Genomic DNA, 461,373 nt, shown 5'->3' with positions numbered 1-461,373 from the left:
GAACAGAAAATCGGAGTTGACGGTGTAGGTGTACTCGATTACAGAGCCCTCCCGCACGTTGGGCAGCGTAAACTTGCGAATGAAGTTATTGGTAGTCTGCTGCTCCATGAACGTAGCGTCGGAGGCCATTTTCTCCTTCACCACTTGCCCGTTCACCATGTTATAAGTGAAGCCGCGCAACGCCGAAATCTTTTCCTCGTTGGCTCCCTTTTTATACAAAGGCACCTTCACCGTGGCCCAGTCGTACCCCGATTTTTTTAGGATTTTGATACGGGTTACGCGCTCAAATATTAGCTTAAAGTCGCCGCTGCCGGTTTCGAAGCGCGTGCGGCCGAAGTCGCAGAGCACGACGGCCTCAGCAGCACTATCGGCCACAAAATTTTTGGCGTCAAAGTCAGCCAAGTCTGGTTTACCAAACTTGATCGGATCGGCTTGGCCAAGAGCGGGAAGTTGGGATGCGCCCGTCAGTAGCAATAAAGTTAGAGCGCTACGATGGAGTAATGTTTTCGGCATAAAGTATTGCTATTGAGTTAGATTAAGATTATTCAGGAGAAAATGCTTCGGGAGAATACTGGGCAAAGTCAAATTTTACAACTAGAGAATTGAATGCTTTTTCTTGACTCGGGTCATCAAAAAATGCAATAAGCTCAACCGTTGATTAAGGGCTGTATAATATAAATGCTTAGTTACTTATGCTTTACCACAATTGCCTCAGCATGCTTAGCTACCACCCGACTATACAGCTCGCGCAGGGAGGCGTATTCCTGGGCTGAATACTCGGCTTTGCGCAACTGAAGGCGGCTGATGATGTGCAGGGTATTCTGCTGCGGCGTGATATTGAATTGAAAACGCCCCCCGTCGTTGGGCAGAGTCAGCAGTAGGTTGGCGGGCAATTCCTGCACTTCATAGCTGTCCGGTAAAGTCAGTACTATCGTTTGGCTATGCTCGTGGGGCATTCCAAAATCAACCGGAAACTGCCGGTCTTCCAGACGGAACGGGTTCTGAGCTTCGCCCAGGTGGCGCAACGGCTGTACGTACAGCGTAGTAGCTGCTGCCTCTCCGCCCGGAATTTTTACGCCAACCTCTACGCTAAACGGTTGCTGCGAGGCGGCAACGTTATTAAATATTGGGCCTGTAAGCGTCCACTCGGGCCAGCGCTGCTGCAGATTCTTGATAAACTGTTGTTCGGTGCTGCCGGCCAGCTGCTCGCGGGCCTCTAGGCCGGCATAGCCTGTGTGCTCCAGCTTAATTTTGCCCCCCAGCGCGCCCTGTTCATCCAGCGCCAACTGCGCCGTGGTATAGCGCATATATCGCTGGGCTGGCACCAATGACACCCAGCGTCCGCCCGTTTTATCTATAAGCCGACCTTGTCCATTAAGGCAGCGCTCGGGCAAGAGGCCAGCGGTAGTCAGAGGATCGGTAGCATCCACTAGCACCTCCTGCTTATTGGGCATGGTAACGAGGGCCGCCACATAGTTGAACTGACTGAGTACGGGCAAATCAGTCTGAATGCGGCCGTGACTGCGGGTGCTGATCAGCAGCGGCTCTGCTGTGAACCCAGCCGCGCGCAGCGTGTTGATGAGCAGCAGATTTAGCTCAGCCGCATTCCCGGCGCCTTGCTCGCATATGCGCTTCAGGGGTGCGGTAGTGTACAAACGGTTTTGTCCGTTGTAACGCACCGTCCGCTGCACCAGCGCCACAGCCGCATTCAAGCGCTCCGTGGGATCGGGATATTGCGCGACTAGGGCTGTTGCAGGGTTCGTGAGCGGCGTATTCTTGCTCAGCCCTAAGCCAAATTGCTCGTCATTCAGCAGCTCAGAGGCTATCTTCTCCCAAGTGCTGGTTATCTGCTGGTATTTCTGCTCAGGGTATTGAATACCATCCAATTCAAAATCCAGGCTGCTGATGTAGTCCCGCGCTGTTGTCATGTAGGGCTCGTCGCGGAAAGCCGCTACGTCCTTCATTACCCAACGTGAGCTCAGCGCCTGCGCGCTGATCTGCATGGTATTGGTGGCGCTATTTGCCACCTGGTAGCCATAAGAGTCTTTCTTGGCCATGCGAATGCTGGTGGCGTAGGCCACAGCCTGGCTTTCCTTTACTGCAAATGGCAAATAGCTGTGAACAGTAGATTTGTAGATGAAAAACTGTGGTACTAAAGTTCGGTACTCACTCCAGCGCACCGGAATCGTGTACTGAAACTGCCAGTCCTGGAGGTTGAACAGGAAGTCCGATTTGATGGTATACGTGTATTCTATAATCGACCCTTCGCGCACATTGGGCAAGGTGAAAGAACGGCGAAGATGGTTCGCGTCTATCTTTTCTTCGAATATGGCATCCTTGTTCAGCTTTTCCTTCACTACCTGGCCATTCACCAGGTTGTAGGTAAAGCCTTTCAGACCATTGAGTTCTTCCTTGCGCCCGTCTTTGTGGTACAGCGGCACTTGCACCGTAGCCCAGGCGTAGCCAGCTTTGCGATGAATCCGCAAGCGGGTAGTGCGCTCGAATACCAGCTCAAACCCTTCATCACCACCCTTGATCTTCGACTGGCCGAAGTCGCAGAGAATTTCGGCGGCAGCCGTGGTATCGGCTTTAGCCTGGGGGGCAAAATCAGCGGACTTTACATCGCCAAACTGGATGGGAGCTTGCTGGGCCCGGCAAAAATGCCCCCCAGCAAGAAGTAACATAGCCAGAGCTAAGGAGCGGCCTATCGGCGAAGGCATAAGGAAACGATAAAGGAGATAAGAATAGTCTAAGCTCCTTCATGCATAGCTCCTTAAAATAAGCCAAAATCACCGTGTAGGAAAGAGGCCGGTAATCCGGCAACCAAAAGTGCAAGATTGGCGCATCTCTTCCAAGTTTTTCTGCTATATAGATTTGTACCTACATTAAGCAGTGGCGCGCACGCGCTCCTCCGCCCGCACACCCCATAGCAAATAAGCCAAGGCGGCAAGCGTAGCAATGGCTCCAAGCGCGTGTACGTAAGGCAAATGGCTGGCAATATTGCCGTACAGCCAGCCAGAAAGAAGCGCGCCCAACCCAATGCCGGCCTCCAGCGCGATGTACATGGTAGCCACAGCCCGCCCGCGCCGCTGCTCGTGGCTCAGGTCGATGGTCCAGGCATAGAGCGTGGGGGAATTAAGACCGGCTGCCAATCCAAAGATCACGGCGGCGGCCAAGAATATGGGTACTGAGTTGGCCACAATCAGCAGGATCATGGAGAAAGCCAGCAGCGCCGCCGACGCCCGCAGAATCGGTACGCGGCCGTAAGTGTCGGAGGCGCGGCCCGCTACCAGACGAACCAGCAAGGAGGCGGTAGTGAAAAAAGTAAAAAACAGCCCTTTGTTAGCAATACCCAGCAGCTGACTTTGGTCGGGAATAACGGTGAGCACAATGCCGAAAGGAAACAGGCACAGCAGCGTAACAATGGCGGGCGCCCGCACCTGAGGCTCCAGTACCTCATTCCACTCCAGACGCAGCAGACGCCAGCTAAACCGCTCGCGCTGGGCTTGGGGTAAGGTTTCGGTCATGGTGCCCTGCACCGCCAACGATAGCAGCGCCGCCCCCGACGAGCAATAGAACATGGTTTCGAGCGAAAACTGGTTGGTAATCAGGCTGCCAACCACTGGCCCCGCCGCCATGCCCAAACTGCCCGCCACGCCCAGAAGGCCCATCGCCTCGCCCCGCCGCTGCAGCGGAATGATATCCGCAATAAACGCGGCTGTGCCCGTGGGCTTGAAGCCTGTGCTGAACCCGTGCAGCAAACGCAGTAGCAGAAACCCCGCAACCGTGGTGACCCAGGGATAAAAGAACCCGCACAGAAAGCACACCAGCGACCCAAACACCATCACCGGAATGCGCCCCACGGTGTCGGCCAGCTTGCCGCTGAACGGCCGCGAAATGCCCGCCGTAAGCGTGAAAAGCGCGATAATAAAGCCTTTGTAGTCGGCCCCGCCCAGCCGCGTGAGATAATCGGGTAGCTCCGGCAGGAGCATATTGAAGCTGATAAAAAACAGGAATGAACTCAGGCACATCAGCCAAAAGCCAGCCGAGTAAATACTGTTCTTGAAGAAGCGCATAGGGGCAAAGGTACGCCTGCTAACGCCAGTTGGTTTAAGTTTTTGCCCCCACGGGCAAGCAGAGCTGCAAAGCTCTACAATATCGCTTTTACTTACTTAGACAGCTTCAGTAGCCGAGCTTTAAGGTAGAATCGTCACGCCATGCTTCGCGCAGATTGCCGTCACGGCGGCAAAATCTGGCGGGCCGGCCGGAAGTTGATTCAATTCCTCAAACATGCGCTCTATTCCAGCCGGGAAGATGGATAAATGAACCTTGGCTTTTGTATCGCCAACTACCGTGAAGCGGTGCGCCACACCGCGCGGCACGTACGTCAGCTCGCCGGCCTTCAGGGTTTGAACCGTATCCTCTATCTGAAACTCAACCGTGCCTTCCAGCACGTGAAACACCTCGTCTTCATTGGCATGTACGTGCTTCGGAACGCCTATCCCGGGGTCGTTCCATTGTTCAATCAGCGTAAACTGATTATTGGTATCCTTCCCGCTTAGCTTAATACACTGATGATCACCTAGTACAGTGAGCCGAGTTCCCTCTTCCTGCTTCAAAATTTTAGCTTCTGCCTTCATATTTATCAAGTTGTTATCGTGTTAAGGAAGATATTAAATCTATCAGATATATACCATGGCTGAGCTCGTTCTCCCCAGCGGCCGCCTGCTTTTCTCAGCGTTGCTTAAAGTCCAGGAAGTTGCTGCTGCCTATGCCTTGAAAGTATGTATGCCAAAAAGGCTGTCTCTATAGTTCGGCGCGAAGTGTGTCGGTGCCATTTCCTATGCCTTGGTTCTCTGATCTTTTCGATAAAATTTCCGCTAAACGCCCCCGCCCCGATGGTAAGCCAGCCCTCACAGTGCGCGAGCGGTTTTCGGCGCTAAAAAACATTCCGGCTTTCCTGAAGCTCATTTGGGAAACCAGCCCCAGCCTCACGCTTGGTAACATTGGTCTGCGCTTGTTGCGGGCGGCTTTGCCGGTGGCCATGCTGTATGTGGGCCAGCTTATTCTGGACTCCGTGGTGAGTTTGGCGCGGTCGGGGGGCAATTCTGACGCTTCCTTAGGGCCGCTGCTGAGCTTGGTGGCGCTGGAGTTCGTATTGGCCATTTTGTCGGATACGCTCGGGCGCGGCGTGGCCTTACTAGATAGTCTGCTGGGCGATTTGTTCGCCAACCGCTCCTCCGTGCGCCTGATGGAACACGCCGCCGAGCTCGATCTGGACCAGTTCGAAGACAGCACATTTTACGATAAACTCGAACGCGCGCGCCGCCAAACGCTTTCGCGCACCGTGCTGATGGCCCAGGTGCTCAGCCAGGCCCAGGACGCTATTACGATGGCGTTTTTGGCCATCGGGCTGGTGGCCTTCAATCCGTGGCTGCTGCTGTTGCTGCTGGTGGCCGTAATTCCGGCTTTTCTGGGCGAGTCGCACTTCAATGAGCGCAGCTACTCGCTGGTGCACGGCTGGACGCCGGAGCGCCGCGAACTGGACTACCTGCGCCAAACCGGCGCCAGCGACGACACGGCCAAAGAAGTTAAGATTTTCGGCTTGTCGGGCTTCCTGATTGATCGGTTCAAGTTACTGTCGGATCAATTTTATCAGCAGAATAAAGCGCTGGTGCTACGGCGGGCGGGCTGGGGGGCTTTTTTCGCGGCAGTGGGCGCAGCCGGTTACTACGCAGCCTATGTGTATATCATTTCGCAAGCCGTCAGGGGGCAAATTTCCATTGGTCAACTTACATTTTTGGCGGGTTCGTTTGCCCGGATGCGCGGCTTGCTGGAAGGTATTCTGAGCCGCTTTAGCAGCGTGGCCGAAGGTGCGCTGTATCTGCAGGACTTCTTTGATTTCTTCCGCATTCAGCCGCGCATTATTCGCGACGAAGCGCACGTTGTGCGGCCATTCCCTCGGCCAATTCAGGTGGGTTTTCAGTTTGAAAATGTGGGCTTCAAATACCGTAATGCCGGCAAATGGGCCATTCGCAATCTGAGCTTTACCCTGCAAGCCGGCGAAAAGCTGGCGCTGGTGGGCGAAAACGGGGCCGGCAAAACGACCTTGGTCAAGCTGCTGGCCCGCCTCTACGACCCTACGGAAGGACGCATTCTGCTCGACGGCCACGATTTGCGCGAGTACGATCCGGCCGAGCTGCGCCAGGAAATCGGCGTCATCTTTCAGGATTTTGTGCGCTTCCAGCTGTCGGCGGGTCAGAACCTGGCGGTGGGCCGCATTGAGGAGAAAGGAAATCAGGACCGGATTCAGGCCGCGGCTGCCCAAAGTCTGGCCGATACGGTGGTACAAAAGCTGCCCGGCGGCTACGACCAGATTATCGGTCGCCGGTTTGCTGGCGGCGTAGACCTAAGCGGGGGCGAATGGCAGAAAATTGCGTTGGGCCGGGCCTACATGCGCGATGCCCAGCTCCTGATTCTGGATGAGCCCACCGCCGCCCTCGATGCCCGTGCCGAGCACGAGGTGTTCCAGCGTTTCGCTGATTTGACCAAGGGCAAAACCGCAGTGCTTATTTCGCACCGCTTCAGCACCGTGCGTATGGCCGACCGCATCCTGGTTATTGAGAATGGCGAGTTCGTCGAAATTGGTTCGCACCCGGAGCTGCTGGCCCGTGGGGGGCGTTATGCCGAGCTGTTTGCCTTGCAGGCTGCGGGGTACAGATAAGGCCACAGTTTAGGCTCAAAGTCGGATAGAGCAACTGGAAAGCAAGCAACAGCCGCATCAGTGGCGATTATCAACTTTTTTGCTCCTTTTCAATTGATTATCAAACCGTAAACAAATTCCATTTCGTATCTTGGGTATAGGTATCACCAATAGCTAACACCCATGAAACTATCGTTTACGCTTCTCCTGAGCTTGATGGCTCTAGCCATGTCAGGCTGCTTTGCCTCACGTGAGGCCCGAGTTGAATCGGACTATAGCTATACTGGCAATTTTCGCCGCTATCGGACCTATGATTTCATTACCGGCCAAGGCTTAGCCGCCGATACCAGTCGCTTGGGCGAAGTGCTGCGCGAGGCTATTCGGACCCGTATGCGGGTGCAGGGCTACCGGCCCGCGCGCAGCCGCGCCGACCTGCTGGTAAATTTTCGTGTGTTTGAAGGCGACATGCGCTTCCGTGGCTATGCCCAGGAAGACCTCACGCGCTGGGTAACGACCGGCATTGTAGAGGACGACGAGACTCCGAAAGAGGAGCGGCAGGGCTACAAGCCAGTGAAGCTGCTGCTTACCGAAGGTACGTTGCTGGTTACGCTCATCGACAATAAAACCAACCGCGCCGTTTGGAACGGCTACGCTTCAGGCGTGACGGTACCCCCCGGCGCGCAAGGCGAACAGGTGTTAAAGCGCTCGGTGCGTTCCATTTTCGACCGCTACCAGATCTTCACCGAAGGTTATCTGGAGAATAACCGGCAATAACCAACTTCTAGAGAGTTATCTGGTCTGTCGTTATGCCTTGCGAGGCTGTTGTTCCGCGGGCTCGGCCCACCGTGGGTTATAGCGAACAAAGCCGAACAAATACAGCATCAGCGCTCGCGAATAGCGGAATACCAGCGGCATAGTCAGTACCGTGGCTACGGCTACGGTCAGCACGTACACCCACACCGCTGGGTCGCCAGCTAAGTAGTAGAGACCCACGCCGCTGAGCGCAAAAATCGCGACTGAGAAGCCGTAGCTTACAAACATTGCCCCCCAGTAAAAGCCAGGCTCCGGCTCGTAGGCTTGTCCGCAAACCGGACATGAATCCAGCATTTGGGAGAACTTGGTGACGCGATACGTGGGGTACTTAAACAATGGGCCCTGATGGCAGCGCGGACAGCGAAGGGCCAGCATTGCGAGGAAAGAAGAACGAATTGGCTTCATTGGTTAAGCTAAAAATTGCCCCCCAAGACTGGTTTGATTGCGGGTTGGGAACGGCAAGCCGTAAGCATACGGTGCTGGCTTACGTACGCTTACGGCTTAAGAGACAAAGAAGCTGCGTCTGGAAGCGTATTGCTGCTCCGCTAAGGAGTTAGCGGCGGCTGCCAGGTATGCGAAATTGCAGGCCGATAGAAGGCACAATAGTTACTCCCTTCAAGGTCGTGGAGCGATTATTCAGCAACTGATACGTGCCGTAGTTTTGGTAAAACACCGACACGGCCGGAATAATATAGGCGTAGCGGTAGCCGATTTTGGCATTGATAAAACCACCATAGGAGCCAAAATCCTGCTTCTGGCTTAAGCCAGCCAACAGATTATTGGTGCCGATCTGATATACCTTATTGGAATCGAAGCCATAGCGTACGAAAGTGTGCGTGTACACCACGCCAAACGATAACGCGCCAATTTCCTCTTCGGGGCCAAACGATTTGCTGAAAACCAGCGGCACAATCAGGTCGTTGCGGTTAGCCCGGAAGCTGAGCACATCCGCAATGTTGTCGAGGAAGGGGAGGTTAGGCAGCTTGGCGCGTTGCGTGGCAAACTGCAGTCCGATGCTGCCGTACATGGCACCCGCCTGGCCACCAGGGCTTTCTGGTGTACCCGTTGGTCCCATAAACTGATACATGGCGTCGAAAACGTGCGAGCCGAAAGCGTACTTGTAGCCGGCATCTACACGGTCGGTGACGCCGTAGCGCACGTACAGGTCGGCGGTGGGCTGCACTGGGTCGAGCACGTAAGCCAGCGCCGCCGCTTGTAGTCGGTCGACGGCGGCACTATACTGCACGGTGTCTTTGCGGGCGGCAGCCGAAGCAGCGTCCTTCAGTGTTGAGCCAGCCTGGTCGAGGGTTGAGGTGGCCACGTTGAAGGCCGTGTTGCCGCCCACCCGAAACTCGCCGCGGGGCGTAACCTTGCCCGAGCTGGTGAAGGTGCGCGGCGCGGTGCAAGCCGTAGCTAGCAGCGCCAGCAGGGGTAGATAACGAAGGAGGGGCAGGCGGTGAATAGTCATGGAAGGAGAAGTAAAGAGCGGGGCGAAGTTGGTGAAAAAGCCCCCCAGCGCCAAAATCAGGCCGGAAGCCTAACTAATCGAATCAGAGTACCATAATGATTCCGCATTCATCTGATTTGGGAGTACTTGCTGGTTTATCACCGCATCCTGGCATATTTGCCTCCCATGCTGACTCTATTGCTATCCTGGTTGATAATGGCTGCCGTAACGACGACGGTGGGCCGGGCTGTGTGGAGTTGGCTGCGGAGCAAGGGTTTGGCTGGCACTGAAGCGACATTGCCGCTAGAGTGGCTCAGTTTGCTGGGCTTGTGTGTGCTGGCGCCTATCGTGGGGGGCATTTCGCTGAGTTGGGCTATCAGTTCGAGTATTCAACTGGTAATTGCCGGCAGTGCTCTGGCGCTGATGCTAACGCAGCGAAAAGAAATTGCCGCCGATTTCCGACGAAGCTGGCAAGCGTTTAGGCACCCGCGCAACCGCTATTTACTGCTTGCCAGCCTTTCTATACTGGCCGTGCTCGGCATTCGGCTGCTCCATCAAAGCACGTTGGCTCCCGCCAATTTCGACTCAGGGCTGTATCATTTCCAGACCTTAAAGTGGCTGAATGAATACCCAACAGTGCCGGGCCTGGGCAATCTGCACGGGCGGCTGGCCTTCAATTCCAGCTGGTTTCCGCTGCTGTCCTTGTTTCGCTATGGCAGTCCGGCGGGGCCTATGTATGGGCTGGGGGGCTTTTTGTATGTGATGCTGCTGGTAGCATTGGTGCGGGCAGCGGTAGGAGCGGGGCGCGGCTCGCGCGCGGCCTGGGCGCTGCCGCTGCTGTTCTTTCTACTGCTCTGGAGCTTTCAGATCTGGCTGTCGTCGCCAACTCCCGACTACGTGCTGCCCCTGCTGTTGATTTTTGCTTTCCTGCGCTATGCCCGCAAGTGGGAGCTAGGCTACGGCCGACGCTTCGACGCTGATACTGTCCTTGTTGGGCTGGTCATTCTGCTGGCCGTTACGATAAAGCTTTCGGCGCTGCCGGCGTTGCTGCTGCCCTTGCACAGCCTGTGGGCCAGCCGACGCGCCATGGCCCGTCGCCACTGGCTACTGGTAGCGGGGCTCGTATTCTGTATGCTCACGCCCTGGCTGGTGCGCGGCATCCTCTTATCGGGCTACCTCATCTATCCCGTCGCCGCCCTCGACTGGATTAATGTAGACTGGAAAATTCCGCTGGCCTCGGTTCAAAAAGAGCAATACATGATTACCAACGTGGGGCAATGGACAACGCATTCTACCTGTTTGCCGCCCCACCAGACGTTGGGCCAGTGGGTGCCGCACTGGTGGCTTACGCAAAGCAACTTCATGCGGGGCGTTATGCTGCTGGCCGCCGGTTCGGTGGTGCCGGCAATAGTACGCTGGCGCAAATTTACTTGCCCCGAAATAGGCTGGGCAATTGGCTGGCTAACCGCCTGGCTGGGGGGCTTTTTTTGGTTCTGGGCCGCGCCTGACTACCGCTTTGGGGTTGGATTTCTGCTGATAGCGGGCTTATGGCCCTGGTTGAATCTTGCTCCGACGCGGCCGCGCAGCGGAGTCGTAGCATGGTTGCCGGTATTGCTCACATTGGCGTGGGGGCTTCATTCCCTGCGTGATCCATGGTACCAACTCCGTACGCAGCCGCAGACTTTCGCGCACCGCCTGCTGTGGCCCGCTCCGGCCCCGACTGTGCCTACGCTGCCCCTAAAGCCAGGCAAGAACTTCGTGGTCCGCGTGCCGCAGGTTGGTATTCAGTGCTGGAATGCTCCGCTGCCATGTGCCACCTGCCCGGAGATTGAGGTAGAAATGCGCGGGCCCACATTAACTCAGGGCTTTCGGCCGCCACCTGTCCCGTCTGGCCTCATGTGCTGTCTGGAAGCACCTGAGTAGTTACAGCAACATCTGGCGGTCAGAAATAAACTGCTGCCGGCGAACCTTCCGTTTGCCAACGGACTATTACTAGCAGTGAGTCCGATGGCTCAGTTTCCAAATACACACTTAAGCTAACGCCGGATGATTCGTATTACATGGAGGCTCATACAAATGCTTGCTTATGTGTGCTTGGTTTTAGCTACGCTGCCAGCATTTAGTCAGAGCCCAGACAGGCGCCCGAATCAGGTGGCCACGGTGTATATATTTCTGGCCGAAACCTGCCCAATCAGCCAACAGGCCACGCTGGCGCTGCGCAACCTTTACACCACCTACGCTTCCCGCGGCGTGCAGTTTGTTGGCTTGTTTCCCGATCAGCAAACAGCTGCAGCCGATATTGCCGCGTTTGGCCGAACGTTTAAAGTGCCTTTCCCACTGAAGCTGGACAGCAAAAAGCACCTTGCACGTCGTTTCCAGGCCAGTATTACCCCGGAGGTAGTAGTGGCAGCCGCCGATGGCCGTACCGTACTCTACCAAGGCCGCATAGATAATAGCTATGAGCGCCTTGGCCAGCGCCGCACCGTCGTTACCCAACATGAGTTGCGCGATGCACTAGCTGCTATTACCACCGGTAAGCCGGTGGCCAAGGCTCGCACCGAAGCCGTGGGGTGCTTTATTGCAGAATAAAGAAATGAAGGGTGGCGCTAACGCAGTGGAAAGCCTTATTTAGAACTGTAGAGCCTTCAGTAGCAATAGCTTAGTGCGCACACTAGCGTCAGCGTCATATTTTGGCTATTTTGGCCAACGATGACCCACTCACTCTTCCTTTCCCACCTTACCAAACTGCTCGCTTTTAGCTGCCTGAGCTGTTGGTTGGGAGCTTGCACTACGCCGCGTACCAGTGTCGTAGAAGCTAAATCCGCTACTTCCACCAATAAGTTTGCGGCTGACTCAGCTCTGCGGCGAATTGCCACTGCCCAGGATGCCCGCCAAACACGGTTGCTGCTGCCGTATCTGCAGCGACCCGAAGCTATCTATCGGCGCGAGGCGGCTTTGGCCTTCGCCTCCGTGCAGGACAAAGCCGCCACATCAGCCTTAATTACTTGCCTCAGCGACACTGACCCAGGTGTGCGCCGGGCCGCAGCCTACGCCCTTGGCCAGACCGCCGACAGCACCGCCGCTCCGGTACTGCATCAACGCATGGGTGCGGAGGCCGACCCAGCTGCGCGACGCGCCATCCTCGAAGCACTCGGCCGCTGTCTCACCCAAGGCGAGTTGAGCAACCTGCTGCGTTTGCCCTCCAGCCTTGCCTCCGATACGGCTACTCTTACAGGTCAAGCCTGGGGATTATACCGGGCTGGCTTGCGTGGCGTAACATCTGACGCGGCTGTAGCGCGGCTCATGCAGCTGCTGGAGCTTCCGAATCCGCGTGGTGCGCGCATGGCCGCTGCCAATGCCTTAGCACGTACCCGCGGCCTCGATCTGACTACGTATGCTGTTGCTCTCGCCAAAGTAGCCCAGGCCGATCCGGCTTATGCCGTGCGCAGCGCCGCTACTTCTGCATTAGGCAAGGCATCCGAAGCGCCATCTGTGCCCGGCGTGTTGGCCGCCATTACGCGCCGCGACCCCGAGTATCAGGTGCGCGTGAGTGCGTTGCGGGCTATGAATGCGGCCATGTATGTGCCCGTAAAAGAGGCAGCCTGGGCGGCCTTAACCGACAAGAATGATCAGGTAGCGCTTACCGCCGCAGAGTTTTTTCTGACTCATGCCGCCGAGGAGCCGGGCACCTTATTTCTGGAGAAAGCCAACAAGCTACCACAGTGGCGGGTGCGGGCAACGTTGCTGGCTGCGGCCCTCAAGCAGCGGGCCGAAGGCCGGGAAGCGATTCGCGGGGCCGTGCAGGAGCGCTATACCGCCGCTACCGATCCATATGAAAAGGGCTACTTGCTGAAGGCTTTAGGCGAAGACCCGAATGCGTATGAATTTGTTTCTACGGCCACATTTGCCCCCCAGCAGTCAGTTGTAATCGGGACGTATGGCATGGAGGCGCTGGTAGCTATGCGGCGCTTGCCCGACTTTCCGGAATCCCAATATCCGGCCTTTGCCTTGCTGTTGCAGCGAGCCGTGGGCAGCGGCGACGTGGCGATTATGGGTATTGCCGCCGAAGCCATTCGCGACCCCAAGCTAAACGTGCAACCCCTGCTAACCTCCACCGATTTCCTGACGCAAGCCCGCGATAAGCTCGCAATGCCCCGCGACCTCGAAGCCTGGCAATCCTTGCAGCAGACTATTGATTACCTGAATAAAAAGCCCCCCACGCCGCTGGTAACCTCCTCTATCGTATCACATCCAATCAATTGGGCAACGGTAAATAAAATTCCAGCCGGACAGCGGGCAACGGTGCACACGAGTAAAGGCGATATCGTCTTTCAGTTGCTGGTGGAAGCCGCGCCGGGCTCGGTGGCCAATTTTGTGGAGCTGGTTGAGCAAGGTTTTTATAATGGTAAGAACTTCCATCGGGTAGTGCCCAACTTTGTGGCGCAGGGTGGGTGCCCGCGCGGCGATGGCTGGGGCAGCACCGATTATAACCTGCGCTCCGAATTTGCCGACCTGCGCTATGGCGTGGGGGCCGTCGGGCTGGCCTCGGCTGGCAAAGACACCGAAAGTTGTCAGTGGTTTATCACGCACGCCCCCACGCCCCACCTCGATGGCCGCTACACCATCTTTGCACAGGTGGTCAGTGGGCTCGATGTAGTAAGCGGCTTGGACATCGGCGACAAAATTGACCGCATTGAGCTGGTTCGCTAGCCTATAAAAAAGCCCCCCAGTCAGCTTACAATAATCTGTAGGCTGACTGGGGGGCTTTTTTGTGGCCAAGAAAGCGCGGGTTTACGCCTGCTTGTCTTCGCGGCCGTGCACCTGGTAGGGGGGAGTAGTTGCTTCTACGGCAGTAAAAGCTTCCAGAATTTTATAGGTGTGCGAAGCACCTTTGGGCACTACCCACGAGTTGCCGGGCTCCAATATGACCACTTGGCCTTCGGAGTGCAGCTCGGCGCGCCCGCTGATTACGTAGCCTACCGTTTCGTAGGGCCGCGATACGGGCTCTTTATCGTCGCTGGGCTGCTCATTTTCCCAGAGGCGCATCGATATGTTTTTGCCGGAAGCGAGATATTTTTCTCCATCATTGCCCTTGGGCGAGTGATGAGAGTCGACTTTGATAACAGTGGAATCGGACATAAAAGGGGCGTTTTGGAGTGAAATGTCAGGGATTGTGCTTTCATAACGAGCAAGGCAGCGCTGCGGTTGCCTGCGCAGTGCTGCCCCAAACCTTCACCGCCGCCGATTGTTGCTGCTACTTCGAATGACGTTATCTTAGGCCCAGGAGGCCCGTAGGCTGCACCAGAAACCGGCATGTAGCGCCTTTACGCATACCCTTTATGTCCGAAGAATTTGTTCAGACGCTGGCTTTAGCGCATCAGCAAGCCACCGTTCCGTTGCCGGCGCACGCATTTTGCCATTTGGCCGACCAGTTACTGTCCTTACTATTCCCCGAGCGTGCCGATCGGCAGTTATCCAGCGCCGATGCCGTTGCCGCCACCCTGAGCCACCTGCGGGCTGAGCTGACGGCCTTGCTTCGCCCGGTTCCGTTGCGGGAGTCCTCCGAGGCCGTAGTGGCCGCCTTGGCTGCGCAGCTTCCACACCTGCGCCAGCTGTTGCTGCTCGACGCGAATGCTATTGTCGCCGCCGACCCCGCCGCTCAGGGTGTAGCTGAGGTAATATCCACGTATCCGGGCTTTTACGCTATTGCGCTGCACCGGCTGGCCCACGCGCTGCACCAGCTAGCGGTTCCTCGTGTGCCTCGCCTGCTCAGTGAGTATGCACACGCCCGCACCGGCATCGATATTCACCCCGGAGCCCGCATTGGTTCTTCCTTCTGCATTGACCACGGCACCGGCATTGTGATAGGCGAAACGGCCGTCATTGGAGCCCATGTCAAACTATTTCAGGGTGTTACGCTTGGGGCCTTAAGCGTGGCTAAGCAGCTGCAAGGCATCAAGCGCCATCCAACTATTGAGGATAACGTAGTCATTTATGCCAACGCGACCATCTTAGGCGGTAGTACGGTAGTGGGCAGCCACAGCATTATCGGGGGCAACGTCTGGCTGACGGATAGCGTCCCGTCCCATTCCCGCATTTACCACAAAGCGCAGCTCCACGTTACGCGCACCGAAGATCCCAGCGCAGATATTTCCTTTTCAATTTAGTTACATGGTTATCCAGAACGTCATGCAGAGCAAAGCGAAGCATCTCGCGTGCTGACGAGAGATTAGTAACCTTGGTGAACACGCGAGATGCTTCGCTGCCGCTCTGCATGACCGCCTTTCTTGTAAAACCATTTAACCACATACCCTAATGAAAGCGAATACCATTCTCGACACCATCGGTAATACTCCTTTGCTGCGCATCAATCGACTTTTTGCCGACCGGCCCGACGTGGAAGTCTGGATGAAAGCGGAGCGCGCTAATCCAGGTGGCAGCATCAAAGACCGCATTGCCCTTTCCATGATTGAGCAGGCCGAAAAAGACGGATTACTTGGCCCCGATAGTCTGATTGTGGAGCCAACTTCCGGCAATACCGGCGTTGGTCTGGCCATGGTGGCTGCCGTAAAAGGCTACAAGCTCACTTTGGTAATGCCCGAATCAATGTCGATTGAGCGCCGCCGTCTGATGGCAGCGTATGGCGCCAATCTGGAGCTGACGCCACGGGAGAAAGGTATGAAAGGGGCTATTGAGAAAGCAAACGAAATCCGGCAAAGCACGCCCGGCGCCTGGATTCCCATGCAGTTCGACAACCCCGCAAACATTAAGGTGCATGCCGAAACAACCGCCCAGGAAATTCTGCGCGACGCACCCGAGGGCTTCGACTACCATATCACCGGCGTGGGCACTGGGGGGCATATTACCGCCGTAACGGAGGTGCTCAAGCCCTTATTCCCAAAGATGCTGACCTTCGCCGTGGAGCCCGAATTGTCGCCGGTTATCAGTGGCGGCGCGCCTGGTCCGCACCCTATTCAAGGCATCGGCGCGGGCTTCATCCCTAATAATCTACATACTGATATTCTGGACGGTACCATTCAGGTAAGCCAGCAAGCCGCCTTCGATATGGCCCGGCGGGCAGCCCGCGAGGAAGGAATCTTTGTGGGCGTTTCATCTGGGGCCTCTCTGGCCGCTGTAGCTCAAAAGCTACCCGAAATGCCCCACGGAAGCCGCGTGCTCACCTTCTGCTACGACACCGGCGAGCGATATCTGTCTGTGGAAGGTTTGTTTGTCTGAACCACGGATTTGTCGGATTCCACGGATTTCGCAGACGACTTTATTGTGATACTAAAAAGCCCCCCAGATCATTTCTAGGGGGCTTTTTTATGGTATAAAACTTACGTTCAAACAAACGCCGTTCACAAAATCCGTGGAATCCGACAAATCCGTGGTTCAGACAAAAGGCCCGGCTTATTCAGCCGGGCCTTTCAAATGAGTGGAGAATATCGGAGTCGAACCGATGACCTCTTGCATGCCATGCAAGCGCTCTAGCCAGCTGAGCTAATCCCCCATTTTATTTTACCAGCCACCTTTCGTGTTTGGTGGGACAAAAGTACGGCGCGTTTCGGATTCTGCAAGGCTGGGGGGCTTTTTTTGGGAAATCTTTTCCATTGCCACCCAAAAAAAGCGGCCGGAGAATTTCTCCGGCCGCTTTTAGAATCTAGTAATAGCTTGGTTTAGTTGAAGATGTAGCGCAAGCCAAACTGCATGTAGTAAGTCGAAGCCAGAGCGTTATTATTTCTGAAAGTAGAAGTAATAGGCTGACCGCGGTCCGTAGCCAAACGGAAAGTTGGGCGAACAGCACCGTCTGGGTTAAGAGCAGCCGTGTTCGTTGGAACCAGGAGAGAGGAGTTATTAATCGATCTCACGATGCCCCAGTTTTCGTTGAGCAGGTTGCCAGCATTGAAAATGTCAAGGCTGAACTGTAGCGTGTTGCGCTTCTCACCAATATTCAGGAACAGGTCCTGCGTAAGCTTCACGTCTACCTGATGACGCCATGGCTGCAGAGCACCATTCCGCTCAGCGTACTGACCTTTACGGTCTCTCAAGTAGTCATCCTGCTCAATGTACTGGAAGAACAAGTCTTCCTGACGAGCTCCGCTAACAGTACCAACACTGCCACCATAGTTGAAATCAGTGAAGTCGATTTCCGACCCGTCTTTTGGCACGTAAATCAAATCATTGCTCTGTCCGTCACGGTTGAAGTCACCACCATAGATGTACGAGAAACGACCTTGTCTGGAACCCTCGTAGAACAGCGAAATAGTAGTGCCTAGGTGACCAAAATATTCCTTGCGGTAAGACAAAGAAGCAATTAAACGATCTGGAACTACGTAGTTAGCGTAGCTAAGCTCTGGGCTGTTAGCGTTGTTAACAATTTGGGTAATTGACCAAGTGTTCAATAATTGGTCGCCAACGCCGTCGAAAAGGACTTTCGCATTGCTACGTACGTAAGCTACTGTAGCAAATAAGCCTCCCTCAAAGCGCTTCTCCAGCTTACCAGCTACTGACCAGTAGTAACCTTCGGTACCATTATCAAGAACAACCGTATTAAAAGCCTGTGTGCCTAAAGCACTACCATTAGGTACTGGCTGATTAGGACCAGGGTTAGTAGCGCTAGGAACAGCACTGGCTGGCGTCAATGGGTTAATAAATTTGTCACGAACGGCACTTGGGTAGATCGGACGATTGTCAGGGTAGCCAGCTACGTTAAGTGGCTGCGCTTCCACTAAGTTAGGGTTGCGGCCATATGCGATTGTAAGGTCTTTGTTGTAAATACCTTCCAAGGTGCCTACGATGCCGAAAGGCAACTGAGCATCAACAGCTAAGGTGCTCTTCCAAGTCTGTGGATTCTTGAAATTACGATCCGTAGCACTGAGCGTACCTGGCACTTGAGTACCCCCTGCTGGAGGAGTATCAGGGCGGTAAGCTGCTGGATCTGGATTAAACGGACCAGGAGTGCTTGCGCCAGACGAAGTAGTAGTGAACTGAATCAAGCCAGCATCGCCGGACTGGGACACAATCCATACGGTAGGAACACGACCAGCGAAGAGGCCGCTACCACCGCGAACCTGCAGCGTGCGATCACCTTTAACGTCATAGTTGAAGCCCAAACGTGGTGACCATAGTACGCGGTTCTTAGGCAGCACACCCGTATCAATTTGTTCGCCGTTAGCAAATGCCAGCCCAGCTACTATCGGGTGCGTTTGAATCTCTTGTACATCCAAATAGGAGTTCAATTCAGCCCGCAAGCCAAGGGTTACCCGCAGCTTATCGGTCACGTTGATTTCATCTTGGGCATACAAGGAGCCCTGTGCAGTTTTGAAGCGAGGGAAAGCCTGCTCAAAACCGGGAAGGAGAGAATAGGTAAGGGCAAAATCACGTGGCTTTGCTCCGCTCTTGAATTCATCCCAAGAGTTAAACGTATAATAGCTGGTTGCAAAACGCTGGAAACCGTTTCTGGTATTTTGCAAGTCAAATTGGAAACCACCTGTGAGATTGTGAATTCCAGTTGAGAAGTTCACATAGTCGACAACCGAGTAAGTTTCTACATCGCGCAGGTTACCGAAGGTGAAGGGCTCGTAGCCAAATGAAGTAATTGGATTTACACCTGGGGTGATAGCACCGGTAGTTGGGTTAACACTGCCATCCAAAATGTCTACGAACGGAAAAGCATCGCTGTCGGAACTACGTGGGTCATTCTGATTAGTGTAGGTAGCACGTAGGGTGTTATAGAACTTACTGGCGAAGGTGCCATTCCATTCAGCGGCCAGCGAGTAGAAGTTAGCCTCCTGATAGTAGTTCGAATTTTTGAAAGGAAGAGCGAAATTACTCGTCCGCGTGTTTGGGAAAGCTGTCAACGGGCTACGGGAGGTACTAACCGAGATTGGATCTTTGCTCTCTACCTGGTTGTAGCGAATGCTAAAAGTATGATTGTTGCTGATGTTCCAGTCTAAGCGGCCCAGCAGAGTCGTGCGCTCTCTCTCGAAAGGATAGGCTCCGTAGCCACCGGTTTCGTAGTTGTAGGTGTCGCGCAGGTACGTGCCGACCTCGTCCAAGAACGCAGCGGTAGGCCGTACAATGTTAGAAGGAGTACCTGGTGCGCCAAACGGCAACTCTGGGGTAGAGGGTAGATCCTGCTGGCCAGGAGTAGTAGCTTTTCTTTGCTCTGCGTTCACAAAGAAGAACAACTTGTCTTTGATGACCGGACCACCTAAGCGAAAGCCATATTGCTTTTCATCTAGCTCCTGCTTTGGGAAGGTTTCGTCGCCTACTTTATTGCCCTGTTGCTTATCACCTCTCCAGTAAGTATAAACCGAACCAGAAAAGTCGTTGGTACCTGAGCGAGTTACCGCATTCACGGCGCTACCAATGAAGTTTGACTGGCGAACGTCAAAGGGAGTTACGTTTACAGTAATTTCAGACACAGCGTCCAGGGAGATGGGGTTACCACCGGCGGGAAGGTTGCCACCAATACCGAAGTTGTTGTTGAAGTCGGAGCCGTCGATAGTAATGTTATTCTGACGGTAGTTACCGCCTCCAATAGCCCCTTGCGAAGTCGATGAGGCTTGCGGCGTCAGACGCGTGAAGTCGTTTAGGTTACGGCTGATAGTAGGCAGACGCTCAATTTCCTGGGTGCTTACGTTCGTAGTAGAACCAGCACGGCCAGCGCTGAGCACAGAACGGGAATCTTCGCCCGTAACAACTACACCAGCAAGCTGAGTGGTAGCTTCACTCAGGTTTACGTCTAAGCGCAAAACCTGGCCCAAAGTCAGGGTAATGTTCTCCCGTACAGCTTCTTGATAGCCAATAAACGTGACACGCACGTTGTAAGGACCACCTACGCGCATATTCTGGAGGTTGAAGCGTCCTTCAGCGTTAGTAGGAGCTACATACTGCGTGTTGGTCGGAGTATGAACGGCAATAACTGTAGCTCCAGGTAGTCCGGCACCAGTCTGATCGGTAATAATACCGGTCATGGCTGATGTAGTAGTGCCCTGTGCCCATCCCAGCCGCGCCGTACAGACGCTAAGCAGAAACAACAGCAAGTAGCGTAAACGTAACTGTTTCATAGAGAGAAAAAAAGGTGAAAAAAGAAGAAGCCAGACGACGGCGCTGCAAAAGTACTGATGACTTTGTAGCTGTGCATTACCGAATCATTAACTATTCTACTAAAAGTTGATAGATCCAATTTGCGGCCGCAAAGGTAGAAGGCAATTTCACAACTTAGGTCGTACAGCCTTAATAAATCTGCTGAGGTAGTAATCAGTATCCAGGCTGTTCTCAGTGACCCCTAAAGAGCTGGAAGCGTGAATAAACTGGACGCTTTCGGCCGTGGCTTCAGTTACCATGCCTACATGTGTAATGCGGTTGCTACCCGGAGAAGCACCAAAAAATACCAGATCACCTACCTGCAACTCCTGGGAGCGAACTGGAGTGCCCCATTCTGCTTGCTCATTAGAGGAACGCGGGATATCTACGTTAATAGCACTAAACGAAGTGGCAAGAAGCCCTGAGCAATCCATGCCCAGGCGGGTGGTGCCACCCCATTTGTAAGGTGTGCCTTCGTACGAGCGCGCCGTTTGAATAACAGTGGCTAACTCCCGGCTGATATTGGCAGGCAGCGGCCGGCGAGCCCCACGCTTTGAAACTATCTTGGTTTTACCTCGTGATGAAGCGTACTTGCCTTTCGTTTTGGATCCGCCTTTGCGCCGGTCAGCGGCTTTCATGCGGGCCATTTCCCGGGCCGAATAATAGCGCCCGTTGCGATAGTTCACTTTTTTTGCGCCGCCGCAGCTTGCCAGCCACGCCAGCGTTATTAGTAGCAGCATAGCAATCAGACGGCTATACTGTCTCGAAACATGTACCTTCGTAGGGTGTTTCTGCATTGGCGCAAAGATACTCGAATCAGTCATTTGCTTTCAAATTTCGATGAATTTTCAACCGCTCACCCCCGAATTACTGGTGGCTTTTGAGGCCATCGTGGGCCCTGCACACCTTTTCACGGCTCAACGCGCTGAAGCCGCCGCTACTGCTGATGCCTACGCCGACTATGGCCGCGACCACACGGAGGATCTGCATTTTGCCCCTGATGTCGTCTTACGTCCGGCTAACGCTGAAGAGATCAGCCAAATTGTTCGTTTGTGCCACCAGCACCACATTCCGGTCACGCCTCGAGGTGCAGGCACTGGATTGAGTGGGGGCGCCTTGCCGATACACCACGGCGTAGTGCTCAGCACGGAGCGGCTCAACAAAATCATTGAGATTGACGAGCGCAACCTGCAGGCCACCGTCGAGCCGGGCGTCATCAACCAAGTGTTTCAGGAGGCGGTGCAGGCGAAGGGCTTATTCTATCCGCCGGACCCGGCCAGCAAGGGCAGTTGCTTTCTGGGGGGCAATTTGAGCCAGAGCAGTGGTGGTCCGAAGGCCGTCAAGTATGGCGTAACCAAAGACTACGTGCTCAATTTGCAGGTAGTGCTGCCCACGGGCGATATCATCTGGACCGGCGCCAATGTTCTGAAAAACGCCACTGGCTATAACCTGACTCAGCTGATGGTGGGGTCGGAAGGGACGCTGGGCATTATCACGCGCGTCGTCTTTCGGCTGATTCCGCATCCAAAGCAGGATATCGTGCTGCTTGTGCCTTTCCGCGACCAAACGCAGGCGGCAGCGGCAGTATCAGAGATATTTCGGGCTGGCATTGTGCCTTCCGGAATGGAGTTCATGGAGCGGGAAGCTATTGAGTGGTCGGCGCGCTACCTGAATATTCCGCTCAATTTGCCCCCCGACATCACCGCTCACCTACTTATTGAGCTGGATGGCAATGAGCTGGAGCAGCTGTATAAAGATGCTGAGCTGGTGTATGGCGTGCTGGAAAAGTATGACATCGGCGAAATCCTGCTCGCCGACACGGCCGCTCAAAAGGAGGAACTGTGGAAAATACGGCGCAACGTGGGTAATGCCGTTCGCTACAACTCTGTATATAAGGAGGAAGATACCGTCGTGCCCCGTGCCGAATTGCCGACCTTATTAAAAGGCGTCAAAGAAATTGGTCAGCGCTACGGATTTACTTCCGTGTGTTACGGCCACGCCGGCGATGGCAATCTACACGTAAATATCATTCGGGGCGACCTGGATGATACGATGTGGCACGAAGGACTGGCCGCGCCAATCCGGGAGATATTTCAGCTTTGTGTAAAGCTGGGAGGTACTATTTCCGGTGAGCACGGTATCGGGCTGGTACAAAAACCATACATCGGCATTGCGCTGGGGGAGGTGCAACTGAATATGATGCGTGGCATCAAAAGCGTATTTGATCCGCACGGTATCATGAACCCCGGCAAGATTTTTTAAAACACGCACAAAAAAAGCCCCCCAGAACGAATCTGGGGGGCTTTTTTCGTGCGTGTTTTAGAAGGTGGAGTCAACCAATCTCAAGGCTCTCCTATTTCTGAAATTCCTAAATAGATTCTTGGTCGCCCTTTAGCTTATCCTCGCCGCCGTATGGTGCGCCTGCTGTGATATCACCGCGCAAGCCACCCGTAGTAACGCCTGGGCCAGTGCCAGGCTGCTGAGAGACGGTAGTATTCTCCGGGTTCACCTGCGAACCAGTTGCTGGCTGACCAGTGCCCGTAATAACGGAGGCTTGCTCGCCAACCGGACCGGCAATTTCATTCACCTTGTCGATATATTGACGTTTCGCATCGTCCTCGCTAACGCCTTTGAACTTGCTCCAAGAGTCCCACTGAGCCTGCGACATGCCAGGCGTACCGCTAGGATTGTCGGGACTGTCGTCGCCAACAACTTCACCTTTGGTATCGTGGTCGCCCTCGGTTGCTTGCTTATATAGGCCATAGAGTTCTGTCATATGTGCGGCGGCCTTATCGCCCGGCAGGTTGTCTACACGCGCGACGGCGGCTTCGAATTGTTGCTGTAAGTCCATTTGCTGCTGAAGATTCATGACAAAAATGAGTGGAAAAAAGCGGTAAGCTAAGCTGTGTACTACCGTGGCACGGCTTTGGTTGCAGATGCTTGCGGCTACTTTTTTGGGCACACGTCTTTATAGTTTGTACTTTTGCCCGCCAATTATGTGTGGAATTACTGGAATATTCGCTTTCTCTGACGCTGGTCGCAATTCGCTCGCCGCATTGCCCGCTTCAACCGATGCCATTATCAGCCGTGGGCCTGATTCTCAAGGGCATTATGTGTATGACAATGTAGGCCTCGGCTTCCGCCGCCTGGCTATTCTTGACCTTTCCTGCGACGGCAATCAGCCTATGACCGATGAGTCGGGGCGGTACACGATTGTCTTCAATGGTGAGATATTCAACTTTCGCGAGCTGCGGCAACGGCTTGTTCGTAAGGGCCATCAGTTTCACTCTCAAACTGATACCGAGGTTATTCTGCGTCTCTACATCACGGAAGGCCGCAGCTGCCTGAAAAAGCTCAACGGCTTTTTCGCCCTGGCTATTTACGATAAGGAGGAGGATTCGCTGTTCATCGCCCGCGACCGAATGGGAGTGAAGCCTTTGCTGGTCTACCGCGACGAGGACAAGCTATTCTTTGCCTCCGAAATGAAGTCGTTGCTGGCTTTAGGAGTGCCTCGCAAGATGGATTATGTAGCCCTGAGCCACTATTTGCAGCTCAATTACATTCCTGGCCCTGCCACTATCTTTAAAGGAGTTAAGAAATTACTGCCCGGCCATTACCTCTATGTCAAGGGCCAAAAGGTAGTTGGCAAGGCGTGGTATCGTATTCCCTACGATCCAAAAAAGACGCAAAAGAATAAGCTCAGCTACGAACAGCAGCAAAAGAAGCTGCTGGAATTGATGGATGATGCCGTAGCACGGCGCCTAGTTGCTGACGTACCATTGGGCTCTTTCCTCAGTGGTGGCATCGATTCTTCCGCTATTACTGCTCTTGCAGCTCGTCATACTCCCCACCTGAATACTTTCAGCATAGGTTTTCGGGACGAGCCCTTTTTCGATGAGACGAAATATGCCAATCTGGTAGCCAAAATGCACCAGACGAACCATACGGTCTTTTCTCTCACGAATCAGGACCTATACGATCACATCTTTGATGTGCTGGAATACATCGACGAGCCCTTCGCTGACTCCTCGGCGCTGGCAGTATATATTCTGAGCAAGCGCACGCGCGAAAAAGTGACCGTTGCGCTATCTGGCGATGGGGCTGATGAGCTGTTTGCCGGCTACAACAAGCACATGGGCGAGTTTCAGATACGGCAGGGCGGCTTCAAGGCCGAAGCTGTGGCTGGTCTGGATTTCCTGTGGGACATTCTGCCCAAATCGCGCAACTCGTTTTTTGGCAATCGTATTCGTCAGTTTCAGCGGTTTTCCCGGGGCATGCTCAGCGGTCCGAAAGACCGTTACTGGGACTGGGCTTCCTTTGTAAGCGAGCGTGACGCCCGCAACTTGCTGAGTCCAGCCTCCCGGCGTAAAGTAGGGAAGAAGCTGGCCGAAAAACGTCGGCGCGACATCTTACAGCACTTGCATGCAGATGGCGACCTGAACGAAGTGCTGCTCACCGACATGAACTTGGTGCTTCCCAACGACATGCTCACTAAAGTGGACATGATGAGCATGGCGAACTCCCTGGAAGTGCGGACGCCGTTTCTGGATTATAACGTCGTCAATTTTGCTTTCTCACTACCAGTAGAAAGTAAAATCAATGCGAACATGAAAAAGCGCATTGTACAGGATACCTTCCGCCCGATGCTGCCGGAAGAGCTGTATAAGCGTCCGAAGCATGGCTTTGAGGTCCCGCTGCTCAAATGGTTTCGCAATGAGCTGCGCCCCTTAATTACCGACGATCTACTTTCTGACGATTTTATTGAATCCCAAGGCGTTTTTGACGTAGAAGCCGTGCGTGCGCTCAAGGCACAACTGTTTTCTCGTAACCCTGGTGATATTCATGCTCGTATCTGGGCGCTTATTGTATTCCAGCATTGGTGGAAAAAATGGATGATGGGTTAATTTGCCCCCCAGCAACAATTTAAAACATAAACTCAGTAGTTTCTTACGCTTTCAATAGACTATGAAAATCGCAGTAGTAGGCACCGGTTACGTTGGTCTGGTTACAGGCACATGCTTCGCCGAAGTTGGTATTGATGTAACCTGCATTGATATCGATCAGAAAAAGATTGATAACCTCAAGCAAGGTATTTTACCAATCTACGAGCCTGGCTTGGAGGAAATGGTCTCGCGAAACGTAGAGAAGGGCCGTTTGCACTTTTCCACTAGTCTTGCCGAAAGCATTCACGATGCTGATGTGGCATTTATTGCGGTAGGAACGCCCCCCGGCGAAGATGGCTCTGCTGACCTGAAGTATGTGCTGGCGGTAGCCCGCGGTATTGGTGAGCACATGAACAGCTACGGTGTTATCGTTACCAAAAGCACCGTGCCCGTAGGTACAGCTGCAAAAGTGCGTGCCGAGATCGAAAAAGCCCTTGAGAAGCGCGGTGAGAACATCGATTTTGATGTTGCCTCCAACCCTGAGTTCCTGAAGGAAGGTGCCGCCATTGATGACTTTCTCAAGCCGGATCGTATTGTAGTCGGTGTGGCATCAGAGCGTGCCGAAGAGGTAATGACCAAGCTGTATAAGCCTTTCCTGCTCAATGGTCATCCTATTATCTTCATGGATATCCCTTCGGCTGAGATGACGAAATACGCCGCTAACTCCATGCTAGCGACCAAAATTTCGTTCATGAATGATATCGCCAACCTATGTGAGATAATGGGTGCCGACGTGAACAAGGTCCGCCAAGGCATTGGCTCCGACGCTCGCATCGGTACTAAATTTATTTATCCCGGTATTGGCTACGGGGGCTCCTGCTTTCCCAAAGATGTAAAAGCACTTATCAAAACGGCCGCTGAAAATGGCTATGATATGCAGGTGCTCAAAGCAGTTGAGAATGTTAATGAGGCGCAGAAGTCGGTGCTATTCGACAAAGTGAATAAGCACTTCGGTGGCGACCTGCAAGGCAAGAAGATGGCAATCTGGGGCCTTTCCTTTAAGCCCAAGACTGATGATATGCGTGAGGCACCTTCTTTGGTTATTATTGAGCGCTTACTGGAGGCTGGCTGCACTGTATCGGCCTACGACCCGGTTGCTATCAAAGAAGCGAAGCATACGCTGGGCGACCGGATCACTTATGCCAAGGATCAGTTCGAGGCTTTGATTGATGCTGATGCATTGCTTATCGTAACGGAATGGCCTGAGTTCCGCTCACCAAACTTTGAAGTTCTCGGCCGCTTGATGAAGCAGAAAGCCATATTCGATGGTCGTAACATTTACGATGCGAAAGAACTTAGCGAGGTAGGCTTCACTTACCATTGCATCGGTATTCGGGCTAATCATAAGGAACCAGTAGTTCAGGCCTAATACCTATCCAAATACATTCACAAGCACTTTATCAGTTAGCGCGCATGTCCGATAAGAAACGCATACTCATTACCGGTGGTGCCGGCTTTTTGGGTTCTCACCTTTGTGACCGGTTTTTGGCAGAAGGTTACCATGTTATTGCCATGGATAATCTCATCACAGGTGACTTATCCAACATCGAGCATTTGTTTGGCCAGGAAGCTTTCGAGTTTCATCATCACGATGTGTCCAAGTATGTGTTTGTACCAGGCAAGCTGGATTACATTCTGCATTTTGCTTCACCCGCTTCGCCAATCGACTACCTAAAGATTCCGATCCAAACTTTGAAGGTTGGGTCATTGGGCACGCATAATCTGTTAGGGTTGGCGCGTGTTAAAAATGCACGTATCCTGATTGCCAGCACTTCGGAAGTATACGGTGACCCAGAGGTTCATCCGCAGGTGGAAGAATACTTCGGCAATGTAAACCCTGTAGGTCCGCGCGGTTGCTACGATGAAGCCAAGCGTTTTCAGGAAGCCATTACCATGGCGTATCACACGCATCACGGGCTGGAAACACGTATCATCCGCATCTTCAATACCTATGGCCCGCGCATGCGACTCAATGATGGCCGCGTACTGCCAGCATTCCTCTCGCAAGCGCTAAGGGGCGAAAACCTGACTGTATTTGGCGATGGCTCCCAGACGCGCTCTTTCTGCTACGTCGATGACTTAGTAGAAGGCATCTACCGTCTGCTACTCTCTGACTATCCACTGCCCGTGAATATTGGCAACCCATCAGAAATTACGATCAAGGAATTCGGTGAGGAAATCGCAAAGCTGACAGGTGTAGAGTTTAAGCCAACGTATCAGGCCCTGCCTGAGAATGACCCAATGAAGCGTCGGCCTGACATCACAAAAGCCAAAGAGATTTTGGGCTGGGAGCCTAAAATTGACCGGGCTGAGGGCTTGCGGCGGACGCTGGAGTATTTCAAAGATAAAGTTTAGGCGTTGCACATGATGAAGCCTTATTTAATAGAGTTTCCTAAAATAGGAGACTCTACTATTGGGTTTATATCTGTAACAGAGGAGCTACGTCCCATTCCCTTTGAGGTAAAACGGACGTTTTGGACATATTACACTCCAGAAAGCATCGTCCGTGGCCGCCACGCGCATCACCTGACTGAACAAGTGCTCGTGGCGGCGGCAGGCCGCATCACCGTGACGACTGAGATGTCGGATGGTACGATTGACGTATATCGTTTAGAAGATCCATACATTGGCTTGTATGTGCCACCAAATGCTTGGCATACAATGCAGTATTCGCATTCAGCTGTGCAATTGATCTTCGCTTCTCAGCCTTACGACGAGAAAGACTACATACGCGAGTATGAGCAATTTCGCAGGATATGGAAGAAGTAAATCCAACATTACTTACGCAACGAGCATCAGCACTAATATTTTATTCCCCGTATATTTCTCTTCACAATATAATTTCCCCTGAGCGCCAGCAAGAGCTATTTGGAGTAGGCAAAGCGTCACGGTTTATCAACGAATCTGCTCATAATAAGGTATTTAACCACAAATCAAGTCAGCTCTTATTTTCTGATTTGCCTTGGGATACACAATTCTTTGCTATCCCCACTTATCGTTTGCTAACGGGGCTTTTTCATGAGAAAAGCCCCCCAGCTGATCGGTTAGCCGCTGTAAAAGCATTTGAGACTCAATTGGCAGCTTCAGGTGCTTACTACTGTTTTAGTGAAGTACCCAGTGAGGATACTGTGCTGCTTCAGACATTAACAGCCAGCGGCTGGCGGCTAGTAGAGACACGTTTGCTGTTTTATCATGATAATCTGGAATCGTTCGACCAAGAGCGCTACCCGGTGCGCTTGGCTAAGGCAGAGGAAGAGGCGCAAATAGCGCAGATAGCTGCGGAGAATCGAAATGATTTTGATCGGTTTCATGCCGATCCATGGTTTGGTACTGAACGTGCCGACGCTTTCCTGGCGCGTTATGCAGGCGCTGCGGTACGCGGTTACTGCGATGATGTTCTTGTACCCGATGAACCCGGCTTACCACTTCAATCTTTCCTAGCCATCAGTGACTTGAAGGATGATGCCGCTTTAATAGGAGTAGGGTTGTCCAGAGTGGTACTCACAGCTGTAGGCCCTCAAAATCGGGGGTGGCATTTGAAGCTAGTATCTGAAACAGTGCACCGAGCTCGTGAAAAAGGAGATAAGGCTGTTTTGATGACTACGCAAGCAACCAACCGGGCCGTATTCCGCACGTGTGAGAAATTAGGCTTCAAGCTGGGAGGCAGTAGTCACATATTATCTTTCCACGGTGATTAAATTGTACGACAATTACCGTTTCCCCGTCTTTTAATGCCCAGGCTATCTGTCATCGTTCCTTGTTACTATAATGAGGACAATATTCCGATTACAGTGCGAGAATTGGTTGCCAACGAAGCCCGGTTTCCCACTGAAGTCGAATTTGAGTACGTTTTTGTAGATGATGGCTCTGGTGACCGGACACTGGAGGTATTATTGGAAGCCCGCGCCCAATACCCCGATCGAGTTCGTGTCGTGGAGCTAGCGGGAAATGTAGGATCGTATAATGCTATTGTGGCCGGCATGGCCCACGCGACTGGTGACTGTATGGCCGTTATTACCGCCGATATGCAGGACCCACCGGAGCTAATGGTGCAGATGTATGACCACTGGCTGAAGGGCTTTAAGTTAATTATTGGTAATAGACAGGACCGACAGGAAACTGGTTTAGCAAAGACGTTTGCCCAAACATTCCACTGGTTAATGAAGCATCTGGCCCTGAGCAATATCCCGGATGGAGGCTTCGATTTCGTCTTTTTTGATCGTCAGGTAGCCGAGGAGGTATTGAAGATGCATGAGCGCAATAGCAATGTATTCTACCTCATGGTGTGGCTGGGATATCCGTATGTGAATATCCCGTATGTGCGCCGTAAGCGTGAAGTGGGCAAGTCGCGCTGGACGTTACAGAAAAAGATAAAATTGTTTATCGATTCACTGCTCTCTTTTTCCTACTTCCCAATTCGGGCTATTTCAGTCGTAGGCCTTTTATTAGGTATAGTTGCCATGCTATACGGATTGTACGTTATCGGTCTGAACATTTTTGCCCCCCAGGCGCCTACTGGTTGGACAACCTTAATGGTAGTCGTACTATTTGTTTCGGCTTTTCAGATGATTGCGCTTGGAATAATAGGGGAATACGTTTGGCGCGGGCTGGATGCCTCTCGCAGCCGACCATTATACGTAGTAAAAAATACCTATGGGAATGAGGTATCGCGTTAGGAAGTAATTCAATATCAGAGGGTACTTTACTTGGGAGCAGCCTTTGGTTCTGGTAATTGCCTTACAGATTTCCAAAGTTTTCATCTTATTCTGCAGCTATTCGGCTTTTCTCATTGCTAACTTCAACTTATAATGAATATTCCGTTTCTATCTTTTGCGCCTCAGCATGACCCCATTCGTGAGGAAGTACTTGCTGCAATTGCAGGCGTTTATGATAAGCAATGGTATGTTCTAGGGGACCAGGTAAAAGCTTTTGAGGCCGCCTACGCCGCGTTTAATGAGGTGAACCACTGTGTAGGGGTAGCGAACGGTCTTGATGCCCTGCATCTGGCACTATTGGCCTTGAATGTTGGGCCAGGTGACGAAGTACTGGTGCCCAGCAACACCTACATCGCTACTTGGCTGGCCATTTCTTTTGTTGGCGCAACACCAGTTGCGGTAGAGCCTAATACCGCGACTTATAACATAGATCCTAGGCGCATGGAAGCGGCCATCACTCCCAAAACAAAAGGCATTATGTCAGTCCATCTGTACGGTCAGGCATGTGAGATGACTGCCATTATGGAAGTGGCACAGCGATATGGTCTATGGGTGGTCGAAGACAATGCGCAGGCGCAGGGAGCTGCCTGGCAAGGACAGATGACGGGCAGCTTCGGCCATGTAAACGGTACCAGCTTCTATCCAGGAAAAAACCTGGGGGCCCTCGGCGACGCGGGTGCCGTGACAACGAATGACGAGATTCTGGGGGGCAAAATTCGCACGCTGCGCAATTACGGCTCTCAGCAAAAGTACTACAACGAGGTTATAGGCTATAATTCTCGCCTCGATGAGCTGCAGGCAGCAGTATTAAATGTGAAGCTGCCTTATCTACAGGATTGGACACAGCAGCGCCGTACAGTGGCGGCACTTTACAACCAGCACTTAGCTGGAGTAGGAGACCTTATTCTGCCGGTTACTGCAGTAGGAGCAACACACGTGTATCATCTATACGTGGTGCGTACTACCCACCGCGACAGGCTACAGCATTATCTGCAGGAACAGGGTATAGGTACGTTGATTCATTATCCAGTACCGCCTCATCTCCAACGAGCTTATACCCACTTAGGCATTCAGGAGGGAGCCTACCCCATTGCAGAGGAGTTAGCTAAAACGTCGTTGAGCTTGCCCATGTGGCCGGGTATGCGGCAGGAAGAGGTAACAGCTGTAGTAGAAGGTATCCGAAGCTTTTTCGAACACTTGTAAAATCAAAGCGAGAACCTATCTTACAGGCTTATCCGGCGGGCAAAAGCCTGTTGTGTTTCTGTTACGCGTAGGTTGCCCCTAGCAGTACAAAATAATGCGTAAATAAAAACATTGTACCTTTGCGCCTCAAAACCAGCATTTAATATGAGTTGCGAGCAATACCCGTAAGGTCTTAAATCGTAAACTTCTTTTGTATAATCTTATACCTGCTTATGTCTTCGTTGAAGTCTTCAATTGTCATCACTTCTATTTTCGCCCCAACGAAGGCAGTAAAAAAATTCGCTACTCTGGCCGACTATCAACTGGTAGTTGCCGGCGACAAAAAGTCTCCCGCGCATTGGAGCACTGATAATGTAACCTATTTATCCGTAGCCGATCAGGAGGCAATGGGTATGCAGATGTCGGCTAAGTTGCCCTACAACCACTACGGGCGTAAAATGATGGGCTATCTGCATGCTATGCAGCAGGGTGCCCAGGTTATTATCGACACAGACGATGATAACATTCCTTATGAAGGCTGGGACTTTCCAGCAATGGAAGGCAATTTTCTGACTTCGAAGAGTGAAAAAGGGTTTGTTAATATATACAAGACCTTCACCAAACAGCATATCTGGCCGCGGGGTTTGCCCTTGGATCTGATTAACTCTAAAGCACACGTATTACAAGAGGAAGATCTTCAAAGCCAGTCCAGTAAGATCGGAGTATGGCAAGGTCTCGCTGATGGCGATCCGGATGTGGATGCTATTTACCGCTTAGTAGACAACACCGAATGTTTTTTTGATAACCACGAGCCGGTGGTGTTGGCAGAAGGCACGCTTTGCCCCTTTAACTCTCAAAATACAGCCTTTCGGCAAGAGCTTTTCCCCTTGCTCTACTTGCCGGCTTACGTCACCTTTCGCTTTACCGATATCCTGCGCGGTCTGGTAGCGCAGCCCATCATGTGGCTTCACGGCTACCGCTTAGGTTTTACTAAAGCCACTGTGCTTCAGGAGCGTAATCCTCATGATTATGTGAAGGACTTTGAATCGGAGATTCCATGCTACCTGCATCCTAATCGCGTAATTGCTACTGTACAGGCCGCGCTGGACCCTGCCGTTTCCGTAGCCGATAATCTCTATAACGCATATACTGCTTTGGAGAAAGAAGGCATCGTGCTGCCCGATGAACTCGAACTGCTTAGTCTGTGGCTGGCAGATGTAAAGTCCCTGACCTAGAAATGTAATCTGGATGCAGCAGTTCCCCTCCATCTCCGTCATTATTCCATCCTGGAACCAGGGGCATTTTATTGAGCGGACTTTACTGAGCATTCTCCGGCAGGATTACCCCGGCCAAGTGCAGATTATTGTTTCGGATGGTGGATCCACTGATTCTACCGTTAATGTGCTCCAGAAATACGATAATCAGATTATATGGTGGTCGGCCCGGGATGAAGGGTACGTTGACGCTGTAACAAAAGGCTTGGCCAAGGCTACGGGTGAAGTCATTGCTATTCAGAGCAGTGACGACTATTATTTGCCGAATGCATTTCGCCACATGGCAACTGGCTTTGAACAGCACCCGGAAGCAGGATTTATCTCGGGGGGCGAATATGCCATTGATCTGGACAATCAGGTAACATACGCCAACTCTTTTACGGGCTCTATTACTCCGCACAGCATACTCTTTCAGTTCATACCTCCGCAGCACGCTACGTTTGTAAGGCGTGATATGCTGGAAAAAGTAGGAGCTATGCGCCGAGAAGTAGATATGTGCGCCGATATTGATTTGTGGTATCGGCTAGCACATCATTCTGCTGGGCAGTCCATTCCTGCTATGCTGGCAGTATACCAGCTTCACCCCGAGCAGCGCACATCTACCTCGCCAAAATGGTACCCCAACTTGGTGAAAATGGTGGAAAGCTGCGAAGCTGATGCGGTGTATGGCCAACGGTTTCATCTCACCAGCGTTGAGCGACGAAACTTATATGCCTATTGGGAAGTAAACTGGGCCGGCAAGGTTGATCCGGCCTTAGCCAGACCATTGGCAATGCGCAAGCTGCCCCGACTGCTCAGCTATAGCCCCCGCACTCGACGGGTAATTCTGGGGGCTACTGTCAATCCCCTCATCAAAAAGCTGTTGCCTGGCAGTATGGTTAAGCGCCTGCAACCCGAAATGGCCCCGCTAAGCAACGGGCGGCTACCCGATCTTGATTGGTGGCGCAAATAGCTTGTCACTTCCTGCTCATCTAGACTTAGCACATCCTGCCTTCCTCGTTCTTTATAACTGCATTACTGCACGAAATCTTAAATGGACCAAAACGCCAAAATATATATAGCTGGCCATCGCGGTATGGTTGGTTCTGCTCTCGTCCGTCGCCTTGAAAAGGCTGGCTATAACAACTTGCTGGTACGTACATCAGCTGAGCTGGACCTGCGTAACCAGGCCGCTGTGGAAGCTTTTTTTGCAGCTGAGAAGCCAGAGTATGTTGTCCTTGCCGCCGCTATGGTAGGAGGCATTCATGCAAATAATACCTACCGCGCCGACTTTATATACAGTAACTTGATGATTCAGGTGAATGTAATTCATCAAAGTCATGTATTTGGGGTAAAGAAGCTGTTGTTCCTGGGCTCATCTTGTATCTATCCTAAATTAGCCCCCCAGCCTTTAAAAGAAGAGTCTTTATTGACCGGGGAGCTGGAAAGCACGAATGAGCCCTACGCGATTGCCAAAATCGCAGGTATCAAAATGTGTGATGCATACCGCAGCCAGTATGGCAGCCATTTTATCTCGGCTATGCCTACTAACCTCTACGGCCCGCACGACAACTACGATCTGCAAAAATCACACGTACTGCCAGCCCTGATTCGTAAGTTTCACGAAGCCAAGCTCCAGAACACTCCCGAGGTAGAAGTGTGGGGAACCGGTACCCCACGCCGCGAGTTTCTGCATGTGGATGATCTGGCGGATGCCTGCTTCCACCTGCTGCAAACCTATGATGAGCCAGGCCTCGTGAACATTGGTACAGGGGAAGATCTTAGCATTCGTGAGCTAGCCGAGCTCGTTCAACGCACTGTTGGCTACCAGGGAACCATTCGCTTCAATACTGACTACCCCGATGGCACGCCCCGCAAGCTTATGGATGTGAGCAAGCTAGCCTCCAAGGGGTGGCGCTACACTATTGGGTTGGAAGAAGGGATTCAGGCTGTATATCAAGACTTTATGCAGCATGAGCAAAAGAACATGACCGCAGTATCTGCTTAAGTCTTGGCCAAACTCCTAACAAGGAAATAGTCAGCCTTAGGTAAAATAAGGCCATCAATACACCGTAAACGTTCCGTGATTTAATCAGCGCGATGGAAACAGCAGAAGTGATGAAAGCGCCGAACTCCGTAACCAAAACGGAGGCAGAGGAGTGGACGGAAATAATTGCCCCCCAGACTCGTCTGCTCGATCTGGGACTTAAAGATCTCTGGCGCTACCGCGACTTGGTGCTGCTGTTTGTGCGCCGGGATTTTGTGTCAACCTATAAGCAGACTATCCTGGGGCCTATCTGGTTTTTTGTTCAGCCCTTACTTACTACGCTCACCTTCATCATCATCTTTGGCAACGTAGCCAAGCTATCTACTGATGGGCTGCCAATGTTAGTGTTTTATCTTTCTGGTATTACTATCTGGAATTACTTTGCGCAAAGTCTAACGGCTACTTCTACGGTCTTTCGCGACAATGCCCACATTTTCGGTAAGGTGTATTTTCCACGCCTTACAATGCCGCTAGCCATTGTTATCTCCAACCTCGTTCGCTTTGGTACGCAGTTTACTTTGTTTATCGTTGTCTGGGGATATTATTTAATCTTTAGTGATAAGGTTCAGCCTAACTGGTTGATAGTGCTTACCCCGTTACTCGTGGTAATCATGGCGCTACTATCATTAGGGCTTGGTATGACGTTTAGCGCCCTGACTACCAAATACCGCGATTTAGCTATTCTACTTACTTTCGGAGTGCAGTTGCTCATGTATGCTACTCCTGTAATATATCCTTTGTCAAGCCTTCCTATAGCGTACCGTTGGCTGATTCTAGCCAACCCAATGACATCTATCGTCGAAACATTCCGGTATGCGTTTTTGGGTTCTGGTACATTTAGCTGGGGTGGCCTGGGTTATAGTCTGCTCATATCCTTGCTCGTGCTCTTATTAGGCACTATCATCTTCAACAAGGTTCAAAAGAGCTTTACTGACACTGTATAAACAAGGCTGGGGGGCAAATTAGCTTCCTGGTAATGATTGCTTCGCTGTTCATGAGTGATATTGCCATTAAAATAGAGGAGCTAGGGAAGCTTTACCGTCTGGGCGAAATTGGCACAGGTACCCTCACCCACGACCTAAATCGTTGGTGGGCGCGCTTACGTGGTCAGGAAGATCCTTTTGCCAAAATAGGCGAAAGCAACGATCGCACGGTAAAAGGACAAAGCGACTACGTTTGGTCACTGAAAGATGTGAATTTTGAGGTCAAACAGGGCGAGGTGCTAGGCATAATTGGACGTAATGGAGCTGGTAAATCCACGTTGCTCAAAATCCTTTCTAAAGTAACTGCTCCTACCACCGGGCGCATAAAGATCAAAGGACGCATTGCTTCTCTACTCGAAGTAGGTACCGGGTTTCATCCAGAGCTTACTGGCCGCGAGAACATCTACCTAAATGGGGCAATCTTAGGGATGAGCAAGCCCGAGATTCATAGTAAATTCGATGAGATTGTAGACTTCTCCGGTGTTGAGCGCTATATCGATACGCCCGTGAAGCGCTATAGCAGTGGCATGTATGTGCGCTTAGCATTTGCTGTAGCTGCGTTTCTCGAACCCGAAATCCTAATTATAGACGAGGTGCTTGCTGTGGGCGATGCCGATTTCCAGAAAAAGTGCTTGGGACGAATGAAGGATGTAAGTGTCAATGATGGTCGAACTGTGCTTTTTGTTAGCCATGATTTAAACGCAGTTTCTCAGTTATGCACACATGGCATAATAATGAAACATGGAACCGTTGAATATGATGGTGCTATGAAGGAAACAGTAGCTAGGTATTTGAATCATGACCAAGTATCGCCATCATATGTAAATTCAATAGAGAAAGACTCTAGTGAGATTTATATTGACGAAATACACGTTCGAAATACTAAGGGAGAAGTTTCAGCAAGCTTCCAATACGATGAGGCGATAATTATTGATTTTAAGTTTCACGCCAGTGAAACAAGCATAAATAAAGGGCGTGATATATTTGTGACAATTCTTGACGGAAGAAAAAGACCAGTCTTCTCCTGTGAAACCAGAATTGAAAAGTCGCATTACTCCCTCGTTATTGAAGCAAATACATTAGTTAGGGGAGATTATTCACTTTATGCTTTTGTAAACCTTCCTAAAATAGCTCAACTTGATGTAGTTGAAGATGTATGTAATTTTAAAGTTATCGATGCTGGCTCAATAATGTCAAAGCATGGAGAACATGATTACGGAGTAGTATTTGGTCGCTACAACTGGTTGTAGTTGAGAAAGTAAATCTTAAGGTCCATGAATTTAAAAAGTTTATTGCATCGCACTACCATTGGTAGATATAACTACGTCAAAAACTTCAAGCCTATTGGAATTACTTTTGAGGAGTACAGCGATTATATCTATAAAGGTTTGAGTGAGAATAGAAGTGGATTTACTAAATCAAAAATATTCGGGGTAGAAATTAATCGTATTGGGACGTATTCTTTTATACAGAATGTTGAAGAGGTTTTAATTGACGAGGTATATAAATTTAAGGCAGATAAGCAAAACCCTTATATTATCGATTGTGGAGTTAATATAGGTTTAAGTGTAATATATTTCAAAAGATTGTATCCTAATGCAAAGATAGTTGGTTTTGAACCGGATGATAAAATCTATGAAGTGTGCAAGGGTAATCTTAAATCCTTCGGCTTTACAGATGTGGTTATGCATAATGCAGCAGTATGGAATACTGATGGTGAGTTGAGCTTCTTGCCAAATAATTCTCTTGGAGGTATGGTAGTGAGTGATGACACGTTGATAGGTGAGATTAAAAAGGTCAAAGCAGTTCGTTTGAAGAATCTGCTGCGTGAGAAAGTTGATTTTTTAAAAATCGATATTGAAGGAGCTGAGTTAGAAGTATTAGCTGATTGCCAGAGCGAATTGAAGAATGTCGAACTTATGTTTGTTGAATATCATAGTTCGATTTCGCAAGAACAAGAGTTAGATAAGTTGTTGAAAATAATGACTGACTCTGGATTTCGCTATTATATAAAACATGCATGGGATTATATGGAATTTCCATTCATCGATTATAAAAAATATAATAGTAGTAATATTGTAAATGATCTGCAGCTGAATATTTTCGCATATAGAAGCCATTACTAAAAAAATCTTTGGTAAATTTTATAATGAATCAAGTGGCGCCAAAGGTTACAGTAATCATTCCTAATTACAATCACGCTAGGTACTTGCCGCAGCGGATTGAAACTGTGTTAAATCAAAGCTATAGTGATTTTGAGGTAATAATTCTGGATGATTATTCTACTGATAATAGTCGTGAGGTAATTGAACGCTATAAAAAAAATGATGAGCGTATACGTGTTGTATATAACGATCAGAACAGTGGTACTACTTTTAAACAATGGAACAAGGGTTTTAATCTAGCTAAAGGAGAATACATTTGGATAGCAGAAAGCGATGATTACGCTGACTTATATTTTTTAGAAAAATTAATAGCCCTACTTGATGCCGATGCTCACGTAGGGCTTGCTTATTGTGATTCATGGCATGTGTTTGAAGAGAAAAATTCGATTAAAAGAAATACTGAGTTGTATTCGGAACTAGATTCCAATTTGTGGGCTGCAAATTTTGTGATTGATGGCATTTATTTAGTAAAAAAATTTATGTCTTATCGTAATATAATTCCTAATGCTAGTGCAGTATTAATTCGGCGAAGTATTATTCAACAAGTAGAACCAGCTAATGAGAAAATGAGATTAGTGGGCGACTGGTTGTTTTGGGCAAGCATTATGGCTGTGTCAAAAGTAGCGTTTGTTGTTGAGCCGTTAAATTTTTATAGACATCATCATAATAATGTGCGTAGTAGAACTCTCGTTAATGGTGTGTATTATTTGGAGCTAAGTAAGCTACTAGGGATAATAAAAAAATATGGAGAGCCTGATAGGTTTTTCTCTGGTATAATGGTAGATAGTATTTTAGAAATGTGGTTAAAAAGCATGATAGAGTACGATATACCATTAAGTAGGCATTATATGATTTATAAAAATATGATTGGTTTGAGCCCGGAGATTAAGAGAAAAACTAAGTTTCAACTTAATAGATTTTTATTTTCCAACAACTTTAGTGGCCTAAGGCAAGTAATGGGAGATGGAATAGTTTATCCTTTCCTGAGGCGCTTAAAAGGAAATGATTTTGGTATTAAGAAATAGTTTTGCTTAAAATATTTTAAATGAGAATTTTATTCTTCACTCCCTTTGCTGGTCGGAATGGTGCTGAAATGATGCTCTGGTATACTATTAAGCACATTAATAAGGATAAATTTTCGTGTGCATTATTTAGTGGGCAGAAAGGCCCTCTTATTGATGAATTGCCTAAGTCAGTTCCCTTTTTTCTGCCGCATGTTCCTTTAAAGCAAACTCTAGGACAAAGAGTAATTATAAAAGCAAAAAATAGAATATTTGGAAAGAATAAAGTTGATGATCCTTATAAAAAATCTGTAATCGATGCACATAATAAGTTCAAGCCTGATGTTTGGTATATAAATACAGTTCTTTGTCCTGAGGCAGTATCATTAGCTTTAGAATTAGGTGTGCCTTATGTGGTTCACTTTCACGACATGCTTTTCGTATATCAGCATATTACGTATAATAATTTAAAAAATGCAGTAGAAGGTGCTAAATTACTAGTAGGTTGTTCAGAAGTAGTCTGTGATAAACTTAGGATAATGGGAGGAACAAATATCGCGTTACATTATGAATGTATAGATACAAGTAAAATAGCCTTAGATAAAAAAAATACAGAAAAATTAAAGAAAAAATTAAATATAAATAGCTCTTTCATTTGGGTCATGTCAGGCTCTGTTGAGTATCGTAAAGGAACAGACCTTATACCTTTAATTGCTAGATCACTTGGTAAGTCAGTATCTATATTGTGGCTTGGACTTGGTTCATCAGGTTATTCCTATTATATAGAAAAAGAACTAAAATACTATGGAATTGAAAATGTATTTATGCTTGGTTCTAAGTCCGATGATTATTATGATTATTTAGCATTAGCAGACGGGTTAGTGTTGACTTCCAGAGAAGACCCTTTCCCATTAGTTATGATAGAAGCTGCCGCACTGGGCTTGCCAATTGTTTCTTTTAATTCGGGGGGAGTTAAAGAATTCGTTAAAGATGGTATGGGTATCGTAATAGATTCATTTGATACTTTAGATTTGGTCCAGGCTATGCACAAGGTTAGTAATAATGAAATCAATTTTAATAAGGAGATATCAATTGCAAGGGCCAATGAGTTTGATGCGGAGATTCAGGCACAATACTGGCAGGATATGATGCTAAGCAGGGATTTTGCTTAATGTTCTGTAGCATTCATAGAATATTACAACAGCGAAATTGATATGATATCAATTATTATTTGCTCTCGTAGCGCAGAAATGCTAAGTAGCGCTGCTCAAAGCATAGAAGCAACTATTGGTTTACCATACCAGATAATTGATATCGATAATAGCAAAGGCACATATTCAATATTCCAAGCTTATAATTTAGGAATTTCAAAAAGCCAATTCAATGTTTTATGTTTTATGCATGAAGACGTTGGCTTTATTACGAATGGGTGGGGAGAGAAGGTAGTAAATGCTTTTCAAAATAATCCTAAATTAGGATTACTAGGAGTAGCAGGTAGTAGCTATAAATCTTTATTACCTTCTGGATGGTCCTTTTCTACGGCTACAGATAAGACCTTATATATGAATGTTGTTCAGCATTATAAAGCGGATGGCTCCAGCATTCACGATTATAGTAATCCACGAAACGAATCATTATCTAAAGTAGCAGCGGTTGACGGTGTTTGGTTTTGCACTACCAGAGAAGTTGTTAATCAAATAAAGTTTGATGATACCGTCTTTAATGGTTTCCATTGCTACGATGTTGACTTCTCGTTGAGCGTACTTCAGAAATATGATGTAGCTGTTACATACGAAGTCTTATTAAATCACTTTTCTGAAGGTAGTTTTAATGATGGCTGGCTCAGCGATACTATTAAACTTCATAATAAGTGGAAGAATGTATTGCCTGTTAATCTCAATAATTTATCTGCTGATGCTATAGCTCTTGAAGAAACGAAAGCTTTTTATGCTATTCTACCTAAGCTAGCTGGTAAGCGGCAACTCTGCCTAGATGCGTTAAAGGTGATATGGAAATCTAATGTGATAGCTCGGGTAGGAATTAAGATGTTTACCCGTATGAATTTGTTATTACTTAAGAAGTCATTGGAATAAGTTGATCCTCTTTCTCAAATGAAACGTAATGTTGTCGTTGTTATTCCGGTATATAAGCAATACGCAGAGCTAAGCGTTGGTGAAATAAAATCCTTACAGACAACGTACAAGGTTTTAGGAGCTTATGATATTGTTTTGGTCGCCCATAAAGGCATCGACACGGCAGCCTATTATCCGAAACTGGAGCAAAGTTATTCAATAAGAACGCTCAATTTTGCCCCAAGCTATTTTACTGGTCTTGTAAGCTATAGCCAGCTGTTATTAAGTCTGGAGTTCTATAAATGCTTTGCCAACTATGAGTATATGCTGGTTTGCCAGCTCGACGTTTTTGTTTTTGCTGACAAGCTCGATTACTTCATCAGGAAGGGGTACGATTATATTGGGGCCCCGTGGTTTGAGGGCTATCACGCTGCTATCCCTGAAAGCCCCATCCTTGGAGTTGGTAATGGTGGCTTTTCCTTAAGGAAAGTAAAGTCTTTTCTGACGGTTCTGTATGCTCTGGAGATATTTAGTGGTCGTAAGCCGACTTTTCAAACCGTTAAAACTGTTGCGCAACATTGGGTGTCTGTATTGCGGGTGGCCAAACATGAGTATCAACGGCGCACCAGAGCTTACGATGCCGCTTTGCCGTGGGAAACACCCCTGTATGAAGATGGTTATTGGGCAACTATAGTCAAGACGTTTTTCCCTTGGTTTACTATCGCAACTGTGGAGGATGCCACAGCTTTTGCGTTTGAGGTTAATCCGAGGGTGTTATATATGCTTAATAAGAAGCAATTGCCTATGGCATCACATGCCTGGGAGAAGTACGATCCTGAGTTCTGGAAGCAACATATACAGTAGCAAGTGTGCTTACTGTAGCCTGACTGTTAGAAAGCTAATAAGAGCTTAATCCAATCCTGCGCTTGTAAGCAGAAGATAGCAGCTGGCTAAGTGGCCATACACAATAAGCTAGTTGAATTAGCAGACCTTTTTTTCAATTTGTCAATTAGAAAGAATACGTAAGATTCTGGAGAATAGAATATTATGTACTATAAAGTGCAAGCGCCTGTATAGTTAGGGTATAGTAAAGGCTGTACTAATAGACTATGCTGGATAAAGGTTAGAGGCCCCAGACAACCAAGCCAGACTTACTAAAGGCTTATTAGCCTTTACACTTTGTGTGAGTGGCTTCTTGCTCTTGCTTATGAGACACGTTGGACATAATCAGCGTTTTATAGGTTCCTATAAGTATCTGGCCGACTTTTGAAAGTCAAGTCTTTTTAAAGTCTGGAGCGTGCGGAAACCTCATCTTGGTGCGTTGTAGAGCATACATCACCATAATAGTAGGCTACTACTAGTCCATCTTTTATAGCTGACGATCTTTTCAGGTCCCGTAAGTTATACCTCAGTGAGTGTGAGTGGAGAGATAGTATAATAGCTGGTAGAGGACAAATCTTTTTGGTAAGTTGTAAATGGACAATTTGATCTTTTATAGTTCATATTGCTAATGCAACTAGTATAGCTGTTTTTTTATATAAATGTTTAAAGATCTATTTTAAATTAAGCAATTGTACTGTACTTTCGATTTATAAATAATTCAAAAAAATCTTAAAATTTTACTAGAATGAAAAAAGCTCTACAATTACTTCGCATTGCTATGCTTTTTGGTAGCGGAATTCTGGCTAGTGCTTGTGCTAAAGAGTCAGAAAATGTGTCTCCTAAATTACAAACTGTGCAGTCGTCGAACCTGTATATCCCTGGTACTTTAAATCCGGTAGCGATAGGTGGTACATGGGAACAGGGACCAGACGCCACTAACTTGGGGTGCAATGTGACTATGACATTGCTTACTCACAAAGTAACACCCAAAGGGGAAATCGATACATGGGCAGGAACAATCCCAGCTACTGGTTGCAGACCTACCACAAAACATATGTCAAATAAATCATTTACACTTGTCATAGATGGTGAAAGCTACACCTATCAAATTCATACAGTAGCTGAAACAAATGGAAACGTCAGCATGCGGACGAACTGGAATCTAAGTACTGACCGTTCAGATGACATATAAGTTTGTCTGAGTACACCTTTTTGCTAGCCTACTAAATAAAGAAGCCCTGACATATGTCAGGGCTTCTTTATTTAGTAGGCTAGCAAGTAACTTACTTTTTGCCCTTGCCTTTACCTTTCAGGGTACCAGTATAGGTAATGCTACCATCCGTTTCTGTAACCGCTACGGTATCATACACACGTCCTTTTGTTGGTCCATCTACTGTTTCTGTATGAGTAGAATTAAAAACAATACGTTGCGCTGGGCGCTGATTCGCTGGTAACATACCAGTCAATACAGAAGTGGAATTGCCTGATGGTGTAATTACAAACTTTACTTGTTTGAGCATTACCACTGCATCTGGAGCTAAAGTTGGAATCCCAAGGCTAGCATTACCTATTGCGTACTCTTTGTCTGTTTTGCTAACGAAAGCACCATGACCTTGTTGCACAGCTGTTCGTACGGCATTTTGAGCGAGTACTGAGCTTCCCGTTAGGCATAAGCTAACTAGGAAAGCAACACTTGCTAGTTTGTGCTTGATAGTATTCATGAGATTGTGTGTTTAAATGATACGATTGAACGAAAGTGATATACTTATTGGCAGATTAACAAATAGTGCACCAATAGTTAAGCTACAGTAGAGTAGTATAGACGAGAGACAAAAGTAGGTTTACACCAAGGAACTGATTAAAACGATGGGCTAGCCTTTCTGTAATGCATTACCAATGTATTACCATTAAGCGAACATGAATAGCAACGCGCTACTTATCTTCGCTTTTTTTATTGCCTTTATTTTTTGGTGTTTAATTAATGGAAACTGCTACTAATACGATCCCTACAGCGTCGCATAGCAATAACTTAAACTTTCTGCGCCTACTTTTTGCTTCGTTAGTACTAGTAGCACACGGGCCAGAACTCCGGTATGGTGACCGTTCCCGAGAACTCCTAACTCGCGTTTTTGGTACAATTAGTTTTGGTGAGTTCGCAGTAGCAGGATTCTTTATTTTGAGTGGCTATCTGATTGTAGGGAGTTGGCAACGTCGACCCCAAATAGCAGATTTTATAGAAAAGCGTATCCGACGCATTGTTCCAGGGTTTGTAATTGCGTTTGCTGTCTCAGTTTTTGTTGCAGCTCCACTGGGGGCACAGGATGTAGCGGCATATTTTCATGAATTGAATTATCGAGCGCTCTTCAGCATGGCTGTGCAGCTTAAACACCCATTGGAGCTTCCTCCTAACTTTGTAGGAACTGCTTACCCCTATGTGAACGGTGCAATGTGGACCATCGAGTTTGAGGTGCGATGCTACGCATTGGCTCTACTCTTTGGTTTAGCTGGGGTTAGCCGTCAGAAAGGTGTCTGGCTGATAGTATATATTGTAGCATTAGGCCTGATGCTAATGTCTGATCAAGTAAGAACACTGAACCTGCCTGGTCAAAAGTGGTATTTGGTCAGCCCTCCAGAATTTATAAATTTTGTAGCCTTCTTTAGCGCAGGAGCCTGTTTTAAATTGTTTGGTGTAGTAGCTCGAGGTAGATGGGCAGTAATTGCCGCAGTAGTCTTATTGTTTTTATTGACAACACAACACGATCTAGCTTTGCTAGGTTTAGCGACTGTTGGTGCATATGCCCTGTTTTGGTTCGCTTTTGCAAGCATTCCATCACTTATCTCATTTCAGAAGATAGACGATATTTCTTATGGCCTCTACTTATATGGGTGGCCCATACAGAAGCTTTTAGATTGGTATTTACCTAGTGTTTCATTATGGCTATTAATTCCACTAGCCCTGCTCTTCGCTAGCCTATTAGGATATATAAGTTGGAACTTGGTTGAAAAGCCATTCTTACGCAGTAAGAAAAGCGTAACTGTACCAATAAAAGTATTAGTCTGAAGAGTCTATAATAGGATTGGCAGAGGAGTAAGTTCTGTAACATTTTAGCTGCTTCTTCTAATAATACGAGTCAAATGATTATAGTAAAGTTGGTTGGTGGTCTAGGTAACCAAATGTTTCAGTATGCTTTAGGCCGAAAACTGGCACTGGAGAAGCAAGAGGAGCTGCGGTTTGATTTCCGCTTTCTGGAGCGTAGCCAGATTACCAGCACCCCCCGTGCCCTGGAGTTGAATATATTCCCGGCTGTTGGGCCTCACATGGTAGCTGCCTCCTCGCCACAGCTGCGTCAGTGTGATCAATACCTTGAGTCGAGCCTCTACAAAGCCTACAACCGAGGCCGGAAATTGCTGGGTATGGTGCCGGCTTTTTCCCTGACTACCGATTATTATTCGCTGGCCTATAAGCCGGAGTTTTTGCAAACTCAGGGGCATCTGGTGTATATAGACGGCTTGTGGCAAAGTGAAAAGTGGTTTGATGAGATTGGGCAGTCTATCCGCAACGACTTCGTTTTTCCGGCTTTTGTTAGCGCAACTGCGCAGGAAATTGCCCTCCAGCTTCGCGCTACCGATTCAGTTTCTCTGCACATCAGGCGCGGTGACTATCTGACCGAAGCCGAAGCTGCGAAGTACGCCAGCGTATGCTCGCTCGAGTATTATGAGCGCGCTGTGAATGAAGTAGTTGCAAAAGTTGGAAAAGGTATTACACTATATGTGTTTTCCGACGATATCGCATGGGCAGAGCAACACCTGAAGGTTCCATACCCATGCGTATTTGTAAAAAATGCCCCCCAGCAGCCCAGTCACGAGGATATGCACCTGATGAGCCTGTGCCAGCACCATATAATTGCTAACAGCACCTATAGCTGGTGGGGGGCCTGGCTGGGCCGCAATCCCGAAAAGGTGGTAGTGGCCCCACATATGTGGTTTCCCAAGATCAATGTCACATCAGAGATGATTGTACCAACGTCCTGGGTGAAGCTCTGATAGTAAGCTCAACTACAGATGCATTTGGGTGAATTTATTTCGACAACTATTTAATAATAAGTTGTATACGATGAAGAAGAGGTTTGTTTAATCCCTGACTTACAGCATAAACTTGTTTCTCCCGCTTATCTTCGTGCAGTGCTTATGTTATGCTGACCATATAAAAACAAAATAGTTGCCTATGCAGCCGGAGGATAAAAGTGTAGAAATACTGCCGGCTGGTGTCTCGTTTTTGATATGCACCTATAATAGTGTTTCACGCATAGGGGAAACCCTGAATCGTTTGGCCCAGCAGGTAGTTAAACCGGGTATCCCATGGGAGGTTATCTTAGTAGATAATGCCTGTACAGACGGTACCAGCGAACAGGCCGAAGCGCATTGGAAGCAGCTAGGTACCACTATTCCACTGCGCCTTTACAAGGAACCACGTCCGGGTAAGAACTTTGCCGTTAAGCTTGCTTTTAGCCAAGCACGCTACCAATACGCTTGTATTGTAGACGATGATAACCGCTTGGCGCCCGACTATTTGCAAATCGGATTCGATTTATTGGAGTCTAATCCGCGGGTAGCGATAGTTGGGGGGCAAAATGTAGGCTCGTTCGAGGTGCCTCCCCCTAGCTGGTTCCCGCTTTTTCAGGCCAATTATGCGGTTGGAGTACCGATATACAAGGCTGGAAAGAATGTTCAGCCATTACCCGACGGAAACATTGGGGCCAACATTTTGTGGGGAGCAGGGATGTTTGTTCGCTTGAAGCTATGGCGTGAGTTGGAGCATCTGAACTTTAAAAGCCTGTTTGCTGGTCGTCAGGGAACCAAGACGCTAACAGCTGGGGAGGATGACGAACTGTGCTATGTTGCGCAGCTTTTGGGCTATGAAGTGTGGTATTGCTCTAGCCTGAAGCTAGAGCATTACATGACAGCTAATCGATTAACCACCGACTATAGGAACCGGCTTTACTATTCACCTGTCTGGGCTGCATCCCGACTGGGCGCTTATCGTAGCGCCCTAATGAAACGCGACGCAGAACAATCTACCCCAACTCTAAATTTGATTAAAGACTTTCTATATATGAGCTGGGGGGCTTTTCGGCAGATACTTTCATTGCGTTATGCGAAGGCTCTTCTTACAAATGATATAATGATCTTGATGAGTAGCAAACAGCAGATAATGACCGTGATTAATTATGTAATGAATTTTGCTGATATAATAGATTACTATAAAATAGTGGAAGAATTTAAAAGCAAAGTAAAATACATCTTGCGTAAATAGTGTTTATTAAAGTGTTAGGATTTTGTAATTTATTTAATTGTACATGGATAATAAATAGTAATTACTAATTTTTTGTATCACTCTCATAATGGCTTTTAATTTCATTTATTCTTTTTTTAAGCGGTCTGCTGATTCCTCTGTAAAGAGAATGTATAAGTTTCTGCCCGCATGGAAAGAAAAAGGAGTCGAAGTATTACCAGCCGTTTCCCCATCATCCCCTGAATTGCCAGTTAACTTTAATGATATGCCTCTCAACCTAGCTAGGTATTTTCAAGAAAGTACGGGCCTGCCAGCACGCAGTATTTATAAACTCAAAAACGTCAGTGTCTCTTGGCAAACCATCATTTTCAAAAACCTAAAGATTTTTTTGAAAGGCCTTCCGCACATAAGAGAAGAACAGCATTACACGGATTCTTATCTGCTTAAGCAATGGTTGGTTCCGCATATTCAGCTGCCCTCAACCGATACTCAGGCAGCATTAGTACATGATCTTTGGTCAGTTGACAATTACTATCACTGGATGGCAGATTCATTGCCGCGTCTATTGATTTTGCGTCAGCTGTATCCCAATTGCTTATTAATAACCCCGGAGCCCACTCCAGAATATGTGAAAATTACCGCTGATATAGTAGGCTTTAAGCGCTTGTTGCCAATCAAGGAAAAACAGATCATTAAAGTACCACTGTTACTGCTCCCTGAATACGCAGCACCTCCAGGTTTTCAAGATGCTTCTTTGATGCGCCAAATCAGAACAGAGGTGGTTGAGGCCATAGGCCAGCAGCCATCGCCAGTTCCAACCCGACGTTTGTATGTATCGCGCGCACGCCAGCGCAATCGGCGTTTAGCAAATGAGGTAGCTATTCTTCCATTGTTGGAACAATATAATTTTGAGATAATCTATTTCGAAGGAATGTCTTTCTCTGAGCAAGTTTGGCTTATGCAGGAAGCCTCAGTAATTATGGGCATGCATGGCGCAAACCTGACCAATATCCTGTTTATGCAGCCAAATACCACTGTAATAGAGTTAATTAATGAGGATAAACTAGTGTCACTTGATAATCGCGACTTTGAGAACCTTATCTATTATCGTATGGCTTCTAATATGCAGCTTCACTACTATAATGTGCCTTGCAAACAAGCAATGGAAGGTGATGTAACAAATAAAGCTGATTTAGTAGCGGATATATCATTACTGAATAACATCCTGACTGATTTATAATTAATCTAATATTTATCAGGATGTTTAATGAGAATACGCCTAGATAAAATAGTGATTATGAAGGCGATCTGTTCTGTTAGATACTAAATGATTGATGGTTAATCTAGCTTCGCTGAGTAGAGGCTAGATAAAATATGCTAAATTTGCATCAGCTTCAGCAATTCTTCTGAACACTGCATTCACTTTGTTTTGGCTCCTCCAGCAAAGCGATATGCTAAATTGTAGTAATGTTTTAAACTTTTACTTGTCAAATGGGAAGTAGTCGTTTAAAGGAGAGTATTTGAGATTTTTGTACGTTGAGGGGCTCTAGAGAGTGAAAAAATTGCTTTCTTCTCGTAGAGAATCCTTCCCTAAATTAACTTATTTGAAAGCAACCTTATACGTTCGAGAGGATCCAGTTCTTCTTGAAAATAGGATTTTTTCGGGCGAGTCTCTGTATGGCATGAAAAGCGATACGTATTTATATGTCGCTTTAAGGGATGAGTTAGCCAAGAAAGGAGTTGATCTCGCTACACAAGATATACACCCCCCTGAGGATTCTGATCTTATTATAAGTTTAGATCAACCTCTGTATTTTCAAAACTTTACCCGTACTCGACCTAGTCAGAAATTACATCTGATATTAACAGAGCCAGCGACTTACTATCCTGACAATTGGTTATCCCAAAATCACGCGTCCTTTGATAAAATTCTCACATATGATTATAGTCGTGTAGATAATAAACGTTATTTTCACTTCTATTTTTCTATCGATTTTGAGGATTTCCCTCCTTATAAACGGCCTAGCGAACAAGACTTTAATGATCGTAGGCTATGTGTGTTAATGGCTGCTGCATTCGGCGTAGCAAAGCCACCAAAAGGATCAGGATCTTTATTACACGAAAGATATCTGACACTGAGATGGTTCTCTAAGCACCACCCTGACGAGTTCGATCTTTACACTCGTGGCATCTCTTCTAGCGTATATTCAAGCTTTCGAGGAGCAGGGCTATTAGGAAAGGTGATGCCACAAGGTATCATGAATTTGATAGCGGCCCAACGCAAGAAAATATTTGCTAGGGTTGATCGTGGGAGTGCTGCACCAGATCAAAAAATTCAAACCTTGCAACGCTATCGTTTTTCCATTTCTTATGAAAATACCGGTGATACTCCTGGCTGTTTGTCTGAGAAAATATTCGACTCGTTCGCCGCAGGATGCGTTCCAATTTATTTGGGTCATCAAGAGGTAGATAGACTGGTACCATCAGATTGTTTTATTAATCGTCGCGACTTTAAAAACCATGAGGAATTATACCAGTACACGAAAACAATGACCTATCAACAATACACAAAATACTTAGATTGTATAGAGTCCTTTTTAAATGGATCGCAGATTAAAATGTTTTCTAAGCACGTAAATGCCCGATCTATGGCTGAGGTATTACTCATGCCTGTTTAACAACTTGTTTTAATAGACATTAAGTTTACTAGACTTAATGCAATGTTCCTTATTTTATGGCATCAGTTTCTTTAAGTTCGATTTCAATGTTTAACACTTTCGTTCATCCCTCAGCTCAGTCAAGGGTTTCGGAAGTTTTGAGTACTACTTTCCTCAGTGAAGGAAAATTAGTGAAAGAGTTCGAGGCACTATTGGCGACTGAGCTAGGCATGGTAAGCCCAGCGGCTCTAAACAGTGGCACCAGTGCCCTTCACTTAGCCATGGCAGTAGCGGGTATTGGCCCTGGTGATGAGGTAATAATGTCTCCCCAGACTTTTATTGCTTCTGCTATAGCAGTTGTACAGGAAGGAGCTACTCCCGTCTTCGCTGATATTCAGTATGAGAATGGCAACATTGATCCAGCTTCAATAAAAGGGGCAATTACAGTGCGTACGAAAGCTATTATGGCTGTGCACTGGGGAGGATATCCATGTGATATGGATGAAATCCACGCGTTAGCTAAGCAGCACAATTTGCTGGTGATCGAAGATGCTGCCCATGCTCCCGGTGCCACCTATAAGGGTCGGGCCATTGGATCGATTTCGGATTTTACCTGTTTCTCATTTCAAGCAATTAAGCATCTGACCACCGGTGATGGTGGTGCTTTATGCTCGCTTGACCCAACTCATACACGTGAAGTATTTCGTCGTCGCTGGTTTGGTATTGACCGTGCTCACTCGCCGGTATCCGAAATAGGTGAGCGGGTTTATGATTTAACTGACGTTGGATATAAGTATCATTTGAGTGACTATGCCGCAGCATTAGGTATAGCAAATCTGGAGGGTTTCCAGCAACGCATGGACTACCGGCGTCAATTAGTGCGTCAGTATCGGGATGGGCTACGCGATGTGCAAGGGGTAACTCTCTTTGATCACAAAGCTGACCGAGAAAGCGCGCACTGGCTATTCGGCTTCCACGTTGAGAACCGATTAGACTTCATCCGAACTTTAAAAGCGAAAGGTATAGCCAGTTCTGTAGTACACGACGGTATTGATAAAAATACACTCTTTGGCGGTAAAAGAATGGATCTAACTAATCAGCGTCGTTTCGACGAAACGCAGATTCATGTGCCATTGCATGACGCATTGACCATAGAGCAGGTAGATTATATTATTAATACAATTAAGCAAGGCTGGTAGAGATGAAAGTAGTAGTATTTGGCGCGAGTGGATTTGCGGGTAGCAATATTGTAGAAGTATTGCGGGAAAATGGAGTAGAGCCAATTGAGGCCTCCAGAAGTACTGGTTTAGATCTGCGTGATACACAGCAGGTAACGGAGTTTTTAAGCAAGCATCGACCTAAGTTCATTATTAATTGCGCTGCGCATGTAGGCAGTCTTAATTATGTGACAGAGCAGGCTGCAACTGTTATTGCTGACAACACACGCATGATTATGGGTATGTATGAGGCTGTGGCTGCTGCCTGTCCACTAGCCATTGTTATCAACCCCATTGCAAACTGCGCTTACCCAGGTAGTGCTGAGATATACCGCGAGGAGGAGTGGTGGAATGGTCATATACATCGATCGGTGTTGGCCTATGGCTCTACGCGTCGCCTACTATGGACAGTTGCTGAAAGCTTTCAGATGCAATACGCGGTACGTAGCATCAACCTGCTTACTCCCAATATGTATGGTCCCCACGATTCAACTGACCCTAATAAGGCTCATGCGCTAAATGCTCTGGTATCGAAGTTTGTAAAGGCTGAAAAAATAAAGCAGCCTGAATTACCTATTTGGGGTACTGGTATAGCTATTCGAGAGTGGTTATATGCTCGTGATTTTGCCCGCTTGGTATGGGAAATTATGCTGCTTCCTGATAGGGCGGGTTTAGAAAAGCCTTTGAATTTAGCTCAGAATGATGGTCTTAGTGTAAATGAGTTGGTAGATATCATTCAGTCAAAGTTTGATTACCAAGGCAAAGTAGTGTGGGATCATAGCAAGCCAGATGGCGCACCAAAGAAAGTAATGGATGATACCCGCTTTCGGCAAGTGTTCCCTGACTTTAAATTTACCGACTTTGAGCAGGGTATTGCCAATACGATTGCCTATTACGAGTCAGTATTCCCTTATTAAGAAATTCCCCTTCATCAAGTATGAGTGATCAGAGTAAACCAATTAAATCCGCGCAGTATGATACTACCTTGTTAAAAGGCTGTGGTGAAGATGTGTTTGTAAGTGCTAACGTTGAAATACGCCGGCCTCACCTGGTAACATTAGGTAGCCATGTTGCGATAGATTCAGGAGTTTATATAACAACTGCTGCACAGATCGGCGACTACACACATCTGTCACCTTATATTACTGTCATAGGTGGCGCGCAGAGTACACTTATCGTAGAAGATTTCGTGACTATAGCTGCTGGTAGTCGTCTTATTTGCGGGTCAGATCAGTTTATGGGCGATGGCTTTACAAGTGTAACCGCGCCCGAACAATACCGGGATACGGTTGACTTCGGAACAATTCGTTGTGCTCGATTCTCCGGTATTGGCACCAATGTGGTAGTTATGCCCAACGTAACGATTGCTGAAGGTAGTGTTGTAGGAGCTTGCTCACTTGTGACTAAGGATACAGAGCCTTGGACTATATATGTGGGAGTGCCAGCACGGCCTATCAAGATTAGACCTCGTGCGAAGATGCTGGAATATGCAAAGCAGCTGGGTTACTAGTTGGCAATGAGGTTGAATCGGAAGCCACACATAGAACTTTCTTAGCCTGTAGTCACTTTTCTTCTCGCATTATGGCATACGCCCTTTCCTACATACTGACCACGTACAACAAGCTGCCTTACCTGAAGCAGGTGCTGGAGCGGCTGATGGCGGCGCGTCAGGAGGATGAAGAGATCGTCGTGGCGGACGGGGGCAGCAAGGATGGGACGGTCGAGTATCTGCAGGGCCTGTATGCCGCCGGTCGGATCCAGCAATTCATCTCCGAGCGGGACAAGGGCGAGGCGCACGGGTTTAATAAATGCATGCTAATGGCGCGCGGGGAGATCATCAAACTCATCACCGATGATGATGCCTTCTACTACCCAGCTATCCGGGAAAGTAAACAGTTTATGTTAGAGCATCCTGAAATAGATGTACTATCGGGTAACACAGGTTTGATTCATCTGGAGAATTTAGCCCAAGCCACTATATATGAAGATGTGGCCAATAATTTTCGCCGCTGGCTAGACAATAAAGAAGTAGTATGGATGATTGGCTTACCATTTTTGATAAGACGTAAATCGTTAGCCATTACTGGTTTATTTCATACAGGCGTTGTACAGGTAGATACGGAGTTTACATACCGAATTACTAGTCTGAATGTGAATCTTGCTTGGAGCACGGCTATGCTTAGTGTTCGCATTGAAAACCCCCAGAGTAACTATCGGGTGATGAATCAACAAGAAGGGCGTAGTACTAGTGACTTGGAAGCTGATCGTATGCGTTTCTACTATGACAAGTCTATCAGTAATAGTTTTCAGGATTTCGTGCGATATAAATCAGGCTGGATTGAGATGCTAAAAGCACCAATACGACCAATAAAGCGCAAACTGTTTGAAGTATTAAAGTGGGAACAGTATAACGGGAACCAGAAACTGCCCACCGGCTATGACAGCACTGCCATAAAGCCTATCGAAAGCATGGAGGCAATGATACCTCAGGCATTTGAGGTAGCCGATACATTTATGGCTAATTATAACAAAACGCATACAATAGAATATTTCTATCGCAAGGCAGAGGTGAACAAAGTTTTGTAAACAGGAGACCTAACAACCATAACATAAAGTGGTAGATAAGCGTATTCGGCTGGCACAACTAGGTGCAGAATAGAGAATCTAACATGCTACTTTGCTTACAAAGCTGAGAGAGAGTACTTTTGCTGCTTCTTATAGCTTTGGTTTGACTTCGCATTACAAATTGCAACAACAAATTTTGGTATCTAATTCAACAACTGCTCATATGAAAGTAGCCTTAGTAACTGGTATTACCGGACAAGATGGTGCTTACTTGGCTGAACTTCTGCTAGAGAAAGGCTATATGGTTCATGGAATCAAGCGACGTTCATCGCTATTCAATACGGATCGGATCGACCATCTCTATCAAGATCCACATGACCAAAATGTTCGCTTTAAGCTTCATTATGGTGACCTGTCTGATTCAACTAATCTGATCCGTATAATTCAGGAAGTACAGCCAGACGAGATATATAATCTCGGTGCCATGTCTCACGTGAAGGTTTCGTTTGACACACCTGAATACACGGCAAATGCAGATGGTATCGGTACGTTACGCATCTTAGAAGCTGTACGTTTGCTCGGTCTCACCAAGAAAACGCGAATTTACCAAGCATCTACCTCCGAATTATATGGCTTGGTGCAAGCTGTACCGCAATCGGAAACTACCCCCTTTTATCCTCGCTCTCCTTACGCTGTGGCCAAACTCTATGGCTATTGGATCACGGTAAACTATCGGGAAGCATATGGTATGTTCGCTTGTAATGGCATTTTATTCAACCATGAAAGCCCCTTACGTGGTGAAACTTTTGTAACACGTAAGATTACTCGTGGTACTGCCCGTATTGCTATGGGATTACAACAGAAAATCTATCTAGGCAATTTGGATGCACGACGTGACTGGGGACACGCGAAGGACTATGTAGAGGCTATGTGGCGAATATTGCAGCAAGACGAGCCTGAAGATTTCGTTATTGCAACAGGTGTTACTACGACCGTACGGGATTTTGTCAAGATGGCTTTCGAAGAAGTTGGAATAGAGCTAGCTTTCGAAGGTGAAGGAGCAAATGAAAAAGCTCGCGTAGTACGTTGCGGCAACCCTGATTATCAAGTAGCTGAAGGTACAGTAGTGGTAGAGGTAGACCCGAAGTACTTCCGCCCAACAGAAGTTGAATTGCTAATTGGCGACCCTACAAAATCCCAGCAGAAGCTAGGATGGACCCCCACTTACGATTTGCCAGCTCTTGTTCAAGACATGATGCAGGCAGATTTGAATTTATTTAAGCGAGATGCTTATCTAATGAAGGGTGGCCATAAAGTATTTAACTACCACGAATAAGTAGTTGAATGCTTTAGTCTCTTAACGTTGTCACCTATATGCCTCTGACTGGTAAGTCGGGGGCATATGCTTTATAGGCTTCTACTATAATGGCTACACCGCCTCGTCCGCGCCCTAGTAAATACCAAAGAGTTAAGAAGATTATCGATTTTCAGTTAAGTAGAATAGGACAATCACTAAGTGGTCCACTGAAGGCTTCAGAGCACGAGGTAGCGCCTATTCCTACTGATGCTATTTGTCCATTACCATTGAACATTGCAATGGTACCACCAAACTTTCTTCAATTTTATAAAGCGGTATTTACTGAAGTAACACCAAATTTTCGACAAGTTATATATCGTGCACAAAACGTGAATGTTGCATGGAATGGCACTGTGTCGAAAGGACTGAGAGTGTTGGTTGCCAGCCTGCCGCAGCCGCATTTGGAAGCGGAGTTTACAGGAACTTTCTTATTAAGACAGCTACGCAGTCGTGAAATTGCAAAATTAAAAGCAGGGCCTGTAGGCTTAGCTTTTGATAGTTGGTCAGGTAATTACTTCCATTGGATAGCAGAAGTATTGCCACGATTAGCGCTACTCCGCAAGCAGCACCCCAACTGTTTAATTTTATTGCCCGGACCAACGCCGCCTGAATATGTTACTCACACGGTAGATGCACTCGGCTTTGAGAATAAATACGTCATACAACCAGGGGAGATGGTGCAAGTGCCAGAACTCTGGATGCCTGTACGTCCAGGTCGCCATGGGTACATGGTGCCTGCGCTGGTACGAGAAGTGCGTGAGGCAATAATGAGTTATCTAAAGCATTATCTTGATCCATCACTTAAAGCTACACGCCGCATTTATGTGTCGAGAAACCGACAACAGTGGCGGCATTTAACAAATGAAGACGAAGTAGTTCAATTACTTCAAAAATATAACTTTGAAACTGTATACTTTGAGGATCTGAGCTTCATTGAACAGGTAAAGACAATGTATGAGACAGCAGTGTTCATAGGTATACATGGCGCAAACATGACTAATTTAATGTTTATGGCACCTAAAACCAATGTTATTGAAATGATGAGCGAAACGTATCTAAACCCAAGCTACCTTTCCATGGCATCAAGTGTTGGAATCTATTACTCTGTGGTTCCTTCCAGATTAGGATCACCATTAAATGTTGAGCAAGCTTATGCTGATATTACTGCTGACCTAGTATTACTTAAGCAAGCGATTCATACAGTAATAAATCTCAATAGGTAAAGATTTTTGTTCAAAGCAATTTCTTAGCCTGTAGTCACTTTTCTTCTCGCATTATGGCATACGCCCTTTCCTACATACTGACCACGTACAACAAGCTGCCTTACGTGAAGCAGGTGCTGGAGCGGCTGATGGCGGCGCGTCAGGAGGATGAAGATCGTCGTGGCGGACGGGGGCAGCAAGGATGGGACGGTCGAGTATCTGCAGGGCCTGTATGCCGCCGGTCGGATCCAGCAATTCATCTCCGAGCGGGACAAGGGCGAGGCGCACGGGTTTAATAAATGCATGCTAATGGCGCGCGGGGAGATCATCAAACTCATCACCGATGATGATGCCTTCTATTACCCGGCTATCCGGGAAGCGGTTAGCTTCATGATTAAAAATCCTGCGATTGATGTGGTAACGGGGTATAATGCGGCTACTCAGTCAGATGACCTGACTTTCGCCAAAATAAAGGAAGATCCATCTAATGATTATCAGCGTTGGCTGGAATATGGAGACCCCTTTTGGATGATCGGGTTACCTATTCTGATTCGTCGTTCAACTCTAGCACTCACAGGTATGTTTAATACTGGAGTAGTGCTAGTTGACCTAGAATTTGTATATCGTATTACTAGCTTAAATATAAATATAGCTTGGTGTACTGCTGTATTAAGTATGCATGTAAGTAATCCCAACGGTAATTTTAATCGCATGAATTCGAAAGACCGTATGGCAGAATACAATCGCATTAGAAATTTCTTTATTACTAAGCACACGCGCAGGAGTATTACTACTGTGGTCCGCGATACAGTTGAAGCTATTAAGCGTCCCTTACGTCCTGTTAAAAGGGATTTCTTTAATAATATGGGTTGGAAACAGTATCAAGATCCTGAACGGTTTGATACGGGGTATGTCTTTGAACCTGGCCAAGATGCGATAGAAGCGGCGTTCAACGTTTGTGATTCTTTTCTGCATTTTCAGAATGCAAATCGACCAATAAACTTTTTGTATAAACAAAAAGAAATTAGTAAAATTTTTAATCAAAAAGTATCTCTCTCAAATAATAATTGAAAAAACGCATTCAACAATTCATAAAGCACAATCTGCATTCTTTATTACAGAAAGGGTCATTTGCGCAAAATTTTGCCGTAACCCTTTCGGGCTCAGCTGCAGTTACGGTTATTGGCTTCTTGCTCACACCAGTGATGTCGCGCCTCTATCCACCGGCGGCTTATGGACAATTTGCGGTGTTTAATTCCTTGAGTAGTAATTTAAGCATGCTGACTACTCTCACTTACACTGGGGCATTTCTTCTACCCCGACGGCAAGATAGATTTTTTGCGTTAGTACAACTTACAGTAGCACTAACGCTTGCAATGTCATTGCTTCTAGTAGGTGCTTTATTAATCAGCGGACCAGCAATACAGCATTTCCTTAAAATTGAAGCTCTTGGAAATTGGTTTTACACGTTACCAATTCTATTGATGCTCTTTAATTTTAATACCATCATGAATGGTTGGTATCTACGTGAAAAACAATTCGTAAAAAGGTCTAGTGTAGAGGTAGCAACAGCTTTAGCTGGTCGTGGCTTTACCATAGGATACGGGTGGTGGATGGGTGGTAACGTAGCAGGGCTACTATTAGGCGAGGCTTTTAATCGCCTAACAAGCACGATCAGTCTAGTAACTGGTACTTTGCGGCACTCATTGGGTATGCTTTGGCGTACTATTTCGTGGCAATCTATGCGTGAGGTTGCCATAGAGTATAAAGACTTTCCGAAATACAACCTACCAGCGAGCTTCATTAATGTCCTGTCGGCTCAACTACCCATATTTGCTCTAACCACAGGATTCGGTCCTACACCGGTAGGTCTCTATTCGTTTTCCGTTAGTTTATTAGAATTGCCGATCAACTTAATTGGAAATGCAATTTTACCTGTGTTCTGGCAGAAAGCCACTGAAACATATCAGAATGAACCAGAACGCCTTTCTGTAATCACTTTAAGCCTTTTCTATAAGCTCCTTTACATGGGCTTAATCCCCTTCGGTATAATTACGGTATATGGCGATGTGCTATTTAAGCTAGTATTTGGTCATCGCTGGGAAATGGCTGGCTTATATACTGGTTACCTAGGGTATTATTATGTATTTAAATTGATGTCCCTGGCTACCTCGCCAATTTATAATATTTTAAGCAAACAGCGCTATATCCTTTGGAGTAACGTATTTCTACTGTTAATGCGTGGGCTTGGACTAGCTATTGGTTTACTTAATAACGACTTAAATTTAGCCTTACTGCTTTTTGGTTTGGGTAGCTTAGTAGCAACTTTCTTGATTGACTTACAGGTACTGTCATTGCTTAATCTACCAGTTTGGAAAATTGCTTTACGCACTGTCCTGATTGTTGGTGTTACCTTGGTTATACTTAAAAGTATACGTATTAGCGCAGAACTGCTACTTAGCTAGCGGATGTACGGATAAATCGCTAGGCCAATTCTATCTATGGTGCTAAAGCCAAGATGCCTAACTAATTTAATTCTATTTGCTATCTGCAAATTTTTTAATGAACACTAATACATTGAATAGCCCTTTTTTTAGCGTCATTATTCCTACTTATAACAGAGCTGGTTTTATTACCACGACCTTGGAGTCGGTAGTGCAACAGAAATTTGCTAATTGGGAGGTATTAGTGATTGATGATGGTAGTACTGACGAGACAGCTCAGCGAGTAAACGCTCTATCTGATACTCGTATTCAATACATAGCTAAAGTAAACGGGGAAAGAGGAGCAGCTCGCAACTATGGTTTAGCGCGTGCTAAAGGCGAATATGTATTGTTTTTGGATTCGGATGATCGGTTATTGTTTAATCATCTGAAGGTGCTACATGATAACATTCAGAAATTAAATCACCCAAATTTCATTGCCACTAAATACAACTTTGATCGAGATGGCACTTTAGCTGATAGCGACTTAGCGTCAGTAGCTGAAGGGTGGTATGGGTTGGACTTCTTCGTTCGGGGCAATGCATTAGCTTGTAACATCTGTGTGCGTCGTGAGAACCAAGATTTGCGGCTCTTCGAAGAAGATCGACGCTATGCTGCTGTGGAAGACTGGATGTTTATGCTGGAAAATATGCAACGTGATCGGGTTTATATTGTGGATGCGTTGACGCTCACAATGAACGACCATGATGCCCGTTCTATGCGCTCCGACAATACTGCTTTAGTTAGAAAGCTACAACTAGCATTAGATTGGATGCTAGCTCGGGTGGCGCTGACACCCGAGCAACAGCGGACACTGATAGGACGAGTGTATTATCTTTGTGCCATTCATGCATACGCCGACGATCATCGGAAAGAGGCCTTGCATTATGCACGCCGTGCTGCTCCTAATCTGCCGAGAGGTCAGGCGATAACTCTCCTGATTCGCTGTTTGATTGGACTACGCGCTGTGGAATGGTTAAAGAAGATTCGCACCTGACGCTTTTGCTTCGTCGTTTTCCTATTTGAATGCGCATTCTGTTTTTGAGTTATTGGGGACTAGACGATCCGCTTACCATTTCTACCGTTTTTCCGCATCTGCAACTGCTTATACAGCGTTCTGATATAGAGTCTATTCTTCTTGTCACTATCGAGCGAGATGGAAGGAAGCCTGTATTTAACCCACCTTTTCCTATAAGCAAAGTAGAGTACGCGCCACTAATTTCGGAGCCAGGGCGAAACGTGTTAGTTACAAAAACAGACGATTTCCTACGGTTTCCGAAGACGCTAGTAGAACTGGCGACACAACACAGAAGCGACTTCCTATTAGCCCGGGGGGCACCAGCTGGAGCACTCGCCTATCTGGTTTGGAAGCGGAATAAGCTTCCATTCTATGTGGAGTCATTCGAGCCGCATGCTGACTATATGCTTGAGTCGGGTGTGTGGAAATCCTACGATCCGCGCTATTTATTCCAGCGTTATTGGGAGAAAAAGCAAAAGCAGTTAGCTCTTGGCCTGTTGCCGGTAGCCGAAAATTACCGGCAGCAACTTATTCGTGAGGGAGTTTCTGGGGAACGTATCGTGACCGTTCCCTGCTCGGTAGACGTTGCGGCCTTCAAATTCGATGAAGCAAGGCGCAAACAGGTACGTGAGCAGCTAGGGTTTGCATCTACTGCTCCTGTAGGAATCTATGTGGGCAAGTTTGGAGATATTTATTACGATACCGAAGCATTTGATTTATTCAAAGCAGCAGCTGATCATTTCGGACCAGCTTTTCGCTTGATTATCCTGACGCCCAATCCGCCAGCCGAGGTTCGTTCTAAGTTAGCAAGGGTTGGTTTTAGCAAAGACGAGGTGTTCGTAGTAAAAGCCCCCCACGCCGATGTGCCAGGTTATTTATCGGCAGCTGATTTTGCTTTTGCTCCTATAAAGCCCGCACCGTGTCGGCTTTTCTGCTCACCAATTAAGGTGGGTGAATATTGGGCGGCTGGTTTACCTGTGTTGCTTACGGAGGGTGTTGGCGACGACAGCGCTATCATTCGGCAGGAGGGAGGAGGTGCTGTCTTCAATCTCGATCAGCCTTCCAGCGTTCCTGCAGCTATTAAGCAAATTGCGGTTTTGCTGCAGAGCCCCAATTACCGACAGCACACGGTAAAACTGGCAGAGCGTCACCGCTCATTAGATCGTGCCACGCTGGCTTACGCAAAGTTTTTTGCCCCCCAAGCTGTCTAGCACTTACCAGTCCTATATCCGTTTCTGCATCAAGTGGCCCTCTGGCTTTCGCTCTTAACGGATACTGCTTCCGCTGAAAGGATAAGAGATAAAGTGCATTTCAGGTGGTAATAGCGTCTTAATTTTGCCTATGCGTATTCTATTTGTTGTTCCTTACCCACACGGTCAGGCACCATCCCAACGGTTTCGTTTTGAGCAGTATCTACATTTCTTAACCGAAGCTGGACATACTTATAAGTTGGCACCCTTTATTTCCGCAAGCACTTGGGCTATTCTTTATAAGCCTGGTCATACTTTAGCCAAGGTAGCTGGAATTCTGGGGGGCTTTTTACGCCGCTTGGCTTTATTGTTTTCAGTTTCCAGCTACGATTTCATTTTCATTCACCGGGAGGCAACTCCCATCGGACCACCATTCTTTGAATGGATCGTGGCGAATGTGCTGCGAAAGCGGATTGTATATGATTTTGACGACGCTATCTGGATGAAGGACCCGGCTGGAGAGCGTACGCTCGTTAGTCAGCTAAAGTGGCAGGAAAAAGTTGGAAGTATCTGTCGATGGGCGTATAAAATCAGCTGTGGCAATGCCTATCTGCGAGACTATGCAAAGCAGTTCAATCCTAATGCTATCATTAATCCAACTACACTGGATACTGACAATCTGCACAACCAAGTACGGGACCAGAATGAGGCCTCTACGCCGGTCATTGGCTGGACGGGTACCCACACTACTTTGCGCCATTTGGATATAGTGTGGCCCGTATTGGAGCGACTGGAAAGCGAAGGTCACAGCTTCATTTTTCATGTCATATCGAATCAGCCCCCAGAGTATACAAACCTACGAGCGCTCCGCTACACGCCTTGGCGCAAGGCTAGTGAAATTCAGGACTTACTCCAGTTTCATGTGGGCCTGATGCCGCTAGTAGATGATCCATGGGCGAGAGGTAAATGTGCTTTCAAAGCATTGCAATACATGGCATTGGGTATACCCGCGCTAGTGTCGCCGGTAGGCATGAATACAGAAGTAGTACAGGATGGCGCTAATGGGTTTATCTGCGCTACCGATGGACAATGGTACACTGCATTGCGTAGCTTATTGATGGACGGGGAATTGAGGGCAAGTCAGGGAAGAGCAGCTCGCCAAACCATTGTAGAGCGCTACTCAGTGGCTTCAAATAAAAATAACTTCTTGGCTCTCTTCCAGTAGAAGCGGCTAAGTACGAACGAGCAGATAATGGAAAAAAAGTCAAAAGAGCCGGGTAGATTCGTCATTTCGCTTGACTTTGAAATCAACTGGGGCGTACGTGACCAGCAGACATTGGCGCAATATGGGGCCAATCTGCGGGGCGTTCGGCAAGTGGTGCCCGCTCTGCTAACCCTCTTCCAAGAATACAGCCTGCGCGTAACCTGGGCTACAGTTGGCTTACTGTTTTTTGAGGATAAGAAGACGCTTCTGGAAAACCTGCCCACCGTCCGGCCCCAATACGCTGATTCTAATTTATCACCTTATCTGGCCCTTGATGTAGTAGGCGAGGATGAAGAGAATGATCCGTACCATTTTGGTAGCTCTCTGATTGCTCAGATTCGCCAGACGCCTGGCCAAGAAATGGCTACTCATACCTTTTGCCACTATTACTGCTTAGAGCGAGGCCAAACAGCCGAAGAGTTTCGGGCGGACCTAGAAGCGGCCATTCGAGTAGCGCGTAATCAAGGCTTGGAGATGCGTAGCTTGGTATTCCCACGTAACCAAGCTAATCCTGCGTACCTGCCTATCTGTGCAGAGCTTGGTATTACGAGTTATCGTGGTAATGAAGCTTCCTGGATTTATAAGGAGCGCACCGAGGAGCAACAAAGCCTATACAAGCGCGGCGCCCGATTGTTGGATGCCTATCTGAATGTGTCGGGCCACAACTGCTATGCTTTAGCGGATATTGCCAAGACCTTTCCGTATAATATTCCGGCTAGCCGCTTTTTGCGTCCTTGGTCGGGGCGCTTGCAGGCTTTGGAGCAGCTGCGGTTAAGTCGGATTTTGAGTGGTATGACCCACGCCGCACAGCATGGGCTTGTGTTTCATCTGTGGTGGCACCCACATAATTTTGGGGTGAATCTTTCTCAAAATATGGCCGTACTACGCCGAATTGCTGACCACTACCAGGCTTTGCATAAGGCATATGGTTTTGAAAGCCAAACAATGGCCGATGTAGCAGAACTGTTACAGGCTCGGACCTCACATCCTACTACCGTCGCATGAGTGCTGTTGCTACAGGCAAAAAAATCGTATTGCTGGCGGGCCCAGGAGAGTCGACAGATATTCTGTTTCACGCACTTGATGAGGAGTTTGGCGTACACCGAGTCATTATTGAGACGCCCATAAGTCAGCAGCAGTTACTAAAGCGGCGAACCCAGAAACTCGGGTATGCCACCGTAGCAGGCCAAATCCTTTTCAAGCTGCTGATAGCTGTGCCTCTGGCCAAAGCTTCTCAGCTACGCTTAAAGAATATTCGCCTTCAGGCTAAACTTGATAACCGGCCGGTTCCTGATGACCGTGTGCTGAGTGTTGCCTCGGTAAATTCCGCAGAGTGCATAGCAGCTCTCCAGGAATTACAGGCGGATGTAATTGTGGTAAATGGCACACGTATTATTAGTAAGAAAGTGCTTACTAGCGTTTCGTGCCCATTTATCAACACGCATGCTGGTATTACACCGCTTTACCGCGGAGTGCATGGCGGCTACTGGGCGCTGACTCAGAACGACCGTGCGCACTGTGGGGTATCTGTACACTTAGTTGACCCCGGCATTGATACTGGAGCTATTATCGCTCAGGCTTTAATTGAGCCCACATCGGAGGATAATTTTGTGACGTATCCCTTATTGCAATTGGCTGCTGGTCTTCCCTTGCTAAAGCAGGCTGTTTATGATGCACTTCGTGGAGAAGTTCAATTAAAAAAGCCCCCCACGGGTGAATCGCGGCTGTGGTCGCATCCGACGTTAGCGGAGTATCTGCGCTACCGTCGCATGAATGGCACTCAATAGCAATAGCGACTAACACAGAGACGACGGCGTTTAGTGATGTTACTAAACGCCGTCGTCTCTGTGTTAGTCGTTAGGAAACAGTTGCCAGACGACGCGGAGTAGGTGGAATTTTGCGGCGTATTTTGGGTTTACTAGGCTGTTGGCTTAAGCTCTGCATAATATAAAGCGCCGCCAAGTAAAACGGAATCAGCGGAATTTTATACCGAACGAGTGTGCCGAAATTATAAGAAATAATACCGACTGAGGCTCCAAATATTAACGCAAAAACAATACATAAGCTTAGTACTGGAGTGCGTATTATATAATTTAAAAAGCGGCGAGGGCCGATATTGAATAGCATTCGAAGTGTAAAAACCAAAAAGAAAGTAGCTTCTAAAGCAGAGAGCAACATTACCGGATTGCGGGCCTCCCACAAAAAAGGCCGAAACAGCGAAACAACTATTGCTTGAGGCACAAGCTTTACCATTCCGCCAATACTACCGTCCTGTTCACCTAGCGTGTAAGCAGATCCATCCTGCTTCACCGATACTTCATATAAATAATCGGACGTTATTTTACTGCGTTCACCAATTTTATCTAAGTCGTATTTTTCGTCCCCTTTCGTCAGGTTCGTCATAGCATATACGGCTATGACAGCACCAATTCCAAGCAGAATAGGTTTTGCTAAAATCCTAATTAATTGATTGCGAATTCGCTGGCTATTCTCGTTGAAAACCCAAAGTACGGCCGGAGGCAAAAAGGATAATAAAATATATACTTTGGTGGTAGATAAAAAATACGCTGCAATTCCACCTATTATTATATTTCGTAATATTCTTTTTTTCTCAATTGCGCCCTCGTAAAAAGTGTAGAAAATCCAACCAAGAGCACCTATACATAAGGAATCCTTCATTAGTCCGGATCCCCAAAAAAAGACGGAGGGAATAAAAAACACGACTATTGCCAATTGCTTATAAACCTGCGGTCTAATCTTCATAAAGGTCAGAAACATAGCCCACATGCCGCTAAAGCTAATGATGGCAAAAATCAGTGCTACTACTGTGTAAGTATTAAAGCACAGCATGCCTATTACTGTAGCTATGCGTACAATAACCATTTCGCTCGAGCCCGGCTCAAACCAATACATCCTTGATGCGTAGGTCGCAATATCTGAAGATCTGACGCCATCAGAGGTAAGCAACTTCATCCCAACCGACCATGATTTGTCAAATGCCTCATGCATTATGGTGGAGTGATAAAAGTAATTATAGGTATCACCCCCATCATAATAAAATTGATAAATAAGACCTAATGCTATAGCACCAAGAAATTTGAGCGATAGGGCAGGAATAAAATATTTTTTGGTTAGAACATTTGTGAAACGTGGCCGCAAGGCAAATGCTAAAGCATAGAAAATGCCCAGATAGAGTGGTGTCAGAAAAAGATCTTTTAGCTCCATTTTTTGGTGTTAGCCAGGAGGCTAAATTTTATTTTTCTTTAGATAGGCTTTCGCTTCGCGATACTGCTCTGACTTGTGACTGGCTTTGTCACGAACGACCTCATAATAACGACGGGCAGCAGCTACATCTGGAGTTTTAGCAGCTATGCGGGCTAGGTTGAAGTTGGCGTAAACATAAAAGCCACCACTAGTTTCATCGGTGCTTTCTGCAAATACAATGCAGCGCTGATAATAGTCTTGGGCTTTTTCAAGGTCCTTGTATTTGTTTTGCATTAGCCAACCTAGGAAATAGGTGGCGTAACGACCACTAATACCTTCATAGCCCGGCATACCACGGTTGAGCTTGTCCAGAATGTCGCGGCTTACGCGCTCACACTCCCGAAAATCACCTTCGTTGAAGCACAGTAAGGAGTAGAAGCGCTGGAAATATCCGTTGTCGGGGTAGTTGCTGGCTAAGAAGCGAGCAACAGGCATAGAGTCAGCCGGTTTATTTTCCTCATTATTGAGAATGCGCATCAGGAAGAACTTCGCTTCTATGCCGGTGTAAAAACCGTTGTCAGCCACGTTTTTGAGCTGTTGCAGCCCAAGTTCTCTGTTGCCTTTAGGAAAGAATAAAAGAACGGGCCGCAAAAGCGGATATTCTTCTGAAATCCAGACGGCGTAGTAGTTGAACAGGGCTTGACCAAACAGAAACTCTGGGCTTAGGCCGTTTGCTTCCTTGCTTTTTTCCAGATACTCAAGGGCACGCCGGCTGCTCACGGTCGCTTTGCGCCAATTGGCCCGCTCTGCATTCAGGCGAGCATCGAAGCCGTAGGCCGCGGAGAGGAAAAAGCAGGCTTCGTAGTTCTTCTTGTCAGCTTTGTACAACTTCTCGCCGTAGGTTATGGCTGTATCCATATAGGCGAAAAACAGCTTGTCATACTGTTTCGTCTGAACATTGGTGGGTACAATTTTCCACCAAGTGCTTAAGCCAAGCAGGAAGTACGGCATCGGATGCTCGGGGTAGCGCCGCCGCAGCGAACGGAACTGCTTTTCCGCCTTATCATACTTGAAGTTGTACAGATTCTGTACAGCGCCATCAAGCTCGGTCTGAATGTCTTTATCCAGCAGCAGCCAGCCTTTGGTATTGGCTGTAGGCAGAACATCTACATTCTCTACTTCGATCGTGCGGATAGGAGGTGGGGTAGGAGTGCTACCCTTTTTTTGGGCCTGGACACCAGTCGCCAGAAAAAGGAGTAACAGAATTAATCGAAGTTCTCGGATCATGGGATATACTACTGCAATCGTCGGCTAAGCTAGGTTTGGAGGCTATACGGCTGACAAGAGGGCTAAAGTATGGCTTTTATCCTAGTTTTGGACAAACAACCTATTGCATATGCATTTGCTAAAAACCTTATGTGAGATTTCGGCACCAGCAGGCAACGAAGCTCCTCTAACAGAATTCTTACTACGCTACATTAACGAAAATCAGGCAAGTTGGCGTGTGCAACCAACAGTAATACAGGGAGAAGAGTGGCAGGATTGCATACTATTGGTGTTTGGAGAGCCGCGAACAGCGGTATTTGCTCATCTGGACAGCATTGGATTTACGGTTCGGTACGGACGTCAACTGGTGCGAATCGGAGGGCCACATGCTGAAACCGGCTACCGGCTGGTGGGTCACGATACGCAGGGCGATATTGCCTGTACGCTCGCAGTAGACGACGAAACGGGGGAACTAAGCTATGAGTTCACTCGCGACATCGACCGGGGCACTGAGCTAACCTTCGCCTGCGACTTCCGCGAAACGGTCGATACCGTGCAATCCTGCTACCTCGACAATCGGTTGGGTGTGTGGAATGCCTTGCGTCTGGCCGAAACGCTGGAGCATGGTATTCTGGTGTTTAGCTGCTGGGAAGAGCACGGTGGGGGCTCCGTTGCGTATCTGGCTAAGTACATCTACGAGAAATATGGGGTGCGACAGGCGTTGATTTCGGATATTACCTGGGTAACGGAAGGCGTGCATGCCGGTCAAGGGGTAGCTATTTCCCTGCGCGACTCGCTGATTCCGCGCCGTTCATACGTGGAGCGTATTCGTCGAATTGCTCAGGCGGCGGGCATTCCTCATCAGTTGGAGGTGGAGGGCAGTGGCGGCTCTGATGCCAAGGAGCTACAGCACAGCGCTCAGCCCTGGGATTGGTGCTTTGTAGGTGCCCCCGAAGACAATGTGCATTCACCCGACGAAATCGTGGACAAGCGCGACATTGCTAGTATGCTGGCGCTGTATCAGGTGCTCATGCAAGAGCTGTAGCCTTTCCACTCAATCATTACTCAACAAAAAAGCCCCCCAGAAATCCTCTGGGGGGCTTTTTTGCAAGGAGGTAAGCATATGGTCGAACGCAATAGGTAACAATTGAGAGTTGATTGTAAAATATAAGGATGGGTCTCGGCCCACTTTTGCAGGATGAGAACTTGAGGATTAGGTAATAAACTCTATTTTACCAACCCAAAACCCTCATTCATCAATCTTAAACCCAAACGCTTACTTCTCACCTCCGCTTCTATGATGGAAATTCTTTACGTAGCTCCCGCGCTTGGCGTGCTGGCCCTATTGTACACGTGGTTGCGCTCGGGCTGGGTGGCCCGCCAAGATGCCGGCGACGAACGCATGCGCACCATTGCCGGCTACATAGCCGATGGCGCTATTGCCTTTTTGAAAGCTGAATACAAAGTGCTGGCTTTGTTTGCCCTTATTGCCTGCGCCTTTTTAGGGTACCTGGGTACCACGGGCGAAAAGTCGAGCCCTGTTATTGTCATTGCGTTCCTGATTGGGGCTGTGTTTTCGGCGCTGGCGGGCTTCATCGGGATGAAGATTGCCACTAAAGCCAACGTGCGTACGGCGCAGGCCGCCCGCACTAGCTTGTCCAAAGCTTTGAATGTATCCTTTTCAGGTGGCTCAGTTATGGGCATGGGCGTAGCTGGCCTAGCGGTGTTAGGCCTTGGCTCTCTGTTTATTGTGTTCTACAATATGTTTGTACTGAGCAAAGGAGCCGGCGCCAACGGTATTGAAATGGAAACAGCATTAGAAGTGCTGACGGGTTTCTCGCTGGGCGCTGAAAGCATCGCGCTTTTTGCTCGCGTAGGTGGAGGTATTTACACCAAAGCTGCTGACGTGGGGGCCGATTTGGTGGGTAAAGTAGAAGCTGGCATCCCGGAAGATGACCCCCGCAACCCTGCCACTATTGCCGACAACGTAGGCGACAACGTGGGCGACGTGGCCGGTATGGGCGCCGACTTATTTGGCTCTTATGTGGCTACTATTCTGGCTACGATGGTGCTGGGTCGCGAGGTTGCTGCTACCAATGACCAGTTTAATGGCCTTTCTCCCATCCTGCTGCCAATGGTGATTGCCGGTATTGGCATCATCTCTTCGCTGCTTGGTATTCTGACCGTGCGGGTAAAGGAAGGTGGTAACGTGCAGGGCGCGCTGAACTTTGGCAACTACGTGTCGGTGGTGCTGACGGCGATTTCGTCGTACTTTCTGGTGCGTTGGATGCTGCCATCGGGCGAGTTGGTCATCAACCGTCCCGGCTCTGTTCCCTTCGATTCTATGGACGTGTTTTACGCTATCCTGGTGGGTCTGGTGGTAGGAACCCTGATGAGTATCATCACCGAGTACTACACGGCAATGGGCAAGCGGCCCGTGATGAGCATTGTGCAGCAAAGCAGCACCGGCCACGCTACCACCGTCATTGGTGGTTTGGCCGTGGGCATGGAGTCAACGGTACTGCCGATTCTGGTGTTAGCGGCTGGTATTGTGCTTAGCTTCGAGTGTGCTGGTTTGTATGGGGTAGCTATTGCCGCCGCCGGCATGATGGCGACTACGGCCATGCAACTGGCAATCGACGCCTTCGGACCTATTGCCGATAACGCGGGTGGTATTGCCGAAATGAGCGAGCTGCCCAAGGAAGTGCGGGAGCGCACCGATATTCTGGATGCGGTGGGCAACACCACTGCGGCTACCGGCAAAGGCTTCGCCATTGCTTCGGCTGCGCTTACGTCGCTGGCGTTGTTTGCGGCCTTTATGGGCACGGCCAACATTTCCAGCATCGACATTAGCAATGCCCGCGTGCTTGCTGGCCTATTTGTTGGCGCAATGATTCCATTTATCTTCTCAGCACTGGCAATTTCGGCGGTGGGTCGGGCGGCTATGGCAATGGTGCAGGAGGTGCGTCGGCAGTTTCGTGAGATTCCCGGCATCATGGAAGGTACGGGCCGGCCGGAGTACGAGAAGTGCGTAGCCATTTCGACGCAGGCCGCCATTCGTGAGATGATGTTGCCGGGCGCAATTGCGCTCATCGTTCCCATTATCGTTGGTTTTGCCTTCGGTCCGGAGGTATTGGGGGGCTTATTGGCCGGCGTAACAGTATCAGGGGTGCTGATGGCAATGTTTCAAAGCAATGCTGGTGGTGCCTGGGATAACGCTAAGAAGTCGTTTGAGAAAGGTGTGATGGTAAACGGTAAAATGGAGTTCAAAGGCTCCGATGCGCACAAAGCTTCTGTAACGGGCGATACTGTAGGCGACCCTTTCAAAGACACGTCAGGTCCTTCCATGAATATTCTGATCAAGCTGATGAGCATCGTGTCGCTGGTAATTGCCCCCCACATTGCCGTTACCGATGATACGGTGCGCGAGGGTGTGGCCCCGGTAGGAGTAAAGCCTGTGGAGCGAGTAATGGAGCCCAAAGCTGCATATGCCGATGATTCCGTAGCTGCCACCAAAACGGCTTACGTACTACCTCAACGCACGCAGAAATAGGGGGTAGTTCATTCACTTTTGCATCTGTGAGAAGATCGTAGCACTCACATTGAGTTGATCAAAGTCTGGAAAGCAGCCTCTTCACACGGAAGAGGCTGCTTTTTTTTGTCCTACCTTTGGCCATCCCTTCGTACGGTTTTCAACCTTGCCCGGTATGCCTCAATCTGTTATCTCTCTGCACAACAAGCAGTTTGCCCCCTACCTCACCTCAGAGCAGCTGGCAGACGCCGTGCGGGAGCTGGCCACCCGCCTTACTGCGGATTACGCCACCAAGACCCCCTTATTTGTGGCGGTGCTCAATGGCTCGTTCATGTTTGCATCCGATTTGCTGAAAGAGCTGACCATCGACTGCGAAATATCTTTCGTCAAAATGGCTTCCTACGAAGGTACCAGCAGTACCGGGGCAGTAAAGGAATTGCTGGGGCTGCGTGAAGAAGTGCAGGGCCGGCATTTGGTGGTGCTGGAAGATATCGTAGACACTGGCCATACCATTCGGGCCCTGCTCGATACGCTGGGGGGCAAAAACCCGGCTTCTCTGGAGGTGGCCTGCCTGTTGATTAAGCCTGATTGCCTGCAGCACGAACTGGATATCCGCTACGCGGCGCTTAGTATTCCCAATGAATTTGTGGTAGGCTACGGCCTTGATTATGACGGCTTAGGCCGAAACTACCCTGATCTGTACAAAGCGTTGTAATCTGCTGGGTTCAGCCTACTTTTGCCCCCTGCCGTATGGGGCACTTTAGCCTCGATTCGCTATCTTTCCCAAACACCTTCTTTTCTTTCCCTGCGAAAATCCTCGCTCTATGCTCAATATCGTGCTCTTCGGCCCGCCCGGCGCCGGCAAAGGAACGCAAAGTCAGAAGTTGATTGCCCGATATAATCTGGTACACCTCTCGACCGGCGACCTGCTTCGCTCCCAAATCACGCAAGGCACCGAACTGGGTCTGCGCGCCAAAAAACTGATGGATGAAGGCCTATTGGTGCCCGATGAAGTAGTAATTGGTATGATTGAAAGCCAACTGGCCAATAATACAACGGCTGCTGGGTTTATCTTCGATGGCTTTCCGCGCACCGTGCCCCAGGCCCAAAGCCTGGATGAGCTTACCCAGCGCTACGATACCGGTGTGTCGTGCATGATTGCCTTGGAAGTAGCTGAGGAAGAGTTGGTAAAGCGCCTACTGGAGCGCGGCAAAACCAGCGGCCGCCCCGATGATCAGGACGAAGCCAAAATTCGCCGCCGCGTAAACGTCTACAACACCGAAACCGCTCAGGTGGCCGGCTATTATGCTGAGCAGCAAAAGTTTCACGCGTTAAATGGCATTGGCGCTATTGAAGAAATATTTACTCAAATCTGCGATATCATTGACCAGAAACAGGTTGCGCCCTCCATCTCCGATGGTCAGCAGGCCGCAGACGAAGTAAAAGCGTAACTTTGTAGGCTAAACCGCCTTTATCTGTCATCCTGAGGCACGAAGGACCTTATCACGTAAGAACGGTTGTTACCCTAAACAGCCTGTTCTTATCCGGTAAGGTCCTTCGTGCCTCAGGATGACAGACGTTTTTTGGGTTCTTCCCAATCCCTTTCATTCAATACCCATTACCAGTGGCTTCTAATAATTTCATCGACTACGTTAAAGTCTGCTGCCGTTCGGGTAAGGGCGGCGCGGGCTCTTCTCATTTCTTTCGGGCCAAAGGCCTGCCGAACGGCGGTCCGGATGGCGGCGACGGCGGCCGTGGGGGGCATATTATTCTGGAAGGCGACTCCCAACTCTGGACCCTATTGCACCTGCAATATCAGAAGCACGTAATTGCCGGCCATGGGCAGGGCGGCGCTGAAAGTCTGCGTACCGGTGCTCAGGGTGAGGATGTTATCCTGAAAGTACCGCTGGGAACCATTGCCCGTGATGCGGAAACCGGTGAGAAGAAAGTAGAAATCACGGAGCACGGCCAGCGCATTATTCTCACGCCCGGTGGGCGCGGTGGCCTCGGCAATGACCATTTCAAATCCGCTACCAACCAAGCGCCTACTTACGCTCAGCCCGGCGAGCCCGGTATTGAGGAGTGGGTAGTGCTGGAGCTAAAGCTACTGGCCGACGTAGGCCTCGTGGGCTTCCCGAATGCTGGCAAAAGCACGTTGCTCTCCGTGGTATCGGCTGCGAAGCCTAAAATCGCCGACTATGCTTTCACTACCTTGGTGCCCAACCTGGGCGTGGTGGCTTACCGCGATTACAAGTCATTTGTAATGGCCGATATACCGGGCATTATTGAGGGCGCCGCTGAAGGCCGCGGCTTGGGTACGCGCTTTCTGAAGCACATCGAGCGCAACTCTATGTTGCTGTTCATGATTTCGGTGGACAGCAACGACATTGCCGCTGAGTATCAGGTGCTGCTCAATGAGCTAACGCAGTTCAACCCGGAATTGCTGGAAAAGCGCCGAGTGCTGGCCATCACCAAAGCCGACCTCATCGACGACGAGCTGGAAGCCGAAATCCGGGCCACGCTGCCCACTGACCTGCCCAGCGTGTTTATTTCCAGCCTGGCGAACAAGAATATCCAGCGGTTGAAGGATATGATTTGGCAGGAGCTGAACGCGAAGGAGTAGCTCGAGATAAGTCTGGCGGTGCAAGCATGCCCGTTTTTGTGCTGAACTAATCATTGCTCCTTAGTGGTTTCAGTGCCACTATGGCAGCCCTTCTGCCTTTGGCAAACTCATTGTTCCCGCTTCTTGCCAATCGGCTAAAATGAAGTGAAAAACCCGTTTCGACGAATATTCGATAAGATGGCTGACGAGAAACACGTACCGCAGGACGACAACTTGACCGTTGACCCCGACCACATAGCTGGCGAAATGGCTGATGGTGAGGCTACAGTAACTGCTGAAACTGAAAAAGCCCCCCAGTCTGAAGTGAACCGGACTGAGACCGAGCTTGCGGAATTAAAAGATAAATACCTGCGCTTAGCGGCTGAGTTTGATAACTACAAGCGCCGCACTGCTAAGGAGCGCTCCGATCTGTTCAAATCTGCCAATCAGGAGTTGATGGCGGTTTTGCTGCCCGTGCTTGATGATTTTGAGCGCGCTCGCAACCACACCCAAGTGTCGGAAGATGTGCAGGTAGTGCGTGAGAGCGTGGACATCATCTACAACAAGCTCGTCAAAACTCTTCAGCAGAAAGGTTTGACCGCGATGGAAACCAAGGGTGGCGATTTTGATTCTGACTTGCACGAGGCTATCACCCAGATTCCGGCTCCAAGTGAGGAGTTGAAGGGCAAAGTGGTAGACGAAGTGGAGAAGGGATATTATTTGGGTGATAAAGTAATCCGCCACGCCAAAGTGGTGCTGGGCCAATAAACGACGCACAGATTAAAGTATATGGCGCAGAAGCGAGATTATTACGAGGTGTTGGACGTAGCCAAAACCGCGTCGCCTGAGGAGATAAAGAAGGCGTACCGCAAGGTGGCCATCAAGTTTCACCCCGACAAAAACCCCGACGACCCAACGGCCGAAGACAAGTTTAAGGAGGCCGCTGAGGCCTACGAAGTATTGTCGGATGAGCAGAAGCGCGCCCGCTACGACCGGTTTGGCCATCAGGGCATGGGCAGCAACGGCGGTGGCCCGAACATGGAAGACATCTTCTCGCAGTTCGGCGACATCTTCGGTGGCGGCGGCTTCGAGGGATTCTTTGGTGGCGGCCGCTCCGGTGGCGGACGCCGCATGAAAAAAGGCTCCAACCTGCGTATCAAGCTCAAGCTTAATCTGGAGGAAGTGGCCAACGGCATCGAGAAGAAGATCAAGGTGAAGCGCTACGTGGCCTGCAACACCTGCTCGGGTACGGGTGCCAAAAACGGCACCGACCTGAAGGATTGCGGCACTTGCCACGGCCAAGGCCAGGTGAAGCGCGTGGTGAACACGATGCTGGGTCAGATGGTGAGCAGCTCAACCTGCCCTACCTGTAACGGCGAAGGCAAAGTAGTGACCAGCAAGTGCGACGTATGCCACGGCGACGGACGCCAGCTACAGGAAGAGATCATCCCGATCAACATTCCGGCGGGCGTGGCTGAGGGTATGCAGCTGAGCATGAACGGCAAAGGCAACTACCCCGAGCGCGGCGGCGTACCCGGCGACCTGCTTATTCAGATTGAAGAGGAGCCTCACGAATTCCTCAAGCGTGATGGCAACAACATCATGTTCGACCAGTACATCACGTTTGTTGATGCCGCTTTGGGCGCGAGCATTGAGGTTCCGACTATCGAAGGCAAGGTGAAGATCAAGGTTGACCCCGGCACTCAGCCCGGCAAGATTTTGCGTTTGCGCGGTAAAGGCATCAAGGATCTTAACGGCTACGGCCGCGGCGACCAGTTAATTCATATCAACGTCTGGACGCCCAAGGTGGTGAATAGCCAGGAGCGTGAGCTACTGGAAAAGCTGCGCGACTCGCAGAATTTTTCGCCTAATCCGGGCAAGAATGAGAAAGGCTTCTTTGAGAAAGTAAAGGAGTACTTCCAATAAGTAACCATTGAGCTTGATTTAGCTCAGTTTAAAAAGCCCCCCAGAGCATTTCTGGGGGGCTTTTTTGTTAAGAGAATTAAGTAAAGTCCCAATTTGTGCTCCCTCAGTATTGCCGCAACGAGCGGCATATAGCACACCCGAAATATTTTTTGCCGACGCTGTAATACCTTACTCATAGCGGCGATATATGTAGTGAATCCTGGCTATCTTCTCGCACTTGGCTCCCGATCCGAATACCGCTGAATTTCTGACGCTCGTGAATGCGCATCAGGCCATGCTCCGGCGAATTTGTCGGCTGTATTGCGCCGACGCGGACGATCAGCAGGACTTGTTTCAGGAAATCGTGCTGCAGCTATGGCGCGCATATCCGCGCTATGAGGTGCGGGGGGCAAAAATCAGCACCTGGATGTACCGCATTGGGCTGAACGTGGCCGTGTCGGACTTGCGCCAGCGCACCCGCAAGCCCGCTCCCGACCGCCTCAACCCGCAGGTACTGGAAGTAGCTCAAGCCCCCGATCTCGGAACGGACTCCACGGAAATCGCCACGCTTTACCGGGCCATCGAGTGGCTTTCGGAAGTGGAAAAGGCATTTGTGCTGCTGTATCTGGAAGAGCACACCTACGAGGAAATGGCTGACATTCTGGGAATTACACAGAACAATGTGCGGGTTAAGATGCACCGCATTCAGGAAAAACTACGCAAGATCTTCAGCCGCTCTGAGCAATGGAATTAAACGAACTCCGCCAAATGTGGAACCGCCATGCCACAGATGAGCCTACTCCGCTCAGCGCGCACAGCGTGGCGCGCATGGTGGCGCGCAAGTCAGATAGTGTAGTAACGAGGCTGCGCCGCAACGCATGGTGGGAAGTGGGGTCTATCGTGTACGTAATCATCGCCTTACCCTTTGGTATTGACTACTTTAACAATCAATTCATTAAGGGCTACCTGCTGACTTTTGAGCTGCTGTCGGTCGCTTTTCTATATTACTACTACCGCAAGTTTAAGCTGCTGCGCCGGATGGATCATGTAGACAAGGACGTGCGCGGGCATTTGCAGACGCTGATTCTGGGGTTGCGCGGCCTGCTTACCATTTATTTGCGCCTCTCGCTCTGGGTTACCATTGCCGCCATTATAGCTACCACCTCTTACCGGGCATACAGGCTTACGCTGAAATACGACGGAGGGGAGCTGTTTTGGAGCATCGGACTGACGGTCATTATCATGTTTTTGACCGGCACTGTCCTGTATTGGCTGATGATCAAGTTTACCAAATGGTATTTGCAAAAGCTTTACGGTCAGCACCTCGACCGGCTCGAAGGCTACCTGCATGAGCTTCAGGCCGAGTGAAATTTGCCCCCCAGCTTAGAAACAGAACAGTAGAATAGCTATAAATGAATACATTTAACGTCGACAAACCTTACCAACAGCCGTGAGCAACATTCTACAAGCAATTGATGTGCGCAAAGCCTACGATGCGCACGTAGCCCTGAGCGGAGTCAGCCTCGATATTCCGGAGCGCAGCATCTTCGGGCTGCTGGGGCCCAACGGAGCAGGCAAAACCTCTCTTATCCGCATTATAACCCAGATTACGGGGGCTGATTCGGGTGAAATCCGGTTTCGTGGCGAGCGGCTCAATCCCAGCCACATTGCCCAAATCGGGTATTTGCCGGAGGAGCGCGGGCTGTACAAGAAAATGAAGATAGGGGAGCAGCTCCTCTATCTGGCCCAATTGAAAGGCCTGAACAAAACCGACGCGACCAAACGCATCAAAGCCTGGATTGATCGTTTTGATCTGCGGCCGTGGGTTAGCAAAAACGTGGAAGATCTGTCGAAAGGCATGCAGCAGAAGGTTCAGTTTATTGCCACGGTGCTGCACGAGCCGAGCCTGATCATTCTCGATGAGCCGTTTTCGGGCTTCGACCCAATTAACGCTAACCTGATAAAAGACGAGATTCTGGAGCTGCGCGAAAAAGGCGCAACCATCATTTTCTCCACTCACCGCATGGAATCGGTGGAGGAGATGTGCGACTCTATTGCGCTAATAAACCGCTCGCGCAAAGTGCTCGATGGCCCCGTAGGCACCATTAAAGACACCTTCAAAACAAACACCTACGAGGTAGAAGGCAAAGGCCGCCTGATGGTCATTCACCCCGATTTTGAAGTGCTGGAGCACAAGGAGCGCGAAAACGGCTACTTCTACGACCGTATTCGGCTGCACGAGGGCGTGACGCCCAACGACTTATTGCGCTACCTCATCGGGCAAGTGGAAATCCATGCTTTCCGCGAGCAGATTCCGAGCATCAACGAGATCTTCATTCGCCGCGTGCGCGAGACGATGCCAGAGTCATTGGTAGAAGAGAACGTGTAGCGTTTCATACGAACTTGTAGAACGTCATGCAGAGGCGGAGCCGAAGCATCTCGCGTGCTGACGCAGGATTACTAACCTCACTACCGCGAGCGAGATGCTTCGGCTCTGCCTCTGCATGACCGCCTTCTTAATCAGCATCAAAAACCTTTACTTCAATGGATCAAATCTGGCTTATCGTGCAGCGTGAATACATCACGCGGGTGCGCAAAAAGAGCTTCATCATCATGACCTTTGTGGGGCCGCTGCTTATGTCGGCTCTGTTTGTGGTGCCGATATTTCTGATGCAGATGTCATCGGATGAAAAGAAAATAGTGACCGTAGCCGATGCTGGGGGGCTTTTTTCCGGCAAGTTGCCTCAGGATGAGAAGAGCAGCATTCGCTATGTGCACGCACCCACTGATCTGGAAGCGGCCAAAGCCGAGTTCAAGAAAAGTAAAAATTCAGCGCTGCTCTACGTTCCGCCTTTCGACTTGGCTAACCCAACGGGTATCAAGCTTTTTGGCCGCGAAAATCTGAGCCTGACGCTCCAAACCAGCATACAGCGGACGGTGAACCGGCAGGTAGAGGCTGCGCGCCTGCAAAAGTCAGGTATCGACCAGCAAGTGCTCGACAATCTGAAAGCCGACGTCGATATGGATACGGTGAATCTGAGCGACGAAGGCGAGAAATCGAGCAATTCGATGGTGACGTCAGGAGTGGCTTATTTCATGGCCTTCCTGATTTACTTGTTCATTTTCCTCTACGGCGTACAAATTATGCGTGGGGTAATTGAGGAGAAAACCAGCCGCATCGTAGAGGTGATTATGTCGTCGGTGAAGCCGTTTCAGCTGATGATGGGCAAAGTAATCGGTATTGCCGCCGTGGGCCTTACCCAACTGCTGTTGTGGGTGGCGCTGTCGAGCATCGTTATAACCGGCGTTTCGGCTGTTGCGGGGATAGATACAGTGGCTGCCTCGCGTACGCAGCAACTAGAAACCGTAGCTCAGTCGGCCGGAGCCACTCCCAAAGAGACGGAAGACAAAACCGCCGTAATGTATAAATCAGCCATGGAAGGCTTTTCTAACCTGAATTTGCCGCTTATCATCGGCAGCTTTCTGTTTTATTTCCTGGGGGGCTATTTACTCTATGGCGCTTTATTTGGGGCAATTGGGGCCGCCGTGGACAACGAAACGGATACGCAGCAGTTTATGCTGCCCATCACGATGCCCCTGATTCTGACCTTCATTGTAGCCCAAAGCGTGATGATTCGGGACCCGAACGGCCCCATAGCTTACTGGATGTCGATGATTCCGTTCACGTCGCCTATTGCCATGGTCATTCGCATTCCGTTTGGCGGCGTTACAGCGGGGCAATTGCTGCTTTCTATGGCGCTGCTGGTGGCGGGCTTCGTGGCTACTATCTGGATAGCCGCCCGCATTTACCGCGTGGGTATTTTGCTGTATGGCAAGAAGGTGACTTACAAGGAGCTGTCGCGCTGGATGTTTTATAAAGGGTAAACCGACCAAAAAGCCCCCCAGCACTGCGTAACTGCCAAACGGATAGTTGCGGTTTCTTTAAAAGCCCCGTCATTTGCCCTACGGCAACATCGACGGGGCTTTTTGCGCTTTAGGAGGAACAAGAAGCCTGCTAACTGACTTGCTAGTACATTACTTACCTTGCTTATGCGCCGACTATTCTTCCTGCCAATCTTGCTTAGCCTGCTTAGCTTCCGCACCGACGACCGTCCTGCTTACCGCCTCTACAACGCCGCCGGCAAAACGGCCAGCTACGATAAGATGCTCAAGGAGCTAGCCGAGGCCGATGTCGTGCTGTTCGGCGAGCAACACAACGACCCCATTGCACACTGGCTACAGTTGCAAGTAGCCCGCGACTTAGCTCAGCGCAAAGCGGGTCAGCTGGTGCTGGGGTTGGAAATGTTTGAGCGCGACGTACAGCCGTTCGTGGAGCAATACAACACCGGTGAGCTGGACGATAAAGCGTTTGAAGAACAAAGCCGCCCTTGGCCCAATTACGCCACCGATTATAAGCCCTTGCTCCAACTGGCGCGGCAAAACAAGCTGCGCGTAGTGGGCACAAATGTGCCGCGGCGCTACGCATCTCAAGTGGCGAAAGGCAGTTTGGCTTCCCTTGAAAATTTGCCCCCCAACGAGCGCGAATGGCTGGCGCCACTGCCCATCACGGTCGATTACACGCTGCCCGGCTATGCCAACATGGCGAAGATGTTTGGCGACGCGGCCCACGGCGGTGCAGGTGCCCAGAATATTATTCAGGCCCAAGCGCTTAAAGACGCTACCATGGCGCACTTTATTCTGAAAAATCGTCAGCCCGGCCAGCTATTGCTTCACCTCAACGGCAGCTACCACTCCGACAACCACGATGGCATCAACTGGTATCTGCAGCAAGCGGAGCCCAAGCTGCGCATTCGTACTATCTCCACCGTGTCGCAGGAGCAGCTGAAGAAGCTGGAGAAGGAGCACCTGCGCAAGGCCGACTTTGTGCTGGTTGTGCCGACGGATATGACCAAAACGTATTGATCTTTGGTTATCAAAAAAGTATGTAAGTAAAATCGTAACTTAAGTAACTCAGAGGCAATTAACTAGCTGGTCAGAGTTATGAAATTCTGCAAATACATGCTTGGCACGCTGCTGCTCAGTGGCGTCGGCTTGCTGACTAATGGGTGTAGCGAAACGAAGTCCGAAACGAGCGCACAGGCTATGGGCAGCACTAGTGGTATGGCTGACTCAGCAGATTCCTGCGACAGTCCGGATGCTGCCATTGCGTGTAGCTTCGTGAACATGCCGGCCGCATTAAGCTCTACCCTCACAATGGGCGGGCCAAATGAGCCGGGCGACCCGCTACTAATTACCGGTACGTTGCTACAGGCCGATGGCAAAAGCCCGTATGCGGGCGTAATCCTCTACGCGTATCAAACTGACCACACGGGCCGTTACACCAAAAAAGGCGGTGAAAGAGGGGTTCAAAAGTGGCATGGGCACTTGCACGGCTGGGCAAAGTCAGACAAGCAGGGCCGGTACGTCATTAGCTCCGTCCGGCCGGCATCATACCCAAGCCGCACGGATCCGGCTCATATTCACGCCGTTATTCAGGAGCCAGGGGGCCGTCCCCCGTATTATATCACCGACTTTGTGTTTGAAGACGACCCGTTGGTAACACCGAAGTATATCGCATCAATACCGTCGGTGGCGGTGGGTGGTACCGGTGTAGTCGAGTTAAAGCGGACAGCAAAAGGCTGGACGGGTCGCCGGGACATTATTTTGAAGAAATGATCCTGCTGATTACGCGGCTTTTAACAGCATAAGGACAAACAAAAAGCCTTGCCTACAGAATGTAAGCAAGGCTTTACGATAAAAGCGAAGCTGTTCGTTTCTTAAGCTGAAAACGACGAACCGCAGCCGCAGGTGCTTTTAGCCTGTGGGTTATTGAAGACAAAGCCGCGAGCGTTCAGGCCGTCCTGGAAGTCTACCTCCATGCCTAGCACGTACATCGCGTGCTTCTTGTCCATGATAAGGCGCAGACCGTCAAGGTCGTACACTTCATCGTTGTCTTTTGCTTTGTCGAAACCGAGCAAATAGCTCATGCCCGAGCAGCCGCCGCCCTGCACACCGATGCGCAAACCGTATTCGGTGGGCACTTTCTTTTCTTCAATGATATTTCTGACTTCTACCAAAGCCCGCGAGGTGAGGCTGATGGGAGCAGTTTTGGTTGAAACGGCCGTTGCCATAATGAGTTCGTGGTTAAGAGAAGACTGGTGCAAAGATACGAAGACTATAGGATTCGTATAGTGTTAGAACAGCCGGTTGGCCGGTCCGGTTCACTGGTTATCTTTGCCCAAAGACCACGCCAGTCGCTTGGTAGTTACGGTCAACATTTACAGCCATTTATCCTTTACACCTGGCCAAATTTGGCCTGATACTCTCGCATGGATACTACTGCCTATATTTTTGAATTACTCAAAATCATTCTGCCCGCCATTATTGTGGCCGGTTCGGTGTTTCTGCTCATCAAGCAATATTTTGAAAAGGAGCAGCAGCGGCGGCTGATCGAATTGCGCTTGCAAAGCAGCAAAGAAACGCTGCCCATTCGTCTGCAAGCCTATGAGCGTGTAACGTTGCTGCTGGAGCGAATCACGCCCAATAATATCTTGGTGCGCCTGAGCAGCGCCGGCCAAACGGCTCCTGAGTTTCACCGCCTGCTGCTCCAGGAAATTCGCGCCGAGTTTGAGCACAACCTTTCTCAGCAGCTATACATGAGCCCCGACGCCTGGGACCACGTAAAGCAGGCCCGCGAAAATGTGCTCACCATGATCAATAAATCATACCATGCACTGCCAGCGCCCCAGCAGGCCCGTGGCACCGAACTCGCTAAGCGTGTGCTTGAAACATTAATTGCCGAAGAAGTAGATCCTACGGCCCGGGCGTTGAATGTAGTAAAGCGAGAGGCAGCGAGTCTATTTTAAATTCCGTTAGTGCTCACAAAAAAGCCCCCCAGATGTTCTCTGGGGGGCTTTTTTGTGAGTTAATAACAACTACACTACTGCCAACTGAGAATCAATGGCACGTTGATAACAGGCTTCGTACAGCGGCACAATCTTTTCCACGGCAAACTCCTCTGCTCGGGCCCGGGCGGCAGCTTTGAACCGGGGCAGGTTTTCATCAGCCAGAATAAAGAGGGCGTTTTTAACCATCGCCTCCACATCGCCAACGGCGCTGGTGGTGCCCGTTACGCCATCCACATTCAGCTCCGGAATGCCCCCCGCATTGGTGCTGACAACTGGTACCTCACAGGCCATGGCTTCCAGCGCCGCTAAGCCGAAGCTTTCCTTTTCTGAAGGCATCAGGAATAAGTCGCTGATGCTGAGTACTTCTTCTACGGCTTCAAGCTTGCCCAGGAAGCGGATGTCGCTGAGGTAGCCGGTTTCGCGGCACAGCTTTTCGATGCGGGGCCGGTCGGGGCCATCGCCCACGAGCAAGAGCTTGGCCGGAATTTCTTTGCGCACGCCCGCAAAAATGCGCACCACGTCTTCCACGCGTTTCACGGAGCGGAAGTTAGACGTATGAATGAGCAGCTTCTCGCCTTCGGGGGCAATAGCGGCCTTGAAATGCGACTTGTTCTGCTTCTTGAAACGCTCGAGATTAATGAAGTTGGGAATGACTTCAATGTCCTTTTCAATAGCAAAGTACTGATAGGTCTCGGCCCGCAAATCGGCGGATACCGCTGTCACCCCATCCGACTGATTGATGCTGAATGTCACCACCGGCTCGTAGCTGGCATCTTTGCCCACAAGCGTGATATCGGTGCCGTGCAGAGTCGTTATGACCGGAATCTGAATGCCTTTGGTACGCAGAATCTGCTTGGCCATATAAGCCGCCGACGCGTGCGGAATGGCATAGTGCACATGTAGCACATCCAGCTTCTCGTGCTGCACAATGTCCACCATTTTGCTAGCCAAGGCTAACTCATAAGGCGGAAACTGAAACAACGGATACGGCGGCACATACACCTCATGATAGAAGAGGTTCTCATTGAAAAAATCGAGGCGGACGGGCTGGCTGTACGTGATAAAGTGGACACGATGACCTTTGAGAGCCAATGCTTTACCTAGCTCCGTAGCAACTACGCCGGAACCTCCAAAGGTGGGATAACAAACAATGCCGATGTTCATGATAGGGGAGGTTTCACCAAAATTCAGGTGGACTGTCATTGGTTGGTGAATGGTGAGAGTGGCAGTGCAATCAGCGCTGGAGTGGTGCGATAATTCTTAAAAAAGCCCCCCAGCAGTCTTCTTGAGCAGACACAAGTCGGGTAGTTGGCCCGAACGCGGGTATGCTATTGCTCAACGAGTGCCTAGGCAGTAGGTTACTCTGTGTGGGGGGCAAAAAATTGGCGGTAAGCCATCAGGTAGATGTCTTACCGCCACATACGGATCAGAGGTTGTGTAAAAACGACGGACAACAGGTCATGTCTTGGAAATGCTTTTGCTGAAAGACTTATAAATAACGTCGTGGATGCGTGTGCGGACGTTGTTTTGAATCAATTTGTTGTTGCCCGCATCGGGGTACACTCGATTGGAAAGAAAGATATAGACGATTTTGTTTTCAGGATCGAGCCACACGCACGTACCCGTGAAGCCGGTGTGGCCGAAAGTAGCGGGCGGCGCCATGCTTGATGTTGGGCCCTGGCCCGGTCCTTTTTCAGGAGTACCGTGGTCCCAGCCCAGCCCGCGACGGTTGCCCGCAATCTGCGGCCGTGAGAATTCCGTTACCACCGGCGACTGAAAGAAGCGCACCCCACCGTAGCGACCATTCTGCAGATTCATCTGCATAAGAATGGCCAGATCGTTGGAGTTAGCAAACAAACCCGCGTGACCACCCACGCCGCCTACGATAGCCGCGCCCTGGTCGTGCACCGTGCCGCGCAGCTGGGAGCGACGATAGTACGTGTCGTTTTCGGTAGGGGCGATGCAGGAGCTCGGAAACCGCTGCAACGGATTGTAAGTCATGGTATTCAGTCCCAAAGGCTGATAAAACTGCTTGGCCAGAAACTCTTCAATCGGCTGCTGCAATAGCTTCTCGCACAAGCGCTTCACGATTACAAAGGTCAGGTCGCTGTACTCCAAGGGATACTTGCCTTTAATCTTAGGTAACAAGCCCGAGCGCATCGTCCACAACCACACAGAATCTTCGGCGGTTTTGACGCTGTAAGTACCGGGCACCACTTCATTAGGGAAGTCAGAAGTGCGGGTGCTGGCATAGAAAGTCGGCTTAAGACCAGTCTTAGTGACGGTGCGCTCCCAGATCGGAATACCCGCCTTCAGGCCTGCTTGGTGGAGCAGTAAGTCGCGCACAATGATGTCCTTCTTATTGGTATTGCGTAGCTCCGGCAAATACGTCGATACTTTTTCGTCGAGACTGAGCTTGCCTTGATCTTTAAGATACATAGCCGCCTGCAACGTGCCGGCCACTTTTGTTACCGAGGCTAGGTCGTAGAGCGTGCTGTTATTAACTGGCTGAGTGCGGTCGTAGGTATTGAAGCCATAGCTTTTATCAAATATCACGGCGCCATTCTTGGCCACCAAAACCTGGCAGCCAGGGGCCGCAGCATAAGCTACCGTTTCGAGGGCGATATTATCTATCTGGGCTAAAACACGGGAATCTAATCCTTCGCTTTCCGGCGTTGCATAGCGCAGACGACGGAAGTCGGGCGTAGGCAGGCCGGTACCAGCCTTCAGTGTCGGCGATACCGTGACGGGCAGACGGCCCTTGGCAGGCAAAGCCCCAAACAATACCTGCGGAGTTACCAGCTGGGAAGGGTAATTATCCTCATAAGCACAAACCAGGGTTCGGGCCGCCTCCAGGTACTTGAGCGAGTAGGCATTACCCATGGCTACCACCACCGTTTTTACACGCGGGTTGGCCTGTAGCTGCTGAATGAATTTCAAGGCTCCATCACCCATGCCATACTTATGCACGGGCGTACTGTTCATGCCATGCAAGCTTACAACTATCGTATTATAGGGCCCGAGGCGCGATAGAATGCGCGCGTAAGTTGAGTCGGGAGCGTAGCGGTTGGGTACTGAATACACCGTGCCACCCTGATACTTATTCATCAGCGTAGCGTACGTCCCGCTGGCCGGCGTACCAATGGTGACAGAGGCAATGCGCAGCGTATCAAGCCGGTGGAAAGGCAAGAGGTTGTCCTGATTCTTAACGACCGTAACGGCGTGCTCATAAATCTGCTGCTGCACCATTCGGCTCAGCGGCCGGTTGAGGCTGGCCATCAAATTGGTTAGCTCAACCGGGCGGTAGCGGTTAAGTCCGGCCCAGTACTTGGCCCGCAGAATCTTACGTATTCTGTACTCAAGGTCAGCCGGCTGAATTTTGCCCCCCGCGATGGCTTCGCGAATTTTCTGCAGGGCAACCGGCACATCTTCAGAGAAGAGCAGCACATCATTGCCCGCCGCCAACGCTAACGCATCTACTTCCCCTGGCTTGTACAGGTTAGAGACGCTCTTCATGTTCAAAGCATCGGTGAAAACGAGCCCTCTATAGGCCATCTTCTCCTTCAGCAGACCCGTCACCAGGTTGTGCGACAGGGTTGTCGTCTGCGTACGCAACGTATCGAAGAGCGGCATGTAAAGATGAGCCACCATCACGCCCATTACACCCGCTTCGAAGGACTGCTGAAAGGGATATAAGTCGACATTGGTAAGGCGCGCCATATCGGTATTCACCACTGGCAGAGCCACATGGGAGTCCGTGTCGGTGTCGCCGTGACCGGGGAAGTGTTTGGCTACGGCAATGATGCCGTGGTCCTGCAAGCCCCGGATATAGGCCACGCCGCGCTTGGAAACCTGCTCCTTATCTTCTCCGAAAGAACGATTGCCAATAACTGGATTATCGGGGTTGGAGTTGACGTCGATAACCGGCGAAAAGCTTACATGCACGCCAAGGGCTTTCATGTTGAGCGCAATTTCGCGGCCCATCTGATACACATACTGATCGTCGTCCATGGCACCCAGGGTCATGGCCTTGGCGAAATGCATGGAACTGTCGAGGCGCATATCAAGGCCCCACTCAGCATCCATCGCGATAAGCAAGGGCAACTTAGCTAGCTTTTGATATCGATTGGTAAGAGAGGCTTGCCGACGCGGACCACCCTGCAAAAACATGAGCCCCCCAATGTGATAATTGCGCACCAACTCCTCAATCTGGAGTACGTGCTTGCGGTCCTTGTTGGAGTATGCGGCCACCATGAATAACTGACCCAAACGCTGGTCAGGGGTGAGAGAGCTATACACGCTGTCCACCCAGTTCTGCTCAGCCGGCGACATGGGGCGTACATCTTTGTCAATCGGAGACGAAGACGAAATGATCAGACCCGTGATGGCCAGCAGTAGCAGCAAAAGTCTAATCGAATAATCCTTGAGCATTGGCTCGGCTGGTGTAATAGTAGCGTTGAAAACGAGCGGAAATAGCCCTACTTTTGTCCCTTTCAGGAAGCACTGGCGAGTGGGGCTGTAGTCGTTTTGGCTGACCCAGGGCACCCGGTTTTCGCACTGCTCAGGTAGCTGGTTTGGCTTCCCAGGACGGGGTTGCACAAACCGAAGTTGACCGCGAACTTACGGATAATTTCTCGGCCTTGGACTGTTTTAGCGGTATTTAAGGCCTTTTTACTCCTGCTAACTTCATTCTTAACCTCCTCAGTTCCCGGTCGATGGCGGACGTGATTCAATTGCTACCCGAGTACCTCGCTAACCAGATTGCGGCCGGCGAGGTGGTCCAGCGTCCGGCATCCGTGGTGAAGGAATTACTGGAAAATGCCGTGGACGCGGGTGCTTCGCAGGTGCAGCTAATTATCAAAGATGCCGGCAAGCAGCTCGTGCAAGTGGTAGACAACGGAGCCGGGATGTCGCCTACCGATGCCCGCATGAGTTTGGAACGCCACGCCACGAGCAAGATTCGTTCCACCGAAGATTTGTTTCGAATTCGTACCCTTGGTTTTCGGGGAGAGGCGCTGGCATCTATTGCCGCCGTAGCTCAGCTGGAATTGCGCACTAAACAACGCGAATACGACACAGGCACCTTGTTATTGGTAGAAGGCTCCCAAGTGATGAGCCAGCAGCCCGTGGCTTGCCCGGATGGTACCAGCATTGCGGTAAAGAATCTTTTTTACAACGTGCCGGCGCGGCGTAACTTTCTGAAGAGCAACGCGGTAGAGATGCGCCACATTCTGGATGAGTTTCAGCATGTAGCCTTGGCAAATCCGCAGACAACATTTTCGCTTTATCAGAATGAGCTGGAGGTGTTCAACCTGCCGGCCGGCAAGCTAAGTCAGCGCATTGTGGCCTTGCTGGGCAATGGCTACAAGGAGCAACTGGCGGCTTGCGAGGAGGTAACGCCCTTTATTACCATCAAAGGATTTATCGGTAAGCCGGAGTCGGCGAAGAAGAGCCGGGGCGACCAGTTTTTCTTCGTGAACAACCGCTTTATCCGTTCGGCTTATCTCAACCACGCGGTGCTGGCTGCCTACGAAGGCCTGTTGCCTCGCGATACTCATCCGTTTTACGTGCTGTTTCTGGAGCTTGATCCCAAGACCATCGACATCAACGTGCACCCGACCAAGACGGAAATAAAGTTTGAGGACGAGAAAACGGTGTATGCCATTGTGCGGGCCGCCGTGAAGCAGTCCTTAGGGATACATAATATGGCGCCGTCGTTGGACTTCGAGGGCGATGTGAACTTCGCTCCGATTCGTCCCTTGCGTAGTTCGGGCGCCAGCCATAATTCCTTTTCCGACGAGTACCGGCCCGATGCCTTATCAGCAGCGGCAGCGCAGGCGGCCTCGCCTTCTCCACGTGAGCGGCAGCCCGACCGATTTGCCCCCCAAGATCGGAATTTGCCCCCCAGACCTACCGATCAGGCCAAACGGGATTTGGAAGACTTCTACCGCTCGCTCGGCCAGACGGCCCTTCCTGATATAGAAGCCGAAGCCACCGACGCGCTCCCACCTTCAGATGATGCGCTGGCATTGGTAGAGACTGCCACACCTGAGCTGCCCTTGCGAGAAAATCAGGCGGGACCGGGCAGCAAGGTTATTCAGGTGCATCAGCAGTACGTGCTGGTGCCGGTGAAATCGGGGGTGATGCTGATCGACCAGCTGGCGGCCCGTGAGCGGATTCTGTATGAGCAGTATACGCAAGCTTTGGAGCGGGAAGGCGGCGCTTCTCAAACCCTGCTTTTCCCGCGCACCGTCACTTTTTCGCCCGCCGATTTTGCCGTGCTGCGCGAAGTCACGGATGCGCTGCACGCTTTGGGTTTCCGCTTCACCGAATTTGGCCCCCACACCATTGCCGTGGAAGGCATTCCGGCCGATGTGCCCGCCCGCGACGAAAAGGAGCTATTCGAAGGACTGATTGAGCAGTTTCGCACCCACGCTGGCCCCGTAAAGCTAGACCGACGGGAGCAAATGGCACGAGCCCTGGCGCGCCGTGTTGCCAGCGTCGCTGTCAACGCCCGCCTTTCAGAAATAGAGATGAACGCCTTGGTTGATCGGCTTTTTGCCTGCGCCGTGCCCGGCTACACGCCCGATGGCCGCAAAACATTGGTGCTTTTGGAGCTTGACCAATTGCAAGCTTTCTTCACCCGATAGGCAAATAAATTACGCTGCTTTCAGCCTGGTTATCGTTTCAGGCGATAATACCGTTTAAGCCGTAATAATCTGCCTGACTATAGCCGCGGTTTGCTGTTACTAGTAGCGCAACTCATTTCATTTGCCTCCCTACGCTTCATGTTCAATCTGACTCCTACAGTTCGCATTCTACTGTTTATAAATATTGGCGTGTTTCTGCTCGCTACGCAGCTTGGGCTCGGCTGGCTGGCTTTGTATCCTGTAGGCTCGCAAAGCTTTCAGCCCTGGCAGTTTCTGACCTATATGTTTATGCACGGCGGCCTAGGGCACATTTTCGGCAACATGTTCGGTCTTATTTCCTTTGGGCCACTATTGGAGCAGCGCTGGGGGCCGCAGCGGTTTCTGACATTCTGGTTGATCTGCGGAATTGGAGCTGGTATTCTGTATTCGGGCGTGCGGTTTTATGAGCTGAATAAAATGAACGAGGCGCGGCTTGCCTTTCAGCAGGAGCCTTCCGGTGTGGCTTTCGCCGACTTCTTCCGCGATAATGCGCCCGAGGCCCGAGGCTTTGAAGTGGTGGCCGCCGCCTTGCAGCGCAACCCTGATGATGCTGGCTTGATAGCCTCAGCTAATGAAACCATTGATGCCATTTTTAGCCGCAGCTTCAACTCACCCATGGTGGGCGCTTCGGGGGCGCTGTTCGGTATTTTGTTCGCCTTCGCCTATTTGTTCCCCAATACGGAGCTCATGCTTCTGTTCTTTCCTTTTCCTATCAAGGCCAAATACTTTGTCGCTTTGTATGGCATCTATGAGCTTTATGCGGGCTTCAAGCGGGTGCCGGGCGACAATGTGGCGCACTTCGCTCACTTGGGTGGAATATTGATAGGGTTCATTTTGTTGAAACTCTGGGAGCGCAACCGCACCCGGATGTACTAATAACGGTTAATACCTGCTGCGTTTTTCATGAGTATTGTAAACGATATCCGCACCGCCTTTAGCCGCCGCGACAATGCCCTGAATCAGCTGCTGCTGATCAACATCCTGGTATTCGTCGTGTTGATTCTGATCAAGGCGGTAACGTTTTTGGCTGGGGGCGCGGGCATCTATGAGAGCATCGTGCGCTTGTTCAGCCTGCCTGCCGACCTGGGTGCGCTGGTTCGCCGGCCGTGGTCGGTGCTGACGTATGCTTTTCTGCACCAAGGCTTTCTGCACATCATTTTTAATCTACTGAACCTGTATTGGTTTGGCTCCCTGGTACGCGAATACCTCGGCGACCGAAAGCTCGTGAGCCTGTATATCCTGGGTGCCTTGGCGGGCGCAGCGTTGTTCCTGCTGGCTTATAACTTGGTGCCGGCTTACCGCAATGGCCCGTTGGCTGAAGTATTGGGTGCATCTGGGGCGGTTACGGCTATCATTGTGGCCGCCGCCACTTTGTTGCCCGATTACACTTTCAGTCTGATCCTGATTGGGCCGGTTAAGATCAAGTACATCGCTTTTGTAGTTGTGCTAATATCCCTAGCCGGTATTGATGGAAGTAATGCAGGGGGCGAAATCGCTCATATCGGGGGGGCAATCTTTGGCTTTAGCTTCATCAAGATGCTGCAGCGCGGCACCGATTTGGGGCGGCCAGTACAGGCTGTCGGTGATTGGCTTGGGGGGCTTTTCAGCGGCCGTCCGCGCTTAAAGGTTACGCACCGTAGTCAGCCTGCTTCGCCTGCTGCTGCGCGCAAAGGCACTATCGTTAAGCCCGAGCAAGACGAGATTGACTTGATTCTGGATAAGATTTCCCGCTCCGGCTACGAGAGCTTGTCGAAGGACGAAAAACAGAAGCTGTTCAGGGCAAGTCAGAAGTAACCATACGTGCCGTCTTTGCAAAAGTACCTGTCATGCAGAGCGGAGCGAAGCATCTCGCGTGCTGATGTGGGAGTAGTAATCCTGATAAACACGCGAGATGCTTCGCTCCGCTCTGCATGACAGGTACTTTTGCAAGCAAACGCGCAAGACGCTTCGGCTGCGCCTCTGCATGATACGCAATAAAAAAGCCCCCCAGACTTGGTCTGGGGGGCTTTTTTATCTGCTGAATGGAGACTAAGCGGTCTGGGTCATGTTGTCCAGAGCTTCCATTACTTCTTTCACGTGGCCACGCGAAGTTTCGAGCAATTGCTTCTCTTCATCATTGAGTTGCAGTTCGATAACACGCTCGATACCATTTTTACCCAGAATAACAGGTGCACCGAGGTACACGCCGTCGATGCCGTATTCGCCTTCCAGCTTGATGCAGACAGGGAACACGCGGCGCTGGTCGCGCACAATGGCTTCTACCATTTGCGCAGCAGCAGCACCGGGAGCGTACCAGGCCGAAGTACCCATTAGCTTCACTAGCTCGCCACCACCCACAGCAGTGCGCTGCACGATAGCGTCAAGCTCGGCTTTGCCGATAAGCTCCGTCACCGGAATGCCGCCCACTGTGGTGTAGCGGGGTAGGGGCACCATGGTGTCGCCGTGGCCGCCCATAAGTACGGCCTGAATGTCTTTGGGGCTCACATTCAGCGCTTCAGCCAGGAAAGCGCGGTAGCGAGCCGTGTCCAGGATGCCGGCCATACCAAACACCTTCTCACGGGGCAAACCGGAGGTGAGGTGGGCCTGGTAAGTCATCACGTCGAGCGGGTTAGAAACGACGATGATAATAGCGTTGGGCGAGTACTTCACTACCTGCTCCGTCACCGATTTTACGATGCCAGCGTTGGTCGAAATCAGGTCGTCGCGGCTCATGCCGGGCTTACGGGGCAGGCCCGAGGTGATAACAACTACCTCCGAGTCGGCGGTGCGGCTGTAGTCGCCGGTGACACCTACGGTACGGGAGTCGTAGCCGATAATGGGCGACTTCTGCCAGATGTCCAGCGCTTTGCCTTCGGCGAAGCCTTCCTTAATATCAACGAGAACAATTTCGTTGGCGATTTCGCGGGTGGCGAGTACATCAGCGCAAGTTGCGCCCACGTTGCCAGCCCCAACTACGGTAACTTTCATCGGGTGAGGAATTGGGAGTGAAATATTGGATTCGCGTGGTAAAAGTAAGCGAAAACGCTTTCCATGCCGGAGGTTTTTGCAGTCTTTTCAAATACTGCTTTCATATCTATGGCTTGAAAACTCTTATTTCGTTTACGTATGGATTATTGCTATCATGTACCTTTTCGTTATTGTAAAAACTGTTAAGACCTTGAAATCAAGCTTGTTACAGTCGTTTTCGAATAGCTCGTATGATGCGCGTATAGTATCCTGATCAGCTTGAGTGAGATAAATAATAAACTGACGCGTTATAGGGGTGCCTAATTGATGGTCTTTTCCTGGTTCAAGCAAGGGGAAGATCAAGGTGTAGGTTGACGGATTTATTGGCTGATCCTGGGGGACAATATTGCCGGTTTCATCAAGCACACGCACAGAGTCGCGAGAGTAGCTTAGCGGCGGAATGAATATGCTTTGAGTGTTATTTGAATTGAGGTAGACTATTGAAAAATATGTCTCCCGTGCATTGCGTGGACCTTCGCATTGGTCAATGCCAAGAATGCTGCACCCGGAGAGAGAAATACACAAGCTTAATAAGCTGATCAACAATAATTTCATAGGTATTGATATAGTTAAGCGAAGGTAAAGGTTACATCCGGCGCAGCACCAACACCCGCTGGGTTTCTTCGGTCACTTTATACCGCTCATCGGGCCGGAAGCCAATAACCCAGGCAATACGCTGGTCGGCCGTAACCAGCACACGCACGTCATCCTTGAGGTTAAGCGGCACTTTTTGGTCGATGAGAAAGTCGCTGATCTTCTTCTTGCCCTTCATACCAATGGGCATAAACCAGTCGCCTTCCTGCCAGCGGCGCACGGTGAGCGGAAATTGCAGGCGGTCGGCGTCGAGGGCGGTTTCGTTTTTCTTCCGGGGAACCTCAAATCCTTCTGCTTCCTGTAAGTTGGCGGTGAGGTGTAGTCCCTCGGCAACAAGCTTGGTTTGGCCCGCCTGAAGCTGGTAGGTACCGAAGCTCGTGAGGTTTTTGCGGGTAATAACCAGTTGGTCGCGGTCCTTCACCAGCGTATGCGTCGGCGACTCGAAGCGGCGGCCGGCAGTGGCTTTGAAGGCAGCCACAATTTCTTTCGTAACCGGAAAGGAGAAGTTGAACGGTCGCAGCAGCTCGTGCAAAACCAGTGTAATGGCCGCCGTAGCCTGTAGCGTCGCGATGTTGAAGTAGGTTACTTCGTCTTCCTCTTTCCGGGCTTGGGCAGCAGTATCAGCCACGTAGCGGCGCACAATTTCTTCAGCGCCACCCACACGCTCGGCAGTGTATTCCAAGGTCTGGTCGAGGTTAGGGTTGATTTCGCGCAGCACAGGCAGCACATCGTGGCGCAGGCGGTTGCGCTGATACGTGGTGCTGTCGTTGGAGGCATCCTCGCGCCACACCAAGCGGTTTTCCATCACATACTCGAACAGCTCTTCCTTGCCAATGCTGAGGAAAGGGCGAACCACGTAGCCATTTTTAGCCTGAATACCGTGCAGGCCAGCTAGCCCAGTACCGTGCGTTAGGTTGAGTAGCATGGTTTCGGCGGCGTCGCGCTGGTGGTGAGCGGTGGCAATGTAGCTAAGCTGCTGGGTTTGGCGGATACGCTCAAACCACTCGTAGCGCAGGGCGCGGGCTGCCATTTGAGTAGAAATGCCTTCTCGGGCGGCAAATTCTTTGGTTTGAAAGAACTCAGCAAAATAGGGGACATCGTACTTCTTAGCCAGCTTGCGCACAAACTGCTCGTCGGCGTCGGCCTCTTCGCCGCGCAGCCCAAAATGACAATGCGCAATGGCAAACGGCACTTCCAGCCGGTGCAGCACATCGGCCAGGGCTACGGAATCTATGCCTCCGCTCACCGCGACCAGCAGCTGATCGGTGGTGGGGGAGAAGAGGTTTTTTTCTTCGATGAACTGGCGGACACGGTCGAGCATGAAATGTCAATAATTTAGCAGCGGTGAAAGCTCCTGGTGGGGGGCGAAATCTACTACGAAGGCACTACGCTGCAAAGATGGGCGTTACCACCGGGCCTTCTGTACCTTTGCGGTGAAATGCGTTTTCTACGACTCCTCTTTTTTCTGTTGTTGCTGCCCCTGGCTGTACTGGCCCAGCAACGCCCGGCCCCAAAAGGCGGCACTCCACCCAAAGGCCAACGTATTGAACTACTGACGGCGGGCGAGCTGGTGGGCGGTGATTTTAACGGGGTAGAAATTCGCAAGCTGATTGGCAATGTGAGCTTTAAGCAGCAGAACACCTTTATCTACTGCGACTCGGCTTACCAATATATCGGGCGTAATGCACTGGAAGCATTCAGCAATGTGCGCATTGTTGAAAACGATACGCTGACAATTACCGGCGACCAAGCCTTTTACGACGGCGACACCCGCAAGGCACGCATGACGGGCAACGTAGTGATGCGTGACCCGCGGATGACGTTAATCACGCAAACCCTCGACTACGATCTGAACCGCAAGCAGGCCTACTATACCAACGGCGGCCGCCTGACTGACCCCGAAAACACGCTGACCAGCCAACGGGGATATTATAATACAGCATCGAAGGTGTTCAGCTTTCGGCGCGATGTGCGCCTGACTACCAAAGACAACCTTATCACCACTGACTCTTTGCAGTACAACACGGTGTCGAAGATTGCCTACTTCTTTGGCCCAACGCGCATTACGGGGCAGGAAGGGCGGAGCTTATACGCCGAGAATGGCTACTACAATACGATTACGCGGGTCTCAAACTTTCAGCGTAACGCGAAGATTGAAACCCCGGATTATCTGCTTGGTGGTGATAAGCTAGTGTACGACGAGGCCCGACAGTATGGCGTAGCCACGGGCAATGTGTCCATGACTTCCAAGAAGGACAACATCCTGATTCGGGGCGATGTGGGGCGCTACTGGCGGGCCTTGGGCAAGGCCAAAGTGTACGGCGCGCCCGTGATGCGCAATATTTCTGACCGCGACACGCTGTTTCTGGCCGCCGATACGCTGATGAGCGTGGAAGGGCAGCCGGGACAAACGTCGGGGGGCATTATTTATGCCTTTCCCAAAGTGCGCATCTTCCGCGCCGACTTGCAGGGCCGCTGCGACTCGCTAACATACGACCGGCAGGACTCGATTATTTACTTGAACCGCAATCCGATTCTGTGGAGCGATAAAAATCAGCTCACCTCGGATAGCATGGAAATACAGCAGCGCCGCGGCAAAATTGATCAGATGCGCCTGTATGCCAACGCTTTCATCGTGGGCCAGGATACCTTGCTCAACTTTAATCAAGTGAAAGGCCGCAACATGGTGGCCTACTTCGGGGATAATAAAATAAAAAAAGTTGATGTGGTTGGCAACGCGGAGAGCCTCTACTTTGCTCTTGAGGGTGACACCACCACGACCGGCATGAACAAAGCAGTTAGCGCCACGATGGCGCTACGCTTTGCCGACAATAAACTTCAAACCATCACCTTCCAAACCAACCCCGACGCTAGCTTCATTCCGCCCCACGAGCTCAAAGAGGAAGACAAGACTCTGAAAGGCATGCAGTGGCGCATCAAGGAACGACCAAGCCGCCGGGCTACGTTAGGAAAGCACTTCAATCTGCCCGCCAAGGCAAAACCAAAAAAGACGAATACTAAGACCAAAAAAAGCCCCCCAAAGGCAAAACCAAAAGCCGCTCCGAACGCCAAAAAGCCCCCCAGCCGCCCTACACCCGTTCGTGCGGCCGTCAATTAAAAGAAGCGCTCCGCTACTGCTAGCTTCGTCCGCGCTTCCTGCCGTTTGATTCGGCTCCGTATTCCGTTACCTTTGCGTCCTTATGCCCTTGTTTCGCCCTACCTTCTTTCTGTTGTTACTGAGCGCTTTGCTGCTCGGCTCGTGCAGCGGCTACCAAAAGCTGCTCAAGAGCGACGACGTGAATAAAAAATATACCGCTGCTCTCAAATACTATGAGGAAGGCGACTTCTTTAAAGCCGGCACCTTGCTGGAAGAGCTAATTCCGCTGCTCCGTGGCCGCCCAGAGGCAGAGAAGGCCCAGTTTTACTTCGCCAACACGAACTTCCGCCAGCGTAACTATACGTTGGCCTCGTATTATTTCAAGTCGTTCTTCGAGACGTATCCCAATTCGACCTACGCTGAAGAGGCTTCGTTTATGTACGCCAAGTCGCTGTTTCGTGACTCACCGGAGTTTGAGCTTGATCAGACCAACACCTTCACGGCGCTGGAGGCTATTCAGGATTTCCTGAACCGCTACCCCACCAGCCAGTTCCGCCCCGAGACAGAGAGCATGTCGCAGGAGCTACAGAAGAAGCTGGATATCAAAGCCTTTGAGAGCGCCCGGCTTTATTATCAGCTGCGCTATTATCAATCGGCGGTAGTTGCTTTTACAGCTTTTCAGCAGCAGTTTCCGGCTTCTGTTTACAATGAGGAAGCGGCTTATTTGAAGGTAGCTGCCCAGTATTACTACGCGAAAGAAAGTGTTGAGCAAAAGCAGCGGGAGCGCTATTTGGAGGCTATTGCCTTCTACCAGAGCTTCATTGATACATATCCGCAGAGCAAAAACCTGAAACAGGCTGAATCATTCTATGATGATGCCCGCGCCGAGGTAGCAAGGCTCAAACCTGCCGCCGATGCTGCTGTCAACTAGATTTTAATGGGTACATGAGCCATGCATGTACCCATCCAACCAGTAAACCATTTGATTTAAGATGAAAACTCCGAATAACGTCCCCGCTTCCATCGTAACCCGCAACCTGTCGGAATTTGCTGACCAGACCGGCAACGTATATGAGTCGCTGGCCATCATCTCTAAGCGGGCCAACCAGATTTCGGTCACGCTGAAAGAAGAGTTGAACAGCAAACTGGCCGAATTTGCCACCACGGTTGACAACTTGGAAGAAGTATTTGAGAACCGCGAGCAAATCGAGATTTCCAAGTACTACGAGCGTCTGCCCAAGCCCACCAATTTGGCTGTAGAAGAGTTTTTGGAAGGCAAAGTACACTTCTCGATGCCCGCTGAAGGCGAAACGCCAGCCCGCGCTGCCGAGTAAACTTCGCTTCCTAACTACCGCACAATGGCGCTGCAAGGCCGTAAAATTTTGCTGGGCGTGTGCGGGAGCATTGCTGCGTATAAGTCCGCCCTATTGGTGCGGCTCCTTGTTAAGGCCGGGGCTGAGGTGCAAGTCATTCTGACTGCCTCGGCCTCGGCCTTTGTCACGCCCCTTACGCTTGGTACGCTGTCTAAAAATCCGGTTCTGACGGGTTTTTTAAAGAACGAAGCGGCGGGTGAGTGGCACAACCACGTGGACTTAGGCTTGTGGGCTGATGCGCTAGTGATTGCTCCGGCTAGTGCCAATACCGTGGCCCAGCTAGCGAACGGTCACTGCCCCAATCTGCTGGCTGCCGTTTACCTATCGGCCCGTTGCCCCGTGTTCTTGGCGCCAGCTATGGACCTGGACATGTACGCGCACCCTGCCGTAACCGAAAACCTCGCTCGCCTCCGCAGTTTCGGCAACCATGTGTTCGATTCGCCTCCCGGTGAGCTGGCTAGCGGCCTTTCAGGGCCCGGCCGGATGTTGGAGCCGGAGGACATTATGCGGAAGCTGGAGGAGTTTTTTGGTAACTAGGCCAACGTTTGTCATGCAGAGCGGGAGCGAAGCATCTCGCTCACGATAGTAGGAGTAGTAACCTAGCATCAGCACGCGAGATGCTTCGCTGCGCTCTGCATGACGTTCTTTCAAAATCTTCTTTATGCGCGTTCTCATCACGGCTGGCCCTACTTACGAACCCATTGATCCGGTGCGCTTTATCGGCAACCGCTCAACTGGCAAGATGGGCTACGCGCTGGCCGAAGCATTTGCGGCTCGGGGGGCAGATGTGACGATGGTCAGTGGCCCAACGCAACTCCATATTCAACATCCGCGAATTGAGGTGATTGCGGTGCAAACGGCTGACGAGATGTACGCTGCGGCTGCAAAAATTGCCCCCCAGGCGGATGTGTGGGTGTTTGCCGCCGCCGTGGCCGATTATAAGCCGCGGTCAATGGCCACAAACAAGATCAAAAAGGACGGCGATACGCTGACCTTGGAACTAGTTAAGAACATTGACATTGCCGCTACACTGGGCAAGCAGAAGCGGCCTGAACAATTTTCGGTGGGTTTTGCGTTGGAGACGAATGATGAGGAAGCCCACGCTCGCGCCAAGCTACAGCGCAAGAATTTCGACCTCATCGTGCTCAATTCCCTGCGCGACGCCGGTGCCGGCTTCGGCCACGACACCAACAAAGTGACGCTGCTGACCGCTGGGGGGCAAATGACTATCTTTGAATTGAAGCCGAAAGCTGAAGTGGCCCGCGACATTGTGCAAACCGTTTTGGCTTCGCTCTCTGCTATATCTACTCCCCATGCGTAACCTGCTGTTCTCACTTTGCTGTCTGCTCTCGCTGCTTGCGCGCCCGTCTCAAGCCCAAGAGCTACTGGCTGAAGTAAGCGTGACTACCGAAAACGTGACCATTGCCGATCAGCAGCTCGTGCAGCAAATGCGGACGGACATCCAGTCGTTTCTGAACACGCGTACCTGGACCAGCATCACGTATCGACCCGAAGAGCGTATTCGTTTCCGGTTGTTTATAGGTATTACTGGGATTCCCCAAACCGGCTCTTACCAGGCTACTGCCCGCATCATTACGGAGCGTCCCGTGTATGGCACGGGGTACCAAACCAATTTGCTGTCATTTGCCGACAGAGGGTGGGCTTTCAATTACTCACCGCAAAATCCGCTCGACTATTCCGACAATGTATTTGTGTCGAATCTGTCGTCGCTGCTGAGCTATTACGCTTATATCGTGATCGGGATGGATCAGGACAGCTTTTCGCCGCTGGGAGGCTCGCCTTACTACGACCGCGCCCGAAACATACTGACTACAGCCGCTTCCCAAACCCAGGAGGGCGACCAAGGCTGGCGCAACACAGAGCCACGCAATCGCTATTGGCTGCTCAATGATTTACAGGACCCACAACTATCTGCTTTCCGCAATGGGGTGTATGCCTACTATCGGCAGGGCCTGGATATTTTTGTAGAGAAGCCGGAGGATGCCCGTGCTAGTATTTTCAAGGCTCTTCAAGGTGTACAAGCTGCCACCGTTCGCCGGCCAGGCACGCTATTGGCCCGCGCTTTCTTCGATACGAAAGCCGACGAAATAGCGAACATTTTCCGCACCGCTTCCGACCCTCAGCAGAAAGCGCAGGTAGTAGCCCTGCTCACGGAAGTTGACCCTACCAACACGGCCAAGTATCAGGCGATTTTGCAGCGCTAGTTGGTGAACTGTAGCTAAGTGGGTGTTGCTAAATAATTTGGCTTATTTTTGTTGAATCACAAGAATCAACTAATTTTATTAGTTGATTCTTGTGTTAATGCTCTGAAAGGAAGTGGAAGGTCATCTTTTGCCTCTTTCATTATAGCATACTCTTAAAAAAAGCCCCCCAGCACCGGCGTTTCGTGTGAAGTTTCAGATTGAGCCGCTGCTGTCTTTATTATTCAAACTTGTATGCTGGTTGATCTTCGCATTCAAAACTACGCGCTGATTGAGGCGCTGGAGCTGCGGCCTTCGGCCCTTCTCAATATAATTACTGGTGAAACGGGCGCGGGCAAGTCTATTATGCTGGGCGCCATTGGCTTGCTGCTTGGCAATCGGGCAGACTCACGTATGCTGTTCAATACGGGTAGCAAGTGCGTGATTGAAGGCCAGTTTGACATCTCCAACTACCAGTTGCAGGATATCTTCGATTCCGAAGACCTCGATTACGACGCTCAGTGTATTCTGCGCCGCGAAATCAGTCCCACGGGCAAGTCGCGGGCCTTCGTGAATGACACGCCGGTGACCTTGGAAACGCTGCGGAAAATTGGCGCCAACCTCATGGACATCCACTCCCAGCATGACACGCTGCTGCTGGGTGATGCCGTATTTCAACTTAATCTGCTTGACTTGTACGCCGGTTTGGTGCCCACGCGGGGTCAGTACTCCAATGCCTATCGTCAATACCGCAAGCTCGAGGCTGACCTGAAAACCCTGGAAAATCAGGTAGCGCAGGCCAACAAGGAGCTGGATTACCACAGCTTCTTGCTCAGTGAACTGGAAGAAGCGCGCTTAGATCAGGAAAACCAAGAGGAGTTGGAGCAAGAAATAAAGCAGCTCGAACACGCTGAGGAAATCAAGTACAAGCTCAGCCAAGCGTATCAAAGCTTGTCGGAAAGCGAGTACTGCGCTACGGGCAGTATGAAAGAGGCCGCTACAATGCTGGGCCAGATTGCCGCCTACGCTGACTCTTTCCAAGCTCTGAAAGCCCGCCTCGACAGCTGCCTTATTGAGTTGCACGATATTGCTGATGAAGTAGAAGCCGCCGAGCGCCGCACCGAAGGCGATCCGGCCCGCATCGACGAGCTTCAGGGCCGCCTGAACGTGCTATATAACCTCCAGCGCAAGCACCAGGTCCGCGACCTGACGGCCCTTATCGAAGTGCGCGACCAGCTGCGCCAGCAAGTCGGCTCGGTATTGAACCTTGACAAAGAAATTGCCCGCCTGCGCAAAGACACCGACGGCGCCCTGGCTACTGTGACCAAGCAAGCCGCGCGCCTTTCCGAAAGTCGGCGGAAAGCATTTCCTAAGTTTGAGAAAGAGCTGGCGGCTTTGCTTTCTGAGCTGGGAATGCCCCATTCGCGCATTGTGGTGCAGCACAGCACTAGTCAGCCCAGCGCCAGCGGCACCGATGTGGTGAGCATTCTGTTCACGGCCAACAAAGGTGCCCAACCTCAAACGCTGAGCAAGGCAGCCTCGGGGGGCGAATTTTCTCGCCTTATGCTCTGCATCAAGTACATGCTAGCCGATAAGACGGCTTTGCCCACAATTGTGTTTGACGAGATTGATACCGGTATTTCCGGTGAAATTGCGGTGAAAGTGGGCCGTATGATGCAGCAGATGGCCAAGAAGCATCAGCTCGTCGCTATTTCTCACCTGCCTCAAATGGCCGCCGCCGGCGACGCACATTACTTCGTGTACAAAGAAGACCGTGCCGACCGTACCATCAGCCGCATCCGTCAGTTGAGCACTGAGGAGCGCATCCGCGAAATTGCTCACATGATTGCCGGCGCCAAGCCTAGTGAGAATGCCTTCGAAAGCGCACGGGAGTTGCTGGCTATGCGTGGTGAGCCAATGGCCGCCTAAACTAAATATTAGGGATAGAAACTCTTTATTTTTTCGCACCTTACTAACATGGAAATCGTCAAAGGCAAGCGAATTAAATTATTTGGCAAGATAACTTGGCTATTAGGGATTATTGGATTCTACTATTTTAAGCATCTCATCGACCTCAATCACCCAGCGAACAATACTATCTTATTCCTTAGGTTGGAGATGTTATCAAGCTTGTTTATGGCTGCAGGATTCGGGGTGATATTATTTCCATATTATTCCGGTAATACCAAAAGAACTGTCTTTGTCTCTCTATTTATGCTGCTCCCCTTATCATTCATGTTTTATAAGCATCTACAAATAGTATCTTCAATTAAATGGCTAATTGCATATCATATGCAATTAGATAAGTAAGCGCGACTACATTTTATAGCTACAGGTCTCATTCATAACCTACAGAGTGAACAGTCGCTCCATAAGTGAGTAGTTTTATCATAAGAATATAGCTCACTCGAAGTAGGAGGCAAAAGGAAAAGGATTGGCTAAATTGCCGGCACTTGTCCGGAAATGGGATAACCCTATTTCGTGATAAGAACCCTTCGCAACCTGACCCAACTAAACTTCCAATCTCCCTTACATGTCCAATAACCTACTCGCTGGCAAAGTCGGCATTATCTCCGGCGCCCTTGATTCCAAGTCCATTGCTTGGAAAGTAGCCCAGAAAGCCCACGCCGAAGGTGCCCGCTTTGTGCTGACTAACGCCCCGCTGGCCATGCGCATGGGCGAAATCAAGCAACTAGCCGAGGAGTGCGGCGCTCTTATCGTGCCCGCCGACGCTACCTCTGTGGAGGAACTGGAAAACCTGTTTTCGCAGGCTACAGAGCACCTGGGGGGCAAATTGGACTTCGTGTTGCACAGCATTGGCATGAGCCCGAACATTCGTAAGAAGAAACATTACGGCGAACTGGACTATAAATTCTTCCAGCAAACTCTGGACGTGTCGGCCTTGTCGTTTCACAAAATGATGGCTGTAGCCGAACGTCAGGACGCCATGAAAGAGTGGGGTAGCATTGTGGCCCTCTCGTACATTGCCGCTCAGCGCGTATTCCCCGATTACACGGATATGTCGCAGGCCAAAGCCATGCTCGAAAGCATCGCCCGCAACTACGGCTACCGCCTCGGCAAGCTCAAAAAGGTGCGCGTGAACACCATCTCGCAGTCGCCGACCAAAACCACAGCCGGCACCGGTGTAGGCGGTTTCGATGCCTTCTACGACTACGCTGATAAGATGTCGCCGCTGGGCAATGCTCCCGCTGAAGCTTGCGCCGACTATTGCATTACCCTCTTCTCCGACTTGACCCGCTACGTAACTATGCAGAACCTGCTCCACGACGGTGGCTTCAGTAGCACCGGAATTTCGGAAGATGTAGTGGAGGCCTTGATGAAAATGAATAGCTAGTTTCTGGTAACCAGAAATCCTGAAAAAGCCTACTCTTTAAATAGAGTAGGCTTTTTTTTAAGATAGTAAGCTATTGTTGGCTGGGGGGCTTTTTTGCCTTAGTGTAGTCGTTCAGCCAGATAATAATAGGGCTGAAAAAGGTGGTGCATAAATAGCTGCTCCTGATTGTCCGGGAACCTGGTGTGGTAGGCCGAGTCGGCGGGTAGTACGATGCTAGTGCCAGCCCGCACATAGTGGCTGCTGGAATAAAAAGCAGGTCCTTGGTAGTCAGGCACCTGCTTTTTTACAGCCCGCATTACAAAGTTGCCTAGATAGCGTTGATACCGCTGCTGTGCCCGTCGCGAAGGCTTTTCCATTTGATTATAAGCAAAGCCCATCGCCAGGATTTGAGGGAACTTCTGCTTTTTAATCATTGATTTGGCCCCCACAAACGGATTGACAGGGTTAAAGTCGCTCAACGTCTGGACGGAGAGCGGGAACTCCGGCACCCAGTCGACCGGATTTACCACATTGAAGGCCCAGCCGCCTTGTGTTGCAGCTTCATAATCGTAAGCAAAGTAGAGGTTGCCTGGTTTGGGGCCGGCGCTACAATAGGTTTTGAATCGAATGTCAGCTGGAAGGAGTCCCTGCTTCTGAAGGGAGCGCACATGCGCCGTGAGCAAATAAGCCAGCGCGCCGCCTTGGCTGTGGCCCATAATGATGACATCGTGCGTGCCGCGCTTGTACAGAGAATCGACTTTGGCCAGAATATCATCGGCCAGAAACGCCGTGCCCAGCAGCCAGCCCGTGTGTACGGCCGCCTGCGAATTGGTAGCCAGCGCGTATTTGAAGGTGCGAGTGGGAGTGAGGCGCAGCTCACCCGTGGCCGGGAGCATAGCGGCATAAAAATTCTCTAGCCAGCTTACCGAGTTGGCCGTGGTGCCGCGCAGACTAATAACAGCCACCGAGTTGGTATTAGTCCACAAATCCCAGCGGTTATCGAGGCCCACGACGGGCGAGCGGTACACCATGCGAAATTGGGCCGGACGCGGAATCGCGCCAAAAAACGTAGTATCGGCGATGCGTGCGTGCAGGCGTAGCAGCTGCAGCTCTACGTACTCCGCTTTATCAAAACCAGGTTTCAGCTGTTGGGCCTGAATGCTCCCGGCTCCCACCAGCAATCAAAAAAGGTAGAAGGCAATGCGCAGCATCAGCAAGTAGTTTGAGACTACTTCTATACAATCTACTGACTCAGTGGTTTTGTCAAGTCGAAATCGGCCTGAAACCGTAGCTGCCCATCGCGTTTCAAAATGTAGCTGAACGTCTTGCGGTCTTCGCTCAATACCGTTGACCACTCATTGGTGGCCGCTGCTGGGATTAGCTTAGCCGTGTAGTCATCGGCCGGAAAGCTTTGACTATACAGGGTGCTGCCGGCCTTGGCGTAGCCCCCATACATAGTCACTGAATCGGGAGTGCCATCGGGGTGGCGGTGGTCGTGCTTAAGCAGGAGACCCTGGTCACTTTTGGTGAATACCCAGGTGCGGGATTTATCCTCGCCTACCTGAAAAGGAACCCGGATTTCGGTGGGTGAACAGCTCTGCACCCGCATCACCAACGCTTTGCCCCCAAATGGGTCTTTGCCGCCTTCCGGAAACACCACTTTACCCTCATACGCCTGGTTGCATAGGGTGCTCAAGCGCCCAAAAAAGTCCTGCGAAGGCGTGGGGGGCATTTTGGTGGTTGTGCAGCCCAAGGCAAAAAGGATCAGAAATAGGTAAGCGTTTTTCATAAATGCTACGTAAGGATCACTGAAACCCAGGCAGGTGCCTGCAGTATGTATTATTCCACTCATGCCTCGCTACACTTGCAACTCTCTTAGAACTAGTGGCTCAACCACCCCGCTGCCAGCATGTGGGGCCGGCAAGGTACGCGTTCTGTGCTGGAGCTGAGTGGTACATGCTCATTCACTCAAGGCTAGTCGGGATTATAAAACCACCCTATTTTATCACTCATGCAAGATTATCACAACCTCGAAACGCTGCTGAATACGCAGCAAAAGAAGCTGAGCTTTTTCCAAAACCTGGTACTGATTGCCGCCGCCGACGGCATACTTGATAAGAGTGAAGGAGAATTTCTGCTGCAAATAGGCAAGAAACTTGGCCTGACGGCCGAAGACGTGAAGCCCATTGCCGATAACCTCAGTGTGCTCAGCTTCGTGGTGGCTTCCGAAGGCATGCAGCGCACCTTGGAACTGCAAACTTTGGTGCAGATGATGTTGCAGGACGGCCAGATTGACCCTCGTGAGTACGGCCTGTGCATGGAATACGCCAACCGCATCGGCTACAGCAAGGAAATACTGGATGACATGGTAACCCAGCTTGCCGGTGGCGCACCAACGGGAGGCAACCGCAATCCGCCTACGGTGAAGTAGCGCTGAGTGCTTGTCAGCGGCCCTTCACGCCGGGGTAAAGTGTTTGAACTACATCACTTTGTACAAACTCCTTGGTGCGCACATTCATAAGACTTAGCTGCCCGCCGTAAGCCGCGCCCTGGTCCAAGTTCCACACGTTGGCGCGCTGGCAGGGCACTGCGCTAGCGGGCCAGGTAGGCGTGTGGCCAATGAAGCATTCGTGGTAGTCTTCGGCGAACATGCCATTGCGCCACAGCGTCCGGTCCCAGATAAGGCTGTAGGGGTCTTGCTCAGCTATTGGCAGGTCGGGGTCGTAGCCGCCGTGCACGTAGAGGTTGCCTACTTCATCCTCAAAATATGGCAGCTGCTTGCCAAAGAAAGTGCGAAAGTGCCGTTCAGTCTGCTCTTTCGGTTTCCGCTCATACGATTCAAAAGTTGCCCTTCCGCCTTGCTGATACCACAGCATATTTACCTCCTCCCGTGGCGACTCGGTCGCCATCCACTCTGCCGTCCACCAGTCGTGGTTGCCTTGTAGCCAGATGCTGTTGGGGATATTGAGCAGGCGCTCCACACATTCTGCTGTGTCGGGCCAGCCGTCAGATACGTCGCCTAAGTGAATTAGACGGTCAATTCCGGGTCGAAAAGGACTGCGTTCCAATACCTGCTCCAGCGCGCGGAAGGCACCGTGAATGTCACCAAGGGCATATGTTTCCATCCCAGTTACTACGAGCCCGACAGGAAGTAGGCTGTGGTTGAGCTGGGGGGCTTTTTTTAAATAACTAGGAAAGCTGAACATTGTAGAGACGCATATTTGCGTCTCGTCGTTGGATAATCTGTTATAGCCTAACCAACTAAACAACGACGAGACGCAAGTATGCGTCTCTACAGTGGCAGCGCACCCACGGCCGCCGCCGCATTCACGCGGCCCCAGCCGAAGCTGCTGCTACGCGCCGTCCGGTTGGAGCTGGCGACTACCAGGCGACTCATAATCTGGGCTCGGGTTTCGGCAGGATGTTGTGCCCAAACAAGGGCCGTAATGCCAGCCATCGTAGCCGTAGCAACCGAAGAGCCCCCCACGGTGCTCGGAGCGTCGCCGCTCATGGCCAACGATAGCACCGCGCGGTCGTTGCTGGGCTTCTGCATCACTACCGCAAACTCAACCTTGGCTCCTACGTGGCAATCATCGCAGCGGGAAGTAAGGTTGTCTTGCAGACCGGTCACGGCCACCACTTCGGGCAGCGTGGCCGGGTAAGTAACTCCTACAAAGCCCGACGACCAATCATAGGAAGTGCCAGCGGCGCAGAAGATGAGCTTGCCGCGGTTGTAGGCATAACGTATCGCGTCAGTCATTTGCGACGAGCTGGTCAGGCGGCCCATACTCATGCTGATAATGCGCACGTCGGTGCGGTTACCAGCCAGAATGTAAGCGTCGGACACACCTTTCACTTCACGGCTGGCATCAAGAAATACATCCTGCGCGGCGCGAATCGTAATTAGATTAGCATTGTAGGCAACGCCCACGGCTGCACCATCGGTGCCCCGCGGCGCAGCAGCTGCGCCGGCCATGCTAGTGCCGTGTCCGCAACCGTCGTTGGGCGTTTCTACCGGCCCCGTAGGAATGCCAAAGATGGAAGCGCGCGGCAGCGTTACCAGTCGCTCAATAGTGCGACCCTGGCTCAACCCCTGATTGAAAGCGGATCCCAGATTTTCCTGGGCATCGGAGGAGCCCGAATCAATAATAACGATTTTGATGCCCTGGCCCGTACTCTGGCTCCAGCTAGCTCGAATGCCGTGAAACTGATCGGACTGATTCCAGGAAGATTTGCTGCCGTTGGCAAGCACCGTATAGTCGGAGCCGGCCACCAAATCGGGGTTCGGCACATTATTGTCGCAGCCGCTGCTGCTCAGAATGGCCGCGCTGCTGTTAGCTGTCACTGCCTGGCGGCGGTTGGGCTCGTAGCCTATCGGCTCAGCGTAGCGCACCAGCTCTGAGGCCCTTAGTTTCTGAATCGTGCTCAGCTCACGCACCGTCACGTCGAGTACGGGCAGCACATTTTCCTCGAAAGCAACTACCTGTGTCTGGGTTAAGTCGGGATTGGCTTTGCGCTCCTCGGCCAAAATCAGCTCCAGCACCTGCGCACGGGCGGCTTGCCAAGCCGGCGACGAGGCAGCATCGGGGGGCAATTCCCCCACAAATCCCGCTGGCTTATAGCCCACCGAGAGCACGTAGTCGGAGCGGGTGAGGGCGCTCCACACAAAGTGCTCCGACGCCTGATTCCAGTCGAACCGACCCGTTTCGCGCAGGCGGCTGAGTATCTGCGAGTCGAGCTGTTGAGTGGTCAGCGCTTCGGTGGGGTCCGCTTTGGGCTGTGGGCTCAGTTGGTCATCGGCTTGCTGCTGACAGCTGGTTAGAAAAAGTGTGAACAACGCCGTAGAAAGAATAGCAGTAGAAGTACGCATGGCTGTAGAATAAGAGTAGAATGGGAGAAAAGCCGTCTAAGAGAATGAATATCAGCATTAAACTCACAGAATGCTAGCGTTATAAAAGCACGAAAATGAGGGCCATCCCAAGCAAAAAACGTCCTTTAAAACCGCCAGGATCACTAGTAATTTTCAACCATGAATATTCAAGAAGCCTACAACTCCTGGGCCGACAGCTACGACGATGTCCAGAACAAAACCCGCGACTTAGAAGCGCAAGCCATTCGCTCCTTAGTGCCTGGGGGGCATTTTGATGAAGTAATAGAGCTGGGCTGCGGCACCGGCAAAAACACCGAATGGCTGGCTGCTCGCACCACTCATCTTACCGCCGTCGATTTCTCCGCCGAAATGCTGCGCAGGGCTCAGGAGAAGCTGCAGCAGCCGCACATTACCTTCCATCAGGCGGATATTACGCAGGCATGGAAGTTCAGCCGCACGCCCGCCAACCTTATTACGTGCAGCCTTATTCTGGAGCACATCCAGGACCTAAACCACGTATTTGCCCAGGCCAGCAAAGCTCTCCAACCACAAGGGCATTTTTACATCGGTGAGCTGCACCCGTTGAAGCAATACCAGGGCAGCAAAGCCCGCTTTGATACGGCTGCGGGGGGCATTTTTGAGCTGGAATGCTACGTGCACCACATCTCCGACTTCACCGAAACGGCCCGCCGCCACGGCTTTAGCTGCATAACCCTGCAAGAGTGGTTTGACGACGACGACCGCACCACAACCCCTCGAATCGTGTGTTTTCTTTTTCGTCGTGAGGGATAGGGAAGTCAAGTGAATTAACACTTAATAAATAGACGGTCATGCGGAGCGAAAAAAAGGCGGTCATGCAGAGCAGCGCGAAGCATCTCGCGTGCTGACGCAGGAGTAGTAATCTCACTACCACGAGCGAGATGCTTCGCGCTGCTCTGCCTGACGGTCAGCTTAAACCCAAGTTGACCGTCTAACCGCTATAGCCTAATCAAATGAAAAAGCTCGGTTTACTGCTCTTATTTCAGTTGGTGGCGCTAGGGATTTTTGCCCAAGATGCGGGCTTGTCCAAAACCAAGTTCGTGATTGGCGCATCGGTGCCTGAGTTGCTACATGCTGGCGTTGGCTTCGATTTAACTACGTACAATCAACTGGGTTTTACCGTTGGGGTGGGGCCTACGATGGGTGGCGTGTGGCCGGCGCTAAGTGCAGAGCACCGCCTGTATTTTGGGAACGTGCAAGCGAGTACCAACCGCCGAAAATTATTCTTCCGCCAAGGCGCTACTTATTTTACAGAAGGTGAAGAAGGCGCAGGCGTATTGTCGTTGGGTATCGATTTAAAATCAAAAAAAGCGAATAGAGGCTGGACCATCGACGCGGGCTATTTTCTCCTGTTTCCCCGCACCAAAGACCGATACAGAGATTCATTTCCAGCGCTTCGTTTTCAGTACTTCAGCTATTTCAAAAAGCATCAGTAACTAGTGTTAAACTAATAAAAAGCCCCCTAGAGAGTATTTTACTCTGCTGGGGGGCTTTTTGCCTTCAGGTAGCTTGGCGTTGGGGCCTGCTATATTTCGTTTATTAATCTTCTTCCTCTACTAACGTGTCAGCTTGGGTAGTGGCTTCGTAGGTGTCGGCGTACTTGAAATCATCGAGCCAGTAGGCGGAGCTAACCACGTCAAACACGACGGATTTTTCCTCGCGCTTCAGGGGCTTCAATTGCCAGATGATAGCCGGTGCTTCGGGGAAGCTAGTGCCGTCGAGCTGCTCGTGAAACAGGCGCTTGAGCAGGGTGCTGTCGGGCATACCTTGGGCCAGGAGGCGCAGAAGCGGGGCTTCCGGCTGCGTCTCGAGCAGGGCCAGGGCTTCGGCGTCGGCGGCGGTGACCTTAACCTGAAACTGCACGGCCTCGGCCCGCGGAAACTTGCCGTTGTAGGCAGTGTACAGCAGTTGGGTGGCTTTAAAAAACCCTTCGTGCTGGTCTAGCTCGGGGTTTTCTTCCCACAGTTTCTCGGTGAGCATCTGGTGGGCCAGGTTTTCTATCTGGCCGGCTGTGAGCTGGTCCTCGAAAAGGTACTCCAATACGAGCTGGGCCGCCTCCGTGGGCTCCAGGTCGGTGAGGGCCATGTGACACATGGTTTTGAGCTCGTCGGAGGCTATTTCGTCGGGGTTATCGTAGCCGGTTTTGAGCAAGAGAGCTTTGTAGTCTTGGGGCTGCCAAGCGTTCGGCAGCTCCGTAAGGGTGTCGAAGGAAAGGCGCTCTACGGTGAATTTTTGCATGATCAGGAATACGTGGTGTGGCCAGCGTTGGCCACGGGCGGGACTGGCCCGCGTGTATTCTGTGTACGTAAGCTGGACACAAGCAACTAGAAATGCCCCCCAGCTTCTTAATTTGGGTTATATCACTCGACGCGCAACAATTAATCTCTACAAGCTCAATCAATGGCACCACTGGCGCGAGCTTGTAGCTCGTGACCAACTATGATGGGAGGCTGTGCCTCCCCGCCAGAACATTGCCATTGCAACGATTCCGAAGCCGTCTTGCCGCTAGCGCGGCCGATGAGATACAATCTCATCTTCATGGCTGGTCACGAGCTACAAGCTCGCGCCAGTTTGGGGCAAAAACGCAGCTTTATTATAACCTAATGATTCAAGGCGCTTTTTTATCTCTTTGTTAACTGTTTCTTTATCTGTATAAAACCCTAGATGCTGTAATGATTTAGGTAAGGCATTTACGATAAAGGCATTAAATTCAATCATGGTTTTATATATTATCAAACTATTTAATTTTCCTGTGTTCTCTAATCCTGTGATTGATGAAAGATTTTTACAGTTTAGAATCCTAAGGTTTTGGAGGTCTTTTAGTTGTTTAGAGAAGTAAAGATTTTTTAATTGTATTTGATCTTCTATTTGTAAGAATTTAAGTTTTTCAAAATTATCTAAATTATTAAAACTGTTAAAGCCGCGCACTCTTATTATTTCAAGGTGTTCGATGTGGTTACGCTCAATTTCATCTATATTATTTCTGCCACCCAGTAAGAATGTTAATAATTTTAGTCTATTTAATCTGTTAATAAAATCAACTCGTACTTTACTGATCGAGTTGAGTCTAAGGCTATCAAGGATACATAGGTCGCCTATTACATCTATATTTCTGGTTTGTCCAGTCACTGATAACTTTTCAAGCTTTGTATATTCTTTTAAATGAATCAGGTCTAGTTTTCTTGTCTTGGTGTCGCCTATTCTTAGTTCTTTAATTGTTTTAAAATTATTTGATCCTATTATATCATCTTCCTGAAGCTCGAAAATATCAATTGCTAGCGATTCTAAATTGCTTAAATTGGATAGTTCAGGGATATTGATTGCCTTTTGAAGGCAATCAATCGACAAAGATTTGACTTGTGGTATATATTTAAGTGCTTTGCAATCAAATCCTGATTGATAATGCCCATAGAATCTGATTGCAAGATTAGCGTCACTAACAGCACATAAACTGTCTAAATCTTTTAACAGCGCTTTATTATATCGTGGGTTAGAAAATTGAATAATTACCTTTTTACCAATTTTGATACTATCTGCTATTAGTTTGTGATCTATAATGGGTGGATCGTTTATGATTTCCCAAGCCATGTATTCGGTTTTACAAATCAGTGAAGTGTGAAACTACTAAATTTAAGACTATACCAATTTTAGTAATTAATTTCTCTCTTACGCTGCCGTATCCTCCACTTCATCCCCATCATCCACCATCACCCGCGCTAGTTTCTCGATATTGAGGCTGCGAGCCGAGGCGTCGAAGATTTCGCGGTAGGCGCCGCGTTTGTCGTATAGCTCGTCGTGGGTTCCGCTTTCTACCGCGCGGCCCTGCTTCATGACGTAGATGCAGTCGGAGTCCACGATTTGGGCGAGGCTGTGGGAGATGATGACCACCGTGCGGCCCTGCTTGATGGCGTCAAGCGAGTTCTTAATTTGCTCGGTGGCAATGGCGTCGAGGGAGGCGGTGGGCTCATCGAGGAAGATAATGGGCGGGTTCTTGAGGAAGAGCCGGGCAATGGCAATGCGCTGCTGCTGCCCGCCCGATAGCTGCTGTGCATCGGACTGATACTGCTGGGGCAGGGCCATAATCTGATCGTGGAGGTAGGCCTGCTTGGCGGCGGCTTTTATCTCGTCTAAGGTCGCCTCGAAGTTGCCGTAGCGGATGTTTTCCTCGATGCTGCCTTTGAAAATGTGGTTTTTCTGGAGCACCAGCCCGATGCGCTGGCGCAGGGCGTGGGTGTCGTAGTCGGAGAGGGGGCGGCCGTCGAGGAGCATTTCGCCGCTGTTGGGCTCGTAGAACTTGCACAGCAGATTGAGAATAGTGCTTTTGCCCGCCCCTGAGAGGCCTACCAATGCAGTGGTTTGGCCGGCCGCAATGGTCAGGCTGACATCGTGGAGGGCCTGGGTGCCGCTGGGGTAGGTGAAGTCGACGTGGCGCAGCGAAAAAGCCCCCCGGAGCTGGTCGGGCGGGGTGGGGCCGGTGCGCTCGGTTTCGGTGGTGGCGTCGAGGATGTCGAAAAAGCCTTCGGAGTAGGTGAGAGCCTCGTTCATCTCGTCGTAGATGCGGTGGAGCTGGCGGATGGGCGCCGACACGTTGTTGAAGAGTAGAATGTGAAACATGATGGCCCCAATGGAAATCTGCCGATCCAGCACCAGGTAAGCGGTCAAGATGATGATGAGCACCACGCCAATCTGCTCGACGAAGGTTTTTAGGCCGTCGAAGAGGAAGTTGGTTTTGCGGGTTTCGAGCTGGGTGGTCACGAGGTTGCGCTGCATGCCGGCCTGCTTTTCGCCCTCGTAGTCTTCGCGCACAAAGCTCTTAATCACCACAATAGAGTCGATGATGTTGATGAGGCCTTGGCTGCGCTGCTCGCGCAAGCCGCGCAGACTGCGACGCACGCCGTTGAGCTTATCGGCCTGCCGGTAGCTGATCCAGAAGTAAATAGGAAGGATGCCTAGCGCCACAAGCCCCACGTACATGTTGGCCATGAACATGATGATGAGGGCGACAATGGAGTTGGCAAACAGCGGCAGGATGTCGATAAAGAAGTTCTGGACCAGCTTCATCAGGCTCTCCACGCCGCGGTCGATGCGGGTTTGGAGCTTGCCGGTCTGATTGCCGCTGTCGGAGTAGAAGCCGAGCTGGTAGCTCAGAATTTTATCCACGGCCGACTGGTGCAGGGTGCTCGAGACGTTGATGCGGATTTTCTCGCCGTAGAACTTCTGCCCAAACTGAATAAAGGTGTTGATTACCTCCTTGCCCAACAGCAGCGCGGTTACCGCCAGCAGCAAATTTGCCCCCTGCGCCAACCCAAGGCCTTTATCCACCAGTCCCTGCACGGTATCCACGGTGTAGCGCAGCACAAATGGATTGACCTGCGCCGCCAACGACCCCACCAGCGTTAGCAGCAACGTGCTGATAACCAGTCCGCGGTAAGGCAACACGTACGGGTACAGGCGGCGAATAATTTGCCAAAGACTCATAGCAGCAGCGGAACAGTGGAAGCTGCTGAGTTAGACGCGAGAGATGGGAGTGGGGTTATCGGCCTTTGGACACAATAGTATTATTATGTCCGTCGTGCTCTAAATAGAAAAGCATAAAATTGAATGTCATGCAGAGCGTAGCGAAGCATCTCGCTCGCGGTCGTCAGATTGTAAAAAGGCGGTCATGCTGAGCGAAGCCGAAGTATCTCTACTGAGTAGTACTCAACGCCAGTTCAACGAAGCGGGCGAGATGCTTCGCGCTGCTCTGCATGACGTTCTAAAGTATGACTGTCTGCAACTCTTAAGCTTTTCTCGGTACTTTAACCCCTAAACTATCTTTCACCACCAACCAAACCACATGACGATACTCCGACTCTTAGCCTTGGCCGGGGGCCTGGCTCTGGCCGCGCCTACCTTGGCCCAACAAGCCGAAAAAGTTGATCAGGCTATGATTGCCAAGATCAAAGATGAAGGCATGAACCGCTCCAAGGTAATGGAAACGGCCTTTTACCTCACCGACGTTTGCGGCCCGCGCCTAGCCAACTCCGACGGCTTGAAGCGTGCCAACGAGTGGACCAAAGGCCAGCTCACCAAGTGGGGTATGAGCAACGCCAACATCGAGCCCTGGGGCGACTTCGGCCGCGGCTGGGACATCGAGAAGTCGTATGTGGCTATGACGGCGCCTTACTACCACGCCATGATTGGCGCGCCCAAAGCCTGGACGCCCTCTACTACCGGCAACGTGAAAAAGCAGGTAGTATATGTGAATGCTACTACCGAAGCTGATTTAGCTAAGTTTCAAGGTAAGCTGCGCGATAAAATTGTGCTGACGGCCGTAGCCACACCGCCCAAAACCACCTTTGAGGCCGACGCAAAGCGCTACACCGATGATGAGCTAACCAAAATGATGGAAGCTCAGCCCGCGCGCCCAACGACCGAAGACCCAGCTATGACGGAACGAATGAACGCCCGTCGTGCTCAGGCAGCGTTGCGTACTAAGCTCAACGAAATGCTGATGAGCGAAGGCGCTGCCGCGGTGCTAAGTACGCGTGGTGGTTCGCACGGCACTTTCTTCACTAGCAATGGTGCTCCATACGCCGCTGACGCGAAGCCTGTATTGCCCGAAATAGAAATGTCGCCCGAGGACCAACTGCGTCTAATTCGGTTGGTGGAAGCTGGTATTCCGGTAGAAGTAGAGATGGAAACCAAGACGCGCTTCCAGAACACCGACCTAAAAGGCTACAACGTTATAGCCGAGATTCCTGGCTCCGACAAGAAGCTGAAAAAGGAAATTGTGATGCTTGGGGGGCATTTGGACTCCTGGCACGCTGCCACTGGCGCTACGGATAATGCAGCAGGCTGCGCCGTGATGATGGAAGCCATGCGCATCCTGAAGGCTACCGGCGTAAAGCCTCGCCGTACCATTCGCATTGCCCTGTGGGGTGAAGAGGAGCAGGGCTTGCACGGCTCGCGCAACTACGTGAAGAACCATTTCGCCGACCCCGCTACTATGAAGCTGCTGCCCGACCACGAAAAGTTGGCTGGTTACTTCAACCTCGATAACGGCGGCGGTAAAATCCGCGGTATCTATTTGCAGGGCAACGAAGGCGTTGCGCCCATCTTCGACGCGTGGCTAAAGCCATTCGCCGACATGGGTGCCACGACCGTAACGCCCCGCAACACCGGCGGTACCGACCACCTGGCCTTCGACGCAGTAGGCTTGCCCGGCTTCCAATTCGTGCAGGACGGCCTCGACTACAACACCCGCACCCACCACACCAACCAGGATACCTTCGACCGTTTGCAGGCCGATGACCTTAAGCAGGCCTCCGTCATTGTAGCCTCCTTCGTGTACCACACCGCTATGCGCGACCAGAAGCTGCCACGCAAGCCGCTGCCCGCAGCCGTTCCGAAGTCGTAAACTTTGGTTATTAAGTCGAAAAAAGCCCCCCAGACTGTTTCTGGGGGGCTTTTTTACTTAGTTCAAAGATATGTGGCATTAAGCGCCAGATTGCATTACTTGGCTCGACGAAGCAGGTACACTAGGCCGCCGTCTCCGTACGAACTCATCTGTACAACTTCCCAGCCTTCTGAGGCGGCCTCATTTAATGATACCATTAGTTGAGCACGCATTTTCTGTCCGCGCTCTTCCTGTTTTTTTATCATAGTTGCCAGACTACTCTGTTGCTCCTTTTGCTGCTCTTGTTCAGCTACTTTCAACTTAGGATCGTCTTTTCCATTAGTCGCTCTTACTTCGACTATTTGATCTGATTTGCCAAGATTAGAATTAGCCGTCGCTCTCGTTAAATCCGGTTCATTCAACCGGATATCTGTTTGATTACGAAAAGCCGGAGCAAAGCTCATGTAAGCAGACCCAGGAAAGCTTTTCGTGCCGTGATAGAAGATCTGCATATAACTGCTGGGCTTTGGCGTCACCGTTTGGGCACAGACAAGCTGCGGTAGCTGATGCAGAAGCACAAGCACTAATAAGAATCGTAAGCAATACCTTTTCATAGTAGAGGTTGGGTGTATACGCAGTCAATGTAAATCTCTGTTCCTATGAGAGTTCAGTGTAGCTTCACTCTAGCACTGCATTGTCCACAGTATCTTTACTAATAGTCCTTTATCGAAAAGTAAAAGCCAAGATTCTTCACTCATGATTTTACTCATTGCCAGAGAAACCTGAGTTCGCTTGCCGACTCTATGCACGTCCAGTTCACCCTGATTTTTTACAGCTAGCGGATAAATTTTAGCAAGCTCCGCTAAAGTGGTCTTACTGTTTAGCGTAAGAGTAGGAGTTGTTAGCTCTAATGCCGGGTTTTGGCGGAAATTAATGGAGGTAATAACTGCCGTATCACCATATACTTCTGCCCGGCTTTCTTTGAAATAAGCATACTGAAAAACCTTGTTATCGAAGTAGTTAACGCACACATCCCGAAAGTCTGGGTTTGCTAAACTATCAGGCTGGCCTAACAGCTTATACAGATCCTCCGTTTTGCTAACCAGTGGCAGTTTTCCGTTAATTTTAGCAGCGTCCTAATCCAAGTATTCGTCAACCGAATCTGGCGGCGCTGCCACCGCTTCGGGTGCCTGACTGACTGCCGATGTATCAAGGGCTGGTGAGACAGTGCCAACTGGAGCCGTAGGGGTTTGCGTGGAGGGCTTTTCCTGACAACCTGCAAAAAATACCGTCCAGCACAAAACCGCTAATAGTCTCACCTTAAAATTGGATAGAAGTGTCATGTAGCTAGAATCGCCTAGCTCAACTCCTTCTTAAACAACCCCAACGTCCGCTCCCAAGCCAGCTTAGCAGCTTCGGCGTTGTAGCGGGCAGGGGACGAGTCGTTGTTGAAAGCATGGTTTACGCCTTCGTACATAAACTGCTGATACTTCACATTGGCGGCTTTCAGAGCAGCTTCATAGGCGGCAGCCCCAGCATTTACACGCTCATCGAGGGCGGCGTAGTGCAGCATCAAATGCGCCTTAATTTTGGAAACGTCCGCGTCTTTGGGCTGGGTGCCGTAGTAGGCTACAGCGGCATTTAGCTTAGGGTCGCTGAGGGCGAGGCGGTTGGCCATAGCGCCACCCCAGCAGAAACCCACGCAGCCCGTTTTGCCGTTGCTGTCCGGGCGCTGACGCAGGTAAGTGAGGGCAGCGAGGTAGTTATTGAGCGTTTTCTGTGGGTCGAGCTGTCCGATGAGGGTACGACCCTGGTCTTCATCGGTGGGCGTGCCGCCGAATTGTGAAAGCGCATCGACGCCCAGAGCCAGGTAGCCAGCTTGGGCCACACGGCGCGTTACGTCTTTGATGTGGGGTGTGAGGCCGCGGTTTTCATGAATGACTACCACGGCGCCGCGCTTCTTTTTGCCTTTCGGGTGCACCAGGTAGCCCTGCATGGTGGTGCCGTCGCCGGGCCAGTTCACGGTTTCTTCTTCCAGCTTAGCATCCTGCACGGGCACGGTGGCGGCGTTGGCATAGCCGGGCTCCAGCACCGCCAGCGCGGCCGTGGCGAGCGCCGCGCCACCCGTTATTTTCAGCAGGCGCTCCATAAATTCCTTGCGGCTGAGCGGGGCGTGGGTGTACTCGTCGAAGAGGTTAATGATGCGCTGGTCCATGATATAGGAGAAGTGAGAATGAGAGATGTGATTATAAGATAAACAACTTCGAGGGAAAGAAGCAGACGTGTATCTTACTTCTCATATCTCAGCGCTACGCTTCCCTGTTAACGGTGTCCATGGAAAAGGCCGGCACGCAGATCGACCAGTACTCGCACTCCGCATCAAACGGGTTGGAATACCGAACCCGCGCCCCGGCTTTGATCAGCAGCGATTCGCCGGCGCTCAACTCAATGATGTCGCCATCTACCTCAAAGCGCTTGCGGCCGCGCACCACGATGGTTATTTCATCGAACTCGGGACGCTGGTGAGGCTCGCTCCACTGGGGCGGCGCCACCATGTGCGCCACGCTGTATTGGGCGGTGTGCGTGCTAGCCAGGCCAATGTGCTCCTCAATGAGCTTGCCGTCGGTGGTGGGCACGCGGAAGGGTGCTTGCTGGCGGAAGTACTTTTTCTGTTCAGACATAAGGCTGGGGGGCAAATTCTTAGTTTTTCGGAGTGGTGGGGCACTCGCCCTTCGTGAAAGTGAGCACGCCCGCATTGGAGGCTACACAGTCGTTGCTGTAGGTTTTGCCGTCGCAGCCGCACACGGGGTCGTACTGCATGGTGCAGATACCGGCCGGATCGATTTTGGCAGAATCGATGCAGGCGGCGGTAGAGGCAGCCGGAGTGGTAGCGGTAGTGGCGGCTGGCGGCTGGCTGCACATAGCCAGCAGTGGCAGAAAGGCAGCTGCAAAAAGTAGGTTTTTCATGTACGAATAAAGGAAAATAACCTGCCTGCCCAACTTGGGTAGGTAAGTCAAAGTACGGGCTGGGGGGCAAAATGCCTTCCTGACTAACGGTATATTTTATTTTAGCTATTTTTTATTCCTTAAATATAACCCAGCTTAACAGTGTTCGTATAGGCAATCAGCTTAGCAAGCCAGGCGCGCCCTCACTTCGCTGTTTCCACCTTTTGGAGCCAACGATTTTGCCGCCTGTTTTCAAGTATTCACTTTCTCTCCTTACCAACATGTCGTATCAACAAGAAGACAACTCAGGAAAAATTCTTCTAGCCGTATTAGCTGGCGCTAGCGCCGGCATCATCGCAGGTTTGCTGATGGCTCCTGACAAAGGCACTGCTACTCGTGGCAATCTGAAGAACGCTGCTGCTAAGTACAGCGGCCAGCTGGGCGAGCAGCTTTCCAAATATGGCGAACAGCTTGATTCTCAGTTTAAAGGCTACGTAGAGAAGCTCGAAGATATGGGCATCACGGGCGCAGGCAGCAGCCTGAAGCTGAAAGGTGACTGGAACGAGAGCAAAGGCAAGCTGCGTCAGCAATATGCTCAGCTCACCGACGAGGACCTGCAATATGCTGAAGGTCAGGAAGAAGATCTCGTAGGCCGCCTGCAGCAGAAGCTCGGCAAAGGCAAGCGTGAAATCACCAAAATGCTGAACGATCTGTAAGCCAACGTTGGCTTTTGAACGCTAAAAAATCCCCTTCTCTACACTAGAGGAGGGGATTTTTTTGTGATAACCTTCGCCGCGCAATAGCGTTACAAGTGGCGGATCGGCCCTGCGGCCTACGCAGCCCGCAGGGCCGATCCGTATTCATCTTTCTATTTTTTACTGCTTACGTTCATGAAAGACCAAAACGGCAAAATCATTCTTTCCCTGTTGGCTGGCGCAAGTGCTGGCATCATTGCAGGCTTGCTCCTGGCGCCCGAAACAGGCGAGGAAACGCGCACCACACTCAAAAAATCGGCTTCTAAGTTCAGCGACGACCTGACCAAGCTATTCCAGGATAGCCTGGCGAAGGTTAATGATTTGAAGGGCAGTGTTGTGCAAACCGGTCAGGACTTGGCCAACCGTGCCAACGCCGACGACATTCTTAACTCCCTGAAGTCAACGGTTGGCTTGAGCGGCGACCAAAGCGGCGACGTAGCCAGCGCACCTAGCGCCGGTCGTCGGGGCGGCCAAGACATTACCGGTACCGGTTCGGTAGGTGGCGGCGCCATCGGTGGCACCAACGCCGATGATATCCTCAACCAGGAAGGCCCGACTCGCGGCCTTTAAAAACTGAAAAGTTTTTTCGCTTTTTGAAACCTTAACTACTTGGTTACGTTGAAGAAAGCGTAACTGGCTTGAAAGAAAATCGGAGAAGTATCGGAAGTAAAATTGCCGACAGTAGGAGCTTCTGCTAAGTATTGGTCAAACAGACTTAGTAGCAAAATCAGATTGTTCATCGCAAGCTTCTTCCTATCACCCCGATTAGAAGGGTAAGTCAGTTATAAAGGAAAGCCTCTCGTGATTTTTGCGGGAGGCTTTCTGATTTTTATATCTTCTGAATTGAAGCGTGGCGAGTCGCTAGCTGTGATTGTTTTAATTAAAAAAGCCCCCCAGATGTATCTGGGGGGCTTTTTTGTTTTGCTGAATGATTGTGCTGTTAGTTGTTCTCCGGCTTCATTTGGGGGAAGAAGAGCACGTCCTGAATGGAATTGGAGTTGGTCATAATCATGCTCAGGCGGTCGATGCCAATGCCGAGGCCAGCCGTGGGGGGCATTCCGTACTCCAGGGCCCGCAGAAAGTCCTCGTCGAGCACCATAGCCTCCACGTCGCCGCGCTTGCCCAGCTCCAGCTGATCCTCGAAGCGCTGACGCTGGTCAATGGGGTCGTTTAGCTCGGAGAAGGCGTTGCAGATTTCTTTGCCGTTGCAGATTGCCTCGAAGCGCTCCACCAAGCCGGGCTTGGAGCGGTGCTTCTTCGCCAGCGGCGACATTTCCACCGGATAATCAGTGATGAACGTGGGCTGAATGAGCTTAGGCTCGCATAGCTCACCAAACAGCTCATCGATGATTTTGGCTTTGCCCATGCTGGGGTCCAGGTGCACGTTGAGCTTTTGAGCCGTTTCGCGCAGCGCCGCTTCGTCCATATTGGTGATGTCGACGCCGGTGAAGTGCTGAATGGCTTCAAACATGGTGAAGCGCTTCCACGGCCGCTGGAAGTTGATGAGGTTGTCGCCTACCTGCACTTCGGTTTTGCCATGCAGCTCGAAGGCCACGCGCTCTACCATTTCCTCCACCAGGTCCATCATCCAGTAGTAGTCCTTGTAGGCTACATACAGCTCCATCTGGGTAAACTCGGGGTTGTGAAACCGCGACATGCCCTCGTTGCGGAAGTCTTTGCTGAACTCATACACCCCATCAAAACCACCCACAATCAGGCGCTTCAGGTACAGCTCGTTGGCGATGCGCAGATACAGCGTCATGTCCAGGGTGTTGTGGAAGGTTTTAAACGGACGAGCCGCCGCACCACCGTATAGGGGCTGCAGGATAGGCGTTTCCACCTCCAAGTAGCCTTTGTCGTTCAGATAGTTGCGCATGGCCTGCACCAGCAGCGTCCGCTTCATAAACGTCTCGCGCACGTGCGGATTCACCACCATATCCACGTAGCGCTGGCGGTAGCGCTGTTCCGGGTCGGTGAATGCGTCGTAGATCTGGCCGTCTTTTTCCTTTACCACTGGCAGCGGACGGAGAGCTTTCGACAGCAGCTTAAACTCTGTCACGTGCACCGACGTTTCGCCCACCTGGGTTTTAAACACGCGGCCTTTCACGCCCACGAAATCGCCGAGGTCAATCAGCTTTTTGAAAACCGTGTTGTACAGCTCCTTATCCTCACCGGGACAAATCTCGTCGCGGTTGATATAAAGCTGAATGCGACCCGACGAATCCATCAGCTCTGCAAACGAAGCCTTGCCCATCACCCGCTGCGACATGATGCGGCCCGCCAGACTCACTTCCTGGAAATTATTGAGTTCAACGTGATAGTTGTCATGGATTTCCTGCGCTGAGAAATTCACGTCGAACAGCTCGGACGGATACGGCTCAATGCCGAGCTTATGTAGCTCATCGAGTTTGTGGCGGCGTTGCTGTTCCTGTTCGCTGAGATGGTGCATGGTCAAGGGCTTAAAAATAAGGCCGCGAAGTTACGCCCGCCGCCCGGATTATACAGAAACAAAAAGCGCCGCCCCAGGGGAGCAGCGCTTACGTGTATTAGGAGTAAGACTGTAAATAGAGCGGATTAAGCCGCGATGTTCATTTGCGCAGGTGCCTCGCCGGTCAGTAGCGGCTCGATGCGATTGCGCAGACGATCAGCCACGAAGCTGTGCTGCAAGTGCTTGGGCAGATCAGCAATAAGCTGCTGATAGCGCTCCAAGCCCATAGCCTTCGCCACATAACTCTCGTGAATACCATTGAGGTAGCTCACAATGTTGAGCAGCGACTGATGGAAGAGCTTGAAGTCAATCTCAGCTTCCACGTAACGCTCGATCTCGCGGCTGGTCTGCGAAATGCGCAGGCGGCTCAGCAGATCGAAGATGGTGGTGTAGCCTAAGCGCCACGTAATCTGCTGCCAATGCTGCGGAGTCCACTTGTCGAGCACCTTGCCGGTCTTCTGGCTGCGCAGCGCGGTGTTGGGGTTAGCCTGCACCTGCTGACGCGTGATCTGAGCCTTCATCTTGCGCGTAGTGCGCAGAAACTGGCCGATCTGAGCCTGGGCTTCAATCTCTTTGCCGGCAATGTGCAAGCCCGCCTTGTAGCCAGCCAGCGGCAGACGATGGATGCTAAAGTCGCCGTAGGCACCGGCGGCGTAGAACGACACCGGGCGTGGGTAGGCATTGCGCACAACCAAACGACCTACCTCACGCTGAATCAGCGAAGAGTTGTTGGAGCGTACGCCGGTGGTGTACAGAAAAGCCTGCAAACCCGACAGAATGGTATGGTAAGCCTGCGGGAACGTCCAGTGCAGGGCGTTACGCAGGTAATCTTCGTCGCCTAGCTCAGCGGTAGCACGCAGCGCGTACTCCGTGCTCCAGCAGGCGTGCAGGAGCTTGGTGATATTCGGGAAGTAGGCGTCGGTTAGCTCGGCCTGATGCGCCCGGAAATAGGGCAGATGCTGCAAGCCGCCAGTCGCGTCGTCGTTTTCCTGAATGTGGTAGTTTATGGCAAAGAAGTAATTGAGAAAAACCTGGGCAGGAATCGATTTGCGCCACGTTTCCTCTGCTTGCCGCTGCTCGTCTGTAACGAGCGGAATGATGTTGTTCTCTAATATCGTCGTCATGCTAAGTAAACAGTAAAGGGGTGGTCTGAGTTGCATATTTACTAAAAATAATCGCAAATATTATAGCTATTTAGTATGTTGTAAATCAATGAGTTGCATAATTAATAAGCAGCATTTTTAGTAATGCTTTTCAGGGTCGATTTACTAATTTAGTTGTCATCAACTTAAGCGCATAAAAAAAGCCTCCCAGAATCGCTCTGGGGGGCTTTTTTAGTAAGATTTGACGGCTCTCACATAAGGTGCTTAGATCTGATCCTTCACGACAGCTACAGCTTCACGCAAAGTGATGTCCTTCTTCAGGTTGCGAGTGAAACGGGTGGCCCGATTTACTTGTACCGTGTCGGAACCTAGCTGACGCAGGTCAGCAGTCAAAGGAGCAATGTTAAGCGGCTGCGCAGCTTTCTGCAACTGCTCATACTTATCTGACTCGGCTTTGGCCAGTTGCTGCTCGGCACGATAGGTATCCAGCTTCAGGCTGACCATTGTATCGTTCTTGCGCTTGATCATGCGCTGCACCATACCGTTGATCAGCTTAAAGCTTTCACTAGTGTCTACACGCTTCTTGCTGGCTTCAGTTAGCTTAGCTACGGCCGGAGCACCGCTCCACGGGCGGTAGCGGGCAGGGCTGATTTCGTCCCATTTCAGGGGGTAATCCTGCTCTTTCTCGCCTTGGTCGAGGTAGCTGTACAGGTCGGGCAGAATAATGTCTGGCACCACGCCCTTAAACTGCGTAGAGCCGCCATTGATCCGGTAGAACTTCTGCGTCGTCAACTTCAGCGAGCCAAAAGGCTTGATGTTGTTGAACTCGGCTGGCATTGCATCATCTAAGTCGAAGATGCGCTGTACCGTGCCTTTACCATACGTGCTGGCCGAGCCCATTACGATGCCACGCTTATAGTCCTGAATGGCTGCGGCCAAAATCTCAGAGGCGGAAGCACTGTACTTATTCACCAGTACAACCAGCGGACCAGAATACTGTACGCGGGGGTCGCGGTCATTCAGGATATTTGGCGCGCCCTGGCTGGAGCGAACCTGCACTACAGGGCCATTTTCTACGAAAAGACCGGCCATCTCTACCGCATCCTGCAACGAGCCGCCGCCATTGGAGCGCAGATCGAGCACAACGCCCTGAACGTTCTCCTTGGTAAGCTTCTCCAGTTCCTTTTTCACGTCGGTGGCGCTGCTACGGCCGCCATTGTCGTTGAAGTCAGCATAGAAACCAGGCAGACGGATATAACCTATCTTTTTACCGTTGTCATCAATGGTAGCTGATTTGGCGAACGTCTCCTCGATAATTACCACATCCCGAATGATGGGGATAATCTGGGTGCTACCATCGGTTTTCTTCACCGTAAGGCGTACTTCCGTGCCTTTCTTGCCTTTGATCAGCGCTACGGCTTTATCTAGGCGCAGGCCTTCAATCGAAACCGGCTCGGCGGCACCCTGCGCTACACGCAAAATGATATCGCCGGCTTTCAAGTCGCCTTGACGGTACGAGGCACTGCCAGGAATCAGATCAGATACTTTGATCTGGCCATCCTTTTCCTGCAAGGAAGCGCCAATACCCTCAAATTGGCCGGTCATCTGCTCGTCGAACTTGTCTTTGTCCCGGGGGGCAAAATATTCGGTATGCGGGTCATAAGTGTTTGCAATAACGTTGGCATAGAGCGCCAAACGCTCGCTGTCATCCGTCTGCATCATATCCTGAAACTGGCTGTCGAAGTACTTCAACACGCGCTTACGGGCCTCAATCTCCATCTCGGCGGGTGTGCGGTTTGGCTCGCTGGGAGCTACCACGGCAGTTTTGCTGATAGAAGCGGTGGGGGCGGAAGCTTTCTCCTTGCGCTTGGCCTGCTCGTCCATCATCTCCGAAACCCGCGACATCGTCTGGTATTTCAGATACTTGCGCCACTCCTCACGCTGTGCCGCTTTGTCGGCTGCGTAAGTCATTTTTTCGGGTTCCGTTTCAAACGACTCTTCCTTCGAAAATTCGAAGGGCTGCGTGAGAATCTCGCGGTACATGACCTGCACATCTTTCATGCGCTGGTTCATGAGCTGCGTACTCATATCCAGAAACTCGTGGGTACCAGCCTTTACTTGGTCGTCGATGGACGTTTGGTACTTGCGAAGCTGGGCTACATCCGACTGCAACAAGAACTTCTTATTATAATCAATGCGCTTCAGGTATAGGTCAAACACCCGCTTGGAGAAAGCGTCATCCACTTTTTCCGGTTGGTAATGGGCCACAGTCAAACCCTGAAGCATGGCTTTGATGAGGACTTCATCTTTCTGCGGCGCCCGGGCATCGGTTCGCCGGTAGAGCTTGTATGAAGCAAGCACAAAGATGGCCATCACCAGCGAGGCATAGAGCCCTATTCTTAAGCGGGGAGAAGACATGGAAATCAGCGTGAAATGGAGAAATCAAAAGGAAATGAACCGCGAGCCACTTATCAGCTATCAAGCTTGGAGCCGGTTACGAGCTTAAAACGCTAGCTATTGGCAAATAAGTGCCCAAAATCACAGGAAAGGAAGCGGCTTTGCCGGTAGGGTTGCACTACTCCACATAAGCCGGACTCACCAAACAGCTACAGTTACGCAACATGATGCCATTTGGATAAGGAAACCAAAGCATTATAGTTAAAATAAGGCGACAGTTCTACTTCAATCATCATATACAACAAAAAAGCCCCCTCTAGGTTAGAGGGGGCTTTTTATAAAAACCTAGCTAGCTATAAAGGAGCTACTAGTAACGACGAACGCGGTCGGCGTTATGACGACGGAATTCCTCTTCGAAATAACGGGCATCTTCATCGTTGCGGGGTTTTACGCCCATTACAATGCCGCCTTGCTTAATGTCCTGCTCATATTCAGCAGCATGCTCCTCAGGAATACCTGAACCTACTAGTGCACCTACAAGGCCACCAGTCAGGCCACCAGCACCGGCACCAGCCAAAGCTGCTGCGATAGGACCAGCGATTACAAGGCCTAAGCCAGGAAGTGCAACTGAAGTACCAATAGCGGCGATGGCACCGATAATAGCACCAGCAGTACCACCAATGGCCGAACCTACACCAGCACCTTCCATAGCTTTGTCGCCTAGGTCAGTGTCAGGAGTGTTTTCGCCGAAGTGACGCTTACGGGTTTCATCCGACATCAACAAGTTGACGTCATCTTTGCTGTAGCCACGTGAAGACAGGGTGCTGTAAGCACGCTCAGCGCTATCACGGTCGCGGAATGAGCTAGTCATCATGCCGCTGCTCTTACTGGAGTCGTAAGGCTGGCCGGTTACTGCGTGTGCAGCGTGGTCAGCAGTGTTCTGTACTGCATCAATGCCACGGCCTACTACAGCACCAGGAGTACCAGCGATAGAGGCACCTTTAGCAGTAGCGCTGAAATCATCACCTTCTACATTAGAGCTTCCAGTGCTGGAGTTGCCCATGTTACCGCTTGAAGTTGTATTACCCGTCGTGCTGTTGCTCGTGCCAGTACCGGCTGAGCCAGTTCCGTAGTTAGCGCCTGAGCCTGTTCCAGTGTTCGCCGGGTTGTTGCTGTTGTTCGTTTCCATTTGGGTAGGGTAGATTAGATTGTGATTAAGGGAGAGTTTGGCTGGCTACGAATGCTTTAAAACAGAAAAGCGCTCGACTAGCCAGTTGAGTAGCTAAACGGCGCGTTTCATGCAGGGGTTACAGAAATTTCAGTATAGCTGCTATTCTATCTTCAGATTCTAACTTATTACAGCCTACAGATGAGCTGATTGCTCAGCTTAAATCAGCCAAATTTCTCATAATTGGCATCTATCTGCCAAAACTCCCGACACTCATACCGAAGATTTTTTAAAAATTCCGGGTCCTGCTTTAGGGTGCGCCATTCGCCTAAACCCAATCGCTCGCACAGCTTAAAGAAGGAATCACCTTGCCCTTTTGAGCCAGCCACTTTTACCAAGCAGCTCAGGATAGGGCGCCCATTCTGATATTCTTTCTCTGATATCTCACTTAGAATCTCGTTCAGCCGTGACTTTTCGTGCGAAATCTCCAGATTGAGGCCTAACTCGGCTTCTTGTACCAGATTCAGGTAGCTGGTAGTACCTACCTGGTTACGGGCAAATCGAATTAAGTGGCTGCGGACACGAGCATTCATTGGAGCAACGGGAGTAGTCGGGCGGGAAAGATTTGGCAATGTACTGTTCAAAACTAACATATTTGAGCAGTCATGTGAGCGCAAACCAAAACTGTGCCGACGTAAGGGCTCCTTTTGTACGTCCTATTTTTTGCTCTTACGTCGAGTCATTTCTCTTTGAATAAGCGAAAACTCCCGGCTGCTTTGCCCTGCAATGGCGGTATTCTCGTCGGCGCGGCGCAGTAAGTAAGGCATAACCGCTTCTACTGGGCCGTAGGGAACATACTTGGCGGTATTGTAGCCTGCGTTGGCGAGGTTGTAGCTCAGATTATCGCTCATACCGTAGAGCTGAGCAAACCAGATGCGCGTATCCTGGGGCCGCAGATTGTGCTCCTGCATCAGCTCCGTGAGCAGTAAAGAACTGGCCTCGTTGTGGGTGCCGGCGCAAATGCTGATGCGGTCGACGTGGGTCACGCAGTAGCGCAACGACTCATTATAGAGTTGATCCGTGGCTTCTTTGGTGGGATTGATCGGGTTCTGGTAGCCGCGTTGGGCCGCGGTCCGGCTTTCTTTTTCCATGTACGCGCCCCGTACCAATTTGCCCCCCAGATAGTAGCCCTCGCGCTTGGCGGTTTCGCAGGCTTGCTGAATGGCTTCTAAACGGTCGTGGCGGTAGAGCTGGTAGGTGTTCCAGACAATAGCCGACTCGCGATTGTACTTGGCCATCATCTCATACGCCAAGTTGTCGACGGTTTCCTGAAACCAGCTTTCTTCCGCATCCACAAACACCCGCACGCCATACTGGTGAGCGCGGCCGCAGATGGCATCGACCCGCGCTTTGGAGCGTTCAAAGCTGGCTTGTTCGGCTTGGGTAAGCGTTTGTTTGGCCTGCACTTTCTCCAGGATAACGCTGTCGGCAAGGCCCGTTACTTTAAATACGGAGAAGGGAATATGGGTGGAGCGATGAGCCAGATCAATGGTGGCAAGAATCTCGTCGCGCGTGTGGTCGTAGCTTTTGTCGCTGCCTTCGCCCTCCACCGAGTAGTCGAGGATGGTGCCGATGTTGTAGCGGCCCAACTCCTCAATTACGGGTAGGCACTCCTGAATGGTTTCGCCGCCGCAGAACTGCTCAAAGATGGTTTTCTTGATCAGAAACTTCACCGGCAGGCCCCATTTCAGCGCCGCTTTCATCATGCCGCCGCCGGCTTTCACCAGCGTATTATTATTCATAGCCGCAAACAACGCGTACATCTGGCGCAGTTCGGCATCAGACTTAGAGGCAAAGGCAACAGCGGTATCGTTGAAGGAAAGCGACGGGGCGTGGGTAGCTAGCATAGAGCGGGTGGTTTTTAAACAACGCTTTTGGGTGGGCGAAGATAGGTTTTAAACAACGTTTTGACTGGTAGAGTTACCTTGCAGCCCGCTCTTTTTCCTGTACCCTTACCGGAGGAGCTGGGGGGCTTTTTGCGCCCGCTCACTACCGAACCCGCGTTTATTTTCATGAATACGTCCTCCGCCACTACTTTTTTTGCCCGTTTGCTGGCCAGCAAAGGGCTGCCGCTGCTTATTGCGGGGCCATGCAGCGCCGAAACCGAAGACCAGGTGCTTGCCACCGCCCGCGCCTTGAAGGCGATGGGCAACGTAGACCTGTTTCGCGCGGGCGTCTGGAAACCGCGCACCAAGCCCGGTGGGTTTGAAGGCATGGGCGGCGCCGCGCTGCCATGGCTGCAGCGGGTACGGGAGGAAGTTGGCTTGCCCGTAACCATAGAAGTAGCCACGCCCCGCCACGTAGAAGATGCTCTGCGCCATGGCATTGATGTGCTTTGGATTGGGGCCCGTACCACGGTTAATCCTTTTGCCGTGCAGGAGTTAGCCGATGCTTTGGCTGGTACTGGCGTGCCCGTGATGGTCAAGAACCCGGTGAACCCGGATGTGGCCTTGTGGGCCGGGGCGCTGGAGCGGTTGGAGCGCGTGGGCATCACCGATCTGGCCGCTATTCACCGCGGATTCAGCACGTTTGCTCCCTCACGCTACCGCAATGCGCCTACCTGGCAGCTGGCTTTCGAGCTGAAAGCACGCTTTCCCGAAGTGCCTCTCATCTGCGACCCCAGCCATATCAGTGGGCGCCGCGACCTGATTCTGCCCGTGTCGCAAAAGGCCCTCGACCTGGACTACGACGGCCTGATGATTGAAACGCACCCGGATCCTGATCATGCCCTTTCCGACGCGGCGCAGCAGGTAACGCCGGCTCGACTGGCCGAAATTCTCACCGAGCTGAAATACCGTTACCGCTCCTCCAACAATGCCGATTTTCTGAATAAAGCGGAAGAGCTGCGGCAGCAAATCGATACGGCTGACCGCGAGCTGATGGAGGCTTTGGCCGCGCGCATGGCGCTGGTAGAGCAGCTGGCCGAGTACAAGAAGGAGAACAACGTGAAGATTTTGCAGATGGACCGCTGGCAGGAAATATTCGCGTCGCGGCGAGACTGGGGGGCAAAATTGCGCCTGAATGATCCGTTTGTGGCCAAGCTCTACGAGCTGATTCATCTGGAAAGCATTCGCAAGCAAACCGAGATTATGAACCAGAACCCCGAATAGCCGTCTTTTACAGCTGTTCTATCATTTGTTCCTCGATAACCCCTTTATCCCTTGCAAGACACTCCTGCCATCGGTCCTCACGCGTTAATCGAACTCGCCGACCTCTTGCGCCAGCCGGCGGTAAGTCAGGTGTTTGTGTTAGCCGACGCGAACACCATCCGGCTCTGCTACCCGCGTCTGCGCGAGTTTCTGCCTGAGAATCATATTACTATCGAGATTCCGGACGGGGAAGAATATAAAGTGCTGGCTACCTGCGAAACCGTATGGGAAGCGCTTACCGAAGCCCGCGCCGACCGCTTTGCCGTGCTCGTAAACCTGGGCGGGGGCGTGGTCACCGATCTGGGGGGCTTTTGCGCGGCGCTGTACAAGCGCGGCATTCGCTTCGTGCAGGTGCCCACTACACTGCTGGCGCAGGTAGATGCCAGCGTGGGGGGCAAAACCGGCATCGATTTTCAGAATTTCAAGAACCAGCTCGGCGTTTTTCAGACGCCGGCGGCTGTGTTTATCGAGCCGCGATTTTTGAATACGCTCGAACCTCGCCAACTCAAGTCGGGCTACGCGGAGGTGGTGAAGCACTGGCTGATTGCCGACGCGGCCGCGTTTGAACACCATCGGCGCACCGGTTTTTTCGTGGATGAGTGGGGGCCAATTATTCACGAGTCAGTGCTGACCAAAGAGCGCATTGTGGCCGCCGATCCGCTGGAGAGTGGTTTGCGCAAAGTGCTCAATTTCGGCCATACTGTGGGCCACGCCCTCGAAAGCTACCTGCTCAGCCAGCCCGGCCGCGAAATTCTGCATGGCGAAGCGGTTGCCGTTGGGATGATTTGCGAAAGCTGGATTTCCATAACAAGAGGCATCTTAACCGAAGAAGAGCTGGACAAGATTGAGACTTTCCTGTTCTCCGTATTCGAGAAGGTTCAGTTTGTTACGCTCGAAACCGATGCAATTGCGGAACTGGCTTTACAGGATAAGAAAAATGCCGGCTCCACCATCAACTGCACGTTGCTGGAAGGCATCGGCAATGCCATCTACGACCAGCCCGTTAGCGTGGATGAAATAGCGAGCTCCCTGCGCTACTATCATCGCCTGTTGAGCTAAATAAATCAAGACTGCCACGCGCTGCGTGTTCCTTATTAAGTACTCCAAATGCCCGATTCAATAACGTTAGCCTGGCCCGGCGGCCCCCTACAGGGCACCGCCCAACTACCAGCATCCAAGAGTGAAAGCAATCGCGCCCTGATTATTCAGGCCTTGGCCGGCAATGGCACTCTCTCGAATCTTTCCGACGCCAACGATACCCAACTCATGCGCCGCCTGCTGGCCAACTCCATCGCCGATACCCTCGACGCGGAAGATGCCGGCACCGTGATGCGCTTTCTTACGGCGTATTTGTCCGTTACTAACCGACAAGCCTTGCTCACCGGCACTGCCCGCATGCGGGAGCGGCCTATTGGCGTCCTCGTCGATGCCCTGCGCCAGCTCGGAATGCAGATTGATTACGCGGAAAAGGAAGGGTATCCACCACTCAATATCAAGGGCTGGGGGGCAAATTTGCCCGCCGAAGAAATGGCCGAGCTAACCGTACGCGGCGACATCAGCAGCCAGTACATTTCAGCTTTGCTCATGATCGGGCCCCAACTACCCGGTGGCTTGCGGTTATTTCTGACGGGCAAAGTCGGTTCGCGCCCCTATATCCGCATGACCCTATCGCTCATGCAGCACTTCGGGGCCGATTGCCGGGATTTAGGCTCCGTGCTGGAAGTTCGCCCCACTTCTTATAAGCCCGCCGATTACGCCATTGAAGCCGACTGGTCGGCGGCGAGCTATTGGTATAGTATGGTGGCTTTGTCGCCTGCTGGGGGGCAAATTCATTTGCCGGGTTTGCGCCGCCACTCCTTGCAAGGCGACCAGGCAATTGTCGGCATAATGGAAAAGCTTGGCGTAGCTACCGAGTTCGTGCCCGATGGCGTACTGCTTACCCAGCAGCCCCCAACCGGTGCTTTCTCCCAGGATTTCACCGATTGCCCCGACCTAGCCCAAACCGTGGCCGTAATAGCTGCTGCCCAAGGCATAAGCGTAGAAATGACCGGCCTGGAAAGCTTACGCATTAAGGAAACAGACCGCATCTTGGCCCTGCAAACGGAAGTTGCCAAATTCGGCGCTACCCTCACCGAAGAAAAACCAGATGTATTCCGCGTAGCTACCACCGATTTTGAGGTGAATGGGCAAACCGTAGCCACTTACCACGACCACCGCATGGCTATGGCCTTCGCCCCACTAGCGCTACGAGGCCCGCTGACCATAAATGCCCCCCAAGTTGTCCGCAAGTCCTATCCTAGCTTCTGGGATGAGTTAGAGCAAGCAGGATTTAAAGCATAAAGCGTAAAATGCGGTCATGCAGAGCCAAAGCGAAGCATGACCGCATTTTACGCTTTATGACACAATAGCCGCCCTCAACTCAGTGAAATAAGCGGCTGAGTGTTGCAATCGGCTGCCATACCAGCTGAATAGTTCTCCATCAACAATCTGGATTTGGGCCGGGGGGCAAATTGCCTGAAACTCCGCAATGTGCTTTGCCCCAAAAGGATAAGGCTCCGATGATAAAAGAATAACGCGCGGCGTGGCCGCAGTTAACTGTTCAGCCAAAACCTCCGGATAGCGTTGCTGGGGGGCAAATACGTTGGCAAAACCCGCCCGCCCCAGCATATCATCAATAAAGGTACCCGCCGCCGCCACCATATACGGCTTGCGCCAGATAAAATAAGCGGCTGGCACGGGCTTCTGGGGAGGTGAAAGCTGCGCAAAGGCAAGCTTAATATTTGCTGCGAGTTGGTCCGCCTTGGCCTTGGCACCTACCAGCACGCCCACCTGCCGAATCATGCGCAAAGCATCGGTGAGGTTGCTAATGTCGCTTAGCCACACTGGATAATGCGCAGCCAACTGCTCAATGCCTTCCTGATAATTCTCCTCCTTATTGCCAATGATAAGATCGGGCTTTAGCGCGGCAATCTTCTCAAAATCAAAGTTTTTGGTGCCGCCGATTATGGTGGCCTGTTGCCGCGCTTCGGCTGGGTGTATGCAGAACTTTGTCACCCCAACTACTCTTGCCCCTAGACCCAAATCGAATAACAACTCCGTCTGCGAAGGCACCAGCGACACGATACGACGTGGCGGATACGGCACCACCACGCGGCGCCCCATCTGGTCGGTGAGCGTGAGGGGCAGAGCAGGAGGGGAAGGAAGGAACTGAGACATACAAAGTCAAAAACACGATAAAGCCTTATACGAAACCAAGACGCCGGCCTGACAATATCGTGTCAAACCGGCGTCTTGGCTTTTTGGTCTACTGTGTACTGCTAACTGAAATAACGAAAATCGTGGCCGTCCTCGATTCGCAGCAAAGTTTGGTAGATCAACTGAATTACGTTCTCCACATCGTCCTGGTGTACCGTTTCTACGGTAGTGTGCATGTACTTGAGTGGCAATGAAATAAGCGCAGCAGCCACCCCGGCGTTAGAGTAAGCGAAGGCATCCGTATCGGTGCCGGTGGCGCGGGTTGCGGAAGCGCGCTGAAACGGAATGTCAGAGGTTTTAGCGGTTTCTATAATCAGCTCACGCAAGTTATTCTGCACAGCCGGACCGTAGGTGACCACCGGGCCTTTGCCACAATGTAAATCGCCGCTGGTTTTCTTCTCGTACATCGGCGCCTGCGTGTCATGAATTACGTCCGTAATAATGGCAACGTCCGGCTGAATGCGGTGCGCTATCATTTCAGCCCCCCGCAGGCCGATTTCCTCCTGTACGGCATTCACTACGTAGAGGCCAAAAGGCAGCTTTTGCTTGTTTTCTTTCAGCAGCCGGGCTACTTCCGCAATCATAAAACCACCAATACGGTTGTCCAGCGCACGCCCCACAAAGTATTGCCGGTTCATCACCATAAACTCGTCCTCGAAGGTGACGACCGAGCCCACGTGGATGCCCATGCGTTCGACCTCGTCTCTGGAGGTGGCGCCACAATCCAGGAAAATGGTTTCGATAGTAGGCGCCTTGTCCTGCTCTACCTTACGCACGTGGATAGCTGGCCAGCCAAAAATGGCCTTTACAATGCCCTTATCGGTGTGAATATTCACGCGCTTGGATGGAGCCACCAAAGCGTCTGAACCGCCGTTGCGCCGCACGTAGATGTAGCCTTCTTTCGTGATGTAGTTCACGAAGTAAGAAATCTCATCGGCGTGCGCCTCGATAACGACTTTGTACTTGGCTTCCGGGTTAATTACACCGACTACCGTGCCGTAGGTATCCACGAAATACTCGTCGATGTATGGCTTGATATAGTCGAGCCACAGCTTTTGCCCTTCCTTCTCAAAACCAGTAGGGGAAGGGTTATTTAGGTATTTCTGAAGAAAATCGAATGATTCGTTACGCATGGGTGGATCAGATTGAAATAGCTGCCATCCGGGAAGAAATATAAATGGCCCAAAAGAGTGTGAATACTCATTGAGCAATCATAAATACTTTGTAGTCAACGCATTCAGGATGGCTAAACTAAATGCGCTTCCAAATGAGGTAAAGGGTTGAAGGCTGGCTTACAACGGAATATTGCCGTGTTTTTTGCGCGGCAACACATCTACTTTGTTCTCCAGCATTTTAAACGCGCGAATCAGTTTCTGGCGCGTTTGGGCTGGCAGAATCACCTCATCTACAAAGCCGCGATGTGCCGCGCGGTAAGGTGTCGCAAACTTCTGCTGATACTCGTCTACCTTTTCGGCCAGCTTGGCTTCTGGGTCATCAGCAGTGGCTATTTCACGCTTAAAAATGATTTCAGCTGCGCCTTTTGCTCCCATCACCGCAATTTCAGCGGTAGGCCAAGCGTAGTTCATGTCGGCCCCAATGTGCTTAGAGTTCATCACATCGTAGGCGCCGCCATATGCTTTGCGCGTGATAACCGTGATACGCGGCACAGTAGCTTCGCAGAAAGCATAAAGCAGTTTCGCTCCATTAGTGATGATGCCTCGCCACTCCTGATCGGTACCTGGCAAGAAGCCGGGCACGTCTTCCAGCACTAAGAGCGGAATGTTAAATGAATCGCAAAAACGTACGAAACGAGCTGCTTTGGTGCTGGCATTAATGTCAAGCACGCCAGCCAGCACAGCCGGCTGATTGCCCACAATCCCGATGCTGCGACCACCTAACCGGGCAAAGCCAACTACTATATTCTCAGCGAAATTCTGGTGAACCTCCAGAAAGGAATCTGCATCAATAATACCCTCAATCACCTCCCGAATATCATAAGGCTGGTTAGGATTCTCTGGGATAATGGTGTTCAGCGCTGGCCGCGATTCGTCGCCCTGAGGCTCGTAGGGGAGGTGGGGGGCATTTTCTTCGCAGTTCTGCGGCATATAGCTCAACAGCTGCTTGAGGTGAGTTATGCAGGCCACCTCGTTGGCGCAGCTGAAGTGCGTCACGCCGCTTTTGGCTGAGTGCGTGCTGGCGCCACCAAGCTCTTCGCTGGTCACGTTTTCGTGCGTTACCGTCTTCACCACGTTGGGGCCCGTCACGAACATATAGCTCGTGTTTTCCACCATCAGAATGAAATCGGTAATGGCCGGCGAATACACTGCACCACCCGCGCACGGCCCCATAATGGCTGACAGCTGCGGAATGACACCCGAAGCCAGCGTGTTCTTGTAGAATATATCAGCGTACCCGCCCAAACTCACGACGCCTTCCTGAATTCGGGCCCCGCCCGAATCATTCAAACCAATAACCGGCGCCCCATTCTTCATGGCCAAGTCCATGATCTTCACGATTTTCTCGGCATGAGTCTCACTCAGAGAGCCACCGAAAACCGTGAAATCTTGAGAGAAAACGTACACCAAGCGGCCATTTACGGTACCGTATCCTGTCACGACACCATCACCGAGATAATACTCTTTGTCGAGGCCAAAATCCTTGGATCGGTGCATTACAAACTTGCCGATTTCCTCAAATGAGCCTTCGTCCATCAATAAATCTACCCGTTCTCGAGCGGTCAGCTTACCTTTTTTGTGCTGGGCATCGATGCGAATTTGCCCCCCACCAAGCAATGCTTCCGCATTTTTTCGGTCGAGTACTTCAAGTTTGCTGAGTTGGGCGTCGGCGTGGGGATCGGACATATATGGGTGGGAATTGATGTAGCTACTTAGGTTGTGAACTCAAAGGTAACCGAAGGGCGCAAAATTGATGCACAGAACTCGGGGGGCTTTTTTAGATCTAAGCAGAAAATGATTGATAAAGTAAAAGGGCCGACCTCTGTGAAGAAGTCGGCCCTTTCGGTAATCTACAATTTACTTGCCCTTGCCCTTGTCGGTCACGTCATCGGCGTCTGTCTCGGGGGCTTCCTCTGGCCGCTCGTCGCTGGCCAGATTCGTCTTTTCACCACTCTTGCTTACCGCAAAGACTAGCTCTTCAGCACCTTCTGCGTAATCAGCCGTGATGATATCACCCTGCGCAATCTCAGCTTTAAGGATTTCCTCCGCAATCGGATCTTCGATGTACTTCTGGATAGCCCGGTTCAGCGGACGTGCACCATACTTCGGATCGTAGCCTTTGTCAGCTACAAAGTCCTTAGCGGCTTCCGTCAACTCAACTTTGTAGCCCAGTGTCTGAATACGCGACAGCAACTTAGCCAGCGAGATGTCGATGATCTTGTGGATGTCTTTCTTCTCCAAAGAGTTGAAGACAATCACATCGTCCAAACGGTTGAGGAACTCCGGTGAGAAGGTCTTGCGCAAAGCATTCGTAATGGTGCCCTTCATGATATCATCCATGTTCTCCATCCGGTTTTTCGTGCCGAAGCCGATACCCGCACCGAAGTCCTGCAAGTCGCGGGCACCGATGTTAGAGGTCATGATGATAATCGTGTTGCGGAAGTCCACCTTGCGGCCCAAGCCGTCAGTTAGGATACCGTCGTCAAGTACTTGCAGAAGCAGGTTGTACACGTCGGGGTGAGCCTTCTCAATCTCGTCGAGCAGGATAACCGAATAAGGCTTACGACGGATTTTTTCCGTCAGCTGACCGCCTTCTTCGTAACCCACGTAGCCGGGAGGTGCGCCCACCAGGCGCGATACGCTGAACTTTTCCATGTACTCACTCATGTCGATACGCACGAGTGAATCCTCTTTGTCGAAGAGATAAGTAGACAGGACCTTAGCTAGCTCCGTCTTACCTACACCCGTTGGGCCAAGGAAAACGAATGAGCCGATAGGCTTCTTTGGGTCTTTCAAGCCTACACGCGTACGTTGGATAGCTTTCACCAATTGCTTGATGGCTTTATCCTGGCCAATTACTTTGCCTTGCAGTTCCTCACCCATGTTGAGCAGCTTAGCGCTTTCATTCTGGGCAACACGTACTACCGGAATGCCGGTCATCATGGCGATTACCTCGGCCACGTTTTCCTCTTTCACAGTGTAGCGCTTCTTCTTGGTCTCATCTTCCCAGCTTTTCTTAGCTGAGTCGAGTTGTTCCAGAAGCTTCTTCTCTTTGTCACGAAGCTGAGCGGCTTCCTCGTATTTCTGCGACTTTACCACGCGGTTTTTCTCCACCTTGATGTTCTCGATCTGCTCTTCGAGCTTGAGAATATCTTCGGGAACCACAATGTTGTTGATGTGCACGCGGGCACCAGCTTCGTCGAGAATATCGATGGCTTTGTCTGGCAGGAAACGGTCGGACATGTAACGATCAGAAAGCTTCACGCACGACTCAATAGCCTTATCAGTATAGATAACGTGGTGGTGATCCTGATACTTGTCCTTGATGTTGTGCAGGATTTCAATCGTTTCCTCAGGTGTAGTGGGGTCTACCATTACCATCTGGAAACGACGTGCCAAGGCACCATCTTTCTCGATGTACTGACGATACTCGTCGAGCGTAGTAGCACCGATGCATTGAATCTCGCCACGGGCCAGAGCCGGCTTGAACATGTTGGAAGCGTCAAGTGAGCCGGAAGCTCCACCAGCGCCTACAATCGTGTGCAGCTCGTCAATAAAGAGGATAACGTCGGGCGACTTTTCCAGCTCGTTCATCACGGCCTTCATGCGCTCCTCAAATTGCCCCCTGTACTTGGTGCCAGCCACCAGCGAAGCCAGATCCAGCGTCACCACGCGCTTGCCGAACAGTACACGCGATACTTTCTTCTGAATAATGCGCAGAGCGAGGCCTTCTGCAATAGCAGTTTTACCAACACCAGGCTCACCGATGAGGATAGGGTTGTTCTTTTTGCGGCGCGACAGAATCTGAGCTACGCGCTCGATTTCTTTCTCACGACCTACGATGGGGTCAAGCTTATCTTCCTCGGCCAGTTTGGTCAGGTCGCGGCCGAAGTTATCGAGCACAGGCGTGCGCGACTTCTCGCCGGGCTTTTTAGCAGCTGAGCTACTGCCCGAGCTGCTACCACGGCTGGAGCCGCCAAAGAGCTTGTCGTTGTCGTCGTCGTCGGTGTCAGGGGCGCGGTCGGTGGGGGCAGGGTTGCCGTGATAGTCCAGCGAGTCGCGTACGGATTCGTAGTTCACGTTGAATTTGCTGAGAATTTGCGAAGAAATATTGTCTTCATCGCGCAGAATCGACAACAGCAGATGCTCGGTGCCGATAATTTCGCTCTTGAAGATTTTAGCCTCTAGATAGGTAATCTTGAGTACTTTCTCGGTTTGTTTGGTCAGCGGAATAGAGCCGGTGATGCTCGTGCCTTGCGTAGCCGTGTTGCGGGTTGCTTGTTCCAGTGCGTACTTAAGCTCTTCCACCGACACACCCAATTTCTTGAGCAGTCCGATGGCAGTGCCTTCGCCTTCGCGGATCATGCCCAGCAGCAGGTGTTCGGTGCCGATATAATCGTGCCCGAGCCGGATGGCTTCTTCCCGGCTCAAAGAGATGACCTCTTTGACTCGATTTGAGAATTTAGCTTCCATGCAGATAAGGTAGTGAAGAAAATATAGATCCCCGCCGGGTAAAGCGGGTTGGGCCGGATCAACCTGAAAACAGGAAAGGGCGGGCGAAGGTTCGGGGGCAGCGCTAAGGAAATCTACGCGAGATAGCTGCCGGCGTTAGGACCCTGCGAAAAGAGCAGGTCCAATATGCTTAAATCAGGAACAAATTGCAGGCCAAAGGTCTGCGAATAAGCCCGCACCCGGCTGGGTTCGGACGGAGTGTCAGGTTCGGGGTAAGCGGGCGCTTTGGGTGTCAGCCAATCGCGTCGGTCGCGCACCGTAGGGTCGGGGTAGGAGGGGTGATACTCTGTAGTAAATACCACCGGAATTCGCATCCGCAGGCATCGTAGGTAGAAGTGCAGTAGGTTAAGGTTGAGGTCAAAAAGCAGCGGTGGTTTTTGTACGTAGATATCGTGCAAATAGTCGGCGTAATATTCAAAATACGGACTGCCGCCATACGCGGTTTGCAGGGTGCGCCAGTGCTGGTGCACCCAATTTTGCCGATAATCTATCTCTAGCTCCGCGGTTTTGACTTTCTTGCTGCGATTACCATCTACTACAGGCACTGTCAGGGGCTTTACGCCCTGAGCAGTAAGTATAAGACACCGATTACGATAGGTTTGTTTGCGATAGTTTTCCTGACTCTCTACTAACAAAGAGTCGGTCCCTACTAGTTCGGCAAAGAAAGCAATCGGCGGATTATATGGTAATTCAGATAAAACGGGCATGATGCTGGCAAGTCGGGCGCGGAAAGCGGAAACGCTGCAATAGTAAGCAGATCGGGAGTACTTTTGACCGCCATTAATCAGCCAAAATGACAAAATCATTTGCCCTTCGGTTGCTTGTAGCATTGCTTATGCTCAGCAATACCTTAGCAGCTCAAGCTCAAAAAACGGGCTTACTGCTCGATGTAGTCCGCTTTCGCAATGAAAATACCGTTACGAAAGGCGCCGTAGTAGAATTGTACGTGACGGTGCCCGGCAACGCTCTGATTTATCGTAAACGGGCTCCCAAAATATTTCAGGCGGCGGCGGCGGTTACGCTGGAAGCAGTGCGCGCGGATGGCTCGGCGGCCTATCAGGAAACCATTACGCTGAAACCGCCTGTGCTGAATGACACGAGTATCGCGCTGAAAAACCCGATCAGTTTCCAGAAGCGCATCGAACTTCCCGATGGGCAGTATACACTTCGGGCTAAAGTGCAGGATCAAACGAGTAAAAAGAACCTCGCCACCATCGAGCAACCGCTTGTGCTGGACTTTAATGAATCTAAAACGCGCTTGAGCGACATTGTGCTGCTAGCGCGACCAGCCGGCCGCTCTGCCGTGCCGGGAGATAATTTTACCCGTGGCGGCTATAGCCTTGCGCGTACGCCCAACGGCCTATACGCCCGCGGTGCCGACCGCTTGGCTTGGTACGCCGAACTATACGATGCACCTTCGCCCATTGTGCTGGCTACTCGCTGCCGCATACGCCCGGCAGCGGGCGGCGCTGATGTGCTAACTTCTGCCGGCCTGGCCCGCGCCGTGGCTGGTGGACCGCATCTGGTATTAGGGGATATGAATATTGCCAACCTGATGGCCGGCGACTATGATCTGATCATGGAAGTACGCGACGCCAAAGGCAAACTTTTGACTTCAATTACCACGCGCCTGCAACGCCGCCCCGACGAATACGCGCCCGCCGCGGCTACCCTGCCCCGATGAAAAAAGCCCCCCAGAACACCTATCCGTGGTATTACTGCCCCTTGGAGTGGCTGCTGACTGGCCTGGCGCATCTGCCGCTCTCAGTGCTGTACGTGGTGGCCGATGGGTTTTATCTGGTGATGGCCTACGGGCTGCGCTATCGGCAAAGGGTGGTGCTGGAAAACCTGCGTAATTCTTTTCCGGAGAAAACCGAGGCGCAGATTCAGCAGTTGGCGAAGAAGTTTTACCGACACTTTGCTGAACTGCTGATCGAAATTCTGAAGCTGGGGGGCATTTCTGCGGCTGAGTTGAAGCAACGGGTATTTATGCCCAACCCGGAAGTGCTGGAGAAGCTGCTGGCCAAAGGGGGCCCGGTGCTGGCTTTGGGCTCGCATGCCGGCAACTGGGAATGGATTATTACGGCTGGCGCCGTGTGGCTGGGGCCGCGGGCCGATGGGGTGTATAAGCCGCTTACAAACCCGTTTTTTGAAGACTTTGTGTACCGGCTGCGCACCCAAACGGGAGCCCGACTGGTGCCCATGCGCGATACGCTGCGCCACCTGGTGCGCCACCGCAACCAAGGCCGGGTGCTAAGCATGCTCAGCGACCAAAGCCCCAGCCGCGCCGACCAGCAATACTGGACAACGTTTCTGCACCAGGATACCGCCTTTTATACCGGCGCCGATAAGCTGGCTGCCCAGTTTAAGTGCCCCGTCGTGTACGTGAGCATTCGGCGGCAGCGGCGCGGGTATTATGAGATGCACCTCACGGAACTCTACGATGGCGAAACCCCGCTACCCAAAGACGGCCACCAAATAACCGAAGCGTTTGCCCGCCAGCTGGAGCTTGATATACAAGCTGCTCCGGCTGATTACCTCTGGTCGCATCGGCGCTGGAAACACAAAAGGGAGAAATTGTGAAGTGGTGAAATGGTGAGTTAGCTGTTGCAGCGGCGCAGTTTGTGCCTTCAGAACAGCTAACTCACCATTTCACCACTTCACAATTTTACCTTACAGATACTGCTCAATATCGCCGGCGCCTTGGCGGATGATGTCGAAATCATCATTGGTGCAGTCGACGACGGTGCTGGCGATGTTGTTGCCGAAGCCGCCATCAATAACCAGATCTACCAGCGGGCGATACTTCTCAAAAATCAGGTCCGGGTCGGTAGAGTATTCAATCAGCGTATCTTCATCGTGAATGGAAGTGCTGACGATGGGATTGCCCAACTCGCGCACCAGACCCAGGCAAATATTATGGTCGGGAACGCGGATGCCCACCGTTTTGCGCTTTACGCCGCCGTAGCGGGGGGCTTTTGGGCTCGCCTCAAAAATAAACGTAAACGGACCGGGCAGGGCCTTTTTCAGCACTTTGTACACCGGCGTCGTGATGCCGTGGGCGTAATCGGTGATGTGCGAAAGGTCGTTGCAGATAAACGACAGGTTGGCTTTTTCAGGATGAATGCCCTTGATGCGGCAAAGCTTTTCGACGGCTTTCGCGTTGTGAATGTCGCAGCCCAGGCCATAAATCGTATCCGTGGGATAAATAATTACTCCTCCTTTGCGCAACACTTCTACGGCTTGCAGCAAACGGTTTTGGGGCGGATTATCGGGGTGGATGCGAAGCAGGGTAGCGGACATGAGCGGGCGGATATAAGGTGAAAAACGAAAAGAAACTGGCGCCGGGCCGGGATCAGGCAAGATACTGCGGGCGCTAATTAACAGTCACTCCTTCGCATTTTTTTTGCTGAAGGTTGCTGTTTGCACTCTTTAAATCCAAAAAAAGCCCCCCAACCAAACGTAATCGAACACTGGGGGGCTTTTTTCGCGTTAGCAAAACCGGAAGTCTAGAACGTGTACTTTTGGGCCCGAAAAATCAAGCTGGCTAAAGGCGTGCTGCGCGCCGCCGGTTTATTCTTATTAGCCGTATCTCTCTTCGCTTATGTCCCAAATTTCCCGTGCCGAATCCAAAGCCAAAGCCCAGAAACGCCGCAACCGCTACGCTGCCGTGGTAGCGGTGCTGGGCGTGCTGTTCGTGTCGTTCTCGTATTATTTCTACCAGGTTTTCTACACGCCCAACGTCGAAACGAAAGGCCAGCCGACGTATCTGCTTATTCGGCAGGGACAGAGCTACAAGGCCGTGATGGATTCGATTGACGCCAAGAACGTCATCATTGACCGGCTTTCTTTTCGCTTCGTGGCCAAGCTGATGAAGTATGATGAACTGGTGAAGCCCGGCCGCTACGAGCTGAAAGATGGCTACACTAACCGCGAAATGATCAACGACTTACGGCGCGGTATTCAGTCGCCGCTCAGCCTGACTTTTCAGAATATCCGTCTGCGCCAAGATTTGGCCAAGAAGCTCGGCACCACCATCGACGCCCGGCCGCACGAGTTCGATAGCCTGCTCAGTAGCCCCAGCTACACCCGCTCCCTGGGCTTCGACACGACAAGTATTCTGGGCATGTTTATCCCTAATACCTACGAGCTGTACTGGAATACTTCGGCCGAAAACCTCATGCAGCGCATGAAAAAGGAGTACGAAAAGTTCTGGACCCCGGCCCGCGACGCCAAAGCCAAAGCGCTGGGCCTGACCCGGGCTCAGGTAAGCACCCTGGCCAGCATCGTGGAAGCCGAGCAGCAGCAGCACGCCGACGAGCGCCCACGCGTGGCTGGTGTTTACCTCAACCGCTTAGAGCGCGGCATGCTGCTCCAGGCCGACCCCACGGTGGTATACGCCAACGGCGACTTCGGCATCAAACGCGTACTCAACGTACACTTGGCCAAAGACTCGCCATACAACACGTACAAATACAAAGGTTTGCCCCCCGGACCCATCAACTTGCCCAGCATTGCTAGCATCGATGCCGTGCTCAACCCCGAAAAGCACCAATACATTTATTTCTGCGCCAAAGAGGACTTCAGCGGCTACCACGCCTTCGCCACCAACGAGCGCGACCACCTACTGAATGCCCGCCGTTATCAGGCTGCTCTCACGCGGAGCGGCATTATGAAGTAACTGAGCTTCGTTTTGGTAAACAATAAGTAAATATTTTTTACTCGGGATTAAGGTGATTACGAATAAGTTGAGTTTGGAAGATTACAATCAAACCTTTCAATCACCAATGCAAGATGTTACTAGTACGGCAGAGCAAATAGTAGATATATGGCCGTATGTTGACGTGATACCAGCTATTGATTTGGATGGATTTGAAATTATGGATGTAGTATATGTTTATCTAAATCCTAATGGACTTTTTGAGCATGTGTTCATTGGGACGCAAGACAAAAACGTGTTTTTGGTAATTATTATAAACACAAGCGAATTGAAAATTCAAGGTCATTACTTACTCAACTTAGTTGAGATGTACAGCTTAACAGAGGAATAACTATGTACACTTCCGACATCCAAATCCGCGTCCGCTATGCCGAAACCGACCAGATGGGCTACGTGTACCACGGCAACTATGCCGCTTACTTCGAAGTAGCCCGTACGGAAGCTTTTCGGCAATTAGGAATCCGGTATAAAGATTTGGAGGCTGATGGAGTTGGCATGCCGGTAGGAGAGATACGCACCCGGTTTCGCCGGCCCGCCCGCTACGACGACCTGCTGACGGTGCGACTAATGCTGCGCCAGCCGGCGGAAGGGTCGAGAGTGTTATTCGAGTACGAGATTTACAATGAAGCCCTGGAGTTGCTCACCGAAGGCCACACGCTGATGGTGTTTGTAAGCACAGCGACGGGGCGGCCGGTTCCTATCCCGGAGGCTATCCTAAACAAGCTCGCGCCTTACTTTACCGACGACGAAAAGGCTGGGCCGCTAACGCCTGCATCGTCCAAATTGCCCCCCGACGCGCCTGCGCCAGCGGCATTTGCTCCCAAAAAGAATAAGTAATAGCTCTCATTTCCAAGCAGCTTCTACTTGTGAAAAACGGCGGCAAAGAAGGAAAGTAAGAAGCAATGAACACCTTCTGGGGGACAAATTGTTATGCCGATTGTACGTTGACCGTTGATCTATGAGAAACCCCGTTCGCCGCTACCACTACTCCGAGGTGCGCCGCCGGCGTTCATACCGCAAGTTCATCGTGTGGCTCAAGCGCCTGCGCTTCAACCACGGCCAGGCGTCGGTATATGATGTGCTCGACCGTATGATTCAGGAGTTGAAGCTGGACAGCGTTACCAAGCGGGCCAGCTATATGGCGTTCAACTTCACCATCGCCATTTTTCCCACTATCATCTTCCTGTTCACGCTCATTCCCTATATCCCTATTCCGCAGCTAAACATTGATATTCTGCAGTTTCTGCGCGATATCATGCCCCGCGAAATGTATGTAGCCACCGCCGATACCATTGAAGATATCATCAATATTCCGCACGGCGGGTTGCTGTCTTTTGGTTTTCTGACGGCCCTGGTGCTATCCTCCAATGGCATTATGGCCCTGTTGGATGCATTCGAGAAGAAATATCCGTCGTTCAAGCGCCGAACCTACGTGCGCAAGCGTGTCATTGCCACCCTGCTGACCATCGTGCTGTCGTTCGTGCTATTGTTCGCCATAGCGGGCATTTTCTTCGGCACTTACATCATCGACACGCTGGTATTCTACGAAATAGTGCCTGCTGAGCTGACTAATCAGCTCATTAGTTTACTGAAATATGGGTCAGTGGCCGGGCTGTTTCTTCTCGTTACATGCGTGATTTATTATTACGTGCCGCCCGTGCACGACAAATGGCCCTTCCTGTCGGCAGGCGCTGTAGTAGCTACGCTGCTGATCTTTCTGGTGTCCTTTCTGTTCATTCTATACATCAAGATTTTTGACAGCTACAACCACTTTTATGGCTCTATAGGTACGCTGGTGGGCTTTATGGTGTGGCTGGATTTTGTGTGCATGACTCTGATTCTGGGCTTCGAGGTAAACGTCAGTATTGATGCCGTTACGGGGCGTTTGCGAACCGTTGCAAACCTGCCAGTAGCCCTGAGCGGCCGGCATCTGGCAGCGGTTGGAAAAGCATAAAAGGCACAAAGCGTAAAATTTCTACTATAATTACGCTGTAGTTATTGCTAATTGTCAATTGCCTCTTACTTTTGCCGTCCCCAAACCGCCTAATTGGGGGAACGTTAGAGAGGTGGCAGAGTGGTCGAATGCGACGGATTCGAAATCCGTTATACCGGCAACGGTATCGGGGGTTCGAATCCCCCCCTCTCTGCAAGAACAGTTAGTACGCGTGACCTAGAGAGCTGGCAGAGTGGTCGATTGCGGCGGTCTTGAAAACCGTTGAGGGTTAAACCTCCGGGGGTTCGAATCCCTCGCTCTCTACAAAAAGCCCCCCGCTTCCATTTTGGAAGCGGGGGGCTTTTCTTTTACTTCTAAAGTAGGCGTATTTATTATCGCTGGGGGCTTTTTTTAAGCTTTTTTCCACTTAATAGTGCAGCCAACGGCTTTCGTTGAGTTGGTAGCAGCAGGTTTGCCAGCCATAATATCGGTGAGGGCATTCTCTACGTACTTGGTTTTCACGGCCGTAGGCTCCTCCGAATTATCATCTATGGCACCGATGTAGGCCACTTTTAGAGCGTTGCCATGGCGGGTGAGCACGTAGAGGTGAGGTGTGCGCGTAGCACCATAAGTCTGCGCTACGTTCTGCGTTTCATCGAGCAGGTAGGGGAAGGGGTATTTTTTGCTGGTGGCGCGGGCCTGCATCTTCTCAAACGAGTCGCCGGGCGCTACGGCTGGGTCGTTGGGGTTGATGGCCACTACGGGGTAGCCCTGGGGGGCAAATTTCTTGTGCAGATCAATAATGCGGCTTTCATAGGCCTGAGCGTAAGGGCAGGTGTTGCAGGTAAACACCACGATAAAGCCCTTGGCCGCCTTGTTGTCGGCCAGCGACATGAGCTTGCCGTCCACGTTTTTTAGCTTAAAGTCGGTGGCGGTGTCGCCTACCTGATAGCCGCCGGAAGGCCGGACAAAAGCGCTCAGCAACACGAGGCCGAAGCAAAGGACGAAGAAGGAGGTTAGCTTTTTCATCGGGAGGCAAACGGGTTAAAAGTGGAAAAATACGCGCCAGACCACCTGGCTAGCGCAAAAACTTGGTGAGCTGCGCGGTTAGCTCGGCTTGGGTAAACTCCTGCTCGAAGCCGGCGCGCTTTTGTTTTTTGTTGTTGAGCATCAGCGTAAAAGGAATTGCCCCCGACCAATTATCATCTACTTTACCGAGCCAGGTGTTCGGGTCCGTTTCGTTGAGCAGCAGCACTTCCGACTTAAGCCCACGCTTCTGCACAAACGGCTTTACCTTTTTATCCAGCTGAGAAGCATAGTCCAAACTTACCAGCAGCACCTTTACTTTTTGGCCGGCGTAGGTTTTATTGGCCTGTTCAAAATATGGCAGCTCCTTAATGCAGGGGCCACACCACGTTGCCCAGAAATTGACCACATACGTTGTATCGTTGGGCTGGCTCAGGCGCTTTTGCAAGGCCGGAAACTTTACTACTTCCACTTGCTGGGCCTGGCCCGGCGTAGCTAGTAGCAAGAATGAGCTGATTATAAGGAGCTTGATGAATGACATAGTGACTAAACGTGGTAGGTGCGGCTTTGGTACGAAGCACAACTGAAAATTAGGGAGTCGCATCTGGCGTGGCCGATTGCTAAATTTTTGTCTTATCCGGTTAAGATACTAGATGATACCTTGAGTATTTTAATGTAAACAATGGCCACAAACGTGGAGTTTGCCGTTTAGTGAGCTTTACAAACCAAACTGTGCCTGATAACACCAGTTCTGCGTCCGTCCTGGCTCCACCTATAGCCCAGAAAAAGTCGCGGCGGTGGGGCAAAGGGTTGCTTATAGCAGCCGTCATACTTGTGGCGGTGGTTGGCACCGTACTTTTTTTGCTTGATCCCTGGCTGCGCCGCACGCTGGAGCGTCAGGTCACAACGGCTTCTAAAGGCTATTACCAACTACAGATAGGAGAGCTGAAAACCAGCTTATGGCACCGCTCACTGACCTTGCGGGGGCTCCGGCTGCGCTCTGCTGCCACACCTGCCAACCACAGCCGGCTTCCCCGCCTGCGGGCCGATGTTGAGTTGGTGCGTTTGCAAGGAATCGGGCTGCTGGCTTTGTTGCGGCGCAAGGAAGTGCCCCTGGATACCGTGCTCGTGCAAAACGCGCGTCTGGGAGTTGGTAAAATGCCCCCCAGATCTCCCGGTTCATCTAAAGCACTGCACGAGCAGCTGCCGCTGCAAATGGAAGGGATTCGGGTAGAAAATCTTGTTTTGATTAATCTGGGGGGCAATTATTCGCCTGCTCAACAACCCATAGCTACACTGCGCCGCGCAGATCTGATAGCGCGCGATATTCTTATTAGCGCGGCCGGTGCCCAAGACTCGCAGCGACTAGGGTATGCGCGCAGCCTCGCATTTCACCTCGCCAATGTGGAGGGGCAGGCCCGGCAGCATAAAGGGAGCTTCGGAGCCCTCCGCTTTTCCACAGATCGGCAGCGGCTGGAACTGGATTCTCTGCGAGTGCAGCCGGTGCAGAATACCAGCACTGGATCCGCGCCACGGCTTACGCTCGCTTTGCCCCGCCTGCGCCTCACGGGCCTGAAAGCAATGCAGCTAGCCCGGCAGCAGCTACAAGCCGATTCGCTTATCCTCACGGCTCCCGACGTTACTTTTATCGCCAGCACCAGCAAGCAGCCCACCAAAACCAAAGCGATACATGAGCAGCTGCCGCCTTGGTTGCGTCGGTGCGTTTTGCGCTACGTAGCCTTATCTGGGGGGCAAATGCGGCTGCCCGGCCTGAGCGTGGCGCCTGTAGTTCGGGCCATTGAAGTAAAAGGCAATGATTTATGGGTTGATTCGCTGAGCGCCCTCGATACAAAGCGCATTTTCTATGCCCGCGCCTGGCGGGTAAGCACCGGGCCTGCTACGGGCCTGATCGATGCTCCTTATTACCGGGCCCGCTACGAAAAGCTGGTGTTGGATACTAGCACGGGCCTGGCCCAGGCTGATGGCCTGACGCTTACACCCACCATGAGTACGCCGGAGTTTGCCCTCCGCAAAGCCCAGTCTGTGCCCCGCATGGTCGTCCAGATTCCGCAGCTACGGCTCGCGGGCCTCGATTATGGCCTATTAGCACGCGAAGGAAACCTGGTGGCGGGTTTGCTGGAGCTGCGCAACCCGCGTTTTCAGGTAACCAGCAACGCCAATTATCCGCAGCCGGCGCGGCCTTCCTCCGTTACGCCGGAGCAGCTGCAAAAGCTGCCTTTTCGCTTGAATGTAGCGCTGGCCCGAATCGTCAACTTCAACTTTCGCAGCGCCGAAATCGTCAAGGGCGGCTCCGTGCCGGGCATATTTACTCTCACCCGGTTCAACGCCAGCATTACGCATCTGACCAATGTTCCCGCCGTTGCTGCTGCCCACCCAAGTATCGGGCGCGTGTCAGGATGGCTGCAAGATAAATGTCTGGTGGAAGGCGTGTTTCGCTTCAATCTGCGCGACCCCCAGGGTGGGCACAGCTTTACCGGGAGCTTCGGGCCGGCGCCCTTTGCTATTCTGAATTCCGTGAGCGAACCTGCGGCGTTCATTCGTTTTGACAAAGGCCGCGTGGAGCGAATTCTGTGTAAGGTGCAGTTTACTAAGCAGGGCGCCAATGGCACGCTGTGGGCGCGCTACTCAGATCTGAAAGTTTCGTTGTTGAAAAAGAAACCGGGCCCCGATAAGAAAAATCTGCTCACCCGCGCGGGCTCCTTGCTGACCAACACCTTCATCGTGCGCGATAATAATCCGCGCAAACCCAGTCAGCGTCTGGAGCCCGGCCCGGTACAGATAGACCGCGACCTACGCTACTCGGTGTTTCGGGTGTGGCGCGTGGCCGTGGTTGATGGCATGCTCAGCAGCTTTGGCGTACCCGAGGTTATTGCTGATAAAGTGGAATAAACCTCTGCTCTTCGTAGTCGATAAAAGCGGCATATGGCGCACAAATCAAGAAGGCCGGTATCTTTAGATAAAAATGCCCCCAGTGCTTTTTAAGCCAAATAGACAAAGCAGCGAAATAGGTGTAGGGGTTAGATAACTCCTGTTCAGCTTTCGCGTACTGCCTATTCTAAAAGTCCAACTTTCAGCACCTTACCTCTTGCTTCTAAACACTACTATGCTGAAATGGCTTTTTTCCGCTCTGGCAGCTCTGTTGTTTTGTGCGCCATCCGCTTCTGCCTACTCTGTACTCACTCATCAGGCCAACATCGATTCGACGTTTGACGTGTGCCTAGTGCCGCTTATTAAAAGCCGCTTTGGCGCTGCCACCCGCGAGGAGTGGATAGAGGCCAAGTCATACGCCTACGGGGGGGCAATTATTCAGGATATGGGCTTTTATCCATTTGGCTCTAAGTTATTTACCAATCTGACACATTACGTACGCAGCGGCGACTTCGTGCGCAATCTGCTCGATGAGGCCCATGACCGCAATGAGTATGCTTTCGCTTTGGGTGCCTTGGCTCATTATGTAGCTGATATCAAAGGCCATCCGGCGGGTACCAACGTAGCTATGGCCTCCGTGTACCCCGATCTGAAGGCTAAGTTTGGTTCGGCTATTACCTACCACGAAGCGCCCGTGCAGCATACTCAGCTCGAGTTTGCCTTCGATGTGGTGCAGTTGGCCAGTGGTCGGTATCGCTCGGCCGACTACCAAAGCTTTATTGGTTTTCAGGTGAGCAAACCCGTTCTGGAGCGCGCTTTTTTGAAAACCTATGGCTTGGAGTTGGGGCAGGTATTAGCCAATGTAGACTTGGCGGTGGGCAGCTACCGCTTTGCCGTGCGCCAGCTCATTCCGATTGCCGCCCGCGCGGCCTGGCACGCCGAGCGCGACGAAATCAGGAAGCTGAGCCCCCGGGCCCGGCGCCGCGACTATATGTACCGGCAAAGTGAGCGGGAATATCGCCGCCAGTATGGCACTGACTACCAGAAGCCTGGGTTTGGAGCCCGGATGTTATCGCTGGTGGTGCGGGTGCTGCCCAAAATTGGCCCCCTGCAGCCTTTCGCCTTCAAACTGCCTACTCCTGAGGCGCAAGAGCTGTTTAAGAAAAGCGTCCGCATCGTGATGAGGGAGTATTGCAACCTGGCGCAGCAGGAACAAACGGCTAAATCGCCCCCACTGCCGAATGCCGACTTCGATACCGGGCGTCCCACACGCGCGGGCGAGTATGCTCTCGCCGACGAAACCTACGGGGAATGGGTGCGCAAACTCGCCGACAAGAAGTTCGACAACATCTCGGCCCCACAGCGGCAGAACATCCTGGCTTTCTTTGGTGATATGTCGAAGCTGCCCGTGGATGAGGAGGAAAAGGAAGCCAAGAACCTGGAAAAAACCCGCGCAGCACTCGAAGAGCTGCGAAACATGCAGGCGCCCGTAGTGAAGGAAGAGAAGCCTTAGCCGGTAAACAGACCCAACGCGTGTTGCCCTCAGGCTGTTTGCTTAGAGCGTATCAGAGAATTCACGCAACGTCGTTTGCGTCGTGTTTTATCTGGCATTTGCTTGTCGAAGCATGACAGGGAAATCAAATCCCTAAACACGCTTGTATTTGCGCCTGATTCAATCTAGGGGCTTTTTTGGGCTTCTGCTCGGCTAGGGTCGGGAAGTAGCTTCCTGCACCAGATATCCGCTAAGGCGACGCAGAGCGGTTTCGGCCTGCTTAGCTTGGTAGCGAATGTCAAGCAAACGCACTTCGGCATCGAGTTGGCTGCGCTGAGCCACGCGCAAATCCAGGGGCGTGAGCAGACCCAGGCGGTAGCGGGCCAGGGCAATGTTTATGTTTTCGCGGGCCAGCAGAATGTTTTCTTCCTCCAGCTGTAACAGTTGCAGGCGGTTCTGGTAGCGGTTCAGGGCCTGCTCGGTTTCAGCATCTAGGTTCAGGCGGGTCTGATCGAGCAGCAGCTGGCTTTGCTCCTCAATTACGCGGGCATTCTGCTCTAGGCGGCGCTGCTCGAAGCCGTTGAAAAGAGGCACAGTCGCCGTCACTCCGTAGTTCAGCCCCGCGTTGCGGCTAATGTTGGTAGCCAGCTGTGTACCGAAAAAAGCGGCGTTATTGATGTTGCGCGACAGAACGTAACCGCTCGTGAGGTTCACGCGGGGCCAGCGCGCCGAGCGCACCAGGCGCCGCTCGTAGCGGGCCACGTCCACGCCGAGGCGTGCCTGCTGCAATCGTGGGTTTTGGTCAATTACGCCCTGTACAATTTCTTCCGCCTGCAAGCCCGTCACCACCACAATCGAGTCGATGGGCTGAAAGTCGGTAAGGGTGGTGCGGCCGATGAGACTATTGAGGTTAATTTTTGCGGTATTCAGCAATTCCTGCTGTTGCAGGAGCAAGGAACGGTCGGCATTATAGTCTACGCGGGCCGTCAGCACTTCTACTTTCGCACTCACGCCCACGTCTACGCGGCCCTGCGTAAGGTCAATGCGCTGCTGTCCGATGTTGAGCGCTTCTTCCAGCGAGCGAATCTTGCCCGACTCGCGCACTACGTTGAAGTACGCGTCGGTGATGTTGGCCACGCTCTCCTCAATGGTCGCCCGCGTGATTATCTGCTGCTGGCGCTCCAAGGCTTTCAGACGGTCGTAGGCGATGAACATGCCGAGGCCATCAAAAATAGTCCAGTTGAGCGCTACGTTGGCGTTAAGAAAGTTCGACTCGGCCCCGTTGGAAATCCGCGGGGGCTGGTCACCGAGTTGCTGACGTACATCATTAATGTTGAAGGTGCGGGTGAAATTTCCGTTCACGGCCGGCAGCTGACCCGCATTGCCGCGCGTCACGTTATTGCTGACGATCTGCTCGTCGGTGCGCGCTAGCCGAATGCCGTAGTTGTTTTCCAACCCAATCTGAATGGCCTGCTGCAAGGTGAGCGGCGGGGCAGGAGCTACGGTTTGGGGCTTAGCAGTCTGGTCTTGTTGCCCCCACGCCAGCGGCGAAATACTGAACAGCAAAAAAGAGAAAAACAGCGAACGGGAAAACAAGGACATTCTTACCAAGAAAAGGCAGACTACTAAAAAATATGGGCCGTCAGGGCTACGTATCAACCGCTACCTCGGATGAGCACCCTGGGGGGCAGTTATCAGGCGGCTAAGGCTTTCTCAACCTCTTCCTGCTTTTTGCTGTGCTTCTTAGCCGTGGCAAAATACGAGTACATTACCGGTACCACGTACAGCGTGAGGCCAGTGGCGAAAAAAAGCCCCCCAACCACCCCGATACCCATGGCCCGGCGGCTAAGCGCGCCCGCACCGGTAGCGATGGCAATAGGCAGAATACCCAGGATGGCGCATAAGCTGGTCATCAGGATGGGCCGCAGACGGGCAGTCGAGCCTTCTATCAAGCCCGTCATATAGTCGGCCCCTTGCTCTACGCGCTGGTTAGCAAACTCCACAATCAGGATACCGTTCTTGGTCACCAGCCCGATAAGCATGATGATACCGATTTGCGAAAACAGGTTCAGGCTCTGATTGAAGTACCACAAGCTCAACAGGGCCCCCGATAATGCCAACGGCACCGTCACCATGATAATCAGTGGGTCGCGGAAACTCTCAAACTGCGCCGCCAGCACCAGATAAATGAGTACCAGCGCTAAGCCGAAAGCAAAAACCAGGGAAGAAGAGCTTTCCTGGAAGTCGCGGGAAGCACCTGAAAGCTCGGTAGAAAAGGTTTCGTCCAGCTGCTTATCGGCAATTGCCTGCATGGCGGCAATACCACCACCGAGTGTCTGGCCAGGTGCCAGCGAAGCAGAAAAAGTAGCCGAGTTGTAGCGGTTCGTACGGTAGAGCTGCGGCGGCGTGCTACTTTCTGTCAGGCGAATCACGTTGTCCAATTGCACCAGTGTGCCGTCGGTGCTTTTCACCGACAGCAGACGCACATCCAAGGGTTGATTCCGATCTTCGCGGGCTACTTGACCAATGATTTGGTACTGCTTGCTGCCCCGAATAAAGTAGCCGTAACGCTGTCCGCTCAAGCCCGCTTGAAGAGTCTGGCTGATGCTCTGCACCGATACGCCTAAGCTCTGCGCCTTTTCGCGGTCAATGGTAATGCGAAGCTCTGGCTTATTAAACTTCAGGTTGACGTCCACAAACTGGAAAGTAGGGTCTTCGCGGGCTGCCGCCAAGAATTTCGGCACTGCCGTCCGCAGCTTCTCAAAATCCTGGGTTTGAATAACAAACTGAACCGGTAAGCCGCCCCCGCCATTACCGATACTTTGATCCTGCGAAACCGAAGTACGCGCTGCGGAAAGGCGTTTCACTCCATTCGATAAGGTAGCCGCAATCTGGTCTTGGTTTAGCGGCCGATTATCGGCCTCAACCAACATCACGCGGGCAATACCTGAGTTGCTACCACCGCCGAAACCGGGAGAGGTGACCGTATAGACACTGTTTAAATTTTCCTTGCTGACCGAGTCGGTAATGAGCTTCGTAAGATCGGCCATATAATCCTCCATGTACTCAAACGAGGCTCCTTCTGGCCCGGTAGCGTTGATGTTGATCCGGCTACGATCTTCCACGGGGGCCAATTCGGAAGGGATAAGTTGCAGGAAGCCCCAAATACCGACGCCCGTGCCTACCACCATCACCCACGCCATCCAGCGGTTGCGCAGAAAGGTGTTGAGACTGTTTTCATAGCCGGAAGTCATGCGCTCAAAAAACGGCTCCGTCTTGCGATAAAACCAGTTGTGCTTTTCCTGACGCTTCAGTAGCACCGAGCACATCATGGGCGTAAGCGTGAGCGAGACAAAAGCGGAAATCAGTACCGAACCGGCCACCACAATCCCGAATTCGCGGAAAAGGCGCCCCGTAATACCTGTCAGGAAAACCACGGGCAGGAATACCGCCGCCAGCACCACCGTCGTGCTGACTACAGCCAGCAGGATTTCCTCGGAGCCTTTGATGGCGGCCGTTCTAGGGTCTTCGCCGTCTTCAATGCGGGAATAGATATTTTCCAGTACCACAATGGCATCATCTACCACCAGGCCAATAGCCAGTACAATGGCCAGTAGCGTGAGCACATTGATGGAGAAGTTTAGCAAGTACATTACGAAGAATATACCCACCAAGGACACCGGAATGGCCACCACCGGAATAAGGGTGGAGCGCCAATCGCGCAGAAATAGAAAGATTATAACAACCACCAGCACAAAGGCTTCGATAATTGTGTGCTCTACTTCGGCAATAGATTGACGGATGAAGATAGAGTAGTCAACACCCGTTTGAAGTTTTAAATCATTCGGCAAATCCTTGCTATAAAGCTCAATGCGCTTGTTGAACTCATCGGCAATATCGATCTGGTTGGAACCCGGCTGTGGTACCACGGCCAAGGCTACTCCGGGGGTTCCGTTCACCCGGAAAATCGTTTGATCGTTCTCTGGATACAGTTCAGCGTAGCCAATGTCGGAAAGCCGTACCAGGGAAGAAGCGTCTTTCCGAATTATAAGATTGTTGAATTCCTCAACGGAAGTAAGGCGGCCCATAGTCCGCAGGGTGAGCTGCGTATTCTGGCCCGTTACGGCACCGCTGGGCAATTCCACGTTTTCACGGCTAAGGGCCGCTTGCACGTCAACAGGCGACACGCCCAGGGCCGATAGCTTCACTGGGTCCAGCCACAGACGCATAGAGTACTTGCGCTCGCCGTACACCCGGATTTCCGATACGCCCGGAATGGTTTGGAGGCGCTCCTTTAGGGTATTGTTGGCATAGTCAGTCAACTCCAGCAGGTTGCGCCGATTCGAGCTCAGGTAAGTGATTACAATGGGCTGCGAGTCGGCGTTGGCCTTGCTAACTACCGGCGGATCTATATCGCGGGGCAGGCGGCCCTGAGCACCCGAAACCTTGTCGCGCACGTCGTTGGCAGCGGTTTCCAGGTCGGCATCGAGGTCAAACTCTACCGTAATCTGGGTACGACCGTCGCGGGAGTTAGAAGTCAGGTTTTTGATACCGGCAATGCCGTTCAGGGCTTCCTCCAACGGCTCCGTTACCTGTCCCTGCATTACATCGGCCGAAGCACCGGTGTAGCTGGCCGAAACAGTGATAATAGGCGGATCAACGCTGGGATATTCCCGAACACTTAAATACCGGAACCCAATAACGCCAAATATCACGATGACGAGGCTCATCACGATGGCGAGAACGGGCCGGTTGATACTGGTTGAGGATAAGCTCATAAGGATTGGAAGAGTAAAAAAGCCCCCCGCTTATAAAAGCAGAGGTAGGCTTACTTAATCACGCGTACAGCGTCGCCGGGCTTCACTTGTAGAATACCGGTTCGAATCACGGAGTCACCTACGGCCAAGCCATCGGTTATCTGAATCACTTTATCAGAGCGAATACCGATTTTTACCTTCTTGGGGGCCATTTTCCCGTTTTCTACCGTGTACACACTGTAGCCGCTGGCTTCCGGAATCACGGCCTCGGTGGGCACCTGCAAAGCATCAGTTGATGCGCCGAGCTGCAGGTTCACTTTTACGAAAGCGCCGGGACGCAGCTCGTCTTTGGTGTTGGCGTAGCGGGCACGCACGGGTTGGGTGCGGCTTACGGGGTCAATCTGAGGATCGATGGCGTAAACCTTAGCGTCGTACTGCTTATTGGTACCTTCATCAGTCACCTTCACCACGTCGCCGACGCGCACATTGTTAGCAAAGCGGCCGGGCACGGCAAAGTCAATCTTGACGGGCCGCACGCGGGAAAGCGTCGTGATTTCAAAGCCAGGGCTCACATAAGTGCCAACGGTGGCAGTCGTCAGGCCAAGCACTCCATCGAAGGGAGCACGTACGAAAGCGCGGTCGAGGGTGGCCCGTAGCGCCTGCAAGTCCGATTGGGCCGTGAGGTACTGGTTATTGGCCTGCTCATATTCCTGAGCACTGATATATTCCTTCTCCAGCAGCGTGCGCTGGCGCCGCTCCTGGTCGCGGTAGAGCTTAATATTGTATTCCTGCTTGCGAATAGCTGCCTGCGCTTCATCGGCATTGATGCTGAAAAGCAACTGGCCTTTCTTCACCGGCTGGCCTTCCCTGATGTTCAGGCTGGTGATTTTGCCAGAAAGCTCGCTTTTAATAACTACCGATTCGTCGGGGAGAACTGAGCCGGTAGCGGCCACCTGATCAGATAAATTGGTGGGTTGTACCACATACACCTGCACTGGAGCTTTAGCGCCTCCACCGCCACCCGCGCCCCCACGGCCACCGCCCGGAGCACTTTTGCCCCCTGGACCTCCTTTTCCACCCGCCGTGGGGGAAGGAAAGTAACGCATCTTAACAAAAACCGCTGCGGCAATGGCTGCTACAGTCAGGACAATCCAGAGTATTCTGCGCCCGGGGCGCGACTCTTCTATCTCTTCGGGCACAAGTACTTCTTTCTCCTTAGTTTGCATGTGATGAGGGAGCTATTCCCAACTCAGTATCAGTGTTATAAAGACCTTTGGGGGCAGCGATGTATATCAACGCCGCGGCCCCTTCGTAAGTTTAGTTGTAGCCGTCGGGAGGGGTAAATAAGTGGTTCAGATAAAGTATCCGCAAGCCGATTTTGCCCCCCAGTGGCATTAGCTGCCCTTTTTAAAATGGTTCGCCTAGCCACTTATGACACAAAAAAAGCCTGCAGGTTGCAGGCTTTTTTGTAAAAATATTCAGAAAGCTTACATCGCCTTCTGGTTCAGGTAGTTCTTCGCCAGGTCGTTGAGTTTGGTATCAGTCAGTTGCTCTTCCTGCAATGACTGACGGAGCAAAGAAGCCGCTTCGCTGTGGCCCAGGCGCTCGGCGTAGTGAGCAGCCGTACCGTAGCCAGCAATTTCGTAGTGCTCGATGCGCTGGGAGGAGGCAATCAGGGCAGCGTCCATTACTTCGTCGGTTGCATTCTCCGACATGGTTTCATTGCCTTCGGCAATCAGTCCTTCCATTGCTTTGCAGGTGTGGCCGCTCAGCTTCAGGTCCATTGCCTTACCGATTTGCTCCAGTCGGGCCACCTGGTTTTTGGTTTCCTGCAGGTGCTTCTCAAAACCTTGGCGCAAACGCCCATCTTTAGCTTCAGCCGCCATTTTTGGCAGGGCCTTCACCAGCTGATTCTCGGCGCTGTAAAGGTCTTTGAGTTGCATTTCGAATAAATCGTCGAGGCTTTCTAGTTTGTCGAACATAGCAGTTTGTTAGGTTGGATGGGTTGAGGAATTAAAACGAGAAACAAAACGAGGCTCTTGCTAAGCCTCGTCCTGCTATGGTACGACTGTAAGGGGAGTCGGGTTAGTATAAAAAAACGGTATTTTGCTACAGTGGAGCTTGTTTTGCTGGCCGGTTTGGACGCGGTTTTCCGTTTACTTTGCCCTATGAACACACCCAAAGAACAGGCAGACAGCCAGCGCAATTTTTTTCAGGATGTGCACGAAGTTGTTCGGCTGATTCCGCCCGGCCGGGTGAGTACGTACGGCGCTATCGCGCACTACCTCGGTGCCCGCCACGGGGCGCGTATGGTAGGGTATGCCCTCATTGCTGCCGTGCCGGCCCGCGGACTGGAGCAGGTACCGGCCCAACGCGTCGTCAATAGGAACGGTTTGCTTACGGGGCGCCACCATTTTGCTACGCCTACCGCCATGCAGGAAACACTGGAAGCCGAAGGCGTACGGGTAGCCGACGATCAGGTGCAGGATTTTAAAAAGGTCTTCTGGGACCCAGCGCAGGAGTTAATCTAGTATGTAGCGCCAGCCGCTGACCACGCAAAATCAGCTGGCGAATTCACTAAAAAGCCCCCCAGATATTTGCTGGGGGGCTTTTTAGTGAAGCAGTAATATATTATGAATCATTTCTTAAGCAACGAAGCAGGCCGGGCTATCTTCTGACGAATAACAACTTCGATAGACTTCCGCACCTCTTCCGGGTTCGCGTTTTTGAGCAGATAGCCATGCGCGCCCTCGGCCCGCAGATTGTCGATCAATTCAGGCTCATCATGCATAGAAATAATAATGACCCGCACATACGGGTATTGAACCCGAAGCAGCCGAATCGTTTGCAAACCGTCGAGCACGGGCATCTGCAAGTCCATCAGAATCACGTCGGGCACTACCCCAAAGTCCAATCGCTCCAGAAGCTCTTGTCCGTCGCCGGCTTCGAACAGGACCTCCATACCAGTAAAACCACTAACCAAAGCCCGTAAACCTTTACGAAATAACAAATGGTCATCAACAACCGCGACGCGAATAATATCACTATTCATGGATATGTGCATTTATATTTGCCTGATCATTAACAAGATAGGGAATTGGGAGTGTAATCCAAACCCGAGTACCATCGCCCGGAGCAGACTCATGGTGAAGGGTGCCGCGCAGCACGGCCACCCGGCTTCGTAAGTTGGTAAGCCCCAGCCCAGTACGGGTGCCGGGGGCGGGCACACTCTCGTTGGCAATGGGGTTAAATCCTATTCCATCATCACTGTAATGTAAGCTGAGCTGCTGCTCTTGAAAGTTAACAGCAATGCGCAACGTATCGGCTTGTGCATGTTTGAGGCCATTGCCCAGCAGCTCCTGCGCAATGCGGTACACAATCAATTCCAGGGCAGGATCGAGGCGGCGGGGGGTGCCTTCCTGCTCTATAAAGACCTTCGTTTGCGCATCAGGCGGTACGGTGCGGGCCAGCGCATCCAGCGCGAAGGGCAGCCCGAACTTCTGTAAAGCTGCCGGCAACAGATTACGAGAAATCCGTCGCACCTCCGTAATTACCTGGTCGAGCAGATCGGTGGCTTCCTTTGTGCGGGCGGGGTCGCCGAGAGAGTGCAAGTGCATTTTGGCAATGGCCAGTGTGGTGCCCACCCCATCATGCAGATCGGCAGCAATGCGCTGGCGCTCTTCTTCCTGGGCAAGCAGAGCGGCTTCAAGTGCCTGTTGCTGACCATCTTCGCGCATCTTCTGCAACTCCAGCTGCTGTCGCATGCGCCGCCGCTGATCCCGGATCACAAACGTCACAATGCCGCCGGCCAGCAGCAGCAGAATGGGTGTGATAAGCAGGAGGGCAATAAGCTCCTTCGACATAATGGGCAACTTCACCAAGTCTCACCATCTGCTAACAGACGCGTACTTAGTGGGAAGAAAGTATTAGATTAAAACAACAGCCAAGAATATGGAGAAATGCCCCCCATAGTACGGATAAAGGTAACTAAGAGCGAATGTTAAATACCTAACACTTTCGAAGTTCCTCATTCCGTAGCTGCTCAGAAAGCGGCTGGTACAGCAAGCGGAAAGGGCGCGGCTGCCAACTACTGTAATGCAGCCATTTAGGCAGGGCACGGCGGGGAGCAGTGCTAAGCGGATAAAAGGCGAACATCCAAGCTAATAGCGCCATAGCAATGGCAAAAAGCAGTACATCTGGCGTAGTAAAAAGCCTGTCTAAATTCAGCCTTGTATGATAGTCATAGTCAGAAATATAGATTGTTTTGACTGCTACAAAAGAGATAATTGAGCACGAACTGTATAGTAGCACCGCCACACTCAAAAAGAAGTCTGGTTGTTTTTCCAGCGCAGTATAGGGGGATGAGTTAATTAAATGGGAAATATGAACCAATGCCAAAACAATAAGAATAGTGCAGCCAAAAGAATGCGAATAGGTATTGAGATAAGTGAACAAGCCACTTAAGAAAGCGGCATCTAGGAAGGCAACTCCTGAAAAGAGAATTAAGCTTATCGGAATAGCTGCTCGAACGCGACTAGGAGGTAGCAGGCGGCGGTATGTCTGAGCTACGAAAAAAACGAGCAGAAGCGTGCCTAAGTGATAGATATAGATGTTGTTATGAATTGTGATTCGACTTATTCTATCTAAAAAAAAGAAAAATGCTTCGGCGCCAATGTAGTAGTAGACTGGCTTGAGCTTGTAAGGAATATTGCGCCGCCTTAGAAAAGCCACCGCAAACGGCAACAAAGGCGCGGCCTCTAAAACCCGATTAACGAGATGAAGCCGCGCCCAAGAGTCCATAGTAATTTGATTGGTCGTAAATAACAGTAGTGCTACTGCATCAGCGGACTATTGGGGTCGCAATTATCAGGGCACCCCATAGGGGTATCGCCCACTGCATCGTCTCCGTCGTCTGGTAAAGTACCGTCACTCATACGGTGAGGCAGCAAGTCGTTGCCTTTGTCATCGACGCCAACTACTACCACCCGGCCTACGCCCAAATCATCGATGGCCTGATAGAAGCGCAAACCGGCACATTCAGGCTTCTCATTTAGCATATCAAGCAGAAAATCTTTGCCGAAATAGTGCGATAATGTAGGCTTGTCGGTTGGTTGGTTGTGGTCCCGGCGAAATTTCTCAGTCCAGCGAACCGCATCTTTTAGCTTCATTCGTTTGCCGGCGCAGGGGTCAAATGGGGGTATAGTAACGTCCATAAAAGTGAGTGTGAAATAGGTGTGTTAGGAATAGAAATGAAGCCAGATACACCATAAGCATATTGGCGGATCCAAATATAAGTATGGCCTGTTGGATTAAAACATGCCACACCTGTATCATTTGAAAATAAGCTATTACATATCACACTCAAATTCGGAGTGCCTCAGGGCCACTTAGAAAGGCAGCTGGCCAGAGGCATCGGGCGGCGGAGCCATAGGACGAGGACGCAAGACCCGACCACTTGAAACGGGCGGGGGAGGAGTCTGATCCGCATCATCTTCGTCCGTGAAATCTTCTTGCAGTTCGTCTTCGTCGTCCAGGTTTTCAAACACACGGTCGATAGCCGATTCGGCGGAGCGGAGCTTTTGCTTGCACAGCCGGATCAGCTCGGCGGAGCGCTGCACGCGGGCCGTAAGGTCGTCCACGTCTATTGTATCGGTTTCGAGGGCTCGCAGAATGGTTTCCAGCTCTTCAATAGCTTGGCGATAAGTCAGGTCGTTGGTCATGGGGAAAGGTGTCAGGCAGCGCTTAGCAAACTAAGTAGGCCGCACAGTAATGGAAATATAAAGTGGGGGGCTTTTTTTATAAGTAAAAGCATCGTTACAGCCGGCTATGCTGCTTTTATACTGTATTACGCTAGCTAAGCCAGGGTTGAGAGTTTAGCCGGAAGCAGCAGTGTCTTGTGATGGAAGTACGGTTGCAGTGCCTGCCAAAAAGCCCCCCAGCGCTTCAGGCACTGCTGCGGGCCGCAACTGCGCCAGTCGTAGCTCGGCCCGATGCAGCAGGCGCTCAGTGGCCAGCTGCAACTGGTAGCGCCGACGCAGCAGCTGTAATTGGCGTCGCTGCTGGTGGCGCCGAAACCGTTGGGCCAAGGCCCGGCCAAACGTGCGCAGCTGTCGTTGCTGACCAGCCAGCGCCTGTTGGGCCGCCCGCTGCGCTACATGACGGGTCCGATCCAGAATGCGGTGCTGCTGCCTCAGCTGTGCCCGCGGAGCCGTGGCCGCCTGCCGGATGCGCTGATGCAGGAGGGTGCGCTGCTCTATAAACTGCGTTTGAGCCGCTTGGTGCGTGTAGCGCACAAGCCGGTGCAGCTGGTCGGCAGCGGTTTGAACCTGACCTAATGACAGCTCCCGAATACGCTCGGCGTAGCCATCAAAAGCAGCATCGAGGCGAGCCAGGCGATCCAGGAAGAAAATAGCAACGGCCGTAGGCGTTTTCAGGGCCGTGTGCGCCGTCAGGTCAACTACTGCTTCGTCGCGCTCGTGGCCGATGCCGGTAATAACGGGCACGGGAAAAGCTCCCACGGCGGCCGCCAGCCCATAATCGTCGAAGGCCAGCAGGTCGGTTTTTCCCCCACCGCCCCGAATAATAACCACCGCATCGAAGTAGCGTCGCCGGGGCCGTATATGGTCGAGCGCCGCCCGAATGCTGGCGGGCGCCTCCGTGCCTTGCATCAGCGCAGGCACCAGCGTTACGGAAAAATCAAACACCGATTCGCTGAGCTGCTGCATAAAATCCTGAAAGCCAGCGGCCGTGGGCGACGAAATAACGGCCAGGCGCTGGGGACCAATGGCAAGTGGCAGCCGCTTCTGCCTATCGAGCAGGCCCTTCGCGGTGAGCTTGCGCACGGTATCAAGGCGCTGGCGGGCCAGGTCGCCGACGGTATACGTCGGGTCGAGAGCCAGCACATCGAGGCTCAGGCCGTACTGCTCATGAAACTTGATTTGCACCCGCAGCATCACCTTCAGGCCCGGCTGTAGCTCCTGGCCAGTGGCTTCATAAAAAGCTGGTGCCAACGCCTGATAGCGCTGACTCCAGATGGTAGCGCGGGCCTGGGCCTTCAGCTCGGCGCCGCGGCCGGTGCGGTGCTGGTCGGTGAGGGTGAGGTAGCAGTGGGCGCCGTCGTGGCGAGGCGGGGTCAGCTCCGCAATTTCGGCGAGTACCCAATATGATTCGGCAAAGCGGTCAGTGAGGGTTTGCTTTACGCGCAGCAGCAGCTCGGCCAGGGGCAAAGCCAGCGGCGGACGGCTGGGGGGCAAATTTGGCTCGGGGCGACGATTAAAGAGCGGCGGCATAGGTAGCAAAGTACGCAATTGAGGGCGGCGGGAGCAAGGAAAAGCCGTGGAGTATATAGCTGTCTGAATTTGAGAAAGTAGAACTTAGCCCTCATCCATTTGCACGCTTTCGCTTATCTTTCTTGCCTCAACCTACTTTTCACTCATCCAAGTTCATATGAAAAACCTGAACAGTCTGACGCTGGCCGCCGTGGCCGCGGCGAGTTTTGCCTGGGCCGGGTGTAGCTCGTCGAAGACGCCGACCACCTCGGATACCGCTTCGACTACTACCACCGCGACTACCACTACTACTGCGGCTCCCGTAGTAAAGGGCGTGGGCCTGGACCCGGCCAATATTGATACGTCGGTAGACCCCTGCGACAACTTTTTTCAGTATGCTTCCGGCACTTGGCTGAAGAATAACCCCATCCCGGCCGCCGAATCGCGCTGGAGCTCTTGGAACGGGCTCATCAACCAGAACGAGGCCGTGATGCGCCAGATTCTGCAGGATGCCGCCGCCAATACCAGCGCCCCAAAAGGCAGCAACCTGCAAAAGGTAGGCGACTTCTACGCTTCCGCTATGGATTCGGCTGCTATTGATGCTGCCGGCCTGAAGCCGCTTCAGCCTGAGTTAAACCGCATTGCGGCCATCAAAGACTTGAAAGGTCTGCAGGCGTCGTTGGCGCGGCAGCAGATGCTGCGGACCCGTTCCGTATTCGGCGCAGGTGTGGCTCAAGACCGCAAAATCAGCACCCAGTACGCGGTGTATCTGTCGCAGGGCGGCCTGACGTTGCCCGACCGCGACTACTATCTGAAGGAGGACGGCCGCTCTAAAACCATCCGCACGGCTTACATGACATATCTGACCAATATGTTTAAGCTGCTCGGCGATAATGAAGCTACCGCTGCCAAGAACGCAAACACCGTGATGCGTCTGGAAACGCGGTTGGCAAAAGCTTCGAAGGACCGCGTAGCCATGCGCGACCCGTATGCCAACTACAACAAAATGACGGTGGCTGAGGCCAACAAGCAATTCCCGAACATGAACGTACCCGGCCTGTTGCAGCAGCTTGGCGTAGGTTCGGCGAAAGAAGTAATTGTTGGGCAGCCCGAGTTCCTGAAAGAAGCCAGCACGGCGCTGAAGTCGGAACCGCTTGCCGACTGGAAAACCTATCTGCGCTGGCACGTGGTATCATCGGTGGCCGATGCCTTGCCGAAGTCATTCAATGATGAGTCGTTCCGCTTCACGCAAGTGCTGACCGGGGCTAAAGAGCAGCAACCCCGCTGGAAACGCATGTTGCGTGCGACTGACGGCGCGTTGGGCGAAGCTTTCGGCCAGCTCTACGTGGACAAGGCTTTCACGCCCGAAACCAAGGAGAAGGCCATGGAAATGGTCAACAACATCCGTGAAGCGATGTCTGAGCATATCAAGCAGCTGGACTGGATGAGCGCGGCCACCAAAACGGAGGCTCAGAAAAAGCTGGACGCGTTCGTAGTGAAAATCGGCTATCCTGATAAGTGGAAGGACTATTCCGCGCTGGACATCTCGCGTGATTCGTATGTGCAAAACGTGCTGAACGCCCGCCAGTGGGATTATAAGTACAACGTGAGCAAGTTTGGCAAGCCCATCGATCGGGGCGAGTGGGGCATGACGCCGCCCACGGTGAACGCCTACTACAACTCTTCGCTGAATGAGATTGTGTTCCCCGCTGGCATCATGCAGCCGCCGTTCTTCGATCCGAAGGCCGATGACGCGGTAAACTACGGCGGCATGGGTGCCGTAATTGGTCACGAAATCACCCACGGCTTCGACGACCGTGGTCGTCAGTCTGATGCTGAAGGCAACCTGCGCGACTGGTGGACGAAGGAAGATGCGGAGAAGTTCACGCAGCGCGCCGACATGGTGGGAGCCCAATACAGCGCGTTCTCGCCCCTCGACTCGGTATTTGTAAATGGCAAGCTGACGATGGGCGAAAATCTGGCTGACTTTGGCGGTCTGAACATTGCGTTTACTGCCCTACAGAAGCAGTTAAAGAAGAAGTATCCGAACGGCGATGTGCCTAAGTACGATGGCTTTACGCCCGAGCAGCGCTTCTTCCTGTCGTGGGCTCAGATCTGGCGTACCAACGCCCGCCCCGAGTATCTGCGTCAGCAAGTGCTCACCGATTCGCACTCGCCAGCGCAGTACCGTACCAACGGCCCGCTGATGAACATGCCCCAGTTCTACGAGGCTTTCGGCTGTAAAGAAGATGCTAAAATGGTACGCGCTCAGAATCAGCGCGCCCGTATTTGGTAAGAAGCAGCTTCGTTAATTAAAGCTTAAAAAAAGCCCCGCAGAGACCTCTGGGGGGCTTTTTTGTGCCTTGTTGTTGTTCGCATTACTATTGCGCTCCAGCTTTTTCTTTATCTTTCTTCACTGAATTGTCTATTTCCCCCTCTTTTTTCGCATTTCCACCCACTTATGAAAAAACAAAAAAGCCTGACCCTGGCTATGGTAGCCGCGGCTGGGTTAGCCATGGCTAGCTGTGCAACCAGCACTCCGCCAGCCACCACCGACACAACCGCCACCACTACTACCGCCCCGGCCGAAGAGCCTATGGTAAAAGGAGTAGGTCTGGATGTTGCGAACATTGATAAGACGGTTGATCCTTGCCAAGATTTCAACCAGTTCGCTAGCGGTAACTGGATGAAAAACAACCCCGTGCCGGCGGCTGAGTCGTCATGGGGAAGTTTCAATGAGTTGTTTGATAAAAACAATGCCGTAATGCGGCAGATTCTGGACGAAGCTGCTGCCAACACTAGCGCCACCAAGGGTTCCAACGCGCAGAAAGTAGGCGACTACTACTTCACTGCCATGGACTCAATGGCGATTGAGAAGGCTGGAATGACGCCTCTGAAGCCAGAGCTGGACCGCCTTGCGGCCGTGAAGGACCTAAAAGGACTGCAAACGTTGCTGGCTCGTCATCAGATGCTGCGCACGGGTGCCTTCTTCGGCGCTTATGTGGGTCAGGATGACAAGATTAGCACCCAATATGCTGTCAATCTGTACCAAGGCGGCCTTAGCTTACCCGACCGCGATTATTACCTGAAGGACGACGCTCGCTCTAAAGCTATCCGCACGGCTTACCAGACGTATCTGACCAATACGTTTAAGCTCGCCGGTGATAGTGAGGCTGCCGCAGCGAAAAATGCGGCCACGGTGATGCGCATCGAGACGCGCCTTGCCAAAGCCAGCAAAGCCCGCGTGGATCTGCGCGACCCCTACGCCAACTACAACAAAATGACGGTGGCCGAAGCGAATAAGCAATTCCCCAATTTGGGTTTGCCTACTCTGTTGGCTAACAATAAGTTGGGCGCCGCAAAGGAAGTTATCGTAGGACAGCCTGCATTCTTTAAGGAGGCTAGTTCCCTCATGAAGGACACGCCCTTGGCTGACCTGAAGACCTACATGCGCTGGCACTTCGTGACCTCTATGACCTCGGCGCTGCCAAAGTCATTTGTGGATGAGTCGTTCCGCTTCAACCAGGTGTTGAGCGGCGCTAAGCAGCAACAGCCTCGCTGGAAGCGCATGCTACGCGCTACCGATGGGGCATTAGGCGAAGCTTTCGGTCAGCTTTATGTTGACAAAGCATTCCCCGGCGATGCCAAGGCCAAGGCTTTGGAGATGGTGAACAACCTGCGCGCGGCCTTCTCGGAGCACATTCAGAAGAACACTTGGATGAGCGCGGCCACCAAAGCAGAAGCCCAGAAAAAGCTGGATGCCTTCACTGTGAAAATCGGCTATCCTGATCAGTGGAAAGATTATTCGGCCCTGAATATCAGCCGCGATTCCTACGCTCAGAACCTTATTAATACCCGCATTTGGGCATTTAATGATAACGTGAGCAAGTTCGGGAAGCCCATCGACCGGAAGGAGTGGGGCATGACGCCGCCCACGGTGAATGCCTACTATAACCCGTCGATGAATGAGATTGTGTTTCCGGCCGGTATCCTGCAGCCGCCCTTCTTCGACCCCAACGCTGACGACGCGGTAAACTACGGCGGTATGGGCGCAGTAATTGGCCACGAGCTGACCCATGGTTTTGATGATCAAGGCCGTCAGTATGACGCTGAAGGCAACCTACGCGACTGGTGGACGAAGGAAGATGCAGAGAAGTTTGAAGCCCGCGCCGCTATTGTAGGGGCGCAGTACAGCGCGTTCTCGCCCCTCGACTCGGTTTTTGTGAATGGCAAGCTGACCATGGGTGAAAACTTGGCCGACCTCGGCGGCCTGAGCATTGCTTATACCGCTTTGCAGAAGCAGCTGGAAGGCAAGCCTAAAACCAAGATAGACGGCTTCACGCCCGAGCAGCGCTTCTTCCTGGCCTGGGCCCAGATCTGGCGTACTAACGCCCGGCCTGAATCTCTGCGCCAGCAGGTGCTCACTGATCCGCACTCCCCAGGTCAGTTCCGTACCAATGGTCCGCTCCAGAATATGCCCCAATTCTATGAGGCATTCGGCTGCAAGGACGACGCTAAAATGGTGCGCGCTGAAACCAGACGTGCCGTTATCTGGTAGAGCTTTTGGCTCTTGAATTACATAAAAAAGGCGGCCCGCATGATGCGAGCCGCCTTTTTTATTGCTGGAATAAGCGAGCCATATTAGTGTCCGTAATAGCTAGATGTCGTCATCAAATTTGCCCCCAGAAGCTTATGAAAAATCAATCGTCGCGGCTACGGCATTTTTTGCCCAGTATTCTCGTTTGGCTTATGTTGCTGGTCGGCTGTCAGAGTGCCGAGGAAAAACTGCAGGATCATCTGGCCAATCCGAAGGCCGGGGATGTGTATGTGGTGAGCTACCAGCCTGCGGGCACTACCAAGCCGAGCTACTTTTACTATCAACTCGTCCGCTTCACTGCCGACAGCGCTTTCTTTCATCCTGCACGCCGCGAGGTGCCTTCTGCTGATATAAGCCTGGAAAAGGAGCCTGATTTATTCAACCCTGATGATATTAAAAGCTTCTCACGCCAGGAACTGCGAGAGTTTACCCAAGCGCAGCAAGGCGACGCCTACAAGATATTGCTCACAGCTATTCGCCGTGAATAAGCGGAACCTCCTTACCAGACCGTCATGCAGAGGCGGAGCGAAGCATCTAGCTCGCTTCGTGGGGTTACTACCACAACATCAGCACGCGAGATGCTTCGCGCTGCTCTGCATGACGGATTGGGGTTATTAGCTTAAGATTTAAGCTACTTCTCTGCTACTTCTACCTTAATCGGTACGTCTTTCAGCGGCCATTTATAGGGGTCGACGGGCTCGGCGGCTATCTTATCAATCACTTCCAAGCCTTCCACTACCTCTCCAAACACAGTGTACTTTCCGTCCAGAGCGGGCACGCCGCCTACGCTGGCGTAGGTGCGCACCTGCTCGGGAGTGAGGGCGCGGCCAGCCATTTGGCGCGACTGGTCGGGGGTCAGCTTTTCGCCTTGCACAAAGTAAAAGTCGGTGGAGGAAGAGCGGCGGTCGGGGTTCTGATCGTCGTCGTAGCGGGCCATGCCCAGGGCGCCACGCTTATGAAAGCGCTGGGGCCGAAACTCCGGCGGCAGTCGGTAGCGGGCAATCCGGATGGTGCGATTTTCGCCCCGCCCGCCCTGAATCGCGAAGCCCTTAACTACGCGATTAAACACCGTTTCATCGAATACGCCCCGACGCGCCAATAGCAGAAAGTTGGCTTTATGAATTGGCGTATCATCGTAGAGGCGCACGCGCATATTGCCGTGGCGCGTGCGGATAACTACTTCATCGCCAGGATATTGATTTAGGTAAGGGGTGAGCAATGCGGCCACGTTGCTGTCGGCCAGGGCCGTAAGGTCGGGGCCGGGAAGGCTGGGTGCGGCGGGCGTTTCAGGCTCGGTGGGGGGCTTTTTTTCGGCTTGGCCGCAGCCTGTCAGTAGCCCGATGGTCAGCCAGCAAGCCAGCACCGCACAGTGCCTTCCTGGGGGGCAAATTCTTAGGTCAGTAAAGAAAAACGGCATACAACTACGCTGATGCACGGACCAGATTCAGCCTGTGGCCCGTTGGGTGAAGCCTAAAAAAAGGTGTTGCCCTCCCTTCAGGAAGACAACACCCAAATCTAAGTAGCTGGCGCTAAAAGCGAACGACTACATTTTCATTCCCATTTTCTTGGCAATGTCCTTGAACATCTGCGGGTCGTAGTCGTCGGCGCCGGGCGAGTTGAGCTGGGGCTCCTCTTCCAGCTCGGGGTACGGCACACCCTGGAAACCACCCTGAATCAGTTCCAGCGGCTGGCCATCTTCCGGATGATTGCCATTCCAGATAATACCGGCCTGCTTGTAATCATCTGGGCTGAATGTATATAGCTTGAGGTGCAGCTTCTGCTGATCCTGAAGCTTTTTGGCTTCGGGGAAAGCATCGTTGCTCAGCTCGGGTACGGGCACCAGCTTGGTTACTTCCACACCAGTCAGCTTTTCGAGGGCTTTGGCATAGGCTACTACGTGCAGGCCGCCGCGCACCAGCAGATAGCCCACCATGGTGCGGGCGCAGGGATCGGTCACCATTTCATACACCCGCATCTTGTTGGCGCGGGCGCCGCACTCCAGAAAAAAGTTGTGCAATAAGTCCAGCTTCAGGTTGCCGCTGCTGTGCACGTATTGGCCGGTCCAGGGGTTGCCCATCGAATCGAAAGGCATGGCGGTTTGCGCGCTGCTCAAGAAATGGTAGCTATTACGGGCATCTACGGCACCTTTCAGCGGGCCCGACACCGGGTCTTTTCCGCGCACCGTCTGGCCGGTGAGCAGCAGGTTGATGGCGTATGATACGGCTTCGATGTGGCTATATTCTTCGGCCGCGATGCTGCACGTTAGGTCATAGAAGGGGCGGAGCCGGTCGCGGCCCCGAAAGTTGAACGACTGAAACGTGTAGTTCATCAGAGTCGACATCTCCCCGTATTTGCCCCCCAGCAGCTCCTGAATGGCGGCGGCATCATTGGGCGAGGGATTTTTGGGCTTGGGCAGCTCAACGGCCAGCCGATCATAGCGTAAGATCATAGCGGTAGTGTGGTAAAGGATGGAAGTGAAAGAATATAGTACCTCGTCTGGCTCAAAAGCGCGGCAAAGCCTATTAACCTTACGGTTCTGTCTGCCCTTAGTTCGTTGTAATTAGCTGAAGCTCAACTATATAATTATGTCATTTGGGCGCTAACTACCTGAGTATAACCCTGCCAGCGCCACTGCCGCCCGTGTTTTTAACTCCGCAAAGACCTTCCTTTCCTCATTGGAACAAAAAAACCTCCCCCACCAACTTGCCTGGGCAAATAAGTGGGGGAGGTCGGGAGGGGCGCTAAAAGCGGCGCTGAGGCAATTTTACCAGCCGTCGTCGGTTTTTTTGGCTTTAGCTTTTTGCTTCACATTGCCAGCTTCCGTTTTTACTTTGGTTTTTACTTTTTCGGGAGCGGCTGGCACTGGCGCTGGCGTAGGTGCTGGCACAATAGCTGGCGCAGCGGCCGGAGCCGGAGCCGCCTCAGCAGGGGCGGCGGGCGCTTGGTCGGCTGAGTTAATCTCGTCGGCCTTTTCTACTACTTTTTCCTTTTGCATGGCCAGCAGCATATTCTGCGGCACCAGCTCGTTCTTGTCCCAAAGCTTGAGCTCGGCCGCAAGCTTGGCTTTCTCTTCCTTGCCGGGCTTGCGGGCCATGAGGGCGTTTAGGTCGGGCTTGCCGGCATCCTGCCAGGCGGTGAGCCACATAGAAGCTACGGCCGTGGGCGCCTGCTTGAGCCGGTAAGCCACCATGCCGCCTACTTTATCGTGGTAAGCATCGGCGAAGGCATCGGAGTAGGAGCGGCGCGTTTTGCCGTAGCGGTGCGAAAACGTGTATTTCGTCTCGGGCGTGAAGTTGCGGGTTACGGCTTCTTCCAGATCGAAAGTAGCCCCCAAAAAGCCGTACGACTCCTGCACCACGGCCCAGATAGCCGCCTGCGGATCTTTGATATACTTAGCAGGCTTGCTGTCCAGCTTGTACTTCGCAATGTGGCGCTCCGGCAGCTTCGACTCCCAGAGGCTGTGCATACCGGTTTGGTTGCTGAGCTGGCCATCGTAGTTCATGGTGGTATGCAGCGGCACGTGCGCATCCGAAATGTAGTGGCAAAGGTCGGCGGACAGGGCAATGATAGCAGTTGTGTCACGCTGGCGAAATGCTTCGGTTAGCTTCTCTTTCACCTCCAACACTGTCCACGGCACGGTGCCGTACTTACGCAGCGTGTCGGCGGTATATCTGGCGGCCGCGTCATCCCAGGCTTTGGGCATGTCGCCAAACGGGTCGTCGCCGAAGTGGTCCATGTCGATGAAGTGACGTGGGGCCTCGGCGGGGTCGGCTTCGCGGCGCTCATCCGCCGCAATCGACTTCTTCACTATCTCATTCAGATGACGAAAGTAAAAAGCCTGCATAGAGCCAGGCAGGGCATACACGGCTACCTGGGCAATGGTTTTGTGGGCAAAAAAGCCCCAGCCATTGGATAGCACCGGCAGCACCAGCACCAACGTAAGTGTGATAAAGAGTTTTTTCATAACGGCAGCGAAAAGCCAAATAGAAGGATGCCGCGAAGTTCGGTATTTTTCGGAGTCAGTAGATGAAAAAACGGCTTGTTATAAAAGAACGTCCTGCAGAGCGCAGCGATGCATCTCGCCAGCGCTCGTTGGATTACTAATCCTGTTAAACATGCGAGATGCTTCGTCGCCGCTTCATGCGCGGAATGCTCTGCATGACCACCTTCCGCCTTTTAGTAACTTCGCTTCTTCCGCCGCCCCACCCATGACCAATATCTCCAAGAAGAAACTTTACTACCCCATCGGGGAGCCGCTGCGGCGCTACCTGCACGAGTTCGATCGCGAAACCCGCCTGCCCGTCACGTATAAAGACCTGACGCGCTTCAGCGGGGCTTATCCGCTGCTCGACCGCAACGGCCGCGATACGCTCTGGGAAACGGTTTACTACGAACCCTCCGCGTTGCAGGAGTTGGCGGCGGGCCTCACGGAGGTGTATGCGCTGCTGAAAACCGACGGCGACCTGTCGTTCAGCGAGCACCTGCTCACGGATAGAATTGACTATTGCCGGTTTGGCAATTCTAATCCATTTCGGGTGCGTATCGTCAATCAGTTTAACGACAACTATGACTATTTCTACGTGAAGCGCGCCGACGCCTCGCGGGTGTACGGGCTGGAGCTGGAGCATATTTTGTCGCCCAACAGCATCAACTACTTGGTCAGTGGCGACTCGCTGATTGAAGAGCACATTGCCGGCATTCCGGGCGACGATTTCATTCGCGACCATTTGCAGCGGCCCCACCTCAATCAGGTGCGGATTGCGAAGGAGTTTGTCAAGTTTAATGAGCGCTGCTTTGCTCGCTTGCTGGGCGATATGCGCGCTTACAACTACGTGATTGACGTGACGCCTGACTTCGAGGACGAGCAGTATCGCGTGCGGGCCATCGACTTCGATCAGCAGAGCTACGAGGGCAAAAAGACCATGTATCTGCCGCAGTTTTTCAAGGATAACCGGGCCGTGGTGCAGCTGTGCAGCAAGCTGCTTACGGGCGAAAGCATCCGGCAGTACCAAACCGAAGAGCGCACCCTGATGGCCCGCCGGGCCCGCGCCGAGCGCTACCGCCTCAAGGACCTGATGGACTGTATGCGCCCCGACGAGCTATCGACGCCCGAGAAGACGAGCATTTTGCAGCAGGAGCTGAATCAGCATCACCACACCACGCAGTTTAACCGCTGCCGCACCATGGGCGACATCGTGCGGCTGAATCTGCGGCTGATGCTAGGCCGACCTCGCCCCGAATAAATTTTCCATAAAAAAGCCCCCCAGAAACGTTTCTGGGGGGCTTTTTTATGGGAAGCTTCTGAGTAACTACTGGCCAAAGCCGATGCTCATGCCCAAGGAAATCTCTACGCCGCCAGGACTCACGGCATCAACTAAATCGCGCATTTCCTGGGAGGGGCGGTAGCCGTTGGTGTACGTAACGGGGTCGCCAGTGAAGCGCACGCCGTAGCCGAGCGTGCCAATGAGTCCTACGCGGCCCGGCTGCCAGCGAAAGCCCGTGCGCAGGTTAAGCACGCCGCTCGACGACAAGTTATAATATGCTTCTTCTTCGGAAGGTGTGCCTTCATTCAGCGCAATCCGCACATCATTGATTTTGCCCGAGCGGGACAAGTTGGCGCCGATATAAGGCGAAACGGTTTTGGCCGGGCTAAAGAAATGCCGCACGCCAACGCCAATTTTGCCCCCCACGCCCAAGCCAATGCCTGCATTCACATCTGTGCCGGCGCCAATCATGTGCGCGTAGTAAAAACCGATGCCTCCGTATGGCCCACCCCAGCCCAGGTCGATGCCCAGCGAGGACGTACGGTAGCGGCTAAGCGCAGGGCCGGCAACGGGTGCCTCCTGCCCGGCATAGATGGTAGGACGGCTAGCGGGCGCCATGGGGGAAGAGGGCTGAGCCGGCGGCTGGGTATTCAACTGCGTTTGAGCCAGGGCAGGCAACCCGGCAGACAAGGCCAATAGCGTGGCTACTGTAGTAAAAATTTTCATGCGATAAAAAAGGTAGAAGATAAATTTAATGCAAAAGAAAACCGAGGATGAATCGGCTATACTACGTGCTCCAGTAGCTCGTCATAGCCGATTCATCCTCGGTTTTCAGTGCCTAGAGGTGCTAGGCAAGCTTCATGCCTATTCCTGCTTAAATACCATGCCCTGCTTCATCACAAAACGTACGCGCTGCATAGCAGTAATGTCTTGAAGCGGGTCGCCATCTACGGCTACGATGTCGGCGAGCTTACCGGTTTCGAGGGTACCTAGCTGATCACTCTGGCCGAGCAGGTCGGCGGCGTAAACGGTAGCGGCGCGTAGCGCTTCAATAGGCGGCATTCCAGCCTCCACCATGTAAGCAAACTCCAGCCCGTTGGCGCCGTGGCGAAATACGCCGGCATCGGTGCCAAAGGCAATTTTAACGCCCGCCTTATACGCCCGCCCAAACGTGGCTTGCAGCTTCGGCCCGATGCTCTGGGCTTTTGGCGTTACCAAAGCCGGATAATATCCCACGATTTTAGCCGAATCGGCCACCGACTTGCCGGCCGTGATGGTGGGCACATACCAGGTGCCGTATTTCTTCATCAGCTTCATGGTTTCGTCGTCCATAAGCGTGCCGTGCTCAATGCTGTTTACGCCGGCCCGGATGGCGCGCTTCATGCCTTCGGCACCGTGGGCGTGGCAGGCCACTTTCAAACCCAAATCGCGGGCGGTTTCGACAATAGCCTTGATTTCGGCTTCGGTCATCTGGGCGCTGCTGCCGTCTTTGGCCACGCTGAGCACACCGCCGGTAGCCGTTATTTTGATTAGGTCGGCGCCGTTTTTATACTGCTGTCGCACGGCTTGGCGGCCTTCGTCGGGGCTGTTCACTACGCCATCATTAGGGCCGGGATTACCCATCAGATCCTGGCGGTAGCCGTTGGTGGGGTCGGCGTGTCCGCCGGTGCCGGAGAGCGACTTGGCAGCCGTGAAGATGCGCGGCCCGGCTACCTGGCCGCGGTTGATGGAGTTGCGCAGCGCCACGTTCACGCCTGAACCGCCCAGGTCGCGAACGGTGGTAAAGCCCGCCATAAGGGTTTTACGGGCATATTCGAGCGATTCAAACGCTACGTCGGCTGGGTTCTTGATGAACTCGTCGAGCTGATTGGTTTTGCTGGTTTGGTGCTCCAAATGCACGTGCATATCCAGCAGGCCGGGCATCACGGTTTTATTCTTCAGATCAATCACTTTATCGGTGCCGCTGCCGGCCGCATAGCCGTTCTGCACGCCAGCCACGCGCCCTTTCTCGACTACGATAGTCATTTCGGGTTGAATGCGGCCGGTGCGCACGTCGAGCAGACGACCGCATTGCACGTAGGTTTTTTGGGCGTGAGCAGAAGAGAGGCTCAATAAAAAGCCCCCCAGGAGCGCAGTAAAAAGACGCATGGGGTAGGGGTTTTGGTAGTTGGGAGTGGGCTAATGCCGGCTGCCCCGATCCATATCGGGCCGCCGCACTATTTGCAAGGTGCAGCAGAAAACTCGTAACTCGCAACTCCCAATTGATAACCAAATATTCTTACCTCAAAACCTGACCCTCATGGCCACTACCGAAGAGTTTGAAGCTGCCGCCCAGCGCGCCCAACAGCTGCCCACCAAGCCCTCCAACTTAGTATTGCTCCAGCTCTACGCCCTCTACAAACAAGCAACTGAAGGCGACGTATCCGGCGACCGTCCCGGCGGCTTCGACTTTAAGGCCATAGCCAAATACGACGCCTGGGCCGGCATCAGCGGCAAGTCGCAGGACGATGCCCGCAAGGAGTACGTGGATTTGGTGAATTTTCTGGCTGACGCATAAACCCTTGGCACTAATTAGCTAAAAAAGCCCCCCAGAATAGTTCTGGGGGGCTTTTTTAGTGGTCGAAAAAGGGCGTTCTATACTTTTGGGGCAGGCAGGTCGAAGGCAACGGCATCGTGCTCAAAGTGGCCTTTGTGCGAGCCGTCGCAGAAAGGCTTGTTGCTGGAAAGTCCGCAGCGGCAGATGCTAACACGCTCGCGGCCGCCGAGGCCATAGGTATTGCCTTGAGCATCAACGATTTCGATGTCGCCCTCTACGCGAAGAGAGCCGTTGCTTAGTACAGTGAGTTTAGTAGCCATGTCTTGGTTGGTTGATGAATTTTATCTGATGATGCGCGATGCGCTGAGGGGTATCTCAGTGCAGTGAGCCATACTCTATACGATGGAATGCCGGAAACGGAAAAGCTTACTTCAGCTCTTTGCGCATCACGTAGTCGTTCATCCAGTAGGGCCCGATGGCAATATCCTCCTCGCGGTGCTGCTGGAAACCTTGGCGCTCGTAGAAGCTGATGGCTGGGTTATAGCGGTTTACGTTCAGCTCCAGGGCCTCGCCGCCAGCGGCGCGGGCAGCTTCTTCAACCGCCAGCACTAATTGCTGCCCCAGGCGTTGGCCCTGATGAGAAGGCAGAACGTAGATTTTGTGCAGCTTAAACACCGCTTCAGCTGGCATCGGCAAACGGGAAAAGGAGGCGTAGCCTGCTGGGTGGCCATCGGTGCGCAACAGCAGAAACACGTGCCCTTCAGTCGTCATTTGCCGCTCCAGCGAAGCCGGCGTATAAATCACGCGGTACATGTAGTCAATCTGCTCCTTCGAGATAATGAAGCGGTAAGTGGGTTCCCAGGTGGCTTCGGCCAGCTGAATTATAGTCGGAATATCAGCCAAGGTGGCCGGCTGAATGCTGACGGAAGCGGTATCGGTGGCGGGCATAAGCTGCAAAAACGCAAATTTTAAGATAACAAACGTGCATTCTTGCTGGTAGGAGGCATTTTGGGACGGAAATTGTATTGTGCCAGCAATAAATTGCCCCCTGGGGGGCGTTTTCAGGCCACTCTCTACTCAGTCACCATGAAAAATATTTTGCTTTCAACTCTCCTCGGAGCCGCTAGCTTAGTGCTCGTTCCGTTGACCGCCGCCGCTCAGCAGACGCAGGAGCCTGTTTCTTCTACCAAGCCCGTTTCTGCCGTAGAGCGCGACCTGCGCCGCTTCAGCGATTGGGTAAGTGAGAAAGTAACCCGCGCCGAAGAAGGCGCCCGCCGCGAGTGGCCCAGCGTGATGGCCGACTACGACCGCCAAAGTGCCCGCCTCGACCGCGCCACCGATAGCTTGTCGGTGCAGTCGCGCCGCGAGTACGCCGCCCAGAAAGCCCGCTACCAAACCTGGGCCGCCGAGCAGCAGCGCCTCGATAGCGCTGCCCGCCAGCCCGAAACAGTGGCCCAGGTTCAGAGCCGCCTTTTGGGGGAAAACGTGAACATCAATCGGGCCCGCGCCACGGAATTGCCTGGTCTGTACGCTCGTCTGCTGGAAACTACCCACGACCAGCGCCGCCGCTGGACTGCCGCCGAATGGAGCCAGGCTTCCGCCGTGCTTTCTCGCCTCAATGCGCGCTACGAGGAAGTACGCACCCAATTGCCCACCAAAGACCGCTTAGACGTGCGCTCGTGGCAGGCCGAGTTTAGGACGCTGGAGAAAGCCCGCGACGTAAAAGAAATCATTGACAACCGCTGAGCTACTATTTGAGCAAGTTGAGGCGGTTCGTGGGAGATTGTAGGTGGGCTTCGGTGCCGATGCGCTACTTTTGCGCCTCACATTTTAGCTGTCCCCCTCGCTCATGCACATCGCCATCGTCGGAAACATTGGAGCCGGCAAAACCACACTGGCCAATAAGTTAGCGCATCACTTCAATTGGGAAGTATTTCTCGAAGACGTTGATCATAATCCTTATCTGAAGGATTTCTACGATGATATGCCCCGTTGGGCGTTTCATTTGCAGGTGTATTTTCTCAATAGCCGCTTCCGCCAAACCCAGCATATCAAGCGGATTCAGACGGCAAATAAAGGTGTTATTCAGGACCGCACGATCTATGAAGATGCGCATATATTCGCTACCAACCTGCACCAGTCGGGCCTGATGGCCGAGCGCGATTACGACAACTATCGTAACCTGTTCGACTCCATGATCAGCATGGTCGATCCGCCGGACCTGCTGCTCTACCTGCGCGCCGATTTGCCCAAGCTCATCCAGCAGATTGAGCGCCGCAACCGTGACTACGAAAACAACATCAAAATCGAGTACCTCAAGCACCTCAACGAGCATTACGAGCAGTGGATCGGCAGCTATAAGGATGGCAAGCTGCTTATTATTGACGTAAACAACCTCGACTACGTGAATAACCCTGAGGACCTCGGCGTCATCATCGACCGGATCAATAGCACCTTGTTTGGTCTGTTCTAGTTATAAGCATCCGTATGAAAAAAGCCCCCTAGAGCACATCTGGGGGGGCTTTTTTGTGTTTGAACACAAGTAGAACATCCTCACGGAACCGACAAGCACTTAGCCTTCAGTAAGCGCTTGATTCAGAAAGCGAACCAACGGCTGGGCAGCCCTCAGAGACGTTACTACTTCTTGCGCGAAATTCGGCTTCAGCACCTGCGCATCGGTGAAAGAGCGCGACACAAAAAAATCCTTCAGCTTCAGCCATTCCAGGTCGGGGTCGTTCTTGTCGTAGCCTTTGGGCGGGCGCTGTAGCCGTTCGCCTTCCAAGCCGTCGGGATAGAAGCGGACCATATCTGCCTCTTCGCGCAACGCATGAAACGCAGGGGCATTGTAGTGAATCTCCTGTCGGATACGGGCTACGGCCGGCGTTTCGGGGCGCCACTTGCCGGCTCCTACCCAACTGGTGCCATTCGGGCCAACCGCCAGAAAATATCCGGCCCATGGGGAGTGCCGCCCATCGCGGGCAAAGCCTGCACCCATGTGTTTTTTGTAAGGCTCATCGCTTTGCTGAAACCGGTCGTTTTTATTGATGCGATACTGGCTGGCCGCGGCGGTAAGGCCCGCCAGCTCCGGCTCAAACTGCTGCAAACCCTGTAGCGCCGTTTTTACCAACTCGGTAAACTCGGCCCGCGCCCGCTGGTATTCGCCCCGATGGGCATCCATCCAGGGCTTGTTATTGTTGTTGGCCAGCTCGCGCAGAAAACTCAGGACGGGGGCAAGATTCATGGGGGGCAAATTTCAATGGACATCCGGTCAGATACGTTTCCTTCCAGATGGGAGAGTGATTTACGGATTACTGTCGAGCAATCAATAGTCTGTAAAGTCGTAAGGTTCCATAAAAAAGCTTCGGCGTCCTGGATAGTCCAGAACGCCGAAGCTAGCAAGAGAGGGAAGCGAACTTACTGCTTGATGAAGCGCGCCTGGCGCACGCTCCGGTCGGGGCTAAGTACCCGCACCATATATACGCCCGCGGGCAGCATGCTCACGGTGAGCGTAGTGGCCGCTTCATTCGAGAATTCCTGGCTCATCACCCGCTGACCGCGGACATTATAGATTTCAGTTGTGTGTTTGCCGGCTCCCAATCCATTGAGGGTCAAAACATCGGTAGCTGGTACCGGACTCAAAGTAAAGGCTACAACTCCTAACTGCACCGTTACCGGCTGCGAGTACACTGCCTTACCGTCCAGATCGATCTGGCGCAGACGATAGTAGTTGTTGCCCGCCGCGGCCGCGCGGTCTATGTAGGTGTAGCTGTGGCGCTGGTTGCTCGTGCCATTGCCTTTGACGAAGCCCAGCTTTTTCCACTCGCTCAAATCCGTGCGGTGTTCAATGTCGAAGCCTTTGTTCTGGAGCTCCGTGGCGGTCGCCCAAGTCAAACGCACCGCGTTGTTCTCTGCGTTGCCCGTGAAGCTATTTAACTCAACGGGGAGGGGGGTAACACCATCAGCAAGCGAAAAGAAAGTGCCATCAAGGCGTAGGGAGCCAGTAGTCCTCAGTACGTTAGGAACAGTACGGTCGTATAGAACATTACTGACACCTGTATATGAACCAGTAAAATTAGAAGCATTTTCAGATTGATACAGTTCTAACAAAGATGGATTGTTGCCGCCTAACTCATCGAATGCGTCCGTACGGTATCTAAAGTCCATTGATACATTATAGGCCTGATTACCAGCATTATTATTAAGATTGGCATTGACGGAGAAGCGCCGACTTATAGTTCTTCTGAGTTCAGATCCTCCTCGTAGAGTACCCGGTAAGCCTGTTACACGTAACACGCTGACAGTATTTAGAATATTACCCTGGCCTTGGGTCCGGCCCTGAGTTAGGGTGAGGCCAATATTGCCAAAGTCATGGGAGTTACCCTCACTGGCTAAAGGAATAGGCGTTAATGAAGAAACTCTTCCCAGCAGGTAACCATTTGACGATTCGCTTAACCGACCTGTTGTTCCGAGTTGAACTGTATTTGGACCGGTTGCTAAGGTGCCACTATTTATTACAAGTGATTCATTGATAGTGAGGTTACTCGTTATCGTTTTTACTCCTGGACCCTGAATAATTAGGGAATTATAAGTATCTCCACTAATAGTCTGGTTACCAGTACCTGTAAGAATAACAGGAGCACTGCCAGCACTGAAAGCAGTTGCATCTCTAAAAGTTAAATCCCCAACGACACGAATTGCAGCACTTGAAGCCCCAATGTTTAAAGTGCCGTTTTCAACTCGTAAACTTCCTTGAATGTCCCACACCGAACCTTCGCCAATTCGGGTGAGTAAACCGTTGGGGCTATTAAGGGTAAAATCATAGACAGTTATAGGCCCAGAGATATTTTCAGGCAAGCCAGAACCAGAATATGAATAACTATCAATATTGTTCGGACCAAAAGCCCTGTTATTACTTCCGGCGACTGTATTCAGTACAGTGAAGTAGCGAAGAAAGTAAGCATTGGTACCAATGGTGCCACTTGTGCTTAAACGTGGAGCCTGAGCATATACAAAGCCATTACCATTCGCGATATAGCCAAACCAATTGAAAGCTGCTGGCCGAGCATTGGTAGTGCTGATGGCTGACCAAGGGATAGAAAACTCTCGGACCCCACCAGGACCAAGTTCTACTGATCCAACGTTTGGTGTTTCGTCTCCCCATAATCCAGATTCTGTGTTGAATTTTCGGGCCACCCGGCGCGTAGGGCCACCGTTATTACCACTATCGGTTGAATTGCTAGCAGCCTTTATAGAGAAAACGGCATCAGCGCGGAAGGGTAAAGTGCCATTAGTATTATCGTACGTAACACCTGTTGTTGTTCCACTATTTGCATCGCCCGCATTAACGATTGGCAACGGATTAGTGTCAAAATAAAGAATTGACGCTTCGCTGACACTAGCATTAATCGTAGCAACATATAAGTTGGTGTCATCCCAAGTCATGTACCACGTTTGTCCTCCAGTCTCATACGAACTGCCATATTCACCGGGGGCGATTTGTCCATCAAGAACCGGAACCTGTGCCTGAGCTACCTGCAACGTACTCAATGAAAAAAATACGGCTCCAAATGCCGTTAATACTTTAGGTAAAAATTCCATATAGGCAATATTTATTATGTTTATAAGATGCGCTAATATAGATTGTAAACCAGATAAGGTTGTGTTTGGAAAATCATATATAATAAATATTCTTCTATAAGTACCAATTTTGGTAGATTTTATATACTTCTTATAAGCCTAAGCCTAATAATTTTTTATGCGCTCATTTTCCCCTTACTACTTAATTGTAGCAAAGAGAAAAGCGAGCAAGAAAGTAACTACTATTTATAGGTGACTACCGTCAGTTCGTCACCAATTTGTAGCTGGCCATAACCCGGACCTGTCACGTTTTGGCCAAACATAACTTTACCCCCCAGCGTGCGGTAGGAGGCAAGTGTGCGTAGCGTTTCAGGGTTTTTGTGGGCGGTATTCTGGTTGATGGTTGTTACTACGCATCGGCCGCAGGCCTCCACAGCCCGAAAACTCAGGTCGCCAATTCGGAACTCCTGCCAGGTATCCTCGGTGTGGGCAAGGCCGCCGCTAAACACCAGGTTGGGTCGAAAGCGGTTCATTGGTACCGGCTCCGTAAGGCGATTATTCAACTCATCTAGGGAGCCTTGCCCAATAAGTAAAAAAGGATAAGCGTCTGCAAAGCTCACCACTGCGTCGGCTGGATTAAGCTCAGGATCAACAGGTCGCATGGCCATATCAGACATATACACCAAGCGACAGATGCAGCCGAGCGCTTCTGAGAGCCATTCGTCGGCTGCCAGCTCGCCGCGCCAGGCAAACACAAAATCATCCCAGATAGTAACGAACAAGCTGCGCTCTGGCGTAGCCTCAAACGGCACGAATAGCGGTAATAGATCTGGACGGTTGCGGTGCGTAATAATGAAACCGTTATGTGCCGGCGCTACCTGAAGCAAAGCCATCTCAGCCGTTTGGCGCTGCGTCATAAATTGGTTACGCTCGTTTACAATCAGCCAGCGACGGTCATGGCGTAATCCGCGGGCTTCGATTGTAGCTTCTTGAAGACGAATGCCCCCCAGCGACTTAACAGGATAAATATAAAGGTCTTGCAGATGCAGGGTGTTGGACATGCGGCGAAGGTAAGCTCAGACAATTAAATGTAGCCCAGATTAGCGTGTGGGGCAATTATAAAAAAAGCTTCGGCGCAATGGAAGCCATTGCGCCGAAGCTATAAGAAAATGAAGCGAAGCTGTTATTGCTTTATGAAGCGGGCATTTTTTACGCTCCGATTAGCATCCAGCACGCGTACCATGTATACGCCAACAGGCAAGGCGCGCACAGATAAAGTAGCAGGAGCCGAATCATTGAATTCCTGGCTCATTACCCGCTGACCACGCGCATTATAAATCTCCGCGACATGCTTGCCGGCTCCCAGTCCATTGAGGGTCAATATATCAGTAGTAGGCACCGGGCTTACTGAGAAGGCCACCGGACCAGTACCACGAAGCTGCACCGTTACTGGCTGCGAGTATACTGACTTACCGTCCAGATCGATCTGGCGCAGGCGGTAGTAGTTATTCACGCCGGCCGTTGCCGAGCGGTCGAGGTAAGTATAGTTATTACGCTGGTTGGTCGTGCCATTGCCCTTCACGAAGCCAATGGTCTTCCACTCGCTCAGATCCGTGCGTTGTTCGATCTCGAAGCCCTTGTTCTGTAGCTCCGAAGCAGTGGCCCAGTTCAGGCGTACGTTATTCCCCTCAACTTTACCCGTAAAGCTGATTAGCTCAACTGGTAGAGGCGTAGTGCCATCGGCGAGCGAGAAGTAGCGGTTAAGCCGCAGTGGACCTGTGTACGTTAAGGTGTTAGTCTCTGGGCTAGGAACACTTGAGCTACTAGGAGTTACCAACTGATAACCGTTTACAGGATCAGATATGATGTTATTCGACTCATATAAACGCAACTGAGATTCTGAGTTACCATTCAGCTCCGTAGGAGGAATATCACGATAGGTGAACTCCAGCGTGACATTGGTGCCGCTATTATTCGTCGGGTTGTTATTGATGAAGAAGCGACGGGCAATCGTCTGGAGAGGAGCATTTTGGGTACCACTTTGTAATAAGCCTCTGCCGCCTGTAATGCGCAGTACATCTATATTGCCCGGAAGATCATTGCCACGCTGGGTAATTCTCAAACCAATACCGCCAAAATCAGAGGTAGCTCCTGGAGTATTAGTAATAAGGGCTGAGGTCGAAACTCTACCTAGCAAATAGCCAGTTGCATTTTCAGTCAGGCGAGCACTTCCTCGTAGCCGAACCTCATTGGCACCGGTAGACAAAATCCCATTATTTATGATTAACGCTTCCCTGATATCAAGGTTAGAAGCTATTGTCTTAACGCCAGCGTCTTGCACCGTCAGCAAACGGAAGTCTACAGGAGCACTATTGTCCGTAGAAATTGTCTGGGCACCTGCTCCTGTTAATGTAACACCAGCATTGACAAGGAGCGAATTTCCAGTAGCTAATCGAATATTTCTACCAACCCTTAGGGTTCCTGCAGCGACAGGATAACGGAGTGTACCTTCTCCTACAACAAGTACATCACCACCTACTATGACAGGCGCAGTTGTAGATCCAAAGTTAAGAGTGCTATTGCTAGCAACAGTTAAGTTGTTTTGAATATTCCAGATAGAACCATCACCGTCGCCGGTGCGGGTGATAAGAGCACCAGCTGTATTCAGCGTAAAGTCATAAACTGAAATACTCTGTAGAGTACTGGTAAGAGGACCAGTATGGGCATAGCTGTCAAGGCCATTGGGGCCAAAAGCTGTGGTAGCGCCTTCTGTGTCAGTATTTAAAACCGTGAAGTAGCGGGTCCAGTTGTAGTCCTCATACCGCCCGTCCCCAACGTCGTTAAAGCGAAAGGAGGATTCATTATCTCTAGGTACTTGACCATATATACCGCCCCGAATTGGATTAGGAATAAATGGTTCTAAGCTGATTGGGTCAAAGCCATAAATGTTGTAACCAAACCAGTTGAAATTTTTTGGGCGTGCAAGGGTAGTACTGATGCGGGACCAGGGAAGGGAAAACTCTTTTATCGTACCAGGAAAGTTTGTCTCTGGTTCTTGACTGCTCCATCGTTCACCGTCGGCTCCACCATTATCGGCATATTGGCCAATGTTTTTGTCTGCTTCTAACGGTTTGCCCCACTCCTGTGCAGGGCCCCACTGGCCTGACTCTTTGTTATAGATGCGGTACTCCCGATAGAATTTTTCAATATATATATAGACGTCAGCCTGAATGGGCAGGTTGCCATTTATACTGAAGACAGGATAGCCTTTAAGGACATTACCACCTCCTACGTTTACTGGCGTCTGAGGATCAGTATCTATGTATAGAGCAGTTCCTTCTTGTAAGTTAGCCTCCTGAACCGCAACGTAAAGGTTGTTATCATCCCAGGTCATACGCCAAAGGAGATTCGGATCATCACCATTGGGGCTTGCATATTGATTGCCATATTCGGCAAGGCTTGAGGCCCCATCAACAACAGGTGTACGGAACTGAGCTTGCGCACTCTCAGGTACCCCCAGCGAGAGAAAAACGGCCCCTAAAGCCGTTAATGCAATATGTAAAGATTTCATATAGGCAGAATTGTTTTTTAAAGTCCTGATACGGGCAAATGTAGGTAAGAAGTTATATTATTTTGTATAATTTTTGTGTTAAAAATTAATAAATATAATTAAAGTGCTATTGGTGAGAAGTTGTTTAATCAAATGTGAGTTTTGTAGATAGGCTGGATTGTGTGTTTCGACTCCTTTTTTTTATCCGCTACCTTTGGCTTTCTGCTGCTAACTATCACACAATGACTTTCGTGTTTTCGCGCGCTGCGCTGCTTTTGCTGTTCTTGCCGCTGTTGGCTTCAGCCCAAACTCCAAAATCATATTCAGCTGCCGACATCGCTTTGGGCTTGCGCAAACTGAATGTGCTGGGCTCGGCACTTTATATTGCCGCCCACCCTGATGATGAGAATACCCGACTGATTGCTTACTTAGCGAACGGCCGCCTGCTTGAGACTGGATACCTGAGCTGCACGCGGGGCGATGGGGGGCAAAATCTGGTGGGTCCGGAGATTCGGGAAGGATTGGGTGTCATTCGGACCCAGGAGCTATTGGCGGCCCGCCGTACGGATGGCGGCCGCCAGTTTTTTACCCGCGCCAACGATTTTGGCTTTTCCAAAACGCCCGAGGAAACCTTTACTATCTGGGACCGGGAGCAGGTACTTGCCGATATGGTCTGGGTTATTCGGCAGCGCCGCCCCGATGTACTGATCACGCGCTTCTCGCCTCAGCCCAGCGGCACACATGGCCACCATACCGCCAGCGCCCAGCTCGCCCTCGATGCCTTTGATGCAGCCGGCGACCCCAAGCGCTTTCCGGAGCAGCTTCAATATGTGCAGGCGTGGCAGCCCAAGCGGCTATTTTGGAACACTTCTTCTTTTTTTATTCAGCCAGGCCAGAAGTTTGACGCCACTGGCAAAATCGTGGTAGATGCAGGCAGCTACAACGCCTTACTGGGCAAAAGCTATGGTGAAATTGCAGCTACCAGCCGCTCTCAGCATAAAAGCCAGGGCTTTGGCTCGGCCGCCACGCGGGGGGAAGCCATCGAATATTTGGAGCCGTTGAAAGGGGAGAAGGCGCAGAAGGATCTTTTGGAAGGCGTTGATCTGAGCTGGAACCGCATAAAAGGTGGTGCGCCCGTCGGCAAACTGGTGAGCCAAGCTATAAAGGAGTTTGACCCGGCCAACCCCGCCGCCAGCGTAGCCGGTTTGTTGAAAGTGCGCGAGGCTTTATTGAAGGCCCCGGATGATGGATTCTGGAAAAAAGAAAAGCAGGAGCAGGTAGAACAACTGATAAAAGCCTGCCTGGGACTATACCTGGAGGCTACAGCTGCCGAGGCTACCACCTCGCCCGGCCAACCCGTTACCGTGACGGTGGAAGCTATTAATCGCTCTGCTGTGCCTGTGACGTGGGTGGGAACTGGTTTGATAGCTTACCAGCGCGATACTACTTTGAATAAGCCCCTGGTCGTGAATGAGCTGAACCGGGTTCGGCTGCGCTTCCAGGTTAGCTCGCAGGTAGAGGCGTCGCAGCCTTACTGGTTACGGCTGCCAGGTACGGTGGGAATGTATACGGTGCCTGAAAAGCTGCTGGTAGCCGAAAGCAGTTCCACAGCATTGCTTGGTCCTGTAACTGGTCAGCGCATAGTGCCGGCTGGGGGGCAAAAAGAGCCTGCTGCCCTGCTGATCAATCGGCAAAACCTCATTGGGACGCCCGAGAACCCCGCCACCGCCTATGTTGGTTGCTTGTTGAACGTAGCGGGTACGCCCATTTTCTATTCGGTGCCGGTGCAGTACAAGCGTACTGATCCAGTGGAAGGCGAGCTATATCGGCCCCTGACGGTAGTGCCGCCGGTAGCCGTAAACATAGGAGGCAAAGCCTATGTGTTTGCGGATAACCAGCCTAAGCTGGTACCCGTGACGGTGAAAGCCGGCCGAGCCGGGGTGCGGGGCACCGTCGCGCTGAATTTGCCCCCCGGTTGGGTAGCTGAGCCTGCTTCGTTGCCGTTCGTCCTGCAAAACAAGGAGCAGGAGCAAACACTGGAGTTTCGGGTGCGGCCTACGGGCACTACTGAAAGCGCTGGTCAGCTGCGCGCGGTAGCTACCGTGGACGGGCAGACATACGCTCGCGGTTATCAGCCGATTGTGTATACCCATATTCCCACCCAAACCCTTTTCCCTGAGGCCGCCGCGCCGCTTATTAAGCTGGACCTCAAGCGCAAAGGCAATGAGATAGGCTACCTAATGGGCGCCGGCGACGAAGTGCCGGATGCGTTGCGCCAGATTGGCTACCAGGTAACGACCCTCAAGGAAACCGACCTCACGCCCGCTAACCTGCGCCGCTTCGATGCCGTGCTGCTGGGCGTGCGCGCCTATAATACCGTGAATCGTCTGCGGTTTCTGCAGTCGGTGCTCCTGGAATACGTGCAGGGCGGTGGCAATCTGATTGTGCAGTACACCGTGAATCGGGGCACCGTATTGCCCGAAATCGGGCCGTATCCATTTAAGTTGTCCAACGACCGGGTGACTGTAGAAAATGCCGAAGTCCGCTTCCTGAAGCCCCAGCACCCGCTGCTCAACACGCCGAACAAAATTACCAGTCGCGACTTTCAAGGGTGGGTGCAGGAGCAGGGCCTGTACTATCCGAGCCAATGGGACGCGAAGTATCAGCCCATCATTAGCAGCAACGACCCCGGCGAGTCGCCCAAAGACGGCGCTATTCTGGTCGCTGACTACGGCAAGGGCCACTATATCTACACTGGGTTGTCGTTTTTCAGAGAGCTGCCGGCTGGTGTGCCCGGTGCTTACCGCCTGCTCACGAATATGATTTCATTGGGTAAGTAAGATGCTATAACCCATTTCCCGCGCCCAAAAGCAACCTTCTGTCGTCCGCTCGCTCCTTACTGCTTCCCGCCCCACGTTTCACCAGTAAAAATGCCCCCCACCCCCGAACCATCCGCTCCGCCGCTCACTGATACGAACAAACCGCCGCTTTTTGCTACGTGGCGCGGCTGGTACACGCTGGTTATTAGCGCACTAGTGATAGAGTTGATTGGGTTCACGATTTTAACTTACTGGTTCGCGTGAGTGCACTCGATTGGCTGGTACTCGGGGGCACACTGCTTTTTATTGTAGGCTATGGCACGTGGCGCACGCGTACCGCCGGCCGCACCCTCGACGGTTATTTGTTAGGCGGACGCCAGGCTAACTGGTGGGGCATCGGCCTGAGCATTATTGCCACCCAAGCCAGCGCCATCACCTTTCTGAGTACGCCCGGACAGGCCTACGACGACGGGATGCGCTTCATTCAGTTCTACTTCGGGCTGCCGGTGGCTATGGTGCTTATTGCGGCCGTAGCCGTGCCCATTTATCACCGGCTGCGGGTTTTTACGGCCTACGAATACCTCGAAACGCGCTTCGACCGGCGCACCCGGACGTTGGCGGCGGGCTTGTTTCTGGTGCAGCGCGGGCTGAGCAACGGCCTCTCCCTGTACGCGCCAGCGCTGGTGCTATCGGCTATTCTGGGCTGGAATATCAACCTCACCGTCTGGCTGATTGGGGGCCTGATGATCAGCTATACGGTGGCGGGCGGCACCCGCGCGGTAGCTGTAACGCAGCAGGGGCAGGTGGCGGTTATTTTTACGGGAATGGTGGTGGCTGGCTATCTGCTCGTACATTATTTGCCCCCCGGCGTGGGATTTAGCGAGGCCATGCAGGTAGCTGGCAACCAAGGCAAGCTCAACCTCATTGACTTTACCTTCGACCCTTCCGACCGCTATAATTTCTGGACGGGCATGACTGGGGGGCTTTTTCTGGCCTTGTCGTACTTCGGTACCGACCAGAGCCAGGTGCAGCGCTACCTGGCGGGCCGCAGCATCACTGAGAGCCGCCTGGGTTTGCTCATGAACGGCTTGGTGAAAGTGCCCATGCAGTTTGGAATTTTGCTGATTGGAGTATTGCTGTTCGTCTTTTATCAGTTCAACCAGCCGCCTCTCACCTTCAACCGGCCTGTACGCGAGCAAATCGCGAATCAGGCCGAATTTGCCCCCCAGCTTCAGGGTCTGGAGCAGCGCCACGCTTCGCTTTTTGAAGGGAAGCGCGCCGCCACCGAACAAGTTGTGGCTGCGCTTCAACAAGAAGATAACGCAGTAGAGTTGGCCGCTGCCCAAAACAAGTTAGAAACCGCTCAAACCGCTATTCGCGAGTTGCGCACAGAAGCGCAGACGTTCTTCAAGCAGGCGGCTCCTTTAGCCGAAGCCAAAGACACTGATTATGTCTTCCTAACCTTCGTGCTCCAATACATGCCTCGCGGGCTGGTGGGTTTGCTCATTGCGGTGGTGCTGAGTGCGGCCATGAGCAGCGCCGCCGCCGGACTTAACGCTCTGGCTTCCACCACCGTTATCGATTTGTATAAACCAGCCCGCCCGCGCTCCGATGAGCGGCATTATGTAAGCGTGTCTCGTTGGGCTACCATCACGTGGGGCGTGCTGGGCATCGCCTTCGCCCTGTACGCCGCCCGGCTGGAAAACCTGATTCAAGCGGTTAATATTCTGGGCTCCCTGTTTTACGGCACCATTCTGGGCATTTTCGTGGTGGCTTTTTTTATGAAGAAAATCGGGGGAAACGCCGTTTTCTGGGCTGCTGTCGTTACGCAAGCGTTGATTTTTCTGCTCTTCCAGACCACCAACATTGCCTATCTATGGTACAATATTATTGGATGTGCTCTGGTGATGCTGCTGGCTACGCTAGGGCAACAAGTTCTGCCCAGAGGTCCACAGGCAGGCCGCTAGCCGTTTTGATACGCTGAATACCAATACAAAAAAAGCCCCCCAGAAACTGTCTGGGGGGCTTTTTTAACTTATGGAACGCAGATTTACTTGGTAGTGCCGCCTTTCTTGGCGGTGGCAATCAGCTCGTCGTTCATCTTTACATAGTCAGTGTTCTTGGCTTCGGTAGCCAGCTTCTTCGACTGCTCAGCGGCGGTGGTAGCACCTTTGTAATCCTTCATTTTCATGCGGATTTTGGCCTCCGTGTGCATGTTCCAAAACTTAGGATCTTTCTCGTTGGCTTTCTGCATCCAGGCCAGGGCTTGCTTCATATCCTTGTCATTGTCAAGGTAGTACACGGCAGCGGCAGCATAATCGGCGGGAGTAGCGGTGGCTGCTCCGTTGATTACTTTCTCATTGATTTGGGCCATCACCTTGGCGTCAACCTCCGTCGTGATGCGGAACTTGGCGCCGATGTTTTCCCACTGCATATCCACGTTGGCAGTAGCGGGCGTAAGGTCGCTGAAGTTGATGGTGAAGGTTTCCACCTTGTTGGCCAGGTTGTAGGTTTTGGCCGAGATGGAAGCCACGTTGTCCTCATCCTTGAAGTCGTCCACGTTGGCACCCTGCTTGGTGTTCTTGCTCAGTACCACCGTCCACTTATCCTTGTTGGGGATGGTGTACAGGCCGTATTCGCCGGCAGGCACCTTTTTGCCTTCCAGAATCACCTCGTCCGAAAACTTGATTTTGGTGGTGGCGTTAGCGCCTGTACGCCAGCGCTTTCCCATCGGAATGAGGTTGCCAGCTACGGTGCGGCCCTTGGCGCTGGGGCGCGAATACGTAATCGTGATATCCGTCAGGCCTACGCGCTGGGTCACGGTGCTGAGCGGGCTTGGCTGGGGGGTATTAATCTGAGCTTGGGCGTTGCCGGCCAGCAGTAAGGCGCTCAGGGCTAACGTTGCGCTGGCAGTCTTGAAAATGTTGGTCATGGAAGGGAATAGATGGGTGTTTGAATGCAGTAAAAGTAGGCAAAACTGCCTGATGGTACAGCTTTAGAAAAGCAGAGCTGAATCCTTCTCTTCCATAATAGTTGCAAGGTTGATCCTATTCACATTATGCTTCTGCAACAAAGTGAATACACGCTGCACTTCGTGAAATTCAAGATTAGCATCAGCACGAATGGAAAAGAAAGGGTACAGACCATTCTTATCGTGAAGAGCAGACTGAGCTGCTGCAATGCATTCAGCCAATTGGTCATCCACATCATTATCAAGTCTAGATGGGATACCCAACAGGGTGATGTTATTACGCTTAAGTAAAGAAAGTGACAAGTACCATGGAAGCTGCCGAACATCCATAAAAAGGAACGGCATTTTATCCAACTCAGCTAATTGAGTAGCAGTGAAACGAACTCTACGTCTAGCAGCAACCCGTTTAATTATTTCTGATTGATAGGGCTCATCAAACGAAAAGTACAGACGTTTCTGCTTGTCAATACTTATGATACCTAGTCTTCCTTCAGGCATTTTAAGGCACCCGCTCCCGCTAGAGGTTGGCAATTGCACATAAGGTTCAGGGGATTTGAAACGGGCAGTAGCTAAGAAAAAACACAGCAAGGGCCAAACAAAAAGCCCCCCAATCATACTTACGTTGGGCGCGGAAAGGCTAATGCGTGACTTCCGGCCTGCCTGAAGCTTTGCTAAAATACGATAAGTCATGGGTAGAGCGGTTGCGGGTAGCTTCTTCTAAATATAGAAGTTAACGACTACAAACGCCCCGCTAGTCTATGACAACTCAAACTGGAGCTTCAGCAGATTCGCATATAGCCCGTTCTCGCTGTTCGAAAGCTCTTCGTGCCGGCCTTGCTCCACGATGCGGCCCCCGTCGATAACCAGAATCTTATCCACTTTACGGATGGTGCTGAGGCGGTGGGCAATGATAATGCTGGTGCGGTTTTTCATCAGCTCATCCATCGCGTCCTGCACCAGCTTCTCCGACTCCGAATCGAGGGAAGAAGTGGCTTCGTCGAGGATGAGGATGGCGGGGTTTTTCAGGATGGCGCGGGCAATGGCTACGCGCTGCCGCTGTCCGCCCGAAAGCTTAATGCCCCGCTCGCCCACCACCGTGTCCAGACCTTCGGGAAAAGAAGAGATGAACTGCCAGGCGTTAGCCTTGCGAGCTGCTTCCGTTATTTCGGCGTCGGTAGCGTCGGTTTTGCCGTAGGCGATGTTCTCCCGGATAGAGCCACCAAACAGCAAAGTTTCCTGGGGCACAATGCCGATGTGGCCGCGCAGCTCCGTGAGGTCAAACAGGCGCACGTCGCGGCCATCAATGAGGATTTTGCCCGCGCTCAGCTCATAAAACTGCATGAGCAGCTGCACGATGGTGCTTTTACCGGCACCACTGGGGCCCACCAGCGCAATCTTTTCGCCGGCCTGAATATCGAAGCTGATATCCTTGAGCACCGGCAAATCGGGGCGGGTAGGATAGCTGAAGGCTACGTTTTGATAGTCGATGTCGCCGCGCACTTGCAGGGGGGCCATGCCTACCATGCGGGGGCGGTGCGTGGGCTCCGAGGGCTCATCCAGGATTTCCAGGATGCGCTCTGAGGCGCCCAGCGTAGTTTGAACCTTGCCATACAGCTCACCCAAGCCCCCGACCGAAGCACCGATAAAGATGGTGTAAAGGGCGAAAGACGTCAGGTCGCCAATAGTCATCTGGCCCGCCGCCACCAAGGAAGCAGCCCGCCACAGCACCAGAATGATGCCCCCAAAAAGGCCCACAATCACAAACGACACAAAGCCGCCGCGGTAGCGGTTGCTGCGCAAAGCGGCTCTGACGGTATTGGTGAGCGAAGCGGTATAGCGGTTGGTTTCAAACTGCTCATTGGTAAACGCCTTCACCGTATTAATTCCCTGAAGCGTTTCTTCTACGATAACGTTGGTTTTGGCCAGCTCATCCTGCGTTGCCTTGGCTAATATCCGGATTTTACGGCCAAAAAACATGGCCAGCAGCACAATAGGCGGAAACGTCGCCAGCATAAACAGCGACAGTTTCACCGACACCATCATGATAAACACGGTGCCGACAACCAGCGTCGTGATTTGGCGAAACAGCTCAGCCAGCGTAAGCGAGAAGGTGTCCTGAATATGGCCCACATCGGAGGTGATGCGTGAGGTGATAGCACCTACGCGATTTTTCTCGAAGTAAGGAATAGGCAGTGTTACGAACTTCCGGTACAAGGCCTGCCGGATATCACGCACGGTAAACTCGCTGACCTGCGTAAAAAACCAGATCCGCCCAAAAGAGAAAACGCCCTGAAACAGGATAATCACAAACAGGCCCACCGCGATTGTATCGATCGTAAGCGCGCCGCCATTCGGCAACACAAACGGCTGACCATTGGCCGCGTCGGTTAGTTTGCCGATAACCCAGGGAAAGGCCATCACCGTGGCGCTGGACAAAGCCAGCAGCACCATCCCCACAATGAATTTGGTGCGGTAGGGCAGCACATAGCGAAATATTCGCAGGCCCTGTCGGAAGCTTTCCTTCGTTAATTTCTTCTTGGGCACGTCCGGATCAAGGGTCGTGCCGCTGGTATTCATTCCACTTCTGGCCATTCTATCTTAGAAGTGAGTACAGAGAGGTGAGAAGTAAGACCTTGTTCTGTCTCCGTGATTATGGCGGAACAGAGTCTCACTTCTCACCTCTCTGTACTCATGTCTTATTTATTCGTATTTCATTTTGCCCTTGGGCTTCTCCACTTCGATAATCGTTGAATTGCCGAATGGCACGGGCAAGCGCACCTGCACGGCTACCGGCTGCCCTTTGCGGGTGGCAGGCTTCCAGGCCGGCATCTGCGAAAGCACGCGCAGGGCTTCCGCGTCGCACTCCGGGGAAAGACTGGTAGTAACCGCCGAGTTGCTGACGCGCCCATCGGCCTCCACGGTGAAAGTGGTAACCACGTTGCCCGTAATAGACTTGTCGCGTGCGACGGCCGGATACTTTACCTGCTTCTGAAAAAAATCATTCATTGCCTGTGCGCCACCCGGAAACTGCGGAGGCACATCGGGCCGGTTAGCGGCCGGTTTGGCCTGAGCCTGCATTTGGCCGGGCTTTAACACAACGGGAGCTTTAGCCGGCTGCTGAGCCCATACGGCCGTCGGTAAACCCACAAGCAGCAACAGAAGAGGAAAGATTTTCACGGGGCGAAAAGGATAAAACCAGACTGGGGGGCAAAATACCCCAACTAGCGGCGTACGACAAAGGTACAAACCAGTTAGCGGGCCATCCTTTTTCCAACAACTATTAGCGCGCAGGGTTCAACTCTGGTACTGCTTCTGGCACTGCTGACCGCGAAATAGCTAATAGCCCCAGAAATGTAAGTAAGCCGTTGAGCAGCAGGATTTCAAATCCGAACTTATAGCCCCCCAGCCACGCCTCCGAATTGGCATTGATGAGCAAAGTAAGCAACGGCGCCGCGATGCAAACCGGCAGCACGAGCGGCTCGCGGAGCATGCGGCTGGTCATGATGCCGAAGGAAAATAAGCCGAGCAGCGGCCCGTACGTGTAGCCCGCCAGCTTAAACACGGCCGTGATAAGGCTCTGGTCGTTGATGGCGCGGAAAATCAGAATAATGACAATGAGCACAACCGAAAAGCCCAGGTGTGTAAGCTGGCGCAGTTGGGTTTGCTTCTTTTCCGGATACTGCTGGATGGAAAGGAAATCGACGCAAAACGACGTAGTAAGCGCCGTGAGGGCAGAATCGGCGGAGGCGTAGGTGACGGCCACGATGCCGAGGATGAAGATGATGCCCGCAAACAAGGTGAAGTGCTCGGTGGCCAGCAGCGGAAATACGTCGTCGCCGATAATCTTGCCTGCTGCGTTGGTTGGCAATTGAATGCCTTTTTCGGCCGCAAACTTATACAGCAGCACGCCCAGCGTCAGGAACAAGATGTTGACGAATACAATCACGATAGTAAACCAGAACATGTTCTTCTGCGCATCGCCGAGGCTGCGGCAGCTCAGGTTTTTCTGCATCAGGTCCTGGTCGAGGCCGGTCATGACGATGGTGATGAAGGCCCCGGAGGCAAATTGCTTCCAGAAAAACTTGTCGTCCTTGATATCCGAGAAGTAGATCTGCGACATGTCGCTTTCTTTCACCGTGCGCACCAGATCAGCGAAGCCCAGATTCAGCTCCGACGACACCAGATAAATACTTACGCCCACGCAGGTAAGCATGGCCAGCGTCTGGAAAGTATCGGTCCAGAGAATGGTTTTTAGCCCCCCACGAAAGGTGTAGAGGTAGATAAGCATGATGCTGACAATAACCGTGACCACGAAAGGCACGCCCATATCGTCGAATACGGCCAGTTGCAGCACGCCCGCCACCAGATACAGGCGCAAGGCAGAACCCGCCGCCCGCGAGATCAAAAAGAAAAGCGCCCCGGTTTTGTAGCTCCAAAACCCGAAGCGCTGCTCCAGATACCCATAAATAGACATCAGCCGCAAGCGATAATACAAGGGCATTAATACTAATCCAATAACCAGATAGCCAACCGTATAACCCATCACTACCGCCATGTAGCTCCACGACTGCGCCTGCACCATGCCCGGCACCGAGATAAACGTGACGCCCGATAGCGAGGTGCCGATCATGGCGAAGGCCACCATATACCAGGGGGCATTTCGGTTGGCAACGAAGAAACTCTCACTGGTGGCTTTGCGCGAAGTAAGCAGCGCAATGACGATAAGAATGACAAAGTAGCCCGCAATCAGGCTCAAAATAAGGGTGGGCGACATTCGGAAGTGCTGAGATTGAACGAAGGATGTTGCCGGGTAAAAACGCTGGGTTTCGTCGGCCGGCCGGCTCGTAATAAAGAGTAAAGCTAAGCAGCAATGCCTTATTTACAGCAATAATATAGGTTGGTGGCCCCGGCAGCTACCCTATTCCCAGTCCTGCCAGCGCAGCACTTCGCCCACGGCCGGAGCGTGCAGCTCGCCGCGCAGCATCTGGCCGTGGGCTACCTCCTGAAGAGTGCGTAGGGGCTCGGAGGCGGGCTCATCGGACAGGTCGAAGGTGCCGTAGTGCATGGGAACAACATGGCCGGCGCGCAGAATATTGGCGGCTTTGGCGGCCTCGTGCGGGTCCATGTGGCTCTGCTGCATCATGAAAGATGGCTTGTAGGCGCCTATGGGCATAATGCAGATGTCGAGGGGGCCGAAGTGCTTCTCTATCAGCTCAAAATGGTCGCCGAAGCCACTGTCGCCGCAGAAGTAGAGCAGCTTATCCGCCACGCGCAGCATAAAGCTGCCCCAGAGCACCTGGTTCATATCCAGCAGGCCGCGGCGGTGCCAGTGCGAGGCGGGCAGGTAGGTGATTTCCAGCGCAGAATTGCCCCCCAGATCATATTGCTGCCACCAACCCGCCTCCTGCACTGACATATTGGGAGCCATGCCGCGCAGCAGCTTGGTCATATGAAGCGGCGCCAGCACCTGCATGTTGGGGTTTTGCCGGGCTACCAGTTTTATGGAAGCTTCGTCGAGATGGTCGCGGTGACCGTGGGAGAGCAGCAGATAATCGATGCCGGTAATTTCTTCGGGGCGACAGGGAAGGGCATGCCGATGCCGCAGGCCCAGAGACGAGTACAGCACCGGATCGAATAAGAGCGTGACGCCGGCCACGCGCCACAAAAACGTGGCGTGGCCCAGCCACACCAGCATATCTTCATTTGAGGTAAAGGCCTCGGCGCACGGCACTACGGCCGGCGTCCAGGTGTCGGACTTCTTCTCAGCCTTCTGTGGGTTCTCGCTTAGCTGCCAGCGGATTACGTTGCTGAACTTGGGCTCGTACAGCGCTTCGCCGTTGCAGAACTCGCCGCCAATCATCTTGTTGCCCGGATAATTCGGGCGAATGGTTTTCAGGTTTTTGTTGCGACGATACGTGGTTCGAGCGGCCATAATAGGCGAAATAGAAGTGGAAAGCGGCGTGGAAAGGTAAACAAACAACCTGTTCAAAACGCTAAAAAGCCCCCCAGTCGTGACTGGGGGGCTTTTTTAACTAACTGTTAAGCAGTGCAAAGAGTTACCACCCGTAGGGCGAGCCCGGACCCATACCCATGCCATAACCCGGAGCAGCGCCGGTAGAGTAGCGTACCCCACCCGAAATGGAGAAGTTTTCGGTGATGTGATAATCAGCCCGCACATTGACCCCTGAACCCATGTTGCCACCGCTAAAACCTCGGATACCAGGTGCGGGGGGCAAATTGGAGAAGTCGCGCCAGGCGGTACCAGTCAACGAAACGCGCGGGCTGAGCGCATATTCGGCGCCAGCCTGCACCAGGTAATGGTTGGTGGCCATCGGAGCACTCGTGATGGGGCCGCCGCCATCGGTAATAGCAGTAGGGGAGTAGTATACGCCTGGTAAGGAGCGTATATACGTCAGGCCGGTGAATAGTCGAAGCCGGTTGGTAGCCTGGTAGCTCATCGTTGGGCTGAGGTAAGTGGCAGAGCCAAGGCGGCCGGCGAACATAGCCCCAGCGCTCAGGTTATAAGAAACCCGCGAGCGAAGTAAGCTGGGCGTTGGCGAGCCAGCTTCTGCCTCAGTGGGCGTTTGGGCCAGCACGCTGCCTGCGAGGCAAAGGCAGGCTCCAATCAGGAAAGCGGATACTTTAGAAACCATAGATCAAAGCGAAAAGCGCAAAACCAGAAAGCAGCTTCAAGTTACGAAGCTGGAACTTACCAGACCCCACTCAGGGAGAATTGGTTGCTCTTTGATACGAAGAAAACTCCCAAATCATGCTTTAGATTCGTGGATGAGTAGCCGGGCTCAGCGTTGTGCCGCGGCGGGCCTGCCACGCTACGGCTCCCAGGCACAGCGCAAACCACGCCCACGGCAGCCGCAGATCCAGCACGGATAAGCCAGCGAATACCAACGTAGTAGCAAAGCTGGCCAGCCCCTGCAACGCCTGATTCAAGCCAAATACTTCACCGCGGTTTGCTTCAGTTGTGCGCTGGGCCAGCAAGCCTTCCAGCAAGCCCAGAATAAGGGAGAATGTAAGGCAATCCAGCGTCACGAGCACGTATAGGCCCACCCGCGACGAGCCGATGAGACCATAACCAGCCAGCACCGGTACGCCCAGTATCGCTAGCCAGAAAATAGCCCGCCGCTGATTGATACGATCGGCAAAGTAGGTGTAAAACACATAGTTGAGCACAATGCTCAAGGCTCCGAAGAACATGAAAAAGTAGGAGATCTCCTGTGCGTTCATCTGCTGCTCGCCCAAACTCACGAAAGGCACGAAGTAAAAATAATAGCCTGTGCTCAGCGTGAGGGCCAACTGCATGAGCACAATGCGGCGCAGGTCGCTACTAGGAGTATCCAGGGCACGCAGGCGGGTCCACAGGGTTAAGGGGTTCAGGCCGCGGCTTAGCTCGGCGCGCAGCTCGGCTCCGCGCACGGGCGAGCGTTGGCGGTGGGTTTCGGGGAGAAGAAAGCTCAGCAGCACATTCACTGCCGCCAGGCCCACCGCCAAGGCCGAGACATAAGCCGCTTCTTCAACTCGGGGCACCTCCAGCGTGGTCAGGAGCAAGCCGGCCGCCATGGGCCCCAGCACGAAACCCAGGGAGATAATTGCCCCCTCAATTCCCAGATTTTTGAACAGGTCGTCTTTATTCGAAATGTCCGTAATAGAGGAGCGGATGGTGGCGTACATGCCGTTGGTGAGGCCGTCGCTCAGCCGATTGACGAAATACAGGCCCGTGCGCACCGGCAGCAGCAAAGCCGTAGCCAGCAGCGTACCCGCCGCCGACAAAATCAGGATGGGCCGCCGGCCGTAGCCGTCGGAAAGGCGGCCCAGGAGCGGGGCCGAAAACAGCTGCACACCCAAAAACAGACCCGTACCCAATGACAGCCACAGCTGTGGCTGCGGCAACGCGCGCACATACTCCGGCAGAATCGGACCGATAGCCGAGCCCACAATCACATCGAGCAGAATAACCGCGTAAATAAGCGCGAGCCGGGGATTCTCAATCAAAACGTAAGCCTCTCTACTTCACTTTACTTCCCAGCCACGCCGCCCGAAACGCCAGCTGCTCGGGCGTAGCCGTGGGGGCCGGCACTACTTCTACCGACGGAACCTCGGCCAGCGTGACCTGCACGGTGCGCACTCCCGCGCGGGTCCGAACCTCCACGGGAACCACGTCACCGGGCTTGTGTTTTTTGAGCAGTTTTTGCAGCGCCTCCCGATCCTTCAGCTTTTTGCCATCGAGCTTAAGCAGCACGTCTTCCCGATCGATGCCAGCCAGATAAAGCGGGCTACCGACCAAGGTGCTGCCGGCAATGGTAGCGCCCTGGGGGGCAAAAGTTAAGTCGAGGAAACCTAAGCTGGGCTGGCCGGGGCGGGCACGGCGCACCAACAGGCCGGCAGGAGCCAGCAACTCTTCGTAATTAGGTAGTTCGTGCCCGGTAATATGAGTGCGGAAAAACTGACCCGCGAAGGCTGTGTCGCGGGCCACTTCCCCGAGAATTCGCTGCAAATCCGGGAGCGTGTAGGGGCGTTGGGGGGCAAAATTCTGCTGGCCCTGCCCGTGCTGCTGCCATACGGCCCGCATATACGCGTCCAGATCCGTCTGGTGCTTCTGGCGCAGCATCAGATCGAGCGCCAGCGCATTTGCTCCCCCAATGGTGTAATACGAGAGGTAGGTATTCACGCGGTTATTCGGATCAATTGCCGCCGCCGCATCCACGAAAGGCGCCTGCTGGCTCATCTGCACCGGCGAATACAAACGGGCCCCCGGCGAGTTTACCATGCTGTTGACGATGGTTGTCAGCTCCTTCATGTACTGATCTTCCGTCAGAATATTAGCCCGGCGCAACAGCAAGTCGCCGTAATACATGGTAAATCCTTCCGCAAACCACAATGCCTCGCTCTGGTTGGCGCGGTCAAAGTCAAACGGCTCCAACGACTTCGGCCGGATTCGCTCCACGTTCCAGGCATGAAAAAACTCGTGCGATACGGTGCCGAGGTTGTCAATTGCCCCTTGCCCGCGCAAGGGGCGGGCACTGGTAAGCGAGGTGGAGTTGCGATGCTCCATACCGTCGCCGCTGGTCTGGGGCAAATAGTTGGCAATGAATGTATAGCGCCCGAAATCGAAAGCCGGCAGCTCCCCAAAAACGGCGCTGGCCTCCCGCACAATCTTCTTCGTCTGGTCGGCGTAGGTGTCGAGCTCAGCCGCCGTGCCTTCGTGCAGCACCGCCAGCTCAATGGTTTTGCCTTGCTCCTGCCAGGTGCGCACCTGCTGGACTCCCAGCGAGGTAGGCGAGTCCATGAGGTATTGCAGGTGGGGGGCAAAATATGTGTTGGCGGTCGTTTCGGGGCGCAGCTGCGTGGCTACCTGCCAGCCGGTGGGCAGCTCAAAACGCACTTGGGCGGAGCGATCTTCGAGGCCGCGACCGTAAGCCAAAGTGGCGGGAATATTCAGGTGGGCGTGACGCTCATCAATGCCCGCGTAGGTGCCGTCGGTACGGTCGCCGAAGAGGGTGTAGCTAAAGCGCACCGTGCCATCGTGGCCGGTTACATCCCAGCCGGAAGGATCGGGACGGCTGATAGTCAGTGTTTTGCCTTTGGAGTCGGTGGCTTTTACGGCGTACACGTTCTTGGCAAACTCGTGCAGGGCATAGCGTCCTGGCGAGCTGCGCGCCATGCGTACCTGCAACGGACCGGGCTTCAGATCGGAGAAAACCACCGTCACTTGCGCCTCGTGGTGTACCGCATTCGGGAAAGCCACGCTGTACTGTATTGGTGCCTGGGCCAGTGCCGCCCCGGAAATAGCCAGCGCAACGAGAAGGGAAGTAGCAATTTTATGCATCGGAACAGGTACGTGGACAGGGAGGTTGGAAAGGTAAAAATGGGTGATTTTCAGACCCCGAAGCGAAAAATGTGTTGTGCTGTTCAAATGAAAAAGCCCCCCAATGCTGCTGATTTGCACCAAAGAGCGTTTCGGATGAAAAAAGCGGCAAAAATTTTCGGGCAGGGAGGCATTATAGAGGAAACCTAAAAGCCGCCGCTTCTATCATCCCGCTAAAAAAACGCTCCTGACTTATCCGACTAAGCCCTAGCCGCGCCAGCTCCTCGGGCCAGGGCGGCAGGCGCCGGGCCTTAATATTCGCTGTCAGGCGAAAAAATGCATACATCACCGTCAGCAGCCCGCGTTGCCACCACACTTCTGGGGGACAAAAATCGGCGACTAGCCAGGTCGCGCCGGGCAGGCTAGCTGCTTGCAAGCGCTGGAGCAGCCGCCTCAGATCAGGCAGAGTAAATAAATCGAGCAGAAAAAAGGTGATAAGCGCGTCAAACTGAGCGCCGGGGGGCAAATCCGCTTCCGTACCAAGCCTGAACTCAACCTGCGCCACGTGAGCCGGCGCATGCCGCTGCAGCAAAGCCTGCGACTTGCGCAGCATAGCCGCTGAGGCTTCCAGGTACAAAATGCGCGCTGCCGGCCGCAATCTTAGTGTTTCTAAGAGCACCCAGCCCGTGCCGCCGCCCACAATCAGCACCGACGGCGCACTGGGGAGCAAATATGCCAATGCGGCTTGCTGCGCCCGCTGCAAGGCCGAGCCAAACACCAAGCGGGCCAGCGGATCGTAGAACGCCGCCACAAAATCGAAAGAGGCTGAGTTGCGTTCGATGGGTACCGTGTTTGAAGTGAATGGTGTAGTTGTTGAAAGCAAGCGGCTGAGGTTGCAGCCCACCAGAACAGCCATTAGCTGGGGGCTGGTGCTCAGGGTGTGCTTTCCTGGATTGCGTAAACATACCAAAGTCTGCAGCGTACTCACTTCAGCACCCGTACTCATTCTCTATGACTAATGCTTTGCGCCGCTTGCTGGCGGGCTTCTTATTATTTATCACCGAATTTGCCATTATGCTCACGCTAGGGGTCGTGGGCGTGGTGGTCTTTTTAGCCGTCAGCCGGGAAGTATTCGACCAGGATGCGGCCAGCTTCGATGCGCAGGCATTTCGCTGGGCGCGCGACCTGATGGGAGCCGAGCAGCAGGTGTGGGTTGAAGCCATCACGTTTCTAGCCTCACGCAATTTCATTACCACGGTGGCCCTCGCTTTGATTGGCTGGTTTCTGTTTCTGCGCCGTCACCGATGGTACTCTCTGCTTATTCCGGTGGTAGCCCTGGGCAGTATTTCGCTCAATCTGGTGTTGAAGAATTTTTACAATCGCCCCAGGCCCTTGCTGCCGCTTACCTCCGCGTCGGGCCTGAGCTTTCCCAGCGGCCACGCCATGATCAGCGCCTCCTTTTATGGCCTCTTGATTTACTTGGTGTATACCCACGTGCGCCGCCCGGTCTGGCGCTGGCTCCTAATCAGTGTGCTGGGGCTCCTGATTCTGATTATTGGCCTCACGCGCGTGTATCTGCGTGTGCACTACGCCACCGATGTGCTGGCGGGCTTCACTGCCGGTATCGTGTGGCTGCTAATTGCCATTCCGGTGCTGCGGCGCGTAGAGTTTGAAACAAAAAAGCGACTCCGTCGTCCCTTGCAATCCCTTGACGAACAGCCCGCAAGCTAGAACGGGCGGATAGTGAGTAGAAATTTTTGAGAAAAGAATTGTCGGAAAGCCTCGGCGGCTCCTATCTTTGCAGCGTTAAAAGCACCTCCAACGAGGAAAGTGCCTTTTAGCTAATGCTGCGCTTGTGGCGAAATTGGTAGACGCGCTGTCTTCAGGCGGCAGTTCCGCAAGGTGTGGGAGTTCGAGTCTCCCCGAGCGCACAACAAAAAAGCTGGTCCTTCGGGCCAGCTTTTTTTGTTTTCGGGCCAGCAAAAAGCCCCCCAGAAGTAGTATTTCAGGCTTTGACTAGCATGAGGCTCCTGTTTATACCCGAAGGCTAGAAAGCTGATCTTCCTATTCTTTAGAAAAGAGAATAGTGGAAAGAAAGCAGTTGAAGCGCTATTTTCCGGTATGAAAAACCTCACTGCCCGATTTTTGAAGCTCTTAGGGCTGCTGACCGCAGAAGTTGTGTTGGTCAGTGTGTTGTTTATAACGGCATTCGTGGTGTTTTTTTACCTCACGCGCATCGTCTTTGAGCATGAATCGAAGGCGATGGATGAGGCGGCGTTTCAGTGGATAGATGCGCACCGAACCAATTGGCCCGTGCTTACGCCACTGATGCGCGGAATTACATTTTTTGCTTCTGCGCCGTTTTTGGTGGCCACCGCCATCCTGCTGCCCTCGGGGTTGGCGCTGCGCAATTTCCGGCGCGAAGGCCTGGAAGTGTTCTGGGCCATTGTGGGCGCGGCGCTGCTCAATCAATTGCTAAAAACCCATTTTCAACGCCTGCGCCCCGATAGTGCTCTGTTCCAGCAATATGGACTCAGCTTTCCCAGTGGCCACTCCATGATTGGGTTAGCGCTGTACGGCTGTCTGGCCTGGCTGCTATGGCGCCATGGCCGCCACCCGGCCTGGGCAGCAGCGCTATTGTTCTGGGCCTTCGTAATTGGTCTGAGCCGGGTGTATTTGCACGTCCACTACTTCACTGATGTTCTGGCAGGTTTCGCGGCGGGGTTGGCGTGGCTTATTCTGCTGCGCACAGGCTTGCACCTATGGTGGCGCGAGGAGGCGTTATTAGATGAGGAAGAGGCCGAGTAGACCCGCTTCTCCATCCAATAAATTATCCGAGCTTCACTTTCACCCGAAGGGCCAGCAGCCCTTTCACGCCCTGAAGTTCCTCTAGCTCCAGCTCTTCTACTTCCGGCTCCAAAAGGCCACGGTCCTGCAAATAATCAAGGTATTCAAGATACTCATCGGCCTCGCGCTGCTGCGCGTAAACAAGGGCGATGTAGCCCGGCTGCGTTAGCCGCTCGCCAGTGCCCAGCACCGTGGCCTTATCAATCCGCTTCTTAATAATTTCGTAGCGGATGTTGTAGGCGCCATCTACATCAAACTGCCGCTCATCGAGGCGGAAACGGATGTTAAGCGGCTGACCATGAATGAGAATCAGCTGGGTGGTTTCTAGTGGTACGGGCAGCTTATCACGAAGCTCCGCAGTCCGGCGGGTAATTTCTATCATTACCAGCAGTTGCCACAGGCGCAGGTTTTTCAGGAAAACCAGGTCGAAGGGCTTATTCTCTACCAGCGAAGCACCGACGTAGATATTGTGCTCTACACCGTCGGTTTTGAGGCGCTGAAAGTAGTGCGGAAACATCTCCTGGGCCTTTTCCTCTTCCTCATCAAGGTAGTCGCTTACGGTATCATTGAGCAGCGTTACGCTTTGCTCAAACTCCTTACGACGCTTGTACAGAATGCCCAGATCAGGGTCCATATTAGACCAATAGTTGGCAATGACGGGCCGCAAATCGGGAGTATTCTGAGACAAGTATTCGAACAGGGGCTCTACCTCCGTCTTCAACGACTCAAAAATGCTTACTTCATCGCCGGTCAGGATACCCTGGCGCAAGCGGCGTAGGTGCTTGGTTACGTAAAACTTGAGCTCGTCCAGAATAGGCAAGGCCTGAAACTCCGAAGCCTTTTTCAGTACCTTATTAGCTAGGGTAAGATGCTCGATCAAGTCGCCTTGAATAGCGTCATTGCGGGCGGTGCTGCTGCTGCGAATGTCGCTGGAGCCGTGTAGCGGATACACGTCATGGAACACGATGGGCTCTATCTCAGCGTTTTTGTTGCCTTCTTCCACTTTAGCCAGCAGGTTCAATGCTGCATCAGTGAAGCGCCACTCCATAGTCGGGTGAATGGCTGTAAACTTCTCCTTAATAATCGCCTGTACACGCGTCTGAATTTCTTCTGCATTGCGCTTCACCGCTACCGCGAACAGGGGCACAAACTGATTAACCTTCTCCAGGCAAAACTCATCCAGATCGTTCACATTCGGCGAGCCCAGCTCAAGCAAACCCACCGTGTCGTCGCCGTACGGGAGCAAGGCCAGAATTGCGCTGCGAATACCGATGCCCAGAATCTGCTGGCGCAAATCTTCGGGAATGTCGGCCTGCTCTACGTCCTCCAATACCAGCGGCTGGCGGTCTTGCCAGAGCTGAGAGTAAATCTGGCGGAAGCCGCTACCAGCCTCCTGGTGAGCTAGTTGCTTGGTTAGAAAGCTGTGGTTGATTTTGCGCCCAAAGTCTACAAACGCCTTTTTCTTCTCGTCATAGGCGGCAATGCCGAGCTGCAAGAAAGGGCGTCCGAACAGCACCCGCAGCTTTTCCTGAATTTGCTCGAGGCGGTCGGAGGCTTGCAGAACATCACGCTCCAGCAGATCGTACTTCAGCTCCGAGAGAATTTCCTGCTCCGTGACATCAGCCAGGTTCAGGATGTTAAAACCTACCAGTTCAAAGCTGCTGGGGGGCAAAAGCTCCTGCCACAAGTCGGTGCGGTGCAGGTTGTGTGTCAGCGTGTCCAGCTGCGCCGACGTAAGCGCGGGGCGCTCACCAATCACGCGCACATCCAGAAATGTAGAGTCGAAATCGACACTGTAGTGACGGTATAGGCCAATGTTATAATCGGGTACTGTAAACGTGATAGAGCCCGTAATCGGCAGCTGCACGCCGTATATCTTATCCAGAATCAGGGCATAAGCCATTCGCGCCATGTATACTTCCATGGTGCGCGCATCCACGTTCAGCGGCTGCTTGATGTTCTGCTGTGGATTGAGCAGCACCTCCGCAAAGCGTGGCGTATGGTAGAAGCTGTAGCGCTGGAAAGGCGGAATAACGCCGCTAATAGCCGTTTGGAAAGATGCAGCCGGAATGACGGCCAGCATAAGGGTTTCTACCAAGTCGCAGTTGCACTCAATGGTAGCATGGTCGAGGATGGGGCCGCGGGCCCATTCGGCAGCGGCCACCTGCTCGCCGATGGAGCGCGCGAGCAGCGCTATACCCGCATTAGGATCAGTCTCGCGGGCTTGCCAATACGCAATCAGCGGCTCCAGACTCAGAGTCGTGGCAAACGGAAAGGCCGTGGCGACGTGGGGTGATAATTCTTTCAGCATGATAAAGCGTATAACCCCGATAATGATTTTTTGATTTACAAACAGCAGCCATTTATATCTAGCCCGGCAAGGCTAGTATACGTAAGATATGTAAGTCTGAATACCGCTTGTTGCGCGTTCATTGCCAATATTTTAGCGGCTAAGCACAACAGTCTTTGGCTCGTCGCCTTCGGCAGGGGTTATATCCAAAATAGTGCCTGAGGTACCAGGCTTTTCGGCCTTCGTCACGCGTAGCTTTTTGCCCTCGTTCTGATAGCAGGTGCAGCACCCGTCGCCTACGAAACGGCCCGCCAGCATAATAGAATCGAGCGAGAAGAAGACGGTTTCGGGAGGAGTAGCGGTCCCTGGGAAGTGTCGAACGACGTAGAGCTGATACTTGTAAGCGTCGAGCTTGCGCGCACCGCCCGCCGTGAAAGGGGCGGCAGTATTGAGTATGATAGGCTCAGTCACCAGATCTAACGAGCGGATAATGCGGGCGGTATCGTTGGGCACTTTGGGCGCGTTTGGCGGTAGCTGCACCAACGGATCAACGTAAGGGTAGCGCACCAACACAACGGTATCAACATCGGCGGGACGGAAGCCATTGGTGCCTTGTGAATCAGCGAGGTTAAACTGAAAGTAGATCGCATCTTCGAAGGTGTCGTTACACTCGCAGGATACGCTGCCGCAGCAGGCACTTACCGCTATGGCTACAAATAGCCCCAGCAGCCAGGTAAATAATTTACGCCTCATAGCCGGTAAAGATAGGGGTGAGATGAGAATACAGATGTTCCCCAAGGCTTTATAAAGTCAGCGGACAATGGTTGAAATTTATGCGGACCCACGCTTTTTCAAACAAATCAAAGGGAATAATCTGCTTTGCCTGGTCGAGGTTAAAATAGGATTAATTATATTTAAATTGTAACATATACAAATAAGCTAGGGTATTAGCAAGCAGACACACCAACCGAAACTCCTACTATGACTGACACTACGCTCTACTCCATTTATATTGTCTGCATGATTCTGGGGGCCATTTTATTTCTGTACTGGGGCTTGGCTGACCGGCGTGGCGTACCTCGGGCCGAGTATCTGGTGGCTTTTCTGATTCCGGTGTGGTCGGCTACGGCCTACTTTGCTTTATCTACAGGCCAAGGCACCACCGAAGTAGGCGATACCACTCATTTCGCCCGCTACCTCGACTGGGTAGTAACGACACCGTTGCTGTTGTTTGCCCTGGCATCCACGGGCATGTATTACATCAAAAAGGACCGGGTTATTATTGGCGGCCTGGTGCTGGCCGATATATTCATGATTCTCACCGGCCTCATTGCTGACTTATCTACCGGCTCTGTGCGTTGGGTGTGGTACGGCTTGGGCGTAATGGCTTTTCTTGGCATCATGTGGACGCTCTGGGGGCCACTACGGCGCCGCGCTTATAGCCAGGGCCCCGCACTGGCTGCTGTTTACAATAAGGCGCTCAGCTTTCTGACTATTCTCTGGATTGCTTACCCTGTCATCTGGGCGCTGGGGCCCATCGGCATCGGTGTCCTCGATTCTTTCACCGAGAAGCTATTATTCGTCGTGGTCCCTATCCTCTCGAAGGTGGGGTTCAGTATTGTCGATCTGTCGGGGCTACGCTCCTTGCGCGAACAGCCCCAGGAGTTGGCTTTTGAGTAAGATTCAGGCAACGATTTTTATAAAAAAATCCCCCAGTTACGTAGCTGGGGGGCTTTTTTAGTTAGGACTGGTGGCCACGGTCTGGCCCATGATAACTTCGACGGGGCCACGGTTTGCAAACTCCGTTTTCAAGGCGGCGGCGTCTACTTCCAGCTGGGGCCGAATCTGGTCGAGGGCATGGCGAAGGGCTAATACATCGGCCAAGCGGGGGGCGTCGCTTTGAGAATAGCCATGGTACATGGCCACCCGCACCGATGATTGGCCCGTGCCGGCATAAGTACCCAGTAGCTCACCGTGAGCATCATACAGCTGCACTTCGGCCCTCACCCGACTGCAATACCAGCCGAGTGGGATGCCTATCATAGAGGGAGTAAGCAAGGTCATCATCTGAAAAACCTGCAAGGCCCGGCCTGGCCGCGACACGGAGGCTTCCATTATTTGCAGCTTCACATAGCCAAACTTGGTGCTGTCGCCGGCGTCGATGATGTTTTGATTTAACTCCTGCTCAAACATCTTGCGCGCATCGTCATACTCTGTGGCCTCGGTCACCATGAGCAAGCTGTTGTCAACATCGACCTGCAGGGCCGGCAGACGGCTGGTGAGGCTAGCTGACGAAGCTTTAAACAATACTTTATCCGCCGATTTGCAGCCTGACAGGATAATTCCGGACAGCAGCAAGAGGGTTAAGCACCGTAGAGCGTGTTTCATAAACGTTGTCATTCAGAGCGATAAGCACATGGCTATATCAAAAATAAGACAATTTTAGCACCGATTATAAGGCATAATGTATGCTTATTCAATAAATAATACATTTAGTTGAATAAATACCAGATTGGCTATGTATAAGCTGCACGACATTCATTTAAGTAAAAGAGGCCTTCTTATTTCTAAGGAGGCCTCTTTTACTTTTTCAATAAAGCAAGAACATGCTTGGTGCTGCTTGAGCAGCAAACTACCGTTAAGGATATAGAGGATTAGTGTGTATGCTGCGCCAGGGCGCTGTCTTCCTCAGCGAGGTCGTCAATGGGTTCGGCTACGTAGTTATCTACAAATTCACCTTCCCAACGGGCTACTACGGCTGTTGCCAGGCAGTTACCGATTACGTTCACGGCGGTGCGAGCCATATCCATGAGGGCATCGATGCCCAGGATGATGAATACCGGCCAGGAGGGCAGGTTGAAGGAGGCCACCGTCGCCAGCAGAATTACGAGGGAAGCGCGGGGCACGCCCGCCACGCCTTTGCTGGTAAGCATCAGCGTAAACACCATTACCAGCTGCTGACCAAAGCTCAGCTCCACGCCCGCCGCCTGCGCTACAAAAACGGCCGCCAGCGAAAGGTAAAGTGTAGTGCCATCAAGGTTAAACGAATAGCCGGTCGGCATTACGAAGGCCACAATACGGCGGGGCACCCCAATGCTTTCCATCGCTTCCATGGCCCGTGGCAGCGCTGCCTCCGAGCTGGTAGTAGCAAACGCAATGCTCACCGGCTCGGCAATAGCCTGCACGAAGCGCTTGATTGGGATACGGGCAATAAAGGCAATGGGCACCAGCACCAGCAGTATAAAGGCAATGAGCGCCACATACAGGGTGAGCAGCAGCTGGAACGCGTTGAAGAGGGGCGCAAAGCCCATTTTGCCCACGGTATAAGCTAGCGCACCGCCTACACCCAGGGGGGCAAATATCATAACCACGTTAGTGAATTTGAACATCACTTCCGACAAGCTTTCCATTACTTCCAGCATTGGCCGGCGATGCTTGCCGTGCACCATGGCCAAACCAATGGCGAAAATGATAGCGAACACAACTACCTGTAACACTTGCCCTTCGGCTACCGACTTGGCAATGTTTTCGGGGAAGATGTGCAGAATAATGTCAGAGGTGGACTGCTCTACGGCCTGAAGCTTCTCACTCGTATCGGCCCCGGCCTGGCTGATGCCAACACCGGCTTTGCTCAAGTTGATGGCTGCCAGGCCGATGAACAGGGCAAACGTGGTAACTACTTCAAAGTATACCAAGGCTTTAATACCCATTTTGCCTACTTGCTTCAAGTCGGCGTGGCCGGCAATGCCTACAACCAATGTGGCGAATACGAGGGGAGCAATAATGGTTTTCACCAAGCGCAGGAATACGTCGCTGAGCACCTTCAGGCTTTGGGCGAAGACCGGATAGTCATTGCCAATTTCGGCCCCCACAAACATGCTGACTACTATCCAGAAGGTAAGCGAGCGGCGCTGATACCCATACACTACTAGCGCGGCCAGTGCCAGCCAGCGGGCTATGCGGGGCACGGCGAGTGGCAGCGCCACCATATTATAAGCTGATAGGACGGTGAGCACAATGGCCACCAGCGACAAAATCAGAATGAGCGGAACAATGCGCGAAAACTTCATGCAGGATAGGGTGGGGGTTACCGGGGATTGTCAGCAAAGATAAGTTTTCAGTCAACAGTTGCAGAGTTTGAATAGTGTGCAGTTTATTAATCGTGGTGGGGGGCTTTTTATACTGCGCTGCATCGCTGATTTTAGCGCTCTATAAAAGTAGCTTTGCGCTTGGTCGTGCCATGCCGGCGGCCTGCTCCCAATATCCTTCCTATGCTCTGGACCATCGAAACGCGTGAGCTGCAGCTGCGCTATACCTGGAAAATATCGCGCAACGCCTCTACTGCCAAAACCAACCTGCTTGTGCGGGTGCAGCAGGAAGCTGGCGGAGCGGTAGGTTGGGGGGAGGCAGCGCCCAATGTGCGCTACGGCGAGTCGCCGGAAGGGCTGCAAGCGGAGTTTGAGCAGTTAGTAGCAAAAGGACTGGCCTACGTAACTTCGCTGGATGAACTAACAGAATTTTTAGAGCAGCACTCCGTAGCGCACGCGTTGAGCTTTGCTCTGGAGTCGGCCTACGTGCACTGGCAGGCCGCGCACACGGGGCAGTCGGTGGCGGCGGTGTTGGGCTTGCCGGAGCCGGCCGCTTCCTTGCTCACCGCTTTAACATTGCCCATAATGCCCCCCGGCGACGTGGCAGAGTTTATTAGGGAGCAGGATATGGGGCGGTTTTCTATCCTTAAAATAAAGGTAGACCAAGCCAGCGGCTTTGACCTGCTGCGCGAAGTGACGCGCGCCCTCCCAGGCCGCCAGCTTATCATTGACGGCAACGAAGCCTGGACCGACGCCGACGCGCTATTACAGTTTCTGGAAAAAATTGCCCCCCTGCCCGGCCTCGCGGTGCGCTTGCTAGAGCAGCCTTTGCCGGCCGCCTGCACCGACCACTACCGCTACCTGCGCGCCCGCTCGCCGTATCCCGTTTTCGCCGACGAATCGGTAACCAACGAAGCCGACTTTGCCGACATTGCTGAGCAATTTCATGGTGTGAATATGAAGCTGATGAAGGCCGGCGGCTACCGCAATGGCTTGCGCCTGCTCAAGCAAACCCGCGCCCACGGCCTCGATACGATGATCGGCTGCATGGTGGAGACGACGCTAGGCATCTGGGGGGCAATTCAGGTAAGCAGCCAGGCGCAAGTCTGTGACCTAGACGGGTTCATCATTATCCGCGACGAGCCGTTTGGGCTGGTGCAGGAGAAAAATGGCTTGCTCCGGGCTCAAACATCCGTGCCTGATCTTGAGAGATAACTTTTCTCAAAAGATATTCTTACTGTTTAGGCGCAGCAATAAGGATATGAACGCCGCTCGCTAAGCTATTCTAGCGAGCGGCGTTCATATCTCTGACTACCCTTATTTCTTCATTGTCAGTACGGGATCCTTGGCGTTCTTATCAATGGATGTGTTATGTCCGTCGATGACGAGCCATTTCCCCTTTCGCTTTTCCACAATCAGCGTCATTACGCCGGTAGACACATCGCTCATGTCGCGGCCATCGGGCATTACCCAGCCTTCCAACTCCCAGTTGTGGCGCACAATAGCTAAGTCCGGCCGCAACATTCTAACCTCCGTGTGAAGGATCGTATGCTTGGTTTTATTGAACATGAGCTTCATAAATACATCCAAGGCGTATTGGTGCTCTGCTTTGTTGCGCCACCACATGCCTACTACATTCACCCACTGTGCATCAGGAGCGAAGTAGCTGAAATAAAGGTCTAAGTCGTGCTTATTCCATGCCTCGGCAAGGCCTTCATTTACTTGCAGCACAGCCTTTTCATCGGCTGAATACTTTGTGGTAGGGATCTGTGCGTGAGCGACACTGGTCAGACACAAAAGCAGGAGGAGGCTGAGTAGCTTTTTCATATCGTTTCATCGTTTTAAAAGTGATGAATCGAAGGTAGAGGCTCAGCCAAGGGGGAAATAGTAAAAAAACGACATCTAGAATGGGCTGCCCGCAAAGAGTCGGAGGGGAGAGGCAGCTTCTTCTTTTAGCAGAATAGTAGGTGTGACGGCAGCAAACAGCTTGAAATCCTTGATCAAGTGCATCTGGTCATAATAGCCACACTGATGAACGATGTCCTGCCAGTCTAGTTCCGGCTGCCGGTCCTTTAAGCGGTAGGCCTGAGCAAAACGAACCACCCGCATAAATAGCTTGGGGCTCATACCAATACGCTCCAAAAACCTCCTCTCAAACTGTCGAGGGCTCAGGCAGGCTTGGTCGGCTAGCCAATCTAAGGAGTACTGCCGCGAATGGCTTTGAAGCATAAGCCGCGCTACCTTATCTACCGCGTGCGCATCAATTTTGTGGGCGGCTACTTTGCTTAATAGGTAGGTTTCTACCAAGACAATCATCTGCGCATAGTCGTTTATCTCGCGCAGCTGCTCATTTACTTGGTTGATTTCGCGGCCTACCAGATCGTAGCTATCTACTGTCTGGTCGAGGAGTTGCCACATGGGCGTACGGAACAACCGAAAAAGCCCCCCAGGCTGAAAACCCACCTTGATGGTCAGCTGGTTGTAGCCCATACGCAGGTTTACGCGCGCTACCTGTGGGCCAACTATTACGCTATGCGGGCTGGTTATTTCTTGGCGCTTGCTGTAATTAAATACTTCAATCGGGTCGCGGGCGTAGAAAAACAAGCATTGCTCTGGGTTAGTTGGATAAGGATTTACTACCCTAGGAGCACGCGGATCCAACTGAACATGCATGAGCATGTAATTGCTGATGAAGGGCTGAAGCGCAGGACATGGGCGATAAAATTGGCAGAATGGATTTACCATGATTCATACTTAGTTGCTTTCCTCATCCGAATACATAACAGCGGAATACCAAGATATTAATTGCATAACTGACTGCCATACTGAGCAGAATTGATAAGAAGGAAAGCCACTTTGCGCCAGGCTAACCAAGCTCAAAAGCGTGCTTGCCTAAAAAAGTTAGGTAAAGTATCCCAACGACTACATACAGATGTGGGCGTAGGTAAAAACGTGGAATACTTCCTGCGCCACATGGGCTACCGAAAGCCGGTGTTCAGGCAGGATGCAGCAGTATCAGTTGACATGACTGGCAACGAAAGAATACGTTGGGACTAACAGATGTTTCGTCGGGGGTATAGTAGCCAAACATCTGTGCTTCTGCTCCCAGGTGAATGAAGAGCCAGTAGCTTTGGGCAAGTACTCTCTTGCTGGATAGCCTGTTAAATTCTCCGATCAGCCTCAAATAAACAAAAGCACAAGTAAGGCCATTAAGCTTGTGACGATGCAACTATAAAATGGCTACAGAGACTTTGCCTATGCTTTGCCGTTGAATTATAGGTTTTGGCTCTGGCTTGCTAAACACTCAGTTGATGTGAGGATAAATAATATCTGTAATACCTAATAAAAAATATTCTTGCGAACTATGTTGCAACATTAAATGTATGTACATATATTTGTAGCATCATTCGGCAAGAGTACGCCGCCGATCATGAAAATAGAAGACGAAATCAAGCAGCCCACTTTCAAAGACGAGTACCAGAAGGCCCATATCAATCTGATATATACTACGGGCTGGATACAGTTGCGTCAGGCAGCGGCTTTCCGCGAGTTTGACGTCACGCTGCCTCAGTATAATATTTTACGCATTCTGCGTGGTCAGCACCCCAAGCCCGCCACCGTGAATCTGCTCATTGAGCGCATGCTCGACAAAACCAGTAACGCCTCCCGCATTGTCGATAAGTTGGTTGCCAAAAACTACGCTACCCGCACTGTGTGCCCTAGCAACCGCCGCGCCGTCGATATTCATATTACCGAGGCTGGTCTGGAGCTACTGCACAATATGGAAAGTGTGGTTAGTCACCAGAATACCGGCTTACATAATCTTACCCCCGAAGAAGCCGCTCAGCTGAGCGACCTGCTCGATAAAATCCGTGACTGACGGCTCTCAGTTAACTCAAGCTTAATTCTCCATTTTTCTCTTTCCCCGATCATGAAAAAAATTGCTCTGTCAGCCCTGTTCGCTGCTGCCCTGTTTACTGCTCCCGCAATGGCTCAACAGCCAGCTGTTAAGAAAACTACTCCCGGCACTGCCAAAGCTGCTGGCAACGCTTATGCGGTTCAGCCTCAGCTGAGCACCTTGGGCTGGGTAGGTAAAAAAGTAACCGGTGAGCACAGCGGTACCGTTCAGTTCAAAGAAGGCAACGTGATCGTGCGCGGCAACCAACTTGTAGGCGGTACTTTCACAGTTGACATGAATTCGCTGAAAGTAACCGACCTAAAGGATGCTGATAGCAACGGCAAGTTGGTAGGTCACTTGAAGGCTGATGACTTCTTCGGTGTTGAGAAAAACCCAACGGCTATCTTCAAAATCACGAACATCACCCCGATCAAAGGTGCTGCTGCTGATGCCAACAACGCCACCATCACCGGCGACCTGACCATCAAAGGCATCACGAAGCCCATCACCTTCCCCGCCAAGATAGGCGTGAAGAACGGTATGGCTGCTGCCACCGGCGTTGCTACCATCGACCGAACTAAGTACGACATCAAGTACGGCTCGAAGTCGTTCTTTGAAGGCATCGGCGACAAAGCCATCTACGATGAGTTCACGCTGAGCTTCAACGTGATTGCCAAGAAAGGCAATGGTGTTGCTGCTAACTAAGTAGCCTGATTTCTTAAGCTTAAAAAAGCCCCCCAGACTTGGTCTGGGGGGCTTTTTTAGTTTGGTATTACCAACTCGCGCGGCATATCGAAGCGCAGGTTGCGGCTTTTGCTGCGGTTGTGGAGCTGGGTCAGGAAGTCATCGAGTTCTGATTTGTATTCCAGCCAAAGGTCTTCGTGCAGATTGGTGAGCACGAGCTGTACGGCGCGGGTTGTCAGGCGGGCGGTGCTCACGTAAAACCCGTTGTAAGGACTATCGAACTGACCCGTATAGTTGTCAAAAATCAGGCGCAGCGTGTACAGAATCAGGTCGATTTCGAGGCGCTTGTCTTTGGTGATGCGGCGGGCGCGGGCGGTTTCTTTGGTGGCTTTGCTCAGCGCTTTATTCAGGCTACGATTCAGCAGGCGCCCCGTCACGGCCACGTTGAATAGCTCGTGAATGCGGTCGGCGGTTTGCTCATACACCTGCTCCACGGTCACATCGGGCAGCAGCTCGAAGGCAAATGTTTCGTAGAGTTCCGCATCGCGGCGCACGGCGCGCAGCAATAAGGCTTCTTTTTCCTTGTCGGGGAGCTGTTTGAGGGCTTTTTTAAAATCGGTGGAGGGAACGGGCATAGGAGGGAGGAGAGGCAAGCGGGCCGCCTTGTCTGACGCTGTGCGCTACACGGTAAATGATTGTATAACCCCCGAAACGAATCTGCCCGCGTGGTGGTTATACTAGGCCGGTGCGGGCCCAAATCTGCGCCTTTTTCCTTGATAATCCGTACTTTTGCGCCATGGACACCAAGCCGCAGATTGACTATAACGAGGACGTTTTACTGCTCGAAGAAACCATCGACGTGCGCGACCTGATCGTGTACAACGATGACGTGAACACCTTCGATCATGTAATCAAAACCCTTATCGACGTATGCGGGCACGAGCCTGAACAGGCCGAACAGTGCACCCTGCTGATTCATTACAAGGGTCAGTGTACTGTAAAGCACGGCGCCTACGATGAGCTGGCCGGCATGTGCACCGCCATCCACGACCGCGGTATCTCGGCCGATATTTTATAAATGGCTGCAAGGGTGAGTCGGTGATTATTAGTGCGATAAACATTCACCCACTTACTCGTTCGCCCGTTCACTCATTCAACCTAGATGGAGTTTCCTTCCAAACTGATAGAAAACGCCGTGGCGGAGCTTTCTAAGCTGCCCGGCATTGGCCGCAAAACGGCTTTGCGCTTAGCTCTGCACCTCCTGAAGGCGGAGAGCGACAGCACCGCTTCACTGGCGGAGGCGCTGGCCAAAATGCGCTTCGAAATCACTTATTGCCACACCTGTCATAACATCGCCGATACTGAAGAGTGCAGCATCTGCGCCAACAAGCTCCGCGACCATGCCATGGTATGCGTCGTGTCTGACATTCGCGACGTAATTGCCATTGAGAACACCAGCCAGTACCAAGGCGTGTACCACGTGCTGGGGGGCGTTATTTCACCCATTGAGGGCATTGGCCCCTCCGATTTGCAGATTGATTCTCTACTCAAGCGTATTCCTGAGTCGGAAATAAAAGAGGTTATCCTCGCCATCAGCCCCACAATGGAAGGCGATACCACCGCTTTCTACCTCACGCGCAAGCTCCGCGAGTTCCCCGACGTGCACATCAGCACCATTGCCCGCGGCATTCCGGTTGGGGGCGAACTGGAATACGCCGACGAAATAACCCTGGGCCGCAGCATTGTGGAGCGGCAGCGCCAGGCGCGGTAGCTGCTCTGGGGGGCTTTTTTGGCCGCCTGATTTAGTTGGAAAGGCTTGTCGCGCGCGGCAGGCCTTTTTTATTTGGGCAATTCTTGCCTAATTCCACAGTGCAGCTTCCTCGATAAGAGAAATATGAATCTGGGGATGCTGTTTAGTCCGTAACTTTCCCCGGCCCTCCTACTCCCGCTGCCGCCCGCCGTGAAGCTCTCCGTTATCATCGTCAACTACAACGTCAGCTATTTCCTGAGCCAGACGTTGTTGTCGGTACGGCGGGCCTTGGAGAAACTGGACGCTCCCGCCGAAGTTTTTGTGGTCGATAACAACTCCGTTGATGGCTCTGTGGCCATGGTACGGGCGCGGTTTCCGGAGGTTATCCTGCTGGAAAACAAGCATAACCCTGGTTTTGCCAAGGCCAACAACCAGGCTATCCGGCAAGCGCAGGGGGAGTACATCCTGCTGCTCAACCCCGACACGGTAGTAGAAGAAGATACCTTCCGCGTCTGCTGCGAATTTCTGGACAATCACTCCGAGGGCGGCGGGCTGGGCGTGAAGATGCTGGATGGCCAAGGGAAGTTTTTGCCCGAGAGCAAGCGCGGCTTGCCCACGCCGCGGGTGGCTTTTTACAAGGTTTTTGGGCTAGCGGCCCTGTTTCCCGGTTCACGCACCTTCGGCCGCTACCACCTCGGCTACCTCGACAAAGACCAAACTCACGAAGTAGATGTGTTGAGCGGAGCCTTTATGCTGCTGCGCAAAAAGGCGCTGGATGCGGTGGGCCTGCTCGATGAGGACTACTTTATGTACGGCGAGGACATTGATCTCTCGTACCGGCTCACGCGCGGCGGCTGGAAAAACTATTATTTCCCCGGCACCCGCATCATTCACTACAAAGGCGAAAGCACCAAGCGCACGAGCGTCAACTACGTGTTCGTGTTTTATAGAGCCATGATTGTGTTTGCCCGCAAGCACTTCGCTCCCAATCAGGCCGGCGTTTTTTCCTTGCTCATTCACCTGGCTATCTGGCTGCGTGCGGGCATGGCCGTGGGGCGCCGTGTGCTTGCGGGCGTTGCACCTGTTCTGTTGGATGCGAGCCTGCTCTATGGCGGCATGTATTTGCTGAAAAACTACTGGGAAGAGTATCAGAAGCAGGGGCCGGCCGATTATCCGTCGCCGCTGATGCAAGTGGTAGTGCCGGCTTACGTGCTTGTGTGGCTGGGCTGCGCCTACCTCAGCGGCAGCTACGATAAGCCTTTCAGTGCCTGGCGTATCATTAGGGGCATTGTGATTGGTACGGTGCTTATTTCGGCCGGCTCCAATTTTCTGGAATCGTACCGCTATTCCAACGCTTTAATTTTGCTGGGGGGCATTTGGAGCATACTGGCGCTCATTGGCCGGCGACTGATTAGCCATGTGGTGCAGCACCGCAATCTGCGCCTCATGCAAAGCCACCAGAAAAAAATTGCCATTGTGGGTTCGGCGGAAGAAAGCCGACGTGTGCGCCACTTACTTGAAACGGCCGGAGTACAGGCGCGCATTGTAGGTCACGTGACTCCCATAGCCGACCCAACTGCCCCACCAAGCCGCTATTTACTCGGCCAACTGCATCAGCTAGACGAAATTATTCGGATTCATGCCTTGGATGAGCTGATTTTCTGCGGCAAAGATTTGTCGGCAACCCGCATCATTTCCCTCATGATCCGGCTGCCCCAATACCCGCCGGTAGCCTACAAGATTTTGCCCGAAGACAGTGAGTATATCATCGGCAGCTCCTCAAAAGATGCGCCCGGCGAGTACTACGCCCTCGATATTGCCCTTAACCTGTTTCAGCCCCAACGTGCCCGCACCAAACGCTTGCTGGATGTACTCACGAGCCTGAGTTTGCTGCTGGCGGCGCCATTGCTTGTATGGTTTACCCGCGAAAAATCAGGTTACTTACGCAACTGTTTGCGGGTTCTATTGGGTAAGCGCACCTGGGTGGGCCTGCGCCATGCCGACGCCTCGCGCCGCACCACGCCCGCCGTATTTTCTCCTGCTGACTCTGCCGATACTGCCGCGGCGCCGCTGCCTGAAGCTACTCGCCGCCGCTTGGAGTTGCTTTACGCTAAAGATTATACGCCCTCCACTGACCTTAATATCTTGGTGCGACGCTTTCGGTGGCTGGGGCAGGAATAGCTGTATCGACCTAACGAACAGAGTTGTGTAGCATTTGAAGAACGGTTCAACTTGAATCCGTACTTTCGTATATCTACAAAGCCCGTCAGTCTATGTCAGCTTCCGCTACGCTTGCTACTACCTTTCTCTCTGATCGCATCAGCGCTCTGCAAGAGTCGCAGACCATTGCGATGGCCAAAAAATCGCGTGAGCTAGCCGCTCAGGGTCACAACGTGATTAACCTGAGCTTTGGTGAGCCTGATTTTCAAACGCCTCAGTACATCAAGGATGCCGCCAAGCGCGCTCTTGACGAGGGATATACCAAGTATACGCCCGTGCCTGGCTACGTAGAACTGCGCCAAGCCATTGCCGATAAGCTGCGTCGTGAAAACCGACTAGAGTATCAGTGCGAAAACATTGTGGTGAGTACGGGCGCAAAGCAGGCCTTGGCTAATGCCGTGATGAGCATGGTGAACCCCGGCGAGGAAGTTATTGTGCTAGCTCCGTACTGGGTAAGCTACGAGGAAATGGTGCGCCTAGCCGAAGGAGTGTCGGTGCGTGTGATGGGCTCGTTGGAAAACGACTACAAAGCCACGGCTGCGCAAATAGAAGAGGCCATCACGCCCCGCACCAAGCTCATTATGTACTCGTCGCCCTGCAACCCCACGGGCTCTGTATTCTCGCGCGAAGAGCTAGCCGACATTGCGGCCGTACTAGCGCGCCATCCGCAGGTATTTGCCATGGCCGACGAGATTTATGAGTACATCAACTTCGAAGGCGAGCACGTGAGCCTAGCTGAGTTTGATGAGATTAAAGACCAGGTAATTACCGTAAACGGGTTTTCCAAAGGCTACGCCATGACGGGCTGGCGTGTGGGCTACTTGGCCGCGCGGAAAGAAATTGCCAGCGCCTGTGAGAAAATGCAGAGCCAGATTACCTCAGGTACCTGCTCTATTGCTCAACGCGCTGCGCTGGCTGCCCTAGAAGGCGGCCGCAGCTCCGCCGATGAAATGGTAACCGCCTACCACCGCCGCCGCGACCTGGTATTGGAGTTAGCTAAGGAAATTCCGGGCTTCCAGACGCCAACGCCGGCCGGTGCTTTCTACGTTTTCCCGGATGTGAGCGCCTATTTTGATAAAAAAGCCCCCCAGGGCGAGACAATCGAAAACGCTACCGACTTGGCTATGTTTCTGCTGAATGACGCGCACGTTGCTGCTGTTTCGGGTGAGGCGTTTGGGGCGCCGAACTGCATGCGCTTCAGCACCGCTGCCGCCGATGAGAAGCTGCGCGAAGCCTTCATTCGCATCAAAGCCAGTTTAGAAAAGCTGCAATAACTCCGCAGGTTTCCAGCTTGAGAAATCGTTGAACCGGATGATGGAGGAGCGCCGAATTTAGTTGCGCTGCTCTTTTGTTCGCGTCTCGTTGCGGTCGTTCGTGAAAAAGCCCCCCAGCGAATTGTTCGGTGATTTGCGAAGTAGAAGTTGAATCCCTGAAGCAACGTCTGCACCGATTGGCCGCGTCGATGCACTGCGTTACATCGGGCTAGTTTCTACCTTTGCGGCTTCCTTCGTCGAAAGTCGTCAAAATGCCCCTCACCGTACCGCCCACCTCGCTGCCCGAATTATTTGCTGCTTTCAACCATTTGAGGGTCCTCATCGTGGGCGACGTGATGCTGGATGCATACGTTTGGGGCAAAGCCGGCCGTATTTCGCCCGAAGCACCAGTCCCCATCGTGCATGTAAGCCGCACCGAGCAGCGCCTCGGCGGCGCCGCCAATGTGGCGCTGAATGTGCAGGCCCTGGGCGCGACTCCTTTGCTGTGCGCGGTGGTAGGCCAAGATGCTGGCGGCGACCAACTGCTGGGCTTGCTGGAAGATAAAAGCTTGTCGGCGGAAGGCATTGTGCGCAGCGCTCACCGGCCAACCACCGTAAAGCAGCGCATACTGGCGGCCGGCCAGCACCTGCTGCGCATTGATTCGGAGGTAGAAACGGACCTGAACGCCACGGAAGCCGCCGATTTAATTGCGCGCTATGAAGCCCTGTTGCCCCAAGCCGACGTGGTCGTGTTCGAAGACTACGACAAAGGTGTCCTCAATGAAAACCTAATTCAGCATTTCATCGCGCAGGCCCGGCAGCGCAACATCCCCACTGTTGTTGATCCCAAGCGTAAAAACTTCTTAGCCTATCGTCACTGCACGCTCTTCAAACCAAATTTGAAAGAGCTGCGTGAGGGCTTGAAGCTCGATTTTGATGATACCGACGCCGACCGTCCGCAGTTTGAGGCCGCCGTGCAGCGTCTGCGTGAGTTGCTCACGCCCGCCATCATTCTAGTGACTCTCTCCGATCGCGGCGTGTTCAGCGATGCTCCGGCCACCGGCCGCAACTACATTCCTGCCCACTTGCGCGCCATTTCCGACGTGTCCGGCGCCGGCGACACCGTTATCAGCATTGCTGCTTTATGCGTGGCGTTGGGCTTGGAGGCACCAGTGTTGGCTGCTCTGGCCAACCTGGGTGGCGGGTTGGTTTGCGAGCAAGTGGGCGTGGTGCCAATTGAGAAAGACCGGTTGCTGGAAGAAGCTCAGGAAGCAGGCTTATTGAGCGTTATAGTACAGAAAGAAGGGTCAGTTTCAATACGTGACTAAGGCATAGGTTCATAAAAAAGCCCCCCAGATAATAGTCTGGGGGGCTTTTTTATGAATTTGAAGACTATATCGTTCCCTCGCGGGCCAAAGCGCTGAACTCCTTCACGGTTTGAATAAACACCTTCACATTAGCCGGATCGGTGTCGGGGTACACGCCGTGGCCGAGGTTGGCGATGTGGCGCTGAGGACCAAACTGGCGAAGCATCTCGATGGTAGCGGCCTGCACCTGCTCGCGAGAGCCATAAAGCGCACAAGGGTCGAGGTTGCCTTGCAGCGTATAGTTGTCGCCGATGATGGCGCGGGCGGCGCGGGGGTCCTGGTTCCAGTCGAGGCCGATGGTCTGGCAATCGAGCTGGGCAAAGTCTTCGAGCGCAAAAAAAGCGCCTTTGGCAAACACCGTCACGGGCACATCGGGTAGCGCCTCACAGATTTGGGCAATGTAGCGCGTGCTGAACTCGCGGTAGTGGTTGGGGGGCAAAATTCCGGCCCAGGAGTCGAATACCTGAATGAGGTTGGCGCCCGCCTGCACCTGGGCCTGGAGGTAGGCAATAGTAGTAGCGGTGATTTTCTCCAGTAGCTGGTGCGCTAATGCGGGCTCGGCGTACAGCATGCGGCGGGCTTTGGAGAAGGTTTTGGAGCCGTGGCCCTCCACCATATAAGCCAGAATAGTCCAGGGGGCGCCGGCAAAGCCAATAAGCGGAACCCGACCATTCAGCGCCCGTTTGGTTACCCGAATAGCTTCCAGCACGTAGCCCAAATGCTCCTCAGGATCAGCTATACGCAACTTCTGAATGTCGGCGGCGGAGCGAACGGTCTCGGGGAAAAGGGGCCCGCGGGCTTCCACCATCTCGTAGGTTAGGCCCATCGCGTCGGGCACTACCAGGATGTCGGAGAAAATGATGGCGGCGTCTACGTCCAGGGCATCTACGGGCTGGATCGTGACTTCGGCGGCCAGCTCGGGCGTTTCAACCAATTCCTTAAAGCCGCTGAGGCGGGCGCGCAGGGCACGATATTCAGGCAAGATGCGGCCGGCCTGGCGCATCAGCCACACGGGCGTACGCTCGGTTTGTTCGCCGCGGGCGGCCCGAAGTAAGAGGTCGTTTTTAATCACAGGGTTTGCTGATTTGAGCGGATGCTATGCCGGAAGGCGGCGTGAAGGCAAAGGTACGGTTAGCAACGCAGGAATGCAGCCGTAGCCAGGGCAATAGCTGCAACAACCCGCAAACTTGTTAGCCAACCAGCTTCCCAGAAGCCAACAAAAGCCGCTGGTTTCAGCTACTCCTGGAACAGCGCCTTAATTGCCGTAGCCATAAAGTTGACCCCAATGGCCAGCGTAATAAAGCCCATAATCCGCGCCAAGGCGGCCATGCCGGGTCGCCCCAGAAAGCGCGTGAGCCGCAATGACGACATCAGAATAATATAAGCGGCCAGGGCTACCAGCACGAAGCCCACGAAAATCAGGCCCATATCGAAGTAGCTGAGGCGCTCCGTGAATAAGCTGATACACACCGCAATAGAGCCGGGGCCGGAAAGCATGGGCATGGCCAGCGGTGTAAAGGAAATGTCGTTCTTGTGCATGCTCTCCTCCAGCGCGGCCGGCGACACCCGGTCGCGGTTGCCGCCGGGCGTGAGCAGATCAAAGGCCGAACGCATCAGCAAAATGCCCCCCGCAATGCGCAGATGGTGAATATTGATGCCGAAAAAATTGAGCACATACTGGCCCGCAAAAAACGACACGGTCAGCACGGCTATCATGTAAAGGCAGGCCCGCAGTCCAATTTGGCGACGCTCCTGGGCCGAATCTTCTTCGGTCAGGGTCAGAAAAACGGGCATGGCCCCGAAGGGATTGACGACCGAAAACAGCGTAGTAAACGTGGCAAGCAGAATTTCCATGAAGCGCGGGGCATGGTAAAGGCGAATAAAGGTACGAGGCGGCAGGAGAGGTGCAAGGCGGGAAAGTGCTATGTTTGACGAACCAACCGCGGAAGTAATGCCGCGTACAAGTCGCATACAGCCGTAAGAGGCTCGTATCGTTTCCTTTTGTTTCTATGAGCCCAAACGCACCCGCTACTCCCGCTACCCCGAGCCCTGTTGAAGAAACCCGTGATAACCCTATTGTGGGCATCATTATGGGCAGTCAGTCTGATATCAAAGTAATGATGGCCGCCGCCGAGCTGTTTCGGCAGTTCAATATTCCCCATGAATTCACCCTGGTGTCGGCTCACCGCACCCCGCACCGTCTGATTGATTATGCCGAATCGGCCCGCAAGCGTGGCTTGCGCGTGCTTATTGCCGGTGGGGGCGGGGCGGCTCACCTGCCCGGCATGGTGGCCGCTTTCACCACGCTGCCCGTTATCGGCGTGCCCATCAACTCTTCTACTTCCATTCGCGGCCTCGATTCGGTGCTTTCCATGCTGCAAATGCCGGCCGGTGTGCCCGTGGCCACCGTTGCGATTGACGGAGCTACCAATGCTGCCATCTTGGCTACGCAGATTCTGGGCCTGACCAATGCCCGCCTGGTAGATGCGCTGGAGAAATACCGTACCTCACTGAAGGATAAAGTGATGCGCACAATTGATGAGCTGCGGAAGGGCGGCTTCAATGAAGAATAGCTGAAAAAGCCCCCCAGCGGCGGCTGGGGGGCTTTTTCTTTCACCAATTAAATTTTAAATTCCGAACATTTTCTGCCCCATGCCTGACCTCGACGCGCCACTTTGGATTTTGCTTGCGCACGGCCTCGTGCTGCTGCTCTCGGTTGCGGCGCTCGTGGCCACACTTCTTCCTTTGCTACGCGAGGAGGCCTGGTGGATTCGGGTTTTTGACTTTCCACGTCTGCAAATTGTTGGTCTGGCCCTGCTTACCCTTGCCGCCGGATTGGTACTGGAATGGCACAAATTGCCTGACTATTGGGGCATAGGCCTGTTGGTAGCGCTAGCCGTTGCCGTGGTGTACCAACTGATTCGTATCGTGCCCTACACTCCGCTGGCTGGCAAGCAAGTGGGCGATAGTACCCAGCCCGACGACGGGCGCCATCTCAGCCTGGCCGTGATGAACGTGCTTCAGTACAATAAGCAAGGCAAAGAAGCCCTGGCCGAGCTTGAGCGCATTGACCCGGATATTATTATGGCCGTAGAAACCGATAAATGGTGGCTCGAGCAGCTGCGCCCGCTGGAGAAAACGCACCCTTATACTTGCCACGAGCCGCTCGACAACACTTACGGCCTGCTGTTCTTCTCGCGGCTGCCCGTCCGCGACTGTCACGTCAAGTATCTGCTCGATGATGACGTGCCTTCCTTGCACACCCACGTGCAGCTTCCCGACGGCAAAACGTGGATTCGGCTGTATGGCCTGCACCCCAAACCACCAGCGCCTCAGGAAGCCAAAACCAGCACCAAGCGCGATGCTGAATTGCTGTTGGTAGGCAAAGAAATAGAAAAGAAAGACGAACCTACAGTCGTTTTTGGCGATATGAACGACGTGGCATGGTCACACACGTCTGAGCTGTTTCGGCGCATCAGCGGCCTGATGGACCCGCGCGTGGGCCGCGGTCTGTTGCCTACTTTCCACGCCGATTATTCCCTTCTGCGCTGGCCCCTCGACCACGTATTCGTGTCGCCTGACTTCAAAGTAGACGATATTCAACGCCTGAACTACGTTGGCTCCGATCATTTTCCCATCTACATCAAGCTCAGCTACGAACCGCACGATAAGCACATTCAGAAGGAGAATGCGGAGCAAGCTGACGAAGAGGATCACGAAGAGGCCGCTGAAAAGATAAAGGAGGGCTTCCAGGAGGAGCGTGAAGAGGAATTAGAGGAAGCCGCAGGCCAAAAGAAAGAGCTAGCGACTTAAATATCAGTTTTGTACAGAAACTCCATTTGCCGGTTGTTCACCGAGGCCGGCACGCGGCGCATGACGGCGTTGCGCAGGCTCACCAGCCACGGCTGTTCCATTTGGGCCACTTTCCCCAACTGCCACGACTGATTTACAATGCGGGTTGTGCGTGGGCGCCGTTGATGGTCAAAGGCTTGAAAGGCGGATTCGATGCCTTTTGCCTGGGCCAAACAGCTGGCCAATACGGCTGCATCTTCTACGGCCTGGCCTGCGCCCTGCCCCATATTGGGCGTGGTGGCGTGGGCCGCATCACCCAGCAGCAGCACACGACCGAAGTGAAAGCGCTTCAACGGCTTCAAATCAATGATATCTCCCCAGATAACCTGCTCGTCCGTGGTAAGGGCCAGCAGCTCCGGAATAGGGGGGTGGTAATCGGCGAAATGGCGCTGCAAATCAGTTAGCCGGAAGGCGCGATAGTGCGGATTCTGAGCTTGCGCGCTATTAATGCAGGCAAACCAATAGACCTGTCCATTGCCTAACGGTACCACGCCAAAGCGCCCGTTGCCGCCCCAGGTTTCGGTGGAGCGTCCCGCCGGTAACCCCAGCGACTGAGCTTCGATTACGCCGCGCCAGCAGGTGTAGCCCGCGTAGCGCGCCCGACTCGCGGGAAGCAGTTGCTGACGCACGCGGGAGCGAATTCCGTCTGCCCCAATCAACGCCTGCCCTTTAAGGTGGCTGCCATCGGTGAAGTAGGTAGTTACGTGGTTGTCTTTTTCCTCAAACCGTTCCAGCGACTTGCCTAGCTGCACGATGCCGGGGGGCAAATTTGCCAGCAGAATACGCTGCAAGTCGGCGCGGTGAATGGCGAGGTTTTCGTAGCCGATGCGGCGGGTGAAGGGCGTGGTGTCAATATCGTTGAGTATGCGGCCGTGGCGGTCAAGCAGGCTGATGCGGGTAATAGGAAACCCGGCAGCCCGCACGGCATCGTGCACGCCCAGGCGGTCCAGCGCCTGCATAGCATTGGCGCCCAGCACTACGCCTGCCCCAATTTCGCGCAGCTCAGTGGCCGCCTCTACTACCTGCACTCCATGGTTTTGCTGACGCAATGCCAAAGCCGTGGCCAATCCTCCAATTCCCGCCCCAGCGATGATGAAATTCATGTGTTAGTGACGCTGTTATTTCCGGAAATTTAAGTGAATGATGTAGAGACGCGATACTTCGCGTCTAATGGTTGAACAACTAAAAATGCGCTAACGAAACAAGGTCAGCAACGATCAGACGCGAAGTATCGCGTCTCCACAGTGAGACTATACAACAAAAAAGCCCCCCAACCAGCGGCTGGGGGGCTTTATTATCATCGGCAACTTACTTGTTGCCGCCTACTTCTTCGTAGTCAACGTCGGTCACGTTATCAGCAGGCTGGCCTTGCTGGCCGTTGCCGTTTGGCTGGCCTTCGCCACCGGGGTAGCCTTGCGGCTGGCCCTGGTCCTGACCTTGCGTAGCGGCATACATCTCTTGCGAGGCAGCCTGCCATGCAGCATTGATAGCGGTCATTGCGGCTTCGATAGCACCGAGGTCTTTGCTTTCGTGCGCCTTCTTCAGGTCAGCAAGCGCATTCTCGATGGCCGTCTTGTTGCCGCCACTCAGCTTATCGCCATACTCCGAAAGCTGCTTCTCAGTCTGGAAGATCATCGAGTCGGCAGCGTTCACCTTCTCAATACGCTCTTTCTCCTGCTTGTCGCTTTCTTCGTTGGCTTTCGCCTCGTTGCGCATCCGCTCGATATCGGCGTCGGTCAGGCCGCTGCTGGCTTCGATGCGGATTTTCTGCTCTTTACCAGTGCCTTTGTCCTTGGCCGATACGTGCAGGATACCGTTGGCATCAATGTCGAATGTTACTTCGATCTGCGGTACGCCACGGGGTGCTGGCGGAATGCTGTCGAGGTGGAAACGACCGATGGTGCGGTTCTGCGAAGCCAATGGGCGCTCGCCTTGCAGCACGTGAATCTCCACGGAAGGCTGGTTGTCAGAAGCAGTCGAGAACGTCTCCGATTTCTTGGTCGGAATCGTGGTGTTCGACTCGATGAGCTTGGTCATTACGCCGCCCATGGTCTCAATGCCCAGCGAAAGCGGGGTCACGTCGAGCAGAAGCACGTCTTTTACTTCACCGGTCAATACACCACCTTGGATAGCAGCACCGATGGCTACTACTTCATCGGGGTTTACACCTTTCGAAGGCTTTTTGCCAAAGAACTTCTCTACTTCTTCCTGAATGCGTGGAATACGAGTCGAGCCACCTACCAAGATTACTTCATCGATATCCGAAGTGCTCAAGCCAGCATCCTGGAGGGCTTTTTTGCAAGGCTCCATCGAGCGCTTCACTAAGTTGTCGGCAAGCTGCTCGAACTTAGCGCGGCTCAGTTTTACCACCAAGTGCTTTGGACCCGAAGCGGTAGCCGTTACATAAGGCAAGTTAATTTCAGTCTCAGTCGAGCTGGAAAGCTCCACTTTGGCTTTTTCAGCGGCTTCTTTCAAGCGCTGCAGAGCCATTGGATCCTGGCGCAGGTCGAGGCCTTCGTTGTCGCTCTTGAACTGGTCGGCGAGGAAGTTAATGATAACCTGGTCGAAGTCGTCACCACCTAAGTGCGTGTCGCCGTTGGTGCTTAGTACTTCAAATACCCCGTCGCCAAGCTCCAGAATAGAAATATCGAACGTACCACCGCCGAGGTCATACACCGCGATTTTTTGGTCTTTGTGCTTCTTATCGAGGCCGTAAGCCAGCGCAGCTGCCGTAGGCTCGTTGATAATACGCTTTACATCAAGGCCAGCAATAGCACCAGCTTCTTTCGTAGCCTGACGCTGAGCATCGTTGAAGTAAGCCGGAACCGTAATAACGGCTTCCGTAACAGTCTGGCCCAGATAGTCTTCAGCAGTCTGCTTCATTTTCTGAAGCACCATTGCTGAAATCTCCTGCGGCGTGTACTGCCGGTCGCCAATTTTTACAGCCACTGTGCTATTAGAGCCACGCTCCAAAGCATAAGAAACCATTTTCGATTCCTCAGTTACTTCGCCGAAGCCACGGCCCATAAAGCGCTTAATCGACTGAATCGTATTCTGCGGGTTGGTAATGGCCTGACGCTTAGCCGGGTCACCAACTTTACGCTCGCCTTTGCCCCCGTCCAGAAACGCTACAATGGATGGCGTCGTACGGCGGCCTTCGCTATTCGGAATAACCACCGGCTCGTTGCCTTCCATAACGGCCACACAGGAGTTCGTGGTGCCGAGGTCAATACCAATTATTTTGCCCATCTGAATGGTATAGTTAAGTAAGTGGAAATGTCAGAGTGTATCGTGCGATTTGCTCGCGTGGGGTGAATGACAAGCAGCGTACCAGCCGCTGAATCAGCCCATTTCCGTGACACATTGTCATTTTTGAATACCTCAACCAGCCATTTCCCGCCGCTCTGGCTTTGTGGTAAGCATAGAGTTGTCGGCACCTGTCAGGTAGATGAATTGCTAGAGTAGTTTTGAATTAAAGCTGAGCCTCGCCCCTATAGTATCGCTTGTCATGCAGAACGCCGTGAAGCATCTCGCGTGCTGATGTAAAGTTAATAATCCTGACTACCGCTGGCGAGATGTTTCACGGCGTTCTGCATGACGTTCTGGTTGCATTACTTCAGAACAGAGAAAGCGGCTGGGGGGCTTTTTTACAGCATGTTGCGCTGCAAAAACCGTTGAATAGTGCTGCGCCAAGCTACTTGGTGCTTACTGTGATAAGGCTCGTGGCCTACGCCTGCAAAGTAGCGGCGCTGCTTCGGGCCACTGAGGGCGGCGTAGATGGCGTCTGTTTCCTCACGCGTTACGCGCGGGTCGGTGAGGCCGTAGAGTAGGAGCGTGGGCGTTTGAATGCGGCGGGCGTAAGCGCGGGCATCGAGGTCGAAAGCCCAGAAGCCGTTTTGCACGCCGCCCCAGAATACCAGCAGGTTAGCGAGCGGAAAAGCCGGCACTTGCAGGGCATGAAAGCGGTTTTTGGCAGTCTGGAGCATGCTGCCGTAGGGGCATTCCAGGATAGCCGCCGTCGGCCGCACGCCCAGTTCGCTCTCCGCCCTTAGAATTGCCACCGCGCCCATCGAAACCCCATACACAAAGAGCGGTGCCGCTGGCTGCTGCGCTTTCAAAAACGCGAAAGCGGCGGCTACGTCGTCGGCTTCGCGGTAGCCCACGGTGGTCTGCACGCCTTCGGAGCCGCCATTGCCAGCAAAGTCGAGCAGCAAAACCGAAAAACCCTGATTCCGGAAAAACTCCGCCTCCGTCAGGAGCTTCGACTTGTCGCCGGTATAGCCGTGAAACAGCGCCACTTGGCCCAGCGCATCGGACACGGGGCCAAACCAGGCTTCCAGCCGCCCATTGGGGCTGTTCAGCACAACCGTTTGGTTGGCGTGGCCTGATTAACCGGCTTGGGGTTCTGAACGCCCGTGAGCAACAAAGCCGCCTTCTGCAAAGCGGAAAGCTGCTCCGGACTAGCCTGCTTGGCGCCGGTTTCGTCGGAGAAATGGGTGAAGCGCCAGGCATGAAAGAAGGCTACCGCGTTGACCAGTACGAAGGCCAACGCACCCGCGGTCAGCCAGCGGCGTTTCATCGGGGGCGGGAAGTTTTGGGGCCGCGCTTTGGTCGGTCGCCGGAGCCTTTCGGGCCTTGATCTGAGCCGGCGGGGCGCTTAAAACTAGAGGAAGCCGGCTTGAAGGTTTTGCGGGCCGGCGCACCAGGGCCGGGTGCGGCAAGGCCGGAAGCGGTTTTGCTTTTCGCCTCTTTCGACTGCACCTGACGCTCAGCGGGCATTTTGGTAGCCGAAAAAGCCGCTTTCAATTTGGCTGCTTCCGGGGCAGTTAGCTCGCGCCATTGTCCGGGGGCCAAATTTTCTACTTCCAAATGAGCAATTTTCACCCGAACGAGGCGTAGCGTAGGAAACCCTACAGCGGCCGTCATCTTGCGTACCTGCCGGTTAATGCCCTGCGAAATCGTGATTTGCAGCCAGGATGTAGGAATATTCGCCCGGAAGCGGATAGGCTTAGCGCGCTCCCAGATAGCCGGTGGCTCGGGCAGCAGTTCTACTTCGGCCGGTGCCGTGAAGCTGGTTTTGATGTCAACGCCCCGCCGCAAAGTAGCTATTGCTTCTTCCGTGGGTACGCCTTCTACCTGCACCCAGTATGTTTTCGGCACCTTAAAGCGCGGCTCCGACAGGCGATGCTGCAGGGGCTTGTCGTCGGTGAGTAACACGAGACCTTCGCTGTCAAAATCCAGCCGACCAACGGGGTAAATCTTAGGGATGGGTACGAAGTCCTTAAGAGTGGCGCGGCCGTTTTCGTCCGTGAATTGGGTAAGAACTTCGAAAGGTTTGTTGAGCAGGACGTAGCGCATGAGGCGGAAAGGTAAAAGCAGATTTGATTTCCCTGCCCTCAATCAAGTTTCGCAAAAGGCAGCGAAAAAGCAAAGGTCGGCAGAAGCAGCCGCTTTAGCGCTAGAACTCAGCTAAAAGGAGAAAGTAGGCGGCTGGGGGGCTTTTATTCGGCCTTTATGCGATTGGCTGGCTGTAGCGCCACCTGACCACTGAACAGCACCACAACGTCGCGCGGCGGGTACACCACGGCATCTACACTGTCACGATGTGTGGTTCCGTCGCCGTCTTCGCTGCGGTACACATGGCGCACGAAAAGACCGATGCGCGACGTGTCGGCCTGCCGCGCCAGCAACTGCTGCCGCTCCTGAGCCCGACGAGTAAAGTCCGCCGTTGGGGCCTGCGCGTTGTTAGCCACGGCCGTAACAGCGGCCTCGTTGCGCTGATTCACTTTCACCACATAGGCAATTGAGTCCTGGCGGGTAAAGGGTTGAATGTAAAAGGTTTCGGAGCGGTAGTTGCCCGTTTTGCTCATGCCCTGCTGCACGTATTCCGAAACGGCGGCCTGCGCGTGTTCGGCGGGCGCCTGCTCGCAGCTGGTCAGTAAGGCAATTAGCGCGAAGGTGTAGAAAAGGGCGGATTTCATAGGGTAAGCAAAGTAGGGGAGATATTGTAGCTAGCCATAGAGACGCTTATTCGCATCCGACCGTTCCTGGTATGGACATGTTAAACGAAGTGTTTATGGTCCAATAATGGAGTTTCAGATCGATTAAATGCCCCCCGAATACTTGCGCGCCGCCCATTCAGCCGTTACCAGCGCCATCAACAGGAAAAACAGCCACTTCAGATTTATCAGGTCCTTGATGCTTTCCTGGCTGTAAATCACGGGCTTGTAGTTGGCTTTCTGAATATCTTGGCTGAGCTGGTCGAACTGCTGCGGATAGTACAGACGCGAGCCGCTGCGACGGGCGAGTTGGTAGAGTAAGTTGTGGTCGGCGCGGGCGTTGAGGGCTTCCAGCTGCTGCTCCTGCACCAGTAGCTCGCCCCGATCCTGCTGATTTTGCCCCCCAAGCGTGGCGCGGGCCACGTAGCGGTACACGCCGCCGGGCAAGGTGCCGAGGCGCAACGGCGCGCCGTCCTCGCTATTCGTGAAGGAGTAGTTGCGGGTGCGCTGCTGCTCGTCGGTGAGCGTCAGCTCTATTTGCTGGCCGTAGATGCGCTCGAAAATGGCGTTGTAGGTTTCGGCCCCAAATGTGATTTCGTCGGCTGTGGTGAAGGCATCCTGGGTGGGATACACGTCGAGGCGCTTCTTGTTGGCGTTGGCCGTCAGCAGCTGAAGTGTGCGGGTGATAAGGCGGTCGTAAGCGTCGGGGCGGTCGGCGTGGTCGGCGGCTTCCTGCAGGCGCCATTGCCAGCCGCCGTCGGTGAGCAGGGTAGCGCGGCGCTGCTCGGGCGAGCCCCCAAACACCAGCAGTGGTTTCTGCGTTTTCAGCCGCCCTACCTGCTGATACAGCGCTACTTCGGCCCCGCCGCCCAAACGATACTCGCCAAACGGCACCGGCGCGGGCGGATACGCCGCGAAGCGTCGCAAGGCATCTTCTTCAAACGAAAACCGCGAAAATGACGCATTCAACACGGGTGTCACCTCATCCGTCTGCTGCCCGCGCGGCGCGACGGTAAGGCCGGCACCAAGGTTATTGTAGGCATTCAAATCGGACTGCGCGCCAATGATAAAGAGCGCCGGAATGCGACGATTTCGCACCTGGGCCAGTACGTCGGCGCCTTCGCCCGTGCGGGCCGGCAATTGGTGCAAAATGGCCACATCATAATCCTGGGCTTTGAGAGGCGCAATGCCAGGCAGATAAATGGTCAGGTCGAAGTTGTCATTCTGCAGAATTGCCCCCCGCAGCGCCTTGATATCCGGGTGGGGCGCAGCGCCTGCCAGCAGCACTTTCAGCTTGCCCTTCACTACTTCGATGTAGGCGTTGCGGCTGTTATTGAGGGGCGTAAATTCGCCGGATTGAGGCTGAATAGCAACTTCGTAGCGACGCTTACCGGGAGCCGGAGCAGTCAGCAGGAAGGTGGCTTTCTGCCGGCGCCGACCGGGGGGCAAATTCACCTGCTTGGTTTGCAGCACCCGGCCATTTTCGCGCAGCTGCACCGTAGCTGTGCCGCCGCCAAAACCTTCGTATCCGATTTCGGCCTCAATCGGGAAGCGGTTGCCGCTGAAAGCCACCCGGTTGTAGTTCAGCGTGGGCACACTCAGGTCGCGCTTAGGAACCGTGTCGCCCACGGCCACGCTGTAAATCGGGAAGTTGAATTCGGAATATACTGGCGAGCGGCCCTGGTTCACCAGTCCATCCGACACGAGCACCACACCGGCCAGATTGCGGCCTTCGTAGCCCTCACGCACGTTGGTCAGCAAGCCGTCCAGGTCGGTGGCAGGTGCCTGAAACCGCACCGAATCGGGCCGGACAGCACGGGCCGGGCTGGGGGGCAAAATCTGCGTCTCGACCCGAAACCCCTTTTCTTGCAATGTAGTAGCCAATTGCTGCAAGCCAGTAGTAGCTTGGCGCAGCACCGCCGCCGGCGTAAAAAGCCCCACCGACTGAGAGTTATCGACGGCCAAGATAATGGTGGGCGCTTCAGTCGTGGTCGTGGTCGTTTTGACGAAGGGCGAGAGCAGCAGAAAGCACAGAAAGCTCACGACCACGAAGCGCAACGCGGCCAGCCCATAGTTCAGGGCCTTGCTCCAGGGCGCTTTAGCCGAGTAGAGCAGGGCCGCGTAGCCCGCGCCCACGGCCAGGCACAACAAAATCAACCAGGGAGAAGCAGCGACAGAAACCAAAGAAAGAATAGCAGCGAGTGTGAGTACCAAAAACCCCGAAATAGGCTATAGAGTTGCGTGCCTTAGACAAGGCTCCGAAAATGCTGGGATTGGTGGCGAAGTTAGGGAGTTGAAGAGTAGGGATGTTGAATTGCTAAAAGAGGGGAGAAGATAGCTGACTTATTAATCGCTACTCACAGAAGCAGTAAGATTAGCTATGATAACTAAAAACCGTCATGCCGAGGCGGAGCCGAAGCATCTCGCGTGTTTAGCTGGATTAATAACCCAACATCAGCACGCGAGATGCTTCGGCTCCGCCTCGGCATGACGGTTATTTAAACTAAAGCTAGCTTGTGAGCTTAACGTTTAGGTCAGCATACCGCCATCAACCTGAAGCACTTGACCGGTGATATAGCTGCTGTCATCGGAAGCCAGGAAGGCGGTGGCTTTGGCCACATCTTCGGGGGTGCCGCCTCGCTTGAGCGGAATGGCTTTGCGCCACTCGTCCACTTGCTTGGGGTCGAGGGCGTCGGTCATTTCGGTTTCGATGAAGCCGGGGGCAATGGCGTTGCAGCGAATATTGCGCGAGCCCAGTTCCAGCGCCACGGATTTGGTGAAGCCAATAATACCCGACTTGGATGCTGCGTAATTGGCCTGGCCCGCATTGCCTTTAATACCTACTACGGATGTCATATTTATGATACTGCCGGCTTTGGCGCGCATCATGGGCTTGATGGCGGCTTTGGTCAGGTTGAACACCGATTTGAGGTTGACGGCCAGCACCTGGTCCCAGTTCTGTTCGCTCATGCGCATGAGCAAACCATCCTGCGTGATACCAGCATTATTGACCAGAATATCCAGGCGGCCAAATTCCGTCATCACATCATCGACCAGCTTCTCAGCATCGGCATACACGGAGGCGTCGGAGCGGAAGCCTTTGATTTTGGTGCCGTGGGCGGCAAGCTCCTGTTCGAGCTGTTGGCCTTTCTCCACACTGGAAAGGTAAGTGAAGGCGATATTGGCGCCAAGTTGGGCGAAATGGGTAGCAATAGCGCGGCCGATTCCTTTGGAGGCGCCAGTGATGAGGGCGGTTTTTCCGTCGAGCAGTTTTGTCATGTGGGCGAAGGTAGTAAGGCTGGGCATTATCCGCTAACCAATCGGAGCGAGGCAGCTACTTGTCATTCAAAAGGCATCGTACCTTCGCCCCCGACTTATGCGTGAAATTGATATCTGCATTCTGGGGGCCGGACCGGGCGGCGCTACGGCGGCTCTGCACCTGGCCAACGCCGGCCAGCGCTGCCTGCTGCTCGACCGCGCCACCTTCCCCCGCGACAAAATTTGCGGCGATGCGCTCAGCGGCAAAGTAGTGAGCGAGCTGCGCCGTATCAACGAAAATTTGCCCCCCAGACTCGCCGCCGATGCCGCGCAGCTACCCGCCTGGGGCATCGACTTTTTTGCGCCCAACGGTCGTCGCCTTGGTATTCCGTTTCGGCCCAACTTCAACAAAGCCACCGACCCCGCCGCTGGCCACATCGCCAAGCGCATCGATTTTGATAATTTCTTGGTAAATGAAGTCCGCCAGCGTCCCGAAATCGAGCTGCTGGAATCTGTGGACATCACCCACCACGAGCGTACCGCTGACGGCCGCTGGCACTTACGCACTTCGGATGGAGCGGTGGAAATTAAAGCCAAGCTGCTACTCGTGGCCAACGGAGCGCAATCAGCGTTTGCACGCCAGATTGGCGGCCATCAACTGGAGCCTGACCATCATTGCGCGGGTTTGCGGGCATATTATCAGGGCGTGACGGGCCTGAGCAAAGACAACTTTATCGAGCTGCACTTTATCAAAGAGTTTTTGCCCGGCTACTTGTGGGTTTTTCCCTTGCCTAATGGGCAGGCCAACGTGGGTGTGGGAATGCTGAGCAAAACCGTGTCGCAGAAGAAGATAAACCTACGGCAGCGGCTCGCGGAAATCCTGGAAACGCACCCCGCCCTGCGCGAGCGATTCAAAGACGCGGAGCGCCTGGGGCCGGTGCGCGGGTTCGGCTTACCATTGGGCTCCAAGCGCCGCTCTCTCTCAGGCGAGGCCTACATGCTGCTCGGCGATGCGGGCTCCCTCATCGACCCATTTTCCGGTGAAGGTATCAGCCACGCTATGGTCAGCGGCCGCCACGCTGCCGATTGGGCCAGCCGCGCCTTAGCCGCGCATAATTTCTCCGCTGATTTCCTCAAAGGCTACGACGCGGCCGTATACAATCGGCTATGGCAGGAACTGCGCTTGAGCCGGGCGATGCAGCGCCTGCTGGCGTTTCCGTGGCTGTTTAATGTGGTAGCTAATCGCGCCGCCAACAATCCTACGCTGGCCGAAACCATCAGCAATATGTTCCTCGACCTGAATCTGCGCGAGCGGCTGCGGCAGCCCAGTTTCTATGTGAAGCTGCTGCTGGGGGGCAAATAATTGTGCAATTCAAACACCAAAAGCACAAAAAGGCCGTCATGCAGAGCAAAGCGAAGCATCTCGCGTGCTGACATTAGATTAGTACTCCAACCTCAGCACGCGAGATGCTTTGCTCTGCATGACGGTCTAGAGGGCAGCTTTATAAGCCAATTTTAAGGCGTCGAGTCAGGTGGGGTGGTGTTGAGGGAGTCGAGGTTGCGGGGAGCGGCGGGCTCACGCTCTATGGCCCGGCGCGCCGATGGAGTCGACTTATACTTGGTTGGCGCTTCCTGTTCGGGCGTGGAGGTACATTGCGTAGTGAGCAGCAGCGCGGCGGCCCCCAATAAAGAGAGTAAGGCGGTTTTCATAACACCAGAAAGTAAAAATGGAGCTCAAACCGGACCAGCTGTCACGTGGTTGTGTATTGTACGGTGAGGCTACGGCTGGGGGGCAAATTCACGCGCTTTTAACTTAAAATCAGCTCTCCAAAACCTTATTGTTGAGAGTAACAAACGCTGGTTATCTTTGCCCGGCTCGGGCGGCTGGCCTTCCGGACGAAATTTTTCTTCTCTTCTCAAGCACAAGAATATGGCATTGCAATATGATCTGGTCGTGGTGGGCAGTGGGCCGGGTGGCTACGTAGCCGCTATTCGGGCTTCCCAACTGGGGCTGAAAGTAGGTGTAGTAGAGCGCGAATCGTTGGGGGGCATTTGCCTCAACTGGGGCTGCATCCCCACCAAAGCGCTGCTCAAAAGCGCCCAAGTATTCGAGTATTTCAAACACGCCGAAGACTATGGCCTGAAGGTGGAAAACCCGAGCTACGATTTTGGGGCAGTAGTACAGCGCAGCCGCGGCGTGGCCGATGGCATGAGCAAGGGCATCAACTTCCTGTTCAAGAAAAATAAAATCGAAACGGTGTCGGGCACCGGCAAACTGCTGGCTCCCGGCAAAGTAGAAGTTACCAAAGCCGACGGCTCGAAAGAAACTGTGGAGGCCAAGCACATCATCCTGGCTACCGGTGCCCGCTCGCGCGAGCTGCCCAACCTGCCCATCGACAACAAGAAAATCATCGGCTACCGCAAGGCCATGACGCTGGAGCAAATGCCCAAGCGCCTCGTGGTAGTGGGCTCGGGCGCCATCGGCGTTGAGTTTGCGTACTTCTACCGCGCCATGGGCTCGGAGGTGACCATCGTGGAGTTCATGCCCCGGATCGTGCCCGTAGAGGACGAGGAGGTTTCGCGGCAGATGGAAAAGTCCTTCAAGAAGATGGGCATGACCATTCTCACCAGCGCCGAAGTAACCAACGTGGACACCAGCGGCGCCGGCTGCAAAGTGACGGTGAAAACCGCCAAGGGCGACCAGCAAATTGAGTGCGACGTAGTGCTCTCCGCCGTGGGCGTGCAAACCAACCTCGAAAACCTGGGCCTGGAAGAGCTGGGCATCAAAGTAGAAAAGGGCCGCGTCATCGTTGACGAGTTCTACAAAACCAACGTGGACGGCATCTATGCCATCGGCGACATCGTGCCTGGCCCGGCGTTGGCGCACGTGGCTTCGGCTGAAGGCATTATCTGCGTGGAAGCCATTACCGGCCACCACCCCGAGCCGCTCAACTACCAGAATATTCCCGGCTGCACCTACGCCCAGCCCGAAATTGCCAGCGTGGGCATGACCGAAAAAGAAGCCCGCGACAAGGGCCTCGATATTCTGGTGGGAAAATTCCCCTTCTCCGCCTCAGGCAAAGCCAGCGCCGGCGGCGTAAAAGACGGATTCGTGAAAGTCATTTTCGACGCTAAGTACGGCGAGTGGCTCGGCGCCCACATGATCGGCTCAAATGTGACTGAGATGATTGCTGAGGTAGTGGTAGCCCGCAAGCTCGAAACCACCGGCCACGAAATCATCAAGTCGGTACACCCGCACCCCACCATGTCGGAAGCCGTGATGGAAGCGGCGGCGGCGGCTTATGGCGAGGTGATTCACTTGTAAGTCGACACAGTTTTAACAAAAAAGCCCCCCAGCACAATGTTGGGGGGCTTTTTTGTTAACATTTAATCCAACACAGGCTCCAGCGGTACCTGGGGCCTTGGCTTGCGGCTTACCAGAAATACGCCGCCAAAAATCAGCGCGGCTTGCAGGGCGCGGCCCCAGGTGAAATGGTCTTTGCCCAAACTCACGGCGATAAGCACGGCCAGCACCGGCTGCAAGTAGATATACACGCCGAGCAGGGCAGGAGAGGCGTATTTGAGCGCCCAGTTATTAAGCAGATACGCAATAATGGTCAGGAACAAAACCATATAAACAACCTCGGCCCAGATGTAAAGCGGGAAGTGCGCGTAGTCGGTGGTAAGGGCATCGCGCCAGCCGAAAGGCACCGCTATTATCGCGCCTACCAGAAAAATGCGGGCCAGCACGGTGAAGGCATTGTACTTGCGCATGAGCGGCGTAACGAGCACCAGATACACGCCGAATGCGGTGGCATTGAGCAGAATAAGAATATTGCCCAGCGTAGCGTTCGGGTAAATGGCATCGGTGGGGCTACGGCTCATGATGAGTGTGGCCGCGCCCACAGCACCCAGTAAAATGCCCCCCACGCGGGCCTTCGTTATTTTTTCGCCCAGCAAAACGGCCGAAGCAATGACCACCACGATAGGCGCAATGGTTTGCAGCAAAGACGCATTAATGGGCGACGTGTAATTCAGTCCCGAGAAAAACAGCAGCTGATTCACTCCAATTCCCGTGATTCCGCAGATGATGGAGCGCACGTTATCGGCGCGGCCCTGAATGCGGTCCTGGGGGGCAATTAGGCGGCTGAGGACGGCAAAAAACAGCGCGGCCCCCACGATACGCAGCGTCACGATGCCGAAGGGGCCCATGTACTCGGGCATTACATCCTTGGAAAGACTGTAGTTGGCGGCGTAAATGAGGGCCACCAGAAACAAAGCCGCGTGCACGCGCAGGGAATTTTTCATCGGCCGCAAAGGTACGGGTAACCATGTGGTACTACGAGTTGCCCAGCGAGCCTCGTAATACTACTATCGTTGAACAATCCAGCGCTTTGGCGGGCATCAGCAACGATAGTGGTACTACGACGAGAAAAGTCGTGGTACCACCTCGGCCGCACGCTCTACTTGCGCGTACTTTTACTTCTTCCCGCACTTATTATGACTACCGGCTCCCTCTTCGACCCCGTACCTACTCCGACCCAACCCGCCAAGCCTTCCCAAAATGCTCCCCTGGCCGAGCGGCGGCGGCCTCATACGCTCGCCGAATACGCCGGGCAGCAGCATTTGGTAGGCCCGGAGGGTGTGCTGCGGCGCTATCTGGCCGGGGGGCGTTTGCCATCCATTGTGCTGTGGGGGCCGCCCGGCGTGGGCAAAACTACCCTGGCGCACTTGTTGGCCGACGAGCTAAAACAGCCCTTCGTGGCCCTGAGCGCCATAAATGCCGGCGTGAAAGACGTGCGCGAAGTGATTGAGAAAGCCAAGTCGCGGCCGGGTACGGTGCTGTTTATTGACGAGATTCACCGCTTTAGCAAATCGCAGCAGGATGCGTTGCTGGGAGCGGTGGAGCGCGGCGTAGTTACGCTGATTGGGGCCACCACAGAGAACCCGTCGTTTGAAGTAATTCCGGCCTTGCTGAGTCGGGCGCAGGTGTACGTGCTGGAGCCGCTGAGCAAGGAAGTACTGACGGGTTTGGTGGATAAAGCCTTGGTTGAAGACGAGATTCTACAGCGCAAAAACGTGCGCGTGGCCGAGTACAACGCTCTGCTCACCATATCCGGCGGCGACGCGCGCAAGCTGCTCAACCTGCTGGAAATTGTAGTAGAAGCCAGCCCGGCAGACGCGAAAACCGGCGAAACAGTCATTACGGACGCCATTGTGCAGGAGTTGGCCCAACAGCACCTAGCGCGCTACGACAAAGGTGGCGAGATGCACTACGATGTTATTTCGGCTTTTATCAAAAGCATCCGCGGCTCCGACCCCAACGCGGCGTTGTACTGGCTGGCCGTGATGCTGGAAGGCGGCGAAGATGTGAAGTTCATTGCCCGCCGCCTGCTCATTCTGGCCTCCGAAGACATTGGTAATGCTAACCCCAATGCCCTGATGCTGGCCCAAAGCTGCTTTCAGGCCGTCACGGTTATTGGTCTGCCCGAAAGCGACATTATTCTGGGGCAAACGGTGGTGTATCTGGCTACCAGCGTGAAAAGCAACGCCAGCTACAAAGGCATCCGGGAAGCGCGGGCGCTGGTGCGGGAGCAAGGCGTGCAGCCCGTCCCGATTCCGCTGCGCAACGCGCCCACCCGCCTGATGAAACAGCTCGGCTACGGCCAGCAATACCAGTATTCGCACGACTACGAGGGCAATTTTGCCCCCCAGGAGTTTCTGCCCGAGGCCCTCAGCGGCACCCGCTTCTACGACCCCGGCCACAATGCCAGCGAGCAAAAGCTGCGCGAGCGGCTGCGGCAGTGGTGGGGGGCAAAATACGAGTATTGATGGTGCGAAGAAGAAGGCGTGAGGCTTCGTTGACCAAACCCTTCTACATTTGTTAAGCACTCAGATAATCCCCTTTCCAATGAGACAGTTTTTTAAATTCGTACTAGCCACGCTGGTCGGTCTGATGGCGTTTGCCTTCGTCGGCTTTTTGATAATTGTGGGCATCCTGGTGACGGCCGCCAGCTCCGAGGATGAGGTGGAAGTAGCCAAAAACTCGGTACTGGAGTTGAAGCTCGACCAGCCTATTTCAGAGCGGGAGAACCCGGAGTCGCTCGGGAGCCTGCTAGGCGGCGGAAGCAGTGCCAGCAGTGGCCTGGATCAGATAAAAGGAGCCATACGGCGCGCCAAAAACGACGACAACATCAAGGGTATTTTCCTGAACGTGGAGCTGGTGCAAGCCGGCATGGCCACCTTGGAAGAGATTCGCAATGAGCTGATTGACTTCAAAAAGTCGGGCAAGTTTGTGGTGGCTTATAATGATCTGGCTTCTGAAAAAAGCTACTATCTGGCTTCCGTCGCCAACCGAATTTACCTGAATCCGCAGGGCACGCTGGAATTTAATGGCCTGAGCTCGGAGACGTACTACTACAAAAACCTGTTTGAGAAGCTGGGCGTCGAGCCGTATATCTTCCGGGTAGGCTCGTTCAAAAGCGCGGTAGAGCCTTATTTTAGAGAAAACATGTCGGATTCGGCGCGGCTGCAAACCTCGTCGTTTCTCAATTCCATGAACGACTTCATGCTCAGCCACGTGGCGAAGTCGCGCAAAATTGCGCCTGCCCGTCTGCGCGTGATTTCCGACTCCATGCTGGTGCACAACGCCGACGACGCCAAGCGCCTCGGCTTGGTTACCAACCTCGGCTACTACGATCAGGCCCTGAGCTTTATGAAAAAGAAAGTGGGTGTGGACGAGGACGAAAAGCTCGGCCTCGTCAGCCTGGGTACTTACCAGCGGGGCGAAGACGAAACCAGCGGCAGCGGCTCCAAGCGCATTGCCGTCATCTATGCCGATGGCGACATCGTGACCGGTAAGGGCGGCAACAACGATATCGGCAGCACCCGTTTTGCCGAAGCCATCCGCCAGGCCCGCCTCGACGACAGAGTGAAAGCCGTGGTGCTGCGCGTGAACTCGCCCGGCGGCTCGTCTTTGGCCTCCGATATTATTTACCGCGAAGTGGTGCTGACCAAAAAAGTGAAGCCTATTGTGTGCTCCATGTCGGATGTGGCGGCTTCGGGGGGCTATTTTATTGCCATGGCCTGCGACACCATTGTAGCCCACCCGAACACCATTACGGGTAGCATCGGCGTGTTTGGCGTGTTACCCAATATTCAGCCTTTGCTGCGCGACAAGCTCGGCATTACTACCGACCGCGTAACGACCGGCAAATTCTCCGATCTGCCCACTATCACGCGTCCGCTCTCGGCCTACGAGCAGCAGCAGCTGCAAGCGGAAGTGAACCGCATCTACGCCGACTTCACCACCAAAGCCGCCAAGGGTCGCAACATGCCCGTAGAAAAGCTGCGCGGCTACGCTTCCGGCCGTGTGTGGTCGGGCTCGGAAGCCAAGGAGCGCGGATTGGTGGATGTGCTTGGCTCGTTTGAGGATGCCCTGAGCATCGCCGCTCGGCGCGCCAACTTAGACGAGGGCGACTACCGCTTGCAAAGCTTGCCCCGCCAGAAAACGTTTGTCGAAAACATCTTCGAGAGCTTCGGCCTGGAAGCGCGGCAGCAAATGGTGAAGCAGGAGCTAGGCCCGCTCTATCCTATGTATGAGCAGTATCAGAAGCTCACCAAGCTGGAAGGCGTGCAGGCCCGCATGCCGTTTGAAATGAACATTGAGTAACGCAATCTCTTAAAAGAACGTCATGCAGAGCGCAGCGAAGCATCTCGCGTGTTTAGTTGTTTAGCTTGGCAACATCAGCACGCGCGGTGCTTCGCTGCGCTCTGCATGACATTCTTAATTATACCAAATTGAGCAAATTGCTTTCTATTCGTTTTACCCTAATTCTTGTTCAAAAAAGCCCCCCATGCAGCAACTGCGCGAAGCCGCTGACTTTATCCGCCGCCAGCTCGGCGACTTCCAACCGGAATTCGGAATTATCCTCGGCACCGGCCTTGGTGCATTGGTGAAGGAGCTGGAAATCCAGCACGAGTTCTCTTACGACGACTTGCCCCACTTTTCAACTTCGACCGTCGAAAGCCACTCGGGGAAGCTGCTGGGAGGCATTTTTGCCGGGCGGCGGGTGCTGGTAATGCAGGGCCGGTTTCATTACTATGAGGGCTACACCATGCAACAGGTGGTGTTTCCGGTGCGCGTGATGAAGCTGCTGGGCATTCAGAAACTGTTTGTGAGCAATGCCGCCGGGGGGCTAAATCCGGACTTTGCGATGAGCGACCTGATGCTCATTGAAGACCACCTGAACTTGCTGCCCACCAATCCGCTCATCGGGCCGAACCTCGACGAGCTGGGCTCGCGCTTTCCGGATATGCTGGAGCCCTACGACCACACGCTGCTGGCCCAGGCCCAGCGCGCCGCCCACGACCTGGGATTCACCAACTATGTGCGCCGTGGCGTGTACGCCAGCTTGCCTGGCCCTATGCTCGAAACGCCCGCCGAATACCGCTACCTGCGCACCATCGGGGCCGATGCGGTGGGCATGAGCACGGTGCCGGAGGTCATTGCCGCTCGCCATATGAATTTGCCCGTGCTGGCCATTTCCGTCATCACCGATTTGTGCTCGCCCGGCAAGCTGAAGAAGGTTGACATAGCCGATATTCTGCGGGCCGCCGCCGCCGCCGAGCCCCGCCTCACCGCCCTGATTCGGGCGGTGCTGGAGCGCCAGTAGATTCTGGTTAAACATTTCAAAAAAGCCCCCCAGATATTTTCTGGGGGGCTTTTTTATATGATAAGGTTTGCGGTATGGCTGCTTTACGGAATCACTAGTGAGCGCCTTTCGTAGCTCAGAATCGTGAATACGCCTATGCCGCCCTGCACCGTGGACTGCACGGCGGCGGGCTGGCCGAAGGGGTTGCCGTTGGCATTGCGCGCATTCTGAGTCGATTGCAGAAAGCGGTAATACGGCTCATCGAAATGATAAAGCGAGATAATCAGGTTGTCGCCGGGGTCGAAAATGTAGGCAGTACCCAGCGTCACTTCCTTGCCCTCGTTGAGGCGATCTTCAATGGTGTAGTCTACCTCCGGGTCTTGGGAAATACTGTCGCGGTGAATCTGGAAGCGGTAGAAGTCGAGCGTTTCCAGCGGGTCGCGGAAACGAGCCAGCACAATGGCCTCCCGCAGCTGAGCCGGCCGGTCGTTGAAGTTGAACTCAACCGTATCGAGTGGCACGGGGGTGGGCATTTTAGCAGTCCCCGTCACTACCCGACCTTTCTTATCCTTTGCTTCCAGCGTAAATACATCGCCGGGCTGAATTAGAAGGCGGTTTCGGCCCCGGTGCGTGTACACTTTGCCGGTCACAAAGTTGAAACCGGGGTCATAGAGCAGGGTTTCGCGCTGCCGGTTTGGGCCCGCTATCACCACCGTCACGTCTTCCGGCACCACCGGTATGGGCGATGACAGATAAGGAGCCGTTTCGCTTACCGTGAGCTGGGCGCGTTGGTTTGGTTCCAGATAACACTCCACCACCAGCTGGGCTGGCCCATCGGGAATGACCACGTCAATGTCCTGCTGCAAATTATCGCAGCTCGCGAGCCCTGCCAGCAGCACCAGGGGCAATAAGCGCCGGATGCTGAAAGTCAGCATGTTATTCAAATAAAGTCCCATAGATTGAACCACAGCCATCGGTCAGAATTTGAAATTGTAGGTGACGGAAGGAATGATGGGGAACAGCGACACCTGCCGGGCGCGGTAGCCGGTTACCTGCTCCGTATCGGGGTCCTTTACCTGGTCGAAATACACGAAGTAAGGGTTGCGCCGATTATAGGAGTTGTAAACGCTAAAAGTCAGGTCCGACTCATCGAACCAGCGGTTGGGCTTCATATTCCAAACTAGGCCCAGATCGAGGCGGTGGTAGGGGGCCAAACGGTATGAGTTACGGGCGGGGTAAATGGGTACGGCCACGGCTTCAGCCCCGTACACTTCCTGAAATACAAAACGACCTTGGGGCAGGGTAGTGGGCGCCCCAGAGCTATACACGAAGGAGCCCGTCAGGTTCAGACGTTCGGTGAGCTGATGCAATAGCACCACGGTGAGGTTGTGGCGGCGGTCGTAAGTAGGATAGAAGTCGTCGCCGTTATTAATGCCCGTCGTGCCGCGCTGGGGGGCAAATCTGCGCTGGCTCCAAGCCAATGTGTAGCCTATCCAACCAGTGGTTCGACCCGTTTTCTTTTCCAGATACAGCTCGTTGCCGTAGCTCCAGCCTTTGCCAAACAGAAACTCCTCATCCAGATCCGGATTCACGAACAGCTGGGCGCCATCTTTGAAGTCAATCTGATTCTGAGCCCACTTGTAGTACACCTCGTTGGTTAGCAAAAATTGCCCCCCACCAAGCAAAAAGCTCACCCCGGTAGCTACCTGCTGGGAGCGTTGCGGCTTCACCGACTCCCGCGATGGGTACCAGATATCAGTAGGCAGCGAAGCGCCGGAATTAGTGACCAAATGCACATATTGGTACATAAGGGCGTAGCTGGCTTTCAACGACGTATTGGGCGTAAGCGAGTAGCGCGCCGCCGCGCGCGGCTCTAGGCCCGCGTAACGGTCGGAGCCACTCTGGAAACCGGTCAGTCGCAGGCCGTATTCAAGTTGCAGCTTGTCGGTGGGCTTGAAGTTGTCGCTGGCGTAGAGGGCGGCCTCCTGGCCGCGGTAGCTTACATCGGAGCCAATATCCAGGCGGCCATCGTCGCTGCCGGCTTGCAGGCGCCCCACGCCAAAAATATGGTCGGTGGCGGTGGCGCCAAACTTAAGCGTGTGGCGCTCATTGGGCTGGTATTCAAAGTCAGTCCGCAGAGCTATATCGCGAATATCGGAGGCGAGGTTGAAGCTAAACTGGTCGATTTTGTTAGTGACGTCGTACTCGTAGCGCGTAAACGACGCCGTGGTATTCACAAACAGCTTCGGCGAAAACACGTGATTCCAGCGCAGGGCGCCCACCGTATTGCCCCAGGTAAAATCGAAGTTGAAGCTGCCCGCGCTGTTGAAGCCAAACACGTCGCGGCCGTAGTAGCCAGTTAGAAAAATCTGGTCTTTGGCGCCGAGCTTATAGTTGGCTTTGGCGTTATAATCGGCGAAGTAATAATTGGGAATGGGATTGTACTCCGGATCGTCAACGTTCAGCTTATTGATCTGGCGCGTAAATACATCGAAGTACGTGCGCCGCCCCGACACGATAAAAGAGCCTTTATCCTTTACAATGGGCCCTTCCATTGTGAGGCGCGAGGAAATGAGGCCAAGACCTCCGCTCACCCCCAGCTTTTTGGTGTTGCCCTCGCGCAGCTTCACATCCACCACCGACGACAAACGCCCCCCAAACTGTGCCGGAAAGCCACCTTTGTATAAATCCACGCTTTGCACGGCATCCGGATTGAACACCGAAAACAGCCCAAACAAGTGCGAAGGATTGTACACCACTGCCTCATCGAGCAGATACAGGTTTTGGTCAGAGGAGCCGCCGCGCACGAAAAGACCGCTGGTGCCCTCGCCACCATTCTGCACTCCCGGTTTGAGCTGTAAGGTTTTCAGCAAATCGACTTCCCCAAACAAGGCCGGCAGCAGCTTGGCCTCGCGGGTGGTGAGGCGCTCCACGCTCATTTGGGTGGTTTGCAGCTTTTGCTCCAAAGTGCCCGAGCCCTCTACTATCACCTCGCCCAACTCATTGGCGGCCAGCGGCAAAACAAAGGAAATGCGCTGCGTACGATTCACGTTTATCTCCCGCGTCACCGTTTCGTACCCGATGAAGGAGATAACCACTGTGTAGCGCCCCGCTGGCAGGGGCAGGGAATAAAAGCCCCGCTCATCGGCCGTTACGCCCGTATTTAGAGCCGGCACGGCCACGGAGGCGCCCGGCAACACGCCTTGATCAGTGGCGTCGCGCACGAAGCCACTCAGCGTAACGGTGGCCTGGGCCAATGCTAGCTGGGGCAACGTGCACAGAATCAGTAAGAAGAGTAAGGACTGAACAAAGGGTACTACTACACGCATAGCTTGACAACGAACAGGATCATAAATGTACTATGCGGGCTGGAAGGCATTTGGAGACAAAAACAAGATAACAACTGCAAAAGACAAGTGCTTGGCTCTGGGCAGGTTGACAAACGAAGCTTCTCGGTCTGAGAGTAATAGCCACAAAACAAGCTAGCCCACTTTACAGCGGGATAACAGCCGAAAAGAAAAAAAGGCGGCTGGGGGGCAAATTTGGTGCGTTACTGAATCACAGACCCGATAGCCTGACTAAGCTGCTGGGCCGGCACCACCCCCGACTGCCGCCACACGGGCTGGCCTTTGTGGAAGAGAATAAGCGTGGGAATGCCCTGCACCCGGAATTGCTGGGCCGCCGCCGGGTTCTTATCTACGTCCACTTTAATCACTTTAACTTTTCCCTGGTGCTGACTGGCTACTTGCTCCAGAATAGGAGCCATTGTTTTGCAGGGGCCGCACCAGTCGGCATAAAAATCGACCAGCACCGGCATTCCGGGGCTGCTGATGAGTTCGGCGAAAGACTTTTTAGGCATGATCTGAGGTATAAACGACGCTGGAACTATGAAAATAAGTAACCGCCAGGCGAGCAAAAAGCCCCCCAGCCCAACCTGTTACTACGCAATTGCGACCAAAAAGGGACGCGTTGCTACCACAGACACACAAAAAAAGCCCGGCGCTGCAACGCCGGGCTAGTACTAAGTGAGGAAAGGAGAAAACAAAAAAAGCGAATTATTTGCGGTTATCCACTACCGTCACATCGTTGGCTACCGCAGGAAGCTCAAAACGCCCCCCAACAACCCGCTTTCCCGCTACCCGGCACTCCCAGGCATACTTACCTGGTACAGCACGGGCGGCCTCACCTTTCTCGGTTTTAAAGTACTCGGGCTCGGAAGGCTCCGATGGGAACAGCACATCTATTCCATTTTTGCCCTTCTCCACTTCCTTGGTTAGCAAATACTCCCTACCCGATGTTTGATCTACTACAATAAACGTAGCGGAGTACGTACCCAACTGCCCAAATTTGTCCATTACACCCAATTTGATGTACGCATCGGTCGAAACCAACCAGGTTTGCGCGTGGGCCTTGGTCGGCGTCAGCAAGATCAAAGCCAGGAAAAAACCAGCGACCCGCAGTAAAAGTGCAAAGCGCCGAGGTAAGCGAAGAGTAAGAGTTTGCATAGGGAAATTGGTAAAAGAGGTGAAAAAGACAAAATTTGTGTTTAGAACTATTTTAATGAATTTTTGAACTTCAGTTGTTGGTAAATTGGTTGATTATACCCTGAATAATGGTAAAAGAAGCAATATAGCAAATATGAGAACTTGTTTTGACTGTTGAGATTCTGAAACCAGATTTAGAATTTATTCGAGTATAAGCATTCAGGGTGAAACTTGTTTATTACAACACGCTTCCGCTAAATCTCTCTGCTATCATCGGGCCAACTTCTTACATAATTGCATTTTATGTCTCGTCGGCGCTTTGAAAATGTTGCTACTAATTCTGTGGCAAGTCCTGAGTCTCAGTGTGAGTTATGTGAGCGGCATGTGCGTTTTGTGTCGCGCCACCACCTCATTCCGCGTGAAGAAGGCGGTCGGCATGGGCCTACAGTGGCTCTCTGCCAACCTTGCCATAGTACCGTACACCTGCTGCTCACCAACCGGGAGCTGGCTAAAAAATATTTTTCAGTTGAGGCTTTGCGGGAAGCGGAGGAGCTTCAAAAATATTTGCATTGGGTGCGTCGTAGTCGTATAGAGCATATCTCCAATCGTCGGCGGCGGCGCTAACCTGCGCGCATCGTTTCAGGAGAGAAGTTGTTCTCGCTCTTGAAATTCCTCAATCTCCACTCAACAGGTTCTGCTTTTGGCGCATTATTTCGTTCCCTACGCGAAGGCGAAGCACCAGCCCACCATTTTAGTCGATAGTACGGGCCTGCGGGCGGCGCTGGTATTGGCCCACTGGCGCGGAGCCGCCACGCCCGTCGCCCTCCGCGACGATACCAGCGCTGGCTCGGTGCTCAAAGCTTTGCGTGCGCCCCACACGCCAGGGATGGAAGCACAGGCCGTGAGTGCCAACCATTTTGACGTGGATGGTTTCGTGGGCGTGTGGAGTTTACTCAATCCCGCGTTAGCTCTGCTCCACGAGCCATTGCTGCGTCTGGTAGCCACGCTCGGCGACTTCCGCGAACTGGACTGGACTAATCCGCTGGCCGATGATGCTCTGAAGCTGGTTTGCTGGCTCAATGCCAGGGAAAAGGAGCTGTTTTATCCGCCCTTCGGTGCGCCGGCTCTGCGACGCAACGAAGCCGAAGCTTCGGCCGAGAAATTCGCCTGGTTTCTGCCTGCCTTCGGCGACATTCTGGAAAACCCGGAGCTGGGGCGCGCCGCCTGGGAACCTGAATACGCGCGGATACGCAGTGCTATCGAGGTGATGCAAAGCTCTGCTACGCGCCTCGTGCGCTACCCGGAGCTGGGTTTGGTGGTTGTGCACACGCCCGAGCCGCTGCCGTATTACGCCCTGTTCGGCCCCACTGCTGGCTTCGATATCGTGCTAAGTTGCTACAATGACCGGCGCTACGAGCTGGAATACAAGTACACCACCTGGATTGACCTGGAATCGCGGCCCACGCTGCCGCGCCTGCCGCTCAACGCCCTAGCTGAGCGTCTGACTAGCCAAGAAAAGCCCCCCAGCGCCTGGGTTTTCGACGCCATCACCGATACGGGCCCGCTACTGCGCCTGGGGGGCAAAAAGCTCAGCAAAGCCCAGCGCTACGCCGACCCCGACCAGCGGCCAATCGAAATTTCTTCTATTGATGCCGAAACGATGGAGCGGGAAGTAGTGACCTTTTTCCGAAAAGGCTATGCGAGTATTACGCCCCGCCGCTATTGGACGTGGGCCGAGATGAAAGCGGCCGAGAAGGAGTAAAAAGCTGCAAATAAGTGACCTGAATTTGGTGCTGCGAAATTAGGGTTAGAAAGCTAGAGCTAGTTCCCCTCCTCAGCTGAATTCCGCGCATGGCTACTCACTTTCCCCAAACCCAACCACGCGCAGGGTGCTAATGCCCCCTACACCTTTGCGCACATTAATCTGTGTGGTTACGCGCTCTTTCAAGGCTTCCACGTGCGAGATAATCCCGATCATCTTGCCCGTGCCTTGCAGAATTTCGAGGGCAGTGAGGGCCACTTCCAGCGCATCGGCGTCGAGGGTGCCGAAGCCTTCGTCGATAAACAGCGTCTCAATCTGGGTTTTGTGGCCAGCCAACTCCGATAAGCCCAGCGCCAGCGCCAAGCTCACCAGAAAGCTTTCGCCCCCGGAAAGCGAGCTCATGGAGCGGGTACTGTCGGCCTGATAATGGTCCACGACCAGCAGATCGAGGTACTCGTGCGGGTTGCGGGCGATGCGGTAGCGGTCGGTGAGGCGGGTGAGGTGGCGGTTGGCCAGCTCCGTGAGACGCGTGAGGGTGAGGCCCTGGGCAAACTCGCTGAACTTCTTGCCATCAGCCGAACCGATAAGCTCCGCCAGCTGGCGCCAACGCTTGGCTTCCTGCTGCTGCTTTTCCAGGGTAGCTGCCAGCTCAGCGTGACGAGCCAGTCCCTGATGGTGGTCGTGGAGGCGCTGCCGCCGCTGCCCAAGCTGCTGGTGCAGGTCAGCCAGGTTTCGCTCCGCCGCGCGCAGTTGCTCCCGTATTGCCTCCGCTGATTCAGCCGTTAGCTCTTTGCGCTGCTCCAGATCCAGCTGCTGAAGGGCCTCCGTAAGTGTGCTTTGCGTGGTGAGCAAGGCGCGCTCGTGCGTATGCAATTGATCGAAGAGGCGGCGCGCTTCGGCGTCGGGAAGGAGGCGCGTGCGTAGCTCCTCCGGGCTGGGGGGTAAATTTGCGGCTTGCAGGTCAGCTATCAGCTTAGTGTAGAGCTGGTCGCGCTCCTGCTGCTCGCGGGCTGTTTCCTGCTCCAACTGCCGCAGCCGCTCATCGGTGCGGGATAATTGGCTTTCGTGCTCACAGAATGTTTGGTGGCTCCGCTCGTAGGCATCCGTAAGAGCTTTTACAGTATCCATCAGCTGCTGGCGTGCCTGCGCTACATGCAGGCCGGCAAAGAACTGCTGCCGCTGCTGGCGTTGCCGCTGAATTGCCTCGTGGTGGCGCACCAGCTCCGCTTTGCGGGTAGTAAGCCATTCCTGCGTTTCGGCCAATGCTTTTTTTAGCTCTTCTCCCTGCGCCTGAGCAGCGGCGCGCTGGCTTTCGGCCTTATGTATCGCCTCTTTTTGCTGCTCATACTCCGTGGTAAGCTGCTCTAGCTGCCCCATCAGGGCTGCTCCATTATCGCCCGTGAAGGTGAGCTGGAAATACGCCAGCATACTGCTTACCTGCTCCCGAATCTTGGGAGCCCGGTCGCGGGCATCTTCCAGCTTTTCGGTGAGCTCATTCAGCTTTGCTTCCGCCTGCCGCTTTTGCTCGCTGGCCAGCTGCTGCTCCCCGTGGGCTTTGGTGCGAAGCACCATGGCCGCGTGGTGCTGCTCCTGCAACTCACGCAGGCGCTGCGCCAGGGCCCGCGCCTGCCTGGGGGCCATTTCTTCCTCCTCCGTTGTCAGCGGACGGTGAATTTGTAGGTTCTCCGCCGAAATTTGCCCCCCAGCATTCTCCAGCATGCCCGCCGCCGTCAGCAGCTTCTGCACGCGTCCATTCAGGGCTCTAACCTGTTGGCCCAACGATTCCTCCCGCTCTTTATCACGCTGCAAAGAGTCAGTGGTAACACCTAGTGCGCCCAACGCAAATGGGTGCTCGGCGGCTCCACACAAGGGGCACGGCTCGCCGGCTACCAGGTAGCGGCGCGCTTCCTCATGGCTTAAGATCAGCTGCTGGGCTTGAAGCAGCTTACGCAAATCAGCCAGGTGTTTTTCCTGGTCGGCGTGCTGGGCCTGCAAGCCTGCTGCAAACTGTTGCAAGCGCGCCATCCAGGTGTCGCGCTCCGCTTCTGTTTGCTGCTGGGCAGCTGCTAATTCGGTGGTCTGCTTTTCAGCATCGGCCTGGCGGGTGGTGGCCTGCGCGCCTAGCAGCCGGGCTTGTTGCAGCGCCAAATTCTGAGCTTTTTGCTGGGTTGTCAGCTCTTGCAGCTCCCGGTCTACGTCGGCCAGATCTTCCAGGTGACTGCCAAGTTGGGGCCGGATGTTGGGTAGTTCAGTTCGGCGGCTATGCAAGGTGAGCCAGGCGGTAAGTTCTTTCAGCTCCTCACCCAGACGGCGTGTCTGGCAAGTGGCTTGCTCGTATTCCGCCTTCTGCCGCTTGCACTGCTCGTTGCGCTGTTCGTATTCCTGCTTTTCCTTTGTGATCTGGGCTTCCTCAGCCTGAATAACGGCATCCAGCTTTTCCGCCTCCAGCAGCTTCGGGTTTTGCTCCTCCTGATTCGCCAGAGCCTCGTCGCGGGCCTGTTGCGTCGTGGCTCGGCTAGCCTGCACGGCGTCTAGCTGCTGTTGCAGCTGTGGGCGCTGCTCCCGCGCTTGGGTGGCTTCGTGCTGCATCCGCTGCAACCGGGTATCGGCAGCTTGCAGCAATTCCCACGGCGTACGGAAGGGTAGTGCCTGCTCGTGCGCAGTTAGGCGCTGACGCAAAGGAGCTAACGTTTCCGCCTCAGCGGCGAGAGTAGCCAGCGTTGTTTGGGCCCGCTGCTGTCGGGTAGCTAAGTCAGCAAGCTTGGTGAGCCAGGTTTGGGCTTCCTGTAGATTTTGCTGGGCGGCTGCGCTGGTTTGCGCCTGTTGCTCAATAGCCGCCATTTCGGTTTCGATGGCTGTTACTTCTTCATTTGAGAAAAGCGTAACGCCCGCCAGCCCTGTCCGCAGCACCTCCACCTGTTGGGCCTCTTCCTTGGCTTTTCGGAAGGCAAAAACCGAAATGTCAGAGTACTTGCGCGTATCCGTAATCTTCTCCAGCAGCTGCGCCCGCTCACCGGCGGTTGACTTCAAAAACCGCGTAAACTCACCCTGAGCAAGCAGCACTGAGCGCAAAAACTGCCGATACTCCAAACCGCTCAGCTCCGCCACCCGGGCCGGCACCCTGGATTTGTAGCTCTCAATAATGGGCCAATTTTCATCAGAAGCATCAGCAGTCGGACCAATGGGCTCTTCACTTAGCTCCATGCGCGAGTCCTGGAGCTTGCCTTCGGCTTTCTTGCGGGCCCGATACTGACCCCACTTCGAGCGGTAGCGGCGCCCATTCACCTGAAACTCTACCTCGGCCCAGCTTTCTCCCGTTCCATGACTCATCACCTGCTCCACGCCGCCCTCGTGGCGCGGCACCTGCCCATACAAAGCCAGCGTGATAGCGTCGAGAATCGTGGTTTTGCCCGCGCCCGTGGGGCCAGTAATAGCAAATAGGCCCGCGTCGGAAAGAGGCGAGTGGCTGAAATCAATTTCGTGCTGTCCGCGCAGCGAGTTAAGATTGGAAAAACGGACGCGGAGTATTTTCATGTACTTATAAACTCAAATAGCAGACAGTCGACAGGCGGTCATGCAGAGCGCCGCGAAGCATTTTGCGTGCTGACGTCTGATTACTACTCTCACTTAAGCATGCGAGATGCTTCGCGGCGCTCTGCATGATGTTCTTGTAAAACTTTGCTTTTTGTGTAGCCTTTTATTGTATGGATAATACGCTTTCCTTCTACCCTTGCCGCATCAATTCCAACAACTCATCAAAGGCGCTCAGTAATTCCGTCCGTGCTTCTTCCGGCTCTTCCTCCAACCGTTTTTCGAATACCTCGCGTTCAGTAAAATCGTGGAGGCTGCGGGTGAGCGGTTCGGGCTCCTCGCCAAGAGGGCGGAGCGTAAGCATGCGGAAGTGGCGGCGCGCCAGCACTTCCAGCTGGGTGCGGTCGAGCTGGGTGATGACGGCCAGGAGCTGCTCAGCTACTTCCAGTTGCGAAAGCTCAGAGCGAACTTCTACATCGGCCCAGGCAGGTAGCTGGTAGCCAGTGTTTTCGTAAGCAGCCAGGCGCACCAGCACTTCATCTAGCGGGCCGTGGAAGCGAACCAGCCGCCGCGCGCCGGGCACGGGCACGGCTTCGATAGCAAGGCTCTGGGGGGTAAATTCCAGCAGCAATACTTCCTTGGGGTGATCTACCTCAGAAAAAGACAGCGGAATAGGCGAGCCCGAATAGCGAATATGCTCGCGCCCGCCCACTCGCTGCGGGCGGTGCAAATGCCCCAGAGCCACATAGTCGAACACCGTTGGGAAGTGGTCGGCGGTGACCTGGCCCAGGTTCCCGACATGAATGGTGCGCTCTGAATCGGAGGGTGAGGCTCCGGCCGCGTAGAGGTGGCCAGTGGCCAGTACGGGCACGCCGGCCGCTTTCAGCTGCCACACGATTTCTACCTCCGCAATGCGCGAATAGTGATCAGCAATGCCTTGGCGAATACGGGCTTCCCGCTCCTCGGCTTCCTCACCGGGCACCGACAGGCGCACATCCCGGTCGCGCAGGAAGGGGATAGCGCACACCACGAGACCCGGCTTGCCATCGGCGTTATCCAGTACAATTACCTGGTCTTCAAAACAATCGGGTACGCAGCCGACCACGTGCACGCGCAAATGGCGGAGTAGGCGAGCCGGTGCATTGAGCGTAGCCGGGGAATCATGGTTGCCGCCCACCAGCACGATGTCGCGGCAGGCTGTGGCCTGCATTTGCAGCAGAAAGGAGTAATAAAGCTCCAGAGCCGCGTTGGAGGGCGAGCCGGTATCGAAGATGTCGCCGGCCACCACCAGCACTTCCACGCGCTGCGTCTGAATGGTTTCGACCAGCCAGCGCAGAAAGTGACGGTGCTCCTCGGTGCGCTCGTGGCCGCCATTGAAGCGTTGGCCCAAGTGCCAATCGGCGGTATGTAGTACACGCATAGACTTCAAAGATAAAGCGCAAACGGGAGGTTCCCACAGCACAAAAACGCTGAGTCGCGCCAGAGATCATAAAATGACCTCAGCGCGACTCAGCGTTTTTACTCTAATAAGTCTTTAAGAAGGCTCGACTAATGCACCGCCTGCGACTGAAACTCCGTCACGGCTTCGCCTAAATCGAATACTTCAGCTTGCGGCAGGGCCACTTGCAAAATGCTGCTGCCCGCCGCCGAACGGTAGCCACCGGCGCAGTGCACCAGAATCGGCTTGTCGGTGGGTACTTCATGGGCTCGTTCGCGCAGCTCCGGGAGCGGAATTTTTAGGGCTTCCGGGAAAATAGGCTGCTCAGTTTCGGCACGGTTGCGAATATCCACGATGGTAAAATTGTCGGGGCGCTCGCGCACGCGGGCAAGGTCGAGGTCGGGGCTGGAGGTCGGGAGCTGAGAGGGCGTGAGCAGCGCGCCTTCAATGTTGGTTTCGTAGCCAATCTTGGCCGATTTGCGAATCACCGTATCGAGGGCAATCTGAGTGTCGGCCAGCAGGTAGAACTTCTCCTTCGGCCCAACTATAGAGCCCAGCCAGGTTTCAAATTTGCCCCCGTCCATCAGATTAATGGCCCCCGGCAAATGACCGGCCCGAAACTGAGCAGCCGGCCGCGTATCAATAATGAGGGTGCCGGGCACCAGCTCGGTGGCCGAATGCACGCGCGGTACAGCCCGCACGCTATCCTCAAACGGCTGAGCGCCGAGGCGATTCAGTACCACATCATGCCCGAAATACTTGGGCACAAACGGCTGATCCTCCAAAAGCACTTTAATAAACTCTTCCTGCGACATGGGTTGCAGGGCATAGTTGGTTTTCAACTCCTTGCCAATGCTGCTGTCCAGGTCGGTGCTGGTGGTTTTGCCGCAGAGCGAGCCGGGGCCGTGTGCTGGATACACGCGCGTTGTGGGGGGCAAAGTCATCAGCTTCTGGCGGGTGCTTTGGTAGAGGAGGCCGGCAAGCTCTTCGCGCTTGTGGCCACTCACGGCTTCTTCCTCGCGCAAGTCGGGCCGCCCTACGTCGCCCACAAAAAGCGTGTCGCCCGTGAATACGGCGCGGGTTTGGCCCATTTCATCTATCAGCAAAATAGAAATGCTGTCCGGCGAGTGGCCGGGCGTGTTCAGGGAATGCAGCTCCACATTACCCAATGTGATACGGTCGCCATCGTCGAAGGACTGGTGTGGATAAAGGGCTTTTACCAGCTTGCTGCAATAAATAGTGGCGTCGGTTTCCTCGGCTATTTCGAGGTGAGAGGAGACGAAGTCGGCGTGCGGATGCGTCTCAATAATGGCTACGATGGAAGCGTCGTGCTCGTCGGCGAAGTCGTAGTAAGGTTGCGGATCGCGGGCTGGGTCGATAATGGCCACTTGGCGGCCGGAGCGGATAATGTAGCTGGCGTGGGCAAGGCCCTTATCATAAAACTGTTGAATCTGTACCGACCCGGTACTACTGGGCAAGGGGCTCATGGTGGTAGGTTGTGGTGGCGAGGCGGCGCCCTCCGTAGCGGAGATGCGGCCGGCGGTTAGGCCGGCGCTCATTTTCAAATATAAGAAGGCGCGGTCTTCTCTGACAGAAACTGTAAAAAACCAACCTAAGTTTAACCACTAAGCAAATGATTGTCAAGCGAATGCTTGGTTAAATTAAGTGTAAGATCCTGTTCGGATGAGCTTGAATACTAACTGATTCAGCATGTTGGCTCGTTTCCAGCGTTCTGATTGCACTGCTCAGATACTGTTCTGCTCCGACACAAAAAAGCCCCCCAGTCAATTGACTGGGGGGCTTTTTTGCTACGATGGTGCAGGCTTAGCCGCGGACCTTCATTCTGCCTCCTTTGCGATTGGCCATGCGCTCGGTGCGCTGCTGCTCGTATTTGGCGTATTGGTCAGCAGTCAGAATAGTTTTGAGCTGGGCCTCATGACGGTCGCGGGTGGCTTTACCTTTCTGATGATTTTCAATATCCTTGGCCCGTACGGCGTCCATTTCCTTGACATGGGTCAGATGCAGTTGCCGCACCTTTTCAGTTTGTTCGGCATTCAGGCCCAACGATTTGGATAAGTTGGCGGCACGTGCTTCGGCGCGCTGCTCGGGCGTTTTTTTGGTGCGCTGATCCGCCGATTTCTTACCGCGTTGGGTTTGGGCTTGGGCAGGCTTGGTAGGTTGGGTTTGAGCAGAAGCTGCGCCGGCAGTTAATGTGAAAGCGGCGAGCAGGATGAGCATCTTTTTCATTAGGAGAGAGTCTGTGGGTGAAATTCTACTGCTTGGATGCAGATGCCGCCCCATGGTTTAATTGGGTAGGAGCGAGGAGGTATTATGCCTCCGTGCGCTACCTGAACCGGAATATCGCCTATATTCGGGCCACGCAGCCGTTGTTTTAAGGCCGCTATTGCCTCTTCTCACTCCAATTCTCACCTTCTACCTCCCCTCTTTTCTTTTTCTATGGCAAACATTTTCGCCAAAAAACCCCTGGCTCAGTTGCTGGGAGAAGCCAACACCTCCGGCGAAGGCACGCTGAAGCGTACGCTGGGCGCCCTGAACCTGATGGCGCTGGGCATCGGGGCCATCATCGGAGCCGGATTATTTGTGCGCACGGCAGCAGCGGCTGCGCAGGCCTCGGGGCCGGGCGTTACGCTGGCCTTTATTGTGGCTGCTATTGGTTGCGCCTTCGCGGGCTTGTGCTACGCCGAGTTTGCGGCCATGATTCCGATTGCCGGCTCGGCCTACACGTACGCCTACACCACCATGGGCGAGTTTGTAGCCTGGATTATCGGCTGGGCCCTGATTATGGAATACGCCTTGGGCGCGGCCACCGTATCTATTGCCTGGAGCGAGTATCTGAACAAGCTCTTGGAAGAATTTGGCACCAGTATACCCTACAGCATGTGTCACTCGCCCTTCGAGAGCGCCGTGATAAATGGCGTAACGGAGTACGGTATCATCAACCTGCCGGCTTTGCTGGTTATCGTGGCGTTGTCATTGCTGCTGATTAAAGGCACCCAAGAGTCGGCTATGTTCAACGCCATTATTGTGGTGGTGAAAGTGGCTATCGTGTTGATCTTCATTGCAGTTGGCTGGCAGTTTATTGATCCCGCCAACCATACGCCTTACCTGATTCCTGAAAACGCGGAGCCAGTGAAAAATGCTGCTGGCACCGTAGTACGCGAGTACACAGCCTGGAATAAGCACGGCTGGGGAGGCGTTTTGGGTGGCGCAGCCATCGTATTCTTCGCTTTCATCGGTTTTGATGCCGTAAGTACTGCCGCTCAGGAAGCCAAGAATCCTAAGCGTGACATGCCAATCGGTATCCTGGGCTCGCTGGCCGTGTGTACCATTCTTTACATTCTCTTCGGTCACGTACTGACGGGCGTTGCTAACTGGCGCGAATTCGCTGACCCAGCTCTGGGCGGTGAGGCTTCTGTAACCTACGCTATTGCGCAGCACATGCCGGGCTTCGGCTGGCTGGCTACGGCCGTGACGGTGGCTATTCTGGCCGGTTTCTCGTCGGTAATTCTGGTAATGCTCATGGGCCAGAGTCGGGTATTTTTCTCAATGGCAAATGATGGCCTAATGCCCAAAGCCTTCTCCGAGCTGCACCCCAAGTTCCGCACTCCTTACAAGTCTAACCTGGCGCTGCTGGTGTTTGTGGGTGGTTTTGCCGCCTTCGTACCTGGCTCTTTGGCTGGTGACTTAACCTCGTTTGGTACGCTGCTGGCCTTCGTGCTGGTATCGGCGGGGGTTTGGATTATGCGCCGCTCCGATCCAGCGCAGCATCGTCCGTTCCGTGCGCCGCTCTCGTCGCCCGTTTTCCCCTTCGTACCGATTATGGGTATTGTGGTGTGTCTGGGTATGATTCTCGCCCTCGACTTATTCACCCTGAAAGTAGCTTTAGGCTGGATGATTCTCGGCATCATTGTGTATTTCATCTACGGGCAGCGCAACAGCAAGCTCCAGCAAGGCATTGTAGTAGTGCCGAAGGAGATGGAAGAGCAAGCCTTCATCGAGCCCGACAAGGACAACCTGTAGGATCGATTCTGAGCATAAAAAAAGCCCCCCAGAAATTCTCTGGGGGGCTTTTTTGTGGAAGCCAACTTTACGTTACTTCTTCTTGTCAGTGGCGGCCGTCACTTCGCTTTGCAGCTTCACGACCTTATCGCCATTCTCCTGCACAATCACGAAAGCCGGGTTGTCAGCGGTGCCGTTGCGGGTGATGTCGCTGCCCTTGATTTTTTTGGTGATGGATTCCTTATGAACTTCCTCGATTTTGCCGCTGGCTGTGCCAGTGCCGTATTTCCAGGTAACGGTGGTGCCTTTGCGCATGGGAATTTGGGGCTTAGTGCTTGGTACGTAGTGCTGAGGTAGCAGTAAAGCTTGTACTCAGGTAGTCAGCACATTGTTTCGCAGCAGGCAAGGATGAATATCGGGCAAGCGGGCCGGCATTGGCCGCTCCCCGATGAAGGCCGCAGAGAAAGGTAAAAGCCGGCCGGCCGCGGGCTCATCATCTGTGCATTAGTACTTTGAAATACAGTTCGGTAACGGGGCTTATTTTCTACATTTGATTCGATGCCAGCTGCGCAGCTGGTCTGCCTGCTTTTTCGTTCTTCCATCAACCCAAACCCTTAATGCATACTTCTATTCCCCGATTGGGGCTGGTGAGTGGGCTGCTGCTGAGTAGCCTCGGCGCCTACGCCCAAACCAGCACCTTCCCGCGCAACGGCGTGTACGACCAGCGACCGGGCCTGTACGCCTTCACCCACGCCACCATTTTCACTGACTACAAAACCAAGCTCACCGACGCCACGCTTCTGATTCGGGATGGCAAGGTAGAGGCGGTGGGCACCAACGTGAAGATTCCGGCCGGCGCCGTGGTGCAGGATCTGAAAGGCAAATACATCTATCCGGGCTTCGTGGATCTGGCATCTGGCTATGGTCTGCCCGAAGTAAAGCCCGCCGAGCGAACCGGTCGTCGGCCTCCGCCGCAGTTTGAGAGCAAAAAAGGCGGTGCCTACGACTGGAACCAAGCCGTGCATCCCGAAACCGACGCCGCCAGCGACTTCAGAATCAATGAAGAACAAGCCGATGCGTACCGTAAGCTGGGCTTCGGAGCCGTGCTCACGCAGCAGCCCGATGGCATTGCGCGTGGAACGGCCGCTCTCGTAACGCTGGCCACCACCGGCCGCCGCGAAAACGAAGTTATTCTGACGGATCGGGCCGCCGCGGGCTTTTCCTTTAACAAAGGCACCAGCACCCAGAACTACCCCGGCTCCCTGATGGGCAGCATCGCGCTGCTGCGCCAAACCTACCTGGACGCCGAATGGAACCAGCGCAACCCCACCAAAGAACAGAATCTGTCGTTGCGTGCGTTTCAGGAACAGCGCCGCCTGCCCCAGCTTTTTGAGGTGAGCGACAAGCTGAACGCGCTGCGGGCCGACAAGCTTGGCGACGAGTTCAGAACCCAATTCATCATCAAAGGCCGCGGCGACGAGTACCAGCGCATCGCCGACATTAAGGCTACCGGCGCGCCGTTTATTCTTAATCTCAACTTCCCGGATGCGTACAATGTGGACGACGTGTACGACGCCTCACGCATTCCGCTGGAAGATTTGAAGCATTGGGAAATGGCCCCCGCCAACGCGGCTTTACTGGCGAAGGCTGGCGTACCTTTTACACTTTCAGCCACCGATCTGAAGGACAAAAAGAAGTTTCTGCCTAATCTGCGCAAGGCCATTCAGTACGGTTTGAGCGAGGAGCAGGCCCTGCGCGCCCTCACGGCTACGCCTGCCGAACTGATTAAGGCCCAGGACAAAGTAGGCAGCCTGAAGCCCGGCCTGACCGCCAATTTCCTGGTTTGCTCGAATCGGCTGTTTGCCGAGGATAACGTGCTGCTCGACAACTGGGTGCAGGGAGAGCGCTACCAGCTTAGCAACCTGCCCGCCGACTACCGTGGCGTGTACACGTTGCAGGTAGGCAACCGCCCGGCCGTGCAAATGCGGGTGGCAGGTAAGCCGGAGGCTCCGGAGCTGAAAATAGCCATGGCGCCGAAAGACACCGTCCGGGGGGCAATTTCGGTACAGGGCGAGCTGGCAACCATCGTGTACAATCCGACGCCTAAAGATAAAGCCGCTTCGGTGCGCCTGAGCGGCTACTTCACCCCCGAAACCCGCCAGTTTCAGGGCGATGGCCAGCTGCCCGATGCTACCTTGGTGAAGTGGTCGGCGAAGCGGCAGGAGGTAGCCAGCCAGGCCGCCAAGCGCGACTCGGCCAAAGCACCTGAGCCTATTCAGCTGGGTTCTATGCTGTATCCGTTTGCAGCCTACGGGCGCGCGGCCATGCCCCAGCAGGAAACAGTATTAATTAAAAATGCCACCGTGTGGACCAGCGAAGCAGCTGGCAAGCTGGAAGGCACCGACGTATTGCTGGTGGGGGGCAAAATTTCCAAAGTAGGCAAGAACCTATCAGCCAAAGATGCCCGCCTAATTGATGGGACGGGCAAGCACCTCACGCCGGGCATTATCGATGAGCACTCGCACATTGCCGTTATCGGTGGCGTAAATGAAGGTACACAGGCCGTTACCTCGGAAGTACGCATTGGCGATGTGCTCGACCCGGAGGATATAGATCTGTACCGCGACCTGGCGGGCGGCGTGACTGCGGCTCAACTGCTGCACGGCTCGGCCAACCCCATCGGGGGCCAGTCGCAGCTAATTAAGATTCGCTGGGGCGGTACTCCCGAGGATTTGAAAGTGGCCGGCGCTGATGGGTTTATCAAGTTTGCGTTGGGTGAGAACGTGAAGCAGTCGAACGCGGGTGAGGCCAACGTGCTGCGCTTCCCGCAGTCGCGCATGGGCGTAGAGCAGGTATTTGTTGATGCTTTCACGCGGGCTAAGGAATACGAAAAGGAGTGGGCGGCTTACAATAAGCTCAGCAAAGGCAAGCAGAAAAAAGCCGAAGCCCCGCGCCGCGACCTGGAGCTGGATGCGCTGGTGGAAATTCTCAACAACAAGCGCTTCATCACCTGCCACAGCTACGTGCAGAGTGAAATCAACATGCTTATCAACGTGGCCGACCGCCTGGGCTTCAAGGTGAACACCTTCACTCACATTCTGGAAGGCTACAAAGTGGCTGACAAAATGAAGGCACACGGCGCAGCCGCCAGCACCTTTGCCGACTGGTGGGGCTACAAAAACGAGGTGCGCGACGCCATTCCCTACAACGCCGCCATCATGCACGACGCCGGCCTGACCGTCGCCATCAACTCCGACGATGCCGAAATGAGCCGCCGCCTCAACCAGGAAGCCGCCAAAACGATGAAATACGGCGGTTTGTCGGAAGAGGAAGCCATGAAGCTGGTCACGATTAACCCGGCCAAAATGCTCCACGTCGACAACAAGATGGGCAGCATAAAGGAAGGCAAGGACGCCGATGTGGTGCTGTGGAGCGCTCACCCTTTGAGCATTTATGCCCACGCCGAGCGCACTTTCGTTGATGGCCGTCAACTCTTCGACATCGAATCAGACAAAGTGATGCGTCAGGAAATGGAGAAAGAGCGCCTGCGCATCGTGCAGAAAATGCTGGCTGCCAAGAAGGGTGGCGCGCCCACCCAAACGCCCGTAACCAAGGCAACCGGCCATTTCCACTGCGATTCGGTAGGGGAGGAGAAAGAACTTGATAAATAGTAAGTAAAGTCGGTTTTCTCCGCCTCTGTGGTGGCAAACTGCCTTACTCATCCATAGAATACTCAACCATGAAGCATATACTTCTTTCTTTAAGCCTGCTCACGGCCGTATCAGCGGCGGCTCAGGTTCCGATGCCCGCACCGGCCCAAGGTCGGCCCATTTTGCTGGTGGGGGGCAATTTGCACGTGGGCAACGGCACCGTGGTGCCCAATGCCGCCGTGGCCTTCGATAAAGGCCGCATCACGTATGCTGGGGCCCAAAATGGCTTCACCCAACGCGAAGGCTACGAGGTAGTTGACGTGAAAGGCCAGGAAATTTATCCGGGTCTGATTTTGCCAAACACTACACTAGGGCTCACCGAAACCGAGTCTATTCGGGCAACGGTGGACGAGCAGGAAGTGGGCACGATGAACCCCAATGTGCGCTCGATCATCGCCTACAATACCGACTCCGACATCATCCCGACGGTGCGCACCAATGGGGTGCTGCTGGCCCAGGTGACGCCTCGCGGCGGTATGCTTTCGGGCCAAAGCAGCATTGTGCAACTGGATGCCTGGAACTGGCAGGATGCCGCCGTGCGCACCGATGATGGCATGCACCTGAACTGGCCGCAGATGATTTTGAAGCTGAACCCGGCCGAAGACGAGAAAGCGGTGGAAAAGCGCATCAAGGACCGGCAGACGCAGCTGCGCGAGCTGGAAGCCATGTTCACGGAAGCGGCGGCTTACAAGAATTTGCCCCCTAGCCGGCGCGAAAACCTGCGTCTGTCTGCCTTGGGGGGCATTTTCGATGGCTCCAAGACCTTGTTTATCCACGCTGACTACGGCAAGGAAATCATTGAAGCGGTAAGCTTTGCCAAGCGCCTGGGCGTGCAGAAAGTTGCCGTTATCGGTGCCCGCGATGCCTGGATGATGCTGGACTTCCTGAAGCAGCACGACATTGCCGTAATTCTGTCGCGCACGCACGCCCTGCCCCGCCGCCCCGGCGACGACTACGATCTGCCTTACAAGTTGCCTGCGATGCTGCAGCAGGCCGGTATTCGCTTCTGCCTTGATTATGAGGGAAGTATGGAAACGGCCGGCTCCCGCAACTTAGCTTTTATTGCCGGTACGGCCGCTGGCCACGGCCTCACGCAAGAGCAGGCCATTACAGCCGTCACGCTGAGCCCTGCCCGTATCTTAGGCATCGACAAAGACTTCGGCAGCCTCGAAAACGGCAAAAGCGCTACCCTAGTCGTGAGCAGCGGCGACCTGCTGGACATGCGCACCAACAACATCACTCACGCTTATATCGAGGGCCGCGCTTTCAGTCCCGAAAACAAGCAGGTGTACCTGAACCGGAAGTTCCGGGGCAAGTATGGAATGCCAGTAGGAGTGAAGTAGTTAATTTAACCTGCCAAAAAAAGCCCCCCAGAAGAATTCTGGGGGCTTTTTTGTGTGGTTATTTTAAACAAGGCGATCATGCTGAGGCACGAAGCATCTCGCGTGTTTAGTAAGATTAGTAACCTCACATCAGCACGCGAGATGCTGCGCTACCGCCCTGCATGACGGTCTTATATGTAAGGCTGGCTAGATAGAACCACCAATTCAGTCTTCAATTTGATAGCCGATTGGCTTGAACGCGTAGTTGTTCGACATTTCTGCCGAGCAGGCTGTTAATCCTACCAACAAGTCCATTTTCGCCTCAAGCACCACGTAATCACCTGCTTTGCTTTTGGGCGGCAGCACATCCACCTTGCCGGTATTGCCATCCACGGTCACGTGCATGAAGATATTGAAGCAGATGGGAATAGCATCGGGGCTGATGCCATGTTGGCCTAGTGCCTCACTCAGGTTGCCGAAGCAGCCCCGATGCGGCTGCTGGTGCCCGTAGATGATGCGAAACGTATCGGCGCTACAGGGCGTGAGCAAAAAGTCGTGGCGGCCCACCGTATCCTCCACCATGTCGAACATGATGTTGCTGCGGTTGGAGTAGAAAGGGTGGCCTTTGGTCAGAAAGATGGTTTCGGCGTAGTCAATCGTGCGGCCCGACGACAGGTATTCAGCCTTATCAGCCAAATTATAGCACACAAAATCGGCTACCTGCTCGCCCTCAATATCGACCACTCGCAAATGCTGGCCCTTTTTTACTAGGAAGGAAGTGCCGCTACGCGGCGGAATGATGGTTAGCTGCTGCATGTTGACTTAAAAAAGGGCATTTCCAGGCTTGGTCGTACACCTTGCCACTGTATTGATACACTTCCGATGCTTGACCGTAATCTTCCAGCATCGGATTGATAGAGCCGGAAAAAGCCATATCGCGAGTGCGGATGGTGTTGCGCAGGCCATCATAGCGACTATTTGCCCGGATCTGCTCAAACTGAGCGTGGGCATTAAATACCAAAGTTGGGTACTTAAACCGTCGTGCCAGCCGGCTGCTCCCGGGGTGCAAACCAATGATGAAAAATGCTTCCTCCTTCAGGCTAAAGCTAAAATCGGGAGAGTTAGGATCGGACACTACACGCTTGTCGTAGCCGTAGCGCTGCGCATCCAGGTTGGATAGGGCCTGTAGGCGCTGCCACAGAAACTCTTCAAACTGGGCTTCATTCGGGTCTTCCGGACCTTTAAAGATTATTGCTACACTGTGATACAGCTTGGTCGACTGCCGGTACTCATCCACAAAATCGTAGACGAACTTCAGAATGGCCGCATCATCTTTAGGGCAAGCCATATGATCAACCACCAGGCATTTTACCTGATTCCAGGTAAGGGCGGTTTTGGCAGCTACACATGGGAATTCTTTGGTATTTATAAAATCAAAGTATTCGGATGTTATAATATTGCTCTGAGCATCAGTCATATAAACTACTTAAGTCAAACAAGACAAGCGGAATAATTAAACTCCTGGGTTTGGTTAACGAGCAGCTTATTCGAAAGGTTGAGGTTTTTAACAGAAAAAGTTAAACAGGACAGTAGCGCTTGTTTTATAAAAAAAGCCATTTGGACGGGGAAAAAGGCTTTTCTTTGGTAAAGTTTCGCTAGGTTTAGGCTCTTTAGAAAACCAGTGACGTTGCCAGTTTCTATTCCAAGTAAGGCCAGATATGTGCCGTTGAGGCGAGGTATAGGGGCTCGTGGAATAGTATTACACTAGAAGATTTATCGTATATTTCTATCTACTGTTGTAGGCAACTTATCCGGGCAGGTTGCAATCTATTATGTGTGGCAACTGCGTAGATTGTTTGTCTGCCCGACCATTTGCGCCATATGAACGAGCTAGTATCCGATGATTTTATTGCTGTTTTGGTGCTCGATGATCACCAGATGGTGATAGAGGGTGTCAAGACCTTGCTGAAATCCAGACCCAATATCCGGGTGGTGGCCGAAGCAAACCGGGGCGCCGATGCGCTGCAACTGCTGGTTAAGCATCCGGAGGTGCGGGTAGTACTCACTGACCTGAGTATGCCTCAGATGTCGGGGCTGGAGTTTATTCGGGCGGCGCGTGAAATCAATAGCAAGCTGCGTATTGTGGCGCTCAGCATGTTCTATGATCACGCTTCCGTAACCGACGTGCTTAGTGCCGGTGGCTGTGGCTACATGCTAAAAAGTCTGGGCCCGGAAGAACTGGTACAAGCCATTGAGCAAGTGGCTGCGGGCCGCACGTACTTCAGCTCGGAAGTAGGCTCTATGCTGCTGCAAAATCTGGAACTCACTGCATTGAGGCCAGCCCCGGCCGCCGATGATCCTGTGCCACTGACTGTACGTGAGCGGGAAGTGTTGGAGCTGATCAGTAAAGAGTACTCCAACCATCATATTGCCGAAAAGCTGTTTATCAGTGAGCGAACAGTGGAAACGCACCGCAAAAACATCTTAACCAAGACCAACTCAAAGTCGATTATCGGCCTGATTCGCTATGCGTTGCGCCACAGACTTATTCAGTAAATGCAACCTCTTTTAACTGCCTAGCCTCTACAGATTGTAGGGGCTTTTTTTATGCTTTTTGGTGCAGGAATCAGCCGCTACGCCAAATCGTTATTTTAGGTTACATAATGACCACCTACTTAGTCGGCGACAATAAAGGCCTTAATTAAGCTTTAAATGCACTATTCGTAGGAGGCATCCGGGCTAGTACGTAGACAGGGTTACGTACTGCCCCAGACACAAAATTACGGGCTTATACGCATTTACATTTGCCTATTAAATGATCTACCTTAGCATCGTTCAAAAAGATGTATCAATCTTCATAGTTGCCTACCACAAAAAATTAACTGCTTTGCCTCCGCCCCGGTAGCACTTTCCCCACAATTTTTACACACCAAATTTCACACTATAAAGCAAACTTACTATGCCGTCCAAGATCCTTTCCTTCATTTGCCACGCGCCGGGTATGATGCCTGGGTCGTATCCATCGGTTCCGACGATGCCTAGCACCCGCTCTGCAGAGCGCAAGTCAGAAGCAAAGAGCGCTGCTCCGACCGGCCACTTTGCGGCCATCTATGAGAACGACCGGTTTGTTCGCTTCAAGTACATTAACAATGCTATTAGCTAACTACTGCTTTATGGTTATGCGAGCTTAACCTTATAGATATTTATTATAGCTACTTATCATTATTAACCGCCGCTCCTGCCTCTGGCAGGAGCGGCGGTTCTTGTTTGGGGCTAACCAGTTCAGATTTACGCTAACTTGCGGCTCAGTCCATTCATTTGCGTGCATGCTCCCTTCGCTGCTTCGTTTTCTGCTCTTCTTATTAGCCTTCGCTACGGCTGGCCCACTTTTCGCCCAAAATACGCCTTTCATTCCCGACGAGAAGGCTTACTACGGCATTGCCGCCCGCAGTAGCGGCCGGTCGCTGGACGTAGCCAATTCCTCGCTTGAGTCGGGGGCGGCCATGGTGCAGTGGGAGTTTACCCACGCTCCCAGCCAGCAGTGGCGCTTCGTGCGCGTGATGCCCGGCAGCGACTATTTTCGAATTGAAGGGCGCCAAAGCGGTAAGTGCCTGACAGTAGACAAACCCGATGAAAATGCCCCCCTGGTGCAGCGCCCCTACACGGGCAGCCTCTATCAGCAGTGGCGCCTGGTGCCGGGCGGCCCCGCAGGCAGCGTGCAACTCATCAGCAAGGGCAACGACCGCTGCATTTCCGTAGCCTCGGCCGATAAGGCCAATGGTACGCCCATCGTGTCGCAGAAGCCTGCAAATCGGGCTACGCAGCAGTGGCGCTTATTTAAGCTTCGTCTGAACGTGGATGCCAGCCTGCCCGGCTTTGGGCCGCCGCAAGCGTTGAATACGCTGAACACTTCCGGCAATGAGTTGCAGCCCGTGCTGGCTCCCGACAACGCGACCTTGTTTTTTGTGCGCACTAAGTTTGCCGGCAACATGGAAGGAAACGCCGAATCGGGCGATATCTGGATGAGCCGCTCTGTGGATCAGGGCCGCACCTGGAACCCAGCCACGCGCTTCGATGGGCTGAATACGCCCCAGCACAACGGCGTGATGGCCGTGGTAAAGGATGGCTACTACCTGCTGGTGCGCGGCTACTACGAGCGCGACGGGACCTTCCACGACGATGGTATTTCGCGGGCTGCCCGTAATGTGGGGGGCAAAAATGGCAGCCGCACCGAGCAGCTGGATATTATCAACTATTACTCCACCGGTACGGCCACCACTTTTTTTCAAACTAACGACGAGAAGGTTCTGCTGCTTTCCCTGGAGCGCGCCGAGGGCTACGGCGGCAACGATATATATATCAGTCAGCCCGTGGGCAAAGGCTCGTGGTCGGAGCCGCGCAACCTGGGCGACGTAGTGAACTCGCCGGGCTTTGAATTTGCCCCCTGGCTTTCGCCCGACGGCAAAACCCTGTACTTCTCCTCCTACGGCCACGGTGGCTACGGCAGCGCCGATATCTTCGCCAGCACCCGCCTCGACGACTCCTGGACTAAATGGAGTGAGCCGCGCAACCTGGGTCCCACCCTCAATGGTCCGGGCTTTGATGCTTATTTCAGCCTCACACCCGATGGCAAGCAGGCCTACTACGCTGCCTCCCGCACCGCCAACGGTCCCGCCGACCTGTTTCGGGCGGAAGTGGGCGTCGTGCCGCCCGATTCGGTAGTGGAAAAAGTGCCCGCGCCTACGTTTGCGGTGGCCCCGCCGCGGGCGCTCTTATCGGGTCGCGTTATAAATGCTAAAACCCAGCAGTCAGTAGCCGCCGAAGTGAAAATTGCGAGTCTGGGGGGCAATTTTTCGTACAATGCCACCTCCCGCGTAGAGGCCGGCACCGGCACCTACCAGTTCACGTTGCCGCCCGGCCGCTATCGGCTATCGGCCGTAAGTGGCGGCTTCCTCACGGCCACCGATACGCTTACTGTTACGGCGCCACTCACACGCAACCTTCTTCTGGTACCGGCAGGCGTCGGCTCCCGACTAGAGTTGCCAACGCTGATTTTTGCCCAAGGCAAATACAATCTGCTTGGCGCATCCTACGCGGAGCTGAACCGACTGGCTGGCACTCTCACCGATAACCCCACGGTAAATATTCGTCTGGAAGGCCATACTGACAACCAAGGTAATGCGGCTCTCAACCAGAAGCTATCGGAGGATAGGGTGGCGGAAGTGAAGCGCTACCTTGTAAGCCGTGGCGTAGCCGAGGACCGCATCAGCACCGTTGGCTACGGCGGCTCGAAACCCCGCGCCAGCAATGAGCGCGAAGAAACCCGCCGCCTGAATCGGCGGGTGGAGTTCACTATTACGAAATAGTAAGCCGTTTTCAACCAGGAGGCTTTTGGCTCATTCTACAGACGCATACGCGTAAGTAGAAGAGGGGAGGTGTTGGCTGTTTCGTGTCAAAAAATGCCCCCCAGCGGCGCGGGTACGTATGCTAGCGCGAGAACAACGTTAGCCTGTGCAGCTTATCACATGAAAGCAACTATTCTGCGCCAGTTTGATTTGCCCGACTTACCCTCCGCCTCAGGGATAGAAGTAGTGGGCGATACAGCCTACATAATCGGCGACGACTCGCCTTTCCTCTATTGTTTCGATGCGCGGGCCCTGAAGCCCAACGGCCGCATTACTCTCTTCGAAACGGTGCATTTCAGCTCCGGTCGCTTGCCCAAAAACCTCAAGCCTGACCTGGAGTGCCTTACGGCTGTGCCCGCCACCGGCGGCGACGCGGCCCTGCTCGTGTGCGGATCGGGAGCCACGGCGGAACGGGAAAAGGGGTTCTGGGTAACGCTTCCCAAGCAAGCGGGTGCTGGAGCGACGGTATACCCATTGTCGCTGAGTTCTTTATACACTGCCCTGCGCAAGGTTTTGCCCAAGAGCGTAGTGCTAAATCTGGAGGCTGCGGCCGCCACCACTACTGAGCTGCTGCTGTTTCAGCGTACGGTGGGTTCGGGGGCGGGCAATTTGTTATTTCGCCTGCCTCTGCAAGAGGCGTTAGAGTTCATTCAACACCGCTCAAGCCAGCTGCCTGTTATTCAAACGCAGTTTTATCAATTGCCTGCCATCGCAGAGAAACCGGCCGGCTTTTCTGGTGCTACCACGTACAAGGAGAAGCTGTTCGTGACAGCCTCCGTAGAAGATACCAGCGACCCCGTAGCCGATGGCGAAGTGATGGGTAGTTTCGTTGGCGTGCTGGACCTGGCAAAACGTTCGGACCAGCCTTTACAGACGCGCTTCACACAACTGATTTTGCCCAATGGCCAGCCCTACCGCGGCAAAGTGGAAAGCATAACCGTACGCCGCGAAATTGCCCCCCAGCGCTACGAGTTGCTGCTCGTCACCGACGACGATGCCGGCGGCTCCACGGCGGTGCTGGTAGAGCTGGCGACATAACGGGCAGACGCGAATACGCGTTTCTACCACTTAAAGGCAACTCTTAAAACTTCAAGCTGCCCCTATGGGTTAAAGAAGCCGGCCCTACTTTTTACGGTCGTTACCTATCCAATCTTAGTCTATCTGAACAATGCCAACCAACACTAAAAACTGGTTTATCACGGGCGTAAGCACTGGCTTCGGTGCTTCCCTGGCCGAATTGCTTTTACAAAAAGGCGACAAAGTAGCCGCCACCTTCCGTCAGCAAGAGCAAGCCGACGAGTTTACTAGAAAAGCCGGTGAAAATGGTCGCGGCTTCGTCTGCGACGTTACGAAGGAGTCCGAGGTAAAACAGGCTGTAACCGACGCCATTCAAGCACTGGGCCACCTCGACGTTGTGGTAAATAATGCCGGTTATGGCTCTCTTGGCAGCATCGAAGAAATCACGGCTGACGAAGTACATCGCCAATTCGACGTGAATGTATTCGGTCCTCTGCACGTATTGCGGGCCGTGCTGCCACACCTGCGCGAACGCAAAAGCGGCCACGTCATCAACATCACCAGTATTGGAGGCTTGAAAACTTTCCCCGGCGTGGGTGTCTATAATGCCTCGAAGTTTGCGCTCGAAGCCATTGGTGAAAGCCTGGCCCAGCAGGTTGGTCCGTTGGGCGTAAAAGTAACCAACATTGAGCCCAGCGGCTTCCGTACCGACTGGGCCGGCCGTTCCGCCAGCTTCGTTGATACCCAGATTGAAGACTACCGCGCCACGGTAGGTGAAAACCTGAAAGGCATTCAGAGCTACAGCGGCCGCCAGCCCGGCAACCCCGACCGCGCCGCCCAAATCATGTATGACCTCGTGCGTCAGGAGAATCCACCGCTACATCTGCCCCTCGGCAAAGCCGCCGTAAAAGGTGCCCGCGACAAGTTTACTGGCTTGGTGAAAGAGTTGGAAGAAGTAGCCGAAACTGGCAACTCAGCTGATTTCCCGGAAGGCGCTTAGTAAATAAGTCAAATACCTGAAAATGGCCCGGGAGCTTCCTGCTTCCGGGCCATTTTTGTATGTAAGCTATACTGACAACAATATTTTAATCTGCATCCGCCCCCGCAGCCGGGCCCAGTGTTATTTGGCTCAACTCTGCCTTGTGGGTTCGCCAATCGGGCATAAACTGGTCCATGAAGCCCCAGAAGCGGGCGTTGTGATAGCGTTCATGCAGGTGTACCAACTCGTGCACTACCACGTATTCCAGGCAGCGTGGGGGGCATTTTATCAACTCCAGATTAAGCCAGATCCGCTTTGCCTGAATATTGCAGGTACCCCAGCGAGTTTTCATTTGCTTCACGCCCCAGGTAGTAGCCTGCTTCCCTACTACAGGCTCCCACTTAGCCAGCAGCGCTGGCACCTGCTCTTTCAGCTGCGCCCGATACCAACAGACTAAGTGTTGCTGGCGTTGGGCGGCCGTGCTTTCTGCTGGTAAGTGCAGCTCCAACTGCCCCAGTTCCTCGCGCAGCGCCACGCGGGCCCGCCCCGTCGTAGCCAGCACCTGCAATTCGTAGCCTTGCCCCTGATAGAAATGGGTTTCGCCCGAGACGTAGGCATGCGCGACAGGTCGCTCCCGCGCCGCGAATTTTGCCTGGTGCTTCAGAATCCAGACTTGGCGCGCTATTATGAAGTCTTCGATAGTGCTGGCGGGCATACGCATGGGGGCAGCCACGCGCACTTTGCCATCGGGGGCATATACCGTCAAGCGTAGCGTGCGAATGTTTTTGCGCACTAGCTCTATCTGAAAACCGCCAATCTCTAAATGAGTCATTCGGAGTGAATGCTTTAAATCACTGAATGCAAAAAGCCTGAAAAACCGCATCTGCTTCCAGATTATCGATTTCTCAGGCTTTTGTTTCTGCTACTCTGTACCCAGAGCCGGAGTCGAACCGGCACACCTTGCGGTATTGGTGTTTGAGACCAACGCGTCTACCGGTTCCGCCATCTGGGCTTCACTACGTTCCCACGACTCAGGAACGGGTGGCAAACTTAGCCAGACTTTCGCGAATACGCAACAAGTATCGGCGTTTCAAATAATACGTGCGCACTTGTTGCAGGGCTTGGGGACGCACATCGGGGGGCAAACCGGGGTAGCCAGCCAGTACTGGTTCGATGCCTGCGTCGAGGGTATCGGCTATGGCATTTACCTCATTCTCAACGCTTGCCACCACATTTGGGTCGGGTTCCATCTCCAACTCCATCAGCTGTTCGTTCAGCTCCATTACCTCCATCAAAAAATCGGAAGGAATTTCCTGTTTGCCTTCTTCCAGCAGATTATGGCGACCCAGAATGTAGGCCATACGTTGATCGGGGTCGGAGAGGGTGCGGTACGCGTTGGTGTTTTGGGTGGCCAGGTGCAGAATTTCCTGTTGATGCTCCTGCGGTGCGGTGGCATGAAAATCGGGGTGATACTCGCGGCTGAGGGCGTAATACTTCCGTTTTAACGTAGCTTCATCCAGAAGAAAAGACTCGGGTAAATCGTAGAATTCAAAGTAATCGGTCATGAATTGCTGAGTTGGAGAATGACATGAACTCGCTAGTCAAGGGTGACTATGAATGAAAGCATTCTAGAAACAAAAGGAAGCAGGAATTAGCCTAGCCAAACTGGTTATGGGGCAACCGGGTGTACGGAAAAGGCTTGGGCCGGGGCTGCAAATAAGGCTTTGGTGGCTGGCCAAACTTCTCCGAATAACGCCGACTTGCGGTACGCATTGAGCGCCACTTCTGACTCCCAATGACTATACGTGCAGTAGATATGAGGCGTATGAGTATCCTGCCAAAGCTCCAGGTGCTGGCAACCCGGCATCTGTCGAATGCGGTGTTCAGTAGCGCGAAAAAGCTGTAGAAAGGCAGGCGTATTTTCTGCCGCAAACGTCATGCGCACGATTCGGATAAGCATTGAGAAATAGTTAAAATGAAACAAGAAATGCCCCCCAGGGGAGGCATTTGAAGGCATGACAGGTTGGCGCATTCAACTTAACATAATATATAAACAGAATATTATGTGCGTTTAGAGCCTGCAAATGCAGTTTTTAAATAAGATCGGCTATTCCTGATGTCGATCTCTAGCTTGGCTCGGGAGCGAAGCGCACATCTACCTGAGAATCAAAATACAGCCCCAGCAATTCGGCCGCATTGCCTTGGTTGATGCCAATGCAAAGTACTTCCTGGCTGTTAAAAATGCACACCGCTTCGCCGGGCGCGGTGGCTTGAAAGTGGGGGGCAATTTCGCGCACGGTTTCGCGACCGAAATGCACGGCACACGTACGGCCGTGGCCTACTGCCTCCACAGCGGTGCGAGTGATATTGGTGATGAGGTTGCCGTAATGATCCACGTGCACCACGTGGCCGGTGATGCGATGATCCTGAATGCGTAGCTGGCGGTTGAGCAGCTGGTATAGCTCTGTGGTGGTGGGGCCCAAGTGCTCAAGCGGATGGCCTTGTGCTAAGTGAACGGCGGCAGGCGCCAGAATATCGCGGGTGGGAGAGGGGGTCTCCATATTGCGAAGGCGCACTACATCAGCCGGCCCACCATCAGTAAGCAGGGTAAGCAAGCCGTTATCGGCGGCCACAAAATAATGGCCTTCAAACTTTACGGCATGCCATCGCCCCTGCGCTCCACCGTAATCATTGACGCCCAGCAGGTGTACTGTGCCCGTTGGGAAATCACGAAACACCGCATTTAGAACGTGTAAGGCGTGCGCGATGTTAAAGGGTTCGATAGCATGAGAAATGTCCAGTACGGGCTGCTGGGGGGCTAATTGTAGCAAGCGCGCCTTCACGGCAGCCACGTAATGGTCGCGGTAGCCAAAATCGGACAGAAACGTAATCAACCCCATTGCCGGAAATCCTGAGTTCTTCGTACTATTGTTTGACCCCGGTATAAGCTGGGGTGGGGGCGGCAAAAGTAGGCAATTGCTCCTACCAACGCCCCATTGCTTGTTTTTTTAATCATCTTCTTCGCCTTAAAGCACTCATAATTTGGTCGAGAAAATCATCACCCTCGAAAATGTCTCCCTCGTCGAGTTCCTCGGACCCGACAACCAGAACATACGCCAGCTGGCGGCCGCTTTCCCCGGCAGCAAAATCATCAGCCGCGGTAACGAAATAAAAATCCAGGGCCAGACGCCTGTCATTGCCCGCATTAACGAAATTCTATCCTCGCTCATTGAGCACTACCACCAGTACGGCGCCATCACCGACCGCAACGTGACCGAGTACATTGCCGCCGCCGATGATGAGCAGCAAGAGCGCATTATCGCCACGGCCTCAATAGCCGACGTCATTGTATTTGGGGCCAAAGGTGGCGTTATCAAGGCCAAGACGCCCAACCAGCAGAAGCTGGTGGATACGGTCATGAAGCACGACTTGACGTTTGCGCTGGGGCCGGCCGGTACGGGTAAAACCTATGTATCGGTGGCGCTGGCCGTGCGGGCGCTCAAGAACAAAGAGGTCAAGAAAATCATCATCTCGCGCCCCGTGGTGGAGGCCGGCGAAAGCCTGGGCTTCCTGCCCGGCGATATGAAGGAGAAGGTCGACCCGTATCTGCGCCCGATCTATGATGCCCTGGAAGATATGATTCCGGCCGAAAAGCTGAAGTTCTACCAGGAAAACAAAATCATCGAAATTGCTCCCTTGGCCTACATGCGCGGCCGGACGTTGAACAATGCGTTCGTGCTGCTTGATGAAGCCCAGAACACCACGCCATCTCAGCTCAAGATGTTCTTGACCCGTATGGGCCCCACGGCGAAGGTGATGGTGAACGGTGACCGCAGCCAGATCGACTTGCCCACCAAGCAGAAATCGGGCTTACTGCAAGCACTTGATATTCTGCGCGATGTGCGTGGTATTGGGTTTGTGGAAATGACGGCCGAGGACGTGGTACGTCACCGCTTGGTCAAGGAAATCGTGTACGCCTACGACCGCTACGACGTGCAAACGCAGCGTGAGCAGGCCACCCGCCCATTCCGCGACCTGTACCGCCCGCATCCGGATTCGCGCCCTGAGTCGGATTTCCCCTCAACCAACAATGCGAGTCTGCCCGTCAACCACGAGCAGCAGTTGTAGCTTTAATAGCTGCTGACCAGTTTTGTTGGCCGGTAATTAGTTAGAAATGCATCAAAAAGCTGCTTCTCTCAGGAAGCAGCTTTTTTGTTTCGTGTACCTTAGCTGACCTGGTAGTTCAACTTAAAATAACCTGCAATACCGGGCGTAGAGGCACAATATTTTGTGTCTCGTCGTTGCAGGCATTAGCTGTTCAATGACGAGACACAAAATATTGTGCCTCTACGCCCGGTATCACGCTGTTTGCCAAATAGCTCTGAAATTTGACTTATCCGCATCTGCAAAACTTCTGATTAATGATTACCGCCGAAAGAATTACCGACCTGCGCGACCTTGATGACGCCTTTACCATCCGCGAAACCGTGTTTGTGCACGAGCAAGGCGTGCCCCTGAACGATGAATACGACGAGCACGACCGCACCGACGCCACCCATTACCTGGCCCGCGCTACCGACGGCACGCCCTGCGGCGCTGCCCGCTGGCGCCCCACCGACAAAGGCGTGAAGCTGGAGCGCTTCGCCGTACTCGCCGACTACCGCAACCAGCAAGTAGGCGCTGCGCTGCTGCACCGGGTGCTGGAAGATGCTCACGCTGCTTACCCCGAGGCCACGCTGTATTTGCACGCTCAGCTGCGGGCCATTCCTTTTTATGAGCGCCACGGGTTTGAGAAAGTGGGCGAGCAGTTTACGGAATGTGATATTGAGCATTATAAGATGATTTGGCGCGGCACAATGACAGCGTAAGCCGCTGTGCTGCTCCTGCACACTTTCAGTAAAAAGTCCTTCCCACGTAAAGTCGGAAGGACTTTTGCTTTCCAAAAAAGCCCCCCAGACGCTATACATATTTTCAGTTGGTGATTTGAATTTTTATCAGTTACTAGTGCCCGTGATTATTAATTTTTCTTGGTGGAGCACCGCCCTTTTTTCTTATCATGCAGAATCGGCTTAGTTGGGCGCCACTTGCTTTTGTGCGGCTGGTCGTTGCGCTGGCGGCGGGCATTCTGACTTATTTGTATGTCGGCCACACGCTGCCCGAACTGCTGCCTTGGCTTCTGGGGGGCATTTCTCTTTTTGTTGTTGGGCAATGGTGGGCTGCCAAGAGCGGTTCAGCTAGTGCAAACGATGCCATGGGGTTGTTGGCGTTGGCGGTCGTGTTTCTGGCGGGGCTTACCAGCGCCCAGCTGGCCACGGAGTCGCGCAGGCCCAATCATTTAAGTCAGTTACAGGGTCCTGTGGAGTTTTATCGGGCGGTGGTGGATGAAAACCCGGTGGTGCGGCCGGCTACCTACGCCACTACCTTGCGCGTATCGGCGGTACGCGTTGGCGGGCGCTGGCAAACGGCGGTGGGCGGCATTCGGGTTTCGGTGCCGCGCGAGGTGGGCGTAGCCACGCCCCGCTACGGCGAAGTGTGGCTGGTGCGCGGGCAGCCCACGCCGGCCAAAGCGCCCCTCAACCCCGGCGAGTTCGACTATCGGCGCTATCTGGCTTACCATCAGATCTATCATCAGCAGTTTATTCACCCCGACCAATACCGCCAAATCGCATTTTTGCCCCCCAGCTATGTGCGCGCCGTCAGTTTGCGGGTGGCGCAGGTGCTAGATGGCGTTTTTAGGCGCTACCTCACGGCCAAACGGGAATATGCGCTTGCCTCGGCGCTGGTGTTGGGCCTCAAGAATGATATCGATTCAGAGACCAAGCAGGCGTACGCCAACACCGGCACCACGCACATTATGGCCGTGTCGGGCTTGCAGGTGGGGTTGCTGTTTGGCTTGATTACCTGGGTGTTGCGCCGGTTGTTTGGCGGGGCGCCGGGGTTCCGATATTGGTCGGCGGGCGTGGGCTTGGCGGTTATCTGGAGCTACGCGTTTATTACGGGCTGCTCGGCTTCGGTGCTGCGGGCGGCCGTAATGTTCAGCTTCATCATCGTGGCGCGCGTGTCGGAGCGACAAAGCACGATGTACAACACACTGGCCGTGGCCGCTTTCGCGCTGCTCTGCTATGATCCTTATTTACTGGCCGATGTAGGCTTTCAGCTTTCCTTTCTGGCCGTGCTCAGCATTGTGTACCTACAGCCGCGCATCGCCGGCTGGCTTGACTTCCAGGAGTTAGCAGCCCGCCGCCAACGGCCCTGGCAGCCGCGCCCCGTGCGCTATCTGTGGCTGGCCGGCGGCTGGTCGGCCGAATGGATATGGCAGGCCACGGCCCTGACGCTGGCGGCGCAGGTGGCTACGTTTCCGCTGGGCCTGTATTATTTCCACCAGTTTCCGCTTAGCTTTCTGTTGTCCAATCTGGTGGCCGTGCCGCTGTCGTCGGGGGCATTGTATGTGGGGCTGGGGCTGCTCGCCGTGACTGGTATTACGCACGGCATCAGCGCATTGGTGCCAGCCTTTGCTTCAAGTGTGGAAGCTGGGCCGCGTCTGGTAGCGGTTCTGCTGGAAAATATAATCTGGGCGTTCAACGAATATATTTTCTGGATTGGGCGCCAAATGCCGCATGCCCTCATCAGCGGCGTTCAGCTCACGGCTCCCCAGACCTGGCTGGTGTTTGTCATCATCCTTTCGCTGCTCCTGTTTTTGGCCGTCAAACGCCTTGCCTGGCTGGGGCTGGCCTGCGCGCTGCTGAGTGTATTTGCTGGCAGCCGCGTGTGGGCTGCCCACCGCACAAGTACCGATGAGGAGCTGATAATCTACAGTATTCCGCGCCGCTCGGTGTGTGGCTTCTGGCAAGGAGCCGCCGCCGACATCGTATCCGTCGATTCGCTGCCCCTTTCCGAAACCGAGCGCACTTACCGCATCGTGCCTGGCGCTATTCAGCGCGCTTCACGCCGCGTAAGCTACCATCAGGGCTGGCAGGCGACACCCATTCCGGCTACTTTGCAGGCCGATGACGGACTGGTGCTGGTAGTGTGGCGCGGCCTGCGGCTGGCTTTCGTGACGGGGTATCTGAGCCCAGCCCGCCAGCCCTGGCCTGTAGATGTGGTAATCCTGCGCCGCAATGCCCGCGTGCGGCCGGCTGAGCTGGCGGCCGTGTTTGGCAAAAAGCCCCCCATCATCTTCGATTCTTCGTGCCGGAGCTGGTATGTCGCCCGCCAGGATTCGGTGCTGCGCGCGGCCGGATTCCTTACCCACGACGTGACCGCGCAGGGGGCTTTTCGGCAGCAGCCGAGGCAGTAAATTCCGGAAAGCGGGCGGCGGCTTCGCTTGGTTCCGTTTCTTTTACCGCACCATTTTTGTTAGGTTTGACTACCGCGCCGGCTCTTTGGCGTCTGGGGGGCTTTTCTCAACTCCCCGGCGCTGCCCGTACACTGCTAAGCCCAACGACCATGGAAAACACACCAACCGAGGACCTGCAAGCCCTGCGCTACATTCGTTATGAGTGCCAGGAAGCCATAGGATACATCACGCTCAACCGCCCTGAAAAGCGCAATGCCCTCAACTCTGATATGGTATCGGAGCTGAAGCTGGCTTTTGAATACGCCGAAGACGACGAGACCTGCAAAGTAGTGGTGCTGCGCGCCAACGGCGACGCGTTCTGCGCCGGCGCCGACCTGGCGTATATTCAGGATCTGCAAGGATTCAGCTACACCGATAATCTGTCGGACTCCACCCATCTGATGCAGCTTTTCCATCAGATTTATACGCTCAAAAAGGTCGTTGTTGCTCAGGTTCAGGGTCATGCCCTGGCCGGTGGCTGCGGCCTAGCCACCATCTGCGACTTCGCCTTTGCCGTGCCCGAAGCGAAGTTTGGCTATACCGAGGTCAAGATTGGCTTCCTGCCCGCTATTGTGAGTGTGTTTCTGCTGCGTAAAATCGGGGAGGCCCGCACCAAGCACCTGCTGCTCACCGGCGACGTTATTTCGGCCCAGGCGGCGGTTGAATTTGGTCTGATTAATTTCCTGGCTCCCAAAGAAGAGCTGGCTGAAAAAGTGCGCACGTTTGCGCGCCGGCTTTGTGTCGAAAACTCAGCCCAAAGCATGGAAATGACCAAAGAGATGCTGGCTCGCATTCCGGAAATGCCCCTGGAAGATAGCTTGCGCTACGCGGCCCAGATGAACGCCGAAGCCCGCGGCTCCAACGACTGCCGCCGGGGTATTGCCGCTTTTTTAAATAAGGAGAAAATCACCTGGGAGGATGCCGATACGGATGCGAATCGTTGAAAGCATGTGGAGGTTCTAAAGCTCAGCAGCTGAGGTTCAAAAGCACGTTTTAAACATCCATCCGGGTCCTCGGTTAACTCCACATGACACCACTGGCAGCCGCTGCCGTATCGACGGCCACCTTTCTGGGAATGGAATTTGTCGCTTGGTTTATGCACAAGTATGTGCTCCATGGCGCATTATGGTTTTTGCATCGCTCGCACCATGTGCGCCATCCGCACCGCTTTGAGCGCAACGACCTGTTCTTTCTGTTTTATGGGTCCCTGTCCATGGGTTTTATCATGTACAGCTCAGAAACCAAAGACTGGCCTTTTTGGGTAGGAATTGGTATAGCAGCCTACGGTACCGTTTACTTCTTTGTGCACGATGTCCTGATTCATGGGCGTCTGCGATTCTGGCGCAAATCGCGCAGCGAATACCTTCGTGCTCTCAATATGGCCCATAAGATGCATCACAAAACCACCGCCCGCGACGGCTCCGAGGAGTTTGGAATGCTATGGGTATCACCAAAGTATTTTGCATTGGCCCGCCGCCGAAAGAAAATTATTAATTAGTAGTTAGTAATTGATAATTAAGCCAAGTGGGACAATTCTCAATAAGTGACCTGGAAAATCTTTCAGGTATTAAGGCGCCCACTATTCGCATGTGGGAGCAGCGCTATAATGTGCTGCGCCCTGAACGAACTGCTACCAACATTCGGACCTACTGCGACGCCGATTTGCGTCGGTTGCTCAACGTGGCTACTTTATGTGGCCGTGGCCAGCGCATTTCGCAGGTTGCCCGCCTTAGCGAGGAAGAGTTGACCCAGGCCGTGCTGGCCGGCTCCGATGATCCGCATGATTATGCCCGCCAAGTAAATGCGCTGTTAGCCGCCATGCTCGAAATGAACGAGCACCAGCTAACCAAAGTGCTTACCAGCACCATCCGGCAGCTGGGCTTCGAAACGGCCATCATGTACGTGGTGTATCCTTTTTTGCAGCGGATCGGCCTTTTGTGGCAGGCGGGTAGTGTTAATCCGGCGCAGGAGCATTTAGTAACAAACCTCTTGCGGCAGAAAATGCTGGTTGCTACCGATAGCCTGCCGCTGGTAGCACCGGCCACCACGAGGCGCTGGGTGCTGTTTCTGCCCGAAGGGGAGTTGCATGAGCTGGCGCTGCTGTTTATGAACCATGCCCTGCGCTCCCGTGGCCACCATGTCTTATATCTGGGGCAGAACATGCCGCTTAACGACCTTGAATTGGTTTACAATACATATAAGCCTCATGCTGTATGCTGTGTAATGACAGCGCTGCCTGAGCGCGACCATGTGCAGGCGTATGTGAATGAGCTAGCCAGGCTATGTCCCGAAAGTGAGGTGATCCTGTATGGGAGCCAGGCTCAGCATCAGGAGCTGGAAATGCCCCCCAAGGCCGCCCGCCTTCGCCTGATGACCGACTTTCTGGCTCTCGCCGACGAGCGACGCCATTAGGGAGCAACATAGCTTCCAAGCTGCACAGTATGGCTTGAAGGCGTGCGGTTTAGAAAATTTATTGCCCCAAATACACGAAAAATGCCCCGCTTTTACGAGGCATTTTTCGTATAGTCTGGTTTGAAATCTCCAACGTGAGAAAACGGGAGTTGATCTGGCAAAGTGTACAGTTCATCAGCCAAAAACAGGCGAAGAGCGATTTTAGCTTTTGTAATTCCCCCTGATTATCAGCGCATTCGTACATTAGGTTAATCAAAACAAGTACAGAAGACGCAGAAAAATAATTGCTTCCGAGCTATCCTACTTTCAAAAATTCTCGTATATTTGTTTAACTTTTTGCCACGAAAAGCTAAACAACATGACCTCTCTGGAATTCACAAATCAAGTACAGAAGATTTCCTATTCGCTGAAGCCCGTGGCGATGAACCTGACCCGCGACGCTGACGATGCAAAGGACTTGGTACAAGAAACTTTACTCAAGGCGTTGTTGAACAAGGACAAGTTTAAGGCTGGTACCAATTTGAAGGCATGGTTGTATACCATCATGCGCAACACCTTCATCAACAACTATAACAAGATCACCAAGCGTAATAGCAATATTGACAGCACGGAGTATTTCCAATACTTTAATACCGACGAGAACTACATCACGCACAACGGCGCTTCGAGCGACTTCGTAGTAACCGACATCAACGAGGCAATTGCGACGCTCTCGCCCGATTATCGGACGCCGTTTATGATGTACTACATCGGCTACAAGTACTTAGAGATTGCCGAGAAGCTTCAGATTCCGATTGGTACCGTTAAAAACCGTATTCACATTGCCCGCAAAGAGCTAAAGCAGGCATTGAAAGTATACGCCCCCGGTGTGTAGAGTATAGGGAGAGATAATACCGCCGCCCGGGCGTACAGCGGGCCGCAGAATACAAAGCCGAAAGGTGGCGTGTCTGCGGCCCGCTTTTTTTATCGCATATTTCGCAGAATGTCGCCGATTCACGGATTTAAGTGGCAATCTGTAAACCTCTGCTCAACTCAACGGTATGATAGGGCAGTCAGGAACTCTGACTTGCTTGGAAACGCGGGGCTTCGGCTTCGGTTATCTCATTTGATCTGCATAATCGATACTTTGTGAGTAAACACGTTTTAGTTATTGGGGCAGGCTTCGCGGGGCTGTCAGCGGCTACTTCCCTAGCTCAGCGCGGCTATCAGGTCACGGTGCTGGAGAAAAACGAAGGCCCTGGCGGCCGGGCACGCGTGTTTCGGGCCGAGGGCTTCACCTTCGATATGGGACCGAGCTGGTACTGGATGCCCGACGTGTTTGAGCAATACTTCGCTCGCTTCGGGCACCGGGTAGCCGATTTCTATGATCTAGTGCGCCTTGATCCTTCGTACGCTGTGATTTTTGGCGACAACGACTTTCTAGATATTCCGGCCGCTATGCCCGCCATTCGGGCCATGTTTGAGCAGCTGGAGCCCGGCAGTGCCGCTCAGCTCGATGAGTTTTTGCGGCAGGCAGCTTATAAATATGAGGTCGGCATCAACAAATTCGTGCATATGCCCGGCCGCTCCCTATTGGAGTTTGCCGATCCGCGCTTGCTCGTAGATGCCGTGCGTCTGGATGTGCTGCAAAGTATGAGCCGCCACGTGCGCCGCTTTTTTAAGCACGAGAAGCTGATTAAGCTCATGGAGTTTCCGGTCCTGTTTCTGGGCGCAACGCCCGAAAACACACCGGCGCTGTACTCGCTTATGAACTACGCCGACCTAGCGCTGGGCACTTGGTACCCGCGGGGCGGCATGCACAAAATAGTAGAGGGCATGGTGCAGGTGGCCCAGCAGCAAGGCGTGAAGCTGGAGTATAATCAGGAAGTGCAGGAAATACGGGTGGAGAATGGCCGTGCTACGGGCGTGCAAACGGCTGCCGGTTTCCGCCCGGCCGACATTGTGGTGGCCGGGGCCGACTACCATCATGCGGAGCAGCAATTATTAGCCCCCCAGCATCGGCACTACGACGAAAAGTATTGGGACTCGCGCACGATGGCGCCTTCATCGTTGCTGTTTTATCTGGGAGTAAATAAGCGCCTGAAGAACCTACGCCATCACAACCTCTTCTTCGATGAAGACTTTGGCCGCCACGCGCAGGAGATATACGAGCAGCCACAATGGCCCAGCAAGCCACTGTTTTACGCCTCGCTGCCTTCCCAAACCGACCCTACGGTAGCGCCCGAAGGCTGCGAAAACCTGTTTTTATTGGTGCCCGTAGCCCCAGACCTGGCTGACCCGGAAAAAACCCGCGAGCGTTATTACCATCTTATTATGGACCGTTTGGAGCGCCTTACCGGCCAAAGCATCCGCGATGCGGTGATATACAAGCGAAGCTACGCCCATAGCGATTTCGTGGCCGACTACCATAGCTACAAGGGCAATGCGTATGGTTTGGCTAATACGCTCAAGCAAACCGCCATTCTCAAGCCTACGCTGAAAAGCAAAAAGGTAAGTAATCTGTATTTTACGGGGCAACTTACGGTGCCCGGCCCCGGCGTGCCGCCCTCTTTGATATCAGGGCAGGTAGTGGCAGGGGAAATATTCAAGGAATACTCAATCGACTAGCCGCCCCGAACAAATTGCCCCCCAGCCAACTTATGGGAGGTAGTCACTCCATTTCACCTCTTCGCCTTTCAATAGCCTTGGACCACGTAGCCCTTTTTGATCAAACCAGCTTGGCGTGTAGTAAGCTGATTACGAAGCGCTACAGCACGTCGTTTACGTTAGGTATTCGCACGCTCGACCCGCGGTTTCACCTGCCGGTGTATGCCGTGTATGGCTTTGTGCGCTGGGCCGATGAAATCGTGGACACCTTCCATGACCACGACAAAGCCGCGCTGTTTGCGGACTTTCGGCGCCAGACCTACGAGGCGCTCGACACGCGCTTCAGCCTGAGCCCGGTGCTGCACGCGTTTCAGTTGATGGTGCACCGTTACGGCATTGATCGGGAGTTTATTGAGGCCTTTCTGCGGAGTATGGAAATGGACCTAGAGGACCGCAACTACAATCAATCGCTCTATAATGACTATATCTACGGCTCGGCAGAAGTAGTAGGGCTGATGTGTTTGCGTATCTTTTGTGAGGGCGATACTGCTTTGTTTGACCGCCTGCGCGAGCCGGCTCGTCGCTTGGGCGCTGCGTTTCAAAAAATCAATTTTCTGCGCGACATCCGTTCTGACTACGAGGAGCGGGGCCGAGTGTATTTCCCCGGTGTTAGCTACGAGCATTTCAATGATGCCGTGAAGCGCGACATTGAGGCTGACATTCGCTCTGATTTTGAGGCCGGTTACGCGGGTATCGTGCAGTTGCCGCGGTCGGCTCGCTTGGGCGTATATCTGGCGTATGTGTATTACCTGAAGCTGTTTCATAAAATTCGCCAGCTGCCAGCTACGCAGATTCTTGGCGGCCGCGTGCGCGTTCCCGACAATACAAAACTATTACTGCTGGTCGGCTCGTACTTCCGCTACCGGCTTCGCGCTATATAATCTCAGAAAAGCCCCCCAGCTAGGTGTTGGGGGGCTTTTTCAGACACTTCCACATCAGAACTTGAAACCCACCCACATCCTATGAATTCTTCTTACGACCTCGCTACCCTACGCAGCCACTATGAGCAAGCCGCCGCCGATAAATCGGCCGGAGAGAAGTTTTATAAGCTCATGAGCAGCTACCAGGGCAGCGAAGCTTTGCCGCTGGCTTATAAAGCAGCCTCCGAGGCCATTAGGGCCCGCGACGCTTCGATGTTTAATAAGTTGACCTATGCGCAGGCGGCCGCTCGCATTTTCGAGCAAGCTGTAGCTGCCGACTCAAACAGTGCCGAGGTCCGGTTTTTACGGTTTAGTGTAGAAAGTAATATACCCGCTTTTTTGGGTTTGAGCCCACATGTAGAAGAGGATCGGCAGTATCTGCTGGATGCATTGCGGCAGCATCCACAGTCGGGCCTCGATGCAGAGGCGTTCAATACGGTGCGTAATTTCCTGATAGGCAGGGGCCACGTGAGTGCTGAGCAGGCCCAAGAGCTAGAGCAACTGGCAGCTTAATCCCGAAGTCTAATACTTCATCGTTAGCTGCACCTTCACGCGGCTGCTGTGTACCACCACTTTCGCCTCGGCAAAAGACGGTGGGCCCATCAGAGCGCGCGGATTATTAGAGAAGGCATACCCTTCGGTAGGAAGGCCGATAAAGTTAGTGTCGAGGCGGCCGTTGTTGTTCTCGTCGTGGTAGGCAGCTATGGCGTAGTCGCCTTTGGGCAGCTTATCAAAGACGAAAACACACTCTTTGGCAGTTAGCTGCACTTTTTGAGTGGCAACGGACTTTTTGCCCGGAAACCCTTCTTTGCGATTATAAAGCGACACGTAGCAGGTGCCGCGAGCATTGCGCAGGTTAGTAACGCTGCCGCTAATGGCCTGGCTGGCTGGCATATCGGAGTCGGTGGTGCCGGTACAGCAGAGTGCCGAGGCCGCCGAAACGAATGCTATTACTTGAAGCAGGGTAATGGAAAAAAAGGAGCGAAGCAAGAGGCAGTAGGAGAGAAGGAAGGTCAGTTGGCTGGGCGAAGGCTCACCTAAATCGGCTCCCAAAGCTACATCACCCAAGGCCTTTTAACGTGCACAACTGCTTAATCTTGTTATTTTCCTTTTGAAGAAAAGCCAGGAATTCCGAAATTGTAGAACACAGATAATCAGCTTCTATGCGCCGTAAGCTGAACTACAAGCCTAACTTATTGCGTACCTTATCTGCATGACACGTTTTGGCCAATAACCTTCCGGCTGTTTTCCTGGTTACCGATTTATGCCGCACCATCTGAGCGTCCGTATCGACCCCAACTCTGGCTTTTGCTTCGGCGTTATCTATGCCATTCAAATGGCCGAGGATATTCTGGAAGAACAGGGCTACCTGTACTGCCTCGGCGACATTGTGCACAATGATGAGGAGGTAGAGCGCCTGGAAGAGCGCGGCCTGCGCATCATCGACTACGATACTCTAGCGCAGTTGCGCGACGAGAAGGTGCTGATTCGGGCCCACGGTGAGCCGCCCAGCACCTACCAAACCGGCTTACAGAATAACCTGACTCTGATTGATGCTTCGTGCCCGGTGGTGCTTAAGCTGCAAAACCGCATCAAAACCAGCTACGACAAGCAGGAGAAAATCTTCATTTACGGCAAGCATGGGCACGCTGAGGTGCGGGGACTATTGGGCCAGACCAGCGGCAACGCAGTAGTATTTGAGAACCTGGACGAACTGCTGGGTCACGAATTGCCCCCCAACATCACGCTCTACAGCCAAACCACGAAAAGCACCAACAGCTTTTACCGCATTAAGGGCGAACTGGAGGAGCGAGGCTACGCCATTAATGCCAACGACACCATTTGCCGGCAGGTAAGCAATCGGGATAAAGATCTGCGCAAGTTTGCCGCCCAGTTCGACCAGATTGTGTTTGTGTCAGGCACGAAGAGCAGCAATGGGAAAGTGCTCTATCAGGTCTGCAAGGATACCAACCCCCAAACCCATTTTATTTCAAAGGTGGAAGAAATCTGCGCCAGTTGGTTTGAGCCGGGGCAGTCGGTTGGTATTTGCGGGGCTACCAGCACGCCTATGTGGCTGATGGAAGATGTGCGCGATGCTCTGCTGGCGCTTTAAACCCATAGTCAAAAGAACTATAAACCAGTATTTGGTCTTTAAAAGGCTCTACGTCTGCGAGAGCAAACGTCTGGTCTACATAAATTTAGCACTACTTAATGCACGCCACCACCTCTGCTCAACCTTCTGTTACTCGTCTCAAGCCTGCTCCGGTTGGTAATAAGGGCGTATTCGTTGCGGGGGTAATTATGCTGAGTTGGGGGGCTTTATTGACGTTTCTGCTGGCTTTTTATGAGCCAAATTGGCGTACGCCGTGGCCATATCTGCTATTGCTGATCCAAACCCACTTATACACTGGCCTGTTCATCACCGCCCACGACGCGATGCATGGTGTGGTAAGCGCTGATAAGCGCCTAAATAACGGTTTGGGCACCGTGGCTGCGCTGCTATTTGCCTTCAATTGGTTTCCTGGAATGTTGCCCAAGCACCACCAGCATCATCGCCACGTAGGCACCCTCGACGACCCCGATTTTCATGATGGGCATCACCCCGGTTTTTTGCCTTGGTTGGCGCGCTTTGCCTGGAACTACGTCACGTGGTGGCAGGTCGTGCTTATGGCGGTGACCTACAATGTGCTAAAACTGTTTTTCCCACAGGCGAATGTCATTGCCTTCTGGATGATACCGGCTATTCTGGCTACGGTACAGCTGTTTTTCTTTGGTACCTATCTGCCCCACCGCGGCGAGCACGCCGAACACAACCCGCATAAGTCGCGCAGCCAGTTTCGTCATCACGTGTGGGCCTTTATGAGCTGTTATTTCTTCGGCTACCACTATGAGCACCATGATCAGCCCTATTTGCCTTGGTGGCGACTATGGCAGGCCAAAGAAGCCGCCACGCAGTAGGTCTTAGCAGGATATTGTAGGCTGAATTCGCGCTTTGTGTATGACATCAGAGGCGTATTCAGTATTTGTTATAATAAGAATAATTATATTACAGTTTAGAATATTATTATCGCCAAACCGGCGTTTTTGAGGCTTCATATAGGTATGAAGCCTATTTACCGAATACTGAATTTGAATTGTATTTTTTTCTAACTAAAAAAATACCAACTTAGCGCTATATAGTGTTCTGGGTTGATATTTTGATAGTTACGACCGTTTTCAGCGCTCTCCTAACGACCAGCGCCCGTCAAGGGTGGCTGGTGCGGGCATGCCTGAAAATGGTGGATGTAGGCTGGGTAAAAGGGAAAGCTAATGAGTTTTCAAGCCAGTCTCTTAAATCTGGGGCTGCTTTATTTATTGGGTTAGTAATATGCGTTAGCGCGGCTTCAGCGGCTCACGCCGCCAGTCCACAACCGCTCACCTTTGCGCAGCAGCATCAGCAAGCCAGCCACCCCATTGCCGTAGACGACCCGCAGAACTCGTTAAAGCAAGCCAGACTTGCTTTGAAAGCTGCCACAAACGCCAAAAATGCCCCCCAGGCTGCTGCCGCGCAACTTCAGGTGGGTCGCGCCTATGAAGCACTCCGTCGCTACGATGAAGCGGTGCCACACTTTGCCGCCGCACTGCGCTACCACGTACGTACGCGCAATGCCTATAAAGCTGCTAGTGTCCGCTATGCTTTAGGTAGTGCCCAGTTTAGCCAAGGCGACACCGGCAAAGCACGCGAAACCTATCTGCTGGCTTTAAAGTCATTCACTGTGCTCCAGAACTTGGCGGGCGTGGCTCAGGGATATGAACTGCTGGGCCACTTGTATACCAGCGAGGCTAAATGGCCCCAGGCCCTGAAAAGCCACGAGCAGGCGCTGGTGACTTGGCAGAAAGCCGGCAATGAGTACCAGACGGTGGTAGCCATGAACAACATGGCGCATGTGCACCGCCAACAGCGCCATTACAGCCGCGCGCTCTACCACCTGCAACGTGCTTATCGCAAGGCGTTAGAGTATCAGGATAGCGCTTGCACCGGCCAGACACTTACCAGCATTGGGCAGGTATATCAGGCCATGAACAACCAGGAGGTGGCAATGGGCTTTTATACGCAGGCGCTCACCAATTTGCCCCCCACCACGGCTCCGGGCTATGTAGCCGACTTACTGCACTCCCTGGCCACCGCCCACGATTCTATTGGTAATCATGAGCAAGCCAGCGCTTATCTGCAGCAAGCTTTGCCCTTAGCCCGGAAAGCGCGCGCACTTGGCCGGGTCAGTAGCATTTATCAATCGTTATCCAATCTCTATCAGCGCGACAACCGCTACTCCTTGAGTCTGGAGGCTTTGCGTCACTATGCAGACCTGCAGGATAGCGTGTTTGCGGAGCAGCGTTCGGCGCAGGTAGCTGAACTTCAGACGCGCTACGAAACCGAAAAGAAAGAGCGCGAGATCCAGCTCCTGACTAAAGATCGGCAGATTCAGGCCAGCCAGCTGCGCCGTCAGCAACTGCTGCGTAATGTGCTCCTGACAGGAACAGTTGTACTGATAGCGCTGGCTATTATACTGTACCGCAGTCGGCGACGCCATCGCCGCCTCAATGGCCTGCTTCAGCAGCAGAACGTAGATATTCAGGCGCAGCGGGATGAGCTGGGGCGTTTGAATCGTACCAAAAGCACGCTGTTCTCTGTGATTTCGCATGATCTGCGCAGTCCGCTGGGGTCTTTGTATTCCATGCTTTCTCTGCTGAATATGGGCGCACTACCGCCCGAGCGGCTCGCCGTGCACTCCGAGCGGCTCAGTCGTATGCTGGATACTACCTTGAGCCTGCTTGACAACCTGTTGAATTGGTCGGCGGCGCAAATGGGAGGCGAAGCGACCCGGCCCGAGCCAGTATACCTGGATGAGATCGTGGAAGAGACACTGTCATTGCTGCTCAGTGATGCCGAGCGAAAAGGGATTCACTTGCTAAACCATGTGCAAGAGCCCGTTGTGGTGCACGCCGACCTGAACATGATTCGGCTGGTGCTGCGCAATCTGGTGGCGAATGCGATTAAGTTTACGCCCGCCGCTGGTACCGTAACCGTAGCGGCGCAGCCCTTGGGTACTATGTGGGAAATTACGGTCACCGACTCCGGGACGGGGATTGCCGCTGCCGATCGGGAGAAAATCTTCGGGCAGGGTGGGCCTCATACCACGCTCGGCACAGCCCGCGAGAAAGGTACCGGTCTGGGCCTGTTGCTCTGCAAGGATTTTGTCGAGCGTAACGGCGGAAAATTGTCCTTTGAGAGTGAAGTAGGGCAGGGCAGTACCTTCCGGTTTACTTTACCCGCCGCCACTCAGATTCTGGCAATTAGCCGGAATACTAGTGTTGCCGCCGGATAAGCGAGCGGCCGATAACACCTTCCGTCAGGCGCTCCCGGTAGGTTTGCCCCACAGGCAAGCTATGGCCGCCCACCCTGACTTCTTGGGCGCTTATCGATTCGATATGGTTGGCATTGACTAAGTAAGAGCGATGGGTACGCACAAACATGCCGGTGGGTAATTGTTCTTCCAAATTCTTGAGGTTGACCAGAGTTAGGTGAGTGCGTCCGTCGGCAGTATTGATTTTCGTGAAGTCTTTGAGGGCCTCCATGTAAAGTACCTCGCGGTAATGCAGGCGCACGAACTGGGAATCTGTGCGGATGAAAAAGGAGCCCGGCCGCAGAATCTGGTCGTAGATCTCAGCCTCGCTCGACGAAGAATTGCGAATCAGGCTCACTACTTTGCTTACGGAGCGCAAAAAACGATCGAGCGAGATAGGCTTCAATAAAAAGTCAATTACGTCAAGGTTGAAGGCTTCCATGGCGTACTGTGGGAAGGACGTCATCAGGACGACCAGCGGAGGCTGGCGCAGGGCACGCACCAGGTCGAGGCCGCTGAGGTGGGGCATCGTAACATCGGAGAACAGCACCTGCACATCGTGGCTGGTAAGATAGCTATGAGCCTCCAGCGGATCGGTGAAGACAGCCTTCACTTCCAACACATCCGTCATGGCTATATACGCCTGCAACAACTCCAGCACCAGCGGGTCATCGTCGAGAAGCAGACAACTGATCTTCATAAATGGAAATTTGATAATTAGTAGGGTGTGAATATAATAAGATTTAGATAATTAGGAATAACGTTGGTAGACTAGATTAAATATTCAACCGTAAAAGGGGCATTCTGGTCTACTCTGACACCTTCTTGATCTATTAACACGCAAATAAAAAAGTTGTGGCCCTTATTTAGATGGGTTCTTAGATTATAAGTATTGCTGGAAAATTTGCAGTGTCTTTAGAGCGTGCCTTATCAGCCTTCCTCTATGATGCGTTATATATATACTGTTGGTAATAAACAGCTTATAAGGCAATTCTAAAATTCAAATCCAGCAAAAAGCCCGGACCATTCCCAATCCGGGCTTTTTGCTGGATTTTAGGTGACTAGTGCTTGGCTCCGTCGCTGTGAACTGCGTTGGTTTTTTTGCAGCACTCCGGCAACTTATCGTAGGCGCGGGTGTCAGCGGGCTGGTCGTCGGCGTCGTAGCCAGTGCGTTGTACGGCGGTGCGGAGGGCGGCGGGGTTGGTCTTGTCAGGGCGATACGTGACCGTGAGCATCTGGGTAGGTACGTCGAGGTTGGCAGCCTGAACGCCTTTCTCGTAAGCCAGCGACTTCTCAAGTCGGGTTTTGCACATGTCGCACACAGCGGAGGTCTTGAGCGCTATCTGCGCCGTAGCATCCGTCTTTGTCTTGGCAGTTGCCTTGGTTTGGGCGTGGGCCAGCGGCGCTAAGGCAATGAACAGGAAGGTGAATAGGATGGACTTAAGGCGATTCATATGAAGAGTGTTTGTTGAGTGAAAATCGAAAGTATAAGCCTCTGGGGGGCTTTTTAGCTGCAACAGTATTTAGCTGGTAAACTACTCCAGCCGAAAGCGAAAACCAACGTAAGCCATTCGGCCATACACAGGCCCCCAGACCATTGCGGCGTCAAAGTTCGGCCCAAATGGGTCGTTGGCTCCCATGATGGGGTCGCGCTGACGATAGTTCGTTAGGTTCTCAACGCCAATATAAGCTTCCCAGTGCTTGAAGGCGCGGGTAACCTGGGTGTTGAATAAGGCGAAGCGTGGCGCTCTAGGCAGTGGCTGGCCCGGTACGTGCCCTCCATGCTGCCCACCCTCGCCGGGGCTCATAGCCAGGGGACGTTTGCCGAAACCCTGCATTGTGAGGTCGGCGCGCCACTTATCAAAAGCGGTAGCGTAGGCTATATTAGCAAAAATACGGTGGGGTGACGTGAGCGGCCTAGGCAGCAGCTGGCCCGTATAATCGGTGCGCACATCCAGGTATTTATAGGCGGCTTTGGCCTCTAAGCCCTTCACTAGCTCCACCTGCACTTCGGCCTGGAAGCTGCGCGAGTATGAGCGGCCACCCGGCAGCAAGTTGCTGATGTTAAGCTGATAGGGCGAGTAATAGGCATCAGCTACTACCTGGTTCTGGAACTCGGTGTGGTAATAGTCAGCTACGAAGGTAGCGGGCCGGCCAAGCAGGGTGAAGTATTGGGTAAAACTGCCCCCCACGTTCCAGGCTTGCTCCGGCCGCAGATTATTCGACACCACAAAGTCGCGGGAGCTAACGAGCATGCCCGTGTTTTCGGCAATGGGATTGGCCGTGCGGAAACCCGACCCACCGGCTAGGCGCAACACCGTATTCTTGGTGGCGTCGTACTTGATATTGAGGCGGGGCGTCAGAAACCAGCCGTACAGGTTATGGCGGTCGAGGCGCAGGCCCCCGACTACCGTCAGGTTACGAGCGTTCTGATACGTGTACTCGGCGAAGGCGCCCGGTACCCGCTCCTGGCGGATACGGTTTTCGCGCTGGTAGCGCTGAGCGGGTGTTTCGGAGGGCGCGGAGGCGTAGTCAGGCTGTAGTAAAACCTCGCGGTAATTATCGTGCAGATAGCTAAGGCCCACGCGGTAGGTATGGGCGGTGTTGCCCAGTACGCTTTGAAACAGCAAGGTGGCCAGACCCGTGCGCTGCCGCCCATCATACGTGCGGCGGCCGTACTGAGAGTCAAAGGCGTGGTCGGTGGCGGTGAGCATCAAACCCAGGCTCTGATAGGGGCGGCCGGGCCAGGTGTAAGAGGTTTTGGAGTAACCTGTATAGCGGTCAGTCGCGAGCGAGGTGCCGTAGTACGGGTTGCCGGCTTCTTCCCGAAACCCCACCTGCCCGCCCTGGCGAGTTTCGCGCAGCGCTCCAAGTCCTAGTTCGCTTACAATGCCATTGCCCGACTGGTATTTCCACTTATTGAACACGTTGTACTGGGTGGCGAGGGGCAAATCCAGAAAGCCATCCTTATTGCGGTCGACGCGGCGGCTGAGGTGGTCGGAGTGCAGGAGCAGGGCCGTGCTGAGCTTCTTGCTGACGGGCGCTGAAAGGTTAAGATTAAGGTCGAATTTGCCCAGATCGTTGACGTAAGCGTTGAAGAGCAGGCGGTCGGTTTTGGCGGGATCCTGCAGGCGCACGTTCACCTGGCCAGCCATGCCTTCGTAGCCATTCACCACGGATCCCATACCCTTTATAATGTCGATACTCTCGATCCAGGGGCCCGCCAGATAGCTCAGCCGGTAAGGCGTAGCCAGGCCGCGCAGGGCTGGCAGATTATCCACGGTAAGCAGTGAGTAAGCGCCATCTAGCCCCAGCAGCTGAATCTGCTTTGCCCCCGACACCGCATCGGTGGTCGACACCTCTACGGCAGCATTGGTCTCGAAGCTCTCTGCGAGGTTGCAGCAGGCCGACTTGGTTAAGTCGCGGCTCGTGATGACTTGGGTATTGGTGGGCGTAAGGCCGGAATAAGAAGGCGCCCGCTCTTCCACGCGCACTTCGCCTAGCTCGGCAGAACGGCGCAGCGCGATGCGCACAAAGGACTGCTCGGTGGCCCCAACAATAACGGTATCAGGCCGATAGCCTAGTGCTTGAATGATGAGGCGATGAGAAGCCCCACGGGCGGGCCGCAAGATGCTAAAAATGCCCCCCGCGTCGGTGTTTGTAGCGCCCGATTGGTCTTCGAGCCAGCGCACTATGGCACCGGGCAGCGGTGCCGTGGCGGCAGCATCAGTCACTTGCCCACGTACGGGCAAGCTAGCCGGAGTTTGAGCGGCGGCTGGTTCGCTGAGGAGTAGCAAAAAGCCCCCCAGCGCCAACAGCTTGCGCCCTGAAAAGGAATTCATAACAGAAAGAGGTAGAAGTATTTCCAAAGACAATGGCGGAGCCAAATGGCCCGCGTGCCTGAGCCGATACAGTTCAGCCAGGCCCAGTGATCAGGAGAAACGCTAGACTACCAGAATGCAACCGAAAGCAAGCAGCACACGACCCGCCCGCGAAGGAGGCGAGGCGTCGGAGGCATACCAGCGGCAAGCAGCCTGCGCCAGTAGGGGCGAAGCTGGAATGGGCGGCCAAACCGTGGTTGCTGGCCAAGGGCTGATGGCCGGACCAGCAAGAAATTTGCCCCCCAGCGAGGCGGGAGCAGGCGCGCTCAGCTTGTGAAAATCGGTAGCAAGGTCGCAGCAGGCTTGCCGGAGCTGCGAGGCAACAGAAGCGCCACAATCAAGCACATTGTTGCTTGGTTGGCACGCATCGACAGCAGCACGGAAGGTGATGTTGGCCGTGCTGCGCCCACTCACGTTGCAGGTGCGCCGCTGCACCGTCAGCCCCACCGAAGCGGCGAGGATGAGCAAGGCCAGCAGACCGCTAAAAATCCGATGAGTAAGTGGGCGCTTCACGGGTGCAAAGATACGATACCGCACTTGCAAAATGCGGCGGGAAAGGTGCAGGATATAGGGCACACAGCCCGCGGGATTGTGAGTTGTAATTCCAGCCAGAAAATTAGATGGGCAGCCTGAGAGTCAAGCCTCTCTGAAGCAATTAAATGCAGCAATAAAGCTTACGATTCGCCTTAAAACGGATACTGACATTTTGGCAAAAGCGCTACCACTGCTTACCACTTTACTCAATCATTTGAGTTTAATCAGTCAAAAAAGCCCCCCAGTATCTCAAAAAATGAGTTTTTACGTTGTGGTAGAAAATGGTAAATAGTGGTTGCCTTTTCATAGGCAATCTGTACTTTTGCTAACCTCCCTTTTTCGTGGCCTATCGGCCTGATCCCTCCCTATGAATCTTCTCTCTGGCGAATATGAGTGCAAGCTTGACCCGAAAGGGCGCTTGGTGCTGCCCGCCAAAGTGAAGGGAAATCTGCCGGAAGCGTCAGGCAACCAGCTGGTGCTGGTGCGCGGCTTCGAGCCTTGCCTGGTGCTGTACCCGCGCGCCGCCTGGCGCATCATCCACGACAAAGTGATGGCCCTCGACGAGTTCAACGAGGAGTACCGGCAGTTTCAGCGCAACTTCTTTCGCGGCATGACGGAAGTCGATTTCGATAGCATTGGCCGTTTTATGCTGCCGCGCACCATGCTGCGCTATGCTGGTATCGAAAAGGAAGCCATCATCGTGGGCCTGGGTAACCGGTGCGAAATCTGGGACCCGGAGCGCTATGATGAGTTCCTGATTAAAGACCAGCAGAGCTTCTCTAAGCTGGCCCAGAAATTTTTGTCCACCGAAACGCCCCCCGGTGGGCAACTGGCCGCATGAGTACTGCGCAGCCCACCAACGGCTCGGTGTATCACCGCCCCGTGATGCTGGCCGAGTGCCTGCAAGCGCTGGATATTAAGCCCGAAGGCCGCTACGTAGATGTCACGTTTGGCGGCGGCGGGCATTCCAAGCCTATTCTGGAAAAGCTCACCACCGGTCACCTCTACAGCTTCGACCAGGACGCGGATGCTGAGCACGAAGCTGCGGCTTTAGCCGGCCCCAACTTCACATTTATCCGCGCCAACTTCCGCGACTTGCAGCAGGAGCTAGCTGCCCACGGTGCCCTACCCGTCGATGGAATACTAGCCGATTTGGGAGTTTCCTCGCATCAGTTTGATACCGCCGAGCGTGGCTTCAGCACCCGCTTCGATGGCCCCTTGGATATGCGCATGGACCCTGAGGCCGACCGCACAGCCGCTGAGGTAGTCGCTGAGTATTCGGAGGCTGAATTGCACCGCATCTTCGGGATGTACGGCGAGGTGACCAACGCCCGCACGCTAGCGAACACGCTCGTGACGGCGCGGCGCGGTCAGGCTGTGCGGACCATCGGCGAGCTGAAAAAAGCAATTGCTCCTTGCACACCCCGCGGCAAAGAGAACAAGTATTTGGCCCAGGTATTTCAGGCCCTTCGCATCGAGGTAAACGATGAGTTGACAGCTTTGCAGGAAATGCTGTTGCAAACGGCTCAGGTACTGCGGCCCGGCGGTCGGCTGGTGGTCATGTCCTACCATTCATTGGAGGATAGGCTGGTGAAGAACTTCATGGCCAAGGGAAAGTTTTTCGGCGAAGTGGAGAAGGACTTTTATGGCCACCAACATACGCCCTTTACGGTGCTCACGCGCCGCCCGGTGGAAGCGTCGGCGGAGGAGGTAGCCGAGAATAGCCGCGCACGCAGTGCCAAGCTGCGCATTGCGGAGCGGAGTCAGGAAAAAGCTAAGAGTTGAGTTGATATGGCTATAAATACGATTAAACCACCTGCGGCGACGCCCCGCGCCAACGTGCCCCGGCCGGTAATTGCCCCCCCGGCACCCGAGCCCGAGCCTGAACCGGCGGAGGAAGAAGCCCCCCGCGCCCCGCGCCCGACAAAGGCGCGCAGCTCCTGGAGCGTGTTTACGCTGCTCGAGCGCATTACGCGCATGGATGGCCTGTTTCGGGAAGGTTTGCCGGTGCGCTACCTGCCGCACGTGCTGTTCATCATGTTCCTGACCTTGCTTTACATCGGCAACACGCACTACGGCTACCGCATGAATCGCAACATCCAGAAGCTAAAGCTGGAAACGGAAGATTTGCGTGCCGACTATACAACCCTGAAATCGGACTACATGGAGGCCAGCAAGCAGAGTGAGGTAGCTCGCAAGGTGGCCGCTTACGGCTTGGTTGAAAGCTCCTCACCACCGTTTCGCATCACTGTGCCTGCTGGTCGTCTCGACGAAGCAGAGCTGGATAAACTGCCCATCATCACAGCCGATTCGTTGATGGCGCGGGCTGTGCGCGATTCGTTGGCTACCGTCGCTGCTGACTCGGTGGCGCTGGCGGAGGGCGAAATCGAGGAGTAATCAACGACTTCGGGCTTTAGCCCAGCTTATGCTTTTGGGGGGTCAAAAAGCCCCCCAGGTACTTGTTCAACGCAATACACACGGAATACTTTGAAAGGCAACGTTAAAAAATCCATCGTTACCCGCGTACGGCTGGCGTTTTTGGGCGTCTGCCTGTTTTCGGCGGCCATCGTGTGGAAGGTGACTCGGATTCAGTTTAAGGAGGGTGACCGGTGGCGGGCATTGGAGCAGGAGCGGCGCGTGGTTTACCAGCCCGTGTTTGCTACCCGTGGCACTATTCTGTCAGACAACGGCAGCATCATGGCCACCTCGTTACCTTTTTACCGCGTGGCCTGGGACCCAAGTGTGGTCGATAAGCAGCTGTTGAATCGGAACGTAGACTCGCTGGCTTTGCTCTTGTCGCAATTCTTCGGCGACCGTTCGGCTAAGGAATACAAGCGCAAGCTGATGAACGCCAAAAACTCGAAAGAGACGGTGCGCTACCTGCGGCTGAATTCACGCCAAATCAATTATCAGGACAAAAAGAAGCTGGCCCAGTGGCCCATTTTCCGGTCGGGCAAGAACAAAGGCGGCGTAATCTTCGAGAAGGTTGACAAGCGTTTTCGGCCTTTCGGTGGCTTGGCCCAGCGGACTGTGGGCTTCCTGAATGAAGACAAAAATGGCGCTGGCCTAGAATTTACTTACAACAGCCAGCTAGCCGGCAAAGATGGCGAAGCACTGTTTGAGCGTTTGCCAGGCGGCAATAAGCCCATCTACGATGGCACCGAAATAAAGCCCCTGCCCGGCTACGACATCAAGACGACCATTGACATCAACTTGCAGGATGTGGCCGAAAATGCCCTCTACAAGTCATTGGTGGATAATGATGCGCAATACGGCTGCGTAATTCTGATGGAAGTGCAGTCGGGGGAAATCAAGGCTGTGGCTAACTTAGGCAAGGCTGCGGATGGCGTGTACCGCGAGGACTACAACTACGCCATTGCCGACCAAGGCCGCACCGAGCCGGGTTCCACTTTCAAGCTGGCTTCGATGATGGCTTTGTTTGAAGACAACCCTGACCTGGAGCTAACCGATATGGTGGATACCGGCAACGGCCGCATGTACATTGGCGGGGCCGTGAAAACCGACTCGCACGCCAATGGTAAGATTTCGGTGCAGAAAGTGGTGGAACAATCATCCAATATTGGGGTGGCGAAGCTAGTAAACGACCATTTTCAGCAGAAGCCAGACAAGTACACTGATTACCTCAAGCGCTTTGGACTTGATAAGCCATTGGGTTTTCAGATGCACGGTGAGGCGAGGCCTTACGTAAAAGACCCCACCGACCGGAGCTGGAGCCGCACCTCGCTCACCACCATGAGCATCGGGTACGAGCTGAAATTAGCCCCACTCCAAACGCTGGCTTTTTACAATGCCATTGCCAACGATGGCGTGAAAATCCAGCCCATCATTGTAAAGGAAATCCGGCAGGCGGATAAGGTGATTGAATCTTTCGAGCCCAAGATTTTAAACCCCAAGATCTGCTCGGAGGAGACCCTGCGTAAAGTGCGCGCGATGCTGGAAGGCGTGGTGCTGCAAGGAACGGCCAAAGCCATCAAATCGAACGACTTCAGCATTGCGGGCAAAACGGGCACTGCCTGGAAGTTTAAGAATGGCCAGTACACGCGCACGTATTCCACCAGCTTCTGCGGCTACTTCCCGGCCGACAAGCCCAAGTACAGCTGCATCGTGGTAGTCGACTCGCCGAAACGGGGCCGTATTTATGGCTCTGACGTGGCCGCGCCGGTTTTCCGCGAAGTTGCCGACAAAGCCATGGCCCGCGACATTGCTAGCCAGCGCCCATTGTTGGCTCGGGTGCCGCTGAATAAAACGCAGGTGCCTGTCGTGAAAGCAGGTTTGCAGGATGAGCTGACGCTGGTGTGCGAAAAGTTGGGTGTGAACCAACAGTCGCAAGCGGCGGGCGAAGAATGGGTCCGAGCCGACACCAATACCCGCTCGTTGGCCTGGCATGCGCAGCCCGTGCGCCGTGGCCAGGTGCCCGACGTAAATGGCATGACCCTGCGCGACGCGCTGTTTCTGCTTGAAAACCGGGGGCTGCGTGTGCATGCCGTAGGCAGCGGACGCGTGCACCGCCAGTCGGTAGCAGCGGGTACGCCATTGCGCCGTGGCACAGTGGTTATGCTGGAGTTGCAGCCCATTGGCGCTATGGCTGGCACCAAGCCTCAGCCCCCGCCAGCACGAACCAAGTTGGTAGAAAACAAGCTACTAACCCCCGCCGATCCGGATCCGGTGAAGCAAAGAGCGAAGCTGCTTTTGCGCCAGGAACAACTGAAAAAGAAGCTCCGCGAAGAAACAGAGCCAGTAGAGGCTAAAAAGCCGGAAGTAGGCAAGGATAAAAAGAAGGTATTGATAACTAGCCTTCACTAGTACAAACAGCACCCGGAATACATTGACCAATTCAGCTCCCATAGCGCACCCCCTAGTTGACCTGCTGCCCGCCGTAAAGGTGATGGCGCAGCATGGCCCTACCGATGTAGTGGTGCAAGGCCTCACGCTAGACTCGCGGCAAGCAGGCCCCGGCATGGTATTTTTTGCCTTGCGCGGCGCCCAGACCGACGGCCACCAGTTCATCGACAAAGCCGTGGCCCAGGGTACGGCGGTGGTGGTCTGCGAAAATTTGCCCCCCAGCCTCGACCCGGCCACCGCTTACGTGCAGGTGCCTGATAGCGCTGAAGCTATGGCCCACATGGCCGCAGCATTTTACGGTCATCCTTCGCGCCAACTTCAACTCGTAGGCGTGACGGGCACCAATGGCAAGACCACCTGCGCGACGCTGCTGCACAAGCTGTTCCGGGAGTTGGGCCACCACGTGGGCTTGCTTTCCACGGTACAGAATCAGATCGACGAGGAGGTAATTCCGGCTACGCACACCACGCCTGATGCTATTCGGCTGAACGAGTTGCTGGCCCGGATGCTGCGCGCCGGCTGCACCTATGTGTTTATGGAGGTCAGCTCCCACGCGGTAGTGCAGCACCGCACCACGGCTTTGCGCTTCGTGGGGGGCATTTTTACCAATCTCACCCACGACCACCTCGATTATCACGGCACTTTCGATGAGTACCTGAAGGCCAAGAAGGGATTCTTCGATCAGCTGGGGAAGGATGCCTTCGCTCTAACCAACGCCGACGACAAGCGCGGTCCGGTGATGCTGCAAAACACCGCCGCCCGCCGCGAAACCTATTCGCTGCGCAGTATGGCTACATTCCGGGGGAAGCTGCTGGAGAATGCCGTGCATGGCCTGCATCTGGAAATAGATGGGCGCGAGGTGCAGTTTCGGCTGATTGGGGTTTTCAACGCCTACAACCTGCTGGCCGTGTATGGAGCGGCCGTGTTGCTGGGCGAAGACCCCACGGAAGCACTTACCGTGCTGTCGGGCCTGACGTCGGCGCCGGGCCGCTTTGAGCCCATTGTGGCCGAGCGCACCCGCGTGACAGGCATCGTAGACTATGCGCATACGCCCGATGCGCTGGAGAATGTACTTTCTACCATCGCCCAGATTCGGCAGCCCAGCCAGCAGGTAATTACGGTGGTCGGCTGCGGCGGCAACCGCGACGCAGCCAAGCGCCCCGTAATGGCCAACCTGGCCGCTAAAGGCTCCAACCGCGTAGTGCTCACCTCCGATAATCCGCGCTTCGAGGATCCTAACGCCATTTTAAGCCAGATGCAGGCTGGAGTACAAGCCCAGGATTTAGGTAAAGTTTTGACGATTCCAGATCGGCGCGAGGCTATCAAAACGGCCGTTGCCCTGGCCCAGCCCGGCGATATTGTGCTGGTAGCCGGCAAGGGCCACGAGACTTACCAGGAGGTGCAAGGCGTGCGGGGGGCATTTGACGACAAGCAAGTCTTGCAAGAGATGTTCGACTTGCTGAATAAATGACCCATGCGCTACGGCAAAAATCCTGAAAACACAACGTTTGACCCCAACCTAAAAAACTAAACCTTTGCATCTTGGCCTAACTCCACTTTCTATCCGCTGACCCCTCGCCCATGCTTTATTACCTCTTTACGTACCTCAGTGAGCACTACAATCTGCCTGGGGCGGGCGTGTTTCAATTTATCTCGTTTCGGGCGGCTATGGCCGTCATTACTTCCCTGCTTATTGCGCAGGTTTTTGGTAAAAGCCTGATCCGGATTTTGCAGAAAAAGCAGGTGGGCGAAAGCATCCGCGACCTGGGTTTGCAAGGGCAGTTGGAGAAAAAAGGCACCCCAACCATGGGCGGCCTGATTATCATTCTGGCCATACTAGTGCCCGTGCTCCTATTTGCCAAACTCGATAATATCTACATCGTACTGATGCTGCTGAGTACGGTTTGGCTAGGCCTGATTGGCTTTCTGGACGACTATATCAAGGTGTTTCAGAAGAATAAAGAAGGCCTGAGTGGGCGCTTTAAAGTGTTGGGTCAGATCGGATTAGGTATTACTGTCGGCTGGGTACTGTTTTTCAGCAACGATGTAACTGTGCGCCAGTACCTGCTGCCCAACGGGCAGCTTTCCGCCGTGGATGCCAGCACCGTGTATCAGGATGTGAAGCTGATGATTACGACCATTCCCTTTGCCAAGAACAACGAACTGAACTACGGCAACCTGTTCGCCTACGCCGGTCCGTACTTCAACGGCCTCTACAGCTTCCTCTACATTCCTATTGTCATCTTCATCATTACGGCGGTTAGCAACGGGGCCAATATCACCGACGGCCTCGATGGCCTGGCGGCAGGCACTTCTGCTATTATCGGTATCACGCTGGCCATTTTCGCCTTCGTGAGTGGTAACGCCCTTCTTGCTGATTATCTGGATATTATGTTCATCCCGAACTCGGGGGAGCTGGTGATATTCTGTACTGCCTTTGTGGGGGCGTGTGTGGGTTTCTTGTGGTACAATAGCTACCCGGCCCAGGTTTTTATGGGCGATACGGGCTCCTTGGCCATTGGCGGCATCATCGCCGTGCTGGCCCTGATTGTTCGGAAAGAATTGCTTATTCCGGTGCTATGCGGAGTGTTTCTGATTGAGAACCTCTCTGTAATGGCCCAGGTGAGCTACTTCAAATACACGCGGCGCAAGTATGGGGAAGGCCGCCGCTTGCTGCGCATGTCGCCCTTGCACCATCACTATCAAAAGCTTGGTTATCACGAATCCAAAATCGTGTCACGCTTCTGGATTGTGGGCATTATGCTGGCGGTGTTTACTCTGGTCACTTTGAAACTACGCTAATGACATTTCTCGCAGTGTTACGCAGTGCTGAAGCGCAGTGTCGCGCAGTGTTCAATCGTCAGCACACTGCCCGACACTGCGCCCTTCACCGCGAAACACTGCGAGAAATTCAACCCGAAATATGCACATCGTAATACTAGGAGCAGCAGAAAGTGGGGTAGGGGCGGCGCTGTTGGCGCAAGCCAAAGGCCACGCCGTTTTCGTGTCTGATGGGGGAGCTATTAAGCCAGCCTATAAGGAGAAGCTGACGCAGGCTGGTATTCGCTTCGAGGAAAACCAGCATACGCTGGAAGAAATTCTGCGCGCCGACGAAGTGGTAAAAAGCCCCGGCATTCCGGAAAAGGCCCCCGTCATTCAGGCTCTGCGTGCCAAAGGAACGCCCATTATCTCCGAAATCGAGTTGGCGGGCCGCTATACGCAGGCCAAGTGCATCTGCATCACCGGCACGAACGGCAAGACGACGACCACGCTGCTCACCTATCATTTACTGAAGGAGGCTGGCCTGAACGTAGGGTTGGCCGGCAATGTGGGCTACAGCCTCGCTGAGCAGGTTATGGAGGATAAGCACGACTACTACGTGGTGGAGCTGAGCAGCTTTCAACTCGACGATACCCACGATTTTGCCCCCTGGCTGGCTATTCTGCTCAATATCACCCCCGACCACCTCGACCGCTACGGTTACAACTTAGAAAACTATGCGGCAGCCAAAATGCGTGTTGCCCGCAACGTAAGCCGCTATTTTATCTACAATGCCGGCGACCCGGAAACGCGCAAAGCGGTAGCCGCTTCGGCTTACGAGAAAACCGCTTTGGCCTTTGATCAGCAACAGAATAGTGAAGCGGGCGAAAACTTAGCTGCTTGGTACGGGCAAGATGGCACGCTTCAGCTGCATTTGCCCGAATGGGCCCAAGGTCAGGTGGAGAGCATTACAGTGGACAACTCGCCGCTGATTGGTCAGCACAACCAGCAGAACATGGCGGCGGCTATCTTGGCGGCCCGCGTTGTGGGGCTGAGTTCCGAGCAGATTGAGAAGGGCTTGGTTTCCTTCAAAAATGCCCCCCACCGCCTACAATTAGTTGGGGAAATCAATGGCGTTAAGTTTATCAACGACAGCAAAGCCACGAATGTGGAAGCGGCGTGGTTTGCCCTCGATGGCGTGCAGCAGCCCATCATCTGGATTGCGGGCGGCACGGATAAGGGCAACGATTATACTTCCCTGCTGCCGCTGGCCAGGCAAAAAGCGAAAGCGCTGATCTGCCTCGGCGTGGATAACGAAAAGCTGAAAGCCAGCTTCGGCACCGTTGTTCCGCACCTGGAAGAAACCCAAAGTATAGAAACCGCCGTGCGCCGCGCCGCCGAGCTAGCCGCCCCCGGCGACGTGGTGCTGCTCTCGCCTGCCTGCGCCAGCTTCGATCTATTTAAGAACTACGAAGACCGTGGGGGGCAATTTTCTGCCGCCGTGGAAAAGCTTATGAGTGAATGGGCGAATGAGTGAATGAGTGCTCGGTCATTCTACTCGCTTCAATTACGTCACTCATTCACCCATTCACTCATTCGCCTATGGAACCCGTAAAACTCTGGCTGCAACGCAACCTCAAAGGCGACCCTATTTTGTGGGGCATCGTGCTGCTGTTTTCTTTCATCAGTATTGCCGTGGTGTATTCGGCCACCGGCACGCTGGCTTACAAGAAGATGGGGGGCAATACGGAGTACTTCCTGGTTAAGCACACGGGTCTGATCTTCGTGGGACTGGCCTTTATGTGGCTGGCGCACCGCATCGACTATCGGTACTACTCGCGCCTGTCGCTGTATGCGCTGCTGCTCTCGGTGCCCTTGTTGCTGTTTACCTATTTCATGGGCTCGAATATCAACGAAGCCTCGCGCTGGCTGACTATTCCGGTTATCAACCAAACCTTCCAGCCTTCCGACTTGGCCAAACTGGCCCTGATTTCTCATTTGGCAAGTATGCTCAGCCGTCGGCAGCAGCATGTGCAGGATTTCAAAACGACGCTGCTGCCCGTAATGCTGTGGGTGGGTCTTATTTGCGGCATTATTATCATGAGTAATGCCTCTACGGCGCTGCTGTTGTTTGCCACCTGTCTGCTGCTCATGTTCATCGGCCGCGTGCCACTCAAGCAGATGGCGGTGATGGTGCTTATTGGAGCGGTTGTGGGTGGTATTGGCCTTTCGTCGGGTCAGCGCTACAAAACGGTACTTACTCGTATTGAGAGTTTTACCGACAAGACCAAGCCGGTGCCTTTTCAGCTGGAGCACAGCTATATCGCCATTGCTACGGGCGGTATCAGTGGGAAAGGCCCTGGTAAAAGCACCGAGCGCAACATTCTGCCCCACCCGTATTCCGATTTTATCTACGCCGTTATCATTGAGGAATATGGCCTGATTGGGGGCGTGGTAGTGCTGTTTTTGTATCTGGCTTTCCTCTATCGGGGCCTGAATACCGTAATCCATAGCTATGGGGCCTTTGGGGGGCTTTTATCGGCCGGACTAACCTTTAGTCTGGTTTTGCAGGCGATGGTAAATATGGGCGTGGCCGTGGGCCTTGGGCCTATCACGGGCTTGCCGCTGCCCTTGCTGAGTATGGGCGGTACCTCCTTGATATTCACGGGTATTAGCATCGGTATTATCCTGAGCGTCAGCCGTGGTGAACGGGAAATTCGCCCCATGACGGGTGAGCCTGAGGACACAGCACGCATTCCCAAGAAAACCGCCTACGCGTAACTACATAGGTTACTCTACACAATTCTTTAGTACAGCCTACGCTTACATGCCCAAGTCGAATCTTCAGTTTATTTCTTCGCATGCCGCGCCCTACCGCATTATTATCAGCGGCGGGGGCACGGGGGGGCATATTTTTCCGGCGGTGGCCATCGCCAACGAGCTGCGGCGGCGTCAGCCGGAAGCCGAAATCCTGTTTGTGGGCGCCAATGGTCGCATGGAAATGACCCGGGTGCCCGAGGCCGGCTACGACATTGTGGGCCTCGATATCAGCGGCTTACAGCGCCGCCTGACGCCGCAGAATCTGTTGTTTCCGCTGCGGGTGATTCGGAGTGTAAAAAAGGCACGTAAAATCATTGAGGAGTTCCGCCCTGAAGCGGTTGTGGGCGTTGGCGGCTACGCTTCGGCTCCTATTTTATTGGCCGCCGCTTCGCGGGGAATTCCGGCCCTTATTCAGGAACAGAATTCCTACGCTGGCTTAGTAAATAAGCTGCTGAGTCGGCGGGTAAGCCGCATTTGTGTGGCTTATGATGGCATGGAAAAGTTCTTTCCAAAAGATAAGCTGGTACTGACTGGCAACCCTGTTCGCACTGAAATTGCCTCCGGAGACCGTACCGAAGCATTAAAGTTTTTCGGCCTTTCGCCTGACAAGAAAACGCTGCTCGTGATTGGCGGCAGCCTTGGCGCCCGCACCCTGAACGAAGCTACGGCCGCTGCTCTGCCTCGCCTGAAAGCGGCTGGAGTTCAGCTGCTGTGGCAAACGGGCAAACTCTACTATCCGAAAGCACTGGAGCAGGCCGCGCCATTCGCCGCCGACGGCATTCAAGCTTTAGAGTTCGTGCAATGCATGGACCTTGCCTATGCCGCCGCCGATGTCGTGGTTTCGCGGGCTGGTGCTTTGTCCGTGTCTGAGCTGTGCCTTACCGGCAAGCCGAGTTTGCTGGTGCCTTCGCCTAACGTGGCCGAAGATCATCAGACCAAAAATGCCTCGGCCCTGGTTCGCCATCAGGCTGCCATACTCGTCACGGATGCGGAAGCGCCCGTTCGCCTCTACGATGAGGCGCTGAGCTTACTAGCCGACGAGTCGCGCCAGCGGCAGCTAAGCGCTAACGTGCGCCAGCTCGCCCGCCCCGACGCTACGGCCGCCATTGTAGATGAACTACTCACTATCATGGACCGCCGATGAATCCTGTAGCCGCATTTCCCTACGTCTATTTTCTCGGCATCGGTGGCATCGGTATGTCGGCGCTGGCGCGGTGGTTCCAAGCCAATGGTCACCAGGTGAGCGGCTACGACCGCACGCCAACGCCACTCACGGAAGCCTTATCGGCCGAAGGCATTGCCGTGCATTATGCGGATGCAGTAGAGAATATTCCGGCGGAGGTACGTGAAAATGCCCCCCAGACGCTGGTTGTGCTTACGCCGGCAATTCCTGCGGGCCATCAGGAGTGGGCCTGGCTGCGCGAAAAAGGCTACGATATTCGCAAGCGCAGCCAAGTGCTGGGTTTGCTGACTCAAGGCAAGCGCACCATTGCCGTAGCCGGCACCCACGGCAAAACCACCACTTCGTCAATGGTGGCGCACTTGCTCCACCACGCGGGCGTCGACTGCTCGGCCTTTCTGGGGGGCATTTCTGTGAATCTTGGGTCGAATCTACTCTTAAGCAATGGCGCAGACGCGGGTTCTAAGCCTGTTGTAGTGGAGGCCGATGAGTATGACCGCAGCTTTCTGACATTGCACCCCGATGTAGCCATCGTAACCAGCACGGATGCCGACCACCTTGATATATATGGCACTCAGGATGCCCTAATAGAGTCCTTCCGGCAGTTTGTGGGCCAGATAAAGCCCGGCGGCACGCTGTTGCTCAACCACACTGCCGATGCTAGTGTAGCCACCGCGGTTCCTGCTGACGTGCAGGTCATTCATTATGGTCTGGAAGTAGGTCAGGGGGCAAATCTGTACGCCGCGAATGTAACGGCCCATGGCCACCAGTTTCGCTTCGATGTGCATAGCCCACACGGTAACCTGACTGATTTGCAGCTGACTGTGCCCGGCTTCCACAACGTGGAAAATATGCTCGGGGCCATTTTTGCTGCCCAACTGGAAGGCGTAAATGCCGGAGAACTTGCAGCTGCCGTAGCGGCTTATCGGGGCGTAAAGCGTCGCTTTGAGTTTATCGTCACCACAAAAAATAAGGTTTATGTTGACGATTATGCCCACCACCCACGCGAAATCGAAGCTTTCCTTCGTTCCCTACGTGCGTTGTACCCGCAGAAACGTCTGCGCGTCATCTTCCAGCCCCACCTTTTTACCCGCACCCGCGACTTTGCTCCTGGCTTCGCCGAGAGCCTGAGCCTAGCCGATGAGGTGGTGCTACTCGATATATATCCCGCTCGTGAGCTGCCGATTAGCGGAGTTACTTCCGAGTTGATTCTGTCTCAAATAACAGCTCCCAAGAAGTCATTGCAAACCAAGGAGCAAGTCTTAGCGGCGGCCGCTGCCGATAATGATTTTGACGTGCTGGCTACCGTTGGGGCCGGTGATATAGATCAATTGGTGCCTCAGCTACGAACCATTTTAACCAGCCGCTGGCATGAAACTCAAGCCTAACGCCAAAAATTATCTGTTTGCAGCGGCTTGCCTGTTGCTGCTCATCGGCTTGGCCGTGTTTGCGGGCCTGCGCCAAGCCAACCGTCCCGTGGGTCAGGTTATCGTGACCATCAGTAACGAATTCAACAACTATTTCATCAGTGAGCAGGAGGTAACCGCCTTGCTCACGCGTAATGGCTATCAGCGCCTGGAAGGTGCCCGACCCGAAGAATTAAATCTGAAAGCCCTCGAAGCCCGACTGAAAGCGCACAGCTTTGTGCGTGAAGCAGAAGTATACCGCGACTTGGCCGGCAACCTGCACGCCGACGTGCGCCAGAATCGTCCCATCGCCCGCCTGATACACGCCGACACCCGCCGCGACAGCTACCTCGACGCCGAGGGCCATGAGTTGCCGCTTTCACCTCTGTTCACAGCCCGCGTTGTGCCTGTAGCTCGTCAGGGCGGAGCTCCCATTCCCGCTACGTTTTTTCGTGACTCCACGGGCCGCCGCTACCTCGAAGTATTGCGCTACATCGACGAGCACCCCTTTTGGCGGGCTCAAGTGGCTGAAGTATTTATTGGGCAGAATGGCAAACTTGCTTTTACCCAGCAAATAGGAGATCAACGAGTAGAATTTGGGTTTCCAGAGAATATTTCAGAAAAATTCGCGAAACTAATGGTATTTTACCGGCAAATTCCCCCAGTTTTAGGATGGGATACATACCACCGCGTCAATGTCGAGTTCAAAGACCAGATCATTTGCGAATAACTATACAATCTCTGTAACGCCTAAAAAGGCCCTTTAAGCGCCCGAAATAGCGTTTTTTTAGATACACACTGCAACTTCCCGCAAACCCTGCCAGTACCTACCCCATGCAAAACGATAAAATTGTAGTCGGCCTCGACATCGGCACCACCAAAATCTGCGTCCTGGTAGGACGCAAAAATGAGTTTGGCAAACTTGAAATCCTCGGTATGGGTAAAGCCGTGTCGGAGGGTGTGGTGCGCGGTATTGTATCCAATATTGACAAAACTGTAGACGCGATTAAGAAGGCAATTCGGCAGGCAGAAGAGCAGTCTGGTATCAATATCGGCGTAGTGAACGTTGGTATTGCCGGTCAGCATATCAAGAGCCTGCAGCACAATGGCAGCATCACGCGGGCTTCGCAGGATAGCGAGATTACCGTGGATGATGTCAACCGCCTGACCAACGATATGTACCGCCTGGTAACTCCGCCCGGCTCCGAGATTATCCACGTAATGCCCCAGGACTACAAGGTGGATTACGAGGAAAATATCATGGATCCGGTTGGGATGTCGGGTGTGCGCCTGGAAGGCAACTTCCACATTATTACTGCTCAGAGCACCGCCATCAACAACATCAACAAGTGCGTTACCAAAGCCGGGCTTGAAATTGATAATCTGATTCTGGAGCCGCTGGCATCAAGCATGTCGGTGCTAAGCGAAGAGGAAAAGGAAGCCGGTGTAGCCCTGATTGATATCGGTGGCGGCACTACCGACTTGGCGATTTTCAAGGATGGTATCATTCGTCACGCGGCGGTACTGCCTTTCGGTGGCAACATCGTGACTTCCGATATCAAGCAAGGCTGCCTGGTAATGCAGAACCAAGCGGAGCAGCTGAAAGTGAAGTTTGGAAAGGCCATTGCGGAGGAAGCCTCTGATTACGAGATTGTAAGCATCCCAGGCTTGCGCGATCGGGCTCCTAAGGAGATTTCCCTAAAAAACCTCGCCCACATCATTGAGGCGCGGATGGAGGAAATTGTGGAGTTGGTGTATGCCGAGATTCAGCGTACCGGCCACGCCGATAAGCTGGCTGCCGGTATTGTACTAACCGGTGGCGGGTCGCAGCTCCAAAACCTAGTGCAGCTCACCGAATACGTAACAGGTCTGGATACCCGCATTGGATACCCCAATGAGCACCTGGGCAAGAGCCGCATTGAGGCTGTAAAGTCGCCGATGTATGCTACTACCGTCGGCTTGGTGTTGGCTGGCTACCGTTCAATTGATGAGCGCGTGAGCCGCAGCTACGAGCCCGAAGAGCAAACCTATCGCCCCGCTGCTCCTGAGCCGCGCATGGAAGCGCCTGTTATTGCTGCCGTTCCACAAAAAGCCCCCCAGGCGCCCGTACCACCCAAAAAGCCATCCGGTGCCGGCAAGTTCTTTCAGGATATCATCAGCCGCACCAAAGGCCTGTTGATCGACGATTTTGACGATAAGCAATACTAAATGGCCAAATGGCTAAAGGGTTAGAGGTTAAATGGTTGGCTGTTCAACGAGATTCGGGAACAGCCAACCATTCAGCCATTCAACCACTTAGCCATTCAACCCACAGCCATTTAACCATTTAGCCATTCACCTCATGAATTATAAATTCGATATTCCTTCCACTTCAAAGTCTATCATCAAGGTAATTGGTGTGGGCGGCGGTGGTTCTAACGCCGTGAACCACATGTTCAGCCAGGGCATAAAGGACGTGGAGTTCATTATCTGCAATACGGATAAGCAGGCGCTGCACAGCAGCACCGTGCCTACCAAACTGCAGATCGGCGTTGACCTTACAGAAGGCCTTGGTGCTGGCGCTAACCCTGAGCGCGGCAAACAGGCCGCCATCGAGAGCCGCGAGCAGATTCGGGAGCTACTCAGCAACGGCACGCGCATGGTGTTCATCACGGCCGGTATGGGCGGTGGTACCGGCACCGGCGCTGCGCCCGTTATTGCCAAAGTGGCTAAGGAGCTAGGCATTCTGACCGTAGGCATCGTGACCGCTCCGTTCCTGTTTGAGGGTAAAAAGAAGCGTCAGCAGGCCGAGCATGGCATTAAAGAGCTAAGCGAGAACTGCGACACGGTGCTCGTGATTCTCAACGATAAGCTCCGCGAGATTTTTGGCAACCTGCCTATTCGGGCGGCTTTCGCGAAAGCGGATAACGTGCTGAGCACAGCGGCCAAAAGTATTGCCGAAATTATCACGGTAACCAGCGAGGTGAACGTGGACTTTGAAGACGTGAAAACCGTCATGAAGGACTCGGGGGCAGCCGTTATGGGCAGTAGCATCACCGATGGCGAAAATCGTGCACAGCGCGCCGCCGAGGAGGCTTTGGCCTCGCCGCTGCTCAACAACACTGATATTCATGGCGCGCAGAAAATTCTGCTCAGCATTATGTCGGGTGATCAGGCTGAGCTGGAAATGGATGAGCTGACCGAAATTACGGAGTACATCCAAGACAAAGCCGGGCAGGACGCTGAAGTTATCTTCGGCCACGGCATCGATTCGACTTTGGGGCAGAGCATCCGCGTGACGGTTATTGCTACGGGTTTTGCCCGTGATGCACACACCATCAACACGGGTTTCGTTAACAATAAGGTCGCGGAGGAGCAAGAGCCTGATCCTCAGATCAACTTGTTCGACAAAGACCGTCAGGAAGCGCCCGCTGCACCGATTGTGCCTACGTTTGGCACGCCGGCTCCTGCACCGGCGCCTGCCCCGGTAGAACCGCCCAAGGTGACTTTTGATCTGGAAACGTCGGTTTCAAACTATGTGCCGCCCGTAGCTGCGCCCTCGTCGCCGGCTCCGGAACTTGTGGCTGTGCAGCAGCCCGCGCCGCAGCCCCAGCAACATGTTGCGCCGCGCCCTACACTGGATGCCCGCGCTGAGGAACGTCGCCGTCGTCTTCAGGACTTAAGCAACGGGTTGACCAATGACGCCATCAAGGATCAGCTGGAAACCCCCGCTTATCTGCGTCGGCATGTGAAGCTGGAAAATGTAACGCCATCAAATGAGCGCGATATTTCCCGCTTCAACCTTTCCGACGATAATGAGCTGTTAGGCGACAATCGGTTTCTGCATGACAATGTAGATTAGGTTTTACCTGACAAACATAAAAGACAGAGGCCGCTGGAGAATCTCCAGCGGCTTCTGTCTTTTATGTTTGTTTGCTAAGGTTGGGCAAGCGTGTCAATTACGGCAGAATTAGAATCTTGCCGAATGGGATCTGCTAGCTCCCTATCGGGACTGAGCGTACGTGCGCCGGACGAGCTTGTCGTGCTACACGATCCTAATACGGAGAGAGCGGCTAACACAAGAAGGAGAAACGCCTTTTTCATGGCTGGGGGGCAATTTTGAGCCTCCTGAAGTTAAGCTGAAACGTGGGCTACTTGTTTGCTGTGAACACAATATCGCTGACAAAAAAAAGCCGTTGGTCAGGCCTGACCAACGGCTTTTTTGGACTTACTGCTGGCCCTGTCCCTGCCCGTCGCCGCCCGACTTCTGGTCGTCGTTGCGGATGCTCTTTTTGGGGCGGCTAGCGCGGTTATCCATTTTACCAAATTGGTAATTGAAGCTCACGCGCACCCCACGGTTGTACACGTAGTTGTTGCTGCGCGAAGTAAAGCGGGCAGCGTCCAGCTCATTACGGAAGCGAATGGTGCGGTTGAATGGATTGTCCAGGCCTAAGCTTATACTGCCTTTCTTCTTGAAAAGCTCTTTTTTGGCTGCAATGCTATAGTACTGGTAAGCCGAGGTGCGACCTTGCAGCTGCACGCGTGGAGAGTTCAGGAAGCCTGAGAACTGCGCACTGTAGCCTTTGTCGAACTGATAGGACGACGAGATGTTGGCATTGTACATCAGGCCACTATTGCTGGTATTTAAGCTCGAGCTTTTGAGAGTTACATAATAGGTATTCACGTTGCCGTTCACGGTCCACTTTTCCGTCAGCTTTGTCGAGCCAAACACGCTCATCCCATAAGTAGCATTGCGGGCTACGTTCTGAAAAGTGGTATAAATTACCTGAGCCCCGGTAGTGTCGGTTGTAATAAATCTCTTAAGCGGTTCAAGGCTTGACACACTCTCAATAGCGTTATTGGTGCGGCGGGAGTAGAGCGAGAAATTCAGGTTACTCTTTTTGATATACGTGCTGTATCCCAGCTCGTAGGAATCGGTCAGCTCGGCGTCCAGATTGGGATTGCCGGAGGAGAAGATGCGAGGGTCGCTGGTGTTCAGATAGGGGTTCAGGAAGTAGATATTAGGGCGCTGCACACGCCGCGTATAGCTCACCTTTAGCTTCTGGCTTTTATCCTTGCCAAAGTCGCGGGAGGCTACAACGCTGGGAATAAAGTTGGTGTACTGCTGGCTAATTTCGGTGTCGTTGGAGAAGAAGTCGCCGCCGATGCGGGTGTGCTCCACGCGGGCGCCCACCTTGAAGCTGTACACTTTTTGCAAGCTAAAGCCGTAGGTGCCGTAGCCCGAGTACACGTCCTGATTATAGCGAAACTGGTTGGTACGGTCGGGGAGAAGCAGGAAGCCGCGGCCATCCACGCTATCCGCTTCGATCTGATAATCGGTGTTTACCTGGCGCAGAATGGATTTGGCACCTATCTCCAGCGTGCTGGTACTGTCGATGGGCTGCACGAGGTCGGCCTGGAAAGTGGCTTCCCGGTTGCGGCTGTCGTTGAAGCTCTGCTCGCGGTAGTCGGGTTCGATAAGCTCGGGCCGGAATTGATCGAGGTCGTATTCGTTCAGGCCTTTATTGACGCTGTAAAGAGCCAAAACGCTGAATTCCTGGCGGGGCTTGGCCAGCGTTTTGGTGTAGCCGAAGTTCAGATCAAGGTTGCGGTTTTGGTTGTCGACTTCAATATCGCGGCTGTAAATGTCGGGGCCAGCGCTGGTGATGTATTCCGAGCTGAGCGTGCGGGGGGCATTAAAGCGAAACAGATTGCCGCGGGCACTGATGTTGAAAGCATCCTTGGGCGTGAGGTCGTAATCGGCGCCTACCTGGCCATAAAGTCCGCCGCCGAGGGTACGATTTGTACTAAGTTGGGTCAGCGTGGCTATTGTGGTGGTGCCCTCAAAATCGCGGCGGAATGTCTCACCCCGGCCGCGGTTATAAAAGCCAAAAGAGCCCAGATTCGCATTGACGCCTACTTTGCCTTTGCGCGCGTTCAGGCTGGTGTTCAGGTTGCTGGAGCGCGTGCCGGCCGACACGTTCACCGACCCATTCACGCCGGCCAGGTCGTTTTTCTTTAAAATAATGTTAATAATACCCCCCGTGCCTTCTGCATCATACTTAGCAGAGGGCGAGGTAATCACTTCTACGGTTTTGATCTGGTCGGCCGGAATCTGACGCAGCGCATCGGCCACGGATGAGGCCACGATGGTGCTGGGCTTGTTGTTGATAAGCACGCGCACGTTGGACGAGCCGCGCAGCTCCACGTTGCCATCCAGATCTACGGCCAGCAGCGGTACTTTCTTGAGTACATCGGCCGCCGTGCCGCCGCTGTTTGTGATGTCCTTATCGGCGTTGTAAACGATGCGGTCGACTTTGTTTTCCACTAGCTCCCGCTCGCCCGTTACCTTCACTTCACCGAGCTGCTGGGTGGTGGCAGCCAGCGAAATGCCTCCCAGGTTCACCTCACCGTCAGCCAGACGCACATTATCAAGCACCTTCGTTTGGTAGCCGACAAAGCTGATGCTGACCTTGTAGGTGCCGGGAGCCAACTTGCTGAAGGCAAACCTGCCTTTATCGTCACAGATGCCGCCATCCACCGCTTTGTCGGTGGTCTGATCGAGCAGCGCGACGGTCGCATATTCTACGGGCTGACCGGTTTTGCTATCCGTAACGGTGCCGCTGAGGCCGGCCGTGCCACGTGGGGCAGCTGGCGGCGTAACCAACGCCGGCCGTGAGGTAGAAGGAGAGGCTGGGGCCGTCTGGGCAAATGTGTGAAAGGACAGGCCGAGTCCAGCCAGCAACAACGGTAATGTGTGTTTCATGAAATAAAGGCAGAAGGGCCGGAAGGCGCTTATCTTGTTTTTCGACTAATGGAGGCCGGATGGGGCCAAAACCCGGAATTTCCGGGTGGCTAGCATAAAGTACTTTGGAGATAAAGGTAAAAAGTGATACAGCGCAGCTTGGAAGAGAGGCGATTAGCGAAGAAAAAGCCCCCCAGCCGCTATCGGTAATTATCAGATTTGCCCTACAGACAAGTATTCAAGCGTTGAGTTGCTTGTAGTGTTTACGGACGAGATAAATTTTATAAAATAAGCGTCAGAAGCATAGAAAAAGCCCCTCAGCGGTAAGCGCCGGGCCTGCTAATGCGAACACGCAGGCGCTTATTGCTGGATATGTATCTTCGCCCGACTTCCCGCTCGGCCATCGCCTATTCATGTATCGTTACTTTACTGCCCTCCGCGCCGAGTACACGCCCTTACTGCTGTTTGCAGGCCGCTGGCTGCTGATTTGCGCCATCGTCGGCGGACTCGCTGGCACGGCCTCGGCGGGTTTTCTGGTGGCGCTGGATTATGTAACGAACTGGCGCGAAGCCCACCGTTGGATTATTGCCTTGTTGCCGCTGGGGGGCTTTCTGGTGGGATTACTATACTACTATTTCGGCCGAAGCGTGGAAGGCGGCAACAATCTGCTGCTCGACGAAATTCATTCTCCTCAGGCCACCCTGCCATTTCGGATGGTGCCGCTCGTACTCATTGGTACGCTGCTCACGCATTTGTTCGGCGGCTCGGCTGGCCGCGAAGGTACCGCTGTACAAATGGGCGGCGCGTTAGCCGACCAACTCCGCGGCCTACTACGTCTGCGTCCCCGCGACCGGACCTTGCTGTTGGTTACGGGCGTCAGCGCAGGTTTTGCCTCCGTGTTCGGCACACCGTTGGCGGGCGCCGTTTTTGGGCTGGAAGTATTCCTGATTGGCCGGCTGCGCTACGATGCCATTCTGCCCAGCTTTCTGGGGGCTATTTTCGCCGATTATGTCACGCGTCACTGGGGAGTGGGGCACACCGCTTATCCGCTGCTGGCGGTTCCGGCGCTGTCACCGCTCGGGCTGCTCAGCGCCGCCTGTGCAGGTATTGTCTTTGGGCTGGCAGCCCGAAGCTTTAGTGGCCTTACGCACCTGGTGGGGGGCTTTTTTAAAAAGTTTATTGCCTGGCCACCGCTCCGGCCGGTAGTTGGTGGCGCGCTGGTAGCCTTGGCCGTGTGGGCTTTAGGTACCACGCGCTACATTGGCCTGGGTGTTCCCGTCATTGAGGAAGCGCTTAAAATACCGGTGCCGCCCTACGATTTTTTACTCAAGCTTGTGCTCACAGCCTTCACTTTGGGTGCCAGTTTTAAAGGCGGCGAAGTGACGCCCTTGTTTTTTATTGGAGCCACGTTGGGCAATGTATTGGCGCCTGGCTTAGCTTTACCTATGCCGTTGCTGGCGGGCATGGGTTTTGTGGCTGTATTTGCCGGCGCAGCCAACACCCCACTCGCTTGCACGCTTATGGCTATGGAGCTATTTGGCCATGAATGCGGCCTGTATGCGGGCTTGGCCTGCGTGGTCAGTTATCTGTTTTCAGGCCATCAGGGTATTTATGGGGGGCAAATGATTGGGCAATCCAAACACGGGTTGTGGGCCCGCCAGCAAGGAAAGCGCCTGCGTGATTTGTAGCCGATACGCTACCGCCTAAAATGCCAGCAACTGCGTCACTTGCTCCTCCAGCAACTGCTGGTACAGTGGATTCGTTAGCTTTCCATCTGCACTCAAATACTTATCAATAGCCGGCAAACGAACGCGTGCCGGCAGCACTGCCGTACCCAGATACATCAGGATATCCGTCAGATGGCTCAAGGCTAAAATGCCGCCCTGCACCCCGGTTGAAACTCCAATCAAGGCCGCCTTTTTGCCGCGAATACCGCCAGGGTAGGGCAAGCCATCAATAAATGCTTTCAACACGCCGGGGAAAGAGCCGTTGTATTCCGGCACCACGAACACCAACTTGTCGGCGTTATTAGTCAGTTCGAAAAGCTCGTTGAAGCCATCGTGCCGACCTGTATTCGCATACAGAGCCGAGGTAATGAAGTCGGAGGGCAAATCGGTGAGGTCCAGAAGCTGGCAGTCGGCGCCTTGGTTTTTAAGCAGTTCAGCGTATAAAACGGCCACCCGACGGGCCCGGGAATTCGGACGGTTTGTCCCGATGATGATAGTAATCATGTGCGTGAGAGCGGAAAGTAGAGGGCAAAAAAGAGGGCGAAACGGAAGCCGTTTCGCCCTCTTTTACTATAACAGCACAACCCTACGCTAGGTTGTCAGAAGTAGCTTTTGCACTAATAAACTCGCGGTTCATCAGGGCAATGTTTTCGAGCGAAATGCCTACTGGGCACTCCGCAGCGCACTGGCCAATGTTGGTGCAGGCACCAAAACCTTCTTTGTCCATCTGCGCTACCATGTTCTCTACACGGGTTTTACGCTCTACCTGCCCCTGTGGCAACAAGGCCAATTGAGAAATTTTAGCAGATACGAACAGCATAGCCGACGCGTTTTTGCAGGCTGCTACGCAAGCGCCACACGAAATGCAGGTAGCGGCCTCAAATGCCTTATCGGCAATGTTCTTCGGAATCGGAATCTCGTTACCATCAGGTACGCCGCCCGTGTTCACGCTGATGTAACCACCAGCCTGAATAATCCGGTCGAAGGCCGAGCGGTCTACGCTCAGGTCGCGGTTTACGGGGAAGGCGTTGGCGCGCCAAGGCTCAATGGTAATCGTGTCGCCGTCGCTGAACTTGCGCATGTGAAGCTGACACGTAGTAGTGCCCTTCTCCGGGCCGTGCGCACGACCATTGATAAACAGGTCGCAGGAGCCACAAATGCCTTCGCGGCAGTCGTGGTCGAATGCTACGGGCTCGTCGCCTTTGAGCAATAAGTCCTCATTGAGCACATCCAGCATTTCCAGGAAAGACATTTCGGGCGAAATATCCTTCACTTGATACTCTACTATTTTGCCCTCGCTATTACGGTTGCGCTGCCGCCACACCTTAAGCGTAAGGTTCATCGGTTTTGCATTAGGGTTATTACCGGCCATTTTATATAAGAAACTGAGAGTTGAAAGGAGAGAAGTGAGATGGAAAACCAAGATGAAAAGTATCTGACCAATGTCTCACTTCTTTCTTCTTGCTTCCCACTTCCGGGCTTACTTGTAGCTACGCTGCGTGAGTTTTACGTTTTCGAATTGTAGCTCTTCCTTGTGAAGGGTTTCGGGCTGATTATCACCCGTCCATTCCCAAGCAGCTACGTAAGCGAAGTTTTCGTCGTCGCGCAGAGCTTCGTTTTCGGGCGTTTGGTACTCCTCGCGGAAGTGACCACCACAACTTTCTTCGCGGTTCAATGCATCGTCTACCATAAGCTCACCGAGCTCCAAGAAGTCGGCCACACGACCAGCAATTTCCAGCATTTGGTTCAACTCTTCATTGGTGCCCGTTAGCTTTAGGTCAGACCAGAACTCGCGGCGCAGCTTCTGAATCTCCTGTTTAGCAAACTGCAAGCCCTCAGCATTGCGGCTCATACCACAGTGGTCCCACATAATGTGACCAAGCGCTTTATGAAACTCGTTCGGCGTACGGGTGCCCTTGATGCTGAGCAGCTTCTGGGTACGAGCGTGTACTGCCTCCTCAGCCTCTTTGAAGGCTGCGTGCTGCGTGGTAACGGGCGTGGGGGGCATTTGTGCTAGGTAATCACCGATAGTATAGGGGATTACAAAGTAGCCATCTGCCAAGCCTTGCATAAGAGCCGAAGCACCCAGGCGGTTAGCACCGTGGTCGGAGAAGTTGCACTCGCCGGTAGCGTACAAGCCTGGGATGGAAGTCATCAGGTTGTAATCTACCCACAGGCCACCCATGGTGTAATGCACCGCTGGGTAGATGCGCATCGGCAGCTCATAAGGATTCTCGGCGGTGATTTTCTCGTACATGGCAAACAGGTTGCCGTACTTCTGACTCACCTTATCTACACCTTCACGCTTAATAGCGTCAGCAAAGTCGAGGTAAACAGCCAAACCCGTAGAGCCCACACCGCGACCTTCGTCGCAAGCCTGCTTGGCGTTGCGCGAGGCCACGTCACGAGGAACCAGGTTACCGAAAGAAGGATACTTGCGCTCCAAGAAGTAGTCGCGCTCTTCTTCGGGAATATCTGCCACCCGAATTTGCCCCCCACGGAGGCGTTCAGCCATTTCCTTGGTCTTGGGCACCCATACACGGCCGTCGTTACGCAGCGACTCCGACATCAGCGTCAGCTTCGACTGATAGTCACCGGATACAGGAATACAGGTGGGGTGAATCTGCGTGAAGCAGGGATTAGCGAAGTAAGCGCCTTTCTTGTGCGCACGCCAGGGCGCCGTTACATTGCAGTACTTAGCGTTTGTGCTCAGATAGAATACGTTACCGTAACCACCCGTAGCCAGCACTACAGCATGAGCCGCGTGCGTTTCAATCTCACCGGTAATCAGGTTGCGCGTTACAATACCACGGGCTTTGCCATCTACTACTACCAACTCCAGCATTTCGGAGCGGGTGTACATCTTCACTTTGCCGTAAGCAATCTGACGGCTCAAAGCAGAATAGGCACCCAGCAGTAGCTGCTGACCAGTTTGCCCCCGCGCATAGAAGGTTCGGCTTACCTGCGCACCACCGAAGGACCGGTTAGCCAGCAACCCACCGTATTCGCGGGCGAATGGAACACCTTGCGCAACGCATTGGTCAATAATATTCACCGATACCTGAGCCAAACGATACACGTTTGCTTCGCGGGAACGGTAGTCACCACCTTTAATAGTATCGTAGAACAGGCGGAATACTGAGTCGCCGTCGTTCTGGTAGTTCTTCGCAGCATTAATGCCGCCCTGCGCCGCAATAGAGTGGGCGCGACGAGGCGAATCGTGGTAGGTGAAAGCTTTTACGTTATAGCCCAGTTCTGCCAGCGATGCAGCCGCAGAAGCGCCTGCCAAGCCCGTACCTACAATAATTACGTCGTACTTCCGCTTGTTAGCGGGATTCACAAGCTTCACATTGAACTTGTGCTTCTCCCACTTTTCGGCGAGAGGCCCCTCAGGAATTTTGGAATCCAGATTCATCGTAATACGAGGTTAGGACTATTTAAAAAAGTAGAAGTACAGCGGCATCGAGGCAAAGCCAGCACACACGACGATGGCGAAAATGTAGCCGATGACGCGAATGATAGGTGTATACTTGCGGTGGTTCAGGCCTAAGGTCTGGAAGCCGCTACGGAAGCCATGAATGAGGTGATAGCACAAGGCTATCTGGGCGCCCACATAGAGCAACACATACCACCACTGTTTGAAAGAGGTGACAACCAAAGTATACAGGTCGTCATTGTTGTTGATGTCTGGATCGAGGTCACCGAAGCGGGCCCGATAGAAGAAGTTGTACATGTGTACGATCAGGAAAATCAGGATCAGGGTGCCGAGCAGCGCCATGCTGCGCGAGTACCAGGGGCTGTTTTCCGAAGGGCGGCTATCTACGTAGCCTACTTTGCGTGCGGCACGGTTGCGCGCGGCCAGGGTATACGACTCATAAATATGAAAACCAAAGCCCAGCACCAATACCCACTCCAGCGTCCGGATTACCGGGTTGGTACCCATAAAATGGGAGTAAATATTGAAGGCCGCTCCACCATCATCCTTAAATAACTGGAGGTTGCCTACCAAATGCACAACAAGGAAAGTGCAAAGGAAAAGGCCCGTGATGGCCACAATTACCTTGCGGCCAATACTGCTAGTAAACGTCTTCGTAATCCAACTCATAGGAGTTATTGGTGATTTTGGAAAGGTCGGTTGTATATGGTCAAAGGTAAGGGCCGACCAAGTACGAAACAATCGACATCCGACGTTTAGAAAAGACGTGAATCAATCTAATAGCGGGGCCGTTAGAGCTTCATAGCGAATATGTAACACCATGCGCGCGTTGTTTGTTAGGTAAACAGCGCATTTTTGCTGACCTTCTGCTCTTCTAAAAATTGTCTTTAATCGCCCTTTAATATGAAGCTTCCGCTACCTCGACGCGTTAGTTGGTTATTGGTGGGGTTGGTACTAATCATACTAGCCTCTTTGGGAGTAACGCCCACTGCTGAAGCCTCCCACATCCGGGCCGGCGATATACAGGCTAAGTCAGATACCACGCTGCCTGTCAGCGCCCGCAACCCGCGGCGCATTTTCTTCAAGATGGTACTCTTCACCGACAATGAAACCTCTAAGGTCGATGAAGACAAAGTCGCGATATTCTTTGGGGATGGTACCTGTACTGGGGTTCGTGAAATACCTCGCACCACACTGCGTCAGGTAATTCCGGGCACCCAAATTAATGTTTATTACTTTGAGCATACTTATAATGCTCCTGGTAGCTACTTGGTCAGTTACATTGGGGAATTACGCAATGGTGGAGTACGAAATATGTCGGACTCCAATACCCAAACCTTTTATATCTCTACCCGGGTCACGATTGCCCCTGAGCTTAATATAAACAGGTCGCCGGTACTGAACGCGCCGGCTTACGATAAGGCCGCCACCAATCAGGTATGGCTGCACAACCCCGCCGCTTTCGATGCCGACGGTGACTCCTTGGTATTTGAGCTGCGTCCCAGCCAGCAAGTGGCCAATGGGGTAGAGGGATCAATAAACATCGATAATTGCCGGCCCCAGCCAGTTGTTACTACTAATTACAGATTCCCTAACCTAACAGACCCACGCGGGGTGCAGGTGCCCTACCTGAATTCACCGGGAGGAGGCCCGTCAATCTTTACCCAGGACCGGCAAACGGGGCAAATTGTGTGGAATGCCCCGAACGTAGTAGGTATCTATAATTTTGCTTTCGCGGTCTTGGAGTACCGCCGAAGTGGCACCGGGCCCGCCCGCCTGATAGGGGAGGTAATCCGCGACATGCAGATTCTGGTAGAGCCCACCAACAACTTGCGGCCTACCATTACCATTCCGCCCGACCTTTGCGTGATAGCCGGTACGCCCATCACCCAAACGGTTACGGCCACTGACCCGAATAATGACAAGGTAACCTTATCAGCTTTCGGGGGCATTTTCCCGCCCGCCACCTTCGTGCAGAGTTCAACCGGACCACCGCAGGCCAGCGGTACTTTCCGCTGGACGCCCCAGTGTACGGATGTTGCTTCCGATCCGTATACCGTCGTTTTCAAGGCCGACGACCAGCCGCCATCCGGCACCGTGTTGATTGATGAAAAGGCGTGGCGTATCACGGTAGTAGGGCCACCCCCGCAAAACCTCGGTGTCCGCGGGGAAGGCAGCAGCGCTATTCTGACCTGGGACCGGTATACCTGTAGCAATGCCAGCCGCATTCTGATCTATCGGAAAGAGGGCCCGTCTAACTTTACTCCTGGCCCTTGCGAAACAGGTATTCCGGCTAGCTCGGGCTTCGTGCAGGTAGGGTCTGTGCCGGTCGGCACGGATATTTTCCGTGATGACCGGGGCGGTTTAGGACTTGAGCGGGGCAAAAACTATTGCTACCGCATCTATGCAGAGTTTCCGCGGCCGAAAGGCGGCGCCAGCATTGCCTCCGCGGAAGTGTGCCTGAATCTGCAAGGTCGGAGCGCAGTGTTGACCAATGTAACCGTGGATCGTACGGATGCCACCAACGGCGCTATTACAGTGCGCTGGACCAAGCCTTTCAGCCAAAGCGGCTTCATTCCGCCGGTAGGCTATCGTCTGCTGCGTTCGGTAGGTACAGCAGCGCCTACTTTGGTTTTCACCACGAATAATCTGGACGAGCTATCGTTTGTGGATACTGGTATAAACACGCTGGCAAACACTTTCACATACCGTCTGGAGTTTTTCAGCAATGCAGTAGCCGGACCCGGCTCCGCCGTACTCACGGAAACCTCTACTGCATCGAGCGTACGGCTGGAGGGCACAGCTGACGTTTCAAACCCAAGCCTTAACCGTATCACGCTGAACTGGACGTATGCCGTGCCGTGGAATAATGCGCTCCGGCCCACAACTATTTATCGGCGCGATTCAGCCCCGGGCAGCCAGTTTGTGCAGGTAGGAACCGCGACGGGTACCGCCACGGGGGGCACATTTGTCGATCAGGGCACTACGGCTCAGCCCTTGCGCAAAGGACAGGTGTACTGTTATTATGTGGAGACAAACGGCACGTACAGCAATCCGGATATACCCGATCCATTGTTGAACAAGAGCCAGGAGAAGTGCATCGCGCTGAATGCCGTGCCGTGTCCGCCGGTGCTTACGCTGGTGCAAACCAACTGCGACAGCCTGGCCGCGCTGCCTAACTTCCCGGCACCCAACCAGGTGTATAGCAACAAGCTGCGCTGGACGCTGGGCAACACGCCCGCCGATTGCAGCCGCGAGATTGCCTACTACCGGATTCTGTATCGGGAAACGCCTGAGGGATCTTTAGTTGTCATCGACTCCGTGACGCAGCAAAGCTATGTGGACCGGCTGGACCGGGATAAACCAAACCGGCCTGGTAAGGCCACGTTTGCGGGCTGCTACGCCATTCAGGCTGTAGATGCGGTAGGCAACCGGAGCGCGCTGAGCAACATTGAGTGTAAAGACAACTGTCTGTTCTTTGTGCTGCCCAACATCTTCACTCCCAACGCCGACCAGCGCAACGACACGTTCCGGCCCAAAGTGGCCAGCCCGATACGGCGCACGCGTTTCCAGGCCTTTAACCGCTGGGGCGTGAAAGTGTACGAAAGCGACCAAAAGCCGCTCATTGAGTGGGAGGGCACCAGCAACGCGACCGAAGGCAAAGGTGGCGTGAAGGTGACCGAAGGCGTGTATTATTACATTGCCGAGGTTGAATTTGCTGATTTCAACAGCACGAAGCGTACCTATAAAGGATGGGTGGAAATCACGCGCTGATTTCTGCTTCAGTAAGATTATCATGAACAGGGCGAACCCACGGGTTCGCCCTGTTTTTTATGGTAGGCTATAAGAATAGATGCTGGGGGGCTTTTTTGGGCTTACCGCTCAATTTGTGCAGCTTGCGCGACCGTTGAGTTGGTTTCCAGACCGCTCATTAAACCCAACCTATCCTAAATCGCGCTTCAATCCACGCTTTATGAAAGCAGTAATTTTTCCCGGTCAGGGCAGTCAGTTTAGCGGTATGGGCCGCGACCTTTATGAGCAGCAGTCAGCCGTGCGCCAACTGTTCGATCAGGCCAACGACATTCTCGGCTTCCGCCTCACGGATATTATGTTCACCGGCTCCGACGAAGATCTGCGCCAAACCAACGTGACGCAGCCGGCCATTTTTCTGCACTCCGTAGCGCTGGCCGCCAGCCTACCCGAGCTGGTTCCCAGTATGGTGGCCGGTCATTCGTTGGGCGAGTTTTCGGCGCTGGTGGCGGCGAAGGTGCTCAAGTTTGAAGATGCGCTGCAACTGGTGGCCCAGCGGGCGCAGGCCATGCAAGCCGCCTGCGAGGAGCAGCCCGGCACGATGGCCGCGATTTTGGGCTTGGAGGATGAGGTAGTAGTGCGCATCTGTCAGGAAATCAGCCAAGGCGGCGATATCGTGGTGGCGGCCAACTTCAACTGCCCCGGTCAGCTGGTTGTTTCGGGTACGCAGCAGGGCATTGCCATTGCCTGCGAGCAGCTGAAAGCGGCCGGTGCCAAGCGTGCGCTGCCTCTGAGTGTGGGGGGGGCTTTTCACTCTCCGCTTATGCAATCGGCGGAAGCTGCGCTAGCCCGTGCCATCGAAGCGACGCCCTTTGCGGCTGGTATTTGCCCCGTGTATCAAAACGTAGATGCCGCCCCGCACACTGACCCCAATGAAATCCGCGAAAACCTCGTGCGTCAGCTCACGGCCCCCGTTCGCTGGACCCAGCTTATTCAGCAGATGGCGCAAGACGGCGCTACAGAGTTCGTAGAGTGCGGCCCGGGCAAAGTGTTGCAGGGATTAGTGAAGAAAATTGCCCCCCAAGCGGCGGCTAGCTCGGCGGTTTAACCGATTTAAACTCATGATACAAAAGCGAGGGCAGAAATGTGAATACACGTTTCTGCCCTCGCTTTTTAAAGATAGAAAGCCGCCGAGCTAAGCATCAGTCCACTGCTTCACTTCCAGCTTATCGGGGCAAGCTACCAGCAGCTCAGCAATCGTTTGGCCCGACACTGGATGCACTGCATCAGTCGCGATTTCAGCTAAGGGCACCAAAGCAAAGCGCCGCTGGGGCAGGGCCGGATGCGGTACTACAAGCCGGGGCGAATCCAGCACCAGCGCGTCATATAGCAGAACGTCAACATCCAACGTGCGCGCATCCCAGCGCACGCGCCGCTCGCGGCCGGCCAGTTGCTCCACATGCAGGCAGACATCCAGCAGTGCTTCGGGGGGCAAATTTGTGCGAAGCCGCACCGCTTGGTTCAGGAAGGCGGGCTGCTGCTCTAAGCCCCAGGCAGCGGTTTCGTAAAGTGACGATGTGCTAGAAACCACGCCGGCCAGCTCGCTTAGCTGCTGCACAGCGGTGCGTAGCGTGGCAACTCGGTCGCCGAGGTTGCTGCCGAGCAGCAGGTAGGCCGTGTGGGTGGTCAAGCTGGCGGCCAAGCTATTTGATGCCTTGGAAGAAGGCGATGGTGCGATCAGCTACTTCCTGCGCCAGCCTCGGGAGCTGGTCCTCGTCCCAGGGGTGCTTGCCCCCAAACATATGGCCGGCACCGGGCAGAATAACCAGCTCAGCATCAGGCTTCCAGCTTTTCAGGTCGTGGGCCATGGTTACAGGTAGGGTTTCGTCTTCGTCGCCGTGCAGAATAAGCAGGGGCTGACGCAGCTTTTCGCGCACATTCGTTGGTATATCGAGGCGCTCTTTATTCGCCTGAAAGTCTTCGACGAGTTGGTAATAGAGCGGCATGCGCTGGCCGGTGCGCGTATTATCAATGTACTGCACGCCCTCGGCCTGCCACCGCTTCATTACTTCCTCCGACCAGCGCTGGTCTATGTCGCTGATAGGCGCCCAGGCGGCCACGGCCCGCACGCGCGCGTCTTCAGTCGCCTTCAGCATGGCCAGCCCGCCGCCCCGGCTATGGCCCACCAGAAACAGGCGGCTCAAATCCATCTCGGCGGCCGGAATAGGCGCTTCGCCGGGCCAGTAGAGGCTGTCGAGCACGGCGCCTAGGTCGTCCAGCTCCAGGCTGAAATTGTTGTTGCCGAAAGCTTCCATGTCTTCTAGGTCGCCGGTGCCGCCGGGCACAATGCCGTTGTGCGAGAGGTTGAGCTTCACAAACACAAAGCCCCGACGGGCAAAGTAATCGGCCAGCACATTGAAGTGGCCCCAATCTTTAAAGCCCTTGAAACCATGCACAAACACAACTACAGGTTTGGGCTGGCCATCGGGCAGAAAGCGGGCGTCGGCGGCAAAGGGCCGGGAGTGGCGTGAGCAGGTCAGTAAGAACTCAACGGCGGTAGGAGAGAGGCTGGGGGGCATTTTTGTACCGATTAAGTAGAGAAGCAAAAGTAAGCTACGAAATTTGCCCCCCACAGAGCTGAAATGAACAAAGCGCAGGATCGGGGCCGGGGCCGCCGGTTAGGAATCTGAGCGGCCGCCGCGTATCATTGCAGCGCCCAATGCCCCGCATGAAAGGAACGCTCGACGTGATACAGGCCCCGATAGCGGCCGAAATGGAGGAATTTGAACGCAAATTCCGGGCTTCGATGCAGACCAAGGTGCTGCTGCTCGACAAGATAATGGGCTACATCATCAAGCGCAAAGGCAAGCAGCTGCGCCCGATGTTCGTGTTTTTCACGGCCAAAATCAGCGGCGGCGATCCGCTGCCCGAAGCTACGTTTCGCGGCGCGGCGCTCATTGAGCTGCTGCACACGGCTACGCTTGTGCACGACGATGTGGTGGACGAAAGCAACTATCGCCGCGGCTTCTTTTCGATTAATGCGCTCTGGAAAAACAAGATTGCAGTGCTCGTGGGCGATTATCTGCTTTCGCGCGGCTTGCAGCTAGCGCTTGAGCACGACGATTTCGACTTGTTGAAAATCGTGAACAATGCCGTGCGGGAGCTGAGCGAAGGCGAGCTGCTACAGATTGAGAAAGCCCGCCGCCTCGACATTACGGAGGACGTGTACTTCGACATCATTCGCCAGAAAACGGCCTCGCTTATTGCTTCCTGCTGCGCCGTGGGAGCCGCCTCGGCCGGGGCGGATAAAGAAACGATTGAGCGGGCCCGGCTTTTCGGCGAAAAAGTAGGCATGGCTTTCCAGATCAAGGACGACCTTTTCGACTTCGGTACCGACGAAATCGGCAAGCCCGTGGGCATCGATATCAAGGAGAAAAAGATGACGCTGCCGCTCATCTACTCCTTGCAGCAAGCCGATTGGCTGACCAAGCGCCGCGTCATTTTCAATGTTAAAAACAATGATGGCCGCAAAGACCGGGTGCAGGCCGTGATTGAGTTTGTGAAGAAAACCGGCGGCCTCGAATACGCGGTGCAGGTGATGGAGCGCTACCGCGACGAGGCGCTCACCATTTTGCGCACCTTCCCCGATTCGCCCTCGCGCGTGTCGCTGGAGCAACTCATCAACTACACAATAGAGCGGGAAAAATAAGCTTTCGTCGCCTGGTTTATAGCAGCGTTTGCATAAACGGATCGTGGAAATCGGCGGCAAAATGAAGCACGTTATCCAGCTCGTCGAACTCAGCTTTCTGGTGTGTCGTGGTCAGAATCACGGTTTTCATGCCGGCATTCTGAGCGGCTTCGGCGCCCTTCGGCACGTCTTCAAACACGATGCAGTCGGCGGGCGCAACGTGCAGCTGCTGGGCGGCTTCCAGAAATGTTTCGGGGTGGGGCTTGCTCAGCGTTACATCATCGGCACTGACAATGGCCTGGAAATAATGCCGAATATTCAGATTGTCGAGCACAAAGTTGATGTTGAACATAATAGCCGCCGAGCCGATGGCCATCGGAATACCTCGCTGATGGGCGGCTTCCAGAAACTCCGGCAAGCCAGGCAACAGCTGTAAGTGCGGCTGATACTCTTGCTGATAGCGCTTCTCTTTTTCCAAGGATAAGTTTTCCATCTCGGCCGCCGAAAACTTGTCGGGGCCAAACACGCGCACCAGCAGCTCCTGATTTTTGCCGTACATCTGCTGTTTCACCTCAGCCCACGAATAATTGCCCCCCAGGTCGTTGTTGAGGATGGATTGCCACGCACGGGTGTGAAATTCCATGTCATGGATCATGGTGCCATTGAGGTCGAAAATAAATGCTTTCATCAGCGAAGAATGGGCCGGTAAGCACCAAGCCTGACAACCGCCTTCTAAAGGCAGCCGTCAGGCTTGGTGGTATAGAAAAGTAAGGTCAGATCAACAACGAGTGTCTACGCTTCGGGCTCCGCTACCTGGTAGCTCACGCTCTCGGGCTTCACCTCCGACACATCGAACTGTACGCCTTCAAATGTGCTGCGGACGGTGATAGCATGTGTCATGTCGCAGCCGGGGCACTTGATTTCCTCGGTTTCAAACTGGCCGTCATCCTCCATGGAATTGGCCAGCAAATCGGGGGCGGGCACGCCGATCAGATCGGTGAAAACTTCGGTATTGCAGTGGTTACACTCAAATTTGAGGCCTACGGTGCGGCCCTGTAATTCGTCGAGGGGGGCAGGAGTGCCGGGTTTTTGCTGAATCCACATAGGGAGGAAGTGTTTGGTTTTGGAGATAAATGGGAGCGGTAACGGTAGGGCCACGCGGTGGGCACCGTTGATGAGGTGTACGCACGTTCGGGCGTTTTGTGTTGCCATTCACCAAAAAGCCCCCCAGAACGATAATTCCAACACCTATAAGGCTGGGCGTTTTAGATCATTTTTCTACACGTAAAAAGCCGAGGCAGATGTAATTTGAGGCCCGCTTAGCTTGCTCGTATGCCACCTCCTCACTTTGCGTCGTTGCCCGTAGTGCCCCGCTGGAAGTCCTTGCGTAACTCCATTACGCTGGCGGCTAACCCTATTCCGGTGCTCAATAATTACCTCGATACCTATGGCGACACGATTGTGGTGTATCTGGGGGGCATTCGGCGCACCGTGCTTACCCGCGACCCTGGCCTGGTGCAGCATGTTTTGCAGAAAAACCACCGCAACTACCCCAAGTCCGACTTATCGCACGGCATTGCGCGCTACCTCGGCCACGGCCTGCTCACCAGCGAAGGCAGCTACTGGCTACAGCAGCGTCGCCTGATTCAGCCCGGCTTTCATCGGCAGCGCATAAGCAGTTTGGTTACGCTTATGCAAGCCGAAATCAATGACTGCCTGGAGCCGTTGGAGCGCGAAGCAGCCAAGCAAGGAGGCGCGGTGGAAGTAGCAGTGCACGAGCTAATGACGACCACGGCGTTTCGGATCATCGCGCGTTCGGTATTTAGCAACAGCCTAGCCGAGGCGCAGTTGCAGCGCATGGCCGAACTGCTCACGGCTATTCAGGCCTTTTATGTGCGCACAGTGCGCCAGCCGTATTTGCGGCCCTGGCAGCACGCCAGGGGGCAATTTCGGCGCCACGACCACCTGGCAGCCGAGCTGCGCGACATCGTGCGCCAATACATCCGGCAGCGCCAGCAGTCCAGCGGCCCCGCGCCCGACGACCTGCTGCAAATGCTGCTCGATGCCCGCTACGAGGACAACGGCGAACCCATGACCGAGGAGCAAGTGCTGGATGAAGCCGCCATCATTCTGGTAGCCGGCCACGAAACATCCGCAAATGCGTTGTCGTGGCTGTGGTATCTGCTGGCTCAGCATCCGGAGGTGGTGGCCAAGCTGCGGGCCGAAATGGACCAGGTGCTTGGTGACCGGCCCGCCACTTTCGCCGATTTGCCGGGTCTAGGCTATTCTCTGCAAGTCATTCAGGAAACTATGCGCCTTTACCCACCCGCCTGGATTCTGGATCGCGTAGCCGCCGCCGATGACAGCTACAATGGACTTGCCCTGCCCAAAGGCACGCTTATTTCGGGGTATTTGTATGGCATTCATCACTCTGCGAAGCTCTGGGATGAGCCCGAAGCTTTTCGCCCGGAGCGCTTTGGTCCTGATCAGCTGCGCCAACAGGCACCGTATGCCTACATTCCGTTTGGCGGCGGCCCGCGTCTGTGCATTGGCAATCAGTTTGCTCTCACCGAAATGCAGCTGGTTCTACTGGAAATGCTGCGCCGCTTCGAGGTAGAGCGGATTGAGCAGCCACCCGTTGACCTGATGCCGCTGATTACGCTCCGGCCACGCCAGGAAATCCGGGTGCGCTTTCGGCGGCGCAAGGCGTAGCAGCTTTCCCAAGGTATTTTGAATTCTATATTTACCTGCTCGCCACTATAATAATCTCAGCCCTGTGTCTATGCTAACCTTACGCGATGCGCCCGCGCCGCTGGTGCCCTCGCTCGAAACGCCCGACTTGCTGCTGCGTGGCCCGCAACCCGACGATCTGCCAGCGGCCGCAGCCCTACACCAGCAACCCGGCTTCTACCGCTTTCTGGGCGGCAAGCCGCACACGGAGGAAGACGTATGGCGGCGCATGCTAAGCCAGCTAGGACACTGGGCGATGTTTGGGTACGGAAGCTGGACCATTGAGGAAAAAGCAACGGGCCAGTACGTCGGCTCGGTGGGTTTCTTCGATTTTCAGCGCGACCTGACGCCTTCGCTCAAAGGCACCCTGGAGGGCGGCTGGGTCCTCGATCCGCGTCTGCACGGCCGGGGCTACGCCTCACAAGCCGTGCAAGCCGCTTTGGATTGGATCGAGCCCCGCTTCCCTACCGCCCGCCTGACCTGCATCATCGACCCCGAAAATGTGGCTTCCCTGAGCCTGGCCCGCAAATTCGGTTTTCAGGAGTTTGCCCGCACTACCTATCACGACGCGCCAATTGTGCTGCTGGAGCGGCAGCGGTAGTCAGCTCAGGTAACAGCAGACTACTAGCTGGTTTGCTCAGTTTGATAAGTTCTTTAAAACAGCAAGAAGCCCGTTTCCAGACTAGGAAACGGGCTTCTTGCTGTTCAGGCGCAGCCAATTCTACTCTTTCACCAGCTGATTGATGGTCTTGTTGAAATCGGCTACAAACTCATCGTAATACTTGCCGGTGCCGGGGCCGGAAAAGCCAGTGTGAATCTTCCGCACGTCGCCTTTTTTATCCAGAATGATGGTAGTGGGGAAGGCCAGCACTTTGTTGATTTGGGGCAGCGCTTTGCCGGCCGCGTCTTTGTCGGCGATGCCGGCCACGGCCAGGTCGTAGCCAACGTTGAGGCGCTCCTTCATTTTAATGAGGCGTTGGGCAGCTTTTTTCTGGTCGGGGCTGCGCTCGAAGCCAAGGCCGATTACTTCCACGCCGCGGCTTTTATTTTTCTCGTACCAGGGAGCCAGAAAATTGGTCTCGTCCATGCAGTTGGGGCACCAGGAGCCGAGCAGCTGCACCACCACTACTTTGCCTTTGTACTTGGGGTCGGAAGGGGAGATGGAACCGCCTTCGTAGATGTTGGGGAATTTGAAGTCGAGCTTTTTCTCGCCAGGCTTCAGGAACGTGAGCGAGTTGGCATCGGGGAGTTTGGCGTTGGCGTCGAGCTTGGCCGTCCAGGTTTCATGGCCGCTTTTGCCGCTGTAGAAATCGCCGTTGATGATAGTGTTCGTGTCGCTGTTGCGCGTGGCTGTAAACAAGTAGCCGTGGTTGCCATCGAATGTGGAAAGCTGGAGCTTATTGCCATCAACTTGCCCATCTAAGTAACGATAATCGCCGGTAGTTGTCAGGAAAGTGCCTTTTATGTCGCTGCCATTTTGCTTGAACACGCCCACGGCAGGATACGTCTGTCCCTCATTATCTTTAAACGTCACGCTCCAGGTACCATCGAACGACTGTGGCTTGCCCGAGGCGGCGGGGAATAATTTTTGCCCCCCAAGCGTGGCCGTGAACGGCACCCTATACGGCTCCGGCGCGTCGTACTTCACCCACGTGCCTTTCAGCTTATCGGCTCCATCGGGACGCACAACCAAGGCCGCATCGAATACGCCCAGGGTAATGGTAGTTGAGTCGCCGGCCGTGGTGATTTCGTCGAGCTTCAGGCGCTCCTCCCCGTTGCGCAGATACACCACAGATTTGCCCCCCACGGCTTCCACGTCAAACAAAAACGGAATTTCCTGACCCTGCGTGGAGAGTACCGCGCGCCACGTGCCGGGCTTGAGGGCGGAAGCAGCGCCGGATTCGTTTTGCACAGCAGCGGTTTTTTCAGACGAGGAATTGGATTGGCAAGCCCCCAGGCTCAACAGCAAGGCAGTAGCTAAAGCTGGGGGGCAAAATTTAGAACGCAGCGACATAAAGAGGAGGAAATACGAAGGAAACACAGACTGAAACTGTGGGGGGCAATTTTAGGTTTTAGCAAGATAGGTTCGCAAAGATAAAATGTATGCACCGCAACGTCGGCCGCCTATATTTGCGTACTGCTTCTAAGAAGCCTACCACTTTACCCTTTTTCCCTCCCGACTATGGCGTTTGACTTAGAAATGATTCAGGCCGTGTACGCTGGCATGGGCGAGCGCATCGAAGCCGCCCGCACTGCCGTTGGCCGTCCGCTTACTCTGACCGAGAAAATCCTGTACGCTCACCTATATGGTGGCAAAGTGCAGCAAGCCTACGAGCGCGGCGTTTCCTACGTCGATTTCGCCCCCGACCGCGTGGCCATGCAAGATGCTACCGCCCAGATGGCCCTGCTGCAATTCATGCAGGCCGGCAAAGACAAAACCGCCGTTCCCAGCACCGTACACTGCGACCACCTCATTCAGGCCCGCGTAGGCGCCGATGCCGACTTGGCTCAGGCCAACGAGGAAAACCGTGAGGTATATGATTTCCTTGCTTCTGTTTCCAATAAATACGGTATCGGCTTCTGGAAGCCCGGCGCTGGTATTATTCACCAGGTAGTACTCGAAAACTACGCCTTCCCCGGCGGTATGATGATCGGGACGGACTCGCACACGCCGAACGCGGGCGGGCTGGGCATGATTGCCATTGGCGTGGGCGGTGCAGATGCCGTGGATGTAATGGCCGGCATGGCTTGGGAGCTGAAGTTCCCGAAAGTGATTGGCGTGAAGCTGACCGGCCGGCTTAATGGCTGGACTTCTGCCAAAGACGTGATTCTACGCGTAGCCGGCATCCTGACCGTGAAAGGCGGTACCGGTGCTATTGTTGAATACTTCGGTGATGGCGCAAACAGTCTCTCGGCTACCGGCAAAGGCACTATCTGCAACATGGGCGCTGAAATCGGTGCTACTACCTCGGTGTTTAGCTACGATGAGAAGATGGCGGATTATCTGCGCGGCACCAGCCGGGCCGAAATCGCGGACCTCGCCAACGGCGTGGCCCAGCACTTGCGCGCCGACGACGAGGTGTATGCCAACCCCGCAAACTTCTACGATCAGCTGATCGAAATCGACCTGAACACGCTGGAGCCTTATGTAAACGGTCCGTTCACCCCGGACGCCGCGTGGCCAATCTCGCAGTTTGCTGCGGCCGTTCGTGAGAATGGCTGGCCCGCAAAGCTGGAAGTAGGCTTGATCGGTTCGTGCACCAACTCTTCCTACGAAGACATTACCCGTGCCGCTTCCATTGCCGGCCAGGCCGTGCAGAAAGGCCTGACGGTAAACGCAGAATTCACCGTAACGCCTGGCTCTGAGTTGGTGCGCTATACCGTGGAGCGCGACGGCTTGCTCGATACGTTTGCCCAGATGGGCGGCGTGGTGCTGGCTAACGCCTGCGGTCCGTGCATCGGGCAGTGGGCCCGTCACTCCGACGATCCCAAGCGCAAGAACTCCATCATCACGAGCTTCAACCGCAACTTTGCCAAGCGCAACGACGGCAACCCGAACACGCACGCTTTCGTGGCCTCGCCCGAAATCGTGACGGCCTTCGCCATTGCCGGCGACCTGACCTTCAACCCGCTCACCGACACGCTGCCAACCAAAGATGGTCAGCAGGTGAGACTGGATGAGCCAACGGGCGTAGAAATGCCCCCCCAGGGCTACGATGTGGAAGATGCCGGTTACCAGGCGCCCGCCGAGAATGGCCTGGGCGTGCAGGTAATCGTTGATCCGGAGTCGGACCGCCTGGAGCTGCTGGAGCCCTTCAAGCCGTGGGAAGGAGTTGACCTGAAAGGGTTGCGCCTGCTCATCAAGGCGCAGGGCAAGTGCACCACCGACCATATTTCCATGGCTGGCCCGTGGCTGAAGTATCGTGGTCACTTGGACAACATCTCCAACAACATGCTCATCGGGGCTACCAACGCTTTCAACGGCGAGGCCAATTCTGTGAGGGATCAGGTAACCCAAGGCAATCCATACAACACTGTGCCGCAGGTAGCTCGCACCTACAAGTCGATGGGTATTGGCTCGGTGGTCGTGGGTGATGAGAACTACGGCGAAGGCTCTTCGCGTGAGCACGCTGCCATGGAACCCCGCCATCTGGGCGTACGGGCGGTTATTGTGAAGTCGTTTGCTCGTATTCACGAAACCAACCTGAAGAAGCAGGGCATGCTGGCGCTCACTTTTGCCAATAAGGCCGATTACGACCTGATCGAGGAAAACGACGTGATTGATATCATTGGTCTGACGAGCTTCGCGCCCGGCAGCCAGATTCAGGCCCGTCTGCACCACGCCGACGGCGATACGGATCTGATCAACCTGAACCATACCTACAATCAAGGTCAGATTGAGTGGTTCAAGGCTGGTTCGGCGCTGAACCTGATTCGCTTAAAGGAATCGGGTGCGGCTGAGTTGTCGCAGAAGTAAGATTCGACTTTGCTTAAAAAAAGCGGCTTTTCTATTCAGAGAAGCCGCTTTTTTATGTTCATTAGCCAAACGCTTCATACAAGCCTTTAGTCTTCACAAAGTGAATCTACACAGTAACCACTGGCTCCAGCCGAGCCTCGCGTGGCTTCTGCACCAGATAGTAGTAGAGCAAAGTCAAAAGGCCCAGCAGAAACGGAATCAGCGCCATGTGCTTGCCGGTAACACTGCCCCACACCTGAACGGCTTCGAAGTTGAAAAACTCGCTGATCATCCAGTAGGAGTTGGCACTAATCCAGAACACGATGGCCAGGTTGTGGGCCAGCTCAGCCTTGATGGTGCGGGTGCGCCAGGTGATAATCAGGGCAATACTCAGCGTTGGAATAATCATGCTGAGCGCAAGCGGCTTCCAGATAATGCACCAGCCAATATCTTTTAGCAGCCAGAAGAGAATGTGCATGTTTTCCATGCGGCGGTAGGGAGCCGGAATGCTGTAAATCTGTTCGTTGGGCTGTTCCATAAGGGAAAATTATTTCCAAATATATTCTTGGAATGGCTGCCGAAAATATCAGCCATGATTTGGCCGCGAAAAGGCGATGTACTGCCAACTTAAATTATAAGCGAAGCCAGCCTCCGAATAGGGAAGGCAGAAATGCCCCCCAGCATAGAAACTCACCCAAGCCCGACCATTAATTAGCCAGCCGGTAAAAACAAAAACGGCTGCTCCCGATACAGGGAAGCAGCCGAAAGGCTAAGATGAGTTGACGAAAAAGTGAATTGGTTAATTCAACCACACCTGCGCCACCATTTCGAAGCGGTGGGGGGCAAATGCACCATAAGGACGCTCGGCGTAAAAGCCTAAAACGTGGACCTGCGGCTGCCTGGTACGGGCGTTGGGAAGCACACGTACCGGGTACACCTGCTGGGCCGTGGGCCAGTCGCCGATGTAGTCGGCGGGGCGGCGGCTGTCATCTACGCACCGTGCGTATTGCTGAACAGGAAGCGGGGTAGGAAGCTTTACTTTCGACATATACAAAGATACTGATTTTCTTGATAAGCTAAAAATATTAGTCAAATTTGACACCTAATCTCAGTACATATATAGAGTGTAAATATATCTCAGGGTTTAATTTAGGCTTGTCTAAATATATAAGCCTTACGCTAATCAAATTGTTTAATCAAGGTTTTAAATAAGATAGACGGAACTATTTACTAATTTATTTAGTAAATAGCAGCCCGGGCAGGTACAAGCCGCCCCCTAGCTGATGAGTGCTGTTCTGATCTATGATTTTCCGCTGGAGAGCCTGAATCTCGAGTTGCCATTTTATGCCTGTCCGGTGCCGGCTGGCTTTCCTGCACCGGCCGATGACCATCAGGAAGCAGCCCTCGATTTGTCCCGGCATTTGTTTACCAACCCCGCTTCCACTTTCCTGGCCCGCGTTACGGGCGACTCGATGGTGGGGGCAGGCATCTTTGCCGGCGACCTGATTGCTGTCGACCGTGCCATCTCGCCCACCGATGGGCATATCGTGGTGGCCGTGGTCGACGGTGAGCATACGCTGAAGCGCCTGCGCCTGCGCGACGACCGTATCTGGCTTGAAGCGGAAAACGAAGACTATCCAGCATTGGAGGTACTGGCCGGGGCGCGCCTGGATGTGTGGGGCGTAGTGACGCACGTTATTCATGCATTGGTGACCAAAAAGTCGGCTTTGGTGCGGTCGCTGCCACCGCGCCTGTAGGAGTATTTGCGGCGCGCTTAAATGCGGTGAGGTGGCTGCCAAACCAATGGGCAATGCACAACTCCTGGGTTACATTATAGCGCATAAAAACGCCCGGTTCTGCCGGGCGTTTTACTGATGACACCAACAGGTAGCCAGCGTTCTGTTGAGGCTAGCTGTATGGCCTGGGTGGCAAGGCTTAGCGCCGCACTACAACCCGTCGCTGCAAATTGCCCCCCAGGCCACTGATCTGAACCACGTAAAAGCCATTGGGCAGATCCGCCATATTCAGGTCTGTAGCGGATTGGGTGGGAGATAGAGTCTGGTGCATAAGCTCCTGGCCGAGTGCATTATGTACGGTCAGCGTATTAGCCCCAAAGCCAGCGGGCACTTCCAGGCGTACCTTGCCGCTGGTCGGGTTTGGGTAGAGCTGCCACGCCGTAGTGGCGGCTGCCGTGCGGGTAGGCAGCACCACCGCCCGATACCGGCTCTGGGCCGCCGCCGCCGCCGCTTGTATATCCAGCAAAGAATTGCCCCCCAGCAACGCAAACGTCACCTTGATAGAATCGCCGGGAGCCAGTGTACCCAAGCTGGCGCCCGCTACCTGCGATACGTCGCTGCCAGCTATGGCACCGGCTGTGCGCCTGGTGGTGCCGCTGCTCAGGGCGGCATATTTCTCGGCTGTGCTGAAGCCGTTACCCATGGTTACAGGCTCATCCGTTACAACCTCGTTGTCGATGGCGTAATACGTTGGCGTGCCACCACCCAGATGCTTCACGCCAGTATATTGGGAGGTGGGGCCAGTGGCGCGCACGTACCCGAAGCTACCAGCGGCATCCCACTCGGCCAGATTGCGGCTGATGGCCGGCGGCAGGTCCCAGTCGAGGTAAAGGCCCGCGTGCAGCGATTGTAGCGTGTCCGGCGTTATGTTAGTGAGCTTGTATTCGAGCACAACGTAATCGCGGTGCGGCGCATCGGTCCAGGCCGCAGCCCGTTGCCGGATGCGCACCCCCACGGACGATGCGCCCAGCTCGCCGGTGGGGGGCAAATTTACGAAGTTGGCCTCCGCTTCCTGGGTAGCCCGCACTGGCTGAGCGCGCAAGGCCACTTGGCTAAGCGCTTGAAAGTCTTCGTCAATACGCCACCGCCCGCCACTACTTTGGTCATTATGAATCCGGTCGGCAACGCGGGTAGGGGAGGTGCCTACCAGCAATCCGCCTTCCGCCAACAGCGAAGGGCCCTCCTGATAGGTTACGCCGGCTCCCACCGTAGAGTAGGCATCATCGAAGGCCAGATTGCCGCGACTGTTCAACGAGACATGCAGGTTGCCGGCATCGAGTACTACGTAATCAGGATTGAGCACTACCTCCAGCAATTGCTCATCGGTGTAGCCATCGGTGCTGGTGAAATTGTACCGAAGCGTAGCGCGGGTGTTTGGGGGCACCGAGGCCGCTACCGTCAGCAAAAAAGGCGAAGCGGTATTGGTAGCGCGGCCCAGCGTGACGAGCGAGCCCACCGCAAACGTTCCGCTTTGCACGCTCAGGTAGGGCGAAAGCGACGTGAGCGTGACCGTAAGCCCTGATATTGCCCGAAGCTGGTTTTGTAGCTCTGTGGTCAGGCGCACAGCCTCGCCGGGGCGGAAATACGTGCGCTGAGGGGCAAATCGGCTGGCCACAACGCGCACCTGGCGCCGGTCGGTGAGGGCTACGGCGCGGTGCACATTCAGGCGGCCCGTGCCCAGCTTCCCACGAAAAGGCGCATTGGCCGCCAAACCATAGATGTCATCCGTGGTCTGGCGCAGCTGCGCAGCTACCTGCACCGCCGAGTATTGCGGAAAGCGCGCCCGCACCAAGGCCGCCGCGCCCGCCACAATAGGGGCCGCAAACGAGGAGCCGCGCACGGCCGCGTAAGCGCTGTCGGTCACGTAGCGGGTGGTCAGAATGTCGCGGCCTGGCGCCGATAGGGTAACGTGGTAGCTGTAGGTCGCGTCCTGCGTGTCTTGGGCGGTAAGAGCGGCCACCGAGACTACATTCTCGTAGCTGGCCGGGTAATAGTCCAGCTCACGGCCGTCGTTGCCGGCCGCAGCCACAATCACAGCATCGCGGTTGATGGCGGCGTAATTAATCACGTCCTGCTCGTACTGCGACCGGCCCCCCACCGAGCCCCAGGATACGTTGATGACCCGGCAGCCGTGGTCGGCAGCATATACGATTGCTTCAAAGCCGCCGCCAAAAGGCCCCCCAGGTCTATTTGAGAACACTTTGATCGGCATCAGCTTGCTTTTAAAGCCTACCCCCGCAATGCCCCGCTTATTGTCGGCTCGCCCCGTGGCCGGACCGGCCACCAGCAAGCCATGGTCGCGGGTACCGCTGATCGATGGGTTGTTGTCCTGATCGGCAAAGTCCCAGCCACGAAAGTTGTCGATGTAGCCATCACCGTCGTTATCGATTCCATCAATGGGGTCGGCGTAATTGTACTTTATCTGGCCTTGCATGTCCTCGTGCGAGAAGACGATGCCCGTATCCAGCACCCCAATCACGACGCTGGTATCGCCCTGCGTCACATCCCAGGCACGGTAAGCCCGAATGTTTTTAAGGTAAAATTGGCCATCGCTACGCGTTGAATCAGCAAAAGGGTCATTGGGCTGACGCAGGAGGCCACGGTCGTAAAGAGGCTCGGCGTATTCCAGGGTGCCCGTCTGAAGCAAAGTAAAGCGGGCTTTTTGGAGTGGGGCAGAAGGCGCAAACCAGACCTGATACACCCCGCGCAGCTCCACGGAGCCGGGTTGGTAAGCAGTGGGCGGAACTGCCCGCGGAAACTTTTGCTCAACCCGTGTAGCCCCTAGCGCACGCAAAGCCGCCGCCAGCTGGGGGGCAATTCCGGGTGGCTGAGCACCAGAAACGGCGGCCGATTTAAGCTTGAAAACCAGGGTGCCCGGCTGGGTAGCAGGCTCCGGCGTCTGGGCTCCCCCTAGTTGCGCGGTAGCCGTCCGCGTTAGCCCCAGGCTGGTACTTAGTAAAAAGATAAAAGCAAGTAATCGTGGCTTCATACGCGAGATGCAATAGGGGCTGTTCGGGGCGGATTCTGTAAATTTAGGCTCTGTAAAGTGAAAACACTTTTCATGCCGCCGTTTCACTTTTCAAGGAAAACACGACACTCAGCACCCATCTACAAGCTACGTTACTTTTTTGACCCCACAATGACTGAAACCACCCAAAAACACCAGTCCACCCTCGACACGGCCATCAAGGCCTTACACGGCCGTACCTTCTTCGCTCATTTCCCCGAAAACCCCTCGCCTGAGATCTACGGCGCCGATGCCGACCGCCTCGGCCGCGAAGCTTTCGAAGCCCGCCGCAACCAGCACTACACGGAGCTGCTGCAAGGCGAGCCCGAAGGCTGGGCTGGTCAGGAAGAGTCGCCTTATGAGCAACAGTCGTTAGGCATTAAGTATCCCTATTTTGCCCCCCAGACCCTGATTGAGCGGTCTGAGAAAGCTTTTGGTGAGTGGCGAAAAGTGAAGCCCGCCCAGCGCGCCGCGTTGCTCACCGAAGTATTGGATGGCATGAAGGAGCGGTTTTTTGAAATTGCCTACGCCACCATGCACACCACCGGGCAGGCCTACATGATGTCCTTCCAGGCATCAGGTCCGCACGCCGCTGACCGGGCTTTAGAGGCCATTGCCGCTGGCTACGAAGAGCAGACGCGCTTCCCGGAGGAGACAACCTGGGAGAAGCCGATGGGCAAGTACAATATCACGCTTCAAAAAACCTGGCGCGCTGTGCCTAAAGGTGTTGCGCTGGTTATTGGCTGCTCCACTTTCCCAACCTGGAATACGGTGCCCGGCATGTTCGCCTCGTTGGTAACCGGCAACCCCGTCATTATCAAGCCGCACCCTAAGGCGGTATTGCCTATTGCCATTGTGGTGGCGGAAGTGCAGAAGGTACTGGCTGAGAATGGTCTCGACTCTAACATCTGCCAACTGGCCGTAGACGCGGAAGACCGCCTCATCACCAAAGACCTCTGCGAAAGCCCCGCCGTGAAGCTCATCGACTACACCGGCGGTACTCAGTTTGGCGACTACGTGGAAAGCCTAAAGGGCAAAACCGTATTCACTGAAAAAACCGGCGTCAACAGCATCATCCTCGACTCCTGCGACGATTTGGATAAGGTAGCCCAAAACCTGGCCTTCTCGGTAAGTCTGTATTCGGGGCAGATGTGCACGGCTCCCCAAAACTTCTTTATCCCCGAAACCGGCGTAACCGTGAATGGTACGCAGGTTCCGTATGAGGAAGTGGTGCAGAAGCTGGCTGCCGCCGTTACGGGCTTGGCTACCAATCCGAAGGCTGGTCCGCACGTGCTGGGCGCTATTCAAAATCCCGACACCCAGAAGCGGGTAGAGCAGATGGCCCTCAACGGTGGTCGCAGCATTCTGGCCCATGGCACCGTCAACAACCCAACGTTCCAGAATGCCCGCACCTGCTCGCCGAGCATCTATGAGGTGCAATCGAGCCAGGTGGAGCAGTATAGCAAGGAGCTGTTTGGGCCGATTATGCTGGTTATTAAGACCAAAGACACCCAAGAAAGCATCCGTTTGGCCGCCCAACTGGCGCGGGAGCACGGCGCAATTAGCTGCGGCGCCTACACCACCGACCAGGAAATAAAGGAGCAGATCATGGATGAGATGAGCCTGGCCGGCACACCGGTAAGTTTCAACCTCACGGGGGGCATTTATGTAAACCAAAACGCCGGCTTCTCCGATTTCCACGTGACGGGCGGCAATCCGGCCGGTAACGCTTCCTTCACAAACCCTGAGTTTGTCATCAAGCGCTTTACCTGGGTTGGCTTCCGCGAGCCGGCGCCGGCGGCGGTTTAGTTGGCCCCGGCTCCGCGCAACGATTGGCCTCACCCCCCGGCCCCCTCGCCTAGGGGTAACGCGCTTCAAGCGTTTGCGGGGGAGCCAGCCGCTCAGCCTCCGCGGCCACGTCGGCTGCCACCTCCGCAACCGCAACCGCGTTCTTTTCTTGGTTTTATAAAGCAAAAAAGCCCCCCCAGAAGATATCTGGGGGGCTTTTTTGATGCTGAACTTAGCTGATGGAACGGGTAGCCGTACTTGAGGCGCGAGCCGAAAGTGCGGCGTTGAACGACTGACGTCTGACTCCCCCGCAAACGCTTGAAGCGCGTTACCCCTAGGCGAGGGGGCCGGGGGTGAGGCCCCGTTGAACAAGCCAGAAGGGCCTCACAAGCTCATTACCTCCCGAAACCGCACTGACTGTTGGCGCGACACTTCTACCTCCGGTCCGTCTTTTAGCTTAATCTTAAGTGTGTTGCTAAACCACGGCTCAATCGAGTCAATCCACTTTAGGTTGATGATCTGCTGACGGTTGGCGCGGAAGAAGACTTTAGGATCAAGGCGGGTTTCGAGGTGCTGTAGGGTGCGAGGAATGAGCGGACGGCAGTCGTTGAAGTAGATTTGAGTGTAGCTGCCGTTGATTTCGAACAGCTTAATGTCGGAGAGGCGTACAAACCAGCACCGCTCGCCGTCTTTCACAAATACCTGGTCGTTGGCATTGAGCGGAGTGGCGGCGGGCTCGGTGGGGGGCAAAATGGGCGGCGCTGTACTCTGGGTGCGGGCTTTATCGAGGGCGGCGGCCAGGCGGTTTTCCTGCACTGGCTTGAGCAGATAATCCAAAGCGTTGACCTCAAAAGCGCGCAGAGCGTACTCGTCGTAGGCGGTGGTGAAGATAACCTGGGGGGCAATTTCCAAAGAAGCCAGCAGCTCAAAGCCACTGCCGCCGGGCATGTGGATGTCCAGAAACAGAAGGTCAGGATTGAGCACCTGGATTTGGGTGCGGGCTTCGGCGGCGTTTTTGGCTTCGCCTACCACGGCTACATCGGGGAAGGCTTGCAGGAGGTGGCGCAGCTCGGTGCGGGCCAGGCGGGAATCGTCGATGAGCAGGGCGTTCATGCCGGGTGCAGTTGGGTGGTGAGCGGAAGTTGGAGCTGGGCCGTCACGACATCAGGCGTGGTGGCGTCATTGCCAATAGAAAGGCCGGCTTTCTGGCCAAATAAAAGTTGCAGCCGTTCGCGTGCGTTGCGCAGCCCTACGCCCTCGTGGCCGGGAATGGGCAGGTAGCGGCCCGTGTTTCGCACCTTCACCAATAGCAGCTCGTGGGCGTCGTTGAGGCGGGCGCTGATGGTAATTTGTCCCCCAGCGGGCCGGGGCGCGATGCCGTGCTTGATGCTGTTTTCCACCAAAAGCTGCAAGGTCATGGGCGGAATAAGCACCTCCAAGGCGGCAGGGTCTATATCGAGAGAATAGGTCAGGCGCTCCTCCAGCTGCACCGCTTCCAGCTCCAGATAATGCTCCACAATTTCCAGCTCGCGGGCCAGAGTTACCTGCTCGGTGCTGTTGAGTTGAATGGAGTAGCGCAGCAAATCCGACAGGTGCGTAATCATCTCGCGGGCGCGGAGCGGGTCTTCCGTCACCAGGGCCCGGATGTTGTTCAGGCCATTGAACATGAAGTGCGGATTGATTTGGGCCTTGAGCGTGCGCATCTCGGCTTCGCGCACGGCGGCAGTTAGCTTCCATTTATCAATGTCGGCCTGCTTGTAGTTGTCGAGGTAATGAAGGCTGAAGTACAAACCCGACCAAAGCCAGAATACGAAGTTCATGTTTAAGGTGTACAGCAGCAGGTAGCTCCACCGGAATTGCTCCAAAGTGAAGACTTTCAATCCATAAATCATCAGTACACAGACCACACATTGCGTCAACAAAGCGAGTGTTAGGTTGAGCGGCAGTAACCGCAGCAATACTTTCGGCACCGACAGCTTCAGCCAATTGCCTCGCCGAATAAGCGCACGCAAGCCGTGCGTGGTGGCGATGTAAAGGCCCATCATAAACGCCTGCGTCGCCAGCATGCCAGGCGTAATCTTCTGCCCTGTGAGCACAATAATTAAGGTGCCTAATGCCCCAAATAGCCCCCAGCATACAATCTGCAAGGTCCAGTAAAGCCGACGTCGGGAGAATGAAAAGGACATAGGGAAGTGTCGAGCTAAAACGAAGCTGAATTATACACCAAGTGTGACTATTAAGCTAGCATATTAGCTAATCGACCGTCATGCAGAGGCGGAGCCGAAGCATCTCGCGGGCTGATGTTGCCACAGTAATTGTCATGCTGAGCGAAGTCGAAGCATCTCTACCGCTTCGTTGCAATGGTATTGATTCTACTAACCAGTAGAGATGCTTCAACTTCGCTCAGCATGACGTTCTTTTAGGTAATTACCACCACAACATCAGCCCGCGAGATGCTTCGGCTCCGCCTCTGCATGACGGTCAATTAAGTTAAGCAAATTGCTCTTTTGCCGGCTGATTTACGGGTGCAGCAAGGCCGCTATAAAGCACTTTGTTTTTTTGGTAAGAAACAGAAATCATAAGGCTCAGGACCACAAGCGAAACGGTGACAAAAAGCGGAATTAAATACAGGTCTTCGACAGTAACATTTAAGCCGATAAACATGCAGCCAAAGGCAATAACGCCAGCCATAATCGCGTACGCTTTTACATTATAAAACCAGGCGTAAGGAAAAAAGTGGGCGCCGGTTATAATGCCATAAGTCATGATAAAGTATTGAGGCTGTTTTATGTAAACAAAAAATAGAAAAGGAAAATAAAAGAGCTGAGCAAAATTCAGCCACAAGCCCAATGGCTGCAGCGGATTGCTTTTTACCTTCCAATTGGTCTTGAATATTTTAGAAAAAGTAAGCGCCAAAGGAAGCATCGCGCCCCCAACGATAAGCGTGAATAGCGCATTGCGACCCGGCGGGTTCGGCTGCATCCAGATAACGGTAATAACTGACCACAATATGCTGGCCGCCACAATAAAATCAACGCCGTTTTTTGCCTTCACCGACAGTTCCAGCTTCAGCGCTGTGAAGTCCTTTTCGAGTACCATTGCTAGTTGATTTTCAGGGCTTTTTCAGTGAGTAATATTGCCTTCTACACCAGCATTCAGCTACACTTCTGATTGACGGTGCAGAAGGAGGGAAACCGCTATTTTTTGGCAATACCATTTTGCTTTAAAAATGCATCGGTTTGGGCGAAAAACCACGCCGTGTCGTCCCACATCAGGAAGTGCTTGCCGTCCTCCGACATGTCGATGCGATGCTGGGGCAGCTTGGCGTATTGCTGGGCAAAAATGGCGCGGGTGCTCTCTTTGGTCGAGCCGTAGGCTTTGTAGGCAGCCCAGGCGCCAAGCACCAGCGCAGGTTGTTGTATGCGGCCCAGGTCGGCGCGCAGGTCGGTGGTGTACATATCATACATGGCCTGGGCCACGGTGCGGGCGTCGGAGGCCTGGCCCCAGCGCGTGGCCTGAGTGATGCGGGCCGTGTCGGTTATCAGGCCGGCTACCATCTGGCGCTGCGCGGCCACGGGCATTTTGCCCCCCGTCATTTGCTGGCGCATTCCTTCGGCCATCGGCTTGGCGGCTTCGGCAGTAAGGGCCGGATTCTGCACGGCCGCCAGGAAAGGGAGCGAGTCGACGATAACCAGCGGCCCGATGGCGTCCGGCGCGGTGGTGCTCATCCAAAGGCCCAAAAAGCCCCCCAGACTGTGTCCCAGCACTATTGGCCGGTTTAGCTTCTGGGTTTTGATGTAGGTGAGCAGCTCGTCGCGGACGCTTTGGAGCAGATGCTCCGGCACGGCTGCCTGCGCCGGCTGGCCCCCAAAGCCCGCTAACGAAACTACGTGGCACTGGTACTGCTTCTGGTAGCGCGCCACCGTTTCGTCCCACACGGCGCCGGGGCAGGTGAGGCCCGGAATCAGAAGCATCGGCCGGCCTTTGCCCGTTACTTTCACCGAAAAAGATGGATGCGCGGCCGGATTGTCGGCAGCAAAAAGGAGAACCGGCAGGCAGAAGCTCAGCAGCAAAAGCAGAATGAGCGAGTAGCAATACTGGCGGAAGGAGGAAAAGTGGTTCACGGCTGTAAGGGTTGAGATGAATGACTGACTCAAACCTAGTCGTGGATTTGCCCCCCGGAAACGGAATTTCAGTGAACGGTAACTGCGGCGGATTAGTGGTGAATAAATCGGCTGAATGGAAAAAGCGTATTTCACGAAAAGCCCCCCAAGCGACTTGGGGGGCTTTTCTATAAGACTGAAGCTTGATGAGCTTAGTTGCCTGTCGGGCGCTCGGAGCCGGACGCTTCGGGCGCGCACTGCTTAGCTTTGACTTTCCCATCGTCGCCAAACTCGATGCGGATGGGAGTAGTGTCGGTAGCGCTGCCGAAGAGGTAAGACCACGTTTGGCCCGGTGCAGTAGTGGTGTCGCGGCCCGTAGGCTCACCCATTATGCGGCGTACCTGCTCCTGCGTCATACCGATTTCTACTTCGGCGCAGCTGGCGGCATTCTGATAGCTTTCCTGGGCTGTGCAGGCCGGCAACAGCAGGAGTAAGGCGGCGAAAGCAGCCAGGGAGAAGATGTTTTTCATAGCAAATTGTGAGGGTGCGAAGAGTGAAGTTATGAGGAGTGAAGTTGCGAAGTGCTGAAAACAACAAGCATAAACTTTCACAACTTTACCCCTCACAATTTCACCACTTTAAATCAGGTTGCGCAAATCGTCGCGCAGCGTATCAATGCCGCGCCGGATTTCGTCCCAGGTGCTGGATTCGCGCTTTGTGCTGTCGGTATCCCGGCCCAGCATTTCGGCCAGCTTGGCACGCTTTACTTCCAGGGCCGCCACGTGCTCATGGTAGGTGTGGTGCGAGCTGGCTGTGGTGGCGTGGGCGCGGTTTTGGAGCGTCTTGATTTTGCTATCCAACTCATCCAATGCCTGTTGCAGCTCAGCGTCGGAGAGGTGGTTGGGCACGCGCATATTTTCGGGTTTGGGAGTGTACGACATATAGGTTCGGCAAAAGCGGCAGCCCGCGCGGGCTCACCACCGGATAATAGATGGAGGAACTGTTTCTATGTACTGTTTTTGCCAAATAAAGGATGCCCGCCAACGTCTACAACCACCCCAAATTTCGCTTAGCGGAAATATACTCTGCTTGGTCAGGAGGAAGTTGGTCGTCGTCCTTACTTCTTCATTATTGATTTATCAGGAAGCTAGGCGTCAAATTGCCCCCCAGCGCGGCGGCAGGCCCAGCTCCCGCGCCAGCGGTGCCGCCCCCGATGCCCACAGGCCGGTGAGCAGCAGGTTAACGTCATCGGCCAGCTCCAGGTGATAGTCGGGGTGGAGCTTCTCCGCTTGCCGCAGAGCCTCCTGCGCACGGCGGGCCAGGTGCTGAAGCAGCGGTTGGGTGGGTCCGTGCAGGCGAGCCACGGTGGCGGGCTGGTGTTCTAATACGCGGTTGAGCAGGCGCACCGTCAGCTCTACTTCGCCGAAAGTGTCGCCCGTAATTTTGGCGTGGTAGCCAATCCGTGCCTGTAGCTGGCGCACAATCACCAGCAGGTCATTGGGCGTTTGGTGGTAGCCGCGAATGGGGTCATCGATCTGGGTGCGCAGAAAGGTGCGGCGGTCGTCCAGCGCCTCCGGGCCTTCGAGCAAGCGGAAAGCCAGCTGCTCCGTAAGCACCGCGTCCTGACTTACGAGGCGGGTAAGGAGCTGATCTTTTTCCTTTTGGGGCAAACTCAGCAGCGCTTTGCGCAGGTCGGGTGGGAGGGCGGCCATAGAAGTTCAAAGCTACAAAAGCTGCCTATTTAGTGATGAATTATACCACGGGGCTAGCACAAAAAGAACGTCATGCAGCGCGCAGCGAAGCAGCTCGTGGGCAGAGGTTGTGAGCTAAAAGGCGGTCATGCAGAGCAACGCGAAGCATCTCGCCCGCTTCGTTGCAATAGTAAACTAATGTCAGCACGCGAGATGCTTCGCTCCGCTCTGCATGACGTTCTGCGGCGGACTCGTGCTGTGCTAAAGGACGAAACTTGGCTGTATCTTGCAGTGCCGCCGCTCTTGGCCTCTACCCACTTTATTACCTTATTCTATGCGTCCGTTTTCTTTATTTCCGCGCCTGGCTGCCGTTGCCGTTTTCAGTATGCTGATGCTGACTGGCTCGGCTGAGGCCCAAAAAACGCAGACGAAGAAAGGGTCTTACCCAGCCGCCGAAGGGTTCGACCAGGCCGGCTCCGATCCAAAGGCCATCGCTATTGCCGATAAGGTAATGAACGCCATGGGCGGCTACGATGCCTGGCGCAATACCCGCTATTTGGCCTGGAGCTTCTTTGGGGGGCAATATCAGATTTGGGACAAATACACTGGCGACTTTCACTGGGAACGCGACACGCTGGTAGCCAACTACAACCTCAACACCAAGAAAGGCGAAGTGTACAGCCGCGGCCAGGATATTTCGGCCACGCCCGCCGGCCAAAAAGTGCTCGACCGGCTCACGCCCATCTGGATAAACAACTCCTACTGGCTCGTGATGCCCTTTAAGCTCAAAGATTCCGGCGTGACGCTGACGTACAAAGGCGAAGGCAAAACCATGGACGGCGCCGCGGCCGACATCCTGCAAATGACCTTCAAAAACGTAGGCGTGACGCCCCAAAACCGCTACGAGATACTGGTCAATAAAGCCACCAACCTAGTAGAAGAATGGGCTTATTTTCCGAAGGCCACCGACGAGCAGCCCGCCTTCCGCCGCCGCTGGAACGACTACGCCAAGCACGGTCAACTATTGCTGGCCGCCGGCCGCGACGAGGCCACCAAACCCAGTCGCCTCGACAACATTGCCGCCGCTCAAACGATACCCGCCGGCGTGATGACCAGCAAAACGCCCGTCGCCAAGCTTAAATAACGCAAGTTGCGGACCAGCAACAACATCTGAGAGCCAAACCCTTTGCCCCATGTCCATCACCTCGCACGTAGAATTAGCCGGTCTTCAGCGCATCAGCGAAGCCGTAGGCACCACCCTGAAGCAAATGCGCGAGTATGCCCAGCCGGGTATGACGACCAAAGAGGTAGATGAATACGGCGGACGTATTCTGGCGGCATTAGGGGCTAAATCGGCTCCGCGGCTTACCTATGGCTTTCCCGGCTGGACGTGCATCAGCGTGAATAACGAAGTGGCGCACGGCATTCCGTCGGCTCATAAGGTGCTGCAACACGGCGACCTGGTGAACATTGACGTGTCGGCGGAGCTGGACGGTTACTGGGCCGATAACGGCGGCTCCTTTGTGCTCGGGGCTGATATTCACAATCACCAGCCGTTGGTCGATGCCTCCCGGCAGATCTTACGCACCGCTCTCAGCCGCATTCGCGGCGGCGTACGCATTGCTGATATCGGCGGGCTAATTGAAGGCGAAGCGCGCAAAGCGGGTTATCGGGTGATTAAGAACTTGGTGGGGCACGGCATCGGGCGCAGCCTGCATGAGGAGCCCACGGAAATACCCTGCTACTACGACCGCTACAACTTGAAGCGTTTCAAGAAGAAATCAGTGGTGGCTGTCGAGACGTTTATCTCCACCCGTGCCAGCCTAGCTCATCAGCTCCCCGACGGCTGGACGCTGGCCACCAAAGACGGCAGCTTTGTGGCCCAGCACGAGCATACCATTGTGATTACGGATGGCCAGCCTATTATTCTAACGGAAGCGAACTGCATTTGGGAGTAAGTAACTCAAGTTGCGGAACTAGCCCAGCTCCGCAACTTAATTTAAGTAATTGCCAACAATTGTTTTGATCTTTGATCTTAACTACCTGTTTGCGTTTTCTTCCCAGATTTGCCCCCCGGCGCGGCTCCAGCATACGCTACCCGATAAATCACTCCATTGGCGTCATCGGAAACCAATAGGGAGCCGTCGGCGTGCTGAGCGATGCCGCACACCCGGCCGAACTGCTCCTTGTTGTTATTCACCAGCCAGCCCGTCACGAAGTCCTCGAACTTTTCGGGTTGGCCCTGGTCGTTGAAGTGTACGCGCACGATTTTGTAGCCGCTGGGCTCGGCGCGGTTCCAGGAGCCGTGCATGGTCACGAAGGCGTCGTTCTGGTATTCCTTCGGAAATTGCCCCCCAGTGTTGAATACCATTCCCAGCGGAGCCGAGTGAGCGGTATAGAGCAGCTTAGGCTTCTCGGTTTTGGCTGCATACTGCTCGTGGGTCAGGCCGCGGGGCGGCTCGTCGGCGGGGTTAGCTTTGCCGTCGGCAAACACGAAGGGCCAGCCGTAGTCGGCGCCTTCTTTTATCTCGTTTAGCTCCTCGCGCTGGTCTTCGTCGCCGAGCCAGTCGATGCCGTGGTCGAAGCCGTAGAGCACTTTGGTAGTAGGGTGCCAGCCGAAGCCGATAGTATTGCGCAAACCCTTAGCCACCACGCGCCGGCCGGAACCGTCGGGCTTGATTTCCAGCAGGGTAGCGTTTTCCTTGTTGGGCTCGTCGCAGGCGTTGCAGGTGCTGCCCACAGAGAGGTAGAGCTTGCCATCGGGCCCAAAGTTGAGGGTGCGGTTGGGGTGCTGACCGGCGTCGGGCAGGTCTTTGTAGAGCGTTTTTAGCTCACTCAGCGTGCCATCAGCCTTCACGTCGGCGGCGTACACTTCGCGCACGGCGGCTATGTAGAGCTTGCCATCTTTTAAAGCCAAGCCGTGCAGATTATCGCGTTGGGCTACTTGCTTGGTGAGGTCGGCTTTGCCGTCTTTGTTGGTATCGCGCAGCAGCGTGACGGTGCCTTTGTCGCGGTTGCTCACGTACACGTCGCCGTTGGGCGCCACAGCCAGCATCCGGGGTTTTTCGAGCTTGTCGGCAAACTTGGTGACGGCGAAGCCAGCGGGGGCTTTCAACTGCGCCACGCGGGCGTCGGTGGCTTCCACCTGGCCGGGCTTGAAGATATTGCCTTTGTAGGAAGCCGTTACGGTTTTCTGGTAATCGTTCTGAGCAGCACCAGTCAGGGCCGAGCAAAGCGCCGCGGCGGTAAGCGTATTTTTAAGAATGGTCATAGCTGAATAGATAAGGTCGTTCTATTCAACTCAACTGTATAAGGTTATGTTACGAAAAAGCTGACGCGGCTAGCTTTCTAATTGACATTATCACAAGTGCTAATCCTGCGATAAACCAAGAGGACAAATCTGCCAATTGCAGATTGTATTTGAGCATTAGTTTGTCAAACGCTTCCTTGAAATGTGTAGTAAGATCAAAAACTTCACCTGTATCGGTTCCACAAGTGAATAAAACGCCTCTTTGGGGTACTTCTAATGCATATAATGTTGTAACAGGCGTACGCATATCTAATACATACTTTCTTACACCAATTTCATTTAGATAAGAAAGAGCTCTTATCATGTACTCATATTTAGCACTCTGACGAAAATAGATTCTTGTGCCACTAATTGAGTCTGATGAATTGTGCAAATTCAGTATATTATGCTGAGCCTGTTGCCAGTTAAACCAATCCAAAAGCGAGTTGCCAGTTATTTCAAAGTTTATCCATCTTCGCATGTTCACTAGCTCTTGAGTAGATACCCAGTATTTTCTCTCATATTCATCCGCCGGAGGAAGTACAGGTGTTGTCATTTGTAAAATCGCCTTAGTGCGTTCTTTCACAATGGGCGCAATCACTCCGCACCCCAGCAACAGCAGAAACGCCAGCGCCAGCAGGCCCGGCGGAAGCAGCAGTTTACGACGGTGGCGGCGCGGGATGTAAAGCATGAGTGAAGATGGTGCGTGAGGTGATGTAAGGTAAGAATAAGCCAATATTCCTAAGCTAGTTTTGATAAAGGCGGTCATGCAGAGCGGCAGCGAAGCATCTCGCGTGCTGACGACTGATTACTAATCCTTCGTCAGCACGCGAGATGCTTCGCTGCCGCTCTGCATGACAGTTACTATTCTAGCATCAGCACGCGAGATACCGCAGTTTTGTAGATGCGTATACCCGTTTCTAAGCCCGGAAAGTGACTGTGGCCAATTCCATCTTACTTAGCCAGCGCAGCACAAACGTTGCGTCTTCCCGCCAGGTAGATTGGCCCAGCATGGCGTGGCACCGGCCGGGCAGCTCGTGGTAGTCGGTGACGGACTGCGCATGGCGGTAGCGCTGGAAGTTGGCGCGGTTGAACGCGGGGGGCATAATTCGGTCGGTGCCGCCGGCCAGAAACAGTAGCGGCGCGTGCGGCCGGCGAAAATCAACGCGAGCCCGCAGGCTAAGAGCCTCCCGAATTACTTTCTTCGATTCCGGGGCCACTAGGCGTTCATAGGAGGACTCTTGATCGGCTAGCGGCAGGCCATTGGCAATAGCGTACTGCCACTGCGTAAAGCTGGGCAGAAAGGTGGTTTTGGAGGAGGAAAACAAACCCAGCATGGGCAGCACCGAGCGCACCAGCGTCCAGCTCAGCGCCACCACGCCCAGCGGCGGTGCCGACTCAATGGCCACACCCGCCTCCGCCGCATCCTGCTGCAACAAAAGCTGCACGATGAGCCCGCCGTAGGAGTGCCCGATAACGATAGGCTTGGCTGGTAGCTGAGCAATGCAATCCGTGTATACCTTCAGCACGTCGTGCAGGCCGTTTTGCGCGATGGGCGAGTGCGGATGCTGGCGGCGTAGCGCCGCTGCCGGGGCATCCTTGTGGGGCCAGGGCAGGGCATAGCATGTGTAGCCCTCACCTTCGAAAAACAGTTTCTACTGATCCCAGCAGCTAGTCGTCACGAAAGCACCCGTGATGAAAACGATGACAGGAGCAGGGGGCTTGGACTTCATAGGGAGTAATCAAAAATCAGAAATCCGGTAAAAGGAAGCCTGCTCAGCGTAATGAGGGAATATATGAACGGTATAAATCAGTCTGGGGGGCTTTTTTACCAACCTGTGTCGCTGGTTTCCCGTTCGGGCAAGGGTTACGCTACACTTCCCCAATGCTTCTTCGTTACTGCCAGCTCCTGCCGCTGCTCTTGCTGCTTCAGCTTCCTTCTCGCGCCCAGACCCCCGACACCGCCCGCACCGTGCGCTTGCCCGAGGCCACGGTGGTCGGCTACGGCCAGAACCTGCCGCTGCGGCGCACGGCGGCCGGCGTGAGCGTGCTCGACGCCACTGTTATCGACCGCTTCAATCAAACCTCCCTGACCCAAGCCGTGAACACGCTGCCGGGCGTGCGGCTGGAGGAGCGGGCCACGGCCAGCTACCGCCTTAGCGTACGCGGTAGCACCCTTCGCTCCCCGTTTGGGGTGCGCAACGTGAAGCTTTACTACAATGATATTCCTTTCACTGAAGCCAGCGGCAGCAGTCCGCTCAACTTGCTCGATCCGGCTTCTATTGGGCGTATTGAGGTAATAAAAGGGCCGGCGGGCAGCGTGTACGGAGCCGGAACGGGCGGCGCCATATTGCTCAATACCCGTCGGCCCGCGCCCGACGAGGCGCGGGTGCAGGCCGGCTTCACGGCGGGCAGCTTCGGGCTCCGGCGCTACTCAGTAGCGGCCGAAACCGGCTCGGCTAAAGCCAGTTTGCGTGCCCAATACACGCGTCAAACTCTTGATGGCTACCGCCAGAATAGCGCCCTGCGCCGTGATGTGCTGACTCTGGACGGTGAATTTGCCCCCTCGGAGCAGCGCACTGTAAGCGTAAGCGCCCTCTATACTGATCTGGATTATCAGATTCCTGGCAGCCTGACCAGAGCGCAGTTTGAGCAGAACCCACGCCAGGCCCGGCCAACCGTGGGCACTCAGCTTGGCACCGTAGATCAGCGGGCGGGCTACGCGTCGCGGACGGCGCTGCTGGGCGTAACCCACGATTATCAGTTCACAAGCCGCTGGTCGAACAAGACGACACTCTACGCCTCGGGCACCACCATCAAAACGCCGTTTCTGGTTGATCTGGAGCGCAATACTTCGCTGGGCTGGGGTGGGCGATCCGTGTTCGGCTACCGCGCCGCGCTGGCGGGCCGCTTGTTGCGGCTAAGCGCAGGGGGCGAATTTCAAAATAGCTTCGAAAACGCACGCAACTACCAAAACCGCCGCGGCACGCCCGGCCCCTTACGCTACGATGATGAAATCAGTACCAGCGTGGGCTTCGGTTTCGCGCAGGCCGACTGGGAACTGCCCGCAAATTTTCTGCTTACGGCGGGCGCCAGTCTGAACGGGTTGCGCTACCGCATTGCGCGGGTGTCGGATGCGGCGGCGCGGCCGGATAGCTTTGCGTTTCGGCGCAACTTTCAGCCGGTGGTGTCGCCGCGGGTGGCGCTGCTCAAGGAAATTACCTCCCAGATATCCGCCTATGCCAGCGTGAGCAGCGGATTTTCGCCCCCCAGCGAGGAAGAGATTCGACCTTCCGATGGTAGTCTGAATAGAAACCTGGAAGCCGAGCGCGGCAGCAGCTACGAGCTAGGTACGCGAGGTAATCTGTTCAATAATCGCCTAGTTTTCGACGTGGCCCTGTTTGATTTCCGCTTGAAGCAAACCATTGTTACGCGCACCACGGATGCGGGCGTAAACGTGTTTTTTAACTCCGGTTCTACGCGCCAGCGCGGTGTAGAGGCTGCCGTGAGCGGCTGGTTGTTGCGTCCTGTATTGGGGTCTTTAGCGAGGGGCACTTTCACTCCTTCGGCTAACATCTTGCCCAATAGCCTGCGCGCCTGGGCCAGCTACGCCTACAACCATTTTCGCTTCCGCGACTATCAGCAGGGCGACCAGGACTACAGCGGCAACCGCCTCACCGGCACCGCCCCACACACGCTCTCCGCCGGCCTCGATTTCAATCAGAAGCTTGGTTTTTACTTGCAGCCCACACTCAGCCATCAAGCCCGGATTCCGCTCAACGACGCCAACACCGTGTACGCCGCCGGCTACTGGACGTTTGCCACGCGCGCGGGCTGGCGGCGGGTGCTGGGGGGCAAATTGGAAGCCGACATCTTCGCGGGCCTCGAAAATGCCACCGACCGGCGCTACAGCCTCGGCAACGACCTGAACGCTTTCGGACAGCGCTATTTTCAGCCCGCGCCCGGCCGCAACTGGTACAGCGGCGTGCAGCTGGGCTGGCGTTGGTAAGCAGCCTACGTGTTATTATTGGCTACCAGAAGGCGGTAGAGACGCAAAACCTTGCTTCTCTTCCGCCTTGCATTAGTTGAAAATTGACGCAAACTGCTTCCGCGAAAACACCGCCCTTTCTTACGGTCAAAAAGTCGTCTGTTCTGGCTGAAGCCTAAGGCTGAGCCGGCAATACCAGCACCGGGCCCTGACTATGTCGTACCACTCGCGCCGATACGCTTTGGTAAAACATCCGTTGCAGAATGCTGTGCCGCCTTGCAATGAGAATCAGCAAGCCCGCGTCATCCTCTTCTACCGCCGCCAAAATACCCTCCACGGGGCGCAAGTGGCGCTGCCCACGCATCGTGACGCGCTGAAAACCAGCCGTTAGCCCGCTGTTCTCTACTTGCTGACAAGCGAGCGAGGAGTTGTCGTCGTCTTCGGGCTCCACCACGTGCGCAACGTTTATAGCGGCGTTGAAGGCGCTCAGCAGATTCTGACCAAACGCTACTATCTGCGGGCTCAGGGAAAAGGGCTGATTATCGGCTCCAATGGTTACGCGGCCCAGATTTGGCCTGGCTGGAGACGTAATAGGCACTACCAACAGGGGCACGGGCGTATGGCGCAGCAGGTTCAGCGAGGTTGTATCGATGAGCTCATCGGGCTTGTTATAATCGGGGCGACCCAGCACGATAAGCTGGGGCTGATGCTGGGCTACGGCCGCCGCCACCGCGTCTTCCAGCAGGTCGTTGGAAATGTCGACCGTGACGGGTACCGTTAGCCCGGCCGTACGACTGCTTAGTTCCGTAGCAATTTCGCCCTCACTCCGGTGCGGAATGCGACCGCTTAAAGCTTCCGGATCGAGCAGGGACGTGCGGCGTACGTGCAGCAGCACGATGGGCGCCTGCAACTCAGCGGCAATAGCGGCGGCGTAGGTCAGGGCGAGGTCGGCGGCGGGCGTAAAATCGGTGAGCAGTAGGAGAGGAGCAGGCATAGCGGCTGATTAAGGAGGCTAAGGTATCTATTGCTATACGCCGCCGCTGCCCTCAGGATACCTTACCGATGGCAATGGGCCACTTGGGGGGCTTTTTGGATAAGCAGGCGCGTTCAGCGGCGGGGCAAGTAAGTATAAAGAAATCGGAATACAGTATTAAGCCCCCACCACCGTGCTGCGGCGCTCCAGCAGCACCGTGTCGCGCCACACGCCGGCCAGCTGACCAATGCGCTCGCGCCGACCCATCATCCGGAAGCCGTGGGTTTCGTGCAAACGAATGCTGACCGTATTCTCGGGGAAAATACTTGCCTGCAAGGTCCAGATACCGTTCCTCTCTGACTCCGCTATCAGCGCGCCCAGCAGCTGCCGGCCAACACCCTGCCCACGGGCGGCATCGGCTACATACACGCTCACCTCCGCCACGCCCCCGTACACGCACCGCCCCGACACCGGCGACAGAGCCGCCCAGCCCAGCACGTTGCCGTCGGCATCGGTAGCTACCAGACGGGAGTGCGCCAGATGTCCCGCATTCCAGGTTTCCCAGCTCGGGCTTTGGGTTTCGAACGTGGCGTTCCCGGTGGCAATTCCTTGCTTATAAATCGCTTCTACAGAAGGCCAGTGAGCGGCCGTAAGGGTAGATAGTGTTGGCATGGGCGTGAAAAGAAAGTGCGCAACCCGCGGACCCCAATGCGCTGCAACAAACGCAGCGCGTTGGGGGCAGTCGTAATCGGTGCAAGTATACCAGTACTTCGCCTTCATCAAAAGCCTCAGCTCAGTAGGCTCGTTTGTTTGGGCGGAGTGGACTACGCAGTAAGCCAGAGCTGATTTGCTAAACCATTCCCAAAGCGCATAAAAAAAGCCCCCCAAAATATGCTGGGGGGCTTTTGTGCAATACAGACTTTATACTCTAGCTATCGTCCTCAGCCGATGCCTGATCAGCACCGGGGTTCATGCGCTCATCCGTCATGTCGGAAGTGTCCTCGTCGGGAGTGGTGCCATCCAGCACCTGGCCGTGGGTGGCGGCGTCCAGCATGGCGGCCGAGCCGGCGCTTTCATCGGAGGCAGCATCCACGCGGGGCGCCTCGGTGGGCTGAGTGGCGGCGGGATTAATCTTTTGGTTGCTGGCTTGTTCTTCGGGTGTTTTCATGGGGGCTTGGTTTCAAAGTGAACGAAAAAGCCAGGCCTCGCACCACGCGACACCCGGCTTTTCTCGGGAAACTGGCGTCAGCTTAGCTGGAGGCCGGGCGATATTCCTCGTCCGTATCAATGTCAGCTTGCGTGGTGCGGTTGGCGGGCTCGGCGGTTTCCCAGTTGCGGGTGCCGCTGCCGTAGCGCGGATCGTCGAGCTTGGCGGCCTCGCGCCGGTCGTCCGATTCGTCGTTCATGGTAGTGCGCACGGCCTCATTGTTCAGGTTTTGAGGTGCCGCGCCGCGTTGGTCGGGGGCTGGCGTGCTCGATGCGGCGGCGCCATGGTTGGTGCCCGCAGCTACCGGACCGTTCATTTCTTCATCGGAAAGGGGAGCATGACCAAAATCGCCGTAGTTAGGCGTATCCGAATTCTGGGTTGACCGCTGACCAACGGGCTTATTGGCCAACTTGGCGCCTATTTTCTCATTTTCGGCCAACGGGCGGTTGTTGTTATCATCCGTAGCTGGCTTATCTGCTTGTGTTTTCATAGAAGAGGTGGAGTGAGGTGTGAAGATGTAGCAAGACGTTTTCTGTCAGGCAACTAGTTGGCTAGTACGCAAAAGCGGGGTTGAAGGGTCAACAAAATTCCACCCATTTGGCCCCGGCCGCGTAGGGAATAACAAGTTGCCCCGCCCGCGAGCGGTGGCCATACAGTATTTTTCCCTTTAAAATTTCCAATCACATGGCCGTTTCCGTCATTCATAATCAGGAAGATCAATCCTTCTACGCCACCGTTCATGGCTACGAAGCCGAGCTGGCTTACAGCCTGCCCGCCGCCGACACCATAGACTTCACGCATACGTTCGTGGATGAAAATCTGCGCGGGCAGGGAGTGGGCGAAGAAATGGCCCGCACAGCCCTAAACTACGCCCGCGACCAGAACTTTAAGGTGCTGACCAGCTGCCATTTTGTGGAAGCCTTCGTGAAGCGTAATCAGGCTGAATACGAAGACTTAGTATCGAAATAACGCCCACGGGCGGCGCGAATGGTATAGTTCGCGCCGCCCGTGGGCGTTATTTCAGCAATAAGAAAATCCGTTTACTGGTCGCGGTTGTTGTCTTCGAGGCGACTCGACTGCGCAATGACTGGGTTGATGACGCTGTCGCTGATGCCCGATTTACCGTCCGCAGCGGGCTCATCAAGAAGCTGGCCGTGGGTTTCGCGGTCCAGCATCGACATTTCGGTGGCAGGTTCAGCGGCCGATTTAGACTGTGGCTCCGCTGGGTTGCGGGGCTGCGGCTCCTGCATCTCAGGCAGCGTGTAAAGGTTTTCGCCGGGTCGGTGCTCATCACCGGTGCCTGGAAACGAGGCATTTGGATCAGCCGCAGTGGCCGGTTGGTTTTGGGTACTGCGACGTGGATGCTGCTCGTCGGGGTTCTGGGGGGCTTTTTTCGAAGAGTCTTTCATAAGTTGGTAGTGGTTGATGGCCCTTCTGGGCACTGTTCTCTTTCTACGCAAAACGCTTACTCAACAACTGTTGCCGCCCGCAAAAATATTTTGTTCGACACAAGGCCAGCCCAAACGATCAGGCCAGAATCGCGGTACTAAAAGCCTAACCTGCCGCTGCGTACCACCAACCGAGCGGTTCATAAAAAAGCCCCCCAGACACTGCTCCGGGGGGCTTTTTATTGCTGAGCAGCAGCTTACTTTGCTGGCATCAGCACGCTGTCGATAACGTGGGTTACGCCGTTGCTCGAAATAACATCGGCGGTGGTAACGGTAGCCATGCCGCCTTTTGCGTCTTTTAGCATCACGCTGCTGCCGTTTTTCATCACTGTGAGAGTTTCGCCCTGCACGGTAGTTAAGGTCTGGCCGTTTTGCAGGTCGGCGGCGCGCACGGCGCCGGGCACCACGTGGTAAGTCAGGATAGTCGTGAGCTTGGCTTTGTTTTCGGGCATTACCAGCGTATTCACCGTGCCAGCGGGCAGCTTTTCAAAGGCGGCATTGGTGGGAGCAAATACGGTAAAGGGTCCGGCGCTTTTCAGCGTTTCCACCAAGCCAGCCGCCTTCACGGCCGCTACCAGCGTGCTGTGCTCCGACGACATCACGGCGTTATCGACGATGTCTTTGCTGGGCACCATCATCGCGCCGCCCACCATCACGCCTTCGGCGCTGCTCATGGGTAGGTCGGCGGCATTTACCATCGTTTCAGCGGCTTTGCCGGGCTTGCCTTTGGCTTTCATTTTGTCGCCGGCAGCCGTCTTGCCTTTCATTTTCATCTTTCCGTCGTCGGCCATCTTGGTCTTCGACATGTTGCCGTCTTCCTTGGTTTTAATCTTGTCGGCGTCCGACTTGGTTTTAGTAGTGGTTTGGGCCAGGGCCGGCGTGCTCATGCCTATGGTAAAGGCGAAAGCGAGGGTAGTCAACAATGACTTTTTCATTACAATTAAATTAAGAAATGGTCGGAATTGCTTTACTATACGATAACGCAGCAATATTGGATTTTAGAAGCAAGCTCAGCAGCTGATTAAAGCCGCCGCATATCCTGTAAGCTCTCGGTGCTGATAGCCGAAGAGTGCTATTAAGTAGATTTCGACGCTGTTTTAGAATCTTTTAAATCAATGGGCCAGCTACCTGACTTGAATGAAGCAACATTTGCAGCAGCCCATAAAAATTATATATTTGCCCTGGCAAGACTGTCAATCCTAGCTCAATATCAGTTAAAAGTAATGGTCGGCAGCACGCGTTACCTTGATCAGCAGAATGGCTTCCGCGAAGACCGGTTTGGACAGAAAGTAGCTGAGCTGAGAGGGCTGGTTCTCGTATCGGCCCTGCATGACCCCCGCGTAGCCACGTATGCCCGCGAGCAGGAAGAGCTGCTGTACCTAAGCTATCCGCTCCGCCAGATTCACTACCGCTTTTTCGACGAGCACCTTTACCGCATCGACTTGCTTGTCACTGGCACTGAGGCCATAGCCGGCCTACGCCAGGAATTTGTTCGGCTCTACGGCCCGCCAAGCAGTGGTCCGCTGGGGGAGGAGTGGGTAGGCCAGCAGACAACGGCGTCTATCCTCTCGTTTCGTACCCGCACCGAGAATGCCTATTTTACTTTAAGCAGCCAGCCACTGATGGCCAGCGCCACCCAGTACGTTTATCATCGGGGCCAAATGGCGAGCGAGGACAGTGGGAAAAGCCTGGGGGGCAAATAGTTCGCTATTTTATCTGGAGCCACTCAGCCGCTTCCTGCACCGTTGAGAAGTAGTTGTAGCGTAGCGTTTGGGTGAGGCCCGTACCAACGGAGCGGGCTGCGAGCCGGCTTAGAGGCGCTTCGGCTTCTACCACGGCACATTTGTCGTAGCCCGCTTCTGCAATGGCCCGCGGTACCCACTGCGTCGTGAGCCACTCCTGCACTTGCGGCGGCATCGGTGGCCGCTGCCCGTGCACACTCATTAGTTGAGTAGAGCCGTAATGGCGCAGGGCGCGCAGTATATGTTCATAAATCGCCTGCAAATCGGCCACTGATACGGCCGTTGGCTGCCAGGTAACCCGTATATAGCCCGGCGCGTGATAGGTAATGGCCGCGGCGGCATTGTGGAAATATTGGGCAGAACTGTTCACCGTTGAAAGAAGCTATTTTGATGTAGGTAGTAGTAACAGCTTCGTGTTGACACGCATAATCAGCCAAGCGAATAGCAGCTACAATATTTTACAAGATACCCAGATACCAGTCACTGTTCTAATACCCAAGCCAAAACGCGTCTGCCGGATGTTGTCTGCACAGCTGTAAACGCGGGTGCTTGTTCCCGCTGCGGGGGCGTTTAGTACCTTGCCTTCTGATTTCTGCCAGACACAGCATGACCAAAAAAATAGAGCCCTGGAAGACGCTCAAATCTGAGCTGGTCTTCGATCATCCGTGGTATAAAGTTCGTCGCGACCATGTGGAGCTGCCCGACGGGCAACAGCTCGACGATTATTTTGTGAGCGTTCGGGCCAATGTGGTGCTGGTATTTGCCCTGACCGAAGACGAGCAGGTTGTATTGGTTCGCCAGTACAAGCATGGCTTCGGCCAGATACTCGTTGAGCTGCCGGGCGGCGTGATAGACGAAGGCGAAAAAGCCCCCCAGGAGGCAGCCCGGCGCGAGCTGCTGGAAGAAACCGGCTACACGTCCGACGAGGTAGAGTTATTGTTGGAAGTCAGTGATAACCCCACCAAAGACACGAACACTATTTCCTTTTTTCTGGCCCGCAACGCACGCCTTGTAGCCACCCAACAGCTCGACCCGACCGAAAACATTGAAGTGCTGACAGTTCCCCTCGGGCAGGTAGAAAGTATGATTCTCAGCGGCCAGATTCGGGTGGCGGGCTCCGTAGCCTTATGCCTGCTGGCGCTGCGCAAGCTACAGCGCTAGATTTGGTAGCCGAAGTGGTGGATAGAAAACAGCCGCTACTTCAGAGCTTTACGGGTTGGCTGCGCGCATTGCTTCCGCTACCTCCGCATCGGTTACCGGGGGCAGCTTCTCATAGCATTCCTCCACCGCTTTGGCATGTGGGGGGCTTTGCAGGTATATCACGGCATCGGCCATGGTGCGCAGGCGAGCCGTAGTGGCGGGCAGCGCTGCCGGCAGTGCTAATACCAGCAGGGCGGGCTGGCGGGAGCGGGCAATACGCAGGGCCGCAGCCAGTCGCGTCTCGGCGGCCGTGCCATCGTCTACTACAATCAGCGTCTGGCCCATGCGGGCCGATGGCTTGTCTTCCACGTTGGCTGGCTCTGCCACCTCGGCGTTTTCCTCCGGTAATTCACCAATCCGATCCTCCGTTTCCGACAAGAACTCCAGCGGAAAACCCAGCAGCCGGGCCAGCACCGAGCCAATAGGTACGCCGCCCCGGTCAACGGCCATGAGCAGGGCATCGTCGCCGCGCAGGTGCCAAAGCCGGTCAGTTAAGCGAAAAGCGGCCGATAATCGATCAGATAAAATAGCGGTCATAAGTTAATTAGTATAGAATACATTGATACTATATAGTAGGATCCTATATAATTGTGGAGCAAAGAGCCGGTAGTGTGGTTTTGGACTTGTACGATTTGTAGTGCCTTATACTCTGATAAAAAATAAATGGGGGGCTTTTTTAAATTTATTTTAGCCCTTTCCAGCTTTTGAATACCTCCCCGCTCAGAATTGTTTTTTAGCTCATTTGCAATTACTTACATTCATATACAAATGCGGGGAGATGGGCCGCTTAGCTAGCTGCTCAGTAGTGCGGTTCGAAATTTTACTTAAGTGTTCTCCCATGATTCGCTTATTCTTGGTCGATGACCACTCCCTTGTTCGCGACGGCATGAAGGCCCTGCTAACGGGCGTTCCCGGCCTGCTTATCGTGGGCGATGCCAGCAATGGGCAGGAACTTCTTGATCGTCTGCCCACTACACCCGCCGATATTGTGCTCATGGACCTGCAAATGCCGGTTCTCGATGGCTTCGCCACGCTGCCTTTGCTGCGGGAGCAGTTTCCGGAAATTCGCGTGCTGGTACTCACCATGCTGGCGCACGAGCGGTACGTAGGGCAGGCGCTGGATGCTGGCGCCGCAGGCTACATTCTCAAAAGCGCGGATCAGGCTGAGATAATCGCGGCTATCCGCGCCGTCTCAAGTGGCAAGCGCTTTCTGTGCAGCGACATTGGCTTATCGCTGCTGCAAAAGGTTTTACACCCAGAAGCTTCCGCAGAAACCAAAAAAGTGGACGGCCTGTCGTATCGGGAGCTGGAGGTTCTGCGGCTCATTGCGGAAGGCCTTACGAATAACGCCATTGCGGAAAAGCTGTTTGTCAGCCGGCGCACAGTGGAAACACACCGCCAGAATATTCTGGAAAAAACCCAGGTAAAAAATACAGCCGCGTTGATCAAATATGCCGTTGAGCACGGCCTGCTGGACTAACTCCTGCTTGCTCAAGTATTGCTTGGCTTACAAATAAACCCCAAATTGAGTATCGCTTATGTGTAGAAAGCACGCTGCAGGGCAGTGGCTTACTACTTCAGCCTCATCATGCGCTGGGGGGCAAATTTGCCAATACACGAACCGTTCGGCTAGCAATGGCCTCATGCATGCTGCAGCCAGCTGATTTGATCATGAGTAGATCCTTTCCTTCTCCCATAGCCTCGGAAATCAGTGCGCTGCGTCAGCAGGCACTCCAGCACCTGACCGCCACTGACGTGCCCCACCTGACTGCGGAGCCGCCCGCCGAGCTGCTCTATCAAACCATGCTGGCCTTGCAGCAGCAGGAACTGCACCGCGCTCAAAAGCAGATAAAAGCTCTGCAACAAGCTGCGGCCCACACCACGGCCGCGGCCGACCCCACCGCCGACAAGTTTCACCGGCTGTTTGAGTACAGCAGCGATGCCGTATTTCTGCTGGTGGATAACCACTTCGTCGACTGCAATGCGGCATTGCTGGCGCTGGTTGGGGAAACTGATAAGCAACAGCTTCTGGGCCGCCATGTTGCTGAATTTGCCCCCCAGAAGCAACCTGACGGTCATTCCAGCCGCGAGCGCGCCGACGACTACTGCCGCCTGGCTGCGGCGCAGGGACGCTACCGCTACGAGTGGCTGGGGCAGCGCAGCACGGGTGAAGAGTTTTGGGGAGAAATCCTGCTTACGCCAGTCCAGATGGACACGCACACGCTCCTGCATGCTGTTTGGCGCGATATCACCCCACTCAAAATGGCCGAGCAGCGCCGCCGTGAGAGCGAGGAAGACAAGCAGCGGGCGTTGGATGCTGCCGGTGTAGGCACCGTAATGTACACCTTAGGGAGCAAAGAGGTGGTACTTGATGAGCGCGCCCGTACTCTACTCGGTTTGCCCCCCGGATCAGGCCCGTTGCCGCACACCGAAGTTGTCAGGCAAGTGCACCCCGAAGATTTGGACCAAGCCGGCGAGGTTCTGACGAAGTCGCAACAAACTAGTCAATCCGTAGTGCTGGAGTTTCGAGTGATGTGCGCCGACAATGCGGTTCGCTATGTCAGGTTTCGGGGCGAAATAGAAAAAAGAGAGGGTCAACCGGATCGGCTGTTGGGAGTAATGCGTGATATCAGTGCCCATCGCCAGGCCCAACAGGAGCTAAGTTACAAAAATCGCCTTCTGGAACACATAGTGCATGATATGCCGGTGGTGTTGACCAAACTCGACCATACGGGAGTATTTCTGGAACTCATAGGTTTAGGTTTGCGCCCCTTGGGGATCCAGGATAATGAGTTGCAGGGAGCTAGCATTTTTGATGGGTTTCCTGATGAGGCCGAGCACATGCGCCGCCTCTTAGCCGGCCATTCTATTAGTACGATAAGCCATGTTGTTTGGGAAGGCAAAGAAGTGTATTACCAGAACTTTGGCTATTTCGATAAGGCAAAGCAGGAAGCTGTCATCTTCTCCCTTGATATCACTGAGTCGGAGCAGAGGAAGAAAAAACTACATGCCGAGAAGGCTTTTAGCAAGCAGGTAATTGACCACAGCCTTGACTGTCTGGTATCGCTAGATCTCAACCTATGCGTGACTGCATGGAATCAGAACGCCGTCCAGTATACCTCTGTGCCGGAAGAGCAGGCGTTGGGTCGGTCGTTTTTCGAGGTGCTTCCTCATCTCCTCGAAACGCCCGAGATAAGGAACGTGCTGGAGCAGGTCCTTAAGGGGAAGCCCATTACATTATTTAATCACACCTTAAGGCTCCGACCCGGTAGCTACGACATATATTATGTGCCCCTGAAAAACACTGACAGGAGCGAAGTGACCGGTATCCTGATTACCATTCGTGACATAACCGAGCGCAACCGCATGCTTGCCGATGCTGTTCAGCTTCAGCGTCAGCACCAGCAAACCATCGTGCGGGCTGTATTTGCCGCCCAGGAGGCGGAGCGCAAGCGTATCGCTGAGGCACTACACAATGGAGTCGGCCAACTGCTCTACGTGACCAAGCTTAATCTTGAGAATGGAGGGCCGTGCCCCCCCGATCCGGCTGTGTTGCAAGTGCTCAACGAAGCAATTCAGGCCACGCGCAATGTTTCGCACCAACTGACGCCCGGTATCCTAGAAGACTTTGGCTTAGAGGTGGCGCTACAAGAGCTGGTTAAGCATATTCCGCAGAGCAAGCTGAAAGTTTACCTGCATCTGACTGGTCTGGATCAGCCCCGCCCGTTACTCCTGGAGCTGTCCGTGTACCGCATTGTTCAGGAGCTGCTGAGCAACGCAATCAAGCATGCTAATGCCCACCAAGTACACATCCAGGTGGAGCACGAGGATGATCAGATTGTTCTTAGTGTGCAGGATGATGGCCAAGGAATGCCTGAATCTCCATTAGTCGTTTCCGACCCAGGTATGGGCATTATCAGTATTCGCAACCGTGCTGAGCTACTTGGGGGGCGTTTTTCGCTCGACTCCCATCCCGATCGGGGAACTACAGTACGCGTGGCTCTTCCTATTCCTGCCAAAAGTGAGTAGTGATGCTCACCAATCGGACACGTATAGTGCTTCCAGCGAATAATCAGGTCTATCTGAGGGACTGGAATGGATGCGACGCTGAAACTCCACTTCCGGTGCTATCTGCCTTTTCCTTTGGTCTCCTCTAAATTGTTCATCCCCGTTACTACGGGGGCAGCCTTTTAGGCTATATGTAGGGCACGAATTTGCGCCCGATTGGATAACTCGCTATAGAAGGCACACGCCACTCTAGCTACAAGTCTTTGGCCGGATCATGACTTCCCAAATACCGACTTATTTTATAAACGCAATCTGCTTATGCTCAGGCATAAGGATTGGAAACTCTATCTTATTACTGACAGCATATCCCAAACCATTGCTTATAAAAGGCACAGTATTCCCCTTGCGCTCTTGTTGAGGAGCTGCAGGTTTATCCTTACTGCTTAAAAGCAAAAAAATAATTGCACTCATAATAGCAGAGAAAGGAATAGCAGTACCTAACCATTCTCTATTCTCAATTAACCACTCCGTCATATATTCCGGTAAAAATCACAAATGTTATAAATATAGGCCAAGTTAAGAAAGTTATAATTCAATACCAATAATTATTGCATTTGCTTTATTATATATATGATAACACACTGTTTAAGCCCTACTGGGCTTCCAAGAGCTATGCAAGCACAGGCTATACAAATACCTGACTGATAAGCATATAAGTTATAACCTGTGCTACTGAAATTATGTGTAATACAGTTCGAATATTTCCTCGTTTGTAATAACAGTCACACTATTACTGGCTCAATTACTTGTGGCGATAATGGCGTTAGTAGCATCTAGTTAGTGTTCTGGGGTATGAGAGGAAGTATTGTCTAAATCGAAATCCGGTCGATTACTCCCAATTGTACTGATGCTAGTCTCCCTACGATTCTTCAATACAATAGCTTGCCACCTGTTCAGTATAGTATTCACTCCTAAAATGGAAATCAGTATTCCGGTTAAGGCCAGCAACCAAGTTTGGTGCGCAATTATCCACGTAGCCATAATAGTATAGTTACAAATGAGAAGTGGCTCTCATAAGGCTAATATACATTTATAATCTATAGTAAATAATTTAATATCAGACTTTTATAGATGAATAGTAAGCCATTGTGGCATCATAGGATTACTTAAACGTTTACGGAAAATGCTATTAAGTAATTGGCTTTTGAACAAACGCGTAACTAATCCTTGCCATCTTTTTCGGTAATGATTTTATTGTCGGGTGACTCTGAGCAAGAGCGCTTAACAGCAGAAGCATGTTGCCACTGTTGCGGAGAGGCTTAGCCTGAGAACGCAGACGGAGTATAAGTAGATAGGAAAGCCGGAAGAGGGAGCCGAACACAAAAGCAGCAAGCAGAGTTAACTACCTACTGTCTGCTCCGTAAGTCCGGGAGCAATCAATTGGAACCTTTGCCTGCCTTTATCTGAGTGATTAACAAGTCGCCATTTGGGCGGAAAATATACTTCACTTTACGCGCTGTCTCATTATCCGTCACAACCCAATGCTGACTAGCTAGCACAGCTTTATGCTTGGATTTATTGCTGAGCGGTTGAGAATCTGAGGTGGTATTAAGTAGATGTACTTCCATAAAGTTATAAAGATGAGTTAGCTGCGCAAGAGGGTATTTGCAGAGTTAGTAAAGGAGTGAACGGAATTCAAAAATGATACCCTTTCCTACCTTATAATCTCATGATAGAGATTATTTCGAACGAGTAATATAGCTAAATGCTTCTCGATTTACTATTCGCCGCTATATCCTAAGCTGTGCTCCACAGGGCGCTCTATACTAGACAGAGAATAGCGAAGCAAATCTAGGTTTCTCATCAAAAAGACTTCATGTGAAAAACAAAAAGGCCCTTTACGTAATGCAAAGGGCCTTTTAGAATATTATAAGTGGTCACGCTAGGAATCGAACCTAGATCAAGAGCTTCGGAAACTCTCATACTATCCGTTGTACGACGTGACCGGAAGGTGGGCAAAAGTAGAGAGAAAAATACGCCTAGCCAAACGTGGGGGGCATTTAGCGCAGTTCAGTGGGGCCGTATAACCTTAGAGCGCGAAAATGAGTTAACTCTAGCACACAATCCGAACTCATACCTTATGTCTACTAACGAGAAAAAAACGCTTTACACGGCCGATGCTGCGGCTGTTGGTGGCCGCAGTGGCCACGTACGCTCCGCCACGGGCATCATTGATCTGGATATGTCTGTGCCGGAGGGACTGGGGGGCAAAAAAGGCGCTACCAACCCTGAGGAGCTATTTGCCGCCGGCTATTCTTCCTGTTTTCAGCAGGCGCTGCTAGTAATAGCCCAGCGTGCCGGCGACCGCCTCGATCCACAGAGTGAAGTTAAATGCTCCGTAACCCTGTTTCAGGAAGGCGAGGCGTATGGCTTGAGCGCTATTCTTGATGTCGATTTGAAAAAATTCGACGAGCAAAAGACCATTGAGATGGTACGTCAGGCGCATAGAATCTGTCCTTATTCAGTAGGCACCCGCGGCAATATGGAAGTAGAGCTGCGAGTGATGGGCAAAGCTATTCCGGTAGAAGCTAGCGAAAATGCTGGTGTAGCCCAACACGGCTAAGTAGAGAGTGAAAACCAACAAGCTTCAACGCAACTGAAAATACGAGCGCAACAGCTTGGTTTTCCCATCTATTAAATACACATAAAAAAGCCCCCCAGAAAGAATCTGGGGGGCTTTTTGCTGAATTTGCAGTGGCACTATGCGTTCTGGGATGCCAGTACTTCTTTTACTTTTTGAGCAGCATCCTTCAGCAATACGGCCGAGAATACCTTCAGGCCCGACTCGTCGATGATGCGGGCGCCTTCCTCGGCGTTGGTGCCTTGCAGGCGCACGATGATGGGCACCTTAATGTCGCCGATGTTCTTGTAAGCTTCCACTACACCATTCGCAACCCGGTCGCAGCGCACGATTCCGCCGAAGATGTTGATGAGGATGGCCTTCACGTTCGGGTCCTTCAGGATGATGCGGAAGCCAGCTTCTACGGTCTGGGCGTTGGCCCCACCCCCTACGTCGAGGAAGTTGGCCGGCTCGCCGCCGCTGAGCTTGATGATGTCCATGGTAGCCATGGCCAGGCCGGCGCCGTTCACCATGCAGCCTACGTTGCCGTCGAGCTTCACATAGTTCAGGTTCGACTCGGAGGCTTCTACTTCCAGCGGGTCTTCCTCGTTGGTGTCGCGCAGGGCGGCGAAGTCTTTGTGGCGGTAGAGGGCGTTTTCGTCGAGGGTTACTTTGGCGTCAACGGCCAAAATCTTGTTGTCCGAGGTCTTCAACACGGGGTTGATTTCGAACATGGCCGAGTCGGTTTCGTCGTAGGCTTTGTAAAGCGCCGTTACGAACTTCACCATCTCCTTTTGCGCGTCGCCGGTGAGGCCGAGGTTGAAGGCGATTTTGCGGGCCTGGAAGCCCTGCAAGCCTACGCGGGGGTCAATGTGCTCGCGGTGAATCTTCTCGGGGTGCTGCTCGGCCACCTCCTCGATGTCCATGCCGCCCTCGGTGGTATAGATAATCACGTTCTGGCCCGTTGAGCGATCCAGCAATACGCTCATGTAGTATTCTTTGGGCTCTGAGTCGCCGGGGTAGTACACGTCTTGGGCAATAAGCACCTTATGCACTTTGCGACCTTCGGCACCCGTTTGCTTCGTAACCAGCTGCATGCCAATGATCTGGCCGGCTATGTCCTTCACTTGCTCCAGGTTCTTGGCCAGCTTTACGCCGCCTCCTTTGCCCCGCCCACCGGCGTGAATCTGCGCTTTGATAACGTACCAGCTGGTGCCGGTTTCTTCAGTCAGGCGCTTGGCGGCGGCTACGGCTTCCTCGGGCGTATCGGCCACGACGCCTTCTTGAATGCGTACGCCGTAGCTTTTGAGAATTTCTTTACCCTGATACTCGTGAATGTTCATAGAGGTCAGTTCAATGGGATGATGGGGTGGTGTTCAGTGCACGAAAGTAGGCAAAAATGCGACGCGGGTTGCTACTTATCCCCAAGCTACTTGCCAAACCACTGGGCCATTACCTGCGCAGCTTGCTTATGCTGGGGCGTAAAGTCGGCGTGACGCCGGGCGGGGCCGTCGGCGGCTAGTTTCGGATACCATTTCCAGACAAAAAGCCCCCCAAACCACCTTTTGGGCCAAAATGTCTCGAACATAGCGGCGTAGCAGGCGGCTTGCGTGCCTTCATCGAGTTGCAGGAAAGCCGCGGTGCGATCCGGCCACACCCACGGCTCAACGGCTGCATCCGGGGTGCATTTATAGCCCATTTCGGTGAAAACTACGGGCTTGCTGAAGCGTTTCTGCACCCGCTCGATGGCCTTCAGGTGGGGCTGCCAGCCGGCCAGTAGCTCGGCTTTGGTAGGCTTGCTGTTTTTGGTGAGCGGAAAATAAGCCTGAATGCCAATGTAGTCCAGCGCGTCCCAGAAGCGAATATGCTCATACTCGCCGCTCCAGTTGGCGGCATAGGTGAGCGGGCCGTGGTACACCTGGCGAATTTGCTTTATCAGGGTGCGCCACTCGGCTTCGTGAGCGGCAGTAGTCGTTTGCTCTAGCTCGGTTCCGATGCACAGGCCGTCGAGCTTCTGATGCTCGGCTAGCTCCGCGTAGTGCAGTATAAAGGTCGTGTAGCTTTGAAACCAGGCTTTCCAGTCGGCCTCGGAGGTCATACGGATGTCGCCGGGCCAGGTGCCGTCGCCGCGCACCCAAAGGTGAGGTTTGAGCAAGATATATTGGCCGCGCTTACGGGCTAGTTGGGCTGTTTGAATCAGGCCAGCGTCGCTTTCGCCCCAGTACACGCGGCCGCGGCCCGTATTCATGCCAATGGTGGGGGAGGTGGCACCGCGCTGCCAGCCAAAGGGCGTCTGGGCTATCCAGGTAACATTATGCCGGGTCAGCGGCGCCAGCTCAATATCGGTAATGGAGTCGCTGCCAACCCAGCTTACGCCGCGCATCCGGTTAGCCAGGTTGGCCGAGATGCTAAACCGCGCCGTAGCAGCCGTGATTGGGTACGAGGGAGCCGTGCGTGGCCACCACCAGCCAGCCGCCAGCACAGTCACCAGACCCAGAATGGTTAGCAATGGAACAACAGCCCACCAGCGGCGGAACAGCAGGGAATTTGGCATAAACAGATTATCAACCAATTATAAGCCGCTTGAAGCTAAAACGAAAGCAGCAGAACTGGAATTTGCCCCCCAGCGCTGCCTCACTCGCTAAGGAATTGAATCTGACGCCATAATCTGCGATTGATCCGTAGCTTTGTTCGTTCCCAACTGCTCACCCCAATTCGCTGATCGTTTGCTGCAGGCCATCAATATTCGCAAAAGCTACAACACGCTGGAAGTGCTCAAGGGCATCGACCTGACGATTGAGAAGTCGGAAATCGTGTCCATCGTTGGTTCGTCGGGGGCGGGCAAAAGTACCTTGCTGCACATTCTGGGCACCTTGGATAATCCGGATACGGGCGAGGTATTGTTTGATGGACAGTCGGTTAGCTCCTTAGGGCGCTCCGATCTGGCGCGGTTTCGCAACCGCCATATCGGCTTTATCTTCCAGTTTCATAACCTGCTGCCCGAGTTCACGGCCTTGGAAAATGTGTGCTTGCCAGCGTATCTGGCGGGTCGCTCCGAAAAGGAAGTGCGCGTGCGGGCCCGCGAATTGCTCGGTATGCTGAATCTGGAGCGCCGCGCCGACCACAAGCCTTCCGAAATGTCGGGTGGGGAGCAGCAGCGTACGGCGGTGGCGCGGGCGCTGATCAACTCGCCCGAAATCATCTTCGCCGACGAGCCCAGCGGCAACCTCGATTCGCAGAACGCCCAGGAACTGCACCAGATTTTCTTTCTGCTGCGCAAAGAGCTAGGCCAGACCTTCGTCATTGTAACGCACAATGACCAGCTCGCCGAAATGGCCGACCGGACTATTACTATGAAAGACGGCTACATCACGGAGTAGAGTTTCGTTACTAAATAGTTATCTCTAGCCGGTCATGCAGCGCGCAGCGAAGCATCTCGCCTGCTGATATAAGATTAGTAATCCTACGTCAGCACGCGAGATGCTTCGCTGCACGCTGCATGACCGCCTCTTAAGCAGCATAAAAATGCCCCCCAGATGGTTTCTGGGGGGCATTTTTATGCTGTTAAATTGAAACCAGGCCACTTCACAAAAGCGTTGCTAGTGAGCTAAGAAGTACCTGTTTTTTAGTTTTCTAAAAATTTTAGGAATTTAATTCATAACTTACTGATAATCAGAGATAAAAATTACATATAAAAAGCGCGCTTTTTGCACCATTCGCACGTATCTTTAGTTATATACCCAAATAACAAAACGTACTACAGGACACTTATGGAAACCGCCATGAACGAAGTAACCAAACCCGTTAAAGAACAAGCTCGCAAGAGCAAGATTGAGAGCTACGATATTTCGCGCTCCGATGAGACGTTGCACTTGGCTACTGATCTGGCGAAGTTCATTAAAGACAACAAGCTCACGACGACAGTGCAGGGCAAAGAGTTTGTGAACGTGGAAGGCTGGCAGTACGCTGGCTCGCGCTTGGGCATCGTGCCCATCGTTGACCACGTCATCAATGTCAGCACCGAGACGGAGTTGAAATATCAAGCTAAAGTAACTTTGTTCGACCTGCGTTCGGGTCATACAGTAGGCGCTGGCTTTGCTGTATGCTCGAATAAAGAGTCGGGTAAGAAGTTCTACCAGGAGTTTGCCATCATGAGCATGGCGCAGACGCGTGCTATTGGCAAGGCATACCGCAATATCCTCGCTTGGATCATTCGCGCTGCCGGCTACGAGCCTACGCCTGCTGAGGAGATGGAGTATGGTGGCAACCAGCCCGAGGCTAAGCCCGCGCTGACCGTAGCCCCTGCTGCTGCTCCCGCCACTGTAGCTGCTGAGGCTACGCCCATGAAGGCCATACCTGCTGAGCCTGTTGAGGCTCCGGCCCCTGCCATTGCGTATGCTACGGCTGCGCAGAAGGAGGAGATTATCCGTCTGCTCAACCACCCGGTGATTACGCGCCAGGAGAAGACCAAGATGTTGCTTAACATCAACCGTCTGGACGAGGAGCGTGCTACCCAGGCTGTGGCTAAGCTGCGCAAGGCCATCGAAGACCGTGAGAACGGCGAGTCGGCTGCTGCTTAAGGTTCAACTCATTACATATACAGAAAGCCCGGTTCCGTTTGGAGCCGGGCTTTTTTGCGTTGGTTGGTGGCTTACTGTTGCGGCTAATAAAGACCCAACACGGACGACATTAGCAGTTACTGCTGGCGTCGGCCTGCTTCAATAGCCCAACGATTGCAAGTAGGAATTGCGGCGTTCGTAAACCTGCTTGCCAAAACGCGGATCAAACCAGATGAAATGCCCGGCGTTGGGCAAGGTCTCCAACTCGACGCGGTTGCCGGCCGCAGTTGCGGCTTGGTAGAAAGCCTCGGCGGTGGCAAAAGGCACGTTGCCGTCTTGGGTGCCGTGCAGCAGAAGCATGGGGGGCATACCCGGGCCGACTAGGTGCAGAGGAGAAATGCTGCGGACCTGAGCTTTGTCCGGCAGGTCTTTACTGATCCAAGCATTGCCGGAGGTGGTAAGGTCGTACACGCCGGCGTTGGCTACTACCGCGTTGGGTCGAGGGCTCCAACGCACGTCATCCGTGGGCTCGTCGCAGCCGGTAGCCAGGGCCGTAGCCACCGCCAGGTGCCCGCCGGCTGAGTTGCCCGTGGCCACGATGCGCGCCGTGTCTAGGCCCAACTCGGCAGCGTGCTGTCGTAGCCAGCGCATGGCTGAGCGGGCGTCGCGTACGGCGGCAAAGGGCAGGGTGTTGTGCCGATCCACCGTGCGGTATTCTACGGCGCAGGCCACCCAGCCGCGTTTGGCAAAATCTTCGCAGGTTCCAAAAAACCAGTCCGGCTTGCCTTCCGACCAGCTGCCACCGTGAAAGAACACGATGGCCGGTCGCGGCTGCCCAGTACCGCTCGGTACTGCTCCAAAGAGGTGCAGATCCAGCGTCTGCGCCCCTACGGTTTTGTAGGTGCGCACCAGGTGATTGCGCCGGCCGGCTAGCTCCTGCTCGTATAACCGGTTGATCTTACCGCGATAAGCTGTGTCTTGACAGCTGGCATTGAAGCGACTGACCAGGTCAGCCGTGTTTTTTACGCCGTGGTTGTCGAGGTGCTCATACAGATAATGCTGCTGCCAAAATTCCCGACACTGTTGGTTGCGGATGAGCCGCGGCAGTAGCTTCCAGGTGGCCTGCAGCCACTTGTTATCGTGGCGGGCGTAGGCGGGCTTGCGCAACTCCTGCCGCACTTGCAGCCGCAGGTAGGATCTGAAATACTCCTTAAAATCATTGTTGGTAAGCAGCGCCGGCTGGTCAAAGTCGGCTAGGTTGCGGCGCAGGCGCCGGGTTATGGCCGCCGGCAAAGGCGCCGTCTGGCCTGTGTAGGTATGGTGAGCATCGGGGTAGTCGAGCAACAGGCGGTCGAAGTAGAAGCGGGTTTCTGTGCGCTGTTCCTCTACAAACCGGACTTCCAGTTGCGGAGCATGTCGGTCGAGCAAGGCATCAAACACCCGCCGGGCTGAATCCATCTTGGCTACGAAAGCCGCCGGCGCTAAGGTATACAGCTGGCTATACCGGGGGTAGAAGTACGCCCCGAAAGTCTTACCCGTACTTTTCTGCTCGGCCAGATATTGTTGCTTAGGTTCGGCTGCTTCCGCCGCAGATTGGGCCTGCGCCCCGCCCGTCATCAAACCCAACCCAAGAACGACCATCAATTTGCTCATGACCAATACGACTTGCTGAGTGTCAAAATATTTTCGATGGCTAATATACATGGCTCCGGCTCCTATAATAGAGACTTTTTTGTGTCAACCTAAAGACGGGAGTTTGAGCATTGTGACTGTTATGGAAGCAGTAATGCTTACGCTTCTTTAGCTAAACACGAGTTGCGGTTTGAGTTGGGGCTAGCCCGGCCAGCCTTACCTTTGCCCTACCATGCCTCTCCCCACCGACGACATCCTGCACTTGCTGCGCCAGCACTGGGGCCACACGGCGTTTCGGCCGTTGCAGGAGGATATTATTCGGTCGGTGCTGGCGGGACAGGATACGTTAGCCTTGTTGCCGACTGGGGGGGGCAAAAGCGTGTGCTTTCAGGTGCCGGCGCTGGCGCGGGAGGGCATTTGCGTGGTGGTGTCGCCGCTGATTGCGCTGATGAAAGATCAGGTAGAGCAGCTGCGGGCGCGGGGCATAAAGGCGGAAGCGGTGTACGCGGGCATGAGCCACCAGGAAATCGACCAGACGCTGGATAACTGCGTGTACGGACCGGTGAAGTTTCTGTACGTGTCGCCGGAGCGGCTGCTGACGGAGATGTTTCGGGTGCGGGTGGCCAAGATGAAGGTGAACCTGCTGGCCGTGGATGAGGCGCACTGCCTCTCGCAGTGGGGCTACGATTTCCGGCCGCCTTATCTCCAGATTGCCGAGTTGCGCGAGTTGCTGCCCAAGGTGCCGGTCATTGCCCTTACGGCTACGGCAACTAAGCCCGTAAAAGCGGACATTATCGAAAGGCTGCGGTTTGGGCCTAATCACCAGGTTTTTCAGCAAAGCTTCGCCCGGCCTAACCTGTCATATTCTGTCCTGCAAACCGAGGATAAGCTGCGCCGCTTACAGGAAGTATTGCGCGGTGTAGGTCCCGACAAAACGGCCATCGTGTACGGGCGCACGCGCCGGCAGGTGGAAGATGCGGCGGCATTTCTGCAGCACCACAAAGTGTCGGCGGCGGCTTACCACGCGGGTTTGCCCAGCGAGCAGCGCCACCGCACCCAGCAGGACTGGATGCAGAACAAAACCCGCGTCATAGTAGCCACCAACGCCTTCGGCATGGGCATCGACAAGCCTGATGTGCGCCTCGTCGTGCACCTCGACGCGCCCGATACGCTGGAAGCTTACTACCAGGAAGCCGGGCGCGCCGGGCGCGACGAGAAATACGCCTTTGCCGTGCTGCTGGCTGGTCCCAATGAGGCGGCCGAGCAGCGCCGCCGTGCCGAACTGGCTCACCCGCCTCTGGATACTGTGCGCCGCGTATATCAGGCCCTGGCCAACTTCTCGCGCACGGCTGTGGGGGGTGGGGAGCTGGTGGCGTTTGACTTCGACATTCAGCAGTTTGCTGAAACCTACCGCATCAAAGCCCTCGACGCGCATAATGCCTTGAAGGCGCTAGCGCGGCAAGGTTTGGTGCAGATAAACGAAGCGGTGAACAACCCGGCACGCGTGTACATCCCCATTGACCACAACGACTTGTACCGGTTTCAGGTGGCCAACGCGACTCACGACAAGCTGATTAAGTCTTTGCTGCGCATGAACGGGGGCGAAATCTTTGCGGGCTTTCAGAAAATATCGGAGAACAGCTTAGCTCAGCACCTGCGCCTGAGCGTGGTGGAGGTGCGCAAACTGCTGCTGTTTCTGCATCGCTCGGGCATATTGCAGTACCAGCCCCAGCATAATGCCCCCCAGGCCCTGTTTACCACCCCGCGACACGATGTAGACAAGCTCCCGCTGAATCAGCCGGCCCTGCGGGCGGCCCGCGAATTGGCCCAGCACCAGACGGAAGCCGTCATTCAGTACAGCATTGGGGGCCGGTGCCGGCAGCAGTTATTGCTGGAATATTTTGGCGAGATGGACGCCCCTGCTTGTCGGGTCTGCGACTTTTGCCTGGCCAAAAAGAAGGCTCAGCAACCGTCTGCCCCCAGTCCTGCTTTGCGCACGCAGCTCGTGGAATTGCTGCAAAAAGCCCCCCAGACCCCGCGCGAGCTACTCACCCGATTTGCCCCCCAGCAAGCTGAAACCGTTACCCAACTGCTGCGCGAGCTGGTGGATACACGCGTGCTCCAGTATGAACCGAATGGAAAACTGCGGGCATAACATCAGCACATAAAAAGAGGGCGCAGCCAATTGGCTGCGCCCTCTTTTTATGTAACAATCGCTTAGGCGTGCGTGGTCGTCGTTAGGTTTACTTCAATATTGCCGCGAGTAGCACGGGAGTAAGGGCAGATCTGATGCGCTTTGGCCACCAGGTCTTCGGCGTGCGCTAGCTCTAAGCCGGGAATATTGACGTGCAGATCTACGGCAATGTCGTATTTGTCGCCTACGTGGCCCAGACTGACATCGGCGGCTACGGAGCTGCCCGCAATAGTCTGCTTCTCAAAACGAGCTACGAGGTTGAGAGCGCTATCAAAGCAGGCTGCGTAGCCAGCGGCGAATAGCTGCTCAGGGTTGGTGGCGCCTTCCTTACCCGGACCGCCCATTTCTTTAGGCGTGGTTAGGGCAAGGTCAATGACATTATCGGACGAAATAGCGCGGCCGTCACGACCGCCGGTTGCTCTGGCTTTGGCGGTATACAGTTTTTGGTAACTCATGAGTGTATTAGAAATGGAAAATGCTCACTTCGTATTAAGTGAGATCAGAAATAAGCTGTTGAAGCTGAGTACGTAAAGATTCTGCCGCACTTGGCGAAAGGTGGAGCTTGTGCAACATCTGCTGCGGCACTTCACAGGCTTTAGCGCGCAGCTCCTGACCAGCAGGCAGCAGCGCGACGCGCACCGACCGCTCATCGTGCGCGTCGCGGGTACGGCTGAGCAGATGGCGTTGCTCCATGCGCTTGAGTAAGGGAGTAAGAGTGCCGGAATCGAGCAAGAGTTTCTCGCCCAATGCTTTAACCGTCAACTCCCTATGTTCCCACAGCGCGAGCAGCACAAGGTACTGTGGATACGTGAGGTCAAGAGCCTGGAGGTAAGGCTGGTAGGCCTTGGTCACTAAGCGGGAAAGCGCATACAGCGGAAAGCACAACTGGTTGTCCAGCTTCAGCAAAGATTCGGATGATGCGCTGGCCTCCTTGGTCATGGATTAGGAATGAATTTGCAACCTATACGCGTACAATTAAATTGTGTACAACCAAATATGCTAAATTGCTTTAACTATTTGATAGTGAGCAGGAAATATTTTGATCTTACTTAAAAAGATGAAATACATCAACGGCAAAAAGCCCCCCAGCCGACAGTAAGCGGCTGGGGGGCTTTTTGCCGTTGATACGTATGGCTAACAGCAAACTCAACAGCGAGTATTTGGCTTCTTATTGCTGATAAGCGGTAATGCCCCCAATCAGGTTGCGCACATTGCGAAAGCCATTTTGGGCTAAGAAAGCTTTCGCTGAGTTGGATCGGCTGCCGCCCTTGCAGTGCACAATGACTTCACCTTCTTTAAAGTCTTCCAGCTCATCCACGCGCTGAGGCAAAGAGCCCAGTGGAATGTGCTGGCTGCCTTCAATACGCGATTCTTCGTATTCCCAGCCTTCACGTACGTCCAGAATGACCAGCTTTTCACCAGCGGCCTGCCGCTTTTTCAACTCTTCAGAAGTAATATCGCTCATAGTATTGGGGACTGTTTGTGGAGGAGTGGCGTCGGTTTCGGAGCGTAGTTTAGGAAGAAAATTTAACTCATCCATTGCGCAACCTTTCTTTGTTGTGTCCTAGTGTATTAATTTAGTGCTAAACGCTTCGTAACAACCTGCCCTTGAGGAAGTAAAAATCGCGCTATATATACGCCAGATGGCAGATTTCGTAAGTCAAGCTCTGACTGGCCAGCTTGCGCGTCTGTTTGCTCCCAGACAACTCGACCTACAGCATCAAGCACCGCAACGCGCAGATAGCGACCCTGCACCCGCACCAGCCCAGCACTCGGATTAGGATAAACGCTGATGCTGGCAGCCAGGGCGGGATTGGTGCCGGCCGTAACGGTACTACCCGCCATTACTGGCCGGATCAGGGGCGCACCTGCGGGCGTTGTTGAGGTTACCGTCCAGGCATTGGCCGCATTGGTCAGCAAGTAACCTTCCGGGACTGTACTGTTCAGGTCGATGCCAAAAGGAATAAAAAAGCCCAGTGACGCCTGACCATAGCCCACATAAAAAGTGCCGCTCACATTCACGGGCTGCAGAAAAGCAATATCAACAAACGCTTGTCCGGGGGGCAAATTTGCCGGAATGGTAAAGGTCTGGGAGGCTTTCGGCTCGGCCGTAGGCAGATTCGTTTGCGGGTCCTGATCCCACACATTCATTGTGATCACGCGGTTGACACCCGTTGGCGACGGATAAATCCGCACACTCCGTACCCGGTCGGGGCGGTTCAGGTCGAAGCGGTAGGCGAGGTAGCTGGCCGGCCCCGTAGACAACGCCGGCAAACTTACGGTAGCTTCCGCCGAGCCATCATCGTACGCGTAAAAATCGGCTAGCTCCGTAACGCGCGAAATAGTATCGTTGGATAAAGTAAGCGGGTTGGTTTCGTTGGTTTGAATGGCAATACGGTGCGTAACACGCTTGGCAGCAGGCGTATTTGGCAACGGAGAAATGCGCACATCGCCCGCAATTACGTCCTGCTGCTGCCTTGCCGACAGCGACTTGTTACCTGTCAGGAAAGTAGCCCTTGGGCCAGCTGGTAGCACCTGCAATGTGCCGTTCCAAGCAATAGGCGTAGGAGCGGGGCCCACATCAAAGTTGTTGATGGTTGTAAACGTGTTTGGGTTTAGCTCTCCTGCGGCATTGGCGTTAAACTGTTCTACGGGCATAGCCGCGAAGCGCCGCAGCAGGCTGGTGAGCGGAGCGCTGGTGGCAATATCGCGGAAGGAGTTGTCGGTGGCAGAACGGCCCCGGTTCAGCAGGATGTAGTCGAGGCTCCAGGCGTCGCGGGTGTTGGCAAGGTTGCCCGTCGCCCGAAACCGAAACTGGAAAGCCGGATGCAGGTACCGGGCCTGGTCGACGGCAATAAGCTGCTGCTGAAAATTGGTGCGCGCTCCTGTGCTCAGCTGTACCCACACTTGCTGCCACAGGCCTGTGTTGTCCAGCATTTCCAATTCCAGGCGCACAGGCTGGCTCCCGGTGTTAGCCTTAGGCGGACCCACAATACTTCCCGATTGCCAGAAAAAACTTAGATACACGCCATTAGCAGCCGAAAGACCACTCAAGTCAATGGGCTGGGACGTGAGCGTATCGGTATCGTTATACGCCGAGGAACTACCGTAGGGCTGCCCAGTAGCCGAGAGCCCGTCGAAGGTGACCACGCCCCTGGATGGCGGCGCTACCGGAAAGCGGTTATTCACTAGCGTGCCCCCGCCTGGCTCCCAAAACTGCGGGTTAGGCAAACCCTCACCCTGGGGGGCAAAATCATCGAATAAAGGCAAGGTTACCGCCGTGCCGCGCCGCGCTACGGGAGGTGTACGAATAGTAGATTGGCGGCTTGGATCTGCATCGAGTGGCGTAACTACTTGCGCCATTCCAGTTAAAGGCACCAGCAAGCCAACCGTGAGTAAGGATAGTAGAAGTTTCGGGTAGATCATAGACAGCAATTTACGCAAGGTAAACGGCTGCGGATCAGAGAAATTTTGCAAGAAGCGTAGCAAGCTTTTTACTGCACCGCCTTCAGAGGCTCGTTGCCTGCCACCCACAAATCGACCAGCTGCCCCATGCGAATGGTAGCGCCAGGCGCGGCAACGGGGCGTTGCCTTACAATGGTGCCTTCCACCTGGCCTTCCTCAGCGGGCTGATAGAAAATCTCACCCACCTGCAAGCCCTGACCTACGAGTAAGGTAGAGGCCTCATCAGCAGGCATATTGATGACATTGGGCACTGGAAACTCCTGATTTCCCTGACCGTCGCCTACCACTAAGTCTACGCGCGTGCCTTTGGCAATGGGTGAGCCTGGCGCTATTTCCTTACCGTTCACCAGTTGCTTCAACACCGAGTTTTGGGCCAGATCGGGTACCTTTTGGATTTCGCCTACTACTAGGTCGTAGCTCGCCAAAATCATCTGTGCATTCTTCACAGAGCCTTCCGTCAGCTTGGGCATTTTGATGACCGGTGGGTTTTTCATGCTCACCGAGATGTAAATCTTGCGGCCTTCCTTTACCTGTTGCCCCGGGGCCGGATCTTGCGTGAGCACCGTATAAGCCGGGATACTGGGGCTGTAGCTGGAATCGTCGACAAAGTAGCGCAGGTTGCGCTCGTCGAGGTAGTCTTCCAAGTCGCTTTGACGCATGCCAGTAATCTTGGGCACCACGATAGTTTCGCCGTGGTTGGTGGTCATGGGCAGGTACACAAAGAAGAAACCGAACAGCAGCAAAGCCACCGCCAAGCCAATTACCACCAAGTGCTTCAGAACGTCGAGTGGGGTATCGGATTTAAGAAAAGCCATTAGGGAGAAGCTAGGAGCTGGGAGCTAGAAGTTAGGAGAAGCAAAATTAGCGGGAAGAGCGGAAAGAACGACCAACTCCCCTCCTTACCAAGGAGGGGATATTTTCGCGTAGCGGAAATTGGGGTGGTTGAATCGTTGCTGATGTTGTTTATCTGTTTCTGAAGGCGGTCATGCAGAGCACAGCATTTCGCGTGTTTACTAAGATTAGTGACTCAACATCAGCACGCGAGATGCTTCGCTGTGCTCTGCATGACCGCCTGACTTTCATTGTTCAAGCTAAGCAACTAAACAACGGCCGTAACCACCCCAGCGTCGCCTGCGGCGTCGCGTTCCCTCCTTACCAAGGAGGGGAGTTGTCGTGCTACTTGCTTTTGGTTTCCACTTGTAGTTTGCGCTGGCGCTCTTTGCCGAATTCCAGAATCCGGTCGATGAAATCGTAGGGCGTGTAGCCGTTGAGGGCCGTTTGGTGGAAAATGCAAGTAGCGGGCGTCATACCGGGTAACGAGTTTACCTCAATAATTAGTACCTCCACGGCACCGGTTTCGCGCACGCGCACGAAAGCATCGATGCGGGCATAACCCTGAATATTAAGCACCTCGGCTACGCGGCGCAGCTCCTTTTTTACTTCCTCCGAAATGCGCTGCCGCTCCGTGGGGTCGGGGGCGTAGCGGGCGGGCGTGATGTTTTGGCCTTCGCCGGCCAGGAATTTCTCTTCCAGACTCAGTACTTCGCCCGTAGCCAGGGCCTCGGAGGCTTCAAACACTTCGATGTTCAGGGAGCCATCGGGGCGCCAGTGGGTAAGCAAGCCGCCGGTTACTTCGAGGAAATGCTGGGCGCCGTCGCGGCTGATGAGGGTTTCCACCAGGAAAGCATCTTTCTGTGGAAACTCCTCTTTAAAGCCCAGGTGCAGGGTGCGGGCCGCTTCGGGCAGCAGGTCTTCCTGGTCGCGGAAGATGAGCTGGCTAAAAGCTTCTAGCTCCTGCCGGTTCTTGATTTTCTTCACCGCCGAAGAGCAGCCGTCGTCGGCGGGCTTGGCGATGAAGGGATAGTGAAACTGCGTTTCCAGCGAGCGGTAGAAGGTTTCGGCGTCGGCCTGCCACTCCAGGCGGTTGGCCATGCGGTGCTCAGCTACGCGCAAGCCGGCCTCACGCAGGCGGCGGTTCGTTTCGAATTTGTTGATGGTAATGCTGCTCGACTCGACTCCGGAGCCATTGTAGGGCAAACCAAATTGCTCCAGCTCTTTCTGCAAAGCGCCATCTTCACCGGGCCGGCCATGCAGAGCAATGAACACCTCATCGACCATTTCGGCCAGCCCCTCGAAGGAAATACGCCGGGGCTGGGCCGTGGGCTGACCTGCGTAAGTGCCAGTAATAGCCTCTGCTTCCCGACGAATCTTGGCCAACACTGGGTGCAACTCGTGGCCGGCTTCGGCGTACTCAATTTTTTCGCGGATGTCGTCGGCGTTGTCCTTGAGCATCACGTTAATAGGCAGCACGTAGAGCTTGTGTTCCTGCGCTGAGCCTGTCAGGAAAACGGGGATGGGCTCGTACTTTACGGAGGAGCTTAGCTTCTCGTAGATATTACGGCCGCTTTCCACCGAAATATGGCGCTCAGAGGAATAGCCGCCCATAATCACGGCTACTTTGGTGCGCTGCTGCTCCTGCCGCTGGCGCGAGGCCACGGCCGCATCGAGGCGGGCCAAAATGCCCCCCAGACGCACTGGCTGCATACCTGCGCGCCGCCGCGCCGCCAGCGAGGTGCGAATCAGATACGTTAGAAACTGGGACGGATTGAGCCCGATTTCGGCGGCCTGATGGAAGAAAAAAGATGCCGGCAACATGCCCGAGGTAGTGTTCGGGTCATTCAGGAACAAGCTGCCGTCGCTGGCTTGAATAAAGCCATCCAAGCGGGCGTACACCTGAAAGCCGAAGGTGCGGAACATCTCCTGGCAAGCCTCCCGAATCTCCTGAATCTTGTCTTCCGGCAGGTCGATGGGCGTGATTTTGCGGCTCAGGCCGGGCAGGTACTTGGAGCGGTAATCGAACATCTCCTCGCCCTTCACGATCTCGGTGGGGGGCAAAGCCAGCGGCTCACCGTTCGGATCTTCGACCACAATGCACGAAAACTCGCGTCCCGCCACGAAGCTCTCCACCAGCACCTGCGACTCACCATCGATGTTGGTTAGCAACACCTGCTCAGCCCGTTCAAACTGCTCGTTGAGGGTGTACAGCAGCTTCTCGGGATGATAAATGATTTGGTCGTTAGTGGGGGGCAAATTCTCGCCTCTCACCTCTAACTGCTCAAATTTAACTTCCAGCGTAACTGGTAGGCCAATGCCTTCCCGGATATCGGTGAGCTGCTGTAGCCACAGAATCTTTTGCTCGTCACTCTTGCCCTGCCACTCGGCACGCGTCAGCGTTTTGCGAAACAAGCTGCGCTCAACGGCCGCCACAAACTGGGGGGCATTTTTCTCGCGCAGAATCGAAACGCCAATGCTCGAACCCTGGCGCGGCGCTTTGAACACCAGCGGCAAGCCCAGCTCGCGCACCAGGTAGTCAAGCGTAGCTTCCGGGTCAGCGGCGTCCCACTCTTCCGTACTGATGACGCGGAAAGCGGGGGTGGGCCGGTTCAGGGCGTGAAGCAGCTTTTTCTGGGCAATTTTATCAATACCGAAAGCGGAGGGCAGAATGCCGGAGCCGGAATACGGAATGCCGTACCACTCCAACAAGCCCTGGATGGCGCCATCTTCGCCGCCGGGGCCGTGCAGAGCGAGGAAGGCGAAATCCATCAGCTCACGCAGCTCCTGGGGCTGCACGCGCCGGCCAACTTCCGCAATGATGCGGTCTTGCTCTTCCTGGCTTAGCTCGCCCAGACTTTCCAGATACACCTGCAAGCGGTGCTCAGAAGGCGGCAGGGTCGATACGGGCGGGAAAAAGTCCCGGATGGTGCCTTTATAGATGTAGTGCCAGTCGAGCAAAATGAAATTGCCCCGGCTGTCCACAAAGATGGGCACGGCCTGAAACAAGCCTTTGTCCAGATTATCGTACACAGTGCGGCCGCCCGCAAAGGATATTTCCCGCTCACGCGACGGGCCGCCGAAGAAGATGCCTATTTTCATACGTAGGGCAAAGGTACGGGGAATTTCGAGCGGCTTAACGTTGCTGCGTGGCCGCTTGGCGCCTGCGTTTAAAGGCGCATGGCTATTTCATGCCAAATAGGTAACCCAACTGCGCCTGCAAAACAGAATTTCGGGGAGCAGCAGATGCAGCATAAATGCCGGTAATGTCGTCGGAGTAGCGCAGTGTCAGGCTCAAGCCTGTGGGCAGTTCGTAGCCCACCCCAACGATATACCCTAGCTGCACGCTGTTGTAGTCCTGCCGCTGCGGCCGCTGGTATAGCGGGTTATCGTTGTTGTCGCTAAAGCTGAGCAAGTACCCGAGCTGCGGGCCGGCTTCGAAGGTGAGTCCGTGGGTATTAATTTTCGCCAGAATAGGCAATTCCAGATAGTTTTGGCGGTAGTTGTACGTAGCGCGCTCACCCGTAACTGTTCTGCCGTACTTATCCTTGGCGCCTTTCGCGGAGAATAGCAATTCGGGCTGAACGTTCCAGAAGCCGTCCGTTGCAAAAGAATAGCGTAAGACCACGCCACCGTTGATACCCAGCAATCGGTCGGGCCCGACAACATTCCTGATGCGTGGTTTGGCATAGTTAAGGCCACCTTTAACGCCAAAGCGTAGCTGCTGTCCGAAGGCTAAGTGGGTTAGAAACAGCGCGGGGATCAAACAAAGGTATTTGTGCTTCATAAAATAAAAACAACTTGCTAAGTGTAGCCGGTAGAGGGTTGTACTGGCCGATAAAGGTAGAAAGTCATTGGCAGCATTTGATTCGATCTACGTAGTTGCCTTTGTATCCGTATCAAAAAAAAGCGAACTACGCGGCGCCGTAGTGCAGCATTACACCTAATCCTTTTCTTTATATGCAAACTCTCGATCAATACAACTTCGCCGGCAAGCGGGCCCTGGTGCGCGTCGATTTCAATGTGCCCCTCGACGACGAGCTGCGCATCACCGACGACACCCGCATCCGGGCCGCTACGCCCACCATTCGCAAGATTCTGGCCGATGGCGGCAGCGTCATTCTGCTTTCCCACCTCGGCCGGCCCAAGGGTGGTCCGGAAAAGAAATTCTCCCTGCAAAGCATCGTATCGCGCTTGCAGGAGGAATACGGCGCGCCGGTATTGTTTGCCAATGATGTGATGAGCCCCGACGCCGCTAAAATGGCCGCTGCGCTGCAACCCGGCCAGATTCTGCTTTGCGAGAATGTGCGCTTTTACAAGGAAGAAGAAGCCGGCGACACTGCCTTCGCCGAGAAACTGGCCAAGCTGGGCGACGTGTATGTGAACGATGCCTTCGGCGCCGCGCACCGCCGCCACGCCTCCACGGCCGTGGCCGCGCAGTATTTTGCCCCCCAAGACCGCGTAGCGGGCTACCTGATGCAAAGCGAGCTGGAAAATGCTCACCGCGTGCTCACCCAGGCCGAGCGTCCGTTTACCGCTATTATGGGCGGCGCCAAAATTTCTGATAAGATTCAACTAATTGAGCAGCTGCTAGATAAGGTTGATAATCTCTTAATCGGTGGCGGCATGGCCTACACCTTTGCCAAGGCGGAAGGCGGCGACATCGGCGGCTCATTGCTCGAAGCCGATAAGCTCGATCTGGCTTTCCATCTGATTCAAAAAGCCAAAGACAAAGGCGTAAACCTCGTGCTGCCCACCGATTCGCTCATTGCCGACCGCTTCGCCAACGACGCCAACGTAGAAACGGCCCCCAACCACCACATTCCCAACGGCTGGATGGGTCTGGACATCGGCCCGGAGTCGCGCGAGAACTTCGCCGCCATCATTCGCCAGTCCCACACTATCCTCTGGAATGGCCCGATGGGCGTGTTTGAAATGTCGAACTTCTCAGCCGGCACTGAGTTCGTAGCAGCTGCTATTGCCGAGGCTACCGCCAACGGCGCCTTCAGTCTCATCGGCGGCGGCGACTCAGCAGCGGCCGTCAACCAGATGGGCTACGCCGACCGCGTAAGCTACATCTCCACCGGCGGCGGCGCGTTGCTGGAGTACATGGAAGGCAAAGAACTGCCCGGCGTAGCTGCGCTGGAAGGACGTTAGAATCTGTCGATCAACAGTACAAAAAAGCCCCCCAGAAACATTTCTGGGGGGCTTTTTCTAATTCGCATAGGGTGCTTCCAATTCCTGACCCATACTCAGAAGCGGTGAATTGTCCATGCGGCCGGTGAGGCGGGTGGAGAGGGCGCGGGCTTCTTTGTCGGTGAGGACTTCCAGCTTGTGCAGCCAGCGCAGCCGCTGTAATTGGGGCTCAATCAGGCCCAGCGGGTTGATGCTGCCGTAGTTTTCGCGCAGGTAATCCTTAGTACGCTGCTCCAGCGCTTCGGTGAAGCAGAAGAGGGCTTTGCGCTCATTGGGGCGGTCGACCAGCACCACGCGGGCGTGGGTGGTGCTCAGAATAAAGTGATTCCACCAGTTGCGGCAACCATACCAATATATGGCCATTGCAGCTATGCTAACGCCAAAAGCAATTAGCGTATACAAATCGTCTGCCTGCCTCAAGCCGTTATTTAAGGCATGTAACAAGAACACAAACCCCAGCACTTGCCATTGGGAAATCACTCGGTGTTGGCGGCGCTCCACGCGCACGGGCAGCACCTCCTCGTAAGGCATCTCCACTTCCAGCGTAACCAGACCACGCCGGTCTTTTCGACAGATATATAGCCCGTGGGGGCGAAGTGCCAGCTGCGTGATTTGCGTCAGGCGGCGTTGTTCAAGTAGCATAGAGTAAGAAAACAAGCGATGTTGCAAACACCGACTTAGCCAAAGGGCGAAGGCGTGAAGCAGAGCACAAAAATAGCCAGCATTACCCAACCCAGCACCTTACGGCCCGCACTCAGCGGACTTTCGTCGGGGGCCGGCGGGTGGTAAATGCCCATCACGCGGCCCAGCAGAAACCCGAACACCAGCCACCCCGGATTACCCTCAATGCCCGGCACCGCCAGACTCAGCGCCAATTGGGCCGCCAATACGCCCAACACCAGCATCAGCGCCCGGCGCGGCGTGGGCACTGCCCGCCGAAATACCGTGAACAGATAAAGCAGATAAATCGGTCCGCCATAGAGCAGCGAGTCATTCGAGCTATCAACCGTAAACAGACCCAGTCCGGCATAAAAGATAAATCCGATAAAGAGTATGGCCGACACCTGATTAGCGCGCTGAAAACCCAGCAAGCCGTACAAAATATGCCCCCCATCGAGCTGCCCAATCGGCAACAGGTTGAGGGCCGTAAAGAACAGCGCCAGCGAGCCGGCCAGCAGTACCGGATAGTGCATCAGCTCATTGGGGTGGGGCAGCAGCGCCGGGTCAGCCAGCCACGATTCCAGAAACTGATAAATCAGCGACTTACCTAGCACCAAACCACCGCCGTCAGCGCTTTTGTAGACATACTGCGCATAATCGGCCCCATATACGCGGTACTCAGGGTGCACCTGAAACAAGTACTCCAGCGGGGGCAAATGGGTGAAGCCGTACATCAGCACCGGTATAGCCACCAGAAAACCAGCCAGCGGCCCCGCCAGCCCGATATCGAAGAACTCTTTGCGGGAGAAAATCCGGTCTTTGATGCGAATGACCGCCCCAAACGTACCGATGGTATTAAAGAAGCCCGTAAAAAACGGAATGTAATACGGCAGCGTTGCCCGCACTTTGTAGTAGCGCGCCGTAAAATAGTGCCCAAACTCGTGCACCGTAAGCACCCCCAGAAACGGCAGCGAAAACCACAGCCCTTCCCGAATTTCGGCCCGCGTAAGCCACACGCTCAGCGACTCCGCCGTGCGCGGATCAAAAAACGTACGGCCCGTCATCCATTCCGCCCCGGCCAGCGTGGTGGTTATCAGCGTGATAACAAACAGCAGCAGATGCAGTGTATACACACGCCAGCGCGGCGTGGGGGGCTTGTAGGCGTTGAACTCGCCGCGGTGGCGACGAAAGTAGCCGCGGTAGCGGGGTCGCTGGGGGGCATTTTCAGGCGAGGGCACCGGGGCGTCAGGCAGAGGGAGGGAAGGCACGGATAGCGGCAGGCAAAGCTTCGGTGAGCGTGAGTGGCGGGGCCAGGAAGAGCGTGTGCAAGCCCAGGCGCTGCGCCGTTTCGATATGTTGAGAACTGTCTTCGATGAAAAGAGTTTCCTCGGCCTGCCAGTTCATTTCGCGCAGCACATGCTCAAAAATCTCCGGGCCGGGCTTACGCAACCCTACTTCCTGGGAGTAAAACACGCGGTCCAGCACATCGGCAATGCCGTGCTCAAACCCATACGTCACCTTCAGCCGCCGGTTTACTTCCTCTATATGAATCACGTTGGTGTTGCTGAGTAGCGCCATCTGGTGTCCTTGCTTGTGCAGTTCAGCCAGCAAAGCCAGCCGGTCAGCAGGCACATCCAGCAGAATAGAGTTCCAAGCCGCGTCCAGTTCCTCATCAGTGGCCGTAAGCTGGTAGCCACTGCGCAAACCATCCCGAAACTCGGCCGGCGTAATGCGCCCAGTTTCCAGTAGGTCAAACAGCTCCGACTGATTTTTTTGGTTGTACTCAATGGTGCTGCCCACGCTGGTGAGGCGACGCATGGCCTCAATCGGGCGCTGATAATCGATGTTGATGAGCACGCCGCCAAAGTCGAAAAGCAAGTTTGGCAGGCGGCGCGAAGTAGGGCTGGGGGGCATTTTTAGAGAATAGCGTTGCAAATTGACGGGCAAAAGTCGTAGTTTGCACCGCCGAAACCAACCTATACGGTTGCCAACGCACCGGGCCCATAGCTCAATCGGTTAGAGCAACTGACTCATAATCAGTAGGTCCTTGGTTCGATTCCAAGTGGGCCCACCAAAACCCCATAAAACGCTAATAATAAGTGTTTTATGGGGTTTAATAATTTATATGGAACACATCACAGTATAGTATTGCTCGGTTGCCATTAAAATCTTTTTTCACGCCCATTTATTGATGGCAACGAGAAGATAAATCGTAGTAAGTTCATCTCGGCGGGAAAAGTCAGGGTTAGCGTATAATAAACGCGCAGTTGCTGCGGTCGCAGGCCCCGCTCCACTGAGTTTCCTGTGAACCATCGCCAATAATTAGCGAATTTGTAGAGCGTGTACTAATTATCGGACAAGATCGGGTGGTGTTAAACAGATAGGCAAAACATCCGATTTTGCCGTACAGCTGCCTACTTCTGGCGAATAGATAGTCTTAACGTTCTTTTGCTGCCCTCTTTTCATCATTATATTGATACTTAAAAGTGACAAGCTGTTAAAGGGCTAATTTTTTGACTGCACGGCTTTGTATTTGTCTTGCAGCTTCCCATCAATTAATAGCTGGCGCGGATCCAAACCAACTTGAGCGGGTCGCTCAGGGACCATCAACAAGAGCGTCTGCTGGCCGGACCTGATAAGGTGCTTTTGCAGATAGAGCTGTTTGCCGACTTCCTTCCCCGCCGCGGCGGGGGCGAAGACGCCGATTTCCACCCAATCCTTCATTGGTAGCTTCGTTTCGGTGCCGGCGCTATCCACTACCAGCTTGCTGGCCTGCAAGTTGAGCGTTACCTGCCAGGTGCCGCCTTTCAGCTGTTGAGTGGTGGCGGATTCGGTCTCCAGCTCCCAAAAGGTGTTGGCCTCAAAGAGGTCGTGCAGGAGCGGGTGGAGCGAGTCGGGTGTGGCTGCTTGCAGCTCCCGATAGAGGTCCAGTGAGGTTGCGAAGGGACGCGTGCCGGGGCGGTGCTGGGCCAGCAACTTGCGGAGTGCCCCGTTTACCCGGTCCCATCCGATGTATTGGCTTAGCGCGTACAGGGCGAAAGGTCCTTTGCGGTAGTTCTGGTAAAAGTCGTCGGCCTGCAGCAGGGGCTTGGCGGCCCGGGTGCGTGGGGTTTTGTTCTCTTCCCGCAGGAAACGCAGGAGCGCCTGTAGGTGCTCCGGACCGTATTTGTGCTCCAGTACGCCCAAGGCCGAGTACCACGCCAGGCTTTCGGTGATCAGGCCGGCTCCCTCCACGTAGGCTTGTTTGAGCTGGTTGCCCCACCACTGGTGGGCCACCTCGTGCGCCACCACGGCCGTCACCAGGTCAAAGCCCCGCTCGTCAGCCTTCGGGTTCAGCAGGAAAAAGCCTTCTTCCGCCGTGATGTTCATGGGCGCGGCGTGGTGCCCGAAGGCATAACTAGCATGGGTAACAAAGCGGAGTTGACGGTGCGGGTAGGGCCCAAATTGTTTGGTATAATAATCCAGCGAAGCCTGCGCGCTCCGGACCATCCGCGCCGGGTTTTCCGTTTGCCCTGGGGGGTAAAAAATCTGAATGGCAACCTCCTGATTCGGGCCTGCCAACGAGCTGCGCCATTTTCCTTCCTGTACCGCGTAGTTAGCCGAGAAAAAGGCATACTCATTCCGGATGGGCGCATCGGTGGCGTAATGGAAGTAGCGGCGGCCCGCTTTAATCCAGGTCCGGCGCAAGGTGCCCGGCGCCACTACCGTCTGGTTGGCTTCCGTGCCCACTACGGCCTCAAAGCTGATCTGCTCGGGAAATGGGGCATACCCACGAGCCACCACGTCGTAGAGCGAGTAGGTGGCGGGCCGGGCGGGTAGGCCATAGGCTTTCCGGGCGCCGGCCTCATCCAGCTCCCGGTAGGGCTGGTACCCTAGCACCGGCAGCCACTCCAGATTCCGGAAGCTGGTGCCGTTTTGCAGCACCTGTGCGTCGGCTCCGTTGTTGGAAAAGCCCCCCGGTTTGTGCGTCACCTGAAAGCGGAGGCGTAGCGAATCGCCGGGGGGCAGGGGCCGGGCCAGGGCGTACATGTGGTAGCCATGCTCCGCGTCCAAGTGAACCTGCTTAAAGGGCTGGTCAAAGCTGATGGCGGTGGTTTCCACGCCCGTTCCGGTAGCCAGATGCACCGAGTCGATGGGGGCCGGGCTGTTGTTCACCAGCAGGTAGGTGCCTTTTATTGCCGCTGCCCGCTGCTTCGGATAGATTTCCACCTGTAGGTTTACTCCGGTCAGCAGAGGCTGGGGCGCGTTCAGGTACCGGCGGTAGCGCTGCTCGTAGGCGGCGCGCTGGGCCGTGGCCTCTGAGGAGTTTAGATAGCCGTGCAGCACGTTGGTGTTGTAAAAGACGAACGCGCCCAGGGTAAAAATGCCCCCCAGAGCCACTGCCGCAACCAGGGCGGTGGAACGCGTGAAGCGCCGACGGGCCAGCTGGAGCCGCGATGCAAAACTGCCCTCCCGGTCTCGTACCCAAAAAAGCCCCCCAGCCACCGCCAGCAACAGCGCCCACGCTACCCAGTACCCTTTAAACCACAGCCAGGGCGCCAGCGACGAGCCAAAACCCGCCATATCGGTGTAGGACCACGGCGGACTGGCGCCAAAGACGAGCAGCTTGTGCTCGATGCCCAGGTTGGGGGCGAAGGCGATAAAGCCATAGGCCAACAGTGCCGCTAAGTGACCCACGTATTTCTGATTGACCAGCACGTGCGCCAAGAGGGCCAGCAGGGCCAAAAGCAGGCAATCGACCAGCTGTAGCCCAAACAATACCTGCACGTACAGCCCGATTTCGGCCCTCGCCCCGCCTATGCCCGCCTGCGCGGCTATTCCCGCTATCATCAGGAAGGCCAGCCAGCCTACTACTATCAGGCTTAGCGCCAGAAAGCGGCTCAGGAAAAGAACCCATTCCGGCACCGGCGCCGCGTTGGCAATGTCGCTCAGGCCCGCTTCCCGTTCCCGCCAGACCAGCTCTCCGGCGTAGAAAATGGTTAGCAAAGCGATGAGAATCCAAAAAGGCTCTGGTTCTGTGAGGGAGGAGGTCAGCGAATTCAGCACAAAGTCGGTGCGGGGCAGCAAGGGCACGCCTCGGCCCTTAAGATTGCCGGGCAGGGCCAGCGCCATCATCAGGGCCAGGACGGCCAGTAGGGGAAAACCGGCCTTGCTTTGGGCGAGTTGCAGAAAGGATTTCCAGGCGATGAGCCGTAGCTGCGTGGCCCAGCTATACGCGCCCCTGGCCGGCGGTAGCGCTTCCCCGGTTCCCCAACTGAGCTTCTCCCGGGCCGCCGCTTCTACCGGTGGCTGTGGCACCGGCTGCTGTTTTTGGCTGGCTTCCGGTAACACGAACTGAAAACGGAAAAAGGTGAACGCCAGCACGCCCAGCGAGATGCCGAGCCACAGGAGGCGGTTGGCGAGAAACGAACCCTCCAACAGGAACAGGCGCGTACTCTTCTCCAGCGGACTCCAGTCATTGGACAGATGGCTCAGCACCGGGGTGAAGCCCGTGGGGTCTACCAGATTTCCCCACTGCCCCGTATTCTGCAGCCCTTGCCCTACTATGTAGGCTGCTACGAACAGGAACGCCCCTACCAGATAGCTTGCCATGGCTCGACGGCTAAGCGCCGAGAGCGAGAACTGCAGGGCCGTCGCGAAAAAGGCGTTGGGTAACAGAATAAAGAAAATGGTAGTCAGGTAGGCTGCCGCCCTGAACGGACCCAGAATATCAGCCTCTATTCCGGAAAAATGCATGGCAATGAGTATGCCTAGCGGAATAGCGAGCAGCAGCAGGACGCTGAGGGCGAAGGCGGCCAGAAACCGCCCGCCCAGGTAGACCGCTTTGCTGGTGGGGGCCGTGTAGGTAAGCGAATGCATGCGCGTCTGCACATCGCGGGCGGCCGCGTCGCCCGCCACGGACGCGCCGATTACCAGCCACTTCACGCTGCATATCACCGTGACAGCCGCAATGACGATGGGCGCATTAAGTAAAAAATACCCGTCCCGCGCATCGGAGGCGTAATTGGCAACGACAATCAGAAAAGCAATCACCAACAGTACCCCGAAGTAGAGCCAGGTGGTGGCGCGGCGGAGCTGGTAACTGAATTCCAGCGCAAAAATCCGTTGGAGCCTCATAGCGCTATCCTCTCCACTATCGGCTGCGCACTGGCCGGGCCGAAGCAGCCCGTCAGGGCACTGAAATACACATCCTGCAAATCCGGCTCCACCGGCTCAAAGCCGTTGCCGGGCATATCCAGGCTATACACGTGCACCAGGGTGCGGCCACTCAAGAGCTTGGCCGAAATAATCTGGTGCTCCTGCTGCAGCGCCGGCAGGTTGCTTTTATCGGTCAGTGTACGCCAGATGCGGCCGTTGAGGGAGGCCACGGCCTCCAGGGGCTGCGCCTCCAGCAAAATCTGCCCCCGGTTGATGATGGCCATGTTGGTGCATAATTCCGATACATCTTCCACAATGTGAGTGGAAAGGATGACCACGCTGTTTTCCCCTAATTCGCTGAGCAGGTTGAGGAAACGCACGCGCTCCGCGGGGTCCAGGCCCGCCGTGGGCTCGTCGACGATCAGCAGCCGCGGGTTGCCCAGCAGGGCCACAGCCACTCCAAAGCGCTGCTTCATGCCCCCGGAAAAGCCCCCCAGCTTCTGCTTGCGCTTGTCCCAGAGGTTGGTTTGCTTGAGCAGGGCCTCGGTGGTGGCTTTTCTCAGCGCCCGGTTGGTAATTCCTTTCAGCACCGCGAAGTAGTCGAGCAGTTCCTCGGCGCTGGCTTTGGGGTACACGCCGAACTCCTGGGGCAGGTAGCCCAGCGTCTGGCGCACCGCCTCCTTCTGGCTTACTACATCGATGTCTCCCAAAAATATTTGCCCCCCATCGGGCTCCTGCAGCGTGGCCAGCGTGCGCATAAGGGTTGATTTGCCCGCGCCGTTCGGGCCGAGCAGCCCATACATGCCCGGCGGAATATCCAGCGTTACATTATTTAATGCCTGCACGCCATTCGCATACTTTTTGGAGACGTTGCGGATGGTCAGGCCCAGCGGGTGCTTTCCCATGGTATCGGATTGGCTTCGGTTTATCTTTCAGCAGGAGGGAAGTGAAGCACTTTGATCAATGCCTGCTTTCTCTGTTTCAGGACGAAGCAATTAGTACCGAAGCGGATAGCGAAATGCAATATGCTGATGCGGAGAAGCACTCGACCAACTCAGGCTTTGCTGCCGCCAACGCACTGGCCGGCTCCTTTGCGCCGCTCGTAGATTAGCCTTACCAGCTGGTCGAGACGGTGGCCGGGGCAACCGCCGAAAACCCCACCTTTGTGCGATGGAACGCGTCAAAAGAATCTTCTGGCTAATTCACCTATTCGTCTGGGGCTTGTTCACCTTGTTGGTTGGCTTGCAACTACATAGTGACACCGACGCCCACTGGCGTTCCACCACCGCCGGATTTATAGCGACCTGCCTGTATGTTTTTTACAGTCATTTTTATCTATTAACTCAGTATACCAGTCAGAGAAAAGACCGAGACTATTGGCTCCCGCTGGCGGGAATTGCGTTGACCGGGCCTTTGCCTTTTTTGCTTTTCCATCAAAAGCCGTTTGATTTTGGGTTTTATTCCATGAGCCTGATTACAACGGTTCCCATCTTTCTCTTCTTGAGCTGGCTGGCCCGGGTCACGGAGACGCTGGTGCTCAATACCATCCAGAAAGAGCAGCTGGAAAAGCAGGCCGTAGAGGCGGAGCTGTATTACCTGAAGTCGCAGATCAATCCGCACTTTCTGTTCAACACCCTCAACAACATTCACACGCTGGTGTATAAGCAGGCGCCCGCCGCCCCGGAGGCGGTCATGCACCTGGCCTCGCTGATGCGCTACATGATTTATGAGTCGAATGCGGCCACGGTGCCGCTAACCCGGGAACTGGACTATTTGCGGGATTACGTGAGTTTGCAGCAGCTCCGCTACAAGAACAGTCCGGTGGTCGACCTGCAGATAGCGGGGGCGACGGAATCCTCTTACATTGCTCCCTTGCTGTTCATTCACCTGCTGGAAAACGCCTACAAGCACAGCCCCGCCCGGTTGGAGCCCGGCGACCTGAAGGTAAGAGTGGAGGTAAAAGAAGATGTCCTGGCCTTCCGCGTGCAGAACCCCATCGGCCTAAAATCGGCTAATCCGCTGGAAGAACCAGGCGGCATTGGGTTGCCCAATGTCCGGAAAAGGCTGTCTTTGTTATATCCTGGCCAGCATACGCTGACTATTCAGAACACGGGCGAAACCTTCACCGTCACGCTCACCATCCACGGTCTTCAAGTACAGGCTCATGAAAGACAAGCTCACCTGCTACATCATTGAGGACGAGCACCTAGCCCAGGAAATACTGGAAGAATACATCCGAAAAGTCTCTTTCCTGGAGTTGAAAGGTACCTTCGTGAGCCCTTTGGAGGCCGCCGCTCATTTGGCGGCAGACAAGCCCGACCTGCTGTTTCTGGACATCAACACGCCGGATCTGGATGGGCTAAGCTTCATCCCGATGCTCAACCCCAAGCCCCTGATTATCCTGACGACCGCCTACGACCAGTATGCGCTGAAGGCCTACGACTTGGAGGTGAAGGACTACCTGTTGAAGCCCTTCACGTTTGAGCGGTTTTACAAGGGCGTGTTACGTTTGTACCAGGAAAAAAGCCCCCCACCCGCCCTGGAAAAGAAGGAAGAAAAAGCGGAAGCCAAGCCCGAGCAGGAGTATATCTTTCTTAAGGTCGGCCACCGCATCCAGAAAGTAGCGACCCGCGATATTCTCTTTGTGGAGGGCATGAAAGACTATTTGCGGCTTCATACCCGGGAAGAGAAGATTATGACGCTGCTCAGCTTTGCCAAGCTGGAAGAACTGCTGCCCGCCCAGGATTTTGCCCGCGTGCACCGGTCTTTCCTGGTCGCCATTGACAAAATTGACCACATCGAGAAAAACCGGATTCAAATTGCCGACCACCTCATTCCCATCAGTGATACCTATGCCGAAGGTTTTTATAAAATGCTGAAGGGGCTTTGAGTAGGGTGAGTTTGTAAGAACCCGGTATATACACCAGGCCGCTGCGGATTCTATTATCCGAGGCGGTTGGCTCGCGGCACGACCCGCTCATGAAACCAGGATCTCCCAATACCGCAGGAGCCCCTCACCAGCAACACTAGCGGTAGCAGAGCCCGCCCCGTTCAGTATCGGCCTGGGAACTGACGGAGACGTACTCGCCGGGGGACATCGGCATGGCCCCCGGCGAAGGTGATATCGAATGCCCCGCCGCTGCGTTTCGAGAGCTTGAGCGTACGCGCAATCAGGTCGTACACTTCCTGATCGACCACCACGGGCTGCAGGCCGGCTTGGCGGTTGATTTGCGTGATCTGCGAAGTTGAGTCCCAGTACGGATACGGCCGTGAACGTAAAGTGCGAGCCCATCAGGTAGGCCGAGCGGGTGAAGTTGCGGGGCTTGGCTGCCGCCGGGGTCGCCGAAATTTGCCCCCCAGCCAGCACCACAAGTAGCGCGGCTCGTGCCTAGAAGGCTGGCAGACCACTTGGGGAAGGTGCACATGGGGCTTATTTTTTGGCCAACAACTGCGTGAGGTAAGCATCATAGGCCGCCGCGCCGCCGGGACGGTAGCCGGTTTTGGCCAGCACCTTTCCCTCCGGCGAGAGCAGCACCACCAGCGGGAAGGAGCCTTCCTTGTTGAGCTGGGCCGCCGCTTCCTCGTTCGCTTTCTGCTGCGCCGCGGGCAGCTTGTTTTTCCTGCTGCGCGGAAAATCGAAGCGGGCCAGCACGAAGCGATTTTGAGCATAGCGTTGAAACTCCGCCTGATCGAACACTTCCTGCTTGAGCATGATGCACGGCTTGCACCAGTCGGAGCCCGAAAAAACGCCAGCACGGGCTTGTGGGTGGCCTTGGCTTGCTGCAAGGCCCCGGCAAGGTCGGTGTGCCAGGTGATGACCGGCGCCTGGGCCTGCGCGCCCGCTATGGTTAGCAGCAGCAACAGACAAAACGAGAGGAAACGCATGGCGGAAAAATAGAGGAGAGAAGATATTAAAACCGGATTAAAAACGCAAACCGTGTTCCCTACATCAGGGTTTCCGCCGCGATAGTTTCTTAAGTAAGTCTTAAGAAATGCAGGCTGACTATTAAACCATTCGACGTTCGGCAGAATTAAACAAAAGCAAGCCGGCTTACTCGGGCACACCGCCGATGGCAACAGCGCAAAGCCGCGGCTGACAATCGAGCAGAATAACTAATTATATGAGTCAAGTTGAATTTTTAAGGCTAAATTGGTTCGTTAGCCAAGCCACAAGACCACTTCAGCTCACGCAAAAGAAGCGTCGCTGCAAGGCGAGTGTAATTGAACTATGCGAATAACGCGTTGTTGGCTGGGCTTTGTATGCGCGCCGTCTTAAGATTGTCTTAAAAAAGCCCCCCAACTAGCCCGGTCCGGTGCCGGTTACTCCTCGTCGGCCTGGCCTTTGCCGCGCTCGGCATCCAGGAAATACGTGCCGCGCTGCACCAGCCGGGTTGTGTCCGGCACGGCTTCCAGGGGCGTTACGGCCACGTCGCCGTGGGCTGCGGCGCCGGGCTTGATCTTCACCCGCCGGAAGGTGGCGGTGCTGTCGGTGGCAGCGGTTTGTGCGTAGGCGTAGCTCAGCTCGCCGGCCTGAATAATGGCCTCCTCGGGCAGGGTGCGCACGCGCTGGCCGGCCGTCTGGATGCGGGCGGCCACGTACTGGCCGGGCAGCAGAGTTTCGGCGGCGCGGCCTTCGAGGTGGGCGTGCACGGTCACGGTGCGGGCGTTGTCGTCGAAAGCTTTGCCCACCAGAAACACGCGCGCCCGCAGAATTTCGCCGGCGGTCTGGCGGCTGGGCACTGTGAACAGGATGGGCTGGCCCAGCTGTACGCGGGCAATGTCGCGCTCAAATACCTTGAGCTGGAGGTGCAAATCGGAGCGGTCCACCACTTCCACCAGCACGTCCTGGGGGTTCACAAACTGGCCGGGGTTGATGCCCACCGTTTTCACGTAGCCCGCCAGCGGCGTAGTCAGCGCGACGGTGGGCTGAATCTGGCCGGAGGCAGCCAGGCGGCTGGGCGAAATGTTTAGCTGAGTTAGCTGGGCGGCGAGGCTGCGCACGGCGGCCTGCTCGGTGGCGTAGTCGGCCTGGGCCTGCTGGAGCTTGCGTTTGGCCCCCACGTCTTCCACGTCGAGAATGCGTTGGCGCTCCAGGTCCTGGGTCAGAAACTGCACCCGGGCCCGGCTTTGCAGGTAGTCCTGCTGGACCTTGAGGTAGTCGGGGTGACGGAGCACAGCTACCACGGCCCCCTTTTTCACGAACTGACCGGGCAGCACCTTCACCTGCTGCACATAGCCGCCCAGCACCGCCGAAATGGACACCATGTTTTGGGGCGGCACGTCAATCACGCCGTTGGCCAGCACTTCGGAAGCCATATTCTGGCGGGAAAAGCCCCCCAGCGTGATACCCGCGGCCTTGGCTTGAGCGGCGGAAATCGTGACCTGGTCGGGGTGGACAGAAGCGGCGGGAGCGTTGACCGGTTCGGTTTTGGCGGCTGAATCGCCGCAACCGGTAAGCAGGCCCGTCAGCATTAGAGTCAGCAAGAAAGAAGGGAATGGGAAAGACAAGGGAAATCTCATAAAGCAGGAGCGCCGGAACGCTGAGTAGCCAATTAGGAAAGTAGAGTGCAGAAGAACAGGAGATTAGTCGGCACCGTTCAGGGCTTGCAGGGCAATAACGAACTCATTGTAGCGGCTCACCTGCTCCAAGTAGGCCTGCTGAATCTGCCAAGCGGGCTCGGTATTCACCACATAAGTCACGTAATCAATGTCGCCGGCGCGGAAGCTCTTTTCGGCGGTGCTCAGAATGAGACGGGCTTGCGGCAGAGCCGCCTGCTCATAGTAATCGAGGGAGGCGCGGGCGCGACGCAGCTGCTGGCGCAGCTGTTGGGCCTGCCCGGCGAGCTGGGTGGTGGCGTAGGTCAGCTGGTTTTCGGCCACCTGCTCGCCGATGCGGGCCGCAGCCACGCGGTTTTTCTGCGCCCCACCCAGCAGCGGCACCGAAATTCCGGCCTGCGCCACCTGAAAGCCGCGCTCCTTATTAATGCTTTGGTTGAAGTAGCCCACCCGCACGTCGGGCAGGCGGCGCAGCTGCTCCACGCGGGTTTGCAACTGACTTTGCGCCGCCTCCTGCCGCAGTAAGCCCAGTGTCGGGTTGGAGTCGGCGGACAGGGCCGTGGTGTCGGCGGCACCCAGGAGCGCTACCACACTGGCCAGCGTATCAATGCGGCCCACGCCGGCGCCCAGCAGCAAAGCCAGCTGCTGCTGCTGCACGCTGATATCGACTAATGTAGTAGCCAGCCGGTTTTGCAATTCCTGCGAGCGGGCCTCGGCCGATACTTGTTCCAGGCGGTTGGTTTCGCCCACCTGGTAGCGGATGCGGGCGGCCCGGGCGGCGCGGCGGTAAAGGCTGTCCTGGCGGCGCAGTAGGGCGGCACGGCGGTAGCTGAGCAGCAGCTGGTAGTAGCTGCTGCGGATGTTCTGGCTTAGCTCCCGACGCTGCACGCGGCCCCGCTGCTCGGCCGTGAGGGCCTGGCTTTCCAGCAGGCGGCGCTGGGCGGCGTACACGCCCGGCAGGGCGGTTTGCTGGATTACGTTGAAGCTCTGGTCAATCAGCCCGCCCGAAATCTGGCCGCGCTGATAGTCGAGCACGGTGCGCGGAATGTCGTAGCCGGTGCGGGTGAGGGCGCGCTGCTGTTGCACCCACAGCGCCGCCGCCTGCACCGACAGGTTCTGGCTCAGGCCAGTTTGCAACGCCTGTTCCAGCGTCAGCGGCCCGGTGGGCACGGGCGGCGTTAGCGGGGCCGTCGGCGTCGTTTGGGCGAAGCCGCCGAGGGGCAGCAATAGCCATAACGCCAGGCCTAACGCCACGGCCGGAGCCGTACCAGCCGGACGGGTACCGGGAGTTGGAGCGGTGGGGGGCATTTCGGCGGTTGGTGCTTCCTCGTCATCATTCGTGAAGAAGGTGTAGAGCACGGGCAGCACCAGCAGGGTGAGCAGGGTGGCCGTAATTAGCCCCCCAATGACCACCGTGGCCAGGGGCTTCTGCACTTCCGCGCCAGCCGAGTTGCTCAGGGCCATCGGCAGGAAACCCAGGGAGGCTACGGCCGCCGTGAGCAGCACCGGGCGGAACCGCTCGGCCGTGGCGCGCATGACCCGCTCGCGCACGTTGCGCACGCCGGCCAGCGCCAGCTCGTTGAGGCTGGCCACCAGCACAATACCGTTGAGCACCGCCACCCCAAACAGCGCAATGAAGCCCACGCCGGCCGAAATACTGAAGGGCATATCGCGCAGCCACAAGGCAAGAATGCCGCCGATGGTGGCCAGCGGAATGCCCGTAAAAATTAAAGCGGCTTGCTTGAGGGAGTTGAATGAGAGGTAAAGCAGCAGAAAAATCAGCAGCAGCGAAATGGGCACCACCACACTCAGGCGGGCCTTGGCCTGCTGCAAATTCTCGAACGCTCCGCCGTACTTGACGGTGTAGCCGGGGGGCAATTTCAGACCCTGATCTAGGCGGCCCTGAATTTCCTGCACCAGACTCTGCACGTCGCGGCCGCGCACGTTCACCCCGATGTTGATGCGGCGGCGGGCATCGTCGCGCGAAATCTGGGCGGGGGCGCTGCGGTAGGCTACGGTGGCTACTTCCTCCAGCGGCACTTTTTGCCCCCCAGGCGTATCCACGTACAGGTTGCGCAGGTCGCCCAGGCCCAGCCGGCTCAGGCTGTCGAGGCGGACCACCAGGTCGTAGCGCCGCTCGCCTTCGTACACCTGCCCGGCCACGTCGCCGGCGAAGGAGGCGCGCAGCAGCGTGTTCAGGTCCTGTACGTTCAGGCCGTACTGGGCCAGCTTCTGGCGGTCATACGTCACGCGCAGTTGGGGCAGGGCCGCAATCTGCTCTACCTTCAAATCGCCCACGCCGGCCAGCGGGCGAATGAGGGCGGCGGCCTGGGTGGCTTTTTCGAAGAGCAAAGCCAGGTCGTCGCCGTAAATCTTGATGCTGATGTCCGACTTGGCACCCGAAATTAGCTCGTTGAAGCGCATCTGTATGGGCTGCTGAAACTCCAGGTTCACGCCCGGTACGTCGGCCAAGGCGGCACTCATCTTGTCGGCCAACTCCACCCGCGAGTCGGCCGAAGTCCACTCGCTCTGGTCCTTAAGAATCACAATCTGGTCGGAGTCTTCCATGGCCATTGGGTCAGTGGGAATTTCAGAAGTGCCGATTTTGCCCACTACCTGCTCGATTTCGGGAAAGTTCTTTAGCAGAATCTGCTGCACTTGGGTAGTGGTGGCAATGCTCTGGCTGAGCGAGGAGCCCGGAGCCAGAGTCACGTTCACGGCAAAGTCGCCCTCGTCGAGCTGGGGGATAAATTCGCCCCCCATGCGCGAAAACAGCCAGCCGGTCAGCACCAACAGCCCCACGGCGCCGGCCACCACTGCTCCGCGCAGGCGCAGCGCCCCGGCAATAAGCGGCCGGTAGCCGCGGTACAGCAACTTCATGAGGCGGTCGGCCACGGTGCCTTCCTCCTTGATGTCTTTGCGCAAGGCCCACGCCGACACAGCCGGCACGTAGGTCAGGCACAGCAGCATGGCCCCGATGATGGCGAAGCTCACGGTAAGCGCCATCGGCCGGAACATCTTGCCCTCAATACCGCTCAGCGCCAGAATGGGAAAGTACACGATAAGAATGATGAACTGGCCGAACAAAGCGGAGCGCATCATGCGGGTGGCGGCCGTTTCGGCCACCTGGTCCATGGTTTCGTGCTCCGTCTGGGCGCGGAAGTGAACAATATGGAAAATCATGGCCTCCACGATAATCACGGCCCCGTCCACAATCAGCCCGAAGTCCAGCGCCCCCAGACTCATTAGGTTGGCCGACACGCCAAATGTGCGCATCATGCCCAGCGCAAACAGCATGCACAGCGGTATCATGGAAGCCACCACTAGGCCAGCGCGCAGGTTGCCCAGCAGCAGCAGCAGCACGAGCACCACAATTACGCCACCTTCCAGCAGGTTGGTGCTCACCGTGTGAATGGCTTTGTCGATGAGCTTGGTGCGGTCCAGAAACGGCAGTATTTCCAGGCCCGGCGGCAGGCTTTGCTGAATTTCGGCCACGCGTGCCTTCACGCCCTTAATGGTTTGCTCGGAGCTGGCACCCTTGAGCATGAGCACGATGCCGCCCACGGTTTCGCCCCGGCCGTTGCGGGTCATGGCCCCATAGCGGGCCGAGTGGCCGAAGCGCACGTCGGCCACGTCGCGCACCAGTAGGGGCGCGTTCTGGCTGGCCTGCTTGATGACGATGGTACCAATATCCTGAAGCGAGTTCACGCGGCCCTCGCCCCGGATGAAGTAGGCGTTGGGGCCGCGCTCCAGGTAGCTGCCGCCGGTGTTGGCATTGTTGTTCTGCAAAGCCGCAAACAGCTCGGGCATGGTCACGCCGGCCGCGTTGAGGCGGTCGGGATTTACGCTCACCTCATACTGGCGCACCATGCCGCCGAAGCTGCTCACGTCCACCACGCCGGGCACGCCGGCCAGCTGGCGCTTCACCAGCCAGTCCTGCACGTCGCGCAGCTTGGCCAGCGAGTACTGGTTTTCGTGGCCCTTTTTGACCGCAATAGTATACTGAAAAATCTCGCCCAGGCCGGTGGTAATCGGGGCCATCTGGGGCAGAGTGCCGCCGAGGTCGACCTGGGCGGTGGTTAGCTTTTCGGCCACCAGCTGCCGGGTTTGCAGCGTAGGCACGTCGTCGTCGAATACCACCGTAATCACCGACAGCCCAAAGCGGGAGATGGAGCGGATTTCCGTCACGCCGGGGATAGTGCGCAGCTGCAATTCCAGGGGCACGGTGAGCAGCTGCTCTACTTCCTGGGCGGCCAGGGAGGAGCTTTGGGTAAGCACCTGCACCTGATTGTTGGTCACGTCAGGTATGGCATCAAGCGGCAGGTGTACGAGCGAATAGCCGCCCCAGCCGATGAGGGCCAGCACCAGCAGCACTACAAACAGCTTGTTGTGGATGCTGGCAGCAATAATTTTAGAAAGCATCGGGAAAGGTAAAATGGGCAAATGGGCGGCGCGGCCCCAGCCTCGGCGGGGGCGCAGTAGCTCGGGGCTACTCTTCGAAGCGCTGCCGTCGGCACTCAGCAAAAGAGCCGACAGGCACCATAAAACACCATAATAAAAGAAAGCAGAAACTCGGCACCTTGGCCGGCGAGCGGCTCAGGCGCAGGGCGGCTGCCAGCAGGCCGGCGCGTGGCCACCGGGGTATCGCGGGCTATCGGCGGGGGAGTAAGCCAGCGCGGGCCAGGCGCGGAAGCCTACCACTGGCAGGCATACCAGCAGCGGCCCCGTGCAGATAACGGGCACCGGGGCATAGTGGCCGTCGTGCAGGGGTAAGCCCTGGTGCTCCGGCGTGGGTGCGGCCTGCCCTGGGCGGCCGTAGTGCAGGGCCAGAAACTCGGCGAAAGTGAGGGCCTCGAAGGTAGCCTGGTGCTGACGGTAATGCTCCAGCAAGCGCGGCAGCCGGCCCAGCTCAGCCAGGTCGTGGCGGGGCAGTAAGCCACCGGCCAGGGCCAGCACGCACAGGAGCAGGGCAACGAAAGACTGCATAGCTGGGGGGCAATTCCGGCCGGGCCGGCTAAGTTTCAAGGGGCAAAGAACGCCCCTAAGACTCAAAAGCTGCTTACAAATGCCTTAAGATTTTCTCAAAATGCAGCTTGCACCGGGCCCAACTGCATCTTCGGCTTCGGAATAGCGTTAGGTTCGTAGCTTGGAAACCGGCCGGCCGCGCGTTGTCTCCCGTGCCTACTTACTGCCCAACTGGTATGCGCATTTTACTTACTTGTAGAAGACGAGCCCGGCATTGCCCGTTTCCTCAAGCAAGGCCTGGAGGAGGAAGCCTACGCCGTGGATGTGGCCGATACCGGTCCTGCTGGTCTCGCTCAAGCCCTCGCTCAGCCCTACGACCTGCTGCTGGTGGACTGGATGCTGCCCGGCCTCACGGGCTTGGAAATCTGCCGGCAGCTGCGGGCGGCGCACATAGCTACGCCGCTGATTTTTCTGACTGCCAAAGACACCGTGCAGGATACCATTGCCGGCTTGCAGGCCGGGGCCAATGACTACATCAAAAAGCCGTTCCACTTTGATGAGCTGCTGGAGCGCATCCGGGTGCAGCTGCGCCCGCGGCCGGCCTCTACCGAGCAGTTTGCCGTCGGCCCCATCCGACTGGACGTGGCCACTCATCAGGTGTTCCGGGGGTGATGAAGTGAGCCTGACCCAGAAAGAATTTGCGCTGCTAGAGTATCTGCTGCGCCACAAAGGCAACGTGTGCCGCCGCCAGAGCATCATCGAGAACGTATGGGACATTCGCTTCGAGTACAACACCGGCGTGATTGACGTGTACATGAATGCCCTGCGCAAAAAGCTGCGCCTGAGCAAGGACGAAGATTATCTTCAAACCATTCGCGGCATTGGCTATGTCGCCCGCGACTAGATGGCCCTGACGTTTAAAAGCCGGATTGCCCTGCACTATATGCTAGCTACCGCCGCGCTGGTGGCCGCCGCGTATCTGGTGGTATTTGTTGTGGTGTGTCACCAGGTTTATACCTACCTGGATGCCAACCTGCGCTACGAAGTCGCCAAGCACTTGGGAGAAATTGCCATCACGGGGTCGAAAATCCGCTTTTCCGATAGAGGCGAGTGGGAGGAGCGGGAGCACCAACGCCCGCGAGCACCAGGCTAACTGTCTGACGGGATTGTTGTTGGCCCAAGACTATACCTTGCAGTGGGTGGCCGTCAAGCTTAACCAAGCCCAACTACCGCGCCTACCGCCTTTGCTGGGCTCAGCGGTCCATAAGAGAACTGGCTTACATGTTTCCATTTTAGTTGGAAGCCAGGGAATCAAAGTTCGGATGAAGCCCATGCCATGAGATTCTTCAAAGCATCAACTTTACGGTTATTGATCCAGGCTTTGCAGCCAGGGTAGGGCATTGGCCATCATAGGGCCAATACTGGTCTGGTGCGTACCGCCGGGGATTGGGAAGAAGGCCACATTAGGCGCTCCGGCGGCCTGAAACTGGGCAAAGGTGGAGACGGACGTGGCAAAGAATACGCTCTCATCGTTCGTGCCGTGGTAAAGGCGCGTGGGGCGCTGCGGGGCCCACCCGAAAAAGCTGTTGGCGACCAGCTGTTGCCGCAAGACCACTTCGCCGGTGGGGGCATTAAGGCCGGCGTAAAAGGCGGGGGTAAACAACGTGGCCGGGCTGGTAGTCAGCTCCGCATTGATTTCCTCCCGGGTCTTGGTGCCGTCGAGCAGGGCTGGAATCTTCGCCGCGTACGGGGCCCGAAAGAAGTCGGTCAGGGGGCGGTTCCAGGCGTAAGTCGTGTTGTAGCCTTGTAGAAACAAGGCCAGAAAAGCCGGGTTCACATAGGTGGGCGTCGTGGCAATGCCGGTGAGCATGCCCGGCAGGTCGTAGCCGCCCGCCCCGGCCGCGGCGGCGGTAAGCGGCAGCTGGTGCCGGGGGTTGGTTTCCAGCTCCTGCTGGGCAGCCAGCGTCACGTAGCCGCCTTGGGAGTAGCCAACCAGAAACAGGTGCTGGTTGAGAGGCACTTGCTGCCGCTGCAAGTAGTAGCGGGCGGCTTTCAGCATATCCACGACGGTCGCGGCCGAGCTCTGTTTGTCGTAAAAAGGCTGAACCAGGTGCTGGGACACGCCCAGGCCAATGTAGTCGGGGATGATAGTGACAAAGCCAGCGGAAGCAAACAGTTCCAAGCCACTGAAGGTAGCGGGGAAGTTCGAGGGCGCATCGGCATGACGGAACATGGTGCCGTGCTGGGCGCTGAGCAGGGCCGGTGGGCGGGGGGTATTTAAAGGTATTCCTAGCAAACCCGAGACTTGTAGCAGCTGGCCTTGGTAGGTAGTCTTATAAATAAATTTGTAAAAAGTTACGTCGTAGAGCAGCTGGGGGGCAAAAGCGCCAAAGCCAGCATTGGTCGCTAAGGCTTGAAGCTGGGCCTTAGGCATAGTCACAATCTGGGTGGCCGAGACAAACAGGTCTTGGCCCCGGGAGACGGGAGGACGAGGAATTGGATTTTCTTTCTCCGGATAGAAGTACTGGCAGCTATTCAGGCAACCTAGTAGCAGCAGCACGAGCAGCCGCCAGCGCAGGTAACGGAGGATTGAATTCATGGCAGTAGGCTGAAAGAGAAAGAATGGATATGTGAGGTGCTCATTAGAACCAATAAGGAAAGCGGGAATCTGACACGGGAAGGGGTAGACCCACGTATATCAGGGGTTCCGCTGAATGTGCTATTGAATATCTTCAAAAATTCGTAATAATTATTATTGGTTTTAGAATATTTTTGTCCCAAAAAGGATTTATTTCGACAGAATACCTTGGGCTTAGTATTAGCATCGGTAGTATTGCCTTGACTACCTCCAACGCGCTCCTTTGGCTCCTAATCAGCGGGCTAAAGCAGGAAGCCGGCCCGTACGTACTACATCAGTTCCAAAGTTTGCGGCAGGCCAGTTGTACCAAGGGTTCGACCGGAGCGGCCAGGCATCGGAATAGCAAGACCGGATTAATAGGGAGCGGTTATTCACAACGGATATTAAATGAAAATACTACTCGTGGAGGACGAGCCCAAGTTGGCTTCCTTTGTTAAAAAAGGCTTTGAGAACGAAGGCTACGAGCTGGACGTAGCCTACGACGGGCAGATGGGCCGGTCCCTGTTTCAACAGCATATCTACGAGCTGGTGATTCTGGATGTAAACCTGCCTTATATCAACGGATTTGAGCTGTGCCGCCTCATTCGGGCCGATAACAGCCATTTGCCCGTGCTGATGCTGACGGCCCTGGACAGCCTCGACGATAAAGTCATGGGCTTTGAGGCGGGCGCCGATGACTACCTGGTCAAACCCTTTGCTTTCAAGGAGTTGCTGCTCCGGGCCCGCGCGCTCACCAAGCGCCGCTCCGACGCGGCGGCAATAAAACAGGTGCTGCGCCTGGCCGACCTGGAACTGAACCTAGACGCCAAAACCGTCACCCGCCAGGGCCAGCGCATCGACCTGACTACCCGCGAGTACGCGCTGCTGGAATACCTGCTGCTGAATCGGGGAAAAATCGTGTCGCGGGTGGATATCGCCGAGCGGGTGTGGGAGCTGGATTTTGACACCAATACCAACGTCATTGACGTGTATGTGAGCTACTTGCGTAAGAAGCTGGATCGTGACTTCTCGCCCAAACTTATTCATACCGTTGTGGGTATGGGCTACGTGCTGCGTGAAGGATAGCCCCGGCCCATGCTGATCCGCAACAAACTGATTCTGCGCTTTACCCTGTTGGTGCTGGCCATTCAGCTCAGCTTTTCAGCTTTCGTGTACTATTTCCACGCCGCCTCCCGCGAGCAGCGCTTCACCAATCGCCTCACGGGCAAAGCGGCCCTGTCGGGCCGCATGCTGATTAAGCGGGGCAGCTTGTCGAAAGGGTTTTTCGGGGCTTTCCGGCGGCGCGACCTGCTGACGCTGGTGGGCGAGCAGGTGAGCATCTACGGGCCCGGTGGCCGCTTGCTCTACCTCAGTTCCGATACAATAAGTCAGGCGCAGAACATGCTGTACCTGAGCAGGATTACACCTGAAAAGCCCGTACACTTTGCCACGGGCCGGCGCGAAACGGTGGGCCTGCTTTATGAGCATGAGGGCAGAGCCTACCGGATTTTCACTTCGGGTATTGATGAGTTTGGCTGGGCTCAGCTCGAAAAGCTCCGGCTGATTCTGCTCGTGGGCAACGTGGGGGCACTGGTGCTTATCATTCTGGCGGGTTGGTATTTCGCCGATGAGTCGCTCAAGCCGATTTCGCGGGTGGTGCGGCAGGTGGAAAAAATTACCGCCTCCAGCCTGAGTCAGCGCGTGGATGAAGGCAACCAGCGCGACGAGATTGCACAGTTGGCCATTACGTTTAATCAAATGCTGGCCGGCCTGGAGCAGGCCTTTGAGTCGCAGAAGAGCTTTCTGGCCCACGCTTCCCACCAGCTGCGCACGCCCCTGGCCAACTTATTGGGCACCCTGGAAACCTCCCTCGACTACGACGCGACGCTGGCCGACACCCGCCAGAGCCTACGCTCCGGCATCGAGGAAGTGCGTCACTTGGTCGAGCTTACGAATGGCCTGCTGGCCCTGGCCAAAGCCGATTCGGGCTTGCTGCCCACGGAGCCGGTGCGCCTGGACGAGTGCGTAGCGCAGGCACTGGACTACGCCCGCGCCAAGTGTCCCGACCGCGACCTGCGCCTGGAATTTGGCCCCCTGCCTACCACTGATGCCGACGTATTTATGGTGCCCGGCAACGCTCAGCTACTGACGACGGCTATTTTTAATCTGCTCGATAACGCCTGCAAATACTCCCAAGCTTCCGTGACGGTGAGCCTGGGCTACGCCGACGCACAGACGCTGGAGGTGCGCGTGACGGACACCGGGATCGGTATCGCGCCGCATGAAATCCGCCGGGTATTTGAGCCGCTGTATCGCGCCGCCAACGGTACCGCTCAGCCGGGCTATGGCCTGGGCCTGGCCCTCACCCAGAAGATTGTGCAGCTGCACGGGGGGCAAATTACGCTGGTTTCTGTGCTGAACCAGGGCAGTACGGTCGGTGTGTGGCTGCCGGCTGTGGCGGAATAAGGCCACCAGCCGCCGGCTTTTTAATATCTTCTAATCTGCTTCTCATCTCATTCTAATGTGGTGGGGCCTCCTTTGTACTACACTGGAGCGCATACTCATGCAGAAGAACACCCGCCACCAAGCCCTGACTTACCTCCTGATTGCCACCTTGGTGCTGTCGGCGGGGCTGAACTGCTATCTGCTGAGCTGGCGCACGACCCAGCCCGCAACGCCCGCGCTGACTGAGGAGCCCGACGCCACGGAAACCGCTGCCGAGCTCCAACTCACCCAGCGGCTGCTGGCCCGCTGTCAGGCCGAGCAGCACCGCAAAGACAGCTTGCTGGGGTACATGCCCCCTGCTACCGCCGAGCCGCTGGCCCAGTTCAACGACTAAAAAAAGCCCCCCAACCTTAACCACTACCGCAGTGTATCGCCAACCCAGCCCTTCTTCCTTCACCAACCGCCGGCCGTGGCTTTGCGGGATGCTTGCTCTCCTGCTGGGGGGCTTTTTTGGCTGTGGCACCAAAGGGGAGGGCGGCGCCGTCCTCGTTGAGGAAACCCCGGAGCTGCCCGTTACCCGCCTCGTGGCCCGCGATACGGTGCTGACCCGCGAGTACGTGGCTGATATTCAGGCGGTGCGCAACGTAGAGCTGCGAGCGCGGGTAGCAGGCTTTCTGGAGAAGATTTACGTGGATGAAGGTCAACCCGTGAAGAAAGGGCAGCCCATTTTTAAGATAAACGATGCCGAGTACCGCACCCGGGTAGCCCGCGCCCGCGCCGCGCTGAGCAACGCCACGGCCCAGGCCCGCGTCGCCGACCTAGAGCTGGACCGCGTGCGCATGCTCACGGAGAAGAATATCATCTCCAAAACCGAGCTCGATGTGGCCCAGGCCAAGCTGCGGGCCGCCCAATCGACCATAGCGGAAACCCGCTCTGCGGTAGCCAATGCGTCGCTGATGCTGGACTACACCACCGTGCGTGCTCCGTTTGATGGGGTACTGAACCGGGAACTACTCAAAGTCGGTAGCCTTATTGCCAATGGCACCCTGCTCACTACCGTGTCGGACGCGCGGGAGGTATTTACTTACTTCAACGTGTCGGAGGGAGAGTACCTGGAATACGTGAAAACCCGCCAGCAGGACCCGGCCCGCAGTTCCAACGTGGTGCGCCTGGTATTGGCCGACGGCACGACGTACCCCTCGGCGGGCAAAATCGAAACGGTGGAGGGGCAGTTCAAGTCTAATATCGGCTCCATCGCGTTTCGGGCCCGATTTGACAACCCCACCGGCCTGCTCCGACACGGAGCCACGGGCAAGGTGCGCCTCACCAACACTGTCCCCGATGCCGTGCTGGTGCCCCAAACGGCCGTGTTTGAGGTGCAGGATAAAAACTACGTGTATGTGGTGGATAAGCAGAATACGGTGCACCGCAAAAACTTCGTGCCCCAAACCCGGCTCTCGGCTTTCTACGTTGTGCAGGCGGGTCTGAAGCCCGGCGAGCGGGTCGTCTGCGAAGGCATTCAGGACCTGCGCGATGGGGCTAAAATTGCCCCCCGCCCGGTCACGCTGAGCAGCATGCTGGTGGCCGCGGAGTAAGACGCCGCCCGTCACGCAGATCATTATCCGACCAGAATAACTCATTGCTATGTTCAACATATTCATCCGGCGCCCCGTCCTGTCGCTGGTTATCTCGCTCTTTATCACACTGCTGGGGGTGCTGGCGTTTTTTACCCTGCCCATCACCCAGTTTCCCGACATCGTGCCGCCCTCGGTGGCGGTGAAGGCCAAGTATACCGGCGCCAACGCCGAGGTGTGCGCCAAAGCCGTGGCCACGCCCCTAGAGCGGGCCATCAATGGGGTGCCGGGCATGACTTACATGAGCACCGTGACCACTAACAATGGCACGACGCTTATTCAGGTGTTCTTCGAGGTGGGCACCGACCCCGACATCGCGGCCGTGGCCGTGCAGAACCGCGTGACCACAATCATCGACGAGCTGCCCGAAGAAGTAATCCGGGCCGGCGTAACCACCGAAAAGGAGGTGAACTCCATGCTCATGTACCTGAACGTGGTGAGTGACGACCCCACGGTGGGCGAGAAGTTTATTTACAACTTCGCCGATATCAATGTATTGCAGGAGCTTAAGCGCATCAAGGGCGTGGGGCTGGCCGAGATTCAGGGCTCTCGGGAGTACGCCATGCGGGTCTGGCTCCAGCCCGACCGCATGCTGGCCTACAACGTGTCGACCGAGGAAATCATCGCGGCTATTCAGGCCCAGAACGTGGAGGCTGCCCCCGGTCGCACCGGGGAAAGCTCGGGCCAGCAGGCCCAGGTGTTGCAGTACGTGCTGCGCTATACGGGCAAGCTGTTTCGGCCTGAGCAGTACGAAAACGTGGTAATCCGGGCCAATGCCGACGGCTCGGTGCTTCGCCTCAAAGACGTGGCCGACGTGAAGTTCGACGTGCAGACCTACCGGATGCTGTCGAAGTCGGATGGGCGGCCCTCGGCGGCTATCATGCTCAAGCAGCTGCCCGGCTCTAACGCCTCCGAAGTAATTGAAAAGGTTAAGGCCCGCATGGTAGAGTTGAAAGCCACGTCCTTCCCGCCCGGCATGGACTACAACATCAGCTACGACGTGTCGCGCTTCCTCGACGCGAGTATTCACGAGGTGCTACGCACGCTGGTGGAGGCCTTTCTGCTGGTATTCGTGATTGTGTTTCTGTTTTTGCAGGACTGGCGCTCGACGCTTATTCCGGCCCTGGCCGTGCCGGTAGCGCTCATCGGTACGCTGTTTTTTATGCAGATGCTGGGCTTTTCCATCAACCTGCTCACCCTGTTTGCCCTGGTGCTGGCCATCGGTATTGTGGTCGATAACGCCATTGTGGTGGTGGAAGCGGTGCACGCCAAAATGCACGAGGAGCACCTCAGCGCCATGGATGCCACGCTCAAGGCCATGGGCGAAATCAGCGGGGCTATTGTGGCTATCACGCTGGTTATGGCTGCCGTGTTCATTCCGGTTTCCTTCATGGATGGGCCGGTGGGCGTGTTTTACCGCCAGTTTTCGCTGACCCTGGCCATTGCCATTGTTATCTCAGGTGTGAATGCGCTCACGCTCACGCCGGCTTTGTGTGCGCTTCTGCTTAAGCCCGTGGCGGAAGGGGAGGAGCGAAAAGGGCTGCTGGGGGGCTTTTTTGCCGGCTTCAACCGCCGCTATGAGTCCTTCGCCGACGGCTACCAGCGCCTGGTGCGCACTCTGGCCGCGCGCCGCCTCGTCACGGTGGGGCTGCTGGTGTTTTTCTTCGCCGCTACCTGGGGCGTCAGCACCATTCTGCCCACCGGCTTTATCCCGACCGAAGATCAGGGCATGATTTACATCAACGTGACGACGCCGCCCGGCGCCACCGTGGAGCGCACCGGTCGCGTGCTCGACGCAGTGCAGCGCGTGGCCCAGAAGCTGGAGCCCGTGGAGTCCGTCTCGACCCTGGCGGGCTTTAGTTTGATGAACGACGTGTCGGGCGCTTCCTACGGCATGGGCATGATCAACCTCAAAGCCTGGGACCAGCGCCGGCAGTCGGTGCAGGAGCTGATGGCGGAGCTCACGGCCAAAACCAAAGGCATCACCGACGCCCAGATTCAGTTCTTTTTGCCCCCCACGGTGCCGGGCTTCGGCAACGCCGGTGGTTTCGAGCTGCGCGTGCTCGACCGCACCGGCCGCGGCGACTTGCAGCAGACGGCCCGCGTAACGCAGGATTTTATTACGGCTCTGAACAAGACACCCGTGGTGGATAATACCTTTTCCGGCTTCGACCCCAGCTTTCCGCAGTACCTGATTCACGTGGACAACGACCTGGCCGCCAAGAAGGGCGTGACCGTGGCGCGGGCCATGCAAACCCTGCAAACCCTGATGGGCTCGTACTACGCCACCAACTTCATTCGCTTCGGGCAGATGTACAAGGTGATGGTGCAGGCCGCCCCCGGCTTCCGCACCAAGCCCGACGATTTGCTGAACCTGTACGTGAAAAACGACCGGGGCGAGATGGTGCCCTTCTCCACTTTTGTGCGCCTGGAGCGCGTGTACGGCCCCGAGCAGCTCACTCGCTACAACATGTACACCTCGGCTCTGCTCAACGGCGACGCGGCCCCCGGCTTCAGCTCCGGCGACGCCATCAGCACCGTGGCCCGCGTGGCCGCCGAAGAGCTGCCCCGCGGCTACACCTACGAGTGGAGCGGCATGACCCGCGAGCAGATCATCTCCGGCAACCAGGCCCTGTACGTGTTCGGCATTGTGCTCGTGTTCGTGTATCTGCTGCTGGCGGCTCAGTACGAGAGCTTTGCTCTGCCGCTGCCGGTGCTGCTGAGCTTGCCCACGGGTATTTTCGGGGCGTTTTTATCCTTGAAATTACTGGGGCTGGAAAACAACATCTACGCCCAGGTGTCGCTGGTGATGCTAGTAGGCTTGCTGGGTAAAAACGCCATTCTCATCATCGAATTTGCCGTGCAGCGCCGCCAGGAAGGTGCTTCTGTGCTCGACGCGGCCGTGGAAGGCGCCCGTTCCCGCCTGCGGCCCATCCTGATGACCTCCTTCGCCTTCGTGGCCGGCCTGATTCCGCTCTGCCTCGCCACCGGAGCGGGCGCGCTGGGCAACCGCTCCATCGGCACAGCGGCGGCGGGCGGCATGCTCATCGGTACCATCTTCGGCGTAATCCTGATTCCGGGCCTGTACGTGCTGTTTTCCCGGGATAAAAAGCCGGCGAAAGAAGAGCCATTATCGGAGCCTGTGCTAATGGAGGCCGAGCCCGCGACTGTTTAATTCTGTTGTATGAATCCGTTGATAGCTTCCAATAAATCATCTTTCTCCGGCCGCACCCGGCAGTGGCTGGCCTTGGCGGCGGGGCTGCTGTTGGTGAGCAGCTGCCAGGTAAGTCAGCCCATTGCCAAGCAGAATTTGCCCCCCGCGCCCGCTACGTTTGCCGGCGCCGGCTCCGATACCAGTAGTATTGCCGCCATTCCCTGGCGCCAGTTTTTCGCCGATCCGCGCCTGGTAGGGCTGCTGGACACGGCCCTGCAAGCCAATCCTGATCTGCTCATTGCCCTGCAGCGCGTGGAGGTAGCGCGGGCCAACGTGCGCATCGCGCGCGGCGCATTATTGCCCCGCGTAGATGCGGGCGCCTCCGTCAGCGTCGACCGTTTTCCGCCCAATGGCACCCGCGGCCCCAATACCACCAACGACGGCCGCGCCATTCCTACGCCCACCACCGATTATTTTCTGGGCCTCAGTAGTGCTTGGGAAATAGACATCTGGGGCCGTTTGCGCAGCCGGCGCAAGGCCGCTATTGCGCGTTTGCTGGCCACGGAGCAAGGCCGCCGCCTGGTGCAGACGGCCCTGGTGGCGCAGGTTGCCAGTCTGTACTACGAGCTGCTGGCCCTGGACACCCAGAATGAAGTAATCGGCAAAAACCTGCGCTTGCAGGAGCGGGCCCTGGAAATCGTGAAGCTGCAAAAGCTGGGCGGCCGGGCGACGGAGCTGGCCGTGCAGCAGTTCACGGCTCAGCTGCTGCGTACCCAGAGCCTGCAAGCAGTAGTAAATCAAAGCATCATTAGGGCCGAAAACGAGATAAACCGGCTGCTGGGCCGCTACCCCCAGCCCATCCGGCGCGGGCGCCCCATCCGGGAGCAGGAGCTGCCGGCCGTGGTGGTGGCCGGCTTGCCCTCCACCATGCTCCTGCGTCGCCCCGATGTGCAGCGCGCCGAGCTGGAGCTGGTCGCCACCCGCGCCGACGTGTCTGCCGCCCGCGCCGCCTTCCTGCCCGCCCTCACGCTGTCGCCTTACGTTGGCCTGAATGCCTACAAGTCTTCGCTGCTTTTTGCCACGCCCAGCTCGCTGGCCCTGGGGGCGCTGGCGAATTTATCGGCCCCGCTCCTGAACCGCAATTTCCTCAAAGCCGCTCTCAGCCAGGCCACTGCGCAGCAGCAAGCCGCCTACTACGGCTACCAGCAGGCCGTGCAAACTGGCTTTCAGGAGGTAACCACGAGCCTGCGCGGGGTGGAAAACTACCGCCGCGTGTACGAGCTGCAGGCGCAGGAGGTGGTAGCCCTCACCAAAGCCGTCGAGATTTCCAATGATCTGTACACGGCCAGCTACGCCACCTATCTGGAGGTAATCACGGCCCAGCGGAGCGCCCTAGAAGCAGAGCTTAACTTAGCCAACACCCGCCGGGAGCAATTTCTGCTGCTCATTGAATTATATCGGGCTTTAGGGGGCGGCTGGTCAGCCACTCCGGGAAGCGAGTGAGGGTTGGGCTTCCCATCAGGCTAAAAGTCCCGGCGGGGTGAGCTCTGAACCGGGCACATCGCACGGCACGGGCATAGGGTAGTAAGCTGGGGGGCAAAATTCCCGGGTAGGGTGAGAGTAGGGCCATAGAACTATGCCAGGGGCAGGGGCTCCGCCGGTTTAAATACCGTTAGCAGGTAACTACAGAACGGTACTCCCACGGGGAACCCGCTTCTTTGCCTCATACCTCCTTTTTTCGTCCTATGAAAGTTCTTCTAGCTCTGTTCCCTCTTGTGCTAACCGCTTTCTGGCTGCCTTTTCAGGCTGATACTCCTACCAGCAAAGGAGCCCAACCCAAAGACTACGTCATCACTGAATTTGGGGCGGGCGCTGATAGCACCCAACTCAATACCGAAGCCATTCAGCGCGCCATCGATAAAGCTAATGCCGATGGCGGCGGTACGGTGGTGATTCCCCGGGGGGTGTTTTTGAGCGGGGCGCTGTTTTTCAAGCCCCGTACCCATCTACGGTTGCTGGCCGGTGCCAAGCTCAAGGGCTCCGATGACATTGCCCATTACCCCCTGATTCCTTCGCGCATGGAGGGCCAAAGCCAGGATTATTACGCGGCGCTCGTCAATGCCTACAAGGTCAACGGCTTCCGGATAACGGGCCCGGGCACCATCGACGGCAACGGACTGCGGTTCTGGAAAGCGTTCTGGGCGCACCGGGACTCCATGCGGCAACTTGGCAAGTCGTCTACCAACCTGGAAGTGCACCGGCCCCGCCTGCTCTTTATCTGGGGCTCTGATAACGTGACCATCAAAGACGTGAAGATGCGCAATGCCGGCTTCTGGACCACCCACCTCTACCAGTGCAACAACGTGCTGATCGAGGGCTGCGACATTCGCTCGCCGTTCCGGCCGGTGAAGGCCCCCAGCACCGATGGCGTGGACATCGACGTGTGCAAGAAAGTAACCATCCGCAACTGCTATATCTCGGTTAATGATGATGGCATCGTCATGAAGGGCGGCAAAGGCCCTAATGCTCATAAGCTCCCCGAAAATGGCCCCATTGAAGATGTGCTGATCGAGAACGTCACCTTTGGGGAAGTACACGCGGCCGTCACTATGGGTAGTGAATGCATTCACGCCAACCGCATCACCGTGCGCAACTGCAAAGTAGACAACGACCGGCCGCTCTTGCTTTTCAAAATGCGCCCCGATACCTATCAGGTGTACGAAAATATTACCATCGACAACGTGACCGGCCGCTGCGGCACCATCGTCACGCTCTCGCCCTGGACGCAGTTTTTCAATATGGCGGGCAGCACCGAAAAGCCCTTTGGCATCATCCGCAACATCACTATCTCCAATGTTAAGGTGAAAACCAAGCAGTTTGCGGTGCTGAATGGCAACCCGGGTGATAAAGTGTCGAACATCACCTTCAAAAACGTGGACGCAACGGCTGAAACGGCTGCCTTTCCGAACAAGTATTCAGATGTGAAATTTCAGAATGTTACCCTCAATGGAGTGCCGCTTAAAGCTTCACAAGCTGTTCAGGAAGGTCCGGTAGTGAAACCCCTGAAGCCGGATTAAAGAATCGTAAAATAAACCCGCACCAAGCCTCGCATTGCGCGGGACTTGGTGCGGGTTTACTTGTTAATCTTAGTTCGTCCGGGATTAGCGGGTTTCGTAGCGAAGGATCACTGACCAGGCCGACGGATTATCTGACGGGCCCTGAAGTGTGTAGTACCCATTACCCTGGGCATCCCGATTAGGGGTTGGCCCGGCCACTGGCAATGACCACTCCCGCATTTTATCATCCGAGGCGGAATCTTCATCCCGCACGACAACAGTCCACTCACCCGGCGTCAATTCCGCGCTGGCCGCAAAGGCAAGCGGCAAGTCTGCCGGCTTCACATTGTTGAAGACACTCGTTTTCGCGTAGGGGGCTTCGGTTGCCGAGGTGGGCCTCAACTGCAGGAATACGTCCGGCCCTGTTCCCCCTGCATCCCAGCTCGTGCCGTCGGGGGCAAGGAAGTCGAGCGCCTTAATCTGTATCTCCCGCAGATACCGCTTGCCAACTTTGATGGACTGGGTAGTCGAGGTAGGCTGGTTGTCGGCCGTATATGTCGTAAGTGACACGGTATAAGTGCCCGTCGCCGCATACGTAATGGAAGGCGCCGCCAGGGTGGAGGTTTGACCGTTTCCAAAATCCCACAAGTAGCGTTCCGCATGCTGGGAAGCATCCGTGAACGCAACGGGCTCATTGACTTCTACGACGCTACGACTGCTAGTAAAAGCGGCCGTCGTGACAGGCTTCGGATCTTCTGCGTCCCCCGCACACGAAACCAAACTCAGCAACAACACCCCGTACAATAAATTTTTTTTCATAACCAGGTTAAAAGGATAAGGAAAGGAAATTAGTAATAGAGGGGGCTGACGGCTTCATTTTCTGGTACCCGTCGCTAGAGGCCCACTGGCAGGCCGTTTCCTTGGTAAAAGCCCACCAGGGTCTGCTTGAAAAAGCAGTCGTACTTGGCCAGTACCAGCTCAGATTGGGCCGTTGCCAACCGGCTGCGTGTGAGGCTGTACTCCACCGCGCTGATGCCCCCCAGTTCCAGGAGTTTGGCCCCGTAACGGTGCTCTTCGCTGATCAGGGCATACTGCTGCGCGAGTGCCTGGTACGTCTTGGCGGCCGCTCTATACTCAAGCCAGACTCCCATAATTTTTCCTTTCAGGTCTCGCTCCACTTGCTGATAGGCCAGCTTCGCAGATTCAACCTCCAGCTTAGCCAGTTGATCCGTAGTCCGCAACTGGAATCGGTTGAATACCGGCACGTTGAGGGCTAGCCCTACGCGGCGATTGAGGTTGTCCAGCACTTGTGTGTCGAACCCACCGGGTTTGTAATTCGAGGTACGCGTGGCCAACTGGGCTGTCAGCGCCAAAGAGGGCTTGTAGAGTGCCCGTCCCAGCTGCGCGGCTGCTTGGGCAGCCTCCACTTTGGCCTGGGCCGCTTTTACATCAGGGAGGCTGGTGGCCGATATTACCAAGGCTTCTGGTGTCGCTAGGCTGGTCGTCTGCCACGTGGTTGGAATTTCCACGGGCTGCACCGCCATGCTTTCATTGAATGGAAGTCCCACCACCTGAGCTAACGCAAAAAGGGCTTTCTCCACGCTGTTCTCGGCCCTCACCCGTAGTAGCGACTCCGCCGAAACCTGGGCTTGCAGGTGGAGCAAATCCCGCTTGCTAAGCACTCCTTTGTTGACTTGGGCTTGTACTTTTCGCTCCTGCTCCTGAGCGTATTCCTCCCGCTGCTGGGCGTTGCGGAGCTGTTCCTGCCCCAGTAGTACCTGTAAATAGGCATTCAGGATCTGAACGGTCAGTGCGTTACTGCTGGCTTGGTAATCATAGGTGGCGGCCGCCACCTGGTCCCGGCGCAGCCTCCCTTGATACGCTGTGGCGTGCCCATTTACCACATTCAGGTTGAAGTTGAGCGCGGCCTGGTTCCCGAAATTAAACTCGTCCGATAGCTCATTTGTAGACGGATCGATCAAAAAGCCCCAGTTGCCGGCCGTGCGCACCCGGGCATGCAGCGTGGGCAAAGCCGCGTTTTTGGCGGCCTGCTGCTGCACGACGCTCTTATCCTGCAGCAGGCCAGCTTGCTGGACCTGCAGATTATGCGTTTGCGCAAATGCCAAGCAGTCGGCTAAGGTCCAGCGTTGTTGGCCCTGGGCCCCCAAGCTGTACAAACAGCCAAAAAGGCACGCCCACACCCATTTGGGGAGGAAAGAGAGCTTAAGTGTAGGTATCGAGTTTGTCAGTGGCATAGAAGAAGGGAGAGGCTGAGAAGGACGTAATCAGCGAAAGCTGGGGGGCAAATTCTTACTATTCTTCGGCAGCCAGCGTAACCTGCTTTACCCCTTCTAATTCCTGCAAGGCCTCCACTATGCCCTCCCGGCTACTCCCTTTTTTCAAGCTTGCGGCGTAAACTAATTGAGTTACCGGGCCTTGTTTGGTCTGGGACGTCTGCATGCTCAACACCTTGTGGCGCCTGCAATGCGCAGCCAGGATAGGAGCATAGTCACGCTCCATGCTGCCGGCTGCCCTGCGTAGAATAGTCAGAATCAAATCCTCCTGTAGTGAGTGGGCCAGTCCGTATGTCATGGCCATGGTAACCACGCCAATCAGCAGACAACCGATCAGGGCGACAGAATACAACCCTTCCCCACAGGCTAGGCCAATGGCAAGCGCAAAAAAGAGAAACATAAAGTCTTGTGCCCCCTTCATCGCGGTTCGGAATCGGATAATGGAGAGGATACCCACCATACTAAAAGCCTGCGCTAAGTTGTCCCCGACCACCATCATCACAAAGGCGGTGATCATGGTCAGCATCACAATGGACTTGATGAGGCCTACTGAGTAACTTACCTGCCGAAAGGCCTGCACGTAGAAAAGGGAAATAAGCAGCCCGCACAGCGTCGCCCAGAGCGTATTGCCCAGGACCTCCCGAACCGTAATCGAAAAGTCAAAAATTGCTTGAACGTCTTGGTGCATAAGCAGAAAGGCTTATTTCGGAGCGTAACAGTAAGGTGGGTGGAAGGCCTGCTAGAACGGGCAATCGAAGCTTAGTAGCGGACCAGCGATTCCATGGTGCGGGCTACATGGCCAGCGATGGAAAGGGGCGCGCACGAGATCGTGGTTCGCACCACCATACCCGGCACGAGGGGCGTCTGCTGGTTGTCAATCACGGCCGTAACGAAGAATGCCTGCCGGCCATCCACGATCTGCACCGTGTTATCAATGCCGATGATGTGGCCCAAGGCAGTGTGGGTAGTGCCCGTAACCGCGACCTCCAGCGGCTGCCCGACGTTCACGTAGTTCCTTTCTATGTAGTTCACGGGCAGCAGCACAACGAAGGCCGAATTATCCGCTACTGACACCAGTACTTCTTCCGTCGGATTTATGGAGGCTTTACGCAGCAGCACCGTGCCCGAAACGGGTGAAACCACGGTCAGCTCTTTCAAGCTCTGTTGGATATGCTGAATCTGTTGCTGGAGCGACGTGATTCGGGTTCTGATGACGTGAATCTGTTCGGGCTTCCCGCCGGTCTTCGCTGACTTCAAGCCCGCTTCGATCATGCTTACATTCAATTCGCGCACGCGCAGCATGTTCACGGCCAATTCGTATTCCTGACGGGACAGTAATGAGTCTTGGTGCAGGGCGTGTGCCCGGGCCGTCAGTTGGCGCTGGGTCGCGAGTTCCTGCTGGCCCAGAGCGAGCTGCTGGGCGACGCCCTCCACATCTGCCGACTTCTGTCCGGAGTTAACCAGCTGCAGTTCAGCTTGCTGAACGGCTAGTTCGCCCTGTAATTGTACCAGGCGTTCCTGATCCTGATTGGAGTACATATTGGCCACCGTATCCCCCTGACTGAGGCGCGGAAGGTGATAAATCTGGGGATTAAGTTGAAAGTTGGCCTGGTCTCCCCGTTGAAAGACGGAAACCGAAAAAGCGCTTAGTTTCCCCGTTCGGTTATCCTTTAAGGTGGAAATTAAGTTTCCGTTCTGGGCCCGGCTTAGAGTCCATTCACTTACCGGCATCACCAAACTGGTCGTATCAATTGTATAGGGTAAGTTGATAGGCGGCAGATTTACCCCTAAAAGGAGCAACAACAACGGACTGGCGGCTAATAGAATGTTTTTTCGGAGGTATGAAGCAGGCATATGGGAACGTTAGCTCAGCGGAGATAAATAATATTTTATAAGAATTATTATAATATAACTTTTACAGAATATTAGCCAATAATTAAGCCAGAAAGCCTGTAGTGCCTTCCTGTATCTTGTTTGCAGATGAAGGAATTGGGTGATTTATTATAAAAATTCAAAAATTTCTTTTCTCAGCACCTTGCATTGGGAGCGTGCAGGACACCCTATATGTCTTGTAGGGAAACACTTCGCTTTTATATTCTGATTTCATTATGGGGAGACGTGCCTTCCGGTACTATCGGCACACTGATCATCTCGCTCTTGCGGTCCCGGCTCAGCTGATGCACGCACTACAGGGACTGGAATCTGATAGCCACGACGATATTAGCCGTTTCAACGAATGCATGAAAAGTCGTTAGCTCTTGGACGAGCGAAGGCTGTCAACCCCAATAGCCTTCGGCCTGAAGCTTTTAAGCGAGGCTGTGGTTAAGAATCGTGCGCCGCTGTTTGTTACGTTCCAATCTGCTCTACAAGCGATGTTGAGATACATGTGGCCAGCGCTAGGAAGCTTGGCGAGGACTAGTGTCAAGGGTTGAACCGTTGGGCGTCGTGCCTTTCTATTTCACGGCTAATGGGCTGACAGCGCCGGTTTGCTTGTCCACGTCGAAGGCGGCCTTGTTGGGCATGCGGCCGGCCCAGTCGGTGCGGGGCACCAGGATTTGCCAGTGGTCATCTACTTCAAGTACACGGGCCGAATCCAATTGGTAGAGGGCGGCATTGGGCTGCTGCATTACAAAGCGGACAACGGCCGCGCGGGCCTGCGCTTCGGTGGAAGCTGCTGCCGCGGTACTAGCAGGTTGCCGAGATGGAATAGAGGACACGGGTTGGGCAGGATCACAGCTGTTTAACCCGACTATAGCTGCGGATACTAGTACAAATGAGAGGGATTTGCGCATGGCATAAGGTGGGAAAGAGCGGACTGAGCAAGCTTAATTAACCACGAAGAGGCCGCAATTGCCACTATTTGTTAAGTCTGTACTCTATCCGCGAGTCTGGCGCAACCAGGTGGCGGCAGCCACCTCGTCCTGAAATACATGGTAAAACAGGCTGCCTTCCCGGGCGTCGTGCAGAATCTGCGTGGAAGATAAGCGGGCAAATACATCATCGGGCAGCAGAACTGCCGCAATGGTTTTCCGTTCCTCGTTATGAATCCATTCCTGGTTTATCAACGCCCGCTCCTCATCGGTAAAGGGCGACATGGCCCGCTGATCGGTCAGTATATGAGTCCAGCCCCGACGAGTTAGTAGGTTTCCAACGTGGATGAGAAACGTTTTGAAGTCGCTGAACTGGCGATTACCCGGCTTGTACTGCACCACCGCGTACGCATCTGCGTGCTCGAAGAGGCGACCAACTGCGTTTTCGTAATAAAGCGAGTGAATAGTTAGAGGCATGAGAAGCTTGGCAAAAAACAGTGCCTTTTGGGTGTAAAGGCAATAATGGGTGGGTAAAGCTAAGGGCCGGAAATCTAACTGGAAATTAAAGTGAATACAACCAAACTGGCTCGACTTGTCTGAGACGGTCGAATAAACAAGGGTTTTGCCCCCCAGCGTGGTTTTTCAGTCAACCATAGGCACAACCCCACAGGAGGCATGGCGCTGATCCATTCTTTTGGCCTCTAACTCGCCGGCAGAACTCCACGGTAGAACTTCCGTCTGCCTTGCCCGTACTTTGAAGTTGTTGTTGGTAGTGCGCTAGAAAGCCCTGATAGTGAATTCAAATGGCTTTGCTCTGGCATTGCGGATCCCATGTCATCCAGTAAAACCCCTATGAGTGAGAGTGCTCAGTTTGTAAATAGCGAGCAGCGGTTTCGGTCGCTGTTTGAGAACAATCTAGACATTATTCTTTTCCAGGACCGCAATGGGGTTATTCTGGACGTAAACGAGCCTTTTCTGCAGCTTTTGCACCTTTCAAGAGCAGATGTCTTAGGTCGCGATATTTCAGATTTCCTGCCGCCCGAGCTTATAGCAGTGTTTCGGGAAAAGTTGCTGCAAGCTTTTCAGGGTACGCGAGTTCAATTCGACGTAGCGGTGCAGTTTATCGGCGCGGAGCCGAAAGTGTTGAATATTTCAAAGGTGCCGCTGTTGGTCGATGGGGTAGTGAGCGGCGTGCACATGGTTGCCCGCGATATCACAGATCTAACTGCTTCTCACCAGCTTATTGAGCAACAAGCCAAAAAGCTCAACACTATTTTCGAGAGTGTTACGGACGCTGTATTTCTGCTTGACCGGGAGTGGCGGCTGACTTTTCTGAACAGCGAGGTAGAGCGCCTGCTGCAAGTAGACCGCCAGCATGTGCTAGGACGAAACCTTTGGACCCTATTCCCGGACGAGGTTGGCGGCGAGTTTTATCATCAGTATCATCAGGCCTTTTCTATGGGGCGGGCCGTGCATTTTGAGGCATACTACGCTACCCTGCGACTCTGGCTGGAAGTCAAAGCCTTTCCTTCGGAAGAAGGACTGTCCGTGTATTTTTCTGATGTGACGCTGCGCCATGAGGCCCAAGCCAGCCAGGAAAAGTTAGCCCAGGATCTGCACCGGCAAAATCAGGATCTGCAGCAGTTTACCTACATCGTGTCGCATAACCTGCGGGGGCCTTTGGCCAATGCCATGGGCTTGTCGCAACTCCTAACGACCCCCGATCCGGATCAGGCTACGTTGCTCAATCATCTGCAAACCAGCCTCGTGCAGCTCGATGTAGTGCTGCAGGACATGAATACCATTCTCACAGTGCGCGACAAGCAGGACGTGGCCGATCTGCCCGCGCCCGTCCGGCTTACCGATGTGTTGGACCTGGTGCTGAAGGAGATGAACGAGCCGCTGCAAAAGGCTGGGGGGCAAATTGTTCGTGATTTCCCCGAGGCCCTGCACGCTCACGGCAACCGAGCCTATATCTACAGCATTTTCCTGAATCTGCTTTCCAATTCCATCAAATACCGCTCTCAGCAGCGCGCCCTTTTGATTACCATTACTGGCAGCCCACATCCCGAAGGTGGCGCCCAACTCACCTTCGCCGACAACGGTTCGGGCTTCGATCAGGAGAAAGCGGGTGCTGAGGTGTTTAAGCTATACAAGCGTTTTCATACTTCGCCTTCGGGCCGCGGTATGGGCTTGTATCTGGTAAAGGCGCACATTGAATCGATGGGGGGCACTATCGCGGTCAAAAGCGAGGTGGAAGTGGGTACGCAGTTCTTTTTATACTTGCCTTAAACGAGCCATGCACATAGTTCTGATCGACGATGATTATATCAGTATATTCCTCACCACCAAGTTGTTGCAGCGAGAAAACATAACCGATAGTATCACCTCATTTCAGCTGCCTCAGGAAGCCGTCTACTATCTTCAGAATACACTGCCAGACCAGGTGCCGGACGTCATTCTGCTGGATCTGAATATGCCAATCATGAGCGGCTGGGACTTTCTGGATGCTATCAAGCCATTTGAGTCTCAACTGGCCGGGCGGTGCTCCATCTACATCCTTACGTCGTCTTTGGCCCCATCAGATAAGCTGAAGGCTGAAGAATACAGCTTAGTTACTAGCGTAATTCCCAAACCTTTGGATGGCCCGAAACTGCAAGCCATTCGTGCGCAGGTGCTGGAAAACCGATCCTAAATCTTCGCGTCGGAGGCTAGGGGTCAAATTCCACGTGGCCTGGCAACATTGACCCGCATAGAAGAGGGTTTCCATAAGTATTACTCAGTCCGGCCGCTGCTATGTGGTGGATGCCTGCTCTGCTGTCTGCGTTTTTGGCGCTTACTATCATGAGAGCGTATTAGGTTATGAATAATCGGGTAAATAATGGTTGTGTTACAACTGCTCGACGCTGCGTACCGTTTGCATTCCGAGGAACTGCGTTTTCAACTTAAGCGCCATTATAGCCTTCTACCAAGCGTAATATTTCCTTAGCTTACACTTGCCTGCCTGCAGGACAAGCCTAAACACCAAAAGCACAGATGATGAGCGCAACGCCGACTAAGTATTCGTTTGGAATGATTGGCCTGGGTACCATGGGCCGCAACCTGCTCCTGAATCTCGCTGACCACAACGTTGGCGTGGCAGGCTACGACAAAGACCCCGGCAAAATAACGTTGCTGGCCGAAGAAGGCGCCGGCAAACCAGTGCAGGGCTTCACCGATCTGACGCAGTTTATTGACAGCATTCAGACGCCCCGCTCCATTATGCTACTGGTGCCAGCCGGCAAAATTGTGGACAGCGTTATCGAAGAGTTGCGGCCCCTGCTGGCGCCCGGTGACATTGTTATTGATGGCGGCAACTCCCATTTCTCGGATACGACGCGCCGCGCGGCAGTCCTCCGGGAGGCCGGCTTTCACTTCTTCGGCATGGGTATTTCGGGTGGGGAAGAAGGCGCCCGCTTTGGCCCCAGCATGATGCCCGGCGGTGATAAGCTGGCCTATCAGGTAATGCAGCCCATGTTTGAAGCCATTGCGGCCCGCGTGAATGATGAGCCCTGCGTAACCTACATCGGGCCGGGTGCGGCTGGTCACTTCGTGAAGATGGTGCACAATGGCATCGAGTACGGCTTGATGCAGCTTATCGCCGAAACGTATGAGGTGATGAAGCGCGGCGCCGGCCTCGACAATGCCGCCATCGGGGAGGTGTTTGCACAGTGGAATGCGGGCCGGTTGCAGTCTTTTCTACTGGATATTACCAAAGACATCTTCGCTTTCCGCGCACCCCACACCGACCACTTGCTGCTCGACGATATCAAGGACGAAGCCCGCTCCAAAGGCACCGGCATGTGGACCTCGCAGGTAGCCATGGAGTTAGAAGTACCCGTCCCGACCATCGACACTGCCGTGGCTATGCGCAACTTATCCAAGTACAAAGGCTTGCGCGAGCAACTGGCCACCTTGTACAGCAATCCGGCGCCCGCCACCTCGGCCGCCATGGAGCGGGGAGCTTTTTTGAGCAACCTGGAGCAGGCGTTCTACTTCAGCATGGTCGTCACGTATGCGCAGGGCATGCATTTGCTGGCCAAAGCTTCGGCGGCCTATGAATATAATTTGCAGCTCGCCGACATTGCCAAAATATGGCGTGGCGGCTGCATCATTCGCTCCAGTTTTCTGAATGATATATTCAACGCGTATCAGCAAAACCCAGGGCTGGAGCACCTGCTGCTGGATGCCCAGGTAGCTGCTGTCGTAAACGAAGCAGTGCCCGGCACCCGCCAAATAGTGGCGGCGGCCGTGGCGGGGGGCATTTCTCTGCCGGCCTATGCTGCTTCGCTGAGCTATTTTGAATCTTTCCGCAGCGCCCGCCTGCCTTCCAACCTGATTCAGGCCCAGCGCGACTATTTCGGCGCCCACACCTACGAGCTGATTGGGCACGAAGGCGTCTTTCATACCCAGTGGACGCCTGTGCACGAGGACGCAGCCAACAAACAGTCGGTGCAGGAAGACCCGGAAAAGAGAACGGAAGAGCCAGTCATTCCTAATAAGTAGGCCGCGGCCATCCTTCAACCCATTCGCTATACCCTACGCATGAGCTCCACCAAAGAAACTCAGCCCACCATCTTCGTCATCTTTGGCGGCACCGGCGATTTGAATGCCCGCAAGCTGACGCCGGCGTTGTATCATCTGTATCTGGATGGCTGGCTGCCCGAACACTTTGCCATTATCGGCAGTGGCCGCACGCCCTTATCGGACGACGAGTTTCGGGCGAAGCTGCTGGACGGCATCAACGAATTTTCGCGCAGCGGCAAAGCTGAAAAAGATAAGTGGAAAGACTTTGCCCAGCACATCGTTTATCAGGCGGCTGACGTGAAGGATGCGGCCACCTATAAGAAATTTGGCCAGCGCATTGACGAGTACAAGAAGGAGTGGAGCGTGCAGCCCAACGTGATTTACTATTTGGCCGTGGCTCCGGAGTTCTTCCCAACCATTGCCTCCAACTTGGCCAAGAGCAAGCTCGCCTCCGATACTACCTGCACGCGCATTGTTATTGAAAAGCCCTTTGGCCACGATTTGGAGTCGTCGCGGGAGTTGAACAGGCTGCTGTCCGATATTTTTGACGAGCGGCAGATCTATCGTATCGACCATTATCTGGGCAAGGAAACCGTGCAGAACATCATGGCTTTCCGCTTTGCCAATGCCCTGTTCGAACCGCTCTGGAACCGCAACTACATCGAGCACGTGCAAATTTCTGTGACCGAGCAGCTTGGCGTAGGGGAGCGCAGCGGCTACTACGACGGCGCGGGCGCCATGCGCGACATGATTCAGAACCACTTGCTGCAACTGCTTTGCCTGGTGGCTATGGAGCCGCCCGTCAACTTTACCGCCGATGAAGTGCGCAACCGCAAAGTAGACGTGCTGCGGGCCATGCGCCGGTTTACACCCGAAGACATTCGCGAGTCGGCGGTGCGCGGGCAGTATGCGGCGGGCTGGATGCAGGGTGAGCAAGTGCCGGGCTATCGGGAGGAGCCCGGGGCCAACCCAAAGTCCAATACCGAAACCTTCGCCGCCGTAAAGTTCTTCGTAGACAATTGGCGTTGGCAGGATGTGCCTTTTTACGTGCGCACCGGCAAGCGCATGCACCGCTCAGCGTCCAGCATCACCATTCAGTTCAGAGACGTGCCGCACTTTGTGTTTCCGCCCGAAACCGCGGAAAGCTGGCAGCAGAATCGGTTGGTTATCAGTATTCAGCCCGAAATGAGCATTCGCTTGCAGGTGCAGGCCAAGCGCCCCGGCCTCGACATGATGCTCAACACCGTGGATATGGTGTTCGACTACAAAGGCACCTACACTAGCCAGGCCCCGGAGGCCTACGAAACGCTGTTGCTGGATACCATGCTGGGCGACCAAACCTTATTTATGCGCGGCGACCAGGTAGAAGCCGCCTGGGATTTGCTCATGCCCATCCTGAACTCGTGGCAGGGTAGGGCCAGCCAGAGCTTCCCCAACTATTCGGCCGACTCGTGGGGACCAGAAATAGCGGAGGCGCTCATCGCCCGCGACGGATTTCACTGGTTTACGCTCCCGCTCAATGGCCATGAATAAAGCCCCCCAGCTGCATATTTACCCCACGCCCGCCGAGGTTCTGACCAGCCTGGCTGACTATTTTGTTGAACTGGCCAATCAGGCTGTAGCCGAGCACGGACGATTCTCGGTGGCGCTGTCGGGGGGCAATTCTCCCAAGAAGTTCTACGAGCTTTTAGCTTCGCCGTCGTACCGTACTCGGGTGGCTTGGGAAAAGGTCCATTTCTTCTTCGGCGATGAACGCTACGTGCCCCACACCGATCCGGAAAGTAATTGCCTGCTCGCCAAGAAAGCTCTGTTTGAGCCCTTGCAGATAGCGCCCTCTCAGGTTTTTGCCGTTGATACCGCGCTTGATCCCGCTGAAGCGGCCCAGCAATACACCCAAACAATCGAGCACTATTTCGGCCAAAAGGAAGCGCGTTTCGACTTAGTTCTGCTGGGCCTAGGCGATAATTCGCATACGGCTTCCTTATTTCCGCATACTCCGGTACTGCATGAAGCCGCAGCAGGGGCGAAGGAAGTTTTTGTGGAGGAAAAGCAAGCCTACCGCATTACGCTTACTGCGCCATTAATCAATCAGGCTCAGGCAATTGCCTTCCTGGTGTATGGCGCCGATAAAGCCGCCGCCGTGCAACGCGTCTTGACTGCCGAACGCCATGTGGAGGAGTTTCCGGCTCAGCTTATTACCCCTGTTTCTGGCGAATTGCATTGGTTTTTAGATGGTGCTGCAGCGGCGCAGCTTCCTGATGAGCGGAAGTAAAGCCTGTGTAGGTTATGGCAGTTTCGTAAAGTCGGCTGCGTCCGTCGGCTCAACATCCGGCCGTAGCACAAGCAATTCTTCACCTTGTGCGACGATAGCAGCGCGCGCCAAACCCAGAAATAAGCCGTGCTCTACGATACCCGGAATGGCCTGAAGCTGAACCGCCAACCCGGCCGGATCGGGTATAGAGTTGAAATGACAATCCACCAGCAAGTTGCCTTGGTCGGAAAGAGCGGGCTGGGGGGCGTTTTTCTGGTCGATGCGCACTGTTGGAGCACCGCCGAGTTGCGCTACGGCATCCAGCACCCACGGCAGAGCAAACGGCACAACTTCGAGCGGCAGCGGAAACCGGCCCAACTGTGGCACCAGTTTCGAGGAGTCGGTAATAATCAACAGATAATCGGATGCGGTTGCTAGCACCTTCTCGCGCAGCAAAGCACCACCGCCGCCTTTGACAAGAGCAAGCTGGGGGGCAATTTCGTCGGCTCCATCCACTGTCAGGTCGAAGCGCAAGCCGCGCCGGGGCTCTACTAATGCAATGCCCACGCTCCGAGCCAAGGCTTCACTGGCCAGCGAGGTAGCCGTAGCCTGAACGCGAAGCTGGCCAGCCCGAAGGGCGTCGCCGAGCAGTTGAATGAAATAAGCCGCTGTGCTACCACTGCCTAATCCTACCAGCATACCATCGCTTACCCAGCGCAACGCCTGTGCCGCCGCGCGTTGTTTTTCCTTATCTGTTTGTGCCTGGTTTAAAGATGCTGCCATAACAACTGGTGAATTAAAAGCGCACGCTATCGCCCGGAACTGCTTGAAAAGTGAGTTTGCTGACAGGAAGTTCGGAAGTAATACACGCCGAGCGGGTCTGATGAAGGCTTGCAGGTATAAGCTTAACGAAGTCGATTATGAAGAATACAAAGGTGGTCGAAGCAAGTTTTCGCTTATGCCACCTCAGCTTACGCTGAACATTACAGGGTTCGGATGGCATAAAGGAAAATATTTTAAGCTTTTTCTACACTATTTCCAGGTTCTTAAAATTTTTATCAGCCGAATATTTCGCTAGGTCCCTGATACACAGTATCGTATATTTAATATATTACTAGTGTCTATAAATGAGATGTTTGCGGCTGAAAATGCCTCCTGTTGAGCTTGTGCAGGCCTCTAAAGCGTAAACTATATCACCTCCTTTAGCATCAAGATTAGGGCTCAATAGCCTTGGTGGTATCAATTTTGACAGAAATAGTATGAAACCTTATAGGTAGTTGTGAGTAAAAGGACATAAAATCACTAAATAATATAGTAACATGTGCTTTTTACTGGATTTAGTAAAGTTGCGTAACGGAATATTATTGTTGTATTAACAAAATATTATCTTTTTACAACAAAAAGTTATAAAAAATATTGTTTTAACTACAGAATGATTTTACTTTGTATGCGTACAAGACAACCAAACACCACTTCCTCATTGCCTACTGCCTACTTGTACTAACTCATGGAACGCTACAAACACTACACTGATGCTTCGCGCATCATCTTGCCCGTGGTGGACGTGCTCATCATCTTTGGTGCTTTCCGTCTTACTGGCTTCTTCTTGTTTGACAGCTGGGAATTCACCAGCTATTACCCTTTCTTCTTTGCTATTTTTGGGCTGCTGTGGTGGATTCTGTCAAAGGAGTATGCTAACATCTATCGGATAGATCGGCTGATTACCTATCCTGAGAAGCTTCTCTACCTGTTTCGTACATTCCTGATTCATGCAAGCCTTGTACTGGCTGGGGCGATGCTGTTCGACACGGAATGGTTGATGGTGCGCTACCTGGTGTTAGTGTACAGCTTATCAGTAGTAGGTGTAGCTCTTGGTCGTTTCCTGCTGGCCTTCGGCTACCGTATGTACTGCACGCATATTGCTCGGGCACATACCCACTTTATTATTGTAGGTACCGGCAGCAGTGGTCAGGAATTACAACGCTTTCTTGAGTCTCACGATCCTAGCAACAAGTTCCTGGGTTTCTTTACGGATGAGAAGGTTGCTGACAATCTACAGTCTCTCGTAAAAGGCTCTATTGCGGACCTGAAGGAGTTTTGCTCTAAAACACAGGTAGATGAAATCTACTTCGCAATGCCCCTCGATCAGCGCGAACTTATCGAAGACCTGTCGCGCTTCGCCGATGACCATTTCCTATCCTTCCGCATTGTCCCCGATTTCAGTGGCACAGTTCGCCAGGATGTGAATGTGTACTTCTACGATCACATGCCCATTCTTACTATCCGGAATGAGCCCTTGGGAATGCGTACCAATCAGGCGATGAAGCGCCTTTTTGATATCTTCTTCTCCTTGACGGTTATCGTTACTGTGTTCCCGGTAGTGATGGGAATTCTGGGATTGTTGATCAAACTTGATTCTCCAGGCCCAATCTTCTTCAAGCAGCTGCGGCCCGGTAAGCGTAACCAGCTGTTTCCTTGCTACAAGCTGCGCACAATGCAGGCTAACCACGGTCAAACGGAGTTGCAGGCTACAAAAAACGACATGCGTATCACTCGCATTGGCAAATACCTGCGCAAGTACAACCTTGATGAGTTGCCTCAGTTCTTCAACGTATTGATGGGACAAATGTCAGTGGTAGGTCCTCGCCCTAACATGCTCTCCCAACTGGAAGAGTACTCCAAGCACATCCGTACTTACCAGATGCGTCATGCTGTAACTCCTGGTATTACGGGCTATGCCCAGGTAAATGGCTACCGCGGCGAAACTCGCGAAGCCGGCACCATGGAGAAGCGTGTAGAGTATGATCTGAAATATGTGCAGAACTGGTCATTCGGTTTGGACATGAAGATCATCTTCCAGACGGTTTGGAATATGGTTCGCGGCGAGAAAAACGCCTACTAGACCATCGCTGGGGGGCAAATTCTGCCCATGTATCCAACTAACAGCACTTTGCGTAAAGGCCCCTGCCACAGTTCGTACGACTATCGTCGGCAACCGTGCTAGGGGCCTTTCCTTTTAACCTTTGATCTTCGTTCCCGCCGGACGTCGTTCTTAACTAATCACAAATTACCCATTGCCACTTCCCGCTCTACCACGCCAACAGGTCTTGGACACTCGTATTACGACGGGCAACCGGACTGACTTTATAGATACAATATTGCGGCTCGGTGCTGCGCGTACGTCTGCTTATGTGTGCTTTGCCAACGTGCATATGTTAGTGGAAGCCCATAACGATCCTGGGTTCCGTAAAATATTGGATGGTGCAGCCATCGTATCACCCGACGGTAGCCCTGTGGCTGCGGCCGTGGGCTGGTTTCATGGGCAACAGCAAGAACGCGTAGCTGGAATGGATTTGCTGCCTGCTTTACTTGCTGAGGCCGCCCAGCGGAATCAGTCCGTTTATTTTTATGGTACAACTGAGGAGGTGTTAGCAGCCATGGTAGCCCGTGCCCGGCGCGAGCTACCTACACTGCGCATTGCCGGCACCCATTCGCCGCCCTTTCGTCCGCTGACTCCTGAGGAAGATGCTGCCGAAGTAGCCGCCATCAATGCCGTAGATCCTGACTTGGTTTTCGTGGCTTTGGGCTGCCCGCGACAAGAGCGCTGGATGGCCGCACACCAAGGGCAGATTCGTGCTTGTATGCTGGGAGTTGGTCAGGCCTTCCCGGTGTATGCGGGCCTGGAGCAGCGCTTGCCCGTGTGGGCGCGCAAGCTCTGGCTGGAGTGGGCGTATCGACTGTGGCTGGAGCCAAAAAGACTATGGAGACGCTACCTAATTACCAATTCGCATTTTCTGTACCTGATGGCACAGCGAACTGTGTTTCGAAATGATGCTGCTATCAAGACAGTATCATGATTGAGTGAGGAAGTCTGACACTTACGTGTTTTAGTTCAACAGCCGAAATAAAATACAAATAATGCGTCTATTAATATAATTATATAGGAAGAAGATTAGTTAATTAGCACAGTTGATGTGTGATGGAGTAATATTTGCTGATTTCACGCTTTATCTTCCTTCTTACTTTATTTCTCATGCAAGCAGTTATACTCGCAGGTGGTTATGGGACTCGTATTAGCGAGGAAAGTGGCGTCCGACCCAAGCCGATGGTGGAAGTGGGCGGTAAGCCAATTCTGTGGCATATAATGAAAATCTATGCCCACCATGGCATTACTGATTTCGTGGTGTGCTGTGGCTATAAAGGCCATCTGATCAAGCAATACTTCGCTGACTATTTCCTGCATAACGCCGACGTAACATTTCGTTTGGACCGCAACGAGATGACAGTACACCGCAACCGTGCCGAGCCCTGGACCGTTACTTTGGTTGATACTGGGGAGGAAACCATGACTGGGGGGCGTTTGCGCAGAGTCCGCGACTATCTGGACGGCAATACTTTTTGCCTTACTTACGGTGATGGTGTGAGTGACGTAAATGTTCGCGAATCTATTGCTTATCATCAGCAGCAGGGTGCCTTGGCTACACTTACGGCAGTGCGTCCGCCCGGCCGTTTTGGTGTCTTCAACCTTACGGAGGACAGCAGTCTGATTTCAAACTTCACTGAGAAGCCTGAGGGGGGCGAGTCACCGTGGATCAACGGAGGATTCTTCGTCTTGGAGCCGCAAGTACTGGATTATATCGAAACCGATGCAACGGTGTGGGAAAAAGGCCCCCTGGAGCAGTTGGCGGCTGATAATCAGCTGGTAGCTTATCGTCATACGGGCTTCTGGCAACCCATGGATACCTTGCGCGACCGTAACCTGCTGGAGGAAATGTGGGCCGCTGGTAAAGCGAAATGGAAAGTATGGAGTGATCAGCCTTCAAACAGCCAAGGCCATGAGCTGTATGCAACTCAGCCTCCCTTGCTGATTAAATAAATTATTGAGTACCACGTGCAGGAGCCACTTTACCCCTAGCTGACTTCTCTACAGAATAGTGCCCCGTTCCCAAGTTGATATATGAAACCGCAACGCATTCTCATTACCGGAAATATGGGCTACGTGGGGCCCGGCGTCGTACGCCACCTGCGTCAGGAGTTTCCTGCGGCTGAGCTGATTGGGTTTGATATGGGTTTCTTTGCCCATTGTCTTACCGGCGCAAGCCGCTTGCCTGAGTCGCGCCTCGACCGCCAGTATTTCGGTGACGTGCGCAACTTGCCCACGGAGTTACTTCAGGGTGTTGATGCCATCGTGCATCTGGCCGCTATTTCCAACGATCCGATGGGTTCGGCCTACGAGGATGTAACCTTGGCTGTAAATTATCAGGCGGGTATTGGGCTAGCACAACGGGCTAAGAAAGCAGGTGTGCGTTCGTTTGTGTTTGCCAGCAGCTGTAGTATGTATGGCGCTGGAGGTGAAGGCGCTAAAACAGAGACTTCTACACTGAATCCACTAACAGCTTATGCACGCTCTAAAGTGTTAAGCGAGCAGGATTTAGCACCCTTAGCTGATGCGAATTTTTGCGTTACTTGTCTGCGCTTTGCTACTGCCTGCGGGTGGAGCGACCGGCTGCGGCTAGACTTGGTAGTCAATGACTTTGTGGCCGGCGCAGTAGCCGCGGGAGAGATTAACATTCTTAGTGATGGTACGCCGTGGCGTCCGCTTATCCACGTACAGGATATGGCGCGGGCTATTGAGTGGGCCATCAGTCGGGAGGCTGATAACGGTGGCGATTTTCTGGCCGTAAACGCAGGATCTGACCAGTGGAACTATCAAGTACGTGAGCTGGCGGAGGCGGTAGCAACTGCCATTCCCGGTACGAGTGTCAGCCTGAATGCGGCGGCGCCCCCTGATAAGCGTTCGTATCGTGTCGACTTCAGCTTATTCCGAAAATTAGCCCCCCAGCACCAGCCCCAACGTACTTTGCCTGATACTATAACCGAGCTACGGGATGGGTTGATGAGCATGGGCTTTCACGATACCAGCTTCCGCTCGTCACAGCTCATGCGCTTGCAAGTACTTGCTGCTCTGCGTGAAAGCGGACAGTTGAGCGCCGATTTGGAGTGGGCTGATACAGCAGTAGTAGCTACCGAGTCTGTAAGCGCTTAAGCTTTCTATTACCAATGCCTTCTAAAACGCGAGTCGTGCGGAGGGACTTTTATTCGATTAGAAGATGATCTTTACTGAAACTAAGCTAGCCGGCGCTTTTATTATCGATATGGAGCGCTTATCGGACGAGCGAGGTTTTTTTGCGCGTGCGTGGTGTGAAGATGAGTTTGCCGCGCATGGCATTCATCAGCCGCCACGGCAAGCTAGTATATCCTCTAACCCCAAGCGCGGCACCTTGCGGGGCATGCACTATCAAATTGCCCCCCACGGCGAGAGCAAGCTCGTGCGCTGCACACGGGGGGGCATTTACGACGTGATTGTGGATATGCGTGAGCAGTCGCCTACGTATGGGCAGTGGATAGGAGTGGAGCTAACCGCCGATAACTATCGCATGTTGTTCGTACCTGAGTACTTTGCGCACGGCTTCATCACCCTGCAAGACAATACCGACGTATCGTATCAGATTTCGGCCAAATACACGCCCGGAGCTGAGCGGGCTTTGCGCTGGAACGATCCGAACATTGGGATCGAATGGCCTTTTGAACCTGTGCTGCTATCTGAAAAAGATCGTAACCATCCGGATATTCAACTAGCAGTCAGAATGTAAAACGGCGCGGTTTTGCCCACATCCTTTACCCATTGCTGTAAAGCGGCCAGCAATCCATAATTGAAATTGAATCTGTGTCGCTGATTTACTTTTTTAGGTCCTAAACGATTTTTTACCCCACATCATGGGAATATCTACTCCATCCTCCACTGCTTCTGTCTTGTCTACTTCTGCCAGCGCAGTTGAAGAAGCGTACACTAAATTTGCGCCGCCGCCTGCTAGTCCGTGTCGTTTTTGTGGTACGCCGCTTACCTATACGTTCGTCAATCTGGGCACGTCGCCCCTGTGTCAGAACCACGTGCGGCCATCGGAGTTTAATATGGCCGAGCCATTTTACCCTCTGCATGCACGTGTGTGCAACGAGTGCTTCTTGGTTCAGCTTGATGAGTTTGTCAGCCCCACGGAGGTTTTCAACGATTATGCTTACTTCTCTTCCTATTCGGTATCGTGGCTGCGCCATGCCCAGCGCTACACCGATATGGCTGCGGAGCGGTTTAGCCTTAATTCCAGCAGCCTGGTAGTAGAAATTGCCAGCAATGATGGGTACCTGCTTCAGTACTTCGTGGAAAAAGGCATCCCGGTGCTGGGAGTAGAGCCAGCCGCCAACGTGGCAGAATATGCGCAAGCAAAGGGCATCAACACGATGGTGCGCTTTTTCGGACGCGACACCGCTCAGCACGTAGCAACAACGGTAGGTCAGGCTGATTTGCTGCTGGGCAACAACGTGCTGGCTCACGTACCCGATATCAACGATTTCGTGGGCGGCATGCAGGTGCTACTCAAGCCCGAAGGCGTTATTACCATGGAGTTTCCGCACCTGCTGCGCCTGATCGAGGGAAATCAGTTTGATACGATTTATCACGAGCACTTCTCTTATCTGTCGTTCAATACTGTAGAGCGCATTTTTGCCCATCATGGCCTCACGCTATTTGACGTGGAAGAGGTGCCAACTCATGGCGGGTCGCTACGCATCTTTGCCCGCCACACCGCCCACGAAGCGCAGCCAGTAACGGCGCGCGTGGCCGAGTTGCGGGAGCGCGAAGTAGAAGCTGGTATCCTTGATTTGGCGTTGTATGCGGCCTTTGAGGAAAAGACCAAGGAAACCAAGCGCAAGCTGCTGGATTTTCTGATTGAGGCGGCTCGCGAAGGCAAGAAGGTAGTTGGCTACGGTGCGCCCGGCAAAGGCAACACCTTGCTCAACTACTGCGGTGTCCGCACCGATTTCATGGAATATACCGTCGATTTGAGCCCCCACAAACAGGGTAACTTCCTACCCGGCACGCGTATTCCTATTCTCCACCCCAATCATATCAAGCAAACCAAGCCCGATTATGTCTTGATTTTGCCCTGGAATCTGCGGGAGGAAATCATGGAGCAAATGGCGGAGGTTCGCAGCTGGGGGGGCAAATTTGTGGTGCCCATTCCGGAAGTTAAGGTTTACGAATAAGCCTGCTTATTTTAATAGAGAAGCTGGGGAGTTGGTAGCAATACGATTCCAAAAAGCCCCCCAGCTTCTCTGTAATGAGCTTCTTGGCTTAGGGTAGCGTTCAACTTACGTTTGCTGTTTCTGCGCATGACTTCTCCACTCTCCAAAAAAGCCCCCCAGGCCTCCTCAGCTGTGGTGGAAGGCGCTGAGCAGCCAAGCACGCCGTTTGGATTGATGGAGCGGCTGTTTCCCATTTGCCGCAGCATTACCGGCAATGGCGTGCGCGAAACGTTGGCTATCCTGCGCGAGTATCTGCCCGAACTGGTCATTCATGAAGTGCCCAGCGGTACGCCCGCTCTCGACTGGACCGTGCCGGCCGAATGGAATATTAGGGATGCTTGGGTGAAGAATGAGCAAGGGGAGCGGGTTATTGATTTTCGGCAGCATAACCTGCATGTGCTCAACTACAGCACGCCTGTACAAGGTTGGTTTACGCGTGCTGAACTAGAGGAGCACTTGTTTTCGCTGCCCGATCAGCCCGACCTGATACCGTATCGCACCTCGTATTATCAACCCAACTGGGGCTTCTGTCTTGCCCACCACGACCGCTTGGCACTGCCGGAAGGTCGCTATGAGGTCTGTATTGATAGCACCTTGGACACAGCAGGTGCCTTGACGTATGGGGAATTATTTCTACTTGGTAGCAGCGAGGAGGAAGTATTAATCTCCTGTCATTGCTGTCATCCGTCGCTGGCCAATGATAACCTTTCGGGTATGGCAGTGGCTACGTTTCTGGCTCGGCACTTAGCGGAGCAGCCGCGTCAGTATTCCTATCGGTTTGTATTTATTCCCGGCACTATTGGCTCAATTACGTGGCTAAGCCGGAACACTGAAACCGTTCAGCACATCCAGCATGGACTGGTTGCTACCCTGCTGGGTGGTCCTAGCAATTTCACCTACAAGAAATCGCGCCGCGGTGCCGCCGATGTTGATCGGGCTGTGGCCGTGGTACTGCGTGATTCGCGTTTACCGCACGAGATACGCCCCTTTTCGCCCTACGGCTACGATGAGCGCCAATATTGCTCACCGGGTTTTAACCTGCCTGTCGGTTGTCTTTCGCGCACGCCTTTCGGGGAGTTTGCCGAGTATCACACCTCCGCCGACAATCTCGATTTTGTGCGCCCCGAGCACCTGAGCCAAGCCATTGATTTATTTAGCCAAGTCTGCGACGTGCTCGATACTAATCGACGATACCGTAACCTAAGTCCGTATGGCGAGCCTCAACTAGGCCGTCGGGGGCTTTACAAAGGTGTTGGCGGTGGCACAGAAGGCGCTGATTGGCAGATGGCGCTCCTGTGGTTGCTCAACCTTTCCGACGAAGAACATTCTTTGCTTGCTATAGCGGAGCAATCGGGCTTGCCCTACGCGCTGATAGCACGCGCGGCCGCTGCTTTGGTGGCCTGCGACCTGCTCGCCCGCGTCGAATAGGTAAGACACTAGAAAATTATTTGCTTGTTGCTACGTATCATCTGCTATGAACTCATCTTCCAACCCTGTCGTCACGCCTGTGAGCCGTAGCCACGCCGAGCCGAGCTTCGCCGCATCAAAAGCCCTACAGGAGCGCTTTCACGCCGTAATTCCTGGTGGCAGCCATACGTATGCAAAAGGAGATGATCAATTTCCGGAGCATATGGCGCCGTACATCGAGCGGGGTGAGGGCTGTCGGGTGTGGGATGTAGATGGCAATGAGTTTATTGAATATGGAATGGGTCTGCGCTCCGTCACGCTAGGGCATGCATATGCGCCGGTAGTGCTTGCGGCGCAGGCCGAGATGACGCGGGGGGTAAACTTTGGCCGACCCGCTACCCTGGAGCTTGCAACCGCCGAGGAATTTCTGGACCTGACGCAGGCCGGCGACATGGTTAAGTTTACCAAAAATGGCTCTGACGCTACTAGCGCCGCCGTCAAGCTGGCTCGCGCCTACACGGGCCGCGACCTGATAGCCGTGTGTGCTGATCATCCATTCTTCTCAGTCGATGACTGGTTTATTGGCACTACAGCCATTAGCGCGGGTATTCCACAAGCCGTACGCGAACAGTCACTGCACTTCCGCTACAATGATATTGCTTCTTTAGAGGCCTTATTTGCGGCCCATCCTAATAAGATTGCGGCGGCCATCATGGAAGTGGAGCGCGATATGCCACCACTTCCGGGCTATCTGCAAGCCGTTCGAGAGCTCTGTACCCAACACGGAGTAGTGCTGATCTTCGACGAGATAGTAGCAGGTTTTCGCTCCCATATAAGCGGCGGACAGGGAGTGCACGGTGTACGACCCGATTTGAGCGCTTTCGGCAAAGCGCTCGGCAATGGCTTCTCGATTGCAGCTCTCACTGGCCGGCGTGAGCTGATGGAATTAGGTGGCTTGCGTCAGAAAGACCGGGACCGGGTGTTCCTGCTTTCCACAACGTATGGTGCCGAATCGCATTCGTTTGCGGCTGCTCGGGCGGTAATGCAGATATACCGGCAGGAGCCCGTAATAGCGCATCTCAATGAGCAGGGCGAGCGGTTGCGGCAGGGCTTACTAGCCGCCGTTCGCGATCATAGCTTAGAGGAGAACGTGCCTATTTTTGGGCAAAGCTGCTGCCTTTTTTATGGTTCTCGCGATGCGCAAGGGCAGCCCTCGCAGGCTTTTCGTACCCTTTTCCTGCAAGAAACGCTGCGTCGTGGATTGCTGCTGCCATCCTTTGTAATCAGCTATTCCCATACACCAGCCGTAGTAGACACCACTGTTGAGCGCGTGCATGAGGCCTTGGGGGTTTACCGTCGGGCTCTGGATGAAGGAATTGATAAGTACTTGGTGGGTCGCCCAGTGCAATCGGTGTATCGTGCACGCAATTAAGCGAGCTTACAAATTCTTGTAGGTCAATATTTAACTGCGGCAGAGTAGGCAATAAACTGTGTTCTGCCGTAGCTCTTAAGGTTTTAAATGAAAAAAATCGCATTTTACTTAGCGGACCAAAATCCGCATCGTGACCGCAGCCTTGGGATTACAACGATAACTAAAACCTTGATGGGAAGTCTGGTAGGAATGCCAGCTTATTCTCTTTCACAGATTGTATCCGAATCATCCTTTCAATTTGAGCACCAGGATGTAAACCGGCACGCTCTGCCTTGGCGTACTGATGGAGGAAAAGCTTCCCGAATCCTGACTGATAATTTGCATCCGCTTTTTCTGAGCGGATTAAAGCCAGATATATGGCTTTATCCAAAGGGCTATATATCATATGTGAGTAAGCCCAAAGGAGTAGTGGTCAGCATTATGCATGATACCCTACTGCAGCACTATGCAGATCATTACCCGGAAACCCGCTCTCGCCTAGATTTAGCCTATTGGCTAGGACTTATGAAAGCCAGTATTCGTCGGAGCGATCATATTCTTACTGTATCGCAGAATGCAAAGCAGCAGATTCTCAGCTTTGCTGACCGATATAGTATTGCAGTTCCAGAAATCCATGTGACTTATGAGGCTTCAGATTTTGAAGATTTATCCCCTGCAAGTCAGACTGATAAAGGTGATTATGTATTGCATTTAGCCTCCGATCAGCCACATAAATGTACACTGCAATTTCTGCAGCTTTGGCAGCAACTACAAACGGTAGAGTCGGAAGTCCCGCCTTTGTATATGGTTGGAAACTTTACGTCAGGTGTCACACAAATGGCCCATGCAATGAAAGGAGTGACGCTGAAATCCAGATTGAGCAACGCTGAGTTTGTAGATACTATTCGGAAGGCACGCGCTCTAATTTTTCCATCTGAAATGGAAGGATTTGGGCTTCCTGCTATTGAGGCTTATTTCTTGAATACTCCAGTCTGTTATGTTGCCAATACAGCCGTGGCCGAGATCTTGTCACATGATGTGAGGGCAGGTCAATATGAACTAAATAATTTTGATTCTTTTTCTCAAGCTCTAAAAGAAGTACTCAGTTTGAGTCATGCTTCGATTGATGAGTCAAGATTGCGCCTATTAGACCGTTACTCCAAAAAGAAATACTTAGAAAGCGTAAACAGTTTATTATCAGCCATATAGCATATAGTCAAAAAGGTTAATTAATCATACCATATTAAAAAAGCCCCCCAGATAATTTCTGGGGGGCTTTTTTGCGAATGGATACGGCTAATTTGTAGATACCGATTCGCCCATCGATTGATGTTCCGACTCCCACTCTGCCAAAGCATAAACAGCAGCCAAGCCTTTGTCGAGCGGGGTTGAAGCGCGCCATCCCATGCCAGCTAGCTTGCTGACATCCAGTATTTTGCGGGGTGTTCCGTCGGGCATTAAGGCGTTGAAGCGAAGCTTTCCACGGTAACCGGTGATACGCTGAATTAAGCGAGCTAAGTCGGCAATGGAGATGTCTTCGCCGGTACCTACGTTAATGGGTTCCGAGCCATCGTAGCGTAGCATAAGGTGAAGACAGGCGTCAGCTAAGTCATCCACGTGCAGAAATTCGCGGCGGGGCGTACCAGTTCCCCATACTTCGACCGTAGGCGACTCGTTTATGCGGGCTTCGTGAAACTTGCGCAGCAACGCGGGTAACACGTGCGAGTTTTGTGCGTGGTAGTTGTCGTGAGGGCCGTAAATATTCGTGGGAATAGCCGAGATAAACGAACAGCCGTGCTGCCGACGATATGCCTGGCACTGCTTCACACCGGCAATTTTGGCTATGGCATATGGCTCGTTCGTTTGCTCCAAAGGACCGGAAAGCAGGTATTCTTCACGCAATGGCTGCGATGCCAGGCGTGGATAGATGCACGATGAACCTAAAAACAGTAGCTTCTGAACGTGATGCACATAGCTCTGCTGCAACACGTTAGCCTGAATCATCAGATTATCATAAAGAAAATCGGAGGGATAGGTGCTATTCGCATAAATGCCCCCCACGTGAGCGGCAGCCAAAAAAACGTACTCTGGACGTTCATTGGCAAAAAAATCTGCAACTGCTGCTTGGTCGCGCAGGTCCAGCTCTTGAGAAGTACGCGTCACCAAATTTTGGTAGTTCGCAGCTCGCAGGCGGCGTTCAATGGCCGAGCCAACCATGCCGCGGTGACCGGCAATATATATTTTGGCAGATAACTCCATCGGAAAAACGTAAAGCGAAAGAAAAGAATGGTGAGGTTGGGTAGAAGAGGCAGTGTATTAATTGGGTTGAAGCAGCGCTTGCTGACTAGATTTAATCAAGGAAGTCTGTCGACTGAAGAGACGTAAGTCATGCTGAACCATCTCTTGCACCAACAAGTGGAGATTGTGGCGAGGTTTCCATCCTAATTGCCGCCGAGACTTGCTGGCTTCTGCCAATGATGGTTCTACGGTGTGGGCACGATAATAGGCTGAATCTATTGCAACAACAGTCTGGCCAGGCATTAAAGCAAAGTCGTGGTTATGACAGGTTGCTACGTAGCCAACCTCCCCAGCATCATCGCCCTGAAACACGAGGTCAACTCCTAATTCGGCAAAAGTCAGGCGTACAAATTCACGCACGGTAGTCATAACAGCAGTAGCGATAACATAATCTTCGGGTGTTTCCTGCTGCAACACGCGCCAGATAGCTTCTGCATAATCCTGAGAGTAACCCCAATCATGACGCGCTTCAAGCGAATCGAGATACAACGTGCCCTGCAACCCTAAGGCAATACGAACAGATCCCTGAATAATTTTGTGAATCAGTGTCGTTTCGCCACGACGCGGAATCTCATAATTGAATAAGGAGCCATTGCAAGCGTATAGCCCATTAGCCGCCCGATATTTAGCAATCAGCTGGCTACATGAAAGCTTGGTGGTGATGTAAGGGAAAGAAGTATGCTGAGATTTGGGTTTCGATTCAGCTTGCCGCTGTAATGCATTGCTTGTTTGTGGAGCCGCCGCTTGATAGATGCGTACGCTGTTAACTAAATTGGTTGCGCAGACAGCTTCCAAAATTCGTAGCGTACAAAGGTTATTAACTTCCACAGTATACTCCGGTGTCTCGAATGGGGCGCTCATATAGGAAACAGCCCCGAGATTATAGATTTCATCTGGCTGAATCTCTTGCATAAGTCGCGTGAGCGTAGCGGCATCAGTCAGGTCAGCATAATGTAAGTTGAAACTGACATTGTTCAGACAACCAGCCTGGTACGACACATCTGCTCGCTCGTAACTGAACAGGGAAGCATGTCTTTTGATTCCGTGCACTTCATAGCCTTTCTCTAATAGTAACTCGGCTAGGGAGAAGCCATCCTGACCCTTGATACCGGTTATTAAAGCCCTTTTCATGTACAGATGAGGAAACTATATAGTCCTGTTGTAATCAATTATCAATAAATGTACTTGCAAAATTTTAAAGTGCAATAAATTAATGTAAAAATTAAATTAATTTATTGCGTTGTAAATCCATTTATGGACAGTTAAACAGATATGCCTTAGCGATTTATGCTGCATGGTTACAAGAGCTTCAGAAAATGATTTTATGAATTTAACTCGTCAAAATGCATATAACGGGCTTGTACATTCGGATAAAAATTCAGTTATATAGTTCTGCCTGCTAAGCCTATTCGAATCATAACCGTAATCTCATTTGCCGTCCACACATGGTAGGTATCAAACAGAAAAGCCCGACCATTTAGGTCAGGCTTTTCTGTTTGATGAGGAAAGAAAGTCACTTGGTCAATTTGATTGTTTTGCCTGACAAACTTCCTGACATGAACATCAAGTAGTATCGGCCGGTAGGCAGATTTAGAGAACTCATGTCGATACTGCTTTGAGCAACGCCCGCACTGAAGTTAATGCTCCGTTTCTCAATTAGGCGACCAACTTGATTAAAGAGCGCAACATTCATCGTTTCAGCCGTTTTCAGCTGGGTTTGAATAGTTACTACATCTTCAAAAGGATTAGGAAATGATTGGGTAGAAACCGAGTTCGTAGTAGCTAGAGTAGTTGGTGTGCTGCTCGGAACTGGTGTACTGCCGGGAGTGGTCCAAACCTCGATACCGGAGATGTTGGCATCGCCACCAGAACTCGCTAGTCGAATAAATCCATCAGAAACCGTAACCGCTAAAGGACCTATTTTATCCCAATTGCCAGCTGTACCACTATTATAATTAGTTAAGACAGTCTTATTGTTGAGTGCTAAGCTGAAACGCTCTGGTTTGTTGTCTTCCCATACATACACATATATGTTATAGACTCCGTTAGGCACATTAGCCAGTTGCACTTTTACGTTTTTGCCCCCCACTGATGAGCGAATCATCTGCGCACGAGTAGCATCAGGGTTCGACCGCAGCTTGACATTTTGGTTAGAGAATAAAGTGCCGCTGATCTGCAGATTAGTTGCTCCAGTACTGGCTTCCCATTTATTACCGTCCAGTGTAATTGCCCCACCATTGATATTTATCGCCCGATATAGCTGCGCTATGGCAGGAGCGGGTGTTGGTGTCGGCGTTGGGGCAGGTGCCGGGGTAGGAGTAGGTGCCGGAGTAGGAGTAGGTTCTGGCGTAGGCGCCGGGGCAGGATTGACGGTGACGGTGACCGTGGCGCTTGTGGTGGTAGCCCCGGCATTGTCGGTGGCGCGGGCCGTGAAGGCGACCGTGCCGGCCGTGGCGGCAGTCCAGTTGAGCTGATACGGGGCGGCGGTTACTTCCCCGAGCTTGGCGCTGCCCTGAAAGAACTCCACCTTCTGCACCGAGCCATCGCTATCCGTGGCCGTGGCCGTCAGCAGCTGGGTCTGGCCCAGCGGCAAGGCCAGGTTATTGGTGGGCGCCATCAGCGCTATGCTCGGGGCCACATTCGGTGCGGGCGTAGGAGCTGGAGCGGGGGCTGGCGCAAGAGTAGATTTCCATAGTTCTACCCCTGAGATATTTGCGTTGTCAGTACCTGTAGCATTAATGCTCAACTGACCATTGGTAACTGCCGCCGCATATGGTCCTAAGCGAGTCCAGCTACCAGCTAACCCACTCACAACATCACTCTGAACTAATTGGCCTTGTACACTGACGTTGAAACGTATGGAGAAATTATCTTCCCATATGTATAAGTATACGAAATAGTTACCGTTAGAAACATTCGAAAACTCAATACCTGCATTCCGGCTTCCGATTGATGAGCGAATCATCTGAGTGCGTTCCGCATCAGTTGATGGATTGAGCGTAACGTTCTGGTTTGAGAAGTACTCTCCTTCAATATTTACATTAGCTGCGCTGCTGCTGGCTTCCCACTTATTGCCATCAAGTGTGAGGGAGTTACCATTAATATTAATTCCCCGATAAAAAGCAGCATTGGCTGGAGCCGTGGGCGCAGGTGCAAAAATGGGCGCCGGGGTGGGGGCTGGTTCCGGGGCAGGATTGACGGTGACGGTGACCGTGGCGCTTGTGGTGGTAGCCCCGGCATTGTCGGTGGCGCGGGCCGTGAAGGCGACCGTGCCGGCCGTGGCGGCAGTCCAGTTGAGCTGATACGGGGCGGCGGTTACTTCCCCGAGCTTGGCGCTGCCCTGAAAGAACTCCACCTTCTGCACCGAGCCATCGCTATCCGTGGCCGTGGCCGTCAGCAGCTGGGTCTGGCCCAGCGGCAAGGCCAGGTTATTGGTGGGCGCCATCAGCGCTATGCTCGGGGCCACATTCGGTGCGGGCGTAGGGGCTTTTACAATTAGCCCAGGCGTTATATTCTGGCTCTTAATCTTCTCTAGCCAAGAAGTCCACTCTGCTTGTTCAGTCTGAAGAGTAACAGGGTTAGGTAGTGCGGTATTATTCTTACTGTAGTGAATGTTGCGGAACCACAAATCATTTCTATCCTCCCAATGACCTTTTTTTACATAGCCAACCTGATTGTCGTGTGCTGAGATATTGAAGAAGTAAGCATCAGTATCAATACTGGTCGTACTATTCCAAGTGTAAATGCCTACATTAGAGGAGTATAAATATTGATCTCCAATATAACCGCTAGATACTACACGGTTGTTGTAGATCTCAATATCATGGCCGTTTGCGACAGCAATACCATAATTACATACTCCTACCACTTGGTTATTGTAGCATTTGACAAAGCCACTAGATTCAGCTAGGGACGTTGGATCTCCATCACCGAGCATGATTCCTCCACCTGAATAGCTGTTTGCAGTGGCAGGTATAGGATAGGCTCCCTTAATATAGTTGTCGTGTACTAAGAAAGGGCTATCGGCAGTACCATTCGACTTATAAAAGTTGATATTATCCTCAACGCTACTTTCGTTAGGAGTATTAATGATTTCGTTCCAAGCAATCTCAACTCCGCGTAGGCCTTGTAAGCCATTAAATTGTACAAACTGCACAAACTCTTTACCACCGTTGCGGTACCGGCCATCAATATTACGTGCTTGATTATAGAGTACTTTAATAGTTTGCTTACTGCTCCGGTCCCCTACGTAACTAGCTAAGTAGATACCAGAGGTTTGCTCCATATAGTTGTGCTCTAAGTGGGCATTTTTGAAATTGCTTGCATCAAAAAAGCGCCCTTGCCGCACATTGTCCATAGAAGGCTTTAGACCAAGACCACGTGTATTACGAATAGTAACATCGTTGTTCTGATGGTGTGCTCTTATCAGGATGCCCGCGCTTTGAATATTTGAGTTCTCAATAATCACTGGCTCCGACGTCTCGATAGAGATAGCAGGTGTCCTAGAGTCTAGGCTCCGCCAGTTTCCACTGTATGTTCCGCCTCTGGTAATGGAGATCGGGCCACTATAAATAACCTCAGTGGATTGTGCCCAGGTTGGTAAGGAACCCGGACTTAGCATCAATAGCAGTACGAATGCAGAGGACAGCCAATTGATGAAAGCTTTAGAGTAGAATCGCTTCATTAGTTTGAGTTTAATTTATCTCCAGATGTTTCGTTCAAAATGTAAGTTAGAGAGGATTGAGCCTCACCGAATGTTATACAAAATCTAATTGAAATGCCCCTTTGCAAGATTTATAGAATTGTACCATGCTTATCATAAGTAGGTATACATAGTAAATATTCTTATAGTAGTAGAAAGAGGTAAATGCTGTCATTTATATTTATTCAGTCAGTTATGAACAACCATTTTATAAATATAAATGATAGAAACCCTGTTTTGCAATAATAAGGCCGATATTTTTTGAACATTTTTGGTGATTAATTAAGAGAATTGCATCTACATACTTGGAAATATTAAAATTTTATGTTGAGATCCGGTTTATTTACCGATCATATATAATAAGTACAAAATTATTTTTTTATGAACATTCCAATAATAGTGTGTATTGAGTTTTGCATGGCTAAATATGTAGTATCTGTATTTATTAATATAATTATTAGCTGATGACTGTATGGTATTTTAGATGTTAAGTGCCAAGAATTTGAAAATAGACTGATAAGCAGGAAAAAAAGCCCCCACAGGCTACACTGTATTTTGTAATACAGTGTAGCCTGTGGGGGCTTTTTTTCCTGCTTATCAGGTTTAAAACCCTGCGTTAGAGCCAGTATCCGAGAATTCTGCGCATATATCCGTTAGCCAAGAAAAGCGGAAGATAAAGCGGTGGGCAGTTACGCCGGGCAAACTGAGTAAAGTCGCGCAAGTTGGCCCCGCCTCTGATACTGAATAAGTGGTTATAATAATTTCTCAAGCTCTTTCGCTTACGATTATGCTGGTCACCGCTTTCTTCAGGATACGTACCCAAACGAGCGTCAAAGTTTAAGTAAACCTCAAAGCCAGCTAGACGAGCTTGGTGCGTAAAATCATAATCAGCATAGTAATGCGGAAGAATATCAGCCGCAAACAAACCAATCCGATCAAATACGACACGCGGAATTAGTAAGCCGCGTCCAGGTAAGTTTTGACTAGGCCACTGCCCCCGACGCTGATCCGGAGCCACGTCATCTAGTAGGCGCCGAAAGCTGCCAGTGCGCCAGTTCAGCCAGCCTCCGCTATAGATAGGCTCTTGTGTTACAGCATCTAACTCATACGCTCCATAAAGCGCAGGTGGGCGGCTATTTGCCGCCTTCATCATGTTGGCTACAAAATCAGGATAGACGACAACATCATTATTCATCGTCATCAGCCAAGTGGCTCCTTGATCCAAGGCATAACGCAAGCCTAGATTTACACCAGCAGTCCAAAATAAAGATCCGGTGCCGGTAAGCACTTTCACTTCAGGGTACTTGTCATTTAATGCGGCCGCAGTACCGTCTGTAGAACCATCGTCTACTATCACTACCTTAAAATCTTGATCAGTCTGCTTACGTAGTGAGTCTAGGCACGCTAAAGTGAACGAGAGGCGATTGAAAACGGGAATAACAATGTGAAGCATAGTAGAAGCAAACGAGGGAAGACAGGCTTATCAAGCCAACTAATTCTGTATAGTTGACTGAATTAGTAAAGCATCTTTTTTAACTGAAGATCCATAAAGACGTAACAGTTTAGAAAGAGAGTCGTGCATAGAATAGTGCTGCTGAACAAATGCACGGCCAGCTTTGCCATAACGTTGGCGAAGGATAGGTTGCTCAATCAATTCCTGCAAAGCATCTGTGAATGCTTCAGTAGTCGTAGGAACACAGCGGCCTGTTTGACCTTCAATTACCAAGTCGCGCTGCCCATATACATCAAATACCACGGCGGGTATGCCACAACTTAATGCTTCAAGGAGCGAGATGCTTAGTCCCTCAAACAAGGAGGGCATTGCATAAATATCAGCAGCTAATAGAGCTTGACGCACGTTATGCGTTTGGCCCACGAACTTTACAGCATCGCTTACTCCTAGCTGGTGTGCTTGCTGCTGCTCCGCTGCGTGGGTAATTCCTTCGCCTACATGTAGATAAATCAACTGTTGGGCTACCCTTGGTCGTAAGGCTTTCAATGCCTCTAAAACGACTTTATGATTCTTAATAGCAGAGCAGCCACCTACTGATATTATAACTACGGCATCCGTGGGAATAGCGAAATGCTGACGCGCTTCTGCTCGTTCTGCTGCGTTATGGGCAGGTATGAAACGCTGCTCGTCTAGCCAATTAGGTACCAGAACAGTAGGATTATAATAAGTGTGGGCTTCAACTTGAGCTACTGAAGGGCCGATAGCGGTGAAAGTAGCTCCGAATAAGCGTCGTGCTATCCAGCGGTAAGTGCTACGACGCCAGCGTACTTGACCACGGAAGACAAAGTTATTGTGTATAGTAGACACAAGGCGAGGGACACGTGCTAATCGTGCTACTAGGAGATACCAAAAAAAATTTTGTTCAGTATGATTATGGACTACCGAAAACTGGTGTTGCCTTAAAAAGCAGTATAAGCGCCATAAATGCACTATTGACCAATTGTTATAAGGTCGGTGATGTACTATGAACCCTGCATCTCGCAAAGTAGGAGCATAGTCACCTACTACGGCGCCGTCGGCCAGCATATGCTGTTCAAAACCCTGAGCTTGTATAGTGGGAGCTGCCAGCCGAAGCATCACTTCAGCACCACTAAAGCATAGAGAATGTAAAATATGGAGTATTTTCGGTGCAGGGAGAGTAGGGGGGAGCATGTTATGCAGTAGGCTAAATGCTCAAAACAATAAGGAGCTTTAAACAAAAAATATCGTAATCTGATGGACACACCATATTAGCTATCTCCTTCCTCTAATCAATAGTAATTATTTTACTTTGTAGTAACAGTTGCATTATAGTTATATACAACATCGTCATGCTTATAATAAAGTAGTAACGGAACGCAAGCGAGCCAATATCTTATTGCGAAGTGTACTACGTAGCTCCCGATAGTCTGAAACGGTGTCACGAATTACAAAGCTAGGATGCCGCAAGGGCAAAGGGATTTGCTCAGTTGGTAGATTAGCTAATGGGTGGGAAGTATTTACTGTATGAGTGGCGTCCTCTCCAAAGCCAATATTACTAATTAGGTTTACGGCAGGCATGATACTTAGGCCTGATTGAATAAGTAGCGCAAAAGACCATTGGTAATCCCAAGTATCAAGCTTACCTGTGTGTGTCGCCCATAATGGACGTAACAACATGCGCGCTTCTAAGGGATTAAAGAAATGCCGCCATAAATAGTTTTTGCTATGAATTTCGGGCAGCAAGGGGGTAGCAACATTATAGTGCTGCCACGCCCGACGCCAACTAGCCCATCCCCAAATAGCAGAATGGCGAGAGAAATAATAAGAGTAATCAGGGTCCTTGACCCAACCCCGCATGATGTTGCTGCCATTTATGTGCATTACTCGTGTATCATCACGGTAGTGGTCAAGCAATTCTTCGCAGTAAGAAAAGAAGGAGGGGTGGGGTAAGCAATCATCCTCTAAAATGATACCTGCTTCCTCGTGTTGAAAAAACCAATCAATGGCAGTACTCACTGCTCGACGGCACCCAAGATTCTGATCCCGAAAAAGTGTTTTTACTGTACAAGGCCAATCTACGCCTGTTTCTATCAGACGACGCACCGTATCACAGGCAATCGCCTCGCTTGGCCGATCCGCCCGGGCACCGTCAGCGGCAATATATAAACGGGGTGGACGTGCAGCACGAATGGCAGCCAGCACACGCTCCGTTACATCCGGGCGGTTGAAGACCAAAAACAAAACTGCCGTACGAGGTATTGAACCGTTCGTCGCATCGGTAGAACCAGTTGAAGCGTTGACGAGCATGAATTAAGCTGATAGGGGAACGGCTGGGGTACTCTGAGAAGGACTACTGACAGAGGTAGAAATCTGATTTTCAGATGTAGTATTAGAGGCAAGTTCAGCTAAGGTCATTATGCGATTAAAGGCGAAACCAGCTAAGCCATAAAAGTATGGAGGTAGACTGTACGAATAGCCATATACCAAACTAGTCCCTAAGAAAAGGCTCCATGTTAGGGTTTCAGGGTCCATGCCAGGGCCTTTTAGCAGTTGTAAAAGCGCGTATAACTGAGGCATGGATAAAAGTATTAATCCTATTATCCCGAGATAGAACAGAGCATCGATGTAGAAACTATGTAAAAAGTGACCATGGCCATCAGGGAATACTACCAGGGTTGGTTGGTCAGGATCATAGAATTGAATAGGTAGCTCGAATCCTTTAAACCGCATTCCGGCTATTGGATTATCAACAATAAAAGGCCAGTAAGACTTTGCCTGTGCGGCTCGCCATCCTCCTGTACCTTGCTTATCGTAATTTTCAATGTCAGCTATATTCGAGGATATCTTGGCTAGTACCTTAGGATTTGATACTGCCAACGTAGTCAGCGTTAAGAGTAAGAATATGATAGGAATGCCTATTAGAGGTAATAAAGCCTTGAAACTTAGACGATGCCTAGCTGCACGAATTAACAGAGCAACATTAATAGTTAAAGTAAGAACGGATACAACCCAGACGGTTCGGTGCTGAAAAAATAGGATGGCAGTTGCAACCACAAAAAACAGTACTAGTTGTAATAGTTTGCGCGTTTGCAGGTATGTATTAAAGTGGTAGAGCAAGGGTAAAACCAATAGATAAACAGACGACGCCACCAATCCTCGCTCGTGATTGACAAAAGCTCCCATACTGAGAGCCTCAGGATTGAAAAGGCTCACATTAAGAATTAGAGCTACCCAGATCATTTTTATCAGATCTGCTAGTGTAATACGTCCAATTATTCTGTATACCCCATACATAGCAGGTAAGGTAAACAGCACCAATATTTTCTGAAACACATGCGGATATACCGCTGGTACACCATAACGTAAGTACGATTCGGCCATCAGAAAGGCTACACCTGCTAGGGCACACCAGAATACGTAGCGAGCTATCCCGGTCAGGTACTTATACAAAAGAATACTTAGAGGCACGCAACCGGCAATAACTAAAGCAGGATACCCATCAAGTGGCGATGGAGCCGAAGTTCCAAACTCATCCACCTCTATGCGCCCAGTAATCAGAGTTGAGAAAATAACGTCTAATATTAATATAGCCAACAGTGGAATAGCGTATAAAAGTCGATAACGTAGCTTCATAGTGGTAGCTGTAATCAGCGAGACTAGTAAGACAATGTAGATACAGCCTGGGGGGCAATTTGACCAAGTATCCGGCGGTATTGCTGTTCATAGGCCGCAGTAACGATAGGTATCGAAAACCTCTCCTGCACAGTTGTGATTCCTTCTCTACTTAGTTTTTCATACAGCTGGGGCTGAGTCAGTAAATGACACAAAGCATCCGCTATTGCTGCAGGCGAATTGATATCGGTAAGTATTCCATGCTTTCCATAATCAAGTACCCAAGGAACTGCTCCCGATTTAGCTCCTGCTATTACTGGAACCCCAGCCTGCATTGCTTCTACTAAGGTCATTCCAAAAGATTCTTCACGTGATGGATGAAGCATTACGTCGAAATCAGGCAAAAGGGTAATTATTTCATTGTGTGTAGCTTTCCCTGCAAAGTGTACACCTTCAGCTACCCCATGTGCTTTAGCCCATTGATGAGCTTGTCCATTTAAACCATAGTTGGGGCCATACAGCCAATACTCAACGTCTGAACCCAGACGTTGGCGCACCTCGCGAAATGCAAGTAGGGCTGTGTCTACATTCTTCAATGACGACCATTCCGCTTGCATTGAGATAATACGCCGTCGGGGACCAGTTGGAAATGAACGAGGGCCTCCTGGAGCTGGGCGAACCGCATTAGGCACTACGATTGGATGGCGATTCTTACTCTTTAGTGCCTCAGCTATATACGGTGAGACAGCAGTGAAATTCTTTCCCCAACGTAAGATCCGTAGTTTAAGCAAGAGACGAACCACCCGATAAGCATCAGGGACATACCGTAAAACCACCCATGGATTGTCATGGAGAGTGATTAGATGAGGATAACCACTCATCAGTGCTCCTAATGCGAATTCATAAGCCCAGTGGGCATGAACAATTTCTGGCTTATCCTGATGAATAAACCGGGCTAATTCCTTCCCTTCCTGCCTAAACAGATCTGGACAACGCTGACGTGCACGCGGCCGAAAATGGCCCAGATAAATTGTCAGCTGAGAACCACGTAGTACTACTGGAGTTGTAACCTTTGGATCTAATGAATAAACAGATACTTGGTGACCAGCTTCGAGTAATCCCTGGATTAATGGAGTGATGGCACTGCCCCCCATACCACTAGGGATAACAGCATCAGCGACATCTAAGTAAGGCCGTAATGCATCAACATCTATAGGGGTAGAAAGTCCGATTCTCATCGCAGGACACGTCAATAGTAAAAGGTTCAGCTAGCAGGAGCAGATCGATTGAGAAACCGCTTTGCAATTATTAATAGCCGTGGAAGTTTGGTAGCCAAGGTGAGAAGACGACGTGGTCGCCAAACAGGATGCGGAACCCCGAGGTAGCTACCTAAGTAGTCTGCCAGTGCTTCGGGGGGCAATTTCCAGAATTGGGAATCACGATTCACTACTCTGCGACTAAGCACAGGCAAACCCTGTGTTTTCTCATTAGGAAGGTGCCACAGCGAAAGTGACGCATCTGAAGGGCGCACATTTGTATTCCTGTAGCTAGTCCAAATACGTCGAATATAAGGGCTGGCGTCGGCCCAAGGACGAGGCAGACGGTTGTACACGAAACTACTTATGTACTCATCACCATCAAAGATGTTGCGGTTATTGCGAAAAGTGGGTGGAGAAGTAGGATAATCTCGTACTATTTGATCCCAATTTTTGCTAAGTTCCTGTATCACCTCTGCTAAACGCTCACGGCTACCACCAATGATTTCACCCCCAAAGTGGATTGGTGAAGCGACTGGATAGTCCGGATCGAGTTCTCGGTATAAGTCGCCCATATCGCGGCGGCTTAGTCCATGTATTTTCGTGTCAGGCAATGATTTAGGCTCTGCATCTAAGAGCAAAAGAACATCACTCTGTACTAAACGGGTAAGCGTTGGATCGGGCCGAGTCCAAACACAATCTGAATCTAGGAGCAGACTATATTGCCCCGCATCCGGATGAGACAAAGCGCGAAGCACATCGAGCTTGTAAAAAGCGTTTCGGAATTCTGTAGTGAAGTGCTCTGGAGGTCGAAACGCTTCAAAGGCTAGCAGTTTAATTTCTACTCCTATAGTATTTAAGAACTCGCGAAAGTCAACGCCGTTCCATGTAGCTAATTCCTGATCGTTTGTGTAAAGGATGTGTTTAGCTTTTGGATTGCAGCGAATAGATGTTGCAAAAAATACGGCCACACACTGCCAGTACACTTGTCGCCGCTTACTAGCGCTTATATTTAATAACTGTGGATACAGTGATCCTGGCGTTGTGGTATCGTCTACGCAAAGACTAGTAACAATATTCATCATATTCTAGACTTAACAACTGACACCAGCTTTTTAAATGAAAGCTCCTTCGGTGGATCTACGTCGTCAATACCGGGCGCATAAAAGCCCCGAAGAGAATAATCAACCTCTATCCCCTCTGCCGCAAACAATTCTACTACTGCATCCCGGTGCCATTTGCCCCTGTAAATTCCTGTGACAGGAGCAAATGGCATAATGGCGCGGTCAGGATAAGAATAAAGATCACGATTAATAGTGTAGAAGCGCTCCTTAGTAGGTTTGACCCGGCGGTTGACGTAAAACTCTGTCTGCCATGGATTTTCATGAGCGCGAAAATAGCGTGCTATGCGCCTGATATTCCACATTGAAGCCATCGCACTAAATAAATACGAATCAGAATGATCAACCTCCCACAAGTCAGGGAATTCACTTTGATGAAATGGACCTTGATTTCCACTTTCTACCAAGCCTATATAGGTCATTTGGTGTTCAAGCATGGTATCTGCAAACTTTTGTACCTTTCCTTCCGATACAAAATGGTCTAGAAACATGTCCTCATGTAAATACACGACGATATCTGTATCAATTTGCTTAAAAGCTTCTAGCAAACGCTCGCCATGGGGGGTATTAGCGCTTCCTGTAAAGCGCGCTACCCGCGTACATGTAATATCTAGCCCAGGAAAGGAGAAGTCTTTAGTTTCAGTGCTAAGGAATATTCTACCTTGATAATGCGGCCAGTATTTTTTGAACAGAGTAAAAAAGGGCACCCAACAATCGGAGTAGCTATCAGTGCTGCTAATCAGAACAGAGTAATTAGGTTTCATTAAGTACAACAAATTAAAGTTATAGCCCTAAGCATACAGGCTTACTGAAGAACAGGTGCAAACCCTGACACTTGAGGCGCTAGAGTTGGTAGGCGCGCTAATACATCTGCTACCGAAATCGTACCGGAAGCAGTTTTGCCCTGAACCTGCCCACATGTAGCATAGCTATAATCAAACCCAAGCTGAATGGCCAAGCGTGCATAACAGTCATTGAAATAACCATTTGGAAACACCTCCAGTACCCGAAGCCCTTTGGGGGACCAAGTTATATTACTAAGTCCCGCACCATGAAGAGCAACTACTGTTCTAGCTTGACTAAATAAATTTATCTGCTCTGCAAAGCTTAATTTCTCGCAGTAGACTATTTCGTATCCCCGTTCACGCAGAGCATTTTCAAGTTCTACTTCGTTGGCCATAGCTCTTCTAGGTGCATAACGCCGTGAAATATAAATATCACGATGGCCAGAAGGCAACTGTTCGTAGTTCGGAATATAGGTAGTTCGCAGTATATCCACTGCTATGGGAGGCACAAAGCCTGCATCAACCTCGGTTTGCAACAGGAGCAAATTGGGGATGCGCACAGGCTCGTCAGCTACAATAGTTTTTTGACTAAAGCTGTCGCCTAGTCGCAACGCTAATGCTTGACGTACAAATACAGGGTAATGTGTGGGAACCAGAATTCGCACATCAGGAGCTATCTCCAATGCGGTAAGCAGGTTGGGGAGGGTCTCGAAAAGCCAGTGAAAATATGGAGAAGGTGCAGCTGCTACTACTAAGCCGGTCTCAGTGAGTTGAGTAGGACGGCGTGTGTGTAGCAAGTGTAAGTGTGGCATTATATTGCCCCAGCCCATAAGTCGGCGTACATCACCAATGCTTTCAGATAATACGTAGTCAACGTTTGGAAGCCAGGTCAGCCCGTTGGCGGGAGCTACGCATACATCGCAAAGCCAATATGCCAGCCGTGCTTCAAATGATTTATGACGTCGGAAGTAGGGCGGATAATGTTCAGGAAAACTATAGTATTGAGTAGTAGGTAATGACAAGGTGCGCATCGTGCGCACATGTGGCTTAACAGCCTCCCAACCCCACACTTCTTCCAAAGAACGCAAAGCGGTACCAGGCAAGTTACCTACTATAGAGCCTAAAAGCTTGCGTTGAATTACCTGAGCTAACCGTAGCCGTACTTTAGCCACCGTCAAGCGCATCTGGCTAAAAGGACGGGCATGTCGTAAAAAGCTAAGCTTGCTCAATACGTGCTCATCGAGTTGCATGCGGATAGGACGATTGATGCCAACCGTTAGCATCCCAATTAGTAAAAATGCACAAAGCAATATATGAGCCAGCAATTGCACCAAGGCTGGTACTCCCGAACCTGTAAAGAGTACTGTGAGCCCATAAGAAGCTGATCCTACCACTAAGGCAGTTACAACAGCTGGTAAGTAAGTCGATACAATATCGAATAAAGAGTAACTTAGAAGACGCCTACCTGCTACTAGATAAGCTATATGACGTAGTACCTCCCCCACTAACATAGCCCCCGTCAGCCCTATCAGCCCGAATCGACTAGCATAGATCATTAGCAATGCCTGAACTACTACATAACTGCCTTGTAAACCCAACTTGAAGTTGAGATCTGCCAGTGATTCAAATAAAATGCCTCCAAAAGTAGAAAGCATGTTTAGCCCTACAACAAAGGCTACGATCTTAACGATAGGAATTGCTTCCAGCCATTGATCACCGAGCATTACCCGAACCAAAGGTTCGGCTGTAGTGGCTATTCCCACACATGTAGGTAATACTATGTAGCTAGTAAGAGAAAGGGTAGTTAGATAAGACTGGCATAATTGCTTACGATCATTTTGTAGTGTACTGAAGGCTGGCAATAATACCCGCGCTATGCTCGTCGTCATGTTGTGCACGGGTAAATACACCAGCATAAATGCCCTGTTATAAATACCAACCATGCGCACACCCAGCAATCGGCCAATGAATAACTGGTCCAGATTGGCCCCAAGGAATTCCAGAAAGCTTATAACTGAAACTTTACCACCAAAGGCAAATAGTGGTTTAAAAACACTCCAATTAAAAAGTGGGCGTATGCTATGACGGACGTTCCAATAAGCCAGTATACCTAATAAGATGCCTTGAGTAATCGTTGCTCCCAGCAAACTCCAGACACCATGACCCCGAAACGCCATTCCTAAGCCTACACCGCCATAAGAAATTATATAGGAAGCGACCTCGATTTTGCTGAGTGTCTCGAAGGCCATACGACGCTTGAGCAGGCTAACAGCCGTAGCCGATAGGCCAGTAATTAACAAGCTTACCGCCATTACCTGTAGAATTGGTACGACGTGGGGGTTCTTAAAATAGAGTGGGACTAAAGGAGCAGCAAACCAGAGTATTGTAGTACAAGTAATTCCTAGCAGAACCGAAACTGTAAAGGCTACCCGTACATCATCATCGCTTAACTCGGTACGTTGAATTAGGGCTTGTTCCAAGCCCATTTGAGCGAAATAGCTGCCGAAGCTTAATACAACTCCAGCCATACCAACTAAGCCAAAATCGGCCGGAGTAAGCAAGCGCGACATTAAGGCACTGTAGCCTACCTGCATCGCGGCAATCGCGAAGGTGGCCGTCGTGGTCCATTTAATGCTGTGCAGGATACGTGAGGATAGATTCTGGCTCATTGACACAGGAAATCTTGGAGCAAAACTGTCAAGCTCGACAGTTACGCATGGCGAATTTAAGCTGTGTAGTAAGCCGATTCGCGCTTATAGCGGTACTCGTAAGTAGATGAGAAATTAACGCCGTTCAGTAATACATAAAGCTGCTGGTTGCCGGTTTGGCGTTGAGCCAAATCCTGTACTTGCGATAGCATATTGCGCTGTGTATAACGATGACGAACTACAAAGATCGTTACATCTGTGTATTGATTCAGAATATAATACTCCGATACGAGGCCCAAAGGAGGAGCATCCACAATTACATAATCATATGATTTACGCAACTCAGCTATCAGTGTAGCCATGCGTGGCATTTCCAGCAGCTCCAACGCATTCTCAGGTATGGGGCCCGCAGCTAGAATCGTCAGGTTAGGAATATCAGGCTGCTGTATGGCTTCAGCCAAAGAGCATTCTCCATTCAAGTAAGAAGACAAGCCTGCATGACGGGAGTCGAAACCAAAGTAGCCCGCTACAGTAGGCTTACGCATATCCGTCTCGATCAGAATAGTGCGTTTGCCGGAAAGAGCTAATTCGGCAGCCAAATTGGTGCAGCAAAATGTCTTGCCTTCACCGGAAGTCGAGGAGGTAAAGCCAATAACACGTCGATCAGGGCCAGCCGCTACATATTGCAGATTTACACGCACAGTCCGGAATGATTCTGTAACAGCGGAGCGCGGCATCTCCATCCGGGCCAACCGGATTTTACGACCAGCATCGGCTATCAGACCCAGGAATGGAGCATTTGTAACGCGCTTGAGCTCATCAGCACTTTGAACAGTTTGAGCGGTGCGGTCGCGCAACAGAAGAAAGCCAGCAGGAAGCATTAGCCCAGCCAATACGGCAAACATGTACAATTGTTTGCCTTTGGGACTTTCCGGGGTACTATCAGACAATTGAGCGCGGTCTACTATTTTCTTGTCGCTCACGTTCGTCGCCAGCATCAAGGCTGCCTCTGTCCGCTTCTGCATTAGGAAGTTATAGTTCTGATCATTCAGAGTGCTTTGGGTGCGTAAACGAGCCATCTGCCGCTCATTTTCCGGCATCTGATTAATGGCCGTTTTGATGGAAGCCAAGCGATTGGTTATATCAGCAAGTGTTGCATCGGAAGAGCGTATCAGGCCTCCAAGACTGCGCTGGAGTGACTGCCGACGGCTTTGGATTCGGCTGTCTAATGCCTGCAATACTGGGTTATCATCATTCGCACTTACAGCCAAACCAGCACGCTGGCTGGTAAGCTGTGCCAAGTCGCTAAGTTGGTTATCGAGTACTGGGTCATTAACGCCTGCGCTTGCCCATGTGCTAACTGCCTCTTCACTCGAATTAGTACGAAGAGCGCTTAAAACGCTTTCATATGTGCGCCGGGTAGCCAATAATTGGGCCTTCTGGCTCTCTAACTCGCTAATCTTACCTATGCCTGAGCTTGATTGAACGCCAACGTCAACCATGCCGCGCGAAGCTCTGAAGGAGGCAAGCGCGGCTTCTGAACGCCGTAGAGAATCGGCAACCTTCGTAATCTGTGACTCGATGAACTCAAAGGTCTTGCTGCCTTTTCGGTTTTTATCAACCAGATCATTGAGCACATACGTTTCCATGAGGGTATTCAGGAAGCGCGTTTCCTTACTTGCTACAGATCCTTTACTGGTGAGCCGTAGTACTCGAGCAAAACGCTCCGTAGGCTCTACAATCAACTTGCCCTGATATTCACCAACCAACGCATCCGGATGATTAATAACGAAATAGCGCTTAGCTACCTTGGGTAACGACCTAACGGAATCGGTTGGTGTGATGGTAAGAGTTAAGTGTGGCGTGCGTAACAGTTGACCGGGACGTACTACTTCGTTAATAGTAAAGTCGTCGATGGTTTCCAGCACGGTACCCGTGCGCATATCCGTTAGGTATGCTTTATCTGCCTCGCCCTGAATATGATAAAATCCATCGGGGCGCAGCTCCAGAAATAGAGACACTCCGGTTACCTGGGGGGCAATTGTATCAAGCTTTACTGTATAGCCGGCATCCTGATAATGCTCCTGGATTTTTAAGTCGCCAAGCTTATTGAGAAATGAGTTGGTAACGTCAAAATAAGATACTTCAAAGTCAAGCTTTTTGAGGGTTTGCTGTACCAGCGAAGCAGAGGAAAGCACACTTATCTCATCTTCGACACTGGTTAGGTTATTCAGGCTTTCAGTAGGTGTAAGCCTTTCCTGAACATTGCGCGAGCCGGGCGTCGCCCGATCGGCCAGCTGAATGGTGGAGTGAAAACGGTATACTGGTGACGTGGTCTGAACCTTGAGCCAAGTCGCAGCCAGCAACACGATTGGTATAATGACGAAAAGATACCAATAGCGACCAAATTTGAAGAGCAAATTGCTCAGGTTCAGCTCATCCGAAGATTCCTGCTTGTTCATCTGGGTAACTGAAAAGGGAAAAGCCTGCGTTTATATACAAGGTACGTACTATGGGTTTATGCCGCTATAGTTCAGCAGAGCATAGGCTGTCGTAAGCTTATATTACCTGTTCGCAGATATAATTAAGTTTGTTATTACGGCTATTGTAGTTAAGCCCGCGAATACCAGGCTTAGGTTGGTGAGGTTAGCCCGTTGGGTGAGCGCAGACTCTGGCTCGACATATACTGCATCGTTTGGCTGCAGGTAGTAGTATGGTGAGGAAAGCAAATTCGGTTTGGTAAGGTTCAGCAATACTACTTCTGAGCCTGTTGGGGTCTGACGGATCAATTTAACGTTGCGACGGTTGCCTAACGGGGTAAGATCACCGGCGAGGCCCAAGGCTTCCAATATGGTAGCCTGTGGGTTTTGGATAAAGAAGTAGCCAGGATTGCGGACCTCACCCAATACGGTGATTTTAAAGCTGACCAATTTAACCGAAGCAGTTGCGCCCCGTACATAGTTATTTACGGCATTCTGGATGACGCGCTGGGCTTCTGATACCGTAAGCCCTCGAACAGGCAGTCGACCAGCAGTGGGTAGCGTAATATTGCCCCCCGCATCAACAACATAACCGTTTGTATACTGGGAGCCAGGGTCACCGTTGATAAAGTTTCCTTGGCCCGTATTCAGATTAAACACCTGTGTCAGTTCGGGCTGTGCGCTTTGCACCGTAATGTTCAGTACATCATTTGTCGCAAGCTTGTACTCTTGACGCTCATTGGTTATTGCTTTGGCTTGAGTGCCGGAATAATCGGAGTCCTGTAAATAGCTGATGTCCTTGGTTGAAACACAGGATGTTATGCCGCTAAGTAGTAGTATGGCAAACGCGTAGAGGGGACGGATCATAAAAAAAGTGGTGTGTTCTAGAGGAGGGACAGTGAATAAGAATGAAAGTCAGGAGCAAAAAGCAGGCGAAACTGTAAAAATGACAAGCTTATTTAGTACTATATAGTAAAAGTAATTCGCATTCTATTCTATATCAAGAAATAGTTAAATATTTATAATAAAATTTTGTACTTAACAATTCCGGGTAGTTACGGATTTACATCACTAAAGTTTTTTGGCTTTGATAAGAAGCGGGTCAGAAGCAGCTTTCCACCATTCAATAAGAGCCACTTGGGGGGCAAATCTTTGTTCCTGAAAGGCGGTTCGTATACTTGTCTATGAAAATTTTGTTGGTAGAAGATGAGCCTAAAGTTGCGGCCTTCTTACAAAAAGGCTTAACTGAGCAGCAGCATACCGTAGAGGTAGCAACCGACGGTCCAACTGGTTTGCGACGGGCTTTGGCTGAGCCTTACGATCTGCTGATTCTGGATAATCTGCTGCCTGGCCTCAACGGCTTAGACGTGTGTCGGCAGGTGCGCACCCAAAATTCTGCGGTTCCTATTCTGATGCTGACGGCGCTGGGCGAAACGGATGATAAGATTCGGGGGCTTGATGCCGGCGCCGACGACTATCTGGTGAAGCCCTTTGCCTTTCAGGAGTTGCTGGCGCGGATTCGGGCCTTAGTGCGGCGGCGCCACGAGAGCCCATCACCGGAAATTGTTCTGCGCCTAGCCGATCTGACTTTGGATCCGGGCCGCAAGCTGGTGCAGCGCGCCAGCCAGACTATTCAGTTAACGGCCCGTGAGTTTGCTTTGCTGGAATACCTGCTCCGCAACCAGGAGCGGGTGGTGTCGCGGGTCGATATTCTGGAGCAGGTTTGGGAAACATCCTTTGATACAGGGTCCAACGTTATTGACGTGTATATCAACTTCCTGCGCAAGAAAATTGACAAGGATTTTTCTCCCAAGCTTATTCACACGTTGGTAGGAATGGGCTATGTAATGAAGGAAGAATAGGGTGGGGGGCTTTTTTGTGCTGGCTGCGTACCTGTCAGTGGCCGTAAGCAACAGAATTGTGCCCTTAGCACAGCAGTAGTGCATCATTTAGTATTCTCTTATGACCATTCGGACGCGTCTGGCGCTACAGTTTGCTGCCATTCTGGCCGTCACTCTGATGGTGTTTTCGCTAGTGATATACTATTTCACCTACCAATCACGCCAGGAGTTTTTTACGGCTAACCTACTGGCCCGCACCCGAGTGGTAGCTCACGTCTATCTGGATGGCACCAACCGGAGCGACGAAGCTAGCCGAGCTTCTTACCGGCGATATCTGCGTCAGTTTTATCGTACGCTACCCGAGGAAGAAGCCCGCGTGTACAATGCTGCAAACGAAGTGGTATTTCAGGAAGGGGAGGGACGTCTCGATTCAATACCGCTGAAAATGCTAGCCGAAGTACGTGCAAAGCGGCAGGTTATAATTAAAGATAAAGACTTGCGCCAGACCATTGGCGTTCTTTATCATGATGCCCAGCGTGGTGATTTTGTAGTAGTGGCCTCTTCCCTCGATGCCGACAGTAGGCGGCAGTTGCGTAGCTTGAGGCGCCGGTTACTGGGGGGCTTTTTAGCCTCGTTGAGCATAGTGGGGCTTGGTGGTTGGTTTTTTGCCCGTCAGGCATTGCGGCCGATGCAGCGTATTGTGCAGGAGGTAGATACCATCACCGCCTCCGACTTGCATCGGCGCTTGTCGCAGGCTGATGGCCAAGATGAAGTGTCCCACTTAGCACAACGCTTCAATAGCTTACTCAATAGACTCGAAACAGCTTTTGCAGGGCAGAAAAACTTTGTTCGCGACGCTTCCCACGAGCTCCGAACACCGCTGGCTGCCCTCATGGGTGAGCTGGAGGTTGCTTTGCTGCAGAAACGAACTCCTGAAGAGTACCGCCGCACCTTAAGCAGCACACTCGATGCGGCCCGCCTGCTCAGCAACCTTACCAATGGCCTGCTCCAGATAGCGCGTGCCTCTGATGACCCGTCGCAAATTACGCTTGGCTTGGTCCGGCTGGATGAGCTGTTGCTGCAGGCCCATGAGGAAATGCAGCGCCGCCAGCCTACCTGTCGCATCGACTTGGCCTTTCATGAGAATGGCAAAGCGGAACAAGACACCGTATTTGAAGTACGCGGCAACGAAGCTTTGCTGCTGGCCGCTATTCTCAACGTATTAGAGAATGCCTGTAAGTTTTCCCGCGATTCCAAAAAGCCTATTATGGCAACCCTCAGCTCTAACGAAAAACGTGTTATGCTTGAGGTACTGGATTATGGCTTGGGCATGAATGAGGCTGACCGTCAGCAAGTATTCGTGCCATTCTTCCGGGCCGAAACGGTACGTAATGTTCCAGGCCATGGTATTGGCTTGCCGCTTACTGCCAAAATAATGGGTTTGCACTGCGGCTCGGTGCAGGTTGAAAGTCAACTGAATATCGGAACGCGAGTAATATTAGAATGGCCTATTGCCTCCCAAATGAGAGTAAAAGCATAACGAGTGGAACTGACCGAATTAAGACACTGGGTTTTTAACCTTATTTTAATTCTATTTTAACCGAGTCTTAACGACTAAGGAATAGGTTTGTATCGTATCTAGTAGCTAAAGCAGCAATATTTGCTGTCTGCTGTTGGGCTGTTGTTTTAATTACAACGCATCCTCCTCCTCCATGCCACAAGTTGCTTCTTCCACTCCCCATGTAGTGCCGCCTACATCTCCTACGGAGGTGCAGATACCGCCTACTAATTATCTCAAAACGTTAAGTAAAGACATCCCATCGGGCCTGGTCGTGTTTCTGGTAGCACTGCCGCTGTGTTTGGGAATCTCTCTAGCCTCGAATGCTCCCTTGCTATCAGGGATTATTACGGGTATTGTGGGGGGCGTTGTGGTTTCCTGGCTGAGTGGTTCCCAATTAAGTGTGAGCGGTCCGGCCGCTGGTCTTACAGCCATTATGATAATGGCCATTAGCACGCTAGGCTCGTTTGAAGCCGTGCTGACCGCAACAGTAATTGCTGGTGTTCTACAGCTTATTCTCGGCTTTGCGAAGGCGGGCATTATCGGCATGTACTTCCCCACATCTGTTATTCGGGGCATGCTGGCTGCTATTGGTGTGATTCTGATTCTGAAGCAGATACCACACTTCTTAGGAGCTGATAGCGACTATTTTGAGGATCTGGACTTTCTTCAGTTTAATGGCCAAAATACTTTCACGGCAATCGGGGCGGCTCTAACGTCGATCAATGTCGGCGCGGCTATAATTGGTATCACTTCCCTGCTTATTCTAATTGCCTGGGGTTCTAAGGCCCTGCGTCGCTTGTCATTTGTACGCATGATTCCGGGTGCCCTGATTGTAGTTATAGTATCGATAGCAATAAACCAATTGCTGGGTGTAGTGGCTCCTGAACTAAAGGTGCAAGCTGCTCACTTGGTTAATCTTCCTGTTATCAGCTCATTTAGCGATGTGGTAGGCATCCTGCGCTTCCCAGATTGGAGCGCGCTATCTAATAGTTCTACTTATGTTGTCGCCATTACCATTGCTATCGTAGCTTCTTTGGAGACCTTGCTTAGCGTAGAAGCGGTTGATAAACTGGATCCGCACAAGCGCCACACTCCTCAAAACCGAGAGTTGAAAGCACAAGGGGTGGGTAACCTTATAAGCGGAATGATCGGTGGTCTGCCACTGACGGCTGTTATCGTGCGTAGCTCAGCCAATATCGATGCTGGGGGGCAAACTAAGGTGTCGGCATTTTTTCATGGCTTGTTATTGCTAGCCAGTTTGCTGTTCCTGGCTGACTTCCTCAATGAGATTCCGCTGTCAGCGTTGGCTGCTGTCCTGTTGATGGTAGGTTTTAAGCTAACCAAGCCGGCTTTGTATACCAGTCAGTGGCGCTTAGGATTAGCCCAATTCCTGCCGTTTATCGTAACAATTGTTGCTATTCTTTTCACCGACCTTCTAAAGGGTGTGTGCATCGGTCTGGCCGTGGGAGTGTTCTATATTCTGAAGGCTAACCTTGAGTCGGCTTACTTTTACCATCATGAGCCAAGCCAGGATCCTGACACGGTTCACATTAAGCTATCGGAGCACGTTTCTTTCCTGAATAAAGCGAGTATTGTTACCACTTTGGACAGAATTCCGGCGGGTAAGCACGTTATTCTGGATGGCACTGAATCATCGTATATTGACTATGATGTGCTCGAAGCCATTCAGAATTACCGAATTACGGCGGCTGAGCGTGATATCAAACTCGAACTCCGTGATATTCCTGAGGTAAGCCTGATCGCGCACTAATTTTAATTCCACCCTACACCCCCCAACACCGTCTTCCCGGCTAGTGTTGGCCTCACTAAGTCCTTATACATCCCCATGAAAGAGATTCTGGAAAATAACCGTATCTGGGTTGAGCGAATGCTGGCTCAGGATCCGCAGTACTTCGAAAAGCTAGCTCTGGGTCAAAAGCCTCAGTATCTGTTTATCGGCTGCTCCGATTCACGCGTACCCGCTAGCGCAATCACCGGAACCGGCCCGGGCGAAATGTTCGTGCATCGTAACATCGCCAACATGGTGGTGCACACCGATATGAACCTGCTGTCGGTGCTCCAGTATGCAGTAGAAGTATTGAAGGTCCAAGACATTATCGTGTGCGGCCACTATGGTTGCGGTGGGGTGGCAGCAGCAGCAGCCGGCAAGCAGTATGGCCTGATTGACAACTGGCTAACCAATATCCGGGACGTTATTCGTTTGCACGAAAAAGAGTTTTTGGGCATTGAGGATGAGGATCAGCGTCTCCGGCGTTTGGTTGAGATGAATGTTATTGAGCAGGTGCGCAACCTGGGCAAGACTAACATCATTCAGAATGCCATGAGAGGTGGCAATCCTGTCCGTCTGCACGGCTTGGTATACGATATCAGAGAAGGACTTCTAAAGGATCTGAAAGTCGATGATGCATTAATGAGTGATTTCGAGCATATCTATGGCACCGAAGCTATGGAGCATGCTGAGGAAGTGCTTGAGGATCAAGTAGAGGCTACCGATGACTTAGGTGCCAAAAACAAAGCTTCTAATTAGTATCTCGCTAAGGAATGAAGCCAGCAAACGTTGACTTTAAGTGTATTTAGCTACCACTAGCCGACGTAAACTGAGGGGGATACGTTGGTAACTGGGAACCTCCGTGACTAAGTAGTCACGGAGGTTTTTTTATGTCCAAAAAAGCCCCCCACGTAACACTAGTCTGTGGCGATGCCGTAAGAGAAATGAACAAATTGATTCTTACTACTATGAAGACTAAACTAAAAAAGCTTTCCAATCAGGTAATCGTTATTACAGGCGCCTCATCCGGCATTGGTCTGGTTACGGCCCGCATGGCTGCCGCGCAAGGTGCCCGATTAGTGCTGGCTGCCCGCAGTGAAGAAGCCCTGCGCCAGCTGGTGGCCGAGATAAAGGAAGGCGGCGGCCAGGCCATCCACGTAGTAGCCGATGTAAGCAATCAGGATGATGTGCGCCACATTGCCGAGTCAGCCAAAAACCGCTTTGGCGGCTTCGATACGTGGGTAAATAACTCCGGCGTGTCGATTTATGGCAAGATTGAGGAGGTGCCCATTGAGGACATGCGCAAGCTGTTCGAGACCAACTTTTGGGGGCTGGTTTACGGCTCGCTGGAAGCCACCAAGCACCTCAAGCAGAAGGGCGGTGCCATCATCAATATCGGCAGCATCCTGTCTGAGACGACGGCCATTCTGCAAACCATTTATAGCGCCAGCAAGCACGCCGTGAAAGGCTTCACCGATGGCTTGCGCATGGAGCTGGAAATGGACGAAGCGCCGGTGGTAGTTACGCTGATCAAGCCGGCTGCAATTGATACGCCGTATCCGCTGCACGCCAAGAACTATATGGAGCGCGAAGCCCAGCACGCGCCGCCCGCCTACGCCCCCGAAACCGTAGCCCGCGCTATTCTGCACTGCGCTGAAACGCCCGAGCGCGAAATAACGGTGGGCGGTGGTGGCCGCGCCATCACGGCTCTGAACAA

General features: G+C 53.6%; 392 protein-coding genes, 7 tRNA genes and 1 pseudogene (2 of these 400 only partly in view). 208 read left to right on the top strand and 192 right to left on the bottom strand.

What is annotated here, in order from left to right; genetic code table 11:
- The 4 genes from IEW06_RS13080 to IEW06_RS13065 all read right to left on the bottom strand — a co-directional run.
- Positions 1-513: the start of a DUF3858 domain-containing protein gene (locus IEW06_RS13080; protein WP_187732916.1), read on the bottom strand. It extends 1,557 nt beyond the left edge of the window; 513 of the gene's 2,070 nt are visible here — the first part of the coding sequence; the start codon lies at positions 511-513; its stop codon lies beyond the left edge, outside the window.
- A gap of 173 nt (positions 514-686) precedes the next feature.
- Entirely contained in the window at positions 687-2,684 is a 1,998-nt protein-coding gene (locus tag IEW06_RS13075; RefSeq protein ID WP_188548389.1) for a DUF3858 domain-containing protein, read from the bottom strand.
- A gap of 201 nt (positions 2,685-2,885) precedes the next feature.
- Positions 2,886-4,076 carry an MFS transporter gene (locus tag IEW06_RS13070; RefSeq protein ID WP_187310635.1) on the bottom strand — a complete coding sequence of 397 codons (1,191 nt, stop codon included), beginning with the start codon at positions 4,074-4,076 and terminating at the stop codon, positions 2,886-2,888.
- Positions 4,077-4,196: 120 nt separating this feature from the next.
- Positions 4,197-4,640 (bottom strand): cupin domain-containing protein, encoded by a 444-nt coding sequence (locus IEW06_RS13065; protein ID WP_187732914.1) that lies wholly within the window; start codon positions 4,638-4,640, stop codon positions 4,197-4,199.
- A 203-nt stretch (positions 4,641-4,843) separates the two neighbouring features.
- Here IEW06_RS13065 and IEW06_RS13060 point away from each other — a divergent pair, with 203 nt between their 5' ends.
- Positions 4,844-6,724 carry an ABC transporter ATP-binding protein gene (locus tag IEW06_RS13060; RefSeq protein ID WP_187732913.1) on the top strand — a complete coding sequence of 627 codons (1,881 nt, stop codon included), beginning with the start codon at positions 4,844-4,846 and terminating at the stop codon, positions 6,722-6,724.
- Between the two features lie 162 nt (positions 6,725-6,886).
- Positions 6,887-7,477: a DUF4136 domain-containing protein gene (locus tag IEW06_RS13055; protein WP_187732912.1), complete on the top strand. Its 591-nt coding sequence runs from the start codon at positions 6,887-6,889 to the stop codon at positions 7,475-7,477.
- Between the two features lie 30 nt (positions 7,478-7,507).
- On the opposite strand, the gene IEW06_RS13050 is transcribed toward IEW06_RS13055, so the two are convergent.
- Positions 7,508-7,921: a DUF983 domain-containing protein gene (locus tag IEW06_RS13050; protein ID WP_229743121.1), complete on the bottom strand. Its 414-nt coding sequence runs from the start codon at positions 7,919-7,921 to the stop codon at positions 7,508-7,510.
- 148 nt (positions 7,922-8,069) lie between these two features.
- Positions 8,070-8,984, bottom strand: coding sequence for a hypothetical protein (locus tag IEW06_RS13045; RefSeq protein ID WP_187732911.1), 915 nt, complete (start codon positions 8,982-8,984; stop codon positions 8,070-8,072).
- Between the two features lie 165 nt (positions 8,985-9,149).
- Here IEW06_RS13045 and IEW06_RS13040 point away from each other — a divergent pair, with 165 nt between their 5' ends.
- The 3 genes from IEW06_RS13040 (at position 9,150) to IEW06_RS13030 (ending at position 13,673) form a co-directional block, all read left to right on the top strand.
- On the top strand, positions 9,150-10,886 hold the full coding sequence (locus tag IEW06_RS13040) for an LIC_10190 family membrane protein (protein ID WP_444542857.1): 1,737 nt from the start codon (positions 9,150-9,152) through the stop codon (positions 10,884-10,886).
- A gap of 171 nt (positions 10,887-11,057) precedes the next feature.
- Positions 11,058-11,552, top strand: a complete 495-nt coding sequence (locus IEW06_RS13035; RefSeq protein WP_188548387.1) for a redoxin domain-containing protein — start codon at positions 11,058-11,060, stop codon at positions 11,550-11,552.
- A gap of 120 nt (positions 11,553-11,672) precedes the next feature.
- Positions 11,673-13,673: a peptidylprolyl isomerase gene (locus IEW06_RS13030; protein WP_187732905.1), complete on the top strand. Its 2,001-nt coding sequence runs from the start codon at positions 11,673-11,675 to the stop codon at positions 13,671-13,673.
- A gap of 81 nt (positions 13,674-13,754) precedes the next feature.
- Here the strand turns inward: IEW06_RS13030 and IEW06_RS13025 are convergent, their stop codons facing one another.
- Positions 13,755-14,102 (bottom strand): cupin domain-containing protein, encoded by a 348-nt coding sequence (locus IEW06_RS13025; protein WP_187310643.1) that lies wholly within the window; start codon positions 14,100-14,102, stop codon positions 13,755-13,757.
- A 200-nt stretch (positions 14,103-14,302) separates the two neighbouring features.
- On the opposite strand from IEW06_RS13025, the gene IEW06_RS13020 reads away from it, so the two are divergent.
- Positions 14,303-15,130: a serine O-acetyltransferase gene (locus IEW06_RS13020; RefSeq protein ID WP_188548386.1), complete on the top strand. Its 828-nt coding sequence runs from the start codon at positions 14,303-14,305 to the stop codon at positions 15,128-15,130.
- Positions 15,131-15,278: 148 nt separating this feature from the next.
- Positions 15,279-16,199, top strand: a complete 921-nt coding sequence (gene cysK / locus IEW06_RS13015; protein ID WP_187732904.1) for a cysteine synthase A — start codon at positions 15,279-15,281, stop codon at positions 16,197-16,199.
- 200 nt (positions 16,200-16,399) lie between these two features.
- On the opposite strand, the gene IEW06_RS13010 is transcribed toward cysK, so the two are convergent.
- The 3 genes from IEW06_RS13010 to IEW06_RS13000 form a co-directional block, all read right to left on the bottom strand.
- Positions 16,400-16,473 (bottom strand) — tRNA-Ala (locus IEW06_RS13010).
- 166 nt (positions 16,474-16,639) lie between these two features.
- The gene (locus tag IEW06_RS13005) at positions 16,640-20,035 is read right to left on the bottom strand and encodes a TonB-dependent receptor (RefSeq protein WP_187732903.1); all 3,396 of its coding nucleotides are present in this window, start codon (positions 20,033-20,035) and stop codon (positions 16,640-16,642) included.
- A gap of 147 nt (positions 20,036-20,182) precedes the next feature.
- Positions 20,183-20,794: a C40 family peptidase gene (locus IEW06_RS13000; RefSeq protein WP_223284689.1), complete on the bottom strand. Its 612-nt coding sequence runs from the start codon at positions 20,792-20,794 to the stop codon at positions 20,183-20,185.
- A gap of 100 nt (positions 20,795-20,894) precedes the next feature.
- Here IEW06_RS13000 and IEW06_RS12995 point away from each other — a divergent pair, with 100 nt between their 5' ends.
- A complete protein-coding gene (locus IEW06_RS12995; RefSeq protein WP_188548385.1) occupies positions 20,895-22,316 on the top strand; it encodes an FAD-binding oxidoreductase in 1,422 nt (473 codons plus the stop codon).
- A 106-nt stretch (positions 22,317-22,422) separates the two neighbouring features.
- Here IEW06_RS12995 and IEW06_RS12990 read toward each other — a convergent pair whose 3' ends face one another.
- On the bottom strand, positions 22,423-23,016 hold the full coding sequence (locus IEW06_RS12990; RefSeq protein ID WP_187732902.1) for an acyl-CoA-binding protein: 594 nt from the start codon (positions 23,014-23,016) through the stop codon (positions 22,423-22,425).
- Positions 23,017-23,050: 34 nt separating this feature from the next.
- On the opposite strand from IEW06_RS12990, the gene asnB reads away from it, so the two are divergent.
- From asnB to IEW06_RS12900, 18 genes are all read left to right on the top strand, one after another.
- Positions 23,051-24,958, top strand: a complete 1,908-nt coding sequence (gene asnB, locus IEW06_RS12985) for an asparagine synthase (glutamine-hydrolyzing) (RefSeq protein ID WP_187732901.1) — start codon at positions 23,051-23,053, stop codon at positions 24,956-24,958.
- A gap of 61 nt (positions 24,959-25,019) precedes the next feature.
- The gene (locus IEW06_RS12980) at positions 25,020-26,366 is read left to right on the top strand and encodes a UDP-glucose dehydrogenase family protein (RefSeq protein ID WP_188548384.1); all 1,347 of its coding nucleotides are present in this window, start codon (positions 25,020-25,022) and stop codon (positions 26,364-26,366) included.
- A 44-nt stretch (positions 26,367-26,410) separates the two neighbouring features.
- On the top strand, positions 26,411-27,352 hold the full coding sequence (locus IEW06_RS12975) for a UDP-glucuronic acid decarboxylase family protein (protein WP_187732900.1): 942 nt from the start codon (positions 26,411-26,413) through the stop codon (positions 27,350-27,352).
- Between the two features lie 9 nt (positions 27,353-27,361).
- The gene (locus tag IEW06_RS12970; RefSeq protein WP_187732899.1) at positions 27,362-27,766 is read left to right on the top strand and encodes a sugar 3,4-ketoisomerase; all 405 of its coding nucleotides are present in this window, start codon (positions 27,362-27,364) and stop codon (positions 27,764-27,766) included.
- On the top strand, positions 27,754-28,695 hold the full coding sequence (locus IEW06_RS12965) for a GNAT family protein (protein WP_188548383.1): 942 nt from the start codon (positions 27,754-27,756) through the stop codon (positions 28,693-28,695). The genes IEW06_RS12970 and IEW06_RS12965 overlap by 13 nt, the downstream gene beginning before the upstream one ends.
- A gap of 33 nt (positions 28,696-28,728) precedes the next feature.
- Positions 28,729-29,673, top strand: a complete 945-nt coding sequence (locus IEW06_RS12960; protein ID WP_187732896.1) for a glycosyltransferase family 2 protein — start codon at positions 28,729-28,731, stop codon at positions 29,671-29,673.
- 132 nt (positions 29,674-29,805) lie between these two features.
- The gene (locus IEW06_RS12955; RefSeq protein ID WP_188548382.1) at positions 29,806-30,915 is read left to right on the top strand and encodes a DegT/DnrJ/EryC1/StrS family aminotransferase; all 1,110 of its coding nucleotides are present in this window, start codon (positions 29,806-29,808) and stop codon (positions 30,913-30,915) included.
- Between the two features lie 212 nt (positions 30,916-31,127).
- Positions 31,128-32,129: an STELLO glycosyltransferase family protein gene (locus tag IEW06_RS12950; RefSeq protein ID WP_187732895.1), complete on the top strand. Its 1,002-nt coding sequence runs from the start codon at positions 31,128-31,130 to the stop codon at positions 32,127-32,129.
- Positions 32,130-32,142: 13 nt separating this feature from the next.
- On the top strand, positions 32,143-33,120 hold the full coding sequence (locus IEW06_RS12945; RefSeq protein WP_187732894.1) for a glycosyltransferase: 978 nt from the start codon (positions 32,143-32,145) through the stop codon (positions 33,118-33,120).
- An 81-nt stretch (positions 33,121-33,201) separates the two neighbouring features.
- Entirely contained in the window at positions 33,202-34,155 is a 954-nt protein-coding gene (fcl, locus tag IEW06_RS12940) for a GDP-L-fucose synthase (RefSeq protein WP_188548381.1), read from the top strand.
- 92 nt (positions 34,156-34,247) lie between these two features.
- Positions 34,248-35,138: an ABC transporter permease gene (locus IEW06_RS12935; RefSeq protein WP_229743120.1), complete on the top strand. Its 891-nt coding sequence runs from the start codon at positions 34,248-34,250 to the stop codon at positions 35,136-35,138.
- A gap of 50 nt (positions 35,139-35,188) precedes the next feature.
- Positions 35,189-36,427: an ABC transporter ATP-binding protein gene (locus IEW06_RS12930; RefSeq protein WP_187732892.1), complete on the top strand. Its 1,239-nt coding sequence runs from the start codon at positions 35,189-35,191 to the stop codon at positions 36,425-36,427.
- Positions 36,428-36,451: 24 nt separating this feature from the next.
- Positions 36,452-37,303 (top strand): FkbM family methyltransferase, encoded by an 852-nt coding sequence (locus IEW06_RS12925; RefSeq protein ID WP_187732891.1) that lies wholly within the window; start codon positions 36,452-36,454, stop codon positions 37,301-37,303.
- Between the two features lie 23 nt (positions 37,304-37,326).
- Positions 37,327-38,367 carry a glycosyltransferase family 2 protein gene (locus tag IEW06_RS12920; RefSeq protein WP_187732890.1) on the top strand — a complete coding sequence of 347 codons (1,041 nt, stop codon included), beginning with the start codon at positions 37,327-37,329 and terminating at the stop codon, positions 38,365-38,367.
- Positions 38,368-38,387: 20 nt separating this feature from the next.
- On the top strand, positions 38,388-39,515 hold the full coding sequence (locus tag IEW06_RS12915) for a glycosyltransferase family 4 protein (RefSeq protein ID WP_188548380.1): 1,128 nt from the start codon (positions 38,388-38,390) through the stop codon (positions 39,513-39,515).
- 42 nt (positions 39,516-39,557) lie between these two features.
- On the top strand, positions 39,558-40,436 hold the full coding sequence (locus IEW06_RS12910; protein ID WP_187732888.1) for a glycosyltransferase: 879 nt from the start codon (positions 39,558-39,560) through the stop codon (positions 40,434-40,436).
- A gap of 18 nt (positions 40,437-40,454) precedes the next feature.
- Positions 40,455-41,279, top strand: a complete 825-nt coding sequence (locus tag IEW06_RS12905; RefSeq protein WP_187732887.1) for a DUF5672 family protein — start codon at positions 40,455-40,457, stop codon at positions 41,277-41,279.
- A 763-nt stretch (positions 41,280-42,042) separates the two neighbouring features.
- Complete coding sequence (locus IEW06_RS12900) at positions 42,043-42,489, top strand: hypothetical protein (RefSeq protein WP_187732886.1); 447 nt, start codon at positions 42,043-42,045, stop codon at positions 42,487-42,489.
- Positions 42,490-42,580: 91 nt separating this feature from the next.
- On the opposite strand, the gene IEW06_RS12895 is transcribed toward IEW06_RS12900, so the two are convergent.
- Entirely contained in the window at positions 42,581-43,018 is a 438-nt protein-coding gene (locus IEW06_RS12895) for a hypothetical protein (protein WP_187732885.1), read from the bottom strand.
- A gap of 260 nt (positions 43,019-43,278) precedes the next feature.
- On the opposite strand from IEW06_RS12895, the gene IEW06_RS12890 reads away from it, so the two are divergent.
- The 18 genes from IEW06_RS12890 to IEW06_RS12805 all read left to right on the top strand — a co-directional run bounded on the left by IEW06_RS12890 (position 43,279) and on the right by IEW06_RS12805 (position 63,330).
- Positions 43,279-44,358: an acyltransferase family protein gene (locus IEW06_RS12890; protein WP_187732884.1), complete on the top strand. Its 1,080-nt coding sequence runs from the start codon at positions 43,279-43,281 to the stop codon at positions 44,356-44,358.
- Between the two features lie 113 nt (positions 44,359-44,471).
- Positions 44,472-45,341, top strand: coding sequence for an alpha-1,2-fucosyltransferase (locus tag IEW06_RS12885; protein ID WP_229743119.1), 870 nt, complete (start codon positions 44,472-44,474; stop codon positions 45,339-45,341).
- Positions 45,342-45,522: 181 nt separating this feature from the next.
- Positions 45,523-46,611, top strand: coding sequence for a glycosyltransferase (locus tag IEW06_RS12880; protein WP_187732882.1), 1,089 nt, complete (start codon positions 45,523-45,525; stop codon positions 46,609-46,611).
- A 148-nt stretch (positions 46,612-46,759) separates the two neighbouring features.
- On the top strand, positions 46,760-47,830 hold the full coding sequence (locus IEW06_RS12875; protein ID WP_187732881.1) for a glycosyltransferase family 61 protein: 1,071 nt from the start codon (positions 46,760-46,762) through the stop codon (positions 47,828-47,830).
- A gap of 364 nt (positions 47,831-48,194) precedes the next feature.
- On the top strand, positions 48,195-49,268 hold the full coding sequence (locus IEW06_RS12870) for a glycosyltransferase family 10 domain-containing protein (RefSeq protein WP_187732880.1): 1,074 nt from the start codon (positions 48,195-48,197) through the stop codon (positions 49,266-49,268).
- A 56-nt stretch (positions 49,269-49,324) separates the two neighbouring features.
- Positions 49,325-50,446 (top strand): DegT/DnrJ/EryC1/StrS family aminotransferase, encoded by a 1,122-nt coding sequence (locus IEW06_RS12865; RefSeq protein WP_187732879.1) that lies wholly within the window; start codon positions 49,325-49,327, stop codon positions 50,444-50,446.
- A 2-nt stretch (positions 50,447-50,448) separates the two neighbouring features.
- On the top strand, positions 50,449-51,381 hold the full coding sequence (locus IEW06_RS12860; RefSeq protein WP_187732878.1) for an NAD-dependent epimerase/dehydratase family protein: 933 nt from the start codon (positions 50,449-50,451) through the stop codon (positions 51,379-51,381).
- Between the two features lie 20 nt (positions 51,382-51,401).
- Entirely contained in the window at positions 51,402-51,974 is a 573-nt protein-coding gene (locus IEW06_RS12855) for an acyltransferase (RefSeq protein WP_187732877.1), read from the top strand.
- Positions 51,975-52,045: 71 nt separating this feature from the next.
- Entirely contained in the window at positions 52,046-53,050 is a 1,005-nt protein-coding gene (locus IEW06_RS12850; protein ID WP_187732876.1) for a glycosyltransferase family A protein, read from the top strand.
- A gap of 202 nt (positions 53,051-53,252) precedes the next feature.
- Positions 53,253-54,365: a GDP-mannose 4,6-dehydratase gene (gene gmd / locus IEW06_RS12845; RefSeq protein ID WP_188548497.1), complete on the top strand. Its 1,113-nt coding sequence runs from the start codon at positions 53,253-53,255 to the stop codon at positions 54,363-54,365.
- Positions 54,366-54,454: 89 nt separating this feature from the next.
- Complete coding sequence (locus IEW06_RS12840) at positions 54,455-55,609, top strand: glycosyltransferase family 61 protein (RefSeq protein WP_187732875.1); 1,155 nt, start codon at positions 54,455-54,457, stop codon at positions 55,607-55,609.
- A gap of 147 nt (positions 55,610-55,756) precedes the next feature.
- Positions 55,757-56,659: a glycosyltransferase gene (locus tag IEW06_RS12835; RefSeq protein ID WP_187732874.1), complete on the top strand. Its 903-nt coding sequence runs from the start codon at positions 55,757-55,759 to the stop codon at positions 56,657-56,659.
- Entirely contained in the window at positions 56,656-58,053 is a 1,398-nt protein-coding gene (locus tag IEW06_RS12830) for a lipopolysaccharide biosynthesis protein (protein WP_187732873.1), read from the top strand. Before IEW06_RS12835 ends, IEW06_RS12830 begins: the two co-directional genes overlap by 4 nt.
- Before the next feature lie 76 nt (positions 58,054-58,129).
- Positions 58,130-59,068: a glycosyltransferase family 2 protein gene (locus IEW06_RS12825; protein WP_187732872.1), complete on the top strand. Its 939-nt coding sequence runs from the start codon at positions 58,130-58,132 to the stop codon at positions 59,066-59,068.
- A gap of 29 nt (positions 59,069-59,097) precedes the next feature.
- Positions 59,098-60,300, top strand: coding sequence for a glycosyltransferase (locus tag IEW06_RS12820; RefSeq protein ID WP_188548379.1), 1,203 nt, complete (start codon positions 59,098-59,100; stop codon positions 60,298-60,300).
- 130 nt (positions 60,301-60,430) lie between these two features.
- Positions 60,431-61,504, top strand: coding sequence for a glycosyltransferase family 4 protein (locus IEW06_RS12815; RefSeq protein ID WP_188548378.1), 1,074 nt, complete (start codon positions 60,431-60,433; stop codon positions 61,502-61,504).
- Between the two features lie 27 nt (positions 61,505-61,531).
- Positions 61,532-62,548: a polysaccharide deacetylase family protein gene (locus IEW06_RS12810; protein ID WP_187732870.1), complete on the top strand. Its 1,017-nt coding sequence runs from the start codon at positions 61,532-61,534 to the stop codon at positions 62,546-62,548.
- Positions 62,545-63,330: a formyl transferase gene (locus tag IEW06_RS12805; protein WP_187732869.1), complete on the top strand. Its 786-nt coding sequence runs from the start codon at positions 62,545-62,547 to the stop codon at positions 63,328-63,330. The genes IEW06_RS12810 and IEW06_RS12805 overlap by 4 nt, the downstream gene beginning before the upstream one ends.
- A gap of 70 nt (positions 63,331-63,400) precedes the next feature.
- On the opposite strand, the gene IEW06_RS12800 is transcribed toward IEW06_RS12805, so the two are convergent.
- Together IEW06_RS12800 and IEW06_RS12795 are read right to left on the bottom strand one after the other, a co-directional pair.
- The gene (locus IEW06_RS12800) at positions 63,401-64,768 is read right to left on the bottom strand and encodes a hypothetical protein (RefSeq protein WP_187732868.1); all 1,368 of its coding nucleotides are present in this window, start codon (positions 64,766-64,768) and stop codon (positions 63,401-63,403) included.
- A gap of 21 nt (positions 64,769-64,789) precedes the next feature.
- Positions 64,790-66,034: a tetratricopeptide repeat protein gene (locus IEW06_RS12795; RefSeq protein ID WP_223284687.1), complete on the bottom strand. Its 1,245-nt coding sequence runs from the start codon at positions 66,032-66,034 to the stop codon at positions 64,790-64,792.
- Between the two features lie 109 nt (positions 66,035-66,143).
- On the opposite strand from IEW06_RS12795, the gene IEW06_RS12790 reads away from it, so the two are divergent.
- The 13 genes from IEW06_RS12790 (at position 66,144) to IEW06_RS12730 (ending at position 79,728) form a co-directional block, all read left to right on the top strand.
- On the top strand, positions 66,144-67,058 hold the full coding sequence (locus IEW06_RS12790) for a M20/M25/M40 family metallo-hydrolase (protein WP_187732867.1): 915 nt from the start codon (positions 66,144-66,146) through the stop codon (positions 67,056-67,058).
- Between the two features lie 252 nt (positions 67,059-67,310).
- Entirely contained in the window at positions 67,311-69,566 is a 2,256-nt protein-coding gene (locus IEW06_RS12785) for a sodium-translocating pyrophosphatase (RefSeq protein WP_187732866.1), read from the top strand.
- Positions 69,567-69,720: 154 nt separating this feature from the next.
- A complete protein-coding gene (locus IEW06_RS12780; RefSeq protein ID WP_188548377.1) occupies positions 69,721-70,260 on the top strand; it encodes a phosphoribosyltransferase in 540 nt (179 codons plus the stop codon).
- A 109-nt stretch (positions 70,261-70,369) separates the two neighbouring features.
- Positions 70,370-70,996: an adenylate kinase gene (locus IEW06_RS12775; RefSeq protein WP_187732865.1), complete on the top strand. Its 627-nt coding sequence runs from the start codon at positions 70,370-70,372 to the stop codon at positions 70,994-70,996.
- Positions 70,997-71,169: 173 nt separating this feature from the next.
- A complete protein-coding gene (gene obgE / locus IEW06_RS12770; RefSeq protein ID WP_187732864.1) occupies positions 71,170-72,168 on the top strand; it encodes a GTPase ObgE in 999 nt (332 codons plus the stop codon).
- A gap of 177 nt (positions 72,169-72,345) precedes the next feature.
- The gene (locus IEW06_RS12765; RefSeq protein WP_188548376.1) at positions 72,346-72,915 is read left to right on the top strand and encodes a nucleotide exchange factor GrpE; all 570 of its coding nucleotides are present in this window, start codon (positions 72,346-72,348) and stop codon (positions 72,913-72,915) included.
- A gap of 21 nt (positions 72,916-72,936) precedes the next feature.
- On the top strand, positions 72,937-74,073 hold the full coding sequence (dnaJ, locus tag IEW06_RS12760; RefSeq protein ID WP_187732862.1) for a molecular chaperone DnaJ: 1,137 nt from the start codon (positions 72,937-72,939) through the stop codon (positions 74,071-74,073).
- Between the two features lie 217 nt (positions 74,074-74,290).
- Complete coding sequence (locus IEW06_RS12755) at positions 74,291-74,806, top strand: RNA polymerase sigma factor (RefSeq protein WP_223284686.1); 516 nt, start codon at positions 74,291-74,293, stop codon at positions 74,804-74,806.
- Positions 74,797-75,420 carry a hypothetical protein gene (locus IEW06_RS12750; protein ID WP_187732861.1) on the top strand — a complete coding sequence of 208 codons (624 nt, stop codon included), beginning with the start codon at positions 74,797-74,799 and terminating at the stop codon, positions 75,418-75,420. Before IEW06_RS12755 ends, IEW06_RS12750 begins: the two co-directional genes overlap by 10 nt.
- An 82-nt stretch (positions 75,421-75,502) precedes the next feature.
- Positions 75,503-76,441, top strand: a complete 939-nt coding sequence (locus tag IEW06_RS12745) for an ABC transporter ATP-binding protein (RefSeq protein WP_187732860.1) — start codon at positions 75,503-75,505, stop codon at positions 76,439-76,441.
- 155 nt (positions 76,442-76,596) lie between these two features.
- Positions 76,597-77,937 carry an ABC transporter permease gene (locus IEW06_RS12740; RefSeq protein ID WP_187732859.1) on the top strand — a complete coding sequence of 447 codons (1,341 nt, stop codon included), beginning with the start codon at positions 76,597-76,599 and terminating at the stop codon, positions 77,935-77,937.
- 165 nt (positions 77,938-78,102) lie between these two features.
- Positions 78,103-78,975, top strand: a complete 873-nt coding sequence (locus tag IEW06_RS12735) for a ChaN family lipoprotein (RefSeq protein ID WP_187732858.1) — start codon at positions 78,103-78,105, stop codon at positions 78,973-78,975.
- A 78-nt stretch (positions 78,976-79,053) separates the two neighbouring features.
- The gene (locus IEW06_RS12730; RefSeq protein WP_188548375.1) at positions 79,054-79,728 is read left to right on the top strand and encodes a dioxygenase family protein; all 675 of its coding nucleotides are present in this window, start codon (positions 79,054-79,056) and stop codon (positions 79,726-79,728) included.
- A gap of 101 nt (positions 79,729-79,829) precedes the next feature.
- Here IEW06_RS12730 and IEW06_RS12725 read toward each other — a convergent pair whose 3' ends face one another.
- Positions 79,830-80,183, bottom strand: a complete 354-nt coding sequence (locus IEW06_RS12725) for a HesB/IscA family protein (protein ID WP_084444422.1) — start codon at positions 80,181-80,183, stop codon at positions 79,830-79,832.
- A gap of 198 nt (positions 80,184-80,381) precedes the next feature.
- Between IEW06_RS12725 and IEW06_RS12720 the strand changes: the two genes are divergently transcribed.
- Positions 80,382-80,918, top strand: a complete 537-nt coding sequence (locus IEW06_RS12720) for a DUF7935 family protein (protein WP_133273785.1) — start codon at positions 80,382-80,384, stop codon at positions 80,916-80,918.
- A gap of 69 nt (positions 80,919-80,987) precedes the next feature.
- On the opposite strand, the gene bshA is transcribed toward IEW06_RS12720, so the two are convergent.
- The gene (gene bshA, locus IEW06_RS12715; protein WP_187732856.1) at positions 80,988-82,124 is read right to left on the bottom strand and encodes an N-acetyl-alpha-D-glucosaminyl L-malate synthase BshA; all 1,137 of its coding nucleotides are present in this window, start codon (positions 82,122-82,124) and stop codon (positions 80,988-80,990) included.
- Positions 82,125-82,418: 294 nt separating this feature from the next.
- Positions 82,419-85,559, bottom strand: a complete 3,141-nt coding sequence (locus IEW06_RS12710) for a serine hydrolase domain-containing protein (RefSeq protein WP_229743118.1) — start codon at positions 85,557-85,559, stop codon at positions 82,419-82,421.
- Positions 85,560-85,675: 116 nt separating this feature from the next.
- On the opposite strand from IEW06_RS12710, the gene mutL reads away from it, so the two are divergent.
- The 3 genes from mutL (at position 85,676) to IEW06_RS12695 (ending at position 89,443) form a co-directional block, all read left to right on the top strand.
- The gene (mutL, locus tag IEW06_RS12705; RefSeq protein ID WP_188548374.1) at positions 85,676-87,610 is read left to right on the top strand and encodes a DNA mismatch repair endonuclease MutL; all 1,935 of its coding nucleotides are present in this window, start codon (positions 85,676-85,678) and stop codon (positions 87,608-87,610) included.
- A 90-nt stretch (positions 87,611-87,700) separates the two neighbouring features.
- Complete coding sequence (locus IEW06_RS12700; RefSeq protein WP_229743117.1) at positions 87,701-88,525, top strand: rhomboid family intramembrane serine protease; 825 nt, start codon at positions 87,701-87,703, stop codon at positions 88,523-88,525.
- 27 nt (positions 88,526-88,552) lie between these two features.
- The gene (locus IEW06_RS12695; RefSeq protein ID WP_188548372.1) at positions 88,553-89,443 is read left to right on the top strand and encodes a rhomboid family intramembrane serine protease; all 891 of its coding nucleotides are present in this window, start codon (positions 88,553-88,555) and stop codon (positions 89,441-89,443) included.
- Positions 89,444-89,677: 234 nt separating this feature from the next.
- On the opposite strand, the gene mdh is transcribed toward IEW06_RS12695, so the two are convergent.
- From mdh to tilS, 3 genes are all read right to left on the bottom strand, one after another.
- Positions 89,678-90,616 (bottom strand): malate dehydrogenase, encoded by a 939-nt coding sequence (mdh, locus tag IEW06_RS12690; protein WP_187732852.1) that lies wholly within the window; start codon positions 90,614-90,616, stop codon positions 89,678-89,680.
- A gap of 132 nt (positions 90,617-90,748) precedes the next feature.
- Entirely contained in the window at positions 90,749-91,210 is a 462-nt protein-coding gene (locus tag IEW06_RS20745) for a hypothetical protein (RefSeq protein ID WP_229743116.1), read from the bottom strand.
- Between the two features lie 31 nt (positions 91,211-91,241).
- On the bottom strand, positions 91,242-92,570 hold the full coding sequence (gene tilS / locus IEW06_RS12685; protein WP_187732851.1) for a tRNA lysidine(34) synthetase TilS: 1,329 nt from the start codon (positions 92,568-92,570) through the stop codon (positions 91,242-91,244).
- 117 nt (positions 92,571-92,687) lie between these two features.
- Between tilS and IEW06_RS12680 the strand changes: the two genes are divergently transcribed.
- From IEW06_RS12680 to IEW06_RS12645, 8 genes are all read left to right on the top strand, one after another.
- Positions 92,688-94,367 (top strand): OstA-like protein, encoded by a 1,680-nt coding sequence (locus IEW06_RS12680; RefSeq protein ID WP_188548371.1) that lies wholly within the window; start codon positions 92,688-92,690, stop codon positions 94,365-94,367.
- Between the two features lie 82 nt (positions 94,368-94,449).
- Positions 94,450-95,277, top strand: a complete 828-nt coding sequence (locus tag IEW06_RS12675) for an outer membrane protein assembly factor BamD (RefSeq protein WP_187732848.1) — start codon at positions 94,450-94,452, stop codon at positions 95,275-95,277.
- Between the two features lie 61 nt (positions 95,278-95,338).
- Positions 95,339-95,680 (top strand): DNA-directed RNA polymerase subunit omega, encoded by a 342-nt coding sequence (locus IEW06_RS12670; protein ID WP_187732847.1) that lies wholly within the window; start codon positions 95,339-95,341, stop codon positions 95,678-95,680.
- Between the two features lie 24 nt (positions 95,681-95,704).
- On the top strand, positions 95,705-96,256 hold the full coding sequence (locus tag IEW06_RS12665) for a flavoprotein (RefSeq protein ID WP_187732846.1): 552 nt from the start codon (positions 95,705-95,707) through the stop codon (positions 96,254-96,256).
- Between the two features lie 124 nt (positions 96,257-96,380).
- On the top strand, positions 96,381-97,040 hold the full coding sequence (locus tag IEW06_RS12660) for a phosphopantothenoylcysteine decarboxylase domain-containing protein (RefSeq protein ID WP_188548370.1): 660 nt from the start codon (positions 96,381-96,383) through the stop codon (positions 97,038-97,040).
- On the top strand, positions 97,033-97,944 hold the full coding sequence (gene porD, locus IEW06_RS12655) for a type IX secretion system protein PorD (RefSeq protein WP_187732845.1): 912 nt from the start codon (positions 97,033-97,035) through the stop codon (positions 97,942-97,944). The genes IEW06_RS12660 and porD overlap by 8 nt, the downstream gene beginning before the upstream one ends.
- A gap of 231 nt (positions 97,945-98,175) precedes the next feature.
- The gene (gene recN / locus IEW06_RS12650; RefSeq protein ID WP_187732844.1) at positions 98,176-99,849 is read left to right on the top strand and encodes a DNA repair protein RecN; all 1,674 of its coding nucleotides are present in this window, start codon (positions 98,176-98,178) and stop codon (positions 99,847-99,849) included.
- A gap of 604 nt (positions 99,850-100,453) precedes the next feature.
- A complete protein-coding gene (locus IEW06_RS12645) occupies positions 100,454-101,275 on the top strand; it encodes an enoyl-ACP reductase FabI (protein WP_133273772.1) in 822 nt (273 codons plus the stop codon).
- Positions 101,276-101,373: 98 nt separating this feature from the next.
- On the opposite strand, the gene IEW06_RS12640 is transcribed toward IEW06_RS12645, so the two are convergent.
- Together IEW06_RS12640 and IEW06_RS12635 are read right to left on the bottom strand one after the other, a co-directional pair.
- Positions 101,374-102,429: a lipase family protein gene (locus IEW06_RS12640; RefSeq protein WP_223284683.1), complete on the bottom strand. Its 1,056-nt coding sequence runs from the start codon at positions 102,427-102,429 to the stop codon at positions 101,374-101,376.
- Between the two features lie 68 nt (positions 102,430-102,497).
- Positions 102,498-103,043, bottom strand: a complete 546-nt coding sequence (locus tag IEW06_RS12635) for a hypothetical protein (RefSeq protein ID WP_187732842.1) — start codon at positions 103,041-103,043, stop codon at positions 102,498-102,500.
- Positions 103,044-103,265: 222 nt separating this feature from the next.
- Between IEW06_RS12635 and IEW06_RS12630 the strand changes: the two genes are divergently transcribed.
- A complete protein-coding gene (locus IEW06_RS12630; RefSeq protein ID WP_187732841.1) occupies positions 103,266-103,685 on the top strand; it encodes a TerB family tellurite resistance protein in 420 nt (139 codons plus the stop codon).
- 13 nt (positions 103,686-103,698) lie between these two features.
- On the opposite strand, the gene IEW06_RS12625 is transcribed toward IEW06_RS12630, so the two are convergent.
- Entirely contained in the window at positions 103,699-104,379 is a 681-nt protein-coding gene (locus tag IEW06_RS12625; RefSeq protein WP_187732840.1) for a metallophosphoesterase, read from the bottom strand.
- A 167-nt stretch (positions 104,380-104,546) separates the two neighbouring features.
- A complete protein-coding gene (locus IEW06_RS12620) occupies positions 104,547-106,124 on the bottom strand; it encodes a S8 family peptidase (RefSeq protein ID WP_188548369.1) in 1,578 nt (525 codons plus the stop codon).
- Between the two features lie 159 nt (positions 106,125-106,283).
- Between IEW06_RS12620 and IEW06_RS12615 the strand changes: the two genes are divergently transcribed.
- Together IEW06_RS12615 and IEW06_RS12610 are read left to right on the top strand one after the other, a co-directional pair.
- On the top strand, positions 106,284-106,916 hold the full coding sequence (locus tag IEW06_RS12615) for a class I SAM-dependent DNA methyltransferase (RefSeq protein WP_187732837.1): 633 nt from the start codon (positions 106,284-106,286) through the stop codon (positions 106,914-106,916).
- 200 nt (positions 106,917-107,116) lie between these two features.
- A complete protein-coding gene (locus tag IEW06_RS12610; RefSeq protein ID WP_187732836.1) occupies positions 107,117-107,599 on the top strand; it encodes a hypothetical protein in 483 nt (160 codons plus the stop codon).
- Between the two features lie 103 nt (positions 107,600-107,702).
- Here the strand turns inward: IEW06_RS12610 and IEW06_RS12605 are convergent, their stop codons facing one another.
- The 3 genes from IEW06_RS12605 to IEW06_RS12595 form a co-directional block, all read right to left on the bottom strand.
- Positions 107,703-108,401: a hypothetical protein gene (locus IEW06_RS12605; RefSeq protein WP_187732835.1), complete on the bottom strand. Its 699-nt coding sequence runs from the start codon at positions 108,399-108,401 to the stop codon at positions 107,703-107,705.
- A gap of 315 nt (positions 108,402-108,716) precedes the next feature.
- A complete protein-coding gene (locus IEW06_RS12600) occupies positions 108,717-109,751 on the bottom strand; it encodes a hypothetical protein (RefSeq protein WP_187732834.1) in 1,035 nt (344 codons plus the stop codon).
- Between the two features lie 78 nt (positions 109,752-109,829).
- A complete protein-coding gene (locus IEW06_RS12595; RefSeq protein WP_188548368.1) occupies positions 109,830-111,641 on the bottom strand; it encodes an ABC transporter ATP-binding protein in 1,812 nt (603 codons plus the stop codon).
- Between the two features lie 358 nt (positions 111,642-111,999).
- On the opposite strand from IEW06_RS12595, the gene IEW06_RS12590 reads away from it, so the two are divergent.
- Positions 112,000-113,562, top strand: a complete 1,563-nt coding sequence (locus tag IEW06_RS12590; protein ID WP_188548367.1) for a M28 family metallopeptidase — start codon at positions 112,000-112,002, stop codon at positions 113,560-113,562.
- A gap of 95 nt (positions 113,563-113,657) precedes the next feature.
- On the opposite strand, the gene IEW06_RS12585 is transcribed toward IEW06_RS12590, so the two are convergent.
- The 5 genes from IEW06_RS12585 to IEW06_RS12565 all read right to left on the bottom strand — a co-directional run bounded on the left by IEW06_RS12585 (position 113,658) and on the right by IEW06_RS12565 (position 116,463).
- The gene (locus IEW06_RS12585) at positions 113,658-114,053 is read right to left on the bottom strand and encodes a hypothetical protein (RefSeq protein WP_187732833.1); all 396 of its coding nucleotides are present in this window, start codon (positions 114,051-114,053) and stop codon (positions 113,658-113,660) included.
- 171 nt (positions 114,054-114,224) lie between these two features.
- Entirely contained in the window at positions 114,225-114,572 is a 348-nt protein-coding gene (locus IEW06_RS12580) for a hypothetical protein (RefSeq protein ID WP_187732832.1), read from the bottom strand.
- A 326-nt stretch (positions 114,573-114,898) separates the two neighbouring features.
- On the bottom strand, positions 114,899-115,756 hold the full coding sequence (locus tag IEW06_RS12575; protein WP_187732831.1) for a dienelactone hydrolase family protein: 858 nt from the start codon (positions 115,754-115,756) through the stop codon (positions 114,899-114,901).
- A gap of 94 nt (positions 115,757-115,850) precedes the next feature.
- On the bottom strand, positions 115,851-116,222 hold the full coding sequence (locus tag IEW06_RS12570) for a cupin domain-containing protein (protein WP_187732830.1): 372 nt from the start codon (positions 116,220-116,222) through the stop codon (positions 115,851-115,853).
- Positions 116,223-116,241: 19 nt separating this feature from the next.
- Positions 116,242-116,463, bottom strand: coding sequence for a Kazal-type serine protease inhibitor domain-containing protein (locus IEW06_RS12565; RefSeq protein ID WP_223284888.1), 222 nt, complete (start codon positions 116,461-116,463; stop codon positions 116,242-116,244).
- 305 nt (positions 116,464-116,768) lie between these two features.
- On the opposite strand from IEW06_RS12565, the gene IEW06_RS20925 reads away from it, so the two are divergent.
- Positions 116,769-117,203 (top strand): YtxH domain-containing protein, encoded by a 435-nt coding sequence (locus tag IEW06_RS20925; RefSeq protein ID WP_187732828.1) that lies wholly within the window; start codon positions 116,769-116,771, stop codon positions 117,201-117,203.
- A gap of 174 nt (positions 117,204-117,377) precedes the next feature.
- Entirely contained in the window at positions 117,378-117,812 is a 435-nt protein-coding gene (locus IEW06_RS12555) for a YtxH domain-containing protein (RefSeq protein ID WP_187732827.1), read from the top strand.
- A 370-nt stretch (positions 117,813-118,182) separates the two neighbouring features.
- Here the strand turns inward: IEW06_RS12555 and lysS are convergent, their stop codons facing one another.
- From lysS to IEW06_RS12525, 6 genes are all read right to left on the bottom strand, one after another.
- Positions 118,183-119,691 (bottom strand): lysine--tRNA ligase, encoded by a 1,509-nt coding sequence (lysS, locus tag IEW06_RS12550; RefSeq protein WP_187732826.1) that lies wholly within the window; start codon positions 119,689-119,691, stop codon positions 118,183-118,185.
- A 125-nt stretch (positions 119,692-119,816) separates the two neighbouring features.
- Positions 119,817-120,854 (bottom strand): hypothetical protein, encoded by a 1,038-nt coding sequence (locus IEW06_RS12545; protein ID WP_187732825.1) that lies wholly within the window; start codon positions 120,852-120,854, stop codon positions 119,817-119,819.
- A 243-nt stretch (positions 120,855-121,097) separates the two neighbouring features.
- Positions 121,098-123,251, bottom strand: a complete 2,154-nt coding sequence (locus IEW06_RS12540; protein ID WP_188548366.1) for a carboxy terminal-processing peptidase — start codon at positions 123,249-123,251, stop codon at positions 121,098-121,100.
- 346 nt (positions 123,252-123,597) lie between these two features.
- Entirely contained in the window at positions 123,598-124,419 is an 822-nt protein-coding gene (locus IEW06_RS20920; RefSeq protein ID WP_308422014.1) for a hypothetical protein, read from the bottom strand.
- A gap of 203 nt (positions 124,420-124,622) precedes the next feature.
- Positions 124,623-124,991 carry a hypothetical protein gene (locus tag IEW06_RS12530; protein ID WP_187732824.1) on the bottom strand — a complete coding sequence of 123 codons (369 nt, stop codon included), beginning with the start codon at positions 124,989-124,991 and terminating at the stop codon, positions 124,623-124,625.
- 123 nt (positions 124,992-125,114) lie between these two features.
- Positions 125,115-126,305 (bottom strand): proline dehydrogenase family protein, encoded by a 1,191-nt coding sequence (locus tag IEW06_RS12525; RefSeq protein WP_187732823.1) that lies wholly within the window; start codon positions 126,303-126,305, stop codon positions 125,115-125,117.
- A 165-nt stretch (positions 126,306-126,470) separates the two neighbouring features.
- On the opposite strand from IEW06_RS12525, the gene IEW06_RS12520 reads away from it, so the two are divergent.
- From IEW06_RS12520 to IEW06_RS12510, 3 genes are read left to right on the top strand one after another with little or no spacing between them, the layout of a single operon-like run.
- Positions 126,471-127,568 (top strand): chorismate mutase, encoded by a 1,098-nt coding sequence (locus tag IEW06_RS12520; protein WP_187734159.1) that lies wholly within the window; start codon positions 126,471-126,473, stop codon positions 127,566-127,568.
- Positions 127,569-127,619: 51 nt separating this feature from the next.
- On the top strand, positions 127,620-128,666 hold the full coding sequence (gene aroB, locus IEW06_RS12515) for a 3-dehydroquinate synthase (protein WP_188548365.1): 1,047 nt from the start codon (positions 127,620-127,622) through the stop codon (positions 128,664-128,666).
- Positions 128,667-128,714: 48 nt separating this feature from the next.
- The gene (locus IEW06_RS12510) at positions 128,715-129,947 is read left to right on the top strand and encodes a 3-phosphoshikimate 1-carboxyvinyltransferase (protein WP_187732822.1); all 1,233 of its coding nucleotides are present in this window, start codon (positions 128,715-128,717) and stop codon (positions 129,945-129,947) included.
- A 54-nt stretch (positions 129,948-130,001) separates the two neighbouring features.
- Here IEW06_RS12510 and IEW06_RS12505 read toward each other — a convergent pair whose 3' ends face one another.
- The 5 genes from IEW06_RS12505 to IEW06_RS12485 all read right to left on the bottom strand — a co-directional run bounded on the left by IEW06_RS12505 (position 130,002) and on the right by IEW06_RS12485 (position 137,256).
- Positions 130,002-130,823, bottom strand: coding sequence for an ABC transporter substrate-binding protein (locus IEW06_RS12505; RefSeq protein ID WP_223284676.1), 822 nt, complete (start codon positions 130,821-130,823; stop codon positions 130,002-130,004).
- Between the two features lie 101 nt (positions 130,824-130,924).
- Positions 130,925-131,995: a M42 family metallopeptidase gene (locus tag IEW06_RS12500; RefSeq protein WP_187732821.1), complete on the bottom strand. Its 1,071-nt coding sequence runs from the start codon at positions 131,993-131,995 to the stop codon at positions 130,925-130,927.
- Between the two features lie 159 nt (positions 131,996-132,154).
- On the bottom strand, positions 132,155-133,723 hold the full coding sequence (locus IEW06_RS12495) for an acyl-CoA carboxylase subunit beta (protein ID WP_187732820.1): 1,569 nt from the start codon (positions 133,721-133,723) through the stop codon (positions 132,155-132,157).
- Between the two features lie 171 nt (positions 133,724-133,894).
- Positions 133,895-136,510: an ATP-dependent Clp protease ATP-binding subunit gene (locus IEW06_RS12490; protein WP_187732819.1), complete on the bottom strand. Its 2,616-nt coding sequence runs from the start codon at positions 136,508-136,510 to the stop codon at positions 133,895-133,897.
- Between the two features lie 113 nt (positions 136,511-136,623).
- Positions 136,624-137,256, bottom strand: coding sequence for a WbqC family protein (locus tag IEW06_RS12485; RefSeq protein ID WP_187732818.1), 633 nt, complete (start codon positions 137,254-137,256; stop codon positions 136,624-136,626).
- 86 nt (positions 137,257-137,342) lie between these two features.
- Between IEW06_RS12485 and IEW06_RS12480 the strand changes: the two genes are divergently transcribed.
- Together IEW06_RS12480 and IEW06_RS12475 are read left to right on the top strand one after the other, a co-directional pair.
- Positions 137,343-138,233, top strand: a complete 891-nt coding sequence (locus tag IEW06_RS12480) for a hypothetical protein (RefSeq protein WP_188548364.1) — start codon at positions 137,343-137,345, stop codon at positions 138,231-138,233.
- A complete protein-coding gene (locus IEW06_RS12475; RefSeq protein ID WP_188548363.1) occupies positions 138,230-139,132 on the top strand; it encodes a lysophospholipid acyltransferase family protein in 903 nt (300 codons plus the stop codon). Before IEW06_RS12480 ends, IEW06_RS12475 begins: the two co-directional genes overlap by 4 nt.
- Positions 139,133-139,222: 90 nt before the next feature.
- On the opposite strand, the gene IEW06_RS12470 is transcribed toward IEW06_RS12475, so the two are convergent.
- Positions 139,223-139,852 carry an L-threonylcarbamoyladenylate synthase gene (locus tag IEW06_RS12470; RefSeq protein WP_187732816.1) on the bottom strand — a complete coding sequence of 210 codons (630 nt, stop codon included), beginning with the start codon at positions 139,850-139,852 and terminating at the stop codon, positions 139,223-139,225.
- Between the two features lie 301 nt (positions 139,853-140,153).
- Between IEW06_RS12470 and mltG the strand changes: the two genes are divergently transcribed.
- The 6 genes from mltG to IEW06_RS12440 all read left to right on the top strand — a co-directional run bounded on the left by mltG (position 140,154) and on the right by IEW06_RS12440 (position 143,526).
- Positions 140,154-141,230 carry an endolytic transglycosylase MltG gene (mltG, locus tag IEW06_RS12465; protein ID WP_188548362.1) on the top strand — a complete coding sequence of 359 codons (1,077 nt, stop codon included), beginning with the start codon at positions 140,154-140,156 and terminating at the stop codon, positions 141,228-141,230.
- 52 nt (positions 141,231-141,282) lie between these two features.
- Entirely contained in the window at positions 141,283-141,600 is a 318-nt protein-coding gene (locus IEW06_RS12460) for a hypothetical protein (RefSeq protein WP_187732815.1), read from the top strand.
- A gap of 2 nt (positions 141,601-141,602) precedes the next feature.
- Positions 141,603-142,106 carry an acyl-CoA thioesterase gene (locus IEW06_RS12455; protein ID WP_187732814.1) on the top strand — a complete coding sequence of 168 codons (504 nt, stop codon included), beginning with the start codon at positions 141,603-141,605 and terminating at the stop codon, positions 142,104-142,106.
- 121 nt (positions 142,107-142,227) lie between these two features.
- Complete coding sequence (locus tag IEW06_RS12450) at positions 142,228-143,223, top strand: YihY/virulence factor BrkB family protein (protein ID WP_188548361.1); 996 nt, start codon at positions 142,228-142,230, stop codon at positions 143,221-143,223.
- A 106-nt stretch (positions 143,224-143,329) separates the two neighbouring features.
- Positions 143,330-143,416, top strand: a tRNA-Ser gene (locus IEW06_RS12445).
- A 25-nt stretch (positions 143,417-143,441) separates the two neighbouring features.
- A tRNA-Ser gene (locus IEW06_RS12440) sits at positions 143,442-143,526 on the top strand.
- Between the two features lie 87 nt (positions 143,527-143,613).
- On the opposite strand, the gene IEW06_RS12435 is transcribed toward IEW06_RS12440, so the two are convergent.
- Together IEW06_RS12435 and IEW06_RS12430 are read right to left on the bottom strand one after the other, a co-directional pair.
- Entirely contained in the window at positions 143,614-144,231 is a 618-nt protein-coding gene (locus tag IEW06_RS12435; protein ID WP_187732813.1) for a thioredoxin family protein, read from the bottom strand.
- 49 nt (positions 144,232-144,280) lie between these two features.
- Positions 144,281-144,769, bottom strand: a complete 489-nt coding sequence (locus IEW06_RS12430; RefSeq protein ID WP_187732812.1) for a TlpA disulfide reductase family protein — start codon at positions 144,767-144,769, stop codon at positions 144,281-144,283.
- A 191-nt stretch (positions 144,770-144,960) separates the two neighbouring features.
- On the opposite strand from IEW06_RS12430, the gene IEW06_RS12425 reads away from it, so the two are divergent.
- Both IEW06_RS12425 and IEW06_RS12420 read left to right on the top strand, forming a co-directional pair.
- Complete coding sequence (locus tag IEW06_RS12425) at positions 144,961-147,138, top strand: AsmA family protein (protein ID WP_188548360.1); 2,178 nt, start codon at positions 144,961-144,963, stop codon at positions 147,136-147,138.
- Positions 147,139-147,352: 214 nt separating this feature from the next.
- A complete protein-coding gene (locus IEW06_RS12420) occupies positions 147,353-148,630 on the top strand; it encodes a zinc dependent phospholipase C family protein (protein WP_188548359.1) in 1,278 nt (425 codons plus the stop codon).
- Positions 148,631-148,822: 192 nt separating this feature from the next.
- Here IEW06_RS12420 and IEW06_RS12415 read toward each other — a convergent pair whose 3' ends face one another.
- The 4 genes from IEW06_RS12415 to IEW06_RS12400 all read right to left on the bottom strand — a co-directional run bounded on the left by IEW06_RS12415 (position 148,823) and on the right by IEW06_RS12400 (position 155,348).
- On the bottom strand, positions 148,823-150,211 hold the full coding sequence (locus IEW06_RS12415; protein ID WP_187732806.1) for a TolC family protein: 1,389 nt from the start codon (positions 150,209-150,211) through the stop codon (positions 148,823-148,825).
- 92 nt (positions 150,212-150,303) lie between these two features.
- A complete protein-coding gene (locus IEW06_RS12410; RefSeq protein ID WP_188548358.1) occupies positions 150,304-153,387 on the bottom strand; it encodes an efflux RND transporter permease subunit in 3,084 nt (1,027 codons plus the stop codon).
- Between the two features lie 50 nt (positions 153,388-153,437).
- Positions 153,438-154,592 carry an efflux RND transporter periplasmic adaptor subunit gene (locus IEW06_RS12405; protein WP_187732805.1) on the bottom strand — a complete coding sequence of 385 codons (1,155 nt, stop codon included), beginning with the start codon at positions 154,590-154,592 and terminating at the stop codon, positions 153,438-153,440.
- 261 nt (positions 154,593-154,853) lie between these two features.
- The gene (locus tag IEW06_RS12400; RefSeq protein WP_187732804.1) at positions 154,854-155,348 is read right to left on the bottom strand and encodes a YciE/YciF ferroxidase family protein; all 495 of its coding nucleotides are present in this window, start codon (positions 155,346-155,348) and stop codon (positions 154,854-154,856) included.
- A gap of 186 nt (positions 155,349-155,534) precedes the next feature.
- On the opposite strand from IEW06_RS12400, the gene IEW06_RS12395 reads away from it, so the two are divergent.
- Positions 155,535-155,897: an MGMT family protein gene (locus IEW06_RS12395; RefSeq protein ID WP_187732803.1), complete on the top strand. Its 363-nt coding sequence runs from the start codon at positions 155,535-155,537 to the stop codon at positions 155,895-155,897.
- Between the two features lie 107 nt (positions 155,898-156,004).
- On the opposite strand, the gene IEW06_RS12390 is transcribed toward IEW06_RS12395, so the two are convergent.
- From IEW06_RS12390 to xseA, 6 genes are all read right to left on the bottom strand, one after another.
- A complete protein-coding gene (locus IEW06_RS12390) occupies positions 156,005-156,418 on the bottom strand; it encodes a response regulator (RefSeq protein ID WP_187732802.1) in 414 nt (137 codons plus the stop codon).
- Complete coding sequence (locus tag IEW06_RS12385; RefSeq protein ID WP_188548357.1) at positions 156,411-157,229, bottom strand: sensor histidine kinase; 819 nt, start codon at positions 157,227-157,229, stop codon at positions 156,411-156,413. Before IEW06_RS12385 ends, IEW06_RS12390 begins: the two co-directional genes overlap by 8 nt.
- Positions 157,230-157,374: 145 nt before the next feature.
- Complete coding sequence (locus IEW06_RS12380; RefSeq protein WP_187732800.1) at positions 157,375-158,166, bottom strand: hypothetical protein; 792 nt, start codon at positions 158,164-158,166, stop codon at positions 157,375-157,377.
- A gap of 32 nt (positions 158,167-158,198) precedes the next feature.
- Entirely contained in the window at positions 158,199-158,579 is a 381-nt protein-coding gene (locus tag IEW06_RS12375) for a hypothetical protein (protein WP_187732799.1), read from the bottom strand.
- Between the two features lie 174 nt (positions 158,580-158,753).
- Positions 158,754-159,086, bottom strand: coding sequence for an exodeoxyribonuclease VII small subunit (gene xseB, locus IEW06_RS12370; protein ID WP_187732798.1), 333 nt, complete (start codon positions 159,084-159,086; stop codon positions 158,754-158,756).
- A gap of 153 nt (positions 159,087-159,239) precedes the next feature.
- Positions 159,240-160,655 (bottom strand): exodeoxyribonuclease VII large subunit, encoded by a 1,416-nt coding sequence (xseA, locus tag IEW06_RS12365; protein WP_188548356.1) that lies wholly within the window; start codon positions 160,653-160,655, stop codon positions 159,240-159,242.
- Between the two features lie 157 nt (positions 160,656-160,812).
- Between xseA and IEW06_RS12360 the strand changes: the two genes are divergently transcribed.
- From IEW06_RS12360 to IEW06_RS12350, 3 genes are all read left to right on the top strand, one after another.
- Positions 160,813-162,930, top strand: coding sequence for a M13 family metallopeptidase (locus IEW06_RS12360; RefSeq protein WP_187732796.1), 2,118 nt, complete (start codon positions 160,813-160,815; stop codon positions 162,928-162,930).
- 165 nt (positions 162,931-163,095) lie between these two features.
- On the top strand, positions 163,096-165,192 hold the full coding sequence (locus tag IEW06_RS12355; protein ID WP_187732795.1) for a M13 family metallopeptidase: 2,097 nt from the start codon (positions 163,096-163,098) through the stop codon (positions 165,190-165,192).
- 134 nt (positions 165,193-165,326) lie between these two features.
- Positions 165,327-165,719, top strand: coding sequence for a hypothetical protein (locus IEW06_RS12350; RefSeq protein WP_187732794.1), 393 nt, complete (start codon positions 165,327-165,329; stop codon positions 165,717-165,719).
- Between the two features lie 143 nt (positions 165,720-165,862).
- Here IEW06_RS12350 and IEW06_RS12345 read toward each other — a convergent pair whose 3' ends face one another.
- The 3 genes from IEW06_RS12345 to IEW06_RS12335 all read right to left on the bottom strand — a co-directional run bounded on the left by IEW06_RS12345 (position 165,863) and on the right by IEW06_RS12335 (position 169,195).
- Complete coding sequence (locus IEW06_RS12345) at positions 165,863-166,648, bottom strand: peptidylprolyl isomerase (protein ID WP_188548355.1); 786 nt, start codon at positions 166,646-166,648, stop codon at positions 165,863-165,865.
- Between the two features lie 126 nt (positions 166,649-166,774).
- Complete coding sequence (locus IEW06_RS12340; protein ID WP_188548354.1) at positions 166,775-167,680, bottom strand: manganese catalase family protein; 906 nt, start codon at positions 167,678-167,680, stop codon at positions 166,775-166,777.
- 315 nt (positions 167,681-167,995) lie between these two features.
- Positions 167,996-169,195: a zinc dependent phospholipase C family protein gene (locus tag IEW06_RS12335; RefSeq protein ID WP_187732792.1), complete on the bottom strand. Its 1,200-nt coding sequence runs from the start codon at positions 169,193-169,195 to the stop codon at positions 167,996-167,998.
- A gap of 244 nt (positions 169,196-169,439) precedes the next feature.
- Here IEW06_RS12335 and IEW06_RS12330 point away from each other — a divergent pair, with 244 nt between their 5' ends.
- On the top strand, positions 169,440-170,474 hold the full coding sequence (locus tag IEW06_RS12330; protein WP_187732791.1) for a hypothetical protein: 1,035 nt from the start codon (positions 169,440-169,442) through the stop codon (positions 170,472-170,474).
- 66 nt (positions 170,475-170,540) lie between these two features.
- On the opposite strand, the gene IEW06_RS12325 is transcribed toward IEW06_RS12330, so the two are convergent.
- Positions 170,541-171,221 (bottom strand): hypothetical protein, encoded by a 681-nt coding sequence (locus tag IEW06_RS12325; RefSeq protein WP_187732790.1) that lies wholly within the window; start codon positions 171,219-171,221, stop codon positions 170,541-170,543.
- 138 nt (positions 171,222-171,359) lie between these two features.
- Complete coding sequence (locus tag IEW06_RS12320) at positions 171,360-172,643, bottom strand: amidohydrolase family protein (protein WP_187732789.1); 1,284 nt, start codon at positions 172,641-172,643, stop codon at positions 171,360-171,362.
- A gap of 151 nt (positions 172,644-172,794) precedes the next feature.
- Here IEW06_RS12320 and IEW06_RS12315 point away from each other — a divergent pair, with 151 nt between their 5' ends.
- Entirely contained in the window at positions 172,795-173,052 is a 258-nt protein-coding gene (locus IEW06_RS12315; protein ID WP_187310760.1) for an acyl-CoA-binding protein, read from the top strand.
- Positions 173,053-173,129: 77 nt separating this feature from the next.
- On the opposite strand, the gene IEW06_RS12310 is transcribed toward IEW06_RS12315, so the two are convergent.
- Positions 173,130-173,351 carry a CDGSH iron-sulfur domain-containing protein gene (locus IEW06_RS12310; protein ID WP_187732788.1) on the bottom strand — a complete coding sequence of 74 codons (222 nt, stop codon included), beginning with the start codon at positions 173,349-173,351 and terminating at the stop codon, positions 173,130-173,132.
- Between the two features lie 106 nt (positions 173,352-173,457).
- A complete protein-coding gene (locus IEW06_RS12305) occupies positions 173,458-173,979 on the bottom strand; it encodes a GNAT family N-acetyltransferase (protein WP_187732787.1) in 522 nt (173 codons plus the stop codon).
- 138 nt (positions 173,980-174,117) lie between these two features.
- On the opposite strand from IEW06_RS12305, the gene IEW06_RS12300 reads away from it, so the two are divergent.
- Positions 174,118-174,777, top strand: coding sequence for a hypothetical protein (locus IEW06_RS12300; protein WP_187732786.1), 660 nt, complete (start codon positions 174,118-174,120; stop codon positions 174,775-174,777).
- Positions 174,778-174,880: 103 nt separating this feature from the next.
- Complete coding sequence (locus tag IEW06_RS12295; protein ID WP_187732785.1) at positions 174,881-175,504, top strand: deoxynucleoside kinase; 624 nt, start codon at positions 174,881-174,883, stop codon at positions 175,502-175,504.
- Positions 175,505-175,603: 99 nt separating this feature from the next.
- Here IEW06_RS12295 and IEW06_RS12290 read toward each other — a convergent pair whose 3' ends face one another.
- From IEW06_RS12290 to IEW06_RS12275, 4 genes are all read right to left on the bottom strand, one after another.
- Positions 175,604-176,272, bottom strand: coding sequence for a DUF2461 domain-containing protein (locus IEW06_RS12290; protein WP_187732784.1), 669 nt, complete (start codon positions 176,270-176,272; stop codon positions 175,604-175,606).
- 173 nt (positions 176,273-176,445) lie between these two features.
- On the bottom strand, positions 176,446-178,629 hold the full coding sequence (locus tag IEW06_RS12285; protein WP_187732783.1) for a T9SS type A sorting domain-containing protein: 2,184 nt from the start codon (positions 178,627-178,629) through the stop codon (positions 176,446-176,448).
- 221 nt (positions 178,630-178,850) lie between these two features.
- The gene (locus IEW06_RS12280) at positions 178,851-179,669 is read right to left on the bottom strand and encodes an MOSC domain-containing protein (protein ID WP_187732782.1); all 819 of its coding nucleotides are present in this window, start codon (positions 179,667-179,669) and stop codon (positions 178,851-178,853) included.
- A 122-nt stretch (positions 179,670-179,791) separates the two neighbouring features.
- Complete coding sequence (locus IEW06_RS12275; RefSeq protein ID WP_187732781.1) at positions 179,792-182,179, bottom strand: T9SS type A sorting domain-containing protein; 2,388 nt, start codon at positions 182,177-182,179, stop codon at positions 179,792-179,794.
- Between the two features lie 221 nt (positions 182,180-182,400).
- Here IEW06_RS12275 and IEW06_RS12270 point away from each other — a divergent pair, with 221 nt between their 5' ends.
- Complete coding sequence (locus IEW06_RS12270; protein ID WP_188548353.1) at positions 182,401-184,998, top strand: PIG-L family deacetylase; 2,598 nt, start codon at positions 182,401-182,403, stop codon at positions 184,996-184,998.
- Positions 184,999-185,054: 56 nt separating this feature from the next.
- Here IEW06_RS12270 and IEW06_RS12265 read toward each other — a convergent pair whose 3' ends face one another.
- The gene (locus IEW06_RS12265; protein WP_188548352.1) at positions 185,055-185,216 is read right to left on the bottom strand and encodes a hypothetical protein; all 162 of its coding nucleotides are present in this window, start codon (positions 185,214-185,216) and stop codon (positions 185,055-185,057) included.
- A gap of 21 nt (positions 185,217-185,237) precedes the next feature.
- On the opposite strand from IEW06_RS12265, the gene IEW06_RS12260 reads away from it, so the two are divergent.
- On the top strand, positions 185,238-186,944 hold the full coding sequence (locus IEW06_RS12260; RefSeq protein WP_188548351.1) for a sodium:solute symporter family protein: 1,707 nt from the start codon (positions 185,238-185,240) through the stop codon (positions 186,942-186,944).
- A gap of 83 nt (positions 186,945-187,027) precedes the next feature.
- On the opposite strand, the gene IEW06_RS12255 is transcribed toward IEW06_RS12260, so the two are convergent.
- From IEW06_RS12255 to IEW06_RS12210, 10 genes are all read right to left on the bottom strand, one after another.
- The gene (locus tag IEW06_RS12255; protein ID WP_188548350.1) at positions 187,028-187,909 is read right to left on the bottom strand and encodes a DUF2911 domain-containing protein; all 882 of its coding nucleotides are present in this window, start codon (positions 187,907-187,909) and stop codon (positions 187,028-187,030) included.
- Between the two features lie 63 nt (positions 187,910-187,972).
- Entirely contained in the window at positions 187,973-188,638 is a 666-nt protein-coding gene (locus IEW06_RS12250; protein WP_187732778.1) for a biopolymer transporter ExbD, read from the bottom strand.
- Between the two features lie 66 nt (positions 188,639-188,704).
- Positions 188,705-190,540: an ABC transporter ATP-binding protein gene (locus tag IEW06_RS12245; protein WP_188548349.1), complete on the bottom strand. Its 1,836-nt coding sequence runs from the start codon at positions 190,538-190,540 to the stop codon at positions 188,705-188,707.
- A 108-nt stretch (positions 190,541-190,648) separates the two neighbouring features.
- Positions 190,649-191,125 (bottom strand): energy transducer TonB, encoded by a 477-nt coding sequence (locus IEW06_RS12240; RefSeq protein ID WP_187732777.1) that lies wholly within the window; start codon positions 191,123-191,125, stop codon positions 190,649-190,651.
- Between the two features lie 103 nt (positions 191,126-191,228).
- Positions 191,229-192,722 (bottom strand): sodium:solute symporter, encoded by a 1,494-nt coding sequence (locus IEW06_RS12235; protein WP_188548348.1) that lies wholly within the window; start codon positions 192,720-192,722, stop codon positions 191,229-191,231.
- A 144-nt stretch (positions 192,723-192,866) separates the two neighbouring features.
- Positions 192,867-193,880 carry an MBL fold metallo-hydrolase gene (locus IEW06_RS12230; RefSeq protein WP_187732776.1) on the bottom strand — a complete coding sequence of 338 codons (1,014 nt, stop codon included), beginning with the start codon at positions 193,878-193,880 and terminating at the stop codon, positions 192,867-192,869.
- A gap of 124 nt (positions 193,881-194,004) precedes the next feature.
- On the bottom strand, positions 194,005-194,601 hold the full coding sequence (locus tag IEW06_RS12225; protein ID WP_187732775.1) for a hypothetical protein: 597 nt from the start codon (positions 194,599-194,601) through the stop codon (positions 194,005-194,007).
- A gap of 121 nt (positions 194,602-194,722) precedes the next feature.
- Positions 194,723-195,955, bottom strand: a complete 1,233-nt coding sequence (locus IEW06_RS12220) for an MFS transporter (protein WP_187732774.1) — start codon at positions 195,953-195,955, stop codon at positions 194,723-194,725.
- Positions 195,956-195,968: 13 nt separating this feature from the next.
- Positions 195,969-197,789: a M61 family metallopeptidase gene (locus IEW06_RS12215; RefSeq protein ID WP_188548347.1), complete on the bottom strand. Its 1,821-nt coding sequence runs from the start codon at positions 197,787-197,789 to the stop codon at positions 195,969-195,971.
- A gap of 172 nt (positions 197,790-197,961) precedes the next feature.
- A complete protein-coding gene (locus IEW06_RS12210) occupies positions 197,962-198,684 on the bottom strand; it encodes a class I SAM-dependent methyltransferase (protein ID WP_229743115.1) in 723 nt (240 codons plus the stop codon).
- Positions 198,685-198,779: 95 nt separating this feature from the next.
- Here IEW06_RS12210 and IEW06_RS12205 point away from each other — a divergent pair, with 95 nt between their 5' ends.
- The 3 genes from IEW06_RS12205 (at position 198,780) to IEW06_RS12195 (ending at position 200,576) form a co-directional block, all read left to right on the top strand.
- Positions 198,780-199,499, top strand: a complete 720-nt coding sequence (locus IEW06_RS12205) for a phosphatase PAP2 family protein (RefSeq protein ID WP_187732770.1) — start codon at positions 198,780-198,782, stop codon at positions 199,497-199,499.
- 118 nt (positions 199,500-199,617) lie between these two features.
- A tRNA-Leu gene (locus IEW06_RS12200) sits at positions 199,618-199,699 on the top strand.
- Positions 199,700-199,889: 190 nt separating this feature from the next.
- Complete coding sequence (locus IEW06_RS12195; protein ID WP_187732769.1) at positions 199,890-200,576, top strand: phosphatase PAP2 family protein; 687 nt, start codon at positions 199,890-199,892, stop codon at positions 200,574-200,576.
- Between the two features lie 22 nt (positions 200,577-200,598).
- Here IEW06_RS12195 and IEW06_RS12190 read toward each other — a convergent pair whose 3' ends face one another.
- Both IEW06_RS12190 and IEW06_RS12185 read right to left on the bottom strand, forming a co-directional pair.
- Positions 200,599-202,926 carry a GAF domain-containing protein gene (locus IEW06_RS12190; RefSeq protein ID WP_188548345.1) on the bottom strand — a complete coding sequence of 776 codons (2,328 nt, stop codon included), beginning with the start codon at positions 202,924-202,926 and terminating at the stop codon, positions 200,599-200,601.
- A gap of 132 nt (positions 202,927-203,058) precedes the next feature.
- Positions 203,059-203,658, bottom strand: coding sequence for a hypothetical protein (locus IEW06_RS12185; RefSeq protein ID WP_187732766.1), 600 nt, complete (start codon positions 203,656-203,658; stop codon positions 203,059-203,061).
- Positions 203,659-203,886: 228 nt separating this feature from the next.
- Between IEW06_RS12185 and IEW06_RS12180 the strand changes: the two genes are divergently transcribed.
- Positions 203,887-204,585, top strand: coding sequence for a bacteriorhodopsin (locus tag IEW06_RS12180; protein ID WP_188548344.1), 699 nt, complete (start codon positions 203,887-203,889; stop codon positions 204,583-204,585).
- Between the two features lie 57 nt (positions 204,586-204,642).
- Here the strand turns inward: IEW06_RS12180 and IEW06_RS12175 are convergent, their stop codons facing one another.
- Both IEW06_RS12175 and IEW06_RS12170 read right to left on the bottom strand, forming a co-directional pair.
- Positions 204,643-205,293, bottom strand: coding sequence for a hypothetical protein (locus tag IEW06_RS12175; RefSeq protein WP_187732763.1), 651 nt, complete (start codon positions 205,291-205,293; stop codon positions 204,643-204,645).
- A gap of 266 nt (positions 205,294-205,559) precedes the next feature.
- On the bottom strand, positions 205,560-206,975 hold the full coding sequence (locus IEW06_RS12170) for a dicarboxylate/amino acid:cation symporter (RefSeq protein WP_188548343.1): 1,416 nt from the start codon (positions 206,973-206,975) through the stop codon (positions 205,560-205,562).
- Positions 206,976-207,176: 201 nt separating this feature from the next.
- Between IEW06_RS12170 and IEW06_RS12165 the strand changes: the two genes are divergently transcribed.
- The gene (locus IEW06_RS12165; RefSeq protein WP_188548342.1) at positions 207,177-208,208 is read left to right on the top strand and encodes a dipeptide epimerase; all 1,032 of its coding nucleotides are present in this window, start codon (positions 207,177-207,179) and stop codon (positions 208,206-208,208) included.
- A gap of 102 nt (positions 208,209-208,310) precedes the next feature.
- On the opposite strand, the gene IEW06_RS12160 is transcribed toward IEW06_RS12165, so the two are convergent.
- Positions 208,311-208,820 (bottom strand): SgcJ/EcaC family oxidoreductase, encoded by a 510-nt coding sequence (locus IEW06_RS12160; protein WP_187732760.1) that lies wholly within the window; start codon positions 208,818-208,820, stop codon positions 208,311-208,313.
- Positions 208,821-208,895: 75 nt separating this feature from the next.
- Entirely contained in the window at positions 208,896-209,738 is an 843-nt protein-coding gene (locus IEW06_RS12155; protein WP_308422013.1) for a helix-turn-helix domain-containing protein, read from the bottom strand.
- 685 nt (positions 209,739-210,423) lie between these two features.
- Here IEW06_RS12155 and IEW06_RS12150 point away from each other — a divergent pair.
- A complete protein-coding gene (locus tag IEW06_RS12150; RefSeq protein ID WP_187732758.1) occupies positions 210,424-210,873 on the top strand; it encodes a MarR family winged helix-turn-helix transcriptional regulator in 450 nt (149 codons plus the stop codon).
- Positions 210,874-210,924: 51 nt separating this feature from the next.
- Entirely contained in the window at positions 210,925-211,596 is a 672-nt protein-coding gene (locus IEW06_RS12145; protein WP_187732757.1) for a YceI family protein, read from the top strand.
- Between the two features lie 56 nt (positions 211,597-211,652).
- Here IEW06_RS12145 and IEW06_RS12140 read toward each other — a convergent pair whose 3' ends face one another.
- Positions 211,653-212,210 (bottom strand): hypothetical protein, encoded by a 558-nt coding sequence (locus IEW06_RS12140; protein ID WP_187732756.1) that lies wholly within the window; start codon positions 212,208-212,210, stop codon positions 211,653-211,655.
- Between the two features lie 161 nt (positions 212,211-212,371).
- Here IEW06_RS12140 and IEW06_RS12135 point away from each other — a divergent pair, with 161 nt between their 5' ends.
- The 5 genes from IEW06_RS12135 to IEW06_RS12115 all read left to right on the top strand — a co-directional run bounded on the left by IEW06_RS12135 (position 212,372) and on the right by IEW06_RS12115 (position 218,126).
- Complete coding sequence (locus IEW06_RS12135) at positions 212,372-212,653, top strand: ATP-dependent Clp protease adaptor ClpS (protein WP_187732755.1); 282 nt, start codon at positions 212,372-212,374, stop codon at positions 212,651-212,653.
- 84 nt (positions 212,654-212,737) lie between these two features.
- The gene (recR, locus tag IEW06_RS12130) at positions 212,738-213,346 is read left to right on the top strand and encodes a recombination mediator RecR (protein WP_133273675.1); all 609 of its coding nucleotides are present in this window, start codon (positions 212,738-212,740) and stop codon (positions 213,344-213,346) included.
- A 189-nt stretch (positions 213,347-213,535) separates the two neighbouring features.
- A complete protein-coding gene (locus tag IEW06_RS12125; protein ID WP_188548340.1) occupies positions 213,536-215,506 on the top strand; it encodes a glycosyltransferase family 2 protein in 1,971 nt (656 codons plus the stop codon).
- Between the two features lie 92 nt (positions 215,507-215,598).
- Positions 215,599-216,819, top strand: coding sequence for a pyridoxal phosphate-dependent aminotransferase (locus IEW06_RS12120; RefSeq protein ID WP_187732752.1), 1,221 nt, complete (start codon positions 215,599-215,601; stop codon positions 216,817-216,819).
- 221 nt (positions 216,820-217,040) lie between these two features.
- Positions 217,041-218,126: a bifunctional heptose 7-phosphate kinase/heptose 1-phosphate adenyltransferase gene (locus IEW06_RS12115; RefSeq protein WP_308422012.1), complete on the top strand. Its 1,086-nt coding sequence runs from the start codon at positions 217,041-217,043 to the stop codon at positions 218,124-218,126.
- A gap of 64 nt (positions 218,127-218,190) precedes the next feature.
- Here the strand turns inward: IEW06_RS12115 and hemE are convergent, their stop codons facing one another.
- Positions 218,191-219,237, bottom strand: a complete 1,047-nt coding sequence (gene hemE, locus IEW06_RS12110; RefSeq protein ID WP_187732750.1) for a uroporphyrinogen decarboxylase — start codon at positions 219,235-219,237, stop codon at positions 218,191-218,193.
- A gap of 164 nt (positions 219,238-219,401) precedes the next feature.
- Positions 219,402-220,019, bottom strand: coding sequence for a MarC family protein (locus IEW06_RS12105; RefSeq protein WP_188548339.1), 618 nt, complete (start codon positions 220,017-220,019; stop codon positions 219,402-219,404).
- Positions 220,020-220,174: 155 nt separating this feature from the next.
- Here IEW06_RS12105 and purE point away from each other — a divergent pair, with 155 nt between their 5' ends.
- A complete protein-coding gene (gene purE / locus IEW06_RS12100; protein WP_187732749.1) occupies positions 220,175-220,738 on the top strand; it encodes a 5-(carboxyamino)imidazole ribonucleotide mutase in 564 nt (187 codons plus the stop codon).
- Between the two features lie 79 nt (positions 220,739-220,817).
- Positions 220,818-221,978 (top strand): endonuclease/exonuclease/phosphatase family protein, encoded by a 1,161-nt coding sequence (locus IEW06_RS12095; RefSeq protein ID WP_187732748.1) that lies wholly within the window; start codon positions 220,818-220,820, stop codon positions 221,976-221,978.
- On the opposite strand, the gene IEW06_RS12090 is transcribed toward IEW06_RS12095, so the two are convergent.
- The 8 genes from IEW06_RS12090 to fabG form a co-directional block, all read right to left on the bottom strand.
- Complete coding sequence (locus IEW06_RS12090; protein ID WP_187732747.1) at positions 221,975-223,120, bottom strand: FAD-dependent monooxygenase; 1,146 nt, start codon at positions 223,118-223,120, stop codon at positions 221,975-221,977. The two genes, IEW06_RS12095 and IEW06_RS12090, sit on opposite strands and share 4 nt — an antisense overlap.
- A gap of 205 nt (positions 223,121-223,325) precedes the next feature.
- Positions 223,326-225,266, bottom strand: coding sequence for a molecular chaperone DnaK (gene dnaK / locus IEW06_RS12085; protein ID WP_187732746.1), 1,941 nt, complete (start codon positions 225,264-225,266; stop codon positions 223,326-223,328).
- A 398-nt stretch (positions 225,267-225,664) separates the two neighbouring features.
- Positions 225,665-226,381, bottom strand: coding sequence for an alpha/beta hydrolase (locus IEW06_RS12080; protein ID WP_187732745.1), 717 nt, complete (start codon positions 226,379-226,381; stop codon positions 225,665-225,667).
- Complete coding sequence (locus IEW06_RS12075; protein WP_187732744.1) at positions 226,375-226,596, bottom strand: hypothetical protein; 222 nt, start codon at positions 226,594-226,596, stop codon at positions 226,375-226,377. Before IEW06_RS12075 ends, IEW06_RS12080 begins: the two co-directional genes overlap by 7 nt.
- Entirely contained in the window at positions 226,593-227,375 is a 783-nt protein-coding gene (locus IEW06_RS12070) for a pseudouridine synthase (RefSeq protein WP_223284669.1), read from the bottom strand. The genes IEW06_RS12075 and IEW06_RS12070 overlap by 4 nt, the downstream gene beginning before the upstream one ends.
- A 143-nt stretch (positions 227,376-227,518) precedes the next feature.
- Positions 227,519-227,998, bottom strand: a complete 480-nt coding sequence (locus IEW06_RS12065) for a hypothetical protein (RefSeq protein ID WP_187732743.1) — start codon at positions 227,996-227,998, stop codon at positions 227,519-227,521.
- Between the two features lie 123 nt (positions 227,999-228,121).
- Positions 228,122-230,200, bottom strand: coding sequence for a VWA domain-containing protein (locus IEW06_RS12060; RefSeq protein WP_229743114.1), 2,079 nt, complete (start codon positions 230,198-230,200; stop codon positions 228,122-228,124).
- A 345-nt stretch (positions 230,201-230,545) separates the two neighbouring features.
- Positions 230,546-231,295, bottom strand: coding sequence for a 3-oxoacyl-[acyl-carrier-protein] reductase (gene fabG / locus IEW06_RS12055; RefSeq protein ID WP_187732742.1), 750 nt, complete (start codon positions 231,293-231,295; stop codon positions 230,546-230,548).
- Positions 231,296-231,392: 97 nt separating this feature from the next.
- On the opposite strand from fabG, the gene IEW06_RS12050 reads away from it, so the two are divergent.
- Positions 231,393-232,637, top strand: coding sequence for an NAD(P)/FAD-dependent oxidoreductase (locus IEW06_RS12050; protein ID WP_187732741.1), 1,245 nt, complete (start codon positions 231,393-231,395; stop codon positions 232,635-232,637).
- A 152-nt stretch (positions 232,638-232,789) separates the two neighbouring features.
- Here IEW06_RS12050 and IEW06_RS12045 read toward each other — a convergent pair whose 3' ends face one another.
- Entirely contained in the window at positions 232,790-232,984 is a 195-nt protein-coding gene (locus IEW06_RS12045; RefSeq protein WP_187732740.1) for a hypothetical protein, read from the bottom strand.
- 220 nt (positions 232,985-233,204) lie between these two features.
- Here IEW06_RS12045 and lpdA point away from each other — a divergent pair, with 220 nt between their 5' ends.
- On the top strand, positions 233,205-234,599 hold the full coding sequence (gene lpdA / locus IEW06_RS12040) for a dihydrolipoyl dehydrogenase (protein ID WP_188548338.1): 1,395 nt from the start codon (positions 233,205-233,207) through the stop codon (positions 234,597-234,599).
- 62 nt (positions 234,600-234,661) lie between these two features.
- Here lpdA and IEW06_RS12035 read toward each other — a convergent pair whose 3' ends face one another.
- Entirely contained in the window at positions 234,662-235,582 is a 921-nt protein-coding gene (locus IEW06_RS12035) for a DMT family transporter (RefSeq protein ID WP_188548337.1), read from the bottom strand.
- Between the two features lie 192 nt (positions 235,583-235,774).
- Between IEW06_RS12035 and IEW06_RS12030 the strand changes: the two genes are divergently transcribed.
- From IEW06_RS12030 to IEW06_RS12020, 3 genes are all read left to right on the top strand, one after another.
- Complete coding sequence (locus IEW06_RS12030; protein WP_188548336.1) at positions 235,775-237,106, top strand: replication-associated recombination protein A; 1,332 nt, start codon at positions 235,775-235,777, stop codon at positions 237,104-237,106.
- A 79-nt stretch (positions 237,107-237,185) separates the two neighbouring features.
- Positions 237,186-238,946, top strand: coding sequence for a signal peptide peptidase SppA (gene sppA / locus IEW06_RS12025; RefSeq protein ID WP_188548335.1), 1,761 nt, complete (start codon positions 237,186-237,188; stop codon positions 238,944-238,946).
- 184 nt (positions 238,947-239,130) lie between these two features.
- Complete coding sequence (locus IEW06_RS12020) at positions 239,131-239,949, top strand: purine-nucleoside phosphorylase (RefSeq protein ID WP_188548334.1); 819 nt, start codon at positions 239,131-239,133, stop codon at positions 239,947-239,949.
- An 83-nt stretch (positions 239,950-240,032) separates the two neighbouring features.
- Here IEW06_RS12020 and IEW06_RS12015 read toward each other — a convergent pair whose 3' ends face one another.
- The 4 genes from IEW06_RS12015 to IEW06_RS12000 all read right to left on the bottom strand — a co-directional run bounded on the left by IEW06_RS12015 (position 240,033) and on the right by IEW06_RS12000 (position 244,433).
- On the bottom strand, positions 240,033-240,884 hold the full coding sequence (locus tag IEW06_RS12015) for a DUF4249 domain-containing protein (protein WP_188548333.1): 852 nt from the start codon (positions 240,882-240,884) through the stop codon (positions 240,033-240,035).
- Between the two features lie 21 nt (positions 240,885-240,905).
- Complete coding sequence (locus IEW06_RS12010) at positions 240,906-243,257, bottom strand: TonB-dependent receptor (protein ID WP_187732736.1); 2,352 nt, start codon at positions 243,255-243,257, stop codon at positions 240,906-240,908.
- Positions 243,258-243,478: 221 nt separating this feature from the next.
- Complete coding sequence (trxA, locus tag IEW06_RS12005) at positions 243,479-243,787, bottom strand: thioredoxin (RefSeq protein WP_187732735.1); 309 nt, start codon at positions 243,785-243,787, stop codon at positions 243,479-243,481.
- Positions 243,788-243,983: 196 nt separating this feature from the next.
- Positions 243,984-244,433 carry a hypothetical protein gene (locus IEW06_RS12000; RefSeq protein ID WP_187732734.1) on the bottom strand — a complete coding sequence of 150 codons (450 nt, stop codon included), beginning with the start codon at positions 244,431-244,433 and terminating at the stop codon, positions 243,984-243,986.
- A gap of 282 nt (positions 244,434-244,715) precedes the next feature.
- On the opposite strand from IEW06_RS12000, the gene IEW06_RS21010 reads away from it, so the two are divergent.
- Both IEW06_RS21010 and IEW06_RS11995 read left to right on the top strand, forming a co-directional pair.
- Complete coding sequence (locus IEW06_RS21010) at positions 244,716-245,036, top strand: HNH endonuclease (protein WP_373285363.1); 321 nt, start codon at positions 244,716-244,718, stop codon at positions 245,034-245,036.
- Between the two features lie 76 nt (positions 245,037-245,112).
- Positions 245,113-246,174 (top strand): DUF6687 family protein, encoded by a 1,062-nt coding sequence (locus IEW06_RS11995; protein ID WP_187732733.1) that lies wholly within the window; start codon positions 245,113-245,115, stop codon positions 246,172-246,174.
- A 93-nt stretch (positions 246,175-246,267) separates the two neighbouring features.
- Here the strand turns inward: IEW06_RS11995 and IEW06_RS11990 are convergent, their stop codons facing one another.
- The 4 genes from IEW06_RS11990 to IEW06_RS11975 form a co-directional block, all read right to left on the bottom strand.
- Positions 246,268-249,708, bottom strand: coding sequence for an SbcC/MukB-like Walker B domain-containing protein (locus IEW06_RS11990; RefSeq protein ID WP_188548332.1), 3,441 nt, complete (start codon positions 249,706-249,708; stop codon positions 246,268-246,270).
- A gap of 190 nt (positions 249,709-249,898) precedes the next feature.
- Positions 249,899-251,125, bottom strand: a complete 1,227-nt coding sequence (locus tag IEW06_RS11985) for an exonuclease SbcCD subunit D C-terminal domain-containing protein (RefSeq protein WP_187732730.1) — start codon at positions 251,123-251,125, stop codon at positions 249,899-249,901.
- A gap of 128 nt (positions 251,126-251,253) precedes the next feature.
- Positions 251,254-252,702, bottom strand: a complete 1,449-nt coding sequence (locus tag IEW06_RS11980; RefSeq protein ID WP_308422011.1) for an MBL fold metallo-hydrolase — start codon at positions 252,700-252,702, stop codon at positions 251,254-251,256.
- Between the two features lie 265 nt (positions 252,703-252,967).
- Positions 252,968-253,390 carry a DUF4890 domain-containing protein gene (locus tag IEW06_RS11975; RefSeq protein WP_187732729.1) on the bottom strand — a complete coding sequence of 141 codons (423 nt, stop codon included), beginning with the start codon at positions 253,388-253,390 and terminating at the stop codon, positions 252,968-252,970.
- 210 nt (positions 253,391-253,600) lie between these two features.
- Between IEW06_RS11975 and IEW06_RS11970 the strand changes: the two genes are divergently transcribed.
- Entirely contained in the window at positions 253,601-255,184 is a 1,584-nt protein-coding gene (locus tag IEW06_RS11970; RefSeq protein WP_188548330.1) for an amino acid permease, read from the top strand.
- 72 nt (positions 255,185-255,256) lie between these two features.
- On the opposite strand, the gene IEW06_RS11965 is transcribed toward IEW06_RS11970, so the two are convergent.
- Complete coding sequence (locus tag IEW06_RS11965) at positions 255,257-255,478, bottom strand: hypervirulence associated TUDOR domain-containing protein (RefSeq protein WP_187732728.1); 222 nt, start codon at positions 255,476-255,478, stop codon at positions 255,257-255,259.
- A 302-nt stretch (positions 255,479-255,780) separates the two neighbouring features.
- Between IEW06_RS11965 and IEW06_RS11960 the strand changes: the two genes are divergently transcribed.
- Together IEW06_RS11960 and IEW06_RS11955 are read left to right on the top strand one after the other, a co-directional pair.
- A complete protein-coding gene (locus IEW06_RS11960; protein ID WP_187732727.1) occupies positions 255,781-258,834 on the top strand; it encodes an amidohydrolase family protein in 3,054 nt (1,017 codons plus the stop codon).
- A gap of 68 nt (positions 258,835-258,902) precedes the next feature.
- The gene (locus tag IEW06_RS11955; RefSeq protein ID WP_188548329.1) at positions 258,903-260,216 is read left to right on the top strand and encodes an amidohydrolase family protein; all 1,314 of its coding nucleotides are present in this window, start codon (positions 258,903-258,905) and stop codon (positions 260,214-260,216) included.
- Positions 260,217-260,420: 204 nt separating this feature from the next.
- On the opposite strand, the gene IEW06_RS11950 is transcribed toward IEW06_RS11955, so the two are convergent.
- Together IEW06_RS11950 and gntA are read right to left on the bottom strand one after the other, a co-directional pair.
- Positions 260,421-261,011 carry a DUF1989 domain-containing protein gene (locus tag IEW06_RS11950; RefSeq protein WP_187732726.1) on the bottom strand — a complete coding sequence of 197 codons (591 nt, stop codon included), beginning with the start codon at positions 261,009-261,011 and terminating at the stop codon, positions 260,421-260,423.
- Positions 260,980-261,672, bottom strand: a complete 693-nt coding sequence (gntA, locus tag IEW06_RS11945; RefSeq protein ID WP_187732725.1) for a guanitoxin biosynthesis heme-dependent pre-guanitoxin N-hydroxylase GntA — start codon at positions 261,670-261,672, stop codon at positions 260,980-260,982. Before gntA ends, IEW06_RS11950 begins: the two co-directional genes overlap by 32 nt.
- A 404-nt stretch (positions 261,673-262,076) precedes the next feature.
- Between gntA and IEW06_RS11940 the strand changes: the two genes are divergently transcribed.
- The 5 genes from IEW06_RS11940 (at position 262,077) to IEW06_RS11920 (ending at position 267,617) form a co-directional block, all read left to right on the top strand.
- Positions 262,077-262,751, top strand: coding sequence for a response regulator (locus IEW06_RS11940; RefSeq protein WP_187732724.1), 675 nt, complete (start codon positions 262,077-262,079; stop codon positions 262,749-262,751).
- A gap of 403 nt (positions 262,752-263,154) precedes the next feature.
- A complete protein-coding gene (locus IEW06_RS11935; protein WP_187732723.1) occupies positions 263,155-263,358 on the top strand; it encodes a hypothetical protein in 204 nt (67 codons plus the stop codon).
- Positions 263,359-263,521: 163 nt separating this feature from the next.
- Positions 263,522-265,561, top strand: coding sequence for an RICIN domain-containing protein (locus IEW06_RS11930; RefSeq protein WP_187732722.1), 2,040 nt, complete (start codon positions 263,522-263,524; stop codon positions 265,559-265,561).
- 159 nt (positions 265,562-265,720) lie between these two features.
- Positions 265,721-266,638 (top strand): DUF6929 family protein, encoded by a 918-nt coding sequence (locus IEW06_RS11925; RefSeq protein ID WP_187732721.1) that lies wholly within the window; start codon positions 265,721-265,723, stop codon positions 266,636-266,638.
- A gap of 130 nt (positions 266,639-266,768) precedes the next feature.
- Entirely contained in the window at positions 266,769-267,617 is an 849-nt protein-coding gene (locus IEW06_RS11920) for an oxidoreductase (protein WP_187732720.1), read from the top strand.
- Positions 267,618-267,702: 85 nt separating this feature from the next.
- Here the strand turns inward: IEW06_RS11920 and IEW06_RS11915 are convergent, their stop codons facing one another.
- From IEW06_RS11915 to IEW06_RS11895, 5 genes are all read right to left on the bottom strand, one after another.
- Entirely contained in the window at positions 267,703-268,428 is a 726-nt protein-coding gene (locus IEW06_RS11915; RefSeq protein ID WP_187732719.1) for a M48 family metallopeptidase, read from the bottom strand.
- Between the two features lie 98 nt (positions 268,429-268,526).
- Positions 268,527-268,608, bottom strand: a tRNA-Leu gene (locus IEW06_RS11910).
- A gap of 19 nt (positions 268,609-268,627) precedes the next feature.
- On the bottom strand, positions 268,628-269,161 hold the full coding sequence (hscB, locus tag IEW06_RS11905) for a Fe-S protein assembly co-chaperone HscB (protein WP_187732718.1): 534 nt from the start codon (positions 269,159-269,161) through the stop codon (positions 268,628-268,630).
- 104 nt (positions 269,162-269,265) lie between these two features.
- Positions 269,266-269,556 (bottom strand): putative quinol monooxygenase, encoded by a 291-nt coding sequence (locus IEW06_RS11900; protein ID WP_187732717.1) that lies wholly within the window; start codon positions 269,554-269,556, stop codon positions 269,266-269,268.
- Positions 269,557-269,722: 166 nt separating this feature from the next.
- Positions 269,723-270,496, bottom strand: coding sequence for an SAM hydrolase/SAM-dependent halogenase family protein (locus IEW06_RS11895; RefSeq protein WP_188548328.1), 774 nt, complete (start codon positions 270,494-270,496; stop codon positions 269,723-269,725).
- Between the two features lie 142 nt (positions 270,497-270,638).
- Here IEW06_RS11895 and IEW06_RS11890 point away from each other — a divergent pair, with 142 nt between their 5' ends.
- The 10 genes from IEW06_RS11890 (at position 270,639) to IEW06_RS11845 (ending at position 281,423) form a co-directional block, all read left to right on the top strand.
- Positions 270,639-271,724 (top strand): PhoH family protein, encoded by a 1,086-nt coding sequence (locus IEW06_RS11890; protein WP_187732716.1) that lies wholly within the window; start codon positions 270,639-270,641, stop codon positions 271,722-271,724.
- Between the two features lie 293 nt (positions 271,725-272,017).
- A complete protein-coding gene (locus IEW06_RS11885) occupies positions 272,018-272,464 on the top strand; it encodes a GNAT family N-acetyltransferase (protein ID WP_187732715.1) in 447 nt (148 codons plus the stop codon).
- 188 nt (positions 272,465-272,652) lie between these two features.
- Positions 272,653-274,893, top strand: coding sequence for a ComEC/Rec2 family competence protein (locus tag IEW06_RS11880; protein WP_188548327.1), 2,241 nt, complete (start codon positions 272,653-272,655; stop codon positions 274,891-274,893).
- Positions 274,894-275,042: 149 nt separating this feature from the next.
- Positions 275,043-275,876: an enoyl-CoA hydratase/isomerase family protein gene (locus IEW06_RS11875; RefSeq protein ID WP_187732713.1), complete on the top strand. Its 834-nt coding sequence runs from the start codon at positions 275,043-275,045 to the stop codon at positions 275,874-275,876.
- An 83-nt stretch (positions 275,877-275,959) separates the two neighbouring features.
- Positions 275,960-276,430, top strand: a complete 471-nt coding sequence (locus IEW06_RS11870) for a sterol desaturase family protein (protein ID WP_187732712.1) — start codon at positions 275,960-275,962, stop codon at positions 276,428-276,430.
- A gap of 26 nt (positions 276,431-276,456) precedes the next feature.
- On the top strand, positions 276,457-277,344 hold the full coding sequence (locus IEW06_RS11865; RefSeq protein WP_187732711.1) for a MerR family transcriptional regulator: 888 nt from the start codon (positions 276,457-276,459) through the stop codon (positions 277,342-277,344).
- Between the two features lie 358 nt (positions 277,345-277,702).
- Entirely contained in the window at positions 277,703-278,218 is a 516-nt protein-coding gene (locus tag IEW06_RS11860; RefSeq protein ID WP_187310851.1) for a sigma-70 family RNA polymerase sigma factor, read from the top strand.
- Between the two features lie 254 nt (positions 278,219-278,472).
- A complete protein-coding gene (gene crtID / locus IEW06_RS11855) occupies positions 278,473-279,951 on the top strand; it encodes a bifunctional phytoene desaturase/3,4-desaturase (protein WP_187732709.1) in 1,479 nt (492 codons plus the stop codon).
- A 77-nt stretch (positions 279,952-280,028) separates the two neighbouring features.
- Positions 280,029-280,871: a phytoene/squalene synthase family protein gene (locus IEW06_RS11850; protein ID WP_223284662.1), complete on the top strand. Its 843-nt coding sequence runs from the start codon at positions 280,029-280,031 to the stop codon at positions 280,869-280,871.
- Between the two features lie 81 nt (positions 280,872-280,952).
- Positions 280,953-281,423: a hypothetical protein gene (locus IEW06_RS11845; protein ID WP_187732707.1), complete on the top strand. Its 471-nt coding sequence runs from the start codon at positions 280,953-280,955 to the stop codon at positions 281,421-281,423.
- 9 nt (positions 281,424-281,432) lie between these two features.
- Here IEW06_RS11845 and IEW06_RS11840 read toward each other — a convergent pair whose 3' ends face one another.
- A complete protein-coding gene (locus IEW06_RS11840; RefSeq protein ID WP_188548326.1) occupies positions 281,433-281,900 on the bottom strand; it encodes a DUF2141 domain-containing protein in 468 nt (155 codons plus the stop codon).
- 274 nt (positions 281,901-282,174) lie between these two features.
- On the opposite strand from IEW06_RS11840, the gene IEW06_RS11835 reads away from it, so the two are divergent.
- The 3 genes from IEW06_RS11835 to IEW06_RS11825 all read left to right on the top strand — a co-directional run bounded on the left by IEW06_RS11835 (position 282,175) and on the right by IEW06_RS11825 (position 286,276).
- Positions 282,175-283,023: a 4-hydroxy-3-methylbut-2-enyl diphosphate reductase gene (locus IEW06_RS11835; RefSeq protein ID WP_188548325.1), complete on the top strand. Its 849-nt coding sequence runs from the start codon at positions 282,175-282,177 to the stop codon at positions 283,021-283,023.
- Between the two features lie 98 nt (positions 283,024-283,121).
- Positions 283,122-283,868 carry a fatty acid desaturase gene (locus IEW06_RS11830; protein WP_187732705.1) on the top strand — a complete coding sequence of 249 codons (747 nt, stop codon included), beginning with the start codon at positions 283,122-283,124 and terminating at the stop codon, positions 283,866-283,868.
- A 542-nt stretch (positions 283,869-284,410) separates the two neighbouring features.
- On the top strand, positions 284,411-286,276 hold the full coding sequence (locus IEW06_RS11825; protein WP_187732704.1) for a tetratricopeptide repeat-containing sensor histidine kinase: 1,866 nt from the start codon (positions 284,411-284,413) through the stop codon (positions 286,274-286,276).
- On the opposite strand, the gene IEW06_RS11820 is transcribed toward IEW06_RS11825, so the two are convergent.
- The 4 genes from IEW06_RS11820 to IEW06_RS11805 all read right to left on the bottom strand — a co-directional run bounded on the left by IEW06_RS11820 (position 286,257) and on the right by IEW06_RS11805 (position 290,751).
- Positions 286,257-286,994, bottom strand: coding sequence for a LytR/AlgR family response regulator transcription factor (locus IEW06_RS11820; RefSeq protein WP_187732703.1), 738 nt, complete (start codon positions 286,992-286,994; stop codon positions 286,257-286,259). The genes IEW06_RS11825 and IEW06_RS11820 overlap by 20 nt on opposite strands.
- 361 nt (positions 286,995-287,355) lie before the next feature.
- Positions 287,356-287,748: a heavy-metal-associated domain-containing protein gene (locus IEW06_RS11815; protein WP_187732702.1), complete on the bottom strand. Its 393-nt coding sequence runs from the start codon at positions 287,746-287,748 to the stop codon at positions 287,356-287,358.
- A gap of 81 nt (positions 287,749-287,829) precedes the next feature.
- The gene (locus IEW06_RS11810; protein ID WP_188548324.1) at positions 287,830-290,136 is read right to left on the bottom strand and encodes a TonB-dependent receptor; all 2,307 of its coding nucleotides are present in this window, start codon (positions 290,134-290,136) and stop codon (positions 287,830-287,832) included.
- Between the two features lie 102 nt (positions 290,137-290,238).
- Positions 290,239-290,751, bottom strand: coding sequence for a hypothetical protein (locus IEW06_RS11805; protein ID WP_187732701.1), 513 nt, complete (start codon positions 290,749-290,751; stop codon positions 290,239-290,241).
- A 325-nt stretch (positions 290,752-291,076) separates the two neighbouring features.
- On the opposite strand from IEW06_RS11805, the gene mraZ reads away from it, so the two are divergent.
- The 13 genes from mraZ (at position 291,077) to ftsZ (ending at position 307,579) form a co-directional block, all read left to right on the top strand.
- Positions 291,077-291,550, top strand: a complete 474-nt coding sequence (mraZ, locus tag IEW06_RS11800) for a division/cell wall cluster transcriptional repressor MraZ (RefSeq protein ID WP_166074599.1) — start codon at positions 291,077-291,079, stop codon at positions 291,548-291,550.
- Positions 291,547-292,494, top strand: coding sequence for a 16S rRNA (cytosine(1402)-N(4))-methyltransferase RsmH (rsmH, locus tag IEW06_RS11795; protein ID WP_187732700.1), 948 nt, complete (start codon positions 291,547-291,549; stop codon positions 292,492-292,494). The genes mraZ and rsmH overlap by 4 nt, the downstream gene beginning before the upstream one ends.
- 6 nt (positions 292,495-292,500) lie before the next feature.
- Positions 292,501-293,106, top strand: coding sequence for an FtsL-like putative cell division protein (locus IEW06_RS11790; RefSeq protein WP_188548323.1), 606 nt, complete (start codon positions 292,501-292,503; stop codon positions 293,104-293,106).
- A gap of 90 nt (positions 293,107-293,196) precedes the next feature.
- Entirely contained in the window at positions 293,197-295,533 is a 2,337-nt protein-coding gene (locus tag IEW06_RS11785) for a PASTA domain-containing penicillin-binding protein (RefSeq protein ID WP_187732698.1), read from the top strand.
- Between the two features lie 22 nt (positions 295,534-295,555).
- Positions 295,556-297,043 carry a UDP-N-acetylmuramoyl-L-alanyl-D-glutamate--2,6-diaminopimelate ligase gene (locus tag IEW06_RS11780; RefSeq protein WP_373285362.1) on the top strand — a complete coding sequence of 496 codons (1,488 nt, stop codon included), beginning with the start codon at positions 295,556-295,558 and terminating at the stop codon, positions 297,041-297,043.
- A gap of 110 nt (positions 297,044-297,153) precedes the next feature.
- A complete protein-coding gene (gene mraY, locus IEW06_RS11775; RefSeq protein ID WP_187732697.1) occupies positions 297,154-298,374 on the top strand; it encodes a phospho-N-acetylmuramoyl-pentapeptide-transferase in 1,221 nt (406 codons plus the stop codon).
- A gap of 121 nt (positions 298,375-298,495) precedes the next feature.
- Positions 298,496-299,869, top strand: coding sequence for a UDP-N-acetylmuramoyl-L-alanine--D-glutamate ligase (murD, locus tag IEW06_RS11770; protein ID WP_188548322.1), 1,374 nt, complete (start codon positions 298,496-298,498; stop codon positions 299,867-299,869).
- Between the two features lie 65 nt (positions 299,870-299,934).
- Complete coding sequence (locus tag IEW06_RS11765) at positions 299,935-301,113, top strand: FtsW/RodA/SpoVE family cell cycle protein (protein ID WP_187732696.1); 1,179 nt, start codon at positions 299,935-299,937, stop codon at positions 301,111-301,113.
- A 46-nt stretch (positions 301,114-301,159) separates the two neighbouring features.
- The gene (gene murG / locus IEW06_RS11760; protein ID WP_188548321.1) at positions 301,160-302,296 is read left to right on the top strand and encodes an undecaprenyldiphospho-muramoylpentapeptide beta-N-acetylglucosaminyltransferase; all 1,137 of its coding nucleotides are present in this window, start codon (positions 301,160-301,162) and stop codon (positions 302,294-302,296) included.
- The gene (gene murC, locus IEW06_RS11755) at positions 302,293-303,720 is read left to right on the top strand and encodes a UDP-N-acetylmuramate--L-alanine ligase (protein ID WP_187732695.1); all 1,428 of its coding nucleotides are present in this window, start codon (positions 302,293-302,295) and stop codon (positions 303,718-303,720) included. The genes murG and murC overlap by 4 nt, the downstream gene beginning before the upstream one ends.
- A complete protein-coding gene (locus tag IEW06_RS11750; protein WP_187732694.1) occupies positions 303,704-304,468 on the top strand; it encodes a cell division protein FtsQ/DivIB in 765 nt (254 codons plus the stop codon). Before murC ends, IEW06_RS11750 begins: the two co-directional genes overlap by 17 nt.
- A gap of 104 nt (positions 304,469-304,572) precedes the next feature.
- On the top strand, positions 304,573-305,946 hold the full coding sequence (gene ftsA, locus IEW06_RS11745; protein WP_187732693.1) for a cell division protein FtsA: 1,374 nt from the start codon (positions 304,573-304,575) through the stop codon (positions 305,944-305,946).
- A 133-nt stretch (positions 305,947-306,079) separates the two neighbouring features.
- Entirely contained in the window at positions 306,080-307,579 is a 1,500-nt protein-coding gene (gene ftsZ / locus IEW06_RS11740; RefSeq protein ID WP_187732692.1) for a cell division protein FtsZ, read from the top strand.
- Positions 307,580-307,945: 366 nt separating this feature from the next.
- Here the strand turns inward: ftsZ and IEW06_RS11735 are convergent, their stop codons facing one another.
- Entirely contained in the window at positions 307,946-310,483 is a 2,538-nt protein-coding gene (locus IEW06_RS11735; protein ID WP_187732691.1) for a TonB-dependent receptor, read from the bottom strand.
- 392 nt (positions 310,484-310,875) lie between these two features.
- On the opposite strand from IEW06_RS11735, the gene IEW06_RS11730 reads away from it, so the two are divergent.
- Positions 310,876-312,150, top strand: coding sequence for a voltage-gated chloride channel family protein (locus IEW06_RS11730; RefSeq protein WP_187732690.1), 1,275 nt, complete (start codon positions 310,876-310,878; stop codon positions 312,148-312,150).
- A 15-nt stretch (positions 312,151-312,165) separates the two neighbouring features.
- On the opposite strand, the gene IEW06_RS11725 is transcribed toward IEW06_RS11730, so the two are convergent.
- From IEW06_RS11725 to IEW06_RS11710, 4 genes are all read right to left on the bottom strand, one after another.
- The gene (locus IEW06_RS11725) at positions 312,166-312,693 is read right to left on the bottom strand and encodes an NADPH-dependent FMN reductase (protein WP_187732689.1); all 528 of its coding nucleotides are present in this window, start codon (positions 312,691-312,693) and stop codon (positions 312,166-312,168) included.
- 82 nt (positions 312,694-312,775) lie between these two features.
- The gene (locus tag IEW06_RS11720) at positions 312,776-313,531 is read right to left on the bottom strand and encodes a succinate dehydrogenase/fumarate reductase iron-sulfur subunit (protein ID WP_187732688.1); all 756 of its coding nucleotides are present in this window, start codon (positions 313,529-313,531) and stop codon (positions 312,776-312,778) included.
- Positions 313,532-313,669: 138 nt separating this feature from the next.
- On the bottom strand, positions 313,670-315,604 hold the full coding sequence (locus tag IEW06_RS11715) for a fumarate reductase/succinate dehydrogenase flavoprotein subunit (protein WP_187732687.1): 1,935 nt from the start codon (positions 315,602-315,604) through the stop codon (positions 313,670-313,672).
- A gap of 18 nt (positions 315,605-315,622) precedes the next feature.
- A complete protein-coding gene (locus IEW06_RS11710) occupies positions 315,623-316,294 on the bottom strand; it encodes a succinate dehydrogenase cytochrome b subunit (RefSeq protein ID WP_187732686.1) in 672 nt (223 codons plus the stop codon).
- Positions 316,295-316,597: 303 nt separating this feature from the next.
- Here IEW06_RS11710 and IEW06_RS11705 point away from each other — a divergent pair, with 303 nt between their 5' ends.
- On the top strand, positions 316,598-319,399 hold the full coding sequence (locus IEW06_RS11705; protein WP_188548320.1) for a T9SS type B sorting domain-containing protein: 2,802 nt from the start codon (positions 316,598-316,600) through the stop codon (positions 319,397-319,399).
- A gap of 199 nt (positions 319,400-319,598) precedes the next feature.
- Positions 319,599-320,483: an ACP S-malonyltransferase gene (gene fabD / locus IEW06_RS11700; protein WP_187732682.1), complete on the top strand. Its 885-nt coding sequence runs from the start codon at positions 319,599-319,601 to the stop codon at positions 320,481-320,483.
- Between the two features lie 87 nt (positions 320,484-320,570).
- Here the strand turns inward: fabD and folK are convergent, their stop codons facing one another.
- A complete protein-coding gene (gene folK, locus IEW06_RS11695) occupies positions 320,571-321,077 on the bottom strand; it encodes a 2-amino-4-hydroxy-6-hydroxymethyldihydropteridine diphosphokinase (protein ID WP_223284660.1) in 507 nt (168 codons plus the stop codon).
- Position 321,078: 1 nt separating this feature from the next.
- Positions 321,079-321,954, bottom strand: a complete 876-nt coding sequence (locus IEW06_RS11690) for an alpha/beta hydrolase family protein (RefSeq protein WP_187732681.1) — start codon at positions 321,952-321,954, stop codon at positions 321,079-321,081.
- A 149-nt stretch (positions 321,955-322,103) separates the two neighbouring features.
- Here IEW06_RS11690 and IEW06_RS11685 point away from each other — a divergent pair, with 149 nt between their 5' ends.
- The gene (locus IEW06_RS11685) at positions 322,104-323,084 is read left to right on the top strand and encodes a polyprenyl synthetase family protein (protein ID WP_187310992.1); all 981 of its coding nucleotides are present in this window, start codon (positions 322,104-322,106) and stop codon (positions 323,082-323,084) included.
- 16 nt (positions 323,085-323,100) lie between these two features.
- Here IEW06_RS11685 and IEW06_RS11680 read toward each other — a convergent pair whose 3' ends face one another.
- Both IEW06_RS11680 and IEW06_RS11675 read right to left on the bottom strand, forming a co-directional pair.
- Positions 323,101-323,751: an HAD family hydrolase gene (locus tag IEW06_RS11680; RefSeq protein ID WP_187732680.1), complete on the bottom strand. Its 651-nt coding sequence runs from the start codon at positions 323,749-323,751 to the stop codon at positions 323,101-323,103.
- A gap of 104 nt (positions 323,752-323,855) precedes the next feature.
- Positions 323,856-324,275: a hypothetical protein gene (locus tag IEW06_RS11675; protein ID WP_188548319.1), complete on the bottom strand. Its 420-nt coding sequence runs from the start codon at positions 324,273-324,275 to the stop codon at positions 323,856-323,858.
- Between the two features lie 120 nt (positions 324,276-324,395).
- On the opposite strand from IEW06_RS11675, the gene IEW06_RS11670 reads away from it, so the two are divergent.
- Positions 324,396-325,775 carry a cytochrome P450 gene (locus IEW06_RS11670; protein WP_188548318.1) on the top strand — a complete coding sequence of 460 codons (1,380 nt, stop codon included), beginning with the start codon at positions 324,396-324,398 and terminating at the stop codon, positions 325,773-325,775.
- Positions 325,776-325,845: 70 nt separating this feature from the next.
- Positions 325,846-326,394: a GNAT family N-acetyltransferase gene (locus IEW06_RS11665; protein WP_187732677.1), complete on the top strand. Its 549-nt coding sequence runs from the start codon at positions 325,846-325,848 to the stop codon at positions 326,392-326,394.
- A 120-nt stretch (positions 326,395-326,514) separates the two neighbouring features.
- Here IEW06_RS11665 and IEW06_RS11660 read toward each other — a convergent pair whose 3' ends face one another.
- A complete protein-coding gene (locus IEW06_RS11660; RefSeq protein WP_223284657.1) occupies positions 326,515-327,705 on the bottom strand; it encodes a peroxiredoxin family protein in 1,191 nt (396 codons plus the stop codon).
- A 270-nt stretch (positions 327,706-327,975) separates the two neighbouring features.
- Here IEW06_RS11660 and IEW06_RS11655 point away from each other — a divergent pair, with 270 nt between their 5' ends.
- A complete protein-coding gene (locus IEW06_RS11655; RefSeq protein WP_188548317.1) occupies positions 327,976-330,270 on the top strand; it encodes an aconitate hydratase in 2,295 nt (764 codons plus the stop codon).
- A 106-nt stretch (positions 330,271-330,376) separates the two neighbouring features.
- Here the strand turns inward: IEW06_RS11655 and IEW06_RS11650 are convergent, their stop codons facing one another.
- Positions 330,377-330,787: a hypothetical protein gene (locus IEW06_RS11650; RefSeq protein WP_223284656.1), complete on the bottom strand. Its 411-nt coding sequence runs from the start codon at positions 330,785-330,787 to the stop codon at positions 330,377-330,379.
- Between the two features lie 261 nt (positions 330,788-331,048).
- Positions 331,049-331,297, bottom strand: a complete 249-nt coding sequence (locus IEW06_RS11645; RefSeq protein WP_187732675.1) for a hypothetical protein — start codon at positions 331,295-331,297, stop codon at positions 331,049-331,051.
- 235 nt (positions 331,298-331,532) lie between these two features.
- On the opposite strand from IEW06_RS11645, the gene IEW06_RS11640 reads away from it, so the two are divergent.
- Positions 331,533-332,006, top strand: a complete 474-nt coding sequence (locus tag IEW06_RS11640; RefSeq protein WP_187732674.1) for a LexA family protein — start codon at positions 331,533-331,535, stop codon at positions 332,004-332,006.
- Positions 332,007-332,184: 178 nt separating this feature from the next.
- Here IEW06_RS11640 and IEW06_RS11635 read toward each other — a convergent pair whose 3' ends face one another.
- Positions 332,185-335,034 (bottom strand): S8 family peptidase, encoded by a 2,850-nt coding sequence (locus IEW06_RS11635; protein WP_188548316.1) that lies wholly within the window; start codon positions 335,032-335,034, stop codon positions 332,185-332,187.
- A gap of 150 nt (positions 335,035-335,184) precedes the next feature.
- Here IEW06_RS11635 and paaN point away from each other — a divergent pair, with 150 nt between their 5' ends.
- Positions 335,185-336,861: a phenylacetic acid degradation protein PaaN gene (gene paaN / locus IEW06_RS11630; protein WP_188548315.1), complete on the top strand. Its 1,677-nt coding sequence runs from the start codon at positions 335,185-335,187 to the stop codon at positions 336,859-336,861.
- Positions 336,862-337,224: 363 nt separating this feature from the next.
- On the opposite strand, the gene IEW06_RS11625 is transcribed toward paaN, so the two are convergent.
- The 7 genes from IEW06_RS11625 to IEW06_RS11595 all read right to left on the bottom strand — a co-directional run bounded on the left by IEW06_RS11625 (position 337,225) and on the right by IEW06_RS11595 (position 342,655).
- Positions 337,225-337,953, bottom strand: a complete 729-nt coding sequence (locus IEW06_RS11625) for a LytR/AlgR family response regulator transcription factor (protein WP_187732671.1) — start codon at positions 337,951-337,953, stop codon at positions 337,225-337,227.
- Complete coding sequence (locus IEW06_RS11620) at positions 337,950-339,026, bottom strand: sensor histidine kinase (RefSeq protein WP_187732670.1); 1,077 nt, start codon at positions 339,024-339,026, stop codon at positions 337,950-337,952. The genes IEW06_RS11625 and IEW06_RS11620 overlap by 4 nt, the downstream gene beginning before the upstream one ends.
- 304 nt (positions 339,027-339,330) lie before the next feature.
- Entirely contained in the window at positions 339,331-339,939 is a 609-nt protein-coding gene (locus IEW06_RS11615; protein ID WP_187732669.1) for a DUF7010 family protein, read from the bottom strand.
- 98 nt (positions 339,940-340,037) lie between these two features.
- A complete protein-coding gene (locus IEW06_RS11610; RefSeq protein WP_187732668.1) occupies positions 340,038-340,964 on the bottom strand; it encodes an alpha/beta fold hydrolase in 927 nt (308 codons plus the stop codon).
- Between the two features lie 191 nt (positions 340,965-341,155).
- Positions 341,156-341,473, bottom strand: coding sequence for an outer membrane protein assembly factor BamE (locus IEW06_RS11605; RefSeq protein WP_187732667.1), 318 nt, complete (start codon positions 341,471-341,473; stop codon positions 341,156-341,158).
- Positions 341,474-341,581: 108 nt separating this feature from the next.
- Complete coding sequence (locus IEW06_RS11600; protein ID WP_187732666.1) at positions 341,582-341,884, bottom strand: sll1863 family stress response protein; 303 nt, start codon at positions 341,882-341,884, stop codon at positions 341,582-341,584.
- 213 nt (positions 341,885-342,097) lie between these two features.
- Entirely contained in the window at positions 342,098-342,655 is a 558-nt protein-coding gene (locus IEW06_RS11595) for a hypothetical protein (protein WP_187732665.1), read from the bottom strand.
- A gap of 313 nt (positions 342,656-342,968) precedes the next feature.
- Here IEW06_RS11595 and IEW06_RS11590 point away from each other — a divergent pair, with 313 nt between their 5' ends.
- Both IEW06_RS11590 and map read left to right on the top strand, forming a co-directional pair.
- On the top strand, positions 342,969-343,778 hold the full coding sequence (locus IEW06_RS11590) for a DUF6503 family protein (RefSeq protein WP_187732664.1): 810 nt from the start codon (positions 342,969-342,971) through the stop codon (positions 343,776-343,778).
- A gap of 49 nt (positions 343,779-343,827) precedes the next feature.
- On the top strand, positions 343,828-344,592 hold the full coding sequence (gene map / locus IEW06_RS11585) for a type I methionyl aminopeptidase (protein ID WP_187732663.1): 765 nt from the start codon (positions 343,828-343,830) through the stop codon (positions 344,590-344,592).
- 77 nt (positions 344,593-344,669) lie between these two features.
- Here map and IEW06_RS11580 read toward each other — a convergent pair whose 3' ends face one another.
- From IEW06_RS11580 to IEW06_RS11570, 3 genes are all read right to left on the bottom strand, one after another.
- Entirely contained in the window at positions 344,670-345,905 is a 1,236-nt protein-coding gene (locus IEW06_RS11580; RefSeq protein ID WP_188548314.1) for a PQQ-dependent sugar dehydrogenase, read from the bottom strand.
- Between the two features lie 49 nt (positions 345,906-345,954).
- Complete coding sequence (locus tag IEW06_RS11575) at positions 345,955-346,692, bottom strand: hypothetical protein (protein WP_187732661.1); 738 nt, start codon at positions 346,690-346,692, stop codon at positions 345,955-345,957.
- 151 nt (positions 346,693-346,843) lie between these two features.
- Positions 346,844-347,575: an alpha/beta hydrolase gene (locus IEW06_RS11570; protein ID WP_187734152.1), complete on the bottom strand. Its 732-nt coding sequence runs from the start codon at positions 347,573-347,575 to the stop codon at positions 346,844-346,846.
- A gap of 233 nt (positions 347,576-347,808) precedes the next feature.
- On the opposite strand from IEW06_RS11570, the gene IEW06_RS11565 reads away from it, so the two are divergent.
- Entirely contained in the window at positions 347,809-349,932 is a 2,124-nt protein-coding gene (locus tag IEW06_RS11565; protein ID WP_187732660.1) for a TonB-dependent receptor family protein, read from the top strand.
- 154 nt (positions 349,933-350,086) lie between these two features.
- Here the strand turns inward: IEW06_RS11565 and IEW06_RS11560 are convergent, their stop codons facing one another.
- From IEW06_RS11560 to IEW06_RS11545, 4 genes are all read right to left on the bottom strand, one after another.
- Positions 350,087-350,905, bottom strand: coding sequence for a universal stress protein (locus IEW06_RS11560; RefSeq protein WP_187732659.1), 819 nt, complete (start codon positions 350,903-350,905; stop codon positions 350,087-350,089).
- A 156-nt stretch (positions 350,906-351,061) separates the two neighbouring features.
- A complete protein-coding gene (locus IEW06_RS11555; protein WP_187732658.1) occupies positions 351,062-351,556 on the bottom strand; it encodes a GNAT family N-acetyltransferase in 495 nt (164 codons plus the stop codon).
- A 256-nt stretch (positions 351,557-351,812) separates the two neighbouring features.
- Positions 351,813-352,052 (bottom strand): hypothetical protein, encoded by a 240-nt coding sequence (locus IEW06_RS11550; RefSeq protein WP_187732657.1) that lies wholly within the window; start codon positions 352,050-352,052, stop codon positions 351,813-351,815.
- An 82-nt stretch (positions 352,053-352,134) separates the two neighbouring features.
- A complete protein-coding gene (locus IEW06_RS11545; protein ID WP_187732656.1) occupies positions 352,135-352,581 on the bottom strand; it encodes a hypothetical protein in 447 nt (148 codons plus the stop codon).
- 194 nt (positions 352,582-352,775) lie between these two features.
- On the opposite strand from IEW06_RS11545, the gene IEW06_RS11540 reads away from it, so the two are divergent.
- Positions 352,776-353,060 (top strand): GNAT family N-acetyltransferase, encoded by a 285-nt coding sequence (locus IEW06_RS11540; protein ID WP_187732655.1) that lies wholly within the window; start codon positions 352,776-352,778, stop codon positions 353,058-353,060.
- Positions 353,061-353,131: 71 nt separating this feature from the next.
- On the opposite strand, the gene IEW06_RS11535 is transcribed toward IEW06_RS11540, so the two are convergent.
- Positions 353,132-353,500 carry a hypothetical protein gene (locus tag IEW06_RS11535; protein ID WP_188548313.1) on the bottom strand — a complete coding sequence of 123 codons (369 nt, stop codon included), beginning with the start codon at positions 353,498-353,500 and terminating at the stop codon, positions 353,132-353,134.
- A 236-nt stretch (positions 353,501-353,736) separates the two neighbouring features.
- A complete protein-coding gene (locus IEW06_RS11530) occupies positions 353,737-354,237 on the bottom strand; it encodes a fasciclin domain-containing protein (protein WP_223284881.1) in 501 nt (166 codons plus the stop codon).
- 525 nt (positions 354,238-354,762) lie between these two features.
- Here IEW06_RS11530 and IEW06_RS11525 point away from each other — a divergent pair.
- The gene (locus tag IEW06_RS11525; protein ID WP_188548312.1) at positions 354,763-355,242 is read left to right on the top strand and encodes a hypothetical protein; all 480 of its coding nucleotides are present in this window, start codon (positions 354,763-354,765) and stop codon (positions 355,240-355,242) included.
- A 4-nt stretch (positions 355,243-355,246) separates the two neighbouring features.
- Here IEW06_RS11525 and IEW06_RS11520 read toward each other — a convergent pair whose 3' ends face one another.
- Positions 355,247-355,651 (bottom strand): hypothetical protein, encoded by a 405-nt coding sequence (locus IEW06_RS11520; protein ID WP_187732651.1) that lies wholly within the window; start codon positions 355,649-355,651, stop codon positions 355,247-355,249.
- 236 nt (positions 355,652-355,887) lie between these two features.
- Between IEW06_RS11520 and IEW06_RS11515 the strand changes: the two genes are divergently transcribed.
- Complete coding sequence (locus IEW06_RS11515) at positions 355,888-356,442, top strand: NUDIX hydrolase (RefSeq protein WP_188548311.1); 555 nt, start codon at positions 355,888-355,890, stop codon at positions 356,440-356,442.
- A 48-nt stretch (positions 356,443-356,490) separates the two neighbouring features.
- Here IEW06_RS11515 and IEW06_RS11510 read toward each other — a convergent pair whose 3' ends face one another.
- Positions 356,491-357,018, bottom strand: a complete 528-nt coding sequence (locus IEW06_RS11510) for a phosphoribosyltransferase family protein (protein WP_187732650.1) — start codon at positions 357,016-357,018, stop codon at positions 356,491-356,493.
- A gap of 301 nt (positions 357,019-357,319) precedes the next feature.
- Between IEW06_RS11510 and IEW06_RS11505 the strand changes: the two genes are divergently transcribed.
- Both IEW06_RS11505 and IEW06_RS11500 read left to right on the top strand, forming a co-directional pair.
- Positions 357,320-357,961: a response regulator gene (locus IEW06_RS11505; protein WP_187732649.1), complete on the top strand. Its 642-nt coding sequence runs from the start codon at positions 357,320-357,322 to the stop codon at positions 357,959-357,961.
- A gap of 191 nt (positions 357,962-358,152) precedes the next feature.
- Positions 358,153-360,510, top strand: coding sequence for a PAS domain-containing sensor histidine kinase (locus IEW06_RS11500; RefSeq protein WP_188548310.1), 2,358 nt, complete (start codon positions 358,153-358,155; stop codon positions 360,508-360,510).
- A 273-nt stretch (positions 360,511-360,783) separates the two neighbouring features.
- Here IEW06_RS11500 and IEW06_RS11495 read toward each other — a convergent pair whose 3' ends face one another.
- Both IEW06_RS11495 and IEW06_RS11490 read right to left on the bottom strand, forming a co-directional pair.
- On the bottom strand, positions 360,784-361,023 hold the full coding sequence (locus IEW06_RS11495) for a hypothetical protein (RefSeq protein ID WP_188548309.1): 240 nt from the start codon (positions 361,021-361,023) through the stop codon (positions 360,784-360,786).
- A 1,400-nt stretch (positions 361,024-362,423) separates the two neighbouring features.
- Positions 362,424-362,495: transfer RNA gene (locus IEW06_RS11490), tRNA-Arg, on the bottom strand.
- Positions 362,496-362,629: 134 nt separating this feature from the next.
- Here IEW06_RS11490 and IEW06_RS11485 point away from each other — a divergent pair.
- Positions 362,630-363,112 (top strand): Ohr family peroxiredoxin, encoded by a 483-nt coding sequence (locus tag IEW06_RS11485; RefSeq protein WP_187732646.1) that lies wholly within the window; start codon positions 362,630-362,632, stop codon positions 363,110-363,112.
- Positions 363,113-363,249: 137 nt separating this feature from the next.
- Here the strand turns inward: IEW06_RS11485 and sucC are convergent, their stop codons facing one another.
- Positions 363,250-364,452: an ADP-forming succinate--CoA ligase subunit beta gene (gene sucC / locus IEW06_RS11480; RefSeq protein WP_187732645.1), complete on the bottom strand. Its 1,203-nt coding sequence runs from the start codon at positions 364,450-364,452 to the stop codon at positions 363,250-363,252.
- Between the two features lie 86 nt (positions 364,453-364,538).
- Entirely contained in the window at positions 364,539-365,663 is a 1,125-nt protein-coding gene (locus IEW06_RS11475; RefSeq protein ID WP_187732644.1) for a glycoside hydrolase family 113, read from the bottom strand.
- 172 nt (positions 365,664-365,835) lie between these two features.
- Here IEW06_RS11475 and IEW06_RS11470 point away from each other — a divergent pair, with 172 nt between their 5' ends.
- Positions 365,836-366,489: an ABC transporter ATP-binding protein gene (locus IEW06_RS11470; RefSeq protein ID WP_084444691.1), complete on the top strand. Its 654-nt coding sequence runs from the start codon at positions 365,836-365,838 to the stop codon at positions 366,487-366,489.
- 390 nt (positions 366,490-366,879) lie between these two features.
- Positions 366,880-367,689 (top strand): hypothetical protein, encoded by an 810-nt coding sequence (locus tag IEW06_RS11465; protein WP_223284654.1) that lies wholly within the window; start codon positions 366,880-366,882, stop codon positions 367,687-367,689.
- A gap of 138 nt (positions 367,690-367,827) precedes the next feature.
- Here IEW06_RS11465 and IEW06_RS11460 read toward each other — a convergent pair whose 3' ends face one another.
- Positions 367,828-369,321 (bottom strand): alpha/beta hydrolase, encoded by a 1,494-nt coding sequence (locus IEW06_RS11460; RefSeq protein ID WP_187732643.1) that lies wholly within the window; start codon positions 369,319-369,321, stop codon positions 367,828-367,830.
- A 211-nt stretch (positions 369,322-369,532) separates the two neighbouring features.
- Here IEW06_RS11460 and IEW06_RS11455 point away from each other — a divergent pair, with 211 nt between their 5' ends.
- Positions 369,533-371,455 (top strand): RecQ family ATP-dependent DNA helicase, encoded by a 1,923-nt coding sequence (locus IEW06_RS11455; protein ID WP_188548308.1) that lies wholly within the window; start codon positions 369,533-369,535, stop codon positions 371,453-371,455.
- Positions 371,456-371,517: 62 nt separating this feature from the next.
- Here the strand turns inward: IEW06_RS11455 and IEW06_RS11450 are convergent, their stop codons facing one another.
- The 7 genes from IEW06_RS11450 to IEW06_RS11420 all read right to left on the bottom strand — a co-directional run bounded on the left by IEW06_RS11450 (position 371,518) and on the right by IEW06_RS11420 (position 379,577).
- The gene (locus tag IEW06_RS11450; protein WP_187732642.1) at positions 371,518-371,949 is read right to left on the bottom strand and encodes an organic hydroperoxide resistance protein; all 432 of its coding nucleotides are present in this window, start codon (positions 371,947-371,949) and stop codon (positions 371,518-371,520) included.
- Between the two features lie 34 nt (positions 371,950-371,983).
- Positions 371,984-372,433 carry a MarR family winged helix-turn-helix transcriptional regulator gene (locus tag IEW06_RS11445; protein WP_187732641.1) on the bottom strand — a complete coding sequence of 150 codons (450 nt, stop codon included), beginning with the start codon at positions 372,431-372,433 and terminating at the stop codon, positions 371,984-371,986.
- A gap of 229 nt (positions 372,434-372,662) precedes the next feature.
- Complete coding sequence (locus tag IEW06_RS11440) at positions 372,663-372,959, bottom strand: rhodanese-like domain-containing protein (protein ID WP_187732640.1); 297 nt, start codon at positions 372,957-372,959, stop codon at positions 372,663-372,665.
- Positions 372,960-373,066: 107 nt separating this feature from the next.
- Entirely contained in the window at positions 373,067-374,920 is a 1,854-nt protein-coding gene (locus IEW06_RS11435) for a T9SS type A sorting domain-containing protein (RefSeq protein WP_187732639.1), read from the bottom strand.
- A gap of 68 nt (positions 374,921-374,988) precedes the next feature.
- A complete protein-coding gene (locus IEW06_RS11430; protein ID WP_187732638.1) occupies positions 374,989-375,774 on the bottom strand; it encodes a PASTA domain-containing protein in 786 nt (261 codons plus the stop codon).
- A 361-nt stretch (positions 375,775-376,135) separates the two neighbouring features.
- Positions 376,136-378,892, bottom strand: coding sequence for a D-alanine--D-alanine ligase family protein (locus tag IEW06_RS11425; protein ID WP_188548307.1), 2,757 nt, complete (start codon positions 378,890-378,892; stop codon positions 376,136-376,138).
- Between the two features lie 82 nt (positions 378,893-378,974).
- Positions 378,975-379,577 (bottom strand): porin family protein, encoded by a 603-nt coding sequence (locus IEW06_RS11420; protein ID WP_188548306.1) that lies wholly within the window; start codon positions 379,575-379,577, stop codon positions 378,975-378,977.
- Positions 379,578-379,750: 173 nt separating this feature from the next.
- On the opposite strand from IEW06_RS11420, the gene IEW06_RS11415 reads away from it, so the two are divergent.
- Positions 379,751-380,947, top strand: a complete 1,197-nt coding sequence (locus tag IEW06_RS11415) for a phosphoglycerate kinase (protein ID WP_187732636.1) — start codon at positions 379,751-379,753, stop codon at positions 380,945-380,947.
- A 57-nt stretch (positions 380,948-381,004) separates the two neighbouring features.
- Here the strand turns inward: IEW06_RS11415 and IEW06_RS11410 are convergent, their stop codons facing one another.
- The 3 genes from IEW06_RS11410 to IEW06_RS11400 are packed head-to-tail and all read right to left on the bottom strand — an operon-like array spanning position 381,005 to position 383,581.
- Positions 381,005-381,628 (bottom strand): hypothetical protein, encoded by a 624-nt coding sequence (locus tag IEW06_RS11410; protein ID WP_187732635.1) that lies wholly within the window; start codon positions 381,626-381,628, stop codon positions 381,005-381,007.
- Between the two features lie 35 nt (positions 381,629-381,663).
- The gene (locus IEW06_RS11405) at positions 381,664-382,914 is read right to left on the bottom strand and encodes a site-2 protease family protein (RefSeq protein WP_229743113.1); all 1,251 of its coding nucleotides are present in this window, start codon (positions 382,912-382,914) and stop codon (positions 381,664-381,666) included.
- Positions 382,892-383,581 (bottom strand): HAD family hydrolase, encoded by a 690-nt coding sequence (locus IEW06_RS11400; RefSeq protein ID WP_223284650.1) that lies wholly within the window; start codon positions 383,579-383,581, stop codon positions 382,892-382,894. The genes IEW06_RS11405 and IEW06_RS11400 overlap by 23 nt, the downstream gene beginning before the upstream one ends.
- A gap of 62 nt (positions 383,582-383,643) precedes the next feature.
- On the opposite strand from IEW06_RS11400, the gene IEW06_RS11395 reads away from it, so the two are divergent.
- A tRNA-Ile gene (locus tag IEW06_RS11395) sits at positions 383,644-383,720 on the top strand.
- A 431-nt stretch (positions 383,721-384,151) separates the two neighbouring features.
- Here IEW06_RS11395 and IEW06_RS11390 read toward each other — a convergent pair.
- Positions 384,152-387,763, bottom strand: a complete 3,612-nt coding sequence (locus IEW06_RS11390) for an ABC transporter permease/M1 family aminopeptidase (protein ID WP_188548305.1) — start codon at positions 387,761-387,763, stop codon at positions 384,152-384,154.
- Complete coding sequence (locus IEW06_RS11385) at positions 387,760-388,689, bottom strand: ABC transporter ATP-binding protein (RefSeq protein WP_373285358.1); 930 nt, start codon at positions 388,687-388,689, stop codon at positions 387,760-387,762. Before IEW06_RS11385 ends, IEW06_RS11390 begins: the two co-directional genes overlap by 4 nt.
- Before the next feature lie 41 nt (positions 388,690-388,730).
- Between IEW06_RS11385 and IEW06_RS11380 the strand changes: the two genes are divergently transcribed.
- The 3 genes from IEW06_RS11380 to IEW06_RS11370 all read left to right on the top strand — a co-directional run bounded on the left by IEW06_RS11380 (position 388,731) and on the right by IEW06_RS11370 (position 390,674).
- On the top strand, positions 388,731-388,895 hold the full coding sequence (locus IEW06_RS11380; protein WP_187732634.1) for a hypothetical protein: 165 nt from the start codon (positions 388,731-388,733) through the stop codon (positions 388,893-388,895).
- A gap of 353 nt (positions 388,896-389,248) precedes the next feature.
- Positions 389,249-389,980 (top strand): sensor histidine kinase, encoded by a 732-nt coding sequence (locus IEW06_RS11375; RefSeq protein WP_223284648.1) that lies wholly within the window; start codon positions 389,249-389,251, stop codon positions 389,978-389,980.
- A complete protein-coding gene (locus IEW06_RS11370) occupies positions 389,949-390,674 on the top strand; it encodes a LytR/AlgR family response regulator transcription factor (RefSeq protein ID WP_187732632.1) in 726 nt (241 codons plus the stop codon). Before IEW06_RS11375 ends, IEW06_RS11370 begins: the two co-directional genes overlap by 32 nt.
- A gap of 161 nt (positions 390,675-390,835) precedes the next feature.
- Here the strand turns inward: IEW06_RS11370 and IEW06_RS11365 are convergent.
- The 5 genes and pseudogenes from IEW06_RS11365 to IEW06_RS11345 form a co-directional block, all read right to left on the bottom strand.
- Positions 390,836-391,027: pseudogene (locus IEW06_RS11365) on the bottom strand (FAD:protein FMN transferase); the annotation flags it as partial.
- A gap of 187 nt (positions 391,028-391,214) precedes the next feature.
- A complete protein-coding gene (locus IEW06_RS21005) occupies positions 391,215-391,496 on the bottom strand; it encodes a thioredoxin domain-containing protein (protein ID WP_187732631.1) in 282 nt (93 codons plus the stop codon).
- Between the two features lie 608 nt (positions 391,497-392,104).
- Entirely contained in the window at positions 392,105-393,268 is a 1,164-nt protein-coding gene (locus tag IEW06_RS11355) for an efflux RND transporter periplasmic adaptor subunit (protein WP_187732630.1), read from the bottom strand.
- Between the two features lie 99 nt (positions 393,269-393,367).
- Positions 393,368-397,762 carry a CusA/CzcA family heavy metal efflux RND transporter gene (locus tag IEW06_RS11350; protein ID WP_188548304.1) on the bottom strand — a complete coding sequence of 1,465 codons (4,395 nt, stop codon included), beginning with the start codon at positions 397,760-397,762 and terminating at the stop codon, positions 393,368-393,370.
- Between the two features lie 174 nt (positions 397,763-397,936).
- Complete coding sequence (locus IEW06_RS11345) at positions 397,937-398,326, bottom strand: hypothetical protein (protein ID WP_187732629.1); 390 nt, start codon at positions 398,324-398,326, stop codon at positions 397,937-397,939.
- A gap of 210 nt (positions 398,327-398,536) precedes the next feature.
- On the opposite strand from IEW06_RS11345, the gene IEW06_RS11340 reads away from it, so the two are divergent.
- The 3 genes from IEW06_RS11340 to IEW06_RS11335 are packed head-to-tail and all read left to right on the top strand — an operon-like array spanning position 398,537 to position 399,458.
- Entirely contained in the window at positions 398,537-398,977 is a 441-nt protein-coding gene (locus tag IEW06_RS11340; protein ID WP_308422024.1) for a response regulator transcription factor, read from the top strand.
- Between the two features lie 4 nt (positions 398,978-398,981).
- Positions 398,982-399,209, top strand: a complete 228-nt coding sequence (locus tag IEW06_RS20915) for a helix-turn-helix domain-containing protein (protein WP_308422009.1) — start codon at positions 398,982-398,984, stop codon at positions 399,207-399,209.
- The gene (locus tag IEW06_RS11335) at positions 399,210-399,458 is read left to right on the top strand and encodes a hypothetical protein (RefSeq protein WP_187732628.1); all 249 of its coding nucleotides are present in this window, start codon (positions 399,210-399,212) and stop codon (positions 399,456-399,458) included.
- Between the two features lie 213 nt (positions 399,459-399,671).
- Here IEW06_RS11335 and IEW06_RS11330 read toward each other — a convergent pair whose 3' ends face one another.
- Positions 399,672-400,904, bottom strand: a complete 1,233-nt coding sequence (locus tag IEW06_RS11330; protein ID WP_187732627.1) for an alpha/beta hydrolase — start codon at positions 400,902-400,904, stop codon at positions 399,672-399,674.
- Between the two features lie 426 nt (positions 400,905-401,330).
- Here IEW06_RS11330 and IEW06_RS11325 point away from each other — a divergent pair, with 426 nt between their 5' ends.
- The 7 genes from IEW06_RS11325 (at position 401,331) to IEW06_RS11295 (ending at position 411,232) form a co-directional block, all read left to right on the top strand.
- Complete coding sequence (locus IEW06_RS11325) at positions 401,331-402,008, top strand: response regulator transcription factor (RefSeq protein WP_187732626.1); 678 nt, start codon at positions 401,331-401,333, stop codon at positions 402,006-402,008.
- Between the two features lie 9 nt (positions 402,009-402,017).
- Positions 402,018-403,388, top strand: coding sequence for a HAMP domain-containing sensor histidine kinase (locus IEW06_RS11320; RefSeq protein ID WP_187732625.1), 1,371 nt, complete (start codon positions 402,018-402,020; stop codon positions 403,386-403,388).
- 97 nt (positions 403,389-403,485) lie between these two features.
- The gene (locus IEW06_RS11315) at positions 403,486-403,761 is read left to right on the top strand and encodes a hypothetical protein (RefSeq protein ID WP_187732624.1); all 276 of its coding nucleotides are present in this window, start codon (positions 403,486-403,488) and stop codon (positions 403,759-403,761) included.
- Between the two features lie 31 nt (positions 403,762-403,792).
- Positions 403,793-404,962 carry an efflux RND transporter periplasmic adaptor subunit gene (locus tag IEW06_RS11310; protein ID WP_223284647.1) on the top strand — a complete coding sequence of 390 codons (1,170 nt, stop codon included), beginning with the start codon at positions 403,793-403,795 and terminating at the stop codon, positions 404,960-404,962.
- Between the two features lie 49 nt (positions 404,963-405,011).
- Positions 405,012-408,176, top strand: coding sequence for an efflux RND transporter permease subunit (locus IEW06_RS11305; protein WP_188548303.1), 3,165 nt, complete (start codon positions 405,012-405,014; stop codon positions 408,174-408,176).
- Between the two features lie 9 nt (positions 408,177-408,185).
- Positions 408,186-409,658 (top strand): efflux transporter outer membrane subunit, encoded by a 1,473-nt coding sequence (locus tag IEW06_RS11300; protein ID WP_188548302.1) that lies wholly within the window; start codon positions 408,186-408,188, stop codon positions 409,656-409,658.
- Between the two features lie 242 nt (positions 409,659-409,900).
- Entirely contained in the window at positions 409,901-411,232 is a 1,332-nt protein-coding gene (locus tag IEW06_RS11295) for a glycoside hydrolase family 28 protein (RefSeq protein ID WP_188548301.1), read from the top strand.
- 84 nt (positions 411,233-411,316) lie between these two features.
- Here the strand turns inward: IEW06_RS11295 and IEW06_RS20855 are convergent, their stop codons facing one another.
- From IEW06_RS20855 to IEW06_RS11265, 6 genes are all read right to left on the bottom strand, one after another.
- A complete protein-coding gene (locus tag IEW06_RS20855; protein ID WP_187732621.1) occupies positions 411,317-412,030 on the bottom strand; it encodes a PKD domain-containing protein in 714 nt (237 codons plus the stop codon).
- A gap of 74 nt (positions 412,031-412,104) precedes the next feature.
- Complete coding sequence (locus tag IEW06_RS11285; protein WP_188548300.1) at positions 412,105-413,337, bottom strand: TolC family protein; 1,233 nt, start codon at positions 413,335-413,337, stop codon at positions 412,105-412,107.
- Between the two features lie 187 nt (positions 413,338-413,524).
- Positions 413,525-414,193 carry a DUF4956 domain-containing protein gene (locus tag IEW06_RS11280; protein WP_187732619.1) on the bottom strand — a complete coding sequence of 223 codons (669 nt, stop codon included), beginning with the start codon at positions 414,191-414,193 and terminating at the stop codon, positions 413,525-413,527.
- Between the two features lie 71 nt (positions 414,194-414,264).
- Positions 414,265-415,359, bottom strand: coding sequence for an HlyD family secretion protein (locus IEW06_RS11275; RefSeq protein WP_188548299.1), 1,095 nt, complete (start codon positions 415,357-415,359; stop codon positions 414,265-414,267).
- 599 nt (positions 415,360-415,958) lie between these two features.
- Positions 415,959-416,222 carry a hypothetical protein gene (locus IEW06_RS11270; protein WP_187732617.1) on the bottom strand — a complete coding sequence of 88 codons (264 nt, stop codon included), beginning with the start codon at positions 416,220-416,222 and terminating at the stop codon, positions 415,959-415,961.
- A gap of 159 nt (positions 416,223-416,381) precedes the next feature.
- Complete coding sequence (locus IEW06_RS11265) at positions 416,382-416,792, bottom strand: hypothetical protein (RefSeq protein WP_187732616.1); 411 nt, start codon at positions 416,790-416,792, stop codon at positions 416,382-416,384.
- Positions 416,793-417,167: 375 nt separating this feature from the next.
- Between IEW06_RS11265 and IEW06_RS11260 the strand changes: the two genes are divergently transcribed.
- The 5 genes from IEW06_RS11260 to pgl all read left to right on the top strand — a co-directional run bounded on the left by IEW06_RS11260 (position 417,168) and on the right by pgl (position 423,153).
- Positions 417,168-418,607 (top strand): sensor histidine kinase, encoded by a 1,440-nt coding sequence (locus IEW06_RS11260; RefSeq protein WP_187732615.1) that lies wholly within the window; start codon positions 417,168-417,170, stop codon positions 418,605-418,607.
- Positions 418,608-418,614: 7 nt separating this feature from the next.
- A complete protein-coding gene (locus IEW06_RS11255) occupies positions 418,615-419,010 on the top strand; it encodes a response regulator (protein ID WP_187732614.1) in 396 nt (131 codons plus the stop codon).
- A gap of 341 nt (positions 419,011-419,351) precedes the next feature.
- Positions 419,352-420,860: an NADP-dependent phosphogluconate dehydrogenase gene (gene gnd / locus IEW06_RS11250; RefSeq protein ID WP_187732613.1), complete on the top strand. Its 1,509-nt coding sequence runs from the start codon at positions 419,352-419,354 to the stop codon at positions 420,858-420,860.
- Positions 420,861-420,899: 39 nt separating this feature from the next.
- Positions 420,900-422,414, top strand: coding sequence for a glucose-6-phosphate dehydrogenase (zwf, locus tag IEW06_RS11245; protein ID WP_187732612.1), 1,515 nt, complete (start codon positions 420,900-420,902; stop codon positions 422,412-422,414).
- Positions 422,407-423,153, top strand: coding sequence for a 6-phosphogluconolactonase (gene pgl / locus IEW06_RS11240; protein WP_188548298.1), 747 nt, complete (start codon positions 422,407-422,409; stop codon positions 423,151-423,153). The genes zwf and pgl overlap by 8 nt, the downstream gene beginning before the upstream one ends.
- Before the next feature lie 12 nt (positions 423,154-423,165).
- On the opposite strand, the gene rpiA is transcribed toward pgl, so the two are convergent.
- Positions 423,166-423,915 (bottom strand): ribose-5-phosphate isomerase RpiA, encoded by a 750-nt coding sequence (rpiA, locus tag IEW06_RS11235; protein WP_187732611.1) that lies wholly within the window; start codon positions 423,913-423,915, stop codon positions 423,166-423,168.
- A 724-nt stretch (positions 423,916-424,639) separates the two neighbouring features.
- On the opposite strand from rpiA, the gene IEW06_RS11230 reads away from it, so the two are divergent.
- The 9 genes from IEW06_RS11230 (at position 424,640) to IEW06_RS11190 (ending at position 435,298) form a co-directional block, all read left to right on the top strand.
- Positions 424,640-426,034 carry an exopolysaccharide biosynthesis polyprenyl glycosylphosphotransferase gene (locus IEW06_RS11230; RefSeq protein WP_187732610.1) on the top strand — a complete coding sequence of 465 codons (1,395 nt, stop codon included), beginning with the start codon at positions 424,640-424,642 and terminating at the stop codon, positions 426,032-426,034.
- 205 nt (positions 426,035-426,239) lie between these two features.
- Complete coding sequence (locus IEW06_RS11225; RefSeq protein ID WP_223284644.1) at positions 426,240-426,989, top strand: WecB/TagA/CpsF family glycosyltransferase; 750 nt, start codon at positions 426,240-426,242, stop codon at positions 426,987-426,989.
- Positions 426,990-427,165: 176 nt separating this feature from the next.
- Positions 427,166-428,008 carry a glucose-1-phosphate cytidylyltransferase gene (gene rfbF / locus IEW06_RS11220; RefSeq protein WP_188548297.1) on the top strand — a complete coding sequence of 281 codons (843 nt, stop codon included), beginning with the start codon at positions 427,166-427,168 and terminating at the stop codon, positions 428,006-428,008.
- A gap of 81 nt (positions 428,009-428,089) precedes the next feature.
- Positions 428,090-429,178 carry an NAD-dependent epimerase/dehydratase family protein gene (locus IEW06_RS11215; RefSeq protein WP_187732608.1) on the top strand — a complete coding sequence of 363 codons (1,089 nt, stop codon included), beginning with the start codon at positions 428,090-428,092 and terminating at the stop codon, positions 429,176-429,178.
- A 64-nt stretch (positions 429,179-429,242) separates the two neighbouring features.
- Positions 429,243-429,785 (top strand): dTDP-4-dehydrorhamnose 3,5-epimerase, encoded by a 543-nt coding sequence (rfbC, locus tag IEW06_RS11210; RefSeq protein ID WP_188548296.1) that lies wholly within the window; start codon positions 429,243-429,245, stop codon positions 429,783-429,785.
- 124 nt (positions 429,786-429,909) lie between these two features.
- Positions 429,910-431,232, top strand: coding sequence for a class I SAM-dependent methyltransferase (locus tag IEW06_RS11205; protein WP_188548295.1), 1,323 nt, complete (start codon positions 429,910-429,912; stop codon positions 431,230-431,232).
- Positions 431,233-431,358: 126 nt separating this feature from the next.
- Positions 431,359-432,699 (top strand): DUF4910 domain-containing protein, encoded by a 1,341-nt coding sequence (locus tag IEW06_RS11200; RefSeq protein ID WP_187732606.1) that lies wholly within the window; start codon positions 431,359-431,361, stop codon positions 432,697-432,699.
- Positions 432,700-432,745: 46 nt separating this feature from the next.
- The gene (locus tag IEW06_RS11195) at positions 432,746-434,110 is read left to right on the top strand and encodes a glutamate-1-semialdehyde 2,1-aminomutase (protein WP_187732605.1); all 1,365 of its coding nucleotides are present in this window, start codon (positions 432,746-432,748) and stop codon (positions 434,108-434,110) included.
- An 87-nt stretch (positions 434,111-434,197) separates the two neighbouring features.
- Positions 434,198-435,298 carry a glycosyltransferase gene (locus IEW06_RS11190; protein ID WP_187732604.1) on the top strand — a complete coding sequence of 367 codons (1,101 nt, stop codon included), beginning with the start codon at positions 434,198-434,200 and terminating at the stop codon, positions 435,296-435,298.
- An 87-nt stretch (positions 435,299-435,385) separates the two neighbouring features.
- Here IEW06_RS11190 and IEW06_RS11185 read toward each other — a convergent pair whose 3' ends face one another.
- The 13 genes from IEW06_RS11185 to IEW06_RS11125 form a co-directional block, all read right to left on the bottom strand.
- Positions 435,386-436,348 (bottom strand): GDP-L-fucose synthase family protein, encoded by a 963-nt coding sequence (locus tag IEW06_RS11185; protein WP_187732603.1) that lies wholly within the window; start codon positions 436,346-436,348, stop codon positions 435,386-435,388.
- 57 nt (positions 436,349-436,405) lie between these two features.
- Positions 436,406-437,518 carry a GDP-mannose 4,6-dehydratase gene (locus IEW06_RS11180; protein ID WP_187732602.1) on the bottom strand — a complete coding sequence of 371 codons (1,113 nt, stop codon included), beginning with the start codon at positions 437,516-437,518 and terminating at the stop codon, positions 436,406-436,408.
- Between the two features lie 382 nt (positions 437,519-437,900).
- Positions 437,901-440,672, bottom strand: a complete 2,772-nt coding sequence (locus IEW06_RS11175; RefSeq protein ID WP_187732601.1) for an Ig-like domain-containing protein — start codon at positions 440,670-440,672, stop codon at positions 437,901-437,903.
- A 1,033-nt stretch (positions 440,673-441,705) separates the two neighbouring features.
- On the bottom strand, positions 441,706-442,542 hold the full coding sequence (locus IEW06_RS11170) for a glycosyltransferase family 2 protein (RefSeq protein ID WP_187732600.1): 837 nt from the start codon (positions 442,540-442,542) through the stop codon (positions 441,706-441,708).
- Between the two features lie 39 nt (positions 442,543-442,581).
- The gene (locus IEW06_RS11165) at positions 442,582-443,754 is read right to left on the bottom strand and encodes a glycosyltransferase (RefSeq protein WP_188548294.1); all 1,173 of its coding nucleotides are present in this window, start codon (positions 443,752-443,754) and stop codon (positions 442,582-442,584) included.
- A 162-nt stretch (positions 443,755-443,916) separates the two neighbouring features.
- Positions 443,917-444,870, bottom strand: coding sequence for a glycosyltransferase family 2 protein (locus tag IEW06_RS11160; protein ID WP_187732598.1), 954 nt, complete (start codon positions 444,868-444,870; stop codon positions 443,917-443,919).
- 3 nt (positions 444,871-444,873) lie between these two features.
- Positions 444,874-446,196, bottom strand: coding sequence for an O-antigen ligase family protein (locus tag IEW06_RS11155; protein WP_187732597.1), 1,323 nt, complete (start codon positions 446,194-446,196; stop codon positions 444,874-444,876).
- A gap of 23 nt (positions 446,197-446,219) precedes the next feature.
- Positions 446,220-447,413, bottom strand: a complete 1,194-nt coding sequence (locus IEW06_RS11150) for a glycosyltransferase family 4 protein (RefSeq protein ID WP_188548293.1) — start codon at positions 447,411-447,413, stop codon at positions 446,220-446,222.
- A gap of 26 nt (positions 447,414-447,439) precedes the next feature.
- The gene (locus IEW06_RS11145) at positions 447,440-448,402 is read right to left on the bottom strand and encodes a hypothetical protein (protein WP_229743110.1); all 963 of its coding nucleotides are present in this window, start codon (positions 448,400-448,402) and stop codon (positions 447,440-447,442) included.
- A 110-nt stretch (positions 448,403-448,512) separates the two neighbouring features.
- A complete protein-coding gene (locus IEW06_RS11140) occupies positions 448,513-449,316 on the bottom strand; it encodes a hypothetical protein (RefSeq protein ID WP_188548291.1) in 804 nt (267 codons plus the stop codon).
- A 41-nt stretch (positions 449,317-449,357) separates the two neighbouring features.
- Positions 449,358-452,006 (bottom strand): oligosaccharide flippase family protein, encoded by a 2,649-nt coding sequence (locus IEW06_RS11135; protein WP_188548290.1) that lies wholly within the window; start codon positions 452,004-452,006, stop codon positions 449,358-449,360.
- Positions 452,007-452,062: 56 nt separating this feature from the next.
- Positions 452,063-454,447: a GumC family protein gene (locus tag IEW06_RS11130; protein WP_188548289.1), complete on the bottom strand. Its 2,385-nt coding sequence runs from the start codon at positions 454,445-454,447 to the stop codon at positions 452,063-452,065.
- A 102-nt stretch (positions 454,448-454,549) separates the two neighbouring features.
- Complete coding sequence (locus IEW06_RS11125; protein WP_223284642.1) at positions 454,550-455,332, bottom strand: polysaccharide biosynthesis/export family protein; 783 nt, start codon at positions 455,330-455,332, stop codon at positions 454,550-454,552.
- A 317-nt stretch (positions 455,333-455,649) separates the two neighbouring features.
- Between IEW06_RS11125 and IEW06_RS11120 the strand changes: the two genes are divergently transcribed.
- From IEW06_RS11120 to IEW06_RS11100, 5 genes are all read left to right on the top strand, one after another.
- Positions 455,650-456,327, top strand: a complete 678-nt coding sequence (locus IEW06_RS11120) for a response regulator transcription factor (protein ID WP_187732590.1) — start codon at positions 455,650-455,652, stop codon at positions 456,325-456,327.
- Between the two features lie 100 nt (positions 456,328-456,427).
- The gene (locus tag IEW06_RS11115) at positions 456,428-457,846 is read left to right on the top strand and encodes a sensor histidine kinase (protein WP_188548288.1); all 1,419 of its coding nucleotides are present in this window, start codon (positions 456,428-456,430) and stop codon (positions 457,844-457,846) included.
- A gap of 172 nt (positions 457,847-458,018) precedes the next feature.
- Complete coding sequence (locus IEW06_RS11110) at positions 458,019-459,638, top strand: SulP family inorganic anion transporter (RefSeq protein ID WP_188548287.1); 1,620 nt, start codon at positions 458,019-458,021, stop codon at positions 459,636-459,638.
- Positions 459,639-459,713: 75 nt separating this feature from the next.
- Positions 459,714-460,415, top strand: coding sequence for a carbonate dehydratase (gene can, locus IEW06_RS11105; protein WP_187732589.1), 702 nt, complete (start codon positions 459,714-459,716; stop codon positions 460,413-460,415).
- Between the two features lie 209 nt (positions 460,416-460,624).
- Positions 460,625-461,373 carry the 5' portion of an SDR family oxidoreductase gene (locus IEW06_RS11100; protein ID WP_188548286.1) on the top strand. The gene runs 325 nt beyond the window's last position, so the window shows 749 of its 1,074 coding nt (coding positions 1-749); the start codon lies at positions 460,625-460,627; its stop codon lies beyond the right edge, outside the window.

Source organism: Hymenobacter qilianensis (genome assembly GCF_014638675.1).
GTDB lineage: Bacteria > Bacteroidota > Bacteroidia > Cytophagales > Hymenobacteraceae > Hymenobacter > Hymenobacter qilianensis.
This window is presented reverse-complemented; position numbering and strand designations above follow the sequence as displayed.

Coding starts and splice junctions, on each gene's coding strand:
- IEW06_RS13075 (WP_188548389.1), bottom strand. CDS start 2,684: ATGTTACTTCTTGCTGGGGGGCATTTTTGCCGGGCCCAGCAAGCTCCC.
- IEW06_RS13070 (WP_187310635.1), bottom strand. CDS start 4,076: ATGCGCTTCTTCAAGAACAGTATTTACTCGGCTGGCTTTTGGCTGATG.
- IEW06_RS13065 (WP_187732914.1), bottom strand. CDS start 4,640: ATGAAGGCAGAAGCTAAAATTTTGAAGCAGGAAGAGGGAACTCGGCTC.
- IEW06_RS13060 (WP_187732913.1), top strand. CDS start 4,844: ATGCCTTGGTTCTCTGATCTTTTCGATAAAATTTCCGCTAAACGCCCC.
- IEW06_RS13055 (WP_187732912.1), top strand. CDS start 6,887: ATGAAACTATCGTTTACGCTTCTCCTGAGCTTGATGGCTCTAGCCATG.
- IEW06_RS13050 (WP_229743121.1), bottom strand. CDS start 7,921: ATGAAGCCAATTCGTTCTTCTTTCCTCGCAATGCTGGCCCTTCGCTGT.
- IEW06_RS13045 (WP_187732911.1), bottom strand. CDS start 8,984: ATGACTATTCACCGCCTGCCCCTCCTTCGTTATCTACCCCTGCTGGCG.
- IEW06_RS13040 (WP_444542857.1), top strand. CDS start 9,150: ATGCTGACTCTATTGCTATCCTGGTTGATAATGGCTGCCGTAACGACG.
- IEW06_RS13030 (WP_187732905.1), top strand. CDS start 11,673: ATGACCCACTCACTCTTCCTTTCCCACCTTACCAAACTGCTCGCTTTT.
- IEW06_RS13025 (WP_187310643.1), bottom strand. CDS start 14,102: ATGTCCGATTCCACTGTTATCAAAGTCGACTCTCATCACTCGCCCAAG.
- IEW06_RS13020 (WP_188548386.1), top strand. CDS start 14,303: ATGTCCGAAGAATTTGTTCAGACGCTGGCTTTAGCGCATCAGCAAGCC.
- cysK (WP_187732904.1), top strand. CDS start 15,279: ATGAAAGCGAATACCATTCTCGACACCATCGGTAATACTCCTTTGCTG.
- IEW06_RS13005 (WP_187732903.1), bottom strand. CDS start 20,035: ATGAAACAGTTACGTTTACGCTACTTGCTGTTGTTTCTGCTTAGCGTC.
- IEW06_RS13000 (WP_223284689.1), bottom strand. CDS start 20,794: ATGCTGCTACTAATAACGCTGGCGTGGCTGGCAAGCTGCGGCGGCGCA.
- IEW06_RS12995 (WP_188548385.1), top strand. CDS start 20,895: ATGAATTTTCAACCGCTCACCCCCGAATTACTGGTGGCTTTTGAGGCC.
- asnB (WP_187732901.1), top strand. CDS start 23,051: ATGTGTGGAATTACTGGAATATTCGCTTTCTCTGACGCTGGTCGCAAT.
- IEW06_RS12980 (WP_188548384.1), top strand. CDS start 25,020: ATGAAAATCGCAGTAGTAGGCACCGGTTACGTTGGTCTGGTTACAGGC.
- IEW06_RS12975 (WP_187732900.1), top strand. CDS start 26,411: ATGTCCGATAAGAAACGCATACTCATTACCGGTGGTGCCGGCTTTTTG.
- IEW06_RS12970 (WP_187732899.1), top strand. CDS start 27,362: ATGATGAAGCCTTATTTAATAGAGTTTCCTAAAATAGGAGACTCTACT.
- IEW06_RS12965 (WP_188548383.1), top strand. CDS start 27,754: ATGGAAGAAGTAAATCCAACATTACTTACGCAACGAGCATCAGCACTA.
- IEW06_RS12960 (WP_187732896.1), top strand. CDS start 28,729: ATGCCCAGGCTATCTGTCATCGTTCCTTGTTACTATAATGAGGACAAT.
- IEW06_RS12955 (WP_188548382.1), top strand. CDS start 29,806: ATGAATATTCCGTTTCTATCTTTTGCGCCTCAGCATGACCCCATTCGT.
- IEW06_RS12950 (WP_187732895.1), top strand. CDS start 31,128: ATGTCTTCGTTGAAGTCTTCAATTGTCATCACTTCTATTTTCGCCCCA.
- IEW06_RS12945 (WP_187732894.1), top strand. CDS start 32,143: ATGCAGCAGTTCCCCTCCATCTCCGTCATTATTCCATCCTGGAACCAG.
- fcl (WP_188548381.1), top strand. CDS start 33,202: ATGGACCAAAACGCCAAAATATATATAGCTGGCCATCGCGGTATGGTT.
- IEW06_RS12935 (WP_229743120.1), top strand. CDS start 34,248: ATGGAAACAGCAGAAGTGATGAAAGCGCCGAACTCCGTAACCAAAACG.
- IEW06_RS12930 (WP_187732892.1), top strand. CDS start 35,189: ATGAGTGATATTGCCATTAAAATAGAGGAGCTAGGGAAGCTTTACCGT.
- IEW06_RS12925 (WP_187732891.1), top strand. CDS start 36,452: ATGAATTTAAAAAGTTTATTGCATCGCACTACCATTGGTAGATATAAC.
- IEW06_RS12920 (WP_187732890.1), top strand. CDS start 37,327: ATGAATCAAGTGGCGCCAAAGGTTACAGTAATCATTCCTAATTACAAT.
- IEW06_RS12915 (WP_188548380.1), top strand. CDS start 38,388: ATGAGAATTTTATTCTTCACTCCCTTTGCTGGTCGGAATGGTGCTGAA.
- IEW06_RS12910 (WP_187732888.1), top strand. CDS start 39,558: ATGATATCAATTATTATTTGCTCTCGTAGCGCAGAAATGCTAAGTAGC.
- IEW06_RS12905 (WP_187732887.1), top strand. CDS start 40,455: ATGAAACGTAATGTTGTCGTTGTTATTCCGGTATATAAGCAATACGCA.
- IEW06_RS12900 (WP_187732886.1), top strand. CDS start 42,043: ATGAAAAAAGCTCTACAATTACTTCGCATTGCTATGCTTTTTGGTAGC.
- IEW06_RS12895 (WP_187732885.1), bottom strand. CDS start 43,018: ATGAATACTATCAAGCACAAACTAGCAAGTGTTGCTTTCCTAGTTAGC.
- IEW06_RS12890 (WP_187732884.1), top strand. CDS start 43,279: ATGGAAACTGCTACTAATACGATCCCTACAGCGTCGCATAGCAATAAC.
- IEW06_RS12885 (WP_229743119.1), top strand. CDS start 44,472: ATGTTTCAGTATGCTTTAGGCCGAAAACTGGCACTGGAGAAGCAAGAG.
- IEW06_RS12880 (WP_187732882.1), top strand. CDS start 45,523: ATGCAGCCGGAGGATAAAAGTGTAGAAATACTGCCGGCTGGTGTCTCG.
- IEW06_RS12875 (WP_187732881.1), top strand. CDS start 46,760: ATGTATAAGTTTCTGCCCGCATGGAAAGAAAAAGGAGTCGAAGTATTA.
- IEW06_RS12865 (WP_187732879.1), top strand. CDS start 49,325: ATGGCATCAGTTTCTTTAAGTTCGATTTCAATGTTTAACACTTTCGTT.
- IEW06_RS12860 (WP_187732878.1), top strand. CDS start 50,449: ATGAAAGTAGTAGTATTTGGCGCGAGTGGATTTGCGGGTAGCAATATT.
- IEW06_RS12855 (WP_187732877.1), top strand. CDS start 51,402: ATGAGTGATCAGAGTAAACCAATTAAATCCGCGCAGTATGATACTACC.
- IEW06_RS12850 (WP_187732876.1), top strand. CDS start 52,046: ATGGCATACGCCCTTTCCTACATACTGACCACGTACAACAAGCTGCCT.
- gmd (WP_188548497.1), top strand. CDS start 53,253: ATGAAAGTAGCCTTAGTAACTGGTATTACCGGACAAGATGGTGCTTAC.
- IEW06_RS12840 (WP_187732875.1), top strand. CDS start 54,455: ATGGCTACACCGCCTCGTCCGCGCCCTAGTAAATACCAAAGAGTTAAG.
- IEW06_RS12835 (WP_187732874.1), top strand. CDS start 55,757: ATGAAGATCGTCGTGGCGGACGGGGGCAGCAAGGATGGGACGGTCGAG.
- IEW06_RS12820 (WP_188548379.1), top strand. CDS start 59,098: ATGCGCATTCTGTTTTTGAGTTATTGGGGACTAGACGATCCGCTTACC.
- IEW06_RS12815 (WP_188548378.1), top strand. CDS start 60,431: ATGCGTATTCTATTTGTTGTTCCTTACCCACACGGTCAGGCACCATCC.
- IEW06_RS12810 (WP_187732870.1), top strand. CDS start 61,532: ATGGAAAAAAAGTCAAAAGAGCCGGGTAGATTCGTCATTTCGCTTGAC.
- IEW06_RS12805 (WP_187732869.1), top strand. CDS start 62,545: ATGAGTGCTGTTGCTACAGGCAAAAAAATCGTATTGCTGGCGGGCCCA.
- IEW06_RS12800 (WP_187732868.1), bottom strand. CDS start 64,768: ATGGAGCTAAAAGATCTTTTTCTGACACCACTCTATCTGGGCATTTTC.
- IEW06_RS12795 (WP_223284687.1), bottom strand. CDS start 66,034: ATGATCCGAGAACTTCGATTAATTCTGTTACTCCTTTTTCTGGCGACT.
- IEW06_RS12790 (WP_187732867.1), top strand. CDS start 66,144: ATGCATTTGCTAAAAACCTTATGTGAGATTTCGGCACCAGCAGGCAAC.
- IEW06_RS12785 (WP_187732866.1), top strand. CDS start 67,311: ATGATGGAAATTCTTTACGTAGCTCCCGCGCTTGGCGTGCTGGCCCTA.
- IEW06_RS12780 (WP_188548377.1), top strand. CDS start 69,721: ATGCCTCAATCTGTTATCTCTCTGCACAACAAGCAGTTTGCCCCCTAC.
- IEW06_RS12775 (WP_187732865.1), top strand. CDS start 70,370: ATGCTCAATATCGTGCTCTTCGGCCCGCCCGGCGCCGGCAAAGGAACG.
- IEW06_RS12765 (WP_188548376.1), top strand. CDS start 72,346: ATGGCTGACGAGAAACACGTACCGCAGGACGACAACTTGACCGTTGAC.
- dnaJ (WP_187732862.1), top strand. CDS start 72,937: ATGGCGCAGAAGCGAGATTATTACGAGGTGTTGGACGTAGCCAAAACC.
- IEW06_RS12750 (WP_187732861.1), top strand. CDS start 74,797: ATGGAATTAAACGAACTCCGCCAAATGTGGAACCGCCATGCCACAGAT.
- IEW06_RS12740 (WP_187732859.1), top strand. CDS start 76,597: ATGGATCAAATCTGGCTTATCGTGCAGCGTGAATACATCACGCGGGTG.
- IEW06_RS12735 (WP_187732858.1), top strand. CDS start 78,103: ATGCGCCGACTATTCTTCCTGCCAATCTTGCTTAGCCTGCTTAGCTTC.
- IEW06_RS12730 (WP_188548375.1), top strand. CDS start 79,054: ATGAAATTCTGCAAATACATGCTTGGCACGCTGCTGCTCAGTGGCGTC.
- IEW06_RS12725 (WP_084444422.1), bottom strand. CDS start 80,183: ATGGCAACGGCCGTTTCAACCAAAACTGCTCCCATCAGCCTCACCTCG.
- IEW06_RS12720 (WP_133273785.1), top strand. CDS start 80,382: ATGGATACTACTGCCTATATTTTTGAATTACTCAAAATCATTCTGCCC.
- bshA (WP_187732856.1), bottom strand. CDS start 82,124: ATGAACATCGGCATTGTTTGTTATCCCACCTTTGGAGGTTCCGGCGTA.
- mutL (WP_188548374.1), top strand. CDS start 85,676: ATGGCGGACGTGATTCAATTGCTACCCGAGTACCTCGCTAACCAGATT.
- IEW06_RS12695 (WP_188548372.1), top strand. CDS start 88,553: ATGAGTATTGTAAACGATATCCGCACCGCCTTTAGCCGCCGCGACAAT.
- mdh (WP_187732852.1), bottom strand. CDS start 90,616: ATGAAAGTTACCGTAGTTGGGGCTGGCAACGTGGGCGCAACTTGCGCT.
- IEW06_RS20745 (WP_229743116.1), bottom strand. CDS start 91,210: ATGAAATTATTGTTGATCAGCTTATTAAGCTTGTGTATTTCTCTCTCC.
- tilS (WP_187732851.1), bottom strand. CDS start 92,570: ATGCTCGACCGTGTCCGCCAGTTCATCGAAGAAAAAAACCTCTTCTCC.
- IEW06_RS12680 (WP_188548371.1), top strand. CDS start 92,688: ATGCGTTTTCTACGACTCCTCTTTTTTCTGTTGTTGCTGCCCCTGGCT.
- IEW06_RS12675 (WP_187732848.1), top strand. CDS start 94,450: ATGCCCTTGTTTCGCCCTACCTTCTTTCTGTTGTTACTGAGCGCTTTG.
- IEW06_RS12670 (WP_187732847.1), top strand. CDS start 95,339: ATGAAAACTCCGAATAACGTCCCCGCTTCCATCGTAACCCGCAACCTG.
- IEW06_RS12665 (WP_187732846.1), top strand. CDS start 95,705: ATGGCGCTGCAAGGCCGTAAAATTTTGCTGGGCGTGTGCGGGAGCATT.
- IEW06_RS12660 (WP_188548370.1), top strand. CDS start 96,381: ATGCGCGTTCTCATCACGGCTGGCCCTACTTACGAACCCATTGATCCG.
- porD (WP_187732845.1), top strand. CDS start 97,033: ATGCGTAACCTGCTGTTCTCACTTTGCTGTCTGCTCTCGCTGCTTGCG.
- recN (WP_187732844.1), top strand. CDS start 98,176: ATGCTGGTTGATCTTCGCATTCAAAACTACGCGCTGATTGAGGCGCTG.
- IEW06_RS12645 (WP_133273772.1), top strand. CDS start 100,454: ATGTCCAATAACCTACTCGCTGGCAAAGTCGGCATTATCTCCGGCGCC.
- IEW06_RS12635 (WP_187732842.1), bottom strand. CDS start 103,043: ATGAAAAACGCTTACCTATTTCTGATCCTTTTTGCCTTGGGCTGCACA.
- IEW06_RS12630 (WP_187732841.1), top strand. CDS start 103,266: ATGCAAGATTATCACAACCTCGAAACGCTGCTGAATACGCAGCAAAAG.
- IEW06_RS12625 (WP_187732840.1), bottom strand. CDS start 104,379: ATGGAAACATATGCCCTTGGTGACATTCACGGTGCCTTCCGCGCGCTG.
- IEW06_RS12620 (WP_188548369.1), bottom strand. CDS start 106,124: ATGCGTACTTCTACTGCTATTCTTTCTACGGCGTTGTTCACACTTTTT.
- IEW06_RS12615 (WP_187732837.1), top strand. CDS start 106,284: ATGAATATTCAAGAAGCCTACAACTCCTGGGCCGACAGCTACGACGAT.
- IEW06_RS12610 (WP_187732836.1), top strand. CDS start 107,117: ATGAAAAAGCTCGGTTTACTGCTCTTATTTCAGTTGGTGGCGCTAGGG.
- IEW06_RS12605 (WP_187732835.1), bottom strand. CDS start 108,401: ATGCAAAAATTCACCGTAGAGCGCCTTTCCTTCGACACCCTTACGGAG.
- IEW06_RS12600 (WP_187732834.1), bottom strand. CDS start 109,751: ATGGCTTGGGAAATCATAAACGATCCACCCATTATAGATCACAAACTA.
- IEW06_RS12595 (WP_188548368.1), bottom strand. CDS start 111,641: ATGAGTCTTTGGCAAATTATTCGCCGCCTGTACCCGTACGTGTTGCCT.
- IEW06_RS12590 (WP_188548367.1), top strand. CDS start 112,000: ATGACGATACTCCGACTCTTAGCCTTGGCCGGGGGCCTGGCTCTGGCC.
- IEW06_RS12585 (WP_187732833.1), bottom strand. CDS start 114,053: ATGCAGATCTTCTATCACGGCACGAAAAGCTTTCCTGGGTCTGCTTAC.
- IEW06_RS12575 (WP_187732831.1), bottom strand. CDS start 115,756: ATGGACCAGCGCATCATTAACCTCTTCGACGAGTACACCCACGCCCCG.
- IEW06_RS12570 (WP_187732830.1), bottom strand. CDS start 116,222: ATGTCTGAACAGAAAAAGTACTTCCGCCAGCAAGCACCCTTCCGCGTG.
- IEW06_RS12565 (WP_223284888.1), bottom strand. CDS start 116,463: ATGTGCAGCCAGCCGCCAGCCGCCACTACCGCTACCACTCCGGCTGCC.
- IEW06_RS20925 (WP_187732828.1), top strand. CDS start 116,769: ATGTCGTATCAACAAGAAGACAACTCAGGAAAAATTCTTCTAGCCGTA.
- IEW06_RS12555 (WP_187732827.1), top strand. CDS start 117,378: ATGAAAGACCAAAACGGCAAAATCATTCTTTCCCTGTTGGCTGGCGCA.
- lysS (WP_187732826.1), bottom strand. CDS start 119,691: ATGCACCATCTCAGCGAACAGGAACAGCAACGCCGCCACAAACTCGAT.
- IEW06_RS12545 (WP_187732825.1), bottom strand. CDS start 120,854: ATGACGACGATATTAGAGAACAACATCATTCCGCTCGTTACAGACGAG.
- IEW06_RS12540 (WP_188548366.1), bottom strand. CDS start 123,251: ATGTCTTCTCCCCGCTTAAGAATAGGGCTCTATGCCTCGCTGGTGATG.
- IEW06_RS20920 (WP_308422014.1), bottom strand. CDS start 124,419: ATGGAAACGAACAACAGCAACAACCCGGCGAACACTGGAACAGGCTCA.
- IEW06_RS12530 (WP_187732824.1), bottom strand. CDS start 124,991: ATGAATGCTCGTGTCCGCAGCCACTTAATTCGATTTGCCCGTAACCAG.
- IEW06_RS12525 (WP_187732823.1), bottom strand. CDS start 126,305: ATGCTAGCTACCCACGCCCCGTCGCTTTCCTTCAACGATACCGCTGTT.
- IEW06_RS12520 (WP_187734159.1), top strand. CDS start 126,471: ATGAATACGTCCTCCGCCACTACTTTTTTTGCCCGTTTGCTGGCCAGC.
- IEW06_RS12510 (WP_187732822.1), top strand. CDS start 128,715: ATGCCCGATTCAATAACGTTAGCCTGGCCCGGCGGCCCCCTACAGGGC.
- IEW06_RS12505 (WP_223284676.1), bottom strand. CDS start 130,823: ATGTCTCAGTTCCTTCCTTCCCCTCCTGCTCTGCCCCTCACGCTCACC.
- IEW06_RS12500 (WP_187732821.1), bottom strand. CDS start 131,995: ATGCGTAACGAATCATTCGATTTTCTTCAGAAATACCTAAATAACCCT.
- IEW06_RS12495 (WP_187732820.1), bottom strand. CDS start 133,723: ATGTCCGATCCCCACGCCGACGCCCAACTCAGCAAACTTGAAGTACTC.
- IEW06_RS12490 (WP_187732819.1), bottom strand. CDS start 136,510: ATGGAAGCTAAATTCTCAAATCGAGTCAAAGAGGTCATCTCTTTGAGC.
- IEW06_RS12485 (WP_187732818.1), bottom strand. CDS start 137,256: ATGCCCGTTTTATCTGAATTACCATATAATCCGCCGATTGCTTTCTTT.
- IEW06_RS12480 (WP_188548364.1), top strand. CDS start 137,343: ATGACAAAATCATTTGCCCTTCGGTTGCTTGTAGCATTGCTTATGCTC.
- IEW06_RS12475 (WP_188548363.1), top strand. CDS start 138,230: ATGAAAAAAGCCCCCCAGAACACCTATCCGTGGTATTACTGCCCCTTG.
- IEW06_RS12470 (WP_187732816.1), bottom strand. CDS start 139,852: ATGTCCGCTACCCTGCTTCGCATCCACCCCGATAATCCGCCCCAAAAC.
- mltG (WP_188548362.1), top strand. CDS start 140,154: ATGTCCCAAATTTCCCGTGCCGAATCCAAAGCCAAAGCCCAGAAACGC.
- IEW06_RS12455 (WP_187732814.1), top strand. CDS start 141,603: ATGTACACTTCCGACATCCAAATCCGCGTCCGCTATGCCGAAACCGAC.
- IEW06_RS12450 (WP_188548361.1), top strand. CDS start 142,228: ATGAGAAACCCCGTTCGCCGCTACCACTACTCCGAGGTGCGCCGCCGG.
- IEW06_RS12435 (WP_187732813.1), bottom strand. CDS start 144,231: ATGAAAAAGCTAACCTCCTTCTTCGTCCTTTGCTTCGGCCTCGTGTTG.
- IEW06_RS12430 (WP_187732812.1), bottom strand. CDS start 144,769: ATGTCATTCATCAAGCTCCTTATAATCAGCTCATTCTTGCTACTAGCT.
- IEW06_RS12420 (WP_188548359.1), top strand. CDS start 147,353: ATGCTGAAATGGCTTTTTTCCGCTCTGGCAGCTCTGTTGTTTTGTGCG.
- IEW06_RS12415 (WP_187732806.1), bottom strand. CDS start 150,211: ATGTCCTTGTTTTCCCGTTCGCTGTTTTTCTCTTTTTTGCTGTTCAGT.
- IEW06_RS12410 (WP_188548358.1), bottom strand. CDS start 153,387: ATGAGCTTATCCTCAACCAGTATCAACCGGCCCGTTCTCGCCATCGTG.
- IEW06_RS12405 (WP_187732805.1), bottom strand. CDS start 154,592: ATGCAAACTAAGGAGAAAGAAGTACTTGTGCCCGAAGAGATAGAAGAG.
- IEW06_RS12400 (WP_187732804.1), bottom strand. CDS start 155,348: ATGTTCGACAAACTAGAAAGCCTCGACGATTTATTCGAAATGCAACTC.
- IEW06_RS12395 (WP_187732803.1), top strand. CDS start 155,535: ATGAACACACCCAAAGAACAGGCAGACAGCCAGCGCAATTTTTTTCAG.
- IEW06_RS12390 (WP_187732802.1), bottom strand. CDS start 156,418: ATGAATAGTGATATTATTCGCGTCGCGGTTGTTGATGACCATTTGTTA.
- IEW06_RS12385 (WP_188548357.1), bottom strand. CDS start 157,229: ATGTCGAAGGAGCTTATTGCCCTCCTGCTTATCACACCCATTCTGCTG.
- IEW06_RS12380 (WP_187732800.1), bottom strand. CDS start 158,166: ATGGACTCTTGGGCGCGGCTTCATCTCGTTAATCGGGTTTTAGAGGCC.
- IEW06_RS12375 (WP_187732799.1), bottom strand. CDS start 158,579: ATGGACGTTACTATACCCCCATTTGACCCCTGCGCCGGCAAACGAATG.
- xseB (WP_187732798.1), bottom strand. CDS start 159,086: ATGACCAACGACCTGACTTATCGCCAAGCTATTGAAGAGCTGGAAACC.
- xseA (WP_188548356.1), bottom strand. CDS start 160,655: ATGCCGCCGCTCTTTAATCGTCGCCCCGAGCCAAATTTGCCCCCCAGC.
- IEW06_RS12360 (WP_187732796.1), top strand. CDS start 160,813: ATGAAAAACCTGAACAGTCTGACGCTGGCCGCCGTGGCCGCGGCGAGT.
- IEW06_RS12355 (WP_187732795.1), top strand. CDS start 163,096: ATGAAAAAACAAAAAAGCCTGACCCTGGCTATGGTAGCCGCGGCTGGG.
- IEW06_RS12350 (WP_187732794.1), top strand. CDS start 165,327: ATGAAAAATCAATCGTCGCGGCTACGGCATTTTTTGCCCAGTATTCTC.
- IEW06_RS12345 (WP_188548355.1), bottom strand. CDS start 166,648: ATGCCGTTTTTCTTTACTGACCTAAGAATTTGCCCCCCAGGAAGGCAC.
- IEW06_RS12340 (WP_188548354.1), bottom strand. CDS start 167,680: ATGATCTTACGCTATGATCGGCTGGCCGTTGAGCTGCCCAAGCCCAAA.
- IEW06_RS12335 (WP_187732792.1), bottom strand. CDS start 169,195: ATGAAAAAACTCTTTATCACACTTACGTTGGTGCTGGTGCTGCCGGTG.
- IEW06_RS12330 (WP_187732791.1), top strand. CDS start 169,440: ATGACCAATATCTCCAAGAAGAAACTTTACTACCCCATCGGGGAGCCG.
- IEW06_RS12325 (WP_187732790.1), bottom strand. CDS start 171,221: ATGAAAATTTTTACTACAGTAGCCACGCTATTGGCCTTGTCTGCCGGG.
- IEW06_RS12320 (WP_187732789.1), bottom strand. CDS start 172,643: ATGCGTCTTTTTACTGCGCTCCTGGGGGGCTTTTTATTGAGCCTCTCT.
- IEW06_RS12315 (WP_187310760.1), top strand. CDS start 172,795: ATGGCCACTACCGAAGAGTTTGAAGCTGCCGCCCAGCGCGCCCAACAG.
- IEW06_RS12310 (WP_187732788.1), bottom strand. CDS start 173,351: ATGGCTACTAAACTCACTGTACTAAGCAACGGCTCTCTTCGCGTAGAG.
- IEW06_RS12305 (WP_187732787.1), bottom strand. CDS start 173,979: ATGCCCGCCACCGATACCGCTTCCGTCAGCATTCAGCCGGCCACCTTG.
- IEW06_RS12300 (WP_187732786.1), top strand. CDS start 174,118: ATGAAAAATATTTTGCTTTCAACTCTCCTCGGAGCCGCTAGCTTAGTG.
- IEW06_RS12295 (WP_187732785.1), top strand. CDS start 174,881: ATGCACATCGCCATCGTCGGAAACATTGGAGCCGGCAAAACCACACTG.
- IEW06_RS12290 (WP_187732784.1), bottom strand. CDS start 176,272: ATGAATCTTGCCCCCGTCCTGAGTTTTCTGCGCGAGCTGGCCAACAAC.
- IEW06_RS12285 (WP_187732783.1), bottom strand. CDS start 178,629: ATGGAATTTTTACCTAAAGTATTAACGGCATTTGGAGCCGTATTTTTT.
- IEW06_RS12280 (WP_187732782.1), bottom strand. CDS start 179,669: ATGTCCAACACCCTGCATCTGCAAGACCTTTATATTTATCCTGTTAAG.
- IEW06_RS12275 (WP_187732781.1), bottom strand. CDS start 182,179: ATGAAATCTTTACATATTGCATTAACGGCTTTAGGGGCCGTTTTTCTC.
- IEW06_RS12270 (WP_188548353.1), top strand. CDS start 182,401: ATGACTTTCGTGTTTTCGCGCGCTGCGCTGCTTTTGCTGTTCTTGCCG.
- IEW06_RS12255 (WP_188548350.1), bottom strand. CDS start 187,909: ATGACCAACATTTTCAAGACTGCCAGCGCAACGTTAGCCCTGAGCGCC.
- IEW06_RS12250 (WP_187732778.1), bottom strand. CDS start 188,638: ATGACTTATCGTATTTTAGCAAAGCTTCAGGCAGGCCGGAAGTCACGC.
- IEW06_RS12245 (WP_188548349.1), bottom strand. CDS start 190,540: ATGGCCAGAAGTGGAATGAATACCAGCGGCACGACCCTTGATCCGGAC.
- IEW06_RS12235 (WP_188548348.1), bottom strand. CDS start 192,722: ATGTCGCCCACCCTTATTTTGAGCCTGATTGCGGGCTACTTTGTCATT.
- IEW06_RS12230 (WP_187732776.1), bottom strand. CDS start 193,880: ATGGCCGCTCGAACCACGTATCGTCGCAACAAAAACCTGAAAACCATT.
- IEW06_RS12225 (WP_187732775.1), bottom strand. CDS start 194,601: ATGGTTTCTAAAGTATCCGCTTTCCTGATTGGAGCCTGCCTTTGCCTC.
- IEW06_RS12215 (WP_188548347.1), bottom strand. CDS start 197,789: ATGCATAAAATTGCTACTTCCCTTCTCGTTGCGCTGGCTATTTCCGGG.
- IEW06_RS12210 (WP_229743115.1), bottom strand. CDS start 198,684: ATGGCTGTTCTGGTGGGCTGCAACCTCAGCCGCTTGCTTTCAACAACT.
- IEW06_RS12205 (WP_187732770.1), top strand. CDS start 198,780: ATGACTAATGCTTTGCGCCGCTTGCTGGCGGGCTTCTTATTATTTATC.
- IEW06_RS12195 (WP_187732769.1), top strand. CDS start 199,890: ATGAAAAACCTCACTGCCCGATTTTTGAAGCTCTTAGGGCTGCTGACC.
- IEW06_RS12190 (WP_188548345.1), bottom strand. CDS start 202,926: ATGCTGAAAGAATTATCACCCCACGTCGCCACGGCCTTTCCGTTTGCC.
- IEW06_RS12185 (WP_187732766.1), bottom strand. CDS start 203,658: ATGAGGCGTAAATTATTTACCTGGCTGCTGGGGCTATTTGTAGCCATA.
- IEW06_RS12180 (WP_188548344.1), top strand. CDS start 203,887: ATGACTGACACTACGCTCTACTCCATTTATATTGTCTGCATGATTCTG.
- IEW06_RS12175 (WP_187732763.1), bottom strand. CDS start 205,293: ATGAAACACGCTCTACGGTGCTTAACCCTCTTGCTGCTGTCCGGAATT.
- IEW06_RS12170 (WP_188548343.1), bottom strand. CDS start 206,975: ATGAAGTTTTCGCGCATTGTTCCGCTCATTCTGATTTTGTCGCTGGTG.
- IEW06_RS12165 (WP_188548342.1), top strand. CDS start 207,177: ATGCTCTGGACCATCGAAACGCGTGAGCTGCAGCTGCGCTATACCTGG.
- IEW06_RS12160 (WP_187732760.1), bottom strand. CDS start 208,820: ATGAAAAAGCTACTCAGCCTCCTCCTGCTTTTGTGTCTGACCAGTGTC.
- IEW06_RS12155 (WP_308422013.1), bottom strand. CDS start 209,738: ATGGTAAATCCATTCTGCCAATTTTATCGCCCATGTCCTGCGCTTCAG.
- IEW06_RS12150 (WP_187732758.1), top strand. CDS start 210,424: ATGAAAATAGAAGACGAAATCAAGCAGCCCACTTTCAAAGACGAGTAC.
- IEW06_RS12145 (WP_187732757.1), top strand. CDS start 210,925: ATGAAAAAAATTGCTCTGTCAGCCCTGTTCGCTGCTGCCCTGTTTACT.
- IEW06_RS12140 (WP_187732756.1), bottom strand. CDS start 212,210: ATGCCCGTTCCCTCCACCGATTTTAAAAAAGCCCTCAAACAGCTCCCC.
- IEW06_RS12135 (WP_187732755.1), top strand. CDS start 212,372: ATGGACACCAAGCCGCAGATTGACTATAACGAGGACGTTTTACTGCTC.
- recR (WP_133273675.1), top strand. CDS start 212,738: ATGGAGTTTCCTTCCAAACTGATAGAAAACGCCGTGGCGGAGCTTTCT.
- IEW06_RS12120 (WP_187732752.1), top strand. CDS start 215,599: ATGTCAGCTTCCGCTACGCTTGCTACTACCTTTCTCTCTGATCGCATC.
- IEW06_RS12105 (WP_188548339.1), bottom strand. CDS start 220,019: ATGGAAATTCTGCTTGCCACGTTTACTACGCTGTTTTCGGTCGTCAAT.
- purE (WP_187732749.1), top strand. CDS start 220,175: ATGAGCCCAAACGCACCCGCTACTCCCGCTACCCCGAGCCCTGTTGAA.
- IEW06_RS12095 (WP_187732748.1), top strand. CDS start 220,818: ATGCCTGACCTCGACGCGCCACTTTGGATTTTGCTTGCGCACGGCCTC.
- IEW06_RS12090 (WP_187732747.1), bottom strand. CDS start 223,120: ATGAATTTCATCATCGCTGGGGCGGGAATTGGAGGATTGGCCACGGCT.
- dnaK (WP_187732746.1), bottom strand. CDS start 225,266: ATGGGCAAAATAATTGGTATTGACCTCGGCACCACGAACTCCTGTGTG.
- IEW06_RS12075 (WP_187732744.1), bottom strand. CDS start 226,596: ATGAAACGCCGCTGGCTGACCGCGGGTGCGTTGGCCTTCGTACTGGTC.
- IEW06_RS12070 (WP_223284669.1), bottom strand. CDS start 227,375: ATGCGCTACGTCCTGCTCAACAAACCTTTCGAAGTTCTTACCCAATTC.
- IEW06_RS12065 (WP_187732743.1), bottom strand. CDS start 227,998: ATGAAATCCGCCCTTTTCTACACCTTCGCGCTAATTGCCTTACTGACC.
- fabG (WP_187732742.1), bottom strand. CDS start 231,295: ATGACAAAACTGCTCGACGGAAAAACCGCCCTCATCACTGGCGCCTCC.
- IEW06_RS12050 (WP_187732741.1), top strand. CDS start 231,393: ATGCGTGAAATTGATATCTGCATTCTGGGGGCCGGACCGGGCGGCGCT.
- IEW06_RS12045 (WP_187732740.1), bottom strand. CDS start 232,984: ATGAAAACCGCCTTACTCTCTTTATTGGGGGCCGCCGCGCTGCTGCTC.
- lpdA (WP_188548338.1), top strand. CDS start 233,205: ATGGCATTGCAATATGATCTGGTCGTGGTGGGCAGTGGGCCGGGTGGC.
- IEW06_RS12035 (WP_188548337.1), bottom strand. CDS start 235,582: ATGAAAAATTCCCTGCGCGTGCACGCGGCTTTGTTTCTGGTGGCCCTC.
- IEW06_RS12030 (WP_188548336.1), top strand. CDS start 235,775: ATGACTACCGGCTCCCTCTTCGACCCCGTACCTACTCCGACCCAACCC.
- sppA (WP_188548335.1), top strand. CDS start 237,186: ATGAGACAGTTTTTTAAATTCGTACTAGCCACGCTGGTCGGTCTGATG.
- IEW06_RS12020 (WP_188548334.1), top strand. CDS start 239,131: ATGCAGCAACTGCGCGAAGCCGCTGACTTTATCCGCCGCCAGCTCGGC.
- IEW06_RS12015 (WP_188548333.1), bottom strand. CDS start 240,884: ATGGGACTTTATTTGAATAACATGCTGACTTTCAGCATCCGGCGCTTA.
- IEW06_RS12010 (WP_187732736.1), bottom strand. CDS start 243,257: ATGCGTGTAGTAGTACCCTTTGTTCAGTCCTTACTCTTCTTACTGATT.
- trxA (WP_187732735.1), bottom strand. CDS start 243,787: ATGCCTAAAAAGTCTTTCGCCGAACTCATCAGCAGCCCCGGAATGCCG.
- IEW06_RS12000 (WP_187732734.1), bottom strand. CDS start 244,433: ATGCAAACTCTTACTCTTCGCTTACCTCGGCGCTTTGCACTTTTACTG.
- IEW06_RS21010 (WP_373285363.1), top strand. CDS start 244,716: ATGTCTCGTCGGCGCTTTGAAAATGTTGCTACTAATTCTGTGGCAAGT.
- IEW06_RS11990 (WP_188548332.1), bottom strand. CDS start 249,708: ATGAAAATACTCCGCGTCCGTTTTTCCAATCTTAACTCGCTGCGCGGA.
- IEW06_RS11985 (WP_187732730.1), bottom strand. CDS start 251,125: ATGCGTGTACTACATACCGCCGATTGGCACTTGGGCCAACGCTTCAAT.
- IEW06_RS11980 (WP_308422011.1), bottom strand. CDS start 252,702: ATGAGCGCCGGCCTAACCGCCGGCCGCATCTCCGCTACGGAGGGCGCC.
- IEW06_RS11975 (WP_187732729.1), bottom strand. CDS start 253,390: ATGAAAAAGATGCTCATCCTGCTCGCCGCTTTCACATTAACTGCCGGC.
- IEW06_RS11970 (WP_188548330.1), top strand. CDS start 253,601: ATGGCAAACATTTTCGCCAAAAAACCCCTGGCTCAGTTGCTGGGAGAA.
- IEW06_RS11965 (WP_187732728.1), bottom strand. CDS start 255,478: ATGCGCAAAGGCACCACCGTTACCTGGAAATACGGCACTGGCACAGCC.
- IEW06_RS11960 (WP_187732727.1), top strand. CDS start 255,781: ATGCATACTTCTATTCCCCGATTGGGGCTGGTGAGTGGGCTGCTGCTG.
- IEW06_RS11955 (WP_188548329.1), top strand. CDS start 258,903: ATGAAGCATATACTTCTTTCTTTAAGCCTGCTCACGGCCGTATCAGCG.
- IEW06_RS11950 (WP_187732726.1), bottom strand. CDS start 261,011: ATGCAGCAGCTAACCATCATTCCGCCGCGTAGCGGCACTTCCTTCCTA.
- gntA (WP_187732725.1), bottom strand. CDS start 261,672: ATGACTGATGCTCAGAGCAATATTATAACATCCGAATACTTTGATTTT.
- IEW06_RS11940 (WP_187732724.1), top strand. CDS start 262,077: ATGAACGAGCTAGTATCCGATGATTTTATTGCTGTTTTGGTGCTCGAT.
- IEW06_RS11935 (WP_187732723.1), top strand. CDS start 263,155: ATGCCGTCCAAGATCCTTTCCTTCATTTGCCACGCGCCGGGTATGATG.
- IEW06_RS11930 (WP_187732722.1), top strand. CDS start 263,522: ATGCTCCCTTCGCTGCTTCGTTTTCTGCTCTTCTTATTAGCCTTCGCT.
- IEW06_RS11925 (WP_187732721.1), top strand. CDS start 265,721: ATGAAAGCAACTATTCTGCGCCAGTTTGATTTGCCCGACTTACCCTCC.
- IEW06_RS11920 (WP_187732720.1), top strand. CDS start 266,769: ATGCCAACCAACACTAAAAACTGGTTTATCACGGGCGTAAGCACTGGC.
- IEW06_RS11915 (WP_187732719.1), bottom strand. CDS start 268,428: ATGACTCATTTAGAGATTGGCGGTTTTCAGATAGAGCTAGTGCGCAAA.
- hscB (WP_187732718.1), bottom strand. CDS start 269,161: ATGACCGATTACTTTGAATTCTACGATTTACCCGAGTCTTTTCTTCTG.
- IEW06_RS11900 (WP_187732717.1), bottom strand. CDS start 269,556: ATGCTTATCCGAATCGTGCGCATGACGTTTGCGGCAGAAAATACGCCT.
- IEW06_RS11895 (WP_188548328.1), bottom strand. CDS start 270,496: ATGGGGTTGATTACGTTTCTGTCCGATTTTGGCTACCGCGACCATTAC.
- IEW06_RS11885 (WP_187732715.1), top strand. CDS start 272,018: ATGATTACCGCCGAAAGAATTACCGACCTGCGCGACCTTGATGACGCC.
- IEW06_RS11880 (WP_188548327.1), top strand. CDS start 272,653: ATGCAGAATCGGCTTAGTTGGGCGCCACTTGCTTTTGTGCGGCTGGTC.
- IEW06_RS11875 (WP_187732713.1), top strand. CDS start 275,043: ATGGAAAACACACCAACCGAGGACCTGCAAGCCCTGCGCTACATTCGT.
- IEW06_RS11870 (WP_187732712.1), top strand. CDS start 275,960: ATGACACCACTGGCAGCCGCTGCCGTATCGACGGCCACCTTTCTGGGA.
- IEW06_RS11860 (WP_187310851.1), top strand. CDS start 277,703: ATGACCTCTCTGGAATTCACAAATCAAGTACAGAAGATTTCCTATTCG.
- IEW06_RS11845 (WP_187732707.1), top strand. CDS start 280,953: ATGAATTCTTCTTACGACCTCGCTACCCTACGCAGCCACTATGAGCAA.
- IEW06_RS11835 (WP_188548325.1), top strand. CDS start 282,175: ATGCCGCACCATCTGAGCGTCCGTATCGACCCCAACTCTGGCTTTTGC.
- IEW06_RS11830 (WP_187732705.1), top strand. CDS start 283,122: ATGCACGCCACCACCTCTGCTCAACCTTCTGTTACTCGTCTCAAGCCT.
- IEW06_RS11820 (WP_187732703.1), bottom strand. CDS start 286,994: ATGAAGATCAGTTGTCTGCTTCTCGACGATGACCCGCTGGTGCTGGAG.
- IEW06_RS11815 (WP_187732702.1), bottom strand. CDS start 287,748: ATGAATCGCCTTAAGTCCATCCTATTCACCTTCCTGTTCATTGCCTTA.
- IEW06_RS11810 (WP_188548324.1), bottom strand. CDS start 290,136: ATGAATTCCTTTTCAGGGCGCAAGCTGTTGGCGCTGGGGGGCTTTTTG.
- mraZ (WP_166074599.1), top strand. CDS start 291,077: ATGAATCTTCTCTCTGGCGAATATGAGTGCAAGCTTGACCCGAAAGGG.
- rsmH (WP_187732700.1), top strand. CDS start 291,547: ATGAGTACTGCGCAGCCCACCAACGGCTCGGTGTATCACCGCCCCGTG.
- IEW06_RS11790 (WP_188548323.1), top strand. CDS start 292,501: ATGGCTATAAATACGATTAAACCACCTGCGGCGACGCCCCGCGCCAAC.
- mraY (WP_187732697.1), top strand. CDS start 297,154: ATGCTTTATTACCTCTTTACGTACCTCAGTGAGCACTACAATCTGCCT.
- murD (WP_188548322.1), top strand. CDS start 298,496: ATGCACATCGTAATACTAGGAGCAGCAGAAAGTGGGGTAGGGGCGGCG.
- IEW06_RS11765 (WP_187732696.1), top strand. CDS start 299,935: ATGGAACCCGTAAAACTCTGGCTGCAACGCAACCTCAAAGGCGACCCT.
- murG (WP_188548321.1), top strand. CDS start 301,160: ATGCCCAAGTCGAATCTTCAGTTTATTTCTTCGCATGCCGCGCCCTAC.
- murC (WP_187732695.1), top strand. CDS start 302,293: ATGAATCCTGTAGCCGCATTTCCCTACGTCTATTTTCTCGGCATCGGT.
- IEW06_RS11750 (WP_187732694.1), top strand. CDS start 303,704: ATGAAACTCAAGCCTAACGCCAAAAATTATCTGTTTGCAGCGGCTTGC.
- ftsA (WP_187732693.1), top strand. CDS start 304,573: ATGCAAAACGATAAAATTGTAGTCGGCCTCGACATCGGCACCACCAAA.
- ftsZ (WP_187732692.1), top strand. CDS start 306,080: ATGAATTATAAATTCGATATTCCTTCCACTTCAAAGTCTATCATCAAG.
- IEW06_RS11735 (WP_187732691.1), bottom strand. CDS start 310,483: ATGAAACACACATTACCGTTGTTGCTGGCTGGACTCGGCCTGTCCTTT.
- IEW06_RS11730 (WP_187732690.1), top strand. CDS start 310,876: ATGTATCGTTACTTTACTGCCCTCCGCGCCGAGTACACGCCCTTACTG.
- IEW06_RS11725 (WP_187732689.1), bottom strand. CDS start 312,693: ATGATTACTATCATCATCGGGACAAACCGTCCGAATTCCCGGGCCCGT.
- IEW06_RS11720 (WP_187732688.1), bottom strand. CDS start 313,531: ATGAACCTTACGCTTAAGGTGTGGCGGCAGCGCAACCGTAATAGCGAG.
- IEW06_RS11715 (WP_187732687.1), bottom strand. CDS start 315,604: ATGAATCTGGATTCCAAAATTCCTGAGGGGCCTCTCGCCGAAAAGTGG.
- IEW06_RS11710 (WP_187732686.1), bottom strand. CDS start 316,294: ATGAGTTGGATTACGAAGACGTTTACTAGCAGTATTGGCCGCAAGGTA.
- fabD (WP_187732682.1), top strand. CDS start 319,599: ATGAAAGCAGTAATTTTTCCCGGTCAGGGCAGTCAGTTTAGCGGTATG.
- IEW06_RS11690 (WP_187732681.1), bottom strand. CDS start 321,954: ATGCCCCCCAGCCTCTCTCCTACCGCCGTTGAGTTCTTACTGACCTGC.
- IEW06_RS11685 (WP_187310992.1), top strand. CDS start 322,104: ATGAAAGGAACGCTCGACGTGATACAGGCCCCGATAGCGGCCGAAATG.
- IEW06_RS11680 (WP_187732680.1), bottom strand. CDS start 323,751: ATGAAAGCATTTATTTTCGACCTCAATGGCACCATGATCCATGACATG.
- IEW06_RS11675 (WP_188548319.1), bottom strand. CDS start 324,275: ATGGCAACACAAAACGCCCGAACGTGCGTACACCTCATCAACGGTGCC.
- IEW06_RS11670 (WP_188548318.1), top strand. CDS start 324,396: ATGCCACCTCCTCACTTTGCGTCGTTGCCCGTAGTGCCCCGCTGGAAG.
- IEW06_RS11665 (WP_187732677.1), top strand. CDS start 325,846: ATGCTAACCTTACGCGATGCGCCCGCGCCGCTGGTGCCCTCGCTCGAA.
- IEW06_RS11655 (WP_188548317.1), top strand. CDS start 327,976: ATGGCGTTTGACTTAGAAATGATTCAGGCCGTGTACGCTGGCATGGGC.
- IEW06_RS11650 (WP_223284656.1), bottom strand. CDS start 330,787: ATGGAACAGCCCAACGAACAGATTTACAGCATTCCGGCTCCCTACCGC.
- IEW06_RS11645 (WP_187732675.1), bottom strand. CDS start 331,297: ATGTCGAAAGTAAAGCTTCCTACCCCGCTTCCTGTTCAGCAATACGCA.
- IEW06_RS11640 (WP_187732674.1), top strand. CDS start 331,533: ATGAGTGCTGTTCTGATCTATGATTTTCCGCTGGAGAGCCTGAATCTC.
- IEW06_RS11635 (WP_188548316.1), bottom strand. CDS start 335,034: ATGAAGCCACGATTACTTGCTTTTATCTTTTTACTAAGTACCAGCCTG.
- paaN (WP_188548315.1), top strand. CDS start 335,185: ATGACTGAAACCACCCAAAAACACCAGTCCACCCTCGACACGGCCATC.
- IEW06_RS11625 (WP_187732671.1), bottom strand. CDS start 337,953: ATGAACGCCCTGCTCATCGACGATTCCCGCCTGGCCCGCACCGAGCTG.
- IEW06_RS11620 (WP_187732670.1), bottom strand. CDS start 339,026: ATGTCCTTTTCATTCTCCCGACGTCGGCTTTACTGGACCTTGCAGATT.
- IEW06_RS11615 (WP_187732669.1), bottom strand. CDS start 339,939: ATGGTACTCGAAAAGGACTTCACAGCGCTGAAGCTGGAACTGTCGGTG.
- IEW06_RS11605 (WP_187732667.1), bottom strand. CDS start 341,473: ATGAAAAACATCTTCTCCCTGGCTGCTTTCGCCGCCTTACTCCTGCTG.
- IEW06_RS11600 (WP_187732666.1), bottom strand. CDS start 341,884: ATGTCGTACACTCCCAAACCCGAAAATATGCGCGTGCCCAACCACCTC.
- IEW06_RS11595 (WP_187732665.1), bottom strand. CDS start 342,655: ATGGCCGCCCTCCCACCCGACCTGCGCAAAGCGCTGCTGAGTTTGCCC.
- IEW06_RS11590 (WP_187732664.1), top strand. CDS start 342,969: ATGCGTCCGTTTTCTTTATTTCCGCGCCTGGCTGCCGTTGCCGTTTTC.
- map (WP_187732663.1), top strand. CDS start 343,828: ATGTCCATCACCTCGCACGTAGAATTAGCCGGTCTTCAGCGCATCAGC.
- IEW06_RS11580 (WP_188548314.1), bottom strand. CDS start 345,905: ATGACCATTCTTAAAAATACGCTTACCGCCGCGGCGCTTTGCTCGGCC.
- IEW06_RS11575 (WP_187732661.1), bottom strand. CDS start 346,692: ATGACCGCCTTTATCAAAACTAGCTTAGGAATATTGGCTTATTCTTAC.
- IEW06_RS11565 (WP_187732660.1), top strand. CDS start 347,809: ATGCTTCTTCGTTACTGCCAGCTCCTGCCGCTGCTCTTGCTGCTTCAG.
- IEW06_RS11560 (WP_187732659.1), bottom strand. CDS start 350,905: ATGCCTGCTCCTCTCCTACTGCTCACCGATTTTACGCCCGCCGCCGAC.
- IEW06_RS11555 (WP_187732658.1), bottom strand. CDS start 351,556: ATGCCAACACTATCTACCCTTACGGCCGCTCACTGGCCTTCTGTAGAA.
- IEW06_RS11550 (WP_187732657.1), bottom strand. CDS start 352,052: ATGAAAACACCCGAAGAACAAGCCAGCAACCAAAAGATTAATCCCGCC.
- IEW06_RS11545 (WP_187732656.1), bottom strand. CDS start 352,581: ATGAAAACACAAGCAGATAAGCCAGCTACGGATGATAACAACAACCGC.
- IEW06_RS11540 (WP_187732655.1), top strand. CDS start 352,776: ATGGCCGTTTCCGTCATTCATAATCAGGAAGATCAATCCTTCTACGCC.
- IEW06_RS11535 (WP_188548313.1), bottom strand. CDS start 353,500: ATGAAAGACTCTTCGAAAAAAGCCCCCCAGAACCCCGACGAGCAGCAT.
- IEW06_RS11530 (WP_223284881.1), bottom strand. CDS start 354,237: ATGGTAAATGCCGCCGACCTACCCATGAGCAGCGCCGAAGGCGTGATG.
- IEW06_RS11525 (WP_188548312.1), top strand. CDS start 354,763: ATGGTCGGCAGCACGCGTTACCTTGATCAGCAGAATGGCTTCCGCGAA.
- IEW06_RS11515 (WP_188548311.1), top strand. CDS start 355,888: ATGACCAAAAAAATAGAGCCCTGGAAGACGCTCAAATCTGAGCTGGTC.
- IEW06_RS11510 (WP_187732650.1), bottom strand. CDS start 357,018: ATGACCGCTATTTTATCTGATCGATTATCGGCCGCTTTTCGCTTAACT.
- IEW06_RS11505 (WP_187732649.1), top strand. CDS start 357,320: ATGATTCGCTTATTCTTGGTCGATGACCACTCCCTTGTTCGCGACGGC.
- IEW06_RS11500 (WP_188548310.1), top strand. CDS start 358,153: ATGAGTAGATCCTTTCCTTCTCCCATAGCCTCGGAAATCAGTGCGCTG.
- IEW06_RS11495 (WP_188548309.1), bottom strand. CDS start 361,023: ATGACGGAGTGGTTAATTGAGAATAGAGAATGGTTAGGTACTGCTATT.
- IEW06_RS11485 (WP_187732646.1), top strand. CDS start 362,630: ATGTCTACTAACGAGAAAAAAACGCTTTACACGGCCGATGCTGCGGCT.
- sucC (WP_187732645.1), bottom strand. CDS start 364,452: ATGAACATTCACGAGTATCAGGGTAAAGAAATTCTCAAAAGCTACGGC.
- IEW06_RS11475 (WP_187732644.1), bottom strand. CDS start 365,663: ATGCCAAATTCCCTGCTGTTCCGCCGCTGGTGGGCTGTTGTTCCATTG.
- IEW06_RS11465 (WP_223284654.1), top strand. CDS start 366,880: ATGGAAACCGCCATGAACGAAGTAACCAAACCCGTTAAAGAACAAGCT.
- IEW06_RS11460 (WP_187732643.1), bottom strand. CDS start 369,321: ATGAGCAAATTGATGGTCGTTCTTGGGTTGGGTTTGATGACGGGCGGG.
- IEW06_RS11455 (WP_188548308.1), top strand. CDS start 369,533: ATGCCTCTCCCCACCGACGACATCCTGCACTTGCTGCGCCAGCACTGG.
- IEW06_RS11450 (WP_187732642.1), bottom strand. CDS start 371,949: ATGAGTTACCAAAAACTGTATACCGCCAAAGCCAGAGCAACCGGCGGT.
- IEW06_RS11445 (WP_187732641.1), bottom strand. CDS start 372,433: ATGACCAAGGAGGCCAGCGCATCATCCGAATCTTTGCTGAAGCTGGAC.
- IEW06_RS11440 (WP_187732640.1), bottom strand. CDS start 372,959: ATGAGCGATATTACTTCTGAAGAGTTGAAAAAGCGGCAGGCCGCTGGT.
- IEW06_RS11435 (WP_187732639.1), bottom strand. CDS start 374,920: ATGATCTACCCGAAACTTCTACTATCCTTACTCACGGTTGGCTTGCTG.
- IEW06_RS11430 (WP_187732638.1), bottom strand. CDS start 375,774: ATGGCTTTTCTTAAATCCGATACCCCACTCGACGTTCTGAAGCACTTG.
- IEW06_RS11425 (WP_188548307.1), bottom strand. CDS start 378,892: ATGAAAATAGGCATCTTCTTCGGCGGCCCGTCGCGTGAGCGGGAAATA.
- IEW06_RS11420 (WP_188548306.1), bottom strand. CDS start 379,577: ATGAAGCACAAATACCTTTGTTTGATCCCCGCGCTGTTTCTAACCCAC.
- IEW06_RS11415 (WP_187732636.1), top strand. CDS start 379,751: ATGCAAACTCTCGATCAATACAACTTCGCCGGCAAGCGGGCCCTGGTG.
- IEW06_RS11410 (WP_187732635.1), bottom strand. CDS start 381,628: ATGCTACTTGAACAACGCCGCCTGACGCAAATCACGCAGCTGGCACTT.
- IEW06_RS11390 (WP_188548305.1), bottom strand. CDS start 387,763: ATGAGGCTCCAACGGATTTTTGCGCTGGAATTCAGTTACCAGCTCCGC.
- IEW06_RS11385 (WP_373285358.1), bottom strand. CDS start 388,689: ATGGGAAAGCACCCGCTGGGCCTGACCATCCGCAACGTCTCCAAAAAG.
- IEW06_RS11375 (WP_223284648.1), top strand. CDS start 389,249: ATGAGCCTGATTACAACGGTTCCCATCTTTCTCTTCTTGAGCTGGCTG.
- IEW06_RS11370 (WP_187732632.1), top strand. CDS start 389,949: ATGAAAGACAAGCTCACCTGCTACATCATTGAGGACGAGCACCTAGCC.
- IEW06_RS21005 (WP_187732631.1), bottom strand. CDS start 391,496: ATGCTCAAGCAGGAAGTGTTCGATCAGGCGGAGTTTCAACGCTATGCT.
- IEW06_RS11350 (WP_188548304.1), bottom strand. CDS start 397,762: ATGCTTTCTAAAATTATTGCTGCCAGCATCCACAACAAGCTGTTTGTA.
- IEW06_RS11345 (WP_187732629.1), bottom strand. CDS start 398,326: ATGCAGTCTTTCGTTGCCCTGCTCCTGTGCGTGCTGGCCCTGGCCGGT.
- IEW06_RS11335 (WP_187732628.1), top strand. CDS start 399,210: ATGGCCCTGACGTTTAAAAGCCGGATTGCCCTGCACTATATGCTAGCT.
- IEW06_RS11330 (WP_187732627.1), bottom strand. CDS start 400,904: ATGAATTCAATCCTCCGTTACCTGCGCTGGCGGCTGCTCGTGCTGCTG.
- IEW06_RS11325 (WP_187732626.1), top strand. CDS start 401,331: ATGAAAATACTACTCGTGGAGGACGAGCCCAAGTTGGCTTCCTTTGTT.
- IEW06_RS11320 (WP_187732625.1), top strand. CDS start 402,018: ATGCTGATCCGCAACAAACTGATTCTGCGCTTTACCCTGTTGGTGCTG.
- IEW06_RS11315 (WP_187732624.1), top strand. CDS start 403,486: ATGCAGAAGAACACCCGCCACCAAGCCCTGACTTACCTCCTGATTGCC.
- IEW06_RS11305 (WP_188548303.1), top strand. CDS start 405,012: ATGTTCAACATATTCATCCGGCGCCCCGTCCTGTCGCTGGTTATCTCG.
- IEW06_RS11300 (WP_188548302.1), top strand. CDS start 408,186: ATGAATCCGTTGATAGCTTCCAATAAATCATCTTTCTCCGGCCGCACC.
- IEW06_RS11295 (WP_188548301.1), top strand. CDS start 409,901: ATGAAAGTTCTTCTAGCTCTGTTCCCTCTTGTGCTAACCGCTTTCTGG.
- IEW06_RS20855 (WP_187732621.1), bottom strand. CDS start 412,030: ATGAAAAAAAATTTATTGTACGGGGTGTTGTTGCTGAGTTTGGTTTCG.
- IEW06_RS11280 (WP_187732619.1), bottom strand. CDS start 414,193: ATGCACCAAGACGTTCAAGCAATTTTTGACTTTTCGATTACGGTTCGG.
- IEW06_RS11275 (WP_188548299.1), bottom strand. CDS start 415,359: ATGCCTGCTTCATACCTCCGAAAAAACATTCTATTAGCCGCCAGTCCG.
- IEW06_RS11265 (WP_187732616.1), bottom strand. CDS start 416,792: ATGCCTCTAACTATTCACTCGCTTTATTACGAAAACGCAGTTGGTCGC.
- IEW06_RS11260 (WP_187732615.1), top strand. CDS start 417,168: ATGAGTGAGAGTGCTCAGTTTGTAAATAGCGAGCAGCGGTTTCGGTCG.
- IEW06_RS11255 (WP_187732614.1), top strand. CDS start 418,615: ATGCACATAGTTCTGATCGACGATGATTATATCAGTATATTCCTCACC.
- gnd (WP_187732613.1), top strand. CDS start 419,352: ATGATGAGCGCAACGCCGACTAAGTATTCGTTTGGAATGATTGGCCTG.
- zwf (WP_187732612.1), top strand. CDS start 420,900: ATGAGCTCCACCAAAGAAACTCAGCCCACCATCTTCGTCATCTTTGGC.
- pgl (WP_188548298.1), top strand. CDS start 422,407: ATGAATAAAGCCCCCCAGCTGCATATTTACCCCACGCCCGCCGAGGTT.
- rpiA (WP_187732611.1), bottom strand. CDS start 423,915: ATGGCAGCATCTTTAAACCAGGCACAAACAGATAAGGAAAAACAACGC.
- IEW06_RS11230 (WP_187732610.1), top strand. CDS start 424,640: ATGGAACGCTACAAACACTACACTGATGCTTCGCGCATCATCTTGCCC.
- rfbF (WP_188548297.1), top strand. CDS start 427,166: ATGCAAGCAGTTATACTCGCAGGTGGTTATGGGACTCGTATTAGCGAG.
- IEW06_RS11215 (WP_187732608.1), top strand. CDS start 428,090: ATGAAACCGCAACGCATTCTCATTACCGGAAATATGGGCTACGTGGGG.
- rfbC (WP_188548296.1), top strand. CDS start 429,243: ATGATCTTTACTGAAACTAAGCTAGCCGGCGCTTTTATTATCGATATG.
- IEW06_RS11205 (WP_188548295.1), top strand. CDS start 429,910: ATGGGAATATCTACTCCATCCTCCACTGCTTCTGTCTTGTCTACTTCT.
- IEW06_RS11200 (WP_187732606.1), top strand. CDS start 431,359: ATGACTTCTCCACTCTCCAAAAAAGCCCCCCAGGCCTCCTCAGCTGTG.
- IEW06_RS11195 (WP_187732605.1), top strand. CDS start 432,746: ATGAACTCATCTTCCAACCCTGTCGTCACGCCTGTGAGCCGTAGCCAC.
- IEW06_RS11190 (WP_187732604.1), top strand. CDS start 434,198: ATGAAAAAAATCGCATTTTACTTAGCGGACCAAAATCCGCATCGTGAC.
- IEW06_RS11185 (WP_187732603.1), bottom strand. CDS start 436,348: ATGGAGTTATCTGCCAAAATATATATTGCCGGTCACCGCGGCATGGTT.
- IEW06_RS11180 (WP_187732602.1), bottom strand. CDS start 437,518: ATGAAAAGGGCTTTAATAACCGGTATCAAGGGTCAGGATGGCTTCTCC.
- IEW06_RS11175 (WP_187732601.1), bottom strand. CDS start 440,672: ATGGAGCAAACCTCTGGTATCTACTTAGCTAGTTACGTAGGGGACCGG.
- IEW06_RS11170 (WP_187732600.1), bottom strand. CDS start 442,542: ATGCTTCACATTGTTATTCCCGTTTTCAATCGCCTCTCGTTCACTTTA.
- IEW06_RS11165 (WP_188548294.1), bottom strand. CDS start 443,754: ATGCTCCCCCCTACTCTCCCTGCACCGAAAATACTCCATATTTTACAT.
- IEW06_RS11160 (WP_187732598.1), bottom strand. CDS start 444,870: ATGCTCGTCAACGCTTCAACTGGTTCTACCGATGCGACGAACGGTTCA.
- IEW06_RS11155 (WP_187732597.1), bottom strand. CDS start 446,196: ATGAAGCTACGTTATCGACTTTTATACGCTATTCCACTGTTGGCTATA.
- IEW06_RS11150 (WP_188548293.1), bottom strand. CDS start 447,413: ATGAGAATCGGACTTTCTACCCCTATAGATGTTGATGCATTACGGCCT.
- IEW06_RS11140 (WP_188548291.1), bottom strand. CDS start 449,316: ATGAAACCTAATTACTCTGTTCTGATTAGCAGCACTGATAGCTACTCC.
- IEW06_RS11135 (WP_188548290.1), bottom strand. CDS start 452,006: ATGAGCCAGAATCTATCCTCACGTATCCTGCACAGCATTAAATGGACC.
- IEW06_RS11130 (WP_188548289.1), bottom strand. CDS start 454,447: ATGAACAAGCAGGAATCTTCGGATGAGCTGAACCTGAGCAATTTGCTC.
- IEW06_RS11125 (WP_223284642.1), bottom strand. CDS start 455,332: ATGATCCGTCCCCTCTACGCGTTTGCCATACTACTACTTAGCGGCATA.
- IEW06_RS11120 (WP_187732590.1), top strand. CDS start 455,650: ATGAAAATTTTGTTGGTAGAAGATGAGCCTAAAGTTGCGGCCTTCTTA.
- IEW06_RS11115 (WP_188548288.1), top strand. CDS start 456,428: ATGACCATTCGGACGCGTCTGGCGCTACAGTTTGCTGCCATTCTGGCC.
- IEW06_RS11110 (WP_188548287.1), top strand. CDS start 458,019: ATGCCACAAGTTGCTTCTTCCACTCCCCATGTAGTGCCGCCTACATCT.
- can (WP_187732589.1), top strand. CDS start 459,714: ATGAAAGAGATTCTGGAAAATAACCGTATCTGGGTTGAGCGAATGCTG.